This is a genomic window from Streptomyces sp. NPDC030820 (genome assembly GCF_055572075.1).
Window position 1 is genome coordinate 345,237 of record NZ_JBVIEB010000003.1, and the last position, 414,458, is coordinate 759,694.

The following is a 414,458-nucleotide window of genomic DNA, read 5'->3' on the forward strand; positions in this document are numbered from 1 at the left end:
GCGCAGCGCGTCCACCGCGCCCGGCAGCGGCTTCCAGGAGACGGTGAGAACACCGTCGATGTCGATCAGCACGCCACGCACGGATTCCATGACCCAAGACCGTAGCGACCCGCCCGGCGGACCGTCCCGCACCACCTCGTACGCTCACCCCTATGCCCGCGCACGTCCTGATCCTCGGCGGCACCACCGAGGCCCGCCGCCTCGCCGCCGACCTCGCAGCGCGGCCCGGCGTCCGGGTGACCACGTCCCTGGCCGGCCGGGTGGCACGGCCGGGAGCGGTGGCGGGCGAGGTACGGATCGGCGGCTTCGGCGGTGCGCAGGGCCTGGCCGACTGGCTGCGCAGGCAAGCCGTGGACGCCCTGGTCGACGCCACCCACCCCTTCGCCGAGGCGATCACGGCCAACGCGGCGCACGCGGCGGCGGCCATGGAGGTGCCCCTGGTCGTCCTGCGCCGCCCCGGCTGGCGGCCGGGCCCCGGCGACCGCTGGTACGACGTCCCGTCCCTGGCCGGCGCCGCAGAGGCGCTGTCCGGCCTCGGCCGCCGGGTGTTCCTCAGCACCGGACGCCTGGGCCTCGCCGCGTTCGCCCACCTGACGGATCTGCACTTCGTCGTACGGTCGGTCGACCCGCCCGAGCCTCCCATGCCGCCCGACACCGAACTGGTCCTCGCCCGCGGCCCGTTCACGGTCGCCGACGAGAGGGAGCTGCTGCGGACCCATCGCATCGAGGTGCTGGTGACCAAGGACAGCGGCGGCGAGGCCACCGCCGCGAAACTGACGGCGGCGCGTGAACTCGGCCTGCCCGTCGTCGTCGTACGGCGCCCCCCGCTCCCGCAGGGCGTCACGGCGGTGTCCGACATGGCGGGCGTACTGGAGTGGCTCGGCCTCAGCCCTGAGTGAGGCCCGACCTCCGGAGCCGGTCGACGGTGCGCAGCGCCTTGTCCCGGTTCTTGGCGGACTTGATCCACACCGGCAGCGACCAGGGTCATCTTCCGCCCGATGTCGTACCAGGGCGCGCGCTCGCGCAGACCGCTTCCTCAGCCGGAGTCCGGCGCAGCTACTGATCCCCGGGGTTTCTGCGCAGCAGATACGTGTCCATGATCCAGCCCTTGCGCTCGCGTGCCTCGGCCCGCACCCGCTCGATGCGCGGGCCGGCCTCGGCGATCGGGCCGGAGACGAGGAGCTCGTCCGGGGTGCCGATGTAGGCCCCCCAGTAGATGTCGATGTCCTCCCCGGCGTACTGCCGGAAGGCCTGGTGCGCGTCCAGCATCACGACCACGTCGTCCACGCCCTCGGGGAAGCCCTCGGCCAGCCGCCGCCCGGTGGTGATCTGCACCGGCCGGGCCACCCGGTTCAGGCCCGTGCGATGCCGGGCGACCAGGGCGGAGACGCTGCTGATGCCGGGTATGACGTCGTACTCGAACGCGACCGCGCCGCGCTCCAGCACCTCCTGAAGAATCCCGAGCGTACTGTCGTACAACGCCGGATCGCCCCATACCAGGAAGGCACCGGTGCCGTCCTCGCCCAGCTCCTCGGCGATCAGGCGCGCGTAGATCCCGGCGCGGGCGCTGCGCCAGTCCTCCACCGCCGGTGAGTACGCCGACCCACCCGCCTTCCGGTCCCGCTCCGGGTCACGGGCCTCCACCACCCGGTACGAGCCCTCGGGCAGATGCGCGTCCAGCATGTCCCGGCGGAGCTGGGTGAGATCGCTCTTCACCTCGCCCTTGTCGAGCAGGAAGAACACGTCCGTGCTCCGCAGCGCCTTGACCGCCTGCAGGGTCAGCTGGTCGGGGTCGCCCGCGCCGATACCGATGACATGAATCTTTCGCACGCCCCGAGTCTGCCGCATGCCACTGACAGCGGGTGCACCGCGTCCACACACCCTGCGACGGCACCGGTTTCGTCAGCAACGGAGCCGGGGCGCCTCGTCCCCCGCGTCCACGGGTCCCTCCCCGCTCTCCACCCGCGCCGCCAGCTCCCGCGCCCACCGGGTGAGCCCGGCGAGATCGATCCCGTACGGCCGGTCCTCGCCCTGCTCCGTCTCCCAGTCCCCGAGCGCCCCCGCACCCCTCCGCAGCAGCCGTGCCCCGCCGACGGTGTTCCCGCGCGCCGCGTGCGTGAGGCCCACCGCCAGCTGGGCCAGCCCCCGCCACAGCGCGCGCTCCTCCTCGGGCCCCGACTTCCAGGCGTCCTCGAACACCTCGTGCGCATGGAACGGCTTCCCGGCGTCCAGCAGCGCCTGCGCCTCGCTGACCGTCTCCTGCGGCCGCCGTACGACACCCTCCGGCTGCCGGGGGACCCCCTCCGTGCCGTAGGGCAGCGGCCGGCCGAGCCCGTCCCGGGGCCGCGCGCTGCGTGCCCGCCCCTCCGGGTCCCGGTCCCTGGCATCCGATGCGCCCGCGTTCGTCATACGACCGATTGTCCCCGGCTCACCCCGGGCCCTCTTCGGCCCACCCCCGAAGGTGGGGTAAAGTGCTGTTCGCGCGATCACGCGGGTCACCGCGAGTGAGCGCATCGGGACGTGGCGCAGCTTGGTAGCGCACTTGACTGGGGGTCAAGGGGTCGCAGGTTCAAATCCTGTCGTCCCGACTGGAGTCCGCTCCGTCGTCGCAGGTCAGGGCCTTGTCTCACATGATGTGAGACAAGGCCCTCGATCGTTTCCGGGCACTCGACTCACAATGTGGTCAACCTGTCGTGTATCGCTACCAATCGGGTGCCGTCGGGAGGCGAGACGCGATCAGTTGGCCTACCGTGGAAACACGCCCGCAGTTGCGTGGTTGGGGAGTTTTGTCTCGCCAGGGAGGTGCCACATGGGTGGCGAAACCTCACCGACGGGCTCGCAGGAGAAATACGGGCTCTGGGCGGTCATCGTCGGGCTGGTGGTTCTGGCGGGACTGAGCGCCCTCTCCATAGCCCTCATGTGGAAGAACCCTGACAAGCTTCCAGGGATCATCGGCGCTGTCGCGAGCCCCGTCGTGGCCATTGTCAGTGCCTACCTCGGCCTGAAGATCGGCACGCAGCACGGTATTGCAACCACCGAAGCCGCTATGGCTGGTCGCGAAAAGGCTGAGGGTGCTGTGGCCAGCATCCTGGCAGACCTGGAGCCGGCGCAAGCACACCGGTATGTACGTCTGCTGAACCTGCCCGAACCGCCGGAGGGGTCACCACCCTCCGCATGACCACCAGCGCCTTCATCCGAACTGCGCACGGACGCGGCGACGCTGCCGCACCGGATGCCGCGGCACGTGGTTGACGCCGCCGTGGCCACCGTACGCGAGCTGGGCCGCGCCCAGCCGGACACCCTCGTCCACGGTGACCTGCACGCCCGCAACATCCTGCGCGCCGACCGTGAGCCGTGGCTCGCGGTCGACCCCAAGGGATACGCGGGCGACCCGGCGTACGACGGGGGCACGCTGCTGAAGACCTACGCGGTGCACCGGGCCACGGCCGGCGATCTGCCGAAGGCCCTGCACCGTGCCCTCGACGTCTTCGCCGAGTCCGCCGCGCTCGACCGCGAACGCGTCCGGTGCTGGGCCCAACTGCACGCGGTCCGGGCCGCGTTCCACGGCCGTCGGCATGGATTCCGCAGGGCCCGCCAGGGGGTGCGGCTCGATCGGCTCATCGCCCTCGCCGACCACCTGGCGGAGCTGCTCACGGAAGCGGGCTCCCGGTGAAGGTCACCGCGGTTCCCGTACGACGGCGACCTCGCCCGGCGGCACCGTCACCGAGTCGTGCAGCTCCTTACCGGTGAGGAGTTCCGTCGCCCCCGCTGCGGTCGACACCTCCGCGCCCTGCCCGGCATGGTCGATGACGAACAGGTAGTCCGCCTCCGGACCGCGCCGGCGGACCACCTCCACACCGGGCGGGGCCGTACGCACCGGCTCCACGCCCGCCTCGCCCCGGACGCGGTCCAGCAGCGCGGCCAGGGTGTCCGGGTCCGGCAGTGTGGCCAGGTACCAGGCGGCGCCGGTCCCGTGCGGGCGCCGGGTCACCGCGGGGACGCCGGACAGGGGGCCGTCGGCGTACGACGCGACCGCCTCCGCGCCCTCCAGCCGCAGCCGCTCCGACCACAGCGTGCCCGTCGCCCCGTCCGGGACCGCGCCGGACAGCGTGACCTGCTCGCCGGGCAGCAGCGGGAACGGTTCGTCCGAGCGGACGCCGAGCACCTCGCGGAACGCGCCCGGGTAACCACCCAGCCGTACCTGGCAGTTGTCGTCCACCGCCCCGCTGTGGAAGCCCACGGCGAGGGTGCCGCCGCGCTCGGCGAACGCCGACAGGTTCGCCGCGCCTGCGTCGTCCACCAGGTACAGGCTGGGGGCCAGCACCAGGCGGTAGGCGGACAGGTCCGTCTGCGGTCGTACGAAATCCACCGCCACGCCCGACCGCCACAGCGGCTCGTACCAGGCCCGGACCAGGTCGGCGTAGCGCAGCTCCCCGCTGGGCTGCGAGGGCAGTTCCAGGGCCCAGCGCGCGTCCCAGTCCCAGACGATCGCCACCTCGGCCGGACTCGTGCTGCCCCGGACCTCCGCCAAAGCCCGCAGATCCGCGCCCAGCCGCACCACGTCCCGCCAGATCCGGCTGTCGGTGCCCGCGTGCGGCACCATCGCCGAGTGCCACTGCTCCGCACCCGCCTTCGACTGCCGCCACTGGAAGTACGCGATTCCGTCCGCGCCGCGCGCCACGTGCGCGAGCGCGTTACGGCGCAACTCACCAGGTCGCTTCGCCCGGTTGACGGGCTGCCAGTTCACCGCGCCGGTGGAGTGCTCCATGAGCAGCCAGGGGCCGCCCGCGAGGGAACGGGTCAGGTCGCCGCTGAGCGCGATGTCGATCTCCGACGCCGGGTCGGTGGACATCAGGTAGTGGTCGTTGGAGACGATGTCCAGCTCCGGCGCCCAGCGCCAGTAGTCGAGCGCGTCGAAGTTGAACATCACCATGAAGTTGGTGGTGGCCGGGAGCGACGGCGCCGCCGCCCGCAGCACGTCCCGTTCCGCCGTGCACAGCGACAGCAGCTCGTCGGAGCAGAAGCGGCGCCAGTCCAGCTGGTGCGTCGGGTTGGGTACGGCGCCGGTGGCGCGCGGCGGCAGGACCTCCTCCCAGTCGTAGTACCACTGGCTCCAGAACCGCGTGCCCCAGGCGTCGTTGAGCGCCGCCAGGTCGTCGCCGTAGCGGGCCCGGAGCCAGCGGCGGAAGGATGCCGCGCTGGTGTCGCAGTAGCAGGCCGCGTTGTGGCAGCCGTACTCGTTGTGCACGTGCCACATGCGCACGGCCGGGTGGTCCGCGTAGCGCTCGGCGAGCGCGCCCGCGATGCGCAGCGCGGCCGCACGGTAGGCGGGGGAGGACGGGCAGAAGGTCTGCCGGCTGCCGTAGGAGAGGGTGCGGCCGTCCCGGTCGACGGGCAGCGCCTCCGGGTGGGCGCGGAAGAACCACGCCGGAGGCGCCGCCGTGGGCGTGGCCAGGTCGGCGGCGATGCCGTTCTCGTGCAGCAGGCCGAGGACCTTGTCCAGGTGCGAGAAGTCGTACACGCCCTCGGCCGGCTCCAGCAGGGCCCAGGAGAAGATGCCGACGCTGACCAGGTTCACCCCGGCCTCGCGCATCAGGCGCATGTCCTCGGCCCACACCTCCTCGGGCCACTGCTCGGGGTTGTAGTCGCCGCCGTAGGCGAGGCCGGGGACGGACAGGGTGGGTTTCACGGTGTTCTCTTCGTTCTCTTTCACGAAACGCGGCTCAGCCCTTGTTGGAGCCCAGGGTCAGACCGCTGACGAACTGGCGCTGGAGCGCGAAGTAGACGATCAGGGTCGGGATCGCGGTCAGCAGGGAGCCCGCGGCGACCAGGTTGGGGTCGGTGAAGTACTGGCCGGAGAGGTTGTTCAGGGCCGAGGTGATCGGCATGTTCTGGCCGGTCGAGATCAGCACCAGCGCCCAGAAGAAGTCGTTGTAGATCCAGATCGACAGCAGGGTCGCCAGGGCCGCCATCGCCGGCTTGCACAGCGGCAGGGTGATCTGCCAGTACAGCCGCCACACCGAGGCGCCGTCGACCAGCGCGGCCTCGGTCAGCTCGTGCGGCAGCGAGCGCATGTAGTTGCTCAGTACGAACGCGCAGAACCCGGACTGGAAGGCCACATGGATCAGGACCAGGCCGAGCGCGGAGTCGTACAGCTTGCCGCTGGCCGTGATGCCGGGCAGGTTCGTCAGCAGGTACAGCCGGTACAGCGGGGTGATGATGACCTGCTGCGGCAGCAGGTTGCCGGCCGTGAAGACCAGCAGGAGGGCGAGGTTGAGGCGGAAGTCGAAGCGGGCGACGTAGAACGCCACGCAGGAGGACAGGAACAGCGTCAGCAGCACGGCCGGGATCGCGATGACCAGCGTGTTGCCGAAGTAGTGCAGCATGTCCGACTGCTTGAAGGCGTTCGTGAAGTTCTCGAACGTCAGCTTGCTGGGCCAGGAGACGTAGCCCTTGGCGCTGGTCTCGCTGTAGGGCCGCAGGGCCGAGAAGATCGCCCACAGCAGCGGCGCCAGCCACGCCAGCGCCGTGCCGGCGAGGAAGACGTGCAGCAGGACCCGGGCCGGGCGGATCGGGGCGCGCCGCTTCAGCGGCGCCGCGACGGTGGTGCTGCTCATGCGCGCCGCTCCTTCCGGAAGGTGGCGATCAGATAGGGGATGATCACCGCGAGGGAGATCACCAGCAGGACGACGGCGATGGCGGAGCCGTAGCCGATGCGGCTGGACTCGCCGATGATGTTGTTGGTGACCAGGATCGACAGCAACTCGGTGCCCTGGGCGCCCTTGTTGAAGACGAAGACCAGGTCGAAGGCGCGCAGCGCCTCGATGATCGTGACCACCAGCACGACCGTGTTGGTCGGGCGCAGGGTGGGGAAGATGACGCTCTTGAACGTCTGCCACTCGTTGGCGCCGTCGAGGGCGGAGGCCTCTCTGAGGGAGGGGTCGACGCTCTTCAGGCCGGCCAGGTACAGGATCATCATGTAGCCGGTGTGCCGCCAGGACGCGGCGATCAGGACCGCCCACAGGTTCAGGTGCGGGTCGCCGATCCAGTCGATGTAGTGGCCCGGCTTGTTGGCCCCGATGAGGCTGTTGATCAGGCCGGTGTCCGGGTTGTAGACCAGCTGCCAGACGAAGCCGATGCAGGCCATCGAGATGACCACCGGCAGGAAGAACGCGGTCTGGTAGACCCGGCTGAAACGGATCTTCTTGTCCAGCTGGACGGCGAGGAAGAGCCCGAGCGGGGTCGGGATCAGGATCAGTACGACGAACCAGATGATGTTGTGCTGGACGGCGGGCCAGAACTGCGGGTTGTCGGTGAAGAGCTGCTTGAAGTTGTCCAGGCCCACCCACTTGATCGAGTCGAACCCGATGCCGTCCCAGGTGGTGAAGGCGAGGAAGATCGAGGCGATGGCGGTGACCCACACCAGGAGCACGTGCAGGATCGTCGGCACGCCCGCCATCAGGGCGAGCGTGAACCGGTCACGGCGGGTCAGCAGGCGCCGGTGGCCCTGCGTGGCCCGCTTCTTCACAGGCGAGGCGCCCGGAGGCGGCACCGCGGCCGCCTCCGGGGACTTCGTGGTCGTATCGGTCGTCATCGGGCCGCTCACTGGGACGCGAAGATGGTCTTCTTCTGGCGCTCGATGGACGACAGCAGACTGTCCACGCCCTTGGGGTTCTGCAGGAACTTCTGCAGGCCCGGCTGCATCACCGTGGAGGTGAAGTCGGGGCGGGAGTCGCGGTCCATGAACTGGGTGAGCGTCTTGGCGTTGCTGATCATGTCGAACGCCTTCTTCTGCAGCGCCGAGTACGAGGCGGTGCTCGCCTTGCTGGAGGCGGCCACCACGCTCGGGTCGCCCTTGAGGTACGTCTCCTCGGCCGCCGGGGTGCCCAGGTACTCCAGCAGCTTCACCACGCCGTCGTGGTTCTTGGGGGACTTGCTCACCATGAAGCCGTCGGTCGGCGCCTCGACCGTGTCCTGGCCGTAAGCGGAGTTGATCTCCGGGAAGGGGAAGAAGTCGAGGTCGTCCAGGTCGGCCTTGTTGGTGAACTGCTGGGCCACGAACGAGCCGAGGAGGTACATGCCGGCCTTCTTCGACACCAGCGTCTGCGCGGCGTCCTGCCAGGTGCGGCCCATGAAGCCGTCCTGGTGGTAGGGGAGGAGCTCGGCCCAGTGGTCGAAGACGGCCTTCACCTTGGCGTCGGTCCAGGCCGCCTTGCCCGCCATCAGCTGGACGTGGAAGTCGTAGCCGTTGAGGCGGAAGTTGATCTGGTCGAAGGTGCCCATCGCCGGCCAGGCATCCTTGTCGCCGAAAGCGATCGGGACCAGGCCGTCCTTCTTCATCTGCTTGCACAGGGCGACCAACTGGTCCCAGGTGGTGGGGACCTGGTAGCCGTGCTGCTGGAAGACGCTCTTGCGGTAGAAGATCGCCCAGGGGTACGTCGTCAGCGGCACGAAGTAGTACTTGCCGTCCTCGCCCTTGCTGAGCTTCTTCATCGCGTCCGGGAAGTTGTCCCCGATCTTCGCCCACACGTCGTCGATCGGCGAGGCCAGGCCCTTGGCCGCGAAGAACTGCATGCGGTACCCGGCGAACCAGTTGAACACGTCGTCCGGCGTGCCCTGCAGATACGAGTTGATCTGCTCCTGGAAGGTGTTGTGGTCCTTCGTGTTGACGTCGACCGTGATGCCGGACTGCTTCTTGAAGTCCGCGTACACGGCCTCGAAGGCCTTCTTCGGCACCGCGTCCGAGGCGTTGGAGCCGAGGGTGACGGTCTTCGGGTCCGAGGACGCACCGCTGCTCCCGCAGGCGGACAGCAGGGGTATGCCGGCACCGGCGAGCAGGGCGGCACTGCCTGCACCGCGCAGGATCGAACGACGGCTGGGACCCGGGACGGAGAGACCGGCGGGGGAGAGGCGCATGGCGGCTCCTGAGGAATACAGGGTTCGGTCAAGGGGATGAGTTGATCACCGAAAGGTTTTCGAAACCGATCAGAAACCAACTCGACCGAACATCGTGGGCGTAATAACAGCCCCATGTCCGCTCATGAGTCAATAGGTCGGCTCCCTCTGTGCTGTCTCTTGCCCGAAACGTAATCGTCACGGTCACCTGCGTGTTCACCGGAGCGCAGAGCCGACAGCCCCCACGGCACGGGCGGCCGTGGGGGCTGTGTGAACACGGGTGATTCCGCTTCGCGTCCTGACCAGCGGTTCGGGTCCGGGTCGGCGGTTCAGGTACGGACCAGCAGCTGGAAGTCGAAGGTGTACCGCGACGCCCGGTACACATGGCTGCCGTACTCCACCGGCCGGCCCGTGACGTCGTACGCGGTGCGCCGCATGGTGAGCAGGGCCGCACCCTCCTTCTCGTCCAGCAGGGCGCCCTCCTCGGCCGTGGCGCTGCGGGCGCCGATGGACTGGCGGGCGCTGTGCAGGACGATTCCGGCGGACCGCATCATGCGGTACAGACCCGTCGACTCCAGCTGCTGTGTCGGGAGTTCGAGGAGTGCGGCCGGCAGGTAGTTGCACAGGAACGCCACCGGTTGGCCGTGGGTGCAGCGCAGCCGCTCCAGGACGGTGACCTCGGCACCCTCTGCGAGCCCGAGCGCGGCGGCCACCTCCGCGCTCGCCGGGACCCGTTCGTTGCGCAGCACCCGGGTGGTCGGGCCCTGGCCGGCCGACTCCAGGTCGTCGTAGAGGCTGCTGAGCTCCAGCGGCCGTCTGACCTTGCTGTGAACGACCTGTGTGCCCACGCCGCGGCGGCGCACCAGCAGTCCCTTGTCCACCAGGGACTGGATGGCCTGGCGCACGGTGGGGCGGGACAGGCCGAGGCGTACGGAGAGGTCGACCTCGTTGCCCAGGAGGTTGCCCGGGGCCAGCGTGCCGTGTTCGATGGCCGACTCCAGCTGCTGGGCGAGCTGGTAGTACAGCGGCACCGGGCTCGTGCGGTCCAAAGCGAAGCTGAGGGAGTCGACCGCGCGATCACCCGGTGCCGTTCGCTGCGGGGTGCGGTGTACTGGGCTCATGCCTCTCAGGTGTAGATCTCGGACGCCAAGGGTGTCAATGCTTTGTACTTACATTCGAACCTGCTTCTGAAATGATGTCTTAACAAAGTATTGACAGCAGGCGCCCCAGGGACTTTGATCCCGTCCCAACGCAACAGCGTCCCTTCCCCCGTCGCACGCACAGTGAGGTGCAGGAAAGATGGACCGCTCTTCCCCCTCCCGCTCCCGGAGACTCGCCCCGGTCGTGGCGGTCGCCGCCGCGGCGGCCCTGACCCTCGCCGGCTGCGCCAGCAGCCATGGCGGCAAGAAGGCCGAGGAGGCGGCCCAGAACGCCTCGGCGGGCAAGGCCAACACCCCGCGCATGACCGTCGCGCTGGTCACGCACCAGGCGCCCGGCGACACCTTCTGGGACACCGTCCGCAAGGGCGCCGAGGCCGCCGCAGCCAAGGACAACGTCAAGCTCGTCTACTCCGCCGATCCCAACGCCGGCAACCAGTCGAACCTGGTGCAGAACGCCGTCGACCAGAAGGTCGACGGCATCGCGGTCACCCTGGCCAAGCCGGACGCGATGAAGAGCGTCATCGGCAAGGCGCAGCAGTCCGGCATACCGGTGGTCGGGCTGAATTCGGGCCTGAGTGACTGGAGGAAGCTCGGCCTGCTGGAGTTCTTCGGGCAGGACGAGAGCGTGGCGGGCGAGGCGTTCGGCGACAAGCTGAACTCCACCGGCGCCAAGAAGGTCGTCTGCGTCATCCAGGAGCAGGGCAACGTGGGCCTCACCCAGCGCTGCGACGGAGTGAAGAAGACGTTCAAGGGCACCACTGAGACGCTGTACGTGAACGGCACCGACATGCCGTCCGTGAAGTCGACCATCACGGCCAAGCTGAAGCAGGACGGCTCCATCGACACGGTCGTCACCCTCGGCGCCCCCTTCGCCCTCACGGCGGTGCAGTCGGTGGGCGACGCGGGCAGCAAGGCCAAGGTGGCCACCTTCGACTTGAACAAGGACCTGGTGAAGGCCGTCCAGAACGGCTCGATCGAGTTCGCCGTCGACCAGCAGCCCTATCTGCAGGGCTACCTGGCGGTCGACGCGCTGTGGCTCTACAAGAACAACGGCAACTACAGCGGCGGCGGGGTCCAGCCGGTGCTCACCGGCCCGGCCTTCGTCGACAAGTCCAATGTCGACAAGGTCGCCGAGTTCGCCGCGAAGGGCACCCGGTGATGAGCATGGCCCAGCAGGCTGAACCGGCCCTCGGCAGGCCGCCGGCGTCCGGCCCCGAGCAGAGCGACGGCCGCACCGCACGCCGCCCGCTGGCGCTGCGGCTGCTGGCCCGCCCCGAGGTGGGCGTCTTCCTGGGCGCCGCCGCCGTACTGGTCTTCTTCCTGGTCGTCGCGCCCTCGGTGCGCCAGGGCAGCTCGATGGCGACGATCCTGTACCAGTCCTCGACCATCGGGATCATGGCCCTGCCGGTCGCCCTGCTGATGATCGGCGGCGAGTTCGACCTCTCCGCGGGTGTCGCCGTGATCACCTCCGCGCTCACCGCGAGCATGCTCAGCTACCAGCTGACCCTGAACGTGTGGACCGGCGTGATCGTCGCCCTGGTCGTCTCGCTCGCGATCGGGTTCCTCAACGGCTGGATGGTGGTGAAGACCGGTCTGCCCAGCTTCCTGATCACCCTGGGCACCTTCCTGATCCTGCAGGGCGTGAACCTGGCCGTGACCAAGCTGGTCACCGGCAATGTGGCCACCGACGACATCAGCGACATGGACGGCTTCGACCAGGCCAGAAAGGTCTTCGCCTCGTCCTTCGACGTGGCCGGGGTGCAGGTGAAGATCACCGTGGTGTGGTGGCTGGTGTTCGCGGCGCTGGCGACCTGGGTGCTGCTGCGCACCAGGTACGGCAACTGGATCTTCGCGGTCGGCGGCAACAAGGAGTCCGCCCGGGCGGTGGGTGTCCCGGTGGCCTTCACCAAGATCTCGCTGTTCATGCTGGTCGGGTTCGGCGCCTGGTTCATCGGCATGCACCAGCTGTTCTCCTTCAACACCGTGCAGTCCGGTGAGGGCGTGGGCCAGGAGCTGATCTACATCGCCGCGGCCGTCATCGGCGGGTGTCTGCTCACCGGTGGTGCCGGTTCGGCGATCGGCCCGGTCTTCGGGGCGTTCATGTTCGGCATGGTCAACCAGGGCATCGTCTACGCCGGCTGGAACCCCGACTGGTTCAAGGCCTTCCTGGGCGTGATGCTGCTCGGCGCCGTCCTGATCAATCTGTGGGTCCAGCGCACGGCGACCCGGAGGTAACCGATGAACGACAACAAGACCCACGGCACCGTTGTCCAGGACACGCCGCCCGCTGCGGAGGGGCTGCTGGTCGAGCTGCGCAGGGCGGGCAAGTCCTACGGCAACATCCGCGCCCTGCACGGCGTCGACCTCAAGGTCCACGCCGGTCAGGTCACCTGCGTCCTGGGCGACAACGGCGCCGGCAAGTCCACCCTCATCAAGATCGTCTCCGGGCTGCACCAGCACACCGAGGGCGAGTTCCTCGTGGACGGGCACCCGGTGCGGTTCTCCACCCCGCGTGAGGCCCTGGACAAGGGCATCGCGGCGGTCTACCAGGACCTGGCCACCGTGCCCCTGATGCCGGTGTGGCGCAACTTCTTCCTCGGCTCCGAGATGACCAAGGGGCCGTGGCCCCTCCGGCGGCTGGACATCGCGCGGATGAAGAAGACCGCGGACGAGGAACTGCGCCACATGGGCATCGTCCTGGACGACCTGGAACAGCCCATCGGCACCCTCTCCGGCGGCCAGCGCCAGTGCGTGGCCATCGCCCGCGCCGTCTACTTCGGCGCCCGCGTCCTGATCCTGGACGAGCCCACCGCCGCCCTGGGCGTCAAGCAGTCCGGCGTGGTGCTGAAGTACATCGCCGCCGCCCGCGACCGCGGCCTCGGCGTCATCTTCATCACCCACAACCCCCACCACGCCTACATGGTCGGCGACCACTTCAGCGTGCTGCGCCTGGGCACCCTGGAGCTGTCCGCCTCCCGCGCCGAGGTCAGCCTGGAGGAGCTGACCAACCACATGGCCGGCGGCGCCGAACTCGCCGCCCTCAAACACGAACTGGCCCAGGTACGCGGCGTCGACACCGAGGAACTCCCCGAGGAGAGCGACCTCACCGCACCCGTCGCGCCCTCTCCGGAAGGAACCCCCTGACCATGGCCACCCCCACCCCGCTGGACCGGATCCGGGTCGGCTCGGCCCCCGACTCGTGGGGCGTCTGGTTCCCCGACGACCCGCGGCAGGTGCCCTGGGAACGCTTCCTGGACGAGGTGTCCGAGGCCGGCTACGAGTGGATCGAGCTCGGCCCCTACGGCTACCTCCCCACCGACCCCGCGCGGCTCAGGGACGAGGTGGCCCGGCGGAACCTGAAGGTCTCGGCGGGCACGGTCTTCACCGGGATGCACCGCGGCCCGTCCGTCTGGGCCAAGACCTGGGCGCACGTCAGCCAGGTCGCCGCGCTCACCCAGGCGATGGGCGCGCGGCACCTGGTCGTCATCCCCTCCTTCTGGCGGGACGACAAGACCGCCGAGATCCTGGAGCCGCCGGAGCTGACCGCCGAGCAGTGGGCGCACCTGACCAAGGGCATGGAGCGGCTCGGCCACGAGGTCAAGGAGACGTACGGCCTGGACATCGTGGTCCACCCGCACGCCGACACCCACATCGACACCGAGGCCCACGTCGAACGCTTCCTGGACTCCACCGACACCGAGCTGGTCAACCTGTGCCTGGACACCGGGCACTACGCCTACTGCGGCGGAGACAGCGTCAAGCTCATCGAGACCTACGGCGAGCGCATCGGCTATCTGCACCTCAAGCAGGTCGACCCGGACGTCCTCGCCGAGGTGATCGCCGACGAGGTGCCGTTCGGGCCGGCGGTGCAGCGCGGAGTGATGTGCGAACCGCCTTCCGGCGTGCCCGAGTTGGGGCCCGTCCTGCAGGCCGCGCAGCGGCTGGGCGTGGAACTGTTCGCGATCGTCGAGCAGGACATGTACCCGTGCGAGCCGGACAAGCCCCTGCCGATCGCGGTGCGGACGCGGCGGTTCCTGCGGTCCTGCGGAGCCTGACCACCGCTCGCCGGAACCGGGCTCCTTCGGTGGGCCCGGTTCCTTCGTGGGCCCGGTTCCCTCGTGGGTCCGGTTCCTTCGTGACCGCGACGGATTCGGCCAGGGCACGCGCGGGAACCAACCGGGTGCACGCGGGCGTTGTGCACGATGACGGGGGGACGCCCGCGCAGACGGGAGGGACAAGATGACGCAGCGCCAGGAACCCCGGGACAGCACACAGGACCCCACGGAGGCGGCGGAGCGCCGCCGCAGCCGTTTCGGCACCCTGCCCGAGCGGATACGCCCGCAGGACATGGTCGAGACCAGCCCGGCGACCCTGCCCGACCCGGCGCGGAACACCTACAACCCGGACGAATGGCTGATCCGGTACTGCGGCTGACGGACCCGGCCAGGCGCCTCGGGGCGGTCAGACCTTCATGTGCGTGATGTCCGAGAAGGCCGCCGTCCCCGAGTAGCCGATGAGGAAGCCGACGAGCAGGCCTCCCCAGAAGTCCTCCACCGTGACGAAGGACTGTGCGTCGGACTTGCGGGCCGAGAAGATGATGGCGACTCCGCTCAGTATGACGGCCAACAGCAACGCGCCGATGAGCGGGAGGAGCCGGGCCGTCTGGATCAGGGCACCCGGGTGCTGGGTCTGTTGCAGGGCCCTGCCGACACCGCCCAGGAACCCGCCGATCACACCGCCGGACATCACTTTCCACAGCGCGGCCTTCACCGGCACGGTGAAGGAGGTGGTGTTGGAGAAGACCCGCTGGTGGGGTGAGTCCGCAGCGGTGTCGGCAGCGGGGTCCCGGGGCGGCTCGACGGTGTAGATGACGGTGAGCTGCAGGTGGTACCTGGCCGGCAGGAAGAGGGGGTTCCTGCGCGTTCCCAGGCGGATGGTCTGAACGTCGGTGCAGCCCGGCTCCAGGGCGGTTCCCGGCGGCAGGGATCCGGTGAGGGGGACGCGCTCGGGCTCCTCGTCCTCCACCGGACGGATGTCGTACACGTTGATGGTGGACTCGCGGTGCGCCTCGACCGTCAGGTTCCTGGTTCGTGGACTGTGCAGGTTGACCGTGGAACTGCCCTCGGCACGCACCCGCGCGTTGCCCTGCCCCGCCAGCAGGTCGACATCGCGACTGTTCTCGTCGAGGAGGGTGCGCATGACATCCAGCAGGCGTGCCGTCTGCTCCCCCGCATCGGCGGGCAACCTTCTCAGTTCCTGGGTGATCTCCAGGATGCGCTGGTTGCGCGTCTCGATGACCCGTTCCAGCGTGCTGCGCTCGGCCTGGACGTGCTTCTGGCGGTTCGCCTTCCGTGTCTCCGCGTCCGGTGACCGCCAGTACAACTGCGTGGGCAGGCTCAGTACCACCGACTTGACCCACACGGGCACCGCGAAGGGGTTCTTGATGTGCAGGTAGAGCGTGAAGTCCGTGCCCGAGTAGACCTCGGGCACGGACAGGTCCACGGAGAGGTCCAACAGGCCGAGTTGGGCGGGCTGTTCACTTGCGGGTGCTGTCACAGCCGCACGGTAGTGGATCGCGTTCTCTCACCGGACGGCTTTCCTGAAGTACCGCGGTCAGGCCCCGCGCACCTCCGTGAGCGTCACCGGCCGGTGCTCGTGCAGCGACAGGGTGCAGGCCTCCGCGATCCAGCCCGCCTCCAGGGCGTCCTCGACGGTGCAGGGGGAGGGGCGGGTGCCGGACACGACCTCGGTGAACGCGGTGAGCTCGGCGCGGTAGGCGTCCGCGAAGCGGTCCATGAAGAAGTCGTGCGGGGTACCGGACGGGAAGGTCACGCCGGGTTCGACCGAGCGCAGCGGGAGCTTGTCCTCCAGGCCGACGGCGATGGAGTCGGCGAAGCCGTGGAGCTCCATGCGGACGTCGTAACCCCGGGCATTGTGGCGGGAGTTGGAGACCACCGCGATGGTGCCGTCGTCCAGGGTGAGGATCGCGCCGGTGGTGTCGGCGTCGCCGGCCGCCTTGATGTAGTCGGCGCCCCGGTTGCCGCCGACCGCGTACACCTCGGTGACCTCGCGGCCCGTCACCCAGCGGATGATGTCGAAGTCGTGCACGGAACAGTCCCGGAAGATGCCACCGGAGGCGGCGATGTACGCGGCCGGCGGCGGCGCCGGGTCCAGGGTCGTGGAGCGGACCGTGTGCAGCTTGCCCAGCTCGCCCGCCTGGACGGCGGCGCGCGCGGCGGTGAAGCCCGCGTCGAAGCGGCGGTTGTAGCCGATCTGGATCGGCACATCGCTGTGGCGCACGGCCTTCAGCACCTCGACGCCCTCGCTCATCGTCTTCGCGACGGGCTTTTCGCAGAAGACCGGGACTCCGGCCTCGACGCCGGCCAGGATCAGGGCGGGGTGGGCGTCGGTCGCGGCCGCCACCACGATGCCGTCCACGCCGGCGGCCAGCAGCGCCTCCGGCGAGTCCACGACTTGGGCGCCGAACCGCTCGGCGGCGGCCTTGGCGGCGTCTGCGAACGGGTCGGTGACGACGAGCGACTCGACGGCGTCCAGTCCGGAGAGGGTCTCGGCGTGGAAGGCGCCGATGCGGCCGAGGCCGAGGATTCCGATGCGCATGAGGATGAGGCTCCTTGCAGTTCTCACGGGGACGAGCGGCAGTTCTTACGGGGACGAGCGGAGAGGGGGCTTCAGTCGAGGCCGCCGAGGACGTTCTGGTCCCAGTCGATCACCGACCCCGTGACCACCCCCGACCGGTCGGACAGCAGGAGGACCACGAAGTCGGCGATCTCCTCCGGTTGGCCCAGCTTGCCCATCGGCAGCTTCGCCGCGGCCTGCTCGCGCCAGTCGTCGCCGGCTCCGTGGAAGGCGCGCTGGGTGGCGTCCTCGCCCTCCGTCGCGGTCCAGCCGATGTTCAGGCCGTTGATCCGGATCCGGTCCCAGCGATGGGCGTGCGCCGCGTTGCGGGTGAGGCCCGCAAGACCGGCCTTGGCGGCGACGTACGGCGCCAGGAACGGCTGGCCGCCGTGCGCCGACGAGGTGATGATGTTGACGATCGTGCCGGGCGCCTTGCGGGCCACCATGTCGGCGACCGCCGCCTGCATCGCGAAGAACGGTCCCTTGAGGTTGATCGCGATGTGCGCGTCGAACAGCTCCGGGGTCGTGTCCAGCAGCGTGCCCCGGGAGGTCAGCCCTGCGGAGTTCACCAGGCAGTCGATGCGTCCGTAGGCGTCCACCACCTCGGCGACCGCCGCCCTGGCCTGCTCGGCGTCCGCCAGATCGGCGCGCACGAACATCGCCTTGGCCCCGGCCGAGGCCAGCTCGGCGACCAGCGCCTCGCCCGGCTGGGTACGGCGGCCGGTGACCGCCACGACGGCGCCCTCCCGGGCGGCCGCCCGCGCGATCGCGGCACCGACGCCCTGGCTGCCGCCGTTGACCAGGACGATCTTCTCCCGGAGGAGTCCGTCGAGAAGTCCCATGATCTGCCCCGCCCTTCCTCAGCTCTCTCGTCGTTCGGCAGCGGCCCGCAGCTCCGCACGGAGCCGCTCCGGGGCCCACCCCTCGCGCACCGCCCGCCGCAGCACGTCCGCCTGCGCCGGCGGGGCCAGACCGTCGACCGGCGGGTCGCTGTCCAGGTTCGTCGGGAAGGGATAGCCCTCGGCGCTCGCGGCGATCACGTTCTCCAGCCACTCCTCGCCGGCGCCTTCGGCCGCCCGCCGCAGCAGCACCGGGAACACCGCGTTCGCCACCGCCTCCCGGTCCACCGTCTCCATCGCGCGCCCGAAGGCGGAGGACACCTGGAGCAGATTGGCCGTGCGCGGCACGTCCGCCGTGCGGTTGGTGCCGGCGGCGTGGAAGAGCGCCGGGTTGAAGAAGGCCGCGTCGCCCTTGGCGAGCGGGAGTTGTACGTGGTGCTGCTCGAAGTACGCCTGGAACTCCGGGAGCCGCCAGGCCAGATAGCCCGGCTCGTACCGCTGCGAGTACGGCAGACAGAGCGTCGGGCCCGATTCCACCGGCATGTCGCAGTGGGCGACCGCGCCCTGGAGGGTGAGCACCGGGGAGAGCCGGTGCACATGCGCCGGATAGGCGGCCGCGGCCGTGTTGCTCAGGAAGCCGAGGTGGTAGTCCCGGTGCGCGGTCTGCCCTGCACCGCCCGGGTTGACCACGTTGACCTGCGAGGTCACCTGGTAGCCGGGGCCCAGCCAGGCCGAGGAGACCAGGGCCAGCACGTCGTTCGCGTAGTAGTCGGCGAACGCCTCCGCGTCGTACAGGGCCGTCTTCTCCAGCGCGTTCCACACCCGGTCGTTGGCGCCGGGTCTCGCGAAGTGGTCACCGGCGGTCGCCCCGGAGGCCCGCTGTTCGCAGATCAGCGCCTCGAACACGGCCGTGACCCGGTCGACGACCGCCGGGTCCGGGTAGGCACCCGGAATGACGACGATCCCGGGGCCGTCGGCGAACGCCCGCACCAGCTCGGCTCGCAGCGCGTCCCGGTCCTCGGCGGTGGCCAGCCGCTCACCCTCGTACACCAGGACGTTCTCCGTCACCGAGGCGGCGTGCGGGTAGTCCGCGAGGCGGGTCGTCCGGTCGATCAGGGCGCGGAAGGCGGCCAGGTCGCAGTCCTGCTCGGACAGCCAGGCACGGCCTGGCACGGAGGCGACGGACATCGGTGTCCTTTCGGTCACGGCTTTCGGCCACGGCGACGGCGCGGTCCTGTCATTCTTGTCATGACAAACCCCTCGAACAACCAGCAGCCAGCCATCAAAAACCCCTCAAGGAGCAGGCCCATGGGCCACCCGTTCCCGATCCGGGAGATCGCACGTCAGGCGGGTCTCAGCGAGGCCACGGTGGACCGTGTGCTGAACCGCAGGGGAGGGGTGCGCGAGAGCACCGCGCAGGAGGTGCACCGGGCCATCGCCGACCTCGACCGGCAGCGCACCCAGGTGCGGCTGGTCGGCCGTACCTTCATGGTCGACATCGTGGTGCAGGCACCGGAGCGGTTCAGCACCGCCGTACGCGCCGCCCTGGAGGCCGAACTGCCGTCCCTGCATCCGGCCGTGGTGCGCTCACGCTTCCACTTCCGCGAGACCGGGCCGGCCGCCGAGCAGGTCAGGACCCTGGACCGGATCGCCCGGCGCGGCTCCCAGGGCGTGATCCTCAAGGCGCCGGACGTCCCCGAGGTCACCGCCGCCGTGGGCCGGCTCACCGCGGCCGGCATCCCGGTCGTCACCCTGGTCACCGACCTGCCCGCCAGCGGCCGGATCGGCTACGTCGGCAGCGACAACCGGGCCGCCGGAGCCACCGCCGCCTATCTGATGGGCCAGTGGCTCGGCGACCGGCCCGGCCATGTCCTGACCAGCCTGAGCAGCGGATTCTTCCGCAACGAGGAGGAGCGCGAGATGGGGTTCCGCAGCGTGATGCGGGCCCGGCATCCCGAGTGCACCCTGGTGGAGATCGCCGAGGGGCAGGGCCTGGACGCCACCCAGTACGACCTGGTCCGCGCCGCCCTGGAACGGGACCCGGAGATCCGGGCCGTGTACTCCATCGGCGGCGGCAACAACGCCACCCTGCGCGCCTTCGCCGACCTCGGCCGCGCCTGCGCGGTGTTCATCGCCCACGACCTCGACCACGACAACACGCGACTGCTGCGCGAACACCGGCTGTCCGCCGTGCTCCACCACGACCTGCGCCAGGACATGCGGGAGGCCTGCCACCTCGTGATGCGGGCGCACGGCGCGCTGCCCCCGGCCGGCCCGGCGCTGCCGTCCGCGATCCAGGTCGTCACGCCGTACAACATGCCGGCGCAGCCGGCCGAGTGAAGGGGGGAGACCCGGTGACCCGCACCGAGCACACGGAGATCGAGGGCGTACCGATGGTCGCGACCCTCGTACCGGGTGGCGAGATCGGTCTGCTGGCCCTGCACGGCAGCAACGAAGGGGGGACGGCCGAACTCGCGGACCTCGTGGCGCGCCGCTGCGGCGCCACCAGCCTCGTCTTCACCCAGCCGGGGGTACGGCGGCCCGTGCACATCCCGTCCGTGCGCATGGCGGCCGACCACTGCGCACTCCTGCGGGAGTTCCTGAACCGGGTCTCCCTCACGGTCTCCCTGCACGGCCATATGCGGCCCGAGGCACCGCACACCGTCTTCCTCGGCGGCGGCAACCGGGACGCGGCCCGCGTCCTCGCCGAGGCACTGGCCGCCGAGGCCCCGCAGTTCCCGGCCGTCACCGACCTGGCGGCCATCCCGGCCGACCTGCGCGGCGTGCACCCCAGGAACCCGGTCAACCTGAGCCGCCTGGGCGGGGTCCAGGTGGAACTGCCGCTGCCGGCCCGCACGAGCGGGGGAGGCGACATTCCACCGGGTGCGGTGGCCGAGGCGCTGACCGCCGGCGTCAAGGTGCTCGGCCTCACAGATTGATCGCGTAAGCCTTGCGCAGCGTCTCGTGCACGGTCCACGTCGTCCGGTCGCCCGCGCGCAGCACCGCCATGTCGCCCGGCCCCACCGTGAGCGTCGGCCCGTCCGCGACCTCGATCGTCGCCGAACCGCTGATCACGACGAACAGTTCGTCCGCCTCCGTGTCGGTGACCACGCCCGGCGTGATCTGCCAGATCCCGCGGATCTGCCGGCCGTCCGGGGACTCCCAGACCACCTTCCCGGTGACCTTCGGGTCGCCGGAGACGATCTGCTGCGGGTCGAGGGGCTCTGGTTCGAGGTCGGCGTCGGGGATGTGCAGGACGAAGCTGTGCGTCATGCGGCGAGCCTAGCCAGCGCCGGGCCGTGCCGAAGTCGACAGAGTGTGGGGCGTCGGGGCTGGTGGGAGGACACTTCGTCGGTCCGTGCGACTGGCGGGGCGGCGCGGTACGGGTGAACGTGGGGGACATGGCTGACTCCACGGCGGTCGGCACGGCACCGCCCCGGCGGCACGGCACACGCGAGGCCGTCCTGTTCGGGGGTGTGTACGGCGCCGTGCTCGCCAGCTCGCTGGTGGCGGCGCTCACCCAGTACGGGCACACGTCGGCGAAGGTCCGTGGCTATGACGCCGCCTGGGTGCTGGTGACCGCCCTCGCCTCCGCCCTCGCCCACGGCTACGCCCACTACATCGCCGAGCGCACCCCGCACCGCCGCTGGGACGTGCTGCGCTCGCTGTGGGAGGAGTGGCCGCTGGTCGTGGCCGTGCTGCCCACGGTCTTCCTGCTGGCGGGCGCGTACTGGCGCTGGTGGCCGGCGAAAGGCGTCGAATACGCGGGGTTCGTGCTCAACACCCTGATCCTGTTCGCCCTCGGCCTCCTCACCGCCCGCCGGTCGGCCAGGAGTTGGCTGATGGCGGTCCTCATGGGACTCGGGGACGCGCTGCTCGGCCTGATCGTGGTGGTGGCGAACGCGCTGATCAAGTAGGGCGCGTCTCAGGCGTACGGCGACCGGACCCTGCCAGGGGCGCGGGGAACTGCGCGACCAGCGGCGCCGCATCCGGGGTACTGCCTGCAGTTCATCCGCGATGCCCGTGGCCGGCGGTCCGTACTCCGTCCAGCGCGATGGCGAGCACCCGGTCGCGCTGGGCGTCGTCGTCGAAGGCCGTGGCCGTGATGCCGGCGACCATCCGCAGCAGATCGACGAAGTCCATGTCCGCGCGGGCCACGCCCGCCCGCTGGGCGCGCTCCAGCAGCGGGCCTCCGGCGGCGTACATCGAGTCGCGGCAGCTCTGGAAGATCTCCGACTCGTCGTTCAGTGCCTCGCGCACCGCACGCTTGGTGACCATGTAGCCGGCGAACCGGTCCAGCCAGGCCGTCAGCGCCTCCCACGGCTCCAGGTCCGCGACCTCCACGGCCGCCTGGCACAGGGCGTTGACCTCGTCGGCGTAGACGCTCTCGAAGAGGTCGCGGCGAGTGGGGAAGTTGCGGTAGAGCGTGCCGATGCCGACGCCCGCGCGGCGGGCGATGTCCTCCAGGGAGGCGTCCGAGCCGTGCTCGGCGAACGCCTCACGGGCGGCGGCGAGCAGGGCGTCGTAGTTGCGGGCGGCGTCCTTTCGGTGCGGCCGGCGGGCCGCCACGATCTCGCCGACGGGGAACGGCGTGGCCGTCACTGCTGCCTCCCAGGGAGTCGATGAACCGGAGGTGTGCATCCGGTTCAGGTTGAACCGGAGGTGTGCCTCCGCTAGAGTGGAGGAGTGCCTCCACTTTAGCAGTGCGGGGGCGACTCCGCCCTGGGCAGACGTGCCCGGCAGCACATGCCCCCTTCCCCCATCCACAGCGCTCCCACTCGGAGAGGCTCCCTCATGCCCCGCAAGTCCACTCGCCTCACCTTCGCGGTCCTCGCGACCGGTGCGGGCGTGTTCTCCATGCTCCAGTCGCTGATCGCGCCGGCCCTGCCGACCGTCCAGCACGCCCTGCACACCTCCCAGTCGACCGCGACCTGGGTGATGACGGCCTATCTGCTGTCCGCCTCGGTCTTCACCCCGATCCTCGGCCGGGTCGGCGACCTCGTCGGAAAGAAACGCACGCTCGTCGGCGTCCTGCTCGCCGTCCTCGCCGGCTGTCTCGTCGCCGCACTCGCCCCGAACATCGGTGTGCTCATCGTCGCCCGGGTCGTCCAGGGCGTCGGCGGCGCCCTGTTCCCGCTGTCCTTCGGCATCATCCGCGACGAGTTCGCGCCCGCCGAGGTGAGCGGCAGCATCAGCAACCTCTCCGCGGTCATCGCCGCCGGCGGCGGAGTCGGCATGGTCGCCGCCGGACCGATCGTCTCCGCGCTCGACTACCGCTGGCTCTTCTGGATCCCCGTGGCGATCGTCGCCGCGACGGTCCTCATCGCCGTGGCGTACGTCCCCGAGTCGCCCAAGCAGGCCCAGGGGAAGGTCAGTTGGCACGGCGCCACGCTGCTCTCCGCGTGGCTGGTGGCCCTGCTGCTGCCGCTGAGCCAGGCCGGGCGGTGGGGCTGGGGCTCGCCGAGGGTGCTCGGCCTGTTCGCCGCCGCCGTCTTGCTGTTCGCCCTGTGGCTCACGGCCGAGGCCCGCTCCCGCACCCCGCTGATCGACCTGCGCGTGATGCGGCTGCCCGCGGTGTGGACCACCAACGCCGCCGCCCTGCTCTTCGGCGCGGGCATGTACGCGATCTGGTCCTTCCTGCCGGGCTTCGTCCAGACGCCGTCCGCGGCCGGTTACGGCTTCGGAGCGAGCGTCACCGCCTCCGGCCTGCTCATGCTGCCGATGCTGCTGGCGATGTTCCTCTCCGGCGTCCTCTCCGGCCGTCTCGAGCCCCGCGTCGGCGCCAAGGCGCTCCTCACCACGGGGGCCGCCCTCGGCGCTCTGGCCTGCGGCTTCCTCACCCTCTGGCACGACGCCCCGTGGCAGATCGCCGTCGTGGCCGGGCTGTTCGGCCTCGGCATCGGGCTGGCCTTCGCCTCCATGGCCAACCTCGTCGTCGGCAGCGTCCCGCCCGAGCAGACCGGCGCCGCGACCGGCATGAACGCCAACATCCGCACCATCGGCGGCTCCATCGGAGCCGCGCTGACCAGCCTCCTGGTCACCGGCCGACTTCAGCCCTCCGGCCTGCCCTACGCCTCCGGCTACACCCACGGCTGGGCCCTGCTCGCCCTCCTCTGCCTGGCCGCGGCCGGCGCCGCCCTCCTCGTCCCGGCCCGCCGCCAGGGCCGTACGACGGTCCCCGCCGCGACGGGTACGACACGAGCACCCGCCCAGGTGCGGTAGGGTTGACCTGCGTGATCACGCGGGACACCCCGGGTGAGACCGCACCGGGACGTGGCGCAGCTTGGTAGCGCACTTGACTGGGGGTCAAGGGGTCGCAGGTTCAAATCCTGTCGTCCCGACGGGAGCAACGCTTCGCGGTCGCAGATCAGAGCCCTGTTTCGCATCAGCGAGACAGGGCTCTTGATCATGCTCTCCAAGGACGGCCCCGGCCCAGCGAGCCCAGATCACCAAGCGGGAGCGGGAGTTGGAGCGTGGTCCGCTCTCCGCGTTCAAACGTCCCGGGCCGCTACCCGACTACCGTTGCTCCGCATGACAGCCACCGAGATCGACATCACCGAGGACCTGATCCGGGATCTGCTGCGCGAGCAGCACCCCGACCTGGCGGATCGCCCCCTGAAGCTCGGAGCGCTCGGCTGGGACAATCAAGTGTGGCGGCTTGGCGACGACCTCGCCGTCCGGTTGCCCTGGGCGACGCAGTCCGCGGACGCGCTGCTGCGCAAGGAACACGCCTGGCTGCCCCTCCTCGCCCCGCACCTTCCTCTCCAGATCCCCGTCCCGCAGCGTCTTGGTGAGCCCTCCGAACGTTTTCCGCGGCCCTGGCTCGTCACCACCTGGGTACCGGGCGAGCCCGCCGACCGCGCCCCCGCCACGCGCGCCGCGGAGGCGGCCGTCGCCCTGGCCGACTTCCTGACCGCCCTCCACCGCCCCGCCCCTGACGGGGCGCCCGCAGGCCGAGACCGCGGTGGCCCGCTGGCCGACACCGCCGAACACTTCACCCAAGGGCTCGCCTCGGCCACCGAACTGGGGCTGATTCGCGACCCGGACGCCGTCCGCGCGGTCTGGGAAGACGCCGCCGCCGCGCCGGACTGGGCGGGCCCACGTCTCTGGCTCCACGGCGACCTGCATCCAGCCAACATCCTGACCACGAACGGCACTTTCTCCGGCGTGATCGACTTCGGCGACCTCTTCGCCGGCGACCCGGCCTGCGACCTCGCCGCCGCTTGGATCCTGCTGCCGGACGGCGCCATCGACCGCTTCCACGAGACCTACCGGCCAGGCCCGGATGCCGCGACCCTACGCCGCGCCCGCGGCTGGGCGGTGCTCAAAGCCATCGCCTGCATCCACATCGGACACGCCGGCGTCCACGGCCGCCCCGGAGGCAAGCCCACCTGGGGCCCACCCGCCCACGCCGCACTGCGACGCCTCACCGCAACGGTCCACCAGTGATGCCCGCCTTGGCGCCCCAGGTGCCAGGTGCGGCGCCCGGGCAGGCCGCCTGTCCCTTGGGACAGGCGGCCGGCGTCAGTGGCCCGCGCGCTGGCCGCCGTCGACGTGGAGGATCTCCCCGGTGACGAAGGGGGCGTTCTCGAGGTAGACGACCGTGTCGACGATGTCGCTGATCTCGCCCATCCGGCCGACCGGGTGCAGCGCGGCGAGCGTGTCGTGGTAGTCCTCGGAGTGCATGGGGAGCCTGCGCGTTAATAGACCGGTCGGCTAGCTGTGGGTGCGGAATCAGTGCGCAGACAAGCATCAGCGGCCGTGCCGGAGTGATCCGGCACGGCCGCTTGGTGATTCCTGTCAGTCTCCGGTGTGTGACGGAGACTCAGCCGGACGTCCCCGCCGGGGTCGTCGTGGGGGTGAAGCCCTCCTTCTTGTTCGCCGCGAGGGCGAAGTCATTGGTGAACGTCGTGCCGAGGTTCACCTTCGAGGTGGCGTGGCCCACCAGCTCCTCCGTGGCCAGGACGTTCTTGGGGCCGCCGGCCGGCATGATGCCGTCCGGGAGGAACTGGCCCTTGTCCTGGGTCAGGGCCGAGATGTAGTCGGCCTTGGTGACCAGCTGGTTCTGCACGAACGACTGCGGCAGCTTGTCGGCGATGTCGGCCGCGCTGTGCTTGTCGATCCAGTGCATGGTGGCCACGAGCGCGTCGACGACCTTCTGCACCGCGTCCTTGTGCGAGTTCACCCAGTCGGTACGGGCGATGACACCCGCGGCCGGCCAGGCGCCGCCCGTCGCGGCCGTGGCACCCGAGGTGGTGGCCACGTCGACCGCCGAGTAGCCGATGCCCTTCTTCTGGATCGCGGCGACCGTGGGCTGGGTCGTCATGACACAGGCCACCTTGCCGTTCTGCAGCGCGGCGATGGCGGTGGAGCCCGCGCCGACCCCGATCCGGTGGAAGTCGGCGGTCTTGACGCCCTTCTTGGCGGCCAGGAACTGGGTGAGGGTGTCGGTGCCCGAGCCGAGGTCGGTGACGCCCAGCGTCTTGCCCTTGAAGTCCGCGGCCGAGTGCACCCCGCTCTTGGTGCCGCACATCTCCCGCTCGCCCGGCGCGCCGGAGAGCTGGACGACGTCCTCCACCGCCTTGCCCTTCACCTGGAAGTCGATCGTGTGGTTGTACCAGGCGCCGGCCATGTCCACCTGCCCCGAGGCCATGGCGTCCTCGGCGCCGGTGCCGCCGTCCTGCTCGGTGCTCAGCACGACGTTGACGCCGTACTTCTTGTAGAAGCCGAGGTTCTGGGCGAGCTGGTACGGCAGGTAGATCTGCTTGTCGATGCCGCCGACCATGATCTTGACGGTCGGGGTACCGCCGGAGCCGCTCGAACCGGAGCCGGAGGAGCTGCTGGAGCATGCGCTGGCCGCGCCGAGGGCGAGGACGGTGACGAGGGAGGCGGTGAGGGTTCTCTTGAACATGGCGGCTCTTTCGTTGTCGGTCTTTCGGGAGGGAAGGTGCGAAGGGCTGGGAAGTCAGAGGCTGTTGGCCTCGGAGGGGGCCGGCGGGCGCCAGGAGAGCAGCCGGTGCTCGAGCTTGCCGATCAGCCACTCCGCGCCGAGCACGATCACCGCGATGACGAGCATCGTGGCGAACACCCCGTTGGGGTCGAAGTTGTTCTGCGCGGTCTTGATGACGAGGCCGAGGCCGCTCTGCGCGCCGAGCACCTCGCCGACCAGCGCGCCGACGATGGCGAAGCCGAAGGCGCTGTGCAGGCTGGCGATGATCCAGGTCAGCGCGGACGGCACGATCACGTGCCGGATGATCTGCAGCTGGGAGGCGCCGAGCACCCGGGCGTTGGCGAGGATGTTGCGGTCCACCTCGCGGACGCCCTGGAAGGCGTTGAAGAAGACGATGAAGAACACCAGCACGGCGGCGAGCAGGATCTTCGGGGTGACGCCGATGCCGAAGGCGACGATGAAGATCGAGCCGAGGACGATACGCGGGATGGCGTTGACCATCTTGATGTAGGGACCGAGGACGTCGGACAGATAGGGGCTCTGGCCCAGTGCGACGCCGACGACGACTCCGGTGCCGGCGCCGAGGGCGAAGCCGATCAGCGCCTCCTGGATGGTGGTCCAGATGTTCGCGTAGAAGGACCCGAACTCGGTGCCGTTCTGGAAGAGGTCGATCAGCCGCTGCCAGATCCCGGACGGCTGCCCGAAGAAGAACGGGTCGACGATGCCCCAGGTGGTGAACGCCTGCCAGCCGCCGATGACGACCGCGGCGAGGCCGAGTCGGCCCGCCCACACCAGTGCGACCCGCCGTCGTGCGGCCCGTTTGGCGGCGGACGCGGCCGAGGCGGGCCCGCCGTCGGCGACCGGGACGGTGGAAGCGGTGGACGTCGTGCTCATGCCTTTCCTCCTGCGGTGCGTGCGTAGGCGCGCTCCACCTCTTCGCGCAGCGTGTCCCAGATCTGGTGCTGGAGTTCGATGAAGCGGGGCTGGTAGCGGATCTCCTGGACCGAGCCACGCGGCCGCGGCAGGTCGATGTCGAAGACGGCCTTGACCGACCCGGGGCTGGACGTCATGACGACGACCCGGTCGGCGAGCGCCACGGCCTCGTCGAGGTCGTGCGTGATGAAGATGACGGAGGGGCGGATCTGCTCCCACAGGTCCAGCAGCTCGGTCGACATGATCGCCTTGGTCTGCACGTCCAGGGCGCCGAACGGCTCGTCCATGATCAGGATCTTGGGTTCGTTGATCAGCGCCGCGGCCATCGCCACGCGCTTGCGCATACCGCCGGAGAGCTGGTGCGGATAGCGGTCCTCGAACCCGGAGAGGCCCACCCGGCGCAGCCAGTCCCGCGCCGAGGCCTGGGCCTGCTGCTTGGGGACACCGCGGAAGACGGGGCCCATGAGCACATTGCCGAGGACCGTCTTCCAGGGCAGCAGCGCGTCCGCCTGGAACATGAAGCTGACGCCGTCGGTGATGCCGTCCACCTCACGGCCGCCGACCTTGACCGAGCCCTCGCTGGGCCGGTCGAGGCCGGACACCATGCTGAGCGTGGTCGACTTGCCGCAGCCGGTGGGACCGACCACCGCACAGAACTGACCCGGCTCCACGGTGAACGAAACGCCTTGCAGCGCCGTGAACACCTCACCGGCAGGGGTCAGGAATCGCTTGGTGAGCCCGGAGATCTCGATGCGCGCGTCCTCGCGCTCTGCTGCACCGGCGATCGGGCTCCTCGCGACATCGTTTCGCGAAGCCATGTGAGGCCGTCTCCTTCCACACCTCGTGGGGTCGAGGAAGGCAGACGCTAGGGGTCACCCGGTGTTACGTCGCTGTTTCCCAGGTATCTCGCGAAAGCTGCGTTAACCGGGGTTCTGCTCATTCTGCTCAGTGATACGGGGGTGGGCAGGATTTCGGCCATCGGGCACAATCACGCCACCACGGGTGCGGCGCAGGGCCGGCCCGGCACCCGGCGGGACAGAGGCGAAGAGGCACCTGTGACACCCATCCGTATGCGGATCGGGCGCGGCGGGAGGGGGAGACTCTCCGCGCGGATCCTCACCAGCCAGCTCGTCATCCTGGCGCTCACCGGCGCCATCGGCTTCGTGCTGTTCGCCTTCGCGCAGCGCTCCGCACTCGACCGCACCTACGAGGAGCGGGCCGTGGGCATCGCCCAGACCGCGGCCGCGGACCCGCAGATCCGGCGGGCCATGGAGTACGGCGACGGCGGTGACGTGGTGCAGACCGCCGCCGAGCGGATCCGGCGGGCGTCGGGGGCGTCGTACGTGGTGGTGATCGACCTGCACGGGGTTCGCCACTCGCACCCCATGCCGGAGCTGGTCGGGGCTCCGGTGGCCGAGCCGATCGTGGTGCTGGACGGCCGGCCGCACGTCGGCACCGACCAGGGCGCGACCGGGCGGTCCGCCAACGGCAAGGCCCCGCTGTACGGGCCGACGGGCAGGCTGGTCGGCGAGGTGTCGGTGGGCATCCCGGAACGACATGTGCTCAGCGAGCTGTGGCGCGAGCTGCCCACCTTCGGCCTGTACGCCGCGATCGCCACCGCGCTCGGTGCCGCGGCCGCGTATCTGCTGGCCAGGCGGTTGAAGCGGACCACGTTCGGGCTGGAGCTGGAGGAGATCGCCGGACTGCTGCAGGACCGCGAGGCCATGCTGCACGGCATCCGCGAGGGCGTGGTCGCCTTCGACCCCGACGGCCGGATCACCGTCGTGAACGACGAGGCCCGCCGGCTGCTCGGCCTCGGCACCGCGCTCGGCAGCACCGTCGAGCAGGTCCTGCCCGACGGCCGGCTGCGCCGCGCCCTGGACGGCACCCTGACCGGCACCGACGTCAGCGTTCTGACCGACGAGCACTGCCTCGTCGTCAACCGCATGCCGGTCACCTTGCACGGCCGTGAACTCGGCGCCGTGGTCACCGTGCGGGACCGCACCGAGCTGGTCGGACTGCTGCGCGAACTCGACTCCGTGCGGGGCCTGACCGACGCGCTCCGGGCCCAGCAGCACGAGTTCACCAACCGTATGCACACCCTGGCCGGCCTGCTCGACATCGGGGAGTACGACGACGCCTACGAGTTCGCCGTCGGCGCGGCCGGCGCCGGCCAGGCGCTCACCGAATCCGTGCGCAAGCGGATCGGGAACTCGCTGATGGTCGGTCTGATCGTGGCCAAGACCACCGTCGCCACCGAGCGCGGCGTACGGATCGTGCTGACCGACGACTCCGCGCTCGGCCAGGACCCGCCGCACCTGCACCGGCTGCTGACCATCGTCGGCAATCTGCTGGACAACGCGGTCGACGCGGCCGGCGAGGGCCCGCGCCCGGCGGGCGGCCGCGAGGTGCGGCTCACCCTGACCGAGAGCTCCCACGAGGTGCGGGTCCGGGTCGCGGACACCGGTCCAGGGGTCCCGCCGGAATCGGCCGAGTCGATCTTCGAGGACGGCTGGTCGACCCGGCCGGAGCGGGGCACCGCCCGGCGCGGTCTGGGACTGGCCCTGGTGCACCGGCTGGTGCAACGGCACGCCGGCACCATCACGGTCAGCGAGGGACCCGGCGCGGTCTTCACGGTCGTACTGCCCCTGCCGGAGACGGACCTCGCGCCACACGGAGCACTGTTCACCACGGCGTTGCCGGTGGGAGGCGAGCGCTGATGATCCGGACCCTGGTCGTGGACGACGACTTCCGGGTGAGCCACATCCACAGCGAATACGTGAGCCGCGTCCCGGGTTTCGACGTGGTCGGCGAGGCGGCGAGCGTCGCCGAGGCACTGGAGGCGGTCCGGGCACTGCGCCCCGACCTGCTGCTGCTCGACATCTTCCTGCCCGACGGCAGCGGGCTCGACGTGCTGCGCCGGCTCACCGGGGACGAGGGCGGGGCCCGCCCCGACGCCCTGATGATCACGGCGGACCGGGACATCGAGTCGGTGCGCAGCGCCATGAAGCTCGGTGCCGTGGGCTACCTGGTCAAGCCGTTCGGCTCACCCGACCTGTGCGAGCGGCTCACCGCCTACCGCGAGCTGCAGCACCGCGTGGAGGTGCTCGGCCCGGCCGCCGAGACGGACCAGGCCGATGTGGACGCCCTGTTCAGCGCGGCCCGGCCGCCCGCCGTCCCGCGGGTACCGGCCAAGGGCCATTCGGCGCCCACCCTGACGCTGGTCCACCAGGCGCTGCGCACCGCGCGCGGCCCCATGTCGGCGGCCGAGGCGGCCGAACTCACCGGCGTCTCCCGCGCCACGGCCCAGCGCTATCTGTCCTACCTGGTCAAGGAGGGCATGGTCCGCCTGGAGCTCCGCTACGGCGCGGCCGGGCGCCCGGAGCACCTGTACCGCATCGTCACCTGAACCCGCGGCCGACCCTTCACCGGGTGCGGGACACGGCCTCGCCCGCGTCCGCCGGCTTGCGCTGCCGGCGCGCCGCCATCACCGCGTAGACCAGGATCCCGACGAACAGGAACAGCACGCCCTGGTATACCGCCGCGTACCCGGCGCCGGCCATCAGCCAGATGGAGAAGGCGGCCGCGATCGCCGTGATCACCGAGTCCCGCACCAGCCGCGTCCGGTCCACCGACCTGCCGGAGACCAGGTGGAAGAGCTGCGCCGCCGTCGCCAGCAGGTAGGGCACGGTCGCGGTGAACGTGGTGACGAGGACCAGGACGTCGAAGACCTTCGCCGAACCCGACAGGTAGTTGTATACCGTGAGCAGGGAGGAGAGGACGACCGTGACGCCGACGCCGACCGTCGGCACGCCCCGGCGGCGGCGTGCGAAGGCCGCCGGGAACAGGCCGTCCTTGGCTGCGGCGTACGGGGTCTGCGCGCTCAGCAGCGTCCAGCCGTTGAGGCAGCCGGTCATCGACACCAGCGCCGCAAGCGCCACCGCCGTACCGCCCCAGCTGCCGCCGAACATCGTGTTCACGGCGTCGGAGAAGGGGGCCGTGGAGGCCAGCAGCCGGTTGTGCGCGACCGTACCGAAGACGGACAGCGTGCCCAGCAGATAGACCAGCGCGGCGCCCGCGGTGCCGATCACGGTGGCGCGCCCCACGTTGCGGCGGGCGTCCCTGACCTCACCGGCGCTCACGGCGGCGGACTCCACGCCGAGGTAGGAGAAGAGCAGCAGGGCGGCGGAGGCGGAGACGGCTCCGATCGCGCTGTGTCCGCTCGCGTTGAACGGACCGAGCCGGGACGGGTCGAAGAAGAACAGGCCGCCGACCGCGACGAGCAGCAACGGCACGAACTTCAGCACCGTCGACACCAGCTGGACCGCGCCCACGTACCGGGTGCCGGCGAAGTTGGCGAGAGCGGGCAGCCACTGCAGCAGCAGGGCGGCCAGACACGCGGTCCACTTGTGGTCGTTGACCGGGATCAGCACGTCCAGATAGCCGACTGCGGCGACGGCGAGCGCCGCGTTCGACACCCAGGTGGTGATCCAGTACGCCCAGGCGGCGAGGAACCCGGCGAAGTCACCGAAGGCCTCGCGGGCGTAGACATAGGGGCCGCCGGTACGGGGGTCGCGCGCGGCGAGCCGGCCGAAGACCAGCGCCAGCGCGATGGCACCCACGGTCAGCACACCGAAGGCGATCAGGCTGACCCAGCCGTACGGGGCGATGGAGGCGGGGAGCAGGAAGATGCCGCCGCCGATGATGTTGCCCATGACCAGCGCGGTCGCGACCGGCAGACCGAAGCGGCGGGCGTGCTTGCTGCGCGGGTCCGCGACGACGGCGGTGAGGTCCTCGGCGGGGGCCGGAGCCGGCTGCGGGGCGGTTCCGGTGACGTGCATGGGTGGTGCGCCTCTCATCGAACAGATGTCCCAGGATCGCCGGGACGCAGCCATGGTCCGGGATGGCCCGGCCTGCCGCAAAATCGCCGCTTCTTGTGCCGTCCGGGCGGGTCGTTCGTGAAAAAAGTGCGCTGACGCGGCGTCTCCACCGCCAGATATTCGGCGCCTCGGCCTTGCCTCGGCCCCGCGTCGGCTAACCCCGGTCCGTGCCCTCGGCCCACAGACTGCGCACATGCCCCAGGTGCCGGGTCATGATCGCGTGTACGGCCTTGTCGTCCCGTGCCAGCAGGACGTCCAGGAGTTCCAGGTGCTCCTCGGCCGAGGCGAGCAGCCGGCCGACCTCCACCAGTGCGGTCAGGCCGTAGAGGCGGGAGCGTTTGCGCAGGTCGGCGACCACCTCGACCAGATGGGCGTTGCCCGCGAGGGCGAGCAGGCCGAGGTGGAAGCGGGTGTCGGCCTCGACATAGGCGATCAGGTCGCCCGCCACCGCCGCCGTGACGATCTCGCGGGCCGCCGGGCGCAGCGCCTCCAGTGAGACACGGTCGGCGGTGCGGGCCAGTTCGACCACGGTCGGGATCTCGATCAGGGCGCGGATGTGCGTGTACTCGTCCAACTGCTTGTCGGAGACGACGGTGACCCGGAAGCCCTTGTTCGGCACGGTGTCGACCAGGCCCTCCTTGGCCAGGTCCAGCATCGCCTCCCGCACCGGCGTCGCCGAGACGCCGAAGCGGGCGGCGAGCGAGGGCGCGGAGTAGACCTCGCCCGGCCGCAGCTCGCCGGCGATCAGCGCGGCGCGCAGCGCGTCGGCGACCCGCTCGCGGTAGCTGCTGCGCCGGCCGCCCAGCCGGGGGAGCGCGGGCATCGCCGTGCCGCGCGTGCTCGGTGCCATGTCACGCATCACCGGGGGAAGTCTAGGGGATGGGCTACAGGACGAAGCCCTCCGGGAAGGGGTCGGTGGGGTCCAGGAGGTACTGCGCGGTGCCGGTGATCCAGGCACGGCCGGTGAAACTGGGCAGGACCGCCGGGCGGCCCGCGACCTCCGTCGTGCCCAGCAGCCGTCCGGTGAAGCGGGTGCCGATGAAGGACTCGTTCACGAACTCGGTGTGCAACGGCAGTTCGCCCCGCGCGTGCAGCTGCGCCATGCGCGCGCTCGTGCCCGTGCCGCAGGGTGAGCGGTCGAACCAGCCGGGGTGGATGACCATCGCGTGGCGCGAGTGGCGGGCCGTGGCACCGGGGGCGTAGAGGTGTACATGGTGGCAGCCCCGGATGGAGGGATCCTCCGGATGCACCGGTTCCGCCTCGGAGTTGATCGCCTCCATCAGCGTCAGACCGGCCGCCAGGATGTCGTCCTTGCGGGCGCGGTCGAAGGGCAGCCCGAAGGCGTCGAGCGGGAGGATCGCATAGAAGTTGCCGCCATAGGCGAGGTCGTAGGTGACCGTGCGCCCGTCGGGCAGGGTGATCTTGCGGTCCAGGGCCACGGCGAACGACGGCACGTTCTGCAGGGCCGGGCGAAGGGACGGCGGCCCAGTACTATGTCACATGGTGCTGATTCTGAGGAGACCTCCGACGCTCTCGGCCCGCCACACACATGTCCCAGGCGTGGACGCCCCCTTGACGTCGCCGGATGCCGGATCGACACTCCGGAGTGGGAATCCTAGTGAACGGATAGGGAATGATGACGCGCCTCGGAACGGTCACCGGCCTCGCGGGCCGTACGCCGTTGCGCGCGCCCCTGCTCACCTCCCGCCGGCACATCGACCTGCTGCGTGTCTGCAGCGCGATCAGCGCCCACCGCTGAGCCGGGGCACTGCACGCCCTCGGCCGACGCCGCGCATCCGCACGCCCACCACCGGGGAGACGTATGTCCACCACTCCGCTCGCCACCATCCCCTCCGCCCACCGCACCGCCCCTGTTTTCCGGGGCCGGATCGGCCGTGACGCGCGCAGCGGCCACTACGCCGTGCCGCACCGCTACCGGCTCCATCTGTCGACCGCCTGCCCCGACGGGCTGCGCCTCGCCGTCGGACACAGCCTCCTCGGTCTGGACGGCAGTTGTCCGGTCACGGTCCTGCCCGCCGTACCGGACTGTCCCGGCGGCGGCCACTCTGCGCTGCGCCCGCTGTACGAGGCCAGCGCCCACCGCCACACCGGTCCGGCCCTCGCGCCCGTGCTCAGCGACGACTGGTCCGGACGTATCGTCAGCACCCATGCCCGGGACATCCTGCGCGACCTCGACCGCTTCCCGCACGAGAGCCGTGTCGTCCTGTATCCGTGCGGCCTGGAGTCGGTGATCGAGGCCGTCGAGCGGATGTGCGCAGAGGGCATCGAGGAGGCCGCGCAGCGCGCCGGGCAGACCGACACCGACCCCGCCGAGCGGGCCGCCGCCCTGGACGTGCTCCTGGACACCCTGGGCCGGCTGGAGAACCGGCTGGCCGCAGAGGAGCACCCGGTCGCCGACCGCCTCACCGCCGCCGACGTCGAACTGTGGGTCAGCCTGGTGCAGTTGGACACCGTCCACCGCTGTCACCTCGACGCCTCCGCCGTCCAGCGCATCGCCGGCCACCGCGCCCTGTGGGCCTACGCCCGCCGCCTGGCCGCCCATCCCGCCTTCGGCCACCATCTCGACCTCGACGGCATCTCCCGGCGCCACCATGGCCGTTGCCGGGGCCTGGAGGCCGCAGGTGCTGCCGTCCAGATCCTGGACTGGGCGGGCCACGCCGCGGATGCCCACAGTGACAGGTGACGCCATGTACGCAGCTTCCAGGACGGCCCCGAGCCGCGCCCAGGGCTGCGTACGGTCGTACGGCGGGCTCCTCGTCGCGGACCGCGGCGGCATCCTCTCGGGAACAACCGCGGTCGGCCGCGCCTTGTGAGTCATGACGAGATCCGCGAGGCGGTCGCCCGACCGGCCCGCCCCGCTCGACGGACGGAGGTGGCGGCCGTGACACGTGTACTTCCGCTGCGCGCCCCGCGCCCGTACCGCTCCGTCCTGCTGATATCCCGGCCGCACATAGACCTTCAGCGCGTGTCCGCCGCGCTCTGTCGCCACTGACCTTCTCCCCGGCCTGCCCAGCCTCAAGGCCCGGGTCTGCCCCTGCCGCGCTCGCCCTCGCCGACGCCTGCCCTCGCCTGGAGTTCGTCTGGAACCGGGACCTGTCGGCCTACGACCCGGAGGGCCCGCTGCCCGACGTCGACCCGGTGGTGGGCGAGGAGCACATCTCCCGGGGCCGCGCCCAGGTGCGGATGTACCGGGATCCGATCGCCATCGCCCGCGAGTGGCGGCAGCTCGCCCGGGCCAACAAGTGGTCCATACGCGAGCTGGTCATCAACACCGGCAACCGGCAGACCTTCGTCGGCTCCCCGGCGACCGTCGCCGCGACCATCGACGACTTCGTGCAGGCGGACGCCTCCGACGGCTTCATCCTCGTCCCGCACCTCACCCCCGGCGGACTCGACCCCTTCGCCGACAAGGTCGTGCCCCTGCTCCAGGAACGGGGCGTGTTCCGCGCCGACTACACGGGCACGACCCTGCGCGACCACCTCGGCCTCGCCCACCCGGACGCGGACTCTGCCGCCTCGCGCCGGCGGGTCGCATCCTGAGGTTCCTCGCGATCACCATGCAAAGCGTGGTCGCGGTCGTCACCTCCCCCGTAGGTGACGACCGCGACCGCTCCCCCGGTGCCGGACATATGGTCGGTGTCGCCCGTGTGCCGTCACCAGCACATGACCGCCGTCTCCCCCGAACCCCAGGTGGAGTAGAGGCGGACGCGGACGACATAGCGGCGGCCCTTGACGAGCCGGACCCCGACGGCGGCGTTGTCCGGCGTGCCGCCGTCGTCGTGGCCCGCGAGGAAGCGCGGCACCCCGTCGCGCTCCTCGAAGACCACGAGCAAGGTGTCGGCGTCGCCGAAGGTGCCCACGGTGTAGTCGCGGGTCTCCGGCGGCTCCATGGTGAAGTCGGCCTGCTCACCCCGTGCCAGACCGAGCGGCGCCGACCGGAACGGCACCAGCGCGGCCGGCCCCGCCGGGTCGGCCGGCGGATACCAGCGCAGCACGAACTCCTTGTCGGCCGGGGACGGGTCGCCGGACGGAGACAGCCCCCCGCGGTACTGCTCCGGCTCCAGCACCAGCCCCGGCCCGAACGGGAACGTCATCACCGACTGCGGATCCCACACCGAGCCGCTCGCCTCGCCCGCGTCCAGCTCGCGCAGGACGTTCTTGTACGTGGTCTCCCGGCTCCAGAAGTTCGGCGGGCCCGCCAACTCGGCGTACACGGCCTCGTCGTCCCAGTGGAGCCCGGCGTACGGGTTCTGGTGCTCGTGCACCATGCCGAGCGCGTGCCCGATCTCGTGCAGCACCGTGCCGCGCTCCCCGGGCCCGGTCACGTCCCAGCCCAGGTTCATGGTGCGTTCGCTCCGGCCGACCGACAGCGCCTGCCGGCCCACCGCCGACCAGGAACCGCCGCCGGCCTGGAACCCGATCCGCAGCTCCGCCTCACGCGGGTCGCCGACCTCGGCGAACGTCACGCCGATGCCGAGCCCCTGCCACTCGCGGAAGGCTTCGCGGACCACGTCCCGCTGTTCCTCGGTGCCGGCCCATGGCACCCGGCGCGGCTCACCGGTCCCGGGGACCGGGATCACCGAGGCGTCGGAGGCGTCGGAGCCGTCGTAGAGGTAGTAGTGCAGGACCGTGCCGTTGACCCACATCCGCCGCCCGGCGAGCAGCGCGCCATGCCGCTCGGCGGTCAGCCCCGGTGCGAAGCACGGGGCCGGCTGCCGCGGGAGCGAGCAGAGGCGTCGGGTCATGCGGCCAGCGTGCCCGCCCGCGCCGCCGGGCGCCTGAGTCGGGGGCTACTCAAGTCACCCTGCATCAAACCTGAGTACGCGCGCTCTGCATGATGTGAGGACTTACGAGCAGGACGCCAAGACGCTTGACCTGCCCTGGCCGTTCACCGGGCGGGAGGACGAACTGGAGCTGGTGCGCGCCTCGTCGGCCGGCGGCGGCCACGGCATCGTGGTGACCGGACCGGCCGGCCACGGCAAGACCCGGCTCATCACCGAGGCGGTCCGGGGCACGGAACACGCCCTGGTCACCGGCACGCCCGAGGCCCAGGGCCTGCCCTTCGCGGCGTTCGCCCACCTGCTGCCCGACACCGTGTCCCTGCACCGCGCGGTGCGGATCCTGTCCGGCGTACGGCTCCTCGTCGTGGACGACGCGCATCTGCTGGACGAGCCCTCCGCCGCCCTCGTCCACCAGCTCGCCGTGCACGGCCGCACCCGGCTCGTCGTGGCCGCGGTGGACGGCGTGCCCGCGCCCGGCGCGGTGTCCCGGCTGTGGACCGGTGAGCTGCTGCCCCGGCTGGCCCTCGAACCGCTGCCCTGCGAGGACATCGCCCAACTGCTTGCCACCGCGGGGCTGGAACCGCTCACCGTCCGCCGTCTGCACCGGATGTGCCGAGGCGATCTGCGGCTGCTGCGCGACCTGGTCGCCGCGCTGGGCAGGGCCGGGCGGCTGATTCCCGTTCCTGGTACGCAGGAGCGGGCCTGGCGGGGGGCGCTGCCGGTCACTGCGGCCGTACGGGAGCGGCTCGCCCCCGTGCTCGAACGCTCCCGCCCAGGCGAACGGGAAACACTGGAGCACCTGGCCTTCGCCGAGCCGCTGCCCCTGCCGCTGGACGACCTCGCACCGGATGTCCTGGAGCCGCTGGAGGCGGACGGTCTGATCCATGTCGACGACCAGGACGGCGCCGTCACCCTCGCCCATCCCCTGCACGGGGCGGCTCTACGGGCCACGGTCGGCCGGCTGCGGGCCCGCCGGCTGGCCGGCCCACCGCGCGACCACGGTCCGGCCCTTGAGGCCGAACGGCGGGTCCTCGTACGGGCGATCGAGCGGCTGGACGTCCGATCGATGCCCACCCCGGTGGGGGAGTGGCTGGTGTCGGATGGTGCGGTACTACCGGCCGGGTACGCCGCCGTACGCGCTCGGTTCGCATGGCTGCGAGGGGAGGTTCGCGACGCCGCCGCTTGGGCGCGGGAGGGGTTGCGGGGGGCGCCGGGCGATGAGGGATGCCATGCGGAACTCCGCCGGGCCGGTGGTGAGTCGGGCCGGAGCGAGGACGACGACGTGTACGCCCGGTACGAGGCCGTACGCCTCGGTGACCCGGAACGGGCGGCCGGGCGCCTGCCTGCGGGGAGTGTGTTCGCGCGGCACGCCGACGCGCTGGCGCGGAGGGACGGGGACGGCCTGGACCGGGCCGCGGAGGCCCTGGAGGCGCATGGCTTCCTGCTGTTCGCGGCCGAGGCCCGGGCGCAGGCCGTGCGGGTGCACCGGGATCCGCGTGCCGCGCGGGTGTCCCGGACCCGTGCGGTGGAGCTCGCGCGGCGCTGCCAGGGCGCGCGGACGCCCGCCCTGGCCGGGCTGGCCCTCGGCGAACTCACCGCTCGGCAGCGGCAGATCGTCACGCTCGCGGCGGCGGGGCTCAGCAACCGGGAGATCGCGGAGCGGTTGACCTTGTCCGTGCGGACGGTGGGGAATCATCTGTACAGCGCCTACAGCCGTCTCGGCACCGGTGATCGGGGAGCGCTGCCGTCGCTCTGTGCATCGGCGTGAGGGCGTTCTCACGCCGCCCCGAAGGCCGCGAAGGCCCACCCCGTCGCCTGGTGCACCGCGTCGCCCGGCAGCGCGGTGCGGGCATCCCGAAGTGCCTCCGCCAACGTCAGTCCCGCACCCAGGCCCTTGTGCAGGGCCAGCATCAGGGGGACCACGGCCGCGTCGTTGACCGGTGCGCTGCTCGCCACCACCCCGGCCGTGCCGAGCGGCAGCAACGCGGTGACGAGGCCGAGGAGTTCGTCGGCGCCGACGGAGGCGAGGCGGGCGGTGTCGCAGCTGGAGAGGATGATCCGGTACGGGCTGCGGGCGAGCCGTTCGAAGTCGTGGACGATCAGCGGGCCGTCGGCCATGCGGAGGGCCGAGAAGAGGGGACTGTCGGCGCGGAACGTGCCGTGGGCCGCGAGGTGGGCGAGTGCCGCGCCGTCGAGGTGTTCCAGGATCCGCGGAACCTGGGCGTCGTCGCCCTCCAGTACGGTCGCCGTGCCGCAGCGGGCGGCCAGTACCGGTACTTCCGCGCCGCCGGTCGCGAGGCCGGGCCCGCGCACCAGCACATGCCGGCCGCCCGGCGGCGGCTGGGTCTCGCGGGCGCGCAGCCAGCTGCCCGCCGACGGGGAGACACTGAGCACCCGGTCCCGCAGCGCGGGCAGCAGCGCCCACGGCACCCGGTGCAGCGCCCCCGGTGGCACGACCACCACCGGGCCCGAGCCCAGATGCGGTACGGCCCCGCCCAGCAGCAGTTCCTGCAGCCGCAGGCCCGCGGCCTCCACCAGCGGCAGCCGGGCCTCGGCGCCGGGGTGGGCGAGGCGCCGCAGCCCGGCCTGGACGTACTCGGCCTCGGCCACCGCCTCGGCCAGCATGCCGCCGGTGAACCGCCGTACCCGGCCCTGTCCGCACAGCAGGACGTGCACCCGCCCGTCGACCACGGCGAGTTCGACCAGGCGTGCCTCGCCGAGCCGGTCCAGCAGCCGGGCCACCTCGAAGCGGTCGCCCTCGTGCGGGGCGGAGCCGCGCATGTGGTGCGTGCGGGAGCGGATCTCCCGTTCCAGGCGCCGCTGTTCGCGCTCCAGCGCGGGCACCGGACGGCCCTCCATCCGGGCCTCCTCGGCGCGGGCCGCGATCTCCCGGTAGGCGGTCAGGCCGCTCAGCAGCGCCGGGTCGGCGGGCGGCCGGGTGGGCGGCGCGGACAGCACGGTCGCCCGCCAGCGCTCGCTCCATTCCAGCAGCCGGCGGGGACCGCCGTGGGCCAGGCTCACCTCCTGGGCGAGCGCCGCCAGTTCGGCGCCCTGCGCGGTGGCGTGCGCCCGCAGCTCGGAGGCGCCGAGGGTCATCCGGTGGTCGTCCAGCACGTCCAGGCCGCGCCGGCAGGCCTCCAGCACACCCCGCCGGGACCCGGCCGCGCGCGCCCGGAGCGCCTGTGCCGCCCAGCCCGTCACCCGGGCCGGCGGCGGGCCGCCGTACCGGCTGCGCGCGGCCACCGCCAAGTGCCGTTCGGCGTCCGCGGTCCAGCCCAGCGCGAGCGCGATCCGGCCCGCGAGGAGGGATGCCTCCGGCGCGGCGGGGGAGCCGAAGGAGGCCAGCTTCTCGGCGACCGCCGCCGCGTCTGCCACCATCCGCCCCGAGCGGCGCCCGGCCGCCACCCGCGCCGAGATCAGCACCAGCCGGGCGTGCTGCTCCCACCACATCCGCCGCTGCGCCGCGAACAGCCGTACGGCGACGGCGGCGCGGGCCACCGCGGTGTGCGCGTCCCCGGCCGAGCGGGCGGCCCGCGCGGCGGCCAGCAGCAGCTCGGCCTTGCGGGTGGACTGCCCGCCGATCCGGTCCAGCAGCGCGATCGTCGCGTCCGCCTCGGCGAGCGCCTCCGGGGCGAGGCCGGCCGCCATCAGCACCTCGCAGCGCCGGAGGGACAGCATGTAGGTGGGCGTGCCGAGTTTCGCGTACCGCTCCTCGGCCTCGTCGAGCAGCCGCAGGGCGGCCGGGATGTCCCCGGACCGGAACGCGGCCAGGCCCCGGCTCTCCACCGCGTCGGCCTTGTCGTGCTCCTGGCCGGTGGTGTCCCACAGCCGCTCCGCCGCCGTGAAGTCGGCGGCCGCCCGGTCCACCGCGCCGAGCGCCAGATGCACGGTGGCGCGCAGGGTCAGCGCCCGCGCGGTCCAGATGTCGTCACCGAGCTGCCGCAGCACGGGCAGCGCCCGCCGGACGTCCTCCAGCGCCTCCCGGTGATGCCCCAGCACCCACCACACGTACGCCCGCCGGTACAGCACCCGGGCCCGGGTGTGCCCGCTGCCCCGGGCGACCCCGCGCTCGAAGGAGGTGAGACCCTGCCGCGTGCGCCCCGCGTGCACCAGTGCGACCCCGAGCGTGGCGAGCACATCCGCCTCGCGGTCGGCCGAATCGGCGCGCGCGGCCAGGTCCCGGGCCCGGCGCAGATGCCTGAGCGCGATCCGCAGATCCCCGAAGTCCCGCTGCCAGATGCCGAGCACCTGGTGGGCGACGCTGGCGTGCAGCGGCGGCGGACCGGCCCCCAGCACCTGTTCCGCGCGTGCCCGGGCCTCGCCCGGGTCGGCGAACACCAGGGGCAGCAGCTCGAGAACCGACTCGCTTCCCGCCGTCACGTCTCGCATGGTAGTGGCCACCTGTATCAGACGGTGGCCCCGCGGCTCTCACTGTCGAACACCGTCTTCAGGGGGAGGACAGGCCATGGCTCCACAGCGGTTCCACGAGCAGTTCGAGCACATCCGGCGCTCCATGCCGGACACATCCCTGGCCATGGGGCCGGACGACGACGCCGCCCACTTCCTCTACGAGAAGGGCGTCGTCCTGGCCCGGGACGGCGAGGAGGCCCGGGCCGTCGAGGACGCCGTGCGCGCCCACTTCACCGCGACCGAGGGTCTGGTCCCCGACCACGTTCGGCGGGACGGCCCGGAGACCAACCGCACCGGCGTCACCCGCATCCGGGTCGCCGACCCGAGCTCCGGCGACGACACCGTCCCGCACGCCCTGCGCGCCCTGCGCGAGGCCGAGGACCGCCAGGGGCGCCGGCTGGTGAGCCGTAACCATGTGGTGCACATCGCGGTCAACGCCTGCCCCGGTGACGAGCCGGTGCCGGTCGCGCGCACCCAGCCGGCCAACCCGGCCGCCGCCGACGGCGGTTACGCCGCGGACGGCTCCGTCGGGGTCCTCGTGATCGACACCGGCCTGGTGCACGACCACGGCTCCTACCCGCTGCTCGCCCACACCACGGGCGACGCCCAGACGGCCGAGACCGACGCCGACGGCGTGCTGCGCCAGTACGTCGGCCACGGCACCTTCATCGCCGGGATCCTCGCGGCCGTAGCGCCCAGCACCGACATCACCGTGCGCGGCACCCTGAACGACGCCGGGGCGATCCTGGAGTCCGAGTTCGGCGCCCGGCTCTTCGAGGCGGTCGACCAGGGCGGCTGGCCCGACATCATCAGCCTCTCCGCCGGCACCACCACCGAGAGCGGCGACGGCCTGCTCGGCCTGGACGCGTTCATGCGCGAACTGCGTGAGCAGCGCACCCTGCTGGTGGCTGCCGCCGGCAACAACGCCAGCGACACACCGTTCTGGCCCGCCGCCTACGCAGCCCTGCCCGAGTACGCGGACAGCGTGCTGTCGGTCGGCGCCCTCCGCGCCGACGGCGACGGCGCGGCCTGCTTCAGCAACCACGGCCCCTGGGTGCGGGTCCACGCCCCCGGCGAGCGCCTCACCAGCGCCCTCACCGGCTTCGACACACCCGTGCCGTACATCTACCAGCACTCCACCTACGACGCCTGCCGGTTCGGCTTCGACTACCCGTGCACCTGCCAGTTCCCGCGCCACACCGGCGTGCTGAGCGAGGGGCAGGAGAGCACCGGCGCCAAGCCGGACCAGGTGATGTTCGACGGTCTCGCGCAGTGGAGCGGCACCTCCTTCGCCACCCCGGTCGCCGCCGGTCTCGTCGCCGCGCTGATGACGGCGCAGGGGGAGCGCGACCCGCGCACCGCGCTCGCCCGGCTGCTCGCGGCCACCACCGGCACCGCAGAGGTGCGCGGGGCGCTCGTCCCGGCGCTCCGGCCGCCCACCTGGCGCCCGGTCCCGGTCGTGGCCCCGGCCGTGCCCGCATGAGGTGCGGAACGCTCCACTCCACGGCGTACGATGACGTGCCGTACATGAGGGGTGGAGCCGTGGACCGAACAGAGGTCGGCGCGCTCGTCCAGTCCGCCGTCGACGGGGACGCCGCGGCCTGGAAGGCGCTGGTGGAAGGGATGAGTCCGCTGGTGTGGTCGGTCGTGCGCGCACACCGGCTCTCCGACGCCGACGGGCACGAGGTCTACCAGACCGTGTGGTTCCGCTTCGCCCAGCACCTGGGCCGGATCCGCGAACCCGACAAGGCGGGTTCCTGGCTGGCCAGTACGGCCCGCCACGAGTGCCTGAAAGTGCTCAAGAGCCTGACCCGGCTGACCCTGACGGACGATCCGCGGGTGCTGGACCGGGCCAGTGACGAGCGGACCCCGGAGGAGTCGCTGATCGACTCCGAGGACGAGGCGGACCGGGCCGAGCGGGTCCGTCGCCTGTGGCAGGAGCTGGACGGACTGGGGGAGCGCTGCCGGCAGCTGCTGCGCGTGCTGGTGGCCTCCCCGCCGCCCAGCTACGGTGAGATCTCGGCCGCGCTCGGTATCGCGGTCGGCAGCATCGGACCGCTGCGCCAGCGCTGTCTGCGCCGGCTGCGGGCCCGGATGGACGCACGGGGTGCGGCGTGAGTGACGAGCATTTGTTCCCGGAACCGGGTACGGCGGACGAGGAGTTGGCGGACTCCCTGCTGGAGGAGGAGCTGCGTCAGGTGGCCGCGGTCCTCGACCCGGTCCCGGACGCTCTGCGCCAACTGGCCCTGGACGCCTATGCGTTGCACGACCTGGACGCGCGGATCGCCGAGCTGACCTTCGACTCGCTCGTGGACGCGCTGCCGGTCAGGGGGGTGCCGGACGCCCCGCGGATGCTGACGTTCAGCGCGGGCGAGGTCACCGTCGACGTCGAGGTCACCGAGGACGGGCTGATCGGCCAGGTGCTGCCGCCGCAGTCCGCGCGCATCGAGGTGCTCGGCGGCCCGCAGACCGCCCGCCCGGTCGCGGTCGACACCCTCGGCCGCTTCACCAGTGACACACCACCGGCCGGCCCGTTCGCCCTCAGGCTGCGGAGCGGTGCGGAGGTGATCGTCACGGAGTGGCTGCGGGCCTGAACCCGCTCAGGACGTCATACGGACCAGGTCACGGGGAGCGTCCTCGGCCCGCGGATCATCGTGCGGTGCCGCCACCGCACCTCCTCGGCCGGCACCGCGAGCCGCAGCCTGGGCAGCCGGTCCAGCAGGGTGTCCACCAGCAGCTCGGTCTGCAGCCGGGCGAGCAGCGTGCCGGTGCAGAAGTGCGGGCCGTTGCCGAACGCCACGTGCGGGTTCGGATCGCGGTCGGGGTCGATGCGGTCCGGGTCCGGGAAGACGGCCGGGTCGCGGTTGGCGGCGAGGTAGGACACGTAGACCGGCTCGCCCGCGGCGATCCGGTGACCGGCGATCTCCACGTCCTCCAGCGCGATCCGGGCGAGCCCCACCGAACTGCGGTGCGGGATCCACCGGAAGAGCTCGTCCAGCACGGGACCGCGGGCCTCGGGACGTGCCCGCATCCGCTCCATCAGCTCCGGCCGGGTCAGCATCAGGTACAGCATCTGGCCGCAGTTGTGCGTGACGGCCTCGCCGCCGATCTGCAGCGGGCCGGCCAGCCCGACGGCCTCCTCCTCGCTGATCTCGCCGCGCGCCACGGCCCCGCCCAGCATCGAGTAGACGTCCTCGCCGGGGCTGTGGGCGCGGGCCCGGACGGTCGTGGTGATCCAGCCGTACAGGCCCTCCTTGGCCCGGCCGGCCGCCTCGGCCCCGTTGGTGGAGATGATCTCCCGGGTCCAGGCGTGCACCTGCGCCCGGTCGGCGGCGGGCACGCCCATCACCTCGCTGACCACGGTGAGCGGGAACGGCTCCAGCACCCGTTCCATCAGATCGGCCGGCGGCCCGTCCCGTACGACGGCCTCCACCAGCTCGTCCAGGATCGCCTGCGCGCGGGGCCGCAGCCGTTTCATGGCGCTCACCGTGAAGGCGCCGGCGACCGGCTTGCGCAGCCGGTTGTGGTCGGGCTGGTCGGCCCAGGCGAGCGAGCCCGGGCGGGGCGCGAAGTTGGGTGCCATGCGGGTCACCTGGCGGCGGGTCACCTCGGCGCGGCTGAAGCGCGGGTCGTTGGTGATCAGCTTCACGTCGTCGTGGCGGGTCGCCAGCCACGCCCAGCCCTCGCCGAACGGCAGCCGGATCCGGGTCAGCGGACCCTCGCGCATCAGGCCGGCGAGGACCGGGTCGAAGTCGGTTCCGTCCAGGTCGGGGGTGGGCCAGTCCCGTACGGGCGGCGGGGCGTGGCCGGTGAGCGTGGTCTCCTCGGTCATGCGCACCACCCTCGTACGGGGGCGGGGCGTTGTCCTGCCGGAGTGCGCCAGGTGGGGGGCGCTTCAGACCGCGTCCACAACCTGAGCCAGCGCGCCCGCCAGCCGTTCCAGCCCCTGGCCGGCCGGTCCGCCCGGCTCCGCCATATAGGTGTCCCGGCGGATCTCCACCATGAGGGCGGTGACCCGGGTGTCGGTGCCGTAGAACTCCAGCGGTACGTACGTCCCGGCGAAGGGGCTGTCCAGCCCCGTCTCCCCGCAGCCCGCGAACGCCTTGCGGGCCGCCTCGGTCAGCTCCGGCGGGGTGTGGAAGGCGTCCGTCCCCAGGCACACCGGCGGACGCGGCCCGGTGCCGTGCAGCTCGTAGGGGAGCGGCTCGGTCGGATAGGAGTGCACGTCGATGACGACGGCCCGCCCGGTGGCTGCCAGCCGTTCCGCCACCGCCTCCGTCATGGCCCGCGCGTACGGCCGGAAGTACCGCGCCAGCAGCGGCTCCGGATCGGTGTCCGCGGGCCGTAGTTCGCTCCGGTGCGTGGTCCGCGTGTATACGGCGCCCATGCCGACGGCCGTCATCTCCTCGCGCTCGTCCGGGAACCGCTCCGGGTCGACGACCAGCCGCGACAGCCGGTTCACGAACCGCCAGGGCGTGACGGCGCCCAGACCCGCGGCCCGCTCGGCGAGCTCGGCCGTGTGCGCGTCCGTGATGTGGTCCAACTCCCGCTCCAGCGCGGCGTCGTCCAGCACGATTCCGCGGCGCACGTCCTCGGGAACCGTCCGCGCCGAGTGCGGCACGTGCAGCAGGACGGGCGACTCGGGGGCACCGGGCAGGAGTTCGAAGGAGGGCACGGGTGGCTCCGAGGGCGTTGTCAGTGGTCTGGTGCAGGATCAAGGTGTCACATCGACACCGAGCGAGGGGCGGGGCCGGAGCATGCCGATCAGAAATCCCCGGGCGGCGGAGCACGCCTTCCTGGACGGGCTGTACCGGGACGGGTACTTCCCGGACCACGTCGTGGACAAGGGCCGGGCGATCCTGCTCGCCCTGTGCGCGCGGATCGAGGCCGAGCGGCCCGACGACCTGACCGCGCTGTACCGGCTGACGCAGGCCGCCACCGAGGAATTCAACGCACTGGAAGCAGAGTTCGAGGCGGCCGGCAGCGAGATCGAGACCGTGGCCCGCGAGGAGATAGGCGGCGACTTCTGGTTCGTCGCGCGGGCCTACGGCTTCGAGGACGCGGACGTGGAGGAGCTGATCGCCACCCGGGAGTGGTGAGCGTGCCCGGCAACTCCCCGCCCGGGGCAGCTGCTTGCCCTGCCGCCCTGCACATGGTTCCGCCCCGGCCGGTGTTGTTGCCGGCCGGGGCGGAGGGCCACTCACAAGGGCGGCTCAGGTGCCGTAGGCACTGGCGCCGCAGGTACTAGCTCAGGGATGCCAGCGCCTCGTTCCAGGTGGCCGACGGGCGCATGACCGCGTCCGCCTTGGCCTTGTCGACCTGGTAGTAGCCGCCGATGTCGGCCGGCTTGCCCTGGACGGCGATCAGTTCGTCCACGATCTTCTGCTCGTTCGCGGCGAGGGTCTCGGCGAGCGGAGCGAAGGCCTTGGCCAGGTCGGCGTCGTCGGTCTGCCGGGCCAGCTCCTGCGCCCAGTACAGGGACAGGTAGAAGTGGCTGCCGCGGTTGTCGATGCCGCCGACGCGACGGGTCGGGGACTTGTCCTCGTTGAGGAAGGTCGCCGTGGCGCGGTCGAGGGTGTCGGCGAGGACCTTGGCGCGGGCGTTGCCGGTGGCCGCCGCGTACTGCTCGAAGGAGGGCACGAGCGCGAAGAACTCACCGAGGGAGTCCCAGCGCAGGTAGTTCTCCTTGACCAGCTGCTGGACGTGCTTCGGCGCGGAGCCGCCGGCGCCGGTCTCGAACAGGCCGCCGCCCGCCATCAGCGGGACGACCGACAGCATCTTGGCGCTGGTGCCCAGCTCCAGGATGGGGAAGAGGTCGGTCAGGTAGTCGCGCAGGACGTTGCCGGTCACCGAGATGGTGTTCTCGCCGCGGCGGATGCGCTCAACCGACAGCTTGGTGGCCTCGACCGGGGACAGGACGCGGATGTCCAGGCCCTCGGTGTCGTGCTCCGGCAGGTACTGCCGGACCTTGGCGATGAGCTGCGCGTCGTGGGCGCGGTTCTCGTCCAGCCAGAACACCGCCGGGTCGCCGGTGGCGCGGGCACGGGTGACGGCCAGCTTGACCCAGTCGCGGATCGGGGCGTCCTTGGTCTGGCAGGCGCGGAAGATGTCGCCCTGCGCGACCGGCTGCTCGATGAGCACCGTGCCGGCCTGGTCGACCAGGCGGACCGTGCCCGCGGCCTGGACCTCGAAGGTCTTGTCGTGGGAGCCGTACTCCTCGGCCTTCTGCGCCATCAGGCCGACGTTCGGCACCGAGCCCATGGTGGACGGGTCGTAGGCGCCGTTGGCCCGGCAGTCCTCGATGACGGCCTGGTAGACACCGGCGTAGGAGGAGTCCGGGATGACCGCGAGGGTGTCGGCCTCCTGGCCGTCCGGGCCCCACATGTGGCCGGAGGTGCGGATCATCGCCGGCATGGACGCGTCCACGATGACGTCCGAAGGCACGTGCAGGTTGGTGATGCCCTTGTCGGAGTCCACCATGGCGAGGGCCGGGCCCTCGGCGATCTCGGCGTCGAAGGAGGCCTTGATCTCGGCGCCCTCGGGCAGGTTGTCCAGGCCCTTGAGGATGCCGCCGAGGCCGTCGTTCGGGGTGAGGCCGGCCGCCTTGAGGGTCTCGCCGTACTTCGCGAACGTCTTCGGGAAGAAGGCGCGCACCACGTGACCGAAGATGATCGGGTCGGAGACCTTCATCATCGTGGCCTTCAGATGCACGGAGAACAGGACGCCCTCCTGCTTGGCCCGGGCGACCTGCGCGGCGAGGAACTGCTCCAGCTCGGCGACGTGCATGACGGAGGCGTCGACGACCTCGTCCTTCAGCACCGGCACGGACTCGCGCAGCACGGTGGTGGTGCCGTCCTCGGCGACCAGCTCGATCCTCAGCGCGCCGTCCTCGGCGATGACGACGGACTTCTCGGTGGAGCGGAAGTCGTTCTCACCCATGGTCGCCACGTTGGTCTTGGACTCGGGGGTCCAGGCACCCATGCGGTGCGGGTGGGTCTTGGCGTAGTTCTTCACCGAGGCCGGGGCGCGGCGGTCGGAGTTGCCCTCACGCAGCACCGGGTTGACGGCGGAGCCCTTGACCTTGTCGTAGCGGGCGCGGATCTCGCGCTCCTCGTCGGTCTTCGGGTCGTCCGGGTAGTCCGGCAGCGCGTAGCCCTTGCCCTGCAGCTCGGCGATGGCGGCGCGCAGCTGCGGGATGGACGCCGAGATGTTCGGCAGCTTGACGATGTTGGCCGCGGGGGTCTTGGCCAGGTCACCCAGCTCGGCCAGGGCGTCCGGGACGCGCTGGTCCTCGTTCAGGTACTCCGGGAAGTGGGCGATGATGCGTCCGGCCAGCGAGATGTCCCGGGTCGTCACGGGCACACCGGCCTGCGAGGCGTACGCCTGGACCACCGGCAGGAACGAATGCGTCGCCAGGGCCGGGGCCTCGTCTGTGTAGGTGTAGATGATGGTCGAGTCAGTCACCGGGTGCTCCGCTCCACGTCTGCAACATTGCTCGACATCAAGATATCTCGTGATGGGGTCCGGCTCGACAGGGGTCCCGGCCGGGAAGACGTGGCGGGTCGGCGCAACCGGAAGCCGGCTTTGGCGGTCATGACAAACGATCACCCGCGAACCATGAGATATCCCAGCAGAGTGACGGCCCCGGCGGCCGCGCTCATGGGGACGGCGGCGGCACTGACGGTGGGCGCACCGGCCCAGGGGCGTCCCTCCGCACCGGCGTCGGCGGCGCGCACGACATCGGCGGCACGCACGGCCGTGGCGGTCCAGGCCGGCCGGCAGGGGCCGCACGGCCTGCCCCTGCGCTACGTGGTCCCCTCGGCCCGCGCCGCCGCCCTGGAACCGGCCCTCGCGCTCACCCCCGGTCTCGTGACCGGCTGGAGGACCGCCTCGGCGCCTTCCCCTGCCTGTGTCGGCCGGCTCAGTTCTTGTTGCCCGCGCGCAGCCAGGCGATGTAGTCGGCGGCGGCTCGCTCGGTGTCGTACGCGGGCCGGTAGCCGGTGTCCGCCGTCAGCCGGGCGATGTCGAGCACGAGGTGCGGTGCCTCGCCTCCGGTGGGGAGGTCGATCCGGGCGTCGGGGACCGTCTTCCTGATCGCTGCGATGAGCTCGGCGTTGGTGGTGGCCCGGCCGGAGCCGACGTTGTACGTGCGGTGGTTGAGCTTGTCCGCGAGCTGGAGGAGAGCGATGGCCCGTCCGGTGTCCTTGACGTAGCTGAGGTCGATGCCGTCCTCGGCATGGGCCGGGCCCACGAGGTGGGAGAGGTCGAGGGCGGTGCCGTGGGCGGCGGCGTGGATGAGGGCGGGGGCGGCGAAGAACGGGTCGGGGTGGCCGAGAGGGCCCCAGGTGCCGGAGATCCGGTAGTCGACGATGTCGAGGCCGGTGGTGTCGGCGAGGAAGCCGTTCAGCAGCTCGCCGATCTTCTTGAAGGTGGGGATCGAGACGGGTGCGGTCATCGACAGCGGGGCGTCCTCGCGGAGCGGGCTGTCGTGTCCGGCGCCGAGGTAGACGCCGATGGTGCTGGCGACGCCCAGGCGTCCTACGCCCCATTCCTGCGCCGCCTGCGCGATGTTGAGCATTCCGCCGAGGGAGCGCCGGGTCGCCTCGACCGCCTCGGTGGGGGCGGGGAGCCAGGGGTAGGAGCCGGCGAGGTGGACGATGCCGGTGATGGTGTGGCGTCGGCCGATGGTGAGGAGCGCTTCGCGGTCGGTGATGTCCGCCTGTTCCACGGTGACGTGCGCAGGGTCGAGGAAGTCGGGAAGTTCGCGGGGGTGGCGCTGGACCACGACGCAGCCCTCGCCGAGGTCGAGCAGAGCGCGCACGGTGTGCGAGCCGATGAAGCCGAGACCTCCGGTGACCAGGATCATTGCTTGCCCTTTCGGAAACGTGTCGTGTGCGCTCAGGCCGAGTGGTGTTCCCCGGCCGAGGCAGTGATGAGCTAGTCGGCGACCCACCGGGCGACGCCCGCGGGACAGGGCGCCGGCGGCCCGAGAATGACGTGGCGGAAGCCGGCACCGGTCGCCCTGCCGATCGCGTTCCGGGTCGCCGCGGGGTTGCCGTAGGAGACCGGCAGCACGATGGCGCGCGTGACGGAGGCGGGGTCGTGGCCGATCTCGGCAGTGCGCTGCGCCGGACGGCGTCGTCGACGTCGCCGCCCGGGATGTTCCACAGGTCGGCGCGGGCGGCCGGAAGCGGTTGCTGGTGACGAGCGTGCCCAGGCGCGGGCGTCGGGTGTGCGCGGTGAGGGTGGCAAGCAGGGGCCAGCCCTCGCAGAAGCGGACAGGAAGGGGTTGCGTCATCTGACGTTGCGTCCTTTTCGATGCCGTGACGCTCATATGCGAAAGGAGCGGCGGCCGTGTCGGCGGGTGCTCCGGGGCCGCCCCGTGCGGGCGGCCCCCGTCCCCGGACAGCGCGGCGGCCTGGGTGGGGCTCGCCTACTTGCTCTGCAGCGTCCCCAGCGGGTCGGGGCCTTCCTCCAGCGCGGTGGCCGCCGCCTTCCAGTCGCCGTCCTCGCCGAGGAGGGCACTGCGCAGGAAGGCCGTTGTGAGGTGCTGGATCAGGGCGACGCGTGCGGGGTTCTCGTCGGTGGTCTCCACTACCTCGTAGCCGGGGATGCCGCCCAGCGAGTGCTCCGCGCCGAACAGGGTGAGCAGGCTCTTGGGGCCGGGGCTGTGGGTGTAGGGGTCGGTGAACCAGTCCGGTCCGCGCGTGGACAGGTGGGACTGGTCCTTGTCGCCGGCGACGACGAGGGCGGGGGCAGCCATGGTGGCGAAGGACGGCTTCATGAAGGGGAAGTGCTCGGCGGCGAACGGCGTCAGGTCGTCGCCGAGACCGGTCAGAGCGAGCAGCACGCCCGCCTTGACCCTCGGGTCGGACATGTCCTCGCCAGGTGTGCCGTCGGCGTCGAGGACGCGTGCGCCGAGCAGGGCGCTCGCGCTCTGGGCGCCCCAGGAGTGGCCGGCCACGGCGATACGGTCACGGTCCAGGCGCCCGGCGAGGCCCGGCACGGCCGCCTGGAGGGCGTCGAGGCCGTCGAGCACGCGGGTGAGGTCCTCGATGCGGTGGCGCCACATCCGGGGCGTGCGGGGGTCCTCGGCGGGGATACCGAGCGTGCGGGAGTCGAGGTGGGTGGGCTGGACGACCACAAAGCCCTCCGCGGCCCAATGGTCCGCGAGCGGGGCGTAGCCGTCCATCGACCGGCCATAGCCGTGGGAGAAGACGATCACGGGCAGGTCGCCGCCGGCCGCCGGGGCGGAGACGCGGACCTGGAGGTCCTCGCCCCGGCCCGGGGCGGACAGGACGACCGGCCTCGCGGATATCACCGTCACCGGCGCACCCGCGGACCTGTGCTCGTTCGGGACGCTCGATTCGGACATGGAGGTGCCTTCCGTTCAGTGCCTTCGCACTCTGGGGTTCGTGGGCCCGGCCGTCGGCGTCGCCGAAGGCCGGGCAGGATGGGGTGAGGAGTGCCTTCTCGTGTGGGCCGCACCGGCTCCGGGTGCGGCCGGTCGCTCGCTTCGTCCCGGGGTGGAGCGGGATGACGGCAGCGGGCAGCCGCCGGCCGTCCGGTCTGTCATCATGAATGAAACGGAACCTTGTTCCACTTACGATACGGAACACGGTTCCGTATTTCAAGGTCTGTCGACGGAAGGAGTGCCGCGGTGAACGACAGCGGCCAGACGGCGGGCAGTTCGGCCCGGTCCAAGCGCAAGGACGCGCGGCGCAACCAGCAGGCCCTGCTGGACGCGGCTGCCGCCGTCTTCGTCACGTCCGGCGTGGAGGCGCCGGTCCGCGACATCGCGACCGAGGCCGGCGTCGGGGTGGCCACGATCTACCGCCACTTCCCCACCCGGGCGGACCTCGTCATCGCCGTCTACCGCCACCAGGTCGAAGCCTGCGCCGAAGCCGGTCCGGCGCTGCTCGCGGCCGGCCCGACACCCCACGCCGCGCTCGCGCGGTGGGTCGACCTCTTCGTCGACTTCCTGGTCACCAAACACGGACTCGCCGCCGCGATGCAGGCCGACAGCCCCGGCTTCGAGACGCTGCACGCCTACTTCCTCGACCGCCTCCTGCCCGTGTGCACCGAACTCCTCGACGCCGCCGCCACGGCCGGCGAGATCCGCCCCGGCATCGACGCCTACCAGCTCATGCGCGGCATCGGAAACCTCTGCATCGGTGCCGAGGACGATCCCCGCTACGACGCGCGCCGACTCGTCACGCTCCTCGTCGCCGGACTCCGCGACCCGCGCTGACGCGACGTTCTCGGCCGGCGCCGTGATCAGCGCCGGCGGGCGGGGCCGGGACCGGTCCCGTCCGTCATCTCCCGCTCGATCCACCGGCAGATCACATCCACCACGTACACATGCTCGGCACGGGTCAGCACCCGTCCCTTGGGAATCCCGTGCCAGCGCTCCAGACAGCCCCGGCAGCAGGTGGCCGTCGCGTGCTGGGCGACGAAGACCGGGTGACCGCGATACGGCGTCTGCCTGCCGTCCTTGTACGGCTCGGCGGGCGCGAGCCGCTTGGCGATCAGGTCGTAGGCGTGCCACCGGATCGTCGCCGGGCCCCTGAGCTCGGCGGTCGCCCGGTCCCGGCCGCGCAGACGGAACCTGGCCCGGAACGGCTGCCGGGCGAGGGCGTCGAGGCGCTGGTCCAGGGAACGCGGGTCGGGCGAGGAGGTCATGCTGTGCCGAGCGTACGTCGTGGGGACGCGGCTCAGCCCAGGAGCAGGCGCTTCTGGTTCGCGAACTCCTCGTCGGTCAGGACTCCCTGGGCCTTCAGATCCGCCAGCTGCTTGAGCTGATCGATCTTCGCGGTCATGTCGTCGGCGGCTGCGGCCGACGGTGCGGCGGGAGCGGGCGGTGCCGCCTGTTGCGGCTGCTCGTACTGCGGCTGTGCGTACTGCTGCTCGTACTGTTGCTGCCGTTCGTAGTCCTGTTGCGCCCACCGGCCGGCCTGCCGTCGTGAGACACGGTTGGACACGGCGGTGGCGGTGCCGGCGACGACGGCCGTGCGGGCGACGCCGCGAAGCAGTCCGGGCATGTTCGGTCATCTCCCATGGGTCGATACGGCCGGATGCGGCACACTCCGGTTCAGGCGGCCGCGGAGCCGCCGGGCGGCACCGTCTCCTCCGTGGCGTCCAATGCCGCCAGCAAGGCCTGCACCGGAATGCGGCCGCTCGCGACGAGCTGTGCCCCGCTGCGCCTGAGCGCGCCGGCCAGGGGAGCGGCCCACAGGTTCTCGTAGATCAGCACCGCGGCCGAGTTGCCCGGCTCCAGCGCGTTGGCCGCCTCGTCGAGGTCGCTCTGGTCGAGCACGCGGGCCGAGGCTCCCTCGAAGACCGTCAGATCGGTCTCGTCGCCGACGTCCTGCAACTCCAGAGCGACGACCGAGCCGTCCGTCTCCTTCCGAACGAAGGCGAGGTCTATGATCCGGACGATCCCGCGGTCGACGAGATCGACCAGCAGCGGGAACGCCTCTCCCGTCATTCGGTTGCCGGGGAACTCGATGACCAGGTAGTCGACCGGCCCCATCTCTTCGACGCTGTCCATGACTTCTCCTCATGAGGCGCAGGGGAGTCGGTACCGCTCGCCCGCCCGTCGCCCCTCGTTGCCTTCCAGTCCACCATGCGGCGCGACGGCCCGCATATGTAGCGGGCGGCGGGCAGCGGCCCACCGGACGCCCCCGGGTGCCGCGGGACGCTCGGCCCTCCACCCTGGTCCCAGCGAGCCCTCCACCCTGGTCCCAGCGAAAGGAGCCATGTCATGCCGACCGTCGGGGTGTCGTCAGCGGGCGGGGGCCGGGCGTTCCCGCAGAGTTGCCCCACGGGACCCTGATGGCGACGGCACAGCGTGCTCAGCAGCTGACCGCCTGGGCGAAGTCGGTGCACCGGCGGGCGGAAAGCCGGTTCCCCGTGGTCACCCATCTCGCGGACCGCATCGTGTCCGTGAACATCTTCGACTCCGGTACGCGCCTGGCTGCACAGTGCTTCCTGACCGCGGTCCCCCTGCTGTTCGTCGTTGCGGCATACGCTCCGGAGGGGGTGCGCCACCAGCTGATCGCATCCGTGACAGCGCTCTTCGGGCTGACGGGCGCGGCGCGTGCCGAGCTGGAGCAGGCGCTCCAGCCCACCTCCGGCGACCTCAAGCAGACCACCGGCCTGGTGGGCGGACTGATGGTGCTGCTGTCGGCCACCGCCGTCAGCCGGGCGATGCAACGGCTGTGCAAGCGAGCCTGGGAGATCCCGCGCACCGGAACCCGGATCGCCCCCTGGCGGTGGCTGGCCTGGCTGGGCCTGTGGATCGGCGTCCTGGTGCTCCAGGGCCCTTTGCGTGACGGCTTCGGAGCCGGCGTCTGGCTCGGCATCCCCCTCACCTGGGTCAGCCAGGTGGGTCTGTGGTGGTGGACCCAGCATCTGCTGCTCGGCGGCCTGGTCGGCTGGAAGCCCCTGCTGCCGGGCGCCCTGATCACGGCGACCGTCCTCACCACGCTGGCGGTGACGGCGCGTGTGTACATGCCGCGGGCCCTCGACCGGGCCCTCGCCGACTACGGCCCCGTGGGATCCGTGTTCGTGCTTCTGTCCTGGCTGATCGTGGTGTGCGTCGCCGCGGCCGTCGCCGTCAGCGTGGGCGCCGTACTGGCGCAGGAGCCCTTCCTGGCGGGTCGCCTCGGCAGCCCGCCTCCGCGGCGCGACCGCGCGGCGCGGGGCTCGTGAAGCCTCGCCTGGGGGTGCGGTGTCGCCCGTCCGGTCCACCCGGCGCGCGCAGAGGCCACGAGGCTGAGGCAATGGGGGTGTTCAGGCAAACCACCGCACCGGAGGTCCCGTGACCAAGCCGCCCGACCCGCAGCCACCCGACCCGGACCCGCACCGGCCGGGGGACGCGCGGGGCCGGAAAGGGGCCGCGCACGGGCCGGAGGGCGCGCGGGGACAGGACGGGGCCCCACCGCACCGTCCGGAGGACGCGCAGGGGCCGGACCCGGCCGCGCACCGGCCGGACAGCGGCGCGGATCGGCCGGATCCGGGCGCGGACCGGCCGCAGCCGGACCCGCACCGGCCGGGGGACGCGCGGGGCCGGAAAGGGGTCACGCACGGGCCGGAGGATGCGCGGGGACGGGCCGGGGCCGCGCCGCACCGGCCGGAGGACCCGCACGGGCCGGGGGACGCACAGGGATGGGACGGGGCCGCGCCGCACCGGCCGGAGGACGCGCAGGGGCCGGACCCGGCCGCGCACCGGCCGGACAGCGGCTCGGACCCGCCGGGCGGGGAGGCGGACCGGCCGGGCCAGGACCCGCAGCGGCCCTACCCGGTGCCACCTCCGTCGGGCCCTGAAGAGCCGCCGGCGGGCCGCGCCGCGGGCTCCGCCGCCGGTCGCGTCGGGCGCAGCACCGCCTCGGCCGTGCTCATCGTGCTGACCTGCATCCTCGTACCGGTCGCGCTGCTCGCGACCTGGGTGCACGACATCGCGCTCGACACCGACCGCTATGTGTCCACGGTCGCGCCGCTCGCCACCGACCCCGCCGTCCAGGACGCGGCGGTCCACCGGATCACCGAGGCGGTGGGAGCCCATGTCGACGGCAAGCGGGTCGCCGGGGACATCGCCCACTGGCTGCAGTCCCAGGGCCTGCCGCCGCTCGCCGCCGACGCGGTCAGCCGGCTCGGACCGCAGATCGACTCCGCCGTCGACACGGCCGTGACCAGGATCGCCACCCGCGTCGTCCGCAGCGGCGCCTTCGCCACGGTGTGGCGCGAGGCCAACCGCGCCGCCCACAACGCCGTCGTACACGCCCTGACCGGCAAGGGACGTGGGGCGTTCGGGGTGAGCGACGGCACCGTCACCCTGGACGTGGGCACCGCCGTCGACCGGGTGAAGAACGAGCTCGTCGACGCCGGCCTGAAACCCGCCGCCAGGATCCCGCAGGTGAACAAGCAACTGGTGCTGTTCCACTCCGACCAGCTCGCCAAGTTCCGCAAGGGCGCCCGCCTCCTCGACATCGTCGGGAACTGGTTCCCGGTGCTCGTCGTCCTCTTCGGCGCCGCCGGGGTGCTCCTGGCCCGCCACCGGCGCCGGGCCCTGGCGCGCACCGCGCTGGGCGCCGCCTTCGCCTGCCTGGTGGTGGCCGTCGGCCTGGTCGTGGCCCGCGACTACTACCTCGACCACCTGCCGCCCCAGGTGCAGTCGAGGGCCGCGGCGGCCGCCGTCTTCGACACCCTGCTGCGCTTTCTGCGGGTCAGCCTGCGTACGGCCGTCGTCCTGGGCATCGTCATCGCCCTCGGCGCCTATCTCGTCGGTCCGGGCCGGCTGCCCGTGGCCGTCCGCGGCTACTCCGACCACACGGCGGACTCCGCGGCGCGCTGGGCGGCCGGCCATCACATCAGCGCCGGCCGCGTCGGCGCGTACGCGCTGGCCTACCGCCGGGCCGTCACGCTGCTCGCCCTGCTGATCGTCGCGCTCGTCTTCGCGCTCTGGAACCATCCGACGGTGCTCACCGTCCTGCTGCTGGTCCTCGTACTGCTCGCCGTCCTGGCGGTGCTCACGCTGCTGGCGGCCGCGGGCCGCGTCCAGCTCGACGCAGCGCGTGGCAAGCCAGGTCCGGCGGGGGACCGGCGCTGACCGCAGCACGCTCCGGTGACCGTGGTCCATCACACCACGGCGTGGACAGGCCGACCGGCCCTGCGCGATCTGCGGAAGGGCCGGAAAGCTGGGATCCTGATCGAGTGGAGCCCGCTCCGCAGGCCCGACGACAGGGCGGTGACCCTGTGACCACGCGGCAGAAGCAGACGAGGGGACCGGCCGTCACGCATGTCGATCCCCTGGGCGAGCCGTTTCTGCAGACCCGGTTCGCCCTGCCGGCCACGCCGGTCACGTTCCTGCGCCGCCCGCGGCTCGCCGAACGCCTCGACCAGGCCTTCGGGACTCCCCTGACGATGGTCAACGGCTCGGCCGGCGCGGGCAAGACCCTGCTGGTCGCGGACTGGGCCGCCCGGCTCGGACAACCCGTCGCCTGGTTCACCAACGAGGCGGGGAACCAGGGCTGCGGAGTCTTCTGGGCCTACGTGCTCCAGGCCCTGCGGGCCGCCGGGGTATCGCTCCCGGCCGACCTCGGCTGCCCCGGTGAGGCTCATCGCGTGGACCACAGGCTGCTGGCCCGTCTCGCCGACGAACTGAGCGGGCGGGAGCGGCCCGTCGTCCTCGTACTGGACGAGTTCGACCGGGTGACCTCCGCACGGACCGCGGAACAGCTGGAGTTCGTCCTGCACCACGCCGGGCAGGGGCTGCGCCTGGTCCTCGTCACCCGCACCGAGCCGCTGCTGCCGCTGCACCGCTACCGGGCGGCCGGGGCCATGACGGAGATCCGGGACGCCGAGCTGGCCTTCACCGTGGACGAGGCCGCTGCGCTCCTGGACCTGCACGGGCTGCGGCTTCCCGCGGCGGCCACCCGTGCCCTGGTGGAGCGCACCAGGGGCTGGGCCGCCGGGCTGCGCCTGTGCGCCCTGGCCGCCCGGCAGAGCCCGGACCCCGAGACGTATCTGAAGGACTTCGAGGCGGGCCGCAGCCCGATCGCCGACTTCCTGCTGGCAGAGGTGCTGAAACGGCAGCCGGCCCGTACCCAGGACCTCCTGCTGCGCGTCAGCGTCGTGGAGCGGTTCACCCCGGCACTGGTGGCGGAGCTGACCGGGCGCGGCGGCGCCGAACAGGCCCTCGCGGCACTGCACGGCCAGAACGCGTTCGTGGAGGACCTCGGGCACTCGTGGTACCGCCTGCACCCGCTGTTCGGCGAGATCCTCCGGGTCCATCTCAGGGTCCGCTCGCCCGGACTCGAGACCGAACTCCACCGGCGCGCCGCGCACTGGCTGCGCGACTCCGGCGCCCTGCCCGAGGCACTGGCGCACGGCGCCGCGGCCGGCGACTGGAACTTCACCGCGCAGGCCCTCGTCGACGACCTGGCGATCGGCCAGCTCTTCACCGGCCTGCGGGCGAGCGACCTCGTCGAGCTGTTCTCCCGTATGGGGCCCGAGGCGACGACCGCGGCGGCCGACCTCGTGCGCGCCGCGTGCGAACTGTCCGGGTACGACGTGGCCCGCGGCCTGGTCCATCTGCGCCGCGCCGAGGAGCGCCTCGCCGCGGAGACGGACCCCGCGGGCCGGCTGAGCTGTGTGCTGCTGCAGTCCCTGGCGGCCCGGCTGACCGGCTCGCCCGGCCTGGCCGAGCAGGCCGTGGCGACGGCCGGGAAACTGCGGGGCGAGGTCTCCGCCCGGCTGCTGGAGAAGCACCCCGAGTTCACCGCCCTGCTGCTGACCCACCTGGGCGCGGTCCGGCTGTGGGCCGGACGCTTCGACGATGCGCGCGCCGCCCTGTCCGAGGTGGCCGGATACCCCAGCGGTGTCTCCACGGCGCTGCCACGCGAGGACTCCCTCGCACAGCTGGCGCTGATCGACTACCTCAACGGCTGGCTGTGCGCGGCGGAGCGCAAGGCACGGGCGGCCCTGCGGGAAGCGGAGAAGTACGGCCTCGGCCGCCCCCGGTCCTGCGGCTCGGGCCTCGGCCGGCTGGTGCTGGCGGCCGTGGCCGTCGATCGCGGCGAACTGGACCAGGCCCGTGCCCTTCTGGACGAGGTGGCGGACTGGGAAACCCCGGGCGATCCGGTGACGGCCGCCTTCCGGTCCCTCGCCACGGCACGGCTGCTGCTGTCGCGGGGCGAGCCACGGGCCGCCGCGGCGGCGGCCGACCTCGGCGTACCGGCCCTGGTGACCTCCCCCTGGGCGGAGGCACAGACGGCGCTGGTCGCCTCCGCGGCCCATCTGGCCGAGGGCCGCCCGGACAGCGCCCTGAAGGTGCTCGACGACGTCTCCTGCGACGGTGAACCCGTGTGCGCGGCGGAGCTGGCCTGGGCCCGGTTCGCGGCGGGCGACCACGAAACGGCGATCGATCTGCTCGACCACATGCGGACACCGGGCCGCACCGGCCCGAGAGCGACCGTCCGGGCCGCGCTGGTGCGCGCCGAGGCCACTGAGGAGTCCGACGTCGCCACCGCGCGCACACTGCTCGCCCGGGCCCTGCGGGAGGCCCGGCGGGAACGGCTGCGGCGCCCCTTCCGCGAAGCCGGACCGCGGATCCGGAACCTGCTGGACACACCGCCGCTGCAGGGCCTGGCCGCGGGCTGGCTCACCCCGTGCGGCCCGGCCTCGCCCGGTGGTCCGGGAACGGCCGTGGCCCCCTCGGCCCCGGTCGTCGAGGAGCTGAGCGGGCGCGAACGCGAGGTCGTGGACCGGCTGGCCGACCTGATGTCCACGGAGGAGATCGCCGCCGACCTGTACGTCTCGGTCAACACGGTGAAGACCCACCTCAAGAGCGCCTACCGCAAACTCGGGGTGAACGGACGCGCCGAGGCGGTGCGCCGGGCCCGCGAGCACGGGCTGATCTGACCGCGGCCGGGCGTCTCGCCCGTGACGGGTGAGGCGCGCACCGGTACCGCCCGCTTCCCTGAGGGTGGCGGGAGCACGCGGCGAGGTGGTGGACACCATGGGACACTGGCGCACTCTGATGGTGCTCGGGACGGCTCAGTTCCTGATGGTCCTCGACACGTCCGTCATGAACGTCTCCATCAGCCGACTGGTGGAGGACTTCCACACCGAGGTCACCGCCATCCAGGCCGTCATCACGCTGTATGCGCTGGTCATGGCCGCGTTCATGATCATCGGGGGCAGGCTCGGCGACATCCACGGCCGCCGCCGGCTGTTCCTGCTGGGCCTGATCGTCTACGGCACCGGTTCGGCGCTCACCGCCCTGGCGCCCACCCTGTGGGTGCTCGCCCTCGGCTGGTCGGTGATCGAGGGACTCGGCGCCGCGATGGTGCTGCCCGCGATGGCGGCCCTGGTCGCCGAGGCCTACCGCGGCAAGGACAGGGCCGTCGCCTACGGCGTGATCGGCGGACTGGCGGGTGCGGGCATCGCGGTCGGCCCGCTGCTGGGCGGCTGGGTGACGACGTATCTGACCTGGCGGCTCGTTTTCGCGGGCGAGGTCGTGGTCGTCCTCGCCGTCCTGCTGTGCCACCGGGTGATCAAGGAGGCCGCGCGGACCGGACCGCCGCCCCGCCTTGACGTGGTCGGTGCGGGGCTCTCGGCAGGCGGACTGGGACTGGGCGTGCTCGGTGTGCTGCAGAGCAGCACCTGGGGCTGGGTGCACCCGCGCAACCCGCCCTTCACCGTGCTGGGCTTCTCGCCCACCCTCTTCGTCGTCGCCGCCGGGGTGGCCGTGCTGGCCCTGTTCGTGCGCTGGGACCGCAGACGGGAGGCCGCGGGCACCGACCCCCTGGTGCACCTGTCCCTGTTCGGCCGGCCGCCCCTGCGCTCCGGTCTGCTCACCCTGCTGAGCCAGAACCTGATCCTGCTCGGCCTGTTCTTCACCATCCCGCTGTACCTGCAGGTGGTGCAGGGATTCGACGCCTTCCAGACGGGGCTGCGGCTGCTGCCGGTGTCCGTCACGATGCTCGTCACCTCCCTCGGCGCCGCCCGCCTCGGCCGCACCATGGGGCCGCGCCGGGTCGTCCGGCTGGGCCTGCTGACGCTGGCCGTGGCCATCGCCTGGCTGCTCGCCGGCATCGAACCGAAGATCGACAACGCGCAGTTCGCCGGCGCCATGGCGGTGCTCGGCATCGGCATGGGGCTGCTCGCCTCCCAACTGGGCAACGTCGTCCAGTCCAGTGCCGGTGAGGCGGAGCGCAGCGAGGTCGGCGGCCTGCAGTTCACGGCGCAGAACCTGGGTTCGGCGCTGGGTACCGCGCTCATCGGGTCGATACTCATCGGTGCGCTGGCGCACGCGTTCACCGCCGGGGTGGAGAGCCATCCCCAGCTGTCGGCCGAGACCCGGCAGCAGACCGGTGTCCGTCTGGAGGCCGGGATCAGCTTCGTGCCCACCGACCAGGTGCGCTCGGCCGCCCAGCGCGCCGGACTGCCACCGTCCGAGGTCGACGCCCTCACCTCCTCGTACGCCTCGGCACAACTCGACGGTCTGAAGGCGGCGATCCTCGCCACCGGAGGCGTCACCCTCGCCAGCCTCCTCGTCACCCCGCACCTGCCGACCGCGCCGGCCCGCCGGCCGCAGTCGGCGGAGGGCGGCGCACCGGCCGGCGTGGCCGGCGCCGCGGAGTGAGCACGAAGGCCACGGCGATGTCTTCCACCGGCCGCACCGAGGCCCGGGAGCGCCGTGCCGAGCGCCGTGCCCACGCCGACTACACGGGTGCCGTCTACGGATCGATGCTCGCCGCGTCGGTGGTGATCGGCGCCGGCGCGCTGGGGGAGTTCCCCCGCGTGGAACTGGTCGTCCTGCTGCTGCTCACCGGCCTCGTCTTCTGGGTGGGGCACGTCCACGCCCAGCTGTTCGGCGCCCGTCTGGCCCAACGGGCACTGGACCGGCCGACCGTCCTGCGGGTGTGCCGGGAGGAATGGCCGATCGTCAAGGCGGCCGTCCCGCCCGCCCTCGCCGTCGCCGTCAGCCCGTTGCTCGGCCTGGACGTCGACGGCGCGGTCTGGCTGGCGGTCGCCGTCGCCGTGGCCGGCCAGGTGGGCTGGTCCGCGGCCGGCGCACGGCAGGCGGGCGCGTCCTGGCGCCTGGTGGCGGGCACCGCCGCGGTCAATCTGCTGCTCGGCCTGGCGATCACCACGTTCAAGATCGCTCTGACGCACTGAGGCCCGTCCCCGGATCACCTGTGCCGGGTGAGGCCCGGTGCAGCAGGGCGGAGCAGGATCGGGGACGAGACCGCAGCAGGCCCGCGGCGGGAGAACGGCCCATGCGCTACGAGATCCGCGTCGATGGACACATGTCGGAGACCCTGACCAAGGCCTTCCCTGAGCTGGATCATGTGACGATGTCCGGTCAGACGGTGCTGTTCGGTCCCGTCATCGACGAGGCGCACCTGTACGGGCTGCTGAACCGCTGCCAGTCGCTGGGCCTCCGGGTCGTGGAGATGCGGCAGCTGCCGGAGTGAGAGCCGCTCGCCGGCTGCCCGGGCGGCCGTCCCTCACCGATCGGCCGCCATGATCCGGCCCGAGCGCACCGCCTCACCCAGCGCCTCGAAGTCGCGCTCGGTGCGGTCCGCGTAGGCCTGCGCGAACCGGGTCAGCGCGCGGTCGAAGCGGTCGCCGCCGCCGAGGTAGGCGGCGATGGCGACGGGATCACCGGAGCGCGCATGGGCCCGCGCCAGGGCGGCCCCGCACACCTGGCCGGACAGGTTCAGCAGATCCGGGTCCCAGGTCTCCGGCCGGGGGCTGCCCTTCCAGTCCCACAACTGCCGTACGTAGAAGTCCCGGCCGCACCCGTCCAGGCCCACGACGTGCGTCCAGCCCAGGAAGATGTCACTGGCCGCCTGGAGGAGCCGCTGCCCGGCCACCACCCGGTGGCCCTGGTTGTCGTACTGCTCGCCGGCCGTGTACGCCGCGAGCACCGACTCCTGTGCCTCCTTGGCCTGCAACAGCAGCGGATCGTCGTCGTCCCGGCCGAGCAGCAGCAGGATCCAGCACCGGGTGCCGACACCGCCGACCCCCACCACCTTCCGCGCCATGTCCACCAGCCGGTAGTGCCGCAGCAGGTGCCGCCGGTCCGCGGGCAGGGTGCGCGCGTAGGACTCCAGCAGCGCCTGGAGCTCCTTGTCCTCCTCGCCGGGGGAGGTCGCGCCGCGCAGCTCCCGCAGTGGGGTGATCAGCGGGGGGTCCGCGGCGATCCGGCGGCCCTCGGGCGTGAGCCGGGTGAGCTTGGCGAAGGCCCGCAGATGCGTCCGGGAACGGGCGCGGGCGGCCGCCTCGGCCGTACGGCGTCTGCTCTTCTCGTCCGTCGAGGCGGCCAGCAGCCCGCGGATCCGGTCGGCGTCGTCCCGGGCGTACCAGATGTCCAGGGTGCGCATGCCGGCGAACTCCCGCATCCTCTCCCGGTAGGCCCGCACGCAGGTGCGCACCGCGTCGTCCTGCTCCTGCACCGTGAAGCCGTTGTTCCGCCCCGCGACGGCGACACTGGCCGCCAGCCGCTTGACGTCCCATTCGAACGGGCCCGGGAACGTCTCGTCGAAGTCGTTGATGTCGAACACCAGATGCCGCTCCGGCGAGGCCAGCAGCCCGAAGTTCAGCAGATGGGCGTCCCCGCACAACTGCACCTGGAGCCCGGTCCCGGGCAGCGGGCCCAGGTCCGCCGCCATGACCGCCGCCGCGCCACGGTAGAAACGGAAGGGGGATTCGAGCATGCGGCCGTAGCGGATCGGCACCAACTCCGGCACCCGATTGGCCGACTGACGCTCCAGGACGTCGACCACGTCAGGCCGGTCCGGCGCGGCCTCGAACACGCCGTGGCTCGAGCGCGGCGCACGTCTGCGCGCGCTCCTGCCCCGGGCCGCCCGGTCGGCCGGCGACGAAGCGACGGTGTCGGCACTCGGTGCGGTCATGGTCCGTCCTCCTGGTCCTGCGGCCTGCCTCCCGCCGCCGGTCCCGGCTCTCGCGGGGACGGGGGCACCCGGGCCGTGGGCCCGTGCGCCCAGCCCACCGCCCGGGCCGGGCGGAGGGATCACCCACGGCGGGTGATCCGGCGCACCGGCTGCCCCGGGAATGCTGTCCGCTCCAGGGCCGCGGGCCGCCCGCGGGCAGTCCGTCCGCGGCCTGTGCCGAGCATGCGAGGAGAAGCCATGACCGAACCGCGTGGACAGGAACCGCGGGCCGGGCTGTCGTATCGGCCCGGCGAGGCGGGCACCGGCCCCGCCCGGGCCATGACGGTGATCGCCCGTTCCTGGACCTGGATCCTGGCGTCGGCGATCGTGACGTTCGCAGCGGGCGTGCTGGTCTTCGTCTGGCCGGGCGAGACGCTGCACGTCCTCGCCGTCATCATCGGCCTCTACCTGCTGGTCGGCGGTGCGATCCGGTTCGTGACGGCGTTCGCTCGGGAGGACCACGGAGACCGGCTGCCCGGACTGCTGGTCGCGGTGCTGTACGTCCTGGCCGGCGTGCTCTGCCTGCGCCATCCGCTGCAGACCATCACCGCGCTGGCGCTGGTCGTCGGGCTCGTGTGGCTGGTGTCCGGCGTGCTCACCCTCTACACGGGGATCGCCGCCAGGGACCTGCCGCACCGGGGTGTCGTCCTGGGTGCCGCGCTGCTCGGCGTCGTGGCCGGGATCGCGGTGCTGGCGCTGCCCGCCGAGTCGGCGCGGGCGCTGACCCGGCTGCTCGGTCTGTGGCTCGTGCTGCTGGGCCTGGTCGAGCTGGCGGTCGCCTTCGCCTGGCGGGCCGCGGTGCGCAGGAGCGGGGCGCTGCCGGGCGCTCCCGGCCCCATGGACTGACCCGGGCGCACGATCACCCGCCTCGGGTGAGGACGTGCGGCTTGGGCCGTGTGCACGGTGGGAACGGCAGAGACGGGCCCGGCGAACCCTGTGAGCCGGTGCCCTGGATGGAGGAAAGACATGAGCGCGCAGAACTACCTCGCGTACGACTATCCGGTGCTGGGTGTCTTCTGGTCCATGCTGGTGTTCTTCCTGTGGATCATGTGGTTCGTCCTGCTGTTCCGGGTCATCGTCGACGTCTTCCGCGACGACGGCATGAGCGGCTGGGCCAAGGCCGGCTGGACGCTCTTCGTGGTCGTGGTGCCCTTCCTGGGCGTCCTGGTCTACCTGATCGCCCGCGGCAAGGGCATGGGGGAGCGGGAGGTGGCGCAGGCGCGCGCCCAGCAGGAGGCCTTCGACTCCTACGTCCGGCAGACCGCGCAGGGCGGGACCGGCACCAGCAGCGCCGACGAACTCGCCAAGCTCTCCGAGATGCGCTCCCGCGGTGACATCACCGACGACGAGTTCCGCAGGGCCAAGGAACTGGTCCTCAGCGACGCCGGCGCCGCCCGGCGCTCCCAGAACGTCCACACCTCCTCCGGGCGCTGAGCCGCGCCCACGAGAACGACACCAACGAATCGAGGCCCCCTATGACCACGACACCCCGCGGCCATGTCCACACCCGCACCGCCAAGCAGGCCTGGGCGGGTGGCCTGACCTCCTTCGCGGGCGTCATGCTGCTGCTCGCCGGGCTGCTCGGCGTGTTCCGGGGCATCATGGCGATCGCCCAGGACAACGTCTTCGTCACGACGCCGAACTACGTCTTCAAGTTCAACCTCACCAGCTGGGGCTGGATCCATCTGGTCCTGGGCGCGGTCGCCGTGATCGTCAGCTTCGGCCTGTTCACACCGTCGATGTGGGCACGCGTCGCCGGCGTGGGCATCGCCGGGCTGGTGATCATCGCCAACTTCCTGTCCCTGCCGTACTACCCGGTGTGGTCCGTGGTGATGATCGCGCTGTCCGGGTTCATCATCTGGGCCCTGTGCGTGGTCCAGGGCAGGGAATCCGCCGAGAGTCCGTAGCAGGGTCCTGACCCGCACGACCGGCACCGCATGGAGTGGCACCGGGTCGTGCGGGCCGGCCTGTGCGGGCCCGGCCTAGTCGCCCCGGCCGGGCCCCGGCGCCAGCTCCTCCCCGCTGCGCTGCTGCGGGATCACCACCGCACCCTGCTGCAGCGCCACCGTCCGGGTGGGCGCCGGGATGCTGATGCCCTCCGCGCGGTAGCGGCGGTGGAGGCGTTTGATGAACTCGTGCTTGATGCGGTACTGGTCGCTGAACTCGCCGACGCCGAGAATCACCGTGAAACCGATGCGGGAGTCGCCGAAGGTGTGGAAGCGGACGGCGGGCTCGTGTTCCGGTACGGCGCCCTCGACCTCGCGCATGGTCTGCGCGACCACCTCCGCCGTCACGCGCTCCACGTGCTCCAGGTCGGCGTCGTAGCCGACGCCGACCTGCACCAGCACCGTCAACCGCTGCTCGGGATGCGTGTAGTTGGTCATGTTGGCCTTGGCGAGCTGGCCGTTGGGGATGACCACCAGGTTGTTGGAGAGCTGGCGGACCGTCGTCTGACGCCAGTTGATGTCGACGACGTACCCCTCCTCGCCGCTGCCGAGCCGGATGTAGTCGCCCGGCTGGACCGTCTTGGAGGCCAGGATGTGGATGCCCGCGAAGAGGTTGGCGAGGGTGTCCTGCAGGGCGAGGGCGACCGCCAGACCGCCGACGCCCAGGGCGGTCAGCAGGGGCGCGATGGAGATGCCGAGGGTCTGCAGGACCACCAGGAAGCCGATGGCGAGGACCAGGACCCGGGTGATGTTGACGAAGATGGTCGCCGAGCCCGCCACGCCCGAGCGGGACTGGGTGACCGTGCGGACCAGGCCCGCGATCACCCGGGCCGCGGACAGCGTCACCACGAAGATCAGCCACACCTCCAGGGCCTGGTTGGTGTGGTGCTGCACGGTCCGCGTCAGCGGCAGCACGGCCGCGGCCGCCGCCGCACCGCTCGCGATCGCCGCCCACGGCACGACCGAGCGCAGCGCGTCCACGATGACGTCGTCGCCGCTCCAGCGGGTCCGCTTGGCGTGTTTGGCGAGCCAGCGCAGCAGCGTGCGGGACATGAAGGCGAGCAACAGGCCCGCCGCGAGGGAGATACCGGCGAGGACGAGGTCGTCCAGGGTCAGCGCGCGGTTCACCGGACACCTCCGGGGCACGCCTCTGCTGCGGGGTTGTGAAGTCTCGTCACGTTGTCACCTGCTCGATGTGCGGGATGTGCGATCGCGCCGGCCGGGGAAACCCCGTCGACCGGCGCGATCGCCCATCCTGCCGTATCCGGAACGGCAGTTCGCACCTGGACCGGAACTCTTCGCGCGGGTGGCTCAGACGATGCCCTCCGCGAGTTCGGCCTGGTCGCGGCCGGTGCCGTACGCGGCGGCGGTGGGCGTGCCGTACGAACGGCGGGCGACGTACCACCAGACGGTCGCGAGGACCAGGACGACGGCGAGTGCCACCGACGCGTAGTTCATCGTGTCGACGGTGACCGGCGAGGCCTGCGGCAGGCAGAACAGCACGGTCACACAGGCCACCCAGATCACCGCGATCCAGCCGATCGGCCGGCTCCAGCGTCCCAGATGCCACGGCCCCGGCCGGAAACGGTCGCCGGCGCGCAGCCGCAGCAGCACGGGGATGGCGTAGGCGGGGGTGATGCCGATGACGTTGATGGCGGTCACCGCGTTGTAGGCGGTCGTCGAGTACAGCGACGGCAAGGCGAGGACGCCGGCCACGACGACGGACAGCCAGACGGCGGCGACCGGGGTCTGGGTGCGGCCGCTCACCTTGCGCCACAGCTGCGAGCCGGGCAGCGCGCCGTCGCGGCTGAACGCGAACACCATCCGGCTGGCCGCGGCGACCTCGGCGTTGCCGCAGAACAGCTGGGCGACGATCACCACCAGGAGCAGCGCGCCGGCGCCGCCGCTGCCCAGGCCGTCGAGCAGGATCTGCGCGGGCGGCACACCCGTGGCGGTGTTGCGCGTGGCGTCGTAGTCCTGGATGGCGAAGGTCAGACCGGCGAGCAGCACGAAGCCGGCGATCCAGGACGCCCAGATGGACCGTACGATGCCGCGCGCGGCGGAGACCGAGGCCTGCGAGGTCTCCTCCGACAGGTGCGCGGAGGCGTCGTAGCCGGAGAACGTGTACTGCGCGAGCAGCAGGCCGATCGCCGCGACGTAGATCGGATTGTGCCAGCCGGTCTCGTTGACGAACTCGGTGAACACGAAGGACGCCGACTGGTGGTGGTCGGGGACGATCGCGAGCGCGCCCACGATGAGTGCGACACCCGCCAGATGCCACCACACGCTCACCGAGTTCAGCAGGCTGACCAGACGGACGCCGAACAGGTTCAGCACCGCGTGCAGCAGCAGGATGGCGCAGAAGATCAGCATCGTCCTGCCGGGCGTCGGCGTGAAGCCCCACTGCAGGTTGGCGAACGCGCCGGTGAACAGCGCGGCGCCGTAGTCGATGCCGGCGATCGCACCGAGCAGACCGAGCAGATTCAGCCAGCCCGTGTACCAGCCCCAGCGCCGGCCGCCGAGCCGGTCGGCCATGTAGTACAGCGCGCCGGAGGTCGGATAGGCGCTGGTGACCTCGGCGAGCGCGAGGCCGACGCACAGCACGAACAGACCGACGCCCGCCCAGCCCCACAGCATCACGGCGGGGCCGCCGGTGTTCAGGCCGAAGCCGTACAGGGTCATGCAGCCGGACAGGATCGAGATCACCGAGAAGCTGATCGCGAAGTTGCCGAAGCCGCCCATACGGCGGGCCAGCACCGGCCGGTAGCCGAGTTCGCGCAGCCGCTGCTCCTCGTCCTGCTGGGGCAGGCCCGGGGAGGGCACGGGATCGGGGGTGGGGGACATGCGGGGGACCTCCTGATCAAGGGGGTTAACAGGGGCCGTTCAGGTGCGGGAGCCGTCCGCGGCCGCCCGGCAGCGGTCCCGGGCCTGGACGAAGACCTCCACGGCACGGTCGCGGTCGGGTGTGCGGTACATCCAGGGCGGGGGCGTGAAGTACGGTCCGATGGCGTCGAACACCCTTGCCGCGTCGGGGAATTGCAGCGACGCCCACAGGGCGTGGGCGAGGTGGTTGAGGTCCGGCAGCGAGCGTTCGGCGTGGTGCGCGTGCTCGAACCAGGAGTGCAGGGCGCGCCGCGCCTCCCGGGCCGCGTCCTCCGCCACCCAGTGCAGGTCGAGCGCCGCGTCGTGTCCGCTGTCGCGCCGGTAGCGCTCGACGCGGACGTAGAGCGGCAGCAGATGCAGTGCCGAGCCGGGCGGGGCCTGCCCGGCGGCCCATCGGGCGTAGCCGGCGGCCTCCGCGATCCGGCCGGAGCCGCCGCGCGCGTACAGGAACTGCAGCATCCGGTGGTGGGCCTCGCGGTTGTACGGGTCGCGCTTGTGGGCCTCGGCCAGCAGCCCCCAGGGTCCCGGCGGCAGCATCGGCTCGGGCGCGGGCACCCGGTGCTCCTCCCAGCGCTGCTCCGGATCCAGCTGGGCCAGCGCCAGCAGGCACACCCAGGGCACCGGGTCCTGCGGGGCGATCCCGGTGGCGGACTGGGCGGCGTCCCAGGCCTCGATCCACAACTCGTGGGTCCGGCGGTGCCGTTCGCGCCGGGCGCGCAGGGTCCGTTCCACCCCGACCCGCGCCTGCATCACCGCGGCGTGGACACTGTCCGGCTCCTCAGTGAGCCAGGCCCGCAGCACGTCGGTGCCGGCGGCGGCCGCCGCGAGGACCTGGGTGCGCTGGGTCCACCGTCGGCCGGGCGGGGTGTCCGCGAGCAGCGTGCGCATGGCCATCCAGCGGCCGGTGCGCAGATCCTGGAGGGCGGCACGCAGGGCGTGGTCGGGGCCGGCGGGGTCGTAGGAGGGACGCGGTCCTTCTCTGGCCATCAGCCGTCTGCCCCGGGCCACTGGCGCGCGGGCGAGCTGGCGGGGTGGCGTGGCAACAGCCCTCCTGTGGGCGGCGATCGAGGGGTGGGGCGCTGGTCGGCGGTCACTATAGAGGCGCGGGTTCCGCCTTGCCATTGTTGTCAACTCAACTATCCACACAGGCCAGTTGGGAACCGGAGAGTGCTTGACGCCGTCTCGCCGCGGCGGCAGGCTGGCGTGGTGATCTTCGGCGCACAGTGGGGTAAGGCGCGATGACCGGTCCGGTGCTCGCCGTCGACCAGGGCACGTCCGGCACCAAGGCCCTGGTGGTCTGTCCGGAACGCGGCGTCCTGGGGTCCGCCTTCGCCGAGGTCCGCCCCCGGTATCTGCCCGGCGGACTGGTCGAGGTGGACCCGGCCGAGCTGTACGACTCCGTGGTCGACGCCGGCCGGCAGGCGCTCGCCGAGGCCGGCGCGGACGTCGTGGCGCTGGGCCTGGCCAACCAGGGCGAGACCGTCCTCGCCTGGGACCCGGCCGACGGCCGCCCGCTCACCGACGCCCTGGTGTGGCAGGACCGGCGCGCCGAGACCGTGTGCACCGAACTCGCCGAACACGGAGAGGAGTTGCGCCGGCTGACGGGGCTGCCCCTCGACCCGTACTTCGCCGCGCCCAAAATGGCCTGGATCCGCCGCCACCTCACCCGCGAGGGCGTCGTCACCACCTCCGACGCCTGGCTGGTCCACCGCCTCACCGGCGCCTTCGCCACCGACGCCGCCACCGCCGGCCGTACCCAGCTCCTCGATCTGGACCGCGCGCAGTGGTCGCCGAGGGCGCTGGAGATGTACGGCCTTACGGACGAACGGCTCCCGCAGCCGGCCGACAACGCCCAACACATCGGCACCACCAAGGCGTTCGGCCGCGAGATCCCGCTCACCGGACTGATCGTCGACCAGCAGGCCGCCCTGCTCGCCCAGCGCGTCACCGCACCCGGCGCCGCCAAGTGCACCTACGGCACCGGCGCGTTCCTGCTCGCGCACACCGGCGACCGGCCCCGGCGCGGCACCTCCGGCCTGGTCAGCTGCGTGGCCTGGCGGCTCGCCGGAACCACCGCCTACTGTCTGGACGGCCAGGTCTACACCGCGGCCTCCGCCGTCCGCTGGCTCTGCGACCTCGGGGTCATCTCCTCCGCCGCCGACCTCGACCCCGTCGGCGGCGCCGTCCCCGACAGCGGCGGCGTCACCTTCGTCCCCGCCCTCGCCGGCCTCGCCGCCCCCTGGTGGCGCGGCGACCTTCGCGGCTCGCTCACCGGACTCGGCCTCGACACCGGCCCCGGCCACCTGGTGCGCGCCCTGTGCGAGGGCATCGCCGCCCAGGTCGCCGAACTCGCCGACGCGGCCGCCGCCGACCTCGGTTGCCCGCTGGACACGCTCCGCGTCGACGGCGGCCTGACCCGCTCGACCCTGCTCATGCAGACCCAGGCCGACCTGCTGCAGCGCCCCGTCGAGGTCTCGGCGCTGCCCGACGCGACCGCACTCGGCGCGGCCGCCCTCGCCCGCCTCGGCGCGGACCGTACCCTGGGCGTCGCACAGGCCCTGCCCGACTGGAAGCCCGCCGCCGTGTACGAACCCCGCATCACCGCCGACCAGGCCGCCGAACGCCGCGCCGGATTCCGCGCCGCCGTAGCGGCCCTGCTCGGCTCATGACCGTCACCGCGGACGGCCCGCTGCCCACCCGGACGTACGACGTCGCGATCGTCGGCGCCGGGGTCGTCGGCTGCGCCATCGCCCGGGAACTCGCCCGCCACCCCCGTCTGAGCGTGGCCCTGGTCGAGGCCCAGGACGACGTCGGGCAGGGCACCTCCAAGGCCAACACCGCGATCCTGCACACCGGCTTCGACGCGGCCCCCGGAACCCTGGAGGCCCGGCTGGTCCGCGAGGGCCACGAGCGGCTCGGCGCCTACGCGGCCGAGGCCGGCATCCCCGTCGAACGCGTCGGTGCCCTGCTGGTCGCCTGGGACGAGGAGCAGCTCGCCGCCCTGCCCCGGCTGGCCGCGAAGGCCGAGCGCAACGGCTACCACGACACGCGCCGAGTGGACCCCGAGGAGCTGTACGCCCGCGAGCCCCACCTCGGCCCCGGAGCGCTCGGCGCCCTGCACGTGCCCGGCGAGAGCATCATCTGCCCTTGGACGACGACCCTGGCGTACGCCACCCAGGCCGTCCGCGCCGGAGTGGATCTGCATCTGAACACTGCTGTGCAGGACCTGATCCGGGACGCGGGGCATCTGCTGACCACCTCCCGCGGCACCCTGCGCGCCCGCTACCTGGTGAACGCCGCCGGACTGCACGCCGACACCCTCGACCGGCTGCTCGGCCACGAGGACTTCACCGTCACCCCGCGCCGCGGCCAGCTCCTGGTGTACGACAAGTTCGCCCGCCCGCTCGTCCGGCACATCCTGCTGCCCGTCCCGACCGCGCTCGGCAAGGGCGTCCTGGTCGCGCCGACCGTCCACGGCAACGTGCTGCTCGGCCCCACCGCCGAGGACCTGGACGACAAGCGGGCCACCGGCTCCACCGCCGACGGCCTGGACGGGTTGCGGGCCAAGGGCCGCCGTATCCTGCCCGCCCTCCTGGACGAGGAGGTCACCGCCGTCTACGCAGGGCTGCGCGCGGCCACCGGACGGGAGGACTACCGCATCGCCGCCCACCCCGAGCAGGCGTACGTCACCGTCGGCGGCATCCGCTCCACCGGACTGACCGCGTCCCTGGCCATCGCCGCCCATGTCACCGGCCTGCTGGCCGACACCGGACTCGACCTCGGCCCGGTGCGCGAACCGGAGCCGGTGACCATGCCCAACCTCGGCGAGGCCGGTCCACGCCCCTACCAGCGCCCCGAACTCATCGCCGCCGACCCCGAGTACGGCACCCTCGTCTGCCACTGCGAGCGCGTCTCCCGCGGCGAGATCCGGGACGCCCTCGCGAGTACGATCCCGCCCCGCACCCTGGAGGGCCTGCGCCGCCGCACCCGCGCCCGGGCGGGCCGGTGCCAGGGGTTCTACTGCGGGGCGGCGGTGCGCGAGCTGTTCGAACGGGGCGTTTCCGAGGGCGCGTCGGGGGCACGGGGGCCGGCGGGCGGGGAGGCGGTGCGGGGGGAGCGGTCTGGTGGGGAGGCGGTGCGGGAGCTGTTCGAACGGGGCGTTTCCCAGGGCGAGTCGGTGACACGGGAGCCGGGTGGTGGGGAGGCGGTGCAGGGAGAGTGGTCCGGTGGGGCGCGGGCGCGACCCGGGTCGCGCGCCGGGGAACCGGTGCGGAGCCGGAAGCTGTTCGGAAGGGGGCGGCCGTGACCTGCGTACGCCATGTCGACGTCCTCGTCGTCGGCGCCGGCCCCGCCGGACTCGCGGCCGCCGCACGGCTGGCCGCCGCCGGTGCCGGGCGGGTGGAGGTGCTGGAGCGGGAGGCCGAGGCGGGCGGAGTTCCGCGGCACTGCGCACACGGCGGCTTCGGCACGTGGACGCGTCCGCTGACCGGCCCCGCCTACGCCCGCCTGCTGACGCAGGCCGCCGAGCGGGCGGGCGCGGCGATCCGGACCGGGGTGACGGTCCTGGACTGGGCGGGCGCGGCCCCCGACGACCCCGCCGGCGGTTCGGTGTCCGGTGCCGCCGGATCCCGTGCCGGTACGGTGGTCAGCGCCGCCGGATCGCGCGCCGGTACGGTGCTCACGGCCGTCGTTCCTGGAGGGCCCGAGACCATCGAGGCGCGGGCGGTCGTGTTGGCCACGGGTGCCCGGGAACGCCCGCGTACCGCCCGGCTGGTGCCCGGGACCCGACCCGCCGGTGTCTACACCACCGGTGAACTCCAGCAGGCGGTCCATCTGTTCGGGCAGCAGATCGGCACCCGCGCGGTCGTGGTGGGCGCCGAGGAGGTCTCGTACGCGGCGGCCGCCACCGTGCGCGCGGCCGGCGCCGAGGTCGTCGCGCTGGTCACGGAACACCCGCGGGCCCAGACCGGCCGGGCTCGCGCCGGCTCGGCCCGGCTCTACGACCGCATTCCGCTGCTGACGCACACCACGGTCACCGAACTCCTCGGCCACGGCCACCTGTCCGGGGTCCGCGTGCGCCGTCGCGACGGCCGTAGTGCCGTACTGGCCTGCGACACCGTCGTGTTCACCGGAGACTTCGTCCCCGACCACGAACTCGCCCGCCGCGGGGCCCTCGCCCTGGACCCCGGCACCCGAGGCCCCGCCGTCGACGGCGCGCTGCACACCTCGCGTCCCGGCGTCTTCGCCGCCGGGAACGTCCTGCACGCCGTCGAGCGCGCCGGCACGGCGGCCGACGAGGGCGCCCGGGTGGCCGGTGCCGTCCTGGACTTCCTGGCGGGCGCCCCCTGGCCGGACCGGGGAGTCCCGCTCGCCGCCGAGGCTCCGCTGCGCTGGATCGCCCCCAACCGCATCACCCCGGCCGCCCCGCCCGCCCGTTACCTCCTGCGCACCAGCGCCCCGCTGACCCGCCCCGTCCTCCAGGTCCACCAGGACGGCCGCCTCCTGCACCGGGAGCGGCCGGGCCTGCGGACCGTGCTGCCGAACCGCACCTTGACCCTCACCGCACGCTGGACGACCCGGGTCGACCCGGAGGCCGGCGAGACCGTGGTGAGCGTGGGCTGAGCGGGCCGACCGCCCCTGTCATGCGCGGCCCCTCACAGATCCGTGAACGAGCCGTGCCGTCCAGCGCCCGACGCGAACCGGGCGGCGCCTTCCGCGCTCTCGGCCAGGACGGCCATACCGTGCCGGATCTCCCTGTGCAGCGCCGTGTCCTCGTCCAGCCCCTCCTGGTCCAGGACCGACGCGCGGTCGCTGCGCAGACAGGCCTGCGGAAAGCGGGCGATGTCCGCGGCCAGCGCCTCTGCCTCGGCGCGGGCGCGTCCCGTCGGCACCACTCGGCTCACGAGCCCCATCTCGCAGGCCTCGCGGGCCGGTACGGGGCGGCCGGTGAGGATCATGTCCATGGCCCGGCCGGTGCCGATCAGCCGGGGCAGCCGTACCGTGCCGCCGTCGATCAGCGGCACGCCCCAGCGGCGGCAGAACACCCCGAACACGGCGTCCTCCTCCGCGACCCGCAGATCGCACCACAGGGCGAGTTCGAGACCGCCGGCGACCGCGTGCCCGGCCACCGCCGCGATCACCGGCTTCGACAGCCGCATCCGGGTCGGCCCCATCGGGCCGTCACCGTCCTCGGCCACGCGGTTGCCGCGTCCGGTACCGATCGCCTTCAGGTCCGCCCCCGCGCAGAACGTGCCGCCCTCACCCCACAGCACCGCGACCCGGGCTCGGTCGTCCGCCTCGAACTCACGGAAGGCCTCGGCGAGTTCGGCCGCCGTGGGACCGTCCACCGCGTTGCGGGCCCGAGGCCGGGAGAGGACGACCGTGGTGACGTACTCCGTGCGCTCCACGCGGACCGGCATGGGAAGCCCTCCTTGTTCTGGTCGGAAGGCCACTCTGCCTCAGATGACCTTGAACCGGACCAGCGCCCCCAGGGCCAGCGCTCCCGGCAGCAGCGGCACCCAGACGGTGATGATGCGGTAGGCCAGCACCACCGCCGTGGCCACCGCCGCCGGACCTCCCACCGCGACCAGGGCCACGATCAGGGCCGCCTCGACCGAACCCAGCCCGCCCGGTGTGGGCACCAGCGCCACCGCGACGGTCGCCGCGAGGTAGGCGAGCGCCATGTGCGCCACCGGCACCGGCAGCCGCAGCGCCTGGCCGACCGCGGCGAGACCGGCCGCCTGCAGCGCGGGAAAGGCCAGCGAGCCGCCCCACAGGGCCAGGGCGCGGGTCGGCCGGGTGTGCACCGACCGCGCCTCGCCGAGGGCGTCGCGGACGAAGGCGTACACGCGCGTGCGCAGCGGTCGTACGAGGGACACGACGGCCGCCGCCACGACCAGCAGTCCGGCCGCGCCCAGCAGCAGCGGCAGGGCGGAGCCGTCCGGCAGCAGGGGGCCGAGCCGCAGCGCGTCGGGGAAGGCGAGCAGCAGCACGGACAGCAGACCGAGCCGGCCCACGGACTCGGCCAGCAGGTACAGGGCGAGCGCGGCCGAGGAGCGGGCCAGCGGCACCCCGCACACGGTCATGAAGCGCAGGTTCACCGCGCCCGCGCCCAGCCCGGTGGGCAGCAGATGGTTGGCCGAGGCCGCAGCGAACTGGGTGGCCAGCAGCCGCCCCTTCGGCAGCGGCTGCACCACCGCGCCCTGCCGGGTGAACGCGGCGGCCACCCAGGTCAGACAGGTGGCGCCGGCCGCGGCGAGCAGCCAGGGCCAGGAGGCGGTGCGCAGCTGGCCGAAGCCCTCGGCGAGCAGGGAACGGTTCCGTACGGCGACCACGGCGACGAGTGCGAGCGGCACCAGGCACACCGCCTGGCGGACGGGGACGCGACGGGGGAGACGTCCCCGGGGAGGTGGGGGAAGCGGGACGGCAGTCACATCAGCAGAGGTTCTCCGCGCCGCACCAACGGCGGGTGAAAAGACAGGAACATTGACCTCAACGAAGCTTGAGGTTCTACGTTCGTTCCCATGAGCATGGAGACCACTGCATGGATGCAGCTGCACAGTGTCATGAGCGCACAGGCCGAGCGCCGTCCGTTCGCCCGCGCCACCCTGCGCCGTATCGCCGCCTTCGCCCGCCCGCACCGCGCGGGCATCGTCCGGTTCGTGCTGCTCGGGGTGGCCACGGCCCTGCTCGCCGTGGCCACCCCGGTGCTCGCCGGCCGCGTCGTCGACGCGATCGTGGCGGGGCACGACTCCGCCACGGTGGTCCGGCTCTCCCTGCTCATCGCGCTGGTCGCCCTCGCCGAGGCGGGGCTCGGCATCCTCGGCCGGCGCCTGTCGGCGACGCTCGGGGAGGGACTCATCCTCGACCTCAGAACGGCTGTGTTCGATCATGTGCAGCGCATGCCCGTCGCGTTCTTCACACGGACTCGTACGGGAGCGCTGGTCAGCCGTCTCAACAACGACGTGATCGGCGCCCAGCGGGCCTTCGCCAACACCCTGTCGGGCGTGGTCAGCAATCTGGTCACCCTGCTGCTCACCCTCGCGGTGATGCTCACCCTGTCCTGGCAGATCACCTTGCTCGCGCTGGTGCTGCTGCCGGTGTTCGTGCTGCCGGCCCGCCGCATGGGCACCCGGATGGCACGCATGCAGCGCGAGGCGGCGGCGCTGAACGCGGCCATGGGCACCCGGATGACCGAGCGCTTCTCCGCACCGGGCGCCACCCTGGTCAAGCTGTTCGGCCGCCCGGAGGAGGAGTCGGCGGAGTTCGCGGCCCGCGCCACCCGGGTCCGTGACATCGGCGTCCGCACGGCCACGGCCCAGTCGGTCTTCATCACCTCCCTCACCCTGGTCTCCGCCCTCGCGCTGGCCCTCGTCTACGGCCTCGGCGGCTGGTTCGCGCTGCACGGCACCCTGCAGGCGGGCGCGGTCGTCTCCCTCGCCCTGCTGCTGACCCGCCTGTACGCCCCGCTGACCGCGCTCGCCGGAGCCAGGGTCGAGGTGATGAGCGCGCTCGTCAGTTTCGAGCGGGTCTTCGAGGTGCTGGACCTCCAGCCGCTGATCGAGGAGAAGCCGGACGCCCGCGAGGTCCCCGAGGGCCCGGTCGCCGTCGAGTTCGACGACGTCCGCTTCTCCTATCCCTCGGCCGACCAGGTCTCCCTCGCCTCCCTGGAGGAGGTCGCCGCCCTCGACACCCGCGGCGGCTCCGAGGTCCTGCACGGCGTCTCCTTCCGCGCCGAACCCGGCCAGACGGTCGCCCTCGTCGGCTCCTCCGGCGCCGGCAAGTCCACCATCGCCCAGCTGTTGCCACGCCTGTACGACGTCGACGCGGGCGCGGTCCGCATCGGCGGGGTCGACGTCCGCGACCTGACCGCCGCCTCGCTGCGCGGCACGCTCGGCATGGTCACCCAGGACGGCCATCTCTTCCACGACACGGTCCGCGCCAACCTGTGGCTGGCCCGCCCGGAGGCGACGGACGAGGAACTCTGGGACGCGCTGGGCCGCGCCCGCCTGGCCGACGTCGTACGGTCCCTGCCCGACGGCCTCGACACCGTGGTCGGTGAGCGCGGCTACCGGCTCTCCGGCGGCGAACGCCAGCGCATGACCATCGCCCGTCTCCTGCTGGCCCGCCAGCGCGTGGTCATCCTGGACGAGGCCACCGCCCACCTGGACAACACCTCCGAGGCGGCCGTCCAGGAAGCCCTCACCGAGGCCCTGGAGGGCCGCACCGCCGTGGTCATCGCCCACCGCCTGTCCACGGTCCGCGCCGCCGACCAGATCCTGGTCGTGGAGTCCGGCCGGATCGTGGAACGCGGCACGCACGAGGAACTGCTGGCGGGCGGGGGCCGGTACGCGGAGCTGTACCGCACCCAGTTCGCGGAGCGGGAGGGCGCCCTGACGGCACCGGCGGAGAGGACCGAAGCGCTGGGCGAGGCGGTTGAGCTGGCGTGAGGGCTGTGGTGTGGGGCGAGGCGGGTTGGGCCGGCGGAGGGGCTGTGGTGTGGGGCGAGGCGACCGGGTCGGTGAGAGCGGGAGAGTCGCTCACGATGAGTGCTGGACACGTCACCCGTGTAGCGGTATCAGCGGGCAGAGTTCGCAGATCGGGACATACGGTTTCTTTGCTCGGCGTCTTTGTCGAGCTGGAATGGCCCGTCGCCCGCTTGCGGGACCGCCGTCCCAGGCGAGCGGACCACCGCGCCGACATGGAAACGGAAGAGGCAAGTTCGATGTTGCTGACCCAGGTCGCCCTCGTATCCGAAACCAACCAGATCACCCCCGCGCAGCTCAACCGCGTGGCGGCCGCGCTGCAGAAGCAGGCCACCCGGGACTTCGGCCCCCTCTGGAACGTCTCCGCGACCGTCGACCCGTTCGACATACTGGAGGACGTCCCCGTCGGGTACTGGCCCGTCATCGTGCGCGACGACATCAACGAGCCCGGTGCCGCCGGAATCCACCTCGATGAGCACGGCCAACCGTTCGCCCTCGTCCAGTACAGCGACAGCTGGTCGCTCACGGCGAGTCACGAGACGCTCGAGATGCTGGCCGACCCGGGCGGCAACAGGCTCATGGCGGGCCAGTCCCCCAAACCGGACCAGGGAGTCGTCGAGTTCCTGGTCGAGGTGGCCGATCCCCCGGAGGACCCGCAATTCGGGTACACCGTGAACGGACTGCTCGTCTCGGACTTCATCACGCCGCGCTTCTACGACCCGGTGCCGGCCGACGGCGTCCGGTACAGCTTCGCCGGCAACATTGAGAAGCCCCGTTCGATCCGCGAAGGCGGCTACATCTCCTTCCTCGACCGCACCACCAATCACTGGTGGCAGCAGGTCTGGTTCGGCACGTCCCAGCCCACGTTCCGTGATCTCGGGCGCATGACGGACCGGGTCGGCAGCCTCCGCTCCGCCATCGACGCCAAGACGGACACGGCTCTGCGCATCGCCCAGTCCGGACCGCAGTCCCTCAAGTTCGCCGACGCCAGGGCATTGACCGCGCAGATCAAGAAGACCACTGCCTCGCGGGCAGAAGGCTGGCGGCAACAGATCGAGGCCCTGATGGCAGGCAAGATCGTCGAGAGTGCCTGGGAGGAAGGCGAGGAGCAAAATGGGTAATGCGCCATCCCGAGCGGGAGGACTGCCATGGGCGAAGCAGACGAAAGGGAGAGAAGGGCTCGCGCGGCCCAGTTGCACCAGCAGATCGAGAGGATAAAGGCCAGGGCGTCACAGCCGCGGCCGCCTCGCGCGGATGAACCGCCCGACGGCGAAAGCATGCGCGAGTACACCCAGCGACGCGCGCGCGAGCGTGAGCGCGAGACAGTCGAACCGGACGAACAGACGGAACAGGACCAGTAGGACGCCTTGGGGTCGACGGTCGTACACGGTTGACCCCAAGCCTCGGGGTGGGCGTGGTCGCGGGTGGATTGGTCTGCCGTCCGGGGGAGCCTCGCGGCGGCTCCCGCGCGTTGGGTCGCATGCATAGGTTCTCGCTGCTACGCACAACATCCATGGCGAACGGTGAGGACTCCATCCAAGAGAGCGTTACGCAGGCGCCGGCCGGCGTGCAGGGGCAGCCGACAGAAGTCAAACTGGCCGTAGCGGCCGGTGCGGCTGGCATCGATGATGTCCTCTTTGGGATCTTCGCGACAGTGCTATCCGGCCTGCTCGGGCTATTCATTCGCCCGCCTGCGCCCGCACCCCAGTGACGTGCGACCGAAGCGTCGTTGTATCGCACCCCTCCCGACGGCCACCCTATTTTTTCCTATCCCCTTCGCTCCGGCCCGGAGCCGAGCGGCGATTCGGGATCCTGGCACCAAGGTGTGTTCGGCTAGGTAGAGCCGACGGTCAATCAGGGCCTGGCCTCGCGAGGACGCGCGGAACCCTGTCTCGTCCACGATCAACACGCCGTCCCCGTCGAGGTGGTCCAGACGTAGGAGCGGACCGCGTCGCCGAGGATGAACGCCCGTGCCGTCGCCCGCGGTTCCACTCGGCGAAACCGGCCCGCGACGCGGGCCATGGCCTGGTCGAACATCGCCTGCAGCGCACCGCGTCTATGTTGTGACCCGCGGCCATCGCGCGATCTTCAGGAGTCCACACAACCCCTGATGATCACGCGTTGGCCGTTCTCATACTCACCCGGGCCCAGCGCAAAATCGCGAGGGCCGACCGGATGGGGATGGCGCGCTCTCGCCCGAGGCGGCTGATCCACCTGTCAATCCCTTTGCGCGGCCGAGCAGGTCGCTCCTGGCGTGCAAGCGCATAGGAACCGTGCGCCAGGGCAGCGCGCCGACAGCTGGCCCGGATCAAGGAGATCGTGTAAGCAGACGATCCGGAGCGCACCCACAGCGGGGGCTGGGCCTTCCCCGCTCGGCAGTACGACGACGTCAGGTGGGCCTTCTGCGGGGGCGACATCGGGGCCTCTCGTCGTACTCGTCAGCCTGGTAGAAGGCCGCGATCTGGGCGATCTGACGCAACCTCTCCTCGAACCAGTCGAGGGACACCGCGCGGCCTGGTGATCGGCCTCCCGGATGGGGATTGCCACTGCCTCGACGCCTAGCTGGATCACGAAGTCGCACTGGAGTGCCAGGCGGTCAGGTTGTGCCGTACCACTTGACTCCACTGGTCCGGACCTTTAGCTTCACGCCTTAAACAAAGCCTGTGGACGCCCCAACCCTCGGTGTGCTCACGGGCGTTGGCGCGCACCCCCCACGTGAAAGGCCCCCTCCCACACATGGCCAGACCTCTTCCCGCAGCAGTCTCCCTCGGCGTCCTCGCGCTGTCCGCCGGACTGCTCACCGCCTCCCCCGCCCAGGCCGCCACCGGCGCCATCACCGGGCTCGCCGGCAAGTGTCTCGACGTCGCCGGGGCCAACTCGGCCGACGGCACGCCCGTCCAGCTCTACGACTGCAACGGCACCAACGCCCAGCAGTGGACGGTCGGCACCGACGGCACCATCCGCGCCCTCGGCAAGTGCCTTGACGTGACCGGCAATTCGACCGCCGACGGCGCCAAGGTGCAGCTGTGGAGCTGTACCGGCGGTGCGAACCAGAAGTGGACCGTCACCGCCGCCCACGACATCGTCAACCCCCAGGCGAACAAGTGCCTGGACGTCACCGACAACAACTCCGCCAACGGCACCCGGACACAGATCTGGAGCTGCACCGGCGGCGCCAACCAGAAGTGGACCGCACCCGCGAGCGGGGGCGACGGCACCCCGTCCGCGCCCATGGCCGTCGCGCCGTACCTCTACAACGGCTGGGGCAGCCCGCCCAACCCGACCACCATCACCCAGGCCACCGGCGTCAAGTGGTTCACCCTCGCCTTCGTGCTCAGCAACGGCTACTGCAACCCGCAGTGGGACGGCAGCCGCCCGCTGACCGGCGGGGTCGACCAGCAGACGATCAACACCGTGCGGGCCGACGGCGGTGACGTCATCCCCTCCTTCGGCGGCTACAGCGGCAACAAGCTGGAGAGCTCCTGCTCCAGCGCGGGCGAGCTGGCGGCGGCCTACCAGAAGGTCATCAACGCCTACGGCCTGAAGGCGATCGACATCGACATCGAGGCCGACGCCTACAGCAGCGCGACCGTGCAGCAGCGCACCGTGGACGCGCTGAAGACCGTGAAGGCGAACAACCCGGGGCTGAAGGTGTACATCACCCAGGGAACCGGGCAGAGCGGGCCCGACACCAGCCTCATCAACCGGGCCGCCTCCTCCGGGCTGACCGCGGACGCCTGGGCCATCATGCCGTTCGACTTCGGCGGCGCCGGACAGAACATGGGCAACCTCACCACCCAGGCCGCCGAGGGCCTGAAGAACGCGCTGAAGAACGCCTACCACTACAGCGACGACCAGGCCTACCGGGACATGGGCATCTCGTCCATGAACGGCATCACCGACAACAACGAGACCGTCACGGTGAACGACTTCCGGACCATCCTGGCCTACGCACAGGCGCACCACCTCGCCCGGCTCACCTTCTGGTCCGCCAACCGCGACCGGCCGTGCACCGGCGGCCCCGCCGACAGCTGCTCCGGCGTGAGCCAGTCCGACTGGGACTACACCCGCGTCTTCGCCGCCTACACCGGCTGAGCCCCCGCAGGAGAACCCGTGCTTCCTCTCTCACGTCGTAGACCAACCGCCGTCGCCCTCGTCGTGGCAGCGGCCGCCGCCTTGCTCACCGCCGCGCCGACGCCCCTGCTCGGCGCCGGCCCCGCGCGCGCCGCCACCGCCCAGGCCGCCGCCCTGCCCACCGGCTTCGCGACCGTCATCGACGCCGCGAGCGGCAAGTGCCTGGACGCCAAGGCCGCGGCCACCGCCAACGGCACCGCCGTCCAGCAGTACACCTGCAACGGCACCAACGCCCAGCAATGGAGTTTCACCGACGCCGGTGACGGCTACGTCCACATCGACAACCGCAACGACACCAACCAGGTCGTCGACGTCAGCGACGTGTCCACGGCCGACAACGCACCGGTGCACCTGTGGAGTTACGTCGGCGGCGCCAACCAGCAGTGGCAGGCCGTGGACGACGGCGGCGGCGCCTTCCACTTCGTCAACAAGAACAGCGGCAAGTGCCTGGACGACCCCGGTGCTTCCACCGCCGACAGCGTGCAGTTCGTGCAGTACACCTGCAACGGCACCGCCGCCCAGCGCTTCCAGGTGGTCCCCGTGACCCAGCCGGCCACGAACCCGGACCTCGGTCCGAACGTCGTCGTCTTCGACCCGTCCATGTCGTCCTCCGTCATACAGAGCAAGCTGGACGCGATCTTCAAGCAGCAGGAGACCAACCAGTTCGGCGCCCAGCGCTACGCAGTCCTCTTCAAGCCCGGCGCCTACAGTGCGGACGTCAACGTCGGCTTCTACACCCAGGTGCTCGGCCTCGGACTGACCCCGGACGCGGTCTCCATCAACGGTGCCGTACACGCCGAGGCCGACTGGTTCCAGGGCAACGCCACGCAGAACTTCTGGCGCGGCGCCGAGAACCTCTCGGTCAACCCGGCGAAAGGCAGCGACCGCTGGGCGGTCTCGCAGGCCGCGCCGTACCGCCGGATGCATCTGCGCGGCAACCTCGCCCTGGACGACGGCGGCTGGTCCTCCGGCGGCTACCTCGCCGACAGCAAGGTGGACGGACAGGTCAACTCCGGCTCGCAGCAGCAGTGGCTGACCCGCAACTCCCAGCTCGGCGGCTGGACCGGGGCCAACTGGAACATGGTGTTCGTCGGCAGTCAGGGTGTCCCGGCCACCAGTTTCCCCAATCCGCCGTACACCACCGTCGCCCAGAGCCCGGTCACCCGTGAGAAGCCGTTCCTGTACGTCGACGGCTCCGGTGACTACCAGGTGTTCGTGCCGTCCGTGCGCTCCAACACCACGGGTACCAGCTGGGCGAGCGGCAGCCCGCAGGGCACCTCGCTGCCGCTCAGCCAGTTCTACGTCGTCAAGCCGGGCGCCACCGCCGCACAGATCAACGCGGCCCTCGCGGCGGGGCAGAACCTGCTCGTCACGCCCGGCGTCTACCACCTCGACCAGACCCTGAAGGTGACCCGCCCCGACACGGTCGTCCTCGGCCTCGGGCTCGCCACCTTCGTCCCGGACAACGGCATCACCGCGATGAGCGTCGCCGACGTCGACGGCGTCAAGATCGCGGGCCTGCTCTTCGACGCCGGCACCACCAGCTCGAAGACCCTGGTCGAGGTCGGGCCGGCCGGCTCCACCGCCTCCCACGTGGCCGACCCGACCTCCCTGCACGACGTCTACTTCCGCATCGGCGGCGCGGGCGTCGGCAAGGCGGTCACCAGCCTCGTCGTGAACAGCAAGAACGTCATCGGCGACCACATGTGGATCTGGCGCGCCGACCACGGCGGCGGCGTCGGCTGGACCAGCAACACCGCCGACACCGGACTCGTCGTGGGCGGCGACGACGTGACGATGTACGGCCTGTTCGTGGAGCACTTCCAGAAGTACCAGGTGATCTGGAACGGCAACGGCGGCCGCACCTACTTCTTCCAGAACGAGATGCCGTACGACCCGCCCAGCCAGTCCGCCTGGATGAACGGCTCCACGCGCGGCTACGCCGCCTACAAGGTCGCCGACTCCGTCACCAGCCATCAGGCGTACGGGTTCGGCAGCTACTGCTACTTCAACGTCAACCCGAGCGTGACCGCCGACCGTGCCTTCGAGGTGCCGGACAACCCGAACGTCCGCTTCACCAGCATGGTCACCGTCTCCCTCGGCGGCACCGGCACCATCAGTCACGTCATCAACAACACCGGAGGACCCTCGAACTCCTCGGCCAACGTCGCGGACCTCGTCCGCTACCCGTGAGCGAAGGGCGTGGCCTCCCGGACGTGTGAGGCACCGCCGCGTGGATACGCGGACTGGACGGACACCAGGGCCCGTCCGGAAGGCCACCCCTGCCATGACCAGCGAAAACCAGCTCTCTCCCGAGTCGGAGATCACTCTCCGGGTCAACGGGAAGCCCCACACCCTGCACGTCGACCACCGGCGTGTCCTGCTGGACCTGCTCCGCGAGGACCTCGGTCTCACCGGGGCGAAGAAGGGCTGCGACCACGGCCAGTGCGGTGCCTGCACCGTGCTGGCCGACGGCCGCCGCCTCAACAGCTGTCTGCTGCTCGCGGTCGCCCTCGACGGCAGCGAGATCACCACCGTCGAAGGCCTCGGCGGGGACGGCGAGGAGCCGCACCCGCTGCAGCGGGCCTTCCTCGACCGCGACGCCTTCCAGTGCGGCTACTGCACCCCAGGGCAGATCTGCTCCGCCCTCGGCATGCTCGCCGAGGCCGCCGCCGGCCACCCCTCCCATGTCACCGACCCCGCGGCCCCCTCCGGCCGGCCCGTCCCGCTGGACCGGCCCGAGATCCGCGAGCGCCTGAGCGGCAACCTGTGCCGCTGCGGCGCCTACCCACGCATCGTCGAGGCGGTGGAGGACGTGATCCGGTGAACGGCTTCGGATACCTCAGGCCCGGCAGCGTCCAGGAGGCCGTCGAGGCGTACGCCACCCACCCCGGCGCCCGCTATCTGGCCGGCGGCACCAACGTGGTCGACCTGATGAAACTCGGCGTGGAGCGGCCCACCGTCCTCATCGACGTCGGCAGGCTGCCGCTGGCCGGCATCGAGGAGCTGCCCGACGGCTCGCTGCGCGTCGGCGCCACCGTCCGCAACAGTGACCTGGCCGCCGACCCCCGCGTCCGCGACCGCTACCCGGTGCTGTCCCAGGCGCTCCTCTCCGGCGCCTCCGGGCAGTTGCGCAACGCCGCCACCACCGGCGGCAACCTGCTCCAGCGCACCCGCTGCCCCTACTTCCAGGACCTGGACAAACCCTGCAACAAACGCGAGCCCGGCAGCGGCTGCGGCGCCCGGGTGGGCGTCCACCGCGACCACGCCGTCCTCGGGCACTCGGAGCACTGCATCGCCACCAACCCGTCCGACATGGCCGTCGCCCTCGCCGCGCTGGACGCACAGGTCGAGCTGTACGGCACCGAGGGCGTCCGGCGGCTACCGGCGGCCGAGTTCCACCGGCTGCCGGGCGAGCATCCCGACCGGGACACCTGGATCGGCCCCGGCGAACTGATCACCGGTGTCCTGCTTCCGGCGGCCACCGCCGGCGTCCCGTCCGCCTACCGCAAGGCCCGCGACCGGGCGTCGTACGCCTTCGCCCTCGCCTCCGTGGCCGTCGTGCTGCGGGTAGCGGAGGGCGTCATCGACCATGCGGGGATCGCCTTCGGCGGGCTCGCCCACCGGCCCTGGCGGGCCCGGCACACCGAGCTGGCGCTGTTGGGCGGCCCCGCGACCCCCGCCGCCTTCGAGGGAGCCGTGGCGCTGGAGCTCGCGCACGCCGAGCCACTGCGGGACAACGCCTACAAGGTGCCCCTCGCCCGCAATCTCGCCCTGGACGTCCTGAACCGTCTCGCCCCGGCACCGGCGGTCGCCTGAGCCGGCGCAACAGGAGTGAGCAGAGCAGGAGGAACCCATGACCGGCAACTCCCCGGGCACTCCCGCCGAACACCGGGACGCACGCAACACGTCCCCCGACGGGCCTTTCGCCGAGCGCCGGCCGGGCAGGGACGCGGCCCTGGGCGCCCCCACCACGGCTTTCGGTGAGCGCCGGTCAGGTGGGGTCCCGGCCCTCGGCAGCGCGTCGGTCGGGTCTGCGGCACCAGGCAGCGCCGCGCACGCTCCCGTAGAGCACCGCGGCGCACGGAACGCGGCCCCGGGCAGCTCTGTCGGGTCCCTCGGTGAGCCTCGGCCAGGAGGGCACCCGGGCGGCGCCCTGGGCGCGCCCGCCGAGCGCCGGGAAGGACTGCAGAAGGTCACCGGTACCGCCCGTTACGCCGCCGAGTACGCCCTGCCCGGCCGGGTCCACGCCTGGCCCGTGCCGGCCGCGATCGCACGTGGCCGGGTCACCGCCGTCGACGCCTCGGCCGCCCTCGCCCTGCCCGGCGTCCTCGCCGTCCTCACCCCCGACGACGCCCCGCGCCTCGCGGCACCCGAGGACGCCACGCTCGCCGTCCTGCAGGGCCCGCACGTGCCGCACCGGGGCTGGTGCGTGGCCCTCGCCGTCGCCGACACCCTGGAGACGGCCCGCGCGGCCGCCCGGGCGGTACGTGTCACCTACACGGCCGAACCCCACGACGCCGGTCTGGACCCCGGGCATCCGGACGCCTACGAGCCGGAGGAGGCCAACGCCGGCTATCCGGGCCGCGTCGAGCACGGCGACCCGGAGGCCGCCTACGCCGCGGCCGAGGTGCGCGTCGATGCCACCTACCGGGTGTCGCCGCTGCACAATCACCCCATGGAGCCGCACACCAGCACGGCCCACTGGGACGGGGACCGGCTCACCGTGTACACCTCCAGCCAGGGCGGTACGACCGTGCGGGAGGTCCTCGCCCAGCTGTTCGAGCTGCCCGAGGACCGGATCACCGTCGTCACCGAGCACGTCGGCGGCGGCTTCGGCTCCAAGGGCACCCCGCGCCCCGACGTCGTCCTCGCCACCATGGCCGCCCGGCGCACCGGCCGGCCCGTCACCCTCGCCTACCCCCGCCGCCACCTGCCCACCACCGTCGGCCACCGCGCCCCCACCGTGCAGCGGCTGCGCCTCGGCGCGAGCGCGGACGGCACGCTCACCGCCGTGCTGCACGAGGTGACCACCCACACCTCCCGGGTGAAGGAGTTCGTGGAGCAGGCCGCGGTGCCCGCCCGCGTCATGTACGCCACCCCGGCCCTGCTCAGCTCCCACCGGGTGGTGCCGCTCGACGTGCCCAGCCCGTCCTGGATGCGCGCCCCCGGCGAGGCGCCCGGCATGTACGCCCTGGAGTCGGCCGTGGACGAACTCGCCGACGCCCTCGGCATGGACCCGGTGGAGCTGCGCGTCCGCAACGAACCCGAGCGCGAGCCCGGCAGCGGCAAACCGTTCAGCAGCCGACACCTCGTGGAGTGCCTGCGCGAGGGCGCCCGCCGCTTCGGCTGGGCCGAGCGCGACCCACGCCCGGGTGTGCGCCGCGAGGGCCCGCTGCTCATCGGCACCGGCGTGGCCGCGGCCACCTACCCGGCCGCGGCCGTCCCGGCCACCGCGACCGCCCGGGCCCTGCCCGACGGCGGCTTCATCGTCCGGATCAATGCGACCGACATCGGCACCGGGGCCCGTACCGTCCTCGCCCAGATCGCCGCCGACGCCCTCGGTGTGCCCCTCGACCGGGTCCGCACCGAGATCGGGCACAGCGACCTGCCCTCGGCCTGGCTGGCCGGCGGCTCCATGGGCACCGCCTCCTGGGGCTGGGCCGTACACGACGCGTGTGCCGAACTGGCTTCCCGGCTCGCCGCGCACACCGGGCCGCTGCCGGCCGACGGCATCGAGACCCACGCCGACACCGCCGGGCAGGCCGACTCCGACAGCCCCTACGCCCGGCACGCCTTCGGCGCCCACTTCGCCGAGGCCGCCGTCGACACCGTCACCGGCGAGACCCGGGTACGGCGACTGCTCGGGATCTTCGCCGCCGGGCGGATCCTCAACTCCCGTACCGCACGCTCCCAGTTCACCGGCGGCATGACCATGGGCCTCGGCATGGCCCTCACCGAACACAGCACGGTGGACCCCGCGTTCGGCGACTTCACCGAGGCAGACCTCGCCACCTACCACCTGTCGGCGCACGCCGACGTCCCCGACATCGAGGCCGACTGGATCGACGAGGACGACCCGCACCTGAACCCCATGGGCAGCAAGGGAATCGGCGAGATCGGCATCGTCGGCACCGCGGCCGCCATCGGCAACGCCGTCCACCACGCCACCGGCATCCGCTTCCGTGACCTGCCCCTCACGCCCGACCGGATCCTCGCCGGCCTGCTGTCCGAGGCGTGACCGTGACAGGGCCGACCTGGGAGTACGAGGGCTACCGGCCGGAGGACGAACGCCTGCGGGAGTCGCTGTGCACCCTGGGCAACGGGTATTTCGCCACCCGCGGGGCACTGCCCGAGTGCACCGCGGACGACGTCCACTACCCGGGCACCTATGTGGCCGGCTGCTACGACCGGCTCACCTCCGAGGTCGCCGGACGCCGGGTCGAGAACGAGGACATGGTCAATCTCCCCAACTGGCTGCCACTGCGCTTCCGTCCGGCGGGCGGCGCCTGGCTCACCCCGGACGCCGACCCCGTCACCGAGCACCATCTGACGCTCCATCTCGACCCCGGACTGCTGGAACGCCGCACCAGCTACGGCCTCGACGGCGGCACCACGCTCCATGTGCGCCAGTTGCGCTTGGTCCACCTGGCCGACCGTCATATCGCCGCGATGCGCACCGAGTTCACCGTCGAAGGCAAGGGGACCGAGCTGGAGGTCGAGGCCGCGCTCGACGGACGCGTCACCAACTCCGGCGTGACCCGCTACCGGGACCTGGACGGCCGGCACCTCACCCAGATCCGGACCGGCCTCGCCGCACACGGCGCGATGTGGCTGCGCTGCCACACCCGCACCTCCCGTATCGAATGCGCCCTGGCCGGCCGGCTGGCCACCGACGCGCCGGTGGCGACGGCCCACGAGGCCCTGCGCGCCGTCCAGCACGTGAAGCTGCGCCTGACACCCGGCCGTACCGTCACCGTCGACAAGACGGTCGCGCTGCACACCTCGCACGACCCCGCCATCGGTGACCCGCTGGACGCGGCCGTCGACCGCGTCGGCGCCGCCCCCGACTTCGACGCACTGCTGGAGACGCACACGGCGGCCTGGGAGCAGCTGTGGCGGCGCACCGCGCTCGAGGTGCCAGGGGAGGCGGGCAGCATCCTGCGCCTGCACCTGTTCCACGTGCTGCAGACCCTGTCGCCGCACACGGCCGACCTCGACGCCGGTGTCCCCGCCCGCGGACTCCACGGCGAGGCCTACCGCGGCCATGTCTTCTGGGACGAACTCTTCGTCCTGCCCTACCTCAACCTGCACCTCCCCGAGGTCTCCCGGGCCCTGCTCCACTACCGGCACCGGCGTCTCGACACGGCCTGCCACGCGGCCGGCGAACTCGGCCGGCGCGGCGCGCTCTACCCGTGGCAGAGCGGCAGCGACGGCCGCGAGGAGGCCCAGGAATTCCACCTCAACCCGCGCTCCGGCCGCTGGGTGCCGGACCACTCCCGGCTCCAGCACCACGTCGGCTCGGCGGTGGCCTACAACATCTGGCAGTACTGCGAGGCGACCGGGGACACCGACTTCCTGCACGGCGAGGGCGCCGAGATGCTGCTGCAGATCGCGCGCTTCTGGGCGGACTCGGCCGGTTACGACGACCGCCTCGGCCGGTATCGCATCCGCGGCGTGATGGGCCCCGACGAGTACCACGACGCCTACCCCGGCGCGCCCCAGCCGGGTCTGGACGACAACGCGTACACCAACGTCACCGCGGCCTGGGTGCTCGCCCGCACCCTGGACCTGCTGGACATCCTGCCCGAACCGCGCCGCCGCGAACTCACCGAGAGCATCGGCCTGGACGAGGACGAGCCCGCCCACTGGGAGGAGATCTCCCGCACTCTCCACATCCCCTTCCACGACGGGGTGATCAGCCAGTTCGAGGGCTACGGCGACCTCGCCGAGCTGGACTGGGACGACTACCGCAAGCGGTACGAAGACATCCGCCGGCTCGACCGGATCCTGGAGGCCGAGGGCGACACCGCCAACCGCTACAAGGCGTCCAAACAGGCCGACGTCCTCATGCTCGGCTACCTCTTCTCGATGTCCGAACTCCGCGCCCTTTTCCACCGGTTGGGCTATCACCTGGACGAACACACCTGGATCGCGACCGTCGACCACTACCTGCACCGCACCAGCCACGGCTCCACCCTCAGCGGTCTGGTCCACGGCTGGATCCTGACCCGCGCCCGCCGCGCCGACGCCTGGGCCTTCGTCCAGGAGGCGCTGCGCGGCGACATCGCCGACCTGCAGGGCGGCACCACCGGCGAGGGCATCCACCTCGGCGCCATGGCCGGCACCCTCGACCTCGTGCAGCGCGGACTGACCGGCCTGGAGACCCGCGACGGCGCCCTGTGTCTCGACCCGGTCCCCCTGCCCGAACTCTCCTCCTACGGCTTCGCCATCCGCTACCACGGCCACTGGGGCGTCCATCTCCGCCTGCGCGGCGGCCTGCTGGAGATCGCCGTACCGGACTCCGACCGCGCCCCCATAGACGTCTGCCTGCGCGAACGGGTGGTGCCGGTGGGTCCGGGGGAGGCGGCACGGCTGGTGGTCCCGGAGTGACACCGCTCAGCCGTCCGTCACCGGGTACCGGTGCACGGGCGGCAGCCCGGGCAGCAGATCCGGCCACACGGTGTCCAGGACATGTGCGCTCGGCGTGAACAGCGGCCGACCGAGCCGGGGCAGATCGCCGACCTCGTGCCACTCCCAGCGGCGGATCAACCGCGGTTCGGTGACCACGGGTTCGCCGATGAAGGAGGTCACCCGGACGGCGGCCGTCACCCGGGGGATGCCGTGCACGTAGTCCATCAGGATCGCCCGCACACGCGCCCCGGCCGGGTCGGCCGTCAAGGACGTCTCCTCCTCCAGCTCGCGGACGGCCGCCGCGGCGAAGTCCTCGTCCGGGTCGTTCTTGCCGCCGGGCAACTCCCAGACGCCCCGCACCGACCAGCCCAGCAGCACCCGGCCCGCCGCGTCCGTGACGACGACACCGGCGCCGGTGAGGGCGTGCGGGGAGGGGCGGCCCTTGCCGGCGTATCCGGGCGTGGTGGGGGAGGGGCCGCGCAGGACGAGCAGCGCCAGGCCGTCGGCGTCGTAGCGGTCGGCGGACGTCCAGCCGGTGCGGAGCAGACCGATCTCCTGCTCGTCCAGGGCGATGCCACGCCGCTCGTCCGGCACCGCGTCCACGACCGGCGTGATCACACACAGCGCGCCGCCCGGGCGCAGCCGTTCGCGCAGCCGGTTCAGCACCCGGGTACGGTCGCGGACGAAGGCCCAGCAGAGCCGGACGGTGATCAAGTCGTAGGCGGCGGAGGCCAGTTCACCGAGACCGTCGCGCTCGATGTCCAGGCGGCGGTATGTCACGCCGTCCGCCTCGGTGCGCCGGGCCTCCCTGAGCGCGGCCTCGGACCAGTCGACGGCGTCCACCCAGTAGCCGGATCCGGCCAGATGCCGGGCGAGTTCGCCGACTCCGCAGCCGACGTCCAGCGCGAGTCCGCCCGCGGGCGCCGGAACATGCTCCGCCAGCAGCCTCCGTTCGGTGTCACCCAGCTCACGGAACCGGCCGCCGCCCGCGTAGTGCACGTCCCACTCCTCGCGCCTCACATATGCCACCGGGCCTCCTCGGGTCGCTCGTCTCCCTGGACTTCGGGATCCTCGCCCGGCGGCGCCCGCCGTACACCGCGGTGCGCGATCTCGACGCGGACGGCCGGGCAGACCACCATGCACCGGTACGTGGTCGAAGCGGGAAGGAGACGGCGGAGATGAGCGCGAGCGACGCCCCCTTGCGTGTGCTGGCGGTGGACGACGAGGAGCCCGCGCTGGAGGAGCTGCTCTACCTCCTGGAACGCGATCCCCGGGTCGGCACCGCGGTGCCCGCGGCGGGACCCACCGAGGCGCTGCGCCGGCTCGGCCGGGCCATGGCGGCCGGGCCGGACGGCGAGGAAGCCGTCGACGTCGTCTTCCTCGACATCAACATGCCGGGACTCGACGGCCTGGAACTCGCCCGCCTGCTGGGCGGGTTCGCCGCACCGCCACTGATCGTCTTCGTCACCGCCCACGACGACTTCGCGGTCCGCGCCTTCGACCTCAAGGCCGTCGACTACCTGCTCAAGCCCCTCCGCAAGGAACGCTTCGCCGAGGCCGTACGCCGCGTCGCCGAACTGGTCCGGGCCGGGCAGGGCCCCCGGCCGGCCGCCACCCTCGCCACGACCGCGCCCGGGCACGCACCCGCCTTCGGCGATCAGGTCCCCGTCGAACTGGGCGGGGTGACCCGGTTCCTGCCCATCGCCGACATCACCTATGTCGAGGCCCAGGGCGACTATGCGCGCCTGCACACCCCGCACGGCAGCCACCTGGTGCGCGTGGCGCTGTCCACCCTTGAGGAACAGTGGCGCGCACGCGGGTTCGTGCGCATCCACCGCAGCCGGCTCGTCGCCCTCGGCCGCATCGAGGAACTCCGCCTGGACGGCGGCAACGTGACCGTACGGATCGGCGACCGCGTGCTCGCCGTGAGCCGGCGCAACGCCCGCGAACTACGGGACCTTCTCGCCAAACACGCGGCGGGCAGGGCCCGTTGAACAAGCCGAGCGGCTGCCGGGTGACGGACCTGTGGCGATTCTCGTCCACCCGCTGTCTCGGTGGGGTCCCGCTGCGTACACTCGCCGCAGCACAAGGTGATCACCGCTGCGTCGGGAGTGCGTCATGGGTGCGGAATCCGTCCCTCGCAGAGAGGTGGTCACCGCACGGCCGCGCCCCGGCGGCAGTACGACCGCACCGCGCCCGGATCCCTCGCCGCACTCGGAGGGACGAGTACGGCAGTTGATGCACCATCAGTTGCGGGCCGCGCTCGCCGCCACGGCCCTCCTCGCGCTTCTACTGGGCCTGCTCCCCGTGCTCCTGCGCGTCCTGCCGTTCGCCGACGCCGCACCCCGCGTCCCCCTCGCCGTCTGGCTCCTCCTGGGCGTGGCGCCGTACCCCGCCCTGCTGGCCATCGGCGCCTGGTACGTCCGCCGTGCCGAGCGCAACGAGACCGCCCCGGCCGCCGGCGCTCCCGCGGAACACCCTTGACCATGCGCCGACTTCCCGCCGGGACCGGCCGGTGAACGAGACGTACGGCATCGTGGGCGTGACGGCCGTGATCCTCGCCACGGTCCTCGTCGGCGCGCTCGGCCTGCGCATCTCCCGTACCACCTCCGACTTCTACGTCGCCTCGCGCACCGTCGCCCCCCGGCTCAACGCCTGCGCGGTCAGCGGCGAGTACCTGTCCGCCGCGTCCTTCCTCGGCGTCGCCGGACTCGTCCTCGCCCAGGGCGTCGACATGCTGTGGTTCCCCATCGGCTACACCGCCGGGTTCCTGGTCCTGCTGGCCTTCGTCGCCGCCCCGCTGCGCCGCTCCGGCGCCTACACCCTGCCCGACTTCGCCGAGGCCCGGCTGGAGTCCCGGGCGGTGCGGCGGACCGCCGGTGTGCTGGTCGTCGGCATCGGCTGGCTGTATCTGCTGCCCCAGCTGCGCGGCGCCGGCCTCACCCTGCGGCTGCTCACCGGCGCCCCCGGCTGGCTCGGCGGTCTGGTCGTCGCCGCCGTGGTGACCGCCGCCGTCGCCGCCGGCGGGATGCGCAGCATCACCTTCGTCCAGGCCTTCCAGTACTGGCTGAAACTCACCGCCCTGCTGGTGCCCGTGGTGTTCCTGCTGCTCGCCTGGCGCGGCGACCACGCCCCGGCACCCGCCTGGGACGACCGGCCCGTCTTCCACCGCTCCACCGAGGTGCGCATCGACAAGCCACTCACCCTCACCGTGCGCGAGCCGGTCCGGGTCACCGCGTCCGGTACGGTCGACGGCCGTGCCCTGCACGGGATTTCACTGCGGCTCGGCGAGGGCCGGCACCGGATCGGCGCGGAGACCGCCCTGCGCTTCCCGGCCCGTGCCCGCGTCCCCCTGCCGGACCGGGCCGCCGACCGTGCCGCGCCCTCCAGCTGGGCCGAGCCGCTCTCCTCGGACCGCGAACAGCACAGCCTGTACGCCACCTACGGGCTGATCCTCGCCACCTTCCTCGGCACCATGGGCCTGCCGCACGTCGTCGTCCGCTTCTACACCAACCCCGACGGCCGCGCCGCCCGCCGCACCACCGTGAGCGTGCTCGCCCTGCTCGGCGCGTTCTATCTCCTCGTCCCCCTGTACGGCATGCTCGGCCGCCTGTACGCCCCCGATCTGCTCCTGACCGGCGACACCGACGCCGCGGTCCTCGTCCTGCCGCAGCGACTGCTCGGCGGGGTCGCCGGGGACCTGCTCGGCGCCCTCGTCGCGGGGGGCGCCTGCGCGGCGTTCCTCTCCACGGCGTCCGGGCTCACCATGTCCGTCGCGGGCGTCCTCGCCCAGGACGTCCTGCCCACGCTCGGCGTCCGCCACTTCCGGCTCGCCACGCTGCCCGCGATAGCGGTGCCGACGGCCGCTGCTGCCGTGGTCAGCGACCTGCCCGTGGCGGACGCGGTCGGCCTGGCCTTCGCGGTCTCCGCTTCCTCCTTCTGCCCGCTGCTGGTCCTCGGCATCTGGTGGCGCGGCCTGACCCCGCCGGGCGCGATCGCCGGGCTCGTCCTGGGCGGCGGCTCGGCGCTCACCGCGGTGACGGCCACCATCGCCGGCGGCGCCCGCTCCGGCTGGCTGCACACCCTGCTGGCCTGGCCCGCGGTGTGGTCCGTCCCGGTGGGCTTCGCCGCGATGGTCCTGATCTCCCTGGCCACGCGCAGCCGCGTCCCGCCCGGCACCGCCGCCACCATGGCCCGCCTCCACCTCCCCGAACCCCCGGCCGCCACCCGCCCCAGAACGGCGACGACCTGACCGAGGAGCCGTTGTGCAGACCAGCGACATGGACAAAGACGCCGTGGGGCGCACCGGCCGTCCCGCCGACCGGTTCCGCAGCGTGCTCTCCAACCAGTTGCCGACGCGGGCCGCCCGCCGCGTCGGCCGGGCGTGTGCGCGCGCCGGTCGGCCGAACGGAGAAGCCCGCACGGGCCGACCGGAAGGTGAACACGCCGAGCGGGCCAGGCACGCGGCGGTCGGCGGCGCCCCCCGGCACTGCTCCGCCCACCCCGCCGGCCCGAACCCCTGTCGCCCATGACCGTCCTCGGTACCGCGGCGCTCGCTCTCGCCGGGTTCGCGTTGTTCGTGCTCGGTGCCGCCCTCGGGCACGGGGCGGCGCGCCGGCAGCAGGAGCAGTCGGCCGGCAGCGAGGGGGCGCGGCGTGCCCTGGCCCATGCCCTGCACACCGCCGCGCTCGCCGCGGCGCCCCTGCGCGCCGGGCTCACCCCGGACACGGCTCGGAAGACGGTCCGCAGGCTGCGCCCCCTGCTCGGCACCCCCGCCCTCGCCCTCACCTACGACACCGCCGTGCTCGCCTGGGACGGCGCGGCCGAACACCACCGCGCGGAGGTGACGGCACAGCTCGCCCATCCGTCCCGTGCCCGGACCTTCCCGCTGTTCTGCGACGACACCGGCTGCCCCGTCCGCTGGGGTGCCCTGGTGCCGCTCCCCGTCGACGGCAGCGCCCCCGGCGCCCTCGTCCTGCTCGCCGCCGACGAGTCCACCGCCCTGGTCCGGGCCGGCGAGGAAGCGGCCCGCCGGCTCTCCCTGGAAGTCGAACTCGCCGGGCTCGACCGAGTCCGCACCAGCGCCCACGAGGCCGAGGTCCGGGCCCTGCGCGCCCAGATCTCCCCGCACTTCATCTACAACTCGCTCGCGAGCATCGCCTCCTTCGTCCGCACCGACCCCGAGCGCGCCCGCGAACTCCTGCAGGAATTCGCCGACTTCACCCGATACTCCTTCCGCCGTGGCGGCGACTTCACCACCCTCGCCGAGGAGTTGCGCTCCATCGAGCAGTACCTGGAACTCGCCCGGGCCCGATTCGGCCGCCGCCTCACGGTCACCCTGCGCATCGCCCCCGAGGTGCTGCCGGTGACGCTGCCCTTCCTCTGCCTGCAGCCCCTCGTCGAGAACGCCCTCAAACACGGTCTGGAGGGGGCCGTGGAGCGCATCGGCGTCACGATCACCGCCGAGGACGAGGGCACCGAGGCCCGGGTCGTCATCGAGGACGACGGCATCGGCATGGAACCGGAACGCCTGCGCGCCATTCTGCGCGGCACGGCGGGACCCGCCACCGGCATCGGCCTGAACAACGTCGACCGCCGGCTGCGCCAGGTCTACGGCGACGACCACGGCCTCGTCATCGAGACCGGCGTCGGAGCGGGCACGAAGATCACCCTCCGCCTCCCCAAATTCCGCCCCGGCATCCAGGCCAGGCCCGCGCAGCCCTAGGCGTCCCGGCGGTGGTCCCGGATCTCAGGGAGCTGCTGGAAGCCGGCTGACCTGTAGGTGGCGACGGCGCCGACATTGGAGCTCGGGGTGCAGACGACCGCGCTCGACGAGCCCAGCTCCCGCAGTGTGGCCGCCGCGGCGACGGTGATCGCCCTGCCGTAGCCGTGACCGCGGTGCTCCCGGTGCACTCCCATCGGCTCCAGCAACCCGGGCTTCCCCGGACCGGCCGACCACACCGTCACCGTCGCCACCGCGTTGCCCTGGCCGTCGTAGGCGACCAGACACCGGGCGTCGGCGTACGGCAATCCGGCCGCCATCGCGTGCCAGCGCTCGACCGTGAACGTCGACGTGTCGAACGACGCCCGCTGTACGGCGGTCCGCACGTGCGCCTGCTCCGGCCCGATCACCTCGACCCGCACGCCTGGGTCTGGCACCGGCGCCGTGAGATCGCGGCGCAGCGGGGTCCACGGCTCGTCCCCGTTCCAGCCGTGCTCGAACAGCAGATCCTTGACCAGCGCGCCCATGGGCGCCTCGACGTACGCCTTCCCCGCCATCAGTACGCCGCGCTCCGGCTTGGTGATGTCCGCAACCAGCCGCTGTGCCAGTTCCTCGTCCCGCCGAGCCTCCGGCGCGATCGTCAGCCGCAACAGCTCGGGACCGTCCAGCAGCCCGACGGCGAGCATGCGTCCGTCCCGGCGCCAGGTCCGGACCGCCGCGGCCGTCGCCTCCGCACCGAACCGCCAGAACCAGCCCAGATCCCCCGGATGCAGTTGCATCGGCGCCCCGTCGTACTGCCACTCCCGCAGCACACCCACAGCCTCGCTCAACCCGTCGACTTCCGGCTTGCCCAGCACGATCGCCATACCCCCGATCACACACCACGGCGCCGACCATCCGCACCCGGTTTCGGGCCGGGGTTGTCCTTCGACATCGAAGACAGTCGCGTGCAGCGCGCTGATCTGTAGACGCGAGGTGGTGGGCCACGTTGCCCTTCTTCGCGTCGAGCTGCGCCGCAAGCCGTCCAAACCCTTTGATGCTTTCGCAAGCGCTGTGCTCTACTCCCTGCCATGACGACTCTGACGAAGCTTCAGCCTGCTCCTGTCGTCGACGAGACAGCCCGGCTGCTGACCGAGCACTACGTTTTCCCCGAGATAGCCGAGCAACTCGCCGGCCTGCTGCAACGACGCCTCGCCGAGGGGGCCTATGACGTCGACGCTGCCGAGGAGCTCGCCCGTCTGGTCACCGCGGACCTGCAGTCCGTCAACGGCGACCGACACCTGAGACTGAAGCACCACGCCGACCCGGTGTCCCCGAAGCAGGGGGCGGCCACCCGGGACGCCATGCGCCGGGACTTCGACACCTCGCTGGGCGGTGCGCCCCGGGTGGAGTTGCTCGGCGGTGGGGTCGCCGTGGTGGAGCTGGCACCGATGCTGTTTCCGCTGGAGTGGGCCGCCGAACCGCTGAGCGCCGCGCTCACCCTGGCCTCCCGCGCCCAGGCGCTGATCGTGGACCTTCGCTCCAACCGGGGCGGCGACCCGGACACGGTCGCCTTCGTCTGCAGCTACCTGCTCGACGAACGCACCCACCTCAACACCATGTACTGGCACGGCGGCGACCGCAGCGAGCAGTCCTGGAGCCTGCCGCACGTTCCTGGCGCGCGCTTCGGCGGCAGCAAGCCGTTGTATGTGCTGTCCAGCGACAGCACCTTCTCTGCCGCTGAGGAGCTGGCGTACGACCTCCAGCAGCTCGGCCGCGCCGTGGTCGTCGGTGAGCGCACCCGCGGCGGCGCGCATCCGTGCAAGGGCTGGACCGTGCACCCACACCTGGAAACCACCGTCCCCGTTGGCCGCGCCATCAACCCCGTCTCCAGCACGAACTGGGAGGGCACCGGTGTGCAGCCGGACATCCCATGCGCCGCTGCTGACGCCCTCGACCACGCGCACGCGCTGGCCCTCGCCCGACTGGCAGGCTGACCCAGTCCAGCTCACCGACAGCACGCACGCGGCCTCCTCAAACGCCTTGACTGGATGACAAGGGACAGGGGTAGTCGGGACGTGCTCAGCCGTCGGCGCGGACGAAGACGGGCTTGAGGTGTTTCTCGGGCAGGGCCTCGGGGAGTTGCTCCCAGTCGAGGACGTGGGAGACGACACGGGCGGGGTCCACCGACGCGGTCGCCCGCCCGGTCTGAGGGCTCGCGGTCGCGCATTGATGCACAGCCACGACCCGGGGTCAGGCCGGCGCGGTGGCCGCTCGGCGGAGATGCCGGGCGAAGAACCGGACCGCGCTGGCGGCCTCGAACCGGGGGAGCTCCTTGTGCTTGCCCGCGTTGGCGTGCAGGGTCTTCTCCTTCGAGGCGAAGGCGTCGAACAGCGCGAGACCGGCCTCGCGCGGGATGTGTTCGTCGTCCCACTGCATGTCGTACTCGATCGGGATGGTGATCTGCTTCGCCTTCTCCGCCAGGACATCGGGCCAGTGCTGACCGAAGACCGCGGCCGTGATCCGGGGTTCGATCGCCGCCAACGGCACGCCTATCGCTGTGCCCATGTTGATGCCGAAGTAGCCGACCGGCCCGTCGGCGCCGATTTCCGGAAGTTCCTGGAGGGCGTCCAGGGTCGCCTGCCACTCGGGCACGGCGAGCTCCGCCAGGTGGGCGTTGTAGCGGACGACGATCGGTCCTTCCGGCTCGCCCGCCGCCCTCGCCCGGAACAGCTCGGCGATCTCCTGCTCGTCGTGTGCCGTGCGCGGCCGGTCGCCGTGACCGGGCGCGTCGATGCACGCGACGTGGAAGCCGCAGCCGTTCACCAGGAGTTGTGCACGACCGGCCATCGCCGGATGCTTCTTGTGGTTGCCGCCGCCGTGGCCCATCAGGACCAGGGGCGCACGGTGTGCGCCGGATGCGGGGGACCAGAGGACACCGGGGACCTCGCCCACGGTGAACTCGCGTTCGATCATGCCGTTGACGGACGACTCGGCGATGAACTGCAAAGATTTCATGGCGTGTTGCCTTTCGGGAGTGCCTTGTTGTCGAGGCGCTCCCGGCGACACCTACGTCAATCGCCCGACCGTGACGACGAGGGGGAGCACCCACACGAATACAGCGTTCATGGGTCTCACCTCCTCGGCCTTGATCACGGTCAACTGCAAGCTACCAGATCGATGATCAGCCCGCCCAACCCCTTTTCCTGGTGGCGGGAAGCGGTGCGGCACCGTGCCGGGTCGTCGTGTGCCGGGACTGCTGCCGCGGCAGTCCCAAGGTGACCGGGATCGATCACGCGGCTCAGACCGCGCGTCTGCGCGCGGAGGTGCCGGTGCGCATCTCCGACTGCCTCGGCGTGTGCGACCAGGCCAACGTCATCGTCGTACAGCCGTCCGCCACGGGCCGGGCCCCCCGGTGCGCGGCCGGTCTGGCTCGGGCTCGTCAACGACCCCGACGCGACCGAGGACATCGTCACCCGGGTCCGCTCCGGCGGCCCCGGCGTGGCTGCCGTGCCGGACATCCTCGACCTGTACACCTTCACCCCACCCCGCCGCCGCACGGATTCCCGCTGACCCACGGGTCTCGTACCGTCCCGCCTGGTGGGAGAGGAAGATCACTTGGGCGGGAGGCGGTCTTGGCCATGCGCGCGTCACGCGGTACGGTCGGTCCGATATCGATGACGGCGAAACGGAAGCCGGTGGGAATCCGGCACGGTCGCGCCACTGTATGCGGGACCCCCAGCGGGCTCGTGAGTCAGACCCGTGGTCGTCGTCCTGTGCACCACCGAGATGGGACGCGAACTCCCAGAGGAGGCCCTGCCATGGCGCAGACCGTCGCCCAGCCGACAGCCACCACCCCCGTCGTTCCCGCCAAGCTGCCGCTGAAGGCGATTGCTCCCTGGGCGGTCTTCTTCGGCATCCTCATGCTGGTCCTGCTCTACTTCGTCGGCGCCGAGCAGGGCGCCACCTCCGTGTTCAACGGCACGGACGTCCACGAATGGGTGCACGACGCCCGCCACCTGCTGGGCTTCCCCTGCCACTGACGCGACGAACACCGCGCGCCCATGAACTCCGCAACCGTACGGAACCTTCTCGTCCGGGGCATGCTCGCCGGCCTCGCGGCCGGCGTGCTCGCCCTGGTCGTGGCCTACGTGCTCGGTGAGCCGAACGTCGACAAGGCGATCAGCTTCGAGCAGGCCCACTCCCACGAGCACGAGATGGAGGCCGTCTCCCGCTCCCTGCAGTCGACCGCCGGCCTCGCCACCGGTGTCCTCGTCTACGGGGTCGCCTTCGGCGGCATCGCCGCGCTCGCCTTCAGCTTCGCCCTCGGCCGCGTGGGCCGCTTCGGACCGCGCGCCACGGCACTGCTGCTGTCGGGCTGCGCGCTGCTCGCCGTGTACGTCGTGCCGTTCCTGAAGTACCCGGCCAACCCGCCGTCGGTCGGCAACCCCGACACCATCGGCAAGCGGACCACCCTGTACTTCCTGATGATGCTGCTCAGCGTCCTGCTGGCGGTCGCCGCCACCATCCTGGGCAGGCGGCTCGCGCCGCGCCTGGGCACCTGGTGGGCGACGGTGGCCGCGGTGGTCGCGTTCACCGTCGTGATCGGTCTGGCGTACCAGTTCCTGCCCGTCGTCAACGAGGTACCCAAGGGCTTCCCGGCCACCCTGCTGTGGCGGTTCCGGCTCTCGGCACTGGCGATCCAGACCGCTCTGTGGGCCGGATTCGGCCTGGTCTTCGGTGAGTTGGCCGAACGGCTGCTGAACCCCAAGCCGGCGACGGCCGCCAACCGGCGAGCGGTTCCGGCCGCGCACTGACTCCTCGCGCACGGCACAGGGCCCGACGGAACCGTCCGTCGGGCCCTGTGCCGTTCTCCCCGCCTAATCGGCCTCCGGCGCGGCAGGCGGACATCCCAGTCGCAGATTCCAGCGCCCGGCCCGGCCGCTGAGCTCCGTTACGGTCAGCGGCGGCACGTCGAGGCGCCAGAAGACCGCCGCGGGCACACCGAGTGCGTCGACGACGGCTGCCCGCACCACCTCCGGCTCGACCACGGCGAGCGTACGACCCGTCAGGTCCTGTGCGTCGGCCAGCCACCGCGCGACCCGCCGACACAGATCCCGCACGGATTCACCCCCGTGCGGTGCGCACTCGGGGTCGGAGAGCCAGCGGCCCACCGCCTCCGGCTCGGCGGCCCCCACCTCCTCCAGGGTGCGCCCGCGCCAGCGGCCCACATCGAGACCGGCCAACTCCGGTACCGGCACGGCGTCGAGGCCCAGTGCCGCGGCCGTCTCCCGGCAGCGCACGCCGGGGGAGGTGAGGACACGGACCGCGGGGGGCAGGGCTCCGGCTGCCGAACGGGCACGTGCCGCTCCGCTGCCGTCGATCGAGCCGCCGTCGTCGAAGCGGGCCTGCCGCAGCGATGCGCTCATGGCGGGGGAGAGGAGAAGGACTCGGCTGGTCACGTGGTCCAGAGGTACCAGCATCGGCGAACGACGCACAACATCCCGCTGACGACCGGGTCAGCCGGGGATTTGCGGCGCACCACGCGCACTGGCGATCATGGGTGGCTCGGTTCCCCCGGAAGAACAGGCGGCGGCACGTGATACCTCCCGTTCCCTCCCTCGACCGGCGCCGGCTGCTCGGCCGGGTCCTTCCGGCCACGGCCGCGGCCCTGCTCACCGGGACGGCCACCGCCTGCGCGGGGACGGGTTCCTCCCCGCGGGCGGCCGAGCCGCTGCTGGCGTTGGTCTACCGAGGGCCCGCGGCCTGCGACGGATGTGCCGAGGCGGTCGCCGCGCTGCTGAAGAAGGCCCCGCGTCCGTTCACGGTCGCCTACGTCGGCCCCGACGAGGACGTCCCCCTGACCGCGGCCGGTCTGGCGGACGCCGACGTCTACGCACAGCCCGGCGGCAACGACGATCTCGACGGCACCTGGGCCAAGCTGAGGGGCGCCGCCGGGGCGATCCGCGACTGGACGCGGGCGGGCGGCCGCTACCTCGGATTCTGCATGGGCGGCTATCTGGCCGGGAGGGATCCGGGATTCGGCCTGCTGCCCGGCGACACGGACGAGTACATCACCTCACCGCGCGCCTCGGTCCATGACGCGAAGGACACGGTCGTGCCGGTGACCTGGAAGGGCAAGCGGCGCCATATGTACTTCCAGGACGGGCCGTACTTCCGGCCGGCCGACGGTGCGGATGTGTCCGTACTCGCCAGGTACGACAACGGCACGGCTGCCGCCGTCGTCGCGCCGTACGGCAAGGGGCGGGTCGGAGTGGTCGGGCCGCACCCCGAGGCGGATGCCTCCTGGTACACCGACGCGGGGCTGAGGAATCCCGACGGCGTGCGGTTCGATCTCGGCCACGACCTCATCGAGGAGACCGTCAAGGGGCTGTAGCGGTCCACGCGTCGCGCCCTCCTGCCGGGCAGGTGCCGGTGCCTCGGAATCGTGGGGCTTCCTGGTTGGTTTGCTCGGTCGTTCAGGTGTTGGTTCGCGGTGCTCCGCCCGTACGGGGGGCCGGGCGGAACACCGCGAAGTCTTGGTGGGGGTGGGTATGTCGGGTGGGCGGCCGTGTCGTGGGCTTTCTGGTTGGCTTGCTCGGTCGTTCAGGTGTTGGTTCGCGGTGCTCCGCCCGTACGGGGGGCCGGGCGGAACACCGCGAAGTTTTGGTGCGGGCGGGCACGTCGGGTGGGCGGCCGCCCGCCGGTTCGGCTACAGCGGCACGTCTCCGCACAGGTGGACCTCGACGCCCAGCTCGGCGAAGAGGGCGGCCTTGGCACGCAGCGCCTTGTCGGCCGTCTCCGCGTCGGGGGCGTAGGCCACGTTCAGGTGGTTGGCGCGGTGACGGGCCATGAACTGGTCGCGGCTGACCCCGTGCAGCACCGCGTGCATGATCGGCCACTGCGGGGTGGTGGCCTCGAGGCGGCGCCGGGTCTCCTCCTCCGGCAGCTCGATCGCCGTGGCACGGCCGAGGTCGACATGCAGCCGGCCGTCCATCAGGAACACCCGCGACCAGACGACCTCGCCCGGCTTGGAGACCCCGCTGAGCGTGCCGCCGCCGAGCGGGAAGTACATCGGGGGCTGCCGCATGCTGTACGACTTGTCGTAGCCGCCGTTGTGGGAGGCGGGCACCGAGCCGGAGATCTCGAAGACCCACACGAACCGGCCGTCGTACTCCTCGCCCCAGCGGATGTCGTGCAGCGTGGTGGCCGGGTCGAGGCCCATCGCCGTCCAGACGCGGTTGGTGACCAGGGAGTCGACGGCGACACCCTCGTCCACCTCGTTGAAGTGCGGCAGCGGCGCGCCGGCGTAGAGCTCGCGGGCACCGTCACGGCTGAACACCGGCGGGCGCTGGACGTTGTTGAGCAGACCCTCGGCGAGGTCGCTGGCCGGGACGGTGTCCTTCAGGCCCTGCTGGTACTGGATGCCGACCGCGTCGAGCCCGAAGTCGTCGGCGATGCGCAGCGCGGCTATGTACATCTTGAACTGGCTGAGCAGCTGGGCGTCGGTGAGCTCGGTGGCCTCGTCCGTACCGGTGTGGAACCGCATGCCGGCGTGGTCGAGCCAGGCGCGGACCGCCTGCGCCTCCTCGTCGGAGACCTTGTTCATCTCGGCGACCAGGGCGCTCTGCGACAGCCGCTCCTTGTAGATGCCGAGCGGGTTGAGGAACTCGTCGTCGATGATGGCGTTGTACATGCCCATGCAGCCCTCGTCGAAGACGCCGATGATCGCCTTCTCCTCACGCAGCTGCCGGGCCAGGGCCACGCCGAGTTCGGTCTCGGGGTCCTCGGGCAGGGGCGGCAACGGCCGGACATGGCTGGCGTCGTGGGTGAGGGTGCCGGTCTCCAGCCAGGTGCGCAGGCCGTCGCGGGCCCAGTCGTCGGTGAAGTCCGGGCTCCACAGCACGGAGTACTCGCGCCCGGCCTTGGTGAGGCTGCCGGCCAGGTTCAACAGGCCCACCAGGCCGGGGAATTCACCGCTCCAGTTGGCCACGACCAGGATCGGGCCCTGATGGTCGCGCAGCCCGGCCAGCACGTGGTGACTGTACTGCCACACGCCCTCCACGACGATCAGCGGCGCGTCCTTCGGCAGGGTCTTGAACACCTCGATGCCGGCGCGCTGGCTGTCGATGAAGCCGTGTCCCTTGGCCGCGTCGAAGGCGTGAGCGCGGCGCACCTGCCGTCCGAGGTCGGTCAGCGCCGCGGCGAGGTCCTTCTCCAGCTTCTCCTGGGTCGGCCAGCAGGTGACGTTGGCGGCGGGGCGCAGGTCACCGCTGGCCACGGTGTAGACGGTGTTGGGTTCGGCGGTCGCCGGTCGGCTGGGGACGGGCAGGGTGTATGCGGTCATGCGATCTCCGTTGGGGTGTGCGTATGACGGCCACCCTCCAGTCGACCGAGTCGGATGGTGGGTGGGCACAGGTCGGGGGTCCAGGGGGCGGAGCCCGCTGGCTGGGTCCAAGGGGCGGAGCCCCTTGCCTGGTCGAGGCCGGGCTCAGCGCTCCTGGAGCGGCGCCAGGGCATGCACGGTCGCCGAAGTCTCCCGGTACAGCCGCCGGTAGAGCTCGTACAGCCCGTCGTAACGGCTCCGGTGCTCCACGCGCGGCGTCACCGTCCGCTGCACCGGGTTCCAGCGGTCGATGTCGGCGTCCCCGACGAGCTGCGCCGCGAGCAGGGCACCGCCGTAGCTCGCGCCGATCGTCGTGCTGCGCAGCTCCTGCGGCCGGCCGGTGATGTCGGAGACGATCTGGGTCCACAGGGCGCCCTGGGTGCCGCCGCCGACGGCGACCACGCGGCGGATGTCGCCGCCCGCCTCCTCGATGACCTCGATGTTGTGGCGGACCCCGAATCCGGTGGCCTCCAGCGCGGCCCGGTACAGGTCGCCGCGGGTGTGGGAGAGGGTGAGTCCGGCGATCACCCCGCGGGCGTCCGGATCCATGATCGGAGTGCGTTCGCCGGAGAAGTACGGCAGCATCAGCAGCCCGCCCGCGCCGGGCCCCGACTCGGTGGCCAGGCGGGTCAGTTCGGCGTGGTCGCCATCGGCGAACAGATCGCGCAGCCAGTTGGTGACCGCGCCGGAGGTGGCCATGCCGCCGGCCAGGTTGCGGGTGCCGGGCAGGGCACCGACCGTGCCCCACAGCGACGGGCTGGTGAGCGGCTTGGGCACGGTGTGGATCAGGAACATGGTCGTGCCGTACATGAGCATCAGATCACCGGTGCGCTGCGCACCGACGCTGAGGGCCTCGGCCCAGGCGTCGATGGTGCCGGTGGTGACGGGGATCCCGGCCGGCAGGCCCGTCGCTTCGGCGGCCTCGGCGGTGACGGTGCCGGCCGCCTCGCCCGACCAGCGCAGCGGCGGCAGCTCGATGCCGGGGGCCACCTCGGCGGCCCAGGGGCCGTACCACTCGCCCGTGAGCGTGTCGTACAGCGGGGTGCACTGGCTGGCCGAGTGGTGGTCCAGCACATAGGTCCCGGTGAGCTTGCGGACCAGCCACGAGCTGGGCATGTACAGACGGCGGGCGCGGGCGTAGAGCTCGGGCTCCTCCTCGGCGACCCAGGCGATCTTCGGCCCGGCGGCCTGGGTGGTGAGCGCGGAACCGCACCGGCGGATGATCTCCTCGGCGCCCAGCTGCTCCTCGATGCGGCCGATCTGACGGACCGATCGGGTGTCGACGCCGTAGAGGATCGCGGGGCGCACCGGCGTGTCGTGCTCGTCGGTGAGCAGGACACAGGGGCCCATGCCGCTGACCCCGACCGCGAGCACGTTGGTGTCGCCCCGGCCGGTCAGCTCGCGGGCGATGTCGGTGAACTCGCGCCACCACATGGAGGCGTCCATCTCGAAGCGGCCGGGACCCGGCCTTGAGGGGGTGTGCTCCCGCACGGCCGAGCGGATCAGGGTGCCGTCGAGGCCGACGAGGACGCCCTTGCTGCTCGATGTGCCGATGTCCACACCGATGACTGCGTTGCGAGGCATGACGAGCACGCTTGCAGAAATCGATTTCAGCGTCAAGGGGCCGCGCGGAGTCCGACCTCGTCGCCGAACACGGCCGCGCAAACAGCTCAGTACGGGCATGGTGCGGCCGATGAAGTGCAGGGGCGTCTCACCCCTTGACACCCCCTGACGTCGGCCCTACTTTTCGCTGAAATGGATTTCACAAGGTGCGTGGCCCGGTTCCGGGCCCGCCCCGCACCCCACCCATGAAGACCGTGAAGGCACAGAACACGATGACGACGTTTGGACTCGACGGCATCTCCCGCAGGAGCCGTGCCGTGAGCCGTTCCATCAGCGCCGAGAACTTCGATGGTGCCAAGTCCGGCGGCGGCCGGGCCACCGAGGGCACCGGCGCGGTCGCAGCGAGCAGGCTGGGGCCGGGCTGGAAGATCTCCCCGAGCATCGACATCGCCGCCGGCGAGACCGCGGTGCTCGCCGACATCGAGGGACCGGGCACCATCCGGCACCTGTGGTGCACCACCGACCCGCACACGGCCTGGCGGGGCACCCTGCTGCGGATGTACTGGGAGGGCGAGGAGAGCCCGGCCGTCGAGGTCCCGCTCGGTGACTTCTTCTGCAACGGCTGGAACACCTTCAGCCAGGTCTCGTCCGTGCCCGTCGCCGCCAACCCCAACGGCGGTTTCAACGCGTACTGGCCCATGCCGTTCCGCCGCCGCGCGCGCATCACCCTGGAGAACCTGACCGCCGAGAAGGTCACCCTCTACTACCAGGTCGACTACGAACTGGACGAGGTCGGCGAGGACGCCTCCTACTTCCACGCGCAGTGGCGGCGCAGCCACCCGGTGCCGTACGGCGAGGTGCACACGCTGCTCGACGGGGTCACCGGCGCCGGCAGCTATGTGGGCACCTACCTCGCCTGGGGCGTCAACAGCCCCGGCTGGTGGGGCGAGGGCGAGTTCAAGTTCTACCTCGACGGCGACGAGGAGTTCCCGACGATCTGCGGCACCGGCACCGAGGACTACTTCGGCGGCGCCTGGAACTTCGACGTCCCCGGGCAGGGCTACACCGCCTACACCACCCCCTACCTGGGCCTGAACCAGATCCTGCGCCCCGACGGGCTCTACCGCAGCCAGCAGCGGTTCGGGATGTACCGCTGGCACGTCCTCGACCCCGTCCGCTTCTCCCAGGACCTGCGCGTCACCGTGCAGAGCCTCGGCATCGGCCCCGGCCAGGGCAACGGTCTGCCGCACCGCTACCGGCACACCAGCGACGACATCGCCAGCACCTCGCTCTTCTACCTGGACGCCCCGAGTTCGGCCTCCCGTCCGGCCACACCGGACCTGCTGACCCTCGAAGTCGACTGAGCCGCTTCTCCCACCGCAAGCCCGCACCCCCGTCCCCCAGTAGCCCGACCCCGTCCCACGCCCAGTAAGCCCGACCCCGTCCCTTCGACCAGAAGCCCCCCACGCCCGTCCCACCCCAAGTTTCCAGCCCCATCCCACTCCGACAGGAGCGCACGCATGCTCCAGCACGGCAACGAAGCCGGGCGCCCGGCCACCACGTCACGCCGGCGTTTCCTCACGGCGGCGGCGGGCACCGGCGCGGCCCTCGCCTCCCCGGCCCTGCTCACCGGTTGCGGCACGGCACAGGCGAAGGGGGGCAACCTCCAGTTCTGGAACTTCTACGGCCCCCAGCGCTCGCCCGACCCCGCGATCAACGCCCAGTCCAAGTGGTTCGTGGACATGGTCGCCGCGTGGAACCGCACCCACAAGGTACAGATCGACCTCGTCTACCTGCCGATACAGACGTACCTCAACGGTTTCAAGCTCCCCTCCGCCTTCGCCACCGGCGAGGGCCCGGACATCTTCCTGATGTCCCCCGGCGACTTCCTGCGCTACTACAACGGCGGTGTCCTCGCGGACCTCACCCCGCACATGGACAAGGCCGCCATCGACGACTACGGCTCCGCACTCGACAGCCGCAAGGTCGACGGCAAGGTCTACGCACTCCCCATGGAGATCGAGCCGCTGGCCATGTTCTACGCCCAGGACGTGTGGGAGAAGGCCGGCCTGTCCGAGGCCGACATCCCCACCACCTGGGACCGGATGCTGGACATCGGCGACAAACTGCGTACGAAGACCCGGGCGGGCCTCGTCTTCGAGACCAACCCCGGCTACTACCAGAACTTCACCTGGTACCCGTGGATGTGGCAGGGCGGCGGCGACGTCCTGGACCACCAGGGCAAGGTGGTCTTCGACTCCAAGGCCACCCGCCAGGCCCTCGGGCTGTGGCAGGACGCCGTACGCCACGGCATCGCCCCGCGCACCGTGCCCGCCGCAGGCGATGTGATCGGCGGCTTCAAGGGCGGCAACGTCGCCATGTGGCAGCAGGGCATCTGGAACGTCTCCAGCTTCAAGGCGTTCGCGCCCAAGTACCGCTACGGCGTCTTCAAGCTGCCCGTCCCGCCGGGCGGCAAGTACGTCACCACGCTCGGCGGCTGGTCCTTCTGCGCCAACGCTCAGGGCCGCAACCCCGACGCCGCGGCCGAGTTCTGCGTCTGGGCGCTCGGGTCCATGAAGGACGACTCGATCAACCGGATGGTCGACTGGTGCGTCGGCGCCAAGTCCGACGTGGCGCCCCGCGCCAGCGCCCTGGAGCGGGGTGCCGCCAAGGGCGGCTACGACTCCGAGATCATGAAGAAGTTCAAGGACGAGATCTTCCCCGGCGGACGCGCCGAGCCGCGCTACCCCCCGGTCGTCTACAAGGCGATCTCCGACGCCATCCAGGGCACCATGCTCGCCGGCCGCGGGGTGGCCGGTGAGGCGGCAAGAGCCGCCCAGTCCATCGCTGCGTACACCAAGAGCTACAAGGGGGCGAGCCTGATATGAGCAGCGTCGCCGCAGAACAGCGCCGGCGGGCCGCGGCCCCGGCGCAGGCACCCGCCTCCGCGGACACACCGAGACTCAGCCGCAAGCACCGCGAATGGCTGGCCGCGGGCCTCTTCCTCGCGCCCGACGTGCTGGGCCTCCTCGTCTTCGTCGCGATCCCGATGGTGCTCTCCATCGCCCTGAGCTTCTTCCAGGTCAGCGGCTTCGGCTCGTACAAGTGGATCGGGCTCGGCAACTACCAGCGGATGATGCACGATCCGCTGTTCTGGGACTCGATGAAGATCACCGGCGAGTACGTCGTGATCCTCGTCCCCGTCCTGTTCTGTGTGAGCCTCGGCCTGGGCCTGCTGGTGAAGCAGAAGCTGCCCGGCGTCGGCGTCTACCGCACCGCGCTCTTCCTGCCGTACGTGCTCAGCCTCGTGGTGGTCGGCGTGCTGTGGAAGTTCCTGCTCGACGAGCAGACGGGCGTGGTCAACCAGGCCATGCGGGCGGCCGGCTTCGGCGGCGAGTCCTGGCTCGGCAGCCCCGGCCTGGCCCTCGGCTGCGTCATCGCGGTCATGGTCTGGGTGATGATGGGCTACTACATGATCATCTTCCTGGCCGGGCTCCAGGAGATCCCCAAGGAGTTCTACGAGGCCGCGAAGCTGGACGGCGCGGGACCGTGGACCACCTTCCGCACCATCACCTGGCCGCTGCTGCGCCCCACCAGCTTCTTCGTCCTGCTGATGTCGACGGTCGCCGCCATCACCGGAGGCCTCGACCTGATCTTCGTCCTGACCAACGGCGGCCCCGCCAACGGCACGTCCCTGGCGATCTTCTACATCTACCAGCAGGCCTTCGGGTTCGGCGAGTTCGGCTACGCGGCGGCCATGGGCTCGTTCCTGGTGCTGATCATGGTCGTGATCTCCGCCGTGATCTTCAAGTTCACGAGAGGCGGGAGGTTCGACGATGGCGAGTGAGACCCTGACGACCCGGGCGGGCCGGGAGGGTGGACGCCGGCCGCTCTCCTCACGCGCCGGACTGACGGCCCTGGCCGTGGTCCTGTCGCTGATCAGCATCTTCCCGGTGCTGTGGATGGTCACGTCGTCCTTCAAGACCCGGGCCACCGTCACCGACGGCAACCTGATCCCCAAGGACCTCACCTTCGACAACTTCGTCTACGTCTTCACCGAGGTCCCCTTCGGCCGCTATCTCTGGAACAGCTTCTTCATCTCCGCGGTGATCACCATCGTGGCGCTGTTCTTCCACTCCATGGCCGCCTACGCGCTCGCCCGGCTGCGCTTCCCGGGCCGGGAGAAGCTCTTCGGTGCGATCTTCGCCACCCTGCTGGTCACGGCCCCGGTCGTGCTGATCCCGCTGTTCCTGGTGGCCCGCGAGCTGGGCCTGCTCAACAGCTACGCCGGCCTGATCATCCCGGCCATCTTCAACGCCTTCGGCATCTTCCTGCTGCGCCAGTTCTACCTGGGGCTGCCCAAGGAACTGGAGGAGGCGGCCATCGTCGACGGCTGTGGCCACTGGCGGGTGTACTGGAACATCGTCCTGCCGATGTCCCGGCCCATCCTGTCGGCCCTGGCGATCTTCTTCTTCCTCGCCAACTGGAACGCCTTCGTCTGGCCGCTGGTCGCCACCAACGACCAGTCCCTGACGGTGGTCCAGCTCGGCATCGCCTCGTTCCAGACGCAGTACACCTCCAACTGGAACTACATCCTGGCGGCGGCCACCGTCGCGGCGCTGCCCATGCTGGTGCTGTTCTTCGTCTTCCAGCGGCAGATCGTGGAGTCGATCAAGACGTCCGGGCTGAAGTAGCTCCGGACCCTGCCGTGGGCCCGGGCGTGCGGCGGCGCAGGGCCCACGAACAAGGGCGCGGTACCGGTCAGCTGACCGGTACCGCGCCCTTCGCATGCCCGGCCGGCTCAGGGTCCGGCGGTGCTCTCCCGCACCTGGAGCTTGGTGCGCAGCACCACGGTCTGCAGCGGCGACGGCTTGCCCCCGGGCGACGGCTTGCCCTCGATCCGCTGCAGCAGCAGATCGGCAGCGGTACGGCCCAGCTCGTACGAGGGCAGCTCCACCGCGGTCAGGGACGGCCGCAGCAGCGACGCCCACGGCACGTCGCCGAAGGACAGCACACCGATGGCCGGGGGAGTGGTTCCGACCTCGCGCAACGCGTCCAGGACACCGATCGTCATGAGGTTGTTGGCGACGAACACGGCGTCCGGTGGCTCGGGCAGCGCCAGCAGCTCGCGCATCGCGGCCCGGCCGCCCTCGACCCGGAAGTCGGCGTGCCGTACGTAGGCGTCGCCGGTCTGGGCGGCGTCGCCCGCGGAGTACAGCGCCATGCGGTATCCGGCGAGGCGCTCCTCGGAGGTGGAGGCGCCCCGGGGTCCGGTGATGCAGGCGATGCGGCGGTAACCGGCCTGCAGCAGATGGCGGGTGGCAACCTCACCGCCGTGCTGGTTGTCCACCTGTACGGCGTCCACCTCGGCCGCGTGCGGCCGCCGGTCCACGGCGACCACCGGCACGCCCCGGGCGATCAGCGGCGCCAGGTCCGTCTCGTCCTGCGAGGCCGCGGCCACGATCACCCCGGCCATCTGCTCGCCGAGGGCGACCTCGAGGTAGCGGCGCTCCTTGTCGGTGTCCTCGTCGGAGTTGCACAGGACGACCGAGAGGCTGGTGCGCTGTGCGGCGTCCTCGACCCCGCGGGCGAGCGAGGTGAAGAAGGGGTTCTCGATGTCCGGGATGATCAGGGCGATCACGCTGGAGCGCTGCTTGCGCAGCGACCGGGCCACCCGGTTCGGCGCGAAGCCGAGAGCCGCGGCGGCCTGCTGCACGGACAGCGCGCGTTCCGGCGTGACCTTGCCGCCGTTGAAGACACGCGAGACCGTCGCCGGGGACACCCCGGCGGCTCGCGCCACGTCATGGATCGTCACCACCTGAGTGCGCATCCTTTCAGCCGTGTGTAGAACCACCCTACCTGCGCGTGAAAAGGTTTTCACCCCGAATGGGCCCAGGACAGGGCAGACGGGGATCCTGACGGCCATCGCGAGCGCCCTTCGCGTGGGCGACCACTTGCCGGAGCGGCCGGGCTGACCCGCCACGGCGCATGGAGCCGACCGGGCGAAGATGCTCAGCCGGGCAGCGCAAGGCGGTCCGCCCCGGGATGCCGCCGCCCCTCCGCAGTGCTTCGGTGATGCCTGGACCTCCGGGCGACGGACCTGGCGGGCATGGGCACGCAGTGGAGGAGCAGGACATCGTGAGTTCCACCGAGGGCGCACCCCAGGGCGTGATCCCCGCCCAGCTGCTGCGTGGGCAGAAGGCACTGGTGACCGGCGCGAACTCCGGAATCGGCAGGGCGACGGCCGTCGCCCTGGGCCGGGCGGGTGCCGATGTCGTGGTGAACTACGTGGCCGGCCGCGAGGACGCCGAGAAGGTGGTCGAGGAGATCACCGGATACGGGGTCCGCGCGGCCGCCCACGAGGCGGACGTGTCCGACGAGCAGCAGGTCGTCGCCATGATGGACCGGATGGTCCGGGAGTTCGGCACGATCGACATCCTGGTCGCCAACGCGGGACTGCAGCGCGACGCACCGGTCACGGAGATGACACTCGCCCAGTGGCAGAAGGTCCTGGACGTCAATCTCACCGGGCAGTTCCTGTGTGCCCGCGAGGCGACCAAGGAGTTCCTGCGCCGCGGGGTCGTCCCCGAAGTGTCGTGTTCCGCCGGGAAGATCATCTGCATGAGCTCGGTCCACCAGATCATCCCCTGGACCGGTCACGTCAACTACGCGTCGTCCAAGGGCGGTGTGCAGATGATGATGGCGACCCTGGCCCAGGAACTCGCCCCGAAGCGGATCCGGGTGAACGCGGTCGCCCCCGGAGCCATCAAGACCCCCATCAACCGCGGCGCCTGGGAGACGCCGGAGGCGGAGCAGGACCTCATGCGGCTGATCCCCTACAAGCGGATCGGCGACCCCGAGGACATCGCCCACGCCGTCGTCGGCCTCGCGTCCGACCTGATGGACTACGTCGTCGGCACCACCCTGTACGTCGACGGCGGGATGACACTCTTCCCGGGCTTCGCCACCGGCGGCTGACCCACCCACCCGTGTCGGCCTCCGGAGACGCCTCACATGCACACGGTCCTGCTGCCGGCGGACGCGTCGGCGCACCTGTTGCCGGCCAGGTCGATGATGGCCTTCACCCTGGCCTCGCACATCGTCCTGGTGCCCCTCGGCGTGGCGCTGCCGCTGATCACGCTCATCGTGCACGGCTACGGTCTGCGCCGTGACGACGCCGCCGCCCTGCTGCTGGCACGCCGGTGGTCGGCCGTCATGGCGGTCCAGTTCGCGATCGGTGTCGTCACCGGCACCGTGCTGTCCTTCGAGTTCGGGCTGCTGTGGCCGGGCATGATGGGCCGGTGGGGCGATGTCTTCGGCATCGGGTTCGGCGTCGAGGCCTGGGCGTTCTTCCTGGAGGCCGTCCTCATCGCCATCTACCTCTACGGCTGGCGCAGGCTTCCCTCCCGCACCCACTTCCTGCTCGGACTTCCCCTGCCCCTCGTGGCCCTGCTCGGCGCCTTCGGCATCCTGGCCGCGAACTCGTGGATGAACACCCCGCGGGGCTTCACCCTGGACGCCGCCGGCAACCCGGTCGACGTGAAGATCTGGAAGGCGGTCTTCACCCCCATGTTCGGCCCGCAGTACTGGCACTTCGTCATGGCGATGTTCGTGACGGCGGGCTATGTCGTGGCCGGTGTCTACGCCGTCGGATGGCTGCGCGGCCGCCGGGACCGCTACCACCGGCTGGGGTTCACGATCCCCTTCACGCTCGCCGCCGTGTGCACCCCCGTGCAGTTCGTGCTCGGCGACTCCATCGCCCGTCAGGTCTTCCACAGACAGCCGGTGAAGTTCGCCGCCATGGAGATCGTCTGGAAGACCGACACACACCAGCCGGAGTACCTCTTCGGCCGGCTGCGTCCGGACGGCAGCATCTCCGGCGGCATCCGAATCCCGCAGCTCGACTCCATCCTCGCCGGATTCCACGCGTACACCAAGGTGACCGGGCTGACCTCCGTGTCCGCCACCGACCGGCCGACGGCCGCTCAGGCCACCATCGCCCACTGGGCCTTCGACATCATGGCCGGGATCGGCTCCCTGCTGGTGCTGCTCGCCCTCTGGTACGCGGCGATGTGGCTGCTGCGCGGCCGGATGCCCGCGAGCCCCTGGTTCTTCCGGTGCGCGGCCGTGGCCGGCCTCGCCTCCGTCGTCGCCGTCGAGTGCGGCTGGATCACCACCGAGGTGGGCCGCCAGCCGTGGATCGTGTACCAGAACATGCGGGTCGCCGAAGCGGTGACGGCCACGCGCTCCACCAGTCTGTGGATCATGTTCGGTCTGGTCGTCCTCGTGTACGTCTTCGTCTTCGGGTCGTTCCTCGTGGTGCTGCTGAAGATGCGCGCCCGATGGCGGCTCGCCGACCGGCCGGGCGGACCGCGGCCACCGGAGGAGACGCCGGAGACGGACACGCCGTACGGGCCGCGCCCCGCCCGGAGCCGACTGTGATCGCCGGGGTCGTCGCCGTCGTCCTGCTGCTCGCGATCGCCGCCTACGCCTGCGGTGGAGGCACGGACTACGGAGCCGGCTTCTGGGACCTGACCGCGGGCGGAGCGGAGCGCGGCAAGCGCCCGCGCCGGCTGATCGACCACGCGATGGAGCCCGTCTGGGAGGTCAACAACGTCTGGCTGATCTTCGTGCTGGTCATCATGTGGACGGGTTTCCCCGTCCTCTTCCAGCGGGTGTTCACCACGATGTGGCTGCCCCTGGCGCTGGCCGCCGTAGGCATCGTGCTGCGCGGCGCCGGCTTCGCCCTGCGCAAGCCGGTCCGGCGGCCGGCCGGCCGGCGCCTGTACGGCGCGGTCTTCGCCGTCGCCTCACTGCTGACGCCGTTCTTCCTCGGTGCCGCGGCCGGGGGAGTGGCCTCGGGCCGGGTGACCGCGACGGCGACGGCGTCGACCGACGTCTGGGCCAATCCGACGTCCCTGCTGTTCGGTCTGCTCGCCGTCGCGGCCACGGCGACGCTCGGCGCGGTCTTCCTCGCCGCGGACGCCCGGCGCTTCGCCGCGGAGGACCTGGACCGGTACTTCCGCCGGCGGGCCCTCGCCGCGCTCGCCGCCGTCGCCGTGCTCGCCGTCATCACCCTGTTCGTCACCCACGGCGACGCGCCGCATGTGTGGCACGGGCTCACCCACGGCGTGGGGCTCTTCTTCGTCGCCGTGTCCGTGCTGGCCACCCTCGCCACCGCAGGGTCGCTGACCCGCCCCTCCGCGGCGTGGTCCCGGGTCACGGCGGTCGGCGTGGTCGCGTCGGCCGTCATCGCCTGGGGCATGGCGCAGCGCCCCTATCTCGTCCCGACCTCGCTGACCGTCGCCGAGGGCGCGGGCGCGCACACCGCACTGCGCTGGCTGGCGTTCGTCACCCTCGTCGCCATCGTGCTCGTCATCCCCGCGGTCGCCCTGCTGTACTGGCTGGACACCCATGGCGAGCTGGAGGGCCTCACCGACGCCGACCTGCGCGCCGATGCCGCAGCCGACGAGGTCTGACCTCATGCCGGGCCGCCCGCTTCCGATTGCGCACTACCGCCGGTCGAGCGCCGCGTTCAGGGTGAGGGCCGAGTCGATGAGGGCGAGATGCGTGAACGCCTGGGGGAAATTGCCGAGCTGACGGCCCGTCGGGTCGATCTCCTCGGAGTACAGCCCGAGATGGTTGGCGTACCCCATCATCTTCTCGAACACCAGCCTCGCCCGGTCGGTCCGCCCCGCGCGCGCCAGGGCGTCGACGTACATGAACGTGCACAGCGAGAAGGTGCCCTCGGAGCCGCGCAGGCCGTCGGGCGAGGCGTCGGGGTTGTAGCGGTAGACCAGGCTGTCGCTGACCAGTTCCTGCTCCATGGCGTCCAGGGTGGATGCCCACATCGGATCCTCCGGGGTGAGGAACCCGACCGTCGCCATGCGCAGCAGCGAGGAGTCCAGCACGCCACTGCCGTAGTGCTGGACGAAGGCCTGCCGATCCTCGCTCCACCCCTTCGCCATGACCTGCTCGTAGATGGCGTCCCGCTCGGTGCGCCAGCGCCCGGACGCCGCCGGCCACCCCTTCGCCTCGGCCAGTCGCAGGGCGCGGTCGAACGCCAGCCACGACATGACACGGCCGTAGGTGAAGTCCTGGCGACCGCCGCGGGTCTCCCAGATGCCCTCCTCCGCCTGGTCCCAGTGGTCGGCCAACCAGTCCAGGTCCGCCCGCATCGAGGTCCATCCCCCGTGCCCGACCTGGAAGCCGTGCCGGTGCGCGAAGTAGATGCTGTCCAGGGCCTCGCCGTAGATGTCCAACTGGAGCTGCGTCGCGGCGCCGTTGCCGATCCGCACCGGCGCGGAACGCCCATAGCCCTCCCAGTGGTCGAGGATCTGCTCGTTCAGGTCGGAGGAGCCGTCGACCTTGTACATGATGTTGAGCGGGCCCGTGTTCCCGTCGCTCCCGATCCGTTCCTTGACCCGGTCGCTCAGCCAGATGATGAACGCCCGGGCCTCCTCCGTGAAGCCCAGTCCCAGCAGGGCGTACACGGAGAAGGAGGCGTCACGGATCCAGGTGAAGCGGTAGTCCCAGTTGCGTTCGCCGCCCAGTTGTTCCGGGAGAGCCGCAGTCGGGGCGGCCACCACGGCCCCGCTGGGGGCGAAGGTCATGAGCTTCAGCGTGATCGCGGAACGCTCCACCACCTCCCGCCAGCGCCCGGTGTAGCGCGACTGCGCCAGCCAGGAGCGCCAGAACGCCACTGTCTCGTCGAAGAGCCGCTGGTGTTCGTCACGGCGTATCTCCGCGGGCGGCCCCTCGGCGCCCATCTCCAGAACCAGCCCGCGCTGCTGGCCGGCCTGCAGGGTCAGCGAGAGGTGCAGGTCGGCGTCCCGGTCCGTGAGCACGTCCACGAGCCGCTCGTCCTCCGGTTCGCGGATCGGGTGCACGGTGAGTTCCGTACCGTCCTCCGCGGCGAAGACCGCTCCGTGCGGGGTGATGTGCAACGCGTGGGCCGTGCGCCCGTAGTCGAACCGCGGGGCGATCTCCACCTCGAACGTCATGCTGCCGCGCACACAGCGGACCAGCCGGACCAGCCGGTGCCGGGAGGTGACCGTCGTACCGGTCACGGGCATGAAGTCGAGCACCTCACCGGCGCCCGCCTCGGTCATGAACCGGGTCACCAGGATCGCCGTGTCCGGAAGGTACAACTGCCTGGTCGCATGGGTCAGATGCGCCGGCCGTACCGTGCAGTGCCCGCCCTTCTCCTTGTCCAGAAGCGCCCCGAACACACTCGGAGAGTCGAAACGCGGGGAGCAGAACCAGTCGACCACTCCCTCGGTGGTCACCAGCGCGGCGGTCTGCAGATCGCCGATCAGGCCGTGGTTCTCGATCAGCGGGTAGTCGTCCATCGGGGCGCCCCTTTCGGTGTGCGATTCACCCGGATGGGCCCCCTCGATCAGCGTAAGCCGGGGGTCCTGCTCCGGCCACGGGGCCGGTACGGGGCCCCGGACACGGCTCCCTCACCGTGCGACTGCGTCGCATCTGGCGGATAGTGATGAAAGGACGAGATCCCCGGCAGCTCCCCGCACCTCAGGAGGCGCTCGATGCCCCCTTCACGGTTGTTGGCCGCGCTCACCGGCATCACGCTGCTCGGTATTGCGCTCACCGCCTGCCAGGACCAGGCGTCCGGTCAGATCGTGGCGCGGAACGGCATCAGGATCGTGGAGACCGTCTCCAACCCGCCGATCCACCGATGTCACCGTTTCCCCGAGGGTGTGACTCACGTCAACAATCAGACACAGAGCAGCCTGCTGCTGTACTCGACACCGGACTGCACCGTGCCGCCGGGTGGACAGAGCGACTACCTGGACATCGGGGCGTCGGACCGGGTTGTCAGGGCCACCGGCCTCTGGCACAGCTTCTCCTTCGCCCCCGGATGACGGCCTGTCACCACGTCAGCGGCACTGGCAGGACGGCCGGCCGGGTCCAGCGCCACATCCGTGACCGTGTGTCGAGTTCGGCACCAGTCCCCAATTCCTGCTCGGCATAGCCAAGTTCGGCGGTGCTCGGGTGCGTCATGAGCCGGATCACCGGCGTGGTCACCGAGAAGCCGCGACCGATGCCGCTGTGAGTCTGTCCACGGCGGCCGCGACCGCCTCGGGGCTGGAGATCATCGTCAGGTGCCGGGCGCCCGGGATGAGCGTCGCGGGCGGTGCGCCGATGCGCCGGGCGGTCTCCTCGGGCGTCTGCCGGGAGAACACGTCGTCCTCGGCACCGAACACCACCGACTTGGGCACGCGCACCCCGGCGAGCCGAGCCACCTGGTCCGCGGGCAGCCCCGGCACACCGGCGGCCAGCATGCTCCAGAGCGCGCTCTCCGCGCCCGGCACCCGGAGCGGGCGCCGCCACTGATCCACACCGGCGGCGTCCAGGCGCGGACAGGAAGGCCCGCACTGTGCGTCGTACAAGCTGCGGATCAGCCCGTCGATGCCGAGTCCGAGCCGCAGCAGGCTGGTGCGGTACGGGTCGATCAGCACGTACTTGAAGGCCGGCGGCGGCCCGGCACCCGTGTCGAGGGCGTCGCCGTCGAGGAGCATCACACCCCCCAGCCGGCCCGGGGCCCTGAGCGCCGCCTCGGTGACCACGGCGGCTCCGCTGGAGTGCCCCACCAGCAGCGGGCGCTCGCCCGGACCGCCGAGGTGCATGGCGTCCAGGAAGCCCAGGAGCTGCCGGGTGAAATGGTCGACGGTGTACGGGCCGTGGCGCTCGCTGTAACCGTCGCCCGTCAGGTCGAGCGCGTACACCCGGTGGTCGCGGGCGAGCAACGGGGCAAGGCGCGACCAGGTGTCCACGGTTTCGAAGGCGCCGTGCACCAGGACCACCGGTGGGCCCGCCGTACCCCAGGTCTGGTAACGCGTGCGGATGTCGGCGGCCTGCACGTACCTGAGCCCCCGCGGCGGCGCGGCACGCCCGGCCGTGACGCCGTTGTAGACGAACGAAGCCACTGTGACGACGGTCAGCACGACGGTACAGCCCAGCGCGGCACGCCGAAGCCACCGCCGCAGCCGGGAGCGGCGTGGCCGGTGCGCGCGCTCGGCAGGGAGCGACGGCGGAGCGGATGCCGGACGGGCGCCCCCGTCCCCGTCGCCATCCCCGGGTTCGGCTCCGACTCGGCGAAGATCAGCTGTCACAGCCCACAGCATCGCCCATGGCGCACCCACGGACATCCTGCGGGGGGAGCCGTCGTGACTACTCCGCCCGGTGTAGGGGAGTGCCGGGCGTACGGGAGCGTAAAAGGTCAGGTCGGTCGCACCGTGCGAACGAGTCGGCTCTTCTCAAGGGAAAGCGCGACAATTGTCTATATGTCCTTTCTCCGTCGCCGGAGGGATGTGGACGTTGGTGGTCTGGTGGCCCGGGCGGGGACGGCGGCCGGATGGCCGCAGACGCAAGCTCTCGCAGCGGATTCTCCTCGCCCTCCTGTTGATCCTCGCGGTGACGAGCGCTGTCGGTTTCGCATTGGTCGCACTCACCCAGCGCGCCCGGCTGGACGCCCTGTACGAGCAGCGGGCAGTGTCGATCGCGCGGATCGCGGCCGGCAATCCGCAGATTCGCAGCGCGATGGCTGCCGGAGCGCCGCCGACGCGCACGAGCGTCGTGCAAAGCGTGACCCAGCGCATCGCCGCTGACTCCGGTGCCTCCTACGTCGTGGTGATCGACCTGCACCGTGTCCGTCATTCGCATCCCATTCCTGCCTTGATCGGCCAGAGGGTCTCCGATCCGTTCGTGGCCCGGGACGGAAAGTCGCACACCAGGATCAACATGGGCGCGACGGGCCGCTCGGCCAATGGGATAGTGCCGCTGTATGCGCCGGGTAACGGCCGCCGTCTGGTGGGAGAGGTCTCGGCCGGCATTCCGGAGGCACAGGCGGCCGGCGAGCTGGTGCGTGAGCTGCCCGCCTTCGGCATCTATGCCGGGACTGCCCTGGCGGTCGGAGCCGCCGCCGCCTTCCTGCTGGCCGCCCGACTCAAGCGGAGCACGTTCGGACTGGAGCTGGAGGAGATTGCGGGTCTGTTCCAGGACCGGGAGGCCACGCTGCACGGCATCAGGGAGGGCGTGGTCGGCCTCGACCCGCGAGGCCGGATCACGGTGGTCAACGACGAGGCGCGGCGGCTGCTCGGTCTCACGGGGGATGTCGAGGGGCGCCCCTTGGACGAACTCGGGCTCGAGCGAGCGGCGGCCGAGCTGCTGGCCCCGGGACGCGTTGTCAGCGACGAGGTGCTCACCGTCGGGGAGCGGTTGCTGGTGGTCAACTGCTGGCCGACGGGGCGCGATGGCGGCCCTCCGGGGAGCGTGGCCACGCTGCGGGACTCCACTGAACTCCGGCTGCTCTCGGAGAAGGCCGAGGCGGCGCGCAGGCGCCTGCAGCTGCTGTACGACGCCAGCGGGTCCATGGGGACCTCACTCGACGTGAAACGTACGGCCGGAGCAGTTGCCAGCGTCGGGATACCGCACTTCGCCGACTTCGCCGTGGTCGATCTCGTGGAGGGCGTCCTGCATGGCGAGGAACCGGCGCCCGACGGCAGCGTTCGGATGCACCGGGTGGCTGTGCACGGCATTCGCGACGAGCATCCCTTCATGCAGCTCGACGCGGTCTTCGAGCTGGATCCCGCCACACCGCGAGCGTGGGCGTTCGGCCACCAGCGGGCGGTGCTGGAACGCGATCTCAGTGCGACGCAGGCGTGGCATGCCCAGGAACCGGCGCGCGCGGAGGCCATCCTCGCAGCCGGCCTGCGCTCGCGCATCGTGGCCCCGCTGCGCGCCCGGGGGATGCTGCTCGGCGTGGCCTACTTCTGGCGCATGCGGGAGCGTGAGCCGTTCGACGAGGACGATCTGTCGCTGGCCGAGGAGCTGGTGGCCCGTGCCGCGGTGTCCGTGGACAACGCCCGCCGGTACACCCACGAGCACGCGATGGCTGTCACATTGCAGCGCAGCCTGCTGCCGCGCGCCATGCCCGACCAGAACGCCGTCGACCTCGCCCACCGGTATCTGCCGGCCCAGTCCGTGCGCGGCGACTGGTTCGACGTCATCCCGCTACCGGGCGGGCGGGTCGCACTGGCGGTGGGTGACGTCGTCGGTCACGGCCTGCACGCGGCGGCCACCATGGGGCGGCTGCGCACGGCCGTGCGCAACTTCTCCGCACTCGACCTGCCTCCTGATGAACTGCTGTGGCATCTGGACGAGCTCGTCGCACGGATCGACGAGGAGGCGACCGACGACGGCATGGCGGGGATCACCGGCGCATCCTGCGTGTACGTGATCTACGACCCGACCACACGGGCCTGCACGATGGCGCGCGCCGCGCACCCGCCTCCCGCAGTAGTGATCCCCGACGGCACCGTGGAGTTCCCGGACGTGTCGGCCGGGCCGCCTCTGGGCCTGGCAGCGCTGCCGTTCGAAACCACTCAGCTGCGGCTGCCCGAGGGCAGCCAGATCGTGCTGTACACCGACGGGCTGATCAAGGCCCGCGACCGCGACGTCGACGAGAGCCTGGCGCGGCTGAGCGCGATCCTCGGCGACGCGAGCCGCACCCCGGACGAGACCTGTACCGCGGTGCTGGACGCGTTGCTGCCCGCACGTTCCAGCGACGACGTCGCCCTGCTCGTCGCCCGGACCCGCGCCCTGGCAGAGGACCGGATCGCCGCCTGGGAGGTGCCCTCCGATGCGGCCGCGGTGGCCGAGGTGCGGACCAGGGTCAACCACCTGCTGTCGGAGTGGACGCTGGACGAGCTGGTGTTCACCACCGAACTCATCCTCAGCGAGCTGGTCACCAACGCCATCCGCCACGCCACCGGGCCGATCCGGGTGCGCCTGCTCTACGACCGCAATCTCACCTGTGAGGTCTCGGACACCAGCAGCACCTCGCCCCACCTGCGCTACGCGGCCACTACCGACGAGGGCGGCCGAGGGCTCTTCCTGGTCGCCCAGCTCGCGGCCCGGTGGGGCACCCGGTACCTGTCCACCGGCAAGATCATCTGGGCCGAACAGGCGATCCCGGCACCGACGGCGGACGTCGCCGAACGAGACAGAAGGCGACCGTCGGCATAGCACCCGTGCGGGTGTGGGTACTGCCGCCGGCATCGGGAGCCGCGCTGCAGGGCGGATCGCGAACAACCTGGTCGGGGTCCTGTTTCCGCAGCTGTCGTACATGGTGGTGGCCGCCATCAGCACTTCCTGGCGCTGGGGCACCGGCATGTGACCGTGGTGGCGGGCGAGCCGTTCGCCGCGGGGCTCTGCAGAGGTCCATCTGCGCCGACCGGGAAGCGGGCCTCGTGATCGGGGTGAGCGAGCGCGGCATCCGGGCCTACGACATCGCCACCGGCCTCTTGCGGTGGTGACGCCGCGGCGTCCGGTCCCGGCCGGGCGTGACCCTCCCCTTCCTGTATGGCGCGGTGCTGGTGGACGGGGTCCTGGGCGTCCAGGCCGGCGGTTGTCTCGCCGCGTTCCGGCCGCGACCGGCGTGCCGTCGGCTCGGCCTGCCCGCCGTACCGCCCTTGAAGGCCTCACCGCTGCTCGCGCTCACCAGCCCGCGCACCCGGCGCCTGATCCGCGACCACCCGGCGGAGACGCCTTCCCTACGAGGCCCTCTTGGGAGGCCGGACCCACGCACCGACCCACATAGGCGCCGACCCCGCCCCGCTCCGGCGCCGGAGGGAACCGACGGCTGATCGCCCGCGCCCGCGACCACCTGGCCGACCGGTTGGCCCACCTGCCCGGCTGGGTGCCTCCTCGGCCGTGGCGTCCCTCCCCGGCAGCATGACCGAGGTCGCTCGTGCAGGGGGTCCGACGGTCAACCGGTCTTGTGGCCCCACTGCGGCCCGACCAGGGTCCACTCCCTGTCCCACTGCTTGAGGCGCCGACGGTCGAGGTACCTACGGCCGACGCTCCCGAACCCGAAGACCACGCCGCTCAGGGCGAGGGCGGCGGAGGCTCCGAAGAGTCCCGCCTCGACGGCCGCCTTGCCGGGCGTCGGCGGCTGTGTGCTCAGCTTCCCTTGGGTGTCGATCCAGATCCTCACCGTGGAGCCGGTCTTCTTCCCGGTGGTCACCAGCGTCATGCCGCTGTGCGTGGAGCCGTCCGAAGTCGTCCAGCGGACCCTTGCCGAGGCCAGGTCTGTGCCCATCCCCGAGGTCGCGGTGCGCGGGACACCTTCGAGGAGAACGGCGGGAACGGGGGTCCGTTCGGCCCGCTGCCGGGCGAAGACCTGGTCGGCCGCATGGGCCGTCACCAGACCGGCCACCGTGCCACCCACTGCGATGACCACCCATATGGCCAGCAGGAGCCATGCCTCGAGGACGTCGTCACGTCGCCGGATCGGGTTACTCCGCCATCGCCACAGCGGCACCCCCGTTCGTCTGCGCTTCCTGTTCGCGGGCCTGTCCTCGCGCATCTTCCGCACCTCCTCGTCCTCATACACACGAAGGTGACAGCCGCAGCCTTGCCGTGGCATGGGCCGGTCAGGCGGAAGCGGGGGGCCGATCGGGCCAAGCCGTGGTTCTGCGCCGGTGCGTAGTGACCGATGTGCGCTGAACGGGCCCGGCAAGGGGACCATCGGCCCCTCACCGTTCCGCCGTGGCGCTCCCACGCTCGTAGGACATCCGCACCTGTCCGACTTCGTACGGGAGGAGGCCATCATGCGAACCGCGCCCCTCGACGCCGCGGCACTGGAAGCCTGCATCTCGGCCGCCGTGGCCGCGCCCTCGATCCACAACACCCAGCCGTGGCGCTTCCGGCTCGACCCGGAAGCCGCCGTACTGGAGGTGCGCGCCGTACCCGAGCGTGGCTTGCGCCACGCCGATCCTGTCGGTCGGGCGCTGCACATGTCTGTCGGTGCCGCTGTCTTCAACCTCCGCGTCGCGTCGGCCCACTTCGGACGGTCACCCGTCGTACGCCTGCTGCCGGATCCCGAGAACCCGAACGTGCTGGCCAACCTTCGGCTGTCCGGGACGGGCCAGCGACACACTGCGGGACACCGCCCCGACCTCTACCCGATGATCTGGCGCAGGCACAGCAGCAGGTCCCCGTTCTCCGGCAGGCCGCTTCCGCCGCACGTTCGAGCCGAACTCGCCGAAGTTGCTCAGGCGGAAGGCGCCTCACTGACCTTTCCCGGGACCGCCGAGACGGCACGGCTGCTGTGCGTGGCCACGGAGGCCGAGCACCGCAACCGCGCCGACCCGGACCGGGCAGCGGAGAGCCGTCGATGGGTGCACCGGGATCCGGACGACTCCGCCGACGTCGGCATACCGCAATCGGCACTGGGGCCACAGGACGTGCACGAGCAGCTGCCCATGCGTGACTTCACCGCACAACGACATCCGGAGCGGCTCCCCGCCCAGCCCTTCGAATCCCCTCCTGCGGTAGCCCTGCTGACCACCGAGCACGACCGGCGCAGCGACTGGCTGCGCGCCGGACAGGCGCTGGAGCACCTCCTGCTGGTGGCCACGGCGCACGGTGCGCGTGCCTCCCTGCTGCACCAGCCGATGGAGTGGCCAGAGCTGCGCCGCGCCCTGGGCCCCGTACGGGACCTCACCGGGCATGCGCAGATGCTGATTCGCCTCGGGTACGGCCCGGAAGGCCCGGTCACCCCGCGACGTGCGCCGGATCAGGCGTGGTGACGCTCAACGACCGGGCCGCCCGAGCAGCCGTGGTCCCCGTGTGGTGCGGGTTGCTTGCCTACGGCATTGTCAGACCGCGGCGGTGACGGGCACGGCGGCCAAGGCTTCGGGTAGGCGGTCGTAGATCTCGAACACGCCGGCCAGTCCCGCGCCACTCAGGATTCGAAGGAACTGGTTGCCGTCAGCGACGAGACGTAACCGACCGCGCCGTTCCATGACCCTGTTCCGCGCCCGGCACAGCATCCCGAGTCCGGCGCAGTCGATGAAGGACACGGCGCGAAGGTCCACCACGAGGTCGGGGAGGCCGACGGCCGTCAGATCGTCCAGGCGCGCACCAAGGGGCGGTGCCGTGAGGATGTCGATCTCACCGCGCAGTTGCACGACGGTCGTCCCGCCGACGGCACGCTCGGTGTGGCGGGGTGCGGACGTGATGAGGGCTTCGACCATGGTCAAAGCCAATCCGGGCCGATGGGCGTGCCGGAAGGGCCGTCCGGCCCCCCTTCGCCGCCACGTTTCCTCGGGCCGCTCTCCGGTCTGGGCGGGACCCGTGGCCCTCACCTGCGGCCGCCGCCGGCCTCAGCATGGAGTGTGATCCCTCCACCGGGCGAAGGACGGGCTGACTCATGTACCCGAACGATGGTTTCCGCGAACTCGGTCGTCACGAGTGCCTGCGCCTGCTGGCGACGGCGCCCATCGGCCGTATCGTCCACACACGCCGGGCGCTGCCCGCGGTCGTGCCGGTCAACTTCGGCCTGGACACCGACGGAGCGGTGCTGCTGCGCACCTCGGCGGCCTCCGAGCTGGCCCGTGCGGTCGACGCCGCGGTCGTCGCCTTCGAGGCAGACGCGGTCGATGTGGACGCACACTCCGGCTGGAGCGTCGTCGTCACCGGCCGGGCCGAGATCGTGACAGATCCGGCCGAGGCGGCACGCCTGGAGCGGATCGGCCCGCGCTCCTGGGCTCCCTCACCCGAGGAGGTCTTCGTGCGCATCGAGCCTGAACTGGTCACCGGGCGCGAACTCGTCGCGGGCCGCACGATGTACGGCCTGCACCTGTCCGCCTGACCGCCGGGCGCCTGCGCCCGCGACCAGGCCCGAACGGCCCTACGGCGCGGCGGAGCCGCCTGGCGTGGATTCGCCGGCCGACGCCGAGGCCGGCCTGCACACGGCCCTGCACACCTCGAGCTTCCTCGGCACGCGTACCTCCGACGAACTCCTCGTCGACACAGACCTGGTGCTGCTGGACATCAACGCGTTCGCCGCCGCCACCTACCGCAAGCTCACCGGTGGCAGGCTGGCTCCCACGCTCAACTTCGCTACCCGCCTGGACCGGCTGGGCGTCCCCGTGCGACGCGCTGGGCATCGACTTCCCGCTGCGCGACGCGCCCCGAACTGTGTCGGCGGATGATCACCTCTTTGTCGCCGGACCGCGATCAGGTGCCGTCGGACTCGTCGTCGGTGGTGAGCCGGACGCCGGTGATCAGATCCGGGCGGATGCGTACCGCGTAGTCCATGGTCCGGTTCACCCAGGGGTTGAGCAGTGCCTGGTAACGGGCCAGTTCCTCAGGGTCGGTCACCAGGTGCGCGTAGCCGGTGACCACGACGCTCCAGCCGAGGTGCGTGGCGGGGTCGATGGCGTCGGCCTCGTAGGCCACCACGACGCCCTGGCCGTCGGCCTGCCCGGCGCGCGCGGTCAGAGCCGCGCCCTCGTGGGTGCGGATGATGATGTCGCCGTTGTCCAGGACATGGTTGACCGGGCGGACGGTCGGCAGTGCGTGGCGGGTGAAGACGATCCTGCCGAAGGACACGCTGCCCAGCAGCCGCAGGGCTTCGTCGCTGTCCAGCTCGATGCTCCGGCGCGGACCGGCAGGCAGGGACCGGTCGGTGTCGGTGGTCATGGGAGGCTTCCGTGCGCTGTCGTGGCCCACTGCGGTGTGTCTTCGGCCGGGGCGGCGAGGCGGCTGCACGGCCTGTCGCTGTGGTCGCGGCCGGCGCGCCGGTACGGCATGTCCGTCGTCCCTTCAAGATGTGGCTGGTTGCCTGGCCGTGGCAGCCGGTTGGCGCCACGGACAGGCGTGATCAGGTCATTGGACCGGCACTCGACGTCCTCACACCAGGGCCGTTCGGCCCTCGTCCCTGTCCGGTCGGCCCTGCACACCCCAGCAGTAGGCCGTGCACATGATCTCCTGCATGTCGTCCAGCATCGGCATGCGCGGGTTCGCCTGAGTACCGGGCGAACCGGCAGCGGTTCCTCCGCTCGAAGTAACGTCAGGGCGCATGGTGTCTCTGTTCGCATTCTTCGGTCCGCCCGCGATCACACTTCTCCTCTTCGCCGTTGGGACATTTCCGTACGCGTTGTGGGTGACCAGGAGGAAGCCCTCGCGGTCGGCCCGCTGGGCGGTGATCGGCAGTGCGACAGCGATCGCCGCCTACGGGGCCGGAACCGTCTACGGGATCGCCTTCACGAAACCGCTCGACGTGTGTGGGGACAAGACCGGTGACGGCGTGTACATGGACGCCGGGCGGGACTACGGGCTGACATCGGTGAGCGTGGACAGCTTCCCTCCGTCCATCACCTGCCACTGGACCAGCGGCCACAGCACGGAGGCGGTGTGGTTCTGGACTGCGCCCCTGCTGTACGCAGGGCTGGCCTGCTCCGTCGTCTGTTGCGCACTGCTCCTCGTCAACCGAAGGCGAAGGCCCTAAGCGCCTCCACCCGGGGTCGTACGTGCGCAGCAGCGACCGCCGCTTGGACGGCTCCCACGCCAGGGTGCAGACGCCGTCGCCGCAGCGCACCGCGCTCCTTGTCCGCCCAGGTACGCAGCTTCTCCTGCAGGTCGGCGGCGGCACGGTCCTCGACGGCGGCTTGTCCAGCCCGGCATGGTCGGCGCCGGGCACCACGATGGTCTGCTCCGCGCCCTGCAGGTAGCCGAGGCTGGTGTCGATGAGTTTGGAGGGGTCGCCCAACTCGCGGCGCTCCACACCGTGGTGGACGCCGGTGACGGCCGCGAGCTGCCCGGCCTGGTTGGAGTCGTAGGCGGCGAGGAACTTGTACGCGGCCAGCCGGCGCAGGTCGGCCATGGCCTGCCTGTAGTTAAGCCACGACCATGCGTCGATCAACAGTTCACGCAGGTGCCTCACGGGTGCCCCTCCAGGCGTGCAAGGCCCCGCGCCCGCGCCGACCAGGATACGCGGGACAGCAAATACGCCCCTTCTGAGGCCGCACTCGCATGGCAGCTACGAAGCGGTGCTGCGCACAACCTGGTTGTCGTCTCCCCGTATGTCAGGGAACTGAGGTTTCTATGCCCTGCGGGCTTTAGCGGTGTTGCGCACTCGCCCAGCTCATGCAGCACCGGATGGTGTTTCAGATGTTGTTTCCATGCCCTGCGGGCTTTAGCGGTGCTGCGCACCGTCATCACCGACGAGGTGTGATCGACGTCGAGGTTTCTATGCCCTGCGGGCTTCAGCAGCGCTGCACACTCCAGATGAGGCCGCAGGAAGGGAGGATGAAGGCGTGTTTCTATGCCCTGCGGGCTTTTAGCGGTGCTGCGCACTCGGGGTTCTCGGAAACAGCACCACGCAGCATGCGCTTCGGTTTCTATGCCCTGCGGGCGTCAGCGGTGCTGAGCACAACTGGAACTTGGCAGGTCTCATTGGAGGAGCCTAGTTTCTATGCCCTGCGGGCTTTAGCGATGCTGCGGACCCTACTCTATATGAGAGGCTGTTGACCAGCGGCGATGGAGATCGTCGCGCGGGCCTACCGTCGAGGGCACTGGGGATCACGAGCAAGCGGGTGCCCCCGCTGGGCTTGGGTATCTCGATGGTGGCCACGAGTGACGGCTCGTAGGTCCGGGCACGCAACTGCTGGCTGAGCTCGATCAGTCGGTGCAGCGCGCCGTGCTCGAACTCGGCGGCCTGGTGGCTTTTTTCGCCGTCCTCGAGGTCGTTCTCGCGGACTTCGGCCCAGGTGGCGGCGAGGCGTTCCTCGGGCGCGGCCTGGTGGAGCAGTTCACCCATCGGCGCCACCCTGCCGGGTAGGGGCAGTTGAGGCAGGGCGGGTTGTGCGCACGTATCCCAGCCCGTGGGTGGTCTGTGCGCCCACGCCGGCAACCGGCGCGAATCGGGTCAGGGCGGAGAACGCCGCGGCGGCTTCCGGGCAAGTGCCGCTGAGCAGTGCCAGGCAGGCCCGTCCGGTAAAGCCGGTGCGGTTGCCGCGCGGGAGTGCGACCGGCTCGCTGGCGGTGTTGTGGGCGGTGAGCACGACCGCGTCCAAGAGTTCCTTGACCACCGGCTCGTCGATGGGAACGGCGGCGTACTGGTTCCAGCGGCGCAGGAGGCTGCGGTAGATGAGGTCCGGGTCCGGCAGCGGGATCCACCGTCCGGAGCGGGTGAACAGGGTGGGGCTGAGGAAGGTCATCTCGGCGCGGCGCTCGGCGGGGGCTTGGAGCAGCGCCGCGTAGGGGGCTGCTTGCTGGTCGACGTGCAGGACGGTGAAGTGCTGCGAGCCGAGCCGGACCTGGTGGCCGATGAGGACGTCGAGTGGCGGGATGGTGCGGTCGTCCATCCAGCCGAGACACAGTTCGGCGAGGCCTCGGTGCTGGTCGACGGCGAGCAGCGGGGATGTGGAGAAGGGCTTGTGCTGGCTGGTGTGGTCGGCGCCTGCCCCCTCGAAGAGGGCGCAGGCGAGTCCGTGCAACTGCGCGGGGGTGGCGTGGCGTGCCGCCGTGGGGGCGTGCAGCCGTATGGTCCATCGCACGGGCATCGTGGGTGTCCTCGCGCTGGGGTGCAGACTGGTCAGACTGGTCAGGAGCTGGGCGATCGGCTGATCTCCTGGCGGATGTCCTCCATTCGGGCGGCGTTCGCGCCCTGGACACCCTCGTGCAGGTATGTGTGCACCCAGGTCGGCACGGGCGGGCTGGACTCGCGCAGCTCGAAGAGCGAGTCCTGGATTTCGCGGCAGTCGGCTGCGGTGACGGGACGTCCGGCGGTGTGCTGCTGCCACAGGTCGTCGATGCTCTCCTCCAATTGCTCTCGTGCTCGGGCCGCATCGCCGTGGTGGCGGGGCAGTTCGGACAGGTCGAGGAGAGCCGGGGCCAGCGGGACGAACATCTTCACGAGGAAGTCGTCGATCGAGAAGCCCTTGGCGGCCCAGATCGCGGCGGCTGCGGCGCACAGCACGCCGAGCGCGGTCCACAGGATCCGGGTGTAGGCCCGGTGGTTTCGGCGCGACCAGAGGAGGTTCTGGACCTGGCAGGCGAGGGCGTCCAGCGGCCAGGGAACGTCGGGAACGTTCTCGTACCAGCCGCGGTCCTTGTCGATGACCTGCCATCGGGTCGCGTTGGCCTCCTCCCGGATCAGCCGTCTCGGGCCGGCTACCGCAGTGTTCCACTCCAGTCCGAACAGGCCGACGTCGTACAGCTCCTGGTACTTCACACTCTGCAGATGCCGTTGTCGGTGCAGGGACTTGATCCAGGTGCGGCCGGCGACCAGCCACAGCGCCGCTGTGGTCGCGAGGACGTTGGACGCCTTCGGCCAGAACAGGGCCAGTACCGGCGCGGCGATGGCCAGGGCGATGGTGCTGAAGCTCTGCACCACGCGGATGCGGTCGGCGGTGGTGTACGTCGTGCGCGCGGCGGCACGAAGCTTGACGAACTCGTCTTCGTCCTGCCGTCGGGGAATCGGGTGGTGACCGTCCACCGTGCTGGTAGCCATGAGTGCGCTCCCTGGTGGTCGTGCGGATCGTGTCCCGGCAGCCGTGGGATCAGCGAGGGGACTTCTCGGGGTGAATGGGCAGGAAGGGGTTGTCCCACTGGGGCAGGCTCAACCCTCGGTCCTTGCGAACCTCTCGCTTCTCCTCCTGTTCGTTGGCGACGAACCAGGCGTACGAGTTGCCTTGCGGGTCGGGCTTGACCGGCAGGTTCTCCGGTACTCCGTCGGGACGGACGCGGGGATAGTGCACGGCGGCCTCGTCGCGGCCTTCGGAGACGGCGAGGAACGCCTGGAGGTGCGGCGCCTGGGCGCCCGCTGCGGCCTCGAAGGTGCGGCAGGCCTGCTTCAGCCGCGTCAGGAAGTCCTCCGGTGCCTGATCGGCGGCTGGATCCAGACAGCGGTAGGCGTCGATCCACTGCTGTCCGGTGCGCAGGTCGCCGTCCCGGTCCCCGGCGATCTCCAGGCGGACGCTTCCGAAACCGAGGGCTTTGCCGTAGCCGAGCCGGTGGTGGTGCTGTTCGGGGAGGCTGAGCAGCCATACGAGCGCGCCGAGTTCGACCTCGGTCAGGTTGGTCACGCCGATCGTGAAGGTGAAGGACGAGCCGGGTCGGATCCAGCCGCGCAAGGAGCGGTTCTGCTTGTCGCGCTGAGGGCCCTCGTCGGTGTCCGGGCGCCGGTACTCTCGGAAGCGTCCGCTGGCGTCGGCTGCCCGGCTCCGGTCCTCGCCGGGGCTGTCCCAGTAGTCGGCGGGCAGGCCGCGGTGGTGCCAGTAGGCTTTGCGGCCTCGCAGGGCCTGGCCGGTCGTGTACCAGGTGCTGCGGCGGGCGCGTGCCCCCAGTGGCTGCGAACCGTCGGGGGTTCCGGCGAGGTAGAAGCGGCCCTGCTGCGGCTTGGGCTGGCCGAGGATCGCCAGGGGTACCCCGTCGTCGCCGAAGTCGTCCACCTCGACGGTCTCCTCGCAGTTCACCGGCCCGATCCGGAGTTGTCCGCGATGCGCGCCGGGCCCGGAGGCAGACACCCAGCCGAACACCCTGTCTGCGGGGGACAGTTGGTCGAGGGTGCTGGCGGGGCTGAGCGTGTCGTGGAGCAGGTGCTGCGGTGACTGCGCGAACAGGCTGCGGGAGATCATGACCGGGTACAGGCCGCGGATCGTCCGACCGTCCTCGGCGATATGGGCGTAGCACAGCGATCCGGGGTTGAGGGAGAGGTAGCTGTCGTCGTACTGGTGAGGGCTCCAGGCGGTGGATCCGGGGGCGTGGCCCAGGTACTCGTCGGGGCGTGCCCGCTTGCCTGCCCGGCTGGTCCGGTTGTGGATCTCGTCGTCGCGGTGGGCGGCACGGTAGTCGCGGATGGTGTTGCCCCACTGCTGGATGAGCTCGTCGCTCAGCGGGTACTCGACGGTGCCCGCGTCTCCGGCGAAGAACACCCGCTCGTCGTGCTTGCGTGAGATGTTCTGGTTGGTGACACAGACCCAGCCGCGGATCTCCTTGAACTCGCCTGTCGGGCGGTGTGCCGACGAACCGGAGGGCCGGCCCGGCGGGGCCTTCGGTGTGGTGGGGAGTTCCTCGCCGGCCGGCGCGATCGCGCGGACCTGCCAGAAGTAGAAGCCGGGCTGGCGGCGGGTGTGGTGCACGCGCTCGACCCGGGCCACCACCTCGTCTCCGTGCTGCGGTTTCGCGCCGCCGGGGTAGGTGACGGCCCGGTCCGTGTAGCGGGGAAGCCAGGCCGCGTGCAGAGTGGGTGCTCCCTGGCGGGATGCCTGTCCGCCGAGGCCGGTGTCACCGAGCAGGAGGCTGATCGCCCTGCCGTCGTCGTTGATCCGCGCCGGGACCATGCGCTGGCTTTCGGCCGCGGCCATCCGGTGCGCAAGACGGTCCTGGTGGCCGGTGAAGACACCGAGACGCGAGTTGGTCACCGCCTCGTATGCGGATCGCAGCATGCCCCTGATCGAGGTCGCGGGAAGGTACGGCCGGCCGTTGCGGTGCAGCACGGGGTAGGTGGCGTGCCCGTCCTTGCCGTCCCGCTCGGCCCTGGACGGGTCGAGGAGCAGCAGTGGTGTGGCGACGGTGAGCCGCACGGGGAGCGTCCCCGTCCAGTGGCCCTCGTGGAGGCGGTCGTGGCCGACTGGGGCGTGGTCGCCGAAGTCTTTGTCGGCGGTGTCGCGTGGGGTGGCGGGCAGGAACGTGTAGGGGTTGATGAACTGGCGGGGATTGACGCGCTTGACCTTGACCGGGGCGGCGGCCCCGCTGGGTCGCATGTCGCGGATCTTGCCGATCCAGGTGAAGTCGACGCGCAGTCCGTGCAGTTCCGGCCCGGTGAGCTCTTTGAGTTCGGGGGCCATGTCGTGGGGCAGTTTGACGGTCCGGCGGCGGCCGCCTTCTTCGGTGACGGCAACGACGAGTTTCTGCGCGGCCTCGTCCCAGGACAGGGTGCCGCTGCGGGTCTGCTCAGCCATGCTTGCTCCCGGTCGGGACGGGCGGTGTGCATTCGATGCGCAGCAGCAGCCGCTCCTCACTGACGTAGGCGTTGCCGTGCCGGGGTTCCACGCTGACGTATTCGCGGGCCGCGAGGCGCAGCCGGCGGTCGGAATCCGGCGCGGGGAAGGGCACCTCGATGGTGCCGATCTGGGGCGTGTGCAAGGTGGTCCACTCGCCGTCGCCGGGCATCGGCCGGCCCCACAGCAGGTAGTGGGCGTCAATGGTGTCCACCGCGGCCACGGGTGCGATGCCGTGGGTGAAGGCGCCGGGGAGCAGGGCCGGGTCCTCGGCGAGCATGACGGCCCGGCCGCGGGTGCCCGACTGGCACAACCAGCGTAGTTCCCTGTGCTCGTCGAACACGCGGGCTTCGAAGACGGTGTCCAGTCCGTAGTCGGCGCTGCTGCTGGTGTGGCAGTGGCCGTCGCGTACGCGGGCGACGACGTGCTCGTGGGGGGAGGAGAGCAGGGCCACCGCGTGGGTGAAGCCGGCTCGGGTCAGGGCGTCGGCGAGTGTGATGCCCGGTTCCGCCCGGGCGTGCAGGGTGGTCATACCCGGGTCCCGTCGATGTAGGTGCACCATGCCGTGGTGAGGTCCTTGGCGCGCTGCCCGGCCAGGAAGGTGTCCAGTTCGACGGGTTCCTCCGGCTGGGGGAAGGCCAGGGTGATGGCGTGCACGCACATGTCGCCCATGCCTCGGTTGGTGGCGTAGCCGATCGGCACGCGGCCCGCCTTGACGTCGCGCAAGGCCAGCAGGAGCAGCGCGAGGGCCGCCTCGCCGCGCTCACGCTCCGCCGCGCGGTCCCGGTCACGGCCGCTGCCGTACAGGCGGTTCAGGTCGACGGTGAGTTCGATGGGTTCCCAGGCCAGGCCGTGCGGTTCGAGGACGCTGTACAGGCGGCCGTCGGCGGCGCCTCCCGTCCAGCGGTCGATCGCCACGTGGTCGGCCCGTTCGAGGTTGTGCTCCCGCAGGGTGGTGATCGCGGGGGAGGTGCCGGTGTCGTCTTCGGGCTCGTACACGTCGGCCCAGACCTGGGCGGGGATCTTCTGCTCGGCGAAGCAGTCGTCGACTGTGACCGCGCCGATGCCGCGGTCGTCGTTCGTGCCGTCCTTCTCCTTCTGTGTGCCGACGCTGAGCGGGGCGGCGCCGAAGAGCCTGCGTACGGCGGGGAGTTGGTCGAGCTGGCGGCGGAAGGCGGCGCTGCGCTCGGCGTCGTGGTCGTCCGGGCCGGCGACGGGCGCGTCGATGCCGCGTACGGTGCGCTCGATGCGTTCGGTGTGGGAGCGCAGGGCGCCCTTCAGCGCGGTGCCGGGCAGGACCAGGGCGACCTGGTCCGGGCTGATCGCGGAGGCGAGCGGCACGGCATGGACGGTGAAGCCGTTGGCGGCGGAGCGGACCATGACGGGCGCGGCCGAGGCCCAGTCGATCCGGACGGTGAGGACCTGCCGCGCCGGGACGGGCTCGTCCTTCCATTCCTTGCGTGGCCACAGCATTCCGCTGTCGGCGTGGTCCAGTGCGGCAAGCAGCCCTGCCGCACTGGTGAAGTCCTGCTCGCGTACGTCGGTCTGGTCCGGCAGGAGTGCGAGGTGGCCGAGCCCTCGGGTCTTGGCGGCGCCGAGCCGCAGCCGTCCGTCTGCCAGCAGGGCCAGCAGGCGCTTGAGGTGGCGGCGGTCGGCGTCGAGGGTGCGGGCGGTGGCGTTGAGGTCGAGTTCGAAGCGCAGGTAGGCGCCCTTGGGCACGATGGCCCTGGCGTGGAGGAAGCCGTGGGCGGCAACTCCGCCGTGTCGGTCGATGCCGACCGAGTACCGTGTCTCCAGCCGGACGGGGTCCAGGGTGTCGGCGGGCTCTCCGTCGTCGTCGAGGCGGGTTCCGGAGGTGATGAGCGCGTCCCGGGTCACGATACGGCTGACGGTCCCGTTCTGGGTGCCGGGCTCGGCGAAGCCCCACAGTTTGTCGGCCTCGTCCTCCTGTGGTCCGTCGCTGTTTCCGGTGCCGGGGTGAAGCAGGGCGCGCATGGCACCGGCGAGGCTGGTGCCAGGCACGTACAGGCGTCCGCGGCCGTCGACAGCCGTCGGCAGGGCCGCGTTGGGGTCCTGGCCGACGCCACCCACGTGCAGGGGGCTGAGGGCGCGGAGCCACCCGCGAACCCTGAGCCGGGTGGTCATCGGGCGCGTGGTGGCCGGCATGTCAGGCACCCTCCCGCTGGTCCGTGTCGCGGCTGTGCGCGGTCAGGCAGTCCTCGACGAGCGTGCGGACAGCCTCGGCCCACAGCCGCTCACGCAGCTGCTGTGTCCTGTCGGTGTGGGCCACGAGGTCGCCCTCGGGCAGCTCCAGCAATTCCCAGACCCGGCCGGGCGCGGTCAGCAGGTCCTCGACACACCGCAGGGCCGTCGGCGGCCAGGGCTTGCGCTGTTCGACACCGCGTGTCGTCTTCAGGCGCGCGAGCCAGGTGCGTGCTTGCGCCTCGCCGGGGCGCGCCAGGCGGGTGACGAGCATGCGCAGGGAGCCGAGCTGCGCAGGCGGCACGTCTTCGTATCCACGGCCAAGGACGTCTCCACGCCGCTGGCGGGCGATGGCCTCGCACTTGCGGTGCAGCTCTGTGCGCCAGGCGGCCTGCTCCAGGACCCGCAATACCTCACTGTGCCCCTCGCTCCCTACCGGGTCGAGGGGCGGCTCGACGGCGTCGGCCGCCGGACGGTGCGCGGGCGCAGGGGCGGGCGTGGCATCGCCGAAGACGGCGTACAACAGCGGGTCCGCGATTCCCAGCTGACCGAAACCCTCGGCCCGGCGCAGCCCGACGCCCGCCAGCTCCACGCGCTGTACGGCCTGGGGTGTGAGCGTGCCGCCGACGATGTCGAAGGTCAGGCAGCTGCCCGCCTTCATGCCGAGCAGGCTGGCGCGGGGCAGACCCCAGCGGCGGTGCCACGGGTCGAAACGGCGCGTCGCATTCGCCCGCACGACTCGGCTGTCACCGCCCTCCTCGGCGCTGGGCCGAAGCTGAACCCCGAGCGCCCGGCCCAGCTCGGCGGCCAGGTGCACCGGATCGGAACTGGGACGCAACCGCTCATCGGTGACCAGGACGTCCGACAGCAGCCACACGCGCAGTCGGTCCTCGGGCAGCGCCCGCGAGGCAGGCGGCGGGGCGACGGTGGCGGTGACCTCAGTCAGGCCGTAGCCGTCTTTGCGTGCCCGGCCGATGCGCCACGTCCCGGACAGCCGCTCCTGCCATCCCCGCTCCAGCAGCCCGGCGGGCACACGCACCTGCGCGCGCAGCACAGTCCCCGCAGCGATCGCCTGGTAGGTGTACAGCCCACCGACCGCCTCGACTGGGCGCTGCTGTTCGTCGAGGATCGTGTTGTGGGTCAGCTCGGTGTGCGGGCACATGCCCAGCGGCAGTCCTCGGCCGGGCCGGTACTCCCCCACATAGGTTGCCTCAAGGCTCTCCACCTGCCGATCCGGTGCCTCGGCCATGAGATTGACGTGCCGCGCCGCGTTGTTCTTCAACTGGGCCAGGGCCAGCGGAGCCGGGCGTCCGGCCTGACCGTCGACCTCCACGGTGGCGTTGGTGACGACCAGTTCACCGGCGCGCGCCGCTAGGGCGGCCTGCAGGGAGTCCAGGCGTTGCAGCACGGCGGGAAGGAGCAGCCATCCGGGTAAATGCGTGGAGCTGCGCACAGCGTTGCCCACGGTCCGTTCGTGAGCCACGAGCGGCCGACGCAGCACCATGCGCAGATCGGCGATCTCCCAACCGTCACGAGCCCGGGACGTTTCGTGCAGGACGGCCGGCGCGGTCGCCGTGTCCTGCTCGGGTACCCGCGGCGGGGTTGTCTGGCCGCGCAGCCACCGCCAGTCGGCAGCCGTCGCACCGATGTCGAAGCGGCAGCGGCCCGCACCGCGGCGCCGCTTGCCGCCGAGACTCTCCACCAGCCGCGCCCCGGCGTCCAGCAGTGCCGCAGCGCACTTCTGCTGCTCGGCGCTGAGAGTGCCTCCGTCGAGGTGGGCGCGGCCGACCAATACGGCGCCACCCCGGGCCATTTCCTCAAAGCGCAGCATCTTCTCGGCCGCGTGGCCGGTGGCCGAGTCGATCGCGACACCGGGCTTGATGAACGTCGCCGCTCGCCGCAGACGGGGCTTGTCGCGCAGCGCCGTGGTGATGGCCTGGGGGTAGTGCAGGCTGTCGACGAACAGGGCCGCCGGCCGGGGGCGGCCGGTTCGCGTCTCTTCGATGACACCGCGCCGCTCCAGAGCCGGCTGGCTGCCGAAAAGGTACTCCAGCCACGCGTACCAGGACCCCTGTTCGCCCCCGTCCAGAGCGTGCACGACGGTCTCGCACCCGTCACGCCACACGCCAGCCAACGTCTTGGCCGGGACGAACGGGAGCCCGTCGCCGTCGAGTTGGACGCTGCGATCAACGAGGCCGTGGGATCCCGCGCCGGTGCCGACGTGCCAGTCCCCGAGCATGGTCAGCGTCAGTTCGAGTTGGGTCACAGGTCCGCTCCGGTGGGCAGAAATCCGTCCGCGTCCATGGCGTCCAGCAGCCCGGTCACCCAGACGCCGACCTGGATCCGCCCGTCGTCGTGCCGCTGCTCCGGCTCCTGCCAGAACAGGCTGCCTGGAGCGCCGCTGAGCTCGTCGAGACCACGCGCACCGTAGTCCTGCCGCAGGTTGGCGAGGCGGCCGTCCGCCACAGCCCGCCCCAGGAACAGGGCCTCACGAAGGTCGTGCAGCTGCGCAGCGGGCAGGGAGCGTTCGCCGTCCTCGTCGCGCGCTGCAAGGACGGCCACCCGGCGCTCGAGGTCGCTCCAGCGCCGGCCCCGCGCCCACTCGTGGTCGTCCGGCACGTCGCTGACCACGTACGGCTGCGCAACCAAACGGGTCTCTGGACCATCCAGGGCGCCGGCGAGCTGTTGCCGGTCGCGGATCCTGCCCAGATCGGCCCCGGAGCTGTCGTACAACACGTGGAACGACACGGCGGAACACGGGCGCCCCCGGATCGCCTTCTTGACCTGCTTGGCCTCGTCCTTCATCAGCCGCATCGCCAGGTTCTGCGCGGTGGCGAAGGGAAAGTGCGGCTTGACGATCGCCACACCGGCGCAAGCCGACAGACCAGGTCCCATGCCCCGCCGTGTCAGCGGCACGCTGATCTCCGGCGCCTCAGCGGTCAGCCGTTCGAACGCGCGGAGATAAGCTTCAGCAAAAGGCAACGCCCATTTGCCCTCACATAAGGCAACGAGATCGTCGCCGCCCAGGATCAGCGGCAGCACCGGTACCGGTCCGCCCCGCTCGGGACGCGCTCCCAGCGCCTCCAGCCGCGCCACCGACTCGGCGAAGGCATCTTTCGCGCTGCGCTGCACAGCGCCCGAGAACGCCCGCAGGGTGTCGGCGTACCGGCGGTTGGTGCCGTCCACCACGCATGCGTCGAAGTTGCCGAACACCTCACCCAGCCCGTTGCCGTCCGCGTAGACGACACCGACCCAGTCGCAGTCGTCGTTGAGCCGGTCGACGACGCGCGCGAGCTGCTGGGGCTGCGTAGCCGCGAGCTCTGCAAGCCGCCCCAGGCCATTTCCCTCGTCCTGCTTGCCGTAGGCACGCCACTTGGCGTGGCTCTCCGCGGATCTCGGCTCCCACGAATCATCGGGCTGCCGCGCGAGGGACTCGGCGGGCAGGCCCGTGGTGGCACACTCGTCGACGATCGGCAGGCGCAGGAATCGGGCATCCGGGCCGGGCAGTGCCGTACGCACCGGCCCCAGATCCCCCTCTGCCCGCTGGAGAGCTTGATGGAGCAGACGGCCGGTCGACCAGTCGAAGGGTTCGCTCACCACCCCGCACACCTCAAGGCCCGGGGCCTCGCGCAGCGCCGCACTGGTCACCTCGGTGACCAGGCGCCGTGCCGTTTCACCGTCGCGCACGAGGACCTTCGCGTTGCCCGCCCCGGCCTCCAGGATCTCCACGGGCTGGTCCTCGATCCGCCAGCCCGTCTCGAAACCGGGATACAGCTCCTTCAGCGCACGGCCCACCCACCGGCGGTCAAGATAGGTGATCAACTCCGAGGCGCCCGCGATCTCCCTACGCTTGTTCGTGACAGAGATGAACCGCGTGATGTTCCATGCCTCAAACACAACAAGGTGAACCCGCGTCACATCTCCACCCGGCATACTCCAACCCCCGCACTGGCACGCCAGCGTCCGCGCTCCCCACCAGCAGCGCGACCACAATTAACCACCTGAATACTCGTCATGCAACCGGATCGATGCGATCGACCACGTGAGGTGGCTCCGTGAGCAAACCTGTTCGGCGAGATGCAGGAGTTCATCGAGTCCATCGACTGGCTGACCGTGCTCCAACTGCACTCCTGCGCACCGGACCTGAACCCGGCCGAGGGCATCTGGTCCCTGCTCAACCGCGGTGTCCTCGCCAACCTCGCGCCGTAACTTCACGGGTTCAAGTTCAGTAGCGGGTGCTGCGCACCCTGATGCTGGCTGAACTGCTGCAATCTTTGGACGCTTCTATGCCTTGTGGGCTTTAGCGGTGTTGCGCACGCCGAGATGCCGGTGTTCTGAGGCAAAAGGTTCGTTTCTATGCCCTGTGGGCTTTAGCGGTGTTGCGCACGCCGTGATCCCCCACGAGTTCGTGCCGCTGGTGTTTCTATGCCCTGTGGGCTTCAGCGGTGTTGCGCACACCATCGACATGCAGGCGTTCGTGCTGCGCTGGCTGGTTTCTATGCCCTGTGGCCTTCAGCGGTGTTACGCACTCATCTGCCTGCTCTGGCGGTACTGGCTGGTTTCTATGCCCTGCGGGCCTCAGCGGTGTTGCGCACAGTATCCCATCTGAGTGGCTGTTGACCAGCGGCGATGGAGATCGCCGCGCGAGCCTGTCGTCGAGGGTGCAGAGAGGGGAGTGATGCAGGTCGTGTCTGAGTTGATCAGGCGGTTGAACTGCGAGAACGGCTCGCGCACCTCGGCGGTCTTCGGGTGTGTCACCGCGATCCTGTACGTGGTCTACACGGCGAGGCCACCCGCGCCCCCGCACCATCACCCCCGGCGACCCGGCTCGGCCCCACCGCGATCCGGCGCACCCGCTGCACTGGTCCGCCTGGGGCCGCCACCACCAGCACCAGGCTGCCGAAGCCCGTCACCGCTGGAAGAACATCACCGCCACCGCAACCAGGATTCCGGCCTCATGAAGGGTCATTGGGGGAGCGCCTCCGTTGACGAGAGCCGTCGGCGGTGGCCGGCGGTGTGCGGACGGGAGCGGCACCGCGGGTGCGGCGGACGGTGAAGGGCTCTACTCTCGGCCGCTGTCGGTACGGCCGCCGCGCCACGGAGGAGGAGTGGCCGACCTGCGGGCCTCCTCCATGCGGTGCAGGGCACGGTTCATCTGGCTGCGCAGCCGGTCCCGCAGCCGGTCCGCCAGTTCATGTGCCGTGGCCTCCTGGGCATGCACGACCACGAGGGTGTTCCCCACGACGAGCTCGGCCCCGGCGGACCAGGGCCGCTCGGCGTGGTGCGCCACCGCCCTGGTGACCCTCACCGCACCGCTCACGGCCGGAACTCCGGGCCGGCCGAGGACCGCGTCGACCTTCTCCCGGAGGTAGGCGACGGCTTCCTCGTCCACATCACCTTCCACGCGCACCTCTACGGCGACGGCGCTGGTGACCTTGGTGCCGGTGTCCTTGGCAGTCATGTGCTCCGCTCCTTCTGATCGTTTCGCAGCGGGCTCCAGACTTCTGCGAGTACCGGTCCTGGCCCAGGGCCGTCAGACCCCAGCAGCGGGGCCGTTGGACCTGCACCGAGGATCGGGACCGTGACGCCTGACTGCTCTACGAACTGGTGTGGGTTCCCGCGTTGCGACCGCAGGCGGCGGTGCTGGACGTCCGTCTGCCCGTCGTCGACGACGTGGGCATGCTGCAGGGCATCGTCAGCCGCGCGTGTGCGGGGTGCCGTGCACGGTGGCTCCTTCGGCGGGTCGGCCCGCTCACACGGTGCTTCCGGCGCCGTAGGGGGCGTAGAGGTCCAGCAGCCGGGTCCTGGTGGTACGGAGGCGGTGGGCCAGTACGTCGCCGGCCCACTGGGTGACGGCATGGCCGAGTGCCGGGTCGTCCTGGCAGAGGGAGCGGACGGCCGTGGCGTCGAACTCGTAGGCCCGTACCGGTGTCGCCGCTGTGGCGCCCATATGCCACACGTGCGGCGCGAACAGCCAGGATGTCCGACGAGTTCGTTGGGGCCGAGGGTCTCGATGACGGCCCGGCGCCGGCCGGGCACATGTGTGCCGAGATCGATGGAGCCGGTGCGGATGATCCAGAACCGGTCCGCACGTGCACCTTCGTTGAAGATGCGCGTCCCCTGCGGGAAGGACACCTCCCGGGCGAGACGCATGAGCCGTTGCCGGTGCTGGGTGGGCAGCGCGCGCAGCATGCTCGGGGTGTTCATGGCCGGCCTCCCGGTCGAGGGTGCGAAGTGATGACTCCAGCGTGTGGTGCCGACTCGGACCGGGCGAGGGGCCATCGGGGCCGGAGCAGGGCCGTTCGGCCCCCGCAGATGGCAGCGAAGACGGCAGCCGCCCCCATGCTGGTGGGGGCGGCCGCCGTGGCGCGAGGATCGTGCCTCCCCACCACGAGGCCCTCGCGGCTCTTGGGGTGTGCGGGACCCATCTCGAACGTGCCGTAAGGACATGGTGCCGCCGACCGGTTGGTGCCGCGTGGCGAGCCCGGCCGCAGCGCCTGCCCTCGATCGTCGAGCTCGGCACGGTGCTGCCGATGGGGCTGGGCGGACCATGCCGTGGACCGAACGGCCCATGTCCTGTGACCAGGAGCGCCGGGAAGCGGACGAGTCGGGGCTGTCCAGGCCTACGGCAGCGGGACCATCGGGGTCGCGCATGGCCCGTGTGGCCGCTGACTGTGCGCGGCTGAGGGGCAGAAGGATCAGTCGCGGATCGACTCACCCACGCCGGTCCGTAAGGAGCCTCAGCCATGCCCAGAACAACAGGAGGCGGAAAGGGGACAGCGCCCACTGTGGCGCTCGGCCTTCCCGCCGCCTCCGCACTCGTGATCGGCAGCATCATCGGCACCGGAGTCTTTGCGCTGCCCTCCGCCCTCGCCCCGTACGGGCCCATCTCCCTCGTCGCGTTCGTCGCCGTGACCCTCGGCGCGCTCGCCCTGGCCCTGACTTTCGGGGCCCTGTCGAAGCGTGTTCCCGCGAGCGGCGGCCCGTACGTGTATGCCCGTGAGGCCTTCGGTGAGTTCGCCGGTTTCCTCAACGCCTGGTCGTACTGGATCACGGCCTGGGCGGGAAACGCGGCGATCGTCGTGGCCTGGGTCGGATACGTCGAGGTGTTCGTCAACACGGGGCACAGCAAGTGGATTTCGGTGCTTCTCGCGCTGGTCGGGCTGTGGATACCGGCCGCGATCAACCTCACCGGTGTCCGGAACATGGGCGCCTTCCAGGTGATCACGACCGTGCTGAAGTTCGTTCCGCTGATCTTCATGGCCACCGTCGGACTGCTGTTCATCGACTCGCGCAACTTCGGCCCGTTCAACGCCGGCGGCCAGTCGCCGCTGGGCGCGATCTCGGCTGCGGGCGCCATCGCCCTGTTCAGCTACCTGGGCCTGGAAGCGGCCTCTGTCGTCGCCGGCCGGGTCCGCGAGCCGGAGCGCAACGTCCCCCGCGCCACCGTCTACGGCACGCTCATCTGCGCCGTCATCTACATCCTGGGCACCCTCGCCGTCTTCGGCACCGTCGCGCACGGCAAGCTGGGCGGATCCACCGCGCCGTTCACCGACGCCGCGAACAACATCTTCGGCGGCACCTGGGCCGGAGACATCGTCGCCGTCGCCGCGATCGTCTCCGGCATCGGCGCCCTCAACGGCTGGACCCTGCTGTGCGCCGAGATGCCGTACGCCGCCGCCCGTGACGGGCTCTTCCCCACCGCCTTCGCCCGCCTGCGCGGAAGGAACGACGTGCCCGCGTTCGGCATCGTCGCCTCGACCGTGCTGGCCTCGCTGATCACGGTGTTCAGCTACACCCGCTTCGACGACGTCTTCACCAAGATCGTGCTGCTCAGCGTGCTCACCGCCGTGATCCCCTACCTGTTCTCCGCCGCCGCCCAGCTGTACTGGCTCCTGGTCCGCGGCCGGGACAGCCTCAGCCCCCGCAGGCTCGCCCGTGACATCACCGTCGCCGCGCTCGCGCTCGCCTTCTCGTACTGGTCGATCCAGGGCAGCGGCTACCAGACCGTCTACTACGGCCTGTTCGTGCTGCTGCTCGGCGTCCCGGTCTACGTCTGGCTGAAGCGGGGACAGGACACCTTCGGCGAGGCCACGGCGCCGAGGAGCGCGGCGGCCGTGGACCGGTCGGAACGGGCACCCGAGACGCCCCCGCCGGCCCAGCGGCTCTCCCGAGGACTCCGCACCGGCCGCATCGGCGGACCCCGGAAGCGCAACGACTTCCGCCGCCACGACTGACCGCCCCCAGCACAGAGGAACCTCCGCGATGAACACCTTCCACGTCGACTCCGAGGTCGGCCCGCTGCGCCAGGTGATCCTGCACCGCCCCGGCCTCGAACTCTCCCGGCTCACCCCGCGCAACGTCGACGCCCTGCTCTTCGACGACATCCTGTGGGCCAAGCGCGCCCGCGAGGAACACGACGCCTTCGCCCAGGTCCTGCGCGACCACGGCACCCGCGTCCACTACTTCGCCGACCTGCTCGCCCAGACCCTCGACGTCCGCGAGGCCCGGGAGTGGCTGCTGGACCGGGTCGTCACCCCGGCCACGGTCGGCCCGGCCCTCGTCGACCCGGTGCGCGAACTGTGCGCCGAACTCGACGGGGAGACGCTCGCCGGCCATCTGATCGGCGGCCTCCTCAAGAGCGACCTGCCCCTCGCCACCCCGCACAGCCTGGTGTGGAACGCGCTCGGCGCCGACGACTTCGCCCTCGCCCCGCTGCCCAACCACCTCTTCCCGCGGGACAACTCCTGCTGGGTGTACGACCAGGTGTCGGTCAACCCGATGGCCAAGCCCGCCCGGCGGCGCGAGAGTCTGCACGCCGAGGCCGTCTACCGGTTCCATCCGATGTTCGCGGGCGTCGCGCCGGCCCCGCTACTGGCCGGGCCCGTCGGCACCCTCGAAGGCGGGGACGTCCACGTCCTCGGCAACGGCGCGGTCATGGTCGGCATGGGCGAGCGCACCACCGCCCAGGCTGTGGAGAACCTGGCCGCCCGGCTCTTCGCGGCCGGTACGGCGAGCAGGCTGATCACCGTCCAACTGCCGGCAGCCCGTGCGTACATGCACCTCGACACGGTGCTGACCATGGTCGACCGCGACGCATTCGTCATCTACCCCGGCCTCGCCGACTCGCTGCGCTCGTGGACGCTGCGACCCAGCTCCGAGCGCGAGACCGGTTTCGACGTCACCGCGAACACCGATCTCGCGACCGCGCTCGCCGAAGCCCTCGACCTGGACAAGGTCCGGATGCTGTCGGCCCCCCAGGACATCCGCAACGCCGAGCGCGAGCAATGGGACGACGGCAGCAACTTCCTCGCCGTCGCACCCGGCGTGGTCGTCGGCTACGAGCGCAACGTCACCACCAACACCTATCTACGCAAGCAGGGCATCGAGATCGTCACGATCGCCGGTGCCGAACTCGGCCGCGGCCGGGGCGGCCCGCGCTGCATGAGCTGCCCCGTCGAACGCGACCCGGTCGCCTGACCCCGTAAGGACACCCACCATGACCGTGGACCTGCGAGGCCGCTCTTACCTGAGCGAACTCGACTTCACCGCAAGCGAGATCCACCACCTGCTCGACCTCGCCGCCGACCTCAAGAAGGCCCGCCGCGCCGGCACCGAACAGGCCCGGCTCACCGGCAGGCACATCGCCCTGCTCTTCGAGAAGACCTCCACCCGCACCCGCTGCGCCTTCGAGGTCGCCGCCGCCGACCAGGGCGCCCGCACCACCTACCTGGGCCCCGGCGACACCCACGTCGGCGTGAAGGAGTCCATCGCCGACACCGCCCGCGTCCTCGGTCGCATGTTCGACGCCATCGAGTACCGGGGCTCCGGCCAGTCGATCGTCACCGAACTCGCCACCCACGCCGGCGTCCCTGTCTACAACGGGCTGACCGACACCGCCCACCCCACCCAGAGCCTGTGCGACATGCTCACGATGCGGGAGCACAGCTCCAAGCCGCTGTCCGACATCGCCTACTGCTACCTCGGCGACGCCCGCAACAACATGGGCAACTCCCTGCTCTCCATGGGTGCCCTGCTCGGCATGGACGTACGGATCGCCGCCCCGAAGGCCCTGTGGCCCGAACCGGCGCTCGTCGCCGCCTCCCGGGCGTTCGGCGAGCGGAGCGGGGCGCGTATCACCCTCACCGAGGACGTCGAGGCAGCCGTGCAGGGCGCCGACTTCCTGCACACGGACGTCTGGGTCTCCATGGGGGAACCGGCCGGCACCTGGCGGGAACGGATCGAGCTGCTGCTGCCGTACCAGGTCAACGACAAGACACTCGCCCTGACCGGCAATCCGGACGTGAAGTTCATGCACTGCCTGCCGGCCCTCCACGACCACCGCACCCGGCTCGGCCAGGAGCTGTTCGAGGCCCATGGCCGGAACGGCCTCGAAGTCACCGACGAGGTCTTCTCCTCGCCCGCCTCGATCGTCTTCGACCAGGCGGAGAACCGGCTGCACACCATCAAGGCCGTGCTCGTCGCCACCCTGGAGGACTGAACCATGCGCATCGTCGTCGCCCTCGGCGGCAACGCCCTGCTGCGCCGCGGCGAACGCCCCGACGCCGCCGTCCAGCAGGCCAACATCGACCGGGTCGCCACCGCCCTGGCCGCCCTCGCCCGGGAACACGAGCTGGTCATCACCCACGGCAACGGCCCGCAGATCGGCCTCCTCGCCATGGAGAGCGCGGCCGACCCCGCGCTCAGCGCCCCCTACCCGTTGGACCTGCTCGGTGCCCAGACCGAGGGCATGATCGGCTCCCTGCTCGCCCGCGCCATGCACGATGCTCTGCCCGGGCACCGGATCGCTGCCCTCGTCACGCACACCCTCGTACGGGCCGACGATCCCGCCTTCGCCCGGCCCACCAAGTTCGTCGGGCAGGTGTACTCCGCGCCGGTGGCCAAGGCACTGGCCCGCAAGCGGGGCTGGCACATCGCCCGGGACACCACCGGCTGGCGGCGCGTCGTCGCCTCACCCGCACCCGAACGCGTCCTGGAGACCGACACCATCCACGAGCTGCTGAACAGCGGCACCCTGGTGGTCTGCGCCGGCGGGGGAGGGATCCCCGTCACCGCCGACCGCGACACCGGCGCACTGACCGGGGTGGAGGCCGTCATCGACAAGGACCTCACCGCGGCCCTGCTCGCCGAGGACCTCAAGGCCGACTTCCTGCTCATCCTCACCGACGTCCCCTACGTCTACGAGGGTTACGGCACCCCCGACCAGCACCCGCTGCTCGACTCCACCCCCCGGGAACTGCGGCACGGTGGTTTCCCTGCCGGTTCCATGGGGCCCAAGACCGAGGCGGCTGCCGGCTTCGTCGAGCACACCGGCGGTCTGGCCGCGATCGGTGCCCTGGACGCGGCGTACGAGATCGTCCACGGCAGGTCGGGCACGCTGATCCGGCCGGACCTCACGGTCGGGTGACGCAGCGAGGCGGCACCGCTCCGCATCGCGCCTCCAGGGCCGGGCCCTACCGCTCGCCGTTCCACTCGCGGTAGGCGGCCACCGCGGTGGGTAGCGTGGGGAAGATGAGGTTCGTGCCCACGGAGTCCGCCAGGCCGTACGCCTTCAGGTCGTCCAGCAGGTCCTGCTTGACCCGGGCCAGGGCGAACACAACGCCGCGGTGGCCGAGTTCGCGGCGCAGCTCGTCGACCGCGTCCAGCGCCGTGATGTCGACCTCGACGTTCGCCTCGGTGTTCAGCACGAACCAGCGGACGGGAACGGTCTGTTCGTCGACGGCGGCCAGGGCCCGGCGCCGGAAGTCCTCCGCGTTGGCGAAGAACAGCGGAGAGTCGTAGCGGTAGACCAACAGGCCCGGGATCGTGCGGGCCTGCGGATAGTCATCGATGTCGTGCATGCCCGCCAGTCCGGGCACCAGCCCTTCGACCGCGTCGTGCGGTCGCGCCACCCGCGTCAGCAGTTCGGCCACCGACAGGCCGACCGCCACGATCACCCCGTACAGGATGTCGAGAGCGAGCACGCCGGCCAGGCAGCCGAGGGCGAGGAGTAGTTCGCGGCGGCGGAACGACGCCAGTCGGCGAAACCCGGCCAGGTCGATCATGCGGACGGCCGCGTACACGACGAGCGCCCCCAGCACCGCCGAAGGCGTCCGGCTCAGCAGGGGGCTCAAGAACAGCAGGACGGCGAGGACCACCGCTCCGGCCACCAGCGAGTGGCCCTGGCTGCGGGCGCCCGTCGAGGCGGCGAGCGCGGTACGGCTGGCGCTGCTGCTGACCGGAAAGCCGTGCAGGGTGCCCGCGCCGAGGTTGGCCGCGCCCAGCGCCAGGAACTCCTGGTTGGCGTCGAGGCCGGGCTCGTCGTCGGTGCGCCCGGTGAAGGCGCGCGCGGTGAGGATGAAGTCGGTGTATGCGACGATCAGGACACCCAGTGCGGGCAGTACGAGGTGGGGCAGCTCGCCCAGGTCCGGCAGCGCGAGCGAGGGCAGCCCCGACGGCACCTCGCCGATCACCTCGATGCCGTGCCGGTGGTCGAGGTCGAAGACGGTGACGGCTGCCGTGCCGAGGATCACCGCGAGCAGCGGTCCCGGCAGCGCCGGCACGTACCGCTTCACCGCGAACAGGAACACCAGCGCGACCGCGGAGAAGGCGACCGTCTTCGCATCGACGTCGGACAGGTGCCTGGCGAAGGACCACAGTTGGGCGAAGAACTCGGTACCGGTGGTCCGTACGCCCGTGAGCCTGGGCAGCTGGTCCACCATCATGATCAAGGCCACCCCGGCCAGATAGCCGAGCAACACCGGGCGGGAGAGCATGTCCGCCAGGAAGCCCAGCCGCACCACCCGCGCGACCAGGCACAGCAGGCCGACCGTCACCGCGAGGGCCGCGGCCAGCGATGCGTAGCGCCCCGCGTCCCCGTCGGCGAGCGGACCCACCACGGTGGCCGTCATGAGAGCGGTCGTCGACTCGGGCCCCACCGACAACAGCCGGGAGGACCCGAACAACGCATACAGCGCGAGGGCGGGCAGGATCGCCCACAGCCCGGCGACCGGTGGCAGCCCGGCCACACCCGCGTACGCCATCACCTGCGGCACGAGGTACGCCGCCACCGTCACGCCGGCCAGCAGATCGCCTCTCAGCCACGAGCGCCGGTAACCGAGCAGGGTGTCGAGGCCGGGTACCAGCCGACACCACCACGAAGACCGTCTGCCCGCGTCCTGAGCCATGTGCCGCCCCTCTCTGCCTGGGCCCAGCATCCATGGCCGGGCGATCATCCGCGACACCCGCCCGGTGCTCAACCTGCCCGGTTCGCCGCCTCCAGCCCAACGGGCCCCGGACACGGGGACGTTCAGCCCAACGGGTGGAGACGTTCGGCATCCGGCGTGGCGTCAGGCATCGGACGAGAGTGAGACACGTCAAGGAGACGACGATTCATACATCCCCGAAGGGATCACCCTGATGGCCGTGCACGAGCACCCGCACCGGAGCCCGGGCTTCCACCTGTCGGCCGCCTTCCGTTGGCACCGGACCGGCGCAGAGTCCGCAGTGTCGGCACGTCTCGGCACGCACACCGCGCAGGCTTACGCCCTCGCATCCCTGCGCATCCTGACCGGGTTCGTCTTCCTCTGGGCGTTCCTGGACAAGACCTTCGGCCCTGGGATACGCGACCGCGTCCGGCAAGGGCTGGATCGACGGCGGGTCGCCGACGAAGGGCTTCCTCAGCCCCGTCGCCGCCGGGCCGATGGAGTCGACGTTCCGCTCCTGGGCCGGCGACACGTGGGCGGACTGGCTGTTCATGCTGGGTCTGCTCGGCATCGGTGTGGCCGTCATGGCCGGTGTGGCGCTGCGGCCGGCCGCGGTGGCGGGCACGGCGATGACGGCGCTGATGTGGATGGCCGAGTGGCCGCCGGCCAGGCACCTGTCGGACGGCTCGCCGAGCATGTCGACGAATCCGTTCGCCGACTACCACGTGATCTACGCCGGCGCGCTGATCGCCGTGGCGGCAGCGGGCGCGGGCGCCACCTGGGGCCTGGGCCGGCTGTGGGCGCGGCTGCCGATCGTCCGCGACCACACCTGGCTGCGCTGACCCGAGCGCGGCGGGACGGACCTCGCCCCGGGCCCGTCCCGCCGACCCCTGAGGGGGCCCATGGTCCCCGCTGAAGGACCAGCGGCCCCTGCCCTGAAGAGCCCCCTGAACACGACGCTGGAATCGGGCCCCCCTCGGGGCCCCGATTCAGGAGGTGGAGAACATGCCCCGCACCATCACCGTGGGTCTCGACGGCTCGCCCGAGAGCCGCGTTGCCGCGGAATGGGCGGCCCGCGAAGCGACCCTGCGCGGACTGCCGGTGAAACTCGTTCAGGTCTGGGAGCCCGTCCCGGAGCCCATGGCTCAGGCCCCGCTCCTCGGTGCCGAGACACAGCAGCACTGGACCGAGAGGATCCCCCGCGAGTCCGCCCAGGGCCTGCGGCTGCGCCACCCCGGCATCGAGGTGACGACCGAGCAGCTCACCGGAAGTCCCGCCCAAGCCCTGGTCAACGCGGCCAAGGACGCCGAAATGCTCGTCCTCGGTTCGCGCGGCCTGGGCGGGATCGGCGGCTTCCTGGTCGGCTCGGTCGGCCTCGCGGTCGTGGCGCACACCGAGCGGCCGGTCGTCCTGGTCCGCGCCGGCGAGCAGGCCGCGCACGACCAGGAGACGGACGAGGCAGGTGTTCCCTCCGCGGCCACAGCCGCCCGTCCCGTCGTCCTCGGGCTCGACATCGCCGGCCCCGACGAGACGCTGCTCGGGTTCGCCTTCGACGCCGCCGCGCGCCGGAACATGCCGCTGCACGTCGTGCACGGCTGGAACCCGCCGCCCTACTACGCCTATGGCATGGCCCTGGAGCCGGCGGTCGAGCGGGAGATGGCGAAGGGCGACACCGCGGTCCTCAGCGAGGTCCTGCGCCCCTGGCGGCAGAAGTACCCCGATGTCGAGGTCGTCGAGCAGTCGCACTACGGCAGCCCCTCGCTCCTCCTGATCGACGCCTCCCACGAGGCCTCCCTGGTCGTCGTCGGCCGCCGCATCCGCCGCTCCTCCGTCGGCGCCCACGTCGGCACCGTCACCCACGCCGTTCTGCACCACTCCGCCGCCCCCGTCGCCGTCGTCGCCCACGACTGACGCGCCCCCCCCAGAGGAGAACAGATCATGAAGGCAGCGGTCGTACGAGCCTTCGGCGAGCCCCTGGTCATCGAGGAGCGCCCCGACCCCGAACCCGGCCCCGGCCAGGTCCGCATCCGCGTCGAGGCGTCCGGGCTGTGCCACACCGACATCCACGCCGCCCACGGCGACTGGCCCGTCAAGCCCACCCCGCCCTTCGTGCCGGGCCACGAAGGTGTCGGCGTCGTCGAGGAGCTTGGCGAGGGCGTCACCCACCTGAGCGTGGGAGAGCGGGTCGCGGTGCCGTGGCTCGGCAGGGCCTGTGGGCGGTGCGAGCACTGCCTGTCCGGCTGGGAGACACTGTGCGAGCAGCAGGTCAACACCGGTTACGGCTGCGACGGCGGGTACGCCGAGAAGATGCTGGCCTGGGCCGACTTCGCGCAGCCCGTGCCGGAGGGCGTCACCCCCTACGACGCGGCTCCGCTGACCTGCGCGGGCGTGACCACCTACAAGGCACTCAAGGTCGCCGACGTCCGGCCCGCCCAGCTCGTCGCGATCTCCGGCGTCGGCGGTCTCGGACACCTCGCCCTGCAGTACGCGAAGATCGCCGGGGCCACCGTCGCGGCCATCGACGTCACCGACGACAAGCTCGAACTCGCCGCGCAACTCGGCGCCGACCTCGTCATCGACGCCCGCAAGCAGGACGTGGGCAAGGAGTTGAAGAAGCACGGCGGCGCCCACGCCGCGATCGCGCTCGCCGTGAACCCCGCCGCGTTCGAGGCCGTCAACTCCGGTCTGCGGCGCGGCGGCAAGCTCGTCATGGTCGCGCTGCCTGCGCACGGCACGATCCAGGTCCCCATCTTCGACACCGTCCTCAACGGCACCTCGCTGATCGGCTCCATCGTCGGCACCCGGCAGGACCTCGCCGAGGTCTTCCAGCTCCACGCGGCCGGCCGCACGAAGGTCAGCTACGAGACCCGCCCGCTCGCCTCGGTCAACGATTCCATCGACGCCGTGCTGCGCGGCGAGATCAAGGCCCGGATCGTCTTCGACATGGCCGCGGAAAGGTGAGCACGATGGAACTCCCCCTGGTCGTCGGCGTCGACGGTTCCGCGCCGAGCCTGCGCGCCGTCGACTGGGCGGCCGACGAGGCCGCCTTGCGGGCACTGCCGCTCCGGCTGGTGTACGCCTCGCTGTGGGAACGGTACGAAGGCACCGCGCTCGCGAAGGACCTCGGCAAACCCTCCGAACAGGTGATGGCCGAGGACATCGTCGACACCGCCGCGCGCCGTGCGCACAGCCGCCAGGCCGACGTGAAGGTCACCACCGACGTGCTGCCCGAGGAACCGGAGTACGCGCTGGTACGGGAGAGCCGCAGCGCAGCCGCCGTGGTCCTGGGCTCGCGCGGTCGGAGCAGCCTGGCCGAGGCGCTTCTCGGCTCTGTCAGCGTGGCCGTGGCGGGCCACGCGCACTGCCCCGTGATCGTGCTCCGCGGCAACCACGACAACCGGGCCGCACCCGGCAGGCACGGCCGCATCGTCGTAGGCGTCGGCGAGAAGCCGGCGGACGCGGCGGCGGTGCGCTTCGCCGTGCAGGAGGCGCGGCGCCGAGCCGTGCCGCTGGAGGCCGTACGGGCCTGGCGCTGCCCCGCACATGAGACGACCGACCACCCCCTGCCGGCCGGCGAACCGGCCCGGCTGCACGAGGAACGGGCCGCGGAGGAACTGGAAGCGGCTCTGCGGGACATTCCGGCCGACGTCGAGGTGCACCGGCGCACGATCGAGGGCCACGCCCGCCAGGTCCTGCTCGACGCCTCGGTGGACGCCGACCTGCTCGTCGTAGGGACCCGGCGCCGCGAGGGGCACTACGGCCTCCAACTCGGCCGCGTCTCCCACGCGGTGCTGCACCACGCTGTCTGCCCCGTGGCCGTCGTACCGCGGAAGGCGTGAAGGCCGCGGCAGCTCCAGGACCGGCTTCCAGCGCCGAAGCGGATCCTCCAGGCTGTACCGCTGTGGGTGCGCTCGCGCTCGTTCGGCTGGGGCAGCGCCGCGATCCGCGCCACCCGCGGATTGACGGTGCCGCCCTTGCCCGCCGCGTCCCGCCCTTCGAAGATCACGACCAGTCGGGCGCCCTCCGCCCGCGCCCACTCCGGCGAGAGCCGGTGACGGTCACATCCGCTTGGCGATCGAACAGAGCCAATCGGCCCTCTTTCCTCCTGCGATCCCGGCCTACGGTGGGGTGATCACCCCGATCGACGGGAGGAGAGCACGTGGAGATCGTCGCGTATGGCGTTCTCGCAGACGAGGAGCCGCTGCTCAGGGAAGCCTTCGACAAGGCATTCGCGGGCCGGCACGAGCTGAGGTGTCTGGGGTTGTTCCTCGACGGGGACACCGCCCCGACCGCTGCGGGCCACGAGGTCGTGCTCAGCAGCGTCAACGACACCCTGAACGCCGACGTTCTGCGCTCGCTGGCCAAGGGCGGCACCCGACTGATCGCCCAGCGGTCCACCGGCTACAACAACATGGACCTGACCGCCGCCAGGGAACTGGGGCTCACGGTTGCCCGGGTCTCGTACTACTCGCCGTATTCCGTCGCGGAGTTCGCCTGGACGCTGGCCTTGGCGGTCAATCGCCGGATCGTCCGGGCCGCGCACCGTACCCGGGAGTTCGACTTCCGGCTCGACGGGCTGATGGGCCGCGATCTGCGCGGCCGGACGGCCGGCGTGGTGGGCACGGGAAAGATCGGCGCCGCGTTCGCCCGGATCGCCCACGGGTTCGGGATGCGGCTGCTGGGCTGGGACGTCGCCGAAAATCCCGATTGCCTCGCCCTCGGGATGGAGTACGTTCCGCGCGAACGGCTGTTCAGCGAGGCGGACCTGGTCAGCCTGCATGTGCCGCTGCTGCCCGAAACCCGTCACCTGGTCGACGCCGAGACCCTGGGCCTGATGAAGGACGACGCGATCCTGGTCAACTCCAGCCGTGGCGGACTGGTGGACACCGACGCCCTGCTGGAGACGCTGCGCGCCGGCCGGCTGAACGGTGTCGGCCTCGACGTGTACGAGGAGGAGGCCGGCGTGTTCTTCCTGGACAAGTCGCTGGAGGTGATGACCGACGAACGCCTCGCACGGCTGATGACCTTCAACAACGTCCTGATCACCTCCCACCAGGCCTACTTCACCCGGGACGCCGTCGGGCAGATCGCCCGGACCACCATGGCCAACATCGAGGACTACTTCGCCGGCCGCTCCGGCGACAACGTGCTCGTCCGCCCCGAGACATCCTGATCCACCTCCACTCCCGCCGCGCGACGCGAAGAGGGGCCGTTGGACCCCATCCGTGGGCCGGCCCGGGGCTGTTCGGCCCTATCCGGCCCGGGTACCCCTCCGACGATCATGAGGCGGCGGCCGGGAAGGGTCCAGGTCCATACCCGCACCACGGCACTTCCCGGCTCGTCATCGACATGGCAGAAAGGGAGGACACCGTCCGGTGGACCAGGCACAGATACACAAGGTGGGGACCGCGCGGCCGAGTGCCGGGGGCACCGTGGCCGCAGGGCCGACCAGACCGACCGTACGGCCGTCGTGGGCGGAGTGGCTGACGACCACCGACCACAAGAAGATCGGAACGATGTACCTGGTCACCGCGTTCGCGTTCTTCATCGTCGGCGGTGTGATGGCCCTGCTGATGCGTGCGGAGCTGGCCAGGCCCGGCCTGCAGATCATGTCGCAGGAGCAGTTCAACCAGGCGTTCACCATGCACGGCTCGATCATGCTGCTGATGTTCGCGATGCCGCTGTTCACCGGCTTCGCCAACTGGATCATGCCGCTGCAGATCGGCGCCCCCGACGTCGCGTTCCCACGCCTGAACATGCTGGCCTACTGGCTCTTCCTGTTCGGTTCGTCGATCGCGGCCTTCGGCTTCCTGACTCCTGGAGGCGCCGCGGACTTCGGCTGGTTCCTGTACGCCCCGCTGTCGGACGCCGTCCACTCGCCGGGGCTCGGCGCCGACCTGTGGATCATGGGCGTGGCGCTGTCCGGCTTCGGCTCGATCCTGGGTGCGGTCAACTTCATCACCACGATCGTCTGCATGCGGGCGCCGGGCATGACGATGTTCCGGATGCCGATCTTCACCTGGAACGTGCTGCTGACCGCCCTGCTGGTCCTGATCGTCTTCCCGGTGCTGGCCGCGGCGCTGTTCGCGCTGGAGATGGACCGCAAGTTCGGTGCGCATGTCTTCGACGCGGCCAACGGCGGAGCCCTCTTGTGGCAGCACCTGTTCTGGTTCTTCGGGCACCCAGAGGTGTACATCCTGGCGTTGCCGTTCTTCGGCATCGTCTCCGAGGTCATCCCGGTCTTCGCGCGCAAGCCGATGTTCGGCCACATGGGACTGATCGCGGCGACGATCGCGATCGCGGGCCTGTCGGTGACGGTGTGGGCGCATCACATGTACGTCACGGGCGGCGTCCTGCTGCCGTTCTTCTCCTTCATGACCTTCCTGATCGCCGTCCCGACGGGGGTGAAGTTCTTCAACTGGATCGGCACCATGTGGAAGGGTTCGCTGTCCTTCGAGACGCCGATGCTGTGGACCACCGGCTTCCTGATCACATTCCTCTTCGGCGGCCTGACCGGAGTGATCCTGGCTTCCCCGCCGATGGACTTCCACCTCTCCGACTCGTACTTCGTCGTCGCGCACTTCCACTACACGGTCTTCGGCACGGTCGTGTACGCGATGTTCGCCGGATTCCACTTCTGGTGGCCCAAGTTCACCGGCAAGATGCTCGACGAACGCCTCGGCAAGATCACGTTCTGGACGCTCACGGTCGGCTTCCACACCACGTTCCTGGTCCAGCACTGGCTGGGCGCCGAGGGCATGCCCCGCCGCTACGCCGACTACCTGGCCGCCGACGGCTTCACCGCCCTCAACACCGTCTCCACGATCGGGTCGTTCCTGCTCGGCCTGTCGATCCTCCCGTTCTTCTACAACGTCTGGAAGACCGCGAAATACGGCAAGCCGGTCGAGGCCGACGACCCCTGGGGCTACGGCCGTTCACTGGAGTGGGCGACCTCCTGCCCGCCGCCGCGCCACAACTTCGTTTCCCTGCCCCGTATCCGCAGCGAGTCCCCGGCCTTCGACCTGCATCACCCGGAGATCGCCGCGCTCGAAGAGGCGGCGAGGTAGGCCATGCCCCAAGCCGTCCTCGCCCTGGGAGCCGCCATGGTGACCGCGGCGGGCTGCGTCTGGTACGTGCCGGCCCTCGCCGACCTGCGGGCGGGAGCCGACCGGCCGCTTGCCCGGCGCAGAGCCGCGGTGGCCTGCCTCAGCGGCTGGGCCACGACCGGGATCGTCGCGGTACTGCTGCTCGTCTGCGAAGAGTGGTGGACACCTTCCGGCGCGGCGGTGGCCGGTGCCACCGTCACGGCGGGCCTTCGGGCGCACGCGGCGGTACAGCATCGCCGCGAGATGCGGGAGGCCGCACGCGACTGGGCGGCGCTCGGCTACGTTCGGCAACCACCGGACACCGGAGGTGCCCGGTACGTCGTCGCCGTGCTGATCGGTATCGGACTGGCTGCCGCCGTGGTCGCAGCGGACCTCGGGGCGGTCGCAGAGCGCGAGCACGGCGTGGAATGGTGGACGGTGGCCGCCGTGCCCTCCGCGGTGGTTGGGCTGTTTCTCACCCTCGCGGTCGGCTATGGACGGGTGCTCCGAGACGACCGCTTTGACCCAAGTGGTCGCCGCCGGTGACGACGCCCCCGGTGAAGGCGCACGCCGTGGTGACGGTCCCCGGTTCGCCGGCCGCCTACGCGCGGGCGGTACGGGTTTCTGCGCGAGCTCGACCAGCACGGGGCCGTTCCCCATCCCCGGCGCACCGGAGCGGTCAGGGCACGGTGGGGACCGCCGCATCGAGGCCGCGGGCTGCGACGAGCTGCGCGCTGCCGTCGGCCAGTCGGTAGCAGAGGCCCACCACGGCGGCCTGGCCGGCGGCGACCTTCTCGGCGAGCACCCGGGAGCGGTCCAGCAGCAGGTCGACGGTGTGCCTCACGTGCTCGGCGAGGATCTCCTCCGGCTCAACGTGTCCGGCGGCCCGTGCTGCCAGCACGCTCGGGGTCACCCGTTCGACGACGTCCCGGACGTATCCGGCCGGTGTCAAACCGTCCTCCAGCGCGGCGCACGCTGCGCCGACCGCGCCGCAGGAGTCGTGACCGAGCACCACGACCAGCGGGCAGCCCAGTACGTCCACCCCGTACTCGATGCTGCCCAGCACTTCCGCACCCACGACGTGCCCCGCGGTACGCACCACGAAAAGGTCGCCCAGGCCGCGATCGAAGATGATCTCTGCGGCCAGCCGGGAGTCGGAACACCCGAACAGCACGGCGAAGGGCCGCTGGGCCGGTGCGATCTCGGCGCGGCGGGTGGCGTCCTGGTTCGGGTGCTCGGGGTGGCCCGCGACAAAGCGTCGGTTACCGCTCAGCAGCAGCTCGAAGGCGTCGCGGGGCGTCGGGCTCTGGATCTCGGTCATGTCGGCAGCCTACGAGCCGACACCGGTCGTCGCAGGGCCTGGTCCCGCCGCAGCTCGCCGGGGAATCGGGAGGCGATGGGGCCAGGAGGCCCTCATAGGCGTCCATCCCGAAGAGGAGCAGCAACATCGCGATTGGCGTGCACAGGGCGATCAAGAGCACGGTGCCTCCCAGGGGAAGCGCGAACGAGCTACCTGCCTGTGCTTCGCGAGCGGGTGCCGCGAAGCACTCCTCAGTGTGGGGCCGAATGGGGTAATGCGCATGCCGACCCTGCGTGCCACCCAGGAACGCGTGAGTGCGCACGCCGGCAGCAGCACCACGCCGCGGGCCTCGGCTTCACCGTGGGCCCAGAGCAGGACACTCAGTCCCGCCGAGCCCAGGGGCGGTCGGCGCGTGAACAGGGACATCCGGCCCCTGCCCCGCACCGCTTCCGCACGAGTTCACTGACGGTTACAGGCGCCGCCCGCATCCCGTCGGCGCTGTGCCGTGCGCACACCGCTGCCGCCTCAGGGGCGGGACCGCTGCACGGCTCTCGACCACATTCGGCCGCCCGCGACAGCGGGTGGCAGAACGGAGGGACGTCGTGACCGACGCTCCACAGCAGTCCCGGGCCTACCTCGTCGGCGGCGGAATCGCCTCCCTGGCAGCCGCCGCCTTCCTGATCCGCGACGGCGGCTTCCCCGGCGAGAACATCCATGTCCTCGAGGAACTCCCGCTCGCAGGCGGCTCGATGGACGGCGGCGGTGAGCCAACCGGTTACGTCACCCGCGGCGGCCGCATGCTGGAGGACGAGGCGTACACATGCCTGTGGAACCTCCTGGAGACCATCCCCACCCGCACCGACGAGACCATGTCGGTGCGCGAGGAGATCCGCGAGTTCAGCGCCAGGTGGCCCACCGACGCCAAGGCCCGCCTGATCGGCAAGGGCGCCGAGATCCTTGACGCCTCCGACTACGGCCTCGGCACCAGGGACCGTCTGGAGCTGACCCGGCTGCTCGTGCTGCCGGAGGCGGTGATCGGGGCGCGCCGGATCGAGGACTTCTTCTCCCCGCACTTCTTCGAGACCCACTTCTGGGCGATGTGGCGCACCACGTTCGCCTTCCAGAACTGGCACAGCGCCATCGAGCTCAGGCGCTACTTCCTGCGTTTCATGCAGGAGTTCCCGCGCATGCACACCCTGGCGGGCGTGCGCCGCACCCGGCTCAACCAGTACGACTCGATCATCCGCCCGCTGCAGTCCTGGCTGGAGGAGCGCGGCGTACGCTTCGAGCACGGCGTACGCGTCACCGACGTCGACTTCACCGCCGAGGAGGACGGCACTCGACGGGTACGACGCCTCCATCTCGACCGCGCCGGACAGCCGGAGGCGTACGACCTCGGGGACACCGACTACGCGTTCCTAACCCTTGGTTCGATGACCGCCGACGCCGCGTACGGCAGTGACGACACCGCTCCCGAGCTGATCCGCGACAAGCGCGACGGCGGTTGGCGGCTGTGGGAGACCATCGCTGCCAAGGCGGACGACTTCGGGCGCCCGGCTGCCTTCCACGGGAACATCGACGAGGCCAAGTGGGAGTCCTTCACCCTCACCATGCGCAGCCCCCTGCTCCTGCACCGTATCGAGGAGCTGTCCGGCAACCTCCCCGGCACCGGCGCGCTGATGACCTTCAAGGACTCCAACTGGCTGATGTCCATCGTCGTACCGCACGCACCACACTTCGAGGGACAGCCCGAGGACGTCCACACCCTGTGGGGCTACGGCCTCTTCGTCGACAACGAGGGCGACTTCATCGGCAAGACGATGGCCGAGGCCACCGGCCGGGAGATCCTCACCGAACTGATCAACCACCTCGGCCTGTGGGACATCGAGGAGGAGGTCGCGGCGACGACGACCGTGATCCCAGTGATGATGCCGTACATCACCAGCCAGTTCGCCCCGCGCACGGTTCACGACCGACCGCTGGTCCGCCCGCGTGGCGCCGCGAACTTCGCCTTCCTCGGCCAGTTCACGGAGATCCCGGAGGACGTCGTCTTCACCGTCGAGTACTCCGTCCGCGGCGCCATGCACGCCGTCTACGGCCTGCTCGGCCTTGACCGCGAGATCCCTGGGATCTACCACGCCCTCGCCGACCCGAAGACGGCCATCGGCGTACTCAAGGCCGCGCTGGGCTGAGCTGTAGTCGCTCCGACCGCAGTTCAGGACGCCTCGGCGGGGGACGGGACCGACGGGCCCAGCCCTCCAGGGCGGTTCGGCCCTATTTCCGGGTGGCGGCTGCACCGGATGATCGATGTGCCGGTCGGACCCGCACGACGGGTCCCGGCTGTGACGGTGAGCGCCGTCCCTCATGTGCCCACATCCCAGAGGAGTCCCATGCTTTCGCGCGAGTCGGCCGCTGTCGTTCGCGCCACTCTGCCCGCCGTCGGCGGTGCCCTGGACGACATCACGGCGCGCTTTTACGGCACCATGTTCGCCGAGCAACCCGAGCTGCTGGACGGCCTGTTCAACCGCGGCAACCAGGCCAGCGGCGAGCAGGGCAGCTGGCCCTGACGCTGGTGGTGCTGCCGCTGGCCCGGCGAGTGCTGTCCGCGCAGGCCAGGGACCGTTTCGCGGCCGAGGCCGGCCGCCGGTTCGGGCTCCTGACGGGGACGGTGTTCCTCCCCGTCCAGTTGAGCACCGGGTGGGCCATGGCCTGGCACAAGGGCCTCACCTGGGCCTCGCTCGCCGGACCCGGCTACGGGAGGACGCCGGCCACGAAACTCGGGCTGTTCGTACTGGTGATGCTTGCGGCGGCCGGGCACGGCATCGCCTACGCCAAGGGCCGTGCCGAACTGGCCCGGGCTCTGGCCGTGGTGTCGCTGGTCGGCTCGCTGGGCGTCAGTGCTGCTCGCCACCGCCCTGCCGGCCACGTAGGCCCGTGTGGCGTGGACAGCGACGATGGCGAGCCAGCCGTATCCCCGTCCGGCCAATGGAGATCGCCTTCTCGGAACGCGACTGGTACGAGACGCGGCCTTGGGCCCGGGTCGTCCGGTCCGCAGCGGGGGACGGACGGCCCTCGTCCTGCGTCCTGCGACGACCGAAGGTAGAGGACATACGGGGAGCCCCCCACACCACTGCGGCTCCTCACAGGAGTTGAGGAGCCGCGCATGCAGACCCGGGAGATCGACGCCAGTGTGCTGGAGACGCTGATGGCCGCGGCCGTGGCGGCACCGTCGATCCACAACACGCAGCCGTGGCGCTTCGGGATGCAGGCGGCCACACGCTCCGTCGAGGTCCGCGCCGACGGCAGGCGAGCACTGCAGCTGGCCGATCCCGACCGGCGCGCCCAGCACCTCTCCGTGGGAGCTGCGGTCTTCAACCTGCGGGTCGCTGTCGCGCACCTGGGCTGGGACCCCGTGGTCCGGCTGCTGCCCGATCCCGGCGAGCCCGACCTGCTGGCCACCGTACAGCTGACCACGCCCGCCGGGGAGTTGCCGGATTACCGGTGGCTGTACCCGGCCGTCGAGCGGCGCCACACCAGTCGGCTGCCCTTCACCGGCCGCCCGGTGCCCGAGGCGGTCGTGGCGGAGATGGCCCAGGCAGCACAGTCCGAGGGCGCGCGACTGTATGTGCCCGACTTCGCCGACACACGGCTGCTACTGGGCCTGACAGCGACGGCCGAAGCGCGCAACCAGGCCAACTCGGCACGGACCGCCGAGTCCCGTGCCTGGATCACTGCCCCCGGTTCGAACGTGCCCTACGGCATCCCGCTCACCGCTCTCGGCCCACAGGACGCGGACGGACGGATACCGATGCGTGACTTCACCGGCCCACTGCCCGTACCGCGGTTGCCGGACCAGCACTTCGAGCGCCACGCCCAGGTGGCCCTGCTATGGACGGCCCGCGACCGGCGAGAGGACTGGCTGCGGGCGGGCCAGGCCCTGGAGCACGTGCTGCTGACCGCGACCGCGCACGGAGTGCGCACCTCGATGCTGCACCAGGCGATGGAATGGCCGGATCTGCGGGCGGCGGCCTGCCTGTCGCAACGGCGCTGTTGCCCCCAGTTGCTGATCCGGTTCGGCTACGGACCGGACGGTGGCCGCACACCGCGCGCCTCCGCGCAGACGGTCGGGCATCGCGCGGACTGAGCGGGCCGGTCCGGGAGAGGCGTCTTGGCAAGGGTGGGTCGGGGCCAGTCGCCTGTCATCATCGAGTCATGCAGAAGCCTGCCCCCGACGCTCCCTGCTCCCCGGACGCTCCTGTCGACATACGCTTCCCGCTGCTCACCCAGCAGTGGCTGGATCTGACGTTCATCCACTGGGCCATCGAACCGGCCATAGTGGCAAAGCTGATGCCACCCGGGACCGCCCCCGACATCCACGGTGGGGTCACCTACATCGGACTCGTCGCTTTCCGCATGCACAAGGTCGGCTGGTTCCGGCTGCCCGGGCTGCCCTACCTCGGCTCGTTCCCGGAGACCAACGTCCGCCTGTACTCGGTGGACGCGCACGGCCGCCGCGGTGTTGTCTTCCGCTCGATGGACGCCTCGCGTCTGATCCCCGTGGTGATGGGACGCATCGGCTTCCGCCTTCCCTACCTGTGGTCCCGTATGTCCTTGCGCACCACCGGTGACACCGTCACCTACACCAGCTCGCGACGCTGGCCGAGTGTGCGCGGCGCGTACAGCCGCGTCACCGTACGCCCGGGCGAACGCATCGAGGAGCCCACCGAGTTGGAGCTCTTTCTCACTGCCCGTTGGGGCATGCACAACCCCTTCGCCGGTGGCGCGGCGTACCTGCCCAACCAGCACCCGCGCTGGCCCCTGCACCGCGCCGAGCTGATCACCTGCGAGGAGAACCTGCTCACCGCGGCCGGCCTGCCCGCGCCGAGCACCGCCCCGGTCAGCGTCCTGTACTCACCGGGTGTCCCGGTTCGCCTCGGCCGCCCCGTCCGCCGGCTGAACTCCTCCGAGTAGCCGGGCGGGGACCATCGGCCCTGACAGCTTGCCTCTTTGGGTGGCCCCATGGTCCCCGCGCGAGGACCGGTCGGGCCGCCAGGAGGCATCGGCCGCCGGCGGGGGCACCGCACGCACCACCGTGTAGGTGAGTGGACGCGAAAGGCGAGACGAGGAATGACAGCGGGTCACCGACTGGGGAGCACGACAAGGCCGTCCGCCTCACCTGAATGCGGGGTGACCGACCGGCGGGGAGCGTCAGCCTGTTGAGGGAAGCGGGACGACCCACTCGACGACGGTGCCGCTCGGTTGGTTCGCAGAGAGGCTGAAGCTGCCGTCCAACTCCTCGGCGCGTCTGCGGAGGTTGGCCAAGCCGCTGCGGCGGTTGACCGTCGGGTCGATTCCGCGGCCGTTGTCCGCCACCCGCAGCTTCAGCTCGGTGTCGGTGACCTCGACGGTGACGTCGACGGTGCCGGCGTGCGCGTGCCGGGCGGCGTTGGACAGGGCCTCGCCGAGCACGGCCAGCAACTGCTCGGCCTGGTCGGCGGAGACGGCCGTGTCCAGCAGCCCGGTCATGCGCAGCGCGGGGGCGAAGCCGAGCGATTCGGTGGCCCGTTCGGTGGCTGCCACCAGCTGGGCGCGCAGCCCGCTTCCGCGACGGGACTGATCGTGCTCGCGCAGGGCGTAGATGGTGGAGCGGATGATCTTGATGGTGTCGTCCAGGTCGTCCACGACTCGCTGGATCCGTTCGCTCACCTGCGGCCGGTCGGAGACCCGCCCGAGCGTGGACTGCAGGGACAGCGCGCCGGCGAACAGCCGCTGGATGACCAGGTCGTGCAGGTCACGGGCGATCCTGTCGCGGTCGTCGAGGATGACCATGCGCTCGGTGTCCCGCCGGTGCTCGGCGACGTCCAGGGCCAGCGCGGCCTGGTTGCCGAACCCGGTGACCATGTCGATGACGGCGTCGGTGAAGAGGGGGCCGCCGGGTGCGTTCGCGACCTGCAGCACTCCGCGGACGTGTTCGCGGGTGCCGAGAGGGACGAAGAAGGCCGGACCGAGCTCCACCACAGAGGCGCTGCCGCCCTCGGCGCGCGGGTCGGCGCTGACGGCAGCGCTGGTGATCGTCTCGCCGGACGTGTAGACCTTGGCCGCCAGTGCCGTGGCGGGCAGCAGCAGCCCGCGGACCTCTTCGCCCCGCGCTCCCGAGACGGCCTCGATGACCAGCTCGCCCTTGTCGCCGACCGGCACCGCCAGGGTGACCAGGTCCGCGCCGGCCATCTCGCGCACGGTGGCGGTGAAGGAGTCCAGCACCGCGGCGGGCTCCGCGCCGGACAGGAGGCTGCGGGTCAGCTCGTTGCTGGCTGCCAGCCACCGCTGCCGGCGGTGGGCGTCTTCGTACAGCCGGGCGTTGTCGATCGCCACACCGGCCGCCGCGGCCAGCGTGCGCAGCACCGCCTCGTCGTCGCTGTCGAACTCCGCGCCGCTCTTCTTGTTGGTCAGGTACAGGTTGCCGAAGACCTGGTCGCGCACCCGCACGGGGGCGCCGAGGAAGCTGGTCATCGGCGGGTGCCCGGCCGGGAAGCCGGCGGACGCCGGGTGCTCGGCCAGGTTCGCCAGGCGCAGTGGCTCCGGGGTGCGGATGAGCAGGCCGAGGATGCCTTCGCCGCGCGGGTAGTGCCCGATGCGGGCGATGGCCTCCTCATCCATGCCGACGGTGACGAACTGCTTGATCGTGCCTTCCTCGCCCAGCACACCGAGCGCGCCGTACCGGGCGTCGACCAGGGTGACCGCCGACTCCACGATGCGGTGCAGCACCACCTCCAGGTCGAGGTCGGAGCCGACGGCCAGCACCGCGTCGAGCAGCGTGTGGACCCGGTCCCGGGCCGCCCGAACCTGCGCGACCTGCTGCTGCAGGTCGTCGAGCAGTACGTCCAGCCGCAGCTGCGGAGACATCCCGGACGTCTCCACCTCACGCGAACCCCGCGCGCGCTCGTCCACCACAGCTCCCCTTACGGTCTCCCGGCATACTCCCCCAAGGATGCCCGACGAGCCGAACGCGTTCGACGGCACCCGGCGGGTGGCGTGGGCGCGGCTCACGAGCGGTTGGCTGCCGGTGGGCCGTCGCACGGACCGCCCGGTCGACACCCGGCCCGAGGCCACCTTGCACAATCCGGCAGAGGTGTGGATTCACCAGGGACCCGGTTCGCCTCGACCTGGAGCGGCTGGCCGCGATCCACGAGCACCTACCGGTCCCGCTCGTCCTGCACGGCGCCCTCGCTCGCGCTGCCCGGCTCCGATGCCGTCTCCCTGTGGGGGCGGCCCGCAACGCGATCCGTGACGTGGCCCTGGAGGTCATCGGCCGTCTCACCCCCAGCCCTGAGGACGAAACGCCTGACCTTGAGCCAGACTCACCGACCGCGAACGCCACCGCATCCAGCGCGTGCGGCCGTCGTACGACTCCCCGTCGTACTGTGTCGCGCCCACGAGCCGCCGACTCCTGTGGCATCCCCTCGCAGCTCGCAGGAAACCTGGCCCTGCCTCCTGCTCTGCCGCTCTTCGCACTTCCGGCAGCCAACTCGCTTCGCTTCTCCCCTTCTTCTCTCCTCTTGGACGACGGCGTCAAGGAGCAGGACGGCGCCCGGTGACCGATCCGCCCACGCGACGACGGTGGCGAGCATGCGCCGTCGTCGAGGGGGACCATCGCGGCACCGGTCGTCGCCCGAGCCCGAGGAGCAACCCGGGGAGGCTGCCGAGCGGACCGTGGTGCCTCTCGCGCCGCGGTTGACGCCGGCTACTACCCGCACCAGTTCCAGGTCGGGCAGATCGGCACGCTGCCACAGGACCTCAGAGCGTGCGAGGGCCGTGCAGCCTGCTCTCGCCTCCTTCATTGAGCCGTTCGACGAGGAGCATCGCCGCATCGTCCGCCAGGTAGCCGTGGGTGTGCCGGATCAATTCCTGGTGCAGCCGTTCCAGGAACTCTGAGGGGGCACAGGGGTGCACCGATTCCGTGGTCTTGGGCAGGGGAAAGAAATCGCCGCCGGGGCTGCGGGCTTCGATCACGCCGTCGGTGTGCAGCAGGAGACGGTCACCGGGTGCGAATGGGTAGCTCTCCGCTTTGGCAGCCGGAACGGTCATGAAATCTTCCAGGCCCAGGGGCGGCATCGGGCAGGCGGGGAGGAGCGCCTTTACCTTGCCCTGGCGGAGCACCAGCGGGGGCGGATGGCCGCGATTGACCACCTCGACCACGAAGGCGTCTGATACCTGAGCCACGAGCGCGGTGACGAAATCCTCGGTCAGATTGTCTTGCTCGCCCTGATCAACCGCGCTGAGCGCCGCCCGCTCGCGTTCCAGCGCCGCCGCGCAGTGATTCACCACCTCCGTCAGATCCTCGTCGTAGTGCGCGGCCTCCCGGAACGCGCCCAGCACGGCTGCGGCCAGGCGCACGGCGGGCAGCCCTTTGCCACGGACGTCTCCCACGATCATCCGAACCCCGTACCGAGTGTGTACCGCTTCGTACAGATCGCCGCCGATCTGCGCACCCGTCTCTGCCGCGAGGTACTTGCTGGCCATCTGGACGGGACCGAGCCGGGGCGGCACAGGGCGCAGCAGAACCCGTTGTGCCGCCTCGGCGACCCGGCGAACCTGGTTGAGCTCGCTCTGCCTGCGCGTGCGCACTGCATTACTCATGGTGACGCTCGCTGCCGTCACTACGAGGAGGGAGACGAGATTGCTGTAGACCTGGCCTCCCCAGCTGTGGTGGAGGCTGGCCGTGATGACCGTGACGGTGAAGGCTCCGGCCGCCACTGAAAGGGTGCCTTTGGGGCCCATCGTCAGCGAGGCCAATGCCGGTACGGCGGCGAGGAGAGGACCGGTGATCACCGCGTGTGCGGGGGAAAGCTCGATCCCCAGCGCGAGCAGTACGACCATGAATGGCACACACTGCGCGAGTCTGAAGAGGACCCGGCTATGACCGCCCGCCGCTGATGGGCCAGATGGGCGGGTGTGCGACCGCATGACTACAGCCTGCCTCCCTGACGTCGGGTGTTCCACCCGGCGCCCTCATGAGCGCTCGAATGCCGAATGTCGGCATCGCCGCGTCCTCCGCAGTGGGCCGGCCCACCCGGGGTACGCATCGACCAAAGCTTGGGCCGGCCCAGCCCCGGGCCGGGGCGCGCCGCCCCACCTGTACGCGGCCGGCGTGCGGGGCGGGGAACCATACGGACCGGACGGCATGGGTGAACTGCGCGGCGCGCCCACGCAGCCTCCCGGCGGCCGCCCGTGGCGAGAGCGTCCGCGCCCACCTCGTCCGCCACCGGTGGCGCCCCGGCCGGGGCCTCAAGCGCGGCCGTGCGCGGGCCGTCCCGTCACCGAGGGCCCTCAGCCGCCCCTCGTCCTGATGCGCACCGCCTCACAGGTGACGTCACCGGCCCGGCTTGCGGTGGACCTCCGGCCCGCCCGTGACCTCGCACGCGTACAGGCCGGCCGAACCGCCGAGGACGAGGCGGCGGCCGTCCGGGTGGAAGGAGCAGGAGGACAGATGGCCGTCCACCCTCAGCCGGCACAGCTCGGCTGCCGTGTCGACGTCCCACAGGTGCGCCGATCCGTCCATGGTGACAGCGACGAGACGCCTCCCGTCCGGAGACAGGGCCACGGACCACAGAGCCGATCCGTCACCTTCGAGGATGCGGCGCGGCGGCCCCGCGACGGTGTCCCACAGCACCGCACAGCCGTCGTATCCGGCCGTGGCCAGGCGACGCCCGTCGGACGACCAGCACACCGCGCTGACCGAACTCGAGTGGCCGGGCCACAGCTCGACCTCGCCCGTGGGCCGGCCCAGCGGGTCGAGCAGGAGGACCCGCAGCTCCGCCGAGGACGTGGCGGCGACCAGCCGGGAGCTGTCGGGGGCGAAGGAGAGCCCGTTGACGGCGGTGCCCAGCTCGACGACCCCGGCCCGCTCCCACGTCGTCGTGTCCCACAGCACCACGTCGGTGTCGGCGGCGGCGGCCCATCGTCCCTCGGCGCTCCAGGCGACCGCCCCCGCGTAGGTCAGCCTCCGCGTCAGTGTGCGGATCACCTCCCGCCGGTCGGCGTCCCAGACCAGCACCCGGCCGTCGTCGCCGACGCTGAGCAGCCGTCGGCCGTCCGGCGCCCAGGCCACGGATCTGACGTCGCCCTGGTGAGCGGGTACGAAGTGCTGTGACGGGAGCGAAAGCTCCGCTACGGCCGGTGCGGTCAGGACCAGCAGGCCCGCCGCGGTCCCCGCCGCCAGGGCGCCGTCGGGGGACCACAGGGTGGTGTTCACCCGTTCGTCCGGCCCGGTGTCCATGCCGGACTGCGGACCGAGGGTCCACACCCGTACGGCGGGCTGGCGGGTGCCGACGGCGATGTGATCGCGGCCCGGGTGCGGAGCGATCGCCCGGATCTGGACGCCGCGGGCGTGGAAGGTGACCGCGGGGCGCAGGTCGGGCCCCTCCGGCCGCGCGTCGAACCGCCAGACGCGGATCGTCCCGTCGTTGTCACCGGCGACCAGCGCGTCACCCGACGAGGCCCAGGCCACCGACTGAAGCCACGCCGCGCCGGGCTGGGTCTGCTCGGGGAGCCGGGCCGCGACGGTGGCGCTGCCGGCGTCGACGACGCTGAGCACCGGCGAGTGGCCGCACACGGCCAGCAGTTCTCCGCCGGGATGCCAGTCCAGCGCCTGCACCGCCGTCTGGCCGGACTCCACCACCCGCGGCTCGGTCGGCGCCGTGGGCTCCCGCCACAGATGGACCCGGCCGTCCGCGCGGCCGACGGCGAGCCCCGCTCCGGGGTGCCACCGGACGGCCGTACAGGTGCCGGTGCGCGGGCCGGGCAGGGGCGGCCCCAGCCGACCGGCGTCGAAGGGCGCCGACCAGAGCCGTACCTCCCGCCCGCACGCCACGGCCACGGCCCGGGAGTCCGGCGCGAAGGCGACCAGCACGCGTTGCCCGGCCTCCTCCCGGTCCCGCACGGGGACGGCCAGGCGCCGGGTGATCCGGGGCTCGGACGGGTCCAGCAGGACCACCTCGCCCCGGTCGGTACCCACGGCCACCATCGCCACGTCGGGACTCCACGACAGGCTGGTCACCGCGCCGCCGAGGTGCACGACCGCGTCCTGCCGGGTCGTGTCGACACGGCGGATCCGTACGGTGCCGTCGGCGCTGCCGCTGATCAGGACCTGGCCGTCCACCCGCCAGCACAGCGCCTGCACGGGCCCGGTGTGACCGGTCAGGACACGCCACAGCCTGCCGTCGGGCTCGTCGGGGAAGGGCTGCGTCGCGACGATGCCGCCGAGCAGGACCTCGTCGGTGTGGTGCAGGCGGCGCGGGATGTGATCCTGCGCCAGACAGCGGCTGAACAGGGTGACGGCGAGATCCAGGGGCCGTTCGTGGTCGACGAGGAGATGGGCTTCCCCCTGCACCAGCTCGACGAACTCCAGAGCGTAACTGTCCATGTCGAAGCCCTGCACGCGGAGCCTGCGTATCCCCTCCGCTTCCAGGGCGGCCGGGCCGCTGCGCCACACCCGTTCGACGAGGTACCGGAAGTCGGTGGTGGTGCGATGCAGTTCGGCGGTCTCCCCGGCTTCGGCGAGATGGTAGGTGACGTTGTCCATGAACTCGGCATCCCCGTCGGGCGCGGCCAGGGCGTGCCAGCCCGCTCCGCGGCACAGCGCGGCCTGCCCCGCCAGCAGGGTGCGGTGGGCCTGCCGTACCGCCTCCGGATCCCGCCGACGCAGGTCGTCCCGGATGACGTCGTGCAGCCGTACGCCCGTGCCGTCGTGCTGGGCCAGCAGGGAGTGCTCCGTCAGCCGGAGGCACTCCCGGCGCGCGGTCAGCTCGGTGACGTCCCAGAGCCGGGCGAGCCACCGGTACGGAATGTGGTAGTCCTCCGGGAAGCAGGCCAGTGCCGTGAGCCGCTCCAGCGAGCGGCGGCCGGTGCGCGGGATGCGGGCCAGCTCACGCAGACTGAGGTCGATGGTGGCTTCCACCGTCCGGGGGGCCGCTCCCGGGTAGTCGTCGAGCGGGCCGGACAGTCCGTACCGATCCAGTTCCCCGGCCATCTCCCGGACGACGTCCGGGAGGTGCATTCCACTGCGCTGCACCATGCTGCGCAGCACGCCGTTCAGCAGTCTCAGCGCGAGGGGCCAGTGACCGGAGCGCTCGAACAGCGGTAGAACGGAGGCGTTGTCCGCTCCCTCCACCCCCGCCGTGAGCAGGCTCAGCGACTGCGCCGAGGACATCCGGTCGACGCGGATCAGCGGGGCCGACTGGTCCAGCACGCCCGGCCTGCGGGTGGTCACCAGCCGCACGCAGCGGCTGCCGCCCCGCAGGAACGGTTCCAGGTCCTCCCGCTGCCACACGTCGTCGACCACCAGCAGCACCCTGCGGCCCTCCAGCGTCGCGCCGAGGTGTTCACCGGCCGCCTCCGCCGTGGCGTACGCCGGGGGTTCGCGGCCGGTGAGCAGGCTGACGAGGTCGCGTGCCCAGGCGACGATCCGCTGACGCGCCGGGTCCTGGCCGAGCTGCACCCACAGCACGCCGTCCGGGAAGGCTTCGCGCACCTGCGGCTGGTGGCAGACCCAGGCGGCCAGCGTGGTCTTGCCGAAGCCCCCGGTGCCGTGGACGCCGGTGACCGACGAGGCGAGACCCACGGAAGGGCTCTGCTCCGCCTCGCCGGCGGCCGCCGCGGCGGCCAGCAGGGAACGCAGCAGCGCGGCCGCCTCTTCGGGGCGGTCGACGTAGTCCGCGGGCACGGCGGGCGCCATGTGCGGTGTCGGGGCGGCCGGAGCGGTCCGGGCCGCCGGGGCCGCCGGCACCGGGGCGACGGTGGCGGACCGGGCGGAGGACCCGTCCTGGGCCGCACCTGCGGCCGGCCGCGCCACGCAGGTGCCCTCGGACACGGAGGCGTCCTGGGCCGTCACGGTGTCCCGTGCCGCGGAGCCACGCTCGGACGCGGTGAGGGACGACGGCGGCGCGACCGCGGGGGCCGAGGCGGGCGGCAGCACGTCGTGGTGCGCCAGCAGCTCGCCGCCCGCGTGGGCGGCCAGCCGGAAGAAGCGCCACCGGCCGTCCGCGCCGAGGTCCTCATAGCCGGTGAAGAGCAGTGCCGTCGCCAGGACGGACACCAGCAGTTGGCCGGACCACAGCGGGCGCCAGCCACCCTGCGCCACCTCGGCGCAGGCGGCGTGCAGATCGTCGACGAGCCCCGCCCACGCCGGCGCGAGGAACGGCACATGGGCGTCCTGGGGATGCACCACGTGGCGCAGCAGCGCGCGTTCCTGCTCGCCTCCCAGATCGGCCGGCACCCGGTCCGCCAGGACCGACAGCATCAGCGTCGCCACGTCCCGGCTGAGGGGCGCGTGCTCCGCGAACGTGGCCAGGTCGATGAGCCGGAAGTCGCCAGGACACACGGTGCCCCGGCGCCGGGGGACCAGGGCGTTGTGCAGATGCAGGTCGCCATGGGCCAGGCCGTGCGCGACCGGGATCACCGGGTCGGGCAGCCCGCCGTCTCCCTGCGCCATGAGCCAGGGGTTCGGCAGGACGACACCGTCGATCTCGATCCACGCCGGGTCCGACGCGACGCCCGCGACCGCCGCGGCGTAGGCGCGCGCCGAGGCGCCGCTGCCGGCCGACGCGTCGAGCTCACCCCGCAGGAACGCGGAGACGGACAGGTCGTCGGTGTCCTTGGTCGCGAGTCCGTGGTTCCAGTCGGTCACCAGGCCGCTGACGACGGCACGGAACGCGGTGCGCAGTTCGTCGTCGTTCAACTCGGCCATGGTGAGCACGTCCCGCAGACTGTCCCCGGCGGCGCTCTGGAACGTCAGCAGCCGTCCGTCGCCCACCGGGTACGGCGGGAAGAGCGGCGCGGCCAGATGCCGCTCGGCGAAGTCCCCCCGGAGCAGGGAGGCGCGCTGGGCCCGCTGAAGGGCGGCATGCTCCCCGCACCGGTCGGGCGGCAGCACCTTCACCACGGTGACGCCCGGACCCGGCGTGATCGTCACGGCCGCCAGCACCGCTCCGGTGTAGCCCTTTCCGGACGGTGCCCACCTGGGCCGTACGGGCCGTACGGTCACCGCGCACTCGTCGGCCCACCGGGCCAGCGCCCGCGCCGCGCGCTCGTCGCCGAGGCACGCGGTCAGTTCCGCCGGCCGGGCGTCCTGCGGCGCGGGCCGAAGTCGCACCCGGTCCGGCTCGGGAACCATCGTCATCGTCACCCCGCGAACACACCGACGCGCGCCGCGCCCGCCGCGCGGTGGCCTGGAGGGTGATTCTGGCACCAACGGCCGGGAGGGGCCGTCGGGTTGAGGCAGGCGACGGCGCGCGTGACCGGGCGACCGGCCCGACGCCGGGCGGCCCGGCCGACGCCACGTCGTGTGTACAGCGGGTGGACGGGAGGGCACAGTTAGTGAGGAGAGCCGAGGGCGAGGGGGACGTCATGGGCAGTGGGGCGAACGGCAGTTCCCGCATTCTGGTCGAGCAGAACGCCGATACGGCACTGCACCGGCTGCGCGCCATGAGCGTGTCGCACAGCAGGGCGCAGCGGCTGGCCAACGCCCGCACCGGTGTCTCGCTCCTGTTGGCGGCCGCCGGGCTCGTCACCGCCTTCGTCCCCGGACTCACGGTCGTCGTAACGGTGTTGGGCGGGCTGTGGGCCGTGGCCCACTCCGTCGGCCTGACCGCCTGGGAGAGCGCCGAGGCCCGGCGGGCCGCGCTGCTGCAGGAGTTGTTCGACGTGCGGCTGTACCGGTTGGCCTGGAATACCGCCCTGGCCGGCACCCCGCCCGCGCCGCAGGAGGTCAGCAGCCTCAGCCGCCGCTTCCGGGGCGACGAGGCGGAACTGCGCGACTACTACGAGATCCCCGAACTTCCGCACCCCTACGACGTGCTCGCCTGCCAGCAGCAGAACCTCGGCTGGGGCGCCCGCGTGCGCCGCCGCTACGCCCGGACCGTGCTGGCCGCGCTGCTGACCTGGCTGGGCGCGGGACTCGTCGTCGGCCTCGGCGCCCGGATGGACGTGCTCGACCTGGTGCTCCTGTGGTACGTGCCCTCCCTCGGCGCGGTCATGATGGGGCTGGAGGTGTGCCGGACGCAGTGGCAGGTGGCAGCGGAGCGGGAGCGCGTCATGGAACTGTTGGAGACCCGGATCGCCGCCGGGGACGACCCGGCCGCCCTGCTGGTGCTGGCCCGGCAGGTGCAGGATGTGATCTTCCAGTCCCGGCAACGGCACACCCGCGTCCCGGACTGGTTCTTCCGGCGCTTCAAGAACACCGACCGAGCCGACTTCCAGGCCGCGATGAGCGACCTGCAACGGACGGTCGGGCGGACGACGCCCCAACCCGGTTGAGACGGCGGTGACTCGTGCGGGTACCGGTCACCCCGCTTCGACGACGCAACCCGGCGGACTGATGTACCGTCAGCAACCGTGCGCAGTCCGCGACGCCTGCGCGATCCCCGGGTGCGGACGGTCCGGACAAGGTGGAAGGCACGGTGGAGAACGAGGACGGCCTCAGGGCGTTGTTCGACGACGAGCCGGCGTCCGACGCGCTGGTGGCGTGGGCCCGCGACGGTGGTCACGGCGGTGTCGTGCGGCCGGTCCTGCCCCCGTGGAGACCCTCCGGGGCGAGCGCCAGCGGTGCCCTGCTGACCGCCGTACTGGTGACGCCCGGACCGGGACCCGTGGTGGTCAAGGTGTCGGCCGCCGGACAGGGGAACGAGGGACACAACCACGCCCGGGCGTACCGGACGGCGCCCGACCGGGTGGCCCGGCTCCTGTGGACCTGGCAGGTGGGGGACGGACGGACCCTGACCTTCCAGTCACCGGCGGGCCAGAGCCTGCGCACCGTGCACACCATGGCGGGACTGACGCACGAACTCCCGGACGCCTGCGCCTGTGTCACCCGCTGGCTGCTGACGGAGTGGAACGCCGGCCCGGACGACATGACGGCCGGCACACGGACCGTCACGGACCTGCTCCGCCACGAACTCGGCGCGCTGATCGGCGCGGGCGGCTCGGCGCTCGCCTACGGCGCACGGATCGACGGCCTGGACCCGGACACCCCCTGGATCCGCCTCGACGACCGGGACCTGCCGAACCCTCTGGCACTGACCGCCGGACACGCCGCGCTGCCCGACCCGCCCCTCCACGTCCTGCAGGGACGCGCCCACGGCGACCTTCACCTGCACAACATCATGGTGCCGCACAGCCTCGGGCGGGCCCGGTACGAGGACTTCCGGCTCATCGATCCCGCGACGTTCACCGAGGACGCCCTGCTGTCCCGGGACGTCGTCACCCTGCTCCTGTCCGCCCTGATCCCCGAGGTCCGGGAACGGGCGGCCGCCGACGGCGACGCCCTGCTGCGATATCTGGTGTGCCCGCAGGCGGAGCTGCGGGACCGGATCGTGCCGGCCACGGTCCGCCTGGTGGACGCCGTACGGGAGGCGGCCGACACGGTCGCCGGCAGCTGGTACGACGTGTGGACCGACCAGTTCCTGCTCTCCGTGCTGGCCACCGGCCTGCGGTTCAGCACCTACGAGAACCTGGGCGAGGCCGGCCGCTGGTGGTTCTTCCGGCTGGCGGCACACGCGGCCGGCGAGCTGCTGCGGCCCTACGTGGACGAGCCGTGGCCCACCGGGCGGCCGGTCACCGCCCCGGCACCGCCCACCGCCCAGCCACGGCAGGAGCGGCCCGGCCCGAGCCACCCGGCAGCCGGCGACGGCACCCCGGGACGGCCCGGCACGGACCCGCCCGAAGAACTCCGCCGACTGGAGGCGTACAGCCGTACCGCGGTTGTGGCCGCCGGGCACCAGGGCGCCTCCGGCGCCGGCGCGCAGCCCCTGGACCTGACCGCGCTCGCCGTACCCCGGGACCTGGAGTGGTCACTGCTGAGCCTGCTGCACGAGGGCCGTTCGGCCTGTGTCACCGGCCCACCGGGCACGGGCAAGACCACGCTGCTGTGGCGACTGCACCGTGAGCTGGCCGGGCGTCCCGGCGGGCCCCGCCCCTACTTCCTGCGGGCCGGCGACCTCTGGCACACCGACCACGCGGCGGGGATGCCTCTGGAGACCGTGCGCGCCGCGTGCCGTTCCCTGCCCGGCCCCGCGGTGTTCCTGCTCGACACCGCCGACCTGCTCGTCTCCGACACCTCCGGACTCGTCCTGGTGCGGGAACTGCTCACCGCGGCCGCCGAGTTCTCCGTCCCCGTCCTGATGACATGCCGGGAAAACGTGGCGGACCACCTCAAGCCGTACGTCGACGACTTCGCCCTGCAGTGGAAGAAGCTCGGCCCGTACAGCCCGGCCGAGCAGGAGGCGGCGATCCGCTCCCACGCCCGGTACTTCTACGAGGGCCAGCCCGAGGTCTCCGTGGACGAGGTGTGCCGCACCGTCGCGAACGCGGCCGTACGCGGCCTGCCCATGCGTGAGGTGTGCCGGGCCCCGCTCACCCTGCGCATGCTCTTCGAGACCTTCGCGCCGAAACCGCCCCTGGTGGAGGAGATCGACGCCACCACCCTGTACGACCTGTACTGGGAGCACCGTGTGGGCCGGGACCAGCGGGCGGGCGACACCCCCGCGCCCGGGACGGCTCCGCCGCCCGACCTGTCGGAGACCGGCGAGAAGGTGGCTCGGCTGATGCTGGAGGAGGGCCGGCTGGACCTGTCGGCCGCGGAGCTGGGCCCGGGCCCGCTCGGCGCCGGCGCGACGGACGACCTGCAGGGACTCGTCGGGCGAGGGGTCATCGAGTGCCATGGCGACGGTGTCGCGCGCCGGTACTCCTACTTCCACCAGACCCTGTTCGAGTACGCCGCCGGCCGCCGGCTCGCCCGGACGGCCACCGACACGGAGCCCTCGCACCTCGCTCAGCTGCTCCACTGGCTCAAGGAACACCCCGACGACCAGTTCCGGCTGGCCGTTGCCGAGCAGGCGCTCGTCCAGGCCGGCCGGGCGGGCGGCCGGACCGCCGCGGCGGGCACGGACCTGCTCACCGGGTTGCTCGCCGAGACCCGGGACGGCGCCCCCGATCTGCACGGCCTGCGGGCTGTGCTGATGCGGGTCTACGCCAGGCTGCCGGCCCCGGACGCCGAACTGCGGCAGCACTTCGGTCCCGCCGTCGCCGCCCTGCCCCCGGTCCTCGGCCGGATCTATCTGGAAGCCCTGCCCACCACCTGCCACCAGGACCGCGAGCGCATCGTCGACGAACTGCTCGGCATCTGGCGGGCGGCCACGCGGAGTTGCGGCAGCCCCTGATCGGCGCGCTCGGCTGGCTCGCGGAGAGCATGCCCGAGAGCGTCATCTCGGTCATCGACCGGGCCTGCTCCGCCGCGGAGCGGGGCGACGGCCCCTGCGGCGGACGCGACTGTCCCCCCGAGGGCTGCCTGTGGGCCTGGCTGCTGACCCGGCACAAGTCGGAGATCTTCAAGTTCCTGGCCGTTCTGGAGGCACTCGCGCCCAAGCGACCCGACTGGGTCTGGCCCCGGCTGCGCACACTCATGACGGATCCCCGGCGCGACCTCCTGCCGGTCGCCCGCTGTCTGCGGCTCGCGGCGCGACGCCAGGACTGGCCCGAGCGGCCCTACTCCGTGATCCGCCCCGTCGTCCGCCATCGCTGGGGCAGGGAACGCCCACGGAACAAGGACGGGTTCGAACTGCAGGCGGCCCTGGGCAGGCTGATCGCGAGCACCTGGCTGACCGGCGGCCGGCCGCCGTCCCCCGAAGCGGTGCTGGCCGCCGCCTGCCGGCGCCCCGCGGCGTCGATGTCGTATCCGCAGGTGCGCGCCGTGGGCGAACTGGCGGTCAACGCCTCCCCCGACGAGGTCCGCCGCCTGCTCCACGTCGTCGAGACCGCCGGCGGCCCGGGAGCCATGCCGCTGCTCACCGACCACCTCCTGCTGCCCCTGCTCACCGCCGCGGACGGCCCCGACGACACGATCGGCGGCGACACGCCGTCCAGCCGGGTCGCGGGAGCGGAACCCGCCGCCACGGCCACCGTCCGCGACTGGCTGGCCGGCAAACTGCGGGCCCTCGACCAGGGCGCCCCCGCCGACTTCGGCCACAGACTGGCGGAGCACACCTGGAGCCGTCGGCTGGACGTGCCCACCACGGCCCGGCTGGTCGCCGCCGCGTGGCCACGACCGAGCGGCGACCCCACCGAGGCCGAGGACCGGCTGCGGCGGATCTGGCTCGCCGACCAGAGCGCCGTCACCCTGCTGGTGGCCGCCGTGGCGGCCGGACACCCCCAGGCACGCCAGGCCCTGCGCCTGTGGCGAGCCGACCGGGCCCGGACGACCGGAACCAGGGCGGCGTCCCGCAAACAGGTCGTGTCCCAGGCGGACCAGAAGATCGCGCACGACCTGCAACGACTGGTCCCCGAACACCCCGAGCTGCTGGACGAGTTGCTCACCGAAGGCACCATCGACCCCTGGCTGGACCCCGGATGGCTGAACGAGGCGCTCGGCAAGCCCGGAGCGGACGCCGACCCCCGGCTCGCCGCCGCGCTGCGCCGCCACGCCCGCACCCTGGAGCGGCTTTGCGATGTCACCTGGACCGGTGACCACGGTTCACAGGTCGCCAGGAAGTCGTTCCACCTGCGCGGCAAACTCGTCGCCCGAGGCGTCCTCAGCGCTCCGACCGCGCCCCGGCTCGGCGCCATCCTGACCAAGGGCGGCCACCCGCATCACATCAGAAGCGCACTCCTGCTGGTCGAGACCGTCATCGACCACAGCCCGAACGGCTCGCTCGCCACCCAGGAGTGGCGCCGGCTCGAGGAACTCCTGCACGGCTACCTGCGTCCCGAGTACACCCAGCAGCGCACCGGCCCGGGCAAGGGCTGGTACGAGGACGTCCAGACGGTCGCCCGCCGCTGCCTGACCGGCCTGGTGTGCCGCCACCACCCCCTCGACACACCGCAGCGCATCGCCCAGGCCTGCGCGCGCGCCCACGACCATCTGACGCGGGCCACCCAGGTGGACGACGTGACGGTCCTCGGCCGGTTCATCGAGCGCCTTGCCGAGACATCGCCCCGGCACGCCGTCGAGATCGTCGACGCGGCCGCCGCGACTCTGTGCGTCCTGCCCACGGGCAAGGGCATGTCCTTGGCGCAACGCTGGTACCGCCCACTGTCCCGCCTGGTCGAACGGGCCACGTCCGAGCAGTGGCAGGAGCTCGTCGCGGCCTGCTGGGAGGGCCCCCTGGAGGTGCTGCGCGTCCTGATCCGCGCCGGCATCCGCAAACGCACCGACGAACCGGCCGCCCACCTGCTCGCCCTCGCCGACACCAGCCCGTGGCCCGACGTGATCCGGGAGACCGTCCGCATCGGCTCCCTGCTGCGCACCGACGGCAGCCGACGCCGCTGGCTGCCCACCGACCACCGGCCGGGCCCGTCACCGGACGCTGAGGGCCGCTGACGAGTTCCTCGCCCGCGCCGCGTTGCGGGCATCACGCCTCAGGCGGCTCGGCAATGCCTCGGTACGGAGGCCAGGGGATGGCCGATCCGGTCGTGGTGGTCGAGCAGCGTGCGGGGGGAGTCCAGGGCGACGGCACCGACCAGGACCGGGGCGCCGTCGGGCCCAGGGCGGGTGTACCCGGGGCGGTGGGATTCCTTGCCGGTCATGGTGATCTCGCCGCGCCAGCCGAGTTCGCGGAGGCGTTCGGCGGCGGACAGGCCGGCGAGGCCGGTACCTTGCGCCGGAGGCCACTTCCTCGGCGACTACGAGGGCCTCGCTACGGATGGCCGCTCCGCTGTACGGCCGCTGTTCGTCGAGACCGACGCCAACGCGCCGCAGGACTCCACGGACGCCTACAGCGGGCTGTTCTCCACCGGCAGGGACGACGGCGCCTTCGCTGGGGTCGCGGCCACGCCGCGCGCGACAGGAGCCCCGAAAGCTCGGCCGCATCGGTTCGTCCGGTGCTCGGAGGCGCGCTCGAAGCACCGTGTGGCGAGCGCGACTTCGGGTTCATCCGAGGCGCAAGGTAAACAACCCACCATTTTTCCTGTGAGCCCTGGGTGTGACTGTTGTGGTCACGCCAAGATCCCCTCTGCGCCCGGCACACCCCCATATGCCCGGCGCAGGGAGGAGCGGGCATGTTGCCCCCGAAACACCGGCGACGGTTCATAACCTGCACCGTCGTAGCGGCCGCGTTCGGACTGGTAAGCACCCAGTCGTTCGCGGCGTCGAACAACGCAAGACCCCGGCCTTGGCAGGCACGCCACCAGGCCGCCATGGGCCGGCAGCACATCAAGGCGGTGCACGCAGGCCACGGCATGTCCGCGTTCGCCGCGGAGGGCGGCGATGACGACGGGGCCGACGAGGCGGAGAACTCCGCCGAGGCGACGGCCCAGTTCACCGAGGCCCGCACCGCACCCGGCGTGGTAGCGCCCGGCGCCTACGGGGCGGCGTGGCAGCAGTTGCAGTCGATGCGGCACACGAACGGCAGCTGGGACCACGTCACCAAGAAGGCGTACAACGCCGACGATCCCCGCTACCGGGACGTGAACTCCAACTCCAGCGGCGGCGCGGGCGACGTGACCGGCCGGATTACCGGGATCGCCGCGGACGACCAGGGCTATGTGTACGCGGGCGGCGCCAACGGCGGTGTCTTCCGGTCCACCACCGGTGGCGGGCACTGGAAGCCGATCTCCGACAAGCTGCCGTCCCTGTCGACGGGCACCCTGGCCCTGGACGGCCAGAAGCGGCTCTGGTACGCCACGGGCGAGTCCAACACCGGGGCGACGTCCTTCGTGGGGACGGGTGTGTACGTCCTCAAGGACCCGCGTCACGGGCAGTTCCAGCCCGGCGACCGCGTCGGCGGTGCCGAGCTGGAGTCCACCGTCGTCCATGCGCTGCGCTTCGCCGGCACCAAGGTGTGGGCAGCCACCAGCACCGGCGTCTGGTCGCACTCCTCGACCACCTTGTCGGGGCCCTGGAAGCACGAGTTCGCCCCCAACCCGGACTATCTTCCGGGCGGTTCGAAGGCGGACGACCCGAGCGCGCCGTACAAGAACATCGCCAACGACATCGCCGTCGACCCGAAGGACCCGGACAAGGTCCTTCTTGCGGTGGGCTGGCGTGGCGGTGACACCTACAACGGGCTGTACGCCAAGCAGGACGACGGCAGCTGGAAACCCGTCAGCGGCCTCGGTGACCTGCCCACCAGCAGCGCCGATGTCGGCAACATGACGTTCGCCGCGGCGGCCGACGGCTCGCGCCTGTACGCCATCGACCAGTCGCCGGCCCAGATGGCCGCCAACCCGGACAGCGGGCTCAAGGGCGTGTATGTGTCGAAGAACGGTTCGCCGTTCGGGCCGTGGACGCTGATCGCGGACTACACCAAGCTGAAGGCATCCGGATCCGCCCTGCAGAGTGCCGGCTACATGCCCGGCATCCAGTCCTGGTACAACCAGTTCCTCCAGGTCGACCCGGCCGACGCCGACCACGTCTACCTTGGTCTGGAAGAGGTCTTCGAGACCAAGAACGGGGGCTCGACCTGGACGACCCCGGGTCCGTACTGGAACTTCCCCTTCCCCTGCTGGAGCATCGACCCGGCCAAGCAGACCGGCGACTGCTCACCGACCACGCACTCCGACCAGCACGCGGTCGCGATCGGCAGCTACAAGGGCAAGAGCTGGGCGTACGTCGGTAACGACGGCGGCATCTACCGACGTCCGCTCAACGGCGCGGTCGACTCCGGTGGCCACGCCAAGGACTGGCAGTCCCTGAGCGACGGCACCCTCGACACCCTCCAGTACTACTCGGTGGGCGTCGGTAGGGACCTCGCCAACGGTGGCGTCTCGGTGACCGGCGGCCTGCAGGACAACGGGCAGTCGATCCTGCGCGGCCACGACAAGGTAATGGGCTCGAACTTCGGCGGCGACGGCGGTGACACCATCGCCGACACGGCCAACGGCTGCAACATCGCCGCCGAGTACGTCTACCTCGACATGTGGGTCACCCAGAACTGTGGCGTGAACGACGGTTCCTGGTCGACGGACCCGTCCAAGGCCACCGAGTACGAGGTCGCCCCGCCGGACAAGGACCAGGGTGGCGCGGGCGCCCGCTTCATCGCCCCGATCGCCGCCGACGCCAAGGACACCAACACCTGGGTGGCCGGCGGCCGGCATGTGTGGGTGAACACCAAGGGCTTCGCCATCCGCTCCGGCAAGGAGTGGACGAACGCCTACGACCTCGGCGAGGGCCACGTGGCCACTGCCGTCGCGTCTTCGGGTGGCACGGTGTACGTCGGCTGGTGCGGCCCCTGCAACAACCAGGGCTTCACCCGGGGCATCGCGGTCGGCAACGCCGACGGCACCGGCTGGCACCAGCTGAACCTCCCGGTCGACGGCACCATCCCGAACCGCTACGTCTCCGGTTTCGAGATCGACCCGGCCGACGCCCAGCATGTCTACGTGGCGATCAACGGCTTCTCCCGCCGCTTCACCGAGGGCCCGGGCGCGGGCGTCGGCCACGTCTTCGAGTCCAGGGACGGCGGCGCGAGCTGGACGGACATCTCCGCCAACCTGCCCGACGTCCCGGCCGACACGGTCAAGCTCCTGCCGAACGGCGGCCTTGCCCTCGGCACCGACCTGGCCACCTTCTACCGCCCCGCCGGCGCCACGAAGTGGCTGGTCCTGGGGCACAACCTGCCCACCACGGCCGTGATGCAGCTGCGCCTCGGCCCCGACGGCAAGCTGTACGCCGCCACCCACGGACGCGGCATCCGGTCCTTCGACGTACGGCGCCTCAAGGGCCGTAAGGACTGATCCGACCGGTACGCCACGCTGTACGACGACGGCCGGTGCGGAGCCCCCTCCCGGGGACGCACCGGCCGTGTGTCGTTCGGGTTCACTGCACCGGATACGCCGCCACACTCAGCCGAAGCGTGAAGAGCGGCGCGCTCTCGGGACCCCAGGTGACGGCGACCGCCCCGATGCGCGGCACGCACCGTGACCCGGGTGACGCCCCTGCTGTCGGTGGCGGACGCGGTCACCAGCGCCAACATCGGATTGCTGCTACGCGGCTGCGGCCAGGAGCCGTGGGCGCGGGGTTCCAGGACGACGGTCACCGTCGTACCGGATCGCACGCACAGGTTCTGGACGGAGGAGTCGCCGGGGCCGTGGGTGACGGTGGCGGAGCCCGCGACGCACCCCGGGGACGCGGAGGCCGTCCCATGAGGGGACGGGGTTCGTGTAGACGGCGACGACGGCGGTGTCGCCGACCTTGTTACGGCCGCGAGCGAGGGCCACGATCCTCGACCGCGTCTACAGTCCTCCATCAACATGACCACTCCTTCGCACCACCGGATGTCACTGCGACGTCGAGCAGCGGAGGGCCTCAGCGGATGCCCGAGTCGAAGGGGATGACGATCGTGGTGAACCGCCCGCCGGTGACGGTGACGGACACCGGTTGGGCGATCGGAGTGACGGCGCCCGTGAGATTGGCGGGGCGGACTGTGTAGACGCCTGGCGGCAGCGAGACACGGAAGTGGCCGTCGGTATCACTGGTGGTCTCGGCGACCGTCCGTTCTGGATCGCCGCCGGTGATGGTCAGCCGGGCGCTCAGAGGCCGGTCGGGACAGGGGCTCCCCTCGCGGACCACCGGGCAGCCGCCGTCGATCATGGTGCGGCCCTTGATCCCGGAGCCGGACGCGTCGGCTCGTCATGAACGCGACGCGTGTACGGCGCGCGCGGCACCGGTGGTCGGGTTTCGTAACGCAGTGGCTTCGTGGGTCGTCCGTGCGATCCCGTGGGGCGCCACCGGTGCCATGCTCACGCCATGACTGACATCCCCCACCACAACACCGCGGAACCGCAGCGCGACCTCGAGCCGTCGGACGCTCCCGCAGGTACCAGCCGCAGGTCCGTCATCGCCACCCTGGGCGGCGCCACCCTCGGGGTGGCCGCGCTGGGTCTCGCCGCCACGAAGGCGACCGCCGCCACCGAGCACCAGGCCACGGCCCGGCCGGCTGCCGCCTGCGTCCTCACACCCGAGCAGACCGAGGGCCCGTACTACCTGGACCTGGAGACGGTCCGCAAGGACATCACAGAGGGGAAGGCGGGTGTTCCGCTGACCCTCCGCGTGACGGTGGTAGACGCAGCGACCTGCACCCCGCTGCCCCGGACGGCGGTCGACATCTGGCACTGCGACGCCCTCGGGGTCTACTCCGGTTATGTCGCCGGCGGTTCCACCCCGGACACCACCTTCCTGCGCGGCGTGCAGCTGACCGACTCCGCCGGTGTCGCGGAGTTCACCACCATCTACCCGGGCTGGTACGTCGGCCGGGCCCTTCACATCCACGTCAAGACGCATGTGGGAGGCACCGTGTCCAACGGGACGTACCACGGCGGCCACGTGTCCCATACGGGCCAGCTCTACTTCCCTGAGGCGTACAACACCAGGGTCGCCGCCCTGTCCCCGTACCGGAACAACACGGCCACGCGCACGCTCAACGCGCGGGACGGCATCTATCGCAACGGCGGGTCCTCGACCCTGCTGACCGTCACCCAGGCAGGCAGCGACCTCGGCAAGGGAGTGACCGGAACCGTCGTACTCGGCATCGACCCCGCCACCACCCCCTGACGCACCGGGATGCCTGCAGTGGTCGGCCCTGCCACGGTCTCGGCCGTCGCACGCGCGACTGCGGCCGCTCTGCTCCTGCCGAAGCCGGGCGCCGCAGTCATCGTCGAGACACATGGCTGAAGGCGATGGTTTCGTTCCGGGGCGGCGCGGCCAGGAACCGGGAATGAGCCGGAGTCGAACATGTGATGTGTGCGGTGAGGGGCTGATCGCGAGGCCGCACGGGGGTCGGCCGGCTCGATACTGTTCCAGTGCCTGCCGGCAGCGGGCACTGCGGCGACGGGCGGCTTCGAACGCCACGGCCGCGGTATCGACGGCCGGTGGCAGCGTCCTGCCGCCGGCGCTCGACTCCTTCGTCGGCCGGCAGCACGAGCTGTGGTGTCTGCGCACGCTCCTGCGGAGTTCGCGCCTTCTCACGCTGACCGGTGCGGGCGGAGTGGGCAAGACGCGGCTGGCGCTGGAGTTCGCCGAGGGGTTACCGAAGCGCTTCGCGCGAGTCGACCTCGTGGAACTCGCCTCGCTCCAGGACGGCGCGCTGCTGCCCCACTCCCTGGCCGCCGCGCTGGGGGTGGGCGAACGAGCGGGCCGGACCGACGTCGACGCGCTGGTCCGGGCGATCGGCGGCGCCTCCCGGGTGCTGATTCTGGACAACTGCGAGCATCTGGCCGAGCCGTGCGCGCGGCTGGCGGCGACCCTGCTGGGCCGCTGCCCCGGTCTGCGGATCCTGGCCACCAGCCGGGAGGCCCTGAGGGTGCCCGGAGAGACCGTGTTCCGGGTCGGCGAGCTGTCCCTGCCGTCGGCTGACGCCGGAGACGATGTGACGGCCCTCCTGCAGTCCGATGCCGTACGGCTCTTCGTCGACCGCGCCGCGAGCAACTCACCCGGGTTCACGCTCCATCGCGGCAATGGCCACCTGGTGGCCGAGATCTGCCGGCGCCTGGACGGACTGTCGCTCGCCGTCGAGCTCGCGGCCCGCCACGTCGGTGCGCTCGCGCTGAGCGACATCCTGGCAGGGCTGGACGACCAGTCCTCCCAGCTGGACCTCCTGACCGGGGGAAGCAGAACCGGACCCCCGCGCCACAGTGGGCTCGCCGCAGCGGTCGACTGGAGCCATCGGCTGCTGGATCCGGCCGAGCAGGCGGTCTTCCGGCGTCTTTCGGTCCTCGTCGGCGGGTTCGACGTGGCCGCTGCGCAAACGGTCTGCGCCGGTGACGGCATAGATCGGCGGCAGGTCTTCCGCATCCTGTGCGCCCTGGAAGCGAAGTCGCTCGTCGTACGTCTGCCGGGAGAGACGGCACCCACGCGCTTCAGGCAGTTGAGTGCCATCCGTGTCTGCGCCCTGGACCGCCTGCACGCATCCGGCGAGCTGCACGCCACCGTGCGCCGGGCGCTCGCGTGGCTGACCGAGCTGGCCGAGCGGGGCCGCGGGGAGGTGTTCGCCGACCAGGCCGGCAGCCCGCTGGCGGCGGAACGGGACAATCTCGCCTCGGCACTGGCCTGCAGCGCCGGCCACGGCGAAGCCGTACGGGAGCAGCTGACACTGGAGCTGGCGCGTGTGCACTACCAGCAGGAGCAGCCGTCGGCCGCCCGCGCGCTGCTCACCGGACTCCTGCGGGGAGCCGGGGGCCGGGTGCTGGATGGGCAGGTGCCGGCGCTCGCCGCACGCGTGGCCTGCCAGCAGGCCGATCTGGACGAGGCACTGCGCCTGGGCGACCGGGCGGTGCAGAGCCAGCGGACACGCCGTGACGCCGCCGGACTGGCCAACGCCCTGGACGCCCGGGCGGCGGCGCGGCTGTGCCGTGGTGAGTTCACCGAGGCCGTCGCGGATCTACGGGAGTGCCTTGAGGTCGTCGCTTCCTTCGGCAGGCCGCAGGACACCGCCTGGTGCACCCATCACCTGGCCTGGGCGTTGCTTCAGGCAGGCGGGGAACTGGAGGCCGACGAGCTGATGTCACGGTGCCTGCCCGTACTGAGGCGGCAAGCGCCGTGGCCTCGGACCGCGGCCGCGCTGCACACCGCGGGGGCCGTACGGCTGGCCCTGGGACAACTGCGCAGCGCGGAGATCCTGTTCGCCGAGGTGCTGCGGATCGTTCCGGGGGCCAGTTTCCACGCCCTGTACCCCGTGGAGGGCCTGGCCCTCGTGGCCGCGGAGAACGGCGACATGCAGCGTGCGCTGCGGCTGTACGAGGCGAGCGTGCAGGCGCGGCGCCGCCTGGACACCGAGCCCGAGGCTCCCTGGCGGCACAGGATGGAACAAGTGGCGGTGCGCGCCCGGACACGGCTGTCGGCAGCGGCGCGGGAGACTGCCGTCGCCGGTGCGCGTGGGCTGCGTGGGGAGCGGCTGGTCGCGTACGCGCTCGGGGCAGCGAGCGGGGACCACCGAACGCGCCGTGATGCCCGGGCCACAGACGATCGGTTCCGGCTCACCGCAAGGGAGTCCACGGTGGCCGAACTCGTCGCCGAAGGGCTGACCAACCGCCAGATCGCGGACCGGCTCGGCCTTTCGATCCACACGGTCGCCACGCACCTGGACAAGATCCGTGACAAGCTGGGCCTGCGCTCCCGCACGCAGATCGCCCTGTGGGCAGCCGCACGGACCGAGGACGGGTGCACAGCCCGGCGGTGAGCACTCGGGTGGGCGGTGTCCCGGCTTGCTGACCTGCGCCCGTGGCAGGGGCTGCTGCGCCGCCTGGCGCCCCGCTCTCCGTCATCCGTTGCCGAGGCCCGCCGCGAACGCGGTCAGCGGAGTTGGAAGCCGATGGAGTGGGCCGCGGAGACCAGGTGAACAGCGCAGGCCGGGGGATCACTGCCGGCCCGCGCTCCGTCGGTCGTCAGGGGCCGGCGTCGCTCCCCTCGCCGACGGCGGCCTGGAGGCCGGCATCGGTTTCGCGCTCGCGGCCACTCCCAGCCCCCGGACTCGGGGCAGACCACGATGTGGAGCCGGCCCGCTCACGCAGGCACCTGGCTCCGCACCGCGGAGTGCCACGCTTCGCCACGTCCCGGGCGGCCGATGAAGGCGGACCGGGACGTCGGGCTCAGGCGAGGTCGAACCGGTCGAGATTCATCACCTTGTTCCACGCTGCCACGAAGTCACGTACGAACTTCTCTCCCGCATCCTGGGACGCGTAGACCTCCGAGACGGCTCGGAGCTGGGAGTGCGCACCGAAGATCAGGTCGACGGCGGTGGCGGTCCACTTGACCTCGCCGGTGGCGCGATCCCGGCCTTCGAACACGTTCTCGTCCGTAGCCGACGCCTTCCACTCCGTGCCCATGTCGAGCAGGTTGACGAAGAAGTCGTTGGTCAAGGTTTCCGGCCGGTGGGTGAAGACACCGTGGGGGGATCCCTTGAAGCCGGTGTTCAGGGCCCGCATGCCGCCGATCAGCACCGTCATCTCGGGAGCGGTCAGCGTCAGCAGGTTGGCGCGGTCCAGCATGAGGGTCTCCGGCGACAGCTTCTCGCCCGCCGGAAGGTAGTTGCGGAAGGCATCCGCCTTGGGCTCCAGCACGGCGAACGACGCCGCGTCGGTCTGCTCCTGCGAGGCGTCCGTACGCCCCGGTGCGAACGGAACCGTGATGTCGTACCCGGCGTTCCTCGCGGCCTGCTCGACGGCCGCGCACCCGCCGAGGACGATCAGGTCGGCGAGGGAGACCCGCGTTCCCCCGGTCTGGGAGAGGTTGAAGTCCTGCTGGATCCGCTCGAGCGTGTGCAGTACCTCCGTCACCTCGGGGAGGTCGTTGAGTTCCCAGTCCTTCTGCGGCGCGAGCCGGATTCGTGCTCCGTTCGCCCCGCCGCGCTTGTCGGTGCCGCGGAAGCTCGCCGCCGACGCCCAGGCGGTGGTGACCAGCTGGGAGATGGAAAGGCCCGAGGCGAGGATCCTGCCCTTGAGGGCGGCGATGTCCTCGTCCCCGACCAGTTCGTGATCGACGTCGGGAACGGGGTCCTGCCACAGCTGCGGCTCGGGAATCCACGGGCCGAGGTAACGGGAGACGGGTCCCATGTCGCGGTGCAGCAGTTTGTACCACGCCTTGGCGAACGCCACCGCGAGTTCGTCCGGGTTCTCGTGGAACCTCTTCGTGATCGGGCCGTAGACCGGGTCCATCTTCAGCGCGAGGTCCGTCGTCAGCATCATGGGTGCGTGCCGCTTCGACGGATCATGGGCGTCGGGCACGGTGTTCCTGGCCGCGGGATCCTTGGGAGTCCACTGGTGGGCGCCGGCGGGGCTGCTCGTCAGCTCCCACTCGTACCCGTAGAGATTGTCCAGGTACCCGTTGTCCCACTTGGTCGGCTCGGTGGTCCATGCGCCCTCCAGACCACTGGTGAGCGTGTGGGGGCCGGTGCCGCTGTCGTATGTGTTCCGCCAGCCGAGGCCCTGCTGCTCGATGGGGGCCGCCTCGGGCTCCGGGCCGATATAACTGGCTTCGACCGCGCCATGACACTTGCCGAAGGTGTGGCCGCCGACGATGAGTGCGACTGTTTCCTCGTCATTCATCGCCATGCGCCCGAACGTCTCCCGAACGTCCCGGGCGGCTGCCATCGGGTCCGGGTTTCCGTTGGGTCCCTCCGGATTGACGTAGATCAGTCCCATCTGCACGGCGGCGAAAGGACCGGCGAGTTGCCTGTCGCCGCTGTAGCGTTCATCTCCGAGCCATGTGTCCTCGGGCCCCCAGAAGATCTCCTCGGGTTCCCAGATGTCCTCTCGCCCGAAACCGAACCCGAACGTCTTGAATCCCATGGATTCCATGGCACAGTTTCCGGCGAAGACCAGAAGGTCGGCCCAGGAGATTTTCCGGCCGTACTTCTGTTTGACCGGCCAGAGCAGACGGCGCGCCTTGTCCAGGCTCGCGTTGTCCGGCCAGCTGTTCAGGGGGGCGAAGCGCTGTGCGCCGCTGCCGCCACCGCCGCGGCCGTCCTCGATGCGGTACGTTCCCGCGGCATGCCAGCTCATCCGGATGAAGAGCGGCCCGTAGTGACCGTAGTCGGCAGGCCACCAGTCCTGGGATGCCGTCATCACCTCGAAGACGTCACGCTTCAGGGCGTCGACGTCGAGGGTCGCGAATTCCTTCGCGTAGTCGAAGTCCTCGTCCATCGGATTTGCGCCGGGCGAGTGCTGGTGGAGAATCTGAAGGTCCAGCTGATTCGGCCACCAGTCCCGGTTCGTCCTGGGCCGCCGAGTCGGTGTGGGCGTCGGTGAAGGGATTGCAGGATTCTCGCTTTCACTGCCGGACATGCCCGTCCTTCTTCCTGTCTCGGTGTTCCTTCTGCCGGCTGCCGCTCTTGACGTCGTCGGCTTTGCTGGTGTCGAGCGTCCGTATGGTCGCGCATCGCAGACCACATCTCTATGAAACACGCAGAACACCGCGTATGACAGACGCGAGAGAAGGGGCGGCCTTTCTGCTCCCGTGCCGACTACCGACGCAAGCCGAATCGAATGCGACAGCCCCCGGACGCGCCGGAGGGGCCTGGCTGGTGGCGGCCGTAAGGCGTGGCACGCCTCGACCAGTAGGCGAGTGATCAGGAATGCAGTGATCAGTAATGCCAGGAGCACTGAATGCTTCGTGCCATGTTCAAGCCCAAGATCTTGCGCTTGGCTTGTTTCCGCAGGTCAGGGCCCTGATTGCCGTGTCCGGGTCAGCAAATGGAACAGCATCAGGCCGGACGGCGTCCGGCTTGCTGACCTGCACCGGTCGTTCCAGGCCGACCCACGGTCAGCACCCCCGGCCGTTTCCTTCGCCGGTCTGGCGCTGCCGGTGGAGGTGCTGCGGACACTGGGCGGACTCGGGGTGCGCAAACCCTTTCCCCTCCAGGCCGCCACACTCCCCGATGCCCTGGAGGGGCGCGACGTCCTCGGACGCGGGCGCACCGGACCGGCCAAGACGCTCACCTTCGGCCTGCTGGCGCCGTACGCCGAGGCGCTGCGGCTGCGGATGGCCACGATCGTCGGCGGCATGTCGATCGGTCGGCGGGTCGCCGCGCTGCGCCAGGGAGCCGAGGTGGTCGTCGCCACCCTCGGACGCTTGCACGACCTGATCGAGCGCAACGCCTGCCGCCCGGGACGGGTGATGATCACCGTGCTGGACGAGGCCGACCAGATGTCCGACCTGGGATTCCTGCCGCAGGTGGTTGACGTGCTCGACCAGGTGCACCCCGAAGGTGTTCCTCGACACCAAGCACGCCGTCGACCAGCTCACCAGGCATCTGCGGGGCCACGGTTCGACACCCGCGGCCCGGCCCGAAGCCGTCCTGTGCACCTCACCTACGAAGCGAACGCCCCTGGCCGCGAGAGGCATACCCGCCGAAACCGAGCAGGATGATGTTGCCGGCGCCCCGCACTGCGCCCGGCATGACAAGCTGTGGTTGCCCACCCCCGAACTCAGGAGGTCACCATGACCGCAGAGCCCGTATCTACGGAAGGTTCGGAGCCGGCTGCCCCGGAGACGTCCTCTCTGACGCCGGACAGCGACGGCAACTACGACCTCAAGCGCAAGTTCCGCGAAGCCCTGGCGCGCAAGCGCGGTGCGCAGGCGGACGCCGCCGATGTCGCCGCCAACCCCAATGCGTCGAAAGTGCGTGCGGCGCACGGCCCGGCTGCGAGCCAGCGCTCGTTCAGGCGCAAGAGCGGCGGCTGAGTCGATCAGTCCGGGCCCCGGGAGACCCGTTCCCGCCGACCGGCGGAGACGGGGTCCGGAGCCAGAGCCGGATCAGAGAACGGCTGCCGCGCTGTGCAGGTTCTTCGCGGCCAGGGCGAGTCCTTCGGTCTGCGAGTAGGCGGCGTCCTCGTGCTCGATGTTCACGGCCATGTCGGGGTCGACGTCGGCGAGGGCGCGCAAGAACTCGGTCCGGAAGGGGACGTCGTTGCCGAGGCCGACGGCGACGAACTTCCAGTCGGGGTTCTCGGGCCAGGCGTTGCACCAGAAGCCGTATCCGGTGGGCACCTTGCCCTCGGCGTCGACGGGCACCCGTGTGACCGAGGTGTCCAGCACACCGCGGATGTCGGCGCCGGGGCAGAGCGTGGCGTCCTTCGCCGCGGCGTGGAAGACCAGCGGGCCGAGCCACTTGATGGATGCGATGACATCCATGCCCTGCCACATGAGGTGCGAGGGGCCCATCTCGGCGCCGACGTTGGTCAGGCCGCCTCGTCGACCAGCCTCTTCAGCGTGACGGGGGAGAAGACGGGGTTGTGCGGGTGCATCTGGATGGCGACTCGGACGTCGTTCTCCCGCGCCAGCGCGTCGATCTCCTTCCAGAACGCGACGGCCACGCCCCACTGGTAGTCCAGCACGTCCATGTAGACGCCGTCCCAGGGGTTCACGACCAGGAGGGGTACTTGGCATCGGGGTCGGAGCCCGGTGTGCCGGACATGGTGACGACGTGCTTCACCCCGAGCAGACCGGCGAGGCGGATGGTGGGGCGCAGGTCGTCGGCGTGCTTCGGGCCGACGCCCGTCGACGCCGCATCCCTCGGCTCGTGGACTGCTCCAAGCGGATGTGTCGGCCCGCCCCGTGCTACGGCGAGGTGGGCCGGTGCGGGGAGCGGAGCACGAGCAGGGTGATCTCGCTGGGGGCGAAGACGCGGAACGGCGGGCCCCAGAAGCCGGTGCCGCGGCTGGTGTAGAGGAGGGTGCGGGGGCCGTGGTGGCTGAGGCCGGCGAGGGCGGGCTGGTCGATGCGGACCAGGTGGTGGAAGGGCCAGATCTGGCCGCCGTGGGTGTGGCCGGAGAGCTGGAGGTCGATGCCGGCGGCTGCTGCCCGGTCGACGAACTTGGACTGGTGTGCCAGGAGGAGGACGGGTAGGTCGGGGTCGGCGCCGTCCAGGGCTCCGGCGAGGTGGGCGCGGTGGCCTGCCAGGCCGGAGGACTCGGCGGTGACGTCGTCCACGCCGGCGACCACGAGGGTGTCGCCTCCGCGTTCGAGCAGCAGGTGGCGGTTGCGCAGCGGCTCCCAGCCCAGCTCGTCCATCAGGTCGACCCAGCCCTGGGCCTCGCTGTAGTACTCGTGGTTGCCGGTGACGTAGACCCGGGCCCGGGTGGCCCGCACCGTTCCGAGTGGGGCGGCCTGGGCGCGGCGGCGTTCGGCCGTGCCGTCCGCGATGTCGCCGGTGTGGCAGACCAGGTCGGCTTCCAGGGTGTTCACCGTCTCGCACACCCGTGCCGACCAGCGGGCGCGATCGAGCGGGCCGTAGTGGGTGTCGGTGATGAGGACGACGCGGATGCCGTCCAACCCGGCACCCAGCCGTGGGAGTTGCACGTCGAGTCGGCGCACGCGTGGCACGCGGCGGGCCTCGGCGTACCCCCAGGCGAGCAGCACGGCGGTTGTGCCGAGGACGGTCCACGTGACGATGCGGGCCCGGTCCTGACTCTCGCCGACGCCGGCCACGGTCAGGGCGAGCCGCAACAGGACGCCGAGCAGAACGGACCAGGTGAACAGGATCCAGCTGGTGCCCAGCAGGGTGTCACCGACGATCGCCGCCCGGTCCTGCTGGCGCCGGCCGTGGCCGCGCGCCATCGCGAGCGGCATACCGACGAGGCCGAGGACGAACAGGGCGGTGCCGACCAGCGTGACGGGCAGCGGCCAGCGCTGGCCGGTGTACAGGAGCACCCAGCAGGGCACGGCCCACAGCAGGACGGGGGCGATCAGGGGGAGGTAGCGCATCAGGCGGTGCAGTCGGCTCCGCCGCGGAGCTTGCGCCTCACCCTCGGCGGGCCGGGTGTTGCTGGTGTCGGTCACGCTTCCCCTCCCTGACCGGGCTGCCGTCTCGCGCACTGTATCCGGTCGCCCTCGGGCCGGCCGGACCGGCGTTCATGGGCGCGGCCCCGTGGGGCGAAGGGTTCTCTGCGGGAGGGCAACACTCCGCCGCAGACAGACGCCTTCCTTGTCGCGGCGGACGACGTCTACCGGGTTCACGAACGGAGCCATTCCGACAGGCACAAGCCGGCAAAGCTGAAGGATCACAAGGCGGGGGACTTCCGCCCCGGGCGGTCTTTGGGAAGCGGCTTGATTCGACCATGGCGGGCAGCACAATCTTCGTCCCACGGTGGTACCCCACATACGGCTGCTGACTGGCCGGAGAAGTGCCGGAGATCGATGAAGGCGGAGCCTCGGCCGTGAACGGTCCGCGCCGTCGCCCTGTGGAAGGCGGAATGATGTTCCTGTCGGTCGCGGCAGGCTCGGCCGGGACTGACGTTCCCTACCGGAGCCACCCCAACTGCGAGGCTGCCCGCGGAACGGCGCGGAACTGATCGGACTGATCAGGGCGTGTGCTCCGAGACCCTTTTCGTCAGGTGGTCAGCCCGCCTGCCGCAAGTCGGTCGTTCATGTCGCCCGCCAGCCCCTTGCCCAAACCGTCAGCCTTGGTGAGCAGTGTTTCGAAGGCGCTGAGGCGACGGAACGTCTCGGCGTAGGCCACCTGCTTCTCCAGGGGAAGCTGGAGTACCTGGAGACGTCGGATGTCGACCCGGGAGGAGCTGGAGGCGTGGGTGCCTGCCTGGCGCCCGTTGGCCGGCGCGCGCAGACAACCCGCGAGGAAGTGGGCGTCCAGCTTCTCCGAGTCCACCCGCAGGACGTAGAGCTGGGGACCGACAGCCATCGGTGGTCCTTCGTGGACCCACGCTCGGAAGGCCCGGATCACTCCGGCGACCACGACGTCACCCTTCTCCGCGATGGCGTGCGCCGAGTCGGTGGAAAGGAGTCCGCCGGGACTGCCGTCGTGCAGGAGGTCGGCGATGGTGAGGAGCGGCACGGCGGCCCCACCGGTCGGTGCCGTCGTCTCCGGGGGTTGCTGACCGGCGCGCAGCGTCAGGGCACCGGCTTTGACCAGGTCTCCCACGGTCGCTGTGGTCGGGGACGTGCCGGTCTCGACGTAGAGTCCGGAGAGGTGTTGCGCGTGATCGGCCAGATCGGTCAGCAGCGACCCGAACTCGTCCCACTTCGCGGCCAGTTCCTTGCGGGAAGGTTCCGTCGTCGAGGCGGTGTAGCGACCCGGAGTGACATCCACCTCGTCGTCCAGGAGGTCGAGAAGAGGAACGCGGACAGCGCCCTCCGGCGGCTCCTGGGCGGGATGGTCGAGGGTCGCCAGAGCGGTGAGGACGAACGAACCGAGAACGTCCCAGTCGGGGTTCGGCTCGCGGGTCCCCGGTCGGGCGAAACGTGTGGCGTCCACGAGGAGGGCGTCCTGGCTCGGGGGAGCGGCTGCGGGGCCGTCCGCCGCTGCTCGCAGGACCCACAACTGCAAAGAGACACTGTGCGGTTGCGCGCTGCCGGGAGGCAGCGACACGACCGCCCGGAGGGCCCCGGTGCGCAGCAGCGAGCCACGGATACGGCGGCCCGCCTTGCGCGACGCGACCGCAGGTGGAAGGACGAGCACGGCGGCCCCGCCGGGCTTGAGATGAGAGAGGAGGTGCTGCACCCAGGCCAGTTCCGGCTCGGTGCGTGGGGGCAGCCCATGGGTCCAGCGCTGGTCGGTGGCGAGTTCCTCGTAGCCCCAGTCACGTTCGTTGAACGGCGGGTTGCACAGCGCGATGTCGGCACTGGCCAAGGCGAAAGGGTTCTCCCGTAGTGCGTCGGCCGTGGCGATCCGCGTATGGACGTCACGGTCCTCCGCGACGAAGCCGAGCCGGGCGGACGCCAACGCGGCCAGCGCCGGATCCCGTTCGCACGCGAGCACTTCAAGTCCCGGGCCGTCGTACTCCTGCGCGGCCGCGGCGGCCAGGTGCCCGGTGCCGCATGCCGGATCGAGGAAGGTCAGTCCGCCGTCCCCAGGACCGAGACGGACGGCGAGGGCGATCCGGGTCATCAGCGTGGCGAGTGGTGGCGGCGTGGTGCTGAGTTGCCGGACATGGGTCTCCAGCCACCGTTGCAGCAGGAACTCGAAGGTCTCCCGCGGCCCCTCCTCCCGCCCCAGCTTCGCGGCCTCGGCCACCAGGTCTCGGGCCTGCGCGGAGAGTTCGGGATGGGCGATCCGTGCCTTGGAGGAACGCATCCGGCGAGCGGCCTCCGCTACGGCCAGCCCCGACTCGTTCCTGCTGCCGAGCGCCTCGAAACGCGGCCAGAGGAGCTCCCGGCCGCCGATGTCGTCGAGCTTGCCGTTGTCCCTCAGCCACTGTTCGACCTCGGCCAGCGAGAACTGCGGGCTGACGTCGGTGCCCCCGATCCGCGTGGGGAAGGAGTCATGGCGGCGGCGCCAGTTGCTCACCGCGGCGCGCCCGACGCCTGCGATCCGGGCGATCTCGGCCAGGCTGACGGGTACGGGGTCGGGGGTACTCATCGATCAGTCTCCGAGGTACTTGGCGGCTGGGCTGGTCGGCGTCCCAGCGGCCGTATTGCAGGGAAGGCTACTACGCTCATTGACTTTGTTCACAGATTTTTCGTTCCACCATGATGTGTGGGGAATGTGGAGGTCAAGGAATATGCCGGGTCTTGTGCCGGGAATGGTGCTCAGTGACCGCTATCGGCTGGAGTCGGTTCTGGGCCGAGGCATGATGGGGCAGGTGTGGCAGGGGCGCGACCTTCCCCTCGACCGGCCCGTCGCGGTGAAGACCGTCGCCACGGAACTGCTGGCCGTGCCGAGCAGCCGAGACGCGGCTCTGGCACGGTTCAGCAGGGAGGCACGGGCCGCCGCGCGTCTGGATCACACCAATGTCGCCACTGTCTTCGACGCGTCGATCACGGACGACACCTGTTGCCTGGTGATGGAACTGATCGAGGGCACCACACTCGAGTACCTCTTCGACCAGCAGCCGGGCGGGCGGTTCGACGTCCCCTCGGCAGCCTCCGTCGCTGCCCAGCTGTGCGCGGGGCTCTCCGCGGTCCATGCCGCCGACCTCGTCCACCGCGACCTGAAGACGCAGAACATCATGATCCGGCGGGACGGCATCGTGAAGATCCTCGACTTCGGGCTGGTCAAGCTGCTCAGCGACACGGACCCCCGGCTGACGACGACCGGGGAGGGCATCGGCAACCTCTTCTGCGCGTCTCCCGAAATGCTGGCCGGGCGGGACCAACTCGACGGCCGCAGCGACCTGTACGCCGTGGGGTGTCTGCTGCACCACATGCTCACGGGCGAAACCCCCTTCCCCACCCATCAACCGGCACTCCTCTCCTCCCACCACCTCGCTTCGGCCCCGCCCCTCGTCGCCGACGCGGGGGTGGACGTGCCCGGCGACCTCCAGGACCTGATCACGGCCCTGCTCGCCAAGCGGCCGGACGAGCGCCCCTCCTCCGCCGCAGAGGTCTACGCGGCTCTCGCGCCCCATCTGCCGAAGCCGGATCCCGGTCAGGCCGTCAGGCGTACTCCACCCGAGGACCCCCGCCGCCCGTTCCTCGTCCCGCAGGGCCCGATGCCCCGGTGAGCCTCGCCGACCCCTGTCCCGGCGGCAGCCCACGCCCGGTTGTAGGCACCACCTTTCTGGTCGCGTGGGGCGCAAGAGTGCCGTGACCAGTGACAGAATGGCGTCCTCGGCCGGGTGCCGTGCGTTCCCGGTCCACGGGAGGTGGCGGGCGCGGCAGGCGCCGGAACTGGGGACGGGGCGCGATGCGACGAAGCCTTGGACGGTACGAGCTCACGCACGAACTGGGCCGGGGCGGCATGGGGGCGGTCTGGGCGGCCCATGACCGCGAACGCGGCCGTGAGGTGGCCGTCAAAGTACTCGCGCCCCGTGGTCGCGGTGCCGAACTCAGCACGCTGGAACGCCGTTTCCTGCGCGAGACCCGCCTGACCAGCCGCCTGCGCCACCCGGGTATCCCCGCCGTCCACGACCACGGCAACCATGAGGGCGAGCTCTACCTGGTCATGGACCTCGTCCCGGGCCGCGCTCTGGACGCCGTCCTCAAGGACGACGGCCCGCTCGGCATAGAGCAGGCCGCGGACATAGCCCGCCGAACGACCGAGGTACTGTCCTACGCGCACGGTCAGGGCGTCGTGCACCGCGACCTCAAACCGTCCAACCTGATGATCACTCCCGAAGGGGAGGTGAAGGTCCTGGACTTCGGGGTCGCCGCCGCCCTGGAACCCCAGCCAGGCGAAACCCGCTTCACCGCCTCCAACGCCACCCCCGGCACGGTCGTCTACATGGCACCGGAACAGGCCGTGGGCCGGACGGTGCCCGCGAGTGATCTCTACTCGCTGGGCTGCGTCCTGTACGAACTGCTCACCGGCGCACCCCCCTTCACCGACGGCAGCCCCTTCATGCTGTACCACCGGCACGCCAACGAGCCCGTCCCGCCGCTCGCCGACCGCCGCCCCGAAGTTCCGGACGGCCTGCGGACGCTGGTCGAGCGGCTGCTGGAGAAGAGACCCGAGGACCGGCCCGCCTCTGCCGCGGAGGTGGCCGCCCTGCTCGCCGCCTGGGCCCCCCGACCGGCTCCTGCCGCCGAGGTCGCACCCGCACACCCGCGGCTGGCCGAGATCGAGGCCCTGCGCCGTGCCGGCCGTCCAGCCCGTGCTCTGGAGCAGTACCGGGAACTGATGGCCGTCCCCGGCCCCGACCGCGCGGACATCCTCGCCGCACGGGCCGGAGCCGCCCTGTGCGTGGGCGCGCTCGGCCGCACCCGCGAGGCCCTGGACGAGCTGAAGTCCGTCCTCGCCGAGCAGCGCAGCCTGCTCGGTCCGGGCCACCCCGCCGTGCTGGACACCCGCTACGAGATCGCCGTACTGCTGATCCGCACCGGAGAACGGCACGCCGCGGCGGAACTGCTGCGGCGCCTGGCCGACGAGGAGGACCGGATCCTGCCCGAGGGCGACGCCGTGCGCGGGCGGAGCAGGGCGCTGCTGGGTCGGCTGCGACGTATGAGCTGAAGCCGCAGTGCCTGCGGAAGTCGAACTTTGTAATCTCTGTTCACAGTTGATGGATCGTGTTACGCTCCCGTCGCGCCGTTCCGGTGGGGAGACAGGTCACTGTCTGCGGACGGCGCAGGAGACACCGAGGGGAATGGCGCTCATGACGTCAGCAGTTCAGCGTGCGACCGAGCGGACGGGGGCCGAACCGCTCCCCGAGGAAGGCAATCTCGTCGAAGTACGCGGACAGTCATGGGTGGTCGCCCGCGTCGAGCCGTCTCCGGCGGTCGAAGGCGACGACGACCGCCGGAGCGCCACGCTGATCCATCTCCAGTCCGTGGCCGACGGCCGCTTCGGCGACACTCTCTCCGTCATCTGGGAGGTCGAGCCCGGCCGCCGTGTGCTGCCCGCGGGCTCCCTGCCCGACGCGTCCACCGGCTCGTACGACTCCCCGAACCGCCTCGCCGCGTTCCTCGACGCCGTCCGCTGGTCCGCCGTCGCCTCGGCCGACGCCAAGACGCTTCAGGCGCCCTTCCGTTCGGGTGTCGCCGTCGAGCCGTACCAGCTGGAGCCGGTGTCGCGAGCGGTCGGCGCACCCCGCGTCAACCTCCTCCTCGCCGACGACGTCGGCCTCGGCAAGACCATCGAGGCGGGTCTCGTCGTGCAGGAACTCCTGCTGCGCGGCCGAGCCCGCCGGACCATGGTCGTCTGCCCGGCCGGCCTCACCCTCAAGTGGCGCGACGAGATGGCCGAGAAGTTCGGCCTGGAGTTCACGATCGTCGACTCCGAGCACTGCGCCCGCCTGCGCCGCACCCACGGCACGGCGGCCAACCCCTTCCGCGTCCACCCCCTCACCATCGTCTCCCTGCCCTGGCTGCGCGGCCAGAAGGCCCAGCGCCTCCTCGACGAGGTCATCGGCGCCCCTGACGACAGTGGTGACGGCGAGCACAAGCGGTTCTTCGACCTCCTCGTCCTCGACGAGGCCCACCACGTCGCACCCGCCGCGCCCAAGCAGGTGTACGCCGTGGACTCCCAGCAGACCAAGCTGATCCGGCGCCTCGTCCCGCACTTCGAGCACCGGCTCTTCCTCTCCGCCACCCCGCACAACGGCTACCCCGAGTCCTACACGGCCCTGCTCGAACTCATCGACGACCAGCGGTTCGCACGCGGCGTCGACCCCGACAAGGAGGCCCTGAAGGACACGGTCGTACGGCGCCTGAAGTCGACCGTCACCAACGCGGACGGCACGCCCCGCTTCCGTACCCGCAAGACCCTGGAACTCTCCGTCGACTACACGCCGGAGGAACGTGAGATCCACCAGCTGCTCGGGTCGTTCGCCGAGCAGCGCCGCAGGAAGCTCACGCCGAAGGCCCGCGGCGGCCGCCGCGCCGCCGACCTGGTGACGCTGCTGCTGAAGAAGCGGCTCTTCTCCTCCCCGGCGGCCTTCCTCCACACCGTTCAGGTGTACCTCTCCCACCTGGAGGACACCGGCCCCGCACGTAGCCGTACGGCCGCGGCCGAAGTCCCCGAGTGGCTGGAGGAGTTCGCCGACCTCGTCGCCGACCTGGACGACTCCGGCCTCGTCGACGCCGAGGACGACGCGCTGACCCGCTCCACCTCGCTGACTCCGGCGGAGGACGGCCGGGAACTGGATCTGCTTCAGGAGATGGAGCGCTGGGCGCTCACCCATGAGGCCGCGCCCGACTCCAAGGCCGAGGCGCTGATCCGCGAGCTCAAGGCGATCTGCCGGCCGTCCGACGGCACGTTCTGGACCAACGAGCGGGTCGTCGTCTTCACCGAGTACCGTGACACGCAGGAGTGGCTGTACGACCTGCTCCAGCAGGAGCAGCTCACCGACGGCGGCCGCGTCGAACGCCTCCACGGCGGCCTGTCCGCCGAGGAGCGCGAGCGCATCCGGCTCGGCTTCCAGGCCGACCCGTCCCTCCCCGAGGGCAAGGTACGCATCCTGCTCGCCACCGACGCGGCCGGCGAGGGAATCGACCTCCAGAACCACTGCCACCGCCTGATCAACTACGACATACCCTTCAACCCCAACAAGCTCGAACAGCGAATAGGCCGTATCGACCGCTGGGGCCAGAAGCGGGACCCGGAGATCTATCACTTCATAGGCTCCGGATGGCAGCAGGCACAGGCCGGCTCCTACGAGGCCGACCTCGAATTCCTCTCCCGCGTCGCCAAGAAGGTCGCGCGCATGGAGCACGACCTCGGCTCCGTCAACGCCGTCCTCGCCGACGCCGTACAACGCCGCATGACCGGCGACACCGCCCCCGTCGACATCGAGAACGCCAAGCCCAAGCCGATCAAGGGCCGCCGCACCGGCGGCGAGGTCGCACCCGAGCAGAACGTCACCGCGCAGACGAAGCGGCTGGCGGACCAGTACGACGAGACGGTGACGGCACTGGGTCTGACGCCGACCAACGTCAAGCGGGTGGTCGACACGGCCCTGGCCCTGGACCACCAGCCGGCGCTGCTGCCGTCCACGTTCCGGGCGGAGGACTTCGAGCCGGGCGACCTCTTCGACGTACAGCCCCTGTCCGGCAGCTGGGAGCGGGCGACCCGCGGCCTCGCGCACAAGCTCCGCCAGGGCGAGCAACGCCCGCTCACCTTCTCCCCGGCGGTGGCCGCGCAGGCCAAGGACGACGTGGTCCTCGCCCACCTCAAGCACCCGCTGGTGGCCCTCTCCACGCGCCTGCTCACCGCCGCCGTCTGGAACGCCGACTCGGTGGGCCTCAGCCGCGTCACCGCGGTCGTCTCCGACGACCCGGCCCTGACGACGACCCTGGTCTCCGCGTACGCGCGATACGTCCTGGTCGGCACCGACGGGACCCGCCTGCACGAGGAAGTCCTGTACGCGGGCGGCTGGTTCGGCGACACGGGCCGCTTCCGCCGCTGGGAGTCGGTGGGTGAGCAGGGCAGAGTCCTCTCCCAGGCGCTCACCGAGGGCATCGAGGCCGCCCCGCACCTCCGCAAGGAACTGACGGAGGCCTGGCCGAAGCTCCGCGACCCTCTCTACCGCTCCCTGGAGGCCCGAGCCGCCGAACTCGGCCGCCAGTTGGAGAGCCGCCTCGCCGACCGCAGGGCCGAGGAGGAGCGCCGCATCACGGCCACCCTCGACCGCTTCGAGGCCACCCTGCGCGCCAAACTCAAGGAGGAGGGCGACGGCGACGGCGAACAACTCGCCCTGCTGTCCACCCACGAGCTGACCGGCCACGAACGCCGCCAGTTCGAGGACGACCGCCGCCGCTGGGACGACCGCCTCAAGGGCCTCCCCGCCGAACGCGAGCGAGAACTCGCCGCCATCGCCGCCCGATACCGCGAGCCCCGCTCCCACCTCTTCCCCGCCGCCGTAGTCTTCGTCGTTCCCGCAAAGGAAGCCCGCCGATGAGCCCCCGCCGCACCGTGAGCCGTGGAGCAGCCGCCGCCAAGGCCCAGGCCACCGACGGCCGCCGGCAGCACCAGGAGTGGCTGGACCTCACCGAGGTCTCCGGCCCCTTCCTCACCATGCCCGTCCTGCTGCGCGCCTGGCCCCAGCTCGACACCCTGGAGAAGGACGAACGCGCCCGGCTGCGCGCCCGTCACGCCGACTGGCAGACCGATTCGACGGCGGGCCGCGACGAGTGGGTGGCATACATCCTGAGCCGACTGCTGGGCTGGAACGACGCATTGACGCTCCGCGTGGGGGAGTCGGAGCATCACGGCCTGGACCGCCTCACGCTGCGCGTCGCGGAGCACAACACCGAAGTCCGCCCCGACTTCGCCCTCGCCGACCCGGGTACCGATCTGGCGGCCGAGCCCAGCACCGAGGCCGCCGCCAAGCGTGTGCGGCTGCTCGGCCTGACGGTTCCGGCGGGCACCGCGCCGACCGCCCGAGCGGGCGGTGGCGGCGACTGGGCGGCGGCCCCGGCCGACCGCCTCGCCCGACTGCTGCGCCACCACGGGGTGCCGCTGGGCCTGGTGACCGACGGCCGTTGGTGGTGCCTGGTCTGGGCGCCGCTGGGCGGTGTCACGACGACGGCCGTCTTCGACGCGATCGGCTGGAACGAGGCCGCGGAGCGCAACGTGGTCCGCGCCTTCGTGTCGTTGCTGCGACGCCGCCGCTTCTTCGAGTACGACGAGCCCGAGACGCTGGTGGGGCTGCTCAAGGAGAGCCTGGCGGCGGGTGAGGACGTCACCGAGGCGCTGGGCGTCCAGGTCCGGCAGGCGGTGGAGCTGCTTGTGGACGCGATCGGCCGCGCGGACGTACGGGCGATGGAGGACGGCGCCCCCGGCCTGCACGCGTCGGGGGTCAGCGCCGGTGAGGTGTACCGTGCCGCGGTCGCCGTGATGATGCGCATAGTGTTCCTGCTGTTTGCCGAGGAACGAGGTCTGCTCCCGGCGGACAACGAGGTGTACGCCCGGTCGTACTCCGCCCGCTTCCTGCGCGACGAGCTGAAGGCGCGTGCGGACGAAGAGGGCGAGGCGTCGCTGGAGCACACCAGGTCGGCGTGGCACCGCCTGATAGCACTGTTCCACGCGGTGCACGGGGGAGTGGACCACCTGGGTTCCGGCCTCCACCTCCCGGCGTACGACGGCTCGATCTTCGACCCCGAGACGTACCCGTGGCTGGAGCGCACCACCCCGCTCCTCCCGATAGACGACCGCACGGTGCTGCACATGCTCCAGGCGGTGCAGGAGGTCCGCGTCGGCAAGGGCAAGGACCGCGAGGTCCGCACGCTCAGTTTCCGTGCGCTGGACGTCGAGCAGATCGGCTACGTGTACGAGGGCCTGCTGTCCTACGACGGGCGCCGCGCGACCGAGCACATGGTGGGGCTGATCGGCCCGGAGGGCCTGGAACACGAGGTGCCGCTGCGGGAGCTGGAGTCCCTGGCGGCGAAGTCGGGCGGCTCGCTGAAGACGCTGGCGAAGGCGATCCACGAGAAGTGGAAGGACCCGAAGCCGCCCGCGACGGCAGGGCAGCTGGAGAAGAAGCTCGCCCCGGTGGGCGCCGAGGCCGCGGCGGAGACGCGTCGCCGTCTGAACGCGGTGACGAAGGACCCGGCGCTTACGGAGCGCCTGCTGCCGTTCGCCGGCATCCTCCGCGACGACCTGCGGGGCCTGCCGACGGTCATCCCGAACGGCGCCCTGTACGTCACCGAGTCCTCGCTGCGGAAGAACACGGGCACGCACTACACGCCCCGTTTCCTGGCGGAGGAGGTCGTGCTGCACGCGCTGGAGCCCCTGGTGTACGAGCCGGGCCCGCTGCAGACGGCGGACACGGCGGAGTGGCGCCTGAAGTCGGCGGAGCAGATCCTCGACCTGAAGGTCGCTGATATAGCGATGGGTTCGGCGGCGTTCCTGGTGGCGGCCTGCCGTTACCTGGGCGACCGCCTGATAGAGGCCTGGGAGAACGAGGGCCGCGCGGACGCGATGGTCTACCGGGCGGGGCGCGCCGTGGAGGCCGTGACGGCGGCCGACGCGGAACAGGACCCGGTGGTCATCGAGGCCCGCCGCCAGATCATCGAGCACTGCCTGTACGGGGTGGACATCAACCCCATGGCGGTGGAGATGGCCAAGCTGTCGCTGTGGCTGGTGTCGATGGACCCGGAGCGGCCGTTCACGTTCCTGGACGACCGGCTGGTGTGCGGGGACTCGCTGCTGGGCGTGCACAGCATGGAGCAGATCCAGGGCGTGCACATGAAGCCGGAGCAGCAGGCTGACATCTTGGCTGAGCACGCGCGTGAGTTGGTGGACCAGCTGACGCGGGAGCGGTTGGCGATCACGGCGATCAAGGGCGTGGACCTGCCGGCGTTGCAGAGGAAGCGGGAGCGCCTGGAGGAGGTCAACCGGCACTCGCGGAGGCTGCGGCTGGTGGGGGACCTTGTCGCGGGCGCGGCGCTGGCTACGTGTGCTTCGGGGCGGGTGCCGTGGTACGCGGAGGAGGGCGGCGAACGGGTCAGGGACCTGTTCCCGCAGGCGGCTTGGATCGTCCAGCGAATCATGGAGGACGGGGTCGAGGATGACTCCGAGGTGGTACGGGAGGCTCGGGCCAGGGCGGAGGAGTGGCTGGGGGCGGAGCTGCCGGAGGGGGCGTTGGAGCGGCGGCCGATGCATTGGCCGTTGGTTTTTCCGGAGGTGTTTTCCCTGCGGGGTGGGTTCGATGCGGTTGTGGGCAATCCACCATTCCTGGGAGGTAAAAAGATTACGCCTGCCATGGGGGAATCGTACCGAGAGTACTTGGTGGACCACGTAGCCCGCGGCAAACGTGGAAATGCGGATCTCGTGGCGTACTTCGAACTGCACGCACATCGCCTATTGAATCCTGTCGGGCAGTCGGGTCTGATTGCAACGAACTCCTTGGCGCAAAAAGAATCGCGAGAGGTCGGGCTCGACCAGCTTGCTGCTTTCCATATTGAGATCCGGCGGGCCGTCAAGGACGAATTTTGGCCCTCAAAATCGGCGGCTCTCCGCTACTGTGCCGTCTGGACGAGTAAAGCGAGGATTGGAGAGACATCTCTCCGCGTGCTGAATGGATTTAATGTGCCGAACGGAATCTCCACGGGCCTCAATCCAGAGACGCGTGAAGATTCCTGGGTCGAGTCGTTGGTCGAGAATGGAGGCATATCGTTCATCGGATCATATGCTTTGGGTACAGGTTTTGTGCTCGACGAGAGTGAAGCGCGGGAGTGGATTTCCGCAAACGGAAAGAATATGGAGGTCCTGTTCCCTTACGTAAATGGACAGGACGTCAATAATAGCCCTCGGCACTCCGGAAGCCGCTGGATCATTAATTTCGGCGAACTGGACGAAGTGCAGGCGCGGAGATATGAACTCCCGTTCGCGCGAGTGGAGCAAACGGTATGGCCTGAACGTAGGGTCAAGGATGCCGTGAAATACCCGCGCATGGTTCATGAATGGTGGAAGTTCTGGAATGCGCGCCCCGGTCTCTATGCTGCTATTGCTCGATTGGACCGATGTATCGTGCTGGCGCGATCCAGTGAGCTTGTCATTCCTGCCGTGGTGTCGGTCAATTCTGTTTTCTCCGAGAAGGTGGTTGTCTTCGGCTCGTCCGACTTCGCTCTCCTGGCCCAGCTGTCAAGTTCGCTTCATTATTGGTGGGCGATCGATCGTGGCGTCGCAAAGCCCAAGGTGCCGAATTACTCGCCCACGGACGTCTTCGAGTCCCTTGTTCGGGCCTCTCCCAATAGCCGTCTCCGCTCCCTTGGTGCCCGACTCGTTGAATATCGCGCGAGTTTGATGCTGGCTCGCGACACGGGCCTGACCACCACCTACAACATGGTCCACGACCCCGATTGCCAGGACGAGGACATCGTCGAACTCCGCTGTATCCATAAGGAGATCGACAAGGCTGCCATCGAGGCGTACGGGTGGCACGATCTCCTGGACGACTCGGGGCAGACCCCGCCCGCCGATCCGACCCACGAGACGTTCCCGCTCGACCACGGCTTCCACGAGACCGACCAGGGCACCCGCTATACCATCGGTCTGCTTGCCCGGACCGAGATCATCGACCGTCTGCGCCAGCTGAACCACCAGGCATACGCCGACGAGGTTCACCTAGGCCTGCACAAGGAGTCGGAGAAGAAGGCGAGGGAGAAGCACCCGGACATGCCCCCGCCCTCTCAGGAGGCCATCCGGAAGTGCAAGGAGCAACTAGCCGCGCGAGGTGGTTCGGATTTCGGTGAGGGCGCCGAAGGCGCCCTCTTCTGAGCCGGCGGCATGGCAACGGGCTCGCTCGCCAGCTCTTCCTGTCGTTCGAGCTTCTGGCCCTCGGTCGAAACTCTCAGATATGCCACGGAAAGGGAAGCTAAGGCGAGGATCGTCATCGTGTGGTTGGTGATAAACGTGAGATCGCGGGGGCGACAGTCGCTTAGCCGCTGGCTGTCGGAGGTCTCCGTTAGGGTTTGGAAAAACAAGACAGGGCGGCGGACGGAAACACGGCATGGGATACAAGAGCGAAGCTGAGATCATGCAGGCGCTTGGGATCGAGTCCTGGAGGAACCTCTCCAAAGACAAGATGATCAGGTTCGCGGCCATGATGCCTGACATGGACACTGAGGTGGCTCTTAAGATCGTTGAACAGTTCCCCGTATTCAAGGATTTCGCCGAGAATGCTGTGGACGCGATGAAGAAAGCGCATGAGTCCACGCTCTCGGCCAACAAGCAAAGCCAGGAGCATGTCCATCGAGCCTTCCAGGACATCAGGGAAACCCTTAAGCGTGAACTCAGCAAGGACGACCTGGGTTGGGAACAGAAAAAGTTCATCATCGAGCTAATCCAGGAAACTGGAAGGCTGGAGTTCCAGAAGGACAGCGAAAACAAGAAGTTCTTGGACGGGATGCTCAAGAAGGTGCTGGTTGGCGCTGGTGCTGCACTCGCCCTAGGCGTTGCTTTTGTCGGCGGCAGGGTAATGGCCGAAAGCAAGGACAACCCCGAAGATTCCCCGGAGGCTTGACGCTGCGCCGGGTCCCACTGGCCCGGAGACTGCGAGTTCTCCTCCTTCCTGATCCTCGGCGGAGTGTGTTTCTACTGTTCAGGTGTGGCGGGGCGGTAAGCCGGTCCCAGGCGAGGACGAAGGTGTCGGTCCAGGACCAGGGGGTCGAGCCGGAGGTGCCGGCGCCCGGCGTGACGGGCGAGGCGGGCGGGCTGGTGGTGGATCCGCAGCCGCACGGTCTGCGGCTCTGCCTCGGTAAGGTCCCTCCGGCCGTGGAGGGTCAGGAGCCTCAGCCGGGCGTCCAGGTTAGCGGCCGCATTGGCTGCGGCCGTCCAACTCCGTTCGGCCGCCCAGGACTTGAATGGAAGATCGCGCATGCGCATGGCTTTGTGGGTGCGGACGCGGTCCCCGACGACCGCGTTATCGCCAGCTGCACGAAGACCACGCCTGGTTCCGCCAACTACTTCCACCGAGGTAAAGCCTGACGCTCCCTCGGGACGCGGACTGCTGCTCGTCGAGGCGTAGGTGTGGGCGGAGATCTTCACCCGCGGACGTGCTTTGCCGGAGGCCGGCCACCCGGCATACACGACGTGACATGTCAGCCCCTGGATCCGCTCACCTGGCGTCCCAGAGCCCCTCCGTCGGCCGAGTTGGGTAGTCCGTGCCCGCCCAGAGCGGGTGCGGTGCCGAAATCCCGTCGAGTTCGGCACCGTGCAGGCCCTACCCTGCCGACATGGCTCACGCGAAGACCTCCTACGTCTGCCTGCCCTGCCGGGCCTCGTACAAGCAGCCGTACGACTCGTACGACACCGCCAGGCAGCGGATCTGCCCCCGCTGCTCGCAGCCGCTGATCCACGTGGGCTCCGCCTTCGCCGCACCCCGCCGCAGGGACACCGCGGCCTGGCGGACACTGTCCGTCCTGCTCCATGCGGGCGTCCGTTTCCACAAGAGCTGCTGCGGAGGGCCCGGCTACCGTCCTCGCACCTTGCGGGAGGTCCGCGAGCGGATGACGTACGCCCGCCGCAGCGGCGAGCCCTTTGCCAGGGCACTCGTACGCCCCGAGGTTCCGTGACACCGACGCGGACGTCGGCCCGACACCGGCTCACAGAACGCAAACCATGCCCCGGACCGGACGTACGTTGTCGAATCGAACCCGCTAGTTCTCCAGACGCACCGGCATCAGAATCGAGAAGGTCCGCTCGTCGTCCGGCCGGCGGATCGCGATCGGCGCCGTAGGGGCGCCGAACTCCAGGATCAGCTCGCCCCGGACCCCCGCGGCGAGCGCGTCCAGCAGGAAGTCCCGGTTGACGCCGACGTAGTCCTGCTCGTCCTCACCGTCCTCGCAGAGGGTCACCGTGCCGTCGTCCGCCACCCTGAGCACGCTGACGTCATAGGACTCACCGTCCTGCTCGCGCACCTCGCTCGCGCGGACCGGACCGGTCTCCAGTGCCTCCCGGAAAGCCGTCACGTCGACGAGGGTCCGGCGGCCGGCCGGCAGCTGGACCAGGCGACGGTAGTCAGGGAAGTCGTGGTCGAGGCACTGGCCGGCTGCCTGGCGGTCGTCGGACTCCAGCGAGACCCGGTCACCGTCCACAGTGAGCCGCACCGGTTCCTCGCCCTGCAACAGCGCCCGCATCGCATCGGCGAGAGGCAGTGGCACGATGGCCTGCACGCGCGGCCCGTCGTGCCCAGTGGCAGCGGCCTGCGCGACAGCCATCCGGTAGCGGTCCGTGGCCACCAGGTTGAGTTCCTCGCCCTCCATGTCGAACAGGATCCCGCCGAGCATCGGCAGATCAGGGTCCGTACTGGCCGCGAAACGGACCGCGTCCAGCGCAGCGGCCAGCTCCGGCGCCGGGACGGACAGCTGGACGGTGGCGGTGCTGAGCGAAGTCATGGGGTTCTCCCTGTGATCGAGTAGTGCTCGGAGCGTGGAGAACTCGCTGCGGGCGTCGGCCAGGCCCAGTTCGAGGCGGCGCAGGTGCGCCTGGAGGAGCCCGCGCACCAGGTCCGTGTCCGCGCTCGACCAGCCGGCCAGTACCAGCCGGATGTCCGCGAGGGGCATGCCGGCCCGGCGCAGACGGGCCAGCAACTTGGCTTCTTCGAGCTGCTCGGGCTCGTACCAGCGGTAGGCACTGACCGGGTCCACCCAAGCGGGGACCAGCACACCGGCACGGTCGTAGAACCGAAGCGCGCTCACGCTCAGTCCGCTGTCCCGGGCCATCTCCCCGATGCTGCGCATCTCGCTCTCCACACCCGGAACTCTGAGCCCTCGACAAGGTCGAGGGTCAACCTCAGCACCCGGAGTCATCACTCAGGCGGGGCAGTCGGACAGCGTGGTGGCCGTACCCCAACGGATCATCAAGTAGTGGGAGCCACCGATCTCCGCCACGGCGTACCGGGTGTACGGCCACGCGCTGCCCGCGCTCTCCCGTTCGCTCACGAGAGCCCGGCATGCCTTGCCGGCGGCCATGTCCGCCCAGGCCTCGACCTGCTGCTGGTTCCACTGCACGTAGTCCGACCAGACGTACATCGCCGAATTCGCCGGGTCGAAGCCCACTTTGATCTGCTCGTTGCCGAGTACCCGATCGGTGCCGAGACTCTGGCGCATCTCGTTGGTCCCCGCGATGATCTTTCTCGCGGCGCCGTCCGCGACCCGGATCTCGGCGCTGTCGGTGCTGGGAATCATGGCCTGCCCGAGTCCGTTCTCGTCCGGCTGCCAGTCCTGCGTGGTGCCGTCCGAGACCTGTCCGGTGCCGTCGTCGGCTGCTGTCTGGCACTTGGAGTTCGTGATGAAGTCGTCCTGCCACGTCACCTGGGGGGCACGGCCCTTCTCCTCCCTCACCATGACGTACTTGCGGTACGGCAGATCCGGGTGCAGACGGAGTACGACATCCCTCACCGTCAGACACATGTTCCTGGCGATCTCCGTCTCCGCGTACATCGTGCCCTGCTCGTCGGAGGTCAGCCTGTACGCCAGGTAGACCTCCCGGCGCGACTCGTGGAACCGCACGTTTTCCGGAGAGAATTCGGCGCCGCCGCTCAGCTCCTGGGCCACCACGCCCTCGTCGTGCAGGATCGCGCGTGCCACGTCGTGCTCACCCGCGCCCTGTGCCGCTCGCGCCTGGTCCCAGCTCTCCGCGGTCGCCGAACCGCCGTTCGCCGTCTGTTGCTTCGCCGTCGTGTCGCTCTTCGCACTGCTCGCGGCGGGCCGCCGGGAACCGGCCGAGGAGGACGGTGAAGCAGAGGCCGCGGACGAGGATGCGTGCGTGCCGTTCCCGGCATGCCCGGGCAGCAGCGCCGCCGCACCCCCAGCCAGGCCGCCGACGACGCCCGCCGCGAGGACGACGGCGCCGACCAGTCGCTTCTTCGAACGACTCCGCCCCGAAGACAGGTGCCACACGGGATCCTCCCCGGCCGGTACGTCCCAGACGGCTGCGACCATGTCCACGGCCGTAGCCGGCATCGCGTCGCGGCTCACCACCTGAGTGACCTGGGAGGCCAGCAGGACCGTGCACTCCTGGGCGGCTTCGGTGGCTGACGGGCGGTCACCCGGTTCCTTGGCCAGTGCCTTCTCCACGACGGTGCGCAGCGGTGCGGGAACGCCGTCCAGATCCCACTCGCCCGACATCACGCGGAACGCCACCACATCGGGTGCGCCGGTTCCGAACGGCAGCCGCCCGGTGGCGGCGTAGGCCACGAGCGCTCCCCACGCGAAAATGTCGCCCGCCGGACCCGCGGTGCCCTCACGGTACTGTTCGGGGCTGATCCAGCCAGGGGTGCCGGTCATCACCCCGGTGCGGGTGACGCTGGTGCCGTCGGCGGCATGGGCGATGCCGAAGTCCAGCACCCGGGGGCCGGCGGGCGTGAGGAGGACGTTCTGCGGTTTCACGTCACGGTGTACCACCCCCGCGGCGTGAATGGCGGCCAGTGCCTGTGCCGTGGCGGCCGCGAAGGCGTACAGGCTTCCCTCGGCGAGCGGTCCGTGAGTGGTCAGGTGCTGGTTCAGCGTCGGCCCCGGAACGTAGGCGGTGGCCAACCATGGGGTCTCCGCGTCCGGCTCGGCGGCGAGCAGCGGGACGAGGTGCGGCCCGGTCACACGGGACGACAGCTCGACCTCGCGCTTGAAACGCGCGCGGAACTCCGGATCCTGCGCCTGCTCGGGGTGAATCACCTTTACCGCCACGCGCGTTCCGTCGGAGGCGACTCCGGCATGGACCGTGCCCATGCCTCCGGCGCCGAGGCGGCCGACGATCCGGTAGGGGCCTATGCGGGAGGGGTCGCCCGGACGAGCCGGCTGGACTCTTCCGGCGGGGCCGTTTTCGCTCACGAACACTTCCTCTAACTGGGGCCTGGCCTGAGCAGGCCAGGGTGTGACAGATGGGCCGACGGCGGCAGCCCTGGGCGGTCGGGGAGCAGACGGGGGGCGTACAGATCGGCCCAGGTGAGTCACCGGTGGCTCACGATCCGGACGGGCGGGTGATCCTCGGCAAGCAACCGTCCGCTTCCGGCGGCACATTGACGTACTCGGAGACGAGCATGACCCCGCGTGGACCCCGCGCGGACCTCGCCGGAAACGAGCAGGCCCGGTGCAGGTCGAAAAGCGGTACGGCGGGTACGTGCGGCTCAGGGCGTCGACGCCGAACGTGTCAGCGGTCGGCGTAATGCTCCGCCAAAGCCTTCAATTCGTCGACCCACAACCGCACGTCGTCGCCGGGACGTCGGTACGGGGCACGGCGGGCCAACTTGAAGAAGCCTCCGGACGGCATGCCCGTATCCTTCAGCACGACCAGTGCCGACAGCAGGGGCAGTGATCCGTCCGGGCTTCCTTGGGCGGACGCGTCCTCCAACAGGTGAGGCAGCGGGCCTTCATGGGGCGGCACCTGATGGCCTAGCCGCCTGAGTTCGCTGCTCAGTTGGCCGTACTGCAGAGGTTCGGCCCCTTGGCGCGCCCGATCCTGCAGAATCCCGACGAGGGCGTCCAACGCCTGTTCGTACTCGACACTGCCCTTCCGCATGCGCGGGTCCCCTCCCCGACCGTCCGCCTTGTGCAAGGTGAGCCTATGCCTCCTGCGCGGCGATGGACAGCTTGAGCGCCGATCTGAGTCGAGAATACTTGTGAACTCAGTACATGAGCCACATGCTTTCGACTCTGCGTCAGCTGGCTTCCTGGCCGGCCAATCTCCTCGGCGTCTTCGCGGTATGCCTCGTGTACGATGATCACGAGGGCCTGCTCGTGAGCACTCTCTCCTCTCAAGGGACGGCCCCCGGAGCCTCACCAGCTCCAACACAGGGGGCCGTCGCCGTTTGTTCGACGAGGTTTGTTCGACGAGCGCAGTCGGGACGCCGGCCGGCGGGTCACCAGCCGGGGTAGCGGTTCCACCAGTGCGGGTCCCACCCCTTGATGTACTCGCTGCCGCTGGGGTAGTCGGTGAGCTGCGCGACGAGGTCGCGGGCCAGGGTGTCGAGGACCCAGGCCAGTTCATGGCGGCTGATCAGATCGACGGGCAGCGCCTCCACACCGTGCGCCGCTCCGAGCAGCGCGCCGGCCACGCAGGCCACCGAGTCACCGTCCGGCGCCCCGGCGGCGAAACGCAGTGCGGCGCCGACCTGCGCTCGGTCGGGGAAGGAGGCGGCGACGTACAGGCCGCCGAGCAGTGCCGAGGGCGCGGTGGCGTCCGGCGCGAGCCGTGCGAGCCGTCCCGCGTCCGCGGGCTGGTCCTCGGCCTGCCGTAGGGGCGTGATGAGTCGGTCGTGCTCGTCGGCGGTCAGGTCGCGGTCGGCATGGGAAAGGGCATGGATGCCGTCCATCAGCGCTTGCCGCACCCGAGGCTCCCTGCCGGACAAGGAAGCCTGCGTCTCGGGTCTGCTGGTCAGGCAGTGGTCGACGAGCACGGCCGCATGGGCCGCCGTGGACTGCGCGGCCGGATCGCCGTGGGTGATGGCGGCGGTCTCACGGGCCCACTGCGCTGACGCCTTCGAGCCGTATGCGGCGCCTACCACAGCGGCAGGAAGAGTACGGGTGAGCGCGTGGCAGCCGCGGCTGGTCGTCGTCGGCCTCTCCACGGTGCCCTGCTCGATCTTGGACAGGGCGGCCACGGTTGCCGGTGCTGAACCTCGCCGCGCGGCCAGCACGGGCACCTGGGCGAGCCAGCCGTCCGGCCACATCTTGTCGGCGCGGCCCCCGGCCCAGCGGCGCCGCATCCGCTCGACCTCGATCCCCTGTAGGGCGGCCCACCGGCAGTAGGCGTGCCACACCACCCCCGAGGACGGCCCGATCCCTTTGTGGTCGCTGCGCACGAGAGCGCGGATGGTTCCCTCGGCGGTGAAGCAGGCCAGCTGGGTGCTGACCCCGGCTCGCAATGGACCGTCGGCCGGCAACTTGCCCCGGGCGGCGCCGAGGGTGTCCCCCAGGGCTAGGCCGAGCAGCAGTCCGCGTACCCGGGACACCGCGCTCTTCTCCTTCAGGAATTCCGCCTGCGGGTTGGGTATGTGCTGGCTGGCCATAGGGCTCCATGCGGTCGGCGGTGTGCGGTAGGCCGGACGGCTGAGGGCACGGTGTGCGCCGAATTTGCCCACACCGTACCGTCGGATTCCGGAGAAGCCGGGGTTCGGTCCCTCAGTCGTCGTCCGGCGGCAGCCAGCCGATGTGCCGCAGCACGGGCACGATCCGGAAGCAGACGAACGCGGCCACCGGTGTCTCGTGATCGGCGGCGGGAAAGAACAAGGCGTGCTGGAAGGGCTTCTCGTCCTGCGGGTCGTCCAGGTCCACCGGAGGCAGATCCGGTCGGTCGAAAGCAGCCTCCAACCTGACACCTTCTCGAGCGGTCAGCTCTCTGAGATGGTGCCACCCCACTTCGTCCGCGAGGTGAGCAGTCGTGAGGGACTTCTTGATCCGTGGCCTGTCCTGCGTGTCGACGTACGTGGGGAACACCATGATGCGCAGTTCCCCACGTGTCACAGTGGTGGAGACCCCCGAACGCAGCCTGTTGTGCAGGTTGGAGAGGGCTGCGGGCATCTCCGGGACGACCGTGGGCTTGTAGAGCACCACATCCCGCTCGCCGTTCGCCCAATGATTGTCATGCACTGTCAGCGTGGATTGCCCGGGGAGCCGTAGCTCCCACTCGATGGCGTTCGCCCGCGACATCACGCCGGAACAGGTCGTGCCTGTCTTCTCTCTGCGCGTTCCGTCGTTGCGGACCAGCGTGAGGTCGTTCAAAAGCCGCACGAGTGATGTCCCCCTTTCGACACTCCCGACCGCATTCAGTCCCTCTGCGCCAGATCCAGCGCCGCCACCCCCACGAACCAGTCCAGCACCTCGCAGATCTCTTCACCGTGCTCCGCGAAGACACTCACCGGGAAGGACGGACGCAGCTCCAGCTTCGCCTCGGGCAGTTCGATGCCGCCGATCTTGTTCAGGCGGTTCAGCAACTCCCGGCGCTGTTCGGTGTCGTCGAAGGGGGTGCGGGACTTCAGGTACTGGAAGACCACCTCGACCGTGCCACTCACGGGATAGACAACGATCGGCCAGAGCAGGTGGGGGCTATGGCTCGTGCCGACGTCCAGCATCGGGAAGCAACTGGTTTCCTCATGACGGCCGTAGTTGACGTAACCGCCCTGCCGGCGCCAGAAGTCGAGGACCGTCATGACACCAGGGTGCGCGTCCGGCCAGTTCTCCCGCAGCTGCGCGCGGAAGCGCTCGGCCGCCGCCGCGTCCTCGCCCTCGGGGAGCGGATCGTGCGCCGGTGGCTGTGCCACGTCCTTCCCCAGCAGCGTCGCCAACTCCGCCGCGGTCAGGCGTTGCGAACGGTGCGCCCGGCCCCAGGTGTCGAAGCGCACACCCTCGCTCGTCAGCAGTTCCTGCGGCGGCTGCCGGTCGTCGCCGTCCGCCCAGCGGAAGGAAGGGGAGATCTTGCCTTCCGAGGTGAGCACTCGGTAGGCGCCGATCACCGTCGAGTTGCCGCCCAGGTACGCTCCGACGGCCACCGGGTGGCTGCCGATCAGCTCGGCGACATCGCCGTACGTGGTCCACGTGCCGCTCGGCATCGCCACCAGCGCGGCCCGCAGCTCGGCCCAGCCCGGGGACTCCTCACCGGCCGGCTTGACCCCGCCGATCGGGCCGGGCCACAGGTCCACCGCGCGCTCGGACAGGCGGTCGGCACGCGCCAGAATCTCCGCCTTGCCCCAGCGCTGCGCCGAGGCGATCTCGAGGTTCATGCGCAGGGCGCTGGATTCGAGGATCTGCTGCTTGCGCTCGAAGGGGTGGTTGGACAGCTTGGCGTTGTCACCGGTCAGCGTGAGGTTGCCGAGCGTGTGCACCAGCAGGTCGTGCAGTTCCTGCGGAGTCTGGTGCGGCTCCGTCTCCTCGGCGAGCAGGTCGAACCACGCCGGAGCGGGTCGCTGCGGCAGTACGTGCTCCACGCTGAGGGACGCCTTGGCGAAGTCCACCGGCTCGGAGGGACGGTAACTCTCCTCCAGGCGGCGCAGGATGTAGCTGCGCTGCGGAGGACGGCCGCTCCAGTAGAACGGCTTGGTGCGGATCGCCTCGCGCAGCTCCTCGTCGCTCGGCCAGCGACGGCGACGGCCGGAGAGGAACCGCTGTACCGCCTCGGCGGCGGGCCGGTCGGTCTCCAGCTCCTTCGGCGCCTCCATGAAGATCCGGTTGAGGCCGGTCGTAGGCGTCTGGCAGATCAGGCGCCGTACCAGGTAGGACTCAACGTAACCGAGCGCCTGCGCCGCGTCGTCCGGAGTCGTCCGGCCGGCCGCGAGCAGATCCAGCAGGTGCAGTGCGAGCGGGTAGTGCGTCTGGCCACCCCAGGAGGCCAGCCGCTCCAGGACCGCGCGGAGGGCGGGGGACTGCTCACGGGCGGGATCGACGATGCGCAGGAACCTCCCGGCCCGCTCGGCCAGTTGCTCGATCTCGTGCTGCAGTGCGTCCTCGTCACCGGCCAGCGGCTGGAGCCGTTTCTGCTGTTCGCGGTAGATCTCACTCTGCTTGGTCTTGTAGTGGCCGCGCACCACCAAGTCGAGCCAGACCAGCAGTTCGAGGTTCTTCGGGCCGAGGCTCTGCTGCATGGGCAGCCACAGTTCCTGGTAGATCCGCTCGCCCCGCTTGGGCAGCAGCATGAACACGTAGTTGCGCAACAGGTCGCTCTGACTGAGCCCGACACCCGTGTTGTTGATCGACTCGAAGATCCGGTAGACGTTGTCCCCGGACTCGGCAGTGATCTCCACGATGGAGAGCAGGTCCTTCAGGACCGTCTCGACCGTGGCGGTCCACCGCTCGTCGCCGGCCTCGTGACCCTCGGCCAGCGCACCGCGGAAGAACCGGTAGGCAGCCCCGATGTTGTCGCCTCCGCCGGCGTCGGCCCGGGATCGGATACAGGCGGTGTACGCCTCACGGTCCGCCTGCGTGGGCAGCAACCGGTAATGATCCGCACCCTCGTGGAACTCGTTGACCAGTATCTGGCGGTGCACCCGGTCCACACCCCGCGCGTCACCAGTCTCCTTCAGATGGTCACGCAACGCCGTGAAGGCCAGCATCAGCGTGGTCAGCCGCTGCTGACCGTCCACCACCAGCCATCTCTGCACCCCGCCCGCCTGGATCTGGCCCGGTGCGAGCACCACCGAGCCGAGGAAGTGCGGCGCCGCCGACTCGCCGGCCAGGTGCTGTTCGACAAGTTCCCCGACGTCCTCCCACAGCCGCTGGAGCTGATCCCTGCCCCAGCTGTACGTGCGCTGGTAGAGCGGGACCTGAAACTGCTTGTCACCTTGGACGAGCTTGAGGAAGGTGATCTCCTGGGCGCGCATGCGCCTCCTTTCCCGCGTGTCCCCCTGCCGAGTGCCACAGGCCCGGCCCATCCATGTCCCGGTGTTTCTCGCGCCAGGGGCGGCTGTGCGTTGAATCTATGCCTCTTCAGGCGCTGTTGTCCGCCGATGTCAGAGCCGAGCGGCTGGAGATGCGCGGCATCGTCTCGTTGGGGGAGCGGCGCAGCAGCTTGATGCTGCGGCCTTCGACCCAGGCGTTCCACGCCTTGAGGTAGTAGAGCAGGTGCTCGCGAGAGTCGTCGCGACGCCGGTGTGCGTTGCCCAGGGCCAGGTTGAGCATGGTGTTGCGCAGAGTGAGACGCGGGTCGCCCGGCTCGAGACGCGCGCCCGTGACGACCCCCTCCTCCCAGGCGGACTGGTCGATGTCGGGTCGGGCCTCGGTGGTGACGTACCAGCCGATCGTGGCCGCCGTGACGGTGATACGGCACCCCCGGTTCAACGCGATGCCGTGGTGCAGGGCGTCGCGGATGCCGGGGTGCTTTCCGAGCAGATCCAGGAGCTGGTCGTTGCTCGTCACCGACGATCCTCCGCTCCACGAGGAGTTGGGCGCGTTCCGGTACAGGTGCAGCCCGCGCAGGGCGGCCGCCAGGTGGGTCGCATTGGCCTCGCCGGCGAGGGCGAGCGCGTCGCGGCCGGTGCGCTTGCGGCCCGTGTCCATCACGGTGAAGGCGGTGCGCGGAACGCCGTGCGCGACGGTCAGCGGCACGGTGACACCCGCCTTGACGATGGCCGCGAGGCGGTGCTGTCCGTCGATCAGGATGTCGTCCTCGTCGAAGGCGATGCCCTGGTGGGTCAACTGCCATTCCCCGCGCTGTATCTGCCCCGCCAGCTGCTGCACCGTGGTCTTGCTGAGAGGTCGGTTGTTGGTGTTGCGCGTGAGCCAGTGCGCCGCCAACTCGGGCGAGACGTCGACCACTTCCATGTGCATGGCGTGCTTACCTTCCTCTGGGAGTGGCATCACGCATACCGCACGGGTGACGCCGAGAACATCTTGCCGGTTTTCTGTGAACTCAGTCAATGTATTCCATTGGGCGAGCGATGGTGGCTATGGTGTCGTCGCAGGCGGGTTGACGTCGCTGATTGATCACGCATCAGTGGTGATGTGGGCCGGTAAGGCGTTCATGGCGGGGCCGGATGTCCTGCCCTGCTGATACGCTCGCCGCGTGTGCTCAGTTCACACCCAAGTTCGCGCGCCGGGGGGCGCCTTGTGGCCGGGCTTTGGGGCGGCCGGGCGGAATGTCCACCGGACGGGCCACCGGATGGCCCTCAGCAGCAGTGGGGTGGGGCGTGTGACCCAGGATGAGAGCGGGCGCAGTGACGGTCTGCAGCCGGTCGGTTCCGTCTACCAGTACGGTGATGGCCTGTACGTACGGGTGGATGATGTAGTTCCTTACGAACTGGCCGGTCCTGACGACGGTCACGGGTACCGGCCGGGCGACGACCTGGTGCGCTGCACCCTGCACCTGAGCAACGGCACCGGGCGGCCCTTCGACATCGACGGCGTCACCTTGCTGGTGCGCGGCGGTCCGTTCGGCAAGACGGGCCGTCAGGTGCAGGACTACCGCAGTGACGTGCTCGACGACGCGCTGGCGGGCACGCTGCGCAACGGGCGCAGGGTCTCCGCGACGTGGGCCTACAGCATTCCGGCCGGCACCGCCGGCGAGCTGGACATAGAGGTCCGATTTCCGCGCGCGCACGACCGGGAGAGCGTCACCTTCACCACGGCCGCGGCCCCCGTACCGGCCTCCCTCGGCACCGGCCTTGCCGATGCGCGCACCGCGCCGGTGCTGTCCGACCAGGCCGTCTTGTTCGGTGAGCATCAGCAGGCCTTGCTCACCGACGGAGTTTCGGGCAAGGCGCCTGTGGGCGACCTCGGCGATTCCGCCGACGGAGCCGGGCAGCCGCGCGCCGGGCGGGTCGCGCTCGACGCCGTCCCGGCCCAGCCGGCCGGACCCGGGCGCCGGGTCACGCAGTCACAAGCACCGCAGCTGTCCGCCGACGAGCTCGACGCCGCACGCGTCCGGCAGATCTTCCGGTTCCTCGCCGAGGCGGAGGAGTCGAAGACCCGCCCCGTGCGCACGCTCGACGGTGCGGCCGGCACCGTGTGGTTCGACGAACTGCCCGACGACGACGGCGTCGAGGTGATGATCGACGGCGTCCTCGCCACCGACGAGCCGGCCTGGCTGACCGTCGCGCGCCCCGAACGCGAGGACGCACCGCATCCCAAGCCCCTGCTCGCGCCCTGGGTCGACGAGACCCGCATCCGGGACTTCAAGCAGACCCGCGCCCCGCATCTGCGCCGGCGCATCGAACCCGAGTTCCCCGACTGGTCGCGGGGCATACCGCTCGACAAGACCTACCACGAGCTGGACGAGCACCCCCAGCGGGAGAAGATCGAGAAGCTGTACGCCGCCTGGGAGCAGGAATGGCTCGCCTGGGCGGAGCGACGCGGCGCCATCGACCCCGTCGTCAGGCTGTACGACCGGCTGCACAAGATGCACGAGGACGCCGCCAACCTCGGAGAGGCCTATGAACTCGTCCTCGGACTGGGGCGGCTGACCTGGCAGACGACGTCCGGGCAGCGGGTGGAACGGCACCTCGTCACCCACCGGGCCACCCTCCGGCTGGACCCGTCGACCGGCACGCTCACGGCCGCCCCGGACCCGACCGGAGCCGGCCTGGAACTCGAGGAGGGCATGCTCGAAGGGGCCCAGCACGTTCCTGGACCCGTGCGAGAGGAGATCGTCGAGGTGCTGGAAGGCGCCTTGGACGTCACGGACCCCGAACACCTCGACGCCGTGCACACCGCTCTGCGCAGCTGGGCCAACGCCGCACACAGTGCGGGCAGTTACACGCCGAGCGTGGAGCGGGCCAAGCCGCGCGCTCTCGACGTCCCGCATGTGGGACTCACCCCCGCACTCGTCCTGCGCGAGCGCAGCCGCCGCTCGACCATGGACGCGCTCAAGGCCATCGCCCGGCAGATCGACGCGGGTTCCCCGCCCACCGATCTGCTCAGTTACATCGCGGGCCGGGACGGTGCGCTGACGGCGGCGGACCTCGCGGCGGCGGAGGACGACAGCACGGCGAACGACACCGGCGAGATGTACTTCGCGCTGCCGGCCAACGAGGAACAGCGCACGATCGCCGAACGCCTGCGCGCCAACCGGCTGGTCGTCGTCCAGGGCCCACCCGGCACCGGCAAGACGCACACCATCGCCAACCTGGTCACTGACCTGCTCGCCCAGGGCAAGCGGGTCCTCATCACCAGCCACACCCCGCGCGCGCTGCGCGTGCTGCGCGACAAACTGCCGGAATCCATCCGTGACCTGTGCGTGAGCCGCACCGAGGACGGCGCGGCCGCCCAGCGCGAGCTGGAGGCGTCCGTGCAGCGGATCCTCAGCGAGTACGCCGGATACGACGCGAAGGAATCCCGGAAGCAGATCAAAGCGCTCCAGTCACGCCTCGCCAAAGCCCGCGCCGCCCAGCAGGCCATGTTGCGCGACCTCGCCGTGCTGCGCGAACAGGAGACCCATCGCTTCGACGCGGAGATCGGCGACTACAGCGGCAGCCTCCAGGAGATCGCCGAGCGCCTCACCGCGGAGGCGGAACGGTACGACTGGCTGGGCCCGGTCCCGCAGGAGCAGCCGACGCTGACCGCCGACGAGGCACTGCGCCTGCTGCACACCACCCGCGCGTACACCCCGCACCACCAGGCCCTGGCGGCCGACGTGCCCGGCCCCTCCGAACTGCCGGCCCCCGGCGACTTCGAGGACGCGGTGCGCGTCGTACGGTCCGCCGAGCATGCGCATGCTGCCGCGCGCCAGGAACCCCTGTGCGCCGAGTACGACACGGCCGTCCGGAGCCTCAGCGAAGCCGAACAGCAGCGGCTGTCCTCGGCGCTCGACGCGTTCTCCGCCGCCCGCGCCCGTTCGGCGTCCCTCGCCGCCCCGGCCGGCGACTGGGCCGGGACGCTCCTGAAGCAGGTGACCGAGGGCCAGGACTGGCAGGCACGCAGCCGCCGGGCCGCCGTCACCGAGACACTGGCGGCCGTGGACGTCTCCCTCGCCACCCTGGGCACGGCCATGGTCAGCGGCCTGGAGCAGTACGAACCGGCCGCGGCGCTGGCCCAGGCCACCACCCTGCACGACGGGCTCGGCCAGGGCCAGAAGCTGCGCGGGCCCCTCGGCATGCGCTCCAAGCTGGCGAAAACGGTCGGCGCGTTCGCGGAAACCGTACGGGTCGACGGACGGGCCCCGGAGGACATCGCGACGGCGGCCGTCGTCCTCGCCCGCGTTCAGCTCGAACTGCGCCTGTCGCAGGTGGAGTCCGAGTGGGGCACCCCCGCCGCCGCCTGGCACGGACACGGGCCGCGCCTCGCACGGCTGCGGCAGGACGCGGAGGTGCTCGACGCACTGCTCGCCGTCGCCGCCGCTCGTACCGACGTGCTGACCGCCGCGGCCACCTCGCCGGCCCTGGCCGTCGCCACCTGGCACGACGCGTCCGTCGAGAACGCCGTACGAACCCTGCTGCGCGCGGCGACCACCCTGCGCGCGGCCGAGCAGTCCCGCAAGGTCATCGCGGACACCGAGGAACTTCTGCGGGCATGGAACGACCGGCCCGGTGTCGCACCCGCGGTCATGCACGCCCTCGACGCCGTGCGCGACCGGAACCCCGACGGTTACCGCTCGTTCAGCGACGAGATGGCCGAGGTGCGCGAGGCCGCCCGGCTGCGCGCCGAACAGGACATGGCTCTCACCCGTGTCCGCGATGCCTTTCCGGCTCTGGCCGACCGCATCGCGGGCACGCACGAGGACACCGCCTGGGACACCAGGCTGCCCTCGCTCGCCGAGGCCTGGGCCTGGTCCGCGTGGCGCGAGCGCATGGAGCGGCTGACCGACCCCGAGGCCGAACGCGCCCTGCGCAGGCGGCTGACGGAGGCTGACGACGAAGCCCGCATCATGCTCGCGCGGCTCGCTGCCGCCCGCGCCTGGCACCGCTGCCTCGGCCTGCTGACCGGCGACCAGTCCCGGGCGCTCAGCGCGTATCAGCAGGCCGCCCGGCGCATCAAGGGCAAGTACCAGCACCGCTACCGGCGCGACGCCCAGGCCGCCCTGCGCAAGGCGCAGACGGCGGTGCCGGCCTGGATCATGCCCCTGCACCAGGTCGCCGAGACGGTGCCCATGGACCGGCCCGGCATCTTCGACGTGGTCATCGTCGACGAGGCCAGCCAGTCGGGCCTGGAGGCCATGCTGCTGAGCTGGCTGGCCGACCGGATGGTCGTCGTCGGCGACAGCAAGCAGGTCAGCCCGTCCAACGTCGGCCTGAAGCAGGACGAGTACTTCCACCTCAGGGACCGTCTGCTCACCGCGCTGGAGCCGGACGTGCGCAGTCTGTTCGGTCCCGAGTCCAGCTTCTTCGACCTGACCGAAGCGCTCTCCGCGGGCCGCGGCACGCTCATGCTCAAGGAGCATTTCCGGTGCATGCCGGAGATCATCTCCTTCTCCAACGACCTCTGCTACAACCGTGATCTGCTGCCTCTGCGGCAGTACGGTGCGGACCGGCTGCCCCCGGTCCACACCGTGTACGTGGAGAACGGCGAAGCCCTGGGCGCCAACTCCCGGCTGACCAATACCGCCGAGGCCGAGGCGCTGGTCGACGCGATCGTCCGCTGCTGCGCCGATCCCGCCTACGACGGCAGGACCATGGGTGTCATCAGTCTCCGCGCCAGCAAGGGACACCTGACGGAGCTGGAGAACCTGCTCGTCGAGCGCCTCGACTACGAGCAGCGCGAGGAGCGGCGCATCCGGGTCGGCGACGCCGAGGACTTCCAGGGCGACGAGCGGCACATCATGTTCGTCTCCTGCGTCAACTCGGCGACCACCGCGGCAGGCACGGTCCCGGGCGGTTTCAACGGCAAGACCTACGAGCAGCGGATCAACGTGGCGGCCTCCCGTGCCCAGGACCAGGTGTGGGTGTTCCACAGTGCGCGGGTCGAGCAGTTCCACGAGAACGACCTGCGCAGACGGTGGCTCGACCACCTCACCCGGCCCGCGGAGGAGGAAAGCACCGCGGTCGAGGGCGAGGTGCTGCCCGACGTCCGGCACGAAGCGTTCGACAGCCTGTTCCAGCAGAAGGTGTACCTGGAACTGACGGCGCGGGGCTATCGGGTCCGCCCGGGATACAAGGTGGGCCGCCACACGATCGACCTGGTCGTCGAGGGCGGCACACGCCGGCTGGCGGTCGCCTGCGACGGTGACGCCTTCGCCGAGGGCGAGGACGCCTCCACCGGGGCTGCCCGGCAGCGGGACCTGGAACGCGTCGACTGGACGTTCGTCCGGATCCGGGGCAGCCGGTTCCACCTCGACCGTGAGCAGGCGCTGGCTCCGCTCTGGGCCGAGCTGGAACGGCTGGGTATCGAGCCGGTGCGGGAGGAGCCGGAGGAGCTCGTGGCCACCGCCGGCGAGGAGCACGCTGAGACCGAGCCGGCCGGTGAGGACCTCGCGATCGAGCAGCAGAGCGCGGTGAGCGCGGCCACCGGCACGGACGCCGGACTCGTCCGGGCGGCGCCGGATCGGCCGGAGCCCACGGCACCGGCCGATCCGCGCGAGTCGCTGCACGGTCCGGCCGAGGAGACGGCGCCTGCTTCGGCCCGGGAGATCCCCACCACCGTGTTCCACCGGCTGGTCCGCGAGGTGCAGCAGCTGCAGGCCGCCCTGGACGCACCTGACGAGACCCCTGAGGGAACTGACCCGGCGCAGCTTGTCTTCCTCAGAAGGACTCAGGGCGACCGGCGTGACCGGCGCACGAAGCGCCTCACCTTCCTGCGGACGTTCCTCGACACCGTCCGCGTCGTGCGGGAACCGGCCGTCCCGGACGTCGTGATACCTGGCGCGCTGCTCGTCTTGGAGTTCGACGGCGAGGTGGACGAGGACAACCTGTACACCGTCGCCGAACTGCCCACCGAGGAGGCGGACATCGTCTCCCCCTCCTCCCCGCTCGGGCACGCGTTGATGTGGCAGCCCGCCGGACGTGAGATTTCGTACGACGCGTCCCGGGGCAAGCCGCGCACGGTCGTCGTGCGGGAGATCCGGGCCTGAAACGAGCCACGGCACTCGCGCAGTAGGGCCCTGTCACACGGACCGCATGGTCCTCCGGTCCGTGTGACAGGGCTCTGCGCGTCTCAGCCGGCGACCGGGTCCAGCATGCGGCTCCGCTCACCGCTCCAGGAGATCGCCAGTGCGTCGCGCGCCCGCGTACAGGCCACGAAGAGCAGGCAGTGCTCGGCCAGCAGGTCCGAACGGTGCTGTACGGCGTCCTCGTCGACGGGCGTCACCTGCGGTGCGAAGGGGAGCACGCTCGACGTCACGCCCACGACGGCCACGCAGCGGAACTCCAGCCCCTTCATCGCGTGCATGGTCGCCACACGCACACCCGACACCTTCGGCCCCGGGTCGTCCTTGACCGCGACCGCCGGGACGCCCTCCCGGCGCAGGCGCGCGATGACCGCGTCGACCACCGTGTTGAACCGGGCGCACACCGCCACTTCGGACGGTTTGACCCCGTCCTGGTCCACCCAGATCCGGATCTGTTCCACCAGTGCGCGCAGTTCTTCGTCCTGGCTGGCGTGGCCCCGGGCCACCGGGGCGCGGCCGTGCAGCTCGGAACGGTAGCCCCGCAGCGAGTCCCGGCCGCCGTCCTCGTCGTCGTCCTCACCGAGCCGGCCCACCGGCTGACCGTCGAGAAGGGACGCCGACCAGCGCAGAATCTCCTCGGTGCTGCGGTAGTTGACGCGCAGCCGGGACGTTCGTCCGCGCACGTCGATGCCCAGCGAGCGCAGCGAGACCCGGGAGTCGTAGATGCGCTGGTGGGGATCGCCGACGAGGAACAGGTCGTCGGACCGCGGAGCGACGCAGGCGCGCAGCACCCGCCACTGGGCCGGGTGGAGGTCCTGCGCCTCGTCCACCACGACGTGACGATAGCGCGGCCCCTTCTCGCCCAGAATCCGGGCGGCCTGGTCGCACAGCATGGTGTACGTCGCCGAGTCGCGCGAGGCCAGATCCCCCGTGAACCGTTCCATGACCCGCCACAGCCGCGCGCGTTGCACCCGCCCCACCTGAGTGCCGCGCCCCCGGCGCACACACCGCAGGTACTCCTCAGGCGTGCGCAATCCCTGGGCCAGGACGACGTTGCGGAACTCCTGGGACAGGAAACGCTCCGACCAGGGCAGGTCCTCGCGCGCGGCGGCACGGGTCCAGGCGCTCTTCTCGGCCGCAGCCGACAGCGGTTTCGGTGAGCTGCCCCGCGCCTCGCGTATGACCCGCGCGGCCAACGAGTCCACCGTTGTGACGTCCACACGGTCGAGCAGATGGGCGTCGGCGTCACCGAGCAGCAAGGCCAGGCTGTCCCGTAGGGCGGCCGCCATGGCGTTGGTGAAGGTGGTGAGCAGGATCCGGTCACCCTCGCGCCCGGTGCGCAGCAGATGCCGTACGCGATGCAGGGCGACGACGGTCTTACCGGTGCCGGGGCCGCCCGTCATCTGGGCCGGACCGTTGAAGCCGGGGTGGTAGGCGTACCGGCGCTGAGCAGGGTGCAGGAAGACGCGCCAGCGGGTGAAGTCCTCGGTGAGGATGCGTTCGAGCTCGCCGGGACCGGTCACTTCCACGATGCGGTTGGGCGTGTTGAGGAGCGCCTCGCTGAGGGTGACGGCCGGGCGGTCCTCGGCCGTGCGAACCGTCTGCCCGCGCGGCGCGATCAACTGCTCCCAGACGTCCTGGGGCGAGTATTCGGCCGCCAGGTACTCCAGTACTTCGTACTGATCAGCGGGCATCATGGGCGGGGCCATCACCGCCAGGTCGTCGGCTGTGACGCACACGCGCGCCAGTCGCAGGACCTGCTCGTCGATACCGAGGTCGCGCAGCACGGTGTCGGAGTGCTTGGCGAAGAGCCGGGCGGGCGTCTCGACCGCTTTCGTCTCGAAATACGTCTCCATCTGTTCGAGCGCCTCGACGTTGCGCACCTCGAGGGCGCCGGTGGCGCCGTTGACCGAGTAGGCACGCTTGCAGGCCCAGTTGATCGCCTCGTCGTGCGGAGCGACCCGCAGCAGCGTGTACAGCTCGCTGCCGTCGTCCGGGGCGAGGAGCACACCCCGGTAGAACCTGGTGATCCGGATGGTACGGATCCGGGGGTCGCGCGCCCCTTCGAGCTTCTCCAGATGCATCCCCTTGCTGGCATGGAGCTGAGGCACGGTCAGGCTCCGGAACATCTGGATCGCGTCGTTGACCTCCTTCTGGACCGGTCTCTGCAAGGAGATCAGATCCGCGACGAAGTCGTCGGAAAGGGCGAGACGGGGCATGGGCGTCCTCGGGTCGCAGGCGGGCGGTGGGCGTGCAACAGCCTAAAGACCGATGGGATACCGAGCGACGGCACTCCCCATAATCGTTGTGTGAACTCAGTCAACGATCTATATTTCTGATGCCGTCACACCCTCGGCGTAAGCCCGTACTTCAACGGATCCGTCCGGAAGGACCCACCGCATGCCGGCCCAGCCTGCCCAGGCCGATGTACCGCACCCACTCGACGAAGTCCCCCAGACGTTCCGCCCCGGGGACTCCTACGCGGTCCGCGACGCACTCGTGGCCTACATCCGCCGGGATCTGCTGGGCCCCTGGGACGGCGAGACGGAGACCCTGCCGAGCGCCTCCTCCGGGCCACGCGACCGGTACCTCGTCGGCATGCTCGGTCCGCGCCCCCAGACCGTCACCACCGACCGCATCGCCCGTGCGGCCGCCCAGAGCGCGGACGGCGAGTCGGGCGACGAGCAGGAGGGCGACGACAGTGACCTGCAGGACCGGTTGAGCCCGCAGGCCGCCGGACACATCTGGGCGTCCTCCATGGGGCTGTCCTTCACCGTCCCGGCCTCCGTCGGCACCCTCAGCGCCACCGTCCGCTGGGGGCGCTACACGCAGTCGGAGGAAGCCACCGACCGGGGCACGACCCGCAGGGTCTGGTCGCGCGAGCCCGTCGAGCGCCTGGTGGACATCGACGTGACCGGCGGAGCCGACCGGGCCGTAGAACTCGACGGCGATGCCGTGGTCCTCGACGTCCAGGTACGCCGGCATTCCGGCCGTACGGGCGCAGAGGATCTGCGCATAGTCGAGCTGGCCCTGGTGAACCGGCAGCCGGACACCCGGGACGCACGCGACGCCCACTGGCTCTTCCAGACCGAGATCGACGTCACCGCCTTTCCCGACGAGCAGGCCGCGGTCTTCCTGCCGGTCGACGATCCCCTGGACACGCCCGGCCACGGCAACGTGCCGGAAGACGCCGAGGAGCGACGGCTGCGCCTCCTGTATCGGGACAGCCTCAGCCACGCCAAGGGCCGCAATGTCGCCGTCCACGCGCACGTCCGTGAGGGCGAGCGCAACGCCCACCGCCTGACCACCGTCTGGCTCCCCGAGTACGACGTGAGAGCCACCACCGCGCCGTCACTGGAGGAGCAGGAGCTGCTCCAGGGGCTCGAGCTGGGCATGGACGAACTGGCGGCGCTCGCCGTGCCCGACCGCCGGGGCGAACTCAGCGCGGCCCTCGCTCCGCTGGCCGACGGGTACGCCGCCTGGCTGGAACGGCAGCGCCACGCCGCCCGCTCGCTCCCCGACGACCTGCGCGAGTCAGCCGAGGTCGCGATCGAGCAGGCACTTGAGGTCTGCGACCGCATCACCCTCGGCATCGACCGGCTCGTGGCCGACGACACCGCCCTGACGGCCTTCCGGTTCGCCAACCGTGCCATGGCCCTGCAGCGGCGCAACACCGTCATCGCAGCCGCCCGGACCGGCCGCGAGAACGACCCCCTCTCCTACCGCGAGGCCCACACCGAGGTCCACGGCAAGGGCAAGGCGGCGGCCAGCTGGCGTCCGTTCCAGCTCGCCTTCGTCCTGCTGAACATCGCCTCACTCACCGAACCCGGACACCCGCACCGCGGCACCGGCCGCCAAGCCCTCGTCGACCTGCTGTTCTTCCCGACCGGTGGTGGCAAGACCGAGGCGTATCTGGGCCTGGCCGCCTACACCTTCGCGCTGCGGCGCCTGCAGGGCACGATCGGCTCGGGAGCCGAGGCCCGCAGCGGCGAGGCAGGGGTGGGCGTCCTCATGCGCTACACCCTGCGGCTTCTGACAGCCCAGCAGTTCCAGCGCGCTGCCGCCCTGGTGAGCGCCTGTGAAGTCCTGCGCCGCCACGAGTTCGCGCGGGATCGGCGCTGGGGTGCCACGCCGTTCCGCATCGGGCTCTGGGTGGGCACCTCCGTCTCGCCGAACTGGTTCGAGGAAGCGAAGGAACAGATCGCCGAAGCCAAGGAGAACGCCAGCGACAAGCACGCCCGCGTCCTCCAGGTCCTCACCTGCCCCTGGTGCGGCAGCGGACTGACCGCCCGCTCCAACATGGAGTACGACGAAGGACGCCGCCGCATACTGCTGTACTGCCCGCGCGGTGAGGGGGAGGACCGCTGCCCCTTCTCCCGCCGCGAGGCGCCCGGTGAGGGCATTCCCGTCCTCACGGTCGACGAGGAGATCTACCGGCTCGCGCCCTCGCTGCTGATCGCCACGGTCGACAAGTTCGCCCAGCTCCCGTGGAACGGCTACGCCGGGCTGCTGTTCGGCAGGGTCACCGAGCTGTGCCCCCGCCACGGCTACCGCCACGACGACCTGGACGCCAAGACCGGTTGCGGTGCCCGGCACAACGCCAGGGGCGACCTGCCGGGTGTCACCGCCCAGCCCGTCACCCGCCTGCGGCCCCCGGACCTGATCATCCAGGACGAGCTGCACCTGATATCCGGGGCGCTCGGCACCACCGTGGGCCTGTTCGAAGCCGCCATCGACCAGTTGTGCACGTGGAGCTTCTCCGACGCCGACGGACGGCGCCGGGAAACCGGTCCCAAGATCGTCGCATCCACCGCGACCACCAAGCGGGCAGCCGACCAGGTGCGCGGTGTCTTCGGCCGCGAGGTCGCCGTCTTCCCGCCCCAAGTGCTCGATGTCGGCGACACGTTCTTCTCCCGGCAGGTGGAGCTGAGCAGGGAGAACCCCGGCCGTCGCTATCTCGGCGTGTGCGCGCACGGCACGCGTCTCAAGGCGGCCGAGATCCGCGTCGCGGAGATCCTGTTGCTCGCTGGGCAGCAGCTCTTCGACGACTACGGCAGGCCGGCGGACCCGTACATGACCCTCGTCGGCTACTTCAACGCCACGCGTGAACTCGCCGGCATGCGGCGGTACATGGACGACGACATCACCACCCGTGTGCGCGCCAACGGCAGCCGCAAGGGCCAGGACACGCTGTCCGACCGCATCGTGAGCAGAGCGGGGATGCTCAGCATTCAGGAGCTGACCTCACGTATCTCCTCGGCGGACATCGGCGCCGCCCTGAAGCGGCTGGAGATCGAGTTCGACCCCGAGCGTGACACCTCGGTCCGACGCCGAGCCCTCCTGCGCGAGTACGCGGCCGCAGTGAAGGAGAAGCGCGAACCCCGTGCCTCCATGACGCCGACCGTCCGTCAGGCCGTGGACGTGGTCCTCGCCACCTCCATGCTGCAGGTCGGTGTCGACGTCTCCCGCTTCGGCCTGATGCTGGTCGTCGGTCAGCCCAAGAACACCGCCGAGTACATCCAGGCGTCCTCCCGGGTCGGCCGTGACGCCACACGTCCCGGCCTGGTGGTGACCCTCTACAACTGGTCGCGCCCCCGCGACCTCGCGCACTACGAGGACTTCGAGCACTACCACGCGACCTTCTACCGCCAGGTGGAGGCCCTCTCCGTCACCCCGTACACCCGCCGCGCACTCGACCGGGGCGTCGCCGCCACCTACGTCGCCGCCCTGCGGCACGCGGCTTACGACACCTCCCGCAACCTCGACGCCCACGACGTCGACCTCGACGGACCGCTCGCGCAGAACGTGGAACGGCGGCTCCTGGAACGTGCCGAACGGGTGGGAGGCGACCGGCCCCGCCAATATCTGAGCGAACGGCTGGACCGACTGAAGGACGAATGGCGCCGCAGGCGTGACGAGAGCAACTCGGCGCTCGGCTACCGCAAGGAGAAGCACAAGACGACCGTCGTGAACGGACTGCTGAGGCGGGCGGACGGGTCCCGGTGGACCGAGCTCACCGTCGGTATGTCGATGCGTGAGACGGAGAACGAGATCAACCTGCTCCTGCCTGGCGGAGGAGCGTTCCTGGAAGAGCCCTCGGGCGGTGGACCCGATTGGTCGTTCGGCGCCTCAGGGACCGACTCCGACACCGATCCCGACACGGCGACCACCGTGGACAGCGACGAGTACGGCCCCGTCACGGCCGACACGGTCAGGAAGGCGCAGCGATGAGCACCCATGGCAGCAACCGCAGGGTCGGTGCCGTACGGCCGAGCCACCTCATGTTCACCGCCGGTGTCGGCGCCCTTGTCGACCTGCCCAACTTCTCGGTGCTCATCCGGGGTATCGATTCCTGGAGCCACTCCGGTGTCACCGACTACGACATCGACGAGCCGCGGCTCCGCGCCGCCGTCAACCGGTCCCTGCAGCGCTACGGACGCGGACAGGTCGAGCAGCTGCGCGCCGCTCCCTGGCTCGAGGGCGCCGACACGGACCCCAAGGGCTGGGCGGCCCAGGGGGTGGGAGTTCCCGTCACGCCCTTCCCGCAGTGGCTGCGCTGCACCGCGTGCAACGTGCTGGCCGCCATCGACTCAGGGGAGTTCACCTTCGTCAACTCCAACCCACGCGCACCGCACGAGGCGAAGTTCGTCCACGACTGCAAGCGCGGGAAACCACTCGCCGTGGCCGCCCGCTTCACCCTGGTCTGCACCGCCGGCCATCTCGACGAGTTCCCTTACACCGCGTACGTCCACCACGGCCAAGCATGCGGCAAGACGCCGCGTCCCAAACTGCGCATGAAGGACCACGGCGGCAACCAGGCCGCCAACGTGACCATCGAGTGCGTCGCCTGCGGTGTGAAGCGCAACATCCGGGAAGCCATGGGCGAGCGGGGCCGCCGTAACCTGCCCTCATGCCGTGGACGGCACCCGCACCTCGGCACCTACGAGCCGAATGGCTGCGAGCAGGAGCCGGTCCTGATGGTGGCCGGAGCGTCCAACCAGTGGTTCCCGCTCACCCTCAGCGCCCTGGCCCTGCCCAGGGCGCAGGGCGGAGACATCGACAAGCTCCTCGACGACCACTGGCCCGACCTGGAACTCATCGAGGACCGCGGGCAGTTCGACTTCATGGCGCGCATGCCCAAGTTCGCCTTCCTCAAGGAGTTCGACGCCAACGCGGTGGTGGCGGCGATCACAGCCCGCAAGCAGGGGACGGCCGGACCGGCTCCCTCCGCACCCGACGTCCAAGCCGACCTCTTCGGACCCGAATGGGAAGCACTTTCCGGGCCCGTCCCCGCACCCAGCGACGACTTCGCACTGCGCCAGATCCCGGTTCCGGCCCTTCTGAGCGAGCTCTTCGCCGACCTACGGCAGGTCGAACGGTTGCGTGAGGCACGGGCGTTGATCGGCTTCACACGACTCGATGCGCCCGACCCGGAATCGCCGGAGATCGCCACGCGTGTCGAGCTGTCCCGCGGGGCCCGGAACTGGGTGCCGGCCAGCGAGGTGCGCGGCGAGGGCGTCTTCCTGCGTGTGCGGGACGACCTGATGGCCGAGTGGGCCGCGCGCATGGACAAGTCGCCACAGATGGAGGCGCACCGGGAGGCGTACGCGCGGTTCCGCGCCAACCGCAAGTCGGACCGCAAGACCAGCGACTTCGATCCCTATTACGGCTGGCCCGGAGCACGGTACATCGCCCTGCACACCCTCTCCCATCTGCTGATCCGCACCATCGCGCTGGAATGCGGCTACAACTCCGCCTCGCTCGCCGAACGGATCTACGCGGGAGACGAACACAACCCGAGGACCGGCATTCTCATCTACACCGCGGTTCCGGATTCCGAGGGCACTCTGGGCGGGCTCGTCTCCCTCGCCGAGGAGCGGGAGTTCGACCGGATCGTGCGCCGGGCTCTGACCGATGCCGGTCACTGCTCGGCCGACCCGCTCTGCGCCGAACGCCTGCCGCACGACCCGGCCGACTTCCTTCACGGAGCCGCGTGTCATGTCTGCCTGTTCGTGTCGGAAACCACGTGCGAACGCGGCAATCGGTTCCTGGATCGCCGTTTCCTCGTTCCGCTGGCCGAGGACAAGGACCCGGTGCTGACGCCGGTCGGTCTACTGCCGTGAGCCGCCCCGCGTTCGAGGCCGCTGCCGAGACCGCCGTCGCGGCCCTCGGACTCTCCCGAAGCAAGGACCTCGCCGGCCTGCTGGCCCAGGCACGTTCCAGGGAACGGATACTGACCGAACTGGCGACCCCGGGAGTCGACGAGGCCGTCGCGCGACTCTGCGGCGCGATGGAGTCGGAGTCGGTGCCACCCGCAGAGGCGGCTGCCTATGTACGCGGCTATGTCGCTGCCCTGCGGAAGGCCCGGGACACGGTCCAGGTTCGCACTGTGTGGAGTGGCCCATCGACACCGGCCGTACCGGTGCGCGCCACAGCCCAGGTGCTCATCGAGGTCATCAACGGGGCGCAGCACGAACTGCTGGCCATGACGTACGCGGCCCGTCCCTATCCGGCGCTGACCCGAGCCCTGACGAAGGCTGCGGACAGAGGCGTGGAGATGCACGTCGTGGTCGAGACGCTGGCAGGCGCGGGCGGACTTCTCTCGGGAAAGGAGCCTGCCGACGCGTTTGCGTCCGTGCCCGGACTGATTCTGTGGGTGTGGGCCCGGAACCCGGCCGAACAGGGGCGCTCACGCCAGCACGCCAAGCTTGCGGTCGCCGACCGGCGCACCCTCTTCCTCGGCAGTGCCAACCTGACCGAGTCCGCGGCTCAGCGCAACATCGAGGCTGGTGTGCTGGTGAACGGTGGGGAAGCACCGCGGCGCGCGGCAGAGCACATCGTGGAGCTGCAACGTCTTGGCATACTCAGGCCTTTCGGACCTGAACGAGCGGCTTAGCCCTCTCGGCGGTGAGGCAGTTGCCCGTCTACGGCCATCGAAAAGACGGTCAGCAGGCGGTCGCGGAACACGCGAAGCAGCGGCAGTCCCGGCGGCGCTGGATGAGTTGCAACAGGGTCGCATGCTTTTGAACAGCACGACCACGTCAACAGCCATCGGCAGAGCGCCGGGTTCACTGCGGTGGTTGAGCCGTTATGCGCCTGTCGTCGAGCCGGGGCGGACGATCATCAGGACCACCACGATCAGCCAGGTGAGGGCGAACAGGCCGGTGATCATCGACAGACGGGGCAGTCGGGCGATCAGGGACTCCGCGGCGGTGGACGTCTGGTCGGGCTTGTCGAGCTGGCTGACCACGTCGTCCTGGGTGCCGAGCACCGCGATGCCCAGCAGGACGGCGGCCACCGCTGTCAGGGCCATGGAAACGCCGCCATGGCCGCTGCTGTTGCGCACGGGGCACAAGGCATCGGGATCGCGACCGTCTACCGCCACGTCCGCGAAGCCGTCGACGTGCTGGCCGCCCTCGCGCCGGCCTTGACCCAGGCGATGAAGACGGCCTCGGCGAAGGCGTTTGTGATCCTGGACGGCACCCTGCTGCCGATCGACCGGATCGCCGCCGACACTCCGCCACCAGGCCCCGTCCAACGGGCCGTGGCTGACGTCCGAAGTGAGGGCCAGGCGAGGCGTGGGCATGCGATACGTGTGCGCCTCGGCCGAGGACGCGCCTTCGGCCGGTGTTCCGCCGGGTTCCATCGTGCGGTCCCGTCCCGGGAGCCGTCGGACGACTGCCCGTTTCGTCACTCGCCGGGAACGGCACCGCCGGTCGCGCTGCGCGAGTCCGGCTGTGCCTCCTCCGGCTTCACCCGGTCCTCCTGTTCCTCCTCTTCCTCCTCTTCCTCCTCCAGTTCCTCCATCAGACGGATGCCCTCGTGCGTCAGCGAGACGGTGGCGGGGGTGTGGTGTGAGGTCCAGTCCACGCTGATCAGACCCTCGTCGGTCAGATAGGCGCAGGCGGCGGAGAGGTCCTCGTCGGGCAGGGCCAGCTCGGCGCGCAGCGCCGATCCATTGACCTCGGGGCGGTTGCGCTCGACGGCCCCGTACAGGGATCGCAGGACCGCCTTCCGGTTGTTCTTGCGTTCGCGGAGTTTCGTCATGGCTGTCGTTCTCCGGTTTGACGGCCGCGCCGGGACGAGGCGACGGCGGATCCTCGGGCCGCTCGGATCCGGGTCACGCCTCGTCGGCGTGTGTCTGTGTCTGCTCTGTCGAGGTGCTGGTCGTGAGCCAGGACTGTGCGGGTTCCGCCGCTTGAGCGGTGTCGAGGGTGATGTGGAGCCGGGTGCCTCCTGCGCGGCCCGCGGGATAGCTGCGCTGCTCGGTCGAGGCGAAGCAGTGCCGGAGCACTTCGGCGACGCGCCGGGCGACCTCTGGCGTCGCGGCCACGATGCGGACCTCGGCGCGGCCTTCGGAGGGAAAGGGCTCGTGCTTCATACGGACCTCCTGGCAGGTGGGGGTGCAACCCCGACTGAGGTCGCTGCCCGACCCGTCGTCGGTGCGGACTGCGGCGCGTCACCACGGCCACCCCCTTTCTGAAGGGTATGCCGGGCAAGGGAGCGTGCGTGCCACGACCGACCCCTCGCGGAAGACCGGTGCTCTCCCGGAACCGGCTGTCGCAGTCGTCGGCCGCCGCCGCGCCACCGTGGCGGGCCCGGCCGGGAGTACGGTGGAGACACCGAGGGCATGCCGCGCACCGGCTCCGGCACCGGTGCCGCTCTCGGTGATCGGCGACACCGGGTGGGCCCTGGTCCGCGCCCGGGGCAGGGTTCGACCCATGAGCGCGCACATGCTCCTCCCGACGACCTCGCACCTCCCCGCGCCCCAGCCGGCACCGGGCAGGTCGCACACGCGCAGGCCGGGCCGACCGATGCGGGAGCAGGGATCCTCGCCCCGCGAAGGAGAACGCCTCCGCCCGCTGACGCGCGGCCAGGTCGAGGACCGCCTGCAGGAGCTGGGTGACCTGTACGCGGAGGTCTCCGGCGGCGGCCCCTGGGCGTGGAACGAGGCGCGTGCCGCCTTCCTGCGACACCTCGCGGCCGACGCACGACGACCGGGGTTCTCGCTGCTGATCGCGGAGACCACGGTCCTGACCGGATGCGCCTACGGCTTTCCCGTGGGCGGCGCCGGTCCGTGGTGGGCGGGCTTCGACGGAGACGTTCGGGAGAGCCTGCTCCGCCGCGTCGCCCCCGGGCGGCTCTTCGTCGTCTCCGGGATCGTCGTCCCGTCCCGCGTGCGCCGGGAGAACCAGGGCCGTGCCTGGAACCTCGCCCGGCGCCTGCAGCGGCGACTGCTCGCCGACCACGGCGCCGCGCTCGGAGTCACGTTGGTGGAAGCCCGGGACGCCGGGATGGCTGAGACGTTGAGGTCGTGGGGGTGGCGGAGCGCCGGAGACGACACCCGCACGGCCGGACCGCCCGGCTCGTGCCACGTGCTGGTGCTGACCGCGGGGGCGTGAGCAGCGCCGTCATCGATCACGGCCCGCCCCGGTCAGCGCACGGGCAGGCGCAGGGCGAGGAGGGCGATGTCGTCGGTGCTGCCGGGTGGCATCCGGGCGGACAGCTGGTCGCACAGGGTGTGCAGCGGTTCGTGCGCGAGGGCGAGGGCATGGCGGCGCGGTCGGCCGAGCCCACTGTCCAGGTCGCTGCCCGGAGCCTCGATCAGGCCGTCGGTGTACAGCAGGAGCGTGGACCCCGGCGGCAGGGCGCGAGCGGCACTCGGACGATGACTGCCGACGCCCAGGTGGGTTCCGAGAATCAGTCCCTGCCCGGCTTCGAGGTACTGCGTGTTCCCGCCGGGGCCGGCAGCAGGGGCGGCGGGTGCCCGGCACTGGTCCAGCGAAGCGTCCAGGGCCCCGTGTCCCGGCCTTCCAGCCGGGCGAGGACGAGGGTGGCCACGGACTGGCGCCGCTCGCGCAACGCCTCGATGAGCGCTCCGGCTCTCTGTCTGCCCGCGCTGCCGACGGTATCGGACAGGAGCAGGGCGGGGTCTGGACGAGTGGTTCCCGGGAGCGGTGCAGGAACGCCTGCCCGAGCAGCCGACCCCTCCGCACGAAGGCACCCCCCGGTGCGAAATACTCTCCCGATGAGTTCACGCACTTCCCCGATCAGTCAGCCGATCACGATACGGAGGGCCGTCGCGCGGGATGCCAGACGGCTCACACGGCTCGTGCGTGGCTCAGGCGCCTACGAGGGTAAGTACGCAGCCGCAGTCGCGGGATACCGGGTGGGTCCTGATTACATCGAGGCCCATCGTGCCTTCGTGGCCGTCGGCGCCGATGAGCATGGAGGCCGGGTCCTCGGGTTCTACTCGCTGGTCCTCGCTCCACCGGAGCTCGACCTGCTGTTCGTCGCCGACGAAGCGCAAGGACGGGGTATTGGACGACTGCTCGTCGCGCACATGCAGTCCGAGGCCCGTGCCGCCGGGCTCGACCGTGTCATGGTCGTGTCGCATCTTCCCGCCGAGGACTTCTACCACCGCGTCGGTGCCGTACGGATCGGGACCGCCCTCGCGAACCCGCCCGCCGTCCCGTGGGACCGTCCCGAATTCGAGTTTCGCATTCCTTCGGTATGACGCGGTGTGCCGGTTCGCAGGGCACCGGCTTCGCCTGCATGGCGCGCTCCGTGTGTGCCGTCGTCTCTGCCCTGGCGAGGGGATCGCCTGCGCCGGCGGCCTCTCCCTCACCCGAGGCCGACGAGCTGGAAGAGGCGTGCGGCGGCACCGACCGTGGAGTCCGTCGCGGGCGGGGCCGCGGCCGGAACGGGGACCGTGCTGCCGGGCTATGGCTCAGGCGTCGATGATGACGGGGATGATGAGGGGCTTGCGGCGATAGGTGCGGAACGCCCAGTTCGCCACGGCGCGGGCGAGGAGTTGTTCGAGTTGGCGCGCGTCCCCGACGCCTTCCTCGGCTGCGGTGGCCAGGGTCTTCTCGATGACGGGGATGACCGGCTCGAAGGTGGCGTCGTCGTGGACGAAGCCCCGGGCCAGGAAGTCGGGGGCCTCGGCGAGGGCGCCGGTGTCCGCGTCGACGATCGCCACCACCGTGACCACGCCTTCGGCGGCGAGGGTGAGGCGGTCCTTGAGGGACGCTTCGGTGGCGCCGCCGACTTCCATGCCATCCACGTAGACGTTGCCGGCGGGGACCTTGCCGGTGATGGATGCGCGTCCGTCGACCAGGTCGACGACGACGCCGTCCTCGGCGATGACGACCCGGTCGGGGTCGACACCGGTGCGAATGGCGAGGTCGGCGTTGGCCCGCAGGTGGCGCCATTCGCCGTGCACGGGCATGACGTTGCGGGGCTTGACGATGTTGTAGCAGTAGACGAGTTCGCCGGCGCTGGCGTGCCCGGAGACGTGCACCTTGGCGTTGCCCTTGTGGACCACGTGGGCGCCCCACCGGGTGAGTCCGTTGATCACCCGGTAGATGGCGTTCTCGTTGCCAGGGATGAGGGAGCTGGCGAGCAGGACGGTGTCGTCCTTGCCGATGCGGATCATGTGGTCGCGGTTGGCCATCCGTGACAGCGCGGCCATCGGTTCGCCCTGGGAGCCGGTGCACACCAGCGTGATCTTGTGGTCCGGGAGCTTCTCCAGCTCCTTCGTGCTCACGACCAGACCGGAGGGGACCTTCAGATAGCCCAGGTCACGGGCGATGCCCATGTTGCGGACCATCGACCGGCCGACGAAGGCGACCTTGCGGCCGTGCTGGTGGGCGGCGTCCAGGACCTGCTGGATGCGGTGCACGTGGCTGGCGAAGCTGGAGACGATGACCCGGCGCGGCGCGGTGCGCATCACCTGTTCGATCGCCGGGTTCAGCTCTCGCTCGGAGGTGGTGAAGCCGGGTACTTCGGCATTGGTGGAGTCGGTGAGGAACAGGTCCACGCCCTCCTCGCCGAGGCGGGCGAAGGCGCGCAGATCGGTGATGCGGTCGTCGAGAGGGAACTGGTCCATCTTGAAGTCGCCGGTGTGCAGCACCATCCCGGCCCGGGTGCGGATCGCGACCGCGAGGCTGTCGGGGATGGAGTGGTTGACCGCCACGAACTCGCAGTCGAAGGGCCCGAAGCCACGCCGGTCGCCCTCCCGCACCCGCACCGTGCGCGGCCGGATGCCGTGTTCCTTGAGCTTGGCCTCCAGGAACGCCAGCGTCAGCTTGGAGCCGACGACGGGAATGTCGGACCGCTCCCGCAGCAGGTACGGCACGCCGCCGATGTGGTCCTCGTGGCCGTGGGTGAGGACCACGGCCACGATGTCGTCCAGCCGGTCGCGGATCGAGGTGAAGTCCGGCAGGATCACGTCCACACCGGGCTGGGTCTCCTCGGGGAACAGTACGCCGCAGTCGACGATGAGCAGCTTGCCCGCGTGCTCGAAGACGGTCATGTTGCGGCCGATCTCACCCAGGCCGCCCAGGGCGATGACCCGCAGCCCTCCTTCGGCAAGGGGCGGTGCGGCCTTCAGTTCGGGGTGTGGATGACTCATACCCTGACGGTACCTTCGCCATGGCCACCTTGGTCTCGAAGCCGACCTCGTCGTCGATACCGGCCCGGCGGCACCTTTCGCGGTCATCGGTCCAGGAGGTGGGCACGGGTTGCGGGCCGGCCCCGGCCATGCAGCAGCCGCGATGCTGCCGCACGGCGCACGGGCCCCTGCTGCACGCAGCGTATTTCGAACAGGGCTCCACGCTCGGTCCGGGGTGTGTCAGGCCTGCTGCGCGGGAGAGTGCAGCACCGGGGTGAGGGCGGGGGCCGGGGTCTTGGGGGTGCGGGCCAGGGACTGGGGGGTGTGGGGGTAGGCGGCTGTTCGGTGCTGGAAGGAGAGAATCTTTGGGTTCAGGACGACGCCGTCGCGGATCTCGATGGCCTTTCTGACCGTGGGGTCGGCCTCCCAGACCGCGGGGCCGCTCATGACCTTGCGCAGGTACGGCAGGAGTGCCTCGCTGATTTCCCACGTGGCCGAGTTCCACAGGTGGGACGGGCTGTGATCCACTGCGTAGTAGTGGCAGCCCGTCCCCACCGTGGGCATCGGCTCGCCGAAGGTGGTGGGACGGGCCCACGCGAAGCCCATGCCTTCGTCGCAGGCGACGTCGATGAAGAAGGTCCCCGGCCGGAACAGGGTGAGTTCCTCTTCGGTGACGAACATGAGCGGCGCGTCGGTGTCCTGCAAGACGCAGTTGACGATGATGTCGAACCCGGCCAGGTACTCCGCCAGCGGCAGGGAACCGGCCGCGGTGAATGTGTGCAGGCGCGACGAATCGCCCTCCTGCTGTGCGAAGTGGCCCATGACGACCGAGGGCATCGGCGAGGCCACCGCTGCCGCTGCGCGCTGGGTGAGCACCGTGACGTCGGAGACCCCCATGGCGCCCAGGCCGGTGACCGCGCCGCGCGCCGTGGCGCCGAAGCTGATGACCACAGCACGCAGACGCCGCCCGTAGCTGCCGGTCAGCCCGCCGAGCTGCAGAGCGTGCAGTACCGAGCAGTAGCCCGCGAGCTCGTTGTTCTTGTGGAACACATGGACGCTGAAGGCGCCCGTGGACGTCCAGTGGTTCATGGCCTCCCAGGCGATGAGTGTCAGCCGTCGGTCGATGGTGAGCTGGGTCAGCTCCTCGTCCTGCACACAGTGCGGCCATCCCCACAGCACCTGGCCCTCACGCAGCGCGGCGATGTCGTCGTGCATGGGTTTGGGCAGCAGCAACACGTCGCACTCGGCGAGGAGTTGCTCGCGGGAGCGCAAGCCCGCCACGAGCGGTCCGAGCGTGTCGTCAGCGACGCCGAACCGTTCGCCGTAGCCCTGTTCCAGGAAGATCCTCCCGCGTACGTCCGGCGCGATCCGGTCGAGGTGAGCTGGGTGCAGCGGCAGGCGGAACTCGTTCTCCTTGCGGGAGGAGGCGAGGACTCCGAGACTCATCAGGCTCATACGCTTCCTCATCATTTCGTTTCGCTGCGCTCTCGGCGTGCGTGGTGTGGCTGCCGGATGTCCGGGTCAGAAGCCGTCGGCCCGGTGCCTGCGGACGCGCTCGTCCAGCGGGAGGGGCGTTTCGTCCAGACCGTCGACCGACCCGCTCGCCATGCGTGCACACGTCCCGTGGCAGGCGAGGAGCTGCCCGTCGTCGCGGTGGGAAACCACCACCGCCTCCGGGGCGGGTGCGTCGCGGTAGTCGGTGCCGCAGATGAGGCAGGCCAGTCCGGAGAGCATCTCCGCGGTCGGTTCGGGGCGGTCCCGGCGGCGGCCGGAGATCGAGTCCTGTGAATACATGTGTCCCGCATCCTCTAGATCGGTTCGAAGTCGTGCTGATCGGTCCAGCCGGGCCGCGGCCCAGGGTCGTGCGCGAGATGTCCTGGTGCCCGGGCAGCCCGGAAGCCGGGAAATCTGCTACCGCGCTGCGCGGGACCGGATACGGAAGACGGCGTGACGGTGCGGGCCAAGAGGCATGTCGCGGCTCATTTCCGGCCGGATCCGGTGTACGCCGGCCTGTGCCGTTGTCCGAGGGCGACGCCGAATCTGATGACGGCGCGCGAGGTGCCCGCGGTGCCGCAACCGTACTCCCTCGCCGGAGTCGGCACGTGCCGGATGCCGGATGCCGGATGCCGGATGCCGGATGCCGGATGCCGGAGCCGACCCGCCCAGGCGTCACCGAACTCTTCCCGGCTCGTGCGGGAACCTTCCCGGCGCTCCGGACGTTGGGGGCAGTGGTTGTAGTTGAAGTTTGCGAACGTGGAAACGCCCGCGGAGTTCTTGACAGCGGGCGTTTCGTCGTTTTCGGGGTTTTCTTCGACGGCCGGCGACCAACAGCCCGGGATCGCGTGATCGCGCACATTCCGCCCCAGCCGCCATCTCGAAGGAGACGTCACATGGCTCAAGGAACAGTGAAGTGGTTCAACGCGGAGAAGGGTTTCGGTTTCATCGCCCCTGATGAGGCCGGTGCCGACGTCTTCGTCCACCAGTCGGCGATCGACACCGACGGCTTCCGCTCCCTGAAGGAGAACCAGCGGGTGGAGTTCACCGCCGGCCAGGGCCCCAAGGGTATGCAGGCCGACCAGGTCCACGTGCTCTGAAGGCACCCTTCCCGAGGCAGGCCCGCACCGTGGGCCTGCCTCGGGCGGCTTCCGCACGACGTCCGACGCGTGCGGCATCCTGCACCCCGCCCCTCGCGCCTTGGGCAGCGCCGTACCTCCCGAAGGGAACACTGTGACCACTGACGTCAGCCACCGGAGCCCCGATCCTGCGGGCCACGCCGAGATGACCAAGCCTCCGCCCGGAAGCCGGGGCAGCGACTACGCCGCGCTGTGCCGCGAGGTGAGGCAGAGCGGGCTGCTGACGCGCCGCCCGGGCTACTACTGCGTGAAGATCGGCGCGAACCTGCTTCTGCTGGCCGGCGGCTGGACCGCGTTCGCGCTGATCGGACAGTCGTGGTGGCAGCTGCTGACCGCCGCCTTCCTGGCGGTGATGTTCACCCAGACCGGGTTCATCGGGCACGATGCTGGACACCATCAGATCGCCGCCTCCAAGCGCGTCAACAACCTGCTCGGCCGCGTGCACGCCGACCTGCTGATCGGCCTCAGCTACGGCTGGTGGATCACCAAGCACAACCGGCATCACTCCCACCCCAACCACGTCGACCGCGACCCCGACATCGCCGACGGTGCGATCGCCTTCACCCAGGACCACGCGCGCGTCCGCAGCGGGGCGTACGCCTGGCTGGCCCGTCACCAGGCCTGGCTGTTCTTCCCGATGCTGCTTCTGGAAGGACTCGCCCTGCACGTCGCCGGTGTACGGGCGCTGCTCGACCGCACCGCCACCACAACCTCGCGGACAACCAAGCTGGCCGACGTGGGACTGCTGGCAGCGCATCTGGGCGGCTACCTCGCCGCTCTGTTCCTGGTCCTGTCTCCCGTCCAGGCCGTGTGCTTCCTTCTCGTGCACCAAGGGCTGTTCGGGCTGTACATGGGATGCTCGTTCGCCCCCAACCACAAGGGCATGGCCGTGTTCGCCAAGGACGACAAGATCGACTTCCTGCGTCGGCAGGTGCTGACCTCACGCAACATCCGCGGCCACCGGTTCACCGACTTCGTGCTCGGCGGGCTGAACTACCAGATCGAACACCACCTGTTCCCCTCCATGCCGCGACCCAGCCTGCGGCATGCCCAGGAACTCGTGCGCAGGTATTGCGCCCAGCACGGCATCGCCTACCAGGAGACCGGGCTCTTCAACTCCTACGCCCAGGTACTGCGGTACCTCCACAGGGTCGGCGGCCCGCTGCGCCCCGAGCTGGAGTACTGATCACTTCGCCGTCCGTGACCGACCGTGGACCACCGCGGCCAGGCCGAGCGGAGGCGGCACCTTGCGGCAGGCGAGCAGCTCGGTCGTGCCGTGACGCGAACCTGGTGGCCACTGGCCCTGCCGCTGGCCGCAGCCGCCCGTCTGCCCCCGCTGCTGGAACACCGACGCAGCCGCCCCGGTCCTCCGGTCCTGTCCTGGACGGTCACGCGCCTCGCCGATGACCTGGCCTACAGCCTCGGTGTCTGGAAGGGCTGCGTCCGGGAGCGCACCACCGAGCCGCTTCGCCCGAGACTGTGGTGGCTCTCCGCCGACGGCGTCACGCCTCCGTCCGGACGTCCCTGTGGGTGAGACCACGGACCGAACGTCCGCCGATGTGATCGTGGTCGGAGCAGGGGCTTCCGGCGCCGCGTTGGCGGCGCGCTTGAGCGAGGACGCAGGCCGTACCGTGCTCCTCCTCGAAACAGGGCCATTTCCGCGCCGTCGCCGCGACTTCGCGCCCGAGCTGCTCGACGCGCGGCTGATTCCCGGAGCCCAGCCCGACCACCCGGCCATCCAGCGGTACGCCGCGCACCTCACGCCCGAACGGCCCTACACGGTGGTCCGCGCGCGCCACCTCGGTGGCTCGACCACCGTCAACGGCAGCTATTGCGTCCGCGCCCGGCGCGGGGACTTCGACCGCTGGGCGGCAGCGGGCAACCCGGCGTGGACGTACGACCGGTTGCTCCTTTTGCTGCGCGCCCCGGAGACGGAGCTGCGTACTAAACCTCGGGGGAGGGGACGCGGGCAACGAGTTCGGTGGCAAAGTGTCGGGCGGGCCTGGACTCCCCAGTCGTGATCGGCTCGACTGCACTCGGTCGCTTGCTCGGGCGCCTGCCGGAAATGGAGTGTGATGGATTGGCAAAGTTAGGGTCGTCGCATGACTGATTCACTCGATGACGTACTGGGCCACCTCGATGCGTGGCTGGGGGCTAACGCTCCAGCGGATTATGCTGCGTTGAATCCTCCGGCTACGCAGGATGATATCGACGCCATTACTGACCGACGGTTCGACCTGCATCCCGATCTCGTGACGTGGTTGCGGCGTCATGACGGGTCGTCCGCCACCAGCCATGCGGGCCCAGGGGTCATCCTTCCTGGGGGTTTCATCTTGCTCACCTCGGCTGGAATGCGTGACGGTCAGCGGTGGATGGAGGAAGGCATCGCTGAGTGGATCGATGCAAACGAGTCGGAAGACCCTGACCTACGTGACATTTACGACGGTGTGTATGGGTACTCGTTCCACGTACGGTGGGTTCCGATCGCCTCTGATCTCACGGGCGGGAAGCTCATCGTTGATCACCGTGCCGGAGACGGGTTCGGGAACGTGCTGTACGGCCTGCAGACCGGCGACACGGACGCGCCGGTGAAGGTTTGGGACAGTCTTCATCAGATGTTCCAGCAGCTTCTGGGAGCTCTCACGGAGGAAGTTCCCATACGGCTTGCCGACTATGCCGAGCCGCAGACGCCAAGCGTGAGCGGCGCAGGTCATGATGCACACGTGATGTGGGCATGAAGCACTGAGGCGGTCCGGAGCAGGAAACTACTCCGGACCGTCACCTTGTTCCAACTAGCTAGTGCGGCTGAACCACGCAGACTTCATCGGGGCGGCAGCCCTCGAGGTCCGGATCCTTGATGTAGAAGGGATCGTTGTCGTCTACGCGGGCCTTCTTGTAGAAGGAGCCGACGTCGCGGCCCGCGCCCTCGTTCTGTATCGCGGACATCGATGCCCGTCCGCAGACTTCCTGCCACGTGGGCGCAGCGACTCCTGGGCGGTCGTCGTAGTACAGGCGCCACTTGCCGTCACTGGCACTCTTCTGGGCGTACAGCTGAATGCACTCGTCGCCGCTGTCGACGAACTGACCGCCCCTTTCCTTCGTTGACGCGAAGCGGTACTCATCGCATTGCCGGCCGTCGGGGCTGTTTGTGGTCGCCTCAGGAGTTGCCTTGTCGTATGGCTTCCAGGAGTTGGGGCACACCACTCCTCTGTTCTTGTCCCGCACGCTCTGGTCGATCTCCCAGTGGAGCGGCGATTTGTGTTCCTCGCTGCCCGGGTGTGACGGCAGTTCCTCGCGGAGCAGCCAGTAGTACGCAGCAGCGGCCGGGTACTTCCGATCGTTCACGGTGTATGTCGGTATGTGCTTGTAGAAGATGCATCCGGTGGAGTTGGGGACGGTCACCGAGTTGTCGCAGCGGATTTGGTCGAACAGCGAGATCTCTGGCTTGTCGACGGGAACAACACCTTGCCACTTGGGGCTGTCTGCCTTGAAGCTCAGGTACACGCCTCGGTCGAACTTCTCGGAGGTGCCGGCGGTCGGAGAACGAGGCGGCCTGCTCGTGGCGCACCAGGATGTACCGGATCCCGGAGCCGCTCAGGGCGTCGACGAAGCGGATGTTCTCCTCGCCGGGGATCCCGAAGACGTACTCGACGCCTTCGGCTCGCAGACAGCGCACCAGCAGGTGTGCGACGTCGTCCGCTGCTGCCGTGGTCCGCGACTTGGTCGCGCCTTCGGTGCTCATGAGGCGAACGTAGGTACACGTGGCTGCCCGGGCCACTCGTCCGCCGCCGACCGGGCGTGGACCGCTGTGGCTGTTTGGAGGCGTTGTGGTGGCGGCTGCCGTGGTCGGAACGCACGCTGGTGAGGTGAGAACGAACCGCCATGCACAGAGCGGCGGCGGAACTCCGGGAGGACCGTGTGACCCCTTCGCCGCCCGCCACCGACGCACCGCCGGCCCGGTACGACGACCTGCGTGCGCTGGTGATCAACTGCACCCTCAAACGTTCACCGGAGAAGAGCAACACCCAGGGATTGATCGACCGCTGCACCGCCATCCTGGACGCGCAGGACGTGCACGTGGATGTCGTACGGGCGGTGGACCACGACATCGCGACCGGTGTGTGGCCCGACATGAGGGAGCACGGCTGGGAGACGGACGCCTGGCCCGAGCTGTACCGGCAGGTCATGGCGGCCGACATCCTGGTGCTGGCCGGCCCCATCTGGCTGGGTGACAACAGTTCCGTGATGAAGCAGGTGATCGAACGCCTCTACGCCTGCTCCAGCCTGCTCAACGAAGCAGGCCAGTACGCCTACTACGGCCACGTCGGCGGCTGCCTGATCACCGGTAACGAGGACGGCGTCAAGCACTGCGCGATGAACGTCCTCTACAGCCTCCAGCACCTGGGCTACACCATCCCGCCCCAGGCGGACACCGGATGGATCGGTGAGGCGGGCCCCGGCCCCTCCTACCTCGACCCCGGCTCGGGCGGCCCGGAGAATGACTTCACCAACCGCAACACCACCTTCATGACCTGGAACCTGCTCCACATGGCCCGTGCGCTGAAGGACCTCGGCGGCATCCCCGCCTACGGCAACCAGCGCACCGCCTGGGACGCCGGCTGCCGCCGCGACTACGAGAACCCCGAGCACCGGTAACGTGATGCCCAGGGAAACCGGCGGGCGGCCGACGGGGTCGGCTGTGGCGGCGTGGGCGACCGTTCATAGCCGAGGGTTGTGCACCGCCTCGGGCTGCCGCCGCAGATCAGGAGAGCCTCGACAAGACCGCCGACCTGCTGATCAAGATCCTCCTGCCAGACCCGGCCACACATGACGATGACGTGACACCGCTCCTGATCGGGCTGCCCATGCCTGAGGGAGAAGACTTTCGTGCCTGATCGCTGTGATGGCGGTCCTCTTCGACCTCGGCGTGACGGATCCCCGTGCCCGCACCGGCGCGGACGGCACCGGCCGCCGACGGCGACCGGAATCTGTACATTTGTGCAGTAGGGATCACGACTGTCAGTCGTGCGGTTGTAGCCCGTGATGAACCTCGCAGGCGAGGGATTATGTCCGACTTGAGTGCGCCGATCGTGGCCACGTTCCTCGTGTATGTGGCCGTCATGATCGGAACAGGTGTCTGGGCCTACCGCCGTACGCACACCTTCGCCGACTTCGCCCTGGGCGGCCGCAGGCTCCCCGCGTTCGTCGCCGCCCTGTCCGCAGGGGCCAGCGACATGTCCGGCTGGCTGTTCCTCGCCTTCCCCGGAGCGGTGTACGCGGCCGGTGTCGGCGCCAGCTGGATCGCGGTCGGCCTGGTGCTCGGTACGTACCTCAACTGGTTGTTCGTCGCGCCGAGGCTGCGCACCTACACCGAGCGCGCAGGGAACGCGGTGAGCCTTTCGGCCTACCTGGAGGAGCGTTTCGAGGATCGCACACGGATGCTCCGGATGGTCTCGGCGGCGGTGACCCTTGTGTTCTTCACCGTGTACGTGGCCAGTGGACTGGTGGCCGGCGGGCTCCTCTTCGGGCACATCTTCGGCGCCGGTTTCCGGCTCGGGGTGGCCCTGACCGCCCTGGTGATCGTCGTCTACTCATGCCTGGGCGGCTTCCTGGCCGTGAGCCTGACCCACGTCATGCAGGCCACGCTGATGTTCCTCGCCCTGCTCGTCCTCCCCGTCGTGGGTATCACGACGCTCGGCGGCTTCGGTGCGCTTCGTGACTCCCTGGACAGCAAGACGCCCAGCCTGCTGGACATGGGTGCCAAAGTCGGCTTCACGGACGGCCGGTGGTCGGGAGGCGGCGGGTCGCTCGGCGCCGTCTCGATCATCTCGTTGCTCTCGTGGGGCCTCGGCTATTTCGGGCAGCCGCACATCCTGGCCCGCTTCATGGGCATCCGCAGCACCAGTGCCGTACCCGCGGCCCGTCGTATCGAGACCGGGTGGGTGGTCGTGGTGCTGGCCGGTGCCACAGTGGTCGGCCTGCTGGGCATCGCGCAGTTCGGCACACCGCTCCATGATCCACAGACGGTGTACATCGCTCTGAGCCGGACCCTGTTCAGTCCGTGGGGCGCCGGTGTGATGCTGATCGCGGTGCTCGCCGCGATCATCTCGACCGCGGACAGCCAGCTCCTCGTGTCGTCCGTCGCACTCACGGAGGACTTCTACCACGCGTTCCTCAAGCGGCGCGTCTCGGACGAGGCACTGGTGTGGGTGGGTCGCTCCGCCGTCGTCGCCGTGACCCTCGTGGCCTCCGTGATCGCGCTGAGAGGCGGCGAGCTGCTGGGGATCGTGGGCTACGCCTGGGCGGGTTTCGGGGCCGCTTTCGGTCCGGTGGTCCTGCTCTCGCTGTACTGGCCGCGCATGACCTGGGCGGGGGCCATGGCCGGTATCGTGTCCGGCGCAGTCACGGTGCTCCTGTGGCGTGTGGTCAAGCCACTGCACGGCCCCTTCTGGTCGGGCATCTACGAGATCATTCCGGGCGCCCTGGTCGCCACGGTCGCGGCCCTGATCTTCGGCAGGTTCGTCGGCCGACCTCCGAAACGGGCCTTCTGGCGGATGCCGGGCGGCGGGGTGAGCCAGCTGATGCTCACCCCCTTCCTCAGCCACGCGCCGGTCGGCATCGCCGTTCTCGACACGGATCTGCGGTACGTCTGGGTGAACGAGCCGCTGGACCGCCAGATCTCGCTGAAGCGGCGGCTGGGGCGGCGGATGGCGGAGGTGTTGCCGCAGGCCGAGGCCGACGCCTTCGAGGAGAAGATGCGCGAGGTTCTTCGGACCGGTGCGCCGGTGATGGACTTCGAGTACCGCGGCGCCGGCTACACGGTGCACGACCGAGGCCGCGCGATCTCTGCCTCCTTCTTCGCGATGAAGGACCGTCACGACCGGAATGTCGGTGTCTGGTACATGACCATCGATGTCACTGAGCGGTGGCGGGCGCAGGAGCGTCTGGCCCTGCTCAATGACGCCGCTGCGCGCATCGGCAGCACCCTGGACGTGACGCGGACCGCGCAGGAACTGGCCGACGACGCGGTGCCGGCCGTCGCGGACTTCGTCGCCGTCGACCTGCTGGACTCGGTCACGAGGGGCGAGGAGCCGGCCCCCGGGCCGGTCGGTATGTCACCCGTCATCCGCCGTGCGGCCCAGCGGTCGGTCCGTGAGGGATGCCCCGAGGCGTCCCTTGCCGTGGGGGAAGCAGTCCGACGTGCGCCCGCGTCGCCCGTGACCCGCTGTCTGCTGGAGAGCAGGACCCTGGTCGAACGGGTCCTTGACCGCACCAACAGTCCGTGGGTGACCGTGGACGAGACGCTGGGCGCCTCGTTCCTGGACTACGACTTCCGCTCGGTGATGGTGGTCCCCGTGCGGGCGCGCGGCGTCACCCTGGGGGTGGCGACGTTCGCCCGGTCCCGGCGGCTGGGCCCCTTCGAGGACGACGACGTCCGCCTCGCCGAGGAACTCGTCTCCCGCGCGGCGGTGTGCATCGACAACGCACGCCGTTTCACCCGTGAGCGTACGGCGGCCCGTTCCATGCAGCGCTACCTGTTGCCACAGGACCTGACGGGAGGGTCCGCTCTCGCCGTGGCCTCGTGGTATCTCCCGGCGGATGCCCCCAGCGGTGTGGGCGGCGACTGGTTCGACGTGATCCCGCTCTCCGGAGCACGGGTCGCCCTGGTCGTCGGGGACGTGGCCGGGCACGGCATCAACGCGGCGGCGACCATGGGGCGCCTGCGCGTCGCGGTGCGCACGCTCGCCAACCTCGACCTGTCTCCGGACGAACTGCTGGCCCATCTGGACGATCTGGTCATCGGCCTCATGGGGGCGCACGACATCGATGCTCCGTTGGCGGCCGAGGGCGAGGCGACGGGCACCGCGTTCCTGGGCGCCACTTGCCTGTACGCCGTCTACGACCCGGTCAGCAGGCTGTGCTCCATGGCCCGGGCCGGTCACCTCCCGCCGATGATCGTCGCTCCCGACGGCGCCGTCGACATTCTGGACCTGCCCGCCGGACCGCCACTCGGCCTCGGTTACCTCCCGTTCGAGTCCATCGAGACCGAGCTGGAAGACGGCAGCCTCATCGCCCTCTACACGGACGGCCTCATCGAGTCCGTCGACCGGGACATCGACGTCGGGCTCTCCCGGCTGGGCGATGCCCTCGCGGCCCCCCTGCCGACCCTGGCGGAGACCGGCCGGCGAGTGATCGACAGCCTGCTGACGGGTCCGCCTGCCGACGACGCGGCCCTGCTCCTCGCCCGTACCCGTGTCCTGGCTCCGGACCGCGTCGCCTCCTGGGACCTGCCCAGCGATCCGGCTGCCGTCGCGCATGCCCGCGGCCTCGCGGCTCAGAAGCTGACGGAGTGGGGCATCCCCGATCTCAGGTTCACCACGGAACTCATCGTCAGCGAACTGGTGACCAACGCGATCCGCCATGCGGCCGGACCGGTCTGCCTGCGCTTGATCCGGGATCGCGGCTTGATCTGCGAGGTCTCCGACGCCAGCAGCACCGCGCCGCGGCTGCGGCACGCGCGGACCACCGACGAGGGGGGACGGGGCCTGCTGATCGTCGCCCAGATGGCCCGCCGGTGGGGCACTCGTTACACGAAGTCCGGCAAGATCATCTGGACGGAGCAGGTCATTGCGGCCGACGCGATCGGCTAGCCAGCCCGGCGGGCGGATCCGCCATCGCCGCACAACGTGGATCTGATGGCTCCCGCAGACGGGGCAGTGGGGCGCTGACTGTCGCTGACGACGAGCTTCACACGTATGCCCATGGACTGGCGCGCCGTCAGGAAAGTCAGCAACAGGTCAGTGTGAGTCCTCAAACACCCGGCGACAGCTGACCCCACATGCGAAACGTTGTAGCCTCCGAACATCGCCCTTGACCTGCAGAAAGCAGGCAGGGAGCAGACGAATGGGGAGTTTCTTCGTGCTTCGTACCATGTTCAAGTCCAAGATCCACCGTGCCACCGTCACCCAGGCCGACCTGCACTACGTGGGATCGGTGACCATCGACGCCGATCTGCTCGACGCCGCGGACCTGCTGCCGGGCGAGCTGGTGCACATCGTCGACATCACCAACGGCGCCCGGCTGGAGACCTACGTCATCGAGGGCGAGCGCGGGTCCGGGGTGATCGGGATCAACGGGGCGGCCGCCCATCTCGTGCACCCCGGAGACCTGGTGATCATCATCAGCTACGCACAGGTCACCGATGCCGAGGCGCGGGAGCTGAAGCCGCGGGTCGTGCATGTCGACGCGGGCAACCGGATCGTCTCCCTCGGTGCCGACCCGTCCGAGCCGGTGCCCGGCTCGGACCAGCAGCGCAGCCCGCAGGCCGTCCGGGCCTGACCACGGGGCGCTGAGCGGACGGCGGCTCGGCCTGTCGGGTGAGTGGCCGCGCGGGGGTCGGGTAGGCGGGGGAGTAGTCCAGAGGCGACGTTCAGCGACTGCCCGGAGGACGCCATGACGAATCCGTATTTCGGCCCGGTCCCCCCGGGGCCGACACCGGGTCCGGGTCCCACCACACCGGACCCCTACCCGAGCCCCGTCCCACCACCCGAGCCGGGCCCCCAGCCGACACCGCCCCCACCTGGCCCGCAGCCCACACCACCCCCACCGGGCCCCGACCCGACCCCACCTCCGGCACCCCCGGCCCCCGGGCCGCCGGAGCCCTCACCGTCCCCCATCCCACCGGGCCCGGAGCCGGTACCGAACCCCGAACCCGGTCCACCACTGACCTGAAGAACCAGACGCGAAGCGCCGGTTCCCAGGGGCGCGGGGAACTGCGCGACCAGCCACGACGTACCCGCACACGCCGGCCGCGCGTTCCCCCGGCCTCGTTAGAGCGGCCACCTCAGACCTCAGGCGGACACCTCCGACCGATCCCCACCCCACAACGTGTGGAACGATCCCTCCCGGTCCACCCTCCGATACGTGTGCGCCCCGAAGAAGTCCCGCTGCCCCTGCGTCAGAGCCGCCGGCAGGCGCCGTGCCCGCAGCGCGTCGTAGTACGCCAGCGCCGCCGCGAACCCCGGCGTCGGCACCCCCTGCCGAGTCGCGGCGATCAGCACCTCACGCCAGTCGTCCTGCGCGTCGGCGATCTCGCGCGCGAAGGTCTCGTCCGACAGCAGGCTCGGCAGATCGGCGCGGGCGTCGTACGCGGCGCGGATCCGGTCGAGGAACGCTGCCCGGATGATGCAGCCGCCCCGCCAGATGGAGGCCACCGCGCCGAGGTCGATGTCCCAGCCGTACTCCTCGCTGCCCGCGGTGATCTCGTGGAAGCCCTGCGTGTACGACACGATCTTGGACGCGTACAGCGCCTGCTCCACCCGGTCCGCGAAGGCGCCCGCCTCCTCCTTGCTCAGCGGCGCCGCCTGCGGGCCCGCCAGCCCCCGCGAGGCCTCGCGGAGCTTCGCGTGACCGGACAGCGAGCGCGCGAAGACGGCCTCGGCGATGCCGGACACCGGCACACCCAGGTCCAGCGCGATCTGGACCGTCCAGCGGCCGGTGCCCTTCTGCTCGGCCTGGTCCACCACCACGTCCACGAACGGCTTGCCCGTCGCCGCGTCCACGTGCGACAGCACCTCCGCCGTGATCTCGATCAGGTACGAGTCGAGACGGCCGGTGTTCCACGTGCGGAAGATCTCCGCGATCTCGGCGGGGGAGTACCCGGCGACATCGCGCAGCAGCTGGTACGCCTCGCCGATCAGCTGCATGTCGGCGTACTCGATGCCGTTGTGGACCATCTTCACGAAGTGCCCGGCGCCGTCGGGGCCGCAGTGGGTCACGCAGGGCGCGCCGTCCTTCGCCTTCGCGGAGATCTTCTCCAGCATCGGGCCCAGCGACGCGTACGACTCCACCGAACCGCCCGGCATGATGCTCGGCCCGTGCAGCGCGCCCTCCTCGCCGCCGGAGATGCCCGTGCCGACGAAGTGGATGCCGCGCTCGCGCAGTTCCCGCTCCCGGCGCCGGGTGTCCGCGAAGTGCGCGTTGCCGCCGTCGATGATCATATCGCCGGGTTCGAGGAGCGGCGCGAACTCCTGGATCACCGCGTCCGTCGGCTCGCCCGCCTTCACCATGATCATCAGGCGGCGCGGGCGCTCCAGCGCCGCCACGAACTCCTCGGCGGTCTCGGCCCCGATGAAGTCGCCCTCCTGCCCGAACTCCTCCACCAGCGCCTTCATCCGCGACGCCGTACGGTTGTGCACCGCGACCGTGTAGCCGTTGCGGGCGAAGTTGCGGGCGAGATTGCGGCCCATGACCGCGAGGCCCGTGACACCGATCTGCGCTGAAGTGCTCATACCGCCTGCTCCCTAGCTGCCTCGTGACTACGGCTCCGTCAGTACGGGTCCTCGCCCATCCTGGCGTGCCGCCACGGCGAGCGCACATCCGACCCGCCATGCCTTCAGTACGACGTGCGGCCGCCCGAAGCCTCAGTCCTCCGGGAATCCGGTCAACGAAGGTCCGTTCCCGGCCACTTGGGTGGTGCGGGAGGCCGGTTTTCCGTCTTGTCATGGCCTGTTCGTGGCGCTTACTTTTGCCCCCTCCTGACGCATGCCGAGGGGAATTCGGAGATGGCCGTACGCGGCCGGCATCGCCGGTACCAGCCGAACAGGATCAACCGCGCCTCACTCACCGTCACGGCAGGTGGCGCCGGCCTCGCGATCCCGCTGGTCGCCGCCGGCACGGCCGACGCGGCCGACGGCTCCACCTGGAACAAGGTCGCCGCCTGCGAGTCCAGCGGAAACTGGAGCATCAACACGGGCAACGGCTACTACGGCGGGCTGCAGTTCACCCAGTCCACCTGGGAGGCCTACGGCGGCACCCGGTACGCCCCGCGCGCCGACCTCGCGACCAGGGACCAGCAGATCGCCGTCGCCGAGAAGGTCCTCGACGGGCAGGGCCCGGGCGCCTGGCCGGTCTGCTCGGTGCGGGCCGGGCTGACCCGTGGGGACGCGGACCCCGGCGTGCACACCGACAGCACCACCAGGCGCCCCGTGCAGGGCGCCGCGCTGAAGGACGTACAGGCGCACACCACCCCGCAGTCACGCGCGGGCCGGGCCGAGATGTACACGGTGGTGCACGGCGACACCCTCTCCGGCATCGCCGACGCGCACCACGTCCGCGGCGGCTGGCACGCGCTGTACGCCGGCAACCGGGGGACGATCGGCGCCGATCCCGACCTGATCCTGCCGGGCCAGCGGCTCAGCCTGCGCGGCGCGGCCGCCACCGACACCAAGTCCCCGAAGAAGAAGGACCCTTCGGAGCACCGGACCGCACCGCATCGGACCAAGAACACCAAGAGCACCGGCCGGACCCTCGTCGCCCCGGTCGACGCGCCCATCGGCACCGGCTACCGCGTGGCCGGCTCGCACTGGTCGAAGGGCTACCACACCGGCGTCGACTTCCTCGTGCCGACCGGCACCGCCGTGCAGGCCGCCGAGGCCGGGCAGGTGGTGGCCGCGGGGTGGGGCGGCTCCTACGGCTACCAGGTGGTGATCCGGCACGCCGACGGCCGCTACACCCAGTACGGCCACCTGTCGGCCATCTCGGTGCGGATCGGGCAGAACGTGTCCACGGGCCAGCGCATCGGCCGTTCCGGAGCCACCGGGAACGTCACCGGCCCGCATCTGCACTTCGAGGTGCGGACCGGGCCGGACTTCGGCACGGACATCGACCCGCTCGCCTATCTGCGGGCCGGCGGCGTCAGGATCTGACGCACGTACCCTGCCCGTCCAGGACCGGCAGCGGTATCCCGATACCCGCGGGCAGCGCGAGGTACGACGCGGGGAGCGAGCGGACGTCCGGCGGTCCGCAGCCGTCGGCGCCCTCCACGCGGGCGCCCGCAGCAAGGCTGCCGCCCGGGCCCGGCACGAGCAGGTCCCGCAGCACCGGCGCGTCGGGCGCGCCGTCTGCCTCGGGAAGTCCTTCCCGCCCAGGCGCGGCCTCCGCGGGCACCCGCTGCTGGGGCATGGCCCGGAACGTTTCCGTGGCGGCGACCGGTTCCAGGCCGCCGTCCGGCAGGGCCGGTGTCCCGGCGCGCTCGATCCGCTCGGTCGTCAGCATGATCAGGCCGCTCGCCGCCACCACCCCGCAGGCCACGGCGAGCACGGTGCCCGTGCCGCCGTGGCGGAACGTCTCGCCGAACATCAGGATCCCGACGGCGGCCGCCAGCACCGGATTGACCACGGTGAGCGTGGCCAGCGGCGCGGCGAGGCCGCCGCCCCGGTAGGAGGCCTGGGACACCAGGACGCCGGCGACGGCGAACAGGGCGATCACCGCGAGGGACGGCAGATCGTCCAGATCGATGCCGTGCGTCCAGTCGACGGCCACGGTCTTCGTGAACACCGACGACATGCCGAACGCTATGCCGGATGCGGTGGCGAGCAGCACGCTGCGCACCGCCGGATGCCGGTGCGCGGCCCGGCCGGCGCACATCAGCGCCACGACCGCGCCGCTGGTGACCAGCGCCACCGCCACCCGCTGGGCCGTGTCGAGGGAGTGGCTGTCGGAGGAACCGACCAGGGCCAGCAGACCGGCGAGGCCCACGGTGGCCATGACCGCCCCGCGCCAGGCGGTCGTACCGGCCCGGCGGCCGACGAAGAGCGCCGCCATGGGCAGGGCGAAGACGATGGTCAGCGCGCCGAGCGGCTGGACCAGGCTGAGCGGGCCGTAGGCCAGCGCCACCACGTGCAGCACGCCGCCGAGGCCGTTGAGGGCCAGCGACCCCCACCAGCCGGGCCGCCGCAGCGGAAGGTACGCGCTGCCGGGGGAGGAGACCGCCACCTGCTCCTGCACGATCGCGCCGGCCGCGTAGGCGAGGGCGGACGCGAACGACAGGAGCACGGACAGCGCGAGGGCGCTCATCTGCGTCTCCTCTGCGGGCGGCGGGGGCTCTGGGCCCGGCGCGACGTACGGTCGGCTTCCATGGCCAACACTCTGCCCGGCCGCGCTCTTCCCGTCGTCGTCCCTGAGCACGCAATGCCTCCTACTGCCGATGGAGTACACCGGCCGCGCGATCATCCTCGCGACGGGTGACGCGAGACGGAGGCCCCGTGCGAGGACCGGGGAACTCACCTGGTAGCAGTACTCGTCGTGGACCTCGACCCCGCTCTCGCCGCCCTCCGCCCGCTCGGCGGCTTCTTCGTCCTGCGTACGGTCCCGGGCCCGGCCGCAGCCACCGGCGGACCGGATCCCCGGCAACTGCCCACCCTCGCCGAGACCTACGAACGGGTGACGCCGGACGCGTTGGCGGTGCGGGTGGCCCTGGTCGCGGACCGGCTCCGCACCCCCGAGCCACGCGTGGCCGCCTCCATCGCCCAGCAGGGACTGGCCGCCCGGCTGTGGTCGGCGGCCCTCGGCTGTGCCGTCCGGTACGGCCGGCTGCCCGACCTCGACCCGCGACTGCTGCGCTGGGACCCGCTCGCCTCCGCCCCCGAGGACCTGTACCTGACCGAGCTGCGCCCGCTGCCCGGCGACGCCGCCGGCCTCGCCGCCGCCGTGCTGCACGGACACCTGCAACCCCTGGCGGAGGCCCTGAGCGCCGGATACGGCAGCGCGCCCGGACTGCTGTGGGGCAACGCGGGCTCCGCGCTCGCCGGAGCGGCCCGCGAACTGGACCGCTGGGCCCGCGCGCACGGCCGTACCGATCTCGCCGACCGGGCCCGCGCACTGACGGACGAACTCTTCGCCCACCCCCTGCTCCGCACCACCGGCATCCGCACCGGCACCGCCTTCCGCCGCCGCAGCTGCTGCCTGTACTACCGGGTGCCCGGCGGCGGAGTCTGTGGCGACTGCTGCTTCACCCGGCCGCCGCGCTCTTCCCCAGGGGCCGCTTCTGGGTGACCATGAAGGGAACCTGCCGCCGGTACAAGGGGGTTGCCAGGTGCGTGTGGGACTGCTGACCCGGGAGTACCCCCCGGACGTGTACGGCGGCGCCGGTGTCCATGTGGAGTTCCTGGCCCGGGAGTTGACCTCCCTGGTGGACCTGGAGGTGCACAGCTGGGGCGAGGGACGCGGCGTCGGTGTCGTGCGTCACCGGCCCTGGTCCGTGCTGGACGGTGCCAATGACGCGCTGCGCACCTTCTCCGTGGACCTGTCCATCGCCGCCGCCCTCGAAGGCCGCGAACTCGTCCACTCCCACACCTGGTACGCGAATCTCGCCGGCCACTTCGCCAAGCTCCTGTACGGCGTTCCGCACGTGGTCACCGCGCACTCGCTGGAGCCGCTGCGGCCCTGGAAGGCCGAGCAACTGGGCGGTGGATACGCCCTGTCGAGCTGGGCCGAACGCACCGCGGTCGAGGCCGCCGACGCGGTGGTCGCCGTGTCCGGCGCCATGCGCGAGGACATCCTCGCCTGCTACCCGGCGCTCGATCCGGCCCGCGTCCACGTCGTGCACAACGGCATCGACACCCTCCTCTACCGGCCCGACCACGGCTCCGACGCCCTCACCCGGCACGGCATCGACCCCGGCCGCCCCTACGTCCTGTTCGTCGGCCGGATCACCCGCCAGAAGGGCGTGCCCCACCTGTTGCGCGCCGTACGGGACATCGACCCCGGTGCCCAGGTCGTCCTGTGCGCGGGCGCTCCCGACACCCCGGAGATCGACCGGGAGTTCCGGGAGCTGTTCGAGGAGCTGAGCCGGAGCCGCGCGGGCGTGTTCTGGATCCCGCAGATGCTGCCGCGCCCCGAGGTGATCCAACTCCTCACACGCGCCGCCGTGTTCGTGTGCCCCTCGGTGTACGAACCCCTCGGCATCGTCAACCTGGAGGCGATGGCCTGCGGCACCCCGGTCGTGGCCTCCCGGGTCGGGGGGATCCCGGAGGTCGTGGCCGACGGCCGTACGGGCCTCCTGGTCGACGTGGACGACGAGTTCGAGGCGGGCCTCGCCCGGGCGCTGGACACTGTGCTCGGCGACCCGGAGGCGGCCCGGCGGATGGGGGAGGCCGGACGGGAGCGCGCGGTCGGCGAGTTCGGCTGGGACGCGGTGGCCCGGCGCACGGCCGCGCTGTACGAGGAGATCCTCAAGCAGGCTTAGTCCCGCCTGCTCGGGGCAGCCATGGTTCAACCAGGGTGAGGGGAGCGGCCATGCGTCGTGGAGGGCCTTCCGTACTCGGGATCGTACTGGCGGGCGGCGAGGGAAAGCGTCTGATGCCGCTGACCGCCGACCGCGCCAAACCAGCCGTCACCTTCGGCGGCACCTACCGTCTCGTCGACTTCGTCCTGTCCAATCTCGTCAACGCCGACGTGCTGCGGATCTGTGTGCTGACCCAGTACAAGTCGCACTCGCTGGACCGGCACATCACCACCACCTGGCGGATGTCCAGCCTGCTCGGCAACTACGTCACACCGGTCCCGGCCCAGCAGCGGCTCGGCCCGCGCTGGTACCTGGGCAGCGCCGACGCGATCCTGCAGTCGCTGAACCTGATCCACGACGAACAGCCCGAGTACGTGGCCGTGTTCGGCGCCGACCACGTCTACCGCATGGATCCGCGGCAGATGCTCGCCCAGCACATCGAGGGCGGGGCCGGCGTGACGGTGGCCGGCATCCGGGTGCCGCGCGCGGAGTCCTCGTCCTTCGGGGTGATCACGCCGGGGCGGGACGGCCAGGTCGTCGAGCGCTTCCTGGAGAAGCCGGCCGATCCGCCGGGCCTGGCGGACGACCCGGAGACCGTCTTCGCCTCGATGGGCAACTACATCTTCACCACCAAGGCCCTGGTCGAGGCGCTGCAGCGGGACGCCGAGGACGAGCAGTCGGTGCACGACATGGGCGGCTCGATCCTGCCCCAGCTCACCGCGCGCGGCGAGGCCCAGCTGTACGACTTCGCCGAGAACCACGTGCCCGGCGAGACCACCCGCGACCAGGGCTACTGGCGGGACGTGGGCACCCTGGACGCCTACTACGAGGCGCACATGGACCTCATCGCCGAGCGGCCCGCGTTCAACCTCTACAACCGCCAGTGGCCCATCTACACCCACTCGGGCCAGCTCTCCCCGGCCCGCTTCAACGCGGGCGGCATCGCGAGCGAGTCCATCATCAGCGCGGGCTGCCTGATCCGCGGTCAGGTCACCCGGTCGGTGCTCTCTCCCGGCGTCCGGGTCGACCCGGGCGCGGTCGTCCAGGGCTCGGTGCTGCACGACAACGTGCGCATAGGCCGGGGCGCGGTGGTGCGCGGCGCCGTCCTGGACAAGAACGTCGAGGTCCCGCCCGGCGCGACCATCGGCGTCAACCCGGAACGGGACGCGGAGCTGTACACGGTGTCCAAGGGCGGCGTGATCGCCCTGGGGAAGGGTCAGCGGGTGCCCTGAGGACAGGGTTCCCGGCATGCGCTGTGGGATATGCGGCTCCGGCCGGCTGAGCCCGGTCGGTGAACTCACCTCGGGGGAGCGGTCGTACGAGCGGCTGCGGCTGAGGTTCCGCCGTTCGGGATTCTTCAGGCCACGGCCGGCCTTCGACGCCACGCTCGCCCGCGCCTGCCGCGACTGCGGAGCCCTGTTCCCCTTCCTCACCGAGTACGCCCGGCGAGAACTGGACGCGGTGGCCGGGGACCTGATCGAGGTCGAGGACGCGGAGCCCGCCCCGCACCCCTGGGACCCGCCCGCGGGTTAGGGGCGGCGCATGTCCGCTCCCGCCCCGTGCTCAGACCCGCCACCCGGGCCGACCTGGGGGTGTGGAGGTCCGGCAGTTCTGACGTTCCGTCATCCCGCGGACTCTGCCGGGCGCGACGCGTTTGATCCTATCGCCGTACCTTGCCCGGATCTGAGTCGTTCGACCTTCAGGATTCAGACATCGATGTCGAACCTGCGGAGGTCATGCGACATGAGAGGGACCCGGCGCACGCGGCTGTGCCTGGCCGGGGTGATGGCAGCGTCCGCGCTGATCGCCACCCCCGCCGCACGGGCCGCCGAGCGGACCGACGGCCACCTCACCGATCTGGTCAACCCGTTCATCGGGAGCCAGGACGAGGGCAACACGTTCCCCGGCGCGGCCGTGCCCTTCGGCATGGTGCAGCTCTCCCCGGACACCGGGCACAACACCGGCTACGACTACACGCAAAGCCGTATCCGTGGCTTCTCCCTGGTCCATCTCTCGGGCGTCGGCTGCCGCATCGGCGGCGACCTGCCCGTGCTGCCCACCACCGGCGACGTCACGCAGACGGACTACAGCCGGTACGCGGCCGGCTTCTCGCACCAGGACGAGACGGCGAGCCCCGGCTACTACCGGGTCGGCCTCTCCTCCGGCATCCGGGCCGAGCTGACCGCGACCGAGCGCACCGGTGTGCAGCGCTACACCTTCCCCGCCACCGACAAGGCCAACGTCCTGCTGAACGCGGCCCAGTCCCTGCACAAGAGAGTCTCCAGCAGCGTCGAGATCCTCGACGACCACACCGTGCGCACCGAGATCACCGGGCACGGCTTCTGCCGGGACACCGGCCCGTACACGGTCTACACGATCACCCGGTTCAGCCGGCCCTTCACCGCGTACGGCACCTGGAACGGCGAGACGCTCACCCCGGGCTCCCGCAGCGGACCCGGCGGCGCCTATGTCCGCTTCGACACCACCAAGGACCGTACGGTCGAGGCGACCACCGCCCTGTCGTACGTCGACGCGCGCGGCGCGGCCGGCAACCTGGCCGCCGAGGGCGGCCGGTCCTTCGACACCGTGCGCGAAGAGGCCCGTGAGGCGTGGGAGAGTCGGCTCGCCGCCGTTCGCGTCCAGGGTGGCACCAGCACGCGGCGCCGGACCTTCTACTCCTCGCTGTACCGGTCCTTCCTCGCGCCGAACATCGGCAGCGACGCCGACGGCCGCTACTTCGGCTGGGACCGCCGTGTCCACCGCGCCGAGGGCTTCACGTACTACCAGAACTGGTCGCTGTGGGACACCTACCGCACCCAGGCCCAGCTCCTCGCGCTCCTCGCGCCGCGCGAGGCACGGGACATGGCGCGTTCGGTCGTCGCGGTCGACGAGGACGGCGGCTGGCTGCCCAAGTGGGGGTACGGCCCGGTCGAGACGAACATCATGAGCGGTGACCCCGTCACCCCGTTCCTGACGACGGCCTACCAGACCGGCCTGCTCAAGGGCTTCGAGGAGCGGGTCTACCGCGCGCTGAAGAAGAACGCCGACGGCGTCCCCCCGGCCGAGTACCCGGGCATCGGCCGGGAGGCCAACGCCGAGTACCTCGCGCACGGCTTCGCCCCGTACGACAAGGACCGGCCGTACGCCAAGATGGGCGACTCCGACTACCACCACGGCGCCTCCGTCACCCTGGAGTACGCGCTCGCCGACGCCATGCTGGCCCAGATGGCGCGGGGCCTCGGCCACGAGGACGACGCCGCCCGCTATGCGGCACGGGCGCGCAACTACCGGAACATCTTCGACCCCGCGACCGGCTTCTTCCGCGCCCGCGACGCCTCCGGCGCCTTCACCGGCTCGGCCGACCCGGCCCGCGGCACCGGCTTCCACGAGGGCACCGCCTGGCAGTACCAGTGGCTCGTGCCGCAGGACGTGCCCGGCATGGTGCGGCTCATCGGCGGCGAGCGCGCGGCCAACGACCGGCTGGACTCCTTCTTCGCCTACGACCGGCTGCTGGCCGACCCCGCGAGCACGGCCCGTGAGGTGTGGGTGCACGGTGACGCGTACGCGTACTACAACGCCGACAAGTACAACCCGATGAACGAGCCCGACCTCATCGCGCCGTACACCTACCTGGCCACCGGTCAGCCCTGGAAGACCACCGACGTGGTGCACGCCGCCTTGACCCTCTTCACCGACGGGCCCGGCGGCATCACCGGCAACGACGACCTGGGCACGATGTCCGCCTGGAACGTGCTGTCGTCCATCGGGCTGTTCCCGATCCAGCCCGGCTACGGCACCTGGGGCCTGTCCACGCCGGTCTTCGACCGGATCGACCTCACCCTGGACCGCCGGTACTGGCCGGGCGGCCGGCTGACGATCGCCGCGCCGGGCACCTCGGCCACCGACCGCTACATCCAGACCGTCCGCACCGACGGGACACCGCACGGGCAGACCTATCTGACGACGGCTGCGCTGCGCTCCCTGCGCTCGCTCGCGTTCACGGTCGGCCCGCGCCCGTCTGAGTGGGGTACGTCACCCGGGGCGGCGCAACCGGTACTGAAGTGATCTGACGTATCCCTAGGTCCCGCCCCTGTTGGAGGGGCGGGACTTAATCTTCTGTTAACTGAGCGTAGCCTGATCGTACTTGACCGTAATCGGTTGACAGAGATTGACTGCGAGTGACTGCAGATCCACCCGTCGTCGACGCGTGAGGCAAGCCCTTGACTTCCGACCTGCTCGCTCCACTCGACCTGGCGTTCTGGAACATCGAGTCCGACCGGCATCCGATGCACCTCGGCGCCCTCGGCGTCTTCGGCGCGCACTCGCCCACCGCGGGCGCCCATGCCGCCGACCTGCTCGCCGCCCGCGCCGCCGCCGTACCGGGGCTGCGCCTGCGCATCCGCGACGTGTGGCAGCCGTTGGCCTTCGGCGGGGCCACCCGGGAACCCGACCCGGACTTCGACCCGCTGAACCACGTACGGCTGCACGCTCCGACCGCCGACTTCCACGCGGTCGCCGGCCGGCTCATGGAGCGGCCGCTGGAGCGCGGCCGGCCGCCGTGGGAGGCGCATGTGCTGCCCGGCGAGGACGGGATGTCCTTCGCCGTGCTGTTCAAGTTCCACCACGCCCTCGCCGACGGGCTGCGCGCGCTGAAGCTCGCCGCCGGCGTCCTCGACCCGGTGGACCTGCCCGAGCGGGCGCCCCGCGCCATCGAGCCGCCGCGCGGGCTGCTGCCGGACGTGCGCAAGCTGCCGGGGCTCGTCCCGGGACTGGTCAAGGGCGCGCTGTCCGATGTGGGCCGGGCCCTGGACATCGGCGCCTCCCTCGCCCGGTCCACCCTCGGCATGCGGCCCGTCTCCGCGCTCACCTCCGCCCCGAGCGGCACCCGCCGTACCGCCGGGGTGGTCTTCGACATCGACGACGTGCACCGCGTGCGCAAGACCGCCGGCGGCACCGTCAACGACGTCCTGATCGCCGTCGTCGCCGGGGCCCTGCGCAGCTGGCTGGACGAGCGCGGCGACGGCAGCAAGGGGGTGGCGCCCCGCGCGCTCATCCCCGTCTCCCGGCGCCGTCCGCGCACCGCGCACCCACAGGGCAACCGGCTCTCCGGCTATCTGATACGGCTCCCGGTGTACGAGCCGGATCCGCTCGGCCGGCTGGACACCGTGCGCACCGCGATGGTCCGCAACAAGGACGCGGGGCCGAACCGGGGCGCGGGTGCCGTGGCGCTGCTCGCCGATCACGTCCCGGCCCTCGGCCACCGGCTCGGCGGGCCGCTCGTCGGTCAGGCGGCCCGGCTGTGGTTCGACATCCTGGTCACCAGCGTGCCGCTGCCGGGTCTGGGGCTGCGGCTCGGCGGTCACGAGCTGACCGAGGTGTATCCGCTGGCTCCGCTCGCGCCGGGGCAGTCGCTGGCGGTGGCCATCTCGACGTATCGCGGCCGTGTGCACTACGGGCTGGTCGCCGATGCGCAGGCCGTGCCGGACCTGGACCGGTTCGCTCACGCGGTGTCGGCCGAGGTGTCGACGCTGCTGGCGGCCTGCGACGCATGACGTCATAGGGGGTTCCCACCCGCACCACCCGTGCGACTTTCGTCGCCGGGTGGTGCGGGTGGCCCCCGTGGGGCGGATTCGCCGTCGGCGGGTGCGGGTGCGGGTGCGCGGTGCGGCTCGTGCGGCTTGTGTTGTCGGGTGTGGGTGGGCCCTGTGGGGCGGTTTCGCCGTCGCCGTCGGCGGGTGTGGGTCGTGGGCGGGGCGGCCTGGTCTTCGGCCTGGACCGGGTTCTGCCCGCACCGCTCGTGCGGCTTGTGTTGTCGGGTGTGGGTGGCCTCGGTGGGGCGGATTCTGCGTTGGCGGGTGCGGGGCCGTGGGGCGGGGCGGCCTGGTCTTCGGCCTGGACCCGGCTTCTCGCACCAACCGTGCGGCGTTCCGCCTGGACCGGGGTTCGCACCCGCACCACCCGTGGGCCTTCGTCGCCGGGTGCGGGTGGCCCCGGTGGGGCGGCTTCGGTGTCGGCGGGTGTGGGTCGGCTGGGTTCGGGGTGCCCGCGCTGTTGCGTCGTGGCTTCGGTGCTGGTGCGGGCGGGTTTGGCGAGAGGCCCGTGCGCTCCGTAAGATTCCCCGTTCGAAAGCGGGCGCGAGTCGGAGCGCTGCGCGGGTGATCAGGGAAGCGGCAGCGCGATGACGGTGACAGAGGACGGCGCCATGGCCTCCACGGCCTCCACGGCCACGGAGGAAGTGGTCTACGGCCCCGGTATCGACCCGGAGCGGCTGGCCGTCTGCCTCAGCGTGCTGGAGGAACTCGAGCAGCTGGAGGTCGACCACCCGGACGCGATCAAGGTCCGCCGGGCCACCTCGCACATCTACCGTACGGTCAAGCAGCGCCGCCGCCAGGAGCGCCGCGCCGCCAAGACCGCGCACGACCGCGCCGTCACCGAGGCCACCGCCACCGGCTCCGCCGAGCGCATCGACGACGAGACCGAGGGCATCCTGCCCACCTCCAAGGTCGAGGAGGGCAAGATCGCGGGCATACTCCAGCGGCCGCGTTCCTGCTACACCTGCAAGACCCGCTACGTGGAGGTCGACTACTTCTACCACCAGCTGTGTCCGGACTGCGCCCGCACGAACCGGACGAAGCGTGACGCCCGCGCCGACCTCACCGGCAAGCGCGCCCTGCTCACCGGCGGTCGCGCCAAGATCGGCATGTACATTGCGCTGCGGCTGCTGCGCGACGGCGCGCACACCACCATCACCACGCGCTTCCCCAAGGACGCCATCCGCCGCTTCAAGGCGATGGAGGACTCGGCGGACTGGATCCATCGGCTGGAGGTCGTCGGCATCGATCTGCGTGACCCCGCGCAGGCCGTCGCCCTGGCCGAGCAGATCGCCGAGGCGGGTCCCCTCGACATCCTGATCAACAACGCGACGCAGACCGTGCGCCGCCTGCCCTCCGCGTACGCCGCCCTGGTCGAGGGCGAGACCGCCCCGCTGCCCGCCGGCGAACTCCCCGCCCACCACGTCATCGGCGCCTTCAACTCCGGCGCCGTCGACGGCATCGCCGCGCTCCCCGTCGGCACCAGCGGCCTGGACGCCCAGAAGGTCGCCGACCTCGCCCTCGTCGCGGGCAACGCCAGCGTCGCCCGGCACCTGGAGGGCACTGCCATCGACGCCGGCGGCCTCGTCCCCGACGTCGTCGACACCAACACCTGGGTGCAGACCATCGAGCAGATCTCCCCGGTGGAGCTGCTGGAGACCCAGCTGTGCAACTACACGGCGCCGTTCATCCTCATCAGCAAGCTGCGCCCGGCCATGGCCGACGCCGCGAAGAAGGCCGTCAGCGGACGTGCCTACGTCGTCAACGTCTCGGCGATGGAAGGCGTCTTCGGCCGCGGCTACAAGGGCGCCGGGCACCCCAACACCAACGCCGCGAAGGCGGCCATGAACATGGTCACGCGGACCAGCGCCCAGGAGATGTTCGACACCGACGGCATCCTCATGACCTCCGTCGACACCGGCTGGATCACCGACGAGCGCCCGCACTACGACAAGCTGCGCCTCGCCGAGGCCGGCTTCCACGCGCCCCTCGACCTGGTCGACGGCGCCGCCCGGGTCTACGACCCGATCGTCCGCGGCGAGGCGGGCGAGGACCTGTACGGCGTCTTCATGAAGGACTACGCGCCCGGCAAGTGGTGACGGTTGTGATCCGTCAGCGGACCCCAGCGGGACTGCGGGCTTGTGTGGCGGTCCATCAGTCACCTGATGGGCCGACCGTCACCTGAGGTCCTGCGCCTCGGGTGTCAGTCGACGGCACCGAGCCGGGAATGCCGGGCCGCCACCAGCTCCAGCACCGTCCGCCAGTCCTCCAGGACGCCCGCGTCGAACCCCGCCGTACGGCTCTCCTCGTCGGCCTGGCGGAGCCGCAGCACATCGTCGTCGGCCGGACCGGTGTCCCCGCGCACCAGCCGGAACACCCGCTCCCCGAGCAGGGAGCGCACCGCCTCGGCCGCGCTGAGCGCCCGGCCCGTGTCGTCGCCCGGGCACAGCACCGGCCCGATGCCGTGCACCAGCCCCGCCACCTGGAGCTCCTTGTCGGCGGGGCGGCGGCGGCGCAGCAGCGCGGCGGTTCTCAGCGCGTGCTGGTGCCGGCCGGCGTACAGCAGATCCATCAGCTCCTCGACGCTGCGCAGCTCCATGCGTCAGTCCTTCCGCGAGACAGCCGTTGCCGTTCATCAGCAGATCATGGCGAGCTTGCGCCTCGGCCAACGGCACTTGAACTGCGCCACATGGCGGCCGAGGGGGTGATTCGCTCCGACAGTCGAGTGATGCGCTGAACGGTAAATAGCCGCATATTGAGAGATATTGAGGGGTGAAACGACTTCGGATGGTTACACCTTGTTTGCACTCCCGATCGAGCGGGAGCCCGCTCATTTGGGTACTCTGGTGGGGACGGACAGCAGGACCGGGTCCCACCCAGACCCAGACGTCCGTACCGGCGCCACCGCGTCCGAGCTGGCCTTCCATCCAGACCCGAGCGGGCGCCGAGAGCCGGAGCGCAAGCTGTCCGGCAGGACCCCGAGGGTGACCGACACATAAGGAGTGCGCGGTGACACCGGAGAAGACGAATCGCGATCAGCGCCCCAAGGAACGCACGGAGCGCACGGGCCGGCAGCCCGGAGAACTCGGCAGCCTCGACGTGTGGGCGCGGTCCGCCCCGATCCGCCTGGCGGGCTACGAGGACGATCTCGCCGAACCCCATATCCTGCCCAGCGTGGACTGACCCCCGGGTCGTCCCCTTCGCGATCGCCGTGCGCATGGGCGTGCCATGACAGACTCACGCCCATGCTGATCAGAGAGCCGTGGCCGACGACTGGCCGCGGATCTGGCCTTTCTGGCACCGGATCGTCGCCGCCGCCCAAACCTACGCCTGGGATCCGGAGACCTCCGAGGACGACGCCCGCGCGCTCTGGATGAGCCCCGCCAAGCGCGTCTATGTCGCCGAGGACGCGACCGGGGTCGTGGTCGGCTCGGCCTACCTCACCCCAAATTACGGCGGGCCCGCCGCCCACGTCGCCAACGCCGGCTTCATGGTCGACCCCGACCTCCCCCACTCTCGGCTTCGCTCGAGCGGGGGGGACCCCCATGGGCGAGGGCATCGGCCGCGCCCTCGCCGAACACGTCCTGGGCGAGGCCAGGGCCCACGGCTACCGGGCGATGGTCTTCAACGCCGTGGTCGAGACCAACCCCGCCGTCGCCCTGTCGACCTCCCTCGGCTTCACCGTCCTCGGCACGGTCCCGGGAGCCTACGACCATCCCCGGCACGGCAGGGTCGGGCTGCACATCATGTACCGGTCGCTCGACTAGGCGGTGCTCAGGAGCCGGCCACCGGTGCCGTCCGCCGCCACGGACGCAGCGTCTCCAGTTCCTCCGCGAGCTCCAGCAGCATGGACTCCGAGCCCGGGCGGCCCACGAGCTGTACGGCGCAGGGGGCGCCCGAGGGAAGACTGCCGAACGGGACCGACATCGCGGGCCAGCCGGTCAGGTTCCAGGGCGGGGTGAACGGGGAGTACGCGGTGTTGGCCAGCACATTGCGCAGCCAGCCGCGTTCGTGCCACGGGCCCGCCTCGGGGGAGCGCCGGGCCAGGGCCGGGCTGAGCAGGACGTCGTACTCGGTGAAGAAGGGGGTCAGCCGGGCGCGCAGGCGTTCGCGTTCGTCCCCGGTGCGCACCGAGCGGACGAAGCGCCGTCCGACGGCTGCGTGCACCCGGGTCCGCCGGGCCAGCAGCGCCCGGTCCAGGCCCTCGGCGTCCACCGCGGTCCCGGCCGTCCAGTGCCGCAGCGCGGTCACGCCCAGGGAGAGGGGATACGGCGGCTCGGCCCGCCGCACGCGGTGCCCGGCCTCCGCGAGCACCCCGGCCGCCTCCCGGACCGCGGTCGTATACGATCCGCTCACGCTCACCCCCGCGAGCGGGCTGCGTACGGCCGCGGCGATCCGCCGGCGCGGGGCCTCCCGCGCGCCCGGCAGATCGGTGTCCGCGAGCACGCCCAGCATCAGCCGCAGGTCCTCGACCGTCGTGGCCAGCGGACCGTTCTCCGCCATGCCGAACCAGTCGCCGTTGCCGATCCCCGCCGGCACCACCCCGTGCCCCGGCTTCAGTGTGACCAGGCCGCAGTTCGCGGCCGGGATGCGCAGCGAGCCCATCCCGTCGTTGCCGAGCGCGATCGGTACCAGGCCCGCGGCCACCGCCGCCGCGCTGCCGCCGGAGGAGCCGCCCGCCGTGCGGGAGGTGTCCCACGGATTGCGGGCGGTGCCGAACACGCCCTCTGTGGTGCCGAAGACACACAGCTCCGGCACGTTCGTCAGGCCCACGACCACCGCGCCGGCCGCCCGCAGCCGGGCCACCGTGACATGATCCTCGGCGGCCGGGGTGTCGGCGGTGGCGGCGGAGCCGTCGCGGTGGGACTCGCCGCGCACCGCCAGATTGTCCTTCACGGCCACGGGCACGCCCGCGAGCGGCAGTTCGGCCAGATCGGTGCGGGAGGCCACCTCGTCGGCCTCGGCGAGCGCCGCCTCGGCCCGCACCTTCCGGAACGCCCCGATCCGGCCGTCGAGCCGCTCGATCCGCGCGAGGTGCTCGGCCGCCACCTCCCGGGGTGTCACCCGCTTCTCGCGTACGGCGGCGGCAATCTCGGCGGCACTCCGCCCGGCCCAGTCACCCACGGGCACTCCTCGCTCGGTGGTCGGCTACTCACTGGTACGCATCACGGCGCAGGGAGAACTGTGCCCGGCCGGGCGCGGTACGTCGAGAGGGCGGTACTCACAGCGGACGGACGCTGAGCGACCACGGCCCGTCCGCGCGGGCGTAGAGCACACAGGGCCCGGGCAGCGGCACCTCCCTCTGCCAGGGGCCCACGTGGTTGGCCAGTTCGTCCAGGAAGCGGGTGCCGTCGGGGGAGAACGTGTCCACGAGGAAGTAGCCGCCGTCGTCGCTGCCCGCATCGCCCTCGGTCCAGGGGCCGTCCGCCTGCACGCGCAACGCGCGGACCTGGGCGTCCGGGCCGCCGACGAGGAAACGGCCGGCGAACGGGCCTGCGGTGTACGCGAGTTGGCTGAGCGAGCGCAGACGGCCGTCCGGCGCGTCCACCACGAAGTGGCCGGGCGCCTGATGGGTGAGCGTGAGGACGACCGGCTCAGGTGGCGCGGGCAGGCGTACCACCTGGGTGCCCTGGCCTGCCGCGCGGTGCAGGACGGGGTGAGCGAGGGGAGCACGGGCGTGGTGAACGGCGTCGGCGGCTCCGGGGACTTGGAGACACCGGTGTGTCCGTGCAGACCTTGCCCTCACTGCGCGTCGGCCGCCGTTCCGGTACTGCCCCGCCCCGTCAGCCGGGGCACCGGCACGCCCACCGAGCGGGCCGGGTCTCCGTCCAGGAGGGCCAGCAGCTCGCGGGCGGCCGTGCGGCCGAACTCCGCGCTGTCCCGGGAGAGCGCGGACAGCCGGGGGGTGACCATGCGGCACAGGGCCGAGTCCTCCCAGGAGACCACCGACACGTCCTGCGGGACACGGAAGCCCAGTTCGGCGGCGGCGGCCAGGCCGGCCACGGCCATCACGTCGTTGTCGTAGACGATCGCCGTCGGGACGGGCGAGTCGCCGAGGACGCGGCGGGTGACGGCGGCGCCCTGCACGTCGGAGTAGTCGGTGGTGACCGAGCGGACCTCGGTGAGCCCGCGCCGCTCCGCCTCCGTACGCAGCGTGGCGATACGGCGCTGGGTGTGGGCCAGCTCGGGCAGTCCGGCGATGTGCACGATCCGGCGATGGCCGAGCGCCGTCAGCTCGTCCACCACGGAGGCCATCGCCCGCGCGTCGTCCGCCCGGACCGTGGACAGCCCGGGGTGCCGTACGTCGGGTGCGCCGCCGATCACCACGGCGGGCAGCCCGAGTTCGTCCAGCAGGCCGGGGCGCGGGTCCTCGATGCGCGGGTCGGCCACCAGCACGCCGTCGACCCGGTGCTCCGCCCACCAGCGCCGGTACACCGCGCACTCCTCGGTGACATCCTCCGCGACCTGGAAGAGCAGGCCCAAGTGCCGCTCGGCCAGCACCTCCTGGATGCCGGAGACGAGCTGGAGGAAGAAGGAGTCGACGCCCAGGGTGTGCGCGGGGCGGGCCAGCACGAAACCGACCGTGGCCGCGCCCTCGCCGGACAGGGCGCGGGCGGCCGTGCTGGGACGCCAGCCGAGCTGCTCGGCGACCCGGCGGACCCGCGCCCGGGTGGCCTCGGAGACGCCGGGGCGGCCGTTGAGCGCGAAGGAGACGGCGCTCTCGGAGACTCCGGCCCGCCGGGCGATGTCCTTCATCGTGGGCCGGCGTGCGGGGGACCGTTTGGTCGCCACGCTTCTCCCCCTTCCTGACAGTGCTCGCTAATGCGCTTGAGTGTCAAGACCCTAAAGCGTATTAGCAATTGACCGCAAGTTCTTGGCCAAAGGGCTCTGACCTGCACTGATGAACGGCCGATTTCTTTAGTTGGGTGGAATGCATTGACTTTCTTCGAACGGCGCGGGCAAGGTCTCTGGCGCCCCCCGACCGCCCGACACAGCAAGGGAGCCGTGTCACCATGCCCATGCCCCGCAGAGCCCTGGCCGCCGCTGCCGTCGCCCTCGTCCTGCCGCTGAGCGCGTGTGGCTCGGGCGGCGACGACGGCGGCTCGACCGACGCCTCCGGAAAGGTGGAAGGCGACATCACCTTCCAGACCTGGAATCTGCGCGCGAACTTCAAGCCGTACTTCGACGGCCTCATAGCCGACTTCGAGAAGAAGTACCCCGGTACGCATGTGAAGTGGATCGACCAGCCCGCCGAGGGCTACCCCGACAAGCTCAGCGCCGATGCCGGCGGCGGCACCCTCCCCGACGTCGTCAACGTCTCCCCGGACCTGGTCGCCCCGCTCGCCAAGGCGGGCCTCGCGCTCGACCTCGACAAGGCCGCCGGAAAGTACAAGCCCGAGTACCTGGACGGTGCCTGGGCCAGTCACCAGGTGCCGGGCATGAGCGGCACGTACGCCTTCCCCTGGTATCTGAACACCGGCCCGCTCTTCTACAACAAGGCCCTGTTCACCAAGGCCGGACTCGACCCCGACCAGCCGCCGAAGACGTACGACGAACTCTTCGCCGACGCCCTCCGGATGGCGAAGAAGAGCGGCGGCAAGGTCGCCACCCTCGCCAACGTGCCCACCATCGAGGACTTCGGCCGCTACGGCGTCACCCTGATGAACCAGCAGGGCACCGCGTTCGCCTTCAACGACGCCAAGGGAGTCGAACTCCTCACCAAATACAAGGAGTTGTACGACGCCAAGGCCCTCGACCCACAGGCCCTGACCGCCACCCCGGAGTCCTCCGGCAAGAAGTTCCTCACCGGTGCCGTCGCCATGAACCCCGGCAGCGCCCTCGACCTCGACAACTTCAGGAAGAACGCGCCCAGCCTCTACAGGAACATCGGCATCACCGACCAGATCACCAGCACCGGACACGTCAACATGTACGTCATGGGCGTGATGGTCAACTCCCGCACCAAGCACACCCCGGCCGCCGTCGCCTTCGCCCACTTCGTCACCGACGCGCAGAACCAGATGTCCTTCGCCAAGAAGGTCGCCATCTTCCCCAGCACCGCCGGCTCCCTGAACGACCCCTACTTCACCAAGGAGGACGGTACCGACGAGACCCGGGTGCGCATCGCCGCGGCCAAGTCCCTGAAGAGCGCGGTCAATTACACGCCCGTGCTGTTCAGCGACCAGATGAAGACCGCGCTGCGCAACGAGGTGGCCAAGGCGCTCCAGGGCAAGGAGAGCCCCAAGCAGGCTCTTGACAACGCTGTCAACGCCGCCGACCGGCTGCTCCAGCAGGGCTGAGCCGCCATGGCCACACCCGTCCGCACCAGGCGCCGGCCGGCGACCGGGATCCGGCGCCAACTGCCCGCCAGTCCCTGGCTGTTCGCCGCACCGGGGCTGCTCGTCACCGGCGCCTTCGTGCTCTACCCGTTCGTCTCCACCCTGGTGAACTCCTTCACCGACCGCCGCACGCTGCTGCCGGGCCGCTTCGTCGGCCTCGCGAACTTCCGCGAGCTGCTCCACGACGACATGTTCTGGACCGGCCTGCGCAACAGCACCCTGTACATCCTCGGCGTCGTACCCGCCCTGGTCGTCCTGCCGTTGCTGCTCGCGCTGCTGGTGCAGAAGAACATCCCCGGCATCACCTTCTTCCGCTCCGCCTTCTACACCCCGGTCGTCGCCTCGATCGTGGTGGTCGGGCTGATCTGGGTGTGGCTGCTGGACGAACGCGGCCTGGTCAACTCGCTGCTGGAGACCGTCGGGATCGGCCGGATCGGCTTCCTCAGCGACCAGTGGCTGCTCCTGCTGAGCGCGATGGCCGTCACGGTCTGGAAGGGCCTCGGCTACTACATGATCATCTATCTGGCGGCGCTGGCGAACGTGCCGCGCGAGCTGCACGAGGCCGCCGCCGTGGACGGCGCGGGCCCGGTGCGCCGCTTCCTGTCGGTCACCGTGCCCACCCTCCGCTCCACCATGGTGCTGGTCGCCGCGCTCTCCTCGGTCGCCGCCTTCAAGGTGTTCTCCGAGGTGTATCTGATGGCCGGCCCGAGCGGCGGCCCGGCCGGCGAGGACACCACCCTCGTCATGCTCGTCCAGCGCACCGGCACCGGACTGACCGGCCGCGTCGGCTATGCCTCCGCGCTCTCGGTCGTCGTGTTCGTCGTCACCGTCGCGCTCATGCTGCTGGTGCTGCGCGCCGACCGCCGGGAGGAGTCGTGAGCGTCCTGGAGAAGGTACGGCCCGAGCCGCCGGTCACCGTGCGCAAGGAGCCGCGCGTCACCGACGAACACGGCCGCCGTATCCGCGTCGGCGAGCTGGTCTGGCGCTATCTGCTGCTGCTCGCCGTCCTCGCGCTGACCGTCGGCCCGTTCCTCTGGCAGCTGTCCACCTCCCTCAAGGGCCCCACCGAGGACATCTACAGCTCCCCGCCGAGCTTTCTGCCCGTGCATCCCACCCTGCACAACTACACGCGGGTCGCCGACACCATCCCCGTCTGGGACTACGCCCTGAACTCCCTGAAGGTCGCCACCGCCAACGTCGTCACCAACTGCGTCGGCTCGGCGCTCGCCGGGTACGCCCTGGCCCGCCTGCGCTTCCGCGGCCGGAAGGTGACCACGCTGGTGTTCGTGCTGGCGATGCTCGTGCCCGTCGAGGGCATCGTCATCGCCCAGTTCACCACCATGCGCGAACTCGGCCTGAACAACACGCTCATCGGGGTGGTGCTGCCCGGCGCGATCGGCGCGATGAACGTGCTGCTGATGCGGGGAGCCTTCCGCAACCTGCCGTACGAGATCGAGGAAGCCGCCTACGTCGACGGCGCCAACGTCTGGCAGCGGTTCCTGCGCATCGCGCTGCCCTCGGTGAAAGGGACGGTGGCCGTCGTCGCGATCTTCGCCTTCATGGGTGCCTGGGACGACTTCCTGTGGCCCCTGATCGTGCTCAGCGACCCGTCCAAGTTCACCCTCACCATCGGCCTGAACTACCTGCACGGCACCTTCGCCAACGACGAACGCCTCGTCGCCGCCGGCACCGTGATCGCCGTGGCCCCGCTCATCGCGCTGTTCGCCTGCCTCCAGCGGTACTTCTTCCGCGGGGTCGGCGAAGGCGCCGTCAAGGGCTGAACGCCCGTACGTCACAAGGACACTCCATGCCCCCTGCCGTGCGCTTCGGCGTCAACTACACCCCGAGCGAAGGATGGTTCCACCACTGGCTCGACTTCGACCTCGACTCCGTGCGCGCCGACCTCGACGCGATCGCCGCGCTCGGCCTCGACCACATCCGGGTCTTCCCGCTGTGGCCCTACTTCCAGCCCAACCGGACCCTGATCCGCCCGCGCGCCGTCGAGCAGCTCGTGGCCCTCGCCGACGCGGCCGCCGCACGCGGCCTGGACGTCAACATCGACGGCCTGCAGGGGCACTTGAGCAGCTTCGACTTCCTGCCCGCGTGGACGCGCACCTGGCACCGGCGCAACCTCTTCACCGACCCCGACGTCGTCGAGGGCCAGGCCGCCTATCTGCGCACCCTCGCCGCCGCGCTCGCCGACCGGCCGAACTTCCTCGGCATGACCGTCGGCAACGAGGTCAACCAGTTCGCCGCCGGCCCGCACCCCGACCCCGACCGCATCACTGCGGACGAGGCCGAGCGGTGGCTCGTACGGATGCTGGCCGCCTGCGCGGAGGGCGCCCCGGACCGGCTCCACCTGCACGCCTCCTACGACGCCGCCTGGTACCAGGACGACCAGCCCTTCACCCCAGGCCACTCCGCCCGGCTCGGCGACCTCACCGCCGTGCACTCCTGGGTGTTCAACGGCACCGCCCAGCGCCACGGCCGTACCTCCGTACCGGCCGAGCACCACGCCGCCTACCTGGTGGAGCTGAGCAAGGCCTGGGCCGAGGCGCCGCACCGGCCCGTCTGGCTCCAGGAGCTCGGCGCGCCCGCCCCGCTCGTGCCCGCCGAGCACGCCGCCGCGTTCGCCGAGGCGACCATCGAAAACGCCCTGGACTGCCCCGACCTGTGGGGCGTCACCTGGTGGTGCTCCTACGACGTCTCGCGCGACCTCGCCGACTTCCCCGAACTCGAGTACGGCCTCGGTCTGTTCACCAATGACCGTGCGCCCAAGGACCTCGCCCGCGTGCTGGCCGACGCGGCACAGCGGCCGCAAGCGACCCCCGCCCCGCGCACCACGGCCCTCGTCGTACCCGGCGACCCGGGCCGTCGCTCCCGCTGTGCCCCCGGCGGGCCCGCCTTCGACGCCTTCTTCCGGCTCGTCGCCGACGGCGCCCGCCCCACCACCGTCCTCGACTCCCGCGCGCACGACAAGGACCACCTCGCCGCGCGCGGCATCACCGAGGTCGTCACTCCCGATCAGGTACTCCCCACCCCACACGGAGGCACCCGCTCGTGCACCCCAGCAGACGCACCGTCCTGATCGCCGGCGCCGCCGCCGGCCTGTTCCCGCTGCCCGCCCTCGCGGCCGCCCGCCCCAAAGCCGCCGCGACCCCGCCGTACGCCTCCTACTGGTATCCGGACTCCCTGCCCTCCGGCAGCCCGGCCCCCGGCATCACCTGGCGGAGCCTGAAGAGCTGGCGCCCGGCCGACGACCCCGACCTCGCCTTCAACGCCGCGGCGGTGCCGCTCGCCGCCCGCTTCACCCCGACCCCGGCGAACACCACCGCCCGCTCCGGCCAGGCCCGCATCCAGGCCCTGGTCTCGTTCGGGCCGACGTCCGGCAACCCGTCCCAGGGCTCGGCCACCGCCGACTACTACGCGCTCACCCACTGGGCGTATCTGGACGAGCTGGTCTTCTGGGGCGGCTCGGCCGGCGAGGGCCTGATCCTCGCGCCGAACGCGCCGATCGTGGATGCGGCCCACCGGCACGGCGTCCCGGTGCTCGGGAACATCTTCCTGCCGCCGGTGGCGTACGGCGGCCGGCTCCAGTGGACCCGGGACCTCGTACAGCAGGATGCCGCCGGGCGCTATCCGCTCGCCGCGCAACTCGTCGCGGTCGCGGCCGCCTACGGCTTCGACGGCTGGTTCGTGAACGCCGAGACGGGCGGCGGGAACGCCGCGCTCGGCCAGGCCATGCTTGGTTTCGTCAAGGAGCTGAAGGCGCTCGCGGCGGCGCGCGGACAGCGGGTGACCTGGTACGACGCGATGACCGTGAACGGCACGGTCAGCTGGCAGGGCGCGCTGAACGGCCAGAACCAGGCCTTCTTCCAGGCCGCCGACGACATGTTCGTGGACTTCCGGTGGAGCGCGGCCACGCTCGCCTCCTCGGGCAGGAAGGCGGAACAACTGGGGCGCAGCCGCTATGAGTTGTGGGCCGGAGTCGATGTCGAGTCGAACGGGTCCGGTACGTCGGTGGACTGGGACGCGATCGTGCCGACCGGCAAGCCGCACGTCACCTCGATCGGCTTCTACCGGCCGGAGTGGACCCGCAACCACCTGCCCGCCGACCAGCGAGCCCCGGAGGACTTCCACACCGCCGACGACCGGTTCTGGACCGGGCGGTCGCTGGACCCGTCCCGGCCGGATGCGACCGATCCCTGGCGGGCGCCGGCGGTGTCGGTCGCCGACAGGTCGACCGTGACCTCGCTGCCGTTCGCGACCGTGTTCAACACGGGGCACGGACTGCGCTGGTACGAGGACGGGGCCGTCACCTCGGACGCCGCCTGGAACCACCTCGGGCTCCAGGACCGGCTGCCCGCGCGGCGGTGGGTGGTGCGCACGGCGGGGGAGCGGCCGGTGGTCTCCTTCGACTTCGCCGATGCCTGGCGGGGCGGGAGCAGTGTGCTGGTGGACGGTGAACTCGATCAACCGGTCGTGGTGGATCTGTACGCGAGCCGGCTGCCGGTCGGTGCTAACACCGTGGTTGAGTTGACGTACCGGACGGACGCGGGCGCCGTGAACGTCGAGCCGGCGGTGGCGACCACCGAGCCGAGCGAGGCCGGGGCGACACCGCGGTACACCTATCTGGCTGTGAACTCGGTCAGAAAGGGCCGTGCGAAGTCGGTCAACGGCTGGCAGACCGTGACACTTCCGCTCACCGGGATGACCGGCACCGGCACCGTCCACGCCCTCGGCGTCCGGCTCACCGCCACCGAGGGCCCGGTGCGCTGGCGCCTCGGCGGCCTCGCCGTCCGGGACACCGCCACCGTACCCGCCGCCCCCACGGGCGCCCGCGTCACCGCCGCGACCGGCGGCGACCTCCGGCTCGCCTGGAACGCCGCCCCCGGCGCCGTCCGCCACTACGAGCTCCACCGCCTCCTGGCCGACGGCACCCGCCGCTTCCTCGGCGGAACCTGCCAGTGCGCCTACTTCCTCACCGGCCTGCAACCCGAGCAGGGCGAGAGCGCCGCACGATTCGAACTGCGTGCCGTGGGGGAGCTCTACAACGCCTCGACCCCCGTCACCGTCACCCACCCCTGGTAACCACCGCCATCACCCGGAAACCGCAGGGAGCACCCCGCATGCATGACGACCGCACTCTGGTGGAAGCCCGCCTCAGGCGCGTCCTGGACGAACGCATCCGCCCCGCCGTGTACCCCGAGTCCGTGCCGCTGCAGGTCGCGGTGTGGCACGCGCCCGGCGAGCCCGTGCCGGTCGAGGAGGGACTCGCCGCCGAGGCGGGGCCGATCGAGGTCGGCGCCCGCTGGGGTGCTCCCTGGGGCACGAGCTGGTTCCGGGTGACCGGGACCGTGCCCGAGTCGTGGGCCGGGAAGACCGTCGAGGCTCTGCTCGACCTGGGCTTCGACGAGAACATGCCCGGCTTCCAGTGCGAGGGCCTGGTCCACCGGCCCGACGGCACCCCGGTGAAGGGTCTCAACCCCCGCAACCAGTGGGTGCGGATCGGTGCCCCGGTGGCGGGCGGCGAGGAGGTGGTCCTGCACATCGAGGCGGCCTCCAACCCGGTCATCCTCGACTACCACCCCTTCCAGCCCACGGAGCTCGGCGACAGGGACACCGCCGGGCACGAGCCGCAGTACACCCTCACCCGCATGGACCTCGCCGTCTTCGACGAGCCGGTGTGGCAGCTGGTGATGGACCTGGAGGTGCTCGGCGAGCTGATGGCCGAGCTGCCCGTGGACTCCGCGCGCCGGCACGACATCCTGCGCGCGGTCGAGCGGGCCCTGGACGCCCTCGACCTGCAGGACGTGAACGGCACGGCCTGCCGGGCCCGCGCCGAGCTCACCGGTGTGCTGTCGGCCCCCGCCGTACCGTCCGCGCACCGGATCAGCGCCGTTGGGCACGCGCACATCGACTCGGCCTGGCTGTGGCCGCTCAGGGAGACGGTCCGCAAGGTGGCCCGTACGACCTCCAACATGACCGCGCTGATCGAGGACGAGCCGGAGTTCGTCTTCGCCATGTCCCAGGCACAGCAGTGGGCCTGGGTGAAGGAGCACCGGCCCGAGGTGTGGGCGCGGGTGAAGAAGGCCGTGGCAGAGGGGCGGTTCGTACCGGCCGGCGGGATGTGGGTGGAGTCGGACACCAACATGCCGGGCTCGGAGGCGATGGCCCGGCAGTTCGTGCACGGCAAGCGGTTCTTCCTCGACGAGTTCGGCATCGAGAACGAGGAGGCCTGGCTGCCCGACACCTTCGGCTTCGCCGCCGGGCTCCCGCAGATCATCAGGGCCGCCGGGTCCAAGTGGCTGCTGACCCAGAAGATCTCCTGGTCCCAGACCAACAAGTTCCCGCACCACACCTTCCAGTGGGAGGGCATCGACGGCACCCGGATCTTCACCCACTTCCCGCCCGTCGACACCTACAACTGCTCCATGAAGGGCAGCGAACTCGCCCACGCGGCCCGCAACTTCAAGGACAAGGGCCGCGCCCGGCACTCCCTCGCGCCCACCGGCTGGGGCGACGGGGGCGGCGGCACCACCCGCGAGATGGTGGCCAAGGCGGCCCGGCTGCGCGACCTCGAAGGCTCGGCCACCGTCGTCTGGGAGACACCCCGCTCCTTCTTCGAGAAGGCCGAGGCCGAGTACCCCGAACCGCCCGTCTGGGTCGGTGAGCTGTACCTGGAACTGCACCGAGCCACCCTCACCAGCCAGGCGAAGACCAAGCAGGGCAACCGCCGCAGCGAACACCTGCTGCGCGAGGCCGAGCTGTGGGCGGCCACCGCCGCCGTACGGACCGGATTCCCCTACCCCTACGAGGAGTTGGACCGGATCTGGAAGACGGTCCTGCTGCACCAGTTCCACGACATCCTGCCCGGTTCGTCCATCGCCTGGGTGCACCGGGAGGCACGGGCGACGTACGAGCGGATCGCCGGGGAGCTGGACGGGATCATCGGGGCGGCGCAGCGGGCCCTGGCCGGAGAGGGGGACCGGGACCTCGTCTTCAACGCGGCGCCGCATGAGAAGGCCGGGGTCGCCGCGGGTGGTGCCGCCGTCCCGGCCGTCACGGGCCACACGCGGCTCGCCCCGCGCGAGGGCGGCGGTTTCCTGCTGGACAACGGGCTGCTCAGGGTCGAGATCGACGCCCGGGGACTGGTCGTCTCCGCCTACGACGTCACCGCCGACCGCGAGGCCGTCGCCCCCGGCAGCGCCGCGGGCCTCCTCCAGATCCACCCCGACTTCCCGAACATGTGGGACGCCTGGGACGTGGACGCCTTCTACCGCAACACGGTCACCGACCTCACGGACGCGGACGAGGTGAGCGCGGGCGCGGACGGGATCTCGGTGCGGGTCGTCCGCTCCTTCGGGGACTCCGCGGTCGTCCAGGTGCTGTCGCTGCCGCCCGGCGAGCGGAGGCTGGTCGTCGACACCGAGGTCGACTGGCACGAGACGGAGAAGTTCCTCAAGCTGGCCTTCCCGCTCGACCTGCACGCCGAACGGTACGCGTCAGAGACCCAGTTCGGGCACGTCTTCCGCGCCACGCACACCAACACCTCCTGGGAGGCCGCCAAGTTCGAGGCGTGCAACCACCGCTTCGTCCACCTGGAGGAGCCCGGCTGGGGCGTGGCGGTCGTCAACGACTCGACGTACGGCCACGACGTCACCCGCACGGTGCGCACCGACGGCGACCGCGGTACGACGACCACGGTGCGCGTCTCCCTCCTGCGCGCCCCGCGCTTCCCCGACCCCGAGACCGACCAGGGCGTCCACCGCTTCCGGCACGCCCTGGTCCCGGGCGCCTCGATCGCCGACGCGGTTCGCGAGGGCTGGCGGATCAACCTGCCCGAACGGCACCTGGTCGGCGCCCACGAGGTCGCGCCGCTGGTCACGGTGGACAACGACGCGGTCGTGGTCACGGCGGTCAAACTCGCCGACGACGGCAGTGGGGACGTGGTGGTCCGCTTCCACGAGGCCCACGGCGGCCGGGCCCGGGCGACGCTCACGGCCGGTTTCGAGATCGCGGACGTCACGGCGACGGACCTGCTGGAACGGCCGGCCGGCGACACCGAGCCGCCGGTGCGCGACGGTGAGCGGATCACCGTACGGCTGAGGCCGTTCGAGCTGGTGACCTTGCGGCTGCGGCGCTGACCGGTGGACCTCACCGTGGCCGGACGGGGCCTCCGCCCGGTCCGGCTCGTGCTCGCTCGACCGCCGGCGCCGGCCGCGGTGGGGCCGTCCGGGTGGGGCCACAGCACCGGCAGCCGCCGTCGGGTCACGGTCCGACCCGCTGCCCGGCCCCGTCCGACGCCGCCGTTGCCTACTCGCCGGCCTGCCCGCCCCCGCTCTGCCCGCCGAGCTGTGCCCGCAGCCACTCCTCGACCTCGCCCACATGGGCCGCGGCAGCGGCTCGCGCCGCCTCCGGGTCGCGGGCGGTGAGGGCGCGATGGATGGCGGCGTGTTCGCGACGGGTGCGGGCGAAGGCGCCCTCTTCCTGGTAGCCGCGCCAGACGCGGGCGCGGAAGGTGCGGGAGGACAGGCCTTCCAGGATGGCGGCCATGGTCTCGTTGCCCGCGGCCGCGGCGATCTCGCGGTGGAAGGCGAGGTCGTGGGCGAGGATCTCCTCGGGGTCGTCGGTGGCGTTCATCGCCGCCAAGTGCTTCTCGACCGCGCCGAGTTGCTCCTCGGTGATGCGTGCGGCGGCCAGCGCGGTCGCCGTCGACTCCAGGATCCGGCGGACTTCGAGGAGTTCGACCAGGCGCGGGCCCCGGGACAGGTCCGCGACCACCCCGAAGGTCTCCAGCAGGTCACCGGCCTCCAGTGCGGTGACGTAGATCCCGGAACCGTGCCGGGCCTCCAGGACGCCCATCACGGTCAGGGCGCGGATCGCCTCCCGCATCGAGCTGCGGGAGATGCCGAGCCGCGTCGCCAGATCCCGCTCGGTGGGCAGCCGCTGGCCGGGCTCCAGCCGGCCCTCGGCGATCATCGCCTTGATCTCCTCGATGGCGCGCTGGGTCACCGTGCCCTTCTGCGGCACTTCTTCCTCGTCCACGCCACTCCTCCTTCCCCCCGGTGCGCCGCAGTCTAGCGAGCCGAGTGGTCCGACCACTACGCCCTGAATCCTCGAATTTTCCGTGCAAGAGGGTGTCGACTCGGCTTATTGGTCTGATAAGTATGCGGCGTCTGCTCGAACACCCTCGACGAGGAGCCGCGAGATGCCCGCCAGCACTGTCAGGAAGCGCAGCAGGTCCCGGATCATCGGCGCGGTGGCTCTGGCCGCCGGTGCCTCACTCGTGCTCGCCGCCTGCGGCAGCACCAAGGACACCGCCGGCGCGAGCAGCGGCGGCACCGGCAAGGTCGGCGTGATCCTGCCGCTGCTGACCTCGCCGTTCTGGCAGTCGTACAACGACTACGTGCCCAAGATGGCCAAGTCCGAGGGCGTCCAGGTGCTGAAGACGGTCAACTCCAACAGCGACCCCTCGCAGCAGATCACCGACATCGACAACGAACTCACCCAGGACGTCAAGGGGTTGGTGGTCGCCCCGCTGGACAGCGCCGCCATCCAGGCCGGACTCGACCAGGCCGAGCGCAAGGGCGTGCCCGTGGTCGCCGTGGACGTCGCGCCCGACAAGGGCAAGGTCGCGATGGTGGTGCGCGCCGACAACGTGGCCTACGGCGAGAAGGCCTGCGACTACCTCGGACAGCACGTCAGCAGCGGCAAGGTCGTGCAGATCATGGGCGACCTCGCCTCGGTCAACGGCCGTGACCGCTCCGAGGCCTTCCGGTCCTGCGTGAAGAAGAAGTACCCGAAGCTCAGGGTGCTGGAGATCCCCGCGAAGTGGGAGTCCGACACCGCCGCCGCCAAGCTGGACACGCTGCTGGGCGCCAACCCGGACATCAAGGGCATCTACCTGCAGGCGGGCGGCGTCTACCTCGCGCCGACCCTGCAGACCCTGAAGTCCAAGGGCATGCTGAAACCGGCCGGGCAGCAGGGCCACGTCGCCATCGTCTCCAACGACGGCATCCCCCAGGAGTACGACGCCATCCGCAAGGGCCAGATCGACGCCACGGTCTCCCAGCCCGCCGACGCCTACGCCCAGTACGGCCTGTACTACATCAAGGCGGCGATGGCCGGGAAGACGTTCAAGCCCGGGCCCACCGACCACGGCTCCGTGATCGTCAGGCTGCCCAGCGGGATCCTGGAGGACCAGCTGCCCGCACCGCTGGTCACCAAGGCCAACGTCGACGACCCCAAGCTGTGGGGCAACACGGTCAAATGAGCACGCCGCTTGTTGAAGCCGAGGGGATCGTCAAACGGTACGGTCCCACCCTCGCCCTCGCCGACGGCCGGCTCACCGTCCTGCCCGGCGAGTCCCACGCCCTGGTCGGCCGCAACGGCGCCGGCAAGTCCACCCTGGTCAACGTCCTCACCGGCCTCCAGTCCCCGGACGCGGGCACCGTCCGTTTCGACGGCGAGCCCGCGCCCCCGCTCGCCGACCGGGACGCCTGGCGCCGCAGGGTCGCCTGCGTCTACCAGAAGCCCACGGTCGTGCCGGAGCTGACGGTCGCCGAGAACCTGTTCCTCAACCGGCAGCCGACCGGCCGCGGAGTCATCAGCTGGCGCCGGCTGCGCCGGCAGGCCGCCGAACTCCTCGACACCTGGGACGTGCGCGTCCACCCCGAGGCGCGCACCGCCGACCTCCGGGTCGAGGACCGGCAGATGATGGAGATCGCCCGGGCGTTGAGCTTCGGCGCCCGGTTCATCGTGCTGGACGAACCCACCGCCCAGCTCGACAACCGGGAGATCGAGCGGCTGTTCACCCGGATGCGCTCCCTGCAGGACTCCGGCGTCACCTTCCTGTTCATCTCGCACCACCTCCAGGAGGTGTACGAGGTCTGCCAGACGGTCACCGTGCTGCGCGACGCCCGCTGGATCACCACCGCACGCGTCGCCGACCTGCCCAGGGCGGCGCTGGTGGAGGCCATGGCGGGGGAGTCGGTCGCCGAACAGGCCGTAGGGAGCAGGGGAGTGGAGGACGGCGCTCCCGTCCTGCTGGAGGCCCACGGGCTCACCTCAGCGGCGTACGAGGACGTCGACCTCACCGTCCGGCGCGGCGAGGTCGTCGGACTCGCCGGCTCCAGCGGCAGCGGCAAGACCGAACTCGCCGAGTCCTTCACCGGACTGCACACGCCGACCGGCGGTACCGCCGAACTGGACGGCGAGCGGCTGCCGTTCGGGGACGTACGGGCCGCCCTGCGGGCCGGGGTCGGCTGTGTGCCGCGCGACCGGCACGAGCAGGGACTGGTGTCCGGCATGAGCATCGGCGACAACGCCACGCTGAGTGTGCTGGACCGGCTCGGCCGGGCCGGATTCGTCGCCACCGACGCACGGCGCCGTTTCGCAGCCGAGCTGATCGACCGCCTCGACATCCACGCCGAGGGCCCCGACCAGCCCGTGTCCGACCTGTCCGGCGGCAACGCCCAGAAGGTCGTGATGGCCCGGGCCCTGGCCTGCGACCCGCGCCTGCTGGTCCTGATCAACCCCACCGCCGGCGTCGACGTGAAGTCCAAGGAGTCGCTGCTCGCGCGCATGGACAGCGCCCGCGAGGACGGCACCGCGGTCCTCGTCGTCTCCGACGAACTCGACGACCTGCGCCGCTGCGACCGCGTCCTCGTCCTCTTCCACGGCCGTGTCGTAGCCGAGCACCCGGCCGGCTGGCGCGACCACGAGCTGATCGCCTCCATCGAAGGAGTTGACCATGGCTGACACCCGGGCCGCCCCGCCGCTCGCACCGCCGAAGACCCCGGACGCCCGCTCGGCCAGGACCGTCCTGCTCCGCCGCGCCCGCGAACTCGCCCTCGTCCCCGCCCTGTTGCTGCTCATGGTGCTCGGCGCGGTGGTCAACGACTCGTTCCTGACCGAGCGCAACCTGATCTCGATCCTCGGTGCCTCCGCCGCGCTCGCGATGGTCGTGCTCGCCGAGTCGCTCGTGCTGATCACCGGCAAGTTCGACCTGTCCCTGGAGTCGGTGGTCGGCATCGCGCCGGCCGTCGGCGCCCTGCTGGTGCTGCCCGCGAGCCAGTCCGGCTGGGGCACCGAACTCCCGGCCGGGGTCGCCCTGCTCGCGATCCCCGTGGTCGGCGCGGTGATCGGCGCCTTCAACGGCGTCCTCGTCGTGAGGTTCCGGCTCAACGCGTTCATCGTCACGCTCGCGATGCTCATCGTGCTGCGCGGCCTGCTGGTCGGCGCCACCAAGGGCAAGACCCTGTTCGGCATGCCCGACAGCTTCTACTCGCTGGCCACCACCACCTTCCTCAACGCCCCGCTGTCGGTGTGGCTGGCTGCCCTCGCCTTCGCCGTCGCCGGGTTCGTGCTGAAGTACCACCGCACCGGCCGCGCCCTGTACGCGATCGGCGGCAACCCGGACGCCGCCCGCACGGCAGGCATCCGCGTGGACCGGGTCATGCTCGGCGTGTACGTCGTCGCGGGAGTGCTCGCCTCGCTCGGCGGGCTGCTGCAGACCGGGTACGTCGGCGCGATCAGCGCCAACCAGGGCCAGAACATGATCTTCACGGTGTTCGCGGCCGCGGTGATCGGCGGCATCAGTCTGGACGGCGGCAAGGGCACCATGTTCGGCGCCCTGACCGGTGTCCTCCTGCTCGGCGTCGTACAGAACCTGCTCACCCTCGCCCAGGTCCCGTCGTTCTGGATCCAGGCCATCTACGGCGGGATCATCCTCGTCGCCCTCGTGATCGCGCGGGTGACGACGGGCCGCGCCCAGGACTGATCCAGCCGTCAAGTGCCCGACGACCGAAAGGACTTCAGTGTCCCAGGCCCCTGCCCGCGTCATCGCGGTCGACACCCACGACATCCGTTTCCCCACCTCGCGCGAGCTGGACGGCTCCGACGCGATGAACCCGGACCCCGACTACTCGGCGGCCTACGTCGTGCTGCGCACCGATGCCGCCGACGGGCACGAGGGACACGGGTTCGTCTTCACCATCGGGCGGGGCAACGACGTCCAGGTCGCCGCGATCGACGCGCTGCGGGACCATGTGCTCGGCCGTGACGTGGCCGAGCTGTGCGCCGACCCCGGCTCGCTCTTCCGGGACCTGATCGGCGACAGCCAGCTGCGCTGGCTCGGCCCCGAGAAGGGTGTGATGCACATGGCGGTCGGGGCCGTCGTCAACGCCGTCTGGGACCTCGCCGCCCGCCGGGCCGGAAAGCCGCTGTGGCAGCTGCTGGCCGACGCAGAACCCGAGTGGCTGGTCGGGCAGATCGACTTCCGGTACATCGCGGACGCGCTCACCCCCGCCGAGGCCCTCGACCTGCTGAGGCGGGGAAGGGAGGGGACGCGGGAGCGCCGGGTGAGGCTGCTGGAGCGCGGCTACCCGGCCTACACCACCTCCCCGGGCTGGCTCGGCTACGACGACGACAAGCTCGGCCGGCTCGCCGCGCAGGCCGTCGCCGACGGCTTCACACAGATCAAGCTGAAGGTCGGCGCCGACCTCGACGACGACATCCGGCGCTGCAGGGTCGCTCGCGCGGTCGTCGGACCGGACATCCGGCTCGCCGTCGACGCCAACCAGCGCTGGAACGTGGACGAGGCGATCCGCTGGACCAAGGCACTCGCCGAGTTCGCCCCGTACTGGATCGAGGAGCCCACCAGCCCCGACGACGTCCTCGGCCACGCCACGATCCGCCGCGCGGTGGCCCCGGTGAAGGTCGCAACCGGTGAACACGTGCACAACCGGATCATGTTCAAGCAGCTCCTCCAGACGGGCGCCCTGGACATCGTCCAGATCGACGCGGCCCGCGTCGCCGGCGTCAACGAGAACCTCGCCGTCCTGCTGCTCGCCGCCAAGTTCGGCGTCCCGGTCTGCCCGCACGCGGGCGGTGTCGGCCTGTGCGAACTCGTCCAGCACCTCTCGATGTTCGACTACCTGGCCCTCTCCGGCACCACCGAGGACCGGGTCATCGAGTACGTCGACCACCTCCACGAACACTTCGTCACCCCCGTCGTCATCCGGGACGGCCACTACACCGCCCCCACCGCGCCCGGCTTCTCCGCCGCCCTGCACCCGGAGTCCGTCGCGCGGTACACCTTCCCCGGCGGCACCTACTGGGCCGCCGACCCCGAGACCCAGAAGGGACAGGCCGCATGAGCGACTTCGAGGGCCTGAAAGCCCTGGTCACCGGTGGCGCCTCCGGCATCGGCCGGGCCACCGCCGATCTGCTCGCCGCCCGTGGCGCCCGGGTCGCCGTCCTCGACCGGGACCCGGCGGACGTCGACAAGCCGCTCCTCGCCCACCGCGCCGACGTCACCGACGACGCCTCGGTCCGCCTGGCCGTCGAGCGGGCCGCCGAGGACCTCGGCGGCCTGGACGTCCTGGTCAACAACGCCGGGATCGGCGCCCAGGGCACGGTCGAGGACAACGACGACGCCGAGTGGCAACGCGTCTTCGACGTCAACGTCCTCGGCATGGTCCGTACCGCCCGCGCCGCCCTTCCGTACCTGCGCCGGTCCACGCACGCCGCGATCGTCAACACCTGCTCCATCGCGGCCACCGCCGGACTGCCCCAGCGCGCGCTGTACAGCGCCACCAAGGGCGCCGTGTACTCCCTGACCCTCGCCATGGCCGCCGACCACGTCCGCGAGGGCATCCGCGTCAACTGCGTCAACCCCGGTACGGCGGACACCCCATGGATCGGCCGGCTGCTGGACGCGGCCGACGACCCGGCCGCCGAACGCGCGGCGCTGGAGGCCCGCCAGCCCACCGGCCGGCTGGTCTCCGCCGCCGAAGTCGCGGGCGCTATCGCCTACTTGGCCAGTCCGCTGTCCGGCGCCACCACCGGCACCGCCCTCGCCGTCGACGGCGGCATGCAGGGCCTCAGGCTGCGGCCGGTGGCCCGGTGACGAGGCTCGGCCGCAGCCGCGTCGAGGTCACCCCGCTCGGCTTCGGCGCCGCGACGCTCGGCAACCTCTACCGCCCGGTCGACGACGAGCAGGCGCGCGAGGCCGTACGGGCCGCCTGGCAGCGCGGCATCCGGTACTTCGACACCGCCCCGCACTACGGGCTCGGGCTGTCCGAACGCCGGCTCGGCGCCGCCCTGCGCGCGTACGACCGCGCCCAGTGCACCGTCTCCACCAAGGTCGGCCGCCGCCTCGAACCCGTCGACGGTACCGGCGACGACCTGGCCCACGGCTTCGCCGTGCCCGCCACCCACCGCCGCGTATGGGACTTCAGCGCGGACGGCGTCCGCCGCACCCTGGAGGCGAGCCTGGACCGCCTCGGCCTGGACCGCGTCGACATCGTCTATCTGCACGACCCCGACGGCCACGCCGAGCAGGCCTTCCGCGAGGGCTACCCGGCCCTGGAGAAGCTGCGCGCCGAGGGCGTCGTCGGCGCGATCGGCGCCGGCATGAACCAGACCGCGATGCTCACCCGGTTCGTCCGCGACACCGACGTGGACGTGGTCCTGTGCGCGGGCCGCTACACCCTCCTCGACCAGAGCGCCGGCGCCGAACTGCTGCCCCAGGCCGCCGAGCACGGGGTGTCGGTCGTCCTCGGCGGCGTCTTCAACTCGGGCCTGCTGGCGGACCCGACGCCCGAGTCGACGTACGACTACAGCCGTGTCCGGCCGGAGTTGCTGGACCGGGTCCTGCGCATGAAGGCGGTCGCGGAGCGGCACGGCACCACCCTGCGCGCCGCCGCGCTGGCCTTCGCCTTCGCCCACCCGGCCGTCGCCAGTGTCCTGCCCGGGCCCCGTTCGGCACTCGAAGTCCACGACTGCGCCGACCAGTTCACGTCCGTCGTCCCTGCGGAGTTCTGGCAGGAGCTGCGGGAGTCCGGTCTGCTGCCCCGAGAGGAGGGCCCGTCATGAGAGTCGCCCTGCACACCAAGGTCCGCGCCGACCGGATCGCCGCGTACGAGGCGGCCCACCGCGAGGTCCCGGAGGAACTGATCCGGGCCATCCGTGCCGCCGGTGCCACCTCCTGGACCATCTGGCGGTGGGGGTCCCCCCGCGCGAGCGAAGCCGAGCGTGGGGGAGGCGCCGACCTGTTCCATCTGCTGGAGTGCGCGGACTACGCCCGTCTGCTCGCCGAACTGGAGCGGCTGCCGGTCAACGTGGCCTGGCAGGCCCGCATGGCCGAGCTGCTCGACGTGGTGCACGACTACTCCCGCGAGGGCGCCGAGGCCGGGCTGCCCGTGGTCTGGGAGCTGCCGTGACCGTCGACGCCCACCACCACGTCTGGGATCTGTCCGTCCGCGACCAGGACTGGATCCCCGAAGGCAGTCCGCTCAGGCGCGACTTCACCCTGGCCGACCTCGAACCCGAGGCGAGGGCGGCCGGAGTCACCCGCACCGTCCTCGTCCAGACGGTCACCGCGCCCGAGGAGACCCCGGAGTTCCTGGCCCTGGCCGACGCACACGACCTGATCGCCGGCGTCGTCGGCTGGACCGACCTCACCCGTCCGGACCTCGCGGAGGAACTGGCCCGGCTGCGCCTGCTGCCCGGCGGCTCCCACCTGAAGGGCATCCGCCACCAGGTACAGAGCGAGCCCGACCCGGAGTGGCTGCTGCGTCCGGAGGTGCACCGGGGCCTGACCGCTGTCGCGGACGCGGGTCTCGTCTACGACCTCGTCGTCCTGCCGCACCAACTCCCCGCCTGCGTGAAGGCGGCCCATGACCTCCCACAACTCACGTTCATCCTCGACCATTTGGGCAAACCACCCATAGCGAGCGGCTCCCTCGAACCCTGGGCCACGGACCTCCGCGCCCTTGCCGCCCTGCCCAACACCGTCTGCAAACTCTCCGGGATGGTCACGGAAGCCGACCGGGACTCCTGGACCGTCGGCGATCTGCGCCCGTACGCCGACACCGTCCTGGAGGCCTTCGGCCCCGGCCGGCTGATGTTCGGCTCCGACTGGCCGGTGTGCACGACGGTGGCCTCCTACGCCGAAGTACACGCCGCCGTCACCGAGCTGACCGCGGACCTCGACGAGGCCGACCGCAGGGCCCTCTTCGAGGGCACCGCCACAGCCGTCTACGGCCTGTGACCCACGGCGTGGGCGACGTGCACCTGCGCACCTTGTACCGCACAATGCCGACATGACTGATCATCATCAGCCGCGCACCCCCTCCGCTCCGCTGCTGCGTGCTCCCGGGGACGGTGAACTCATCGATGTCGCCGGCGTCGCCCACTTCTTCCGGCTCACCGGAGAGCACACGGACGGGCGCTTCGCCTTCGAGGAGTTCAGCCTCGCCCCCGGCACCATCGGGGCCAGGCCACATGTGCACGACGGACACGACGAGTACTTCTACGTCCTTGAGGGGGAGCTGACGCTCCACACCGGCGACGGCGAGGTGACGGCCGGCCCCGGACACCTGCTCGCCGCCACCCGTGGCACCCCGCACGGTTTCCGCAACGGTGGCCGGGTCCCGGCACGTGCTCTGTGCCTCTACACCCCGGCCGGCTACGAGAACTACTTCCGCGATGTGCACGCAGCCGTGCGCGCCGGGGCCGAGGCGACCGACGAGCTGCTGGCCGAGTTCCGCAGCCGCTATGGGACCCGGTCGCACCAGGTTCCCCCGGATGGCCGACAGGAGCCGTAGGCCGGCCTGGAGCCCGATCCCGTGGGCCGATGTCGCATGCCGGAGGGCCCGGCCGCTCACGACCGCCCGGCCACCGCCGCCAGCCGGGTCGGTGGCATGTACTCCCGGACGTACGTCCGCTCCCAGCACGCCCCGCTGTCCCGCAGCTCCCGCCAGGTGGTGTAGCGGTAACGGAAGAGGCGGGCGCGGACATACCGGGGCGGGGTGTCCGGCGGGAAGGGGGAGCGGCGCAGCAGGCGCAGGGTGTCGCGATCGTTCTCCAGCAGGCGTTCCACCAGACCGCCGAACCATTCCCCCGCATAGCCCGGGGACAGCGCCGCGAACCACATCAACCAGTCCAGGCGCAGATGGTAGGGGGCGAACTGGCGCGGCCAGTGCCGGGTGTCACCGGGTTTGCCACGGAACTCGTACTCGCGCCAGTCCGAGTCCTCGCGCGGCACGTCGTCCAGCGTGCCCTCGACCACCACCTCGTAGCGGACCCGGCTGATGCTGCCGAACGCGCCGTAGGTGTTCACCAGGTGCAGCGGGTCGAAGGAGCGGTTCATCACCTGGCGGCGGGAGATCATGTTGACCACCGGGCGGTAGCTCAGGAAGAGCAGCAGCGCGGCCACCGCGAGCACCAGGACCTCGTACCACAGCGGCGCCGCCGGCACGGACGGCGCGGACCCCGGAATCCGCAGCGCGGACAGGGCCAGCACGATGGTGATCCAGTTCAGCCAGGAGAAGTTGCCGGACAGCACCAGCCACAGCTGGGTGACGATCATCAGCGCCGCTGCGGCCGAGGCGATCGGCTGCGGCGTGAACAGCAGCACCGGCACCACCAGTTGGGTCACATGGTTGGCGGCCACCTCCACCCGGTGCAGCGGCTTCGGCAGATGGTGGAAGAACCAGCTCAGCGGCCCGGGCATGGGCTGTGTCTCGTGGTGGTAGTCGAGGCAGGTCAGCTTCCGCCAGCACGCGTCGCCCCGCATCTTGATCAGCCCGGCGCCGAACTCCACCCGGAACAGGATCCAGCGCAGCAGGAACAGCACGACGATGGGCGGCGCCACCTTCCCGTTGCCGAGGAACGCGGCCAGGAAGCCCGTCTCCAGCAGCAGCGACTCCCAGCCGAACGCGTACCACGTCTGGCCCACGTTGACGACCGACAGATACAGCGCCCACGGCACCAGCCACAGCAGGATCCCGGCCCACAGCGGCAGCAGGGAGTCCGCACCGGCGAGCAGCGCCGCCGACACCGCGCAGCCGGTCCACGCGCAGCCCGCGAAGAAGCGGTCGGAGTAGTGCAGATGGAACAGGCTCGGCGCCCGTTTGAAGGGGACCAGCGCCACGAACCGGGGGATCGGCAGCATGCCGCGCTCGCCCAGCAGCGCCCGGAACTGCAGGGCCGCCGTCAGGAACGCCACCAGGTACAGGGCTGCCAGAGCCCGCTGGAAGACCAGCCGGGTCAGCCAGTAGTCGGGAGCGGTGAACCAGTTCACGGCTGTGCGCGCCCTTCGTCGCGGCTAAACCGCCGGTGTCGTCCTCATCATCGCCTCCCTCGAGTTGCCAGCCAAACGGGCGCGATGCAAACAATGGGGATAAATCACCCAAAGTGATGTGGAGTGTACGGTGCGGATACCCACCGGATCCATCGTCGCGGCCTGCGCGCTCGCGTCGGCGCTGCTCGTCGCCGGCTGCGCCCGCCCCGGAGTCAAGGAGGCCCGGATGGGCGAGGACGTCTATCTCCTGCCCGCCGCGGCCCAAGGGCCCGACCCCTTCACCGGTTCCACGGTCACCGCGCCGGTGAGACCCCGCGCGGGGGGCGCCGATCCCACCGCGCCGCCCCATGCAGGCACGGCCGATCCCACCGCCACACGGCCGCCCGTCGCCGGGTCGTCGCCGCCGGCGGTGCCGGCCGGGCTGGTCGTCGTGCTTCCGCGCGTCATCCGCATCCTGTCCGGCGCGACTCCCGGCCTCTACGGCGGCACCGCACGCGTCGCGGGCTGTGACGTCGGACGGCAGATCGGGTATCTGGCGGCGAACCGGGCCAAGGGTGACGCCTTCGCCCGCGTGGCCGGTGTCTCCGTGAACGGCCTGCGCGGCTATCTGCGCGGCCTGACCCCCGTCGTGCTGCGCGCCGACACCCGGGTCACCGGCCACGGCTACCGCGACGGGCAGGCGGTCGCCTACCAGGCCGTCCTCCAGGCCGGCACCGCGGTCCTGATCGACAACCGCGGGCTGCCCCGGGTGCGCTGTGCCTGCGGAAACCCGCTGGGGCCGCCGGCGCCGACCCACGGCGGCTTCGGAGCCCGTGGCAGCGCCTGGTCCGGCTACCGTCCCGGTCGCGTGGTCGCGGTGACACCGGCACCCCGGGCGGTCACCAGCATCACGATCCTCAACGCCGAGACGCGCACCTGGATCGAACGCCGCATCGGTCACGACGTACGCGACGACCAGGTCGTCCCCGCGCCCGGCTGGGCCACCGCCACCCCCGGCGGCGCCCCGGACCCACCGGATGCCGCTTCCCCGGGCACCGCACCGCCGCACCCCACCCAGCCCGGTCCGCGGCAGAGCCGGCCGGGAGCCTCTCCGGGCACGATCGGCAGGCCGTCGGCCACGCCCGCCGCCCCGACGACGGCACCGGACGTGCCCGCCGGGCGGAGCACCCCGGCCCCGGACCCGGCCGCCCCGTGGATCCAGCCGTCCCGCGATCCCATCCCGGAGGCCCCCGGCACCCCGGACCTGCCTTACGGGATCGGCCCGCCGGACGGGATCGGTCCGCCCGACGGAATCGGCCTGCTCGGCATGCTGGACGCTCCGGGCCTGTCCGACCCCGCCGGGCCGATCCCGGACGCCACGGGCGACGTCCGGTCGAGCGCGGTACCCGGCGCGACCGACGGCGATGCCACCGCGGACCTCTCCGGTGGCTGAGCCGGTCCGGAACCGGACGCTCCCGCCCGGAAGCCGACCGGAGCAAGAGGTCGAAGAATCGGATAAATCCTGGCAAGGTGGGCGCATGGCAGTTCGGGGAGCGAGTGCCGTGTCACTCCCGGAGGACTGGCCCGCCCACCCGGATCCGATCCTGGCGCTCAACCGCATGGGCACCTTCGACTGGGACCTGGACACGGGTCTGTTCCACATGGACGCCCAGGCGCACGAGGTGCTCGACCTGCTGCCCGAGGAGTACGACGGACGCCCGGAGTCGCTGGCCGTCCGGGTGCCGCGGTCGGAGTCGGCCCGGCTGGACGAACTGGTGGCCCAGGCCATCAAGGACGGCAGCGAGAACTACGGGGCCTACTTCCGCATCCGCTGCCGCGACGGCACCCAGCGCTGGACCCACACCCAGGGCTACATCCGCCGGGACGCCACCGGCCGCCCGCGCCGGGTCGTCGGCATCGTCCGCGACGCCACCGAGGAGCTCGCCGAGAGCTCGGTGCGCAGCGTGCGGGCCGCCCAGGACGAGGCGTTCCGCCAGCAGACCAACGTCGTGCAGGCCGTCTCCGCCTCCCTCGCCCACGCCCGCAGCGTCCAGGACGTCATCGACGCCCTCAAGGACACCCGCGGCATCCGCCATCTCGGCGCGGCCAGCCTGGTGATGGGGCTGGTGGAGGCCGGCCGCATCCGGCTGGTGGCCGAGGGACCCATCGACGCCTCGGTACCCGGCACCCAGATCACCCGGATCGACGAGCCGTACCCGATGAGCGAGGTCGTCCGCACGCTCGTGCCCCGGTTCATCGAGTCCCCGGACGAGTTCGCCGAGAACTATCCGATCCTCTGGCCGCACCTCACCGACCTGCACGTCACCTCGGCCGCCTATCTGCCGCTGATCGCCCAGGCCCGCCCGATCGGCGCGATGGGGCTGCTCTACAGCGACCGGCGCGGCTTCTCCACCGAGGAGCGCGCCGTCCTGGTCGCGCTCGGCAGCAGCATCGCGCAGAGCCTGCAGCGGGCCATGCTCTACGAGCAGGACAAGGACCTCGCGCAGGGCCTGCAGCAGGCCATGCTGCCCCGCACCATCCCCAGCGTCCGCGGCGCCGACATCGCCGTCCGCTACCGGTCGGCCGCCCTCGGCCGGAACATCGGCGGCGACTGGTACGACCTGATCCCGCTGCCCGGCGGGCGGGTCGGCGCGGTCATCGGCGACGTCCAGGGCCACGACACCCACGCGGCGGCCGTCATGGGCCAGCTGCGGATCGTGCTGCGTGCCTATGCCGCCGAGGGACACACCCCGGCCGCCGTGATGGCCCGTGCCTCCGTCTTCCTGCACGAACTCGACACCGACCGCTTCGCCACCTGCCTGTACGCCGAGGCCGACCTGTCCACCGGAGTCGTGCAGGCGGTCCGGGCCGGGCACATCGATCCGCTGATCCGGCACGGCGACGGCAGCTGCTCCCGGGCGCCGGTCGAGGGCGGGCTGCCGCTCGGACTGTCCGCCGAGTTCGGCCGGCTGGACTACCCCGTCTCCACCCTCGAACTCGACCCCGGCCACACCCTGCTGCTGTGCACCGACGGGCTCGTCGAACAGCCCGGCGCCGACCTCGACGACGGCATGCGCCGCCTGACGGCGCTCGTTGCGGACGGCCCCGAGGACGTGCGCGAACTCGCCGACCGGCTGATCCAGGAGGCCGAGGAGCGCGGCGGCGACGACGACGTGGCGCTGCTTCTGCTGCGCCGGCGCACCCCGGAGGCCCCGCCCGCCGGCGGGCGGCTCCAGCAGCACGTGGCACCCGGCGACCCGGAGGCCCTCACCCAGGCCCGGCACCTGATCCGTGCCGCGGTCCGCTCCTGGGGCTACCGCGACCGCGCCGACGAGATCGAGCTGGTCGCCGACGAGCTGATCACCAACGCGCTGATGCACACCGAGGGCTCCGCGATCGTGACCCTGCGGGCCCTCGACGGCGGCCACCGCACGCTGCGGATCGAGGTCGAGGACTCCTCCAGCGCCCTGCCGCGCCGCCGCGAGGCGGGCGAGGACGGCGTCTCCGGCCGGGGGCTGCTGCTGGTGGAGATGCTCGCCGACGCTTGGGGCGTGGAGGCGCGGGGCGGCGGCAAGGCGGTGTGGTGCGAGTTCCGCCGCGGCGGCTGACGCGGCTGACCCGGCATTGTCAGTACCGGATGGCACCCTGGAGCCATGCCGGAACTGCCCGAGGTAGAAGCGCTGAAGGACTTCCTCACCGAGCACCTGGTCGGCCGCCGGGTGGCGCGGGTGCTGCCGGTCGCCGTCAGCGTCCTGAAGACGTACGACCCTCCCGTCACCGCCTTCGAGGGCGGCGAGGTGACGGCCGTGCACCGGCACGGCAAGTTCCTGGACCTGGCGGCGGACAGCGGGCTGCACCTGGTGACCCACCTGGCCCGGGCCGGCTGGCTGCAGTGGAAGGACCGGCTGCCGTCCGGCCCGCCCAAGCCGGGCAAGGGCCCGCTCGCACTGCGCGTGGCGCTGGAGACCGGCGAGGGCTTCGACCTCACCGAGGCCGGCACCCAAAAGCGCCTCGCGGTGTACGTCGTGCGCGATCCGCGGCAGGTCGAGGGCATCGCCCGGCTCGGCCCGGACCCGCTGGCCGCCGACTTCGACGAGGACCGCCTCGCCGCTCTGCTCAAGGACGAGAGACGTCAGCTGAAGGGCGCCCTGCGCGACCAGTCCCTGATCGCGGGTGTCGGCAACGCCTACAGCGACGAGATCCTGCACGCCGCGAAGATGTCCCCGTTCAAGCTCGCCGCCTCCCTGACCCCGGAGGAGACCCATCGGCTCCACGCGGCGCTGCGCTCGACGCTCACCGAGGCGGTCGACCGCTCCCGGGGCCTGGCCGCCGGGCGGCTGAAGGCGGAGAAGAAGAGCGGCCTGCGCGTCCACGGCCGGACCGGCGAGCCCTGCCCGGTGTGCGGCGACACCATCCGCGAGGTCTCCTTCAGCGACTCCTCGCTGCAGTACTGCCCCACCTGTCAGACGGGCGGCAAGCCCCTGGCCGACCGCAGACTGTCCCGGCTGCTGAAGTAGGTGCTACGGCGCGTCGACGGACACCAGGTGCTGTCCGTCCGTGGTGCGCACGTCGTAGCGGGCGATGTCGTCGGCGTGCATCGTGGAGGATCCGAGCGCGGTGAAGGTTCTGGTGGCGTGGCCGGGTTCCATCCAGGTGCCGGCGACCTCCTCGGAGCCGTCGCGGCCCACGACGACGAGCCGGCAGGCATGCGGGCCGGTGCCGTCCTTCACCTTCAGGAGCAGCCGGCTGCCCGTGTCCCCGTCGTCGGCGGTGACCTCGGCCCACACCCCGGTCTTCGGATCGGTCGCCGCGGTGACGTGTGTGGCCTGCTCCGCATGGCCGGCGAAGGCCACGATCCCCGGACCGGCCACGGCCAGCACCACGGAGGCGGCCAGGCCGTACAGAAAGCGCCGGCGGCGCGCCCGCCGCCGGTGCGCGACCTCGCCGAGCAGCCGGTCCAGCAGCCGGGGACCGGGCTGCGCCATGGGGTGCACAAAGCGCGGCGTGGCCCGGCGGTACAGCATCAACTGCCGTGTGGCGGGACCGAATTCGGTCACCTGTGCCGCGCACTTGGGGCACTCCATGAGGTGGTCCTCGAAGCGGAAGGCCTCCGCCTCGTCCAGCACGCCGAGCGCGTACGCGCCGACGTCGCGATGCCTTTCCAGGGACCTCATGCCGAATCCTCGTGCCGATGGGTGCGGGTGGGGTTACTCCGTGCACCCACCCGTACGCAGCCGACAGCCGAATCACTCAAGCCACCCACAGAATCCCGGACGAGAGATTCGGAGCCGCGCGGCCCGCGGATTGGTCCGATTCCGGAAAACTTCGGAAAGCCCCGGAGCGACGGCTCAGAACAGATGGATCGCGAGGTGCCCGAGGGGCAGCCCGAGCCGCCAGGCCGGTGTCCACACCTTCGGCCCGTCGTCCTCGCCGGCCGACCCGCCGCCCGGCACCGCGTCCAGGTCCGGCGCGAGCAGCTCGGTCTCCTCCAGCCAGCGCCAGGCGTCGGCGGCGAGGGCCAGGTCGGGCGAGCGGGTGCCGGACCGCTCGGCCCGTTCGGTCAGCTCGGCCATGCGCTCGCCCACCCAGTCCCGCCAAGGCTGGTCGTAGGCGGTCAGGGAGAGCCAGTTCTCCAGCTGGGAGATCACCCGGATGCCGGACAGCTCCCCGTCGGTGTCGGACAGGAAGACGGTGAGCGCCAGCGCGTCCCGGCCGGCCCGGAACTCGAAGGAGGTCGGCGGCATCAGGTCGCCGGTGCGCAGCAGTTCGTCGGCGATGTACTCGGCGTACAACCAGGCCATGGGGACGACCAGTTCGCCGCCGTCGGTGCCGTCCGTGCTCTCGTGCCCTCTGTGCTGCATCCCTTCCTGCCCTTCCTCCGGTACGTGCGCGTCGCCCGAGCCTCGTCGGGGTCGCGGCCCCGGCCGCCCTGCCCGGAACGCGGATGAGGACAGCCCATTGCCCGAACGGGGGCCACAGCAAGGCGCTTTACCGAGGTTTGACCCGGCCTCCGGTTTCAGTGCAGGTCGGCCGCATAATCCGGAAGGACCCGGCGCAGCGCGCGCAGCGCGTAATACGCGCGGGACTTCACGGTACCGGGTGGCACGCCCAGGGTCTGCGCCGCTTCCGCCACACTGGCCCCGAGGAAATACACGAGTACCAAGACGTCACGGTGCTCCGGCGTGAGTGTCTTCACAGCCTCCCGGACATCGAGCATCGCGGCGGCCCGTTCGGCGTGATCGGCGGTCACCCGTGCGCTCTCCGGGATCTCGGTGCCGGTCTCCGGGGGCCGGGCCTGCCGGGCCCGCCGGGCGTCGATCGCGAGCCGCCGGGCGACCGTCAGCAGCCAGGGCCGTACGGAGTCGAAGTCCTCGGCGTGCAGCGCCTCGGGATGCTGCCAGGCGCGCAGAAGGGTCTCCTGGACGAGGTCCTCGGCGCGCTGCCGGTCGCCGTCGCAGAGCCTGAGCAGCAGGGCGAAGAGCGGTCCGCCGTGCTCGCGCTGGAGCACGGCCAGTTCGTGCTCGGCGGTCGTCGTCGCGCGGCCCGCGCCGCCGCCTTGTGGATCAGTGAGGTTCCGGCCGTCATGGCCGCATGGCAGCGCAGGGCACGACCGGGGGACAGGGCGTGCGCACGGATCTGCGACGGACGGTCGATCGCGTCGGCGAACGGTCGGACGAACGGTCCGGCCACCCCGTCGGGGGTTCATTCGGCGGGCCGCACCTCGGCCAGGGCCGAGTGCCGGTAGGAGTAGCCGAAGTAGATCACGCACCCGACCACGAACCACACCGCGAACCGCACCCAGGTCTGCCAGTGCAGGAACGTGATCAGCCAGATCGAGAACACGCAACCCAGCGCGGGCACGACCGGCATCCACGGCGTACGGAAGGTGCGCGGCAGCTCCGGGCGCCGGTAGCGCAGCATGATCACTGCCGCACACACCACCACGAAGGCCAGCAGGATGCCGATGTTGGTCAGCTCGGCGGCCGAGCCGATGGGGACGAACCCGGCGATGGCGGCCGAGGCCACCCCGACGATCCAGGTCACCCGGGTCGGCACGTGGCGCGTCGGGTGCGTCCTGGCGAACCACGGGGACAGCAGACCGTCCCGGGACATGGAGAACCAGACCCGGGTCACGCCCAGCATGAACGTGAACATCACGGTGAGGATGCCGATGATCGCGCCCACCGCGATCACGTCCGCCAGCGCGTCCAGGCCCACCGACTTGAACGCGCTGGAGAACCCGCTCTCCGGGTCGATGTGCTTGTAGTCCTGCATGCCCGTCAGCACCAGGCAGGCCGCCACGTACAGCACCATCGAGATCACCAGCGAGTAGATGATCGCCTTGGGCATGTGCCGCTGGGCGTCCTTGGACTCCTCGGCGGCCGTCGACATGGCGTCGTAGCCGAACACCGCGAAGAACACCGTCGCCGCGCCGGTGAAGGCACCGCCGATCCCGAACGGGAAGAACGGGTGGTAGTTCGCCGAGTCGATGTGGAACACGCCCACCCCGATCACCAGCAGCACCACCAGCACCTTCAGGGCGACGACGAACGTCTCGAAGCGGGCCGCACTGCGCATGCCCAGGTTGAGCAGCCAGGCGATCAGCAGGCACAGGACCGCCGCGAACAGGTCCACCCGGTGCCCGGCCCCGGTGCCCGGCGCCCCCAGCATCCAGTGCGGCAGCTTCGCGCCCGTCTCCTCGACCAGGAACCCGAAGTAGCCCGAGATGCCGATCGCCACCACCGCCACGATCGCGGTGTACTCCAGCAGCAGGTCCCAGCCGATGAACCAGCCCGCGAACTCGCCGAGCACCGCATAGCCATAGGTGTAAGCCGATCCCGCCTTCGGGATCAGTCCGGCGAACTCGGCGTACGACAGCGCCGCACAGGCGCTCGCCACACCGGCGACGAGGAACGACACCACCACCGCCGGGCCCGCCGTGCCGTTGGCGACCGTGCCCGCGAGCGTGAAGATGCCGGCGCCGATGATTCCGCCCACCCCGATCGCGGTGAGCTGCCACAGCCCGAGCGAGCGGTCCAGCCGGGTGCCCTCGCCGACCTCGGTCTCCTCGATGTGTTCGATGGGTTTGCGGCGGAGAATCCCCTCGCCCGGGCAGAGCCTGGCCATGCGCCTCACCTCTTCCCCGACGGTAACGGCTGACGGCGGATCATGATGGCTCAGGGGCGCCGGGCAGGGAAGACACCACGCACGGCCCAGGCGGGCGTCCAGGTGCGGGCCGTGGGCCGGACCGGGAGGCGGGCGGTGAGATGGTCGCGCAGCGCGGCGAGCCCCGGGTGCGCGTTGGCCGCGGCCCAGACCAGCGAGTGCGGGTACACCGGCGTCGGGTCGACGAGCGGAATGCGCCGCAGGTCGTGCCCGGCGGGCCAGACGAGCCGGGTCCGCTCGCCGACGAAGGTGGCGAGCGTGTCGGAGTCCGCGACCGTGTCGAGCAGGGGCTCCGTGCCGAAGTCGGGGCCGACCGAGTCGATGGTCAGCCCGAACTCGGCGGCGAGGGCCGTGTAGTAGGCGGCCCACTCGGTGCCGTCCACGAGGCCCGGCATCCAGATCCGGTGCCCGGCCAGCTGCTGCGGCGTCACCGACCGGGCCCCGGCGAGCGGGTGCCGGGGCCCGGTGAGCAGCTGGATCGGCTCGTCCAGCACCCGGGCGGCCCGCAGCCCCTCGGGAAGCCGGGTGGTGACCGCGCGGAAGGCCGCGTCGATCGTCCCCGCCCGTACGGCGGCCACGGCCGAGCCGGCGTCGAAGAGCGTCACGACGTCGAGGGCCGTGCCGGGCTGTGCCTCGTGGAACTCACGCAGCAGGCCGGCGGGGGCCAGCTTGGCCCCGATCACGTCGACGCGCAGCGCCCGCCGACCCGGCCGTACCGAGGCCAGGGCCCGCTCCTCGGCCAGCAGCAGCTCCCGGGCGTGCGGCAGGAACGCCTGCCCGTCGATGGTCGGCTGCGCCCCGCGCGCCGTCCGGGTGAAAAGCGGCACACCCAGGCCCTTCTCCAGCGCCGCGATGCGCTTGGAGACGGCCTGCTGGGTGATGCCGAGCACGGCCGAGGCCTCCTGGAACTGCCCGGTGTCCACCACGGTGACGAAGGTGCGCACGGCCTTGAGGTCCACACCGCACACCCTAGTCGTACAACCGTTGGTTGTGGCCGCTGCCCTTCTGGTTGTTTGATCCGAGCCCGGCCCGCTGGCTTTGATGGCGGCCGGTCAACGGGAGGTCGTGCATGGAGTTGGGGCGGCGGTTCGGGTGGCTGTGGGCCGCGTACGCGGTGAGCGCGCTCGGTACCTATCTCGCCTTCGACGCGTTCTCGGTGATCGCCGTGGTCGCGCTGCACGCCGGCTCGGCCGAGGTGGCGCTGCTCGCCGCGACCGGGCCCGCGGTGGGTGCCGTGCTGGCGGTGCCGCTCGGGCCGTGGGTGGAGTTCCGGCGCAAGCGGCCGGTGATGATGGCGATGGACCTGATCCGGTGCGCCGCACTGCTCACCATCCCCCTCGCCTACGCCCTCGGCGGCCTCGGCCTCGGCCAACTGCTGCTCGTGTCCGTGCTCGTCGCGGCGGCCGACATCACCTTCACCGCGGCATCCGGCGCCTTCCTGAAGGCGCTCGTCCCGGCAGACGGGCTGCTCAGCGCGAATGCCCGCTTCGAGTCCACGAACTGGACCGCCCTGGTCCTCGGACCGCCCCTCGGCGGCGCCGCGATCGGCCTGTTCGGTCCCGTGACGACCGTCCTGGCGAACGCGGTCAGCTTTCTGCTCTCCGCCCTGGGCATCCGGGCCGTCGGCGGCGGCGAGGCGCGCCCCCGGCGCACCGGCGCCGAACGCCTGCGGCCGGCCGACCTGCTCGACGGCTGGCGGCACATCCTCACCAGCCCGGTGCTGCGGCCCCTCTTCTTCAACAACCTCGCGGCAAACGCCCTGATCATGGTCGCCATGCCGCCACTGGCCGTGCTCATGCTCGGCCCGCTCGGCTTCGCCCCCTGGCAGTACGGCCTCGCCTTCGCCGTGCCCTGCCTGGGCGGCCTCCTCGGCGCCCGGGTGACCCGCCCGCTCGTCGCCCGCCACGGGCAGCGGCGGGTGCTGCGCACCGCGGCCACCCTGCGCGCCGTCTGGCCCCTCGGGCTGGCCTTCGTCCGGCCCGGACTGCCTGGCCTGCTGCTGGTGATGGTCCTGGAGTTCGGGGTGATCACCTGCTCGGGCGTCTACAGCCCGGTGTACGCCACCCGCCGACTGGAGTGCACCCCGAACGACCGGGTCGCCCGCACCCTGTCCGCCTGGTCGATCACCGGCAAGGCCACCACCGCCGCCCTGACCGCCCTGTGGGGCCTGCTGGCGAGCCTCACCGGCCCGCGCACCGCCATCACCCTCGCCGGCCTCCTGCTGCTCGCGACCCCGCCGCTGCTGCTGCGGGAGCCCCGGGAGGCTACGGCACGACCGTCACCGGCCAGCGCCCCGCCTTCACCAGCCGGATCGCCACCGAACCGATGATCCGGTGGCCGGCCTGCTCCGAGGCGCCCACGACCACCGCGTCCGCCTTGAGCTCGTCGGCCGCCTTCACCAGCCCGCTGTACGGGTCGCCCCGGAAGGTGTGGAACTCCCAGCGCACCTCGAATATCCCCTTGACCCGCTCGGTCGCCTCGCGGATGTAGTTGACCAGGTCCTCGGCGATCTCGTCCGTCGTCTCCGCCACCGGCGCCCCGAGCGCCGCCCCGGCGGCCAGCACCGGCTGCACGTACACCACGGCCAGCAGCGCGTGCTGCCGCCGGGCGAGCCCGCCCGCGTACGCCGCGGCACGCAACGAGGAGTCGGAGCCGTCGACCCCGACCACGATGACCTTCGGCCCGTCCGTACCGCGCTCGAACCGATGTGAGTCCGAGGGTGAGTGCGCATGCTGTTCCGCCACGGCTCGAGGCTATCGGAAGCGCGGTTTCCAGCGCGGGGGCGGGCCCGTGCGACCTGCGGGGCGGCGCCGCGGGCCGGCGCCTCGACGGGCGAGCCGCGCGACGCCTTCCTAGAGTCGGAACCATGACCGCCAGCGCGGAGCCCGCCGCACGGAGGGACCCCACGGCCCCGATACGCCCGCCCGCCGGCGGGCGCCTCGGCTGGGTGCCCGAGGCCTTCGCGACCCTCTTCGCCGCGCTCGGCCTGCTGTGCGCCCTGCTCGCGCTCATCGAACCGCTGCGCCGCCTGCTCCGCCCGGTCGCCCACGCCCTCGACCTGCTCCTGGTGCCCGTCAGCGCCAACCTGGCCTACGCCGTCTTCCTGTTCCTGCTGGCCGGCGCCACCGCCGCGCGCAAGAAGGTCGCCTGGTGGCTGGTCGTCGTCTATCTCGGCCTGCTCGTCCTCACCGACGCGCTCGGCGTGGGCCTCGGCCTGCTCGCCGAGTCGCTGCCGTCCCTGGTGCTGTGCGGCCTGCTGCTGATCCTGCTCGTCGTGGCCCGCGGGGAGTTCTACGCCGCCTCCCGCCGAGGCGCCGTCTGGCGGGCGCTCGCCGTGCTGCTGGGCGGTCTCGTGGTGGCCATCCTGCTGGGCTGGGCACTCGTCATGGTGTTCCCGGGCACGCTGCCCGAGAGCCAGCACCTGGCCTGGGCCGCCGACCGGGTGTGCGGCGGACTGGTCTCGGGCAGCGCCTTCTCCGGCCGCCCGCCCCGCAAGGTCACCTTCGTGCTCGGCCTGCTCGGCGCCCTCGCCCTGCTCAACGCCGCCGCCACGCTGTTCCGTTCCCAGCGTCTGGAAGCCGCCCTGCACGGCGACGAAGAAGCCCGCATCCGTGCCCTCCTGGCCGTCTACGGCGAACGGGACTCCCTCGGCTACTTCGCCACCCGCCGCGACAAGGCCGTCGTCTTCTCGCCCAGTGGCAAGGCCGCCGTCACCTACCGGGTCGAGGCCGGCGTCTGCCTCGCCAGCGGCGACCCCGTCGGCGACCCCGAGGCCTGGCCGCACGCCATCGCCGCCTGGCTGGACGTGGCCCGCCGCTACGCCTGGGCGCCCGCAGTGATGGGCGCTTCCGAGGACGGGGCCCGTGCCTACGCGCGCGCCGGACTCGGCGCCCTCCAGCTCGGCGACGAGGCGATCGTGCACGTGGCCTCCTTCGACCTGGAAGGCCGGGACATGCGGGTGACCCGGCAGGCCGTGCACCGCGTCCGCCGCACCGGCGCCACCTGCCGCATCCGCCGGCACGCCACCCTCACCGAACACGAGATGGAGGAGGTCGTCGACAAGGCCGACGCCTGGCGCGACACCGAGACCGAGCGCGGCTTCTCCATGGCCCTGGACCGGCTCGGCGACCCCGCCGACGGCGACTGCCTGCTGGTGGAGGCCCTCGGCGAGGACGGCCGGCTCCTCGCCCTGCTCTCCTTCGTGCCCTGGGGCCGGGACGGCATATCCCTGGACCTGATGCGCCGGGACCGCGCCGCGCCCAACGGGGTCATGGAGTTCATGGTGGCCGAGCTGTGCGCCACCGCCCTCAAGCTGGGAGTCCGCAGGATCTCGCTGAACTTCGCGGTCTTCCGTTCGGTCTTCGAGGAGGGGGCCCGCATCGGCGCCGGACCCGTCCTCAGGCTCTGGCGCCGCCTGCTGCTGTTCTTCTCCCGCTGGTGGCAACTGGAGGCCCTGTACCGCTCCAACGCCAAGTACCACCCGGAGTGGTACCCGCGCTTCATCTGCTACGGCGACACCGCCGCACTCGCCCGCATCGGCCTCGCCTCGGGCATCGCCGAAGGCTTCGTCTCCGTACCGTCGTTGCGCAAGCTCTGGGGAAAGGGGCACCCGAAGACCGGGCAGCGGCCCGCCACCACCCATGGGCTGCCGCCCCTGACGGCGCTCGGCCTCGGCGGAGGGGACCGGGCCGGGCCCGCAGCACCGGAGGCGGGCCTGCCCGACCAGGTCCGCGTACGGCACCACAAACTCGACCGGCTGCGCGCCGACGGCACCGACCCCTACCCGGTCGGCGTCCCCGTCCCCACCCACGCCCTCGCCGACGTGCCCCCCGGCGAGGACGTCACGGTGGCCGGACGGCTCATGCTGGTCCGCGACTTCGGCGGCATCGCCTTCGCCGTGCTGCGCGACTGGTCCGGCGACCACCAGATCGCCCTCACCCGCAGCGCCTCCGGCGCCGCCCTCGACCGCTTCACCGCCGTCACCGACATCGGCGACCACATCACCGCCACCGGCCGCACCGGCCTCAGCGACAAGGGCGAACCCACCGTCTTCGTCACCTCCTGGCAGCTCACCGGCAAGTGCCTGCGCCCGCTGCCCGACAAACGCCGCGGCCTCACCGACCCCGAGGCGAAAGTCCGCCGCCGCTATCTCGACCTCGCGACCAGTCCTGCCGCCCGCGCCGTGATCCGGGCCCGCTCCGCCGCCGTACAGGCCCTGCGCCAGGGCCTGCTGGACCGCGGCTTCGTCGAGGTCGAGACCCCGATGCTGCAGCGGATCCATGGCGGCGCCAACGCCCGCCCCTTCACCACCCACATCAACGCCTACGACCTCGACCTCCATCTGCGCATCGCCCCCGAGCTGTATCTGAAGCGGCTGTGTGTGGGCGGCCTGGAGAAGGTCTTCGAACTGGGCCGCACCTTCCGCAACGAGGGCGTCTCCTACAAGCACAACCCCGAGTTCACGATGCTGGAGGCCTACCAGGCGTACGCCGACTACGACGTCATGCTCGACCTCACCCGCGAGCTGATCCAGGGCGCGGCGACCGCCGCCTTCGGCTCCCCGGTGGCCCGCAAGGACGGGCAGGAGTACGACATCTCCGGGCGATGGCCGGTCAGGACGGTCTACGGCGCCATCTCCGAGGCGCTGGGGGAGGAGATCGGCCCCGGCACCGAACTGCTGCGGCTGCACCGGCTGTGCGACCGGGCCGGGGTGCCGTACACCGCCGACGACGGGACCGGGGACATCGTCCTGGAGATGTACGAGCGGCTCGTCGAGGAACGCACCCAACTCCCCACCTTCTACAAGGACTTCCCCACCGACGTCTCCCCGCTGACCCGGCAGCACCGTACCGACCCGCGGCTCGCCGAGCGCTGGGACCTCGTCGCGTTCGGCATCGAACTCGGCACCGCCTACTCCGAGTTGACCGACCCTGTCGAGCAGCGCCGCCGGCTCACCGAGCAGTCGCTGCTGGCCGCCGGCGGCGATCCGGAGGCCATGGAGCTGGACGAGGACTTCCTGGAGGCCCTCGAATACGCGATGCCCCCGACCGGCGGGCTCGGCGTCGGCGTCGACCGGCTCGTGATGTTCCTCACCGGCCTGACGATCCGGGAGACCCTGCCGTTCCCGCTGGTGCGGCGCCGCTGAGCCGGACCGCGCGGACCCGGCACTGATCCGTCCGGGTGTATTCCCGCTGCCGCACCGGTGTCGCTGTGGAGCGTCGCTGTCCGGTGGGGCGACTGATGGGTCATGCAGAAGGATCATTTGCTCACCCGGCGCCGGATGCTCCTGGCCGGCGCCGCAGCGTTGGGAACCGCGGGTACCGCCGGAGCCTTCGTGGCGGGCGGCGTCGAGGACGGCGCCGGGACGGCCGCCGCCCCCGCTCCCGGACCGCAGGCCCGTCAGGCGCTCAAACCCTCCGCCTTCCGGCTCCAGCCGCTCACCGGCGACGGACCGTCGCGTGCCGCGCCGCGCGGGCTGAAGGTCCGCAAGGAGCCCATCCTCGGGATCTCCGGGCGCGGCCGGCGCATGATGCTGACCTTCGACGACGGCCCCGATCCCGACTACACCCCGCACATCCTGGACACCCTCGCCGAGTACGGCGTGCCGGCCATGTTCTTCCTGTGCGGCGAGTGCGTCGCCGACAACAGGGAACTGGTGGCCCGGATGGCCGACGAAGGCCATGTCGTCGGCAACCACACCTGGACCCATCCATTGCTGACGACCCTCAACCGCAAGCAGATCCGCTCCGAGATGAAGCGCACGAGCGACGTCATCGAGGACGCCTACGGCGAGCGCCCGCAGTGGTTCCGCGCGCCCTACGGCGCCTGGAACCGGGCCGTGTTCCAGCTGTGCGCCGAGATGGGCATGGAGCCGATGGCCTGGACGGTCGACACCACCGACTGGATGGAGCCCGGCACCGCCACCATCGTCCACCGAGTGGAGAGCGGCGCCGCCCCCGGCATGGTGGTGCTCTCCCACGACGCCGGGGGCGACCGGTCCCAGACCGTCCAGGCGATCCGTGAATGGCTGCCCTATCTCCTCGATTCCGGATATCACATGACCGTGCCGCTCCGGCGCTTTTAACCGTTTCCCTGTTCTTCGCCCGCCCGGCCGCGCTGGCTTCAGTTCACCGAGACCAGACGGGCGAAGACGACGACGTTTCCGTCGTAACCGTTCTGCTTGGAAAAACCGCCGCCGCAGGTGATGACCCGCAGTTCCGGTGTTCCCTTCGAGCTGTACACGCGGTCGCCCGGAAAACCGCTCTTGGAGAAGACCTCGACGCCATAGGTCTCGAACACCGCGGTCTTCCCGTCCTTGCGCAGGACCTCGATCCGGTTCCCCTTCCTCAGTGCCCCGAGTCCGTAGAACACGGCGGGGCCCCGCTTGTTGTCGACGTGCCCGACGACGACGGCGGTGCCCTTCTCCCCGGGGGAGACCGCACCGGTGAACCAGCCCGCCAGATCCGGGTCCTCCGGCGGCGGCGCGGCGATCCAGCCGGCCGCGTCCAGACCGACGGGCATCACCGGCGCGTTCACCTGGATCGCGGGGATGCGGATCCGGTCGGCGGCGGAGAAGCCGAGCGGCCTCGGAGCCGTGGAGAGGGTGCCCACGCGGACCCGGCTGTCCGCCGCGCCGAAGCGGCTGTCCAGGGCCGCCGCAGAGGCAGGCTGCGGCGGACCGATGTCGAAGTCCCCCGAACCATTCCGAATGAGTGCCAGACCGGTCAGCAGGACAAGCGCTATCACACCCCACGGGGCGCGCCTCCTCCGCCGTTCCTCCTCCTCGGCAAGCTCGGACAGCTCGGACGCAGACATTCGCCATCCCCTCTCGACGCGGCCTCACCACGTCCATCGCGCACGGGAAAACGCTAAATCCCGCGCGCGCGGCGGGCGACGAGGCGAGTGGCGAACGGGTGGCCCACGGCCTTCGCGGTGCGCCATCCGAGTTGCCAATTCCGAACAACTTCTGACGGGCCGTGACCTGCGACAATATCCGATTGTGTGCTTTTCGTGCGGTGTGCCGGCTCACCAGGACGGACCATTCTCGACATGCGGGCGTGTTCCGCGCCCCCGAGGGTCTTTCCGGGAGGTGTTTTCTCGCCGATCAACCGGGGACGGTTCCCCGGGCGCCTCCCGCGGAGGATCAGATGCGAAACCAACGCGCCCTGGCGGCCGCGTGCGCCGCGGTCGCGGTGCTCGGGTTCGCCGCCCCTGTGGCCGTCGCGGACGGCATGGGCAACGGCGGCGGCCCGGACAGCGGCATCAGCGGCGACTTCGACAGCCGTGGGCACTTCGACGACAACGAACACTTCAACGACAACGAGCACGTCAAGGACAACGATCGTTTCAACGACAACGAGCACTTCAATGACAACGGGGACCGCGGCCGCGACCCGGGCGGCGGGGACGACTCCAGTCGCGGCGACGACTCCGGCCGGGACGACGACCTCGCCGACGGCAATGACGACTTCGGCGGCCGTGGCGACGACGGCCCGCGGAACATCGTCACCAGGCCCGGCGTGCTCCCGGCCGGCGGCCGGCTCGCCGTCACCGTGGACGGCTGCCGCGAGGGCACCATGTCCTCCCGGGCCTTCACCACCACCCAGCTCGACCGGCGGCGCGACGACAGCTCGCGCGGCACCATCCACGTCGACCGCGACGCCCGTCCCGGCCCGTACGACATCACGGTCCACTGCGACGGCAGGACCCTGATCCACCCCGCCGCGTTCACCGTGCTCGGCGGCGTCCAGGGCGGTGTCGGCGGCAGCAGGTCCACCGGCGCCACGCCGGCCGACATGGCCACCGGCGCCGGACTCGTGACCTTGGCGGTCGTCGGGGGCGGCGCGCTCGGGCTGCGCCGCCGGCGGGAGAAGCGAAGCTGAGGCCCTGCCGCCCGGCCTGCCGCAGCCGCACCGGGAACGACCGCACACCCGCGCCGTCGCAGAAGCGCGAACGGCGCACGGGTGTGCGGTCGTTCAGGGCGAGACGCCTTCTTGGCCGGGGGACTATCCGGTGACGCCCGGGAACAGGTTCATGAACGGTTCCGCGGTCACCGCGATACCCCGGCTGAAGGGGGCGTCGAAGTCCCAGATCAGGAACAGCATGAACGCGATGGTCGCGGAGAACAGCCCCGCCAGGACCAGTTCGCGTCTGGTGCGCCGGATCTGCAGCGCGAACACCATGCCGATGGTGACCAGCGCCCCGGTGAGCAGGCCCCACCACACCACCGACGGCATCGTGGCCCCGGTGGAGTCGGCGCGGGCGTTGCGCGCCTGGTCGGCGGCGGTCATCTGGTCCAGCAGCGGCTGGTAGGCCTGCGCCTCGAAGTCGTTCTTCGGCTGGTAGTCGGTGACGTCCTGGCGGACCTTCTGCAGCAGCTGTGCGCCGCGGTCGGTGACGCGCTCGTCGTGGGACATCGTCCGCCACTCGTGGTGGACGACATAGGCGGCATAGGTGTTGACATCGGTGCGGATCCGGTCACGGACGTCCGGCGGATAGACCCGGACCCGCTCCGAGATCTCGTGCAGCGCCTGGGCCTCGGACTGCACATGGTCCTGGGCGGAGCTGCGGGCCTCCCACACGCCCGCGATGGCGAGGCCCAGGACGATGGCGTACACGACGCCGATCCACATGGTCATGTACTCGATGACGTCCGGGGTCTCGCTGGGATCCTCGTCCTCGGGGGCCCGCTTGTGCCGTACGACGGTGACGACCACCACCACAGCACAGGCCGCCAGCATCGCGAGGACGAGAACAAGCCAATCCGGCAACGGATACCTCCAGAAGGTGAGCGGCCGGCGCGTCAGCGCGGACGCAGGGCCGCGACGGCGACGATCGCGGGAACGGTGATGAGCAGGACGTAGGTGACCGGCGTGGTGTGGTCGGGCGCGACATGCGCGGCGCGGTGCGGGTGGTACGCCGGATAGCTCACCGGCTTCACCGGGGACCGCGGAGCGGACTTCGGCCTCGGCTTCGGTGCCGGCTTGATGGAAGGGGCGGGCGTCGGGGTCGGCCGCGGTGCCGGCGGAGCCGGGGCGGGCCGGGCCGGCGGGCTCGGCCTCGGGGTGGGCTTCGGTGCCGGGCGCGGAGCCGGCTTCGGTTTCGGTGGCGGTGGCGGGGGTGGTGGCGAGGGTGTCGGTGTCGGTGTGGGCGGCGGGCACGGGGGCGGGGTGGGCGTCGGACAGGGCGGCGGGGTCGGCCAGTGGTCGCCGGCGTAGGCCACCGCCACCGTGCCGTCCGGGCCCGTGGAGGCGTAGGCACAGGCGTCGGCCGACGCCGTGCCGGCGGGGCAGCCCACCAGGGTCCAGGTCAGCGCCACCAGGGCCAACACCCGTGCGGCGGGCGCGCATCGGGTCACTTCGGGTCCATACACCCGAAGATCATGGGCTGCGAAAACCGGTCGTACGCCATAGTGTCCCCGTATTGCTCCGAAGGGAGGACATAGTGCGATCGGTGGTTTGACGCGAAGAAGAGCGCAGTTGGTGCGATACACGCGCCCGTACGGCCCCGCGCGCCGGCATGTACGACGGCGCGGGTCACAGGGTGCGGAAAGATTTTCCCGAAGAACTTCCCCTCCCCGTTGAACACTCCAGCCCCCTCGGTGCGTACCCATGGCCGTGCGGCGGCGCGGCAGGGCGCTGCAACAACCAGGCGAATATGGGGAGTTGGAAATGAAGACCTCCTGGCGGACCGCCTCACTGGTGGCCACAGCCGCTGCGGTGCTGGCGCTGACGACGGCGTGCGGTCAGGACAACGGCGCCAACTCGGCATCGGCGGCCCAGAACGTCGGGGCCACCGCGCCCGCGGGCAGCCCGACCAGCGGTGTCGGCACCGGAGCGGGAAACGGCTACGGCGCCGACGGCAACCAGAGCACCAGCTCCCCGTCCCCGGCCGCCCCCGCGGGCAAGCTGACCGTGGCCGCCAACCCCAACCTGGGCAAGGTGCTGACCGACGGCTCCGGCCTCACCCTCTACCGGTTCGACAACGACACCGCCGACCCGCCCAAGTCGAACTGCGACGGCGACTGCGCCACCACCTGGCCGCCGGTACCCGCCAATGACGCCACGGCCGGCGCCGGCGTCGACAAGTCGCTGCTCGGCGAGGTCACCCGGGCCGACGGCACCAAGCAGCTCACCATCGGCGGCTGGCCCGCCTACCGCTACGCCAAGGACGCCAAGGCCGGAGACGTCAACGGCCAGGGTGTGGGCGGCAAGTGGTTCGCGCTGGCCCCGAACGGCAAGAAGGCCTCCCTGGCGGCCCTGCCCGGGCTGTCCGTCCGCAAGGACCCCAAGCTCGGCGACATCGTCGTCGACAAGAACGGCATGACGGTCTACCGCTTCCTCAAGGACAAGGCCTGGCCCAAGGTGATCTCGAACTGCACCGGGGCCTGCCTGGAGAAGTGGCCGGCCGTCGGCATCGTCAAGCCCGAGGACACCGAGGGCGTCAAGAAGAAGGGCCTGATGGGCTTCACCCGTCCCGACGGTGTGAAGCAGATGACGGTCAACTGCTGGCCGATCTACACCTTCTCCGGGGACAAGGCCCCCGGCGACACCAACGGTCAGGGCGTGGGCGGCACCTGGTACGCCGTCTCGCCCGACGGCAAGCCGGTCGGCGCGCCGGGCAACTAGATCACCTCCCCAGGGTCGATCGCCCCGCCCGGCCCGGAGCGCCACCGAAGGTCCGCCCCCTCCGCACCGCACGGAGGGGGCGGACCGTTGTGCATGGAGGCCACGTATGCGGGGCGGAGCCCGCCAAGTGGGCACAGTCGTCACACAGCGGGTCCATCCGGGCACTTGCCGCAGGCAGTGGCGGGGAACGGACGGTCAATTTCCGGTTTGGGTCGCTCCTTTGCCGGGCGATCAGTAGCCTCAGCTCGAACACCGGATCGCCTGTCCCTGTCCCCTACCCTTGGAGAGATACATGGAGCGCCCCGCCTGGGCCCCACGGAGCATCGACATCACGGTGCCGAGCGTCTCGCGGATCTACGACTACTACCTGGGCGGCTCGCACAACTTCGAGGTGGACCGGGAAGCGGCCCGCAAGGCGATGGAGTTCATGCCGGGTCTGCCGAAGATCATGCAGGCCAACCGGGCGTTCATGCGCCGTGCCGTTCGGTTCGCGGCCGGCGAGGGCATCACCCAGTTCCTCGACATCGGCTCCGGCATCCCGACGTTCGGCAACGTCCACGAGGTGGCCCAGGCGGCCGTAACGGGCGCCCGCGTGGTCTACGTCGACCACGACCCGGTCGCCGTCGCGCACAGCCAGGCGGTGCTGGCGGGGAACGACGACGCGGACGTGGTCGCGGCGGACCTGCGCAAGCCGCAGGAGATCCTCTCCAGCCCCCAGGTGGAGCGGCTGATCGAGCTGAACCGCCCAGTCGCCCTCCTCCTCGTTGCCATACTGCACTTCGTGGAAGACGCGGACGACCCCTATGGTGCGGTTGCCGAGCTGCGCGACGCGCTCGCGCCCGGCAGCCTGCTGATCCTCACCCATGCCTCGTACGAGGGAATCCCGCTGCCCGCCGAGCGGGCCGAGGGCGCGGTGGACGTATACAAGGACATTCGCAATCCGCTCATCATGCGCTCGCGCGACGAGATCGCGCGGTTCTTCGAGGGGTACGACATGGTGGAACCCGGACTGGTGCCGATGCCGCACTGGCGGCGGGAGTCGGCGCCGGAGGACGAGGACCCGTTCGCCTTCTCCGGATTCGCCGGCGTGGGGCGTACGGCGTGAGCGCCGAGCCGGACGGGCCGGAGGACAGACTGCGCCGGTTCACGACGATCTGGAGCCGGGCGGTCTACCCGGTGACCTCCACGTCGCTGACCCGAGCCGAGTTCGAGGAACTACTCCTTCCGCTCGCACGCCGGTTGAGCGAGCTGCTGCGGGCGCGCGGCTTCGACGCGGACGGCGCGAGGGCGGTCGGCGCCGCCCTGGTGGGAGCGCACTGCACCGATCCCGAGGCGCTGACCCGGACCCTGGACTGCGTGGACGCCTATCTGGTGCTGTATTGCGCCGAGGACGGCCCCCAGGATGAACCGCGCCTGCGCTGCTCGCGGTTGCAGCACGCGATGGCCGCCGGATACGCCGGGGCGCTGCGCGAACGCACCCTCGCCGAGCAGGAGTCCATCGCCCAGGCCGCACTCAGGGCCCAGGGCGTGGTCGCGCAGGCCCTGCACGCCAGTGAGGCCCGCTTCCGCGCGGTCTTCGAGGGCGCGGCCATAGGGATCGGTATCGCCGACCTCGACGGCAACGTCCTGCAGGTCAACGAGGCGCTGCTGCGCATGTTCGGGCAAACCGACCACGCCCTGCGCGGCCGCCGCGTCCAGGACTGGGTGCACCCCGAGGACGCGCCGCAGACCTGGAAGCTCTACGACGAACTCGTCCGTGGCGAGCGCGAGCACTACCACCTCGAAAAGGCCTTCAACCGCCCCGACGGCACGGTGCTGTGGACCAATCTGACGGTCTCCCTGCTGCGCGATGCCGACGGCAATCCGCAGTACCAGCTGGCCCTCATGGAGGACACCACCGAGCGCCGGCTGCTCAACCTCCGGCTGCGCTACGAGGCCACCCACGACGCGCTCACCGGCCTGCCCAACCGCAGCCTGTTCTTCGAGCGCCTGGAGAAGGCCCTCAACGCGGGGGAAGGCCAGCGCTTCGGCCTGTGCTACCTCGACCTGGACGGCTTCAAGACCGTCAACGACAGCCTCGGGCACGCGGCCGGCGACCGGCTGCTGGTGGAGGTCGCCGACCGGCTGCAGTCCTGTGCGACCGCGCCCGGTGAGATGGTCGCCCGGCTCGGCGGGGACGAGTTCGTGGCCCTGACCACCGGCCCGGGCACCGAACGCAAGGTCGACGAACTCGCCGAACGCATCATGAACGCCCTCGTCACACCCGTCAGCATCGACGGCCGTGACCTGCTGGTGCGCGGCAGCCTCGGCATCGTGGAGGGGCCGGCGGGCGAGCGCACGGCGGCGGAGGTCCTGCGGAGCGCCGACATCACCATGTACCGGGCCAAGTCCGCGGGCGGCAACCGCTCCGAACTCGCCGACCCGGAGGCCGACGCCCGCGTGATCACCCGCCACGGCCTGACGACCGCCCTCCCCACGGCCCTGGAACGCGGTGAGTTCTTCATCGAGTACCAGCCGCTGGTCCACCTCGGCGACGGCAGCGTCCGCGGCGCCGAGGCCCTCGTCCGCTGGCTGCACCCCCAGCACGGCGTGCTCGGCCCCGACCGCTTCATCCCGCTCGCCGAGCACACCGGCCTGATCGTCCCGCTCGGCCGCTGGGTCCTGGAGGAGTCCATCCGCCAGGCGCGCGCCTGGCGAGAACGCCACGGCGAGGAGACGGCCGCGGGTCCCCTGCGCATCAACGTCAACCTGTCGCCGTGCCAGCTCAGCCATCCAGGCCTCGTCCAGGACACGGTCGACATCCTCGAACGCGCGGGTGTCGCCCCGGAGGCCCTGTGCCTGGAGGTCACCGAGTCCGCGCTCATCGGCGCCGACGACGACCTGCTCAAACCTCTGCACCGGCTGGCCGAGATGGGCGTCGACATCGCCCTGGACGACTTCGGCACCGGCTACTCCAACCTCGCCAACCTCCGCCGCCTCCCGGTGCGCATCCTCAAGCTGGACCGCTCCTTCACCCGGGGCATGCAGCAGTTCCCCGCCGACCCGGTCGACCTGAAGATCGTCGAGGGCATCGTCTCCCTGGCCCACAGCCTCGACCTGGCGGTCACCGTCGAGGGGGTGGAAACCGGCGCCCAAGCGGAACAGCTCCGGATACTGGGCTGCGACACCGCCCAAGGCTGGTACTACGCCCGCCCGGGCCCACCGGAGCGCCTGCACGACCTGGCCTTGGTGGACGCAACGGGCTGATGTCGGGGCGTGGGGGGCGCAGCCCCCCACCAACACCGTCACCGCTCGAGCAACATCCGCTGCAGCTCCCGCGCAGCCCGCGGCGGCGCGACGTCACTCCGGTGAGCCAATGCAATGACCCGCTGCAACCCCGGCCGGGCCAACGGAGTGACCCGCAACCCCTGCCCGGCCCGCGTGGCGACCATCCGCGGCACCACGGCGATGCCGAGTCCCGCCCGCACGAACCCCAGGACCGCGTCCATCTCACCCCCTTCAACAGCGAACTCCGGCTCGAACCCGGCGGAGCGACAGGCCGCCACGGTCAGCTCCCGCAGGTCGTACCCGTGGCGGAACATCACCAGCCGCTCGCCCTCCAGGTCGGCGATGTCCACCGCCCGTCCTCCCCTGCCCGGCGTCGGCGCCTCCGGGGACGAGACCACGACCAGGTCCTCCCGCAGCAGCTCCACCGTGGACAGCGCGGGCGCGGGCGTCGGCAGCGGCAGGACGACCAGCGCAAGATCGAGCGCCCCACGCGCCAGTCCCCGCACCAGATCGTGCGAGCCGCCCTCCTCGATCAGGAGCTGGATTCCGGGATAGCGGTCGTGAAAGGCGCGCAGCACATCCGGCAGCAGACCCGTGCACAGACTCGGCGTCGCCCCCAGCCGTACCCGGCCCCGCCGCAGCTGCACCAGTTCCTGCACCTCGTACCGCGCCGTGTCCGCGTCCGCCAGGATCCGCCGGGCCAGCGGCAGCAGCGCCTCGCCGGCGTCGGTGAGCGTGATGTTGCCCCGGGCGCGCAGGAACAGATCCGCGCCCAGCTCCCGCTCCAGCGCCTTGATCTGCTGCGACAGCGACGGCTGGGCGACATGCACCAGCTCGGCGGCGCGGGTGAAGTGCCGGGTCTCGGCGACGGCGACGAAGTACTGGAGCTGCTGGAACTGCATCCAGCAAGAATAGCTATGGCCTATGGAAACGAGCTGGACCATGTCTTGGACCGATCGGGTCCTTCGGCCCTAGCGTGCTGGTCATGGCTCTGGCAACGCGGACGGACCGACGGCCGTCCATGGCGCGCACGATGTGGGACTCCTCCGTCGGCAAGAAGACGGTGATGGCCGTCAGCGGCCTGATCATGCTGCTGTACCTGGTCGCGCACATGATCGGGAACCTGAAGATCTACTTCGGGGCCGGCGAGTTCAACCACTACGCCCACTGGCTGCGCACCATCGGCGAACCCTTCATGCACTACGAGTGGACGCTCTGGCTCATCCGGATCGTCCTCGTCGTCGCCGTGGTCGCCCACGCCACCTCCGCGTACCAGCTCAGCCGCCGCGACATCAAGGCGCGGCCCAGCAAGTACGTGCACAGCAGGCCCCGGGCGAGCTATGCCACCCGCACCATGCGCTGGGGCGGCATCATCCTCGGCCTGTTCATCGTCTGGCACGTCCTGGACCTGACCACCGGCACCGTGCACCCGGGCCACTTCCGGACGGGGCACCCGTACCAGAACGTCGTCGACGACTTCTCCCACTGGTACAGCAACGTCATCTACATCGTCGCGATGCTCGCGCTCGGTCTGCACATCCGGCACGGCTTCTGGAGCGCCGCGCAGACCCTCGGCGTCGGCAGCCGCGCCCGCGACCGCGCCCTGAAGACCATCGCCAACGTCCTCGCGCTGCTGCTCACGGCCGGTTTCATCGCCGTACCCGTGGGCGTCATGACCGGAGTGGTGAGCTGACATGACCGAATACGTGAACTACGCGACGGGCGAGCCGGTCGCCGACTCGAAGGCCCCGTCCGGCCCGATCCACGAGCGCTGGGACAAGCGCCGCTTCGAGGCCAAGCTGGTCAACCCCGCCAACCGGCGCAAGCACACGATCATCGTCGTCGGCACCGGCCTGGCCGGTGGCTCGGCGGGCGCGACCCTGGCCGAACAGGGCTACCACGTCGTCCAGTTCTGCTACCAGGACTCCCCGCGCCGGGCCCACTCCATCGCCGCGCAAGGAGGCATCAACGCGGCGAAGAACTACCGCAACGACGGCGACTCGATCCACCGGCTGTTCTACGACACCGTCAAGGGCGGCGACTTCCGCGCCCGCGAGTCCAATGTCCACCGGCTCGCGCAGATCTCGGTCGAGATCATCGACCAGTGCGTGGCCCAGGGCGTGCCCTTCGCCCGCGAGTACGGCGGTCTGCTCGACACCCGCTCCTTCGGCGGCGTCCAGGTCTCCCGCACCTTCTACGCCCGCGGGCAGACGGGCCAGCAGTTGCTGCTGGGCGCGTACCAGGCCCTCAGCAGGCAGATCGCCGCGGGCAACGTGGAGATGCATCCGCGCACCGAGATGCTGGACCTGATCGTCGTGGACGGGCGGGCCCGCGGCATCGTGGCGCGGGATCTGATCACCGGCAAGATCGACACGTACTTCGCCGACGCCGTCGTACTGGCCAGCGGCGGCTACGGAAACGTCTTCTACCTGTCGACCAACGCCATGAACTCCAACGCGACCGCCATCTGGCGGGCGCACCGGCGCGGCGCCCACTTCGCCAACCCCTGCTTCACCCAGATCCACCCCACCTGCATCCCGCGCACCGGCGACCACCAGTCCAAGCTGACGCTGATGAGCGAGTCGCTGCGCAACGACGGCCGGATCTGGGTGCCCAAGGCCAAGGGCGACAGCCGCCCGCCGAACCAGATCCCCGAGGACGAGCGCGACTACTACCTGGAGCGCATCTACCCGTCCTTCGGCAACCTGGTCCCGCGGGACATCGCCTCCCGCGCCGCGAAGAACGTCTGTGACGAGGGCAGGGGCGTCGGGCCCGGCGGACAGGGCGTCTACCTGGACTTCGCCGACGCGATCAAGCGGATGGGCCGCAAGGCGGTCGAGGCCAAGTACGGCAACCTCTTCGACATGTACCAGCGGATCACCGACGAGGATCCGTACGAGGTGCCGATGCGCATCTACCCGGCCGTGCACTACACGATGGGCGGCCTGTGGGTCGACTACGACCTGCAGACCACCATTCCGGGCCTGTTCGCGATCGGTGAGGCCAACTTCTCCGACCACGGCGCCAACCGGCTCGGCGCCTCCGCGCTGATGCAGGGCCTGGCCGACGGCTACTTCGTGCTGCCGGCGACCATCAACGACTACCTGGCCCGCAACCCCCACCAGGACCCGGTCACCACCGAACACCCGGTGGTGGGAGAGGTGTTGGCCGAGACCGAGGACCGGCTGAACCGGCTCCTGTCCGTCGACGGCGACCGCACCCCCGACTCCTTCCACCGCGAAGTCGGCGAACTCATGTGGGAGTTCTGCGGCATGGCCCGCACCGACGCCGGACTGCGCAAGGCACTGGAGCGCATCCCGCAGATCCGCGAGGAGTTCTGGCGGCGCATCAAGGTGCCCGGCACCGGCGATGAGTTCAACCAGTCGCTGGAGAAGGCCAACCGGATCGTCGACTACCTGGAGCTGGCCGAGCTGATGTGCCTCGACGCGCTGCACCGCGCCGAGTCCTGCGGCGGCCACTTCCGCGAGGAGTCCCAGACCCCGGACGGCGAAGCCGCCCGCAAGGACGACGAGTTCGGCTACGCGGCGGCCTGGGAGTTCACCGGCACCGGTGAGGCACCCGTCCTGCACAAGGAAGACCTGGTCTTCGAGTACGTCCATCCCACCCAGCGGAGCTACGCATGAAGCTCACCCTGCGCGTCTGGCGCCAGAAGAACGCCGACGCGGAAGGCGCCATGTCCACGTACGAGGTGGACGGCATCTCGTCCGACATGTCCTTCCTGGAGATGCTGGACGTCCTCAACGAACAGCTCATCCTGGCCGGTGAGGAACCGGTCGCCTTCGACCACGACTGCCGCGAGGGCATCTGCGGCGCGTGCTCGCTCGTGATCAACGGCGACGCACACGGGCCGGAGCGCACCACCACCTGCCAGCTGCACATGCGGTCCTTCAAGGACGGCGACACGATCGACATCGAGCCGTGGCGGGCGGCGGCCTTTCCCGTGATCAAGGACCTGGTGGTGGACCGGTCCGCGTTCGACCGGATCATCCAGGCCGGCGGCTACATCACCGCGCCGACCGGGTCCGCTCCGGAGGCGCATGCCACGCCGGTGCCCAAGGCCGACGCCGACTTCGCGTTCGAGCACGCGGAGTGCATCGGCTGCGGGGCATGTGTGGCCGCGTGCCCCAACGGCGCGGCGATGTTGTTCACCTCCGCCAAGGTCAACCATCTGAACGTGCTGCCCCAGGGCGCGCCCGAGCGGGAGACGCGGGTGCTCGACATGGTGACGCAGATGGACGCGGAGGGCTTCGGCGGGTGCACGCTGACGGGGGAGTGCGCCACGGCCTGCCCGAAGGGGATCCCGCTCGTGTCCATCACGAACATGAACAAGGAGTGGCTGCGCGCCACCCGGAAGGCGGGGAAGCGGTAGCGTCCCACTGAGCGGAAAACGTTCGTCGCACAGACGAACGGGCGGGGCCGGCGATGGTGCTCACCGGCCCCGTCTCGTTTTCGTGATCGCCGGTACCCCGGCGTTCAACATTCCCACATCCCCTCTCCGGGCACAGGACACGCGCACGCCAACCGGCGTCGGAAGAACTGGAGCGGCGGGCCGTACGCACCCGCTCGCCGCCGTCGCCGAACCGGCCCGTGACCAGGAGAGAGCCATGACCGGCGTTTCCACCCTCGACCGCCCCCCACAGCCCGAGGCACCGACCCGCTACACCGTCACCCTCGCCCGTGACGAGGAGGACGTGCGGGCCGCGCAGCGGCTGCGGCACGACGTCTTCGCCGGTGAGATGGGGGCCCTGCTGGCCACGCCGCAGCCGGGACTGGACGTCGACGCCTTCGACGCCTACTGCGACCACCTGCTCGTGCGCGACACCGGCACCGGGCAGGTCGTCGGCACCTACCGGCTGCTGCCGCCGGAGCGGGCCTCGGTGGCCGGCCGGCTCTACTCGGAGGGCGAGTTCGAGCTGGGCGCGCTCGACCCGATCCGGCCCGGACTGGTCGAGGTCGGCCGCTCCTGTGTGCACCCCGACCACCGCGACGGCGCCGTGATCGGCCTGATCTGGGCCGGGATAGCCCGCTACATGGTCGACCGCGGGCACGAGTGGTTGGCGGGCTGCTGCTCGGTGCCGCTCGCCGACGGCGGCACCCTCGCGACGGCCACCTGGGAGCGGGTGCGCGCCAAGCACCTGGCACCCGAGGAGTTCCGGGTACGGCCGCTGCTGCCCTGGACCCCGAACGCCGAGGCCCCGGCCGGGCACAGCGAGCTGCCCGCCCTGCTGCGTGGCTATCTGCGCCTGGGCGCCTGGGTGTGCGGCGAGCCCGCGCACGACCCGGACTTCGGGGTCGCCGACCTGTACGTGCTGCTGTCGATGCGCCGGGTGAACGCGCGCTATCTGCGGCACTTCCTCTCCCTCGTGCCGGCCTGATGAGCGTCTGGCTGCCCAGCGCGCCCTGCAGCCCGGGCGCCTGTGTGGAGCCGGTCCGGGCCGCGGCGGCCGTACCTCGGGCCGTGCTGCGGCTGACCGCGGTCGCGGTCCTGGTGCTGGCCGGGATCGTGCTGTCCCCGCTCGGCGGGAGGATCCCCGCCGAGTGGGTCAGGCGGTGGTGCCGGGCGATCGTGCGGGCCATGGGGGTCCGGGTCCGCCTCACCGGCGCCGCCGCGCCGGCCGGCGGGCTGCTGCTGGTCGCCAACCATGTCTCATGGCTGGACATCCCGCTGCTGACCGCCGTACGCCCCGCCCGGATGCTGGCCAAGACCGAGATCCGGCAGTGGCCGGTCGCGGGCGCGCTGGCTGCGCGCGGCGGGGCGCTGTTCATCGAGCGGGACCGGATCCGTGCCCTGCCCGAGACGGTCGCCCGGATCGCCGGGGCGCTGCGCGAGGGCGCGGCCGTCGCCGCGTTCCCCGAGGGCAGCACCTGGTGCGGGCGGGCCCACGGCCGCTTCCGCCGGGCCGTGTTCCAGGCCGCGCTCGACGCCGGCGTACCCGTGCAGCCGGTCGGCCTGCGCTACCGGCAGGAGGCCGGCGGCGGCCCGAGCACGGCGGCGGCGTTCGTCGGCGAGGACACCCTGCTCGCGTCCCTGTGGCGGGTGGCCCGCACCCGGGGCCTGGTCGCCGAGGTGGAGATACTCCCGGTCATCCCGGCCGGCCGCCACACCACCCGCAAGTCCCTGGCCCGGGCCGCACAGCCCGGCCGCGTGGGCGAACCGGACTGGACGCACGCCGCGCTGGTGCCGTAGCCGCACAACGCCGCCCGCGATCCGGGCCGGGCGGCACGCGGGTCTGGTCTGCGGTCTCCGCAGATGCCGCCCCGTGCGGCGCTGGTGGGGGACCGGGCCTATGAGCTCCGGCCCACCCGGCGCCCTCGCGGCGTTCCCGGGCGTCCGGCTCCGGTGGAACGGCTGACGGTCCGGCACGGCTCAGGGCATCACCCGCGCCAGATACGGTGCCGTGGCGCTGCCCGCCGCCGTGGCCACCCGCTCCGGCGGGCCCGACGCCACGATCCGGCCGCCCCGGTCGCCGCCGCCCGGGCCCAGGTCGATGACCCAGTCGGCGCCCGCGACCACCGTCATGTCGTGCTCGACCACCACGACCGTGTGCCCGGCGTCGACCAGTCCGTGGAGCCGGTCCATCAGCACCTCCACATCGGCCGGGTGCAGCCCGGTGGTGGGCTCGTCCAGCAGGTAGAGGGTGTGGCCGCGCCGGCCCCGCTGCAGCTCGCTCGCCAGCTTGATCCGCTGTGCCTCGCCCCCGGACAGCTCGGTCGCCGGCTGCCCGAGATGCAGGTAGCCGAGCCCGACGTCGAGCAGCGTGCCGAGGCTGCGGGCGGCGGCCGGGATGTCGGCGAAGAACGCCGCCGCGGCCTCCACCGTCAGATCCAGCACCTCGGCGATGTTCCGCTCCCGGTAGGTCACTTCGAGGGTCTCGGGGTTGTAGCGGGCGCCGCCGCAGTCCGGGCAGGGCGCGTAGGTGCTCGGCAGGAACAGCAGCTCGACGCTGACGAACCCCTCGCCCTGGCAGGTCTCGCAGCGCCCGCCGGCCACGTTGAAGGAGAAGCGGCCGACGCCGTACCCGCGCGCCCGCGCCTCCTCGGTGGCCGCGAACACCTTGCGTACGACATCGAACAGGCCGGTGTACGTGGCCAGGTTGGAGCGCGGGGTGCGTCCGATCGGCTTCTGGTCGACCCGGACCAGCCGGTCCACGCCCTGCAGCTCCTGCGTCAACTCACCGATCAGCGTGGACTTTCCGGACCCGGAGACCCCGGTGACGGCGGTGAACGCGCCGCGCGGGAACTCGGCCGTCACCGCGCGCAGGTTGTGCCGGGTCACCGGACCCACCGTCAACCAGCCCTGCGGCGAGCGGACTTCACGCGCGGGGCCGGGGGACTCGTCGAAGAGGAACGTGGCCGTCGCCGACTCCTCGACCGAGGCCAGCTCGGCCGGCGGCCCGCTGTACAGCACGCGTCCGCCGTGCTCGCCCGCGCCGGGACCCACGTCCACCAGCCAGTCGGCGCCGCGCACCACCTCCAGGTGATGCTCCACCACGAACACCGAGTTGCCCGCTGCCTTCAGCCGGTCCAGCACGGTCAGCAACGCCTCGGTGTCCGCCGGGTGCAGCCCGGCGGACGGCTCGTCCAGGACGTAGACGACGCCGAACAGCCCGGAGCGCAACTGCGTGGCGAGCCGCAGCCGCTGCAGCTCACCTGCCGACAGGGTGGGGGTGGAACGGTCGAGGCTGAGGTAGCCGAGGCCCAGCTCGACCACCGGCGCGATCCGGGACTTCAGGTCCTCGGTGAGGACCCGGGCGGTCTCGGTGCGGCCGTCCAGCATGGCGGCCAGATCGGTCAGCGGCAGCGCGGCCAGTTCGGCGATGGTGCGGCCACCGAAGGTCACCGCCAGCGCCTCCGGCCGTAGCCGGCTGCCCCCGCACACCGGGCAGGGCGCGCTGGTCAGGAACCGTTCCGCCTTCGCCCGCAGCGACGCCGACCTGGTCTCCGAGAAGGTCTTCAGCACATACCGGCGGGCGCTCATGTACGTGCCCTGGTAGGGCCGTTGGATGCGGTCGGCGTCCCGGACCGGGTGGACGGTGACGACGGGCTGCTCGTCCGTGAACAGGATCCACTCCCGCGCCTGCGCGGGCAGCTCGCGCCAGGGGCGGTCCACGTCGTGGCCGAGCGCGTCGAGGATGTCGCGCAGGTTCTTGCCCTGCCAGGCGCCCGGCCAGGCGGCGATGGCGCCCTCGCGGATGGACAGCGAGGGATCCGGGACCAGCAACTCCTCGGTGGTGCCGTGCACTTGACCCAGACCATGGCATTCCGGGCAGGCCCCGGCCGCCGTGTTCGGCGAGAACGCGTCCGAATCGAGCCGCTCCGCACCCGGCGGGTACTCCCCGGCCCGGGAGAACAGCATGCGCAGGGAGTTGGCGAGATTGGTGACCGTGCCCACCGAGGAGCGCGAGGTGGGGGTGGCGCGGCGCTGCTGCAGCGAGACCGCGGGCGGCAGCCCGGTGATCTCGCCGACCTTGGGCGCCCCGACCTGGTGGATCAGCCTGCGCGCATACGGCGCGACCGACTCGAAGTAGCGCCGCTGCGCCTCGGCGTAGATCGTGCCGAACGCCAGCGACGACTTCCCCGATCCGGACACTCCGGTGAACACGGCCAGAACGTCGCGCGGGATGTCGACGTCGACCCCTTTGAGATTGTGCTCGCGGGCGCCGCGGACGCGGACGTACTGGTCATGTGGGCTGTGCATAGAGGCACAACTCTATCCACGCCCGGGCGCTGCTACCGCGGAGGGTTGTCGCGGCGAGTCTGGTCGATGTACTCGTCCGCCCGCTTCTGCGCGGCGTCGACCTGGGAGCTGTACCTGTCCTGGGTCCTCTGGTCGATCATGTCGCCGGCCTTGTCGACGCCCATCCTGGCCTGGTCCTCGTGGCCCTTGAGCATCTGCTTGATCTTGTCCATCATGGACATGGCAACCCTCCTGGTCGCTTGAGGCTCCCTCCCAGGGTCACCGGCCCCGGCCGGGTCCGCATCTCGGGGCCGCGGGGCCTGAGCGGCCCGGTTTCAGCGGCCGGGCGTGAACAGTGCGGCGAGCCGCCGGTAGGAGTCCAGCAGTGCCGTACGGTCGTAGCCGCTGGTGGTGACCAGGACCTCGTCGGCGCCCGTCTCCTTCAGCACCCGCTCCAGCCCGTGCGCGACCTGGTCCGCGGTACCGGCGATGTGCCCGGCGAGACCGCCCTCGTAGAAGCCGCGCTCCTTTGCGGTCATCGGGCGGGCCTCGATCTCCTCGGCCGGGGCGAGCGGCGGGAAGGTGCCGTGGGTGCGCGCGTACGCCATCGACCAGGCCTCCGGGACCAGCAGCCGCCGCGCCTCCTCCTCGGTGCCGGCCACCGCGACCGTCCCGGAGATCACCACGTACGGCTCGGCCGCCCAGGGGGAGGGGCGGAACAGGGAGCGGTACTGGTCGATGCCGCGCAGCATCTTCTCCCGGCCGCGCAGATCGCCTATCACCATCGGCAGTCCGGCGCGGGCCGCGATCCGCGCGCCCTCGCCCATGGCCAGCACGAACGGCGGTACCCGCAGCCCTTCGGCGGGGCGCGCCCGCACCCCGGTCGGCGAGCCGCCCTCGAACCAGGCCAGCAGCTCGCCGAGCTGTGCCGCGAAGTCCTCGGCCACCTCCTTGTCCCGGCCGAGGGCCTTGCGCACCCCGTCGGTGAAGCCGACGGAACGCCCGAGCCCCATGTCGATCCGGCCGGGGAACAGGGACTCCAGCACGCCGAACTGCTCGGCGACGACGAGCGGTTGATGGTTGGGCAGCATCACCCCGCCGGTGCCGACCCGGATGGTACGGGTGGCCGAGGCGACCGCCGCGGCCAGCACCGTCGGCGCGGAACCGGCGACACCGGGCACCCCGTGGTGCTCGGACACCCAGAAGCGGTGATAACCGAGCCCCTCCGCCTCCCGCGCCAGCGCGACGGTGTCCCGCAGCGCCTCGGCGGGCGGGTGCCCCTCGCGGGTGCGTGAACGGTCGAGGACGGAGAACCGGGTCCGGGCGATCACTGTGCTGCTCACGCAGGGTTCAACGCGCTGACGAGCCGGGAATTCCTGGCCCGTCGGCGCCTGGCTAGGGTGGCTCTGTGACCGACAGCACCAGGCGTCCGCTCGCCGTCTTCGACCTCGACAACACCCTGGCCGACACCGCGCACCGGCAGCGCTTCCTGGAGGTACGGCCGAAGAACTGGGCCGCGTTCTTCGCGGCCGCGCCCGCGGACCCGCCCCTCGCCGAGGGCGTCGCGCTCGCCCTGGAGACCGCCGGCGAGTGCGAGGTCCTGTATCTCACCGGCCGCCCCGAGCGGTGCCGGCGCGACACGCTGGACTGGCTCGCGGCCCACGGGCTGCCCGAGGGGCGCGTGTACATGCGGAGCAACGCCGACCGCAGGCCCGCCCGGTTCACCAAGCTGGAGATCCTGCGCCGGCTCGCCCAGGACCGCGAGATCCGTGTCCTCGTGGACGACGACGAGATGGTCTGCGACGACGCCGAGCGCGCGGGGTTCACCGTCGTACGGGCCCGCTGGGCCGCGAAGTCCGAGGCGCTTCAGGAGGCTCAGGAGCGGGAGGGCCGCACCTGACGCCGGCAGGCGGTCAGTCCGCGTCCTCGATGCGGAACCCCACCTTCAGTCCCACCTGGTAGTGCTCGATCCGCCCGTTCTCGATCTGGCCGCGGACCTCGGTGACCTCGAACCAGTCCAGATTGCGCAGGGTCTGGTCGGCGCGGGCGATGCCGTTGCGGATGGCCTGGTCGATGCCCTCGTGTGACGTGCCGACGATCTCGGTGACGCGGTAGGTGTGATTCGTCATGAGGGTGCTCCTCTCGTATCACGCCGTACTCCACCGTGCCCCATCCCCGCCCGGCCCGCCCCTTGACCTCCGCATTGGTCCATACCAAAATCCAGCACACCCGTACGAGTTTCACGGCTCGTCCCCCACGTCGGGCCCCCCACGCCTGTCCGCATCCCCGCCAGACAGAACAGGACCCCTCGTGAGACGTCGTCTGCTCGCCCTCGTGTGTGTCACCGGTTCCCTCGTGAGCGCCTGCGGGATGCTCCCCGGCGAGCACGAGCGCAAGACCGTCACCGTGTGGCTGATGAAGGACAGCGCCTCGGACGCGTTCCTCCGGCGCTTCACCGCCGACTTCGAACGCACCCACAGGGACCTGCGCCTGGACATCCGCATCCAGGAATGGACCGGCATCGTCGACAAGGTCCGCGCGGCGCTCAAGGACGACTCCGGCAACGGGCCCGATGTCGTCGAGGTCGGCAACACCCAGGTGCCGCTGTACGCCGACGGCGGCAGGCTCGCCGACCTCACGCTGGAGTCGATGCGCGACTGGGGCAAGGACAGGTGGCTGCCGGCCCTCGCCCAGCCCGGCAAGGACGGCAACGCGCAGTACGGCATCCCCTGGTACGCGGCCAACCGCGTCGTCATCTACCGCAAGGACCTGTTCGAGGCGGCCGGCGTCACCCGCCCGCCGAGGACCCGCGAGGAGTGGCTCACCGACACCGAGAAGCTCAACTCCGGCGGCAACCAGGGCATTTACCTGGCCGGACAGGACTGGTACACGCTCTCGGGGTTCATCTGGGACGAGGGCGGCGACCTCGCCCGGCAGAAGGACTACCGCTGGGAGGGCGCCCTCGACACCCCGGCCGCGCTGCGCGGCATGGACTTCTACCGGCGGCTGCAGGCGCTGGGCCGGGGTCCGGCGGGCACGGACGAGGAACACCCGCCCCAGGCAGGGGTGTTCGCCCGCGGCAAGGTGGCGCAGCTCATCGCCGTACCGGGACTCGCCCAGTCGATCGTGCGGCAGAACCCGGAACTGAAGGACAAGCTCGGCTTCTTCCCGGTGCCCGGGAAGGCCGCCGCACGGCCCGGCACCGTCTTCACCGGCGGCTCCGACCTCGTCGTCCCGGCGCGCACCAAGGACCAGTTCGCGGCGACCGCCGTCGTCGGGGCGCTCGTCGGCGCCAAGTGGGACACCGAACTCGCCCGCACCATGAACTACGTGCCCAACAAGACCACGCTGGCGAGCGCGGTCGCGGGCGAGGAGGGGGTCGCCGCCATGGCCGCGGGCGCGGCCCACGGCCGGGCGACCCCCAGCACCCCTCAGTGGGCCGACGTCGAGGCCGACAACCCGATCAAGGAGTACATGACCCGGGTGCTCCAGGGCGCGGACCCGGCCACGGAGGCCCGCCGGGCCTCCGCGAAGATCACCGAGGAGCTCGCGCCGGACGTGTGAGTCACCGCACCACGCTCAGCGACAGCGCGAAGCGGCCCTGCGCGTCCGTCCACCAGTGGGTCAACTCAAGCCCCGCAGCCGCCAGTTCCGCGGTCACACCCGCCCTGCGGAACTTCGCGGACACCTCGGTGCGCAGCTCCTCGCCGGCCGCGAAGTCCACGGCCAGATCCAGCGCGGGCACCTTCACGGTCTGCGCGGTACGGGAGCGCAGCCGCATCTCGATCCACTCGTGCTCGGCGTCCCAGAGGGCCACATGGTCGAAGGCGTCCGGATCGAAGTCGGCGCCCAGCTCACGGTCGACCACGGCCAGCACGTTCTTGTTGAACGCCGCCGTCACCCCGGCCGCGTCGTCGTACGCCCGGACCAGCACCCGCTCGTCCTTGACCAGGTCCGTGCCGAGCAGCAGCCCGTCGCCGGGGGCGAGCAGGGAGCGTACGGAGGCCAGGAACTTCGCGCGCTCGTCGGGCAGCAGGTTGCCGATCGTGCCGCCGAGGAAGGCCAGCAGCCGGGGCCCGGGAGTCGCGGGCAGGGCCATCGGGGCGGTGAAGTCGGCGATCAGCGCGTGCACGTCGAGGTCCGGACGATCCTCGACGAGCGCCTGCCCGGCCTGGGTGAGTGCGCTCTCGCTGACGTCGACCGGGACGTACGCCGCTGGCGCGAGCGCGTCGAGGAGAAACCGGGTCTTCTCCGAGGAGCCCGAGCCGAGTTCGATCAGTGTGCGGGCGCCGCTCGCCGCGGCGATCTCGCCGGACCGGTCGGCGAGGATCTCCCGCTCGGCGCGGGTGGGGTAGTACTCGGGAAGTTCGGTGATCTGCTCGAACAGCTCGCTGCCGCGGGCGTCGTAGAACCACTTGGGCGGCAGCCACTTGGGGTTGACGGTGAGGCCGTGCAGGACGTCGGCGCGCAGCGCGGCCTCCGTCGCGTCCTCGGGGAGGGTGCGGGTGACGTGCAGGGGGCTCACGTACAGGGCTCCTTCGATGATGGGGACGCCCCCGCTCGAGCGGAGTCGAGAGTGGGGGAGGACGCCGGATCCTCCAGCGGTGCGAGCAGCACGCCGGCGCGGCTCGCGGTGAGCACGGTGCGGTCGGGGACCTCCTGCCAGAGCGGGTCGTCGTCGTACGGTTCGGAGGCGACGACCGTGCTCCGGCCGGGCTCCGTGCGGTACCACAGGGTGTCGCCCCAGGCGGTGGCGGCGATTGTCGCGCCGTCCGTCAGCAGCAGGTTGAGCCGCGAGGCCGGGGCCGCCCCGGCCAGCTGACGAACCGTTTCGCCAAGGGCCTGGTCGGGCTCGCCCCCCGCGCGCAGCCGGTGCAGGACAAGCGCCCAGACGAACGCCGAGTCGGTGCGGGCCTGCAGTGACAGCAGTTCGACCGGGGGCAGCGCGGAGACCAGCGGGGCGACCGAGTCGGGCCAGCCCGCGAGGGCGCCGTTGTGACTGAACAGCCACCGGCCCGAGACGAAGGGCGCCGCGGCGGCCTCGGCGTCGGCGCCCGCGAGCGTCGCGTCCCGTACGGCGGCGAGGAAGCAGCCGGAGCGCACCACCCGGGCCAGGTCGGCGAAGGACAGGTCCGCCCAGATCGGCCCGGCCCGCCGGTAGCGGGCCGGAAGAGGGTCGTCCTGGGCGTACCAGCCGACCCCGAAGCCGTCCGCGTTGACCGTCCCGTAGCGCTGCCGCCGGGGCGCCCACGACTGGCGCACCAGGCTGTGCTCGGGCTCCAGGAGAAGCCGGCCGAGCGGCTCCTCGGGCCCCACATAGGCCAGATGACGGCACATCAGACGGCCTCCGAGCGGGCGGTGCGGAACCCGGAGAAGATCTGCCGCCGGATCGGGTAGTCCCAGTTGCGGAACGTGCCCCGGCAGGCCACCGGGTCCACGGCGAAGGAACCGCCGCGCAGCACCTTGTGGTCGGAGCCGAAGAACACCTCCGAGTACTCCTTGTACGGGAAGGCCTGGAAGCCCGGGTACGGCAGGAAGTCGCTCGCCGTCCACTCCCACACGTCACCGATCAACTGCCGAACGCCGAGCGGTGATTCACCGGCCGGGTAGCTGCCGGCCGGCGCGGGCCTGAGGTGCCGCTGTCCCAGGTTGGCGTGCTCCGGTGCCGGGTCGGCGTCGCCCCACGGATAGCGCATGGAGCGGCCGGTGGCCGGGTCGTGCCGGGCGGCCTTCTCCCACTCCGCCTCGGTGGGCAGCCGCCGCCCGGCCCAGCGGGCGTAGGCGTCGGCCTCGTACCAGCACACATGCAGCACCGGCTCGTCGGGCGGGACCGCCTCGGTGACGCCGAAGCGCCGCCGCAGCCAGCGGCCGCCGTCCCGGCGCCAGAACAGCGGCGCGGTGATCGCGTGCTGCTTGATGTGGGCCCAGCCCTCCGGGGTCCACCAGCGCTCGGTGTCGTAGCCGCCGTCCTCGATGAACGCCTGGTACGCCGCGTTCGTCACCGGGGTGGTGTCGATCCAGAACGGTGCCACGTCCCGGGCGTGCGCCGGGCGTTCGTTGTCCAGCGCCCACGGCTCGGCCGACGTGCCCATCGTGAACGGTCCACCGGGGACGAGGACTTCGGCCGGACCGGTGAACAGCGGGGCCGGTTCCGGGTCCGGGGCGGTCAGCGCCTGCGGACCCCTGCGGAGCTGATGGGTGATCAGCATCGTTTCGTCATGCTGCTGTTCGTGCTGGGCGATCATCCCGAAGGCGAATCCGGCCTCGGTCAGCCGGGTGCCGTGGAAGTCCGCGCCCGCCAGCAGATCCGTGACCCGGCCGCGCACCTCGGCCGCGTACCGGCGGGCCTCGGCGGGCGGCAGCAGCGGCAGCGAGGGCCGCTCGGCCCGCGGGTGCTCGAAGGCGTCGTACAGGCTGTCGATCTCGGGCCGCATGGCGTCCCGGCCGCCGACCGCCCGGAGCAGCCACAGCTCCTCCTGGTTGCCGATGTGCGCGAGGTCCCACACCAGAGGGGACATCAGCGGCGAGTGCTGGGCCGTGAGGTCGGGTTCCTCGACGCAGGTGGTCAGCAGCGTGGTGCGGTCCCGGGCGGTGGTGAGGGAGGCCAGCACCCGCTCGCGCAGCGTCTCGGTGTCGACCTCGGTCGTCGCGGTGTCGGTCTCGGGGGCGGTCATATGCGGATGTCCTTCCTCCCGTGGGCGGTACGGCCGGGCCGGGACGGGCGCAGGTCCCTGCCCGCCGGCCGGTCCAGCAGGTCGTCGGCCGGGCAGCGGCCCCGGGCGACATAGCGGTCCAGGTACGCGGCAACCGCGTCGGTCACCTCGGCGGTGGCGCCGATCCGGGGCAGGGCCTGCAGCGCCGCGGCGAAACACACGGCGGCGACCTCGCGCAGCTCCGGGTCGGCGAGGCCGAGGCGGGCCGCGTCCGTCCACAGCGGATTGTGCGGGGCGGGCAGGTTCAGGCCCCGCTCCGCCAGGCGCTTGACGCTGCGGTACGCCGTCTCGGCGGCCGCCGGGTCGTCGAACAGCGCCGCCGTCACCGCGAGCGGCACGATCCAGCCGTCGTCGCCGGGCTGCGCGTCGATCATCCGCAGCTCCAGGTGGCCGCGCGGCCGGACCGGCGGGAACAGGGTGGTCAAGTGGTAGTCCAGATCCGCCCGGGTGGGCGGCCGGGGCGACCGGGAACGGGTCCACTCCCGGAAGGTGAGCCCCTCGGGCACGTACCACGGCCCGCTGTCCCGGCGCACACACATCACCGGCGAGTCGAGCACGTGCCGGGCCCAGGCGGCGCGCGGCTCGTCGTCCAGCGCGGGAGCGCCCGCGCGCCCGGCGCCGATCTCCATCCACATCAGCTGCCGGGTGGACCGCCAGCCCGTGGGCTCGTGGCCCAGCAGTGGGGAGTTGGCGAACGCGGCCACCAGGACCGCCCCCAGCTGATGGGCCAGCCACCAGCGGCGCCGGTACCCGAGCGGGCCCGGCTCCTCGTGGCCGGCGTCCACGCAGACCTGCACGGAGGCGGAGGCGCACATCATGTGCCGGCCCGCCGGACCGGTGCGGTCCAGGCAGGTCTCCATCGCGTCGTAGCGCGGCTCGTGCAGGAACCGGCGGGGGGTGTGCCAGGGGTCGTGGCCGATGCCGACCAGACCGAGCCCTTCCTCGGCGAGGACGGCGCGGACGGTGTCCAGATCGGCGGAGACGGTGCCGATGCACTCCATCAGGGAGGCGGCGGGCGGCGAGCTGAGCTCCAACTGGCCGCCGGGTTCCACGGTGAGCGGCGACCGCAGGGGCAGGGCCCGCAGCCTTGCGTACACCGCTTCGAGTCGTTCGGGTGTCACGGGGAGCTGCGGCATCCGCAGCTCATGGATGAGCCACTCCAGCTCGACACCTAGCGAGCGGGGCGGCCCGGTCTTGAAGCAGATGCCCCGGACCAGGGCCTCCACCTCGGCTTCGGTGACGGCGGTGCGATGCTCCGTACAGTCGCCACCGTCACTCTGAGAATCGGACATGTCGGGATCCTCCTGAGATTCCACCATGCCACCGGCCCCGTTCGATCACTGGGCCGGGCAGGCACTCGTCCCACCCAAGACCCTCGCGCCGATTCGCACAAGGGTGCCCCTGGGGACGTTCCGGTTCGGTCATCTCCGTTTCCGTATGCGTTCTCCGGACCGTTCCTGGGGCGGGAAACTCCGTTGCACCGCATCACCAGCATCACCCAGGATGCGTGCATGAGCACGACGGGGGAGACCGCGCAGGCCGCGGACACGGCGCCCACGGGGGTGGCGCCATGAGCGCGCGCCTGCGCGGGATCGCCGCGGAGACGGAGAGAATCGTCGCGGCGGGCCGGTATCGCGTGCCGGACGGCCGCGAGGTGTCCCTCGTGGCGCGGATAGAGGCCGCGCGGGCCGGTACACGGATGTTCGGTCCGGAACCGGTTTCGCTACGGCAGCCGGGTGACGCGGGGACCGGCTCGGAACTCGCGGCGGACACCGTTGTCGAGGTCACCGGGGAGAGCAGTCTGGAGGCCGCCCGCCGACTGGCCGGCGCCCCGGTCGCCGTCCTGAACTTCGCCTCCGCGCGCAATCCCGGCGGCGGCTTCCTCAACGGCGCCCAGGCCCAGGAGGAGGCCCTGTGCCGCGCCTCCGCGCTGTACACCTGCCTGCTGGAGGCCCGGGAGTTCTACGACCATCACCGCGCCCACCGCGACCCGTTCTACACGGACCGGGTGATTCACAGCCCCTCCGTCCCGGTGTTCCGTGACGACCGGGGCCGGCTGCTGGCCGAGCCGTACCTCGCGGGCTTCCTGACCGCGGCCGCCCCCAACGCGGGCGTCGTACGGCGCGCGGCGGCCGAGCGCGCCGGCGAACTGCAGACTGTCCTGGCGCGGCGGGCCGAGCGCGTACTGGAGACGGCCGCCGCCCACGGCTACGGCCGGCTGGTGCTCGGCGCCTGGGGCTGCGGCGTCTTCCAGAACGACCCGGTGCAGGTCGCGGGCGCGTTCCGCACCCTGCTCGGCCCCGGCGGCCGGTTCGCCCGCACGTTCGAGCACGTGGTGTTCGGAGTGCTGGACCGGACACCGGGAACCGTGGTGCGCGAGGCGTTCGTCCGGGCGTTCCCGGAATCCCGGACCGACGCGCCGTACGCCGGTCAGGTCCAGCCGTAGCGCTCGTGCAGTCGCTGCCGGACCAGGTTGAAGCGCATCCGGTCCAGGGCGCACGCCTCCCGGCGCATGCCGTCCTCGTGGAGCCGCAGGACACGGTCCACGTCCACCCATGAGTCCCGGCCCGACCGGTCCCACGGCCCACTGCCGATCGCGACCCACTCCCGGTCGCCGTCGTGCCGCTTGCTGGACAGCTGTACGGCGAGGAAGGTGCCGGCCGGCTCCCGGGCGACGACCAGCACCGGGCGGTCCTTGCCCCGGCCGTCGTTCTCCTCGAACGGCACCCAGGTCCACACGATTTCGCCCGGGTCCGGGTCGCCGTCGTGGGCGGGGGAGTACTCGGTGCGCACCCGGCCGACCTCGCGCGGATCCGCCTCAGTGGTCGCGTGGGGGCCGTAGCGGCCGGGGACGTTCTCATCGGTAAACGTGGTCACGGAGGCACCCTAGTGGGAAGATCGCGCAGGGCAAGAGGCGCCTGCTGTTGGGGTTTGTGCCGTTGAGGCCCGGGAGTGCGGCCGGTGGCGCGCCGGTGGGCCGGACCGTGACCCCTTGGGGCCGGTGATACAGCGGTGGTTGAGGCCGTGGCCTGCGGGGCGGCCATGGTGCGGGTGGTCGAGGCTGTGGGGCGCGGGCCGTCGGTGTGGGGCCGGTCAGGGCCGGGGGCGGGTGCCGATCCGCATCCCCGGGCGGCGTTGATGCACGGTCACATAGGTCAGGCCCGCCTCGCCGGCGGTGATGCTGCGCTGTGCCCCGTGCGGCAGCCAGGCCAGGGCGCCCTCGGTGAGCGGCTGCGGTTCGTCGGTGGGGCCCGTGCCGAGCACGCCGTCCCCGGACACGACCAGGAGCATCACATCCAGCTGTGTCTCGGTGTGCGCCGTGATCCGGTCGCCCGGGGCGAGCCGGACCATGTTGGCGTCGAGTTGCCGCCCGCTCTCGGCCAGCTTCCAGAGCACGCCGCCCGGCAGCGGCGGAGACTCGGCCAGGGCCCGGGTGTCGCACAGCACACGTGCGGCGGGCGCGGTACGGCCTGCCGGCCTGCTGCCGGTCGCGGAGCGCGACGTCATCTGGTGTTCCCCTCGACTCTTCCGTTTTCCTGCGAACCGGTACCCACTGCTGCCCCCTCTGCTCACTCTACAATTAATACATGTAGGGTTCGTGAAAAATGAGCCCAGGTGAGAGAGGGGGTCCGGAAATGGCCACGCGGGAGAGCCCGCGCCGCCGAGAGGTGCTGGACGTGCTGCGCGCCGCCCCCTCACCACTCGGCGTCGCGGACGCGGCCGAGCGGATGGGCCTCCACCCGAACACGGTGCGGTTCCATCTGGAAACCCTGGTGACCGAGGGTCTGGTCGAGCGCCGCACCGAGCCGTCCCCGGGACCCGGCCGGCCCCGCACCGTCTACACCGCGCGCCCCGGCATGGACCGCGGCGGCACGCGTGACTACCGGCTCCTCGCACGCATCCTGCTCAGCCGGTGGGCAACTGCAGACCCGGCGACGGCGCGTGAGGAGGCCGTACAGACGGGCCGCGCGTGGGGTGCTCACCTGGTGCAGCCGCCCCCCTTCGAGGAGCCGACGGCAGGCCGCTCGGTGGCCGCACTGCTCGCTCTGCTGGGCGAGTTGGGCTTCGCACCGCAGGCGGAGGGGCACGAGTCCGGCGGGCCGCCCCGGCGGATCCGGCTACGGCACTGCCCCTTCCTGGAACTGGCCGAGGAACACGGCACGTTGGTGTGCCCGCTCCATCTCGGGCTGATGCAGGGCGCGTTGGCCCGGCTGGACGCCCCGCTGACGGCCACCGGCCTGGAACCCTTCGCCGAACCCGACTCCTGCGTGGCTCACCTGGCCGAGACCAAGGCAGCGTAGCCGACGCACTTCCCCCGGCTCCCCCCACTCCAACGCACTTCACCCGCCGGCCCCGGCAGAGAAAGGCCCCCGCACATGAACGTCACGTGCGCCGCCACCGCGAGCGCGGTCACCTTCGTCTGGCTCGGCATGGTGCTGGCGATCTCCTTCCTGGAGGCCCCGCTGAAGTTCCGTGCACCGGGCGTGACCATCCCGGTCGGCCTGGGCATAGGCCGGCTGGTCTTCCGTGCGCTGAACGCCGTGGAGGCGGTGCTGGCCGTCGTCGTCATCGCCGCGATCGCCGTGGGCGGTGCCCCGGCCGGGATCACGGCCCTGACGGCGGTCGTCGCCGTGCTGCTCCTCGCCCAGCTGGCCGCCGTACGGCCCTACCTCAACCGCAGGTCCGACCGGATCCTCGCGGGGGAGGAACTGCCCCGCTCCCGCAGCCACTTCTGGTACGTGGGGCTGGAGCTCCTGAAGGTCATCGCGCTGGTCGCCCTGGGAGTCGGCCTGCTCACGGTGTGACGGCCCGCGAAGCGCGACAGCCGGGGTCGGCGATCCCGGGCCGGCACTCAATCCGTCGTACGGTCGGTAGGAGTCGGGTGGCGGGGAAACTCCCGGCGGTCGTTCGGTCGGTGGGGCCGGGCGGCGGCCCGGAACCCCCGGTACGGCCGAAACGGCCGTCAGGCGGCCCGTGTCGCCGAGGCGGGCTTCGGCGGCCATCGGTCGTGCCAGCGCAGCTCCGCCTCCAACTGGGCGGCGAGGGAGACCAGCAGGGGTTCGCTGTGGGCGGGGCCGAGCAGCTGTGCCCCCACCGGCAGGCCGTCACCGACGAACCCGGCGGGCACGTTGACACCGGGCCAGCCCAGCACGTTCCACGGCCAGGCGTAGGGGCAGGCGGCGATCATCGCGCGGTCCGTGGCCAGCCCGCGCAGCCGGTACAGGGCGCCGATCCGGGGCGGGGGAGCGGCCGTCGTCGGCGCGAGGATCACGTCGTACGACGCGAAGAACCGGCCGATCCGCCGGTGCAGCACCGTCTCCGCACGCCGGGCCGCCCGGAGCGGGGCCCCGCCGAGCAGCCGGCCGAGCCGCGCCGCGTCGCGGGTGCGCGGGTCGAGCAGCGCCGGGTCGGGCGCCTCGCGGACGTGCTCGGCGATGCCGGCGGTGGCGCGCGGCACGAAGGTCAGCCCGATCTGCCCGTAGGGCGGGTCGGCCTCCTCGACCTCGTGCCCCAATGCGCTCAGTTTCCCGGCGAGTTCGACGACCCGGGCGCGGATCTCCGGATGCAGCCGCGCCGGTACGGCGGTGAACGGCGGCTTCAGGGACAACGCGATGCGCAGCCGGCCGGGGTCGCGGCCGACCGCGTCGGCCACGGTCAGCGCGGGCGGCCGGTGCGGGTCCCGGTCGTGGTTGCCGCTCGCCGCGTCCAGCAGCAGCGCCGCGTCGGCGACCGTCCGGGCGAGGGTGCCGTTGACCGTGATGCCCTGGAAGGACTCACCACGCGGCCAGGTGGAGATCCGGCCCCGCTGCGGCTTGATGCCGATCAGACCGGTCCACGCGGCCGGGATGCGCACCGATCCGGCGCCGTCGGAGCCGAGCGCGGCGGGGACGAGCCCGGCCGCGACGGCGGCGGCCGAGCCCCCCGACGAACCCCCGGGTGTGTGCGCGGTGTGCCAGGGGTTGCGGGTCTCCCCGAACGCGGCTCCCTCGGTGAACGGCCACTGCCCCAGCTCGCACGTGTTGGTCTTGCCGACGATCACGGCGCCGGCCGCGCGCAGCCGCCGTACCGCCTCCCCGTCCTCGGCGACCGCGGGGAACTCGCCGGCGCAGCCGAACGCGGTCGGCTCCCCGGCCACGTCCATGTCGTCCTTGACCGCCACCGGCACCCCGAGAAGCGGACGCCGCGTCCCGGTGGCCAGCTCCCGGTCGGCCGCATCCGCTTCGGCCAGCGCGGCCTCGGCCCGCACGATGCGAAAGGCGTTCAACGTCCCCTGCGAGGCCTCGATCCGGGCCAGCGCGCGTTCCACCAGCGCACGGGAGGTCACCTCCCCGTCGGCCAGCGCCCGCCGGGTCTCGACGAGGCCGGCGGAACGGTCGTGCGTCATGGGCGGGTACCTCCGGGAGCCTCCGGGACCGATGTCTACCGAACGGTAACGTCACGGCCGGGCTGCCGTAAGGGTTTCGCCTTGATGCTTCGCCCAGAGCCGAGGGAGGGGCTGACGGGTGCCGCGTGCAGGCGTCGACCGAGCCGCGCGGACACGACAAGGGGCCGGACGGATCCGGCCCCTTCGTGGTGCGTGCGGCTCAGGCGGCCGCGGCCTCGCCCACGTTGCCGTGCAGGCGGGCGACGACCTCGGTCAGCTGGGCGGCGACCTCGGCGTCGTCGACCGGGTGGGTCTCGGCGAAGCGGGTCAGGGAGCCCGGGATGGACAGCTTGATGTCCTCGATCACCTTGCCGCCGGCGATGCCCACGGCCTTGCGGGCCTCGTCCTGCGCCCAGACGCCGCCGTACTGGCCGAAGGCGGTGCCGATCACGGCGACGGGCTTGCCGCCGAAGGCGCCGGCGCCGTACGGGCGGGACAGCCAGTCGATGGCGTTCTTCAGGACGGCCGGGATGGTGCCGTTGTACTCGGGGGAGAAGAGCAGGAAGGCGTCGGCGGCCTGGGCGGCCTCGCGCAGGCTGGCGGCCGTGGCCGGGACGCTGCCCTCGACGTCGATGTCCTCGTTGTAGAAGGGGACGTCGGCCAGGCCCTCGAAGACCACGACCTCGGCGCCCTCCGGAGCGAGCTTGACAGCGGCCTCGGCGAGCTGGCGGTTGGTCGAACCGGCACGAAGGCTGCCGACGAGCGCGAGGATGCGAACAGACATGGGGAACACTCCAAGGGGCTGAAACATCGCCGTTACGATCCGGACCGAGGTCCGCTTATCTTTGATATCACTGTAACCGGACCGCGGTCCAGTTTTCTTCCCGATGCTTTACGCTGTCTTCATGCCAAGCGCTCTGCCGCCGTTCCCGCCACCTCAAGAGCCCGTTGTCGCCCCTCAATTGCTTGAGGTCGGCATGGAGCCCGAGGAGCCGTGCCTGCGTGCCGACGCGGCGCGCAACCGGGCCCGGCTGCTGGAGGCCGCCGCTCGGCTGATCGCGGAACACGGAGTGGCCGGCGTCACCATGGAGGCGGTCGCTGCGGCGGCGCAGGTGGGCAAGGGCACGGTCTTCCGCCGTTTCGGCGACCGCACGGGACTGCTGATGGCCCTGCTCGACCACTCGGACCGGAAGCTGCAGGCCGACTTCCTCGGCGGGCCGCCGCCGCTGGGGCCCGGTGCGCTGCCCCTGGACCGCCTGCGGGCGTTCGGTGTGGCGGTGCTGTACCGCTCGGTCGAGCAGCTCGACCTGCAGCTGGCCGCCCAGCCGGAACCGACCCGCCGGTTCTCCCACCCGGCGGTCACCGCGCTGCGTACGCACGTCACGATGCTGCTGCGGCAGATCGTGCCGGACGCGGACTGCGAACTGCTCTCCCAGACCCTGCTCAACTCGCTCGACCCGGCCCTGATCCACCACCAGACCAGGCAGTGCGGGATGCCCATGGAGCGCCTGGAGGCCGGCTGGATCGACCTGGTCGCCCGCGTCACCGGCACCCGCCCGCCCCGCTGAGCCCCGACCGCCCGCTGAGTACCGGTTCGGCGACAGACGGCCGCCCCACTGAGGCCTGGCCGGCGCTCCGCCCGCAGTCGCTCTGCCGGGTGGGCGCGAGGTCCGAGCGGTGCGAGGCTGCGTTGCTCGTCCCGATTTCGTCGAACCGTGAACCACGTCGCCCCGCCTCTTCCCGGCCCCCGGTCCTCTGCCAAGATGCGGACTGTCATGGTGCAGATACCGAACACGCCCACGAGTGCCGATGTGGCCCGCCTGGCGGGCGTCTCGCGCGCGACCGTGTCCTACGTCCTCAACAACACCAGCGCCGTACGCATCAGCGAACCGACGCGCCGCCGCGTGCGCGAGGCCGCGCGGGAACTGGGCTACGTCCCGCACGCCGCCGCCCGCAGCCTGCGTGCCGGACACAGCCGTATGGTCCTCATGCCCGCCCCCGCGATCCCGGTGGGCCCGCTCTACAGCCGGTTCCTCAACGAGCTGCAGTGGGAGCTCGGCCGGCTCGACTACACCGTCGTGCAGTACGGCACCGTCGGCCTCCAGGGCGACGAAGCCGCCCGCGCCTGGGCGGAGTTGCGTCCGGTCGCGGTCCTGGTGCCCGGCGCGGAACTCGGGCCGCAGGGCGTCGGGGTCCTCAAGCGCTCCGGTGCCCGGGCCGTGGTCACCCTCGGCCCCGGACGCGTCGACGGCGCCCATGCCGTGCTCATGGACCACGACGCCGTCGGTGAGTGTGCGGGCGCCCATCTGTACGCCCGGGGCCGGCGCCGGATCGGTGTCGTGGTGCCCGAGGAGTCCGGCCTGGAGGCCTACTCCCGGCCCCGGCTCGCCGGTGTGCGCCGGGCGCTGCGCGGCAGGGACGCCACCGTCACGGAGCTGCCGCTCGCCTACACGGAGGAATCGGCCGCGCAACTGGCCGCGCGCTGGCGGGAGTCGGAACTGGACGCGGTGTTCGCCTACAACGACGAGTACGCGATGCTCCTGATGCGTGCCCTGCAGGACGCGGGTGTGCGCATTCCCGAGGACGTGGCCGTGATGGGCGCCGACGACCTGATGCTCGGCCGGCTGCTGCGGCCCCGCCTCAGCACGGTGCACATCGAACTGCCCTCGGGCCGCGACCTCGCCGAACTGGTCGACCGAGCGGTCCGCGACCCCGGCGGCGAGCCTGAAGTGCACAAGGTGCTGGGCGCCACGGTGGTGCAGCGCGAGTCCAGCTGACCCGGTCCCGGCCGCGGCCCGGCTTCCGGATCCCCGTGTCGCGATGTAGTTTCGCGCTCAACCAAGTAGCGTCGAGGCAGGACTTCCGTACCGCCCGGCGATCGATCGGAGAGCCGTATGCCGCTGCTCGACCCGAAGACCTGGCAGGACCGCAGCCTTGCCGGACCCGCCCACACCGTCACCGAGCCCGCCACCGGCGCCGCGCTCGGCACCGTCACCCTCGCCGCCCCCGAGGACGTCGGTCACGCCGCACGGGCCGCACGAGCCGCCCAGCGCGCCTGGGCCGGCGCACCGCACTTCCAGCGGGCCCAGGTGCTGCGCAGGGCGGGGGACCTGTTCACCGAGCACGCCGACGAGGTGCGCGAGTGGCTCGTGCGCGAGTCCGGATCCATCCCGGGGAAGGCGGACTTCGAGCTCCATGTGGCGGCCCAGGAGTGCTACGAGGCCGCCGCCCTCGCCTCCCGCCCGACCGGGCAGGTGCTGCCCAGCGAGGCCCCCCGGCTGTCGTACACCCGCCGGGTCCCGGTCGGCGTGGTGGGTGTCATCTCCCCGTTCAACGCGCCGCTGATCCTGTCCATCCGCTCCGTCGCGCCGGCCCTCGCGCTCGGCAACGCGGTGGTGCTCAAGCCGGATCCGCGCACCGCCGTCTGCGGCGGCCTCGCCCTCGCCGCCGTCTTCGCGGAAGCCGGCCTGCCCGAGAACCTGCTGCAGGTGCTGCCCGGCGGCGCGGAGACGGGCCGGGCGCTGGTGGAGGATCCGCTCGTCCCCGTCATCTCCTTCACCGGATCCACCGCGGCGGGACGCGCCGTCGGCGAGGCGGCCGGCCGCCGGCTGAAGCGGGCCCACCTCGAACTCGGCGGGAACTCTGCCCTCATCGTGCTGGAGGACGCCGATCTCGACGCCGTGATCTCCACGGCCGCCTGGGGCTCGTTCTTCCACCAGGGCCAGATCTGCATGACGACCGGACGCCATCTCGTGCACGCCTCGCTCTACGACGAGTACGTCGAACGGCTCGCCGCCAAGGCCGACTCGCTGGCCGTCGGCGACCCCCACCGCGAGCAGGTCCACCTCGGCCCGGTCATCGACGCGGGACAGCTCGCCAAGATCGACGGCCTGGTGCGCACGAGCACCGCCCGCGGCGCGAAACTCGCCGCGGGCGGCACCCACGAACAGCTCTTCTACCGGCCGACCGTGCTGGCCGACGCGGGGGACGACACCCCGGCCTACGCCGAGGAGGTCTTCGGCCCGGTCGCGCCGGTCCGCTCCTTCGCCACCGCCGACGAGGCGGTGGCGCTCGCCTCGGACAGCCCGTACGGCCTCTCCCTCGGCATCGTCACCCGGGACACCGCCCGGGCCCTCGACCTCGCCGAGCGGATCCCCACCGGCATCGTCCACGTCAACGACCAGACCGTGAACGACGAGGCGGTGGCCCCCTTCGGCGGCGTCGCCGCGTCCGGCACCGGCGCCCGCTTCGGCGGCGAGGCCAATCTGGACGCCTTCACCGACCTGCGCTGGACGACCGTACGCGGCGACGTGGCGCCGTACCCGTTCTAGAGGCCTGCCGTACCCGTTCCAGGGGCTACTGGGCGGCGCCCCCCTGGGCCTCCTGGGCCTCGATGCTCTTGCGGACCTCGTCCATGTCCAGCTTCCGGGCCTGCCCGATGAGGTCCGTCAGCGCGGGCTCGGGCAGGGCGCCCGGCTGTGCGTAGACGGCGACCTTGTCCCGCACGATCATCAGCGTCGGGATCGACTGGATACCGAAGGCCGCGGCCAGCTCCGGCTGGGCCTCGGTGTCCACCTTGCCGAAGACCAGGTCCGGGTTGTCCTCGGCGGCCTTCTCGTACACGGGTGCGAACTGGCGGCACGGCCCGCACCAGGCAGCCCAGAAGTCGATCAGAACGAAGTCGTTGTCGGTGACCGTCTGGTCGAAGTTGTCCTTGGTCAGCTCCACGGTGCTGCTCATGGCGTGAGTCCCTACTTCCTGGTGTGGGGTGTGCCGAGGGCGAAAACGCGGTCGCCGGGTCGCCTATTCCACACGTGCACGTCTGTGTCCCGCGCGCGTACCCATGTGGCCGTCGCGCACACCACCCACCAGACTGACCCCATGACGGAAACGGAATCCATCGCGTACGACGTCGTGGTGCTCGGGGCCGGGCCCGTGGGGGAGAACGTCGCCGACCGCACCCGTGCGGCCGGCCTCACCACCGCGGTCGTGGAGAGCGAGCTGGTCGGCGGCGAGTGCTCGTTCTGGGCGTGCATGCCCAGCAAGGCCCTGCTCCGGCCGGTCATCGCCCAGGCGGACGCGCGCCGGCTGCCCGGCCTCGCCCAGGCGGTCCGAGGCCCCCTCGACACCCCGGCCGTCCTCGCCCGCAGGGACGAGTACACCTCCCACTGGAAGGACGACGGCCAGGTCGGCTGGCTCGACGGCATCGGCGCCGATCTGTACCGCGGCCACGGGCGTCTCGCCGGCCCCCGCACGGTCACCGTGACGGCCCCCGACGGCACGGTCACGACCCTCACCGCCCGGCACGCCGTCGCCGTCGCCACCGGCACCCGCGCCCAGCTGCCCGACCTGCCCGGCCTCGCCGAGGTGAAGCCCTGGACCAGCCGCGAGGCGACCAGCGGCAAGGCCGCCCCGGCCCGGCTGATCGTCGTCGGCGGCGGTGTCGTCGCCACCGAGATGGCCACCGCCTGGCAGGCCCTCGGTTCTCAGGTCACTGTCCTGGTGCGCGGCAAGGGCCTGCTCAACCGGATGGAGCCGTTCGCCGGGGAACTGGTCGCCGAGGCACTCACCCAGGCGGGTGCCGACGTCCGCACCGGCACCTCGGTGGAGTCCGTCACCCGGGAGAACGGCACGGTCGTGGCCGTCACCGCCGCCGGCGACCGGATCGAGGCCGACGAGATCCTCTTCGCCACCGGCCGGATCCCGCACACCGACGACATCGGCCTCGACACCGTCGGCCTGGAACCCGGCTCCTGGCTGGACGTCGACGACACCCTCCGCGTCACCGGCACCGACTGGCTGTACGCGGTCGGCGACGTCAACCACCGCGCCCTGCTCACCCACCAGGGCAAGTACCAGGCCCGTATCGCCGGCGCCGCCATCGCCGCCCGCGCGGCCGGCGACACGGTGCAGGACGAGTCCTGGGGCGCGCACATGGCGACCGCCGACCACCACGCCGTGCCCCAGGTGGTGTTCACCGACCCCGAGGCCGCCGCGGTCGGCCTCTCCCTCGCCGAGGCCGAACAGGCCGGCCACCGCGTCCGCGCCGTCGACGTCGAGTTCTCCGCCGTCGCGGGCGCGGGCCTGTACGGCGACGGCTACAAGGGCCGCGCCCGCATGGTGGTCGACCTGGAGGAAGAGATCCTGCGCGGCGTCACCTTCGTCGGCCCCGGCGTGGGCGAGCTCATCCACTCGGCGACCATCGCCGTCGCCGGCCGCGTCCCGGTCGGCCGCCTGTGGCACGCGGTCCCGTCGTACCCGACGCTGAGCGAGGTGTGGCTGCGGCTGCTGGAGGCCTACCGCGACAACTGACCGGTTGATTAGGGCAGTTCGAAGCCGAGGGCGTCGGCCGCGGCCTGCGGGGTCGGCCCGCTCCACAGCGCGGCGACCGCCTCGTTGGTCGACAGCGAGCGCAGTTCGGCACGGTCCAGGTAGAGGGTGCCGTCCAGGTGGTCCGTCTCGTGCTGGACGATCCGGGCGGGCCACCCGGTGAACACCTCGTCCAGCGCGCGCCCGTGCTCGTCCTCGGCGCGCAGCCGCACCTCGGCGTGCCGGGCCACCACCGCCTGCCAGCCCGGCACGCTCAGACAGCCCTCGAAGAACGCGGCACGAGCGGTGCCCACGGGCTCGTAGACCGGGTTGACCAGGGCACGGAAGGGCTGTGGCATCCGGCCCCGGGCCAGCGCGACCTCCTCGGGCACCGGTGCCGGATCCTCCATGACCGCGATTCGCAGGGGTACGCCGACCTGCGGTGCCGCGAGGCCCACGCCGGGCGCGGCGTGCATGGTCATGCGCAGGGCCTCGACGAAGCGGGCCAGCAGGGCGGGGCCGAGCTGACCGTCGTACGGCTCGGTGCCGCACCGCAGCACCGGCTGCCCGGCGGCGACGATGGGCAAGGGGCCGCCGGCGGCGAGGAGTTCCTCGACCCGCTCGGCGAGCGGCGCGTGATCACGGAGAGGGGCCATCGCGTCAGCATGCCATGCCGGCCGGCCGCCGACGGGTGCACCCTGGTCGTGACGCCGTGAAGTAGCGTGGTCCGACACTCCGGCGCCGACTCCGGCGTCCAGGAGATGAGCAGAGCCTCTCAAGAGGGAGAACGGGACATGGCGCGGCAAGGCGGCCGGGCCCGGCGGCGCGGCCGGGGCGAGCTGGAGGGCCAGGTTCTCGGCCCCGCCGGGGCACTGGTGTCGGCGATGTCGTCGGCGAACTCCGCCGTCACCCTGTTCCTGCTCTGACCCGGAGGACTCAGATGGCGTTCCAGGCACGGTCCCTGACCCCGGAGACCTGGCCCGACTTCGCCCGGCTGGTGGCGGAGCACGACGGGGTCTGGGGCGGCTGCTGGTGCATGGCTTTCCACAAGGAGGGCGTCGGCCGCACCAGGACGCCCGAGCAGAACCGGACGGAGAAGGAGGTGCGGGTCCGCGAGGGCAGGGCGCACGCGGCCCTGGTGTACGACGGTCCGGGCTGCGTCGGCTGGTGCCAGTTCGGCCCGCCCGCCGAGCTGCCCCGGATCAAACACCGCCGCGCCTACGAGGCGGCCGCCCCGACCCCGCCCGACTGGCGGATCACCTGCTTCTTCGTGCACCGGGCCCGGCGTCGCACGGGAGTGGCCTCGGCCGCGCCTCGACGGCGCCCTGCGCGAGATCGCCCGGCTCGGCGGCGGCACGGTGGAGAGCTGTCCGCAGGACACCGAGGGCACCCGGGTCTCCGCGTCCTTCCTGCACAACGGCACCCTCGCCCTGTTCGAGAGCCGGGGCTTCACCCGTACCCGACGGCTGGGCAAGAACCACTGGGTGGTGACACGCACGGTACGGCCGTCCCCCTAGGCATGCCGAGGGCCCGGCCCCCTGCCGGGAACCGGGCCCTCGTCCCGTGGCTCACCGCCGCGGCTCACTCCTGCGGGAAGTCACCCGCGAGCGCCGAGGCGATCCGCAGATGCCGCTCCGCCTCCTCGTGCCGGGCCTGCCGCTGAAGCGTCCGGCCCAGCAGCAGCCGGGCGTAGTGCTCCACCGGGTCGCGCTCGACGATGATCCGCAACTCGGCTTCCGCGCGGCGCAGTTGGGCCGAGTGGTAGTAGGCGCGGGCCAGCAGCAGCCGGGGTGCGGTCTGCTCCGGCACCTCCTCGACCAGCCCGGTCAGCACCCGCGCCGCGCCCGCGTAGTCCTTGGCGTCGAAGAACTGCCGCGCACGCTCCCAGCGCTCGGCCGGTGTGCCGTGGTCGTAGTACGTGGTCTCCACTTGCGTCTCCACTCGTGACCTCCTTCGACGGCCACAACGGTACGCATTTGTTCAATATTCCACTAACCTTGCCGGGCCTCCAGGGCGGCCAGCTCCGCGTTGGCGCGTTCGGTGATCAGGGCCAGCACCCGGCCGGTCACAGCGCGGTCCTCCGCGGAGACACCGGCGTAGATCCGGGCCGTCACCGGTGCCGTCTCGGCAGCTGCCTTGGCGTACAACTCCCGGCCGTTGTCGGTGATTTCCATGCGGGGCGCGTCCGCCGCGACGAGCAGCCCGGCGGCGATCAGCTCGTCGATCGTCTCGTGTGCGTCCGCCGCGTCGATCTTCAATGCGTCGGTCACGCCGTCGACCAGTGCGGCGCGCTCGACCGGCCCGTCCGCGACGGCGGCGAGCCGCAGGGTGACGTTCTGCTGGAAGGTGGTGCCGTAGGAGGCCAGTACGCGCTCCAGGACGGCGCGAGCGGCGTAGTGGGCGAGGGCGATGGTGCGCGGGTCGACCAGGGGTGCGGTGGTGGTCATGACTGCTCCGTCTCGGGATCGGTGGTGCCGAACGGGTCAAGCGGTGCGTCGAGCAGGATCGTCAGCTCCCGGCTGAACTCCCGTGCGCGCGGACTGTCGAGGCCGCCGAGCGGTGCCAGCAGCTGCCGCAGCAGTCCCTGGACGACGTCGATCGCCGTCCCGGTGACCTCGCGTCCCCGCTCGGTGAGTTCGAGCTGTACGGCGCGCGGATCGCCGGGGTCGCGGGTGCGTTCGAGGAGGCCGGCCGACTCCAGGCCGCGAGCCAGCTTGGAGACGTACAGCGCCTCCAGGCCGGTGTGCTCCGCGAGGCGCCGCTGGCTGGGCCGCAGACCGTCGCGGTGCATGCCGTACAGCGACGCCACCAGTGCGTACTGCGCGTGGGTCAGCCCCAGGGGGGCCACCGCGCGGTCCACCGCGACCCGCCACTTCATGGACAGCCGCCACACCAGGAAACCGGGTGTGGCTCCTTCGGAAGCCTTCCTCATGGCAAATACAGTACATGGCTACTATGTACATGGCTACTATTTTTCGGATGGCTGCTGAACGACGAGTTCGGCCAGCATGGCGGCGGTCGCCTCGTCGGCCGGGAGGAACGCCTCGAGTCGTAGTTCGGCGACGGTGACGTCGACGGCGGTGCCGAAGTGGGTGAGCGTGGTGATGAGCGTGAGCTCCCTGTCGTCGGCCGGACCGGGTGTCCGCAGCCGCAGCGGTACGGCGAAGCCGAGGTGGTGCGGTGACTCACGGGCACGCGCCGGTGCCAGGTCGACGAGTTCGCAGGCCAGCCGTCGCAGACGCGCATCCGGGTTCCGCACATCCTCGGCCCGGAGACTGTCGATGATGTGCCACGCCCACTCGCCGAGGTTGACGATGCGTGGTGCGAGGCCCTGCGGATGCAGCAGCACGCGGGGAACGCTCACCGGGGGTACGAGCAGATGCGGGGCCACGCCGGCGGTGAGCGCGTGGAAGGCGGCGTTGGCCGAGACGAGGTCGCCGTGCCGGTCGACCACCACCGCCGGGTACGGCAGGTGGCCGTGCAGGATCCGTTCGAGGGCGGAGCGAATCGGTGCGAGCTGGGGGTCGTCCAGGCGGGTCTGCGGGTAGGCCGGCGCGAACCCGGCGGCGAGGAGCAGTTCATTGCGCTCCCGGATCGGCACCTCCAGGGACTCGGCCAGCCGGATGATCATCGACCGTCCGGGGACCGACCGTCCGCTCTCGATGAAGCTGACATGCCGTTGCGTGGTTCCGGCGCGCATGGCCAGTTCCAGTTGGCTGACGCGTCGCCGAGTGCGCCACTCACGCAACGCGCCGGCAAGCCCGCCTGCCGTCGATTCGCTGATCACCCCTCCTGTGTAACCCGCTCGGCCGCCGATCGGCGATTCCCTGCGGGGAATTGCCGCCCGACGGCCGGCACAGCAAGGTCGTCGCCGTACGCCGACCACGCGCAACCGAGGGGAACGATCGTGCCCGACATCGCCATCGACATCCACCAGCTGACCGACCGCTACGTCGCCGTGTGGAACGAACCCGACGCCGAACGCCGCCGTGCCGCGATCCGCGAGCTGTGGTCCGCCGACGCGGTGCATGTGCTGCAGCCTCCCAAGGAGTTGCTGCAGGCCGCTGAAGGGCTCGGCTTCGACCGACTCGTTCTGGAGGCGCGCGGGCACAGCGCGTTGGACTTCCGGGTGACACGCGCCTACGAGGAGTTCGTCGCGCCGGGCACCTTCGTCTTCCGCTCGCGTGGCAACGCCGACCGACTCCACGATGTCGTCAAGTTCCACTGGGAGATGGTGCCCCAGGACGGCGGGGAGGTCGCGGCCGTCGGACTGGAGATCCTCATGCTCGGCTCCGACGGCCGCATCCTCAGCGACTACCAGTTCATCGAGGGATGACCGCGCCCCCGCGGCACTGCGTCAACTGTCCGGTGGGCGGGTCAGGTTGTCCGTGCTGCGGTGGCGGTCCGGATCCGGGCCAGTCGCTGTTCCAGCGTCGAGCGGCGGTCGGGCCACTCCGTCGCGGTGATCGAGAACATCGCGGAGTCACGGAGCAGGCCGTCCTCACCCGGTGCCCACGACCGGGACCAGTTCCGCAGCACCCCCTCGAACCGTGCCCCCACGCCCTCGATCGCCGCCCGTGAACGGGCGTTGCGCGCGTCCGTCTTCAAGTCGACGCGCGCGACGCCCCAGTTCTCGAAAGCATGCCGGAACAACAGGAACTTGGCCTCGGTGTTCAGCCCCGTGCCCTGGGCCGAGGCCGCCAGCCAGGTGAAACCGACCTCGATCGCACAAAGACCGTCACCGCTCGGCCAGGGACGCGGATCCCAGTAGGCGGTGGCCCCCACGACCCGTCCCGACGACTTCTCCACCTGTGCGTACGGGGCCAGCTTCCCGGCGGCGGCACGGGCCAGCTGCATGTCGATGTACCCCTCGACCTCGGCCGCCCGGGGCACCCAGGTGAACCCGTAGGCGCTCCGGTCCTCCTCGGCCGACGCGGCCAGGTCCGGGGCATGCCGATGCTCCAAGGGCTCCAGGCGCACAAGCGCGCCTTCGAGAACCGGCCCTTCAAGCGTGAAACCCACTGATCACCCTCCATGTCCGTGCAGACCGTCCGCATCCGGGGCGCAGGCGTCGGCCACCTGTGTGGTGAGGAAGTCCAGCAGGGCGGTGTTGAAGGGCTCGGGCTGCTCGGCGCTGGGCAGATGTCCTGCCTTTTCGATGACGGCCATGGTCGCGTGGGGGACGAGACGGTGGATCGCCTCGGCGTCCGCGACGGGCGTGTAGACGTCGTCCGCGCCCACGACGATCAGCACCGGTTCCCGTACGGCGGTCAACGTGTCCCGGTAGTCGGGGCGTTCGGCCCGTCCACGCAGTGCAGCCGCGGCGCCACGGGGGTCGGTGGCACGCATCATGCCCAGGACCCGCTCGGCGACATCCGGCATCGCGGTGACGTTGTACGGGGCGAGCATCTTGTCGATCACCTCGCCCGCGTAGCCGTCCATCCCCTCGGCGAGGAGCCGGTCGGCCAGCCGGTTGCGGAACTCCTTGCCCTCGTCGGTCTCGGCAGGGGCGGAGGTGTCGGACAGGACCAGGGCGTGCACCCGCTGCGGGTGACGGCGCCGGAACTCCATGGTGATCTGACCGCCCATGGACACGCCGCCGACCACCGCTCGTGCGATGTCCAGATGGTCGAGGAGCGCGGCGAGGTCGTCGGCGAAGTCGGAGAGGAAGACCTTTCCGGGGGTGACGCTGCTGCGGCCGTACCCGCGCAGATCCGGCGTGATGACCCGGTATCCGGCTTCGGTCAGTGCCTTGGCCTGGGGTGCCCACAGGGTGCGGTCGAAGGGGTGCCCGTGGATCAGAAGGACCGGCAGTCCGGCCGAGGGCCCGAGGTCGTCGTAGTGGATGGTGGCGCCACGCAGGGCTACGGCGTTCAACTCAGGCACACTGACTCCATGATCGGCCGGGCGGCAGAACAACACGCGGAACGACATCCGGGGGAAGCGTAAACCTTGCCCTTGGGGGCAAGGTCAACACGGCTACGCCGCTCGACTGCGGCGGTCAGGCTGCGGAGTGCTGCCCCTCGCACGAGATGCTCCGGCCGGGGGAGGATGGGGCGATGTCGGAGGCGCTGTGGGCATGAACCAGCCGGTGTTCGAAGAGCGGGAGGCGGAGCGCTCGTCGGTGCGGATGGGGCCGTGGCGGTTCGTGATCTGGTTCGGCACGGTCAGCCTGCTCGCGGACTTCGTGTACGAGGGCGCCCGTTCGATCACCGGCCCGCTGCTCGCCTCGCTGGGCGCCTCCGCTCTCGTCGTCGGCGTGGTCACCGGCGCCGGTGAGGCCGCGGCGCTGGGGTTGCGGCTGGTCTCCGGGCCGCTGGCCGACCGCACTCGCCGGTTCTGGGGCCTGGCGATCGCCGGGTACGCCCTGACGGTCGCCTCGGTGCCGCTGCTGGGCGTCGTCGGCGTGCTGTGGGCGGCGTGCGCGCTGGTGATCGCCGAGCGGGTCGGCAAGGCGGTGCGCTCGCCCGCGAAGGACACGCTGCTCTCGCATGCCACCGCCGCCACCGGGCGGGGCCGCGGCTTCGCCGTCCACGAGGCGATGGACCAGATCGGCGCCCTCGTCGGCCCGCTGCTGGTGGCGGGCATGCTCGCGCTGACCGGGAACGACTACGGGCCCGCGCTCGGCGTGCTCGCCGTCCCCGGCATCGCCGTACTGCTGCTTCTGTTCCGGCTGCGGGCCCGGGTGCCGGACCCGGAAGCCTACGAACGCGAAGTGACCGCCGCAGCACCCACGACACCGGGCGGGCGCGACGGGCGACTGCCGAGGGCGTTCTGGACCTACGCCGGATTCACGGCGGCCACCACGACCGGGTTCACCACCTTCGGCGTGCTCTCCTACCACCTGGTCCAGCGCCATCTGCTGTCCGCCGCATGGGTGCCGGTGCTGTACGCGGCGGCGATGGCCGTGGACGCCGTCGCCGCGCTGGCCACGGGCTGGCTGTACGACCGGCACGGCCCGCGCGTGCTGATCGCCCTGCCCGTCCTCGCGGCGGGGGTGGTGGCGCTGGCGTTCACCGACACGGTCGCCGTCGCGGTGGTCGGGTCGCTGGTGTGGGGCGCCGCCATGGGCATCCAGGAGTCCACCCTGCGCGCCACGGTCGCGGACCTGGTGCCCAGCGGACGGCGCGCGACCGCGTACGGCCTGTTCGCGGGCGTGGTCGGCGCGGCGAGCCTGGCCGGCGGAGCGCTGACGGGCGGCCTGTACGGCTACTCGATCCCCGCGCTGATCACGGTGGTCGTCGTCATCCAGGTGCTGGCCGTGGTGTTGCTGCTGGTCACCGGGACGAGCCGGCGCGGTGGCGACGCCGTCGCGGCCCGGTGAGTGGGCGGCGTCCACGATCGCCAGGGCGAGCACCGCCACGACGTCTGCGCCGGCACGCCCGTGGTGCCGGTGGGCGCGAGCCGCTCCGGAAGTGGTGGGGCGATCCGCCGACGCCGGCCCACCCACCCGGCTGGTTGCCGCCCCGGCCGTCCGGCAGGAGACTGCTGGTATCCGGCGATCGGGCTCGCCGCCAACCGCACCGACGCGGTGCCGATGGCCTCTCCCCACTGACCACGCTCACGTCTGAGGAGGTCAGGGCCATGCCCCGGATCACCGTCGACATCGACGCCACCGCTTCCTCCACCATCCGCGCGTCCGACGACGGCGCCTGCGGACGCCTCACCTCAACGGGCTGGCCGGTCGGACACGGACGCATCCCCGACACCCTGGACGACGAAGGGTTGCCGCTGGACGCCCTGGTGCTGATGCCCGAACCCGCCCTGGCCGGCACCACTGTGCCGGCCTGGCCGCTGGGCGTCCTGCACCGCACCGGTGCACCGGCCGCGCCCGCCGCTCCGGTGCTGCTGTGCGTGGCCGAGGACCCTTCCTTCATCGACCTTGTCGACACCGACGACCTGTCCCGCTGGCACGCCGAAGGCGACGCCTGGGCCGCTGTTCTGGCACGGCTGCAGCACCAGGCCGTCGGCAAGGTCATCGACTGCGGCACCCGCGCCGAGGCCGAGCATCTGATCAGCGACGCCCATCACGCCTACGAGCGGCTCACGGGCTGCCTCGATTGACGGCAGGGACACCGACCGGCAACGGATTCGTCAAGATTCACCCAAGCGCTGCACAGGAAACCCTTAGGTAAGGCTCACCTAACCTATGCTGACGTCGTCCCCAGGCAGCCCGCCCCCACCCGGCCGCCACCAGAGCACGACCCGGAGTTCTCCCCATGTCCAGCGCCAACATCGCCCTGCTCGGCGCCATCGCGGGCCTCACCATCTACCTCGGCCTCCCGCTCGGCCGGCTGCGTACACCGACACCCCGCCTGAGGGCCGGGCTGAACGCCGTGGCCATCGGCATCCTCGTCTTCCTCGTCTGGGACGTCCTCACCCACGCCTGGGAGCCGGTCGACGAAGCGCTGAGCGACCATCACTGGGCGACGGTCGCCTCCGGCGGAATCGTCCTCGCGGCCGGACTCGCCGTCGGGCTCGCCGGGCTGGTGTACTACGACGCCTGGACCGCCCGCCGCCGAGCCGCCGCCGAGCGTCCCGACGGTCCCGGCGCGGCCGTGGCGACGGAGCTGGCGCCGAAGATCCGCAGCCAGGCGGCCTCCCTCGCCCTGATGATCGCGACCGGCATCGGCCTGCACAACTTCGCCGAGGGCCTGGCCATCGGCAACTCCGCCGCCAAGGGCGAACTCTCCCTCGCCGTGCTGCTCATCATCGGCTTCGGCCTGCACAACGCCACCGAGGGCTTCGGCATCGTCGCCCCGCTCGCCGCCGAAGGCGAACGCCCCTCCTGGGCCACCCTCTTCTGGCTCGGGCTCATCGGCGGCGGACCCACCTTCCTCGGCACCCTCGTCGGCCAGCACCTCGTCAACGACACTCTCTCCATCGCGTTCCTGGGCCTGGCCGCCGGCTCCATCCTCTACGTCGTCATCGAACTGCTCGCCGTAGCCCGCAAGGCCAACCTGAAGACGCTCACCACCTGGTGCATCCTCCTCGGCCTGCTCCTCGGCTTCGCCACGGACGCGGTGGTGACCGCCGCCGGGGCCTGACCGTTCCCACTCCGAACCACCCTCCGCTCGCGGACTGCCCATGGCGAACCATGCGGTGTGTCCCCGGGCGGAGGGTGTCGGCGTTGTGCACGCATGGCAGGGATCCGTCACTTCAACGGCGTTCCGGTGCGCGGTACGCCGGATTCCTGGCGGGTCGTCAGTCGTGCGGCGGCAGGTGGCCGATCTGGTGGTCGGCGATGTTCAGCGCTTCGTCGACCAGGCGGCGCAGATGTCCGTGCCGCAGCGCGTACACGACCCGGCGCCCCTCCTTCCTTGTGGTCACGAGCCCGGCCAGGCGCAGCCGGGCCAGATGCTGGCTGACCGATGTCCGTGTGGCATCGGTCGTCCCGGTCAGCGTCGTGACGTCGGCCTCCCCCTCGCCGAGCCGCCGCAGCAGAGCCAGACGGGTGCGGTCGGCGAGCAGACCGAGGACCTCCACCGCGACCGCGAGGCGTTCGCCATCGTCTGCTTGTTGCGAGGGGTGCGCACCTGATAGATGCATGCGTGCGTTCATGTGCACATAATGGAGGAGCAGCAGTACCGGCGTCCACCTACCAGCAGCCCGCCGTCCGCGAAAGGCGCACCTTGAACGAGCAGACCCACACCCACGAGCCGCACGGGCACCGGCACTCGTACGCCGACGGCCACCACGATCACGGGCACGACCATGACCACCCGCACGGAGGCGGATGGTGGTCGAAGGCCCGGCACCAGCTCGCTCACCTGGTCACCCCGCACAGCCACGAGGCGCTGGACAAGGTCGACTCCGCGATGGAGACCTCCCGCGAGGGGATGCGCACGCTGTGGCTGTCGCTCGCCATCCTGGGGGCGACCACCGTGGTGCAGGCGATGATCGTGGCGGTGTCCGGGTCGGTCGCGCTGCTGGGCGACACCATCCACAACGGGGCCGACGCGCTCACCGCCGTACCCCTCGGCATCGCGTTCGTCCTGGGGCGGCGGGCGGCCAATCGCCGCTACACCTACGGATACGGCCGCGCCGAGGACCTGGCCGGCATCGCCATCGTGCTGACCATCACCGCCTCCTCCGCGCTGGCCGCCTACGAGGCCGTCGACCGCCTGCTGCACCCTCGCGACGTGAGCCACCTGTGGGCCGTCGCCGTCGCCGCCGTGGTCGGCTTCGTCGGCAACGAGTGGGTGGCCCGCTACCGCATCCGCACCGGCCGCAAAATCGGCTCCGCCGCGCTGGTCGCCGACGGCCTGCACGCCCGCACCGACGGCTTCACCTCCCTGGCCGTCCTCCTCGGCGCCGGCGGCGCCGCCCTCGGCTGGCGCTGGGCCGACCCGGTCGTCGGGCTGCTGATCACCGCCGCGATCCTCATGGTGCTCAAGGACGCCGCCCGCGAGGTGTACCGGCGCCTGATGGACTCCGTCGACCCAGCCCTGGTCGACAGCGCCGAGCGGGCCCTGCGCACCGTCGAGGGCATCGAGCATGTCGGCTCGGTGCGGATGCGCTGGATCGGCCACTGCCTGCGCGCCGAGACCGACATCGTCGTCGACCCGCGGCTGAGCGTCGCCCGGGCCCACGCCATCGCCGTCGAAGCCGAACACGCCCTGATCCATGCGGTGCCCCGGCTGACCGCCGCCACCGTACACACCGACCCGCACCCTACCCCCGACTCCGGCGACCCCCACGCGGCTCTCCTCCACCACACCACCCGCTGACGCCGGCCGGGCCGACGCAATCCGCCCTGTCCGGCGGTCACTGTCCAGGCCCGGACGGACAGCGTGCACGGGCAGCGCGCGTGCGGGAGCGATTGGCCTTGCGGACCGCGTCGAGCAGCCTTGCGCTCCCAGTGGTCGCCGACCTTCTCGTGCGTGTGCTTGAGCGCGCCGTAGGCGACTCGGTGTGCCCGCTCGCCCTCGCCGTACTGCTAGATGGCGGAGTCGTGCGCCTTGACCCATGTGCGCTGGGCCTCTTCGGAGGAGCGCTCGAGGGTCGATGGCAGATCCCGTCGTCCAGGCATGTCGCTCACCTCCTCGTGTGGCTACCGGGTGCGCCGGGTTCCCGGCGCATCACCGCCGTAACGGCAGCGCCCGGCCCACGGGGCGGTGCGTCGGATCTTCTGCGGTGAAGTCCACCTTGTGCTGCAGCTGGCGGCGCTGACGGACGCCAGTGAGACCCCCGAGACCGCCGTACGCACCTTCATGGCTCTGCGCGATCGCAACTGGTCGACCGCCGGACGCGTACGCAGAGCCGGGACCGGGAAGATCGAGAAGGTGCTCGCCGATGCCGGATATTCCGAGGGTGACCGCAAACGCATCAGTACGGCGATGACCGATGCGGCACTGCACCTGCTGGAAGACCGCGGAGGCGACCTCGGCGAACTCGTGGAGGACGACCGGCAGTTCGTACGCCTCATCGACGCACTGGTGAGGATTCGGCATGACGAGGGCGGCTATCAGAAGGTGCGCGAACAAGTCGGCAGGAAGGGCTGAGTTCAGGGTGCGACACGTGCGACATCAGGGTGCGGGACGACGGGTCGGCGCCCGGGGGGATGCGTCACACGCTGTCCTTGCGTTCGACAACAAGGATGCGGGCCTGCGGCCTGGGGTGAGCCACGTGGGCGTCGCCGGGCTCCACGCAGCACACGCGGCCGGGCACCAGCCGCTCCACGCGTTCGACACCGTCCACGCGGTAGTGCATGTCGACGGCACCGTCGAGGACCACAAAGACCTCGGGCCCGTCGTTGACATGCCAGACGTACGGCTGGTCGGTCCAGTGCAGACGGACCGTCGCCGTCTCGAGTTCCGCCAGCTCAAGGGCACCCCAGGGACGGTCGGCGGTGTGGGACGCGGCGTCGAGGAAACGCATCGGCTCTGCTCCTGAACGAGAGATCGGGGCTGCCACGGGTCTGTCCCGCGACCGCTTCACCCTCTCCCGGCCACGGGCCCGAGACCAGTGGCAGTAATGCCCATGTTCGTAAGATTGCTGCCATGCATCATGTGGTGGCGCTCGCCCTGCCCCGTGTGGTCGCCTTCGACCTCGCCATACCCGCACAGATCTTCGGTGACCCGGGCGGGCCGGGCGGCTATCGGTTCACGCTGTGCGCCGCCGCGTCCGGTCCCGTGCCGACCACCACGGGATTCGACCTCGTGGCGCCCCACGGACTCGAGGCGCTCACCGAGGCCGACACCGTGGTCGTCCCCGGCTACCAACCGCTGACCCCGCCCCAGCCGGCCGTCCTCGACGCGCTGCGCGCCGCGGCGGAACGCGGTGCACGCATGGTCTCGGTCTGCACCGGCGCCTTCGCGCTCGCTGCGGCCGGACTGCTCGACGGCCGGCGTGCCACGACGCACTGGATGGACGCGGACGAACTCGCCCGGCGCCACCCGCTGGTCGACGTGGACGCCGACCTGCTCTACACCGCTCAGGCACCCGTCCTGACCAGCGCCGGTTTCGCCGCCGGGATCGACCTGTGCCTGCATCTGGTGCGCGAGGACCACGGCGCCCAGGCCGCGGCGGACCTCGCCCGCCGGCTCGTCGTGCCGGCTCACCGGGACGGCGGACAGGCCCAGTACCTGACCCGCGCCATGCCCACCGAGGGCACCAGCATGGCCTCCGTGCACGCTTGGGCCCTCCAGCACCTGGACCGGCCGCTGACCGTCGCCGATCTCGCCCGGCAGGCCGCCGTCTCCCCCCGCACCTTCGCCCGGCGCTTCACCGCCGAGACCGGCACAACACCCCTGCGATGGCTCAACGGGCAGCGCCTGCAGGAAGCCCGCCGCCTGCTGGAAGCCACCGACCTGCCCGTCGAGGAAATCGCCCGCCGCTGCGGGCTGGGCACCGCGGCCAACCTCCGACTCCACCTGGCCCGGGACGCCGCCACCACGCCCACCGGCTACCGGCGCACCTTCCGGGCCCGCGCCACACCACAGTCCCGCACCTGACCCGCACGAGCCTCGGCCGCCGCGCTAATGCCGACGGTCGCCCGGTCGAAGACCCGGGCGGGTGCAGACGTCGTTGATCCACTGGACGAAACGCGGCTTGGACGCGGCCGAGTACTGCGGCCGGGTCAGGCATGGCGCTCCTTCACTCGTCCGTTCCGTGCCGCCCGCTCGTCGTCGGCGTGTCTGCTGCGTCCCTCTAGCCGTCGACCACCCTCCCCCAGAGGGGGTACCCCCAGCAGGTCGCTCACGTCGGTGCCGAGCCCGGAGCCGATCCGCGGCAGCGCGACGTTCACGATCGTCACGTCGAGCAGCACCAGGAAATAGCCGACGCACATCACGACCAGTACGGTGCGCGGCGAGCCGCCGTCACCGGCCCGGGGCACCGTACGCCGCAACAGGCTCACAGCGGCATCGGCCACCTGGGCTGCGTACCCCCGGGGAACGCCTCCATACCCGGGGAATGCGATCGCCGACACGCCTGGTCGCCGGAGCTACGACCGTGCGCAGGCGCCGTGAGACACGTGGGCTGTCCGGCGCTGGTTCTCACATGTCATCCTGGCGGTCATGGCGATCGACGCAGACGTGGCCGTCCTGGTCGGACTGCAGGCTTCCGGAAAGTCCACCTACTACACGCGGTGCCTGTCCGGTCGGTACGCGCTGGTCAGCAAGGACCTGTTTCCGCGGGGCGCCAAGAACAAGCAGCGGCGGCAGATGCGACTGGTGGAGGAGCATCTGACGGCGGGGCGGCCGGTGGCGGTGGACAACACCAACCCCTCGCCACAGGAGTGGGGCCCGCTGGTGGAGCTGGCCCACACGCACGGGGCGACGGTGACGGCCTACTGGTTTCCGCCGGACGTGGCCGGCTCGCTGCGACGCAACGCCGCACGTGCGGGCCGTGAGCGTGTCCCGGACGTCGGAGTTCTCGCCACGCTGAAGCGGCTGCGCAAGCCGTCAACGGCGGATGGATTCGACGAGGTCCGCGAGGTACGGTTCGACGGGCGGGGCGGCTTCCACACCCTCCAGACCGGCATCCACGGCGTAGCCAGGGTGGCGGGAGGGAATCAGAGGGGCGCGTGGAGCGTTTTGGGGGAACACGGGGAATACATCAAGCACCTCGGGGCGTGAGTCGGGAGGTGAGCGGGTACGGGCACTCCCTTCAGTACGCAACTGTCGGTGCCGGGCCTGTCACCGGTGCGCGGTCTCGGTGCCGAGGCCGGCCGGGCCGCGGTACGCCTGGTCAGGCTGCCGGTCGACATCGCCGTGGAGGGCGTGGGGCAGCTGACCGGATGGATCGGTCATGCCCGGCCCGCGCCGTCGGCGGAGTGGAGCAGGCCACCGGCGGCCGACGCGACGATCCCGGTGCTGCTGGTCCACGGCCTGGCCGACCGGGAGTGGGTCACCTCCTCTCTGCGGCGTGGCCTGGACGGCTGCGGTGCGGGCCCCTTCGTCACGGTCAGCTACAACGCGCTCAGCCCGGACATCCGCACGGCGGCGCGGGTTCTGGGCGAGCAGGTGGAGATGGTCCATGCCCGGGGTGCGGCCGGGCCTGTGGTCCTGATCGGCTACAGCCTGGGCGGCCTGATCGCCCGCTACTACGTGCAGCGCCTCGGCGGGGATCGCTGCGTGCCCCTGCTCGTCACACTGGCGACCCCGCACGCCGGGACGGCGACGGCCCTGCTGGCTCCGCCCCATCCGCTGCTGCGCCAGCTGCGGCCGGGCAGCGATGTGCTGACAGAGCTCGCCGAGCCCGCCACCGGATGCCGTACCCGGTTCGTGGCCTTCTACAGCGACCTGGACGAGGCTGTCGTACCGGCCGCCAGGGGCCGGATCGACCATCCCCACCTCAAGGCCCGCAACGTGCTCGTGCCCGGTGTCGGACATCTGACCCTCCCGCTGCACCAGCCGGTCATCGATCAGCTGCGCTCCCTGCTGACTGCCGCCGGCCAGGCCGTGGCCCCCGGATCATGTCCGCACGCCCGTGACATCGACATCGCCCGTGACATCGGCGAGGAATCGGAGGACGCTGAGAGATAGGGGGTAGGAACGAACGTAGCCGGTAAGAACGTCAGCACCTGTGCGGACCGACACCATGGCCTCTTCACCCAGCCCCGACTGCGGCGCGACCGTGCGTCCCTATCGCCCCGAGGATGAGCCAGGGGTGCAAGACCTGATCGATGCGGACCGGCTGCCGGGGCAGCAGCGTTGCACCCCGGAGCAGCTGGCCGCTGCGCGGTGCCGTCCGCTCGCCCTGGCCGGCTGGGCCACGTCGGCCCGGCCCGGGATCGGCGTCCTGGCCGACGCCCAGGAGCGCCCCCGCGGCGTAGTCGCGTACACGTCCTGGAGGGATGCCGGCACCGGCGTGATCTGCTGGGCCTACGGCCGCGAGGATCCGCCCGTGCTGCGTGTCCTCCTCGGTCATGCATGCGCCGCACTCGCCCACTGCCCGAAGATCGACGCGTTCGTCGGCGCCCCGCCGGGCCCCCTGGGGCCGGGTGGCCTGCCCCGCGCCCGCCGCGCCGCAACCCATGACGCTCTGGTGGAGGCCGGATTCACCGGCCGTTGCCAGGGTGCCTACCTGCACTGCGCGCTACCGGGCGAGCCGTCGCCCGCCAAGCTGGTCGCCGACGTCTTTCCCTGCGAGGTCCCTCCCGGACACCGGCTGATCGTCCGGGACGGGGCCGAGCCGGTCGCGGAGGCGGTGGTCGGTGCCGGGCCCGGCCGCACCGCGACCGTGTACTGGATCGAGACCCGTCGCACCCACCGTGGCCGGGGCCTTGGCCGCAAGCTGCTCGGCCAGGCCCTGGCCCTGCTGGCCGAACAGGGTGCCTGCGAGGTCGCCCTCGTCATCGACGACGTCCCGGCCCGTACCCCGGAGAGCGAGGCCGCCGCCCGGCTCTTCGGCTCCTTCGGCTTCACCCTCGTCGACCGGTTGTGGACCTACCGGCGGCAGCACCCCAGGGCCCCGCGGCCGACCGTGTGAGTCCGGCGGGTGCGGCCACGGGGCCGTCCAGCAGGACACCGGGAGCCGCACCGGTCAGGCGGGCACTCGCTCGGCGGCCTTCTCCGCGGCCTTGAGGACGGTGGAACGTGCCTGATGGCGCCGCTCGTACTCCAGAACCCGCCGGCAGTGCCGGGGTTCGGCGTCATTGAGCCGCTTGACGACCTCCTCCGCGGTCATGCCGTCGTAACCGGGCCAGGGCACCGGCCCGAGCAGGGCGGCGATCCGGCTCAGGACAGCCGGGCGGCCCGCGTGGGAACGCTCGTAGGCGCCGACCATGGCCAGCTCCGTCTGCGTCAGATGCGGCAGCCGTTCGTTGATCATCCTGGTGCTGAGCCTGCGGTAGTCGGGGATGGGCAGCTCGTCCTCGCTGATGAGGGCTCCCCGCGGGGCACCCTGGAGCCGGTCCGCACCCGGCATGCGCTCAGCCGTCTCCCGCAGCCAGCTGCTCCACTCGCGCACCGCCAGAGCAGCACCGCCGACACCCGCTCCGTCCGTGGTCTCGCTGGCCGCCACCGCGGCTTCGGCGTGCTGTTCGAGAGCCTCGGCGAGCTCCTCCAGCGCCTCCTCGTCGTCACGGCGGATGGAGTCGAGCAGCTCGGTGGTGACGGCGTCACTGGACTCCTGGGCGATGCGTTCGGCGGCCCGGCAGACGGCCAGGGCCAGCGCGGTGACCGCGTACTCGTCCTCGGCGTTCTTCAGCAGCCGCAGCTGGGTGGCCGTTCCCCGGCCGCGGAACACGGCGGCCGGAACCGACATCGCCATGCCGAGGGGTAGCCGGGCCGCATGCCCGGTGAGCTGCCAGGCGCTCCCGAGGACGTTCTGCATCAGCCCGCGGGGCTGCAACGTACCCAGGCGTTCGTCGATGCGGTAGACGTGGCCGCGGGCGTCGCCGAGGCGGCGCTCCAGGACGTCCCGGTGTTCACCGGGGGGCGTGACGGCGAGGTGGGCCTTGAAGCGGTCGGCGAGCGCCGCCTTGGTCTCACGGACCTCGCGCAGCGCCGGAACGAGCAAGTCTGTGGCTACGGACATCAAGGTTCCTTCGGATGCTCGGTGCTCGGGAGGAAATCGGCCGGAAAACGGCCCCGCACCCACCGTGCCCCGAACCGGCCACTCCCGCATCCTCCGCTCCGGCGTACGGGAGTGGGCGCAAGCGCGGGCCGGTTCCCGGACTCGGCGCCAGGACCTGCGTCCTGGTGGTGTTGTGATGCGCGAAGGCGGTGGACTGCATGCCCTGTGTCGGTGTCCGCGCGCTGAGCCATCCGGGGCTGGTCCGCTACGTGGCGATCCCCTGGTGGCCCGCTCCTCCTCTCGGCGCCGCCGTCCCGTCGCTCTTGCGTGCCGTGTTCCGCTCGTAGAGCCGTTGGATGTCGTGTGCGGTGATGATGCCGTCGAGGCGGGCGCTGTCCATGACCAGGACGGGCAGCCCGCCGCCGGTGCCGAGCCGTGCCAGGACTGCGGTGAGCTGCTCGTCCGGTGCGGCGATCGTGCACTGGGAGACGGGGGTCGCGAGGTCCCGTACGGGACGCGCCTGCTGCTCGCCGGACGGACCGAGGGCCAGCCGGCGCAGCTCCACGACCCCGCTGGGCCGGCCTTCGAAGTCCAGCAGCGGCAGCACCGAATGCCGTGTCCGGGCGGCCACGTCGGACAGGAAACGGTCCACGGTCAGCCAGTCGGGGCCGGTGTCCACCGGACTGGTCATCGCGTCGGCGACCCGCACCCCGCGCAGGGCCAGGGCCAGCTGCGCCCACCGGCGTTCGGCCGCGGCGGCGCCCGCCACGAACAGGGCGACGACCATCAGCCACAGTCCGCCCGTCATGCCCCTGGCGAACGCGAGCCACCCCAACAGGGCCAGGCCCATGCCGATGATCTGTCCGGTGCGCCCGGCCGCGCGCTGGGCCCGTTCGCGGTCGCCGGTGCGCCACCAGAGCGCGGCCTGGAGCACGCGGCCTCCGTCGAGTGGAGCGGCAGGCAGCAGGTTGAAGACGCCCAGCAGCAGGTTGGTACCGCCGAGCCAGCCCAGTACGGCGACGGGGAGTCGCCAGTCGAGCAACGCGTGAACCCCTGCCGCGGCGCCGACGGCGGCCCCGCCGAGCAGCAGGCTGGCGAGCGGTCCGCTGACGGCGACCGTGAACGCCGTCCGCGCCGTGGTCGGCCGGTCCATCCGGGTCACTCCGCCCAGTGCCCACAGCGTCATGTCCTGCACCGGCACCCCGGCCCGGCGGGCCACGAGCGCGTGCGCCGTCTCGTGCGCCACCAGGCTGGCGAGCAGCAGGAGAGCGCCGGCAACCCCGGCCGTCGCGTACGCAAGAGGTGCCAGACCGGGTGCGTACGCGGGCAGCGTCCGGTCGGCCAGGCCGTACGCGAAGAGCAGCATGATCAATGGCACGCTCCAGTGCGCGCGCACCGTCACACTCCGCACACTTCCGATCCTGATCGAACCCTTCATCGCCAATCTCACCACCGAGGGAGCGACGCATGCGGCCCCACCGCCGTGGTTCGCCCCCTCCATGGTCCATCGGGCACCCCTGCGACCGGAAGCGCCCCACCTGGCGTTGTGTGATTGTCTGGCAGGGGGTGAAGCCGCTCATCCGCTCAGGGCCGGGTCGGCCGGCCGATCTGGAAGGGGCAGCGCGATGACCAAACAGATCGCCTATCGCAGGGTCTACGAGGACACCTCACCGAAGGACGGGAAGCGTGTGCTCGTCGACCGGGTCTGGCCACGGGGCATGCGCAAGGAGGACGCGCATCTGCACGAGTGGCTCCGCGATGTCGCCCCGTCGAGCGACCTGCGCAAGTGGTACAGCCATGAGCCCAGCCGCTTCACCGAGTTCCGCCGTCGCTATCTGGCAGAGCTGCGCGACACCGAACACCGCGAGGCGGCCGAACACCTGCGCGACCTGGCGGCGCACGACAAGCTCATGCTGCTGACCGCCACCAAGGACGTGGACCACAGCCAGGCCGCCGTCCTGGCGGAGTGGCTGACCGGGAACCGGTGACGAGGGCCACCGTTCCGCCCACCACGATGAGCATCCACATGGCGAGCGGGAGCCATGCCTCCAGGACGTCATCGCGCCGCCTTGGGCCGACCAGCCGCAGGGTGGGGGCCGAACGGGGTCCATTCAGGCGGAGCCGGGCTCTTCGGCCGTGGTGAGCCTGACGCCGGTGACCAGGTCGGGGCGGATTCGCACCGCGTAGTCCATGGTCTGCCTCACCCACGGCTGGAGCAGCGCCTGGTAGCGGGCCAGTTCCTCGGGATCGGTCACGAGGTGGGCATAGCCGGTGACGACCACGCTCCAACCCAGATGGGTGTGCGGGTCGATGGTGTCGGCCTCGTAGGCGACGACGACGCCCGGGGCGCCCGCCTGCCGGGTGCGTGAGGTCAGGGCCGCACCTTCATGGGTGCGGATGACGATGTCGCCGTCGTCCAGGACGTGGTTGACCGGGCGGACGGTGGGCAGTGCCTGGCGGGTGAAGACGATCCTGCCGAGGGAAACACTGCCCAGCAGCCGCAGTGCTTCGTCGCTGTCGAGTTCGACGCTGCGGCGCGGCCCGGGGGGCACGGTCTGGACGTTGTCGATGGTCATGGCGGTGTGTCTCCGGCCGACGTGGCGAGGTTTCGCGGGCGGCTGCTGTCCGCGACGTCGGCGAGCCCCGGGCCACGGACAGATCGTTCGGGTCATTGGAACGGCATCGGGGCCCCTCGCACCAGGGCCGTTCGGCCCCGTTTTCCCGCTGAGCCGCCGGCCGGTGTCCGGTTCAGGGAGCCTCGTCCGTGGCGAACTCCAGGTGGTTCACCACGCCGACGACCCCGTCCACACGCCAGGCCGACCGGATCACCGCCGGGATGTCACTGCGCCCGGGCAGGCACCCGTCCAGTACGACCATGCCGTCCCGGACGGAGACGGTGACCCCATCGGATGCCAGGCCGAGTGCGCCGGGCAGAACCTCCTCGATCACCTGCCGGTGAATCTCCTCGTCCGTACGCAGGAAGGACCGCAGCAGGTCACGACGGGTGGCGATGCCGATGATGCGGTCCTCCTCGTCCACCACAGGCAGCCGGTCGACCCGATGCCGCTCCATCACCCGTGCCGCGTCCGACACGCGTTGCTCCGGGTGAACCGTGACCGCAGGGCTGGTCATGAGATCTCCCGCGGCCGTGGCCGCCGATCCACGCGTCGAGCGCCGCAGACCGGGCAACGCGAGCCGGCGGCCCCGGCCTCTGCGTGCCCGGGCCACCCCTCCCTGCGCGAGGTCGGTGCCGGAGACCACGCCGACCACCTTGTCGTCGTGGTCGACGACCGGAAGAGCGCGGATGCGGTGCCGGCTCAGCAGCCGCAGCACCTCTTCCGACGATGTCTCCCTGCGCGCACAGACGACATCGCTGTTCATGATCTCGCCGACGGTCGGTGTCTTCATGGGGCTCGCCCTCCTTGCTCTGGCGCCTCTTCAGCCTCGCAGCAGGCTGCGCCGGGAGACAGGGCCGGACGTAACAGGAAGGAGGGCCGACCCGCCTCTCCCGGTGGGTCTGTCATGGCACGGTGAAATCAGGGCCGACCGGCCCTGGTCCGTGGGCCGGGAAACCAGAAAGATCTCCATGGGCAGGGTCGGTCCTGTCCACCGGCGGACATCGCTGCGGAACGCGGAACAAGGAGTTGTCGATGGCGGACGGCGAGCAGGACAGCACGATCCGGGTCTTCCTGCTGGACGACCATGAGGTGGTGCGGCGCGGCGTGCGCGACCTGCTGGACGACGAGCCCGACATCAGCGTGGTCGGCGAGGCCGGCACGGTGGAGCAGGCCCTGGTGCGCGTCCCCGCGCTGCGCCCGCAGGTGGCCGTGCTCGACGTACGCCTGCCTGACGGCGACGGCGTGAGCGTGTGCCGGGAACTGCGCTCCCGGATGCCCGAGCTGACCTGCCTGATGCTGACCTCCTTCGACGACGAGGAGGCCCTGCTCGACTCGATCATGGCGGGCGCGTCCGGCTACGTCCTGAAGCAGATCCAGGGCTCGGACCTCGTGTCCGCCGTGCGCACCGTCGCCGGCGGCCAGTCTCTGCTCGACCCGAGCGCCACCACCAAGCTGATGGCCCGGTTGCGCGGCGGTGGGCAGCAGGCGGAGGAGCCGGACGAGCTGCAGGGCCTGACGGAACGTGAGCGGGAGATCCTGGCCCTGATCGGGGAGGGGCTGACCAACCGCCAGATCGGTCAGCGGCTCTACCTTGCCGAGAAGACGGTGAAGAACCACATCTCCCGGCTGCTCGCCAAGCTCGGCGTCGAACGGCGTATCCAGGCCGCCGTCATCGCCACTCAGGTCCACGACCGGCAGCGGCAGGACGGATCCTGAGTCCCGGCACGACGGCCGCGAGTTCTGCCTCACCGTCTCCGACAACGGCGTGGGAATCCCGCCCGCGGGCCGCCGCAGCGGCCTGCGCAACATGGCCGAACGGGCCGAACAGCTGGGCGGAGACCTGACGTTCACCGGCCCGCCCGAGGGCGGCACCACGCTCGCCTGGCGGGTGCCGGTGGCCGCCGGTCAGCGGCGCCGCACCTCGCCGTCGCTGCGGTCTGCTCCGACCGAGGCCCCGGCCCCGTACGGAGCATGGGGTGTATGGACTGCCGCCGCCCGGCCTCCGGCGGCGGGCCCTGGGCAGGCGAGGGACCACTCGGCCCGGAGCACGGGCCATCCGGCCCCCGGGGCCGACGACAACGGCCGTCGCCCGCGTGCCGACGCGGGCGACGGCCGTCGTGCGAGCGTCGTGCCTCCCCCGACACGAGACCCGCGCGGACGTCCTTGCCACTCGTGGGGGACCGCGGGAAGACCGCCCCACCTCTTCGGAGTCGCAAGGACATGGCACCGCAGCCTGGTTGACGTCGTGTCCCGAGGGACTGCCGCGGTTCCTGCCTACGAGAGTCGAACCGCGAGGGGTTGCCGGGAAGAGGGCCGACCGGCCCTCGGGCCAGGGCCTGACGGCCCCGCTGTGACGCCGCCCGGACCCGCCGGCCGCCGCGGCCCTGCTCGCCGAGGACCTCAGGGCCGACTTCCTGCCCGGACCTCACGGCCGACTGAGCACTACGGCCCCAACCGGCCCGCCGAGCAGGGACTTTCAGCCCATCCGACGGAGACCTTCGGCATCCGGCGGGACGCCGCGCACCGGACGAGAGTGAGTGAGGGACGAGGGGCGGTGGCCCCTGCCCGCGCAACCTGAACACGACGCTGGAATCGGGTTCCCCGATTCAGGAGGTGGAGATCATGCCCCGGATGATCACCGTGGGCCTCGACGGCTCGCCCGAGAGCCGCGCCGCCGCGGAGTGGGCGGCCCGTGAGGCGGAGCTGCGTGGACTGCCCGTGAAGCTCCTCCAGGTCCGGGAGCCGGCACCGGCTCCGACGGCGCACGCCCCGTTCCTGGGCGGCGAGACCTATCAGCACTGGAGCGAGCGGATTCCCCGGGAGTCCGCCGAGGCCCTGCGGCTGCGCCACCCCGGTGTCGAGGTGAGCACGGAGCAGCTCAGCGGTTCGCCCGCCGAGGCCCTGGTCGGCGTGGCGAAGGACGTCGAACTGCTCGTCCTCGGCTCGCGCGGGCTGGGCGGGATCGCCGGTTTCCTGGTCGGCTCGGTCGGACTCTCGGTCGTGGCGCACGCCGAGCGGCCCGTCGTCCTGGTCCGGGCCGCCGAGCAGGCCGCGGACGAGCACGAGACGGACCCGGCCGGTGGCCCGTCCGCCGCCATCTCCTCCCGCCCGGTCGTCCTCGGAGTCGACCTCGGCTGCCCCGACGAGACCGTGATCCGGTTCGCCCTCGACGCCGCCGTCCGCCACAGCGCGCCGCTGCGGGTCGTGCACGGCTGGAACCCGACGCCGTACTACGCCTACGGCATGGCCCCCGACCCCGGTGTCCAGCAGTTGCTGGCGGACAGCGACGCCGACGCCCTGGCCGACGTGCTGGGCCCCTGGCGGCAGAAGTACCCGGACGTCCAGGTCGTCGCGGAGTCGCGCTTCGGCAGCCCGTCCAACGTCCTGATCGACGCCTCCCGCGAGGCTTCGCTGGTGGTCGTCGGCCGGCGCATCCGCCGGGCTCCCGCCGGTGCCCACATAGGACCCGTCACCCATGCCGTCCTGCACCACGCCACCGCCCCCGTGGCCGTCGTCCCGCACGACTGACCCACCCTGAGGACATCATGGAGGCAGCGGTCGTACGAGCCCCACGGGACTGGCCGGTCAAGCCGTGCCATGGCTGGCAAGGGCGATCTGCCTCTCCGGCCCACGGAGAACCACACGGGTGGCCGCGCCTCGACGCTGTCATTACCGAGCAGACAGAAAGGTGGCACCATGCTTTCGCCGGTCATCGCTGGAGTCGACGGATCGTCGGAGAGCCTCGCCGCCGCCGAGTGGGCCGCCCGCGAGGCGGTGCGCCGGGACCGACCGCTACGGCTGGTGAACGCATGGAACTGGCACCCCCACCGGACGGACGGCGAGCCCGCGAACGCCGCGCAGCGCCACCTGGCGCTACGTTCCCTGCGCCAGGCGGAGGAACGCCTCCGCAGCGCCGTACCCGACGTTCGCCTCACCGACCAGCAGGTCGAGGGACCGGCGACCGCAGCCCTGCTGAAGGCCGCCGAGGAGTGCGAACTGCTGGTGCTGGGCTCCCGCGGCCTGACCGGCTTCACCGGGGTTCTGGTCGGGTCGGTCGCCCTGGGCGTGGTCGCGAAGGCCACGCGTCCCGTCGTCCTCGTACGAGCGGGGGAGGAGGCCGAGGACGAGCACGTACCGGATGCCGCCGGGAGCCCGTCCACCCGGACCCGATACCTGGATGTGGTGCTCGGCATCGACCTGGCCGACCCCTGCGACGAAGTGATCGAGTTCGCCTTCGAGGCGGCCCGGCTGCGGCGCACCCGGCTCCGCGTGGTGCACGCCTGGCAGCCGCCGTCCGCGATCGGCCTCGGCCCCGGCGACATCGCACTGGTCGACGAGCCCCAGCGGGCCGAGGAGTGGCAGGGCTTCCTGTCCGCGGTCCTGCGCATCTGGCGTGACAAGTACCCCGAGACCGAGGTCCTGGAGACCGTCGTGGCGGGCAAGGCCTCCACCGCGCTGGTCCGGGCCGCCTCCGCGGCGAGCCTCCTGGTCGTCGGCCGCCGCCTGGCCGAACGGCCGACGCTCGCGCACCTCGGCCCCGTCGCCCATGCCGCGGTCCACCACGTCCGCTGCCCGCTGGCCGTCGTCCCTCACCCGTGAGAGTCCCTGCATCCGCGCGTTCCCGATCGCCACACCGGCTTCTCCTCGTCCTCGTCCGTGAGGACGCCGTCGGTCGTGTCGGCCACGCAGAGGTAGCCGTGGACGGTGCCGCGTACCCGGATCGGGAACCCGAGAGCGTCCGCAGTGGCTCGGGACGGCGTACGAGATCGCCGAGCGGTCCGGTGCCTGCGGACGGGCGGTGGCGTCAGGTGGGTCGGGCCACCGGACCGCCGGGGGTCACAGACGGACGACGATGAGAGCGACGTCGTCCTGGCCGCCGCTGGCCACCCCGAGGCGGGCCAGCACGGTGTCGGCGAGCTGTTCGGCCCCCAGGCGGGTGCATTCACCAAGGATGCCGGTCAGGCGGTCCAGGCCGGTGTCGATGTCCTCCCAACGGCGTTCGATGAGCCCGTCGGTGTACAGCACGAGAGTGTCTCCGGGCCTGTAGGGGATGCTGGCCTGCGGGCGGGGCACGTGCTGCGGGCGTGCCCCGAGCGGAGGGTCGGTCGCCTGGTCCAGCAGCTCGGTCCGGCCGTCTCCGTGGAGGAGGACCGGGGGTGGGTGGCCGGCGCTGCTGTAGCTGATCAGCTGGCTTCGCCGGTCGACGATCGCCTTGACCGCGGTGGTGCCCAGGGCGCCCTCGATCGAGCGGGCGTACAGGCCCAGCACCTCGAGGGCCCGCGCGGGGCGCTCCAGGGCGCGGATGGCCGCCGACAGGGCGCTGCGCAGCATGCCCATGACCGCGGCGGCCTGAAGGCCGTGGCCGATGACGTCGCCGACGGCAAGGGCGAGCCGGTCCGGTGGGATGTCCACCAGGTCGTACCAGTCGCCGCACACGTTCAGCGAGCCCACCGCGGGCAGGTAGCGCACCGCGACATCGTGCGCGTGGTGGGCCAGGTCCGGGGCGTGCAGCATGGCCTCCTGCAACGTGACGGCGACCTCGCGATCACGGGTGTGGGCCTGGCGCAGCTCCTCGTTCAGACGCTGCAGCTCCCTCGCCCGCGCATACAGCTCGGCCTCCAGGGACTCGGCCACCTGAAGGCGCTCGCTGACACGGACGCCTGTGGGGTGGGCGGCCTGCTGGGCTTTGACGAACGCGGTCACGTCCTCCACTCGGTGGATGATCCACGCCACCTTCCCGTCCGGCCCCAGGACGGGGGTGTTCACCGGGGACCACCAGCGTTCCTCGAACATCCCGGGCCGGTGCACGACGGGGATGTCGTACTTCTGCAACGCCATCGTGTCCGGCCGGCGGGTCGCCAGTACCCGGTGCAGGGAGGCGTTCAGATTCCGCACTCCGTCGGCAGCGGGGTCGTCAGGGTTGTCGGGGAAGGCCTGGAAGATGTGCTGCCCCACCAAGTCATCCCTCGTCCGACCGGTCGCCTCCAGATAGGCACGGTTGACGTCCACGATCCGCAGATCCGGGCCCAGCACCAGGTACGGGCTGGGCGTGGCGGCGAACAGGGCCGCGTGATCAACCTGCGCTGCCATCTGGCCGCTCCTCCTGCCGTGACCGCCGGTGGCCCCCTCACCCTAGGTTCCACCCGCTGCACACGCCCGGCATGCGCTCACCTGACGGAAGGGCAGTTCGGCCCTATGCGCAAGGACGGCTCCGTCCGGCCGAGTTCTGGTACGAGGAGGAGGCGGCCGAGGAACCCGGAGCCCACACGGGGAAGGTCCGGCCGAGCGTACGGCAGATCGGTGATCACGGTCGCGGTCATGGAACACCTCCTCGGTGAGCGGACGGGGTGGGCACGGCGATCAGGCAGATGGCGCCCAGGTGGTCCTGGTGACGGCGGAAGACGCTGCGCATGTGCAGGAGGCGCCGTCTGGCCGACGGGTCCCACAGGGCGTACCGGGCGATCCCCAGGGCTCGCATCAGCCCCTCGTCGGCGACCATCCGACGTGGTTCGAGCAGCGCCATGGGCGTCGTCCTGCCCGCGGTGACGGTGAAGCCCTCCGCTGCGAGCAGGTCGCGCCAGCCGGCAGCGGTGAGCGGGCGGACGCCGACGCGAATGGAGTCGCGCAGGTCGGCCGCGATCCGGTCGGCGAGTGCCCGGTCGATGTCGTCGGGCAGCAGGCACAGTTCGTGGATGCCGTACCGGCCCGAGTCGTCGGTGAGCAGTCGGCGCGCTTCCCCGACGACGCGGCGCTTGGCCGGTTCGGGCTGCATGGTCAGCATCGCCTCGCCGTACACGACGGTGGCGCTGCCGCGTGGCAGACCGGTGGCGGTGGCGTCAGCGCGTACCGCGCGTATCTCGGTCGGCCCGTCGGACGTGAGCCTGCCCAGCCGTGTCACTGCGGCCGGATCACGGTCGACGGCGGCGTAGGTGGCCGGGTGGCGGGCGAGGGCCAGCCGTGCGGTCGCGCCCAGCCCGGCGGCCAGTTCCACCACCCGATCGTCGGGGCCGACGTCCAACGCGTCCAGCATCCAGCGGGTCAGCTCCAGACCTCCGGGGCGCAGGACGCGCTTGCCCAGGCGGGCCAGGAGCCAGTGCCCCGGCATCCGGGAGGCGTCGAGTCCGTCGCCGGGCACGGGTGGGTCCTCGTGGAGTGGCTGGTCATGGTCCGTTGCCACCATGCTCGTGCCTCGCTCTCCGCCTGCACCCAGTGCCTGCTTAGGCGACCCTAAGTTTACCGGCCGGCAACGGGCCTGCATGTGGGCTGTTCGGCCCATGCGCACCATCACCGTCGGCCTCGACGGCTCGTCCCACAGCCTCCCCGCCGCCCGCTGGGCCGCCCGGGCAGCAGAACAGCGCGAGGCGTCGCTGCATCTCGTGCACGCCTGGGAACGGCATCCCTGTCTGCACGCGCCGTTCCCCGGTGTTCCGGCGCCGGCCGCGATCCACGCACACCGTGAGTGGGCCGCCTACACGCTGCGCGACGCGGAGTCGCCGGATTCCTGGTCGGTTCCGTAGCCCTTGCCGTCGTGGCGCGCTCCCCGTTGCCCGTGGTCCTCGTACGAGCGGATGAGCGTGCCGAGGACGAGCACCCTGCGGACGCCTCGGCCACCCCGTTCACCGTCAGCCCGTACCGCGACGTCGTGCTGGGCCTGGACGCCGCCATGGACGCAGGGCGCAACGACGAACTGTGCGGTCCTGCAGTACGCCTCCGCACCGGTTGCCCTGGTCCCGCACGACTGAGCACCGGACGGGTGCGCGCCGGTCAACTCGGGCCTTTCCCGGCCCGCTTCTCGGTCCGAGCAGCAGCTTGTACGGAGTGTGCCTCGCGGCGCCGGGACGATTCCCCGCTCCAAGCAGTGCACGGCGACGTACCGGCCAGGCCGAGCAGCATGTCGGTGAAGCCGAACACCGGCCCTGCGCCCTCGATATGACGCTCCTGCAGCTGACGACGGGCTGATGTCGCACGGGGGCCGGAAGGGCGGGGTCGGGGAGCAAGCGTCAGTAGCCCACGGCGAGTTGGAAGGAGGCGAGCCGGCCGACGAGCCCGGTCAGCGGCATGACCAGGCCCGTTCTACGGCCCGCTCCCGACTTTCTCGTCTCGGGGCGCTTGCAGGGCACGCCCGAAGTCGTGGTGGAGGACTATCGGGCGGTGTGGGAGGGCCGTTCGGCCCTAGCCTCGGCAGGAGGGCTATGGGGAGGCTGACTTCCGATCGGCCGGGAACGGCCGGAAGGCCCTTGTGCCCGGCTGCCCGGCCACGTCTTCTCGTGCCCACGGCCGCGGCAGGCGCGGCGGGCTCCCGGTCCGGTCACCGTCCGGCTCTCCGCCACGGCCCATGGTCACCCGCCACGGCTCGGTGCCGTCACCGGCCCCGCCAGGCCGCGTCGTGCGTGGGTCACGTCGGGACGTGGCGGACGAGCCGGCACCTCAACACGCGTCTGGCCCCCGAGGACGCCACAGCCCTCGAAGCCGCCTCGGCAACCGTGCACGGAGTGCGCACCTCGCTGCTGCACCAGGCACGGACTGAGTCCGCATGTCCTCGCCGGAGCCTTTGTGCAGGCCTTCACCCCGTCCCTGGCACCGGTGGGCACGATGGCGTTCCTGGCGATGGCCGCCGCGCTCGGCGCGGGCAGCGGCGCCGTGTTCGCCCTGGTGGCCCTGCTGGCCCCGGCGCACAAGGTCGGCTCGGTCACCGGCGTCGTCGGCGCGGCGGGCGGCCTCGGCGGCTTCGTCCCGCCGTTGGTGATGGGCTCGTTGTACGGCACCTATGGCTCGTACGCGGCCGGTCTGGCCCTGCTCGCCGTCGTGGCCGCGGCCGCTGTGGCCTTCACCGGAACGGGTGTGCGCCACGCGGTCACCCGGCGCGTCCCCGCACCCCAGGCCCACTGACAGCGAGAGGACGTACGAAGCCATGTGTGAGTACTGCGGGTGCCAGGCATCGGAGTCCATCGACCAGCTGACCCTGGAGCATGAGACGGTCGTGGCACTGATCAGTCAGGTGCGCGACGCCCACCGTGACGGCAAGATCGCGTACATGGCGGAGCTGGCCCTGGAGATCGCGGCCGTACTGGGCCCGCACACCCAGGTGGAGGAGCACGGTCTGTTCCCGGCGATGGCCGGCGACTTCCCGGAGAAGATCGCCGCCTTCGAGGACGAGCACCGGCGCATCGAGGCGGTGCTGGCCGAGGCGGCCGCACTGGCCCTGCTGAGCACCGAGCAGTGGGAGACCGTCGAGGCGGTACGCGCCCGGGTCGGCACCCGTATGCCGGAGCGCTCCGCCTGACCCGACACCCGTGCTCATCCCCTGTCACATCCCCCTTCCGCCCGGCGCAGCCTCTGCCGCCGGGCGGACCGCTGCGCGTCCGGGCACGGCAAAAACCCGGGGCTGGAGGTGTCGGTGTCGGTCGTGGCGGCATCCGAAAGGGGCGGCAAGGCTCCCCTGTGCGCAGCCCAACTGCCGCGTGGGCCGCTCGACTTCATCCGAGATCACTCTGGATACGCCGCACGCCTGCTGAACCGCTGGGCCGGCACCTGCGCCTGGAGAAGCATTGCCGTACGAGGGGTGTTGACGGGCCTCGCCGACACCTTAAGATCCCTGCTGCTCGAAGTACCGATCGTCGCTCGATATATCGAACAAGTTGGTGGCTTCGGCAGGCTGCCCTGCTCCGGCCGATACGCCACGCAACGGTCTGTCACAAAGGAATGAGCCGCATGCCTTCAGAAGCCGGAGTGCCCCGCAGAACCGTCCTCACCGTCCTGGGCGCCGCCTCCCTCGCCGGGACCTTCGCCGCCGCTCCCGCTGGGGCCGCGGAACTCACCGGCACAGCCGCGAGCGCCACTGCCGCAGACCTCCCCGCCGCAGCCGCCCATTGGACCTTCGACGAAGGCTCCGGCACCTCGGCCGCCGACTCCTCCGGCAACGGTCGTAGTGCGACGCTCCAGGGTGCGGCCGGTTGGGACACCGGCAAGGTCGGCACTCACAGCCTGAGCCTCACGGCAGGCGGCAACGCCACGGCGTCCGGGCCGGCCCTCGACACCTCCAAGGCGTTCTCGGTGGGCGCCTGGGTCAACCTCGCTCAACTCGGCGGCTACCAGACCGCCGTCAGCATCGACGGCAAGGTCGTCAGCTCGTTCTACCTGGGTCTGCGCGACGACACCGGCACCTTCGCCTTCGCCCGGCTGGGTTCGGACGCCACCCAGAGTGCCGCGGTGGCGGCCGCCGCTTCGGCGCCCACCACGGACACCTGGACCCACCTGGTCGGTGTCAGCGACCCGACCGCCGGCGTCATCCGCCTCTACGTCAACGGCGTGCTGGAGGGGGAGACCGCCTACACCGCGGGCTGGGCCGGCAGCGGTGACACCGCCGTCGGCCGTGCGCTCTACGGCGGTGGGCACGTCGACCAGTGGCACGGCCTGATCGACGACGTATGGATGTTCCCGTCCGTCCTCACCTCGGAGCAGGTCGCCGCGCTGGCCGGGGTTCCTGTGGAGACCACGACGCCGCTGCTGAGCGTGGACGTCGGCAACCCCGCGCACGCGGTGTCCCCCATCCTCCCCGGTTTGATGTTCGAGGACATCAACCACTCCGGCGAGGGCGGCATCTACGCCGAACTGGTGCAGAACCGCTCGATGATGGCCAGCGACACCACGCCCGTCCACTGGTCCGCCGTCGGTGGAACGACCCTCGCACTCGACACCGCCACTCCGCTCAACGCCGCACTCAACCGTTCTCTCAAGGTCGTGCTGCCGAGCAGCACCGGGGGCGGAAACCGGGCCGGCGTCGCCAACGACGGCTTCTGGGGCATACCCGTGCGGCCCAGAACCGCCTACACCGCCCGGCTGTTCGCCAAGGCGTCGCGCCGCATCGGCCCGCTCACGGTGGCCATCGAGTCGGCGGACGGCGCGACGGTGTACGCGTCCGCGCACGTGCCCCACGTCGGCACCGACTTCCCCGGCCGCCCGTACGAGCTGACCCTGCGCACCGGTTCGGGCACCCCCGTGGTCGGTGACGCAAGGCTGACCGTGACCACGGCCGACCCCGCCGCCGCGGGCGAGACCCTGTGGCTCCAGCACGTGTCCCTCTTCCCGCCCACGTACAACAACCGGCCCAACGGCCTGCGCATCGACCTGATGGACAAACTGGTCGCTCTGAAGCCGAAGTTCCTGCGCTTTCCCGGCGGAAACTTCATCGAGGGCAACACCATCGCGACACGGTTCAACTGGAAGAACACCATCGGTCCGGTCTGGGAGCGCCCCGGCCACATGGACGACGCCTGGGGCTACTGGTCCACGGACGGCCTCGGACTCCTCGAATACCTGGAATGGGTCGAGGACATGCACGCCCAGCCGGTCCTTGCCGTCTACGCCGGCTACTCGCTCAAGGGTGAACACGTCACCGGCGACGCGCTGAAGCCGTTCGTCCAGGACGCACTCGACGAGATCGAGTACGTCACCGGCCCTGTCACCAGCACCTGGGGAGCACGACGTGCCGCCGACGGACATCCGGAGCCGTTCCCGCTGGAGTTCGTGGAGATCGGCAACGAGGACTGGTTCGACCGCTCGGGGTCGTACAACGAGCGGTTCGCGGCCTTCTACGACGCGATCAAGGCGAAGTACCCGCATCTGAAGCTGATCGCCACGACGTCCGTGACGAGCCGCACGCCCGACCTGATCGACGAGCACTACTACCTCGCGCCGTCCGCCGCCCAGGCCTCAACCCACAAGTACGACAACCGGGACCGCAGTTCGACGAAGGTGTTCGTCGGAGAGTGGGCCGCGCAGGAGGGCCGCCCCACACCCGACCTCAACGCGGCGCTCGGCGACGCCGCTTGGCTGGCCGGTCTGATCCGCAACTCGGACCAGGTCCTCATGGAGTGCTACGCGCCGCTCTTCTCGCATGTCAAGAACAACGTCTGGGCCACCAACCTGATCGCCTACGACAACCTGACCAGCTACGTGTCGCCCAGCTACTGGGCGCAGCACATGCTGACGAGCAGGCTCGGCAACACGGTGCTGCAGGCCACCGCACGTGCGCTGCCCGGCCTCGCCACCGTGGCCACCCGTTCCGGGAACCGCCTGTACCTCGCGGTCGTCAACTGCGGGACGGAGAAGGTGACCGTGCCGGTCGAGCTGAAGGGGCTGACCAAGGGGGTCAAGAGGCAGGCCACCGTGACGGTCCTGACCGGCCCCTCGCGCGCCACCACCAACACGCTGACGGAACCCAACACGTTGGTGCCCAGGACGAGCACCGTGACCGGCGCGGCAGCGTCCTTCACCAGCACCGTGCCGCCGCTCTCGGTCACCGTACTGGAACTCGTCCTGACCTGATCGGTCACTGCCCGACGCCCCTGCTTCTTGACGATGGGAATCGAGGGCCGCGACCTGACGGTCGCGGCCCTCGTTGCGTTGTCGCAAGCGATGGTGATCCCCAGGGCCTCGTAGGTGTAGCGGGCTACACCATCGACCGGGGAGGGCGCTCCCTCGTGGCGGAGACCGCCGCACGGAATCGTGACACCTGCTCGGCCTCGGTGCGCACCTCGCTGAAGCGGCGGCCGATGAACCGCTTGGCCGAGTACACCGTGCCCTTGGGGTTCAGCACCGCCTGCCGGCGCGCCATCTGCCCCACCAGCCGCTCGCCGGTGTCGGTGAACGCCACCACCGACGGCGTGGTCCGCGCGCCCTCCGCGTTCGGGATCACCCTGGGCTCATGGCCCTCGTAGACGGCGATCACCGAGTTCGTCGTGCCGAGATCGATGCCCACAGCAGTTCCCGCCCCCTATGCTCGTAACCTCCCGTTTCATGCTGTTGTTTCCGTTTTCCTCTGGTTCGGAACGCTGATTTGGTCGGCGGGCTCCGCGGGCGGTGGCGCATGTTCCTGTACGAGAGTGCGGCGCCACCAGGCAGTGGTGGCACCCCTCGCGCCATCTGGTCAAACCGGCCGGCGTACCGGCGCGGACGTGGGTGAGGTGGCGCGGCGGGGAAGGGTTGCGGGCCGCGGGGGCGCTCCCCAGGAGCACAGAAGAACGTGGCGAACCTGGAGGCGGCGCAGAGAGGCGTGCGGCACGTTGGGCTTGCCCCGGCCGGCCGGGATTCGCCATGAAGGGATGAGGTGATCGCATGCAGCGAGGGTGCCGTCGTGGTGCGCATTCTGACAGAAGTGCTGGGGTACGCCCGGGGCTGGGAACACTGACGGTTCTGCGGGGCGGGCGGCTCCGAATGTTGATGCCGCGAGCAGCCTGCCTTTCGTCGACTCCTGGCGCGAAAGGTGAGTGGGATGTTGTCAATTTGGCTGCGTTGCAGTTAAAAAGGTGCCGGTCATGCGGGTCGTGGGGCTCCCCGGGTCGCGAGGCGGCTGCGGGCACCCCTTTGTGTTGAAAGGCGAGACGTGATGGGCCAGTTGTCCTCGTTGTCCAGTGCGGCGTTCGGCGTCCGGGCCGACGTATGGGCCGGCCAGAGCGGACGCCTACGGCGCCGAGCGGTCACGGCACACATCGAGCAGGACGCCCATTGCCCGGCGGCGATGCGGCGGCTGGTTGAGGGAGCGATCCGGTGACCGGGCCCGCCCGGATGAGGCCACACGTCGCGGCCGGCCTGCATATCGAGGCGCTGCTGACCAGCGACTGTGCCGCCGTGTACGTCGCCGGCGAACTCGACCTGGACACCGCCGAGCAGCTGGTGCAGACAGTCCGGACCTGCCTGACACACCGTCCGAACGTGGTGCGCGTGGAGGTCTCCGAACTGGCCTTCTGCGACTGGTACGGCCTCAAGACCCTGCTCAGCCTGCACCGCGAAGCCCAACGCGCCGGATGCGCCCTTAAGTTGTCCGGGACAGTGCGGCCGCAGCTTGCCCGTCTGCTCGCCGCGACCGGCACCGGGCACCTGCTGACCGCGACCGGCGCGCAACCGACCGGTACCGCTCGGCGCCGTCACTGCGCAGCTGCCCCGTTGACAGCGCCGAACCCTGCCCCGGGCATCCCTTCGGCCCGGCCTGCCACCGCACCGGCACCGGCGGTGGCCTGACGGAACCCGGCCGCAACCGACCGAAGTCTGCCAACGGCCCTGCGGCGGTTCGCCTGTGCATCAGCCGATGCCGAGCCAGCCCAGCAGGGTCTGCAGGAGGACGACGGCCGACAGCAGGGCGGTCACGGACACGCACACGGTGGCCACGGCACGGAAGACGCGGCCGTTGGCGGCGTCCCCGAGGACACTTCGGCGGTTGGCCAGCGTGAGGACGTAGGCGAGCAGGATGGGGGTGATCAGACCGTTGACGACCTGGGCCCGCACCAGGAGCTGGATCAGGTTGCCGGGGATGAGGGCGATGGCGGCGCCGATGCAGACCTGAGCCGTGAACAGCCCGAGGAACAGAGGAGCTTCGCGGAAACGGCGGGAGACGGAGCTTTCCACGCCGACTGCTTCCGCTACAGCGTAGGAGGTGGACAGGGGGACCACCGCGGCTGCCAGGGCTGAGGCGCCGAGCAACCCGAGGCCGAAGAGCTGTTCGGCGAAGCTGCCCGCCACCGGCTTCAGCGCCGAGGCGGCCTGCGCCGCGGTCGCCAGCGGTGCCCGGGTGGTGATCGCGGCGGCGGTGGCGATGATGATGAACATGCTGATGACGTTGGCGAAGATCGTTCCGGCGATCGTGTCGGTCCTCTCGCGCGGGTATTCGGCCGGGCCGATCCCGCGGTCGGCGACGGCTGCGGCGACGTAGAACTGCATGTACGGGGTGATCGTGGTGCCGATCAGCGCGACCCCGAGCAGCAGGAATTCCTTGCCGGCGACGAAGTGCGGCCAGGCCAGCTGGGCTCCGGCCTGCCCCCAGTCCGGGTGGGCCAGGACGGCGGCGACAGGGTAGGTGAAGAACGCCAGCGACAGCACCAGGAAGATCTTCTCCGCGTACCGATAGGAGCCGAAGACCACCAGCGCCCACACTCCCGCCGCAGCGAGCGGTACCGCCGTATAGCGGGAGGCGCCGAGAAGTTCGAGGGCGGCGCCGATGCCGGCGAACTCGGAGACCACCAGGCCCAGGTTGGCGATGACCAGGCACAGCAGGGCGAAGGCGGAGACACGGACGGAGAACTGCTCGCGGATCAGCCCGCCGAGCCCGACACCGGTGTAGCCGCCGAGCCGGGCGCACATCTCCTGCACGACCACCAGCGCGACGGTGACCAGGAGCATGAAGAACAGGGTGCGGTAGCCATACTGGGCTCCAGCCGAGGCATAGGTGGCGATTCCGCCCGCGTCATTGCCCGCGTTGGCGGCGATCAGGCCGGGACCAGCGACGGCCAGGGCGGTGACCAGGCGGCGCCTCCAGCGCGGCGCGGGCCGGTCCGGCGCAGCCGTGGCGGGCGCGTCGGGGACGGCGGGTGCCGTGGTGGAGTTCCGCTCCATGAGCGTGGCCTCTCCTCTCGGATGCGTGGACAACAGGGGCGCTGTTTCAGGGGACGAGGCGGAAGACGCGGAACCGGCCGCGTTCGGGTACGAGGGCGTCCACCAGGTCGTCGGCGAGGATCCGGCCGAGGGGGCGGCGCAGGTCGTCGACGACGACCACGGAATGCCGGCGGGTGTCGGTCAGCCGCTCGACCACCTCGCTCAGCTGCGCATCCGGGGTGACGGTCACCGGGCCGGGCTCCTGCACGAACTCACCCAGCCGGGTGCCGGGGTGGGCGAGCAGCAACTGCACCACCGGCACGTCGTCCACCAGCGCGCCGTTCCCGTCCAGGACGCACACGGCGTCCAGATCGGTGGCGTGCTCGGCCTGCCCGCGCAGCTCGGCCACCACGTCCGCCACCGACCGGTCAGCGGTGGCGGTGACCAGCAGGGACGTCATCAGCGCGCCAGCGGTGTCCTCGGCGTAGCCCAACAGCCTGCGCAGCCGGCCGGCCTGCTGCGGGCGCATCGCTCCCAGCAATCGCTCCCGCTCCTGTTCGGGCACGTCACGCAGCGCCTCGCTGGCCTCGTCGGGCTCCATCTCCTCCAGCAGCCGGGCGGCCTGCGCGGTGGGGGCCTCGCGCAGCAGCGCCTCCAGGTCGGCGGCGTGCATCTCCTCCAGCGCGTCCGCGGCCTTGCCGGGTTCCACCATCTGAAGCAGCTCGCTGCGCGCGCCGCGGCCCAGTTCCTCCAGCAGGTCGGCCAGCTCCGCGGGGCGCAGGGTCTTCAGCGCGGAGTTCGGGGCGCGCAGCCGCACCTGCCTCGCTGCGGTGCCCTCACGCTCCGGGCCGCCCAGCGCCTGGATGGCCGCCCAGTCCAGCACCTTCTCCGGCGACGGGCGCCGGTGCAGGCGCCGCGGGCCGATGCGGCGCACCAAAACCTTCAATCCGACCTCGGCGCCCACCAGTCGCCAGGTCCCCTCCACGCGAGCCAGGTACAGGTCCGAGGCGCGGATCACGCGGACCCCGTCGACGTCGACCAGCTGGTGGTCCAGCACATCATGGGCGAGGCGTACCTCGCCGTCGCGCACCTGAAAGTCCCGCAGGTCAAGGCGGGCGGAGTTCAGCCGCACGCCGTCCGGGGCCAGGTCGGCGACCGCCGCGACGGGCACGTAGGCGGCCCGGTGGCCGACCTTGACCACCAGCCCGGCCACCGCCGGGTACCGCTCCCCGCGCCACCGGCAGATCACGTCCACCAGATGGCCGATCTCCTGACCGGCGGGGTTGACCACCACCGCCCGGAGCAAGCCCGCCAGGGAGACCAGGGCCTCCCGCACCGCCCTCTGGGCAAGCGCCCCACCCTGTCGGCGCTTCCGTCTTTCCTGCTGCACTTCCTTTCCCGACATGTCGTAACCCTCACGCACGCCTTCGACTGACACGCCCGACACGACCGCGGCCTGTCGGCCTTCTCCGTCACGCCGGCCAGGGGCGCGGCTGCCGGCCGGCTGTGAGCAGGTGTGCCTGTCAGCCAGTCCTTGTGCCGGCGGCCACCGAAGCCCGACGGCGCACCCTGCGGTGCCCGTCCTACCGGCCCATTTCAAGTCTGCCGTGGCGCCCGCATCGGTGGAGCGGATGTTCAGATGGCCGACCGGCGCGGTGATCTGCCCCGCCGCCTTAAGCCGGGACGACCACGGCTGTGGGTCAGCTGACGTGGACGCGGGGCCTGCGTTCAGGGGCAGGCTCGGCGCGGCGCAGTACCTCGCGGGTGACTGGAGCCACTTCTCCGTCACCGAAGACCAGGAAGCGGATCAGGTGGCTGATCGGGCCGCCCTCGGTCCAGCTGAAGTACACATGGGGCACCTCGCCTGTGCGGTCGCGCAGGGCCAGCAGGATCGCCGCGATGGTGTTGGGCACCGTCGGCCCCTGGGCCTGCAGCAGGCGCGCCCCCTCCCTTTCGACGCCGCGTACGGTGACGTCCGCAGTGAAGTCCGACGAGTCCCGCACGAACACCTCCAGAAGCAGCGGCGGCCGCCCCGCCTCCGACATCTGTCCTGCCTGGACGTCCTGCCCGAACCGAAATCGACTGCTTCCCTCCCGCGGGTCGTGCGCGATCAGATGCACGGGGCCCGCAGCGGCAGCCTCGTCGAGCATCCGCTGCGCCTGGTCATCAAGGATGACTTCGTCGACGCGCAGTTCGAACGCCCGGTGCACGCGCGAGCCGAAGGAGGTGACCAGGATCGCCAGGATGAAGATCGCCGCGATCTTCATGCCGTCGGGTCGCTCGGCAACGTTGGCGACGAGGGTGTAGCAGAAGACGGCGGTGATCACGGCGAAGCCGGCACTCGCCCGCGCGTGGCCCCCGCGGTGCGCCGCGACGGTGGAGGCGAAGGACGCCGAGAGCATCAGCACCAGCATGCCGGTCGCATAGGCTCCGCTCTGCTTGTCCACGTTCGCGTGGAACCACACGGTGATCAGCACGGCCGCCGCTGTGAAAACCAGTACCAGCGGGCGCACGGCACGTGTCCACTCCGGAGCCATGCCATAGCGGGGAAGGTAGCGCGGGACGAGGTTCAGCAGGCCGGCGAGCGCGGAGGCCCCGGCGAACCACAGGATCGCGAGGGTGGAAACGTCGTACGCCGTGCCGAAAGCCTGGCCCATGTAGTGGTGGGCGAGGTAGGCGAGCGCACGGCCGTTGGCCGGTCCGCCGCTCTTGAAGGCGTCCTGCGGGATGAGGATCGTCGTCGCAAGGCTGGACAGCAGCAGCAGGCAGCTCATCGTGAGGGCGGCCGTGGTCAGCAGCCGGCGCGTGCCCCGGATGCGGCCCTCGGGCTTGTCGTAGCTGTCCGCGGGGTCGCCCTGGATCTGCGGCATCACCGCGACACCGGTCTCGAAGCCGGACGGCCCAGGGCCAGCTTCGGGAAGACCAGCACGGCGACGCCCACCATGGCCAAGGGCGAGGAGTGTGCTGCCGTCATGGCCTGCGTCCAGTCGCGGATCGTGACGGGGTGGCCGATGATCTGCCAGGCCGCGACGGCGAGCACGGCGACGTTGAAGGCGAGGTAGGTGCCCACCAGGGCCACCGCGATGCCGATGGCCTCGCGGAAGCCCTTGAGGAAGACGGCTCCGAGCGCGCCGATGAGGACGAGGGCGATCCACAGGTGCGCGCTGTGCAGCCAGTTGGGGGCGAAGGGGTTCTCGGCCACGTGCGCGGCGGCATCCGCGGACGACAGCGTGATGGTGATCATGAAGGTGGCCGCGAAGCCGAGGAGTCCCAGGACGAAGATCTTCCCCGGCCACCAGGGCAGCAGCCGTTCCAGCATGGCGATCGATCCCTCGCCGTGCGGGCTCTCACGTGCCACGCGCCGGTAGACCGGCAGCGCGCCGCACAGGGTCAGCGCGATCAGGACCAGGGTGGCCAGCGGGGACAGCAGGCCGGCGGCGAGCGCGGCGATGCCCGGCTGGTATCCGAGGGTGGAGAAGTAGTCGACACCGGTCAGGCACATCACCCGCCACCACCGGTGGCCTTCCTGCTCCGGGTGCGGCGTGCGGTGCGGGCCGGGATGCCGGGCCGTCTGCTCGCTCAGCCCCTCCAGGAGCCAGGTACGCCACCGTGGCGCCACCGCCACAGTTGCGGATGCTCGCGGATCAGCGGACGTGGCGCTTGCGCGCTCCGCCTCGATGCCGGTCATGCGACCCCCTCCTTCTGCGGTGCCGCCGGGGCATGACCGCGGCCAGGCACGTCACCGGTCATCCGAGCCACGGCTACCCATGCTTACGGCAAGTAGCGGCCTATGACCCCTGGTGCGACGGTCGCCCCGCAGTCCTCGCTGGTGCTCAGCACGGTCCGCAGTTGCTGATAGCGGTCGAGGTCCTCCCAGGTGCCGTGGTCGGGCGGGCTGGGACGGCGGCGTCCGGTGCACCAGGCCCAGGCACTGGCGGTGACGCCGGCGAAGAGCGGGAAGAGCAGCCACAGCAGGGCGCCCACGGGTCAACCTCCTTTCCTGTGCTTGAAGGACGGTCGTCAGGGCGTGAGCTGCATGGGTGCGCCACCGCCGGATATGGCGATCTTGCGGGGCTTGGCCTGTGGGGCCACCGGAACGCGCAGGGTAAGGACGCCGTTGTCGTAAGCCGCCTCGGCGGCTTCGGTGTCCAGGGCATCGGACAAGGTCAGGCGCCGCATGAACCGTCCTGTGGGCCGCTCGGTGAGGACCGGGCGAGCGCCGTCCGGGATCGGGGAGCGGCGCTCGGCAGTCAGGACCAGCGTGTCCCGCTCCACGGTCAGGCTGATGCTGGAGCGGTCCATCCCGGGCAGGTCGAACTGAAGGTAGAGCGCGTCGTCGTCACGCCAGGCATCCGCCGGGATGGCGGTTCCCGTGCTGGCGGGATGCGCGAGCTGATGCGTGAGCCGGTCGAGATCGCCCACGGCGCCGGTGCGCGCAAGCATTTCCCACTTCTCCCTTCACTGCATGTCGGGCCGCCCTTTGAGGAGCGGTCCGACGAACGAAGACCGCTTATCCGTATAACCCACAGCCGGATAGTTGACAAGTGGCGACTGGATCAAGTTGACACCTCGCGACTCAATCTTCTACTACCTTCAGTAAGCGTTCAGTCGCGTCGACGGTCTCGCCTGAGGCGGTCGACGCAAAGAAGGCCGGAAGGGAGGGCTGCTGGTGACGGAAAGATTGAAGAGTGTCTGGTTGCTGGCCGCACGCGGTGCCGCAGCAGTTGTCTTCGGCGCACTGACGCTGGTCTGGCCGCAGCTGACGGTGCTGGCTCTGGCCTGGGTGTTCGGCGCCTACGCCCTGGTGGACGGTGTGGTGCTGATGGGTTCGGCATGGCGGCACCGGCGCGAGCGTCGGCCCGCGCTGGCCTGTGCGGGTGCCGGTGTGCTGGGCATCGTGGCCGGTGTGGCGACGGCTCTGTGGCCGGGCCTTACTGCGCTGACCCTGGTGGTCATGGCCGGCGCCTGGGCCATTGTCACGGGCTGCTTGGAACTGTGGGTCGCCACGCGCATGCGGCATGAGCTGCCACACGCGTGGTTCTGGCGCGCCTCCGCCGTCGTGTCCGTGGGTGCGGGCGTGCTGCTGTGGCTGCGCCCGGATGCCGGTGCGGTGGCCATCGCCTTCGTCCTGGGCGTGTACGCACTGATCGCGGGCGGTCTCTGGTTGGCTGCGGCCTGGCGGGAGTACCGCGCATACAGCGAGCAGGGCAGCCGGTCGTGGCCGCGATCGGCGCCCGGTGCCCGCGTGGCCCACTGACCGCGTTCCCGATGCGCCTGAACGCCCAGCGGCCGACGGGGCGTTCAGGCGCGCTGGAAGGAGGTGGCGGATGTGGCGGGCCTGCGCATCGGCGGCGATCTGGCGCGTCTGCCTGAACCGCGCGCGGGCATAGTCACGGCCGCGCCTCCTCCCTTGCCCGCACGACGATCGGTGCGCGCGGTGCCGACCTCGGTCCGACGGTCTGGCGCAACCGCCTTGCCTGTCAGCCGGTGACCGAGGCTCACTCCACCGGATCGCCGAGACCGCCCCCGGAAAAAGTTGAGTCTATGGGTGTCAACTTTCCGATAGTGTGGTATAGCAGAAGTGGTGCGAAGGCGTATGGAACCAGGACAAGGAGGGATGAACGTGCTGATGCGTACGGATCCCTTCCGTGAGCTTGACCGGCTCGTCGAACGGGTCTGGGGCACGGCCGCGCACCCGGCCGGCATGCCGATGGACGCCTGGCGCGAGGGCGACACGTTCTTTGTGGAGCTGGACCTGCCGGGCGTGAATCCGGAGTCCATCGACCTCGATGTCGAGCGCAACGTCCTGACCGTCAAGGCCGAACGCAAGCCGACGTACGGCGAGGGCACCGACACGGTGATCACCGAGCGGCCTGCAGGGACGTTCAGCCGCCAGTTGTTCCTCGGCGACACCCTCGACACCGAGCGCATCGAAGCCTCCTACGAGGCAGGCGTTCTCAAGCTGCAGATCCCGGTCGCCGAGCAGGCCAAGCCCCGCAAGATCGCGATCAGCGGCGGCAGCGACCGCAAGGAACTCGGCAGCTGAGCAGCGACCAACCGCTCCAGGCCCCGGCGCACAAGCCCGGGGCCTCGCTGCATCGCAGGCCCGGCCAACTGGGACCGGACGAGGCTGAGCGCAGGCGATGTGCGGAGTCAGATCTTCGGCTGGACACTTGAGTGAGATCGCTCGCTGCCTGCATGGAAACCGGGGTGCGATGGCCATGGAACATGGCACGACACGTTCTTCCACCGGAACGGACGTCGTGTACACGGATTCCGTGTTCGGCGCACCGTGCTGGGTGAGCCTGACCAGCCGCGATCTCGACACAACGCAGCGTTTCTACAGTGCCGTACTGGGCTGGCAGTGGCGCACTGCCAGACTGGGTGACCGTTTCCTGACCGCGCTGGCGGACGGGATACCCGTCGCCGGGGTCGCGGGGATGGCCACTGCCTGGCATATGCCGGTGACCTGGACGCCATACTTCGCCGTCGCAGACGCGGACGAGACGGTCGCCCGCGTCCGGGAGCGTGGCGGGACCGTGGCCGTGGGGCCGATCTCCTTCGCGCCCGGCAGGGCGGCGCTGCTCGCCGACCGCGACGGGGCCATCTTCGGGATATGGCAGGGCAGGCTCGTCACCGAGTGGAAGGCGTGGCGGCAGGCTGCACCGGTGTTCGTCACTCTCCACACTCGCGACGCTTTCGATGCGGCGATCTTCTACGGCGAGATCCTCGGCTGGGCCTCGGGTCGCTCCGGCTGCTGCGAGGTGGAGTACGAAGGGGAAGAGGTGGTGCTGCGCAGCCAGGGTTCCGTCGTCGCGCGCATCGAGTCCGGCGCCGTGGATACAGCGCCTGATCGCTCGGTCCGGCCTCACTGGCAGGTCCACTTCGTGGTGGCAGACGTGCCGGGGTATGCCCGAGCCGCACGAGAGCACGGCGGCGACGTCCTTGTGGAGTGCGAACACGAGGCGGTACTGCGCGATCCTGACGAAGCACTCTTCGTGGTGAGCTCCAGCCGGGACCGCTGACGCTCTGGCTGGTCGGCCCGGAGGCGAGTTGTGCCGGTGTCCCCTCGAACCAAGGATCGGAACGCAGGACGGACTTTGTCCGTCGAACGGCTCGTTGTCCTGAGGGAAGCAGACGCCGCCGCACCGGCACTCGGAACGGACGGTGGCCGCGTGGGGCAGCATCGGGGCGATTGACGACAGAAGCCATCCAAGGTGCACGGAGGGAGCAACACGCAATGGCCGACACCTCGATGTCCGGCCGCGCGGGATGGCGGTCCATGCTCGACGAGGTCACCGATGCACACAGCGGTGAACTGGTCACCATTGAAGTGGTGGATCCCTCGATCGGAAGCCAGCACGAAGCGGAGCGGCTGCCGTTCTCCTACCTCACCTATGATCCGAAGGACGACGTGGTGGTCGTCGCCGTCGGGGGTCAGTCACCGCGTTACCCGGTCGTCCTGCGCCACATGGTCCCGCACCCCAAGGAGGTCGACGTCTCTACGCCAGACGTCACTGAGGCGGCAGTCCGAGTGGTGGACCCGGAGGACACCGCAACCTTGATCACTTTCTTCCCTGCGGAGTCCAGGACTGCCTCATGACCAGCCCTGACCGAACGGTCCGGCGCCGGGGGCTTCCCTGAGCGGAGCCGCGGGCGCCCACTCTGCTGCCGACACCGCCGCCGTGTCACGCACTCGCCGCAATGATCACCGAAGCAGCCGCGTCCAGCTCGCCGGTCCCACTGTGCTCCTGCACGGTGGAAGCCGAACGCCGATCCTCTCCCCGAGGCCGAGGATGGGCAGCGCAAGGGCGGCCGGCGCTTTCGCCGCATGAGCCGGCCGCCCTTCTTCTCGCTCGCCCGGTCCGCCACCGGTTCCGGCCGATGCCGCCCGGCTTGCATCAAGTCGGCGTCATTCCCGACCGCCGCGGCGGACCAGATGAGTCAGCGTCACGCCTGCCGGGCCGGCTGGGTGGCTTTAAGGATCGTGTGGGCGATCAGTTCGGGCGCGTCCAGCATGGGCACATGCCCGCAGCCGGGCAGCGGCACCAGTCGTGCCTGAGGGATCATGGCGCGGGCCCGGGCCGTCTGCCGCGGTGGCAGGATGCGGTCGCGGGTGCCCCAGGCGATGGTGACCGGCACATCGGGGATGTCGCCCGTGAACAGGCCGGGTGCGCGTCCGGCTCACAGCGTGGCCTTGAAGGCCGGTGTGTGCTGCAAGGTCCGCAGAGCCGCGGCCACTGCCTGCGGCGGGCATGCCTGCGAGCGGCCGTACAGGGTGCCGGTCAGCACGGCACGGACAGACGCGGTGCCCACCAGCGCCTCAAGGGCCGGCTCGGACAGCAGGCGTACACCGTAGTGGCGGCATGGAGGACGGCGTAGGTGTAGCGGCGCTCGGCGGGATTCCAGAACCCGGCCGGGGCCAGCCGGGTCACGCTTCGGGCGAGCCCGGCCTGCCCCAGGCGCAGAGCGATCAGTCCGCCCAGCGAGTGGCCGACCACGTGCGGCCGCTCGACGCCCAGGGCGGTGAAACACCGAGCCCAGCCACAGCATGGCCGTCTCCAGGTTGCGGGGAACGCCGGGGTCGAGGTCGGGAGACTGCCCGAAGCCCGGCAGGTCCATCGCGATGATCTCCCTGCAGTCGGTCAGCAGCGGGATGACCGGGTCCCAGGTCCGCCGGTGGCATCCCAGGCCGTGCACCAGCACGACCGGTTCACGGACCCCTGCCGCTCATACGCCACCGTCACCGGGCCCAGGCCGGTTGCCTCGCCCTGGACGTACCAGGCCGACCGTGGCTCCAGCAGGAGGCGGCCCCGTTCACCGTCGGCCCCATCGGTAGCGGGGGTCTTCAGACAGCGCATGCACGCCGCGACCTGTGCTGCCCGGTCACCGCCGTGGCGGCGCGGCTGTGCGGTCAGGGCCGGCTGGAGCTCAGCCGCTCGATGGCTTCCAGGACATGTTTGCGGCGCGCGTGCGTGCGCTCGTATCCCTCGAGAACGCGCAGGTCGGACTCGGACAAAGAGGGCAGGCGCCGCTCGATCTCCTCAACGCTGAGCTGGCTGAAGCCGACGATGGGCAGGCTTTCCTCGCTGCTGACCGCGCCTTGGATCTGCTCGGCCGCGGCGGTCACTTCCGGCTCCTCCGCCACCGGCCATTCGTCTTCGGGCCTCTGCCCGGGGCGTGCCGCCTGGCGTAGCCAGTCGGCGACAGCCCGCAGCGGGCGGGTGGCCGCATGGGGGAGGCCGCCGTTCGTCGTCTGTTCCACGCGGAAGCCGTCGCCTGCGGCGGCCACGGTTCGGGCCTGCCGGGCGAGGCTGTCCTCGAGCAGTGCCAGCAGCTCCTGGTCCTGGCTGCGGAGTTCCTGCAGCAGGTGGAGGGTGGTGTCGTCCTGGGCCTGGTCGGCGAGGACCTCGCCGGCCAGAGCGCTGGCCAGGGCCCGGGCAGCAGCGGCGTACTCGTCCTCGGTGTTCCTCAGCAGCTGCTGGTCGTCGGCCGGCCCTCGGCCGTGCATCACCCCTGTCACCGTCTTCTGCCCGATGGCCAGCGGCAGCATGGCTGTTCTGAGGGTGGTGCGGGCGGCGAACCGCGCCATGTCGGCCGCGCCGCCGAGCAGGCCGCGGGGCCGCAGTCTGCGGACATGGCCTTCGATGCGGTGCACCCGGCCCTGCATCTCATCGGCCTCGCGCTCAAGCATCTGCCGGTGGGCGCCGGGCGGCGCGAGCGCCGCATCCGCCCGCAGCCGGTCATGCGCTGCGGCATGAGCGTGGCGGGCATCCTCCAGCACCGGTATCAAGGTCTGCGTCATCTCCATGGGAGGCTGCTCCCTGCATGCGGTGTCGGGCGGGTGTTGAGCGGCCGCCCAGCCGGCCGTCCTCCTGCGGCTGAGCAGCCGGGATCATCCTGCGCGGACCGCGCGAAGATCACCCGCCTGGGAGCGCGCTCGCCCTGCGGGCCCCACGGCACAGGAGCCCGGCTTTACCCGCTGCCGCAGGTGCGGAGACAGTCTGCCGGCGGTTCCACCGTCCGGGTGAGGGCGCGTGTGACGGCCGAGTCGTCCTGGGCACCGCGCGGCCAGTCACGTACAGCCGTCATCGGCACGCCGTTGAAAGCCCTACTCGAATGTCCTGGACCGTCACAGGCTTCAGAGAGCGCGAACGCGCACCAGCCCCGAGGCTGAGCACAGTCGCGGTCCCGGTACCTCGGGGCAGGTCCTCCGCCCCTACGATGGCCCGACCCGTGATCAACGGTAAGCGCCGGCGCCGTTGACACAGGCGCGAGTCAGGACGACCGGCCCGGGTACTCCGGCTCCCCGCCGTCAGCGTCGAACACCTTGGTGAAGGTGGCACCGCACCGGCAACGCGAGTACTCGACCAGTTCCCCCTCTTCCGACACGCTCAGCCCCTGACTGAGTCGCACATGCACATGATTACCCATGAGGAGCTGCCTTCCTTGACGTCTGTCGTCCGCCTCATCGTGGGCGTCGGCCGCTCACGCTGACAATGCCGCAGCTCACACAGTTCACGAGTGCGACCACAGCACTTCTCCATGTGGCCGCAATCCGGCCGTGCCGCGAAGCACCACCAGGAATAGCCTGAAAGTGACAGAAGGTGCGTTTGTGTGGAGGTGGGGAGTAATGGCACTGCCTGTGCGACGAGGCGGGCCCCTGGCTGAACGGCGGTTCCCAGGCTGGGGCACGGATCCTCTCGCCGAGTTCAACGATCTCATCGGCAGGATGGGGACCCTGCTGGAGTCCACCATGGGCGGCGCCATGGGCTCCATGACGGAGGGCATGGCCTGGTCGCCGCTGGCTGACCTGTCGGAAACCGATGACGCCTACCGCGTCGAAGTCGAGGTTCCCGGCGTCAAGCGCGAGGACCTCGACATCGAGATGACCGAACGCGAACTGACCATCACCGGCGAGTTCAAAGAACGCGAGCGCACCGGCATGCTGCGCCGCAGCACCCGCAGGACCGGCCGGTTCGAGTACCGCGCCGCGCTGCCCGGCGACATCAGCCCGGAGAACGTCGAGGCCACCCTCGACAACGGTGTGCTGACCGTCAAGGTACCGAAGGCGGAAGCCACCAAATCGCGCCGCATCGAGATCACGTCCGGACAGTGACCCCAGCTCGGACAGTGAGCCCTGCCCCCGTGCGGTGCGCGCCGTACGAGGGCAGGTGCGGGTTGGATGCGGTGACCGTCCCGGGCCGACTGGCCGGTCAGGACGTTTCCGTGGACGGATGCTCGGCTCGCGCGTGCGGCTGGGGATGACCGGCGGCGCGCAGCATCGGCGCGGTGTGCCGCTCGGGGCGGTGCCCGCCTTCGGCCGGAACGCGGCTGCGCGGCCCTTCCGCGTCGGGCAGGGGCACGGGGCGGCGGGCCACGAGGCGCCCGACCCAGCGCCGGCCGCAGTGTTCGCAGGGCGGAGCGCCCTGCGGCGTGTAGGGGGAGGGAACCGCCGTGTTGTCGCGGTAGAAGACCTCCCACTCGGCATCGAGGGCGTCCCGGTAGCGCTGCACGTCGTAGTCGACGCTCCAGCGGTGCCAGCACGAGCCGCAGGTGAACTCGACTCGTTCGACGGCAAGTTCGGTGATCACGGCACGGCACCTCCCATCCGGTTGGCGACTGTGGTCCGGGGCGCTGTGAGCGCGGCCTCGAGGGAGGGGTAGACGGGCAGGGCCTGGGCGAGACCGCTGTCGCGCAGGAGCCGCTCCACCCGCCCTTCGGGGCATATCAGGCGCAGCTCTCCCTCGTCCTCCTCCAGCATGGCCCGGACGGACATCAGGGCAGCCAGGCCGCCGGTGTCGGCCCAGGTCAGCTCGGACAGGTCCACGATCAGGTTGAGCAAGTGCCGGTGCTTGGCGGTGACGGCGGCCACGTAATCACACAGCTCACGGGCCGTGGTGGTGTCCAGGGCCCCTTTGATCTCCGTCACGGCCCAGCCGTTCTCCCAGTGGGAGGCGAGGAACACGGCCATGGTCCTCACTCCTGCCGCTCAGCGCCCGCCGTGGCCCGCCGCACGACGTTCAGGGTGCGGCGGCCCACGGTCATGTCGTCGATGCTGCGGTCTGCTGTTGTCTACCTGTATTCCCTCCTTATGTGCCGCTTCTTCCGCTTGCTTCCCGTGGGGCGGGATGTCAGCTCTCGATCCGCTGTGACTCCGCGTCCTTCCGGCCGACCTCGATGCGGCGGGGCTTGGCCTCTTCCGTCACCGGGATCTTCACGGTGAGCACGCCGGCGTCGTAGTGGGCGGTGATCTTCTCAGGGTCGAGCGAGTCGCCCAGCAGAAGCTGGCGGCTGAAGACGCCGTGGGGCCGCTCGGCGACGAGCAGGTCGGCCTCCTTGGCGTCCGGGCCGGGCCGCTCGGCTCGCACGGTCAGCACGTTGCGCTCCACGTTGAGGTCGACGGTGTCGGGATCGACGCCGGACAGGTCGAAGTGGACGACGAAGGCGTCGCCGCTCTGATAGGCGTCGATCGGCATGACGGCCGGCCGTGCCAGGGGGATGAGCGCAGCCATCGTGCAGCTCCTTTCACCTGGCGATCTGCCCATTCCGGGCTCCGGGAGTCCGGAATGCCTCTGAAACCCCCTATACATCCCCTCATCAGCCTTGACAAGATGAGACTCAAGTTTTATCTCAGGAATTGCGGCAAGTAAGGGTGAAGTCGCAGCTCGCAGTGGGCGAGGAGGTGGCGGGATGCCGACGCGGGACCAGGGTGGAGACCTGTATGCGGTGCTGGGAGTGGAGCCCTCGGCGACAGCCGAGGTGATCACCTCTGCCTTCCGCGCCCGGGTGCGGGAGCTGCGCCCCGACACCCGCGTGGATGCGGTCACCGCCGAACGGTTCGGCGAGGTGCGGTCGGCGTACGAGACGCTCCGCGATCCGGTCCTGCGCGCGGCGTACGACCAGACCTACCAGCGGACGGCCGAGCGGGCATACGACCCCGGCCCTGTCGTCGCGCGGCCGGTCCGGCCGGCGCCGCGTTACCTCGTGGTGCTCGGGGATGTCCGTCCCGAGCCGCCGCTGCGTGCGGGTCCGGTCCGGTGGATTCCCGGCCGGTGAGACGAAGAACGAGGTGAGGACGAGGAGGGGGAGCACAGATGGCACGTGCGGTTGGTATCGACCTGGGTACGACGAACTCGGTGGTCTCGGTCCTGGAGGGCGGCGAGCCCAGCGTCATCACCAACGCGGAAGGCGCGCGGACGACCCCGTCGGTGGTGGCGTTCTCCAAGAACGGCGAGGTGCTGGTCGGCGAGGTCGCCAAGCGGCAGGCCGTGACGAACGTGGAGCGCACGGCACGCTCCGTCAAGCGGCACATGGGCGACCACGCCTGGCGGTTCCCGGAGCACGGGGACGTCGACGGCAAGCGGTACACCGCGCAGGAGATCTCCGCGCGCGTGCTGCAGAAGCTCAAGCGGGACGCGGAGGCGTACCTGGGTGAGGACGTCACCGATGCCGTGGTCACCGTGCCCGCGTACTTCGACGACGCTCAGCGGCAGGCGACCAAGGAGGCCGGGGAGATCGCGGGCCTGAACGTGCTGCGGATCATCAACGAGCCGACGGCCGCTGCACTGGCCTACGGCCTGGACAAGGAGAACGACCAGACGGTCCTCGTCTTCGATCTGGGCGGCGGCACCTTCGACGTGTCGCTGCTGGAGATGGGCGAGGGCGTCATCGAGGTGAAGGCCACCAACGGCGACACCCACCTGGGCGGTGACGACTGGGACCAGCGGATCGTCGACCACCTGGTCACGCAGTTCAAGAACCACTACGGCGTGGACCTGGCCAAGGACAAGATGGCCGTGCAGCGCCTCAGGGAGGCGGCGGAAAAGGCGAAGGTCGAGCTGTCGTCGTCCACCGAGACGACCATCAACCTGCCCTACATCACCGCCTCGGCCGAAGGGCCGCTGCATCTGGACGAGAAGCTGACCCGCGCCCAGTTCGAGCAGCTGACGTCGGATCTGCTGGAGCGGTGCAAGGCGCCGTTCCACAATGCGATCAAGGATGCCGGGATCAAGGTCTCCGACATCGACCACGTCGTCCTGGTGGGCGGCTCGACCCGTATGCCGGCGGTGACCGAGCTGGTGAAGGAGCTGACCGGCAAGGACCCGCACAAGGGTGTCAACCCGGACGAGGTCGTGGCCGTCGGCGCGAGCCTGCAGGCGGGTGTCCTCAAGGGCGAGGTCAAGGACGTCCTGCTGCTCGACGTGACCCCGCTGTCCCTGGGCATCGAGACCAAGGGCGGCATCATGACCAAGCTCATCGAGCGCAACACCACGATCCCCACCCGCCGTTCGGAGATCTTCACCACCGCCGAGGACAACCAGCCGTCGGTGACCGTGCAGGTCTACCAGGGCGAGCGGGAGATCGCGGCGTACAACAAGAAGCTCGGCATGTTCGAGCTGACCGGCCTGCCCCCGGCGCCGCGCGGGGTGCCGCAGATCGAGGTCGCCTTCGACATCGACGCCAACGGAATCATGCACGTCTCGGCGAAGGACCTGGGCACCGGCAAGGAGCAGAAGATGACCGTCACGGGCGGCTCGGCGCTGCCCAAGGACGACATCGACCGCATGGTCCGGGAGGCCGAGCAGCACGCCGAGGAGGACCGCAAGCGGCGTGAGGCGGCGGAGACCCGCAACCAGGGCGAGCAACTCGTCTACTCGACCGAGAAGCTCCTCAAGGACAACGCGGAGAACATCCCGGCGGACGCCAAGTCCGAGACGGAGACGGCGCTGACCGACCTGAAGGAGAAGCTGAAGGAGGAGGGTGCGGACACGGCGGCAATCCGGCAGGCGATCGACCGTACCGCGCAGGCCGCGCAGAAGATCGGCACGGCTCTGTACGAGAAGTCTCGGGCCGAGCAACCGGCGGGTGCGGCCGGGGCGTCCCCGGGCGGTGCGGCCGGTGGGCCTGAGGATGAAGTGGTGGACGCAGAGATCGTCGACGACGACAAGCCGGAGGCTGGCTGACGATGACCAGGAGCGGTCCGCAGAGCACCGAACTTGAGCAGCTGCGGCGCCTGGTTCAGGAGCGGACCGCCGACCTGCAGCGGATCAAGGCCGAGTACGACAACTACCGCAAGCGGGTGCGGCGGGACCGCCTGGCCGTGCGCGAGATCGCGGTGGCCAACGTGCTCAAGGCGCTGCTGCCCGTGCTGGACGCCGTCGACCGGGCGTGTGCCAACGAGCCGCTCACGCCCGGTCTGAGGGACATCGCCGACAGCCTGCAGGAGCAGCTCGGCTCGCTGGGCGTCATGTCGTTCGGTGAGGTGGGCGATCGGTTCGACCCGGCCTGCCACGACGCTCTGACGCACCATGTTGTCCCCGATGCGGACCGCCTGGTGTGCTCGGCGGTCCTGCGTCCCGGCTACCGTCTTGGAGAGAGCCTGCTGCGCCCGGCCACCGTGGAGGTCACCGGGCCGGCCCCGCCCGCGAGGAGCGCATCGACGCCGGAGTGCGGCGTACGGGATGCATCCGCCCCGGCAGGCAAGCCGCCGTTGCCCGTCTCGCGGAGCTGACAGGCTTGCCCCTACCTGGGTACCGGGGGAAGAGGGCATCCGCATTGGACGCCCTGAGATTGCCGGCAAGCGGAGGTGACGAGACGATGCAGCACCATGAGTTCCTCGCTCGCGTACGTGAGCTCGGCGAATACGACAGCCAGGACGAAGCCGCGAAGGTCACCGAAGCGGTGCTGAGCGTGCTGGCCCAGCGCATCAGCCCCGGCGAGGTCGATGATCTTGCCTCCCAGCTGCCCGGACCGCTCGGACAGGCGCTGGTGGATGCTGAACCAGATCATCAGCCAGCTCCCCTCCGGCTACGCCGTCCTGTTCGGCAAAGCCGACCTGGCCGGCTGAAACCAGGATCCGGGGCACCCCCGGATACGGCCACACTGTCGGCGTGGAGACCGCCACCGCCGCTCGGCCAGGGAGTGGCCAACACAGTCTGCGCATCCCGGGCCGGACATACCGCTTCTGACACGATCGGTTACTGGTACAGGCGCTCCAGGTACTGCGAGCCGTAGTACGCCTCCAGTTCCTCCACGCTCTCCGAACGGCGATCGTGCGCCTTCGCGAGTACCGCGCGGGACGGCGCCGCTTCCGGCCGCCAGGTCTCCGGCTGCCAGACTCCGCCGCGCAGCAGGGCTCTCGGGCAGTGGTAGAAGACCTGGTCGATCTCGACGAGCAGGGCCAGCTGTGGACGATTCCCCTTCACGACCATGTCGTCGAAGAAGGGCGCATCGCGCAGGATGCGCGCGCGGCCGTTGATGCGCAGCGTGTCGGGGCGGCCGGGGATCAGGTAGAGCAGCCCCACGTGGGGATTGGCCAGGATGTTGCGGAAGCCGTCGGCCCGGCGGTTCCCGGGACGTTCGGGGATCGCGATCGTCGTGTCGTCGAGCACGAGCGTGAACCCGGCCGGGTCACCCTTCGGTGACGCGTCGCAGCTGCCGTCGGCGCCCGAGGTCGCCACCATGCACAGCGGCGACGCGGCCAGCCACTGGCGGTCGTGCTCGTGCAGGCTCCGCCGGACCTTGACCCGCGCGCCCGGTGTCGGCTCGCCGAGCAGTTCCCCCAGCTCGTCCGGTGACGTCACCTCGACCAGATCTGTGAGCAGCACGGACCTCACCCCCTCCCATTGGTACGTGAACAGGTCGAGCGTAGACGACGGTTCGCTATCAGTGGCCGGTGCGAGGATCCCCCGGAATCCGCACGACAGCACCCGAGCGGGAGCCGGGCCTTGACGCCCAGGGGTTCCGTCAGAATCGGCTGCGGCGAGGCCACGTGTCACGCGGTTGGGAACTCGCTTCTCAGAAGGAATCTGCGGGATTAACTGGCCCGGGCGCACTGCCTGGGCGCGGTCGGGGCAGGAGTTGTGACAGCACTTCCCCGTGGCCTCCGTGTCGCGGCGTGCTTCCCGGGGAGCGGCCTCGCGTGCTCGCTGTTCCGGCCGCGCCGCGGAGGCAGTACACCCTCCGGCAACAGCAGGCACACCGCGACGCGTACCGGCTACCGCCTCGGCGACCGTCTGCTCCGCCCGGCCACCTTGAGGTCACCGGACCGGTTCCACCCCCGAGGAATCCGCTTCATCCCGGCACCCCTGCCAGGCCCTCTCGGATGCGCAACGGCGTTGACGGGCCGCAGCCATCCGAGGCGGCCACTTGCCCCCGAGCGAGCCGAAGTGCTAAACGAGGGATTAGCACTCTCGCAGTGAGAGTGCTAACGGCGGGTCGGGTGACGTGCTCGTGCGGCCGTGAGGGAAACCTCCGGCGCGCGGGTGAACGTCGCGGGCGTCACCCCGGGCCACCGTCATCGTCTCAAGAATTCGATGCGGAGGAGACCGTACCGATGACTGCGAAGATCATCGCTTATGAGGAGGAGGCGCGCCGCGCTCTGGAGCGCGGCATGAACCAGCTCGCGGACGCCGTAAAGGTGACGCTCGGCCCCAAGGGCCGCAACGTGGTCCTGGACAAGAAGTGGGGCGCCCCCACGATCACCAACGATGGTGTCTCCATCGCCAAGGAGATCGAGCTTCAGGACCCGTACGAGAAGATCGGCGCCGAGCTGGTCAAGGAAGTCGCCAAGAAGACGGACGACGTCGCCGGTGACGGTACGACCACCGCGACCGTGCTCGCCCAGGCCCTGGTCAAGGAGGGGCTGCGCAACGTCGCCGCCGGTGCCAACCCGATGGCTCTCAAGCGCGGTATCGAGAAGGCCGTCGAGGCCGTCTCCGCGGCCGTGCTGGAGCAGGCCAAGGAGCTGGAGACCAAGGAGGAGATCGCCAACACGGCCGCGGTGTCTGCGGGCGGGGACCGGGCGATCGGTGAGCTGATCGCCGAGGCCATGGACAAGGTCGGCAAGGAAGGCGTCATCACCGTCGAGGAGTCCAACACCTTCGGCCTGGAGCTGGAGCTCACCGAGGGTATGCGCTTCGACAAGGGCTACATCTCGCCGTACTTCGTCACCGACGCCGAACGCATGGAAGCGGTCCTGGAGGACCCGTACATCCTGCTGGTCGGCTCCAAGGTCACTGCGGTGAAGGATCTGCTGCCGCTCCTGGAGCAGGTGATGCGGGAGAGCCGGCCGCTGCTGGTGATCGCCGAGGACGTGGAGGGCGAGGCGCTGGCGACCCTGGTCGTCAACAAGATCCGTGGCACCTTCAAGTCCGTCGCCGTCAAGGCCCCGGGCTTCGGCGACCGCCGCAAGGCGATGCTCGGCGACATGGCCGTGCTCACCGGTGCCACGGTCGTGTCCGACGAGGTCGGCCTGAAGCTGGAGCACGCTGGCCTGGACGTGCTGGGCCGGGCCCGCAAGGTGGTCGTCACCAAGGACGACACCACCATCGTGGAGGGCGCCGGCGACGGCAGCGCGATCGAGGGCAGGGTCAAGCAGATCCGCGCCGAGATCGAACGCTCGGACTCCGACTACGACCGCGAGAAGCTGCAGGAGCGCTTGGCCAAGCTCGCCGGCGGCGTGGCCGTGATCAAGGCTGGCGCCGCCACCGAGGTGGAGCTCAAGGAGCGCAAGCACCGCATCGAGGACGCCGTCCGCAACGCGAAGGCCGCCGTCGAGGAGGGCATCGTCGCCGGTGGCGGCGTGGCCCTGCTGCAGGCGTCCGAGAAGGCGTTCGAGAAGCTGGAGGTGGACGACGAGGAGCGGACCGGTGTGGAGATGGTCCGCCGCGCGCTGACCGCCCCGCTGCAGCAGATCGCCCGCAACGCCGGCCTGGAGGGCGGTGTCGTGGTGGAGAAGGTGCGGACGCTGCCCGTCGGCCACGGTCTGAACGCCGCGACCGGCGAGTACGTGGACATGCTGGCCGCGGGCATCATCGACCCGGCGAAGGTGACCCGCTCCGCGCTGCAGAACGCCGCTTCCATCGCCGCGCTGTTCCTCACCACGGAGGCCGTCATCGCCGACAAGCCCGAGGAAAAGGAACCGGCGGCCGCCGGGGCCGGCGCCGAATTCTGATCGCCGCGGGCCCGGAGCCGGACCGAGGCGGGCGCCGGTGGCCGCAACAGCAGACCGCCGGCGCCCGCCAAGTGGCGCGCATGGGAACCCCGGGGGACTCGTGCACCGGCAGCCGACCGGAATAGGTGTGGTCAGCCTGTTGCCGTTCTCCTGAGCCCGGAGGAATCGTGGCCCGTAGGCCAGACGCGGTGGAGAGGAGAGCCGCCGGCGCTGCTCCGGTTCATCTGCAGGGGGGACATGAGAGTCGAAGTGGTCCAACCCGCTGCCGGCGTGTTGTTCGGCGTCCCGAACGATACGCACGAGGAGATCATTACGCTCATCGACGCCGTTGCCAGGACACCGCAGGCACACGTCTCCGGTCTGGCCGCAGCATTCGGCGAATGGTGCTGGCTTGTCTACACCACCCACGGCGACATCATCGAAGTCCTCGACGTCGGCTGCTGCACGATGATCCTGAAAGCCGAGCCAGGGCCGAGTCTCCTGCGGAACCCGGGCCTCATGCGCTGGATACCGGTTGCCGCTTGGCGACGGCCGGCACGTACTCGCCGAGGAAGGTGCGGCTCCACCAGGCACTGTTCGCGCGCAGTTCCGACCAGCTGGTGAACCGGTACTCGTACAGGCAGATCCGGACGACAGCAGGCGGCGAGCCCGGGAAGGGATTGCGGTGCAGCAAACTCAGCACGGCCGGGTTGTTCTCCAACAGGGCGAGGAGCAAGGCGGGGAGCCAGCCGGCCGCGTACACAGGGGAGAGCGCGGCGAACCACATCAGCCAGTCCAGCCTGAGGTGGTACGGGGCCACCTGCGGCGGAAGCCGCCGCATGCCGCCCGGCTTGCCCTTGAAGACGTACTCCTGCCACACGGTCTCTTCGGTGATCTCCGGCTCGTCGGTGCCCTCGACGATCAGCTCGTACCGGGTGCGGCCCACGCTGCCGAACGCGCCGTAGGTGTTGACCAGGTGCAGCGGAGTGAAGGACGCGTTCATGACCTGGCTGCGGGAGAGCAGGTTACGCACCGGCCAGTAGCTGAGCACCACCACCAGGGCGGCGACAGCCAGCACGAGGCCTTCGAACCACACCGGTGCGGCGGCGAAACGCGGCGCAGGACCCAGCGCGCCGGTGACCTGCGAGCCGCCGATCGCGGACAGCGCCAGCACGATCGTCAGCCAGTTCAGCCAGGCGAAGTTGCCGGACGCGACCAGCCACAGCTGGGTGATGATCACCAAGCCGGCGGCGATGCTCGCCGCCGGCTGCGGCGCGAACAGGGCAAACGGCACGAGGAGTTGTGCGACGTGGTTGGCCACCGCCTCCACGCGATGGACGGGCTTGGGGAGGTGGTGGAAGAACCAGCTGAGCGGGCCGGGCAGCGGCTGGGTCTCGTGGTGGTAGTACAGGCACGTCAGATCCCGCCAGCAGGAATCGCCGCGCAGCTTGATCAGCCCGGCGCCGAACTCAAGCCGGAACAGCAGCCAGATCAGCAGCCCTCGCACCAGCACGGGCGGCGCGACGTCGTCGTTGCCGAGGAAGATCGCCAGGAAGCCGGCCTCCAGCAGCAGGTATTCCCACATGAACCCGTACCAGGTCTGCCCGACGTTGACGATGGACAGGTACAGCGCCCACAGCAGCGCCCACATCACCATCGCCGCCCACAGCGGCAGCCGGTCCGGCACCCCCGCCGCCACCGCGGCGGATCCCGCGGTGCCCGTCCAGGCCATGGCGGCGAAGAAACGGTCCGAGTAGTGCAGCTGGAAGATACTCGGAGCCCGCCTGAACGCCACCTGCGCGGTGAAGCGCGGCACCGGCAGCAGCCCCCGCTCCCCGATCAGCCCGCGGAACTGCAGGGCCGAGCTGACGAACGCGACGCAGTACAGCACGGCCAGACCGCGCTGGAAAAGCATCCGGCCCAGCCAGTAGTCAGGGTCCGTGAACCAGTCCATGACGGCATGCCTCCGCACATCCGCCTGGCGCTAACACCCTCTTCTCGTCATCTTGACATTTACCCCGTTCATGGCCTATCTAATTATCACAAATATCTGGATTGCTCCGACTTGTTGGCGATGTGAGAGGAGGGCCGGGCAGCCGACCCAGCCGGCGCCCACCGGAAGGCGCCGGTCGTACCGCTGGGGTCTGCCCGGACTGCGGAAAGGGGTGGTGTCAGAGTGCCTCGGCGTGACGCCTCCCTTTCCCTGTCCTGGCGCCCCGAGCGGGGCTGGCTGATCGTGAACGCGGCCGGAGAGCTGTCCATGGCGACGCGGGCGGAACTGCGGGCCTATCTGACGCTCGTGACCTCGATGCCCGGCAGCGACCCCTCCCGGCTCGTCATCGACGTCTCCCGCGTGACCGCCTGCGACGCCATGGGGCTCGGCGCCCTGTTCGGTGCACACCTTCGTGCCGCCTGCTACGGCGGCCGGCTCCATCTGGTGTGCCCGGAAGGACCGTTGCTGCACGTGCTCGACGTCACCGGCCTGCGGCACGCCGTACCGGTACACCCGACCGTGGCTGAGGCGCTGCCCTCTTCCCTCACGCCGACGGCCCGGTCGTCGGGCACGGTGACTGCGGCACCAGGCGGCAACCGCGACCAGCGCGAAGCGGACGGCAGGGGGTGAGCGGAGGTGATCAGGTACGCCGGATTCCGCCCGAGCAGCGGGGACGGCTTCGTCCCGGCCACCGAGCTGGCGGCCGCCGCCGTCGACGCCCGAGGAACGGTCACCGCCTGGAGCCCCGGCGCCCAGGCCCTGCTGGGCTACAGCCCCGAGGACATCGTGGGCCGCGCGGCCGCCGAACTGCTCGAGGACGGGCTGCCCGACTCCGCACGACGGCACCTGGCCGACCGGCAGGCATGGATCGGCCGGGTCCTGCTGCGCGACCAGGCCGGCCGCACGATCGAGGCCGAACTACGAGCATGCCCGCTGCTGAACGGCAAGGGCGAGGTGCAGTGGATCCTGCAGGCGCCCGTGCCCCAGGAGAGCGACGGCGCCGCCCTCGCACTGCAGCGCAGCCTGCTGCAGCACCACCTCCCCGCCCAGCAGGCGCTGGAGACAGCCGCCCGCTACCTGCCCGCCGATCCCCACGCCGGCGTCGGCGGGGACTGGTTCGACGTCATCGCCCTGTCCGGCGCACGGATGGCACTGGTCGTCGGCGACGTCGTCGGCCACGGCCTGAACGCCTCCGCGGCCATGGGACGGCTACGCACGGCCGTGCGCACCCTCGCCGATGTCGACCTGCCCCCGGACGAGCTGCTGTCCGACCTCGACGACCTCATCCTCGACGAAGTCAGGGACGGCACCGAGATGGCCGGGGAGATCGGCGCGACCTGCCTGTACGCGGTGTACGACCCGGTCACCTGCCACTGCACCCTGGCCAGCGCCGGCCACCCGCCGCCCGCTGTGCTCACCCCGGATGGCACCGTCTCCTTCGTCGACGTCGAACCGGGACCGCCGCTGGGGGTGGGCGGCGCGCCCTTCGACGCCGTCGACATCGCCCTGCCGGAAGGCAGCCTGCTCGCGCTGTACAGCGACGGCCTGATCGAAGCCCGCGACCGCGACATCGACGCGGGCATGAAGGCCCTGCGCGAGGCGCTCGCCCGGCCGGCGCCCTCTCTGGACGCCCTGTGCGACACCGTCCTGCAGACCCTGCTGCCCGACGGGCACGCCGACGACGTGGCGCTCCTCATCGCCCGCACCCACGCGCTGGACGCCGCGCACGTCGCCTCCTGGAAGGTGCCCGCCGCCCCGGCCGCCGTCGCACAGGCCCGCCGCGAGGCCGCAGCCCAGCTCAGGCGGTGGGGGCTGTCCGAGGCGGTGCCCACCACCGAACTGCTCGTCAGTGAACTGGTCACCAATGCCATCCGTCACGCCCGCGCCCCCATCGAGCTGCGCCTGATCCACGACGGCAGCCTGATCTGCGAGGTCTCCGACGCCAGCAGCACCTCCCCCCACCCGCGCCGTGCCCACACCCTGGACGAGGGCGGCCGCGGCCTGCTGCTCGTCGGACAGCTCTCCGACCGGTGGGGCACCCGCCACACACCCGGCGGAAAGACCATCTGGACCGAACAAGAACATCCGCTGCACGCCACCACGGCCCCGGACAAGGACGCCAGCGGGCATCCGCCGGTGCCGGTCGCCTAGGGAGGAGAGCATGCGACTCGAGTGGAACGCCTTCATCGCCGCAGTCCAAGAACGCGGAGAATACCCGTCGCAGGAGGAGGCGGAACGGGCCTCCCGGGTCGTGCTGGCCCTGCTGGGCGCTCACCTGGTGGGCGAGGTGCGCGCCGAGTTGGCCGCCCGGCTTCCTGAGACGCTGGCGTATGTCCTGCTCAACCCGCTCCAAGCACATGAACCGCTGACACCCGAGAGGTTCATCCGGGCGACCGCAGCCTGGATCGAAGGCGCCACGGAGAAGACCGCCACATGGGACGTCAGCGCCGTACTCAGCGTCGTGGCCGACATCGCGGGCGAGGACCTGATGAACCACATCCTGTTCCAGCTCCCGCCCGGCTACGACCTGCTCTTCGGCCACCCGCGACCGAGCTGACCACCACCGGTCGTCAGCCGGAACCGGCGGACGCCGGAATGACAGACTCGGGGGAACGGCGTCCAGGCGGCTCCCGGGATGCCGACAACGTGATACGCCTGCTCAACCAGTCAGAGACATCCGGGCAACGCGGGCCAGGTGACCGTCGCCAGAGGGGTGGAAGAACGCGAACGTCATCAAGGCCGTGCCGGACAAGGCCCAGCTCCCTGTATGGGTTCGTGCCCTGAACGAGGGCAAGCTCGTGTACATGGCAGTCCCTAAGGGGTTCTCACAACGACCCGGGCGTTCGGCATGCGATCACTGGCCCCCAGGGTCAATCGGCTCCCGAGGGCAGCATCGGCTGACAGCGCCATGCAGTCGACCTATCCGCGAGGCCGGGCTCCACGCGACGACCACACAGCTTGACCCTGCCCTGCCTACCTGTCAGTAAAGTCAGCATTGGGTCAGCATTCGTCCGGCCAAAGCGGCCTTCAGATGCCCACACGTCGGAAACGCGGGATGCCCTCGGAGGTGTCCGTGCGGCAGCATCCGACGGCCTAGCCGCCACAGATACTCTTTGCGAGGCGGGCGGCGAGATCGTCTCGAACCTACCTGACCGGAAGACCGGATACTCCCAGGTCAGCGCGCCCTTCCGCGTGGTTTCAACGGCACCGGCGGCAGTTCGGGTGCTGGCAGCGGAGATCCGTCGTACCCCTTCACCTCGCCGAATCGAGCCCCCTTCATCCAGTCCTCGCGAGCCTGTACGATTTCCTCCTGGGAGCGGGCGACGAAGTTCCACCACATGATCAGCTCCTCCGCGAACGGCTCGCCGCCCAGCAGCATGATTCCGGCGTCCGACTCGGCGCGCAGCGGGAGTTCGGAGCGGCCGCAGCCGAGGTAGAGCAGCGAGCCGGGGGGCACCGGCACGCCGTCCACGTGGACCTCGCCGGACATGGCCAGCACGCCGTACTCGAAGTCGGGCTCCAGGGGCAGCCGTACGTCGGCGCCCCGGGCGAGGGCGACATCGGCGCCGATGATCGGGGTGTACGTCGTACCGGGTGAAGCGGAGCCGTCGAGGTCGCCGAGGATCACCGTGGCGGTCAGGCCGGGCGCGGTGACCGTGGGCAGGTCCGGGTGGTGCTCGAACTGCGGGTCGGCGTGGCGGTGTTCGTCGGGCAGCGCGACCCACAGCTGGGCGCCGTGCAGGAATCGGGCGTGCGGGCGCGGGCTCTCCTCGGAGTGGCTGATCCCGCGGCCCGAGGTCATCAGGCCCAGCTGCCTGGGCCGGATCGTCTGCAGGCTGCCCGTCGAGTCGCGGTGCAGCACCTCGCCCTCGTGCAGCCAGCTGACCGTCTGCAGCCCGATGTGCGGATGCGGCGGAACCTGCATGCCGGGTTCGTCGGCGATGTCGTCCGGGCCGTAGTGGTCGACGAAGGCCCACGCGCCGATCATGCGGCGGCCGAGGTTCGGCAGCAGCCGGCGCACCTCGGTCGACTCGCCCAGCCGCACCTGACGGGGGCTCAGCAGTTCGCGGACGGGCTCGGCCACGACGAATCCGCGGCCGCCGCAGACGCTGGGCACGGGTGCGCGGTCAAGGTTGCTCATGGCGGACAACTTAGCGGTGCGGGCGGTGTACCGGTGAGCGCGGAAACCGGCATTCTCCTTTGTTCGGTCAATCAACTGACGTGCATTCGGGGGCAACGCAGATGATCCGACCTGGACGGCGACCGCCGCCGGCGACGGGGGCCGGTCACACGCCGTCGGCCCGTCTACCCCCCGTCCAGTCCGACGCCAGCACCGACCAGATCTCCTCGTCGTGTCGCTCGCCCCGGTACAGGTAACTCTCCCGGAGGACGGCCTCCTTGCGCATGCCCAGCCGCCGGGCGACCCCGATGCTGGGGATGTTCCCCGCCGACACCCACCACTCCACCCGGTGGATGCCCCGCTCCCGGATCGCCCAGTCGATGAGCACACGGGCGGCCCTGGTCACCAACCCCCGGCCCACCGCTGCCGGTTCCAGCCAGCAGCCTGCCTCCGCCGTGCCCTGAGGGACGTCCATCCGGCGCAGGATCACCGCTCCGACCAGCGTGCGGTCGAGCCGGATCCCCCGGATGAGGCCCGCGTCGGCCGCCTCCTTCCCGGCGTACGCCGTCAGGAACTCCCGGGCGGCCGCCAGGTCCGTGACCACGTCCGGGAGACCGTTGAACCGTCCGATGAACTCCCGGCCGCGGTCCACATGGGCGAGGAACTCCTCGGCCTGCCAGGGCTGGAGGGGACACAGCTCGGCGCCGTCGGCACCGAGGGAGGTCGCGTACATGGTCGCCTTCGGGTGATCGGGTGATCGGGTGGGACATCTGGTTGGCCAGCCTACGGGCGGACCCTTCCCCGGGTGCCGTGAGGGCCCCGTCCAGCTCCATGAACCACTGCCGGACCGCCCGCCCGTCGGCGCCGGGATCTCGCCCATGCCGGCGCCCTGTTCGCCGTACGCCATGCCGAGCGAACGGCCCCCGTCATCGCCCGGCGTGAGGCGACGGGTCTTGGAGAGGGAGGCCTCATCCGGGGCAGTTGGGGCAGCTGGGGCAGTCGGGGCTGCCGGGGCCTAGGGGCCATGGAGGCGTCAGGTGGGGCAGGGGCACCCTGGCTCCTCAGCCGAATGGCGGCACCGAAGCGCGGGGCCGACCATGGAGCCATGGGGCGCGGCCGCCGCCGCAGCGCCGGTGGCGACCGAGGCTGCCGGGAACAGTGGCCGGCCCCGGCCCCGGTCCGCGCGCGACTTCCCCCGCGGCCACCTCGAAGCCCTCCATCTGACCGGGTTGGACTTCGCCGTGGCCACCTTCGAACCCGGTTGGCGCTGGTCGGAGTCGGTGGGGCCGATCGCGGGCACCGAGAGCTGCATGGTCCACCACAACGGCTATGTGGTGCAGGGACGAATGCATCTCCGTATGGACGACGGCGGCGAGCGCGAGGTCGGCCCCGGAGACGTGTTCGTGTGCGGGCCCGGCCACGACGCCTGGGTCGTCGGGGACGAGCAGGTCGTGGTCTACGACTTCGCCGGGACCATGGCGAAGGAGTACGCGAAGGGCTGAAAGAGGGGCTGCCCCTGTGGAACCGGGTCGCACGGCGTGCGACCCGGTCGCATGTCCAGGGCAGTACGGTCCTTTGGCGTCACCCGTCGAAGGCCGCCGCTCCCTCCTCCGCGAAGGCGACCGCGTCCGGGTGGCCGAACAGGCCGGGCAGGCCGCCGGTGTGGAGGAACACCGTCTTCTCGCCGGGCCGGACGTCACCGTCGCGGACGGCGGCCCGGAGTCCGGCCAGGGCCCGGCCCGTGTAGATGGGGTCGAGGACCAGGCCCTCGGTGCGGGCGGCGAGCCGGAGCGCCTCGGTCACCGGGCCGGTCAGCGTCGCGTACCCGGCGCCCACCTGGTCGCGGCGCACCCGCAGCCCCTCCGGCGTGATCTCCCCGGTCGAGAGCGGTGCCGCGAACTCGGCGACGGCCGCGGCCGGGTCGGCCAGCGCGCCCACGTCGACGCCGAGCACCGAGCCGGCGCCCAGGGCCGCGACCAGGCCGGCCATGGTGCCGCCCGAACCGAGCGCGACCACCACCGTGCGCAGCTCAGGCACCTGCTCGTCCAGTTCCTCGCCGCAACGCACATAGCCCCGGGCGCCCGGCACCCCCGACCCGCCGAACGGGATCAGCGCGGGCCGGGCACCGCCCCCACGCAGCCGCGCGCACACCTCGGCCGCCGCGGCGTCCAGCCCGGCCTGGTCCACCTCGCCCGCCCACGCGATCCGCGCCCCGAACAGCCCGTCCAGCGCGAGGTTCCCGGACCGGGAGGCGCCCGGCTCGCCGCGCAGCACGAGGACGGCGGACAGGCCCAGCCGGGCGGCCGCGGCGGCGGTCAGCCGGGCGTGGTTGCTCTGCGGGGCGCCCGTGGTCACGAGCGTGTCCGCGCCCTCGGCGAGTGCCGCGCCCACGGTCCACTCCAGTTTGCGGATCTTGTTGCCGCCGCCGCCCAGACCGGTCAGGTCGTCCCGTTTGATCCACAGGTCCGCGGGCCCGAGCCCGAGCGCCGCACCGAGCCGGGGCGCCGGTTCGACGGGGGTGGGGAAGGTGCCGAGCGGTACGGGGGAGTGGCTCATGGCGTACGTACGTCCTTCGGTGCGGAGCAGGTGCGAATCGTGCGAATCGGTGCCGATCGGGTGCTGATCGGTGCCGATCGCGGTCGTCCGGACCAGTCGATCACACCGGCAGCAGCCGGGCGATCAGCGCGCTGAGCTGACGGGCCGTACGGCACTCGTGCATCTCGATCAGTTCGGCATAGGCGGGTGCGGCCGAGTCGCCGGTGCCCCATCGGTCCCGCGGCTCGGGGTTCAGCCAGTACACGCGGCGGGCCCGCCCGGCGACCTCGCGTACGGCGGCCAGGTTCGGGTCGCTCATGTTCGTCCGGGCGTCCCCGAGGACGAACACGGTGGTGCGCGGGCCCACCGCGTCGCCGTACCGCGCGGTGAACTCGCCAAGTGCCACGCCGTAGTCGCTGCTGCCGTGCCAGCCGGTGAGCGTGGCCTCGGCGTGGATGCGGGCGCCGAGCCCGTCGGGGTCGGCGCGGCCGTGGTCGAGCAGGCCGGTCACCTCGTCGAGCCGGTTGACGAAGGCGAACACGCGGACCTTGCTGAACTGGTCGTGCAGCGCCTGCACCAGCAGCATCGTGAAGTCGGAGAAGCCGGACACCGAGCCGGACACGTCGCACAGCAGCACCAGTTCGGGGCGCACGGGGCGGCGCCGGCGCAGTACCGGCCGCATCGGCACCCCGCCCGTGGACAGCGAGGAGCGCAGGGTACGGCGCAGGTCTACGGTGCCGCGCGCGGCCCGGCGCCGACGCGCGGCGAGCCGGGTGGCCAGCTTGCGCGCGAGCGGCTGAACCGCCCTGCGCAGCTCGGCCAGTTGGTTCCGGTTCGCGTACAGGAAGTCCACCCGGTCCGCGGTCGGTACGACACCGCGCCGGGCGATCTCGTCCCGCCCGCGCCGCTCGGCGACCCTGCGTCGTGCCTCTGCTCCGACCATCCGCCGGAAGTCCTCGATACGGCGCCGGATCTCGTCGTCCAGCAGCCGGTCCGTGAAGCCGGCACCGCTCGCGCCCTGACCCCGGACGTCTGCCCGCACGCGCGCCAACAGGGTCTGCGGGCGCAGCCGGTCCAGCGTCTGGTACGCCGAGAAGCCGTCCGAGCCGGGTGAACTGCCGTAGCCGCCGAGGGCGTCGACCGATTCCACCGCCAACCGGGCCATCAGGGAGCGGTCGTCCGCCGCCAGGGCTTCGGCCAGACGGTCGCGCAGCGCCTCGCGGTCCCTGGATTCTCCGTCCGGGCCCCCCACCCCGCGCGGGAAGTACAGGTCGAAGACCGGGTCGAACACCGCCCGCTGAGCGGGGCCGTGCAGCAGTGTCGCGGCCAGCCCCTCCCGCAGCAGCTCCCGGTCGGCGAGACCCAGCGCCTCCGCGGCACGGGCCGCGTCCACGGTCTCGCCGGTGCCGATCCGCACGCCGTGGGCGCGCAGCGCGCCGACCAGCCCGGTGATCCGCTCGGCGACGGCGGTCACAGTGCGTCCAGGTCGAGCTTCGCCGCCGCCTTCTGGATGTCGTCCTGATGCTTGAGGATCACTCCGAGGCTGTCCCGTACGACCGTCTCGTCCAGGGTGTCGGCGCCCAGGGCCAGCAGGGTGCGCGCCCAGTCGATGGTCTCCGCGACGGACGGCACCTTGCGCAGGTCCATCGCGCGCAGCGCGCCGACCACCCGGACCACCGACTCGGCCAGCGCCGCGTCGAGGCCCGGCACCTTCAGCCGTACGATCCGCCGCTCCAGCTCCTCCTCGGGGAAGCCGATGTGCAGGAACAGACAGCGGCGGCGCAGCGCCTCGGACAGCTCCCGGCCGGCGTTGGAGGTGAGGACGACGAACGGGCGCCGGGTCGCGGTGACCGTGCCCAGCTCCGGGACCGTGATCTGGAAGTCGCTGAGCACCTCCAGCAGCAGTCCCTCCATCTCGACGTCGGCCTTGTCGGTCTCGTCGATCAACAGCACGGTGGGTTCGTCACCGCGGATGGCGGTCAGCAGCGGGCGGGGGAGCAGGAACTCCTCGCTGAAGATGTCGGTGCGGGTCTCGTCCCAGCTCTCGTCACGGCCGGCGCTGATGCGCAGCAGCTGCTTGGCGTGGTTCCACTCGTACAGCGCGCGGGACTCGTCCACGCCCTCGTAGCACTGGAGCCGGACCAGCCGGGTCCCGGCGACCTGGGCGACGGCCTTGGCCAGCTCGGTCTTGCCGACCCCGGCGGGGCCCTCCACCAGCAGCGGCTTGCCGAGCCGGTCGGCGAGGAACACGGTCGTGGCGACGGCGGGCGAGGCGAGGTAGCCGGTCTCGGCGAGGCGGGCGGAGACGTCGTCGACGGACGTGAACAACGGGGCCTCCGGCGGGTCGGGAGTGGAGTCCGGACTCCTATCTAAGCGCTTGTTCAGCGTTTCTGTCACGTGGATTCGGGGGACGACGTCGGCTCCACGACCCTGAAGCACAGCTCCGTCACCCGCAACACGGCCGGCGCCGGAGGCGGCATCCACAAGGCGTCCGGGACCGTCACCCGCGCCGACAGTGGATCACCGCCCGACGGTCACCACGATCTTCCCGAACTGCTGGTTCGACTCCAGGTACCGGCCACTTCAGGGTGCTGCGCGAGGCCGGGCTGATCCGGCAGTGCTACGTCGGCACCTCACGGATGAACGCACTGCGCCGCGCCGAGCTGGACCAGGCCTTTCCCGGCCTGCTCGACGCGGTGACCCAGCGGAAGTGACGCCCGGTCAGCTCAGCAGAATCACTTCCAGTGTGCGCGGACCGTGCACGCCCTCCACCCGGTCCAGCTCGATGTCGCTGGTGGCAGAAGGGCCGGAGATCCAGGTCAACGGGCGGGCCGGGTCGAGGCGTTCGAGGGCCTGCGGGACCGAGGAGACCACCTGGTCCGGAACCTGGACGACGCAGATGTGGTGGTCCGGGATCAGAGAGATGCGGCGTCGGCCCTGGTCGGGGGAGCCGTCCAGGACGATCGTGCCGGTCTCGGCGATCGCCACCGCACACGCCGTCACCACACTGCCCACCCGGTCCAGCCGCTGCGGTGTGCTCACCGCCCGGTCGTGGATCCGTACCGGGTCCGCGGCGGACAGCCACGCCGGTGGCAGCCCTGGCGGTACCAGCACCTCCTGCGAGCCGCGCCGGGCCAGCAGCCGCATGACGAGATACGGCATCTCCTCGTCGGTGGCACGGTGGACGATCGCCCGGTATTCCGCCAGGTTCTCGGCCAGCAGTTCCACCGTCTGCTCGGTCGTGCGCGTCCCGTGCTCCCGCAGATAGTCCCGGCTCACGGCCTGCTCGTACGGCCTCTCGTCCGGTGTCACATCGGCGAGCGCCCGCCGCACCCGGCCCAGGATCCTGTCCCTGCTGCTCACTTGGTGCCGTCCTTTCCACCACGGGTGCGCTGCCACCAGTCCCGGAAGGGTTCCGCCGGTACGGCGGGCAGGTCCCGGGTGCCGCTCCACGCCCTGCCCGGGCCCGGCAGGGTACGGGGGTGCAGCCGGCGGGTGCGGGAGGCGAGGCGCTGGCCGGTACGCAGGGCCCCGGGGTGGGTGAACGCCCAGCGCGCCGCCCGCATGGCCGCCCGCTCGGCCGTATGCCCCTTGGCCGGCTTCAGTACCACCTTGTTGCCCTGCCGTACCGCCGGACCACCCTCCACGACCCGCTCGCGCAGATGCACCAGCACCTCGGGGATGTCGATGGCGACCGGGCAGACCTCGTAGCAGGCGCCGCACAGACTCGACGCGTACGGCAGGGATGCGTCGATCTCGCTCGCCGTGCCGCGGAGTTGGGGGCTGAGGATCGCGCCGATCGGGCCCGGATACACCGAGCCGTAGGCGTGGCCGCCCGCCCGCTCGTACACCGGGCACACATTCAGGCAGGCCGAGCAGCGGATGCAGCGCAGGGCCTGGCGGCCGACCTGGTCGGCGAGGGTGTCGGTGCGGCCGTTGTCGAGCAGGACGAGGTGGAAGGTCCGGGGTCCGTCGTCGTCCGTGGTGCCGGTCCACATCGACGTGTACGGGTTCATGCGCTCGGCGGTGGAGGAGCGGGGGAGGGTCTGCAGGAAGACCTCCAGGTCCCGCCAGGTCGGCACGATCTTCTCGATGCCGACGACCGAGATCAGTGTCTCCGGCAGGGTCAGGCACATCCGGCCGTTGCCCTCGGACTCGACGACGACGAGGGTGCCGGTCTCGGCGACCATGAAGTTGGCGCCGGAGACGCCGACCTTCGCCCGCAGGAACTTCTCCCGCAGGTGCAGCCTGGCGGCCTCGGCGAGTTCGGCCGGGGCGTCGGTCAGACCCTCGGGAGCGGGACGGCCCCACTCGCCCATCTCGGAGCGGAAGATGTCCCGGATCTCGCCCCGGTTGCGGTGGATGGCCGGCACGAGTATGTGCGAGGGCCGGTCCTTGCCCAACTGCACGATGAGCTCGGCGAGATCGGTCTCATAGGCGTGGATGCCTTCTTCGAGCAGGGCCTCGTTGAGCCCGATCTCCTGCGTGGCCATCGACTTGACCTTGACGACCTCCGACTCACCGGTCTCCTTGACGAGTTCGGCGACGATCCGGTTGGCCTCGTCCGCGTCGGCGGCCCAGTGGACCGTACCGCCCGCCGCCGTGACCGACTCCTCCAACTGCACCAGATAGCGGTCGAGATGGCGCAGGGTGTGGTCCTTGATCCGGCGACCCGCCTCCCGCAGCGCCGCCCAGTCGGACAGCTCGGCGACCGCCCGGGCCCGCTTGGCGCGGATGGTGTGGGTCGCGTGCCGCAGATTGCCGCGCAGGGTGGGGTTGTGAACGGCATCGTGCGCGGCCTTCGGAAAGGCCGGCATGCCGACGAACGTTCCGCTCATGCCGCCGGTTCCTCCTCCGTGCTCGCCAGGATCTCCGCGATGTGGACGGGCCGTATGCCGATCCGCAGTCGGCTCATGGTGCCGCCGATGTGCATCAGACAGGAGTTGTCGGCCGCGCACAGCACCTCCGCGCCCGTCGACTCGGCGTTGCGGACCTTGTCCGTGCCCATGGCCGCCGAGACCTCGGCGTTCTTCAGCGCGAACGTGCCCCCGAACCCGCAGCACTCCTCGGCACCCGGCAGCTCGACCAGCTCCAGGCCCTTGACCGCCTGGAGCAGCCGGCGCGGCCGGTCACCGAGACCGAGGGAGCGCAGGCCATGACAGGTGGGGTGGTAGGTGACCGTGTGCGGGTAGTAGGCGCCGACGTCCGTCACCCCGAGCACGTCCACCAGGAACTCGGTCAGCTCGTACGTCTTCGGCACCACCGGCGCCAGCGTCCGCGCCAGCGAGTCCCCCCGGCCCTCGGCACGCGCCCGCTCGCCCATCCGCGGATACAGCTCCCGCACCATCGCCCCGCAGGAACCGGAGGGAGTGACGATCGCCTCGTACTCGCGGAAGACATCGGAGAAGTGCCGGGCCAGCGGCTCGGCCTCATGCCGGTAACCGGTGTTGTAATGCGCCTGCCCGCAGCAGCCCTGACCCATCGGGAAGTCCACGTCGACACCCAGTCTGGTCAGCAGCTTCAGCACAGCACGGCCGGTGTCCGGATAGAGCGTGTCGTTGACACAGGTCAGGAACAGGGCGACACGCATCGCGGCTCCTCGGGATCGGTCATCGGACGAGTGCAGGGTAGTAGGCGAACAACGCCGACGGGAGACCGCCGGTCACCGTGCGGCGAGCCGGGCCTCGGCCTCCCGCCAGCGCGCGCCGTCGCCACGCGGCGCGTACCGGGTCAGCGGCTGGGTACGGGTGAGCAGCCGGCGCATCGCGGCCAGGTCGCCGACGAGCCCCTGGGCACGGGCCTGGACCAGGACGTTGCCGAGGGCCGCCGCCTCCGTGGCACCGGCGACCACGGGCAGCCCGCAGGCGTCGGCGGTCAGCTGGCACAGCAGCGCGTTGCGGGTGCCGCCGCCGACGAGGTACACCACGTCCACCGGATGGTCGGCCAGCCGCTGCGCGTCCTCGACCGCCCGCCGGTGCGCGAGGGCCAGCGAGTCCAGGATGCACCGGGTGATCTCGGCCCGCGTGACCGGCACCGGCTGCCCGGACGCCCGGCACGCCTCGGCGATCCGCTCCGGCATCCGCCCCGGCGCCAGGAACGTCTCGTCCCCGGCGTCCACCACCGAGCGCAGCGCCGGCACGGCGCCGGCCTCGCGCAACAGCAGCCCCAAGTCGGGACCGCCCCAGGCGCGTTGGCACTCCTGGAGCAGCCACAGTCCCATGATGTTGCGCAGATACCGGACCGTGCCGTCGAGCCCCAGCTCGTTGGTGAAGTTCGCGGCCCGGCTCTCCTCGGTGAGCACCGGAGCGGTCAGCTCCAGCCCGGCCAGGGACCAGGTGCCGGTGCAGATGTAGGCGAAGGGCTCGCCGCTGGCCGGGACGGCGGCCACCGCGGAGGCGGTGTCGTGCGAGCCGACGGCCGTCACCGGCACGGGACCGGTCAGCCCCGTGTCCTCCAGCACCTGCGGCCGCAGCAGCCCGGCCGGATCGCCGGGCTGCCGCAGCGGCGCGAACAGGCCGAGGTCGATACCGAGCCGCTCGGCGATGCCGTACGACCACGTCCGCGTCCGGGGATCGACGAGCTGGGTGGTGGAGGCGTTGGTCAGCTCGGTGCCCTGCTCGCCGGTCAGCCAGTACGACACCAGGTCCGGGATGAGCAACAGCCGCTCGGCATAAGCGAGTTGGCGCTTTTCCCGGGCCGCCGTCAGCTGGTACAGGGTGTTGAAGGGGGCGTACTGGATGCCCGTCGCCGCGTACAGCTCCCCGGCCGGCACGGTCGCCCACACCTTCTCCGCGACACCTTCCGTGCGGGCGTCACGGTAGTGCACCGGGTTGCCCAGCAGGGCCCCGTCGGCGTCCAGCAGACCGTAGTCCACCGCCCAGCTGTCGATGCCGACCGAGTCCACCCGGCCGGCCGCCCGCAGCCCGTCCAGGACACCGCCGTACAGCGCGAGGATGTCCCAGCGCAGTCCCTCGGGTGTGCGCACCGGGCGGTTGGGAAAGCGGTGTGCCTCGCCCAGCTCCAGCGAGTCCGGGCTCACCCGGCCGACCATCACCCGCCCGCTGGAGGCGCCCAGGTCGACCGCGGCGTACGACTTCACGAGCCCGCTCATCGCAGGAACGCGGCCGCCACACCCGCGTCGACCGGGACGTGCAGCCCGGTGGTGTGGGTCAGCTCGCCGCCGGTCAGCGCGAAGACGGCGTTCGCGACATGCTCCGGCAGCACCTCCCGCTTGAGGATGGTCCGCTGGGCGTAGAACTCGCCCAGCTTCTCCTCCGGCACCCCGTATACCGCGGCCCGCTGCGCACCCCAGCCGCCCGCGAAGATCCCGGAGCCGCGCACCACACCGTCCGGGTTGACCCCGTTGACCCGGATGCCGTGCTCGCCCAACTCGGCTGCCAGGAGCCGTACTTGGTGGGCCTGGTCGGCCTTGGTGGCCGAGTAGGCGATGTTGTTGGGCCCGGCGAAGACCGCGTTCTTGGAGGCGATGTAGACGATGTCACCGCCCATCCCCTGCGCGATCATCACCCGCGCCGCCTCCCGTGAGACGAGGAAGGAACCGCGGGCCATGATGTTGTGCTGCAGGTCCCAGTCGCGTGCCGAAGTCTCCAGCAGCGGCTTGGAGATGGAGATCCCGGCGTTGTTGACGACCAGGTCGACTCCGCCGAAGGCGAGCACCGCCGCCTTGAAGGCGTCCGCGATCTGCTCCTCGGACGTGACGTCGACGGTGACGGCGACCGCCTTGTCCGGTCCGCCCAGCTCCTCGGCCACGGCCTGGGCACTCTCGTCGTTCAGATCGGCGACGACGACACACGCCCCCTCGGCCACCAGCCGGTGCGCGATGGCCCTGCCGATCCCGCTGCCCGCGCCGGTCACCAGCGCCACCCGGGCCGCCAGCGGCTTCGGCTTCGGCATCCGCTGGAGCTTGGCCTCCTCCAGCGCCCAGTACTCGATGCGGAACTTCTCCGACTCCTCGATCGGCGCGTACGCCGACACCGCTTCCGCGCCGCGCATCACGTTGATGGCGTTGACGTAGAACTCGCCGGCCACGCGAGCGGTCTGCTTGTCCTTGCCGAAGCTGAACATGCCGACGCCGGGCACGAGCACGATCGCCGGGTCGGCGCCGCGCATCGCGGGCGAGTCGGGCAGGGCGTGCCGCTCGTAGTAGGCGGCGTACTCCTCCCGGTACGCGGCGTGCAGCTCCTTCAGCCGGGCCACGGCCTCCTCCAGCGGCGCGGTCGGCGGCACGTCCAGCACCAGCGGGCGCACCTTGGTCCGCAGGAAGTGGTCCGGGCACGACGTGCCCAGGGCCGCGAGCCGCGGATGCTCGGCGCGGGCGAGGAACTCCAGTACGACGCCGGAGTCGTCGAAGTGCCCGACGTGCGCCCTGTCCTGCGAGGCGACGGCCCGGACGTACGGCGCCAGCGCCGCCGCCCGCTCCCGCCGCGCGGCCTCGGGGAGCGCCTCGTACCCCTCGATCACCGGCCCGAAAGGCTCCGGCTTCCCGCGCTCCGCGAGAAACGCCTCCGCGGTACGGATGATGTGCAGCGAGTTGCGCTCGCACTCCTCGGACGTCTCACCCCACGCCGTGATCCCGTGCCCGCCCAGGATGCAGCCGATCGCCTGCGGGTTGGCCTCCTTGACCGCCGCGATGTCCAGCCCGAGCTGGAACCCGGGCCGCCGCCACGGCACCCACACCACCGTGTCCCCGAAGCACTCGGCGGTCAGTTTCTCCCCGTCGGCGGCACAGGCGAGCGCGATACCCGAGTCCGGATGCAGATGATCGACGTGCGCGGCTTCGACGAGCCCGTGCATGGCCGTGTCGATGGAGGGAGCCGCCCCGCCCTTGCCGTGCAGACAGTAGTCGAAGGCGGCGACCATCTCGTCCTCGCGCTCGACGCCCGGGTACACCCCCTTCAGCGCCCGCAGCCGGTCGATCCGCAGCACGGCGAGCCCGGCCTCGGTGAGCGTCCCGAGGTCACCACCGGACCCCTTGACCCACATCAGCTCGACGTCACCGCCGGTCACGGGATCGGTGGCGGCGCCCTTGGCGGACGCGTTTCCGCCGGCGTAGTTGGTGTTACGGGGATCGGAGCCGAGCCGATGGGACCGTGCCAGAAGGGCGGCGGCTTCGGGGTGGGGTGCCATGATCGGTTCTCTTTCTTGCGTCGTCGGGGCGGGGCGGCGCGCGGTGCTTGAATCGTTTCAGGAAATCGCTTCAGGAACCTAGTCGCATGGGTGCGCGGCGTCAAGACGTCGACGCGGCCACTCCCGGTGACTTCGCAGGAGCGCGAGAACTACTCTGCTCCTCGGCTTCACGCTTCGTGAAACGTTTCATGACATTTCAGATCCTCTCCAAGGGGTTCGCCGGTACACCGCTGATCTGCGACGCGTTGTACGCCGGCTGCGGCGAGCCGCAGCCGGCGTACCGGATGCTCCCGGCGGAGGGCTGCGGCGCCGTCGCCGACCGGCCGCACCGCACGGTCGCCGGCCTGGAGGCCGCCAAGCCCGGCCGGCGCCGCGGGCCGATCGCACCCGCCCGGGCGGAGACCTCACCTTCGTGAGGGCCGCGCGCGGGACGCCGTGCGGGCGTTCCGGGCTCGGGCGCGCCCGCCTGGCCGCCGGCCGCGATCCGCTGTCCGATCTCCGGCCCCCGAATGAGTCCGCGAGGAGGTGCTCAGGCCAGGAAGGCGGGCCTGAGCACCTCCTCGCACCACTGGCGGAAGCCGGTGGGGCCGGGCGGTGCGGTGCGGTGCTCCTCGTCGTAGGCGCCGTTGTTCTGGGCCACGGCCATATCGGCCAGACCCTGCGCCCAGGCCTCGCTCGCTCCGTGCTCCAGCATCGTGGCGCGGTAGGCCTCGACCGGCACCTGCTGGAAGCGGACGGGCCGCTCCAGCACCTCGGAGACGATGTGCGCCACGTCGGCGGGGGACAGGGAGTCGGGGCTGACCACGGGCACGGCGCCCTGACCGCTCCACGAGTCGTCGAGCAGGAGCTCGGCGGCCTTCGCGGCGATGTCGCGGGTGGCGACGAGAGCGAAGGTGTGATCCGCGGGGTGGGGCCAGAAGAAGGCGCCCTGGTTCCTGAGGGTGTCGAGCTGCCAGAGCAGGTTCTCCATGAAGCCCGGGGGACGCAGCGCCCGGAACCTCACGCCCGTGCCCGCGAGCAGTTCCTCACCGGCCCGGGCCGCCGAGAGGTGGCCGGCGTTCCGCTCGATCCCGCTGCCCATGGTCGAGACGGCGACGACCCGCTGGACGCCGTGGCTGCCGATCGCCTCGCACGCCGACCGAGTGGGGTCCAGGACATGGTCCTCCACGCTCGGGGCGCGCGGGTCCGGTGGCACCAGCCAGAACACGGCATCCGCGCCCGTGAACGCCTTCATCACCACATCGCGGTCACGGTGCGAGCCCTGTACGACTTCGACCCGCTCGCGTACGTCCGGGGAGAGCCGGCCGGGATCGCGCACGATCACCCGGACCGGCTCCTCGGCGCCGAGGACACGGTCGACGACCTGCCGGCCGATCTGGCCGGTGGGTGTGGTGACGACAAGCATCAAGAAGCTCCAAGAGAGTTCGCGGGAAAGGCGGTTGACGCCGCGCGGTGCGAGCCGACGCACCGGGGGACCGCCTGCGTCGATCCTGCGCCGAAGCCGCACCGCACGGAAGGACCGGTCGGATCCCGCTTGTTACTCTCAGGGACATACCGAACGGAGGTGCCAGGTCGTGGAGTCCCGGTCACTGCGCTACTTCGTCGCCGTCGCGGAGGAACTCAACTTCTCCCGAGCCGCCGAACGGCTGGGCATCTCCGCCCCGCCTCTGTCCCGCGCCATCCGCCGGCTGGAGACGGACCTCGGCGTCACCCTCTTCGAGCGCACCACCCACAGCGTCACCCTCACCACGCCCGGCCGCGTCCTGCTGGCCGAGGCCCGGGTCGCCCTCGACGCGCTGCACGCCGCCGGCCGACGGGCCCAGCGCGCCGCCGACCCCGAGCCCAAGCTGGTCCTGGCCGTCAAGGCCGACGGCGACGCGGGCCTGCTGGAGCCCATCCTGGCCCGCTACGCCACCGAGCCCGCGGCCCGGCCCGTCACCGTCCGGCTCTCCGGCTGGCGCGAGCAGGTGCGGCTGCTGCGGGAGGGCGAGGCCGACGCGGCCCTGATCTACGAGCCGTTCGACCGGACCGGGCTGGACGCCGAGCCGCTCGCCGTCGAGCCCCGTCTCGCCGCTCTCCCGGCCACGCATCCCCTGGCCGCCCGCGACCACCTCACCCTCGCCGACCTCGCCCTTCCGGGCGTCGAGCCCGGCCGCCTCGACGGCCTGGACCGCTACCTGGACACCGTCGTCGAGCGCCACAGGATCGCGGACCTGCCGCAACTGCTGACCCTCGTCGAACTGGGCGAGGTGGTGACGCTCCTGCCCGAGTCGGTCACGACCCGCTACCCCCGCCCCGGCGTCGTATACCGCGCGCTGCCGGACACACCGCCGGTCACCCTGTCCATCGCCTGGCCCCAGCAGTCCCGCTCGACGGCCACGGCAGCACTGATCCGCGCGGCCACCGCGGTGGCACCCGGCGGCGGGGCTCCCTAATACCGCTGACCGGCCACGAGATGAAGAGGCGGCCGGGCGGGGTGGGGCCAAGAAGTGAACCGACGGCCCGTGCTGAGAACCCGGTGTCAGACGCGGCACCGTGCAACCCGGCCGCTGGGCCCACAAGCCGACCTCGAAGCCGAAGAGCACCCGCCGGGCCGGACGGCGGGCGGTGAAGTCAACGCAAGCTGTGCCACCCGCCCCGTAGTGGCTAATCGAGTTGCGCCAGCGCTTCGTCCCACACGTTGCCTCCGTCTGCCCAGGTCCACAGCCACTGCCGCAGCGATGGCGCCGCATATCGCAGGCCGTCATGAGGATCCTGGCCCCACTCCGGTACCCAGCCGTCGGCATCCCAGAGCAACACCGGATGATCAACCGCTATCAGCGAGACGTACCACTGCATGGTGCAGCCGCCGCCCGTCAAGAAGAACCACGACGCCGACGGCCCGCACCCCGCCCGCTCGGCGTGAATGGTCGTCGCGCAATGCCAGTCCGGCACATGCCAGTGCGGAACGCGGCGCGGCGTCAGCGAGGCAAGGCCGCCTTCCGGCCCGAACCCCCCGTCGCCGACCTCGGTGTAGACGCGCCGGAGCAAGTCGGGCAGCCGATACCCGAGGCCGCGTTCAGCGAGGTCCACTTCTGTCGTCGTGAGAGGGGGGAAGGGCTGATCCGGGAGACAGCCACGAGAGGTGGGCACACTCTCCGAACCCCACGCGAGGGCGTGCAGCCTCGCCAGAAGCGCGTCGTCGTCCGCAGCAGTGCGGTGCGCAGCATCGGTCACGAGCCGGGACAGTAGTACGTGTCAGGCCCTTGCCGGCCCGCAGGCCAGGAGAGGCGCGCGCGTCAGCATGTCCCGGCCGTCAACCTGCCGGATGGTCGGAGCGGACCTGCCTTCGGGCCGTCTCCCGCCGCACAGTCTCAAGGCAACTGCGTGCGGCCTGATCAGGCCGCGCCTCGCCTCTGGCCGCGCCTCGCTTCAGGCGGCGCCTCGCTTCAGGCGGCGCCTCGCTTCAGGCGGCGCCTCGCTTCAGGCGGCGCCTCGCTTCAGGCGGCGCCTCGCTTCAGGCGGCGCCTCGCTT

344 protein-coding genes, 2 tRNA genes, 27 pseudogenes and 1 riboswitch (1 of these 374 only partly in view) are annotated in these 414,458 nt (G+C 71.3%); of the genes and pseudogenes, 206 read left to right on the forward strand and 167 right to left on the reverse strand.

The features are described from left to right. A protein-coding gene (locus tag ACZ418_RS09965) for an HAD-IIA family hydrolase (RefSeq protein ID WP_468359752.1) crosses the window boundary here: on the reverse strand, window positions 1-90 show its beginning. Its footprint begins 690 nt before the window's first position; only the first 90 of its 780 coding nucleotides appear in the window; its start codon is at window positions 88-90; its stop codon lies beyond the left edge, outside the window. A gap of 62 nt (window positions 91-152) precedes the next feature. Between ACZ418_RS09965 and ACZ418_RS09970 the strand changes: the two genes are divergently transcribed. Beyond that, window positions 153-899, forward strand: coding sequence for a cobalt-precorrin-6A reductase (locus ACZ418_RS09970; protein ID WP_468359755.1), 747 nt, complete (start codon window positions 153-155; stop codon window positions 897-899). A gap of 157 nt (window positions 900-1,056) precedes the next feature. Here ACZ418_RS09970 and cobF read toward each other — a convergent pair whose 3' ends face one another. Further along, entirely contained in the window at window positions 1,057-1,830 is a 774-nt protein-coding gene (gene cobF / locus ACZ418_RS09975) for a precorrin-6A synthase (deacetylating) (RefSeq protein WP_468359758.1), read from the reverse strand. Window positions 1,831-1,902: 72 nt separating this feature from the next. Then, window positions 1,903-2,409, reverse strand: coding sequence for a DUF309 domain-containing protein (locus tag ACZ418_RS09980; RefSeq protein WP_468359761.1), 507 nt, complete (start codon window positions 2,407-2,409; stop codon window positions 1,903-1,905). Between the two features lie 105 nt (window positions 2,410-2,514). On the opposite strand from ACZ418_RS09980, the gene ACZ418_RS09985 reads away from it, so the two are divergent. The 3 genes and pseudogenes from ACZ418_RS09985 to ACZ418_RS09995 form a co-directional block, all read left to right on the forward strand. Beyond that, window positions 2,515-2,588: transfer RNA gene (locus ACZ418_RS09985), tRNA-Pro, on the forward strand. A gap of 221 nt (window positions 2,589-2,809) precedes the next feature. Further along, a complete protein-coding gene (locus ACZ418_RS09990) occupies window positions 2,810-3,178 on the forward strand; it encodes a hypothetical protein (protein WP_468359764.1) in 369 nt (122 codons plus the stop codon). 18 nt (window positions 3,179-3,196) lie between these two features. Then, window positions 3,197-3,673: pseudogene (locus tag ACZ418_RS09995) on the forward strand (aminoglycoside phosphotransferase family protein); the annotation flags it as partial. Window positions 3,674-3,676: 3 nt separating this feature from the next. On the opposite strand, the gene ACZ418_RS10000 reads toward ACZ418_RS09995, so the two are convergent. From ACZ418_RS10000 to ACZ418_RS10020, 5 genes are all read right to left on the reverse strand, one after another. Continuing rightward, window positions 3,677-5,689, reverse strand: a complete 2,013-nt coding sequence (locus ACZ418_RS10000; protein ID WP_468359767.1) for a beta-galactosidase — start codon at window positions 5,687-5,689, stop codon at window positions 3,677-3,679. Between the two features lie 34 nt (window positions 5,690-5,723). Continuing rightward, window positions 5,724-6,617, reverse strand: coding sequence for a carbohydrate ABC transporter permease (locus tag ACZ418_RS10005; protein ID WP_468359769.1), 894 nt, complete (start codon window positions 6,615-6,617; stop codon window positions 5,724-5,726). Beyond that, the gene (locus ACZ418_RS10010) at window positions 6,614-7,594 is read right to left on the reverse strand and encodes a carbohydrate ABC transporter permease (RefSeq protein WP_468359772.1); all 981 of its coding nucleotides are present in this window, start codon (window positions 7,592-7,594) and stop codon (window positions 6,614-6,616) included. The genes ACZ418_RS10005 and ACZ418_RS10010 overlap by 4 nt, the downstream gene beginning before the upstream one ends. An 8-nt stretch (window positions 7,595-7,602) precedes the next feature. Then, window positions 7,603-8,916 carry an ABC transporter substrate-binding protein gene (locus tag ACZ418_RS10015; RefSeq protein WP_468359775.1) on the reverse strand — a complete coding sequence of 438 codons (1,314 nt, stop codon included), beginning with the start codon at window positions 8,914-8,916 and terminating at the stop codon, window positions 7,603-7,605. 308 nt (window positions 8,917-9,224) lie between these two features. After that, window positions 9,225-10,016 carry a GntR family transcriptional regulator gene (locus ACZ418_RS10020; RefSeq protein ID WP_468359778.1) on the reverse strand — a complete coding sequence of 264 codons (792 nt, stop codon included), beginning with the start codon at window positions 10,014-10,016 and terminating at the stop codon, window positions 9,225-9,227. A 178-nt stretch (window positions 10,017-10,194) separates the two neighbouring features. Between ACZ418_RS10020 and ACZ418_RS10025 the strand changes: the two genes are divergently transcribed. From ACZ418_RS10025 to ACZ418_RS10045, 5 genes are all read left to right on the forward strand, one after another. Beyond that, window positions 10,195-11,214 carry a substrate-binding domain-containing protein gene (locus tag ACZ418_RS10025; protein WP_468359780.1) on the forward strand — a complete coding sequence of 340 codons (1,020 nt, stop codon included), beginning with the start codon at window positions 10,195-10,197 and terminating at the stop codon, window positions 11,212-11,214. Beyond that, window positions 11,214-12,290, forward strand: a complete 1,077-nt coding sequence (locus tag ACZ418_RS10030) for an ABC transporter permease (RefSeq protein ID WP_468359783.1) — start codon at window positions 11,214-11,216, stop codon at window positions 12,288-12,290. Before ACZ418_RS10025 ends, ACZ418_RS10030 begins: the two co-directional genes overlap by 1 nt. Before the next feature lie 3 nt (window positions 12,291-12,293). Next, complete coding sequence (locus ACZ418_RS10035) at window positions 12,294-13,199, forward strand: ATP-binding cassette domain-containing protein (RefSeq protein WP_468359785.1); 906 nt, start codon at window positions 12,294-12,296, stop codon at window positions 13,197-13,199. 2 nt (window positions 13,200-13,201) lie between these two features. Then, a complete protein-coding gene (locus tag ACZ418_RS10040) occupies window positions 13,202-14,110 on the forward strand; it encodes a sugar phosphate isomerase/epimerase family protein (protein WP_468359788.1) in 909 nt (302 codons plus the stop codon). 184 nt (window positions 14,111-14,294) lie between these two features. Next, on the forward strand, window positions 14,295-14,489 hold the full coding sequence (locus ACZ418_RS10045) for a hypothetical protein (RefSeq protein ID WP_468359791.1): 195 nt from the start codon (window positions 14,295-14,297) through the stop codon (window positions 14,487-14,489). A 27-nt stretch (window positions 14,490-14,516) separates the two neighbouring features. Here ACZ418_RS10045 and ACZ418_RS10050 read toward each other — a convergent pair whose 3' ends face one another. The 4 genes from ACZ418_RS10050 to ACZ418_RS10065 all read right to left on the reverse strand — a co-directional run bounded on the left by ACZ418_RS10050 (window position 14,517) and on the right by ACZ418_RS10065 (window position 18,718). Then, window positions 14,517-15,611 carry a hypothetical protein gene (locus ACZ418_RS10050; protein ID WP_468359794.1) on the reverse strand — a complete coding sequence of 365 codons (1,095 nt, stop codon included), beginning with the start codon at window positions 15,609-15,611 and terminating at the stop codon, window positions 14,517-14,519. 57 nt (window positions 15,612-15,668) lie between these two features. Then, window positions 15,669-16,673 carry a Gfo/Idh/MocA family protein gene (locus ACZ418_RS10055; protein ID WP_468359797.1) on the reverse strand — a complete coding sequence of 335 codons (1,005 nt, stop codon included), beginning with the start codon at window positions 16,671-16,673 and terminating at the stop codon, window positions 15,669-15,671. Between the two features lie 71 nt (window positions 16,674-16,744). After that, window positions 16,745-17,533, reverse strand: a complete 789-nt coding sequence (locus tag ACZ418_RS10060) for an SDR family oxidoreductase (protein ID WP_468359801.1) — start codon at window positions 17,531-17,533, stop codon at window positions 16,745-16,747. An 18-nt stretch (window positions 17,534-17,551) separates the two neighbouring features. Next, on the reverse strand, window positions 17,552-18,718 hold the full coding sequence (locus ACZ418_RS10065) for a phytanoyl-CoA dioxygenase family protein (RefSeq protein WP_468359804.1): 1,167 nt from the start codon (window positions 18,716-18,718) through the stop codon (window positions 17,552-17,554). Between the two features lie 120 nt (window positions 18,719-18,838). Between ACZ418_RS10065 and ACZ418_RS10070 the strand changes: the two genes are divergently transcribed. Continuing rightward, on the forward strand, window positions 18,839-19,870 hold the full coding sequence (locus ACZ418_RS10070) for a LacI family DNA-binding transcriptional regulator (protein ID WP_468359807.1): 1,032 nt from the start codon (window positions 18,839-18,841) through the stop codon (window positions 19,868-19,870). Window positions 19,871-19,884: 14 nt separating this feature from the next. Next, complete coding sequence (locus tag ACZ418_RS10075; RefSeq protein WP_468359810.1) at window positions 19,885-20,469, forward strand: poly-gamma-glutamate hydrolase family protein; 585 nt, start codon at window positions 19,885-19,887, stop codon at window positions 20,467-20,469. Here the strand turns inward: ACZ418_RS10075 and ACZ418_RS10080 are convergent. Then, window positions 20,459-20,803, reverse strand: coding sequence for a cupin domain-containing protein (locus ACZ418_RS10080; RefSeq protein ID WP_468359813.1), 345 nt, complete (start codon window positions 20,801-20,803; stop codon window positions 20,459-20,461). The two genes, ACZ418_RS10075 and ACZ418_RS10080, sit on opposite strands and share 11 nt — an antisense overlap. Before the next feature lie 128 nt (window positions 20,804-20,931). Here ACZ418_RS10080 and ACZ418_RS10085 point away from each other — a divergent pair, with 128 nt between their 5' ends. Then, entirely contained in the window at window positions 20,932-21,447 is a 516-nt protein-coding gene (locus ACZ418_RS10085; protein WP_468359816.1) for a hypothetical protein, read from the forward strand. A gap of 91 nt (window positions 21,448-21,538) precedes the next feature. Here ACZ418_RS10085 and ACZ418_RS10090 read toward each other — a convergent pair whose 3' ends face one another. Further along, on the reverse strand, window positions 21,539-22,132 hold the full coding sequence (locus ACZ418_RS10090) for a TetR/AcrR family transcriptional regulator (RefSeq protein ID WP_468359819.1): 594 nt from the start codon (window positions 22,130-22,132) through the stop codon (window positions 21,539-21,541). A gap of 192 nt (window positions 22,133-22,324) precedes the next feature. On the opposite strand from ACZ418_RS10090, the gene ACZ418_RS10095 reads away from it, so the two are divergent. From ACZ418_RS10095 to ACZ418_RS10105, 3 genes are all read left to right on the forward strand, one after another. Next, window positions 22,325-23,752: an MFS transporter gene (locus ACZ418_RS10095; protein ID WP_468359820.1), complete on the forward strand. Its 1,428-nt coding sequence runs from the start codon at window positions 22,325-22,327 to the stop codon at window positions 23,750-23,752. Between the two features lie 45 nt (window positions 23,753-23,797). After that, a tRNA-Pro gene (locus ACZ418_RS10100) sits at window positions 23,798-23,871 on the forward strand. 190 nt (window positions 23,872-24,061) lie between these two features. Beyond that, window positions 24,062-24,979: an aminoglycoside phosphotransferase family protein gene (locus tag ACZ418_RS10105; RefSeq protein ID WP_468359823.1), complete on the forward strand. Its 918-nt coding sequence runs from the start codon at window positions 24,062-24,064 to the stop codon at window positions 24,977-24,979. A gap of 75 nt (window positions 24,980-25,054) precedes the next feature. On the opposite strand, the pseudogene ACZ418_RS10110 reads toward ACZ418_RS10105, so the two are convergent. From ACZ418_RS10110 to ACZ418_RS10125, 4 genes and pseudogenes are all read right to left on the reverse strand, one after another. Further along, window positions 25,055-25,231: pseudogene (locus ACZ418_RS10110) on the reverse strand (SDR family oxidoreductase); the annotation flags it as partial. Between the two features lie 124 nt (window positions 25,232-25,355). Continuing rightward, window positions 25,356-26,441: an ABC transporter substrate-binding protein gene (locus ACZ418_RS10115; protein WP_468359826.1), complete on the reverse strand. Its 1,086-nt coding sequence runs from the start codon at window positions 26,439-26,441 to the stop codon at window positions 25,356-25,358. A gap of 54 nt (window positions 26,442-26,495) precedes the next feature. After that, complete coding sequence (locus ACZ418_RS10120; RefSeq protein WP_468359829.1) at window positions 26,496-27,374, reverse strand: ABC transporter permease; 879 nt, start codon at window positions 27,372-27,374, stop codon at window positions 26,496-26,498. Then, entirely contained in the window at window positions 27,371-28,231 is an 861-nt protein-coding gene (locus ACZ418_RS10125; RefSeq protein WP_468359832.1) for an ABC transporter ATP-binding protein, read from the reverse strand. Before ACZ418_RS10125 ends, ACZ418_RS10120 begins: the two co-directional genes overlap by 4 nt. Before the next feature lie 237 nt (window positions 28,232-28,468). Between ACZ418_RS10125 and ACZ418_RS10130 the strand changes: the two genes are divergently transcribed. Then, window positions 28,469-30,133, forward strand: a complete 1,665-nt coding sequence (locus ACZ418_RS10130; protein WP_468359835.1) for an ATP-binding protein — start codon at window positions 28,469-28,471, stop codon at window positions 30,131-30,133. Continuing rightward, a complete protein-coding gene (locus tag ACZ418_RS10135) occupies window positions 30,133-30,822 on the forward strand; it encodes a response regulator (RefSeq protein ID WP_468359839.1) in 690 nt (229 codons plus the stop codon). Before ACZ418_RS10130 ends, ACZ418_RS10135 begins: the two co-directional genes overlap by 1 nt. A 16-nt stretch (window positions 30,823-30,838) precedes the next feature. On the opposite strand, the gene ACZ418_RS10140 is transcribed toward ACZ418_RS10135, so the two are convergent. From ACZ418_RS10140 to ACZ418_RS10150, 3 genes and pseudogenes are all read right to left on the reverse strand, one after another. After that, complete coding sequence (locus ACZ418_RS10140; RefSeq protein WP_468359841.1) at window positions 30,839-32,254, reverse strand: amino acid permease; 1,416 nt, start codon at window positions 32,252-32,254, stop codon at window positions 30,839-30,841. A 193-nt stretch (window positions 32,255-32,447) separates the two neighbouring features. Further along, on the reverse strand, window positions 32,448-33,152 hold the full coding sequence (locus tag ACZ418_RS10145) for a GntR family transcriptional regulator (RefSeq protein ID WP_468359843.1): 705 nt from the start codon (window positions 33,150-33,152) through the stop codon (window positions 32,448-32,450). A 25-nt stretch (window positions 33,153-33,177) separates the two neighbouring features. Next, window positions 33,178-33,756: pseudogene (locus tag ACZ418_RS10150) on the reverse strand (proline racemase family protein); the annotation flags it as partial. Window positions 33,757-33,926: 170 nt separating this feature from the next. Between ACZ418_RS10150 and ACZ418_RS10155 the strand changes: the two are divergent. The 5 genes and pseudogenes from ACZ418_RS10155 to ACZ418_RS10175 form a co-directional block, all read left to right on the forward strand. Then, a complete protein-coding gene (locus ACZ418_RS10155; protein ID WP_450986154.1) occupies window positions 33,927-34,052 on the forward strand; it encodes a putative leader peptide in 126 nt (41 codons plus the stop codon). Window positions 34,053-34,115: 63 nt separating this feature from the next. Beyond that, window positions 34,116-34,997: a glutathione S-transferase C-terminal domain-containing protein gene (locus ACZ418_RS10160; RefSeq protein WP_468359846.1), complete on the forward strand. Its 882-nt coding sequence runs from the start codon at window positions 34,116-34,118 to the stop codon at window positions 34,995-34,997. 4 nt (window positions 34,998-35,001) lie between these two features. After that, window positions 35,002-35,127, forward strand: a complete 126-nt coding sequence (locus tag ACZ418_RS10165) for a hypothetical protein (protein ID WP_468359849.1) — start codon at window positions 35,002-35,004, stop codon at window positions 35,125-35,127. A gap of 68 nt (window positions 35,128-35,195) precedes the next feature. Continuing rightward, on the forward strand, window positions 35,196-35,306 hold the full coding sequence (locus ACZ418_RS10170; protein WP_468359852.1) for a putative leader peptide: 111 nt from the start codon (window positions 35,196-35,198) through the stop codon (window positions 35,304-35,306). A gap of 59 nt (window positions 35,307-35,365) precedes the next feature. After that, window positions 35,366-35,854 (forward strand): annotated as a pseudogene (locus ACZ418_RS10175) (F420-dependent methylene-tetrahydromethanopterin reductase); the annotation flags it as partial. Window positions 35,855-35,967: 113 nt separating this feature from the next. On the opposite strand, the gene absR1 reads toward ACZ418_RS10175, so the two are convergent. Beyond that, window positions 35,968-37,059: a beta-glucuronidase AbsR1 gene (gene absR1 / locus ACZ418_RS10180; RefSeq protein WP_468359855.1), complete on the reverse strand. Its 1,092-nt coding sequence runs from the start codon at window positions 37,057-37,059 to the stop codon at window positions 35,968-35,970. A gap of 94 nt (window positions 37,060-37,153) precedes the next feature. Between absR1 and ACZ418_RS10185 the strand changes: the two genes are divergently transcribed. Next, window positions 37,154-38,863 (forward strand): LuxR family transcriptional regulator AbsR2, encoded by a 1,710-nt coding sequence (locus ACZ418_RS10185; RefSeq protein WP_468359857.1) that lies wholly within the window; start codon window positions 37,154-37,156, stop codon window positions 38,861-38,863. Window positions 38,864-38,871: 8 nt separating this feature from the next. Here ACZ418_RS10185 and ACZ418_RS10190 read toward each other — a convergent pair whose 3' ends face one another. Then, a complete protein-coding gene (locus ACZ418_RS10190; RefSeq protein WP_468359860.1) occupies window positions 38,872-41,475 on the reverse strand; it encodes a CHAT domain-containing protein in 2,604 nt (867 codons plus the stop codon). Between the two features lie 85 nt (window positions 41,476-41,560). On the opposite strand from ACZ418_RS10190, the gene ACZ418_RS10195 reads away from it, so the two are divergent. From ACZ418_RS10195 to ACZ418_RS10205, 3 genes are read left to right on the forward strand one after another with little or no spacing between them, the layout of a single operon-like run. Continuing rightward, entirely contained in the window at window positions 41,561-42,988 is a 1,428-nt protein-coding gene (locus ACZ418_RS10195) for a S8/S53 family peptidase (protein ID WP_468359862.1), read from the forward strand. Next, a complete protein-coding gene (locus ACZ418_RS10200; protein ID WP_468359866.1) occupies window positions 42,985-43,623 on the forward strand; it encodes an RNA polymerase sigma factor in 639 nt (212 codons plus the stop codon). Before ACZ418_RS10195 ends, ACZ418_RS10200 begins: the two co-directional genes overlap by 4 nt. Further along, on the forward strand, window positions 43,620-44,099 hold the full coding sequence (locus ACZ418_RS10205; protein ID WP_468359869.1) for a hypothetical protein: 480 nt from the start codon (window positions 43,620-43,622) through the stop codon (window positions 44,097-44,099). The genes ACZ418_RS10200 and ACZ418_RS10205 overlap by 4 nt, the downstream gene beginning before the upstream one ends. A gap of 14 nt (window positions 44,100-44,113) precedes the next feature. Here ACZ418_RS10205 and ACZ418_RS10210 read toward each other — a convergent pair whose 3' ends face one another. Continuing rightward, window positions 44,114-45,337, reverse strand: coding sequence for a cytochrome P450 (locus tag ACZ418_RS10210; protein ID WP_468359872.1), 1,224 nt, complete (start codon window positions 45,335-45,337; stop codon window positions 44,114-44,116). 63 nt (window positions 45,338-45,400) lie between these two features. Continuing rightward, complete coding sequence (locus ACZ418_RS10215; protein WP_468359874.1) at window positions 45,401-46,180, reverse strand: N-formylglutamate amidohydrolase; 780 nt, start codon at window positions 46,178-46,180, stop codon at window positions 45,401-45,403. Window positions 46,181-46,262: 82 nt separating this feature from the next. On the opposite strand from ACZ418_RS10215, the gene ACZ418_RS10220 reads away from it, so the two are divergent. Continuing rightward, window positions 46,263-46,604, forward strand: a complete 342-nt coding sequence (locus tag ACZ418_RS10220; protein WP_468359877.1) for a DUF5713 family protein — start codon at window positions 46,263-46,265, stop codon at window positions 46,602-46,604. A gap of 145 nt (window positions 46,605-46,749) precedes the next feature. On the opposite strand, the gene ACZ418_RS10225 is transcribed toward ACZ418_RS10220, so the two are convergent. The 3 genes from ACZ418_RS10225 to ACZ418_RS10235 all read right to left on the reverse strand — a co-directional run bounded on the left by ACZ418_RS10225 (window position 46,750) and on the right by ACZ418_RS10235 (window position 51,880). Next, the gene (locus ACZ418_RS10225) at window positions 46,750-48,969 is read right to left on the reverse strand and encodes an NADP-dependent isocitrate dehydrogenase (protein WP_468359880.1); all 2,220 of its coding nucleotides are present in this window, start codon (window positions 48,967-48,969) and stop codon (window positions 46,750-46,752) included. 457 nt (window positions 48,970-49,426) lie between these two features. Next, window positions 49,427-50,371, reverse strand: a complete 945-nt coding sequence (locus ACZ418_RS10230; protein ID WP_468359883.1) for an NAD-dependent epimerase/dehydratase family protein — start codon at window positions 50,369-50,371, stop codon at window positions 49,427-49,429. Between the two features lie 567 nt (window positions 50,372-50,938). Next, window positions 50,939-51,880, reverse strand: a complete 942-nt coding sequence (locus ACZ418_RS10235) for an alpha/beta hydrolase family protein (protein WP_468359886.1) — start codon at window positions 51,878-51,880, stop codon at window positions 50,939-50,941. 285 nt (window positions 51,881-52,165) lie between these two features. Between ACZ418_RS10235 and ACZ418_RS10240 the strand changes: the two genes are divergently transcribed. Next, window positions 52,166-52,756: a TetR/AcrR family transcriptional regulator gene (locus ACZ418_RS10240; RefSeq protein ID WP_468359888.1), complete on the forward strand. Its 591-nt coding sequence runs from the start codon at window positions 52,166-52,168 to the stop codon at window positions 52,754-52,756. Window positions 52,757-52,782: 26 nt separating this feature from the next. Here ACZ418_RS10240 and ACZ418_RS10245 read toward each other — a convergent pair whose 3' ends face one another. The 3 genes from ACZ418_RS10245 to ACZ418_RS10255 are packed head-to-tail and all read right to left on the reverse strand — an operon-like array spanning window position 52,783 to window position 54,055. Next, window positions 52,783-53,187: a DUF4186 domain-containing protein gene (locus tag ACZ418_RS10245; protein WP_468359892.1), complete on the reverse strand. Its 405-nt coding sequence runs from the start codon at window positions 53,185-53,187 to the stop codon at window positions 52,783-52,785. A gap of 32 nt (window positions 53,188-53,219) precedes the next feature. Then, window positions 53,220-53,546 (reverse strand): SHOCT domain-containing protein, encoded by a 327-nt coding sequence (locus ACZ418_RS10250; RefSeq protein WP_468359895.1) that lies wholly within the window; start codon window positions 53,544-53,546, stop codon window positions 53,220-53,222. Between the two features lie 50 nt (window positions 53,547-53,596). Beyond that, on the reverse strand, window positions 53,597-54,055 hold the full coding sequence (locus tag ACZ418_RS10255) for a DUF6325 family protein (RefSeq protein ID WP_468359898.1): 459 nt from the start codon (window positions 54,053-54,055) through the stop codon (window positions 53,597-53,599). Window positions 54,056-54,339: 284 nt separating this feature from the next. Between ACZ418_RS10255 and ACZ418_RS10260 the strand changes: the two genes are divergently transcribed. From ACZ418_RS10260 to ACZ418_RS10285, 6 genes are all read left to right on the forward strand, one after another. Continuing rightward, on the forward strand, window positions 54,340-55,218 hold the full coding sequence (locus ACZ418_RS10260) for a YhjD/YihY/BrkB family envelope integrity protein (protein WP_468359901.1): 879 nt from the start codon (window positions 54,340-54,342) through the stop codon (window positions 55,216-55,218). Between the two features lie 109 nt (window positions 55,219-55,327). Then, on the forward strand, window positions 55,328-57,115 hold the full coding sequence (locus tag ACZ418_RS10265; protein ID WP_468359903.1) for a hypothetical protein: 1,788 nt from the start codon (window positions 55,328-55,330) through the stop codon (window positions 57,113-57,115). A 146-nt stretch (window positions 57,116-57,261) separates the two neighbouring features. Continuing rightward, complete coding sequence (locus ACZ418_RS10270) at window positions 57,262-59,928, forward strand: winged helix-turn-helix domain-containing protein (protein ID WP_468359906.1); 2,667 nt, start codon at window positions 57,262-57,264, stop codon at window positions 59,926-59,928. Between the two features lie 97 nt (window positions 59,929-60,025). Next, complete coding sequence (locus tag ACZ418_RS10275; RefSeq protein WP_468359909.1) at window positions 60,026-61,654, forward strand: MFS transporter; 1,629 nt, start codon at window positions 60,026-60,028, stop codon at window positions 61,652-61,654. 17 nt (window positions 61,655-61,671) lie between these two features. After that, complete coding sequence (locus ACZ418_RS10280; RefSeq protein WP_468359912.1) at window positions 61,672-62,190, forward strand: hypothetical protein; 519 nt, start codon at window positions 61,672-61,674, stop codon at window positions 62,188-62,190. 101 nt (window positions 62,191-62,291) lie between these two features. After that, window positions 62,292-62,489, forward strand: coding sequence for a hypothetical protein (locus tag ACZ418_RS10285; RefSeq protein ID WP_388626712.1), 198 nt, complete (start codon window positions 62,292-62,294; stop codon window positions 62,487-62,489). A 33-nt stretch (window positions 62,490-62,522) separates the two neighbouring features. Here the strand turns inward: ACZ418_RS10285 and ACZ418_RS10290 are convergent, their stop codons facing one another. After that, window positions 62,523-63,932, reverse strand: coding sequence for a DUF2252 domain-containing protein (locus ACZ418_RS10290; protein WP_468359915.1), 1,410 nt, complete (start codon window positions 63,930-63,932; stop codon window positions 62,523-62,525). Window positions 63,933-64,169: 237 nt separating this feature from the next. Between ACZ418_RS10290 and ACZ418_RS10295 the strand changes: the two genes are divergently transcribed. The 3 genes from ACZ418_RS10295 to ACZ418_RS10305 all read left to right on the forward strand — a co-directional run bounded on the left by ACZ418_RS10295 (window position 64,170) and on the right by ACZ418_RS10305 (window position 65,878). Further along, window positions 64,170-64,817: an HdeD family acid-resistance protein gene (locus ACZ418_RS10295; protein ID WP_468359918.1), complete on the forward strand. Its 648-nt coding sequence runs from the start codon at window positions 64,170-64,172 to the stop codon at window positions 64,815-64,817. Between the two features lie 120 nt (window positions 64,818-64,937). After that, on the forward strand, window positions 64,938-65,405 hold the full coding sequence (locus ACZ418_RS10300; RefSeq protein WP_468359921.1) for an SHOCT domain-containing protein: 468 nt from the start codon (window positions 64,938-64,940) through the stop codon (window positions 65,403-65,405). Between the two features lie 41 nt (window positions 65,406-65,446). Further along, window positions 65,447-65,878: a DUF7144 family membrane protein gene (locus tag ACZ418_RS10305; RefSeq protein ID WP_468359924.1), complete on the forward strand. Its 432-nt coding sequence runs from the start codon at window positions 65,447-65,449 to the stop codon at window positions 65,876-65,878. A gap of 75 nt (window positions 65,879-65,953) precedes the next feature. On the opposite strand, the gene ACZ418_RS10310 is transcribed toward ACZ418_RS10305, so the two are convergent. The 3 genes from ACZ418_RS10310 to ACZ418_RS10320 form a co-directional block, all read right to left on the reverse strand. Beyond that, a complete protein-coding gene (locus ACZ418_RS10310) occupies window positions 65,954-67,045 on the reverse strand; it encodes a mechanosensitive ion channel family protein (RefSeq protein WP_468359927.1) in 1,092 nt (363 codons plus the stop codon). Between the two features lie 183 nt (window positions 67,046-67,228). Beyond that, window positions 67,229-68,761, reverse strand: a complete 1,533-nt coding sequence (locus ACZ418_RS10315; RefSeq protein WP_468359930.1) for an amino acid permease — start codon at window positions 68,759-68,761, stop codon at window positions 67,229-67,231. A gap of 39 nt (window positions 68,762-68,800) precedes the next feature. Beyond that, entirely contained in the window at window positions 68,801-69,787 is a 987-nt protein-coding gene (locus ACZ418_RS10320; protein WP_468359933.1) for a hypothetical protein, read from the reverse strand. A gap of 251 nt (window positions 69,788-70,038) precedes the next feature. On the opposite strand from ACZ418_RS10320, the gene ACZ418_RS10325 reads away from it, so the two are divergent. The 3 genes and pseudogenes from ACZ418_RS10325 (at window position 70,039) to ACZ418_RS10335 (ending at window position 74,422) form a co-directional block, all read left to right on the forward strand. Then, window positions 70,039-71,469, forward strand: coding sequence for an FGGY family carbohydrate kinase (locus tag ACZ418_RS10325; RefSeq protein WP_468359936.1), 1,431 nt, complete (start codon window positions 70,039-70,041; stop codon window positions 71,467-71,469). Continuing rightward, window positions 71,466-72,851 (forward strand): annotated as a pseudogene (locus tag ACZ418_RS10330) (FAD-dependent oxidoreductase); the annotation flags it as partial. The gene ACZ418_RS10325 and the pseudogene ACZ418_RS10330, both read left to right, overlap by 4 nt. A gap of 251 nt (window positions 72,852-73,102) precedes the next feature. Next, window positions 73,103-74,422, forward strand: a complete 1,320-nt coding sequence (locus tag ACZ418_RS10335) for an NAD(P)/FAD-dependent oxidoreductase (protein WP_468359939.1) — start codon at window positions 73,103-73,105, stop codon at window positions 74,420-74,422. 32 nt (window positions 74,423-74,454) lie between these two features. On the opposite strand, the gene ACZ418_RS10340 is transcribed toward ACZ418_RS10335, so the two are convergent. Next, entirely contained in the window at window positions 74,455-75,219 is a 765-nt protein-coding gene (locus tag ACZ418_RS10340; RefSeq protein WP_468359942.1) for a crotonase/enoyl-CoA hydratase family protein, read from the reverse strand. A gap of 39 nt (window positions 75,220-75,258) precedes the next feature. Beyond that, the gene (locus tag ACZ418_RS10345; protein WP_468359944.1) at window positions 75,259-76,233 is read right to left on the reverse strand and encodes a lysylphosphatidylglycerol synthase transmembrane domain-containing protein; all 975 of its coding nucleotides are present in this window, start codon (window positions 76,231-76,233) and stop codon (window positions 75,259-75,261) included. A 96-nt stretch (window positions 76,234-76,329) separates the two neighbouring features. Here ACZ418_RS10345 and ACZ418_RS10350 point away from each other — a divergent pair, with 96 nt between their 5' ends. Then, a complete protein-coding gene (locus ACZ418_RS10350) occupies window positions 76,330-78,249 on the forward strand; it encodes an ABC transporter ATP-binding protein (protein ID WP_468360777.1) in 1,920 nt (639 codons plus the stop codon). A 251-nt stretch (window positions 78,250-78,500) separates the two neighbouring features. Beyond that, entirely contained in the window at window positions 78,501-79,406 is a 906-nt protein-coding gene (locus tag ACZ418_RS10355) for a hypothetical protein (protein WP_468359946.1), read from the forward strand. 664 nt (window positions 79,407-80,070) lie between these two features. On the opposite strand, the pseudogene ACZ418_RS10360 reads toward ACZ418_RS10355, so the two are convergent. After that, window positions 80,071-80,307, reverse strand: a pseudogene (locus ACZ418_RS10360) (IS701 family transposase); the annotation flags it as partial. 714 nt (window positions 80,308-81,021) lie between these two features. Between ACZ418_RS10360 and ACZ418_RS10365 the strand changes: the two are divergent. From ACZ418_RS10365 to ACZ418_RS10390, 6 genes are all read left to right on the forward strand, one after another. Beyond that, the gene (locus ACZ418_RS10365) at window positions 81,022-82,380 is read left to right on the forward strand and encodes a lectin (protein ID WP_468359949.1); all 1,359 of its coding nucleotides are present in this window, start codon (window positions 81,022-81,024) and stop codon (window positions 82,378-82,380) included. 18 nt (window positions 82,381-82,398) lie between these two features. Beyond that, a complete protein-coding gene (locus ACZ418_RS10370) occupies window positions 82,399-84,612 on the forward strand; it encodes an RICIN domain-containing protein (RefSeq protein ID WP_468359952.1) in 2,214 nt (737 codons plus the stop codon). 94 nt (window positions 84,613-84,706) lie between these two features. After that, on the forward strand, window positions 84,707-85,246 hold the full coding sequence (locus ACZ418_RS10375) for a (2Fe-2S)-binding protein (protein ID WP_468359955.1): 540 nt from the start codon (window positions 84,707-84,709) through the stop codon (window positions 85,244-85,246). Beyond that, entirely contained in the window at window positions 85,243-86,238 is a 996-nt protein-coding gene (locus ACZ418_RS10380) for an FAD binding domain-containing protein (protein WP_468359958.1), read from the forward strand. The genes ACZ418_RS10375 and ACZ418_RS10380 overlap by 4 nt, the downstream gene beginning before the upstream one ends. Window positions 86,239-86,275: 37 nt before the next feature. Continuing rightward, window positions 86,276-88,660: a xanthine dehydrogenase family protein molybdopterin-binding subunit gene (locus ACZ418_RS10385; protein ID WP_468359960.1), complete on the forward strand. Its 2,385-nt coding sequence runs from the start codon at window positions 86,276-86,278 to the stop codon at window positions 88,658-88,660. A gap of 2 nt (window positions 88,661-88,662) precedes the next feature. Beyond that, a complete protein-coding gene (locus ACZ418_RS10390; protein WP_468360781.1) occupies window positions 88,663-91,032 on the forward strand; it encodes a glycoside hydrolase family 65 protein in 2,370 nt (789 codons plus the stop codon). Between the two features lie 6 nt (window positions 91,033-91,038). Here ACZ418_RS10390 and ACZ418_RS10395 read toward each other — a convergent pair whose 3' ends face one another. After that, on the reverse strand, window positions 91,039-92,082 hold the full coding sequence (locus tag ACZ418_RS10395) for a bifunctional class I SAM-dependent methyltransferase/NUDIX hydrolase (protein WP_468359963.1): 1,044 nt from the start codon (window positions 92,080-92,082) through the stop codon (window positions 91,039-91,041). A gap of 149 nt (window positions 92,083-92,231) precedes the next feature. Here ACZ418_RS10395 and ACZ418_RS10400 point away from each other — a divergent pair, with 149 nt between their 5' ends. The 4 genes from ACZ418_RS10400 to ACZ418_RS10415 all read left to right on the forward strand — a co-directional run bounded on the left by ACZ418_RS10400 (window position 92,232) and on the right by ACZ418_RS10415 (window position 96,778). Beyond that, entirely contained in the window at window positions 92,232-93,047 is an 816-nt protein-coding gene (locus tag ACZ418_RS10400) for a LytTR family transcriptional regulator DNA-binding domain-containing protein (protein ID WP_468359965.1), read from the forward strand. A 124-nt stretch (window positions 93,048-93,171) separates the two neighbouring features. Then, the gene (locus ACZ418_RS10405) at window positions 93,172-93,537 is read left to right on the forward strand and encodes a hypothetical protein (protein WP_468359968.1); all 366 of its coding nucleotides are present in this window, start codon (window positions 93,172-93,174) and stop codon (window positions 93,535-93,537) included. Between the two features lie 31 nt (window positions 93,538-93,568). Beyond that, window positions 93,569-95,305, forward strand: a complete 1,737-nt coding sequence (locus ACZ418_RS10410; protein ID WP_468359971.1) for a sodium/solute symporter — start codon at window positions 93,569-93,571, stop codon at window positions 95,303-95,305. A 276-nt stretch (window positions 95,306-95,581) separates the two neighbouring features. Further along, window positions 95,582-96,778: a sensor histidine kinase gene (locus tag ACZ418_RS10415; RefSeq protein ID WP_468359973.1), complete on the forward strand. Its 1,197-nt coding sequence runs from the start codon at window positions 95,582-95,584 to the stop codon at window positions 96,776-96,778. Here ACZ418_RS10415 and ACZ418_RS10420 read toward each other — a convergent pair. Then, window positions 96,775-97,641 (reverse strand): GNAT family N-acetyltransferase, encoded by an 867-nt coding sequence (locus ACZ418_RS10420; RefSeq protein WP_468359976.1) that lies wholly within the window; start codon window positions 97,639-97,641, stop codon window positions 96,775-96,777. The two genes, ACZ418_RS10415 and ACZ418_RS10420, sit on opposite strands and share 4 nt — an antisense overlap. Window positions 97,642-97,845: 204 nt before the next feature. Between ACZ418_RS10420 and ACZ418_RS10425 the strand changes: the two genes are divergently transcribed. Further along, window positions 97,846-98,751 carry a S41 family peptidase gene (locus ACZ418_RS10425; protein WP_468359979.1) on the forward strand — a complete coding sequence of 302 codons (906 nt, stop codon included), beginning with the start codon at window positions 97,846-97,848 and terminating at the stop codon, window positions 98,749-98,751. Between the two features lie 85 nt (window positions 98,752-98,836). Here ACZ418_RS10425 and ACZ418_RS10430 read toward each other — a convergent pair. Together ACZ418_RS10430 and ACZ418_RS10435 are read right to left on the reverse strand one after the other, a co-directional pair. Beyond that, a pseudogene (locus tag ACZ418_RS10430) lies at window positions 98,837-98,941 on the reverse strand (zinc-dependent alcohol dehydrogenase); the annotation flags it as partial. 66 nt (window positions 98,942-99,007) lie between these two features. Beyond that, complete coding sequence (locus tag ACZ418_RS10435; RefSeq protein WP_468359981.1) at window positions 99,008-99,772, reverse strand: alpha/beta hydrolase family protein; 765 nt, start codon at window positions 99,770-99,772, stop codon at window positions 99,008-99,010. Window positions 99,773-99,960: 188 nt separating this feature from the next. Here ACZ418_RS10435 and ACZ418_RS10440 point away from each other — a divergent pair. The 3 genes and pseudogenes from ACZ418_RS10440 (at window position 99,961) to ACZ418_RS10450 (ending at window position 101,571) form a co-directional block, all read left to right on the forward strand. Continuing rightward, window positions 99,961-100,327: pseudogene (locus tag ACZ418_RS10440) on the forward strand (hypothetical protein). Window positions 100,328-100,400: 73 nt separating this feature from the next. Then, window positions 100,401-100,539, forward strand: a riboswitch (cobalamin riboswitch). Window positions 100,540-100,575: 36 nt separating this feature from the next. Continuing rightward, window positions 100,576-100,797 (forward strand): CbtB domain-containing protein, encoded by a 222-nt coding sequence (locus ACZ418_RS10445; RefSeq protein WP_191875862.1) that lies wholly within the window; start codon window positions 100,576-100,578, stop codon window positions 100,795-100,797. A 21-nt stretch (window positions 100,798-100,818) separates the two neighbouring features. Then, window positions 100,819-101,571, forward strand: a complete 753-nt coding sequence (locus ACZ418_RS10450; RefSeq protein ID WP_468359985.1) for a CbtA family protein — start codon at window positions 100,819-100,821, stop codon at window positions 101,569-101,571. 63 nt (window positions 101,572-101,634) lie between these two features. On the opposite strand, the gene ACZ418_RS10455 is transcribed toward ACZ418_RS10450, so the two are convergent. Next, on the reverse strand, window positions 101,635-102,216 hold the full coding sequence (locus ACZ418_RS10455; protein ID WP_468360784.1) for a histidine phosphatase family protein: 582 nt from the start codon (window positions 102,214-102,216) through the stop codon (window positions 101,635-101,637). A gap of 137 nt (window positions 102,217-102,353) precedes the next feature. Between ACZ418_RS10455 and ACZ418_RS10460 the strand changes: the two genes are divergently transcribed. Further along, on the forward strand, window positions 102,354-103,151 hold the full coding sequence (locus ACZ418_RS10460; RefSeq protein WP_468359988.1) for a BPL-N domain-containing protein: 798 nt from the start codon (window positions 102,354-102,356) through the stop codon (window positions 103,149-103,151). Between the two features lie 315 nt (window positions 103,152-103,466). Here the strand turns inward: ACZ418_RS10460 and ACZ418_RS10465 are convergent, their stop codons facing one another. After that, window positions 103,467-105,101 carry a fucose isomerase gene (locus tag ACZ418_RS10465; protein ID WP_468359990.1) on the reverse strand — a complete coding sequence of 545 codons (1,635 nt, stop codon included), beginning with the start codon at window positions 105,099-105,101 and terminating at the stop codon, window positions 103,467-103,469. Window positions 105,102-105,245: 144 nt separating this feature from the next. Further along, window positions 105,246-106,724, reverse strand: a complete 1,479-nt coding sequence (locus ACZ418_RS10470; protein ID WP_468359993.1) for an FGGY-family carbohydrate kinase — start codon at window positions 106,722-106,724, stop codon at window positions 105,246-105,248. A 296-nt stretch (window positions 106,725-107,020) separates the two neighbouring features. Between ACZ418_RS10470 and ACZ418_RS10475 the strand changes: the two genes are divergently transcribed. From ACZ418_RS10475 to ACZ418_RS10490, 4 genes are all read left to right on the forward strand, one after another. Then, a complete protein-coding gene (locus ACZ418_RS10475) occupies window positions 107,021-108,067 on the forward strand; it encodes a glycoside hydrolase family 172 protein (protein WP_468359996.1) in 1,047 nt (348 codons plus the stop codon). A gap of 156 nt (window positions 108,068-108,223) precedes the next feature. Further along, window positions 108,224-109,591, forward strand: coding sequence for an ABC transporter substrate-binding protein (locus ACZ418_RS10480; protein WP_468359999.1), 1,368 nt, complete (start codon window positions 108,224-108,226; stop codon window positions 109,589-109,591). Continuing rightward, complete coding sequence (locus tag ACZ418_RS10485) at window positions 109,588-110,550, forward strand: carbohydrate ABC transporter permease (RefSeq protein ID WP_468360002.1); 963 nt, start codon at window positions 109,588-109,590, stop codon at window positions 110,548-110,550. The genes ACZ418_RS10480 and ACZ418_RS10485 overlap by 4 nt, the downstream gene beginning before the upstream one ends. Then, window positions 110,540-111,397 (forward strand): carbohydrate ABC transporter permease, encoded by an 858-nt coding sequence (locus tag ACZ418_RS10490; RefSeq protein ID WP_468360005.1) that lies wholly within the window; start codon window positions 110,540-110,542, stop codon window positions 111,395-111,397. The genes ACZ418_RS10485 and ACZ418_RS10490 overlap by 11 nt, the downstream gene beginning before the upstream one ends. Before the next feature lie 107 nt (window positions 111,398-111,504). Here the strand turns inward: ACZ418_RS10490 and ACZ418_RS10495 are convergent, their stop codons facing one another. Beyond that, window positions 111,505-112,521 (reverse strand): LacI family DNA-binding transcriptional regulator, encoded by a 1,017-nt coding sequence (locus ACZ418_RS10495; protein ID WP_468360007.1) that lies wholly within the window; start codon window positions 112,519-112,521, stop codon window positions 111,505-111,507. Window positions 112,522-112,841: 320 nt separating this feature from the next. Between ACZ418_RS10495 and ACZ418_RS10500 the strand changes: the two genes are divergently transcribed. From ACZ418_RS10500 to ACZ418_RS10510, 3 genes are read left to right on the forward strand one after another with little or no spacing between them, the layout of a single operon-like run. Next, window positions 112,842-113,681 (forward strand): SDR family oxidoreductase, encoded by an 840-nt coding sequence (locus ACZ418_RS10500; RefSeq protein ID WP_468360010.1) that lies wholly within the window; start codon window positions 112,842-112,844, stop codon window positions 113,679-113,681. 36 nt (window positions 113,682-113,717) lie between these two features. Further along, window positions 113,718-115,145 (forward strand): cytochrome ubiquinol oxidase subunit I, encoded by a 1,428-nt coding sequence (locus tag ACZ418_RS10505; protein ID WP_468360013.1) that lies wholly within the window; start codon window positions 113,718-113,720, stop codon window positions 115,143-115,145. Beyond that, window positions 115,142-116,182 (forward strand): cytochrome d ubiquinol oxidase subunit II, encoded by a 1,041-nt coding sequence (locus ACZ418_RS10510; RefSeq protein WP_468360015.1) that lies wholly within the window; start codon window positions 115,142-115,144, stop codon window positions 116,180-116,182. The genes ACZ418_RS10505 and ACZ418_RS10510 overlap by 4 nt, the downstream gene beginning before the upstream one ends. A 33-nt stretch (window positions 116,183-116,215) precedes the next feature. On the opposite strand, the gene ACZ418_RS10515 is transcribed toward ACZ418_RS10510, so the two are convergent. After that, a complete protein-coding gene (locus ACZ418_RS10515; protein WP_468360018.1) occupies window positions 116,216-118,054 on the reverse strand; it encodes a glycoside hydrolase family 15 protein in 1,839 nt (612 codons plus the stop codon). Window positions 118,055-118,249: 195 nt separating this feature from the next. On the opposite strand from ACZ418_RS10515, the gene ACZ418_RS10520 reads away from it, so the two are divergent. Next, a complete protein-coding gene (locus ACZ418_RS10520; protein ID WP_468360021.1) occupies window positions 118,250-118,585 on the forward strand; it encodes a hypothetical protein in 336 nt (111 codons plus the stop codon). 159 nt (window positions 118,586-118,744) lie between these two features. On the opposite strand, the gene ACZ418_RS10525 is transcribed toward ACZ418_RS10520, so the two are convergent. After that, entirely contained in the window at window positions 118,745-119,650 is a 906-nt protein-coding gene (locus tag ACZ418_RS10525) for an alpha/beta fold hydrolase (RefSeq protein ID WP_468360024.1), read from the reverse strand. A gap of 382 nt (window positions 119,651-120,032) precedes the next feature. On the opposite strand from ACZ418_RS10525, the gene ACZ418_RS10530 reads away from it, so the two are divergent. Next, window positions 120,033-122,750, forward strand: a complete 2,718-nt coding sequence (locus ACZ418_RS10530; RefSeq protein WP_468360787.1) for a SpoIIE family protein phosphatase — start codon at window positions 120,033-120,035, stop codon at window positions 122,748-122,750. Window positions 122,751-122,763: 13 nt separating this feature from the next. Then, window positions 122,764-122,901, forward strand: coding sequence for a hypothetical protein (locus tag ACZ418_RS10535; protein WP_468360027.1), 138 nt, complete (start codon window positions 122,764-122,766; stop codon window positions 122,899-122,901). Between the two features lie 591 nt (window positions 122,902-123,492). On the opposite strand, the gene ACZ418_RS10540 is transcribed toward ACZ418_RS10535, so the two are convergent. Continuing rightward, window positions 123,493-124,092, reverse strand: coding sequence for an Rv1733c family protein (locus ACZ418_RS10540; protein WP_468360030.1), 600 nt, complete (start codon window positions 124,090-124,092; stop codon window positions 123,493-123,495). A 244-nt stretch (window positions 124,093-124,336) separates the two neighbouring features. On the opposite strand from ACZ418_RS10540, the gene ACZ418_RS10545 reads away from it, so the two are divergent. Beyond that, window positions 124,337-125,317: an Acg family FMN-binding oxidoreductase gene (locus ACZ418_RS10545; RefSeq protein ID WP_468360033.1), complete on the forward strand. Its 981-nt coding sequence runs from the start codon at window positions 124,337-124,339 to the stop codon at window positions 125,315-125,317. Window positions 125,318-125,386: 69 nt separating this feature from the next. Here the strand turns inward: ACZ418_RS10545 and ACZ418_RS10550 are convergent, their stop codons facing one another. Then, complete coding sequence (locus ACZ418_RS10550; protein WP_468360036.1) at window positions 125,387-125,764, reverse strand: STAS domain-containing protein; 378 nt, start codon at window positions 125,762-125,764, stop codon at window positions 125,387-125,389. A 176-nt stretch (window positions 125,765-125,940) separates the two neighbouring features. Between ACZ418_RS10550 and ACZ418_RS10555 the strand changes: the two genes are divergently transcribed. Both ACZ418_RS10555 and ACZ418_RS10560 read left to right on the forward strand, forming a co-directional pair. Continuing rightward, window positions 125,941-126,381 carry a pyridoxamine 5'-phosphate oxidase family protein gene (locus ACZ418_RS10555; protein WP_468360038.1) on the forward strand — a complete coding sequence of 147 codons (441 nt, stop codon included), beginning with the start codon at window positions 125,941-125,943 and terminating at the stop codon, window positions 126,379-126,381. A gap of 85 nt (window positions 126,382-126,466) precedes the next feature. Continuing rightward, a pseudogene (locus ACZ418_RS10560) lies at window positions 126,467-126,664 on the forward strand (pyruvate formate-lyase-activating protein); the annotation flags it as partial. Window positions 126,665-126,749: 85 nt separating this feature from the next. Here ACZ418_RS10560 and ACZ418_RS10565 read toward each other — a convergent pair. Beyond that, on the reverse strand, window positions 126,750-127,214 hold the full coding sequence (locus ACZ418_RS10565; protein WP_468360041.1) for a pyridoxamine 5'-phosphate oxidase family protein: 465 nt from the start codon (window positions 127,212-127,214) through the stop codon (window positions 126,750-126,752). A gap of 379 nt (window positions 127,215-127,593) precedes the next feature. Between ACZ418_RS10565 and ACZ418_RS10570 the strand changes: the two genes are divergently transcribed. After that, window positions 127,594-128,022, forward strand: a complete 429-nt coding sequence (locus ACZ418_RS10570; RefSeq protein ID WP_468360044.1) for a hypothetical protein — start codon at window positions 127,594-127,596, stop codon at window positions 128,020-128,022. A gap of 957 nt (window positions 128,023-128,979) precedes the next feature. Here the strand turns inward: ACZ418_RS10570 and ACZ418_RS10575 are convergent. From ACZ418_RS10575 to ACZ418_RS10610, 8 genes are read right to left on the reverse strand one after another with little or no spacing between them, the layout of a single operon-like run. After that, the gene (locus ACZ418_RS10575) at window positions 128,980-129,333 is read right to left on the reverse strand and encodes a hypothetical protein (RefSeq protein ID WP_468360047.1); all 354 of its coding nucleotides are present in this window, start codon (window positions 129,331-129,333) and stop codon (window positions 128,980-128,982) included. Continuing rightward, window positions 129,326-130,078, reverse strand: coding sequence for a CRISPR system precrRNA processing endoribonuclease RAMP protein Cas6 (gene cas6 / locus ACZ418_RS10580; protein ID WP_468360050.1), 753 nt, complete (start codon window positions 130,076-130,078; stop codon window positions 129,326-129,328). Before cas6 ends, ACZ418_RS10575 begins: the two co-directional genes overlap by 8 nt. Before the next feature lie 41 nt (window positions 130,079-130,119). Next, on the reverse strand, window positions 130,120-131,028 hold the full coding sequence (locus tag ACZ418_RS10585; protein ID WP_468360053.1) for an S-4TM family putative pore-forming effector: 909 nt from the start codon (window positions 131,026-131,028) through the stop codon (window positions 130,120-130,122). A 49-nt stretch (window positions 131,029-131,077) separates the two neighbouring features. Beyond that, a complete protein-coding gene (locus tag ACZ418_RS10590; RefSeq protein WP_468360056.1) occupies window positions 131,078-133,480 on the reverse strand; it encodes a TIGR03986 family type III CRISPR-associated RAMP protein in 2,403 nt (800 codons plus the stop codon). Continuing rightward, window positions 133,473-134,051, reverse strand: a complete 579-nt coding sequence (gene csx19 / locus ACZ418_RS10595; RefSeq protein ID WP_468360059.1) for a type III-D CRISPR-associated protein Csx19 — start codon at window positions 134,049-134,051, stop codon at window positions 133,473-133,475. Before csx19 ends, ACZ418_RS10590 begins: the two co-directional genes overlap by 8 nt. Further along, entirely contained in the window at window positions 134,048-135,685 is a 1,638-nt protein-coding gene (locus ACZ418_RS10600; RefSeq protein WP_468360062.1) for an RAMP superfamily CRISPR-associated protein, read from the reverse strand. The genes csx19 and ACZ418_RS10600 overlap by 4 nt, the downstream gene beginning before the upstream one ends. A 1-nt stretch (window position 135,686) precedes the next feature. After that, the gene (locus ACZ418_RS10605; RefSeq protein WP_468360065.1) at window positions 135,687-137,987 is read right to left on the reverse strand and encodes an RAMP superfamily CRISPR-associated protein; all 2,301 of its coding nucleotides are present in this window, start codon (window positions 137,985-137,987) and stop codon (window positions 135,687-135,689) included. Then, window positions 137,984-139,450, reverse strand: a complete 1,467-nt coding sequence (locus tag ACZ418_RS10610; RefSeq protein ID WP_468360068.1) for a Cas10/Cmr2 second palm domain-containing protein — start codon at window positions 139,448-139,450, stop codon at window positions 137,984-137,986. The genes ACZ418_RS10605 and ACZ418_RS10610 overlap by 4 nt, the downstream gene beginning before the upstream one ends. A 348-nt stretch (window positions 139,451-139,798) precedes the next feature. On the opposite strand from ACZ418_RS10610, the pseudogene ACZ418_RS10615 reads away from it, so the two are divergent. Further along, a pseudogene (locus ACZ418_RS10615) lies at window positions 139,799-139,924 on the forward strand (IS630 family transposase); the annotation flags it as partial. An 859-nt stretch (window positions 139,925-140,783) separates the two neighbouring features. On the opposite strand, the gene ACZ418_RS10620 reads toward ACZ418_RS10615, so the two are convergent. Both ACZ418_RS10620 and ACZ418_RS10625 read right to left on the reverse strand, forming a co-directional pair. Next, window positions 140,784-141,182: a hypothetical protein gene (locus tag ACZ418_RS10620; RefSeq protein ID WP_468360071.1), complete on the reverse strand. Its 399-nt coding sequence runs from the start codon at window positions 141,180-141,182 to the stop codon at window positions 140,784-140,786. A 291-nt stretch (window positions 141,183-141,473) separates the two neighbouring features. Next, a pseudogene (locus tag ACZ418_RS10625) lies at window positions 141,474-141,928 on the reverse strand (cyclic nucleotide-binding domain-containing protein). 614 nt (window positions 141,929-142,542) lie between these two features. Here ACZ418_RS10625 and ACZ418_RS10630 point away from each other — a divergent pair. Genes ACZ418_RS10630 through ACZ418_RS10645 form a run of 4 tightly spaced genes read left to right on the forward strand, consistent with a single transcriptional unit; the run spans window position 142,543 to window position 147,149 of the window. Continuing rightward, on the forward strand, window positions 142,543-143,958 hold the full coding sequence (locus tag ACZ418_RS10630) for an APC family permease (protein ID WP_468360790.1): 1,416 nt from the start codon (window positions 142,543-142,545) through the stop codon (window positions 143,956-143,958). 28 nt (window positions 143,959-143,986) lie between these two features. Further along, on the forward strand, window positions 143,987-145,201 hold the full coding sequence (locus ACZ418_RS10635) for an arginine deiminase (protein ID WP_468360074.1): 1,215 nt from the start codon (window positions 143,987-143,989) through the stop codon (window positions 145,199-145,201). Between the two features lie 19 nt (window positions 145,202-145,220). Next, window positions 145,221-146,222, forward strand: a complete 1,002-nt coding sequence (argF, locus tag ACZ418_RS10640; protein WP_468360077.1) for an ornithine carbamoyltransferase — start codon at window positions 145,221-145,223, stop codon at window positions 146,220-146,222. 3 nt (window positions 146,223-146,225) lie between these two features. Next, window positions 146,226-147,149: a carbamate kinase gene (locus tag ACZ418_RS10645; RefSeq protein ID WP_468360080.1), complete on the forward strand. Its 924-nt coding sequence runs from the start codon at window positions 146,226-146,228 to the stop codon at window positions 147,147-147,149. Between the two features lie 46 nt (window positions 147,150-147,195). Here the strand turns inward: ACZ418_RS10645 and ACZ418_RS10650 are convergent, their stop codons facing one another. Continuing rightward, entirely contained in the window at window positions 147,196-148,908 is a 1,713-nt protein-coding gene (locus ACZ418_RS10650) for a SulP family inorganic anion transporter (protein ID WP_468360083.1), read from the reverse strand. A gap of 232 nt (window positions 148,909-149,140) precedes the next feature. Here ACZ418_RS10650 and ACZ418_RS10655 point away from each other — a divergent pair. The 4 genes and pseudogenes from ACZ418_RS10655 (at window position 149,141) to ACZ418_RS10670 (ending at window position 152,765) form a co-directional block, all read left to right on the forward strand. Then, window positions 149,141-149,768 (forward strand): annotated as a pseudogene (locus ACZ418_RS10655) (hypothetical protein). 163 nt (window positions 149,769-149,931) lie between these two features. Beyond that, a complete protein-coding gene (locus ACZ418_RS10660; RefSeq protein WP_468360086.1) occupies window positions 149,932-150,837 on the forward strand; it encodes a universal stress protein in 906 nt (301 codons plus the stop codon). Window positions 150,838-150,864: 27 nt separating this feature from the next. Beyond that, window positions 150,865-151,887 carry a zinc-dependent alcohol dehydrogenase gene (locus ACZ418_RS10665; RefSeq protein WP_468360089.1) on the forward strand — a complete coding sequence of 341 codons (1,023 nt, stop codon included), beginning with the start codon at window positions 150,865-150,867 and terminating at the stop codon, window positions 151,885-151,887. A 5-nt stretch (window positions 151,888-151,892) separates the two neighbouring features. Further along, entirely contained in the window at window positions 151,893-152,765 is an 873-nt protein-coding gene (locus tag ACZ418_RS10670) for a universal stress protein (RefSeq protein ID WP_468360092.1), read from the forward strand. A 65-nt stretch (window positions 152,766-152,830) separates the two neighbouring features. Here the strand turns inward: ACZ418_RS10670 and ACZ418_RS10675 are convergent. Beyond that, window positions 152,831-152,965 (reverse strand): annotated as a pseudogene (locus ACZ418_RS10675) (polyphosphate kinase 2); the annotation flags it as partial. Window positions 152,966-153,085: 120 nt separating this feature from the next. Between ACZ418_RS10675 and ACZ418_RS10680 the strand changes: the two are divergent. The 3 genes from ACZ418_RS10680 (at window position 153,086) to ACZ418_RS10690 (ending at window position 156,557) form a co-directional block, all read left to right on the forward strand. Then, complete coding sequence (locus ACZ418_RS10680; protein WP_468360095.1) at window positions 153,086-154,099, forward strand: 2-hydroxyacid dehydrogenase; 1,014 nt, start codon at window positions 153,086-153,088, stop codon at window positions 154,097-154,099. Window positions 154,100-154,301: 202 nt separating this feature from the next. After that, window positions 154,302-155,993, forward strand: a complete 1,692-nt coding sequence (gene ctaD, locus ACZ418_RS10685; protein WP_468360099.1) for an aa3-type cytochrome oxidase subunit I — start codon at window positions 154,302-154,304, stop codon at window positions 155,991-155,993. Between the two features lie 3 nt (window positions 155,994-155,996). Then, on the forward strand, window positions 155,997-156,557 hold the full coding sequence (locus ACZ418_RS10690; protein ID WP_468360102.1) for a hypothetical protein: 561 nt from the start codon (window positions 155,997-155,999) through the stop codon (window positions 156,555-156,557). Between the two features lie 133 nt (window positions 156,558-156,690). Here ACZ418_RS10690 and ACZ418_RS10695 read toward each other — a convergent pair whose 3' ends face one another. Beyond that, window positions 156,691-157,332 (reverse strand): carbonic anhydrase, encoded by a 642-nt coding sequence (locus ACZ418_RS10695; protein WP_468360105.1) that lies wholly within the window; start codon window positions 157,330-157,332, stop codon window positions 156,691-156,693. Between the two features lie 581 nt (window positions 157,333-157,913). On the opposite strand from ACZ418_RS10695, the gene ACZ418_RS10700 reads away from it, so the two are divergent. The 4 genes and pseudogenes from ACZ418_RS10700 (at window position 157,914) to ACZ418_RS10715 (ending at window position 162,282) form a co-directional block, all read left to right on the forward strand. Continuing rightward, window positions 157,914-159,503: an oleate hydratase gene (locus ACZ418_RS10700; RefSeq protein ID WP_468360108.1), complete on the forward strand. Its 1,590-nt coding sequence runs from the start codon at window positions 157,914-157,916 to the stop codon at window positions 159,501-159,503. 198 nt (window positions 159,504-159,701) lie between these two features. Next, window positions 159,702-159,863, forward strand: a pseudogene (locus tag ACZ418_RS10705) (globin family protein); the annotation flags it as partial. A 611-nt stretch (window positions 159,864-160,474) separates the two neighbouring features. Then, a complete protein-coding gene (locus tag ACZ418_RS10710; RefSeq protein WP_468360111.1) occupies window positions 160,475-161,455 on the forward strand; it encodes an Acg family FMN-binding oxidoreductase in 981 nt (326 codons plus the stop codon). Window positions 161,456-161,523: 68 nt separating this feature from the next. Further along, on the forward strand, window positions 161,524-162,282 hold the full coding sequence (locus ACZ418_RS10715) for a YqjF family protein (protein WP_468360114.1): 759 nt from the start codon (window positions 161,524-161,526) through the stop codon (window positions 162,280-162,282). 237 nt (window positions 162,283-162,519) lie between these two features. Here the strand turns inward: ACZ418_RS10715 and ACZ418_RS10720 are convergent, their stop codons facing one another. From ACZ418_RS10720 to ACZ418_RS10730, 3 genes are all read right to left on the reverse strand, one after another. After that, the gene (locus ACZ418_RS10720; protein ID WP_468360117.1) at window positions 162,520-164,214 is read right to left on the reverse strand and encodes a sensor histidine kinase; all 1,695 of its coding nucleotides are present in this window, start codon (window positions 164,212-164,214) and stop codon (window positions 162,520-162,522) included. Window positions 164,215-165,105: 891 nt separating this feature from the next. Then, on the reverse strand, window positions 165,106-166,188 hold the full coding sequence (locus ACZ418_RS10725) for a PP2C family protein-serine/threonine phosphatase (protein WP_468360120.1): 1,083 nt from the start codon (window positions 166,186-166,188) through the stop codon (window positions 165,106-165,108). A gap of 493 nt (window positions 166,189-166,681) precedes the next feature. Next, window positions 166,682-171,487, reverse strand: coding sequence for an NB-ARC domain-containing protein (locus ACZ418_RS10730; protein ID WP_468360123.1), 4,806 nt, complete (start codon window positions 171,485-171,487; stop codon window positions 166,682-166,684). Window positions 171,488-171,714: 227 nt separating this feature from the next. Here ACZ418_RS10730 and ACZ418_RS10735 point away from each other — a divergent pair, with 227 nt between their 5' ends. From ACZ418_RS10735 to ACZ418_RS10745, 3 genes are all read left to right on the forward strand, one after another. Next, the gene (locus ACZ418_RS10735; protein ID WP_468360125.1) at window positions 171,715-172,623 is read left to right on the forward strand and encodes an S-4TM family putative pore-forming effector; all 909 of its coding nucleotides are present in this window, start codon (window positions 171,715-171,717) and stop codon (window positions 172,621-172,623) included. A 143-nt stretch (window positions 172,624-172,766) separates the two neighbouring features. Continuing rightward, on the forward strand, window positions 172,767-175,523 hold the full coding sequence (locus ACZ418_RS10740) for an NACHT domain-containing protein (RefSeq protein ID WP_468360128.1): 2,757 nt from the start codon (window positions 172,767-172,769) through the stop codon (window positions 175,521-175,523). After that, window positions 175,508-177,679 carry a hypothetical protein gene (locus ACZ418_RS10745; protein WP_468360131.1) on the forward strand — a complete coding sequence of 724 codons (2,172 nt, stop codon included), beginning with the start codon at window positions 175,508-175,510 and terminating at the stop codon, window positions 177,677-177,679. Before ACZ418_RS10740 ends, ACZ418_RS10745 begins: the two co-directional genes overlap by 16 nt. A gap of 38 nt (window positions 177,680-177,717) precedes the next feature. On the opposite strand, the gene ACZ418_RS10750 is transcribed toward ACZ418_RS10745, so the two are convergent. Next, on the reverse strand, window positions 177,718-177,885 hold the full coding sequence (locus ACZ418_RS10750; protein ID WP_468360134.1) for a hypothetical protein: 168 nt from the start codon (window positions 177,883-177,885) through the stop codon (window positions 177,718-177,720). Window positions 177,886-178,356: 471 nt separating this feature from the next. Between ACZ418_RS10750 and ACZ418_RS10755 the strand changes: the two genes are divergently transcribed. Beyond that, window positions 178,357-181,032: a glycosyl hydrolase gene (locus ACZ418_RS10755; RefSeq protein WP_468360137.1), complete on the forward strand. Its 2,676-nt coding sequence runs from the start codon at window positions 178,357-178,359 to the stop codon at window positions 181,030-181,032. Between the two features lie 192 nt (window positions 181,033-181,224). Continuing rightward, window positions 181,225-181,443 (forward strand): hypothetical protein, encoded by a 219-nt coding sequence (locus ACZ418_RS10760; protein ID WP_468360140.1) that lies wholly within the window; start codon window positions 181,225-181,227, stop codon window positions 181,441-181,443. A 160-nt stretch (window positions 181,444-181,603) separates the two neighbouring features. Here ACZ418_RS10760 and ACZ418_RS10765 read toward each other — a convergent pair whose 3' ends face one another. Further along, window positions 181,604-181,888 (reverse strand): peptidase associated/transthyretin-like domain-containing protein, encoded by a 285-nt coding sequence (locus ACZ418_RS10765; protein ID WP_468360143.1) that lies wholly within the window; start codon window positions 181,886-181,888, stop codon window positions 181,604-181,606. 156 nt (window positions 181,889-182,044) lie between these two features. Between ACZ418_RS10765 and ACZ418_RS10770 the strand changes: the two genes are divergently transcribed. Both ACZ418_RS10770 and ACZ418_RS10775 read left to right on the forward strand, forming a co-directional pair. Continuing rightward, window positions 182,045-182,848, forward strand: a complete 804-nt coding sequence (locus ACZ418_RS10770) for an intradiol ring-cleavage dioxygenase (RefSeq protein WP_468360146.1) — start codon at window positions 182,045-182,047, stop codon at window positions 182,846-182,848. 163 nt (window positions 182,849-183,011) lie between these two features. Next, window positions 183,012-185,471, forward strand: coding sequence for an ATP-binding protein (locus ACZ418_RS10775; protein ID WP_468360149.1), 2,460 nt, complete (start codon window positions 183,012-183,014; stop codon window positions 185,469-185,471). Window positions 185,472-185,880: 409 nt separating this feature from the next. Here ACZ418_RS10775 and katG read toward each other — a convergent pair whose 3' ends face one another. Further along, window positions 185,881-188,073, reverse strand: coding sequence for a catalase/peroxidase HPI (gene katG / locus ACZ418_RS10780; protein ID WP_468360152.1), 2,193 nt, complete (start codon window positions 188,071-188,073; stop codon window positions 185,881-185,883). Between the two features lie 448 nt (window positions 188,074-188,521). Here katG and ACZ418_RS10785 point away from each other — a divergent pair. Together ACZ418_RS10785 and ACZ418_RS10790 are read left to right on the forward strand one after the other, a co-directional pair. Beyond that, window positions 188,522-188,998 (forward strand): annotated as a pseudogene (locus ACZ418_RS10785) (DEAD/DEAH box helicase); the annotation flags it as partial. Window positions 188,999-189,229: 231 nt separating this feature from the next. Continuing rightward, window positions 189,230-189,472, forward strand: coding sequence for a DUF5302 domain-containing protein (locus ACZ418_RS10790; RefSeq protein ID WP_468360155.1), 243 nt, complete (start codon window positions 189,230-189,232; stop codon window positions 189,470-189,472). Between the two features lie 72 nt (window positions 189,473-189,544). On the opposite strand, the gene ACZ418_RS10795 is transcribed toward ACZ418_RS10790, so the two are convergent. The 4 genes from ACZ418_RS10795 to ACZ418_RS10810 form a co-directional block, all read right to left on the reverse strand. Continuing rightward, complete coding sequence (locus tag ACZ418_RS10795; protein WP_468360158.1) at window positions 189,545-189,922, reverse strand: hypothetical protein; 378 nt, start codon at window positions 189,920-189,922, stop codon at window positions 189,545-189,547. Between the two features lie 47 nt (window positions 189,923-189,969). Further along, the gene (locus ACZ418_RS10800) at window positions 189,970-190,155 is read right to left on the reverse strand and encodes a hypothetical protein (RefSeq protein WP_468360162.1); all 186 of its coding nucleotides are present in this window, start codon (window positions 190,153-190,155) and stop codon (window positions 189,970-189,972) included. 193 nt (window positions 190,156-190,348) lie between these two features. Further along, a complete protein-coding gene (locus ACZ418_RS10805; protein ID WP_468360165.1) occupies window positions 190,349-191,569 on the reverse strand; it encodes a metallophosphoesterase in 1,221 nt (406 codons plus the stop codon). Between the two features lie 550 nt (window positions 191,570-192,119). Next, window positions 192,120-194,105, reverse strand: a complete 1,986-nt coding sequence (locus ACZ418_RS10810) for an N-6 DNA methylase (protein WP_468360168.1) — start codon at window positions 194,103-194,105, stop codon at window positions 192,120-192,122. Between the two features lie 163 nt (window positions 194,106-194,268). Here ACZ418_RS10810 and ACZ418_RS10815 point away from each other — a divergent pair, with 163 nt between their 5' ends. The 6 genes from ACZ418_RS10815 (at window position 194,269) to ACZ418_RS10840 (ending at window position 206,137) form a co-directional block, all read left to right on the forward strand. Then, window positions 194,269-195,189: a serine/threonine-protein kinase gene (locus ACZ418_RS10815; protein ID WP_468360171.1), complete on the forward strand. Its 921-nt coding sequence runs from the start codon at window positions 194,269-194,271 to the stop codon at window positions 195,187-195,189. Between the two features lie 182 nt (window positions 195,190-195,371). After that, on the forward strand, window positions 195,372-196,634 hold the full coding sequence (locus ACZ418_RS10820) for a serine/threonine-protein kinase (protein WP_468360174.1): 1,263 nt from the start codon (window positions 195,372-195,374) through the stop codon (window positions 196,632-196,634). A 142-nt stretch (window positions 196,635-196,776) separates the two neighbouring features. Next, window positions 196,777-200,019 (forward strand): DISARM system SNF2-like helicase DrmD, encoded by a 3,243-nt coding sequence (gene drmD, locus ACZ418_RS10825; protein WP_468360177.1) that lies wholly within the window; start codon window positions 196,777-196,779, stop codon window positions 200,017-200,019. Continuing rightward, entirely contained in the window at window positions 200,016-204,341 is a 4,326-nt protein-coding gene (locus ACZ418_RS10830; RefSeq protein WP_468360180.1) for an Eco57I restriction-modification methylase domain-containing protein, read from the forward strand. Before drmD ends, ACZ418_RS10830 begins: the two co-directional genes overlap by 4 nt. A 232-nt stretch (window positions 204,342-204,573) precedes the next feature. Then, a complete protein-coding gene (locus ACZ418_RS10835; RefSeq protein ID WP_468360183.1) occupies window positions 204,574-205,086 on the forward strand; it encodes a hypothetical protein in 513 nt (170 codons plus the stop codon). A gap of 712 nt (window positions 205,087-205,798) precedes the next feature. After that, window positions 205,799-206,137: a deoxyxylulose-5-phosphate synthase gene (locus ACZ418_RS10840; RefSeq protein WP_468360186.1), complete on the forward strand. Its 339-nt coding sequence runs from the start codon at window positions 205,799-205,801 to the stop codon at window positions 206,135-206,137. 84 nt (window positions 206,138-206,221) lie between these two features. Here the strand turns inward: ACZ418_RS10840 and ACZ418_RS10845 are convergent, their stop codons facing one another. The 7 genes from ACZ418_RS10845 to ACZ418_RS10875 form a co-directional block, all read right to left on the reverse strand. Continuing rightward, window positions 206,222-207,304, reverse strand: a complete 1,083-nt coding sequence (locus ACZ418_RS10845; RefSeq protein WP_468360189.1) for a DNA polymerase III subunit beta family protein — start codon at window positions 207,302-207,304, stop codon at window positions 206,222-206,224. A 72-nt stretch (window positions 207,305-207,376) separates the two neighbouring features. After that, window positions 207,377-209,392, reverse strand: a complete 2,016-nt coding sequence (locus tag ACZ418_RS10850) for a serine/threonine-protein kinase (protein ID WP_468360191.1) — start codon at window positions 209,390-209,392, stop codon at window positions 207,377-207,379. A gap of 319 nt (window positions 209,393-209,711) precedes the next feature. Beyond that, a complete protein-coding gene (locus ACZ418_RS10855) occupies window positions 209,712-210,080 on the reverse strand; it encodes a hypothetical protein (RefSeq protein WP_468360194.1) in 369 nt (122 codons plus the stop codon). A 340-nt stretch (window positions 210,081-210,420) separates the two neighbouring features. Continuing rightward, on the reverse strand, window positions 210,421-211,569 hold the full coding sequence (locus ACZ418_RS10860; protein WP_468360197.1) for an ADP-ribosylglycohydrolase family protein: 1,149 nt from the start codon (window positions 211,567-211,569) through the stop codon (window positions 210,421-210,423). Between the two features lie 112 nt (window positions 211,570-211,681). Then, window positions 211,682-212,149, reverse strand: coding sequence for a hypothetical protein (locus ACZ418_RS10865; protein WP_468360200.1), 468 nt, complete (start codon window positions 212,147-212,149; stop codon window positions 211,682-211,684). A 176-nt stretch (window positions 212,150-212,325) separates the two neighbouring features. Further along, window positions 212,326-214,872 (reverse strand): GmrSD restriction endonuclease domain-containing protein, encoded by a 2,547-nt coding sequence (locus tag ACZ418_RS10870; protein WP_468360203.1) that lies wholly within the window; start codon window positions 214,870-214,872, stop codon window positions 212,326-212,328. A 106-nt stretch (window positions 214,873-214,978) separates the two neighbouring features. Then, on the reverse strand, window positions 214,979-215,818 hold the full coding sequence (locus ACZ418_RS10875) for a hypothetical protein (RefSeq protein WP_468360206.1): 840 nt from the start codon (window positions 215,816-215,818) through the stop codon (window positions 214,979-214,981). 361 nt (window positions 215,819-216,179) lie between these two features. Between ACZ418_RS10875 and ACZ418_RS10880 the strand changes: the two genes are divergently transcribed. Beyond that, window positions 216,180-221,987 (forward strand): AAA domain-containing protein, encoded by a 5,808-nt coding sequence (locus tag ACZ418_RS10880; RefSeq protein WP_468360209.1) that lies wholly within the window; start codon window positions 216,180-216,182, stop codon window positions 221,985-221,987. Between the two features lie 83 nt (window positions 221,988-222,070). On the opposite strand, the gene ACZ418_RS10885 is transcribed toward ACZ418_RS10880, so the two are convergent. Then, window positions 222,071-224,242, reverse strand: a complete 2,172-nt coding sequence (locus tag ACZ418_RS10885; protein ID WP_468360212.1) for a UvrD-helicase domain-containing protein — start codon at window positions 224,240-224,242, stop codon at window positions 222,071-222,073. Between the two features lie 181 nt (window positions 224,243-224,423). On the opposite strand from ACZ418_RS10885, the gene drmA reads away from it, so the two are divergent. The 4 genes and pseudogenes from drmA to ACZ418_RS10905 form a co-directional block, all read left to right on the forward strand. Continuing rightward, window positions 224,424-228,254, forward strand: coding sequence for a DISARM system helicase DrmA (gene drmA / locus ACZ418_RS10890; RefSeq protein ID WP_468360215.1), 3,831 nt, complete (start codon window positions 224,424-224,426; stop codon window positions 228,252-228,254). Continuing rightward, window positions 228,251-230,146, forward strand: coding sequence for a DrmB family protein (drmB, locus tag ACZ418_RS10895; RefSeq protein WP_468360218.1), 1,896 nt, complete (start codon window positions 228,251-228,253; stop codon window positions 230,144-230,146). Before drmA ends, drmB begins: the two co-directional genes overlap by 4 nt. After that, window positions 230,143-230,919: a DISARM system phospholipase D-like protein DrmC gene (drmC, locus tag ACZ418_RS10900; protein ID WP_468360221.1), complete on the forward strand. Its 777-nt coding sequence runs from the start codon at window positions 230,143-230,145 to the stop codon at window positions 230,917-230,919. Before drmB ends, drmC begins: the two co-directional genes overlap by 4 nt. 402 nt (window positions 230,920-231,321) lie before the next feature. Further along, a pseudogene (locus ACZ418_RS10905) lies at window positions 231,322-231,543 on the forward strand (IS5/IS1182 family transposase); the annotation flags it as partial. 170 nt (window positions 231,544-231,713) lie between these two features. Here ACZ418_RS10905 and ACZ418_RS10910 read toward each other — a convergent pair. After that, window positions 231,714-232,070 carry a hypothetical protein gene (locus tag ACZ418_RS10910; protein ID WP_468360808.1) on the reverse strand — a complete coding sequence of 119 codons (357 nt, stop codon included), beginning with the start codon at window positions 232,068-232,070 and terminating at the stop codon, window positions 231,714-231,716. Window positions 232,071-232,143: 73 nt separating this feature from the next. Then, a complete protein-coding gene (locus ACZ418_RS10915; RefSeq protein ID WP_468360224.1) occupies window positions 232,144-232,404 on the reverse strand; it encodes a hypothetical protein in 261 nt (86 codons plus the stop codon). Between the two features lie 340 nt (window positions 232,405-232,744). Here ACZ418_RS10915 and ACZ418_RS10920 point away from each other — a divergent pair, with 340 nt between their 5' ends. Then, window positions 232,745-233,425, forward strand: coding sequence for a hypothetical protein (locus tag ACZ418_RS10920; RefSeq protein WP_468360226.1), 681 nt, complete (start codon window positions 232,745-232,747; stop codon window positions 233,423-233,425). A 32-nt stretch (window positions 233,426-233,457) separates the two neighbouring features. On the opposite strand, the gene ACZ418_RS10925 is transcribed toward ACZ418_RS10920, so the two are convergent. Continuing rightward, window positions 233,458-234,027, reverse strand: coding sequence for a SpoIIE family protein phosphatase (locus tag ACZ418_RS10925; RefSeq protein WP_468360228.1), 570 nt, complete (start codon window positions 234,025-234,027; stop codon window positions 233,458-233,460). Between the two features lie 24 nt (window positions 234,028-234,051). On the opposite strand from ACZ418_RS10925, the gene ACZ418_RS10930 reads away from it, so the two are divergent. Next, window positions 234,052-234,540: a GNAT family N-acetyltransferase gene (locus ACZ418_RS10930; RefSeq protein WP_468360231.1), complete on the forward strand. Its 489-nt coding sequence runs from the start codon at window positions 234,052-234,054 to the stop codon at window positions 234,538-234,540. A 213-nt stretch (window positions 234,541-234,753) separates the two neighbouring features. Here ACZ418_RS10930 and ACZ418_RS10935 read toward each other — a convergent pair whose 3' ends face one another. From ACZ418_RS10935 to ACZ418_RS10945, 3 genes are all read right to left on the reverse strand, one after another. Continuing rightward, on the reverse strand, window positions 234,754-236,439 hold the full coding sequence (locus ACZ418_RS10935; protein ID WP_468360244.1) for a ribonuclease J: 1,686 nt from the start codon (window positions 236,437-236,439) through the stop codon (window positions 234,754-234,756). A gap of 219 nt (window positions 236,440-236,658) precedes the next feature. Next, window positions 236,659-237,873 (reverse strand): N(5)-(carboxyethyl)ornithine synthase, encoded by a 1,215-nt coding sequence (locus ACZ418_RS10940; protein WP_468360247.1) that lies wholly within the window; start codon window positions 237,871-237,873, stop codon window positions 236,659-236,661. 66 nt (window positions 237,874-237,939) lie between these two features. After that, the gene (locus tag ACZ418_RS10945) at window positions 237,940-238,212 is read right to left on the reverse strand and encodes a hypothetical protein (protein WP_468360250.1); all 273 of its coding nucleotides are present in this window, start codon (window positions 238,210-238,212) and stop codon (window positions 237,940-237,942) included. 596 nt (window positions 238,213-238,808) lie between these two features. On the opposite strand from ACZ418_RS10945, the gene ACZ418_RS10950 reads away from it, so the two are divergent. From ACZ418_RS10950 to ACZ418_RS10970, 5 genes are all read left to right on the forward strand, one after another. Next, window positions 238,809-239,012 (forward strand): cold-shock protein, encoded by a 204-nt coding sequence (locus tag ACZ418_RS10950; protein WP_468360253.1) that lies wholly within the window; start codon window positions 238,809-238,811, stop codon window positions 239,010-239,012. A 184-nt stretch (window positions 239,013-239,196) separates the two neighbouring features. Continuing rightward, complete coding sequence (locus tag ACZ418_RS10955) at window positions 239,197-240,237, forward strand: fatty acid desaturase family protein (protein ID WP_468360793.1); 1,041 nt, start codon at window positions 239,197-239,199, stop codon at window positions 240,235-240,237. 90 nt (window positions 240,238-240,327) lie between these two features. After that, a complete protein-coding gene (locus tag ACZ418_RS10960) occupies window positions 240,328-240,585 on the forward strand; it encodes a hypothetical protein (RefSeq protein WP_468360256.1) in 258 nt (85 codons plus the stop codon). 31 nt (window positions 240,586-240,616) lie between these two features. Continuing rightward, window positions 240,617-241,072 (forward strand): GMC family oxidoreductase N-terminal domain-containing protein, encoded by a 456-nt coding sequence (locus ACZ418_RS10965; protein ID WP_468360796.1) that lies wholly within the window; start codon window positions 240,617-240,619, stop codon window positions 241,070-241,072. 81 nt (window positions 241,073-241,153) lie between these two features. Continuing rightward, a complete protein-coding gene (locus tag ACZ418_RS10970; protein WP_468360259.1) occupies window positions 241,154-241,789 on the forward strand; it encodes an SMI1/KNR4 family protein in 636 nt (211 codons plus the stop codon). A gap of 58 nt (window positions 241,790-241,847) precedes the next feature. On the opposite strand, the gene ACZ418_RS10975 is transcribed toward ACZ418_RS10970, so the two are convergent. Continuing rightward, window positions 241,848-242,555 (reverse strand): hypothetical protein, encoded by a 708-nt coding sequence (locus tag ACZ418_RS10975; protein ID WP_468360811.1) that lies wholly within the window; start codon window positions 242,553-242,555, stop codon window positions 241,848-241,850. A 16-nt stretch (window positions 242,556-242,571) separates the two neighbouring features. Beyond that, a pseudogene (locus ACZ418_RS10980) lies at window positions 242,572-242,793 on the reverse strand (thiamine pyrophosphate-binding protein); the annotation flags it as partial. 176 nt (window positions 242,794-242,969) lie between these two features. Here ACZ418_RS10980 and ACZ418_RS10985 point away from each other — a divergent pair. The 3 genes from ACZ418_RS10985 to panD all read left to right on the forward strand — a co-directional run bounded on the left by ACZ418_RS10985 (window position 242,970) and on the right by panD (window position 248,390). After that, window positions 242,970-243,707: a flavodoxin family protein gene (locus ACZ418_RS10985; RefSeq protein WP_468360262.1), complete on the forward strand. Its 738-nt coding sequence runs from the start codon at window positions 242,970-242,972 to the stop codon at window positions 243,705-243,707. Between the two features lie 410 nt (window positions 243,708-244,117). After that, window positions 244,118-247,702: a sodium/proline symporter PutP gene (gene putP, locus ACZ418_RS10990; RefSeq protein WP_468360265.1), complete on the forward strand. Its 3,585-nt coding sequence runs from the start codon at window positions 244,118-244,120 to the stop codon at window positions 247,700-247,702. A 268-nt stretch (window positions 247,703-247,970) separates the two neighbouring features. Beyond that, a complete protein-coding gene (gene panD / locus ACZ418_RS10995) occupies window positions 247,971-248,390 on the forward strand; it encodes an aspartate 1-decarboxylase (RefSeq protein WP_468360268.1) in 420 nt (139 codons plus the stop codon). A 512-nt stretch (window positions 248,391-248,902) separates the two neighbouring features. On the opposite strand, the gene gndA is transcribed toward panD, so the two are convergent. Then, on the reverse strand, window positions 248,903-250,342 hold the full coding sequence (gndA, locus tag ACZ418_RS11000) for an NADP-dependent phosphogluconate dehydrogenase (protein WP_468360271.1): 1,440 nt from the start codon (window positions 250,340-250,342) through the stop codon (window positions 248,903-248,905). 273 nt (window positions 250,343-250,615) lie between these two features. On the opposite strand from gndA, the gene ACZ418_RS11005 reads away from it, so the two are divergent. Continuing rightward, the gene (locus ACZ418_RS11005) at window positions 250,616-251,758 is read left to right on the forward strand and encodes a transglycosylase family protein (RefSeq protein ID WP_468360274.1); all 1,143 of its coding nucleotides are present in this window, start codon (window positions 250,616-250,618) and stop codon (window positions 251,756-251,758) included. Here the strand turns inward: ACZ418_RS11005 and ACZ418_RS11010 are convergent. Continuing rightward, window positions 251,748-252,908 (reverse strand): DMT family transporter, encoded by a 1,161-nt coding sequence (locus ACZ418_RS11010; protein ID WP_468360277.1) that lies wholly within the window; start codon window positions 252,906-252,908, stop codon window positions 251,748-251,750. The two genes, ACZ418_RS11005 and ACZ418_RS11010, sit on opposite strands and share 11 nt — an antisense overlap. Window positions 252,909-253,136: 228 nt before the next feature. Between ACZ418_RS11010 and ACZ418_RS11015 the strand changes: the two genes are divergently transcribed. The 7 genes from ACZ418_RS11015 (at window position 253,137) to ACZ418_RS11045 (ending at window position 262,807) form a co-directional block, all read left to right on the forward strand. Further along, the gene (locus ACZ418_RS11015) at window positions 253,137-253,886 is read left to right on the forward strand and encodes a (2Fe-2S)-binding protein (RefSeq protein WP_468360280.1); all 750 of its coding nucleotides are present in this window, start codon (window positions 253,137-253,139) and stop codon (window positions 253,884-253,886) included. Window positions 253,887-253,926: 40 nt separating this feature from the next. After that, entirely contained in the window at window positions 253,927-255,078 is a 1,152-nt protein-coding gene (gene glgA / locus ACZ418_RS11020) for a glycogen synthase (protein ID WP_468360283.1), read from the forward strand. 50 nt (window positions 255,079-255,128) lie between these two features. After that, window positions 255,129-256,349 (forward strand): glucose-1-phosphate adenylyltransferase, encoded by a 1,221-nt coding sequence (gene glgC / locus ACZ418_RS11025; RefSeq protein ID WP_468360286.1) that lies wholly within the window; start codon window positions 255,129-255,131, stop codon window positions 256,347-256,349. 16 nt (window positions 256,350-256,365) lie between these two features. Further along, the gene (locus tag ACZ418_RS11030; RefSeq protein WP_468360289.1) at window positions 256,366-256,650 is read left to right on the forward strand and encodes a hypothetical protein; all 285 of its coding nucleotides are present in this window, start codon (window positions 256,366-256,368) and stop codon (window positions 256,648-256,650) included. 210 nt (window positions 256,651-256,860) lie between these two features. After that, window positions 256,861-259,182 carry a GH92 family glycosyl hydrolase gene (locus ACZ418_RS11035; protein WP_468360292.1) on the forward strand — a complete coding sequence of 774 codons (2,322 nt, stop codon included), beginning with the start codon at window positions 256,861-256,863 and terminating at the stop codon, window positions 259,180-259,182. A gap of 155 nt (window positions 259,183-259,337) precedes the next feature. Then, window positions 259,338-260,669: a wax ester/triacylglycerol synthase family O-acyltransferase gene (locus ACZ418_RS11040; RefSeq protein WP_468360295.1), complete on the forward strand. Its 1,332-nt coding sequence runs from the start codon at window positions 259,338-259,340 to the stop codon at window positions 260,667-260,669. Between the two features lie 626 nt (window positions 260,670-261,295). Beyond that, window positions 261,296-262,807, forward strand: coding sequence for an SDR family NAD(P)-dependent oxidoreductase (locus ACZ418_RS11045; RefSeq protein WP_468360298.1), 1,512 nt, complete (start codon window positions 261,296-261,298; stop codon window positions 262,805-262,807). A 104-nt stretch (window positions 262,808-262,911) separates the two neighbouring features. Here ACZ418_RS11045 and ACZ418_RS11050 read toward each other — a convergent pair whose 3' ends face one another. Beyond that, the gene (locus tag ACZ418_RS11050; RefSeq protein WP_468360301.1) at window positions 262,912-263,307 is read right to left on the reverse strand and encodes a hypothetical protein; all 396 of its coding nucleotides are present in this window, start codon (window positions 263,305-263,307) and stop codon (window positions 262,912-262,914) included. Window positions 263,308-263,717: 410 nt separating this feature from the next. Here ACZ418_RS11050 and ACZ418_RS11055 point away from each other — a divergent pair, with 410 nt between their 5' ends. Next, entirely contained in the window at window positions 263,718-263,891 is a 174-nt protein-coding gene (locus tag ACZ418_RS11055) for a hypothetical protein (protein ID WP_323375219.1), read from the forward strand. A 79-nt stretch (window positions 263,892-263,970) separates the two neighbouring features. Beyond that, window positions 263,971-264,475: pseudogene (locus ACZ418_RS11060) on the forward strand (GNAT family N-acetyltransferase). Window positions 264,476-264,482: 7 nt separating this feature from the next. On the opposite strand, the gene ACZ418_RS11065 reads toward ACZ418_RS11060, so the two are convergent. From ACZ418_RS11065 to ACZ418_RS11075, 3 genes are all read right to left on the reverse strand, one after another. Further along, window positions 264,483-265,832, reverse strand: a complete 1,350-nt coding sequence (locus ACZ418_RS11065) for an amidase (protein ID WP_468360305.1) — start codon at window positions 265,830-265,832, stop codon at window positions 264,483-264,485. Window positions 265,833-265,929: 97 nt separating this feature from the next. Beyond that, window positions 265,930-266,328, reverse strand: coding sequence for a hypothetical protein (locus tag ACZ418_RS11070; protein ID WP_468360308.1), 399 nt, complete (start codon window positions 266,326-266,328; stop codon window positions 265,930-265,932). A 122-nt stretch (window positions 266,329-266,450) separates the two neighbouring features. Further along, on the reverse strand, window positions 266,451-267,500 hold the full coding sequence (locus tag ACZ418_RS11075) for a LacI family DNA-binding transcriptional regulator (protein WP_468360311.1): 1,050 nt from the start codon (window positions 267,498-267,500) through the stop codon (window positions 266,451-266,453). Between the two features lie 221 nt (window positions 267,501-267,721). On the opposite strand from ACZ418_RS11075, the gene ACZ418_RS11080 reads away from it, so the two are divergent. From ACZ418_RS11080 to ACZ418_RS11105, 6 genes are read left to right on the forward strand one after another with little or no spacing between them, the layout of a single operon-like run. Then, window positions 267,722-269,008, forward strand: a complete 1,287-nt coding sequence (locus ACZ418_RS11080) for an ABC transporter substrate-binding protein (RefSeq protein ID WP_468360314.1) — start codon at window positions 267,722-267,724, stop codon at window positions 269,006-269,008. A 6-nt stretch (window positions 269,009-269,014) separates the two neighbouring features. Next, window positions 269,015-269,926 (forward strand): carbohydrate ABC transporter permease, encoded by a 912-nt coding sequence (locus ACZ418_RS11085; RefSeq protein WP_468360317.1) that lies wholly within the window; start codon window positions 269,015-269,017, stop codon window positions 269,924-269,926. Then, window positions 269,923-270,828 (forward strand): carbohydrate ABC transporter permease, encoded by a 906-nt coding sequence (locus tag ACZ418_RS11090; protein ID WP_468360320.1) that lies wholly within the window; start codon window positions 269,923-269,925, stop codon window positions 270,826-270,828. The genes ACZ418_RS11085 and ACZ418_RS11090 overlap by 4 nt, the downstream gene beginning before the upstream one ends. A 26-nt stretch (window positions 270,829-270,854) precedes the next feature. Next, the gene (locus tag ACZ418_RS11095; RefSeq protein WP_468360323.1) at window positions 270,855-272,135 is read left to right on the forward strand and encodes a glycoside hydrolase 5 family protein; all 1,281 of its coding nucleotides are present in this window, start codon (window positions 270,855-270,857) and stop codon (window positions 272,133-272,135) included. Continuing rightward, window positions 272,108-274,138, forward strand: a complete 2,031-nt coding sequence (locus ACZ418_RS11100; protein WP_468360326.1) for an endo-beta-N-acetylglucosaminidase — start codon at window positions 272,108-272,110, stop codon at window positions 274,136-274,138. The genes ACZ418_RS11095 and ACZ418_RS11100 overlap by 28 nt, the downstream gene beginning before the upstream one ends. A gap of 38 nt (window positions 274,139-274,176) precedes the next feature. Beyond that, window positions 274,177-277,194: an alpha-mannosidase gene (locus tag ACZ418_RS11105; protein ID WP_468360328.1), complete on the forward strand. Its 3,018-nt coding sequence runs from the start codon at window positions 274,177-274,179 to the stop codon at window positions 277,192-277,194. 169 nt (window positions 277,195-277,363) lie between these two features. On the opposite strand, the gene ACZ418_RS11110 is transcribed toward ACZ418_RS11105, so the two are convergent. Continuing rightward, a complete protein-coding gene (locus ACZ418_RS11110; protein ID WP_468360331.1) occupies window positions 277,364-278,095 on the reverse strand; it encodes a FadR/GntR family transcriptional regulator in 732 nt (243 codons plus the stop codon). Between the two features lie 163 nt (window positions 278,096-278,258). Between ACZ418_RS11110 and ACZ418_RS11115 the strand changes: the two genes are divergently transcribed. The 9 genes from ACZ418_RS11115 to ACZ418_RS11155 are packed head-to-tail and all read left to right on the forward strand — an operon-like array spanning window position 278,259 to window position 286,662. Further along, on the forward strand, window positions 278,259-279,323 hold the full coding sequence (locus ACZ418_RS11115) for a sugar ABC transporter substrate-binding protein (protein ID WP_468360334.1): 1,065 nt from the start codon (window positions 278,259-278,261) through the stop codon (window positions 279,321-279,323). After that, window positions 279,320-280,810, forward strand: a complete 1,491-nt coding sequence (locus ACZ418_RS11120) for a sugar ABC transporter ATP-binding protein (RefSeq protein WP_468360337.1) — start codon at window positions 279,320-279,322, stop codon at window positions 280,808-280,810. Before ACZ418_RS11115 ends, ACZ418_RS11120 begins: the two co-directional genes overlap by 4 nt. Then, complete coding sequence (locus tag ACZ418_RS11125) at window positions 280,803-281,831, forward strand: ABC transporter permease (RefSeq protein WP_468360340.1); 1,029 nt, start codon at window positions 280,803-280,805, stop codon at window positions 281,829-281,831. Before ACZ418_RS11120 ends, ACZ418_RS11125 begins: the two co-directional genes overlap by 8 nt. 37 nt (window positions 281,832-281,868) lie before the next feature. After that, window positions 281,869-283,209, forward strand: a complete 1,341-nt coding sequence (locus ACZ418_RS11130) for an enolase C-terminal domain-like protein (RefSeq protein WP_468360343.1) — start codon at window positions 281,869-281,871, stop codon at window positions 283,207-283,209. Beyond that, entirely contained in the window at window positions 283,206-283,961 is a 756-nt protein-coding gene (locus ACZ418_RS11135; RefSeq protein WP_468360346.1) for an SDR family NAD(P)-dependent oxidoreductase, read from the forward strand. Before ACZ418_RS11130 ends, ACZ418_RS11135 begins: the two co-directional genes overlap by 4 nt. Beyond that, window positions 283,958-284,929 carry an aldo/keto reductase gene (locus ACZ418_RS11140; RefSeq protein WP_468360349.1) on the forward strand — a complete coding sequence of 324 codons (972 nt, stop codon included), beginning with the start codon at window positions 283,958-283,960 and terminating at the stop codon, window positions 284,927-284,929. The genes ACZ418_RS11135 and ACZ418_RS11140 overlap by 4 nt, the downstream gene beginning before the upstream one ends. Further along, on the forward strand, window positions 284,926-285,276 hold the full coding sequence (locus ACZ418_RS11145) for an L-rhamnose mutarotase (RefSeq protein ID WP_468360352.1): 351 nt from the start codon (window positions 284,926-284,928) through the stop codon (window positions 285,274-285,276). Before ACZ418_RS11140 ends, ACZ418_RS11145 begins: the two co-directional genes overlap by 4 nt. Next, window positions 285,273-286,106, forward strand: coding sequence for an amidohydrolase family protein (locus tag ACZ418_RS11150; protein WP_468360355.1), 834 nt, complete (start codon window positions 285,273-285,275; stop codon window positions 286,104-286,106). Before ACZ418_RS11145 ends, ACZ418_RS11150 begins: the two co-directional genes overlap by 4 nt. Before the next feature lie 52 nt (window positions 286,107-286,158). Continuing rightward, a complete protein-coding gene (locus ACZ418_RS11155) occupies window positions 286,159-286,662 on the forward strand; it encodes a cupin domain-containing protein (RefSeq protein ID WP_468360358.1) in 504 nt (167 codons plus the stop codon). A 56-nt stretch (window positions 286,663-286,718) separates the two neighbouring features. On the opposite strand, the gene ACZ418_RS11160 is transcribed toward ACZ418_RS11155, so the two are convergent. Then, window positions 286,719-288,140 carry a lipase maturation factor family protein gene (locus ACZ418_RS11160; RefSeq protein WP_468360361.1) on the reverse strand — a complete coding sequence of 474 codons (1,422 nt, stop codon included), beginning with the start codon at window positions 288,138-288,140 and terminating at the stop codon, window positions 286,719-286,721. Between the two features lie 130 nt (window positions 288,141-288,270). Here ACZ418_RS11160 and ACZ418_RS11165 point away from each other — a divergent pair, with 130 nt between their 5' ends. The 3 genes from ACZ418_RS11165 (at window position 288,271) to ACZ418_RS11175 (ending at window position 292,636) form a co-directional block, all read left to right on the forward strand. Further along, window positions 288,271-289,572: a DUF6777 domain-containing protein gene (locus tag ACZ418_RS11165; RefSeq protein ID WP_468360364.1), complete on the forward strand. Its 1,302-nt coding sequence runs from the start codon at window positions 288,271-288,273 to the stop codon at window positions 289,570-289,572. An 85-nt stretch (window positions 289,573-289,657) separates the two neighbouring features. After that, on the forward strand, window positions 289,658-291,727 hold the full coding sequence (locus tag ACZ418_RS11170; RefSeq protein WP_468360367.1) for a SpoIIE family protein phosphatase: 2,070 nt from the start codon (window positions 289,658-289,660) through the stop codon (window positions 291,725-291,727). A gap of 45 nt (window positions 291,728-291,772) precedes the next feature. After that, on the forward strand, window positions 291,773-292,636 hold the full coding sequence (locus tag ACZ418_RS11175) for an Fpg/Nei family DNA glycosylase (protein ID WP_468360370.1): 864 nt from the start codon (window positions 291,773-291,775) through the stop codon (window positions 292,634-292,636). A 3-nt stretch (window positions 292,637-292,639) separates the two neighbouring features. On the opposite strand, the gene ACZ418_RS11180 is transcribed toward ACZ418_RS11175, so the two are convergent. The 5 genes from ACZ418_RS11180 to ACZ418_RS11200 all read right to left on the reverse strand — a co-directional run bounded on the left by ACZ418_RS11180 (window position 292,640) and on the right by ACZ418_RS11200 (window position 297,244). After that, window positions 292,640-293,293 carry a zf-HC2 domain-containing protein gene (locus tag ACZ418_RS11180; protein ID WP_468360373.1) on the reverse strand — a complete coding sequence of 218 codons (654 nt, stop codon included), beginning with the start codon at window positions 293,291-293,293 and terminating at the stop codon, window positions 292,640-292,642. Window positions 293,294-293,467: 174 nt separating this feature from the next. Beyond that, window positions 293,468-293,980 (reverse strand): hypothetical protein, encoded by a 513-nt coding sequence (locus ACZ418_RS11185; RefSeq protein WP_468360376.1) that lies wholly within the window; start codon window positions 293,978-293,980, stop codon window positions 293,468-293,470. A 155-nt stretch (window positions 293,981-294,135) separates the two neighbouring features. Then, complete coding sequence (locus ACZ418_RS11190; RefSeq protein ID WP_468360379.1) at window positions 294,136-294,825, reverse strand: sigma-70 family RNA polymerase sigma factor; 690 nt, start codon at window positions 294,823-294,825, stop codon at window positions 294,136-294,138. After that, window positions 294,822-296,246 carry an amino acid permease gene (locus tag ACZ418_RS11195; protein ID WP_468360382.1) on the reverse strand — a complete coding sequence of 475 codons (1,425 nt, stop codon included), beginning with the start codon at window positions 296,244-296,246 and terminating at the stop codon, window positions 294,822-294,824. Before ACZ418_RS11195 ends, ACZ418_RS11190 begins: the two co-directional genes overlap by 4 nt. 50 nt (window positions 296,247-296,296) lie before the next feature. Continuing rightward, window positions 296,297-297,244: a LysR family transcriptional regulator gene (locus ACZ418_RS11200; RefSeq protein ID WP_468360385.1), complete on the reverse strand. Its 948-nt coding sequence runs from the start codon at window positions 297,242-297,244 to the stop codon at window positions 296,297-296,299. A 110-nt stretch (window positions 297,245-297,354) separates the two neighbouring features. Here ACZ418_RS11200 and ACZ418_RS11205 point away from each other — a divergent pair, with 110 nt between their 5' ends. Beyond that, window positions 297,355-298,614: an MFS transporter gene (locus tag ACZ418_RS11205; protein ID WP_468360388.1), complete on the forward strand. Its 1,260-nt coding sequence runs from the start codon at window positions 297,355-297,357 to the stop codon at window positions 298,612-298,614. Here ACZ418_RS11205 and ACZ418_RS11210 read toward each other — a convergent pair. Further along, window positions 298,550-299,029: a universal stress protein gene (locus ACZ418_RS11210; RefSeq protein ID WP_468360391.1), complete on the reverse strand. Its 480-nt coding sequence runs from the start codon at window positions 299,027-299,029 to the stop codon at window positions 298,550-298,552. The genes ACZ418_RS11205 and ACZ418_RS11210 overlap by 65 nt on opposite strands. Before the next feature lie 122 nt (window positions 299,030-299,151). Here ACZ418_RS11210 and lysX point away from each other — a divergent pair, with 122 nt between their 5' ends. Both lysX and ACZ418_RS11220 read left to right on the forward strand, forming a co-directional pair. Next, window positions 299,152-302,430, forward strand: coding sequence for a bifunctional lysylphosphatidylglycerol synthetase/lysine--tRNA ligase LysX (lysX, locus tag ACZ418_RS11215; protein WP_468360394.1), 3,279 nt, complete (start codon window positions 299,152-299,154; stop codon window positions 302,428-302,430). Between the two features lie 102 nt (window positions 302,431-302,532). Further along, complete coding sequence (locus tag ACZ418_RS11220) at window positions 302,533-303,369, forward strand: polysaccharide deacetylase family protein (protein ID WP_468360397.1); 837 nt, start codon at window positions 302,533-302,535, stop codon at window positions 303,367-303,369. Between the two features lie 38 nt (window positions 303,370-303,407). Here ACZ418_RS11220 and ACZ418_RS11225 read toward each other — a convergent pair whose 3' ends face one another. Further along, window positions 303,408-304,100, reverse strand: coding sequence for a class F sortase (locus ACZ418_RS11225; protein ID WP_468360400.1), 693 nt, complete (start codon window positions 304,098-304,100; stop codon window positions 303,408-303,410). Window positions 304,101-304,432: 332 nt separating this feature from the next. On the opposite strand from ACZ418_RS11225, the gene ACZ418_RS11230 reads away from it, so the two are divergent. After that, the gene (locus ACZ418_RS11230) at window positions 304,433-305,167 is read left to right on the forward strand and encodes an LPXTG cell wall anchor domain-containing protein (RefSeq protein WP_468360403.1); all 735 of its coding nucleotides are present in this window, start codon (window positions 304,433-304,435) and stop codon (window positions 305,165-305,167) included. A 123-nt stretch (window positions 305,168-305,290) separates the two neighbouring features. Here ACZ418_RS11230 and ACZ418_RS11235 read toward each other — a convergent pair whose 3' ends face one another. Both ACZ418_RS11235 and ACZ418_RS11240 read right to left on the reverse strand, forming a co-directional pair. Beyond that, the gene (locus ACZ418_RS11235; protein WP_468360406.1) at window positions 305,291-306,055 is read right to left on the reverse strand and encodes a bestrophin-like domain; all 765 of its coding nucleotides are present in this window, start codon (window positions 306,053-306,055) and stop codon (window positions 305,291-305,293) included. A 32-nt stretch (window positions 306,056-306,087) separates the two neighbouring features. Then, on the reverse strand, window positions 306,088-306,216 hold the full coding sequence (locus ACZ418_RS11240) for a hypothetical protein (RefSeq protein WP_468360409.1): 129 nt from the start codon (window positions 306,214-306,216) through the stop codon (window positions 306,088-306,090). A 739-nt stretch (window positions 306,217-306,955) separates the two neighbouring features. Between ACZ418_RS11240 and ACZ418_RS11245 the strand changes: the two genes are divergently transcribed. The 3 genes from ACZ418_RS11245 to ACZ418_RS11255 all read left to right on the forward strand — a co-directional run bounded on the left by ACZ418_RS11245 (window position 306,956) and on the right by ACZ418_RS11255 (window position 311,158). After that, window positions 306,956-307,912, forward strand: coding sequence for an SCO0930 family lipoprotein (locus ACZ418_RS11245; RefSeq protein ID WP_468360412.1), 957 nt, complete (start codon window positions 306,956-306,958; stop codon window positions 307,910-307,912). 292 nt (window positions 307,913-308,204) lie between these two features. After that, complete coding sequence (locus tag ACZ418_RS11250; RefSeq protein WP_468360415.1) at window positions 308,205-309,017, forward strand: SAM-dependent methyltransferase; 813 nt, start codon at window positions 308,205-308,207, stop codon at window positions 309,015-309,017. Further along, window positions 309,014-311,158, forward strand: coding sequence for a putative bifunctional diguanylate cyclase/phosphodiesterase (locus ACZ418_RS11255; protein ID WP_468360418.1), 2,145 nt, complete (start codon window positions 309,014-309,016; stop codon window positions 311,156-311,158). The genes ACZ418_RS11250 and ACZ418_RS11255 overlap by 4 nt, the downstream gene beginning before the upstream one ends. Window positions 311,159-311,196: 38 nt before the next feature. On the opposite strand, the gene ACZ418_RS11260 is transcribed toward ACZ418_RS11255, so the two are convergent. Next, on the reverse strand, window positions 311,197-312,081 hold the full coding sequence (locus ACZ418_RS11260; RefSeq protein WP_468360421.1) for a LysR family transcriptional regulator: 885 nt from the start codon (window positions 312,079-312,081) through the stop codon (window positions 311,197-311,199). Window positions 312,082-312,200: 119 nt separating this feature from the next. On the opposite strand from ACZ418_RS11260, the gene ACZ418_RS11265 reads away from it, so the two are divergent. From ACZ418_RS11265 to ACZ418_RS11285, 5 genes are all read left to right on the forward strand, one after another. Continuing rightward, window positions 312,201-312,872, forward strand: a complete 672-nt coding sequence (locus ACZ418_RS11265) for a succinate dehydrogenase (RefSeq protein WP_468360799.1) — start codon at window positions 312,201-312,203, stop codon at window positions 312,870-312,872. A 1-nt stretch (window position 312,873) separates the two neighbouring features. Next, window positions 312,874-314,823, forward strand: coding sequence for a fumarate reductase/succinate dehydrogenase flavoprotein subunit (locus ACZ418_RS11270; RefSeq protein WP_468360424.1), 1,950 nt, complete (start codon window positions 312,874-312,876; stop codon window positions 314,821-314,823). After that, on the forward strand, window positions 314,820-315,569 hold the full coding sequence (locus ACZ418_RS11275; RefSeq protein ID WP_468360427.1) for a succinate dehydrogenase/fumarate reductase iron-sulfur subunit: 750 nt from the start codon (window positions 314,820-314,822) through the stop codon (window positions 315,567-315,569). Before ACZ418_RS11270 ends, ACZ418_RS11275 begins: the two co-directional genes overlap by 4 nt. Window positions 315,570-315,804: 235 nt before the next feature. Then, window positions 315,805-316,575, forward strand: coding sequence for a GNAT family N-acetyltransferase (locus ACZ418_RS11280; protein ID WP_468360430.1), 771 nt, complete (start codon window positions 315,805-315,807; stop codon window positions 316,573-316,575). Next, window positions 316,575-317,387, forward strand: coding sequence for a lysophospholipid acyltransferase family protein (locus ACZ418_RS11285; RefSeq protein WP_468360433.1), 813 nt, complete (start codon window positions 316,575-316,577; stop codon window positions 317,385-317,387). The genes ACZ418_RS11280 and ACZ418_RS11285 overlap by 1 nt, the downstream gene beginning before the upstream one ends. Before the next feature lie 180 nt (window positions 317,388-317,567). Here the strand turns inward: ACZ418_RS11285 and ACZ418_RS11290 are convergent, their stop codons facing one another. The 3 genes from ACZ418_RS11290 to ACZ418_RS11300 all read right to left on the reverse strand — a co-directional run bounded on the left by ACZ418_RS11290 (window position 317,568) and on the right by ACZ418_RS11300 (window position 321,220). Further along, window positions 317,568-319,898 carry an ATP-binding cassette domain-containing protein gene (locus tag ACZ418_RS11290; protein WP_468360436.1) on the reverse strand — a complete coding sequence of 777 codons (2,331 nt, stop codon included), beginning with the start codon at window positions 319,896-319,898 and terminating at the stop codon, window positions 317,568-317,570. A 32-nt stretch (window positions 319,899-319,930) separates the two neighbouring features. Next, a complete protein-coding gene (locus ACZ418_RS11295) occupies window positions 319,931-320,119 on the reverse strand; it encodes an antitoxin (RefSeq protein WP_468360439.1) in 189 nt (62 codons plus the stop codon). Window positions 320,120-320,212: 93 nt separating this feature from the next. Then, a complete protein-coding gene (locus tag ACZ418_RS11300; protein WP_468360442.1) occupies window positions 320,213-321,220 on the reverse strand; it encodes an LLM class flavin-dependent oxidoreductase in 1,008 nt (335 codons plus the stop codon). Between the two features lie 65 nt (window positions 321,221-321,285). On the opposite strand from ACZ418_RS11300, the gene ACZ418_RS11305 reads away from it, so the two are divergent. Next, entirely contained in the window at window positions 321,286-321,777 is a 492-nt protein-coding gene (locus ACZ418_RS11305) for a phosphatase domain-containing protein (protein ID WP_468360445.1), read from the forward strand. Window positions 321,778-321,790: 13 nt separating this feature from the next. On the opposite strand, the gene ACZ418_RS11310 is transcribed toward ACZ418_RS11305, so the two are convergent. Then, the gene (locus tag ACZ418_RS11310; RefSeq protein WP_330336486.1) at window positions 321,791-322,006 is read right to left on the reverse strand and encodes a dodecin; all 216 of its coding nucleotides are present in this window, start codon (window positions 322,004-322,006) and stop codon (window positions 321,791-321,793) included. A gap of 181 nt (window positions 322,007-322,187) precedes the next feature. Between ACZ418_RS11310 and ACZ418_RS11315 the strand changes: the two genes are divergently transcribed. Continuing rightward, window positions 322,188-323,441 (forward strand): extracellular solute-binding protein, encoded by a 1,254-nt coding sequence (locus tag ACZ418_RS11315; RefSeq protein ID WP_468360449.1) that lies wholly within the window; start codon window positions 322,188-322,190, stop codon window positions 323,439-323,441. Window position 323,442: 1 nt separating this feature from the next. Here ACZ418_RS11315 and egtD read toward each other — a convergent pair whose 3' ends face one another. Genes egtD through egtA form a run of 4 tightly spaced genes read right to left on the reverse strand, consistent with a single transcriptional unit; the run spans window position 323,443 to window position 327,882 of the window. Further along, window positions 323,443-324,402, reverse strand: a complete 960-nt coding sequence (gene egtD, locus ACZ418_RS11320; protein WP_468360452.1) for an L-histidine N(alpha)-methyltransferase — start codon at window positions 324,400-324,402, stop codon at window positions 323,443-323,445. Then, on the reverse strand, window positions 324,399-325,214 hold the full coding sequence (egtC, locus tag ACZ418_RS11325) for an ergothioneine biosynthesis protein EgtC (RefSeq protein WP_468360455.1): 816 nt from the start codon (window positions 325,212-325,214) through the stop codon (window positions 324,399-324,401). Before egtC ends, egtD begins: the two co-directional genes overlap by 4 nt. Beyond that, window positions 325,214-326,551 carry an ergothioneine biosynthesis protein EgtB gene (gene egtB / locus ACZ418_RS11330; RefSeq protein WP_468360458.1) on the reverse strand — a complete coding sequence of 446 codons (1,338 nt, stop codon included), beginning with the start codon at window positions 326,549-326,551 and terminating at the stop codon, window positions 325,214-325,216. Before egtB ends, egtC begins: the two co-directional genes overlap by 1 nt. After that, on the reverse strand, window positions 326,548-327,882 hold the full coding sequence (gene egtA / locus ACZ418_RS11335; RefSeq protein ID WP_468360461.1) for an ergothioneine biosynthesis glutamate--cysteine ligase EgtA: 1,335 nt from the start codon (window positions 327,880-327,882) through the stop codon (window positions 326,548-326,550). Before egtA ends, egtB begins: the two co-directional genes overlap by 4 nt. 278 nt (window positions 327,883-328,160) lie before the next feature. Between egtA and ACZ418_RS11340 the strand changes: the two genes are divergently transcribed. After that, window positions 328,161-329,036 carry a TIGR02452 family protein gene (locus tag ACZ418_RS11340; protein WP_468360464.1) on the forward strand — a complete coding sequence of 292 codons (876 nt, stop codon included), beginning with the start codon at window positions 328,161-328,163 and terminating at the stop codon, window positions 329,034-329,036. Here ACZ418_RS11340 and ACZ418_RS11345 read toward each other — a convergent pair. Both ACZ418_RS11345 and ACZ418_RS11350 read right to left on the reverse strand, forming a co-directional pair. After that, complete coding sequence (locus ACZ418_RS11345; protein ID WP_468360467.1) at window positions 329,021-329,467, reverse strand: type II toxin-antitoxin system PemK/MazF family toxin; 447 nt, start codon at window positions 329,465-329,467, stop codon at window positions 329,021-329,023. The genes ACZ418_RS11340 and ACZ418_RS11345 overlap by 16 nt on opposite strands. A 216-nt stretch (window positions 329,468-329,683) precedes the next feature. Continuing rightward, complete coding sequence (locus tag ACZ418_RS11350) at window positions 329,684-330,097, reverse strand: cupin domain-containing protein (protein WP_468360470.1); 414 nt, start codon at window positions 330,095-330,097, stop codon at window positions 329,684-329,686. Between the two features lie 128 nt (window positions 330,098-330,225). On the opposite strand from ACZ418_RS11350, the gene ACZ418_RS11355 reads away from it, so the two are divergent. Together ACZ418_RS11355 and ACZ418_RS11360 are read left to right on the forward strand one after the other, a co-directional pair. Further along, the gene (locus ACZ418_RS11355; RefSeq protein ID WP_468360473.1) at window positions 330,226-330,891 is read left to right on the forward strand and encodes a helix-turn-helix transcriptional regulator; all 666 of its coding nucleotides are present in this window, start codon (window positions 330,226-330,228) and stop codon (window positions 330,889-330,891) included. Window positions 330,892-330,966: 75 nt separating this feature from the next. Next, entirely contained in the window at window positions 330,967-331,395 is a 429-nt protein-coding gene (locus ACZ418_RS11360; protein ID WP_468360475.1) for a hypothetical protein, read from the forward strand. Between the two features lie 158 nt (window positions 331,396-331,553). On the opposite strand, the gene ACZ418_RS11365 is transcribed toward ACZ418_RS11360, so the two are convergent. Both ACZ418_RS11365 and ACZ418_RS11370 read right to left on the reverse strand, forming a co-directional pair. Further along, entirely contained in the window at window positions 331,554-332,975 is a 1,422-nt protein-coding gene (locus ACZ418_RS11365; RefSeq protein ID WP_468360478.1) for an amidase, read from the reverse strand. Window positions 332,976-333,174: 199 nt separating this feature from the next. Beyond that, a complete protein-coding gene (locus ACZ418_RS11370) occupies window positions 333,175-333,738 on the reverse strand; it encodes an NADPH-dependent FMN reductase (RefSeq protein WP_468360481.1) in 564 nt (187 codons plus the stop codon). 103 nt (window positions 333,739-333,841) lie between these two features. Between ACZ418_RS11370 and ACZ418_RS11375 the strand changes: the two genes are divergently transcribed. The 3 genes from ACZ418_RS11375 (at window position 333,842) to ACZ418_RS11385 (ending at window position 337,285) form a co-directional block, all read left to right on the forward strand. Beyond that, window positions 333,842-334,522: a TetR/AcrR family transcriptional regulator gene (locus ACZ418_RS11375; RefSeq protein WP_468360484.1), complete on the forward strand. Its 681-nt coding sequence runs from the start codon at window positions 333,842-333,844 to the stop codon at window positions 334,520-334,522. 207 nt (window positions 334,523-334,729) lie between these two features. After that, window positions 334,730-335,731, forward strand: coding sequence for a LacI family DNA-binding transcriptional regulator (locus tag ACZ418_RS11380; RefSeq protein WP_468360487.1), 1,002 nt, complete (start codon window positions 334,730-334,732; stop codon window positions 335,729-335,731). A 117-nt stretch (window positions 335,732-335,848) separates the two neighbouring features. Then, window positions 335,849-337,285 (forward strand): benzaldehyde dehydrogenase, encoded by a 1,437-nt coding sequence (locus ACZ418_RS11385; RefSeq protein ID WP_468360490.1) that lies wholly within the window; start codon window positions 335,849-335,851, stop codon window positions 337,283-337,285. A gap of 25 nt (window positions 337,286-337,310) precedes the next feature. Here ACZ418_RS11385 and trxA read toward each other — a convergent pair whose 3' ends face one another. Further along, on the reverse strand, window positions 337,311-337,694 hold the full coding sequence (gene trxA / locus ACZ418_RS11390) for a thioredoxin (RefSeq protein ID WP_468360493.1): 384 nt from the start codon (window positions 337,692-337,694) through the stop codon (window positions 337,311-337,313). A gap of 141 nt (window positions 337,695-337,835) precedes the next feature. Here trxA and ACZ418_RS11395 point away from each other — a divergent pair, with 141 nt between their 5' ends. Next, entirely contained in the window at window positions 337,836-339,266 is a 1,431-nt protein-coding gene (locus ACZ418_RS11395; RefSeq protein WP_468360496.1) for a dihydrolipoyl dehydrogenase family protein, read from the forward strand. Between the two features lie 8 nt (window positions 339,267-339,274). Here ACZ418_RS11395 and ACZ418_RS11400 read toward each other — a convergent pair whose 3' ends face one another. After that, window positions 339,275-339,919, reverse strand: coding sequence for a peptide deformylase (locus ACZ418_RS11400; protein WP_468360499.1), 645 nt, complete (start codon window positions 339,917-339,919; stop codon window positions 339,275-339,277). Window positions 339,920-340,057: 138 nt separating this feature from the next. Here ACZ418_RS11400 and ACZ418_RS11405 point away from each other — a divergent pair, with 138 nt between their 5' ends. Both ACZ418_RS11405 and ACZ418_RS11410 read left to right on the forward strand, forming a co-directional pair. After that, entirely contained in the window at window positions 340,058-340,189 is a 132-nt protein-coding gene (locus ACZ418_RS11405; protein WP_468360502.1) for a hypothetical protein, read from the forward strand. Window positions 340,190-340,621: 432 nt separating this feature from the next. After that, the gene (locus ACZ418_RS11410) at window positions 340,622-340,780 is read left to right on the forward strand and encodes a hypothetical protein (RefSeq protein ID WP_468360505.1); all 159 of its coding nucleotides are present in this window, start codon (window positions 340,622-340,624) and stop codon (window positions 340,778-340,780) included. Window positions 340,781-340,844: 64 nt separating this feature from the next. Here the strand turns inward: ACZ418_RS11410 and ACZ418_RS11415 are convergent, their stop codons facing one another. The 4 genes from ACZ418_RS11415 to ACZ418_RS11430 form a co-directional block, all read right to left on the reverse strand. Beyond that, window positions 340,845-341,192: a tetratricopeptide repeat protein gene (locus ACZ418_RS11415; protein ID WP_468360801.1), complete on the reverse strand. Its 348-nt coding sequence runs from the start codon at window positions 341,190-341,192 to the stop codon at window positions 340,845-340,847. A gap of 62 nt (window positions 341,193-341,254) precedes the next feature. Then, complete coding sequence (locus tag ACZ418_RS11420; RefSeq protein ID WP_468360508.1) at window positions 341,255-341,710, reverse strand: MarR family transcriptional regulator; 456 nt, start codon at window positions 341,708-341,710, stop codon at window positions 341,255-341,257. Next, on the reverse strand, window positions 341,707-342,195 hold the full coding sequence (locus tag ACZ418_RS11425) for a MarR family winged helix-turn-helix transcriptional regulator (RefSeq protein ID WP_468360511.1): 489 nt from the start codon (window positions 342,193-342,195) through the stop codon (window positions 341,707-341,709). Before ACZ418_RS11425 ends, ACZ418_RS11420 begins: the two co-directional genes overlap by 4 nt. A 36-nt stretch (window positions 342,196-342,231) precedes the next feature. Beyond that, complete coding sequence (locus ACZ418_RS11430) at window positions 342,232-343,050, reverse strand: helix-turn-helix domain-containing protein (RefSeq protein WP_468360514.1); 819 nt, start codon at window positions 343,048-343,050, stop codon at window positions 342,232-342,234. A gap of 120 nt (window positions 343,051-343,170) precedes the next feature. Between ACZ418_RS11430 and ACZ418_RS11435 the strand changes: the two genes are divergently transcribed. Continuing rightward, window positions 343,171-343,599 carry a hypothetical protein gene (locus ACZ418_RS11435; protein ID WP_468360517.1) on the forward strand — a complete coding sequence of 143 codons (429 nt, stop codon included), beginning with the start codon at window positions 343,171-343,173 and terminating at the stop codon, window positions 343,597-343,599. A 41-nt stretch (window positions 343,600-343,640) separates the two neighbouring features. Here the strand turns inward: ACZ418_RS11435 and ACZ418_RS11440 are convergent, their stop codons facing one another. Together ACZ418_RS11440 and ACZ418_RS11445 are read right to left on the reverse strand one after the other, a co-directional pair. Then, complete coding sequence (locus ACZ418_RS11440) at window positions 343,641-344,285, reverse strand: GNAT family N-acetyltransferase (protein WP_468360520.1); 645 nt, start codon at window positions 344,283-344,285, stop codon at window positions 343,641-343,643. A 3-nt stretch (window positions 344,286-344,288) separates the two neighbouring features. Next, the gene (locus ACZ418_RS11445) at window positions 344,289-345,140 is read right to left on the reverse strand and encodes an alpha/beta fold hydrolase (protein ID WP_468360804.1); all 852 of its coding nucleotides are present in this window, start codon (window positions 345,138-345,140) and stop codon (window positions 344,289-344,291) included. 202 nt (window positions 345,141-345,342) lie between these two features. Here ACZ418_RS11445 and ACZ418_RS11450 point away from each other — a divergent pair, with 202 nt between their 5' ends. The 3 genes from ACZ418_RS11450 to ACZ418_RS11460 all read left to right on the forward strand — a co-directional run bounded on the left by ACZ418_RS11450 (window position 345,343) and on the right by ACZ418_RS11460 (window position 348,310). After that, complete coding sequence (locus tag ACZ418_RS11450; RefSeq protein ID WP_468360523.1) at window positions 345,343-346,587, forward strand: MFS transporter; 1,245 nt, start codon at window positions 345,343-345,345, stop codon at window positions 346,585-346,587. A gap of 260 nt (window positions 346,588-346,847) precedes the next feature. Next, window positions 346,848-347,327 carry an inorganic diphosphatase gene (locus ACZ418_RS11455; protein ID WP_468360526.1) on the forward strand — a complete coding sequence of 160 codons (480 nt, stop codon included), beginning with the start codon at window positions 346,848-346,850 and terminating at the stop codon, window positions 347,325-347,327. Window positions 347,328-347,482: 155 nt separating this feature from the next. Continuing rightward, window positions 347,483-348,310 carry a ZIP family metal transporter gene (locus ACZ418_RS11460; protein WP_468360529.1) on the forward strand — a complete coding sequence of 276 codons (828 nt, stop codon included), beginning with the start codon at window positions 347,483-347,485 and terminating at the stop codon, window positions 348,308-348,310. A gap of 157 nt (window positions 348,311-348,467) precedes the next feature. Here ACZ418_RS11460 and ACZ418_RS11465 read toward each other — a convergent pair whose 3' ends face one another. Beyond that, window positions 348,468-348,824, reverse strand: coding sequence for a helix-turn-helix domain-containing protein (locus tag ACZ418_RS11465; protein ID WP_468360531.1), 357 nt, complete (start codon window positions 348,822-348,824; stop codon window positions 348,468-348,470). A gap of 71 nt (window positions 348,825-348,895) precedes the next feature. Here ACZ418_RS11465 and ACZ418_RS11470 point away from each other — a divergent pair, with 71 nt between their 5' ends. Further along, a complete protein-coding gene (locus ACZ418_RS11470) occupies window positions 348,896-349,993 on the forward strand; it encodes a cation diffusion facilitator family transporter (RefSeq protein ID WP_468360534.1) in 1,098 nt (365 codons plus the stop codon). A 101-nt stretch (window positions 349,994-350,094) separates the two neighbouring features. On the opposite strand, the pseudogene ACZ418_RS11475 reads toward ACZ418_RS11470, so the two are convergent. Continuing rightward, window positions 350,095-350,295, reverse strand: a pseudogene (locus ACZ418_RS11475) (ChaB family protein); the annotation flags it as partial. Window positions 350,296-350,413: 118 nt separating this feature from the next. Between ACZ418_RS11475 and ACZ418_RS11480 the strand changes: the two are divergent. Then, on the forward strand, window positions 350,414-350,767 hold the full coding sequence (locus ACZ418_RS11480) for a hypothetical protein (RefSeq protein WP_468360537.1): 354 nt from the start codon (window positions 350,414-350,416) through the stop codon (window positions 350,765-350,767). Between the two features lie 64 nt (window positions 350,768-350,831). Here the strand turns inward: ACZ418_RS11480 and ACZ418_RS11485 are convergent, their stop codons facing one another. Further along, window positions 350,832-351,143 carry a cupin domain-containing protein gene (locus ACZ418_RS11485; protein WP_468360540.1) on the reverse strand — a complete coding sequence of 104 codons (312 nt, stop codon included), beginning with the start codon at window positions 351,141-351,143 and terminating at the stop codon, window positions 350,832-350,834. Between the two features lie 122 nt (window positions 351,144-351,265). Here ACZ418_RS11485 and ACZ418_RS11490 point away from each other — a divergent pair, with 122 nt between their 5' ends. Then, window positions 351,266-352,219 (forward strand): GlxA family transcriptional regulator, encoded by a 954-nt coding sequence (locus ACZ418_RS11490; protein WP_468360543.1) that lies wholly within the window; start codon window positions 351,266-351,268, stop codon window positions 352,217-352,219. 125 nt (window positions 352,220-352,344) lie between these two features. Here ACZ418_RS11490 and ACZ418_RS11495 read toward each other — a convergent pair whose 3' ends face one another. After that, the gene (locus ACZ418_RS11495; RefSeq protein ID WP_468360546.1) at window positions 352,345-352,638 is read right to left on the reverse strand and encodes a hypothetical protein; all 294 of its coding nucleotides are present in this window, start codon (window positions 352,636-352,638) and stop codon (window positions 352,345-352,347) included. Between the two features lie 145 nt (window positions 352,639-352,783). Between ACZ418_RS11495 and ACZ418_RS11500 the strand changes: the two genes are divergently transcribed. The 3 genes from ACZ418_RS11500 (at window position 352,784) to ACZ418_RS11510 (ending at window position 355,199) form a co-directional block, all read left to right on the forward strand. Continuing rightward, complete coding sequence (locus ACZ418_RS11500) at window positions 352,784-353,344, forward strand: AAA family ATPase (RefSeq protein WP_468360549.1); 561 nt, start codon at window positions 352,784-352,786, stop codon at window positions 353,342-353,344. A 48-nt stretch (window positions 353,345-353,392) separates the two neighbouring features. Further along, window positions 353,393-354,253, forward strand: coding sequence for an esterase/lipase family protein (locus tag ACZ418_RS11505; protein WP_468360552.1), 861 nt, complete (start codon window positions 353,393-353,395; stop codon window positions 354,251-354,253). Window positions 354,254-354,377: 124 nt separating this feature from the next. Then, on the forward strand, window positions 354,378-355,199 hold the full coding sequence (locus ACZ418_RS11510; RefSeq protein WP_468360555.1) for a GNAT family N-acetyltransferase: 822 nt from the start codon (window positions 354,378-354,380) through the stop codon (window positions 355,197-355,199). A gap of 54 nt (window positions 355,200-355,253) precedes the next feature. Here ACZ418_RS11510 and ACZ418_RS11515 read toward each other — a convergent pair whose 3' ends face one another. Beyond that, window positions 355,254-356,249, reverse strand: coding sequence for a hypothetical protein (locus ACZ418_RS11515; RefSeq protein ID WP_468360558.1), 996 nt, complete (start codon window positions 356,247-356,249; stop codon window positions 355,254-355,256). A 244-nt stretch (window positions 356,250-356,493) separates the two neighbouring features. Continuing rightward, window positions 356,494-357,666, reverse strand: a complete 1,173-nt coding sequence (locus ACZ418_RS11520) for a site-2 protease family protein (RefSeq protein WP_468360561.1) — start codon at window positions 357,664-357,666, stop codon at window positions 356,494-356,496. A 187-nt stretch (window positions 357,667-357,853) separates the two neighbouring features. On the opposite strand from ACZ418_RS11520, the gene ACZ418_RS11525 reads away from it, so the two are divergent. Next, entirely contained in the window at window positions 357,854-358,216 is a 363-nt protein-coding gene (locus ACZ418_RS11525) for a DUF488 domain-containing protein (RefSeq protein ID WP_468360564.1), read from the forward strand. A 123-nt stretch (window positions 358,217-358,339) separates the two neighbouring features. On the opposite strand, the gene ACZ418_RS11530 is transcribed toward ACZ418_RS11525, so the two are convergent. Together ACZ418_RS11530 and ACZ418_RS11535 are read right to left on the reverse strand one after the other, a co-directional pair. Beyond that, window positions 358,340-358,804: a pyridoxamine 5'-phosphate oxidase family protein gene (locus tag ACZ418_RS11530; protein WP_468360567.1), complete on the reverse strand. Its 465-nt coding sequence runs from the start codon at window positions 358,802-358,804 to the stop codon at window positions 358,340-358,342. 172 nt (window positions 358,805-358,976) lie between these two features. Then, the gene (locus tag ACZ418_RS11535; protein ID WP_468360570.1) at window positions 358,977-359,636 is read right to left on the reverse strand and encodes a CBS domain-containing protein; all 660 of its coding nucleotides are present in this window, start codon (window positions 359,634-359,636) and stop codon (window positions 358,977-358,979) included. A 242-nt stretch (window positions 359,637-359,878) separates the two neighbouring features. On the opposite strand from ACZ418_RS11535, the gene ACZ418_RS11540 reads away from it, so the two are divergent. The 4 genes and pseudogenes from ACZ418_RS11540 (at window position 359,879) to ACZ418_RS11555 (ending at window position 363,445) form a co-directional block, all read left to right on the forward strand. Then, a complete protein-coding gene (locus ACZ418_RS11540; RefSeq protein ID WP_468360573.1) occupies window positions 359,879-360,562 on the forward strand; it encodes a response regulator in 684 nt (227 codons plus the stop codon). Window positions 360,563-360,572: 10 nt separating this feature from the next. Beyond that, window positions 360,573-360,752 (forward strand): annotated as a pseudogene (locus ACZ418_RS11545) (sensor histidine kinase); the annotation flags it as partial. A 716-nt stretch (window positions 360,753-361,468) separates the two neighbouring features. Beyond that, window positions 361,469-362,374 carry a universal stress protein gene (locus tag ACZ418_RS11550; RefSeq protein WP_468360576.1) on the forward strand — a complete coding sequence of 302 codons (906 nt, stop codon included), beginning with the start codon at window positions 361,469-361,471 and terminating at the stop codon, window positions 362,372-362,374. 168 nt (window positions 362,375-362,542) lie between these two features. Continuing rightward, a complete protein-coding gene (locus ACZ418_RS11555; protein ID WP_468360583.1) occupies window positions 362,543-363,445 on the forward strand; it encodes a universal stress protein in 903 nt (300 codons plus the stop codon). A gap of 237 nt (window positions 363,446-363,682) precedes the next feature. On the opposite strand, the gene ACZ418_RS11560 is transcribed toward ACZ418_RS11555, so the two are convergent. Together ACZ418_RS11560 and ACZ418_RS11565 are read right to left on the reverse strand one after the other, a co-directional pair. After that, a complete protein-coding gene (locus tag ACZ418_RS11560; RefSeq protein WP_468360586.1) occupies window positions 363,683-364,936 on the reverse strand; it encodes a PP2C family protein-serine/threonine phosphatase in 1,254 nt (417 codons plus the stop codon). A 226-nt stretch (window positions 364,937-365,162) separates the two neighbouring features. After that, on the reverse strand, window positions 365,163-365,981 hold the full coding sequence (locus tag ACZ418_RS11565; RefSeq protein ID WP_468360589.1) for a class I SAM-dependent methyltransferase: 819 nt from the start codon (window positions 365,979-365,981) through the stop codon (window positions 365,163-365,165). 139 nt (window positions 365,982-366,120) lie between these two features. On the opposite strand from ACZ418_RS11565, the gene ACZ418_RS11570 reads away from it, so the two are divergent. The 4 genes and pseudogenes from ACZ418_RS11570 (at window position 366,121) to ACZ418_RS11585 (ending at window position 371,173) form a co-directional block, all read left to right on the forward strand. Then, entirely contained in the window at window positions 366,121-366,363 is a 243-nt protein-coding gene (locus ACZ418_RS11570; protein ID WP_468360592.1) for a universal stress protein, read from the forward strand. A 1,018-nt stretch (window positions 366,364-367,381) separates the two neighbouring features. After that, window positions 367,382-367,735, forward strand: a pseudogene (locus ACZ418_RS11575) (MFS transporter); the annotation flags it as partial. A 22-nt stretch (window positions 367,736-367,757) separates the two neighbouring features. Beyond that, a complete protein-coding gene (locus tag ACZ418_RS11580) occupies window positions 367,758-368,129 on the forward strand; it encodes a hemerythrin domain-containing protein (protein WP_468360595.1) in 372 nt (123 codons plus the stop codon). 428 nt (window positions 368,130-368,557) lie between these two features. Next, a complete protein-coding gene (locus tag ACZ418_RS11585; RefSeq protein ID WP_468360597.1) occupies window positions 368,558-371,173 on the forward strand; it encodes a LamG-like jellyroll fold domain-containing protein in 2,616 nt (871 codons plus the stop codon). Between the two features lie 181 nt (window positions 371,174-371,354). Here ACZ418_RS11585 and ACZ418_RS11590 read toward each other — a convergent pair. Further along, window positions 371,355-371,606 (reverse strand): annotated as a pseudogene (locus tag ACZ418_RS11590) (Hsp70 family protein); the annotation flags it as partial. A 788-nt stretch (window positions 371,607-372,394) separates the two neighbouring features. On the opposite strand from ACZ418_RS11590, the gene ACZ418_RS11595 reads away from it, so the two are divergent. Beyond that, the gene (locus tag ACZ418_RS11595; protein ID WP_468360600.1) at window positions 372,395-372,865 is read left to right on the forward strand and encodes an STAS domain-containing protein; all 471 of its coding nucleotides are present in this window, start codon (window positions 372,395-372,397) and stop codon (window positions 372,863-372,865) included. Between the two features lie 60 nt (window positions 372,866-372,925). Here ACZ418_RS11595 and ACZ418_RS11600 read toward each other — a convergent pair whose 3' ends face one another. From ACZ418_RS11600 to ACZ418_RS11620, 5 genes and pseudogenes are all read right to left on the reverse strand, one after another. Next, entirely contained in the window at window positions 372,926-374,233 is a 1,308-nt protein-coding gene (locus tag ACZ418_RS11600) for an NRAMP family divalent metal transporter (RefSeq protein ID WP_468360603.1), read from the reverse strand. Between the two features lie 46 nt (window positions 374,234-374,279). After that, window positions 374,280-375,548: a magnesium transporter MgtE N-terminal domain-containing protein gene (locus ACZ418_RS11605; protein ID WP_468360606.1), complete on the reverse strand. Its 1,269-nt coding sequence runs from the start codon at window positions 375,546-375,548 to the stop codon at window positions 374,280-374,282. Window positions 375,549-375,912: 364 nt separating this feature from the next. Continuing rightward, window positions 375,913-377,900: pseudogene (locus ACZ418_RS11610) on the reverse strand (APC family permease). Between the two features lie 83 nt (window positions 377,901-377,983). Next, window positions 377,984-378,196, reverse strand: a complete 213-nt coding sequence (locus ACZ418_RS11615) for a hypothetical protein (RefSeq protein WP_468360609.1) — start codon at window positions 378,194-378,196, stop codon at window positions 377,984-377,986. Window positions 378,197-378,232: 36 nt separating this feature from the next. Next, entirely contained in the window at window positions 378,233-378,655 is a 423-nt protein-coding gene (locus ACZ418_RS11620) for an Hsp20/alpha crystallin family protein (protein WP_468360612.1), read from the reverse strand. Window positions 378,656-378,881: 226 nt separating this feature from the next. Between ACZ418_RS11620 and ACZ418_RS11625 the strand changes: the two genes are divergently transcribed. The 4 genes from ACZ418_RS11625 (at window position 378,882) to ACZ418_RS11640 (ending at window position 381,815) form a co-directional block, all read left to right on the forward strand. Continuing rightward, window positions 378,882-379,469, forward strand: a complete 588-nt coding sequence (locus ACZ418_RS11625) for an HdeD family acid-resistance protein (RefSeq protein ID WP_468360615.1) — start codon at window positions 378,882-378,884, stop codon at window positions 379,467-379,469. 366 nt (window positions 379,470-379,835) lie between these two features. Then, a complete protein-coding gene (locus ACZ418_RS11630; protein WP_030382710.1) occupies window positions 379,836-380,258 on the forward strand; it encodes an Hsp20/alpha crystallin family protein in 423 nt (140 codons plus the stop codon). Window positions 380,259-380,433: 175 nt separating this feature from the next. Beyond that, window positions 380,434-381,237, forward strand: a complete 804-nt coding sequence (locus ACZ418_RS11635) for a VOC family protein (RefSeq protein ID WP_468360619.1) — start codon at window positions 380,434-380,436, stop codon at window positions 381,235-381,237. Between the two features lie 215 nt (window positions 381,238-381,452). After that, window positions 381,453-381,815, forward strand: coding sequence for a DUF5335 family protein (locus tag ACZ418_RS11640; RefSeq protein ID WP_468360622.1), 363 nt, complete (start codon window positions 381,453-381,455; stop codon window positions 381,813-381,815). A 347-nt stretch (window positions 381,816-382,162) separates the two neighbouring features. Here ACZ418_RS11640 and ACZ418_RS11645 read toward each other — a convergent pair whose 3' ends face one another. From ACZ418_RS11645 to ACZ418_RS11670, 6 genes and pseudogenes are all read right to left on the reverse strand, one after another. Continuing rightward, a complete protein-coding gene (locus ACZ418_RS11645) occupies window positions 382,163-382,354 on the reverse strand; it encodes an alpha/beta fold hydrolase (protein ID WP_468360625.1) in 192 nt (63 codons plus the stop codon). 42 nt (window positions 382,355-382,396) lie between these two features. After that, on the reverse strand, window positions 382,397-382,528 hold the full coding sequence (locus ACZ418_RS11650; RefSeq protein WP_468360814.1) for a hypothetical protein: 132 nt from the start codon (window positions 382,526-382,528) through the stop codon (window positions 382,397-382,399). Beyond that, a complete protein-coding gene (locus ACZ418_RS11655) occupies window positions 382,498-382,713 on the reverse strand; it encodes a hypothetical protein (RefSeq protein ID WP_468360628.1) in 216 nt (71 codons plus the stop codon). Before ACZ418_RS11655 ends, ACZ418_RS11650 begins: the two co-directional genes overlap by 31 nt. A gap of 136 nt (window positions 382,714-382,849) precedes the next feature. After that, a pseudogene (locus ACZ418_RS11660) lies at window positions 382,850-382,918 on the reverse strand (hypothetical protein); the annotation flags it as partial. 208 nt (window positions 382,919-383,126) lie between these two features. Then, complete coding sequence (locus ACZ418_RS11665; RefSeq protein ID WP_468360631.1) at window positions 383,127-384,023, reverse strand: hypothetical protein; 897 nt, start codon at window positions 384,021-384,023, stop codon at window positions 383,127-383,129. Between the two features lie 467 nt (window positions 384,024-384,490). Further along, on the reverse strand, window positions 384,491-384,628 hold the full coding sequence (locus tag ACZ418_RS11670) for a hypothetical protein (RefSeq protein WP_351620547.1): 138 nt from the start codon (window positions 384,626-384,628) through the stop codon (window positions 384,491-384,493). 340 nt (window positions 384,629-384,968) lie between these two features. Between ACZ418_RS11670 and ACZ418_RS11675 the strand changes: the two genes are divergently transcribed. Continuing rightward, complete coding sequence (locus ACZ418_RS11675) at window positions 384,969-385,331, forward strand: Hsp20/alpha crystallin family protein (protein WP_468360634.1); 363 nt, start codon at window positions 384,969-384,971, stop codon at window positions 385,329-385,331. A 97-nt stretch (window positions 385,332-385,428) separates the two neighbouring features. Here ACZ418_RS11675 and ACZ418_RS11680 read toward each other — a convergent pair whose 3' ends face one another. The 3 genes from ACZ418_RS11680 to ACZ418_RS11690 all read right to left on the reverse strand — a co-directional run bounded on the left by ACZ418_RS11680 (window position 385,429) and on the right by ACZ418_RS11690 (window position 386,727). Continuing rightward, window positions 385,429-385,806 carry a hypothetical protein gene (locus tag ACZ418_RS11680; protein WP_468360637.1) on the reverse strand — a complete coding sequence of 126 codons (378 nt, stop codon included), beginning with the start codon at window positions 385,804-385,806 and terminating at the stop codon, window positions 385,429-385,431. Next, window positions 385,803-386,186 (reverse strand): STAS domain-containing protein, encoded by a 384-nt coding sequence (locus ACZ418_RS11685; protein ID WP_468360640.1) that lies wholly within the window; start codon window positions 386,184-386,186, stop codon window positions 385,803-385,805. The genes ACZ418_RS11680 and ACZ418_RS11685 overlap by 4 nt, the downstream gene beginning before the upstream one ends. Before the next feature lie 160 nt (window positions 386,187-386,346). Next, window positions 386,347-386,727 carry an Hsp20/alpha crystallin family protein gene (locus ACZ418_RS11690; protein ID WP_468360643.1) on the reverse strand — a complete coding sequence of 127 codons (381 nt, stop codon included), beginning with the start codon at window positions 386,725-386,727 and terminating at the stop codon, window positions 386,347-386,349. 178 nt (window positions 386,728-386,905) lie between these two features. On the opposite strand from ACZ418_RS11690, the gene ACZ418_RS11695 reads away from it, so the two are divergent. The 4 genes from ACZ418_RS11695 (at window position 386,906) to ACZ418_RS11710 (ending at window position 390,229) form a co-directional block, all read left to right on the forward strand. After that, window positions 386,906-387,271 (forward strand): J domain-containing protein, encoded by a 366-nt coding sequence (locus tag ACZ418_RS11695; RefSeq protein ID WP_468360646.1) that lies wholly within the window; start codon window positions 386,906-386,908, stop codon window positions 387,269-387,271. Window positions 387,272-387,309: 38 nt separating this feature from the next. Continuing rightward, complete coding sequence (gene dnaK / locus ACZ418_RS11700) at window positions 387,310-389,178, forward strand: molecular chaperone DnaK (RefSeq protein WP_468360649.1); 1,869 nt, start codon at window positions 387,310-387,312, stop codon at window positions 389,176-389,178. Between the two features lie 2 nt (window positions 389,179-389,180). Continuing rightward, window positions 389,181-389,726: a nucleotide exchange factor GrpE gene (gene grpE, locus ACZ418_RS11705; protein ID WP_468360652.1), complete on the forward strand. Its 546-nt coding sequence runs from the start codon at window positions 389,181-389,183 to the stop codon at window positions 389,724-389,726. A gap of 86 nt (window positions 389,727-389,812) precedes the next feature. Continuing rightward, window positions 389,813-390,229 carry a DUF2267 domain-containing protein gene (locus ACZ418_RS11710; protein WP_468360655.1) on the forward strand — a complete coding sequence of 139 codons (417 nt, stop codon included), beginning with the start codon at window positions 389,813-389,815 and terminating at the stop codon, window positions 390,227-390,229. Here ACZ418_RS11710 and ACZ418_RS11715 read toward each other — a convergent pair. Further along, entirely contained in the window at window positions 390,193-390,822 is a 630-nt protein-coding gene (locus ACZ418_RS11715; RefSeq protein ID WP_468360658.1) for a pyridoxamine 5'-phosphate oxidase family protein, read from the reverse strand. The genes ACZ418_RS11710 and ACZ418_RS11715 overlap by 37 nt on opposite strands. A gap of 728 nt (window positions 390,823-391,550) precedes the next feature. Between ACZ418_RS11715 and groL the strand changes: the two genes are divergently transcribed. Further along, the gene (gene groL / locus ACZ418_RS11720; RefSeq protein WP_468360661.1) at window positions 391,551-393,170 is read left to right on the forward strand and encodes a chaperonin GroEL; all 1,620 of its coding nucleotides are present in this window, start codon (window positions 391,551-391,553) and stop codon (window positions 393,168-393,170) included. A 496-nt stretch (window positions 393,171-393,666) separates the two neighbouring features. Here groL and ACZ418_RS11725 read toward each other — a convergent pair whose 3' ends face one another. Further along, window positions 393,667-395,103 carry a lipase maturation factor family protein gene (locus tag ACZ418_RS11725; RefSeq protein ID WP_468360663.1) on the reverse strand — a complete coding sequence of 479 codons (1,437 nt, stop codon included), beginning with the start codon at window positions 395,101-395,103 and terminating at the stop codon, window positions 393,667-393,669. A gap of 222 nt (window positions 395,104-395,325) precedes the next feature. Here ACZ418_RS11725 and ACZ418_RS11730 point away from each other — a divergent pair, with 222 nt between their 5' ends. From ACZ418_RS11730 to ACZ418_RS11745, 4 genes and pseudogenes are all read left to right on the forward strand, one after another. After that, window positions 395,326-395,772 (forward strand): STAS domain-containing protein, encoded by a 447-nt coding sequence (locus ACZ418_RS11730; RefSeq protein WP_468360666.1) that lies wholly within the window; start codon window positions 395,326-395,328, stop codon window positions 395,770-395,772. Window positions 395,773-395,778: 6 nt separating this feature from the next. Beyond that, window positions 395,779-396,051 (forward strand): annotated as a pseudogene (locus ACZ418_RS11735) (PAS domain-containing protein); the annotation flags it as partial. Between the two features lie 93 nt (window positions 396,052-396,144). Beyond that, window positions 396,145-397,293: pseudogene (locus ACZ418_RS11740) on the forward strand (SpoIIE family protein phosphatase); the annotation flags it as partial. 10 nt (window positions 397,294-397,303) lie between these two features. After that, window positions 397,304-397,699, forward strand: coding sequence for a DUF2267 domain-containing protein (locus tag ACZ418_RS11745; RefSeq protein WP_468360669.1), 396 nt, complete (start codon window positions 397,304-397,306; stop codon window positions 397,697-397,699). A gap of 618 nt (window positions 397,700-398,317) precedes the next feature. On the opposite strand, the gene ACZ418_RS11750 is transcribed toward ACZ418_RS11745, so the two are convergent. Both ACZ418_RS11750 and ACZ418_RS11755 read right to left on the reverse strand, forming a co-directional pair. Further along, on the reverse strand, window positions 398,318-399,283 hold the full coding sequence (locus tag ACZ418_RS11750) for a pirin family protein (RefSeq protein ID WP_468360672.1): 966 nt from the start codon (window positions 399,281-399,283) through the stop codon (window positions 398,318-398,320). Window positions 399,284-399,428: 145 nt separating this feature from the next. Then, on the reverse strand, window positions 399,429-399,995 hold the full coding sequence (locus ACZ418_RS11755; RefSeq protein ID WP_468360675.1) for a GNAT family N-acetyltransferase: 567 nt from the start codon (window positions 399,993-399,995) through the stop codon (window positions 399,429-399,431). A 364-nt stretch (window positions 399,996-400,359) separates the two neighbouring features. On the opposite strand from ACZ418_RS11755, the gene ACZ418_RS11760 reads away from it, so the two are divergent. Continuing rightward, the gene (locus tag ACZ418_RS11760; RefSeq protein WP_468360678.1) at window positions 400,360-400,764 is read left to right on the forward strand and encodes a cupin domain-containing protein; all 405 of its coding nucleotides are present in this window, start codon (window positions 400,360-400,362) and stop codon (window positions 400,762-400,764) included. A 79-nt stretch (window positions 400,765-400,843) separates the two neighbouring features. Here ACZ418_RS11760 and ACZ418_RS11765 read toward each other — a convergent pair whose 3' ends face one another. The 3 genes from ACZ418_RS11765 to ACZ418_RS11775 all read right to left on the reverse strand — a co-directional run bounded on the left by ACZ418_RS11765 (window position 400,844) and on the right by ACZ418_RS11775 (window position 404,125). After that, on the reverse strand, window positions 400,844-401,818 hold the full coding sequence (locus tag ACZ418_RS11765) for a pyridoxal-phosphate dependent enzyme (RefSeq protein ID WP_468360681.1): 975 nt from the start codon (window positions 401,816-401,818) through the stop codon (window positions 400,844-400,846). Window positions 401,819-401,918: 100 nt separating this feature from the next. After that, the gene (locus ACZ418_RS11770) at window positions 401,919-403,271 is read right to left on the reverse strand and encodes a vWA domain-containing protein (protein WP_468360684.1); all 1,353 of its coding nucleotides are present in this window, start codon (window positions 403,269-403,271) and stop codon (window positions 401,919-401,921) included. After that, a complete protein-coding gene (locus ACZ418_RS11775) occupies window positions 403,268-404,125 on the reverse strand; it encodes an AAA family ATPase (RefSeq protein WP_468360687.1) in 858 nt (285 codons plus the stop codon). Before ACZ418_RS11775 ends, ACZ418_RS11770 begins: the two co-directional genes overlap by 4 nt. Before the next feature lie 245 nt (window positions 404,126-404,370). Here ACZ418_RS11775 and ACZ418_RS11780 point away from each other — a divergent pair. Further along, window positions 404,371-404,511: pseudogene (locus tag ACZ418_RS11780) on the forward strand (transcriptional regulator); the annotation flags it as partial. Window positions 404,512-404,518: 7 nt separating this feature from the next. On the opposite strand, the gene ACZ418_RS11785 reads toward ACZ418_RS11780, so the two are convergent. From ACZ418_RS11785 to ACZ418_RS11805, 5 genes are all read right to left on the reverse strand, one after another. Further along, window positions 404,519-405,160: a LutC/YkgG family protein gene (locus ACZ418_RS11785; RefSeq protein WP_468360690.1), complete on the reverse strand. Its 642-nt coding sequence runs from the start codon at window positions 405,158-405,160 to the stop codon at window positions 404,519-404,521. After that, complete coding sequence (locus ACZ418_RS11790) at window positions 405,157-406,635, reverse strand: LutB/LldF family L-lactate oxidation iron-sulfur protein (protein WP_468360693.1); 1,479 nt, start codon at window positions 406,633-406,635, stop codon at window positions 405,157-405,159. The genes ACZ418_RS11785 and ACZ418_RS11790 overlap by 4 nt, the downstream gene beginning before the upstream one ends. Continuing rightward, window positions 406,632-407,387, reverse strand: coding sequence for a (Fe-S)-binding protein (locus ACZ418_RS11795; RefSeq protein ID WP_468360696.1), 756 nt, complete (start codon window positions 407,385-407,387; stop codon window positions 406,632-406,634). The genes ACZ418_RS11790 and ACZ418_RS11795 overlap by 4 nt, the downstream gene beginning before the upstream one ends. A gap of 72 nt (window positions 407,388-407,459) precedes the next feature. Continuing rightward, the gene (locus ACZ418_RS11800) at window positions 407,460-408,908 is read right to left on the reverse strand and encodes a rhamnulokinase (RefSeq protein ID WP_468360699.1); all 1,449 of its coding nucleotides are present in this window, start codon (window positions 408,906-408,908) and stop codon (window positions 407,460-407,462) included. After that, window positions 408,905-410,944: a bifunctional aldolase/short-chain dehydrogenase gene (locus tag ACZ418_RS11805; protein WP_468360703.1), complete on the reverse strand. Its 2,040-nt coding sequence runs from the start codon at window positions 410,942-410,944 to the stop codon at window positions 408,905-408,907. Before ACZ418_RS11805 ends, ACZ418_RS11800 begins: the two co-directional genes overlap by 4 nt. A gap of 188 nt (window positions 410,945-411,132) precedes the next feature. Here ACZ418_RS11805 and ACZ418_RS11810 point away from each other — a divergent pair, with 188 nt between their 5' ends. After that, window positions 411,133-411,360, forward strand: a complete 228-nt coding sequence (locus ACZ418_RS11810) for a hypothetical protein (RefSeq protein WP_468360706.1) — start codon at window positions 411,133-411,135, stop codon at window positions 411,358-411,360. Window positions 411,361-411,473: 113 nt separating this feature from the next. Here ACZ418_RS11810 and ACZ418_RS11815 read toward each other — a convergent pair whose 3' ends face one another. Next, entirely contained in the window at window positions 411,474-412,349 is an 876-nt protein-coding gene (locus ACZ418_RS11815; RefSeq protein ID WP_468360709.1) for an NmrA family NAD(P)-binding protein, read from the reverse strand. A gap of 169 nt (window positions 412,350-412,518) precedes the next feature. Between ACZ418_RS11815 and ACZ418_RS11820 the strand changes: the two genes are divergently transcribed. After that, the gene (locus ACZ418_RS11820) at window positions 412,519-413,379 is read left to right on the forward strand and encodes a LysR family transcriptional regulator (protein ID WP_468360712.1); all 861 of its coding nucleotides are present in this window, start codon (window positions 412,519-412,521) and stop codon (window positions 413,377-413,379) included. 211 nt (window positions 413,380-413,590) lie between these two features. Here the strand turns inward: ACZ418_RS11820 and ACZ418_RS11825 are convergent, their stop codons facing one another. Beyond that, the gene (locus ACZ418_RS11825) at window positions 413,591-414,016 is read right to left on the reverse strand and encodes a hypothetical protein (RefSeq protein WP_468360715.1); all 426 of its coding nucleotides are present in this window, start codon (window positions 414,014-414,016) and stop codon (window positions 413,591-413,593) included. Between the last annotated feature and the right edge of the window lie 442 nt (window positions 414,017-414,458).

Excerpts from the sequence above, each read along its gene's own strand:
- ACZ418_RS09970 (WP_468359755.1), top strand. The coding sequence starts at position 153 with ATGCCCGCGCACGTCCTGATCCTCGGCGGCACCACCGAGGCCCGCCGC.
- ACZ418_RS09980 (WP_468359761.1), bottom strand. The coding sequence starts at position 2,409 with ATGACGAACGCGGGCGCATCGGATGCCAGGGACCGGGACCCGGAGGGG.
- ACZ418_RS09990 (WP_468359764.1), top strand. The coding sequence starts at position 2,810 with ATGGGTGGCGAAACCTCACCGACGGGCTCGCAGGAGAAATACGGGCTC.
- ACZ418_RS10005 (WP_468359769.1), bottom strand. The coding sequence starts at position 6,617 with ATGAGCAGCACCACCGTCGCGGCGCCGCTGAAGCGGCGCGCCCCGATC.
- ACZ418_RS10010 (WP_468359772.1), bottom strand. The coding sequence starts at position 7,594 with ATGACGACCGATACGACCACGAAGTCCCCGGAGGCGGCCGCGGTGCCG.
- ACZ418_RS10015 (WP_468359775.1), bottom strand. The coding sequence starts at position 8,916 with ATGCGCCTCTCCCCCGCCGGTCTCTCCGTCCCGGGTCCCAGCCGTCGT.
- ACZ418_RS10020 (WP_468359778.1), bottom strand. The coding sequence starts at position 10,016 with ATGAGCCCAGTACACCGCACCCCGCAGCGAACGGCACCGGGTGATCGC.
- ACZ418_RS10025 (WP_468359780.1), top strand. The coding sequence starts at position 10,195 with ATGGACCGCTCTTCCCCCTCCCGCTCCCGGAGACTCGCCCCGGTCGTG.
- ACZ418_RS10030 (WP_468359783.1), top strand. The coding sequence starts at position 11,214 with ATGAGCATGGCCCAGCAGGCTGAACCGGCCCTCGGCAGGCCGCCGGCG.
- ACZ418_RS10035 (WP_468359785.1), top strand. The coding sequence starts at position 12,294 with ATGAACGACAACAAGACCCACGGCACCGTTGTCCAGGACACGCCGCCC.
- ACZ418_RS10040 (WP_468359788.1), top strand. The coding sequence starts at position 13,202 with ATGGCCACCCCCACCCCGCTGGACCGGATCCGGGTCGGCTCGGCCCCC.
- ACZ418_RS10045 (WP_468359791.1), top strand. The coding sequence starts at position 14,295 with ATGACGCAGCGCCAGGAACCCCGGGACAGCACACAGGACCCCACGGAG.
- ACZ418_RS10055 (WP_468359797.1), bottom strand. The coding sequence starts at position 16,673 with ATGCGCATCGGAATCCTCGGCCTCGGCCGCATCGGCGCCTTCCACGCC.
- ACZ418_RS10060 (WP_468359801.1), bottom strand. The coding sequence starts at position 17,533 with ATGGGACTTCTCGACGGACTCCTCCGGGAGAAGATCGTCCTGGTCAAC.
- ACZ418_RS10065 (WP_468359804.1), bottom strand. The coding sequence starts at position 18,718 with ATGTCCGTCGCCTCCGTGCCAGGCCGTGCCTGGCTGTCCGAGCAGGAC.
- ACZ418_RS10070 (WP_468359807.1), top strand. The coding sequence starts at position 18,839 with ATGGGCCACCCGTTCCCGATCCGGGAGATCGCACGTCAGGCGGGTCTC.
- ACZ418_RS10080 (WP_468359813.1), bottom strand. The coding sequence starts at position 20,803 with ATGACGCACAGCTTCGTCCTGCACATCCCCGACGCCGACCTCGAACCA.
- ACZ418_RS10085 (WP_468359816.1), top strand. The coding sequence starts at position 20,932 with ATGGCTGACTCCACGGCGGTCGGCACGGCACCGCCCCGGCGGCACGGC.
- ACZ418_RS10095 (WP_468359820.1), top strand. The coding sequence starts at position 22,325 with ATGCCCCGCAAGTCCACTCGCCTCACCTTCGCGGTCCTCGCGACCGGT.
- ACZ418_RS10105 (WP_468359823.1), top strand. The coding sequence starts at position 24,062 with ATGACAGCCACCGAGATCGACATCACCGAGGACCTGATCCGGGATCTG.
- ACZ418_RS10115 (WP_468359826.1), bottom strand. The coding sequence starts at position 26,441 with ATGTTCAAGAGAACCCTCACCGCCTCCCTCGTCACCGTCCTCGCCCTC.
- ACZ418_RS10120 (WP_468359829.1), bottom strand. The coding sequence starts at position 27,374 with ATGAGCACGACGTCCACCGCTTCCACCGTCCCGGTCGCCGACGGCGGG.
- ACZ418_RS10125 (WP_468359832.1), bottom strand. The coding sequence starts at position 28,231 with ATGGCTTCGCGAAACGATGTCGCGAGGAGCCCGATCGCCGGTGCAGCA.
- ACZ418_RS10135 (WP_468359839.1), top strand. The coding sequence starts at position 30,133 with ATGATCCGGACCCTGGTCGTGGACGACGACTTCCGGGTGAGCCACATC.
- ACZ418_RS10140 (WP_468359841.1), bottom strand. The coding sequence starts at position 32,254 with ATGCACGTCACCGGAACCGCCCCGCAGCCGGCTCCGGCCCCCGCCGAG.
- ACZ418_RS10145 (WP_468359843.1), bottom strand. The coding sequence starts at position 33,152 with ATGCGTGACATGGCACCGAGCACGCGCGGCACGGCGATGCCCGCGCTC.
- ACZ418_RS10155 (WP_450986154.1), top strand. The coding sequence starts at position 33,927 with ATGATGACGCGCCTCGGAACGGTCACCGGCCTCGCGGGCCGTACGCCG.
- ACZ418_RS10160 (WP_468359846.1), top strand. The coding sequence starts at position 34,116 with ATGTCCACCACTCCGCTCGCCACCATCCCCTCCGCCCACCGCACCGCC.
- ACZ418_RS10165 (WP_468359849.1), top strand. The coding sequence starts at position 35,002 with ATGTACGCAGCTTCCAGGACGGCCCCGAGCCGCGCCCAGGGCTGCGTA.
- absR1 (WP_468359855.1), bottom strand. The coding sequence starts at position 37,059 with ATGACCCGACGCCTCTGCTCGCTCCCGCGGCAGCCGGCCCCGTGCTTC.
- ACZ418_RS10195 (WP_468359862.1), top strand. The coding sequence starts at position 41,561 with ATGGCTCCACAGCGGTTCCACGAGCAGTTCGAGCACATCCGGCGCTCC.
- ACZ418_RS10200 (WP_468359866.1), top strand. The coding sequence starts at position 42,985 with ATGAGGTGCGGAACGCTCCACTCCACGGCGTACGATGACGTGCCGTAC.
- ACZ418_RS10210 (WP_468359872.1), bottom strand. The coding sequence starts at position 45,337 with ATGACCGAGGAGACCACGCTCACCGGCCACGCCCCGCCGCCCGTACGG.
- ACZ418_RS10220 (WP_468359877.1), top strand. The coding sequence starts at position 46,263 with ATGCCGATCAGAAATCCCCGGGCGGCGGAGCACGCCTTCCTGGACGGG.
- ACZ418_RS10230 (WP_468359883.1), bottom strand. The coding sequence starts at position 50,371 with ATGATCCTGGTCACCGGAGGTCTCGGCTTCATCGGCTCGCACACCGTG.
- ACZ418_RS10235 (WP_468359886.1), bottom strand. The coding sequence starts at position 51,880 with ATGTCCGAATCGAGCGTCCCGAACGAGCACAGGTCCGCGGGTGCGCCG.
- ACZ418_RS10245 (WP_468359892.1), bottom strand. The coding sequence starts at position 53,187 with ATGACCTCCTCGCCCGACCCGCGTTCCCTGGACCAGCGCCTCGACGCC.
- ACZ418_RS10250 (WP_468359895.1), bottom strand. The coding sequence starts at position 53,546 with ATGCCCGGACTGCTTCGCGGCGTCGCCCGCACGGCCGTCGTCGCCGGC.
- ACZ418_RS10255 (WP_468359898.1), bottom strand. The coding sequence starts at position 54,055 with ATGGACAGCGTCGAAGAGATGGGGCCGGTCGACTACCTGGTCATCGAG.
- ACZ418_RS10260 (WP_468359901.1), top strand. The coding sequence starts at position 54,340 with ATGGCGACGGCACAGCGTGCTCAGCAGCTGACCGCCTGGGCGAAGTCG.
- ACZ418_RS10275 (WP_468359909.1), top strand. The coding sequence starts at position 60,026 with ATGGGACACTGGCGCACTCTGATGGTGCTCGGGACGGCTCAGTTCCTG.
- ACZ418_RS10280 (WP_468359912.1), top strand. The coding sequence starts at position 61,672 with ATGTCTTCCACCGGCCGCACCGAGGCCCGGGAGCGCCGTGCCGAGCGC.
- ACZ418_RS10285 (WP_388626712.1), top strand. The coding sequence starts at position 62,292 with ATGCGCTACGAGATCCGCGTCGATGGACACATGTCGGAGACCCTGACC.
- ACZ418_RS10290 (WP_468359915.1), bottom strand. The coding sequence starts at position 63,932 with ATGACCGCACCGAGTGCCGACACCGTCGCTTCGTCGCCGGCCGACCGG.
- ACZ418_RS10295 (WP_468359918.1), top strand. The coding sequence starts at position 64,170 with ATGACCGAACCGCGTGGACAGGAACCGCGGGCCGGGCTGTCGTATCGG.
- ACZ418_RS10300 (WP_468359921.1), top strand. The coding sequence starts at position 64,938 with ATGAGCGCGCAGAACTACCTCGCGTACGACTATCCGGTGCTGGGTGTC.
- ACZ418_RS10305 (WP_468359924.1), top strand. The coding sequence starts at position 65,447 with ATGACCACGACACCCCGCGGCCATGTCCACACCCGCACCGCCAAGCAG.
- ACZ418_RS10315 (WP_468359930.1), bottom strand. The coding sequence starts at position 68,761 with ATGTCCCCCACCCCCGATCCCGTGCCCTCCCCGGGCCTGCCCCAGCAG.
- ACZ418_RS10320 (WP_468359933.1), bottom strand. The coding sequence starts at position 69,787 with ATGGCCAGAGAAGGACCGCGTCCCTCCTACGACCCCGCCGGCCCCGAC.
- ACZ418_RS10325 (WP_468359936.1), top strand. The coding sequence starts at position 70,039 with ATGACCGGTCCGGTGCTCGCCGTCGACCAGGGCACGTCCGGCACCAAG.
- ACZ418_RS10340 (WP_468359942.1), bottom strand. The coding sequence starts at position 75,219 with ATGCCGGTCCGCGTGGAGCGCACGGAGTACGTCACCACGGTCGTCCTC.
- ACZ418_RS10350 (WP_468360777.1), top strand. The coding sequence starts at position 76,330 with ATGGAGACCACTGCATGGATGCAGCTGCACAGTGTCATGAGCGCACAG.
- ACZ418_RS10355 (WP_468359946.1), top strand. The coding sequence starts at position 78,501 with ATGGAAACGGAAGAGGCAAGTTCGATGTTGCTGACCCAGGTCGCCCTC.
- ACZ418_RS10365 (WP_468359949.1), top strand. The coding sequence starts at position 81,022 with ATGGCCAGACCTCTTCCCGCAGCAGTCTCCCTCGGCGTCCTCGCGCTG.
- ACZ418_RS10375 (WP_468359955.1), top strand. The coding sequence starts at position 84,707 with ATGACCAGCGAAAACCAGCTCTCTCCCGAGTCGGAGATCACTCTCCGG.
- ACZ418_RS10385 (WP_468359960.1), top strand. The coding sequence starts at position 86,276 with ATGACCGGCAACTCCCCGGGCACTCCCGCCGAACACCGGGACGCACGC.
- ACZ418_RS10400 (WP_468359965.1), top strand. The coding sequence starts at position 92,232 with ATGAGCGCGAGCGACGCCCCCTTGCGTGTGCTGGCGGTGGACGACGAG.
- ACZ418_RS10405 (WP_468359968.1), top strand. The coding sequence starts at position 93,172 with ATGGGTGCGGAATCCGTCCCTCGCAGAGAGGTGGTCACCGCACGGCCG.
- ACZ418_RS10415 (WP_468359973.1), top strand. The coding sequence starts at position 95,582 with ATGACCGTCCTCGGTACCGCGGCGCTCGCTCTCGCCGGGTTCGCGTTG.
- ACZ418_RS10420 (WP_468359976.1), bottom strand. The coding sequence starts at position 97,641 with ATGGCGATCGTGCTGGGCAAGCCGGAAGTCGACGGGTTGAGCGAGGCT.
- ACZ418_RS10425 (WP_468359979.1), top strand. The coding sequence starts at position 97,846 with ATGACGACTCTGACGAAGCTTCAGCCTGCTCCTGTCGTCGACGAGACA.
- ACZ418_RS10435 (WP_468359981.1), bottom strand. The coding sequence starts at position 99,772 with ATGAAATCTTTGCAGTTCATCGCCGAGTCGTCCGTCAACGGCATGATC.
- ACZ418_RS10445 (WP_191875862.1), top strand. The coding sequence starts at position 100,576 with ATGGCGCAGACCGTCGCCCAGCCGACAGCCACCACCCCCGTCGTTCCC.
- ACZ418_RS10450 (WP_468359985.1), top strand. The coding sequence starts at position 100,819 with ATGAACTCCGCAACCGTACGGAACCTTCTCGTCCGGGGCATGCTCGCC.
- ACZ418_RS10465 (WP_468359990.1), bottom strand. The coding sequence starts at position 105,101 with ATGACCGCATACACCCTGCCCGTCCCCAGCCGACCGGCGACCGCCGAA.
- ACZ418_RS10470 (WP_468359993.1), bottom strand. The coding sequence starts at position 106,724 with ATGCCTCGCAACGCAGTCATCGGTGTGGACATCGGCACATCGAGCAGC.
- ACZ418_RS10480 (WP_468359999.1), top strand. The coding sequence starts at position 108,224 with ATGCTCCAGCACGGCAACGAAGCCGGGCGCCCGGCCACCACGTCACGC.
- ACZ418_RS10485 (WP_468360002.1), top strand. The coding sequence starts at position 109,588 with ATGAGCAGCGTCGCCGCAGAACAGCGCCGGCGGGCCGCGGCCCCGGCG.
- ACZ418_RS10490 (WP_468360005.1), top strand. The coding sequence starts at position 110,540 with ATGGCGAGTGAGACCCTGACGACCCGGGCGGGCCGGGAGGGTGGACGC.
- ACZ418_RS10505 (WP_468360013.1), top strand. The coding sequence starts at position 113,718 with ATGCACACGGTCCTGCTGCCGGCGGACGCGTCGGCGCACCTGTTGCCG.
- ACZ418_RS10515 (WP_468360018.1), bottom strand. The coding sequence starts at position 118,054 with ATGGACGACTACCCGCTGATCGAGAACCACGGCCTGATCGGCGATCTG.
- ACZ418_RS10520 (WP_468360021.1), top strand. The coding sequence starts at position 118,250 with ATGCCCCCTTCACGGTTGTTGGCCGCGCTCACCGGCATCACGCTGCTC.
- ACZ418_RS10530 (WP_468360787.1), top strand. The coding sequence starts at position 120,033 with ATGTGGACGTTGGTGGTCTGGTGGCCCGGGCGGGGACGGCGGCCGGAT.
- ACZ418_RS10540 (WP_468360030.1), bottom strand. The coding sequence starts at position 124,092 with ATGCGCGAGGACAGGCCCGCGAACAGGAAGCGCAGACGAACGGGGGTG.
- ACZ418_RS10545 (WP_468360033.1), top strand. The coding sequence starts at position 124,337 with ATGCGAACCGCGCCCCTCGACGCCGCGGCACTGGAAGCCTGCATCTCG.
- ACZ418_RS10550 (WP_468360036.1), bottom strand. The coding sequence starts at position 125,764 with ATGGTCGAAGCCCTCATCACGTCCGCACCCCGCCACACCGAGCGTGCC.
- ACZ418_RS10555 (WP_468360038.1), top strand. The coding sequence starts at position 125,941 with ATGTACCCGAACGATGGTTTCCGCGAACTCGGTCGTCACGAGTGCCTG.
- ACZ418_RS10565 (WP_468360041.1), bottom strand. The coding sequence starts at position 127,214 with ATGACCACCGACACCGACCGGTCCCTGCCTGCCGGTCCGCGCCGGAGC.
- ACZ418_RS10570 (WP_468360044.1), top strand. The coding sequence starts at position 127,594 with ATGGTGTCTCTGTTCGCATTCTTCGGTCCGCCCGCGATCACACTTCTC.
- ACZ418_RS10575 (WP_468360047.1), bottom strand. The coding sequence starts at position 129,333 with ATGGGTGAACTGCTCCACCAGGCCGCGCCCGAGGAACGCCTCGCCGCC.
- cas6 (WP_468360050.1), bottom strand. The coding sequence starts at position 130,078 with ATGCCCGTGCGATGGACCATACGGCTGCACGCCCCCACGGCGGCACGC.
- ACZ418_RS10585 (WP_468360053.1), bottom strand. The coding sequence starts at position 131,028 with ATGGCTACCAGCACGGTGGACGGTCACCACCCGATTCCCCGACGGCAG.
- ACZ418_RS10590 (WP_468360056.1), bottom strand. The coding sequence starts at position 133,480 with ATGGCTGAGCAGACCCGCAGCGGCACCCTGTCCTGGGACGAGGCCGCG.
- csx19 (WP_468360059.1), bottom strand. The coding sequence starts at position 134,051 with ATGACCACCCTGCACGCCCGGGCGGAACCGGGCATCACACTCGCCGAC.
- ACZ418_RS10600 (WP_468360062.1), bottom strand. The coding sequence starts at position 135,685 with ATGCCGGCCACCACGCGCCCGATGACCACCCGGCTCAGGGTTCGCGGG.
- ACZ418_RS10620 (WP_468360071.1), bottom strand. The coding sequence starts at position 141,182 with ATGACTGCCAAGGACACCGGCACCAAGGTCACCAGCGCCGTCGCCGTA.
- ACZ418_RS10635 (WP_468360074.1), top strand. The coding sequence starts at position 143,987 with ATGAACACCTTCCACGTCGACTCCGAGGTCGGCCCGCTGCGCCAGGTG.
- argF (WP_468360077.1), top strand. The coding sequence starts at position 145,221 with ATGACCGTGGACCTGCGAGGCCGCTCTTACCTGAGCGAACTCGACTTC.
- ACZ418_RS10645 (WP_468360080.1), top strand. The coding sequence starts at position 146,226 with ATGCGCATCGTCGTCGCCCTCGGCGGCAACGCCCTGCTGCGCCGCGGC.
- ACZ418_RS10650 (WP_468360083.1), bottom strand. The coding sequence starts at position 148,908 with ATGGCTCAGGACGCGGGCAGACGGTCTTCGTGGTGGTGTCGGCTGGTA.
- ACZ418_RS10660 (WP_468360086.1), top strand. The coding sequence starts at position 149,932 with ATGCCCCGCACCATCACCGTGGGTCTCGACGGCTCGCCCGAGAGCCGC.
- ACZ418_RS10665 (WP_468360089.1), top strand. The coding sequence starts at position 150,865 with ATGAAGGCAGCGGTCGTACGAGCCTTCGGCGAGCCCCTGGTCATCGAG.
- ACZ418_RS10670 (WP_468360092.1), top strand. The coding sequence starts at position 151,893 with ATGGAACTCCCCCTGGTCGTCGGCGTCGACGGTTCCGCGCCGAGCCTG.
- ACZ418_RS10690 (WP_468360102.1), top strand. The coding sequence starts at position 155,997 with ATGCCCCAAGCCGTCCTCGCCCTGGGAGCCGCCATGGTGACCGCGGCG.
- ACZ418_RS10695 (WP_468360105.1), bottom strand. The coding sequence starts at position 157,332 with ATGACCGAGATCCAGAGCCCGACGCCCCGCGACGCCTTCGAGCTGCTG.
- ACZ418_RS10710 (WP_468360111.1), top strand. The coding sequence starts at position 160,475 with ATGCAGACCCGGGAGATCGACGCCAGTGTGCTGGAGACGCTGATGGCC.
- ACZ418_RS10715 (WP_468360114.1), top strand. The coding sequence starts at position 161,524 with ATGCAGAAGCCTGCCCCCGACGCTCCCTGCTCCCCGGACGCTCCTGTC.
- ACZ418_RS10720 (WP_468360117.1), bottom strand. The coding sequence starts at position 164,214 with ATGTCTCCGCAGCTGCGGCTGGACGTACTGCTCGACGACCTGCAGCAG.
- ACZ418_RS10725 (WP_468360120.1), bottom strand. The coding sequence starts at position 166,188 with ATGGTCGTACTGCTCGCGCTGGGGATCGAGCTTTCCCCCGCACACGCG.
- ACZ418_RS10730 (WP_468360123.1), bottom strand. The coding sequence starts at position 171,487 with ATGACGATGGTTCCCGAGCCGGACCGGGTGCGACTTCGGCCCGCGCCG.
- ACZ418_RS10735 (WP_468360125.1), top strand. The coding sequence starts at position 171,715 with ATGGGCAGTGGGGCGAACGGCAGTTCCCGCATTCTGGTCGAGCAGAAC.
- ACZ418_RS10750 (WP_468360134.1), bottom strand. The coding sequence starts at position 177,885 with ATGACCGGCAAGGAATCCCACCGCCCCGGGTACACCCGCCCTGGGCCC.
- ACZ418_RS10755 (WP_468360137.1), top strand. The coding sequence starts at position 178,357 with ATGTTGCCCCCGAAACACCGGCGACGGTTCATAACCTGCACCGTCGTA.
- ACZ418_RS10765 (WP_468360143.1), bottom strand. The coding sequence starts at position 181,888 with ATGATCGACGGCGGCTGCCCGGTGGTCCGCGAGGGGAGCCCCTGTCCC.
- ACZ418_RS10770 (WP_468360146.1), top strand. The coding sequence starts at position 182,045 with ATGACTGACATCCCCCACCACAACACCGCGGAACCGCAGCGCGACCTC.
- ACZ418_RS10775 (WP_468360149.1), top strand. The coding sequence starts at position 183,012 with ATGAGCCGGAGTCGAACATGTGATGTGTGCGGTGAGGGGCTGATCGCG.
- katG (WP_468360152.1), bottom strand. The coding sequence starts at position 188,073 with ATGTCCGGCAGTGAAAGCGAGAATCCTGCAATCCCTTCACCGACGCCC.
- ACZ418_RS10790 (WP_468360155.1), top strand. The coding sequence starts at position 189,230 with ATGACCGCAGAGCCCGTATCTACGGAAGGTTCGGAGCCGGCTGCCCCG.
- ACZ418_RS10795 (WP_468360158.1), bottom strand. The coding sequence starts at position 189,922 with ATGGATGTCATCGCATCCATCAAGTGGCTCGGCCCGCTGGTCTTCCAC.
- ACZ418_RS10810 (WP_468360168.1), bottom strand. The coding sequence starts at position 194,105 with ATGAGTACCCCCGACCCCGTACCCGTCAGCCTGGCCGAGATCGCCCGG.
- ACZ418_RS10815 (WP_468360171.1), top strand. The coding sequence starts at position 194,269 with ATGGTGCTCAGTGACCGCTATCGGCTGGAGTCGGTTCTGGGCCGAGGC.
- ACZ418_RS10820 (WP_468360174.1), top strand. The coding sequence starts at position 195,372 with ATGCGACGAAGCCTTGGACGGTACGAGCTCACGCACGAACTGGGCCGG.
- drmD (WP_468360177.1), top strand. The coding sequence starts at position 196,777 with ATGACGTCAGCAGTTCAGCGTGCGACCGAGCGGACGGGGGCCGAACCG.
- ACZ418_RS10830 (WP_468360180.1), top strand. The coding sequence starts at position 200,016 with ATGAGCCCCCGCCGCACCGTGAGCCGTGGAGCAGCCGCCGCCAAGGCC.
- ACZ418_RS10835 (WP_468360183.1), top strand. The coding sequence starts at position 204,574 with ATGGGATACAAGAGCGAAGCTGAGATCATGCAGGCGCTTGGGATCGAG.
- ACZ418_RS10840 (WP_468360186.1), top strand. The coding sequence starts at position 205,799 with ATGGCTCACGCGAAGACCTCCTACGTCTGCCTGCCCTGCCGGGCCTCG.
- ACZ418_RS10845 (WP_468360189.1), bottom strand. The coding sequence starts at position 207,304 with ATGCGCAGCATCGGGGAGATGGCCCGGGACAGCGGACTGAGCGTGAGC.
- ACZ418_RS10855 (WP_468360194.1), bottom strand. The coding sequence starts at position 210,080 with ATGCGGAAGGGCAGTGTCGAGTACGAACAGGCGTTGGACGCCCTCGTC.
- ACZ418_RS10860 (WP_468360197.1), bottom strand. The coding sequence starts at position 211,569 with ATGGCCAGCCAGCACATACCCAACCCGCAGGCGGAATTCCTGAAGGAG.
- ACZ418_RS10870 (WP_468360203.1), bottom strand. The coding sequence starts at position 214,872 with ATGCGCGCCCAGGAGATCACCTTCCTCAAGCTCGTCCAAGGTGACAAG.
- ACZ418_RS10875 (WP_468360206.1), bottom strand. The coding sequence starts at position 215,818 with ATGCACATGGAAGTGGTCGACGTCTCGCCCGAGTTGGCGGCGCACTGG.
- ACZ418_RS10885 (WP_468360212.1), bottom strand. The coding sequence starts at position 224,242 with ATGCCCCGTCTCGCCCTTTCCGACGACTTCGTCGCGGATCTGATCTCC.
- drmA (WP_468360215.1), top strand. The coding sequence starts at position 224,424 with ATGCCGGCCCAGCCTGCCCAGGCCGATGTACCGCACCCACTCGACGAA.
- drmB (WP_468360218.1), top strand. The coding sequence starts at position 228,251 with ATGAGCACCCATGGCAGCAACCGCAGGGTCGGTGCCGTACGGCCGAGC.
- ACZ418_RS10910 (WP_468360808.1), bottom strand. The coding sequence starts at position 232,070 with ATGACGAAACTCCGCGAACGCAAGAACAACCGGAAGGCGGTCCTGCGA.
- ACZ418_RS10915 (WP_468360224.1), bottom strand. The coding sequence starts at position 232,404 with ATGAAGCACGAGCCCTTTCCCTCCGAAGGCCGCGCCGAGGTCCGCATC.
- ACZ418_RS10920 (WP_468360226.1), top strand. The coding sequence starts at position 232,745 with ATGAGCGCGCACATGCTCCTCCCGACGACCTCGCACCTCCCCGCGCCC.
- ACZ418_RS10930 (WP_468360231.1), top strand. The coding sequence starts at position 234,052 with ATGAGTTCACGCACTTCCCCGATCAGTCAGCCGATCACGATACGGAGG.
- ACZ418_RS10935 (WP_468360244.1), bottom strand. The coding sequence starts at position 236,439 with ATGAGTCATCCACACCCCGAACTGAAGGCCGCACCGCCCCTTGCCGAA.
- ACZ418_RS10940 (WP_468360247.1), bottom strand. The coding sequence starts at position 237,873 with ATGAGCCTGATGAGTCTCGGAGTCCTCGCCTCCTCCCGCAAGGAGAAC.
- ACZ418_RS10945 (WP_468360250.1), bottom strand. The coding sequence starts at position 238,212 with ATGTATTCACAGGACTCGATCTCCGGCCGCCGCCGGGACCGCCCCGAA.
- ACZ418_RS10950 (WP_468360253.1), top strand. The coding sequence starts at position 238,809 with ATGGCTCAAGGAACAGTGAAGTGGTTCAACGCGGAGAAGGGTTTCGGT.
- ACZ418_RS10955 (WP_468360793.1), top strand. The coding sequence starts at position 239,197 with ATGACCAAGCCTCCGCCCGGAAGCCGGGGCAGCGACTACGCCGCGCTG.
- ACZ418_RS10970 (WP_468360259.1), top strand. The coding sequence starts at position 241,154 with ATGACTGATTCACTCGATGACGTACTGGGCCACCTCGATGCGTGGCTG.
- putP (WP_468360265.1), top strand. The coding sequence starts at position 244,118 with ATGTCCGACTTGAGTGCGCCGATCGTGGCCACGTTCCTCGTGTATGTG.
- gndA (WP_468360271.1), bottom strand. The coding sequence starts at position 250,342 with ATGAGCACTTCAGCGCAGATCGGTGTCACGGGCCTCGCGGTCATGGGC.
- ACZ418_RS11005 (WP_468360274.1), top strand. The coding sequence starts at position 250,616 with ATGGCCGTACGCGGCCGGCATCGCCGGTACCAGCCGAACAGGATCAAC.
- ACZ418_RS11010 (WP_468360277.1), bottom strand. The coding sequence starts at position 252,908 with ATGAGCGCCCTCGCGCTGTCCGTGCTCCTGTCGTTCGCGTCCGCCCTC.
- glgC (WP_468360286.1), top strand. The coding sequence starts at position 255,129 with ATGCGTCGTGGAGGGCCTTCCGTACTCGGGATCGTACTGGCGGGCGGC.
- ACZ418_RS11030 (WP_468360289.1), top strand. The coding sequence starts at position 256,366 with ATGCGCTGTGGGATATGCGGCTCCGGCCGGCTGAGCCCGGTCGGTGAA.
- ACZ418_RS11035 (WP_468360292.1), top strand. The coding sequence starts at position 256,861 with ATGAGAGGGACCCGGCGCACGCGGCTGTGCCTGGCCGGGGTGATGGCA.
- ACZ418_RS11045 (WP_468360298.1), top strand. The coding sequence starts at position 261,296 with ATGACGGTGACAGAGGACGGCGCCATGGCCTCCACGGCCTCCACGGCC.
- ACZ418_RS11050 (WP_468360301.1), bottom strand. The coding sequence starts at position 263,307 with ATGGAGCTGCGCAGCGTCGAGGAGCTGATGGATCTGCTGTACGCCGGC.
- ACZ418_RS11080 (WP_468360314.1), top strand. The coding sequence starts at position 267,722 with ATGCCCATGCCCCGCAGAGCCCTGGCCGCCGCTGCCGTCGCCCTCGTC.
- ACZ418_RS11085 (WP_468360317.1), top strand. The coding sequence starts at position 269,015 with ATGGCCACACCCGTCCGCACCAGGCGCCGGCCGGCGACCGGGATCCGG.
- ACZ418_RS11095 (WP_468360323.1), top strand. The coding sequence starts at position 270,855 with ATGCCCCCTGCCGTGCGCTTCGGCGTCAACTACACCCCGAGCGAAGGA.
- ACZ418_RS11105 (WP_468360328.1), top strand. The coding sequence starts at position 274,177 with ATGCATGACGACCGCACTCTGGTGGAAGCCCGCCTCAGGCGCGTCCTG.
- ACZ418_RS11115 (WP_468360334.1), top strand. The coding sequence starts at position 278,259 with ATGCCCGCCAGCACTGTCAGGAAGCGCAGCAGGTCCCGGATCATCGGC.
- ACZ418_RS11120 (WP_468360337.1), top strand. The coding sequence starts at position 279,320 with ATGAGCACGCCGCTTGTTGAAGCCGAGGGGATCGTCAAACGGTACGGT.
- ACZ418_RS11125 (WP_468360340.1), top strand. The coding sequence starts at position 280,803 with ATGGCTGACACCCGGGCCGCCCCGCCGCTCGCACCGCCGAAGACCCCG.
- ACZ418_RS11135 (WP_468360346.1), top strand. The coding sequence starts at position 283,206 with ATGAGCGACTTCGAGGGCCTGAAAGCCCTGGTCACCGGTGGCGCCTCC.
- ACZ418_RS11145 (WP_468360352.1), top strand. The coding sequence starts at position 284,926 with ATGAGAGTCGCCCTGCACACCAAGGTCCGCGCCGACCGGATCGCCGCG.
- ACZ418_RS11155 (WP_468360358.1), top strand. The coding sequence starts at position 286,159 with ATGACTGATCATCATCAGCCGCGCACCCCCTCCGCTCCGCTGCTGCGT.
- ACZ418_RS11170 (WP_468360367.1), top strand. The coding sequence starts at position 289,658 with ATGGCAGTTCGGGGAGCGAGTGCCGTGTCACTCCCGGAGGACTGGCCC.
- ACZ418_RS11175 (WP_468360370.1), top strand. The coding sequence starts at position 291,773 with ATGCCGGAACTGCCCGAGGTAGAAGCGCTGAAGGACTTCCTCACCGAG.
- ACZ418_RS11180 (WP_468360373.1), bottom strand. The coding sequence starts at position 293,293 with ATGAGGTCCCTGGAAAGGCATCGCGACGTCGGCGCGTACGCGCTCGGC.
- ACZ418_RS11185 (WP_468360376.1), bottom strand. The coding sequence starts at position 293,980 with ATGCAGCACAGAGGGCACGAGAGCACGGACGGCACCGACGGCGGCGAA.
- ACZ418_RS11190 (WP_468360379.1), bottom strand. The coding sequence starts at position 294,825 with ATGAACCCCCGACGGGGTGGCCGGACCGTTCGTCCGACCGTTCGCCGA.
- ACZ418_RS11195 (WP_468360382.1), bottom strand. The coding sequence starts at position 296,246 with ATGGCCAGGCTCTGCCCGGGCGAGGGGATTCTCCGCCGCAAACCCATC.
- ACZ418_RS11205 (WP_468360388.1), top strand. The coding sequence starts at position 297,355 with ATGGAGTTGGGGCGGCGGTTCGGGTGGCTGTGGGCCGCGTACGCGGTG.
- lysX (WP_468360394.1), top strand. The coding sequence starts at position 299,152 with ATGACCGCCAGCGCGGAGCCCGCCGCACGGAGGGACCCCACGGCCCCG.
- ACZ418_RS11220 (WP_468360397.1), top strand. The coding sequence starts at position 302,533 with ATGCAGAAGGATCATTTGCTCACCCGGCGCCGGATGCTCCTGGCCGGC.
- ACZ418_RS11225 (WP_468360400.1), bottom strand. The coding sequence starts at position 304,100 with ATGTCTGCGTCCGAGCTGTCCGAGCTTGCCGAGGAGGAGGAACGGCGG.
- ACZ418_RS11230 (WP_468360403.1), top strand. The coding sequence starts at position 304,433 with ATGCGAAACCAACGCGCCCTGGCGGCCGCGTGCGCCGCGGTCGCGGTG.
- ACZ418_RS11245 (WP_468360412.1), top strand. The coding sequence starts at position 306,956 with ATGAAGACCTCCTGGCGGACCGCCTCACTGGTGGCCACAGCCGCTGCG.
- ACZ418_RS11250 (WP_468360415.1), top strand. The coding sequence starts at position 308,205 with ATGGAGCGCCCCGCCTGGGCCCCACGGAGCATCGACATCACGGTGCCG.
- ACZ418_RS11260 (WP_468360421.1), bottom strand. The coding sequence starts at position 312,081 with ATGCAGTTCCAGCAGCTCCAGTACTTCGTCGCCGTCGCCGAGACCCGG.
- ACZ418_RS11265 (WP_468360799.1), top strand. The coding sequence starts at position 312,201 with ATGGCGCGCACGATGTGGGACTCCTCCGTCGGCAAGAAGACGGTGATG.
- ACZ418_RS11270 (WP_468360424.1), top strand. The coding sequence starts at position 312,874 with ATGACCGAATACGTGAACTACGCGACGGGCGAGCCGGTCGCCGACTCG.
- ACZ418_RS11275 (WP_468360427.1), top strand. The coding sequence starts at position 314,820 with ATGAAGCTCACCCTGCGCGTCTGGCGCCAGAAGAACGCCGACGCGGAA.
- ACZ418_RS11280 (WP_468360430.1), top strand. The coding sequence starts at position 315,805 with ATGACCGGCGTTTCCACCCTCGACCGCCCCCCACAGCCCGAGGCACCG.
- ACZ418_RS11285 (WP_468360433.1), top strand. The coding sequence starts at position 316,575 with ATGAGCGTCTGGCTGCCCAGCGCGCCCTGCAGCCCGGGCGCCTGTGTG.
- ACZ418_RS11290 (WP_468360436.1), bottom strand. The coding sequence starts at position 319,898 with ATGCACAGCCCACATGACCAGTACGTCCGCGTCCGCGGCGCCCGCGAG.
- ACZ418_RS11295 (WP_468360439.1), bottom strand. The coding sequence starts at position 320,119 with ATGTCCATGATGGACAAGATCAAGCAGATGCTCAAGGGCCACGAGGAC.
- ACZ418_RS11310 (WP_330336486.1), bottom strand. The coding sequence starts at position 322,006 with ATGACGAATCACACCTACCGCGTCACCGAGATCGTCGGCACGTCACAC.
- egtC (WP_468360455.1), bottom strand. The coding sequence starts at position 325,214 with ATGTGCCGTCATCTGGCCTATGTGGGGCCCGAGGAGCCGCTCGGCCGG.
- egtB (WP_468360458.1), bottom strand. The coding sequence starts at position 326,551 with ATGACCGCCCCCGAGACCGACACCGCGACGACCGAGGTCGACACCGAG.
- egtA (WP_468360461.1), bottom strand. The coding sequence starts at position 327,882 with ATGTCCGATTCTCAGAGTGACGGTGGCGACTGTACGGAGCATCGCACC.
- ACZ418_RS11340 (WP_468360464.1), top strand. The coding sequence starts at position 328,161 with ATGAGCGCGCGCCTGCGCGGGATCGCCGCGGAGACGGAGAGAATCGTC.
- ACZ418_RS11350 (WP_468360470.1), bottom strand. The coding sequence starts at position 330,097 with ATGACGTCGCGCTCCGCGACCGGCAGCAGGCCGGCAGGCCGTACCGCG.
- ACZ418_RS11355 (WP_468360473.1), top strand. The coding sequence starts at position 330,226 with ATGGCCACGCGGGAGAGCCCGCGCCGCCGAGAGGTGCTGGACGTGCTG.
- ACZ418_RS11360 (WP_468360475.1), top strand. The coding sequence starts at position 330,967 with ATGAACGTCACGTGCGCCGCCACCGCGAGCGCGGTCACCTTCGTCTGG.
- ACZ418_RS11365 (WP_468360478.1), bottom strand. The coding sequence starts at position 332,975 with ATGACGCACGACCGTTCCGCCGGCCTCGTCGAGACCCGGCGGGCGCTG.
- ACZ418_RS11370 (WP_468360481.1), bottom strand. The coding sequence starts at position 333,738 with ATGTCTGTTCGCATCCTCGCGCTCGTCGGCAGCCTTCGTGCCGGTTCG.
- ACZ418_RS11375 (WP_468360484.1), top strand. The coding sequence starts at position 333,842 with ATGCTTTACGCTGTCTTCATGCCAAGCGCTCTGCCGCCGTTCCCGCCA.
- ACZ418_RS11380 (WP_468360487.1), top strand. The coding sequence starts at position 334,730 with ATGGTGCAGATACCGAACACGCCCACGAGTGCCGATGTGGCCCGCCTG.
- ACZ418_RS11385 (WP_468360490.1), top strand. The coding sequence starts at position 335,849 with ATGCCGCTGCTCGACCCGAAGACCTGGCAGGACCGCAGCCTTGCCGGA.
- trxA (WP_468360493.1), bottom strand. The coding sequence starts at position 337,694 with ATGAGCAGCACCGTGGAGCTGACCAAGGACAACTTCGACCAGACGGTC.
- ACZ418_RS11395 (WP_468360496.1), top strand. The coding sequence starts at position 337,836 with ATGACGGAAACGGAATCCATCGCGTACGACGTCGTGGTGCTCGGGGCC.
- ACZ418_RS11400 (WP_468360499.1), bottom strand. The coding sequence starts at position 339,919 with ATGGCCCCTCTCCGTGATCACGCGCCGCTCGCCGAGCGGGTCGAGGAA.
- ACZ418_RS11405 (WP_468360502.1), top strand. The coding sequence starts at position 340,058 with ATGGCGCGGCAAGGCGGCCGGGCCCGGCGGCGCGGCCGGGGCGAGCTG.
- ACZ418_RS11420 (WP_468360508.1), bottom strand. The coding sequence starts at position 341,710 with ATGACCACCACCGCACCCCTGGTCGACCCGCGCACCATCGCCCTCGCC.
- ACZ418_RS11425 (WP_468360511.1), bottom strand. The coding sequence starts at position 342,195 with ATGAGGAAGGCTTCCGAAGGAGCCACACCCGGTTTCCTGGTGTGGCGG.
- ACZ418_RS11450 (WP_468360523.1), top strand. The coding sequence starts at position 345,343 with ATGAACCAGCCGGTGTTCGAAGAGCGGGAGGCGGAGCGCTCGTCGGTG.
- ACZ418_RS11455 (WP_468360526.1), top strand. The coding sequence starts at position 346,848 with ATGCCCCGGATCACCGTCGACATCGACGCCACCGCTTCCTCCACCATC.
- ACZ418_RS11460 (WP_468360529.1), top strand. The coding sequence starts at position 347,483 with ATGTCCAGCGCCAACATCGCCCTGCTCGGCGCCATCGCGGGCCTCACC.
- ACZ418_RS11465 (WP_468360531.1), bottom strand. The coding sequence starts at position 348,824 with ATGAACGCACGCATGCATCTATCAGGTGCGCACCCCTCGCAACAAGCA.
- ACZ418_RS11485 (WP_468360540.1), bottom strand. The coding sequence starts at position 351,143 with ATGCGTTTCCTCGACGCCGCGTCCCACACCGCCGACCGTCCCTGGGGT.
- ACZ418_RS11490 (WP_468360543.1), top strand. The coding sequence starts at position 351,266 with ATGCATCATGTGGTGGCGCTCGCCCTGCCCCGTGTGGTCGCCTTCGAC.
- ACZ418_RS11500 (WP_468360549.1), top strand. The coding sequence starts at position 352,784 with ATGGCGATCGACGCAGACGTGGCCGTCCTGGTCGGACTGCAGGCTTCC.
- ACZ418_RS11515 (WP_468360558.1), bottom strand. The coding sequence starts at position 356,249 with ATGTCCGTAGCCACAGACTTGCTCGTTCCGGCGCTGCGCGAGGTCCGT.
- ACZ418_RS11520 (WP_468360561.1), bottom strand. The coding sequence starts at position 357,666 with ATGAAGGGTTCGATCAGGATCGGAAGTGTGCGGAGTGTGACGGTGCGC.
- ACZ418_RS11525 (WP_468360564.1), top strand. The coding sequence starts at position 357,854 with ATGACCAAACAGATCGCCTATCGCAGGGTCTACGAGGACACCTCACCG.
- ACZ418_RS11530 (WP_468360567.1), bottom strand. The coding sequence starts at position 358,804 with ATGACCATCGACAACGTCCAGACCGTGCCCCCCGGGCCGCGCCGCAGC.
- ACZ418_RS11535 (WP_468360570.1), bottom strand. The coding sequence starts at position 359,636 with ATGAAGACACCGACCGTCGGCGAGATCATGAACAGCGATGTCGTCTGT.
- ACZ418_RS11540 (WP_468360573.1), top strand. The coding sequence starts at position 359,879 with ATGGCGGACGGCGAGCAGGACAGCACGATCCGGGTCTTCCTGCTGGAC.
- ACZ418_RS11550 (WP_468360576.1), top strand. The coding sequence starts at position 361,469 with ATGCCCCGGATGATCACCGTGGGCCTCGACGGCTCGCCCGAGAGCCGC.
- ACZ418_RS11555 (WP_468360583.1), top strand. The coding sequence starts at position 362,543 with ATGCTTTCGCCGGTCATCGCTGGAGTCGACGGATCGTCGGAGAGCCTC.
- ACZ418_RS11560 (WP_468360586.1), bottom strand. The coding sequence starts at position 364,936 with ATGGCAGCGCAGGTTGATCACGCGGCCCTGTTCGCCGCCACGCCCAGC.
- ACZ418_RS11570 (WP_468360592.1), top strand. The coding sequence starts at position 366,121 with ATGCGCACCATCACCGTCGGCCTCGACGGCTCGTCCCACAGCCTCCCC.
- ACZ418_RS11580 (WP_468360595.1), top strand. The coding sequence starts at position 367,758 with ATGTGTGAGTACTGCGGGTGCCAGGCATCGGAGTCCATCGACCAGCTG.
- ACZ418_RS11585 (WP_468360597.1), top strand. The coding sequence starts at position 368,558 with ATGCCTTCAGAAGCCGGAGTGCCCCGCAGAACCGTCCTCACCGTCCTG.
- ACZ418_RS11600 (WP_468360603.1), bottom strand. The coding sequence starts at position 374,233 with ATGGAGCGGAACTCCACCACGGCACCCGCCGTCCCCGACGCGCCCGCC.
- ACZ418_RS11620 (WP_468360612.1), bottom strand. The coding sequence starts at position 378,655 with ATGCTTGCGCGCACCGGCGCCGTGGGCGATCTCGACCGGCTCACGCAT.
- ACZ418_RS11635 (WP_468360619.1), top strand. The coding sequence starts at position 380,434 with ATGGAACATGGCACGACACGTTCTTCCACCGGAACGGACGTCGTGTAC.
- ACZ418_RS11640 (WP_468360622.1), top strand. The coding sequence starts at position 381,453 with ATGGCCGACACCTCGATGTCCGGCCGCGCGGGATGGCGGTCCATGCTC.
- ACZ418_RS11665 (WP_468360631.1), bottom strand. The coding sequence starts at position 384,023 with ATGGAGATGACGCAGACCTTGATACCGGTGCTGGAGGATGCCCGCCAC.
- ACZ418_RS11675 (WP_468360634.1), top strand. The coding sequence starts at position 384,969 with ATGGGCGGCGCCATGGGCTCCATGACGGAGGGCATGGCCTGGTCGCCG.
- ACZ418_RS11685 (WP_468360640.1), bottom strand. The coding sequence starts at position 386,186 with ATGGCCGTGTTCCTCGCCTCCCACTGGGAGAACGGCTGGGCCGTGACG.
- ACZ418_RS11690 (WP_468360643.1), bottom strand. The coding sequence starts at position 386,727 with ATGGCTGCGCTCATCCCCCTGGCACGGCCGGCCGTCATGCCGATCGAC.
- ACZ418_RS11695 (WP_468360646.1), top strand. The coding sequence starts at position 386,906 with ATGCCGACGCGGGACCAGGGTGGAGACCTGTATGCGGTGCTGGGAGTG.
- dnaK (WP_468360649.1), top strand. The coding sequence starts at position 387,310 with ATGGCACGTGCGGTTGGTATCGACCTGGGTACGACGAACTCGGTGGTC.
- grpE (WP_468360652.1), top strand. The coding sequence starts at position 389,181 with ATGACCAGGAGCGGTCCGCAGAGCACCGAACTTGAGCAGCTGCGGCGC.
- ACZ418_RS11710 (WP_468360655.1), top strand. The coding sequence starts at position 389,813 with ATGCAGCACCATGAGTTCCTCGCTCGCGTACGTGAGCTCGGCGAATAC.
- groL (WP_468360661.1), top strand. The coding sequence starts at position 391,551 with ATGACTGCGAAGATCATCGCTTATGAGGAGGAGGCGCGCCGCGCTCTG.
- ACZ418_RS11725 (WP_468360663.1), bottom strand. The coding sequence starts at position 395,103 with ATGGACTGGTTCACGGACCCTGACTACTGGCTGGGCCGGATGCTTTTC.
- ACZ418_RS11745 (WP_468360669.1), top strand. The coding sequence starts at position 397,304 with ATGCGACTCGAGTGGAACGCCTTCATCGCCGCAGTCCAAGAACGCGGA.
- ACZ418_RS11750 (WP_468360672.1), bottom strand. The coding sequence starts at position 399,283 with ATGAGCAACCTTGACCGCGCACCCGTGCCCAGCGTCTGCGGCGGCCGC.
- ACZ418_RS11755 (WP_468360675.1), bottom strand. The coding sequence starts at position 399,995 with ATGTACGCGACCTCCCTCGGTGCCGACGGCGCCGAGCTGTGTCCCCTC.
- ACZ418_RS11760 (WP_468360678.1), top strand. The coding sequence starts at position 400,360 with ATGGAGCCATGGGGCGCGGCCGCCGCCGCAGCGCCGGTGGCGACCGAG.
- ACZ418_RS11765 (WP_468360681.1), bottom strand. The coding sequence starts at position 401,818 with ATGAGCCACTCCCCCGTACCGCTCGGCACCTTCCCCACCCCCGTCGAA.
- ACZ418_RS11790 (WP_468360693.1), bottom strand. The coding sequence starts at position 406,635 with ATGAGCGGAACGTTCGTCGGCATGCCGGCCTTTCCGAAGGCCGCGCAC.
- ACZ418_RS11795 (WP_468360696.1), bottom strand. The coding sequence starts at position 407,387 with ATGCGTGTCGCCCTGTTCCTGACCTGTGTCAACGACACGCTCTATCCG.
- ACZ418_RS11800 (WP_468360699.1), bottom strand. The coding sequence starts at position 408,908 with ATGAGCGGGCTCGTGAAGTCGTACGCCGCGGTCGACCTGGGCGCCTCC.
- ACZ418_RS11805 (WP_468360703.1), bottom strand. The coding sequence starts at position 410,944 with ATGGCACCCCACCCCGAAGCCGCCGCCCTTCTGGCACGGTCCCATCGG.
- ACZ418_RS11810 (WP_468360706.1), top strand. The coding sequence starts at position 411,133 with ATGACATTTCAGATCCTCTCCAAGGGGTTCGCCGGTACACCGCTGATC.
- ACZ418_RS11815 (WP_468360709.1), bottom strand. The coding sequence starts at position 412,349 with ATGCTTGTCGTCACCACACCCACCGGCCAGATCGGCCGGCAGGTCGTC.